The sequence below is a fragment of the Streptomyces sp. NBC_00637 genome (genome assembly GCF_045161545.1).
GTDB lineage: Bacteria > Actinomycetota > Actinomycetes > Streptomycetales > Streptomycetaceae > Streptomyces.
The window spans coordinates 6077683-6537958 of sequence record NZ_CP109046.1 but is presented as its reverse complement, the minus strand read 5'-3'; the positions used below and the strand labels follow the sequence as shown (position 1 = coordinate 6537958).

General features: G+C 71.6%; 408 protein-coding genes, 1 tRNA gene, 6 pseudogenes and 2 riboswitches (2 of these 417 running past the window's edge). Of the genes and pseudogenes, 188 read left to right on the top strand and 227 right to left on the bottom strand.

Annotation, left to right across the window (positions count from 1 at the left end):
* The 5 genes from OG440_RS28680 to OG440_RS28660 all read left to right on the top strand — a co-directional run.
* Positions 1–541, top strand: the 3' end of a protein-coding gene (locus OG440_RS28680) for an ABC transporter substrate-binding protein (RefSeq protein ID WP_406009661.1). It extends 830 nt beyond the left edge of the window; 541 of the gene's 1371 nt are visible here — the last part of the coding sequence; its start codon lies off the left edge, out of view; its stop codon occupies positions 539–541.
* Positions 538–1476, top strand: coding sequence for a carbohydrate ABC transporter permease (locus tag OG440_RS28675; protein ID WP_406009660.1), 939 nt, complete (start codon positions 538–540; stop codon positions 1474–1476). The genes OG440_RS28680 and OG440_RS28675 overlap by 4 nt, the downstream gene beginning before the upstream one ends.
* Complete coding sequence (locus tag OG440_RS28670) at positions 1473–2297, top strand: carbohydrate ABC transporter permease (RefSeq protein WP_406009659.1); 825 nt, start codon at positions 1473–1475, stop codon at positions 2295–2297. Before OG440_RS28675 ends, OG440_RS28670 begins: the two co-directional genes overlap by 4 nt.
* Entirely contained in the window at positions 2294–3283 is a 990-nt protein-coding gene (locus OG440_RS28665; protein WP_406009658.1) for a zinc-dependent alcohol dehydrogenase family protein, read from the top strand. Before OG440_RS28670 ends, OG440_RS28665 begins: the two co-directional genes overlap by 4 nt.
* A 105-nt stretch (positions 3284–3388) precedes the next feature.
* Positions 3389–4576, top strand: a complete 1188-nt coding sequence (locus OG440_RS28660; protein ID WP_406011484.1) for a TerD family protein — start codon at positions 3389–3391, stop codon at positions 4574–4576.
* 167 nt (positions 4577–4743) lie between these two features.
* On the opposite strand, the gene OG440_RS28655 is transcribed toward OG440_RS28660, so the two are convergent.
* The 6 genes from OG440_RS28655 to OG440_RS28630 all read right to left on the bottom strand — a co-directional run bounded on the left by OG440_RS28655 (position 4744) and on the right by OG440_RS28630 (position 12366).
* Positions 4744–5316, bottom strand: a complete 573-nt coding sequence (locus tag OG440_RS28655; protein ID WP_406009657.1) for a TetR/AcrR family transcriptional regulator — start codon at positions 5314–5316, stop codon at positions 4744–4746.
* Positions 5317–5573: 257 nt separating this feature from the next.
* A complete protein-coding gene (locus OG440_RS28650; protein ID WP_406009656.1) occupies positions 5574–6590 on the bottom strand; it encodes a 1-aminocyclopropane-1-carboxylate deaminase in 1017 nt (338 codons plus the stop codon).
* Positions 6591–6634: 44 nt separating this feature from the next.
* Complete coding sequence (locus tag OG440_RS28645) at positions 6635–7273, bottom strand: GntR family transcriptional regulator (protein ID WP_406009655.1); 639 nt, start codon at positions 7271–7273, stop codon at positions 6635–6637.
* Between the two features lie 80 nt (positions 7274–7353).
* Positions 7354–8937 carry a TROVE domain-containing protein gene (locus OG440_RS28640; RefSeq protein WP_406009654.1) on the bottom strand — a complete coding sequence of 528 codons (1584 nt, stop codon included), beginning with the start codon at positions 8935–8937 and terminating at the stop codon, positions 7354–7356.
* 361 nt (positions 8938–9298) lie between these two features.
* Entirely contained in the window at positions 9299–10762 is a 1464-nt protein-coding gene (locus OG440_RS28635) for an alkaline phosphatase PhoX (RefSeq protein WP_406009653.1), read from the bottom strand.
* Positions 10763–10938: 176 nt separating this feature from the next.
* The gene (locus tag OG440_RS28630; RefSeq protein WP_406009652.1) at positions 10939–12366 is read right to left on the bottom strand and encodes a hypothetical protein; all 1428 of its coding nucleotides are present in this window, start codon (positions 12364–12366) and stop codon (positions 10939–10941) included.
* A 348-nt stretch (positions 12367–12714) separates the two neighbouring features.
* On the opposite strand from OG440_RS28630, the gene OG440_RS28625 reads away from it, so the two are divergent.
* Complete coding sequence (locus tag OG440_RS28625; RefSeq protein ID WP_406009651.1) at positions 12715–14541, top strand: endonuclease/exonuclease/phosphatase family protein; 1827 nt, start codon at positions 12715–12717, stop codon at positions 14539–14541.
* A gap of 15 nt (positions 14542–14556) precedes the next feature.
* On the opposite strand, the gene OG440_RS28620 is transcribed toward OG440_RS28625, so the two are convergent.
* The 3 genes from OG440_RS28620 to OG440_RS28610 all read right to left on the bottom strand — a co-directional run bounded on the left by OG440_RS28620 (position 14557) and on the right by OG440_RS28610 (position 16922).
* Positions 14557–15300 carry an SRPBCC domain-containing protein gene (locus OG440_RS28620; protein ID WP_406009650.1) on the bottom strand — a complete coding sequence of 248 codons (744 nt, stop codon included), beginning with the start codon at positions 15298–15300 and terminating at the stop codon, positions 14557–14559.
* A 13-nt stretch (positions 15301–15313) separates the two neighbouring features.
* Positions 15314–15964 carry an ArsR/SmtB family transcription factor gene (locus OG440_RS28615; RefSeq protein ID WP_406009649.1) on the bottom strand — a complete coding sequence of 217 codons (651 nt, stop codon included), beginning with the start codon at positions 15962–15964 and terminating at the stop codon, positions 15314–15316.
* Between the two features lie 388 nt (positions 15965–16352).
* On the bottom strand, positions 16353–16922 hold the full coding sequence (locus tag OG440_RS28610; RefSeq protein WP_406011483.1) for a DUF3618 domain-containing protein: 570 nt from the start codon (positions 16920–16922) through the stop codon (positions 16353–16355).
* 171 nt (positions 16923–17093) lie between these two features.
* On the opposite strand from OG440_RS28610, the gene dapA reads away from it, so the two are divergent.
* A complete protein-coding gene (gene dapA / locus OG440_RS28605; RefSeq protein WP_406009648.1) occupies positions 17094–18035 on the top strand; it encodes a 4-hydroxy-tetrahydrodipicolinate synthase in 942 nt (313 codons plus the stop codon).
* 53 nt (positions 18036–18088) lie between these two features.
* On the opposite strand, the gene dapD is transcribed toward dapA, so the two are convergent.
* Positions 18089–19078 carry a 2,3,4,5-tetrahydropyridine-2,6-dicarboxylate N-succinyltransferase gene (dapD, locus tag OG440_RS28600; RefSeq protein WP_406009647.1) on the bottom strand — a complete coding sequence of 330 codons (990 nt, stop codon included), beginning with the start codon at positions 19076–19078 and terminating at the stop codon, positions 18089–18091.
* Positions 19079–19223: 145 nt separating this feature from the next.
* Here dapD and OG440_RS28595 point away from each other — a divergent pair, with 145 nt between their 5' ends.
* Positions 19224–20168: a winged helix-turn-helix transcriptional regulator gene (locus OG440_RS28595; RefSeq protein ID WP_406009646.1), complete on the top strand. Its 945-nt coding sequence runs from the start codon at positions 19224–19226 to the stop codon at positions 20166–20168.
* Here OG440_RS28595 and OG440_RS28590 read toward each other — a convergent pair.
* Entirely contained in the window at positions 20077–20694 is a 618-nt protein-coding gene (locus tag OG440_RS28590) for a TetR/AcrR family transcriptional regulator (RefSeq protein WP_406009645.1), read from the bottom strand. The two genes, OG440_RS28595 and OG440_RS28590, sit on opposite strands and share 92 nt — an antisense overlap.
* Positions 20694–21014, bottom strand: a complete 321-nt coding sequence (locus OG440_RS28585; RefSeq protein WP_406009644.1) for a DMT family transporter — start codon at positions 21012–21014, stop codon at positions 20694–20696. Before OG440_RS28585 ends, OG440_RS28590 begins: the two co-directional genes overlap by 1 nt.
* 214 nt (positions 21015–21228) lie before the next feature.
* Here OG440_RS28585 and OG440_RS28580 point away from each other — a divergent pair, with 214 nt between their 5' ends.
* Complete coding sequence (locus OG440_RS28580) at positions 21229–22062, top strand: AbfB domain-containing protein (RefSeq protein ID WP_406009643.1); 834 nt, start codon at positions 21229–21231, stop codon at positions 22060–22062.
* A gap of 92 nt (positions 22063–22154) precedes the next feature.
* Here the strand turns inward: OG440_RS28580 and OG440_RS28575 are convergent, their stop codons facing one another.
* The 8 genes from OG440_RS28575 to OG440_RS28540 all read right to left on the bottom strand — a co-directional run bounded on the left by OG440_RS28575 (position 22155) and on the right by OG440_RS28540 (position 28863).
* Complete coding sequence (locus OG440_RS28575) at positions 22155–22487, bottom strand: metal-sulfur cluster assembly factor (RefSeq protein WP_020130530.1); 333 nt, start codon at positions 22485–22487, stop codon at positions 22155–22157.
* A complete protein-coding gene (gene sufU / locus OG440_RS28570; protein ID WP_406009642.1) occupies positions 22484–22951 on the bottom strand; it encodes a Fe-S cluster assembly sulfur transfer protein SufU in 468 nt (155 codons plus the stop codon). Before sufU ends, OG440_RS28575 begins: the two co-directional genes overlap by 4 nt.
* 99 nt (positions 22952–23050) lie before the next feature.
* On the bottom strand, positions 23051–24307 hold the full coding sequence (locus OG440_RS28565) for a cysteine desulfurase (RefSeq protein ID WP_406009641.1): 1257 nt from the start codon (positions 24305–24307) through the stop codon (positions 23051–23053).
* Positions 24304–25089 carry a Fe-S cluster assembly ATPase SufC gene (gene sufC, locus OG440_RS28560; protein ID WP_406009640.1) on the bottom strand — a complete coding sequence of 262 codons (786 nt, stop codon included), beginning with the start codon at positions 25087–25089 and terminating at the stop codon, positions 24304–24306. Before sufC ends, OG440_RS28565 begins: the two co-directional genes overlap by 4 nt.
* Positions 25090–25096: 7 nt before the next feature.
* Positions 25097–25429, bottom strand: a complete 333-nt coding sequence (locus OG440_RS28555) for a non-heme iron oxygenase ferredoxin subunit (RefSeq protein WP_384124515.1) — start codon at positions 25427–25429, stop codon at positions 25097–25099.
* A complete protein-coding gene (gene sufD, locus OG440_RS28550; protein ID WP_406009639.1) occupies positions 25429–26646 on the bottom strand; it encodes a Fe-S cluster assembly protein SufD in 1218 nt (405 codons plus the stop codon). The genes OG440_RS28555 and sufD overlap by 1 nt, the downstream gene beginning before the upstream one ends.
* A 55-nt stretch (positions 26647–26701) precedes the next feature.
* Positions 26702–28123 (bottom strand): Fe-S cluster assembly protein SufB, encoded by a 1422-nt coding sequence (gene sufB / locus OG440_RS28545; protein ID WP_406009638.1) that lies wholly within the window; start codon positions 28121–28123, stop codon positions 26702–26704.
* A complete protein-coding gene (locus tag OG440_RS28540; protein WP_406009637.1) occupies positions 28120–28863 on the bottom strand; it encodes a helix-turn-helix transcriptional regulator in 744 nt (247 codons plus the stop codon). Before OG440_RS28540 ends, sufB begins: the two co-directional genes overlap by 4 nt.
* Before the next feature lie 183 nt (positions 28864–29046).
* On the opposite strand from OG440_RS28540, the gene OG440_RS28535 reads away from it, so the two are divergent.
* The 4 genes from OG440_RS28535 (at position 29047) to OG440_RS28520 (ending at position 32692) form a co-directional block, all read left to right on the top strand.
* Positions 29047–29847, top strand: a complete 801-nt coding sequence (locus tag OG440_RS28535) for an aminoglycoside N(3)-acetyltransferase (protein WP_406009636.1) — start codon at positions 29047–29049, stop codon at positions 29845–29847.
* 88 nt (positions 29848–29935) lie between these two features.
* Positions 29936–30856, top strand: a complete 921-nt coding sequence (locus OG440_RS28530; RefSeq protein WP_406009635.1) for an ABC transporter ATP-binding protein — start codon at positions 29936–29938, stop codon at positions 30854–30856.
* The gene (locus tag OG440_RS28525) at positions 30856–31626 is read left to right on the top strand and encodes an ABC transporter permease (RefSeq protein ID WP_406009634.1); all 771 of its coding nucleotides are present in this window, start codon (positions 30856–30858) and stop codon (positions 31624–31626) included. The genes OG440_RS28530 and OG440_RS28525 overlap by 1 nt, the downstream gene beginning before the upstream one ends.
* A 55-nt stretch (positions 31627–31681) precedes the next feature.
* Entirely contained in the window at positions 31682–32692 is a 1011-nt protein-coding gene (locus tag OG440_RS28520; protein WP_406009633.1) for a COX15/CtaA family protein, read from the top strand.
* A gap of 12 nt (positions 32693–32704) precedes the next feature.
* Here the strand turns inward: OG440_RS28520 and OG440_RS28515 are convergent, their stop codons facing one another.
* The 4 genes from OG440_RS28515 to OG440_RS28500 all read right to left on the bottom strand — a co-directional run bounded on the left by OG440_RS28515 (position 32705) and on the right by OG440_RS28500 (position 36077).
* Complete coding sequence (locus tag OG440_RS28515) at positions 32705–33451, bottom strand: nucleotidyltransferase (RefSeq protein WP_406009632.1); 747 nt, start codon at positions 33449–33451, stop codon at positions 32705–32707.
* A gap of 18 nt (positions 33452–33469) precedes the next feature.
* Positions 33470–34576 carry an amidohydrolase family protein gene (locus OG440_RS28510; RefSeq protein WP_406009631.1) on the bottom strand — a complete coding sequence of 369 codons (1107 nt, stop codon included), beginning with the start codon at positions 34574–34576 and terminating at the stop codon, positions 33470–33472.
* 74 nt (positions 34577–34650) lie between these two features.
* Positions 34651–35007, bottom strand: coding sequence for a hypothetical protein (locus OG440_RS28505; RefSeq protein WP_406009630.1), 357 nt, complete (start codon positions 35005–35007; stop codon positions 34651–34653).
* 116 nt (positions 35008–35123) lie between these two features.
* Positions 35124–36077, bottom strand: a complete 954-nt coding sequence (locus tag OG440_RS28500; protein ID WP_406009629.1) for a heme o synthase — start codon at positions 36075–36077, stop codon at positions 35124–35126.
* A gap of 355 nt (positions 36078–36432) precedes the next feature.
* On the opposite strand from OG440_RS28500, the gene tkt reads away from it, so the two are divergent.
* The 5 genes from tkt to pgl are packed head-to-tail and all read left to right on the top strand — an operon-like array spanning position 36433 to position 43118.
* A complete protein-coding gene (gene tkt, locus OG440_RS28495) occupies positions 36433–38520 on the top strand; it encodes a transketolase (RefSeq protein WP_406009628.1) in 2088 nt (695 codons plus the stop codon).
* A 33-nt stretch (positions 38521–38553) separates the two neighbouring features.
* Positions 38554–39672: a transaldolase gene (gene tal, locus OG440_RS28490; RefSeq protein ID WP_406009627.1), complete on the top strand. Its 1119-nt coding sequence runs from the start codon at positions 38554–38556 to the stop codon at positions 39670–39672.
* Position 39673: 1 nt separating this feature from the next.
* Positions 39674–41200, top strand: coding sequence for a glucose-6-phosphate dehydrogenase (gene zwf, locus OG440_RS28485; protein ID WP_406011482.1), 1527 nt, complete (start codon positions 39674–39676; stop codon positions 41198–41200).
* Complete coding sequence (opcA, locus tag OG440_RS28480; protein ID WP_406009626.1) at positions 41197–42339, top strand: glucose-6-phosphate dehydrogenase assembly protein OpcA; 1143 nt, start codon at positions 41197–41199, stop codon at positions 42337–42339. The genes zwf and opcA overlap by 4 nt, the downstream gene beginning before the upstream one ends.
* A complete protein-coding gene (pgl, locus tag OG440_RS28475; RefSeq protein ID WP_406009625.1) occupies positions 42336–43118 on the top strand; it encodes a 6-phosphogluconolactonase in 783 nt (260 codons plus the stop codon). Before opcA ends, pgl begins: the two co-directional genes overlap by 4 nt.
* Before the next feature lie 30 nt (positions 43119–43148).
* Here the strand turns inward: pgl and OG440_RS28470 are convergent, their stop codons facing one another.
* The 12 genes from OG440_RS28470 to uvrC all read right to left on the bottom strand — a co-directional run bounded on the left by OG440_RS28470 (position 43149) and on the right by uvrC (position 58884).
* Positions 43149–44063 (bottom strand): hypothetical protein, encoded by a 915-nt coding sequence (locus OG440_RS28470; RefSeq protein ID WP_406009624.1) that lies wholly within the window; start codon positions 44061–44063, stop codon positions 43149–43151.
* A gap of 101 nt (positions 44064–44164) precedes the next feature.
* Entirely contained in the window at positions 44165–45814 is a 1650-nt protein-coding gene (pgi, locus tag OG440_RS28465; RefSeq protein WP_406009623.1) for a glucose-6-phosphate isomerase, read from the bottom strand.
* A 419-nt stretch (positions 45815–46233) separates the two neighbouring features.
* Entirely contained in the window at positions 46234–46569 is a 336-nt protein-coding gene (locus tag OG440_RS28460; RefSeq protein ID WP_078615979.1) for an RNA polymerase-binding protein RbpA, read from the bottom strand.
* 211 nt (positions 46570–46780) lie between these two features.
* The gene (gene secG, locus OG440_RS28455) at positions 46781–47011 is read right to left on the bottom strand and encodes a preprotein translocase subunit SecG (protein WP_385667426.1); all 231 of its coding nucleotides are present in this window, start codon (positions 47009–47011) and stop codon (positions 46781–46783) included.
* A 152-nt stretch (positions 47012–47163) separates the two neighbouring features.
* Entirely contained in the window at positions 47164–47940 is a 777-nt protein-coding gene (tpiA, locus tag OG440_RS28450; RefSeq protein WP_406009622.1) for a triose-phosphate isomerase, read from the bottom strand.
* A gap of 6 nt (positions 47941–47946) precedes the next feature.
* Positions 47947–49158, bottom strand: a complete 1212-nt coding sequence (locus OG440_RS28445) for a phosphoglycerate kinase (protein WP_406009621.1) — start codon at positions 49156–49158, stop codon at positions 47947–47949.
* A 155-nt stretch (positions 49159–49313) separates the two neighbouring features.
* Positions 49314–50324, bottom strand: a complete 1011-nt coding sequence (gene gap / locus OG440_RS28440; RefSeq protein WP_356263603.1) for a type I glyceraldehyde-3-phosphate dehydrogenase — start codon at positions 50322–50324, stop codon at positions 49314–49316.
* A gap of 229 nt (positions 50325–50553) precedes the next feature.
* Complete coding sequence (locus OG440_RS28435; RefSeq protein ID WP_406009620.1) at positions 50554–53508, bottom strand: M14 family zinc carboxypeptidase; 2955 nt, start codon at positions 53506–53508, stop codon at positions 50554–50556.
* A gap of 171 nt (positions 53509–53679) precedes the next feature.
* The gene (gene whiA / locus OG440_RS28430) at positions 53680–54669 is read right to left on the bottom strand and encodes a DNA-binding protein WhiA (RefSeq protein WP_406009619.1); all 990 of its coding nucleotides are present in this window, start codon (positions 54667–54669) and stop codon (positions 53680–53682) included.
* A complete protein-coding gene (yvcK, locus tag OG440_RS28425; protein WP_406009618.1) occupies positions 54660–55727 on the bottom strand; it encodes a uridine diphosphate-N-acetylglucosamine-binding protein YvcK in 1068 nt (355 codons plus the stop codon). The genes whiA and yvcK overlap by 10 nt, the downstream gene beginning before the upstream one ends.
* A complete protein-coding gene (gene rapZ / locus OG440_RS28420; RefSeq protein WP_406009617.1) occupies positions 55724–56791 on the bottom strand; it encodes an RNase adapter RapZ in 1068 nt (355 codons plus the stop codon). Before rapZ ends, yvcK begins: the two co-directional genes overlap by 4 nt.
* Entirely contained in the window at positions 56788–58884 is a 2097-nt protein-coding gene (gene uvrC, locus OG440_RS28415) for an excinuclease ABC subunit UvrC (protein WP_406009616.1), read from the bottom strand. The genes rapZ and uvrC overlap by 4 nt, the downstream gene beginning before the upstream one ends.
* Positions 58885–59190: 306 nt before the next feature.
* Between uvrC and OG440_RS28410 the strand changes: the two genes are divergently transcribed.
* Together OG440_RS28410 and OG440_RS28405 are read left to right on the top strand one after the other, a co-directional pair.
* A complete protein-coding gene (locus OG440_RS28410; RefSeq protein ID WP_406009615.1) occupies positions 59191–60159 on the top strand; it encodes a hypothetical protein in 969 nt (322 codons plus the stop codon).
* Between the two features lie 243 nt (positions 60160–60402).
* On the top strand, positions 60403–61326 hold the full coding sequence (locus tag OG440_RS28405; protein WP_406009614.1) for a carbohydrate kinase: 924 nt from the start codon (positions 60403–60405) through the stop codon (positions 61324–61326).
* A 132-nt stretch (positions 61327–61458) separates the two neighbouring features.
* Here OG440_RS28405 and uvrA read toward each other — a convergent pair whose 3' ends face one another.
* Positions 61459–64497: an excinuclease ABC subunit UvrA gene (uvrA, locus tag OG440_RS28400; RefSeq protein WP_406009613.1), complete on the bottom strand. Its 3039-nt coding sequence runs from the start codon at positions 64495–64497 to the stop codon at positions 61459–61461.
* A gap of 223 nt (positions 64498–64720) precedes the next feature.
* Here uvrA and OG440_RS28395 point away from each other — a divergent pair, with 223 nt between their 5' ends.
* The 6 genes from OG440_RS28395 (at position 64721) to OG440_RS28370 (ending at position 69859) form a co-directional block, all read left to right on the top strand.
* Complete coding sequence (locus tag OG440_RS28395; protein ID WP_406009612.1) at positions 64721–65410, top strand: maleylpyruvate isomerase family mycothiol-dependent enzyme; 690 nt, start codon at positions 64721–64723, stop codon at positions 65408–65410.
* A 9-nt stretch (positions 65411–65419) separates the two neighbouring features.
* Positions 65420–66076 carry an MBL fold metallo-hydrolase gene (locus tag OG440_RS28390; protein WP_406009611.1) on the top strand — a complete coding sequence of 219 codons (657 nt, stop codon included), beginning with the start codon at positions 65420–65422 and terminating at the stop codon, positions 66074–66076.
* A 313-nt stretch (positions 66077–66389) separates the two neighbouring features.
* Positions 66390–66884, top strand: a complete 495-nt coding sequence (locus tag OG440_RS28385) for a hypothetical protein (RefSeq protein WP_406009610.1) — start codon at positions 66390–66392, stop codon at positions 66882–66884.
* A gap of 355 nt (positions 66885–67239) precedes the next feature.
* Positions 67240–68124 (top strand): ABC transporter substrate-binding protein, encoded by an 885-nt coding sequence (locus OG440_RS28380; protein ID WP_406009609.1) that lies wholly within the window; start codon positions 67240–67242, stop codon positions 68122–68124.
* On the top strand, positions 68121–69065 hold the full coding sequence (locus OG440_RS28375) for an amino acid ABC transporter permease (protein WP_406009608.1): 945 nt from the start codon (positions 68121–68123) through the stop codon (positions 69063–69065). Before OG440_RS28380 ends, OG440_RS28375 begins: the two co-directional genes overlap by 4 nt.
* Before the next feature lie 65 nt (positions 69066–69130).
* Positions 69131–69859, top strand: a complete 729-nt coding sequence (locus OG440_RS28370) for an amino acid ABC transporter ATP-binding protein (protein ID WP_406011481.1) — start codon at positions 69131–69133, stop codon at positions 69857–69859.
* Positions 69860–69896: 37 nt separating this feature from the next.
* Here the strand turns inward: OG440_RS28370 and aroQ are convergent, their stop codons facing one another.
* Positions 69897–70370: a type II 3-dehydroquinate dehydratase gene (aroQ, locus tag OG440_RS28365; protein ID WP_406009607.1), complete on the bottom strand. Its 474-nt coding sequence runs from the start codon at positions 70368–70370 to the stop codon at positions 69897–69899.
* Positions 70371–70467: 97 nt separating this feature from the next.
* Between aroQ and OG440_RS28360 the strand changes: the two are divergent.
* Positions 70468–70619 (top strand): annotated as a pseudogene (locus tag OG440_RS28360) (LD-carboxypeptidase); the annotation flags it as partial.
* 116 nt (positions 70620–70735) lie between these two features.
* Positions 70736–72005 (top strand): annotated as a pseudogene (locus OG440_RS28355) (MFS transporter).
* Here the strand turns inward: OG440_RS28355 and OG440_RS28350 are convergent.
* The 7 genes from OG440_RS28350 to OG440_RS28320 form a co-directional block, all read right to left on the bottom strand.
* Positions 71995–73095 (bottom strand): calcium:proton antiporter, encoded by a 1101-nt coding sequence (locus OG440_RS28350; protein ID WP_406009606.1) that lies wholly within the window; start codon positions 73093–73095, stop codon positions 71995–71997. The pseudogene OG440_RS28355 and the gene OG440_RS28350 sit on opposite strands and share 11 nt — an antisense overlap.
* A gap of 111 nt (positions 73096–73206) precedes the next feature.
* On the bottom strand, positions 73207–73521 hold the full coding sequence (locus OG440_RS28345; RefSeq protein ID WP_406009605.1) for a hypothetical protein: 315 nt from the start codon (positions 73519–73521) through the stop codon (positions 73207–73209).
* A gap of 126 nt (positions 73522–73647) precedes the next feature.
* A complete protein-coding gene (locus tag OG440_RS28340; protein ID WP_406009604.1) occupies positions 73648–74649 on the bottom strand; it encodes a TerC/Alx family metal homeostasis membrane protein in 1002 nt (333 codons plus the stop codon).
* Between the two features lie 225 nt (positions 74650–74874).
* Entirely contained in the window at positions 74875–76899 is a 2025-nt protein-coding gene (locus OG440_RS28335) for a TerD family protein (protein WP_406009603.1), read from the bottom strand.
* A 55-nt stretch (positions 76900–76954) separates the two neighbouring features.
* Entirely contained in the window at positions 76955–77533 is a 579-nt protein-coding gene (locus tag OG440_RS28330) for a TerD family protein (RefSeq protein WP_057599421.1), read from the bottom strand.
* A gap of 159 nt (positions 77534–77692) precedes the next feature.
* Positions 77693–79837, bottom strand: coding sequence for an excinuclease ABC subunit UvrB (gene uvrB / locus OG440_RS28325; protein ID WP_406009602.1), 2145 nt, complete (start codon positions 79835–79837; stop codon positions 77693–77695).
* A gap of 87 nt (positions 79838–79924) precedes the next feature.
* Positions 79925–80788, bottom strand: coding sequence for an MHYT domain-containing protein (locus tag OG440_RS28320; RefSeq protein WP_406009601.1), 864 nt, complete (start codon positions 80786–80788; stop codon positions 79925–79927).
* A 288-nt stretch (positions 80789–81076) separates the two neighbouring features.
* Here OG440_RS28320 and OG440_RS28315 point away from each other — a divergent pair, with 288 nt between their 5' ends.
* From OG440_RS28315 to OG440_RS28305, 3 genes are all read left to right on the top strand, one after another.
* Positions 81077–81949, top strand: coding sequence for a glycerophosphodiester phosphodiesterase (locus OG440_RS28315; RefSeq protein WP_406009600.1), 873 nt, complete (start codon positions 81077–81079; stop codon positions 81947–81949).
* 87 nt (positions 81950–82036) lie between these two features.
* Complete coding sequence (locus OG440_RS28310) at positions 82037–82591, top strand: methylated-DNA--[protein]-cysteine S-methyltransferase (protein ID WP_406009599.1); 555 nt, start codon at positions 82037–82039, stop codon at positions 82589–82591.
* 68 nt (positions 82592–82659) lie between these two features.
* On the top strand, positions 82660–84000 hold the full coding sequence (locus OG440_RS28305; RefSeq protein WP_406009598.1) for an MFS transporter: 1341 nt from the start codon (positions 82660–82662) through the stop codon (positions 83998–84000).
* Between the two features lie 85 nt (positions 84001–84085).
* Here OG440_RS28305 and OG440_RS28300 read toward each other — a convergent pair whose 3' ends face one another.
* Positions 84086–84514, bottom strand: a complete 429-nt coding sequence (locus OG440_RS28300) for a VOC family protein (RefSeq protein ID WP_406009597.1) — start codon at positions 84512–84514, stop codon at positions 84086–84088.
* 100 nt (positions 84515–84614) lie between these two features.
* On the opposite strand from OG440_RS28300, the gene OG440_RS28295 reads away from it, so the two are divergent.
* Both OG440_RS28295 and OG440_RS28290 read left to right on the top strand, forming a co-directional pair.
* On the top strand, positions 84615–85523 hold the full coding sequence (locus tag OG440_RS28295; protein ID WP_406009596.1) for a pseudouridine-5'-phosphate glycosidase: 909 nt from the start codon (positions 84615–84617) through the stop codon (positions 85521–85523).
* A complete protein-coding gene (locus OG440_RS28290) occupies positions 85520–86548 on the top strand; it encodes a carbohydrate kinase family protein (RefSeq protein ID WP_406009595.1) in 1029 nt (342 codons plus the stop codon). Before OG440_RS28295 ends, OG440_RS28290 begins: the two co-directional genes overlap by 4 nt.
* A gap of 167 nt (positions 86549–86715) precedes the next feature.
* Here OG440_RS28290 and OG440_RS28285 read toward each other — a convergent pair whose 3' ends face one another.
* Positions 86716–87510 carry a methyltransferase gene (locus tag OG440_RS28285; RefSeq protein ID WP_406009594.1) on the bottom strand — a complete coding sequence of 265 codons (795 nt, stop codon included), beginning with the start codon at positions 87508–87510 and terminating at the stop codon, positions 86716–86718.
* Between the two features lie 283 nt (positions 87511–87793).
* Here OG440_RS28285 and OG440_RS28280 point away from each other — a divergent pair, with 283 nt between their 5' ends.
* Complete coding sequence (locus OG440_RS28280; protein ID WP_406009593.1) at positions 87794–88921, top strand: magnesium and cobalt transport protein CorA; 1128 nt, start codon at positions 87794–87796, stop codon at positions 88919–88921.
* Between the two features lie 36 nt (positions 88922–88957).
* Here OG440_RS28280 and OG440_RS28275 read toward each other — a convergent pair whose 3' ends face one another.
* On the bottom strand, positions 88958–89392 hold the full coding sequence (locus OG440_RS28275; protein ID WP_406009592.1) for a CBS domain-containing protein: 435 nt from the start codon (positions 89390–89392) through the stop codon (positions 88958–88960).
* Positions 89393–89520: 128 nt separating this feature from the next.
* A complete protein-coding gene (locus OG440_RS28270; RefSeq protein WP_406011480.1) occupies positions 89521–90162 on the bottom strand; it encodes a uridine kinase in 642 nt (213 codons plus the stop codon).
* A gap of 240 nt (positions 90163–90402) precedes the next feature.
* Between OG440_RS28270 and OG440_RS28265 the strand changes: the two genes are divergently transcribed.
* The 3 genes from OG440_RS28265 to OG440_RS28255 all read left to right on the top strand — a co-directional run bounded on the left by OG440_RS28265 (position 90403) and on the right by OG440_RS28255 (position 93419).
* On the top strand, positions 90403–91134 hold the full coding sequence (locus tag OG440_RS28265; protein WP_406009591.1) for a DUF2293 domain-containing protein: 732 nt from the start codon (positions 90403–90405) through the stop codon (positions 91132–91134).
* 167 nt (positions 91135–91301) lie between these two features.
* Positions 91302–91781, top strand: coding sequence for a DUF1772 domain-containing protein (locus OG440_RS28260; protein WP_406009590.1), 480 nt, complete (start codon positions 91302–91304; stop codon positions 91779–91781).
* Between the two features lie 150 nt (positions 91782–91931).
* Positions 91932–93419, top strand: coding sequence for a glutamate synthase subunit beta (locus tag OG440_RS28255; RefSeq protein WP_406011479.1), 1488 nt, complete (start codon positions 91932–91934; stop codon positions 93417–93419).
* 200 nt (positions 93420–93619) lie between these two features.
* Here OG440_RS28255 and OG440_RS28250 read toward each other — a convergent pair whose 3' ends face one another.
* Positions 93620–94150 carry a carboxymuconolactone decarboxylase family protein gene (locus tag OG440_RS28250; RefSeq protein ID WP_406011478.1) on the bottom strand — a complete coding sequence of 177 codons (531 nt, stop codon included), beginning with the start codon at positions 94148–94150 and terminating at the stop codon, positions 93620–93622.
* 59 nt (positions 94151–94209) lie between these two features.
* On the opposite strand from OG440_RS28250, the gene OG440_RS28245 reads away from it, so the two are divergent.
* Complete coding sequence (locus OG440_RS28245; protein WP_406009589.1) at positions 94210–95655, top strand: PLP-dependent aminotransferase family protein; 1446 nt, start codon at positions 94210–94212, stop codon at positions 95653–95655.
* A 96-nt stretch (positions 95656–95751) separates the two neighbouring features.
* On the opposite strand, the gene OG440_RS28240 is transcribed toward OG440_RS28245, so the two are convergent.
* The 4 genes from OG440_RS28240 to OG440_RS28225 form a co-directional block, all read right to left on the bottom strand.
* Positions 95752–95979, bottom strand: coding sequence for a hypothetical protein (locus OG440_RS28240; protein WP_406009588.1), 228 nt, complete (start codon positions 95977–95979; stop codon positions 95752–95754).
* 22 nt (positions 95980–96001) lie between these two features.
* Entirely contained in the window at positions 96002–96136 is a 135-nt protein-coding gene (locus OG440_RS28235; RefSeq protein ID WP_406009587.1) for an SAM-dependent methyltransferase, read from the bottom strand.
* 142 nt (positions 96137–96278) lie between these two features.
* Complete coding sequence (locus OG440_RS28230; RefSeq protein ID WP_307162710.1) at positions 96279–96554, bottom strand: DUF397 domain-containing protein; 276 nt, start codon at positions 96552–96554, stop codon at positions 96279–96281.
* Entirely contained in the window at positions 96555–97415 is an 861-nt protein-coding gene (locus tag OG440_RS28225; protein WP_406009586.1) for a helix-turn-helix transcriptional regulator, read from the bottom strand. It lies immediately after the preceding gene.
* A gap of 251 nt (positions 97416–97666) precedes the next feature.
* Between OG440_RS28225 and OG440_RS28220 the strand changes: the two are divergent.
* The 3 genes and pseudogenes from OG440_RS28220 to OG440_RS28210 form a co-directional block, all read left to right on the top strand.
* Positions 97667–98206, top strand: a pseudogene (locus OG440_RS28220) (ATP-binding protein); the annotation flags it as partial.
* A gap of 422 nt (positions 98207–98628) precedes the next feature.
* Positions 98629–99075: a hypothetical protein gene (locus tag OG440_RS28215; RefSeq protein WP_406009585.1), complete on the top strand. Its 447-nt coding sequence runs from the start codon at positions 98629–98631 to the stop codon at positions 99073–99075.
* Between the two features lie 308 nt (positions 99076–99383).
* Positions 99384–101249 carry an ABC transporter ATP-binding protein gene (locus OG440_RS28210; protein WP_406011477.1) on the top strand — a complete coding sequence of 622 codons (1866 nt, stop codon included), beginning with the start codon at positions 99384–99386 and terminating at the stop codon, positions 101247–101249.
* Between the two features lie 7 nt (positions 101250–101256).
* Here the strand turns inward: OG440_RS28210 and OG440_RS28205 are convergent, their stop codons facing one another.
* The gene (locus tag OG440_RS28205; protein WP_351767768.1) at positions 101257–101433 is read right to left on the bottom strand and encodes a hypothetical protein; all 177 of its coding nucleotides are present in this window, start codon (positions 101431–101433) and stop codon (positions 101257–101259) included.
* Between the two features lie 447 nt (positions 101434–101880).
* Between OG440_RS28205 and OG440_RS28200 the strand changes: the two genes are divergently transcribed.
* Positions 101881–102873 carry an endonuclease/exonuclease/phosphatase family protein gene (locus OG440_RS28200; RefSeq protein ID WP_406009584.1) on the top strand — a complete coding sequence of 331 codons (993 nt, stop codon included), beginning with the start codon at positions 101881–101883 and terminating at the stop codon, positions 102871–102873.
* 83 nt (positions 102874–102956) lie between these two features.
* On the opposite strand, the gene OG440_RS28195 is transcribed toward OG440_RS28200, so the two are convergent.
* Positions 102957–104852: an FUSC family protein gene (locus OG440_RS28195; RefSeq protein ID WP_406009583.1), complete on the bottom strand. Its 1896-nt coding sequence runs from the start codon at positions 104850–104852 to the stop codon at positions 102957–102959.
* A gap of 470 nt (positions 104853–105322) precedes the next feature.
* Between OG440_RS28195 and OG440_RS28190 the strand changes: the two genes are divergently transcribed.
* Positions 105323–105574 (top strand): hypothetical protein, encoded by a 252-nt coding sequence (locus OG440_RS28190; protein WP_406009582.1) that lies wholly within the window; start codon positions 105323–105325, stop codon positions 105572–105574.
* A 196-nt stretch (positions 105575–105770) separates the two neighbouring features.
* Here the strand turns inward: OG440_RS28190 and OG440_RS28185 are convergent, their stop codons facing one another.
* Positions 105771–106484 (bottom strand): aspartate/glutamate racemase family protein, encoded by a 714-nt coding sequence (locus OG440_RS28185; protein WP_406011476.1) that lies wholly within the window; start codon positions 106482–106484, stop codon positions 105771–105773.
* Positions 106485–106498: 14 nt separating this feature from the next.
* Positions 106499–107977, bottom strand: a complete 1479-nt coding sequence (locus OG440_RS28180) for an NCS1 family nucleobase:cation symporter-1 (protein ID WP_406009581.1) — start codon at positions 107975–107977, stop codon at positions 106499–106501.
* A 152-nt stretch (positions 107978–108129) separates the two neighbouring features.
* Here OG440_RS28180 and OG440_RS28175 point away from each other — a divergent pair, with 152 nt between their 5' ends.
* Together OG440_RS28175 and OG440_RS28170 are read left to right on the top strand one after the other, a co-directional pair.
* Positions 108130–108828 carry a GntR family transcriptional regulator gene (locus OG440_RS28175; protein ID WP_406009580.1) on the top strand — a complete coding sequence of 233 codons (699 nt, stop codon included), beginning with the start codon at positions 108130–108132 and terminating at the stop codon, positions 108826–108828.
* 55 nt (positions 108829–108883) lie between these two features.
* On the top strand, positions 108884–110341 hold the full coding sequence (locus OG440_RS28170; RefSeq protein ID WP_406009579.1) for a LamG domain-containing protein: 1458 nt from the start codon (positions 108884–108886) through the stop codon (positions 110339–110341).
* Here the strand turns inward: OG440_RS28170 and OG440_RS28165 are convergent.
* The 3 genes from OG440_RS28165 to OG440_RS28155 all read right to left on the bottom strand — a co-directional run bounded on the left by OG440_RS28165 (position 110309) and on the right by OG440_RS28155 (position 112806).
* Positions 110309–111139: a uracil-DNA glycosylase gene (locus OG440_RS28165; RefSeq protein ID WP_406011475.1), complete on the bottom strand. Its 831-nt coding sequence runs from the start codon at positions 111137–111139 to the stop codon at positions 110309–110311. The genes OG440_RS28170 and OG440_RS28165 overlap by 33 nt on opposite strands.
* A 357-nt stretch (positions 111140–111496) precedes the next feature.
* A complete protein-coding gene (locus tag OG440_RS28160) occupies positions 111497–111955 on the bottom strand; it encodes a DoxX family protein (RefSeq protein WP_406009578.1) in 459 nt (152 codons plus the stop codon).
* Positions 111956–112122: 167 nt separating this feature from the next.
* Positions 112123–112806: a class I SAM-dependent methyltransferase gene (locus tag OG440_RS28155; RefSeq protein ID WP_406009577.1), complete on the bottom strand. Its 684-nt coding sequence runs from the start codon at positions 112804–112806 to the stop codon at positions 112123–112125.
* A 306-nt stretch (positions 112807–113112) separates the two neighbouring features.
* On the opposite strand from OG440_RS28155, the gene OG440_RS28150 reads away from it, so the two are divergent.
* Complete coding sequence (locus tag OG440_RS28150) at positions 113113–113379, top strand: DUF6343 family protein (protein WP_406009576.1); 267 nt, start codon at positions 113113–113115, stop codon at positions 113377–113379.
* Between the two features lie 102 nt (positions 113380–113481).
* Here the strand turns inward: OG440_RS28150 and OG440_RS28145 are convergent, their stop codons facing one another.
* From OG440_RS28145 to rpsA, 4 genes are all read right to left on the bottom strand, one after another.
* Positions 113482–113862 carry a tetratricopeptide repeat protein gene (locus OG440_RS28145; RefSeq protein WP_406009575.1) on the bottom strand — a complete coding sequence of 127 codons (381 nt, stop codon included), beginning with the start codon at positions 113860–113862 and terminating at the stop codon, positions 113482–113484.
* Between the two features lie 50 nt (positions 113863–113912).
* Positions 113913–114533, bottom strand: coding sequence for a dephospho-CoA kinase (coaE, locus tag OG440_RS28140; protein WP_406009574.1), 621 nt, complete (start codon positions 114531–114533; stop codon positions 113913–113915).
* A 99-nt stretch (positions 114534–114632) separates the two neighbouring features.
* Positions 114633–115571 (bottom strand): PAC2 family protein, encoded by a 939-nt coding sequence (locus OG440_RS28135; RefSeq protein WP_385280873.1) that lies wholly within the window; start codon positions 115569–115571, stop codon positions 114633–114635.
* Positions 115572–115879: 308 nt separating this feature from the next.
* Positions 115880–117388 carry a 30S ribosomal protein S1 gene (gene rpsA, locus OG440_RS28130; RefSeq protein WP_020131842.1) on the bottom strand — a complete coding sequence of 503 codons (1509 nt, stop codon included), beginning with the start codon at positions 117386–117388 and terminating at the stop codon, positions 115880–115882.
* Between the two features lie 226 nt (positions 117389–117614).
* Between rpsA and OG440_RS28125 the strand changes: the two genes are divergently transcribed.
* Both OG440_RS28125 and hrpB read left to right on the top strand, forming a co-directional pair.
* Positions 117615–118589: a class I SAM-dependent methyltransferase gene (locus OG440_RS28125; protein WP_406009573.1), complete on the top strand. Its 975-nt coding sequence runs from the start codon at positions 117615–117617 to the stop codon at positions 118587–118589.
* An 86-nt stretch (positions 118590–118675) separates the two neighbouring features.
* Entirely contained in the window at positions 118676–121204 is a 2529-nt protein-coding gene (hrpB, locus tag OG440_RS28120) for an ATP-dependent helicase HrpB (protein WP_406011474.1), read from the top strand.
* Here hrpB and OG440_RS28115 read toward each other — a convergent pair.
* The 3 genes from OG440_RS28115 to OG440_RS28105 form a co-directional block, all read right to left on the bottom strand.
* Positions 121194–122186 carry a DUF3068 domain-containing protein gene (locus OG440_RS28115; protein WP_406009572.1) on the bottom strand — a complete coding sequence of 331 codons (993 nt, stop codon included), beginning with the start codon at positions 122184–122186 and terminating at the stop codon, positions 121194–121196. The two genes, hrpB and OG440_RS28115, sit on opposite strands and share 11 nt — an antisense overlap.
* Before the next feature lie 38 nt (positions 122187–122224).
* Positions 122225–122359, bottom strand: a complete 135-nt coding sequence (locus OG440_RS28110; protein ID WP_406009571.1) for an SPW_0924 family protein — start codon at positions 122357–122359, stop codon at positions 122225–122227.
* A 171-nt stretch (positions 122360–122530) separates the two neighbouring features.
* Positions 122531–124264 carry a lytic transglycosylase domain-containing protein gene (locus OG440_RS28105; RefSeq protein ID WP_406009570.1) on the bottom strand — a complete coding sequence of 578 codons (1734 nt, stop codon included), beginning with the start codon at positions 124262–124264 and terminating at the stop codon, positions 122531–122533.
* A 356-nt stretch (positions 124265–124620) separates the two neighbouring features.
* On the opposite strand from OG440_RS28105, the gene OG440_RS28100 reads away from it, so the two are divergent.
* Positions 124621–125580: a DUF4184 family protein gene (locus tag OG440_RS28100; protein WP_406009569.1), complete on the top strand. Its 960-nt coding sequence runs from the start codon at positions 124621–124623 to the stop codon at positions 125578–125580.
* Here OG440_RS28100 and OG440_RS28095 read toward each other — a convergent pair.
* Both OG440_RS28095 and polA read right to left on the bottom strand, forming a co-directional pair.
* Positions 125546–126028, bottom strand: a complete 483-nt coding sequence (locus OG440_RS28095; RefSeq protein WP_406009568.1) for a hypothetical protein — start codon at positions 126026–126028, stop codon at positions 125546–125548. The two genes, OG440_RS28100 and OG440_RS28095, sit on opposite strands and share 35 nt — an antisense overlap.
* Positions 126029–126249: 221 nt before the next feature.
* Positions 126250–128973, bottom strand: coding sequence for a DNA polymerase I (polA, locus tag OG440_RS28090; protein ID WP_406009567.1), 2724 nt, complete (start codon positions 128971–128973; stop codon positions 126250–126252).
* Between the two features lie 189 nt (positions 128974–129162).
* Here polA and OG440_RS28085 point away from each other — a divergent pair, with 189 nt between their 5' ends.
* The 9 genes from OG440_RS28085 (at position 129163) to OG440_RS28045 (ending at position 139272) form a co-directional block, all read left to right on the top strand.
* Positions 129163–131442 (top strand): FdhF/YdeP family oxidoreductase, encoded by a 2280-nt coding sequence (locus tag OG440_RS28085; RefSeq protein ID WP_406009566.1) that lies wholly within the window; start codon positions 129163–129165, stop codon positions 131440–131442.
* An 85-nt stretch (positions 131443–131527) separates the two neighbouring features.
* Positions 131528–132016, top strand: a complete 489-nt coding sequence (locus tag OG440_RS28080; protein ID WP_406009565.1) for a PaaI family thioesterase — start codon at positions 131528–131530, stop codon at positions 132014–132016.
* Positions 132017–132090: 74 nt separating this feature from the next.
* The gene (locus OG440_RS28075; protein ID WP_406009564.1) at positions 132091–132552 is read left to right on the top strand and encodes a hypothetical protein; all 462 of its coding nucleotides are present in this window, start codon (positions 132091–132093) and stop codon (positions 132550–132552) included.
* A complete protein-coding gene (locus tag OG440_RS28070) occupies positions 132549–133265 on the top strand; it encodes a Tat pathway signal sequence domain protein (protein WP_406009563.1) in 717 nt (238 codons plus the stop codon). The genes OG440_RS28075 and OG440_RS28070 overlap by 4 nt, the downstream gene beginning before the upstream one ends.
* 271 nt (positions 133266–133536) lie before the next feature.
* Positions 133537–134766, top strand: coding sequence for a branched-chain amino acid ABC transporter substrate-binding protein (locus tag OG440_RS28065; RefSeq protein ID WP_406009562.1), 1230 nt, complete (start codon positions 133537–133539; stop codon positions 134764–134766).
* A gap of 110 nt (positions 134767–134876) precedes the next feature.
* Positions 134877–135809: a branched-chain amino acid ABC transporter permease gene (locus OG440_RS28060; protein ID WP_406009561.1), complete on the top strand. Its 933-nt coding sequence runs from the start codon at positions 134877–134879 to the stop codon at positions 135807–135809.
* Positions 135810–135814: 5 nt separating this feature from the next.
* Positions 135815–137638, top strand: a complete 1824-nt coding sequence (locus tag OG440_RS28055) for a branched-chain amino acid ABC transporter permease (protein ID WP_406009560.1) — start codon at positions 135815–135817, stop codon at positions 137636–137638.
* Between the two features lie 6 nt (positions 137639–137644).
* Positions 137645–138559, top strand: coding sequence for an ABC transporter ATP-binding protein (locus OG440_RS28050; protein ID WP_406009559.1), 915 nt, complete (start codon positions 137645–137647; stop codon positions 138557–138559).
* Positions 138556–139272, top strand: a complete 717-nt coding sequence (locus tag OG440_RS28045; protein WP_406009558.1) for an ABC transporter ATP-binding protein — start codon at positions 138556–138558, stop codon at positions 139270–139272. The genes OG440_RS28050 and OG440_RS28045 overlap by 4 nt, the downstream gene beginning before the upstream one ends.
* A gap of 85 nt (positions 139273–139357) precedes the next feature.
* On the opposite strand, the gene OG440_RS28040 is transcribed toward OG440_RS28045, so the two are convergent.
* Positions 139358–140014, bottom strand: a complete 657-nt coding sequence (locus OG440_RS28040; RefSeq protein WP_406009557.1) for an ANTAR domain-containing response regulator — start codon at positions 140012–140014, stop codon at positions 139358–139360.
* A gap of 100 nt (positions 140015–140114) precedes the next feature.
* Here OG440_RS28040 and OG440_RS28035 point away from each other — a divergent pair.
* Positions 140115–140197, top strand: a tRNA-Leu gene (locus tag OG440_RS28035).
* An 80-nt stretch (positions 140198–140277) separates the two neighbouring features.
* Positions 140278–141066: a helix-turn-helix domain-containing protein gene (locus tag OG440_RS28030; protein ID WP_406009556.1), complete on the top strand. Its 789-nt coding sequence runs from the start codon at positions 140278–140280 to the stop codon at positions 141064–141066.
* Positions 141067–141073: 7 nt separating this feature from the next.
* On the opposite strand, the gene pyk is transcribed toward OG440_RS28030, so the two are convergent.
* Both pyk and OG440_RS28020 read right to left on the bottom strand, forming a co-directional pair.
* Positions 141074–142510 (bottom strand): pyruvate kinase, encoded by a 1437-nt coding sequence (pyk, locus tag OG440_RS28025; protein ID WP_406009555.1) that lies wholly within the window; start codon positions 142508–142510, stop codon positions 141074–141076.
* Positions 142511–142680: 170 nt separating this feature from the next.
* Entirely contained in the window at positions 142681–143385 is a 705-nt protein-coding gene (locus OG440_RS28020; protein ID WP_406009554.1) for an SIMPL domain-containing protein, read from the bottom strand.
* Between the two features lie 149 nt (positions 143386–143534).
* Here OG440_RS28020 and OG440_RS28015 point away from each other — a divergent pair, with 149 nt between their 5' ends.
* Positions 143535–145346: a bifunctional metallophosphatase/5'-nucleotidase gene (locus OG440_RS28015; protein ID WP_406009553.1), complete on the top strand. Its 1812-nt coding sequence runs from the start codon at positions 143535–143537 to the stop codon at positions 145344–145346.
* Between the two features lie 146 nt (positions 145347–145492).
* On the opposite strand, the gene OG440_RS28010 is transcribed toward OG440_RS28015, so the two are convergent.
* From OG440_RS28010 to OG440_RS27995, 4 genes are all read right to left on the bottom strand, one after another.
* Complete coding sequence (locus tag OG440_RS28010; RefSeq protein WP_406009552.1) at positions 145493–146908, bottom strand: lysine N(6)-hydroxylase/L-ornithine N(5)-oxygenase family protein; 1416 nt, start codon at positions 146906–146908, stop codon at positions 145493–145495.
* Positions 146905–148263 (bottom strand): pyridoxal phosphate-dependent decarboxylase family protein, encoded by a 1359-nt coding sequence (locus tag OG440_RS28005; RefSeq protein WP_406009551.1) that lies wholly within the window; start codon positions 148261–148263, stop codon positions 146905–146907. The genes OG440_RS28010 and OG440_RS28005 overlap by 4 nt, the downstream gene beginning before the upstream one ends.
* A gap of 347 nt (positions 148264–148610) precedes the next feature.
* Positions 148611–151091, bottom strand: a complete 2481-nt coding sequence (pepN, locus tag OG440_RS28000; protein ID WP_406009550.1) for an aminopeptidase N — start codon at positions 151089–151091, stop codon at positions 148611–148613.
* Between the two features lie 217 nt (positions 151092–151308).
* Positions 151309–151662, bottom strand: coding sequence for a chorismate mutase (locus OG440_RS27995; RefSeq protein ID WP_406009549.1), 354 nt, complete (start codon positions 151660–151662; stop codon positions 151309–151311).
* Positions 151663–151754: 92 nt separating this feature from the next.
* Between OG440_RS27995 and OG440_RS27990 the strand changes: the two genes are divergently transcribed.
* Positions 151755–152672, top strand: a complete 918-nt coding sequence (locus OG440_RS27990; RefSeq protein ID WP_406009548.1) for a hypothetical protein — start codon at positions 151755–151757, stop codon at positions 152670–152672.
* 46 nt (positions 152673–152718) lie between these two features.
* Here the strand turns inward: OG440_RS27990 and OG440_RS27985 are convergent, their stop codons facing one another.
* Together OG440_RS27985 and OG440_RS27980 are read right to left on the bottom strand one after the other, a co-directional pair.
* Positions 152719–153633 (bottom strand): SDR family oxidoreductase, encoded by a 915-nt coding sequence (locus OG440_RS27985; RefSeq protein WP_406009547.1) that lies wholly within the window; start codon positions 153631–153633, stop codon positions 152719–152721.
* Between the two features lies 1 nt (position 153634).
* A complete protein-coding gene (locus tag OG440_RS27980; RefSeq protein WP_406009546.1) occupies positions 153635–154375 on the bottom strand; it encodes an SDR family oxidoreductase in 741 nt (246 codons plus the stop codon).
* A 54-nt stretch (positions 154376–154429) separates the two neighbouring features.
* On the opposite strand from OG440_RS27980, the gene OG440_RS27975 reads away from it, so the two are divergent.
* From OG440_RS27975 to OG440_RS27960, 4 genes are all read left to right on the top strand, one after another.
* Positions 154430–155233: an enoyl-CoA hydratase family protein gene (locus OG440_RS27975; protein ID WP_406009545.1), complete on the top strand. Its 804-nt coding sequence runs from the start codon at positions 154430–154432 to the stop codon at positions 155231–155233.
* Between the two features lie 120 nt (positions 155234–155353).
* The gene (locus OG440_RS27970) at positions 155354–156178 is read left to right on the top strand and encodes a CoA transferase subunit A (RefSeq protein WP_406011473.1); all 825 of its coding nucleotides are present in this window, start codon (positions 155354–155356) and stop codon (positions 156176–156178) included.
* Positions 156175–156894: a CoA-transferase subunit beta gene (locus OG440_RS27965; RefSeq protein ID WP_406009544.1), complete on the top strand. Its 720-nt coding sequence runs from the start codon at positions 156175–156177 to the stop codon at positions 156892–156894. Before OG440_RS27970 ends, OG440_RS27965 begins: the two co-directional genes overlap by 4 nt.
* Positions 156894–157943, top strand: a complete 1050-nt coding sequence (locus OG440_RS27960) for an NAD(P)H-dependent flavin oxidoreductase (protein WP_406009543.1) — start codon at positions 156894–156896, stop codon at positions 157941–157943. Before OG440_RS27965 ends, OG440_RS27960 begins: the two co-directional genes overlap by 1 nt.
* A 106-nt stretch (positions 157944–158049) precedes the next feature.
* Here the strand turns inward: OG440_RS27960 and OG440_RS27955 are convergent, their stop codons facing one another.
* The 3 genes from OG440_RS27955 to OG440_RS27945 are packed head-to-tail and all read right to left on the bottom strand — an operon-like array spanning position 158050 to position 160657.
* A complete protein-coding gene (locus tag OG440_RS27955; protein ID WP_406009542.1) occupies positions 158050–159207 on the bottom strand; it encodes an acetyl-CoA C-acetyltransferase in 1158 nt (385 codons plus the stop codon).
* On the bottom strand, positions 159144–159842 hold the full coding sequence (locus tag OG440_RS27950; RefSeq protein WP_406009541.1) for a TetR/AcrR family transcriptional regulator: 699 nt from the start codon (positions 159840–159842) through the stop codon (positions 159144–159146). Before OG440_RS27950 ends, OG440_RS27955 begins: the two co-directional genes overlap by 64 nt.
* A 26-nt stretch (positions 159843–159868) precedes the next feature.
* Positions 159869–160657: an SDR family oxidoreductase gene (locus OG440_RS27945; protein ID WP_406009540.1), complete on the bottom strand. Its 789-nt coding sequence runs from the start codon at positions 160655–160657 to the stop codon at positions 159869–159871.
* A 135-nt stretch (positions 160658–160792) separates the two neighbouring features.
* Between OG440_RS27945 and OG440_RS27940 the strand changes: the two genes are divergently transcribed.
* Positions 160793–161935, top strand: a complete 1143-nt coding sequence (locus tag OG440_RS27940; RefSeq protein WP_406009539.1) for an acyl-CoA dehydrogenase family protein — start codon at positions 160793–160795, stop codon at positions 161933–161935.
* Between the two features lie 26 nt (positions 161936–161961).
* Positions 161962–162912: an acyl-CoA dehydrogenase family protein gene (locus tag OG440_RS27935; protein ID WP_406011472.1), complete on the top strand. Its 951-nt coding sequence runs from the start codon at positions 161962–161964 to the stop codon at positions 162910–162912.
* Between the two features lie 2 nt (positions 162913–162914).
* Here the strand turns inward: OG440_RS27935 and OG440_RS27930 are convergent, their stop codons facing one another.
* The gene (locus OG440_RS27930) at positions 162915–163406 is read right to left on the bottom strand and encodes an FBP domain-containing protein (protein ID WP_389053287.1); all 492 of its coding nucleotides are present in this window, start codon (positions 163404–163406) and stop codon (positions 162915–162917) included.
* A gap of 98 nt (positions 163407–163504) precedes the next feature.
* On the opposite strand from OG440_RS27930, the gene OG440_RS27925 reads away from it, so the two are divergent.
* Positions 163505–164077 (top strand): TetR/AcrR family transcriptional regulator, encoded by a 573-nt coding sequence (locus OG440_RS27925; RefSeq protein WP_406009538.1) that lies wholly within the window; start codon positions 163505–163507, stop codon positions 164075–164077.
* A gap of 70 nt (positions 164078–164147) precedes the next feature.
* On the opposite strand, the gene OG440_RS27920 is transcribed toward OG440_RS27925, so the two are convergent.
* The 3 genes from OG440_RS27920 to OG440_RS27910 all read right to left on the bottom strand — a co-directional run bounded on the left by OG440_RS27920 (position 164148) and on the right by OG440_RS27910 (position 167260).
* Positions 164148–165803: a cytochrome bc complex cytochrome b subunit gene (locus OG440_RS27920; RefSeq protein ID WP_406009537.1), complete on the bottom strand. Its 1656-nt coding sequence runs from the start codon at positions 165801–165803 to the stop codon at positions 164148–164150.
* A gap of 195 nt (positions 165804–165998) precedes the next feature.
* The gene (locus tag OG440_RS27915; RefSeq protein ID WP_406009536.1) at positions 165999–166544 is read right to left on the bottom strand and encodes a HutD family protein; all 546 of its coding nucleotides are present in this window, start codon (positions 166542–166544) and stop codon (positions 165999–166001) included.
* The gene (locus OG440_RS27910; RefSeq protein WP_406009535.1) at positions 166541–167260 is read right to left on the bottom strand and encodes a vWA domain-containing protein; all 720 of its coding nucleotides are present in this window, start codon (positions 167258–167260) and stop codon (positions 166541–166543) included. Before OG440_RS27910 ends, OG440_RS27915 begins: the two co-directional genes overlap by 4 nt.
* A 106-nt stretch (positions 167261–167366) precedes the next feature.
* On the opposite strand from OG440_RS27910, the gene OG440_RS27905 reads away from it, so the two are divergent.
* Positions 167367–168188 carry a chitosanase gene (locus tag OG440_RS27905; RefSeq protein ID WP_406009534.1) on the top strand — a complete coding sequence of 274 codons (822 nt, stop codon included), beginning with the start codon at positions 167367–167369 and terminating at the stop codon, positions 168186–168188.
* Between the two features lie 116 nt (positions 168189–168304).
* Here OG440_RS27905 and OG440_RS27900 read toward each other — a convergent pair whose 3' ends face one another.
* From OG440_RS27900 to OG440_RS27890, 3 genes are all read right to left on the bottom strand, one after another.
* A complete protein-coding gene (locus OG440_RS27900) occupies positions 168305–169768 on the bottom strand; it encodes a glutamate synthase subunit beta (RefSeq protein ID WP_406009533.1) in 1464 nt (487 codons plus the stop codon).
* Complete coding sequence (gene gltB / locus OG440_RS27895; protein ID WP_406009532.1) at positions 169761–174359, bottom strand: glutamate synthase large subunit; 4599 nt, start codon at positions 174357–174359, stop codon at positions 169761–169763. The genes OG440_RS27900 and gltB overlap by 8 nt, the downstream gene beginning before the upstream one ends.
* Before the next feature lie 384 nt (positions 174360–174743).
* On the bottom strand, positions 174744–175475 hold the full coding sequence (locus tag OG440_RS27890) for a VIT1/CCC1 transporter family protein (protein ID WP_406009531.1): 732 nt from the start codon (positions 175473–175475) through the stop codon (positions 174744–174746).
* A 358-nt stretch (positions 175476–175833) separates the two neighbouring features.
* Between OG440_RS27890 and OG440_RS27885 the strand changes: the two genes are divergently transcribed.
* From OG440_RS27885 to OG440_RS27855, 7 genes are read left to right on the top strand one after another with little or no spacing between them, the layout of a single operon-like run.
* Positions 175834–176961 carry an ADP-ribosylglycohydrolase family protein gene (locus OG440_RS27885; protein WP_406009530.1) on the top strand — a complete coding sequence of 376 codons (1128 nt, stop codon included), beginning with the start codon at positions 175834–175836 and terminating at the stop codon, positions 176959–176961.
* The gene (locus tag OG440_RS27880) at positions 176958–178355 is read left to right on the top strand and encodes an ADP-ribosylglycohydrolase family protein (RefSeq protein ID WP_406009529.1); all 1398 of its coding nucleotides are present in this window, start codon (positions 176958–176960) and stop codon (positions 178353–178355) included. The genes OG440_RS27885 and OG440_RS27880 overlap by 4 nt, the downstream gene beginning before the upstream one ends.
* A gap of 8 nt (positions 178356–178363) precedes the next feature.
* Positions 178364–179593 (top strand): ADP-ribosylglycohydrolase family protein, encoded by a 1230-nt coding sequence (locus OG440_RS27875; RefSeq protein ID WP_406009528.1) that lies wholly within the window; start codon positions 178364–178366, stop codon positions 179591–179593.
* Complete coding sequence (locus OG440_RS27870; RefSeq protein WP_406009527.1) at positions 179581–180960, top strand: ADP-ribosylglycohydrolase family protein; 1380 nt, start codon at positions 179581–179583, stop codon at positions 180958–180960. The genes OG440_RS27875 and OG440_RS27870 overlap by 13 nt, the downstream gene beginning before the upstream one ends.
* Entirely contained in the window at positions 180957–181850 is an 894-nt protein-coding gene (rbsK, locus tag OG440_RS27865) for a ribokinase (protein ID WP_406009526.1), read from the top strand. Before OG440_RS27870 ends, rbsK begins: the two co-directional genes overlap by 4 nt.
* On the top strand, positions 181847–183043 hold the full coding sequence (locus tag OG440_RS27860) for a CaiB/BaiF CoA transferase family protein (protein ID WP_406009525.1): 1197 nt from the start codon (positions 181847–181849) through the stop codon (positions 183041–183043). The genes rbsK and OG440_RS27860 overlap by 4 nt, the downstream gene beginning before the upstream one ends.
* The gene (locus tag OG440_RS27855; RefSeq protein WP_406009524.1) at positions 183040–183870 is read left to right on the top strand and encodes an HpcH/HpaI aldolase/citrate lyase family protein; all 831 of its coding nucleotides are present in this window, start codon (positions 183040–183042) and stop codon (positions 183868–183870) included. Before OG440_RS27860 ends, OG440_RS27855 begins: the two co-directional genes overlap by 4 nt.
* Before the next feature lie 347 nt (positions 183871–184217).
* Here OG440_RS27855 and lgt read toward each other — a convergent pair.
* From lgt to hisI, 11 genes and pseudogenes are all read right to left on the bottom strand, one after another.
* Positions 184218–185243, bottom strand: a pseudogene (gene lgt / locus OG440_RS27850) (prolipoprotein diacylglyceryl transferase); the annotation flags it as partial.
* 94 nt (positions 185244–185337) lie between these two features.
* Complete coding sequence (locus OG440_RS27845) at positions 185338–186114, bottom strand: thioredoxin domain-containing protein (RefSeq protein ID WP_406009523.1); 777 nt, start codon at positions 186112–186114, stop codon at positions 185338–185340.
* Between the two features lie 103 nt (positions 186115–186217).
* Positions 186218–187054 (bottom strand): tryptophan synthase subunit alpha, encoded by an 837-nt coding sequence (gene trpA / locus OG440_RS27840; RefSeq protein ID WP_406009522.1) that lies wholly within the window; start codon positions 187052–187054, stop codon positions 186218–186220.
* The gene (trpB, locus tag OG440_RS27835; protein WP_406009521.1) at positions 187051–188334 is read right to left on the bottom strand and encodes a tryptophan synthase subunit beta; all 1284 of its coding nucleotides are present in this window, start codon (positions 188332–188334) and stop codon (positions 187051–187053) included. The genes trpA and trpB overlap by 4 nt, the downstream gene beginning before the upstream one ends.
* Before the next feature lie 68 nt (positions 188335–188402).
* Complete coding sequence (gene trpM, locus OG440_RS27830) at positions 188403–188642, bottom strand: tryptophan biosynthesis modulator TrpM (RefSeq protein WP_406009520.1); 240 nt, start codon at positions 188640–188642, stop codon at positions 188403–188405.
* A 21-nt stretch (positions 188643–188663) separates the two neighbouring features.
* Positions 188664–189473 (bottom strand): indole-3-glycerol phosphate synthase TrpC, encoded by an 810-nt coding sequence (gene trpC / locus OG440_RS27825; protein ID WP_406009519.1) that lies wholly within the window; start codon positions 189471–189473, stop codon positions 188664–188666.
* 194 nt (positions 189474–189667) lie between these two features.
* Positions 189668–190153: a DUF2752 domain-containing protein gene (locus OG440_RS27820; protein WP_406009518.1), complete on the bottom strand. Its 486-nt coding sequence runs from the start codon at positions 190151–190153 to the stop codon at positions 189668–189670.
* 101 nt (positions 190154–190254) lie between these two features.
* Positions 190255–190512 (bottom strand): HGxxPAAW family protein, encoded by a 258-nt coding sequence (locus OG440_RS27815; RefSeq protein WP_406009517.1) that lies wholly within the window; start codon positions 190510–190512, stop codon positions 190255–190257.
* A 205-nt stretch (positions 190513–190717) separates the two neighbouring features.
* Positions 190718–191368, bottom strand: a complete 651-nt coding sequence (locus OG440_RS27810) for a TIGR02234 family membrane protein (RefSeq protein WP_406009516.1) — start codon at positions 191366–191368, stop codon at positions 190718–190720.
* 96 nt (positions 191369–191464) lie between these two features.
* Entirely contained in the window at positions 191465–192940 is a 1476-nt protein-coding gene (locus OG440_RS27805) for an anthranilate synthase component I (protein WP_406009515.1), read from the bottom strand.
* Between the two features lie 11 nt (positions 192941–192951).
* Complete coding sequence (hisI, locus tag OG440_RS27800; RefSeq protein WP_406009514.1) at positions 192952–193344, bottom strand: phosphoribosyl-AMP cyclohydrolase; 393 nt, start codon at positions 193342–193344, stop codon at positions 192952–192954.
* An 81-nt stretch (positions 193345–193425) separates the two neighbouring features.
* Here hisI and OG440_RS27795 point away from each other — a divergent pair, with 81 nt between their 5' ends.
* Together OG440_RS27795 and OG440_RS27790 are read left to right on the top strand one after the other, a co-directional pair.
* Positions 193426–194061 (top strand): TIGR03085 family metal-binding protein, encoded by a 636-nt coding sequence (locus tag OG440_RS27795; protein ID WP_406009513.1) that lies wholly within the window; start codon positions 193426–193428, stop codon positions 194059–194061.
* 10 nt (positions 194062–194071) lie between these two features.
* Positions 194072–194470: a VOC family protein gene (locus tag OG440_RS27790; RefSeq protein ID WP_406009512.1), complete on the top strand. Its 399-nt coding sequence runs from the start codon at positions 194072–194074 to the stop codon at positions 194468–194470.
* Positions 194471–194479: 9 nt separating this feature from the next.
* On the opposite strand, the gene OG440_RS27785 is transcribed toward OG440_RS27790, so the two are convergent.
* From OG440_RS27785 to hisD, 10 genes are all read right to left on the bottom strand, one after another.
* On the bottom strand, positions 194480–195784 hold the full coding sequence (locus OG440_RS27785; RefSeq protein WP_406009511.1) for an MFS transporter: 1305 nt from the start codon (positions 195782–195784) through the stop codon (positions 194480–194482).
* A gap of 14 nt (positions 195785–195798) precedes the next feature.
* Entirely contained in the window at positions 195799–196386 is a 588-nt protein-coding gene (locus OG440_RS27780) for an ArsR/SmtB family transcription factor (RefSeq protein ID WP_406009510.1), read from the bottom strand.
* 125 nt (positions 196387–196511) lie between these two features.
* Positions 196512–197267 (bottom strand): imidazole glycerol phosphate synthase subunit HisF, encoded by a 756-nt coding sequence (gene hisF, locus OG440_RS27775; RefSeq protein ID WP_406009509.1) that lies wholly within the window; start codon positions 197265–197267, stop codon positions 196512–196514.
* Complete coding sequence (locus OG440_RS27770; protein WP_406009508.1) at positions 197264–197662, bottom strand: RidA family protein; 399 nt, start codon at positions 197660–197662, stop codon at positions 197264–197266. The genes hisF and OG440_RS27770 overlap by 4 nt, the downstream gene beginning before the upstream one ends.
* Positions 197659–198384 carry a bifunctional 1-(5-phosphoribosyl)-5-((5-phosphoribosylamino)methylideneamino)imidazole-4-carboxamide isomerase/phosphoribosylanthranilate isomerase PriA gene (gene priA / locus OG440_RS27765; protein ID WP_406009507.1) on the bottom strand — a complete coding sequence of 242 codons (726 nt, stop codon included), beginning with the start codon at positions 198382–198384 and terminating at the stop codon, positions 197659–197661. Before priA ends, OG440_RS27770 begins: the two co-directional genes overlap by 4 nt.
* The gene (gene hisH / locus OG440_RS27760) at positions 198381–199052 is read right to left on the bottom strand and encodes an imidazole glycerol phosphate synthase subunit HisH (RefSeq protein WP_406009506.1); all 672 of its coding nucleotides are present in this window, start codon (positions 199050–199052) and stop codon (positions 198381–198383) included. The genes priA and hisH overlap by 4 nt, the downstream gene beginning before the upstream one ends.
* A complete protein-coding gene (locus OG440_RS27755; RefSeq protein WP_355707124.1) occupies positions 199049–199213 on the bottom strand; it encodes a hypothetical protein in 165 nt (54 codons plus the stop codon). The genes hisH and OG440_RS27755 overlap by 4 nt, the downstream gene beginning before the upstream one ends.
* A gap of 4 nt (positions 199214–199217) precedes the next feature.
* A complete protein-coding gene (hisB, locus tag OG440_RS27750) occupies positions 199218–199811 on the bottom strand; it encodes an imidazoleglycerol-phosphate dehydratase HisB (protein ID WP_328482488.1) in 594 nt (197 codons plus the stop codon).
* The gene (locus OG440_RS27745) at positions 199808–200917 is read right to left on the bottom strand and encodes a histidinol-phosphate transaminase (RefSeq protein WP_406009505.1); all 1110 of its coding nucleotides are present in this window, start codon (positions 200915–200917) and stop codon (positions 199808–199810) included. Before OG440_RS27745 ends, hisB begins: the two co-directional genes overlap by 4 nt.
* Positions 200914–202239 carry a histidinol dehydrogenase gene (hisD, locus tag OG440_RS27740; protein WP_406009504.1) on the bottom strand — a complete coding sequence of 442 codons (1326 nt, stop codon included), beginning with the start codon at positions 202237–202239 and terminating at the stop codon, positions 200914–200916. The genes OG440_RS27745 and hisD overlap by 4 nt, the downstream gene beginning before the upstream one ends.
* Before the next feature lie 166 nt (positions 202240–202405).
* Here hisD and OG440_RS27735 point away from each other — a divergent pair, with 166 nt between their 5' ends.
* From OG440_RS27735 to ybaK, 4 genes are all read left to right on the top strand, one after another.
* Entirely contained in the window at positions 202406–203995 is a 1590-nt protein-coding gene (locus OG440_RS27735; RefSeq protein WP_406009503.1) for an oxidoreductase, read from the top strand.
* A gap of 123 nt (positions 203996–204118) precedes the next feature.
* Positions 204119–205165 (top strand): hypothetical protein, encoded by a 1047-nt coding sequence (locus OG440_RS27730; RefSeq protein ID WP_406009502.1) that lies wholly within the window; start codon positions 204119–204121, stop codon positions 205163–205165.
* A gap of 11 nt (positions 205166–205176) precedes the next feature.
* On the top strand, positions 205177–205917 hold the full coding sequence (locus tag OG440_RS27725) for an LON peptidase substrate-binding domain-containing protein (protein ID WP_406009501.1): 741 nt from the start codon (positions 205177–205179) through the stop codon (positions 205915–205917).
* Between the two features lie 8 nt (positions 205918–205925).
* Complete coding sequence (ybaK, locus tag OG440_RS27720; protein WP_406009500.1) at positions 205926–206426, top strand: Cys-tRNA(Pro) deacylase; 501 nt, start codon at positions 205926–205928, stop codon at positions 206424–206426.
* Between the two features lie 174 nt (positions 206427–206600).
* On the opposite strand, the gene OG440_RS27715 is transcribed toward ybaK, so the two are convergent.
* The 4 genes from OG440_RS27715 to OG440_RS27700 form a co-directional block, all read right to left on the bottom strand.
* Positions 206601–207290 carry a DUF2567 domain-containing protein gene (locus tag OG440_RS27715; RefSeq protein WP_406009499.1) on the bottom strand — a complete coding sequence of 230 codons (690 nt, stop codon included), beginning with the start codon at positions 207288–207290 and terminating at the stop codon, positions 206601–206603.
* Positions 207291–207324: 34 nt separating this feature from the next.
* Positions 207325–208152 carry an ABC transporter permease gene (locus tag OG440_RS27710; protein WP_406009498.1) on the bottom strand — a complete coding sequence of 276 codons (828 nt, stop codon included), beginning with the start codon at positions 208150–208152 and terminating at the stop codon, positions 207325–207327.
* 94 nt (positions 208153–208246) lie between these two features.
* Positions 208247–209221: an ABC transporter ATP-binding protein gene (locus OG440_RS27705; RefSeq protein ID WP_406009497.1), complete on the bottom strand. Its 975-nt coding sequence runs from the start codon at positions 209219–209221 to the stop codon at positions 208247–208249.
* 107 nt (positions 209222–209328) lie between these two features.
* A complete protein-coding gene (locus OG440_RS27700; RefSeq protein WP_406009496.1) occupies positions 209329–210552 on the bottom strand; it encodes an NYN domain-containing protein in 1224 nt (407 codons plus the stop codon).
* 223 nt (positions 210553–210775) lie between these two features.
* Between OG440_RS27700 and OG440_RS27695 the strand changes: the two genes are divergently transcribed.
* Positions 210776–210940, top strand: a complete 165-nt coding sequence (locus OG440_RS27695; protein ID WP_020129908.1) for a hypothetical protein — start codon at positions 210776–210778, stop codon at positions 210938–210940.
* A gap of 97 nt (positions 210941–211037) precedes the next feature.
* Here OG440_RS27695 and dnaE read toward each other — a convergent pair whose 3' ends face one another.
* A complete protein-coding gene (gene dnaE / locus OG440_RS27690; protein WP_406009495.1) occupies positions 211038–214577 on the bottom strand; it encodes a DNA polymerase III subunit alpha in 3540 nt (1179 codons plus the stop codon).
* Between the two features lie 213 nt (positions 214578–214790).
* Between dnaE and OG440_RS27685 the strand changes: the two genes are divergently transcribed.
* The 4 genes from OG440_RS27685 to OG440_RS27670 all read left to right on the top strand — a co-directional run bounded on the left by OG440_RS27685 (position 214791) and on the right by OG440_RS27670 (position 219574).
* Entirely contained in the window at positions 214791–216116 is a 1326-nt protein-coding gene (locus OG440_RS27685; protein ID WP_406009494.1) for a DUF2252 domain-containing protein, read from the top strand.
* A gap of 67 nt (positions 216117–216183) precedes the next feature.
* Positions 216184–216882: a hypothetical protein gene (locus OG440_RS27680; RefSeq protein ID WP_406009493.1), complete on the top strand. Its 699-nt coding sequence runs from the start codon at positions 216184–216186 to the stop codon at positions 216880–216882.
* Positions 216883–216990: 108 nt separating this feature from the next.
* Positions 216991–217803 carry a thioredoxin domain-containing protein gene (locus OG440_RS27675; protein WP_406009492.1) on the top strand — a complete coding sequence of 271 codons (813 nt, stop codon included), beginning with the start codon at positions 216991–216993 and terminating at the stop codon, positions 217801–217803.
* Between the two features lie 91 nt (positions 217804–217894).
* Positions 217895–219574, top strand: a complete 1680-nt coding sequence (locus OG440_RS27670; RefSeq protein ID WP_406009491.1) for an alkaline phosphatase D family protein — start codon at positions 217895–217897, stop codon at positions 219572–219574.
* A gap of 60 nt (positions 219575–219634) precedes the next feature.
* Here the strand turns inward: OG440_RS27670 and OG440_RS27665 are convergent, their stop codons facing one another.
* Positions 219635–220204 carry a dienelactone hydrolase family protein gene (locus OG440_RS27665; protein WP_406009490.1) on the bottom strand — a complete coding sequence of 190 codons (570 nt, stop codon included), beginning with the start codon at positions 220202–220204 and terminating at the stop codon, positions 219635–219637.
* A 98-nt stretch (positions 220205–220302) separates the two neighbouring features.
* Between OG440_RS27665 and OG440_RS27660 the strand changes: the two genes are divergently transcribed.
* Positions 220303–221415 carry a mechanosensitive ion channel family protein gene (locus OG440_RS27660; protein ID WP_406009489.1) on the top strand — a complete coding sequence of 371 codons (1113 nt, stop codon included), beginning with the start codon at positions 220303–220305 and terminating at the stop codon, positions 221413–221415.
* A gap of 305 nt (positions 221416–221720) precedes the next feature.
* Here OG440_RS27660 and OG440_RS27655 read toward each other — a convergent pair whose 3' ends face one another.
* The 5 genes from OG440_RS27655 to OG440_RS27635 all read right to left on the bottom strand — a co-directional run bounded on the left by OG440_RS27655 (position 221721) and on the right by OG440_RS27635 (position 226596).
* Entirely contained in the window at positions 221721–223307 is a 1587-nt protein-coding gene (locus OG440_RS27655) for a Na+/H+ antiporter (RefSeq protein ID WP_406009488.1), read from the bottom strand.
* Positions 223308–223372: 65 nt separating this feature from the next.
* Entirely contained in the window at positions 223373–223846 is a 474-nt protein-coding gene (locus OG440_RS27650; protein WP_406009487.1) for a GNAT family N-acetyltransferase, read from the bottom strand.
* Entirely contained in the window at positions 223843–224787 is a 945-nt protein-coding gene (locus OG440_RS27645) for an RluA family pseudouridine synthase (RefSeq protein WP_406009486.1), read from the bottom strand. The genes OG440_RS27650 and OG440_RS27645 overlap by 4 nt, the downstream gene beginning before the upstream one ends.
* Before the next feature lie 62 nt (positions 224788–224849).
* Positions 224850–225446: a signal peptidase II gene (gene lspA, locus OG440_RS27640; RefSeq protein ID WP_406009485.1), complete on the bottom strand. Its 597-nt coding sequence runs from the start codon at positions 225444–225446 to the stop codon at positions 224850–224852.
* A gap of 67 nt (positions 225447–225513) precedes the next feature.
* On the bottom strand, positions 225514–226596 hold the full coding sequence (locus OG440_RS27635; protein ID WP_406009484.1) for a TraR/DksA family transcriptional regulator: 1083 nt from the start codon (positions 226594–226596) through the stop codon (positions 225514–225516).
* Positions 226597–227208: 612 nt separating this feature from the next.
* Between OG440_RS27635 and ileS the strand changes: the two genes are divergently transcribed.
* Positions 227209–230355, top strand: a complete 3147-nt coding sequence (gene ileS / locus OG440_RS27630; RefSeq protein ID WP_406009483.1) for an isoleucine--tRNA ligase — start codon at positions 227209–227211, stop codon at positions 230353–230355.
* A 221-nt stretch (positions 230356–230576) separates the two neighbouring features.
* On the opposite strand, the gene OG440_RS27625 is transcribed toward ileS, so the two are convergent.
* The 16 genes from OG440_RS27625 to rsmH form a co-directional block, all read right to left on the bottom strand.
* Positions 230577–231857: a DivIVA domain-containing protein gene (locus OG440_RS27625; RefSeq protein ID WP_406009482.1), complete on the bottom strand. Its 1281-nt coding sequence runs from the start codon at positions 231855–231857 to the stop codon at positions 230577–230579.
* A 52-nt stretch (positions 231858–231909) separates the two neighbouring features.
* Entirely contained in the window at positions 231910–232194 is a 285-nt protein-coding gene (locus OG440_RS27620; RefSeq protein WP_363087234.1) for a YggT family protein, read from the bottom strand.
* 62 nt (positions 232195–232256) lie between these two features.
* Positions 232257–232898 carry a cell division protein SepF gene (gene sepF, locus OG440_RS27615; RefSeq protein ID WP_406009481.1) on the bottom strand — a complete coding sequence of 214 codons (642 nt, stop codon included), beginning with the start codon at positions 232896–232898 and terminating at the stop codon, positions 232257–232259.
* Positions 232899–233026: 128 nt separating this feature from the next.
* Positions 233027–233746, bottom strand: a complete 720-nt coding sequence (locus OG440_RS27610; RefSeq protein WP_406009480.1) for a YggS family pyridoxal phosphate-dependent enzyme — start codon at positions 233744–233746, stop codon at positions 233027–233029.
* A gap of 6 nt (positions 233747–233752) precedes the next feature.
* Positions 233753–234481 (bottom strand): peptidoglycan editing factor PgeF, encoded by a 729-nt coding sequence (pgeF, locus tag OG440_RS27605; protein ID WP_406009479.1) that lies wholly within the window; start codon positions 234479–234481, stop codon positions 233753–233755.
* On the bottom strand, positions 234478–235674 hold the full coding sequence (gene ftsZ / locus OG440_RS27600) for a cell division protein FtsZ (protein WP_406009478.1): 1197 nt from the start codon (positions 235672–235674) through the stop codon (positions 234478–234480). Before ftsZ ends, pgeF begins: the two co-directional genes overlap by 4 nt.
* A 277-nt stretch (positions 235675–235951) precedes the next feature.
* Positions 235952–236746, bottom strand: a complete 795-nt coding sequence (locus OG440_RS27595; RefSeq protein WP_406009477.1) for a cell division protein FtsQ/DivIB — start codon at positions 236744–236746, stop codon at positions 235952–235954.
* A gap of 26 nt (positions 236747–236772) precedes the next feature.
* Positions 236773–237870, bottom strand: coding sequence for an undecaprenyldiphospho-muramoylpentapeptide beta-N-acetylglucosaminyltransferase (gene murG / locus OG440_RS27590; protein ID WP_406009476.1), 1098 nt, complete (start codon positions 237868–237870; stop codon positions 236773–236775).
* Between the two features lie 6 nt (positions 237871–237876).
* Positions 237877–239241, bottom strand: a complete 1365-nt coding sequence (gene ftsW, locus OG440_RS27585; protein ID WP_406009475.1) for a putative lipid II flippase FtsW — start codon at positions 239239–239241, stop codon at positions 237877–237879.
* 108 nt (positions 239242–239349) lie between these two features.
* On the bottom strand, positions 239350–240777 hold the full coding sequence (gene murD / locus OG440_RS27580; protein WP_406009474.1) for a UDP-N-acetylmuramoyl-L-alanine--D-glutamate ligase: 1428 nt from the start codon (positions 240775–240777) through the stop codon (positions 239350–239352).
* Positions 240759–241832, bottom strand: a complete 1074-nt coding sequence (gene mraY, locus OG440_RS27575) for a phospho-N-acetylmuramoyl-pentapeptide-transferase (protein WP_406009473.1) — start codon at positions 241830–241832, stop codon at positions 240759–240761. Before mraY ends, murD begins: the two co-directional genes overlap by 19 nt.
* On the bottom strand, positions 241829–243244 hold the full coding sequence (gene murF, locus OG440_RS27570) for a UDP-N-acetylmuramoyl-tripeptide--D-alanyl-D-alanine ligase (protein WP_406009472.1): 1416 nt from the start codon (positions 243242–243244) through the stop codon (positions 241829–241831). The genes mraY and murF overlap by 4 nt, the downstream gene beginning before the upstream one ends.
* Before the next feature lie 4 nt (positions 243245–243248).
* A complete protein-coding gene (locus tag OG440_RS27565) occupies positions 243249–244925 on the bottom strand; it encodes a UDP-N-acetylmuramoyl-L-alanyl-D-glutamate--2,6-diaminopimelate ligase (RefSeq protein WP_406009471.1) in 1677 nt (558 codons plus the stop codon).
* A gap of 70 nt (positions 244926–244995) precedes the next feature.
* Complete coding sequence (locus tag OG440_RS27560; protein WP_406009470.1) at positions 244996–246963, bottom strand: peptidoglycan D,D-transpeptidase FtsI family protein; 1968 nt, start codon at positions 246961–246963, stop codon at positions 244996–244998.
* Between the two features lie 5 nt (positions 246964–246968).
* Positions 246969–247514, bottom strand: a complete 546-nt coding sequence (locus tag OG440_RS27555; protein ID WP_406009469.1) for a septum formation initiator family protein — start codon at positions 247512–247514, stop codon at positions 246969–246971.
* A gap of 45 nt (positions 247515–247559) precedes the next feature.
* Positions 247560–248516 (bottom strand): 16S rRNA (cytosine(1402)-N(4))-methyltransferase RsmH, encoded by a 957-nt coding sequence (rsmH, locus tag OG440_RS27550; RefSeq protein ID WP_406009468.1) that lies wholly within the window; start codon positions 248514–248516, stop codon positions 247560–247562.
* A gap of 324 nt (positions 248517–248840) precedes the next feature.
* Between rsmH and OG440_RS27545 the strand changes: the two genes are divergently transcribed.
* The 4 genes from OG440_RS27545 to OG440_RS27530 all read left to right on the top strand — a co-directional run bounded on the left by OG440_RS27545 (position 248841) and on the right by OG440_RS27530 (position 254584).
* On the top strand, positions 248841–249386 hold the full coding sequence (locus OG440_RS27545) for a beta-class carbonic anhydrase (RefSeq protein ID WP_406009467.1): 546 nt from the start codon (positions 248841–248843) through the stop codon (positions 249384–249386).
* Positions 249387–249657: 271 nt separating this feature from the next.
* The gene (locus OG440_RS27540) at positions 249658–250689 is read left to right on the top strand and encodes an AAA family ATPase (RefSeq protein ID WP_406009466.1); all 1032 of its coding nucleotides are present in this window, start codon (positions 249658–249660) and stop codon (positions 250687–250689) included.
* On the top strand, positions 250689–252062 hold the full coding sequence (locus OG440_RS27535; protein WP_406009465.1) for a DUF58 domain-containing protein: 1374 nt from the start codon (positions 250689–250691) through the stop codon (positions 252060–252062). The genes OG440_RS27540 and OG440_RS27535 overlap by 1 nt, the downstream gene beginning before the upstream one ends.
* Positions 252059–254584, top strand: coding sequence for a DUF3488 and DUF4129 domain-containing transglutaminase family protein (locus OG440_RS27530; protein WP_406009464.1), 2526 nt, complete (start codon positions 252059–252061; stop codon positions 254582–254584). Before OG440_RS27535 ends, OG440_RS27530 begins: the two co-directional genes overlap by 4 nt.
* A gap of 354 nt (positions 254585–254938) precedes the next feature.
* Here OG440_RS27530 and OG440_RS27525 read toward each other — a convergent pair whose 3' ends face one another.
* The 3 genes from OG440_RS27525 to OG440_RS27515 form a co-directional block, all read right to left on the bottom strand.
* Complete coding sequence (locus OG440_RS27525) at positions 254939–255352, bottom strand: DUF3040 domain-containing protein (RefSeq protein WP_406009463.1); 414 nt, start codon at positions 255350–255352, stop codon at positions 254939–254941.
* A 276-nt stretch (positions 255353–255628) separates the two neighbouring features.
* Entirely contained in the window at positions 255629–256456 is an 828-nt protein-coding gene (locus OG440_RS27520; protein ID WP_406009462.1) for a methyltransferase, read from the bottom strand.
* A gap of 198 nt (positions 256457–256654) precedes the next feature.
* Positions 256655–257218, bottom strand: a complete 564-nt coding sequence (locus OG440_RS27515; RefSeq protein WP_406009461.1) for an SAV_6107 family HEPN domain-containing protein — start codon at positions 257216–257218, stop codon at positions 256655–256657.
* Between the two features lie 173 nt (positions 257219–257391).
* Between OG440_RS27515 and OG440_RS27510 the strand changes: the two genes are divergently transcribed.
* The 5 genes from OG440_RS27510 to OG440_RS27490 all read left to right on the top strand — a co-directional run bounded on the left by OG440_RS27510 (position 257392) and on the right by OG440_RS27490 (position 263727).
* Positions 257392–258438 (top strand): ATP-binding cassette domain-containing protein, encoded by a 1047-nt coding sequence (locus OG440_RS27510; protein ID WP_406009460.1) that lies wholly within the window; start codon positions 257392–257394, stop codon positions 258436–258438.
* Positions 258410–260494 carry a YhgE/Pip family protein gene (locus OG440_RS27505; protein ID WP_406009459.1) on the top strand — a complete coding sequence of 695 codons (2085 nt, stop codon included), beginning with the start codon at positions 258410–258412 and terminating at the stop codon, positions 260492–260494. Before OG440_RS27510 ends, OG440_RS27505 begins: the two co-directional genes overlap by 29 nt.
* A 44-nt stretch (positions 260495–260538) precedes the next feature.
* Positions 260539–261165 (top strand): TetR/AcrR family transcriptional regulator, encoded by a 627-nt coding sequence (locus OG440_RS27500; RefSeq protein WP_406009458.1) that lies wholly within the window; start codon positions 260539–260541, stop codon positions 261163–261165.
* Between the two features lie 433 nt (positions 261166–261598).
* Positions 261599–262216, top strand: coding sequence for a DUF4126 domain-containing protein (locus tag OG440_RS27495; RefSeq protein WP_406009457.1), 618 nt, complete (start codon positions 261599–261601; stop codon positions 262214–262216).
* A gap of 38 nt (positions 262217–262254) precedes the next feature.
* On the top strand, positions 262255–263727 hold the full coding sequence (locus OG440_RS27490; RefSeq protein ID WP_406009456.1) for a phytoene desaturase family protein: 1473 nt from the start codon (positions 262255–262257) through the stop codon (positions 263725–263727).
* Positions 263728–263825: 98 nt separating this feature from the next.
* Here the strand turns inward: OG440_RS27490 and OG440_RS27485 are convergent, their stop codons facing one another.
* The 6 genes from OG440_RS27485 to OG440_RS27460 all read right to left on the bottom strand — a co-directional run bounded on the left by OG440_RS27485 (position 263826) and on the right by OG440_RS27460 (position 268783).
* Positions 263826–264854 (bottom strand): hypothetical protein, encoded by a 1029-nt coding sequence (locus OG440_RS27485; RefSeq protein ID WP_406009455.1) that lies wholly within the window; start codon positions 264852–264854, stop codon positions 263826–263828.
* A gap of 56 nt (positions 264855–264910) precedes the next feature.
* Complete coding sequence (gene metF / locus OG440_RS27480) at positions 264911–265834, bottom strand: methylenetetrahydrofolate reductase [NAD(P)H] (RefSeq protein ID WP_406009454.1); 924 nt, start codon at positions 265832–265834, stop codon at positions 264911–264913.
* Positions 265835–266003: 169 nt separating this feature from the next.
* Complete coding sequence (gene thiE / locus OG440_RS27475) at positions 266004–266651, bottom strand: thiamine phosphate synthase (protein ID WP_406009453.1); 648 nt, start codon at positions 266649–266651, stop codon at positions 266004–266006.
* Positions 266652–266727: 76 nt separating this feature from the next.
* Positions 266728–267093, bottom strand: a complete 366-nt coding sequence (locus tag OG440_RS27470; protein WP_020129955.1) for an Rv2175c family DNA-binding protein — start codon at positions 267091–267093, stop codon at positions 266728–266730.
* 59 nt (positions 267094–267152) lie between these two features.
* Entirely contained in the window at positions 267153–268355 is a 1203-nt protein-coding gene (locus OG440_RS27465; RefSeq protein ID WP_406011471.1) for an NAD(P)/FAD-dependent oxidoreductase, read from the bottom strand.
* Between the two features lie 77 nt (positions 268356–268432).
* Complete coding sequence (locus OG440_RS27460; protein ID WP_406009452.1) at positions 268433–268783, bottom strand: hypothetical protein; 351 nt, start codon at positions 268781–268783, stop codon at positions 268433–268435.
* 52 nt (positions 268784–268835) lie between these two features.
* Positions 268836–268946: riboswitch (TPP riboswitch) on the top strand.
* Between OG440_RS27460 and thiO the strand changes: the two genes are divergently transcribed.
* The 5 genes from thiO to OG440_RS27435 all read left to right on the top strand — a co-directional run bounded on the left by thiO (position 268944) and on the right by OG440_RS27435 (position 274155).
* Positions 268944–270110, top strand: coding sequence for a glycine oxidase ThiO (gene thiO, locus OG440_RS27455; protein WP_406009451.1), 1167 nt, complete (start codon positions 268944–268946; stop codon positions 270108–270110). Its footprint overlaps the riboswitch before it by 3 nt.
* 44 nt (positions 270111–270154) lie before the next feature.
* Positions 270155–270355: a sulfur carrier protein ThiS gene (thiS, locus tag OG440_RS27450; RefSeq protein WP_406011470.1), complete on the top strand. Its 201-nt coding sequence runs from the start codon at positions 270155–270157 to the stop codon at positions 270353–270355.
* A gap of 3 nt (positions 270356–270358) precedes the next feature.
* Positions 270359–271153: a thiazole synthase gene (locus OG440_RS27445; protein ID WP_406009450.1), complete on the top strand. Its 795-nt coding sequence runs from the start codon at positions 270359–270361 to the stop codon at positions 271151–271153.
* Positions 271154–271290: 137 nt separating this feature from the next.
* Positions 271291–273231, top strand: coding sequence for a Stk1 family PASTA domain-containing Ser/Thr kinase (gene pknB / locus OG440_RS27440; RefSeq protein WP_406009449.1), 1941 nt, complete (start codon positions 271291–271293; stop codon positions 273229–273231).
* 45 nt (positions 273232–273276) lie between these two features.
* Positions 273277–274155: a deoxyribonuclease IV gene (locus OG440_RS27435; RefSeq protein ID WP_406009448.1), complete on the top strand. Its 879-nt coding sequence runs from the start codon at positions 273277–273279 to the stop codon at positions 274153–274155.
* A 21-nt stretch (positions 274156–274176) separates the two neighbouring features.
* On the opposite strand, the gene OG440_RS27430 is transcribed toward OG440_RS27435, so the two are convergent.
* Positions 274177–274809, bottom strand: a complete 633-nt coding sequence (locus tag OG440_RS27430; protein ID WP_406009447.1) for a sulfite oxidase-like oxidoreductase — start codon at positions 274807–274809, stop codon at positions 274177–274179.
* 195 nt (positions 274810–275004) lie between these two features.
* Between OG440_RS27430 and bfr the strand changes: the two genes are divergently transcribed.
* On the top strand, positions 275005–275484 hold the full coding sequence (gene bfr, locus OG440_RS27425) for a bacterioferritin (protein ID WP_406009446.1): 480 nt from the start codon (positions 275005–275007) through the stop codon (positions 275482–275484).
* Between the two features lie 17 nt (positions 275485–275501).
* On the opposite strand, the gene OG440_RS27420 is transcribed toward bfr, so the two are convergent.
* Both OG440_RS27420 and OG440_RS27415 read right to left on the bottom strand, forming a co-directional pair.
* A complete protein-coding gene (locus OG440_RS27420) occupies positions 275502–275753 on the bottom strand; it encodes a bacterioferritin-associated ferredoxin (protein WP_406009445.1) in 252 nt (83 codons plus the stop codon).
* Between the two features lie 123 nt (positions 275754–275876).
* Positions 275877–277229, bottom strand: coding sequence for a class II 3-deoxy-7-phosphoheptulonate synthase (locus OG440_RS27415; RefSeq protein ID WP_406009444.1), 1353 nt, complete (start codon positions 277227–277229; stop codon positions 275877–275879).
* 96 nt (positions 277230–277325) lie between these two features.
* On the opposite strand from OG440_RS27415, the gene OG440_RS27410 reads away from it, so the two are divergent.
* Both OG440_RS27410 and OG440_RS27405 read left to right on the top strand, forming a co-directional pair.
* A complete protein-coding gene (locus OG440_RS27410) occupies positions 277326–277382 on the top strand; it encodes a trp operon leader peptide (protein ID WP_071528813.1) in 57 nt (18 codons plus the stop codon).
* Between the two features lie 115 nt (positions 277383–277497).
* Positions 277498–279390, top strand: a complete 1893-nt coding sequence (locus tag OG440_RS27405; protein ID WP_406009443.1) for an anthranilate synthase family protein — start codon at positions 277498–277500, stop codon at positions 279388–279390.
* A 40-nt stretch (positions 279391–279430) separates the two neighbouring features.
* Here the strand turns inward: OG440_RS27405 and OG440_RS27400 are convergent, their stop codons facing one another.
* From OG440_RS27400 to OG440_RS27385, 4 genes are all read right to left on the bottom strand, one after another.
* The gene (locus OG440_RS27400) at positions 279431–280459 is read right to left on the bottom strand and encodes a 6-phosphofructokinase (RefSeq protein WP_406009442.1); all 1029 of its coding nucleotides are present in this window, start codon (positions 280457–280459) and stop codon (positions 279431–279433) included.
* Positions 280460–280605: 146 nt separating this feature from the next.
* Positions 280606–281286, bottom strand: coding sequence for a response regulator (locus OG440_RS27395; RefSeq protein WP_406009441.1), 681 nt, complete (start codon positions 281284–281286; stop codon positions 280606–280608).
* Complete coding sequence (gene macS, locus OG440_RS27390) at positions 281283–282509, bottom strand: MacS family sensor histidine kinase (protein ID WP_406009440.1); 1227 nt, start codon at positions 282507–282509, stop codon at positions 281283–281285. Before macS ends, OG440_RS27395 begins: the two co-directional genes overlap by 4 nt.
* A gap of 53 nt (positions 282510–282562) precedes the next feature.
* Positions 282563–283321, bottom strand: a complete 759-nt coding sequence (locus OG440_RS27385) for a lysophospholipid acyltransferase family protein (protein WP_406009439.1) — start codon at positions 283319–283321, stop codon at positions 282563–282565.
* A gap of 159 nt (positions 283322–283480) precedes the next feature.
* Between OG440_RS27385 and OG440_RS27380 the strand changes: the two genes are divergently transcribed.
* Together OG440_RS27380 and OG440_RS27375 are read left to right on the top strand one after the other, a co-directional pair.
* Positions 283481–284260: an alpha/beta hydrolase gene (locus OG440_RS27380; protein WP_406009438.1), complete on the top strand. Its 780-nt coding sequence runs from the start codon at positions 283481–283483 to the stop codon at positions 284258–284260.
* The gene (locus OG440_RS27375) at positions 284253–284906 is read left to right on the top strand and encodes a hypothetical protein (RefSeq protein WP_406009437.1); all 654 of its coding nucleotides are present in this window, start codon (positions 284253–284255) and stop codon (positions 284904–284906) included. The genes OG440_RS27380 and OG440_RS27375 overlap by 8 nt, the downstream gene beginning before the upstream one ends.
* Here the strand turns inward: OG440_RS27375 and OG440_RS27370 are convergent.
* The 6 genes from OG440_RS27370 to OG440_RS27345 all read right to left on the bottom strand — a co-directional run bounded on the left by OG440_RS27370 (position 284903) and on the right by OG440_RS27345 (position 290189).
* Positions 284903–285658 (bottom strand): endonuclease/exonuclease/phosphatase family protein, encoded by a 756-nt coding sequence (locus tag OG440_RS27370; RefSeq protein WP_406009436.1) that lies wholly within the window; start codon positions 285656–285658, stop codon positions 284903–284905. The genes OG440_RS27375 and OG440_RS27370 overlap by 4 nt on opposite strands.
* A gap of 181 nt (positions 285659–285839) precedes the next feature.
* Positions 285840–286793 (bottom strand): ROK family glucokinase, encoded by a 954-nt coding sequence (locus OG440_RS27365; RefSeq protein WP_384119058.1) that lies wholly within the window; start codon positions 286791–286793, stop codon positions 285840–285842.
* 67 nt (positions 286794–286860) lie between these two features.
* Complete coding sequence (locus OG440_RS27360) at positions 286861–287370, bottom strand: DUF5304 domain-containing protein (protein ID WP_406009435.1); 510 nt, start codon at positions 287368–287370, stop codon at positions 286861–286863.
* 81 nt (positions 287371–287451) lie between these two features.
* Positions 287452–288627, bottom strand: a complete 1176-nt coding sequence (locus OG440_RS27355) for an ArsA family ATPase (RefSeq protein WP_406009434.1) — start codon at positions 288625–288627, stop codon at positions 287452–287454.
* A gap of 191 nt (positions 288628–288818) precedes the next feature.
* Complete coding sequence (locus tag OG440_RS27350; protein WP_406009433.1) at positions 288819–289283, bottom strand: SRPBCC family protein; 465 nt, start codon at positions 289281–289283, stop codon at positions 288819–288821.
* Between the two features lie 150 nt (positions 289284–289433).
* Entirely contained in the window at positions 289434–290189 is a 756-nt protein-coding gene (locus OG440_RS27345) for a metallophosphoesterase (protein ID WP_406011469.1), read from the bottom strand.
* 349 nt (positions 290190–290538) lie between these two features.
* On the opposite strand from OG440_RS27345, the gene OG440_RS27340 reads away from it, so the two are divergent.
* Positions 290539–292335 carry an AMP-dependent synthetase/ligase gene (locus OG440_RS27340; protein WP_406009432.1) on the top strand — a complete coding sequence of 599 codons (1797 nt, stop codon included), beginning with the start codon at positions 290539–290541 and terminating at the stop codon, positions 292333–292335.
* Positions 292336–292363: 28 nt separating this feature from the next.
* On the opposite strand, the gene OG440_RS27335 is transcribed toward OG440_RS27340, so the two are convergent.
* On the bottom strand, positions 292364–293950 hold the full coding sequence (locus OG440_RS27335) for a GMC oxidoreductase (RefSeq protein ID WP_406009431.1): 1587 nt from the start codon (positions 293948–293950) through the stop codon (positions 292364–292366).
* Positions 293951–294068: 118 nt separating this feature from the next.
* Complete coding sequence (locus OG440_RS27330; protein WP_406009430.1) at positions 294069–295211, bottom strand: glycosyltransferase family 4 protein; 1143 nt, start codon at positions 295209–295211, stop codon at positions 294069–294071.
* Between the two features lie 78 nt (positions 295212–295289).
* Here OG440_RS27330 and OG440_RS27325 point away from each other — a divergent pair, with 78 nt between their 5' ends.
* Positions 295290–296525 (top strand): glycosyltransferase 87 family protein, encoded by a 1236-nt coding sequence (locus OG440_RS27325; RefSeq protein ID WP_406009429.1) that lies wholly within the window; start codon positions 295290–295292, stop codon positions 296523–296525.
* Here the strand turns inward: OG440_RS27325 and OG440_RS27320 are convergent.
* Entirely contained in the window at positions 296486–297814 is a 1329-nt protein-coding gene (locus OG440_RS27320; RefSeq protein ID WP_406009428.1) for an MATE family efflux transporter, read from the bottom strand. The genes OG440_RS27325 and OG440_RS27320 overlap by 40 nt on opposite strands.
* 146 nt (positions 297815–297960) lie before the next feature.
* Here OG440_RS27320 and OG440_RS27315 point away from each other — a divergent pair, with 146 nt between their 5' ends.
* Entirely contained in the window at positions 297961–298491 is a 531-nt protein-coding gene (locus tag OG440_RS27315) for a PadR family transcriptional regulator (protein WP_406009427.1), read from the top strand.
* Here OG440_RS27315 and OG440_RS27310 read toward each other — a convergent pair.
* The 5 genes from OG440_RS27310 to OG440_RS27290 all read right to left on the bottom strand — a co-directional run bounded on the left by OG440_RS27310 (position 298479) and on the right by OG440_RS27290 (position 303842).
* Positions 298479–299681 (bottom strand): hypothetical protein, encoded by a 1203-nt coding sequence (locus OG440_RS27310; protein WP_406009426.1) that lies wholly within the window; start codon positions 299679–299681, stop codon positions 298479–298481. The genes OG440_RS27315 and OG440_RS27310 overlap by 13 nt on opposite strands.
* A gap of 39 nt (positions 299682–299720) precedes the next feature.
* Positions 299721–300743 (bottom strand): NlpC/P60 family protein, encoded by a 1023-nt coding sequence (locus tag OG440_RS27305; RefSeq protein WP_406009425.1) that lies wholly within the window; start codon positions 300741–300743, stop codon positions 299721–299723.
* Positions 300744–300942: 199 nt separating this feature from the next.
* Positions 300943–301977 carry an NlpC/P60 family protein gene (locus OG440_RS27300; protein WP_406009424.1) on the bottom strand — a complete coding sequence of 345 codons (1035 nt, stop codon included), beginning with the start codon at positions 301975–301977 and terminating at the stop codon, positions 300943–300945.
* Between the two features lie 211 nt (positions 301978–302188).
* Positions 302189–303532, bottom strand: coding sequence for an NYN domain-containing protein (locus tag OG440_RS27295; protein WP_406009423.1), 1344 nt, complete (start codon positions 303530–303532; stop codon positions 302189–302191).
* Positions 303533–303602: 70 nt separating this feature from the next.
* The gene (locus OG440_RS27290; RefSeq protein ID WP_020129990.1) at positions 303603–303842 is read right to left on the bottom strand and encodes a hypothetical protein; all 240 of its coding nucleotides are present in this window, start codon (positions 303840–303842) and stop codon (positions 303603–303605) included.
* 173 nt (positions 303843–304015) lie between these two features.
* Between OG440_RS27290 and OG440_RS27285 the strand changes: the two genes are divergently transcribed.
* Both OG440_RS27285 and OG440_RS27280 read left to right on the top strand, forming a co-directional pair.
* On the top strand, positions 304016–304813 hold the full coding sequence (locus OG440_RS27285) for a rhomboid family intramembrane serine protease (protein WP_406009422.1): 798 nt from the start codon (positions 304016–304018) through the stop codon (positions 304811–304813).
* Entirely contained in the window at positions 304810–305091 is a 282-nt protein-coding gene (locus OG440_RS27280; protein ID WP_020129992.1) for an Lrp/AsnC family transcriptional regulator, read from the top strand. The genes OG440_RS27285 and OG440_RS27280 overlap by 4 nt, the downstream gene beginning before the upstream one ends.
* Before the next feature lie 32 nt (positions 305092–305123).
* Here OG440_RS27280 and OG440_RS27275 read toward each other — a convergent pair whose 3' ends face one another.
* The 6 genes from OG440_RS27275 to OG440_RS27250 all read right to left on the bottom strand — a co-directional run bounded on the left by OG440_RS27275 (position 305124) and on the right by OG440_RS27250 (position 312277).
* On the bottom strand, positions 305124–306485 hold the full coding sequence (locus OG440_RS27275) for an aminotransferase class V-fold PLP-dependent enzyme (RefSeq protein ID WP_406009421.1): 1362 nt from the start codon (positions 306483–306485) through the stop codon (positions 305124–305126).
* Between the two features lie 180 nt (positions 306486–306665).
* Positions 306666–306782: riboswitch (SAM riboswitch) on the bottom strand.
* 76 nt (positions 306783–306858) lie between these two features.
* Positions 306859–307923 carry an anthranilate phosphoribosyltransferase gene (trpD, locus tag OG440_RS27270; protein WP_406009420.1) on the bottom strand — a complete coding sequence of 355 codons (1065 nt, stop codon included), beginning with the start codon at positions 307921–307923 and terminating at the stop codon, positions 306859–306861.
* Positions 307924–308077: 154 nt separating this feature from the next.
* Positions 308078–309724: a cytochrome bc complex cytochrome b subunit gene (locus OG440_RS27265; RefSeq protein ID WP_406009419.1), complete on the bottom strand. Its 1647-nt coding sequence runs from the start codon at positions 309722–309724 to the stop codon at positions 308078–308080.
* A complete protein-coding gene (locus OG440_RS27260) occupies positions 309721–310782 on the bottom strand; it encodes a Rieske 2Fe-2S domain-containing protein (RefSeq protein WP_406009418.1) in 1062 nt (353 codons plus the stop codon). Before OG440_RS27260 ends, OG440_RS27265 begins: the two co-directional genes overlap by 4 nt.
* Positions 310779–311591, bottom strand: a complete 813-nt coding sequence (locus OG440_RS27255; RefSeq protein WP_406009417.1) for a c-type cytochrome — start codon at positions 311589–311591, stop codon at positions 310779–310781. The genes OG440_RS27260 and OG440_RS27255 overlap by 4 nt, the downstream gene beginning before the upstream one ends.
* Before the next feature lie 65 nt (positions 311592–311656).
* On the bottom strand, positions 311657–312277 hold the full coding sequence (locus OG440_RS27250) for a heme-copper oxidase subunit III (protein WP_307162882.1): 621 nt from the start codon (positions 312275–312277) through the stop codon (positions 311657–311659).
* Between the two features lie 178 nt (positions 312278–312455).
* Here OG440_RS27250 and OG440_RS27245 point away from each other — a divergent pair, with 178 nt between their 5' ends.
* Positions 312456–312860: a hypothetical protein gene (locus OG440_RS27245; RefSeq protein WP_406009416.1), complete on the top strand. Its 405-nt coding sequence runs from the start codon at positions 312456–312458 to the stop codon at positions 312858–312860.
* A gap of 78 nt (positions 312861–312938) precedes the next feature.
* Here the strand turns inward: OG440_RS27245 and OG440_RS27240 are convergent, their stop codons facing one another.
* The 4 genes from OG440_RS27240 to coxB all read right to left on the bottom strand — a co-directional run bounded on the left by OG440_RS27240 (position 312939) and on the right by coxB (position 317411).
* Positions 312939–314192, bottom strand: a complete 1254-nt coding sequence (locus OG440_RS27240) for an Ig-like domain-containing protein (RefSeq protein WP_406009415.1) — start codon at positions 314190–314192, stop codon at positions 312939–312941.
* Between the two features lie 131 nt (positions 314193–314323).
* Positions 314324–314722: a cytochrome c oxidase subunit 4 gene (locus OG440_RS27235; RefSeq protein WP_062647531.1), complete on the bottom strand. Its 399-nt coding sequence runs from the start codon at positions 314720–314722 to the stop codon at positions 314324–314326.
* Positions 314719–316455, bottom strand: a complete 1737-nt coding sequence (gene ctaD, locus OG440_RS27230; protein ID WP_355703233.1) for a cytochrome c oxidase subunit I — start codon at positions 316453–316455, stop codon at positions 314719–314721. The genes OG440_RS27235 and ctaD overlap by 4 nt, the downstream gene beginning before the upstream one ends.
* The gene (gene coxB, locus OG440_RS27225; protein ID WP_406009414.1) at positions 316452–317411 is read right to left on the bottom strand and encodes a cytochrome c oxidase subunit II; all 960 of its coding nucleotides are present in this window, start codon (positions 317409–317411) and stop codon (positions 316452–316454) included. The genes ctaD and coxB overlap by 4 nt, the downstream gene beginning before the upstream one ends.
* 320 nt (positions 317412–317731) lie before the next feature.
* Between coxB and OG440_RS27220 the strand changes: the two genes are divergently transcribed.
* Entirely contained in the window at positions 317732–319114 is a 1383-nt protein-coding gene (locus tag OG440_RS27220) for a cysteine desulfurase/sulfurtransferase TusA family protein (protein ID WP_406009413.1), read from the top strand.
* A 1-nt stretch (position 319115) separates the two neighbouring features.
* Here OG440_RS27220 and OG440_RS27215 read toward each other — a convergent pair whose 3' ends face one another.
* A complete protein-coding gene (locus tag OG440_RS27215) occupies positions 319116–320090 on the bottom strand; it encodes a carbohydrate kinase family protein (protein ID WP_406009412.1) in 975 nt (324 codons plus the stop codon).
* A 130-nt stretch (positions 320091–320220) separates the two neighbouring features.
* On the opposite strand from OG440_RS27215, the gene OG440_RS27210 reads away from it, so the two are divergent.
* Both OG440_RS27210 and OG440_RS27205 read left to right on the top strand, forming a co-directional pair.
* Positions 320221–320430, top strand: coding sequence for a hypothetical protein (locus OG440_RS27210; protein ID WP_406009411.1), 210 nt, complete (start codon positions 320221–320223; stop codon positions 320428–320430).
* Positions 320431–320572: 142 nt separating this feature from the next.
* Entirely contained in the window at positions 320573–322414 is a 1842-nt protein-coding gene (locus OG440_RS27205; RefSeq protein WP_406009410.1) for a hypothetical protein, read from the top strand.
* A gap of 101 nt (positions 322415–322515) precedes the next feature.
* On the opposite strand, the gene OG440_RS27200 is transcribed toward OG440_RS27205, so the two are convergent.
* Positions 322516–322872 carry an iron-sulfur cluster assembly accessory protein gene (locus OG440_RS27200; protein WP_018848827.1) on the bottom strand — a complete coding sequence of 119 codons (357 nt, stop codon included), beginning with the start codon at positions 322870–322872 and terminating at the stop codon, positions 322516–322518.
* A gap of 277 nt (positions 322873–323149) precedes the next feature.
* Here OG440_RS27200 and nadA point away from each other — a divergent pair, with 277 nt between their 5' ends.
* Positions 323150–324334: a quinolinate synthase NadA gene (nadA, locus tag OG440_RS27195; RefSeq protein WP_406009409.1), complete on the top strand. Its 1185-nt coding sequence runs from the start codon at positions 323150–323152 to the stop codon at positions 324332–324334.
* Positions 324335–324352: 18 nt separating this feature from the next.
* On the opposite strand, the gene OG440_RS27190 is transcribed toward nadA, so the two are convergent.
* From OG440_RS27190 to OG440_RS27165, 6 genes are all read right to left on the bottom strand, one after another.
* Complete coding sequence (locus OG440_RS27190) at positions 324353–326590, bottom strand: protein kinase domain-containing protein (RefSeq protein WP_406009408.1); 2238 nt, start codon at positions 326588–326590, stop codon at positions 324353–324355.
* Between the two features lie 84 nt (positions 326591–326674).
* Positions 326675–329779 carry an efflux RND transporter permease subunit gene (locus OG440_RS27185; protein WP_406009407.1) on the bottom strand — a complete coding sequence of 1035 codons (3105 nt, stop codon included), beginning with the start codon at positions 329777–329779 and terminating at the stop codon, positions 326675–326677.
* 189 nt (positions 329780–329968) lie between these two features.
* Complete coding sequence (locus OG440_RS27180) at positions 329969–330652, bottom strand: response regulator (protein ID WP_406009406.1); 684 nt, start codon at positions 330650–330652, stop codon at positions 329969–329971.
* A complete protein-coding gene (locus tag OG440_RS27175) occupies positions 330649–331869 on the bottom strand; it encodes a sensor histidine kinase (protein WP_406009405.1) in 1221 nt (406 codons plus the stop codon). Before OG440_RS27175 ends, OG440_RS27180 begins: the two co-directional genes overlap by 4 nt.
* 157 nt (positions 331870–332026) lie before the next feature.
* Positions 332027–332305, bottom strand: coding sequence for a hypothetical protein (locus OG440_RS27170; protein ID WP_406009404.1), 279 nt, complete (start codon positions 332303–332305; stop codon positions 332027–332029).
* A gap of 34 nt (positions 332306–332339) precedes the next feature.
* Positions 332340–333116 carry a PspA/IM30 family protein gene (locus tag OG440_RS27165; protein WP_393823056.1) on the bottom strand — a complete coding sequence of 259 codons (777 nt, stop codon included), beginning with the start codon at positions 333114–333116 and terminating at the stop codon, positions 332340–332342.
* A 318-nt stretch (positions 333117–333434) separates the two neighbouring features.
* Between OG440_RS27165 and OG440_RS27160 the strand changes: the two genes are divergently transcribed.
* Both OG440_RS27160 and OG440_RS27155 read left to right on the top strand, forming a co-directional pair.
* On the top strand, positions 333435–334031 hold the full coding sequence (locus tag OG440_RS27160; protein WP_406009403.1) for a DUF3043 domain-containing protein: 597 nt from the start codon (positions 333435–333437) through the stop codon (positions 334029–334031).
* A gap of 83 nt (positions 334032–334114) precedes the next feature.
* A complete protein-coding gene (locus tag OG440_RS27155; RefSeq protein WP_406009402.1) occupies positions 334115–334825 on the top strand; it encodes a class I SAM-dependent methyltransferase in 711 nt (236 codons plus the stop codon).
* Between the two features lie 75 nt (positions 334826–334900).
* Here OG440_RS27155 and OG440_RS27150 read toward each other — a convergent pair whose 3' ends face one another.
* Positions 334901–335113 carry a hypothetical protein gene (locus tag OG440_RS27150; RefSeq protein WP_406009401.1) on the bottom strand — a complete coding sequence of 71 codons (213 nt, stop codon included), beginning with the start codon at positions 335111–335113 and terminating at the stop codon, positions 334901–334903.
* A 114-nt stretch (positions 335114–335227) separates the two neighbouring features.
* Between OG440_RS27150 and OG440_RS27145 the strand changes: the two genes are divergently transcribed.
* Positions 335228–336451, top strand: coding sequence for a bifunctional adenosylcobinamide kinase/adenosylcobinamide-phosphate guanylyltransferase (locus OG440_RS27145; protein ID WP_406009400.1), 1224 nt, complete (start codon positions 335228–335230; stop codon positions 336449–336451).
* Positions 336452–336454: 3 nt separating this feature from the next.
* Here OG440_RS27145 and OG440_RS27140 read toward each other — a convergent pair whose 3' ends face one another.
* Positions 336455–337354 carry a class I SAM-dependent methyltransferase gene (locus tag OG440_RS27140; protein ID WP_406009399.1) on the bottom strand — a complete coding sequence of 300 codons (900 nt, stop codon included), beginning with the start codon at positions 337352–337354 and terminating at the stop codon, positions 336455–336457.
* Positions 337355–337502: 148 nt separating this feature from the next.
* Between OG440_RS27140 and cobT the strand changes: the two genes are divergently transcribed.
* The 3 genes from cobT (at position 337503) to OG440_RS27125 (ending at position 341371) form a co-directional block, all read left to right on the top strand.
* A complete protein-coding gene (cobT, locus tag OG440_RS27135; RefSeq protein ID WP_406009398.1) occupies positions 337503–338726 on the top strand; it encodes a nicotinate-nucleotide--dimethylbenzimidazole phosphoribosyltransferase in 1224 nt (407 codons plus the stop codon).
* Positions 338727–338798: 72 nt separating this feature from the next.
* A complete protein-coding gene (locus tag OG440_RS27130) occupies positions 338799–340535 on the top strand; it encodes a phosphatidylglycerol lysyltransferase domain-containing protein (protein ID WP_406009397.1) in 1737 nt (578 codons plus the stop codon).
* Entirely contained in the window at positions 340532–341371 is an 840-nt protein-coding gene (locus OG440_RS27125) for a hypothetical protein (protein WP_406009396.1), read from the top strand. The genes OG440_RS27130 and OG440_RS27125 overlap by 4 nt, the downstream gene beginning before the upstream one ends.
* A gap of 29 nt (positions 341372–341400) precedes the next feature.
* Here the strand turns inward: OG440_RS27125 and OG440_RS27120 are convergent, their stop codons facing one another.
* The gene (locus OG440_RS27120) at positions 341401–342165 is read right to left on the bottom strand and encodes a hypothetical protein (protein ID WP_406009395.1); all 765 of its coding nucleotides are present in this window, start codon (positions 342163–342165) and stop codon (positions 341401–341403) included.
* A gap of 67 nt (positions 342166–342232) precedes the next feature.
* On the opposite strand from OG440_RS27120, the gene OG440_RS27115 reads away from it, so the two are divergent.
* Positions 342233–343078 (top strand): adenosylcobinamide-GDP ribazoletransferase, encoded by an 846-nt coding sequence (locus tag OG440_RS27115; protein ID WP_406009394.1) that lies wholly within the window; start codon positions 342233–342235, stop codon positions 343076–343078.
* Here OG440_RS27115 and OG440_RS27110 read toward each other — a convergent pair.
* A complete protein-coding gene (locus OG440_RS27110; RefSeq protein ID WP_406009393.1) occupies positions 343075–343905 on the bottom strand; it encodes an endo alpha-1,4 polygalactosaminidase in 831 nt (276 codons plus the stop codon). The two genes, OG440_RS27115 and OG440_RS27110, sit on opposite strands and share 4 nt — an antisense overlap.
* Before the next feature lie 355 nt (positions 343906–344260).
* Here OG440_RS27110 and OG440_RS27105 point away from each other — a divergent pair, with 355 nt between their 5' ends.
* The 7 genes from OG440_RS27105 to OG440_RS27075 all read left to right on the top strand — a co-directional run bounded on the left by OG440_RS27105 (position 344261) and on the right by OG440_RS27075 (position 355165).
* Complete coding sequence (locus tag OG440_RS27105; protein WP_406009392.1) at positions 344261–345787, top strand: leucyl aminopeptidase; 1527 nt, start codon at positions 344261–344263, stop codon at positions 345785–345787.
* A 303-nt stretch (positions 345788–346090) separates the two neighbouring features.
* Entirely contained in the window at positions 346091–347479 is a 1389-nt protein-coding gene (gene lpdA / locus OG440_RS27100) for a dihydrolipoyl dehydrogenase (protein WP_406009391.1), read from the top strand.
* A gap of 67 nt (positions 347480–347546) precedes the next feature.
* Positions 347547–349337, top strand: coding sequence for a 2-oxoglutarate dehydrogenase, E2 component, dihydrolipoamide succinyltransferase (sucB, locus tag OG440_RS27095; RefSeq protein WP_406009390.1), 1791 nt, complete (start codon positions 347547–347549; stop codon positions 349335–349337).
* 291 nt (positions 349338–349628) lie between these two features.
* The gene (locus tag OG440_RS27090; RefSeq protein ID WP_062647583.1) at positions 349629–350252 is read left to right on the top strand and encodes a GntR family transcriptional regulator; all 624 of its coding nucleotides are present in this window, start codon (positions 349629–349631) and stop codon (positions 350250–350252) included.
* Positions 350253–350546: 294 nt separating this feature from the next.
* Complete coding sequence (aceE, locus tag OG440_RS27085; RefSeq protein WP_406009389.1) at positions 350547–353246, top strand: pyruvate dehydrogenase (acetyl-transferring), homodimeric type; 2700 nt, start codon at positions 350547–350549, stop codon at positions 353244–353246.
* A gap of 217 nt (positions 353247–353463) precedes the next feature.
* Positions 353464–354576 (top strand): helix-turn-helix transcriptional regulator, encoded by a 1113-nt coding sequence (locus tag OG440_RS27080; RefSeq protein ID WP_406009388.1) that lies wholly within the window; start codon positions 353464–353466, stop codon positions 354574–354576.
* A gap of 64 nt (positions 354577–354640) precedes the next feature.
* Positions 354641–355165 carry a DUF4240 domain-containing protein gene (locus tag OG440_RS27075; RefSeq protein WP_406009387.1) on the top strand — a complete coding sequence of 175 codons (525 nt, stop codon included), beginning with the start codon at positions 354641–354643 and terminating at the stop codon, positions 355163–355165.
* A 13-nt stretch (positions 355166–355178) separates the two neighbouring features.
* Here OG440_RS27075 and OG440_RS27070 read toward each other — a convergent pair whose 3' ends face one another.
* On the bottom strand, positions 355179–355466 hold the full coding sequence (locus tag OG440_RS27070; RefSeq protein WP_406009386.1) for a hypothetical protein: 288 nt from the start codon (positions 355464–355466) through the stop codon (positions 355179–355181).
* A gap of 71 nt (positions 355467–355537) precedes the next feature.
* Positions 355538–356317, bottom strand: a complete 780-nt coding sequence (locus OG440_RS27065; RefSeq protein ID WP_406011468.1) for a peptidoglycan recognition protein — start codon at positions 356315–356317, stop codon at positions 355538–355540.
* Between the two features lie 286 nt (positions 356318–356603).
* Here OG440_RS27065 and OG440_RS27060 point away from each other — a divergent pair, with 286 nt between their 5' ends.
* A complete protein-coding gene (locus OG440_RS27060; RefSeq protein ID WP_406009385.1) occupies positions 356604–357788 on the top strand; it encodes a MarP family serine protease in 1185 nt (394 codons plus the stop codon).
* Between the two features lie 15 nt (positions 357789–357803).
* Here the strand turns inward: OG440_RS27060 and OG440_RS27055 are convergent, their stop codons facing one another.
* Positions 357804–358301: a GNAT family N-acetyltransferase gene (locus OG440_RS27055; protein ID WP_406009384.1), complete on the bottom strand. Its 498-nt coding sequence runs from the start codon at positions 358299–358301 to the stop codon at positions 357804–357806.
* A gap of 72 nt (positions 358302–358373) precedes the next feature.
* Between OG440_RS27055 and OG440_RS27050 the strand changes: the two genes are divergently transcribed.
* Together OG440_RS27050 and OG440_RS27045 are read left to right on the top strand one after the other, a co-directional pair.
* Positions 358374–359267, top strand: a complete 894-nt coding sequence (locus tag OG440_RS27050; protein WP_406009383.1) for a TIGR01777 family oxidoreductase — start codon at positions 358374–358376, stop codon at positions 359265–359267.
* A 161-nt stretch (positions 359268–359428) separates the two neighbouring features.
* Complete coding sequence (locus tag OG440_RS27045; RefSeq protein WP_406009382.1) at positions 359429–360847, top strand: NAD(P)/FAD-dependent oxidoreductase; 1419 nt, start codon at positions 359429–359431, stop codon at positions 360845–360847.
* Positions 360848–361017: 170 nt separating this feature from the next.
* Here the strand turns inward: OG440_RS27045 and OG440_RS27040 are convergent, their stop codons facing one another.
* Complete coding sequence (locus OG440_RS27040) at positions 361018–362538, bottom strand: regulator (protein WP_406009381.1); 1521 nt, start codon at positions 362536–362538, stop codon at positions 361018–361020.
* A 244-nt stretch (positions 362539–362782) separates the two neighbouring features.
* Here OG440_RS27040 and lipB point away from each other — a divergent pair, with 244 nt between their 5' ends.
* The 4 genes from lipB to OG440_RS27020 all read left to right on the top strand — a co-directional run bounded on the left by lipB (position 362783) and on the right by OG440_RS27020 (position 365928).
* Positions 362783–363580: a lipoyl(octanoyl) transferase LipB gene (gene lipB, locus OG440_RS27035; protein ID WP_406009380.1), complete on the top strand. Its 798-nt coding sequence runs from the start codon at positions 362783–362785 to the stop codon at positions 363578–363580.
* Between the two features lie 119 nt (positions 363581–363699).
* A complete protein-coding gene (lipA, locus tag OG440_RS27030) occupies positions 363700–364665 on the top strand; it encodes a lipoyl synthase (protein ID WP_406009379.1) in 966 nt (321 codons plus the stop codon).
* 281 nt (positions 364666–364946) lie between these two features.
* The gene (locus OG440_RS27025) at positions 364947–365147 is read left to right on the top strand and encodes a hypothetical protein (protein WP_171396819.1); all 201 of its coding nucleotides are present in this window, start codon (positions 364947–364949) and stop codon (positions 365145–365147) included.
* 76 nt (positions 365148–365223) lie between these two features.
* The gene (locus OG440_RS27020) at positions 365224–365928 is read left to right on the top strand and encodes a DUF4191 domain-containing protein (RefSeq protein WP_406009378.1); all 705 of its coding nucleotides are present in this window, start codon (positions 365224–365226) and stop codon (positions 365926–365928) included.
* 374 nt (positions 365929–366302) lie between these two features.
* Here the strand turns inward: OG440_RS27020 and OG440_RS27015 are convergent, their stop codons facing one another.
* Positions 366303–366770: an RDD family protein gene (locus tag OG440_RS27015; RefSeq protein ID WP_406009377.1), complete on the bottom strand. Its 468-nt coding sequence runs from the start codon at positions 366768–366770 to the stop codon at positions 366303–366305.
* A 197-nt stretch (positions 366771–366967) separates the two neighbouring features.
* On the opposite strand from OG440_RS27015, the gene glnA reads away from it, so the two are divergent.
* From glnA to OG440_RS26990, 5 genes are all read left to right on the top strand, one after another.
* On the top strand, positions 366968–368377 hold the full coding sequence (gene glnA, locus OG440_RS27010) for a type I glutamate--ammonia ligase (RefSeq protein WP_054237964.1): 1410 nt from the start codon (positions 366968–366970) through the stop codon (positions 368375–368377).
* Between the two features lie 154 nt (positions 368378–368531).
* Positions 368532–368789 (top strand): hypothetical protein, encoded by a 258-nt coding sequence (locus OG440_RS27005; RefSeq protein ID WP_406009376.1) that lies wholly within the window; start codon positions 368532–368534, stop codon positions 368787–368789.
* An 11-nt stretch (positions 368790–368800) separates the two neighbouring features.
* A complete protein-coding gene (locus tag OG440_RS27000) occupies positions 368801–370102 on the top strand; it encodes a HEAT repeat domain-containing protein (protein WP_406009375.1) in 1302 nt (433 codons plus the stop codon).
* Positions 370103–370246: 144 nt separating this feature from the next.
* On the top strand, positions 370247–371167 hold the full coding sequence (htpX, locus tag OG440_RS26995; RefSeq protein WP_406009374.1) for a zinc metalloprotease HtpX: 921 nt from the start codon (positions 370247–370249) through the stop codon (positions 371165–371167).
* A gap of 2 nt (positions 371168–371169) precedes the next feature.
* Positions 371170–371775: a hypothetical protein gene (locus tag OG440_RS26990; RefSeq protein ID WP_406009373.1), complete on the top strand. Its 606-nt coding sequence runs from the start codon at positions 371170–371172 to the stop codon at positions 371773–371775.
* An 84-nt stretch (positions 371776–371859) separates the two neighbouring features.
* Here the strand turns inward: OG440_RS26990 and OG440_RS26985 are convergent, their stop codons facing one another.
* Positions 371860–372138: a hypothetical protein gene (locus tag OG440_RS26985; RefSeq protein WP_406009372.1), complete on the bottom strand. Its 279-nt coding sequence runs from the start codon at positions 372136–372138 to the stop codon at positions 371860–371862.
* A 147-nt stretch (positions 372139–372285) separates the two neighbouring features.
* Here OG440_RS26985 and OG440_RS26980 point away from each other — a divergent pair, with 147 nt between their 5' ends.
* Positions 372286–373029, top strand: a complete 744-nt coding sequence (locus OG440_RS26980; protein ID WP_406009371.1) for an alpha/beta hydrolase — start codon at positions 372286–372288, stop codon at positions 373027–373029.
* An 81-nt stretch (positions 373030–373110) separates the two neighbouring features.
* Here OG440_RS26980 and OG440_RS26975 read toward each other — a convergent pair whose 3' ends face one another.
* Entirely contained in the window at positions 373111–374451 is a 1341-nt protein-coding gene (locus OG440_RS26975; protein WP_406009370.1) for a DUF2252 domain-containing protein, read from the bottom strand.
* A gap of 261 nt (positions 374452–374712) precedes the next feature.
* Here OG440_RS26975 and OG440_RS26970 point away from each other — a divergent pair, with 261 nt between their 5' ends.
* Complete coding sequence (locus OG440_RS26970; RefSeq protein ID WP_406009369.1) at positions 374713–375918, top strand: winged helix DNA-binding domain-containing protein; 1206 nt, start codon at positions 374713–374715, stop codon at positions 375916–375918.
* Positions 375919–376066: 148 nt separating this feature from the next.
* Here the strand turns inward: OG440_RS26970 and OG440_RS26965 are convergent, their stop codons facing one another.
* The gene (locus OG440_RS26965) at positions 376067–376381 is read right to left on the bottom strand and encodes a hypothetical protein (RefSeq protein WP_406009368.1); all 315 of its coding nucleotides are present in this window, start codon (positions 376379–376381) and stop codon (positions 376067–376069) included.
* 142 nt (positions 376382–376523) lie between these two features.
* Between OG440_RS26965 and OG440_RS26960 the strand changes: the two genes are divergently transcribed.
* The 10 genes from OG440_RS26960 to OG440_RS26915 all read left to right on the top strand — a co-directional run bounded on the left by OG440_RS26960 (position 376524) and on the right by OG440_RS26915 (position 387705).
* Entirely contained in the window at positions 376524–376883 is a 360-nt protein-coding gene (locus OG440_RS26960; RefSeq protein ID WP_406009367.1) for an arsenate reductase family protein, read from the top strand.
* 78 nt (positions 376884–376961) lie between these two features.
* Entirely contained in the window at positions 376962–377759 is a 798-nt protein-coding gene (locus tag OG440_RS26955) for a hypothetical protein (RefSeq protein WP_406009366.1), read from the top strand.
* A gap of 156 nt (positions 377760–377915) precedes the next feature.
* Entirely contained in the window at positions 377916–378626 is a 711-nt protein-coding gene (locus OG440_RS26950; protein WP_406009365.1) for a hypothetical protein, read from the top strand.
* 398 nt (positions 378627–379024) lie between these two features.
* Complete coding sequence (glnII, locus tag OG440_RS26945; RefSeq protein WP_406009364.1) at positions 379025–380056, top strand: glutamine synthetase; 1032 nt, start codon at positions 379025–379027, stop codon at positions 380054–380056.
* Between the two features lie 91 nt (positions 380057–380147).
* A complete protein-coding gene (locus tag OG440_RS26940; protein ID WP_406009363.1) occupies positions 380148–381980 on the top strand; it encodes a hypothetical protein in 1833 nt (610 codons plus the stop codon).
* Between the two features lie 319 nt (positions 381981–382299).
* Complete coding sequence (locus OG440_RS26935; RefSeq protein WP_406009362.1) at positions 382300–382893, top strand: winged helix-turn-helix domain-containing protein; 594 nt, start codon at positions 382300–382302, stop codon at positions 382891–382893.
* 66 nt (positions 382894–382959) lie between these two features.
* Positions 382960–383997 carry an NAD-dependent epimerase/dehydratase family protein gene (locus OG440_RS26930; RefSeq protein ID WP_406009361.1) on the top strand — a complete coding sequence of 346 codons (1038 nt, stop codon included), beginning with the start codon at positions 382960–382962 and terminating at the stop codon, positions 383995–383997.
* A 53-nt stretch (positions 383998–384050) separates the two neighbouring features.
* Complete coding sequence (locus OG440_RS26925; RefSeq protein ID WP_406009360.1) at positions 384051–385328, top strand: sensor histidine kinase; 1278 nt, start codon at positions 384051–384053, stop codon at positions 385326–385328.
* On the top strand, positions 385313–385969 hold the full coding sequence (locus OG440_RS26920) for a LuxR C-terminal-related transcriptional regulator (protein WP_406009359.1): 657 nt from the start codon (positions 385313–385315) through the stop codon (positions 385967–385969). The genes OG440_RS26925 and OG440_RS26920 overlap by 16 nt, the downstream gene beginning before the upstream one ends.
* A 176-nt stretch (positions 385970–386145) precedes the next feature.
* Positions 386146–387705, top strand: coding sequence for a DUF1996 domain-containing protein (locus tag OG440_RS26915; protein WP_406009358.1), 1560 nt, complete (start codon positions 386146–386148; stop codon positions 387703–387705).
* A 150-nt stretch (positions 387706–387855) separates the two neighbouring features.
* On the opposite strand, the gene OG440_RS26910 is transcribed toward OG440_RS26915, so the two are convergent.
* Entirely contained in the window at positions 387856–388299 is a 444-nt protein-coding gene (locus OG440_RS26910; protein WP_406009357.1) for a hypothetical protein, read from the bottom strand.
* A 100-nt stretch (positions 388300–388399) separates the two neighbouring features.
* On the opposite strand from OG440_RS26910, the gene OG440_RS26905 reads away from it, so the two are divergent.
* From OG440_RS26905 to OG440_RS26885, 5 genes are all read left to right on the top strand, one after another.
* Entirely contained in the window at positions 388400–388903 is a 504-nt protein-coding gene (locus OG440_RS26905) for a tetratricopeptide repeat protein (protein ID WP_406009356.1), read from the top strand.
* Positions 388904–388947: 44 nt separating this feature from the next.
* A complete protein-coding gene (locus tag OG440_RS26900) occupies positions 388948–390891 on the top strand; it encodes a hypothetical protein (RefSeq protein WP_406009355.1) in 1944 nt (647 codons plus the stop codon).
* Positions 390892–390982: 91 nt separating this feature from the next.
* Positions 390983–391885, top strand: coding sequence for a metal-dependent hydrolase (locus OG440_RS26895; RefSeq protein WP_406009354.1), 903 nt, complete (start codon positions 390983–390985; stop codon positions 391883–391885).
* Positions 391882–392913 carry a PDR/VanB family oxidoreductase gene (locus OG440_RS26890; RefSeq protein ID WP_406009353.1) on the top strand — a complete coding sequence of 344 codons (1032 nt, stop codon included), beginning with the start codon at positions 391882–391884 and terminating at the stop codon, positions 392911–392913. The genes OG440_RS26895 and OG440_RS26890 overlap by 4 nt, the downstream gene beginning before the upstream one ends.
* Before the next feature lie 179 nt (positions 392914–393092).
* Positions 393093–393782, top strand: coding sequence for a TetR/AcrR family transcriptional regulator (locus OG440_RS26885; RefSeq protein WP_406009352.1), 690 nt, complete (start codon positions 393093–393095; stop codon positions 393780–393782).
* Positions 393783–393801: 19 nt separating this feature from the next.
* Here OG440_RS26885 and OG440_RS26880 read toward each other — a convergent pair whose 3' ends face one another.
* The 9 genes and pseudogenes from OG440_RS26880 to OG440_RS26840 form a co-directional block, all read right to left on the bottom strand.
* Positions 393802–394164 carry a 5-carboxymethyl-2-hydroxymuconate Delta-isomerase gene (locus OG440_RS26880; RefSeq protein WP_406009351.1) on the bottom strand — a complete coding sequence of 121 codons (363 nt, stop codon included), beginning with the start codon at positions 394162–394164 and terminating at the stop codon, positions 393802–393804.
* 36 nt (positions 394165–394200) lie between these two features.
* Positions 394201–395823, bottom strand: a complete 1623-nt coding sequence (locus tag OG440_RS26875; protein WP_406009350.1) for a SpoIIE family protein phosphatase — start codon at positions 395821–395823, stop codon at positions 394201–394203.
* Between the two features lie 143 nt (positions 395824–395966).
* Positions 395967–401384 (bottom strand): pullulanase-type alpha-1,6-glucosidase, encoded by a 5418-nt coding sequence (gene pulA, locus OG440_RS26870; RefSeq protein WP_406009349.1) that lies wholly within the window; start codon positions 401382–401384, stop codon positions 395967–395969.
* A 293-nt stretch (positions 401385–401677) separates the two neighbouring features.
* A pseudogene (locus tag OG440_RS26865) lies at positions 401678–402652 on the bottom strand (non-reducing end alpha-L-arabinofuranosidase family hydrolase); the annotation flags it as partial.
* A gap of 273 nt (positions 402653–402925) precedes the next feature.
* On the bottom strand, positions 402926–404302 hold the full coding sequence (locus OG440_RS26860; protein ID WP_406009348.1) for an alpha-amylase family protein: 1377 nt from the start codon (positions 404300–404302) through the stop codon (positions 402926–402928).
* A gap of 166 nt (positions 404303–404468) precedes the next feature.
* The gene (locus OG440_RS26855) at positions 404469–406157 is read right to left on the bottom strand and encodes a glycoside hydrolase family 13 protein (RefSeq protein WP_406009347.1); all 1689 of its coding nucleotides are present in this window, start codon (positions 406155–406157) and stop codon (positions 404469–404471) included.
* 223 nt (positions 406158–406380) lie between these two features.
* On the bottom strand, positions 406381–407286 hold the full coding sequence (locus OG440_RS26850) for a sugar ABC transporter permease (protein WP_406009346.1): 906 nt from the start codon (positions 407284–407286) through the stop codon (positions 406381–406383).
* Between the two features lie 13 nt (positions 407287–407299).
* Positions 407300–408307, bottom strand: coding sequence for a carbohydrate ABC transporter permease (locus OG440_RS26845; RefSeq protein ID WP_406009345.1), 1008 nt, complete (start codon positions 408305–408307; stop codon positions 407300–407302).
* 113 nt (positions 408308–408420) lie between these two features.
* Positions 408421–409695 (bottom strand): extracellular solute-binding protein, encoded by a 1275-nt coding sequence (locus tag OG440_RS26840; RefSeq protein ID WP_406009344.1) that lies wholly within the window; start codon positions 409693–409695, stop codon positions 408421–408423.
* A gap of 397 nt (positions 409696–410092) precedes the next feature.
* On the opposite strand from OG440_RS26840, the gene OG440_RS26835 reads away from it, so the two are divergent.
* Both OG440_RS26835 and OG440_RS26830 read left to right on the top strand, forming a co-directional pair.
* On the top strand, positions 410093–411127 hold the full coding sequence (locus OG440_RS26835; RefSeq protein ID WP_406009343.1) for a LacI family DNA-binding transcriptional regulator: 1035 nt from the start codon (positions 410093–410095) through the stop codon (positions 411125–411127).
* A 131-nt stretch (positions 411128–411258) separates the two neighbouring features.
* Positions 411259–412119: a phosphatase PAP2 family protein gene (locus tag OG440_RS26830; RefSeq protein ID WP_406009342.1), complete on the top strand. Its 861-nt coding sequence runs from the start codon at positions 411259–411261 to the stop codon at positions 412117–412119.
* Between the two features lie 63 nt (positions 412120–412182).
* Here the strand turns inward: OG440_RS26830 and OG440_RS26825 are convergent, their stop codons facing one another.
* Positions 412183–413079, bottom strand: a complete 897-nt coding sequence (locus OG440_RS26825) for a LysR family transcriptional regulator (RefSeq protein ID WP_406009341.1) — start codon at positions 413077–413079, stop codon at positions 412183–412185.
* Positions 413080–413150: 71 nt separating this feature from the next.
* Between OG440_RS26825 and OG440_RS26820 the strand changes: the two genes are divergently transcribed.
* On the top strand, positions 413151–414266 hold the full coding sequence (locus tag OG440_RS26820) for a DMT family transporter (protein WP_406009340.1): 1116 nt from the start codon (positions 413151–413153) through the stop codon (positions 414264–414266).
* A gap of 14 nt (positions 414267–414280) precedes the next feature.
* Here the strand turns inward: OG440_RS26820 and OG440_RS26815 are convergent, their stop codons facing one another.
* A complete protein-coding gene (locus OG440_RS26815) occupies positions 414281–417277 on the bottom strand; it encodes a bifunctional [glutamine synthetase] adenylyltransferase/[glutamine synthetase]-adenylyl-L-tyrosine phosphorylase (RefSeq protein ID WP_406009339.1) in 2997 nt (998 codons plus the stop codon).
* Between the two features lie 170 nt (positions 417278–417447).
* Between OG440_RS26815 and OG440_RS26810 the strand changes: the two genes are divergently transcribed.
* Positions 417448–417891, top strand: a complete 444-nt coding sequence (locus tag OG440_RS26810; protein WP_406009338.1) for a VOC family protein — start codon at positions 417448–417450, stop codon at positions 417889–417891.
* An 87-nt stretch (positions 417892–417978) separates the two neighbouring features.
* Here the strand turns inward: OG440_RS26810 and OG440_RS26805 are convergent, their stop codons facing one another.
* Both OG440_RS26805 and OG440_RS26800 read right to left on the bottom strand, forming a co-directional pair.
* Positions 417979–419385 (bottom strand): acyltransferase family protein, encoded by a 1407-nt coding sequence (locus OG440_RS26805; RefSeq protein WP_406009337.1) that lies wholly within the window; start codon positions 419383–419385, stop codon positions 417979–417981.
* 154 nt (positions 419386–419539) lie between these two features.
* Positions 419540–420901, bottom strand: coding sequence for a glutamine synthetase family protein (locus tag OG440_RS26800; protein ID WP_406009336.1), 1362 nt, complete (start codon positions 420899–420901; stop codon positions 419540–419542).
* Between the two features lie 326 nt (positions 420902–421227).
* On the opposite strand from OG440_RS26800, the gene OG440_RS26795 reads away from it, so the two are divergent.
* Positions 421228–422448 carry a globin domain-containing protein gene (locus OG440_RS26795; protein WP_406009335.1) on the top strand — a complete coding sequence of 407 codons (1221 nt, stop codon included), beginning with the start codon at positions 421228–421230 and terminating at the stop codon, positions 422446–422448.
* Between the two features lie 153 nt (positions 422449–422601).
* On the opposite strand, the gene OG440_RS26790 is transcribed toward OG440_RS26795, so the two are convergent.
* Both OG440_RS26790 and OG440_RS26785 read right to left on the bottom strand, forming a co-directional pair.
* Positions 422602–422868 carry a DUF6959 family protein gene (locus OG440_RS26790; RefSeq protein WP_406009334.1) on the bottom strand — a complete coding sequence of 89 codons (267 nt, stop codon included), beginning with the start codon at positions 422866–422868 and terminating at the stop codon, positions 422602–422604.
* Positions 422869–423017: 149 nt separating this feature from the next.
* Positions 423018–423461 carry an RrF2 family transcriptional regulator gene (locus OG440_RS26785; protein WP_406009333.1) on the bottom strand — a complete coding sequence of 148 codons (444 nt, stop codon included), beginning with the start codon at positions 423459–423461 and terminating at the stop codon, positions 423018–423020.
* Between the two features lie 309 nt (positions 423462–423770).
* On the opposite strand from OG440_RS26785, the gene OG440_RS26780 reads away from it, so the two are divergent.
* The 5 genes from OG440_RS26780 to cpt all read left to right on the top strand — a co-directional run bounded on the left by OG440_RS26780 (position 423771) and on the right by cpt (position 429659).
* Positions 423771–424439 (top strand): DUF3105 domain-containing protein, encoded by a 669-nt coding sequence (locus tag OG440_RS26780; RefSeq protein ID WP_406009332.1) that lies wholly within the window; start codon positions 423771–423773, stop codon positions 424437–424439.
* Between the two features lie 11 nt (positions 424440–424450).
* Positions 424451–425050 carry a DUF305 domain-containing protein gene (locus OG440_RS26775; RefSeq protein WP_406009331.1) on the top strand — a complete coding sequence of 200 codons (600 nt, stop codon included), beginning with the start codon at positions 424451–424453 and terminating at the stop codon, positions 425048–425050.
* Between the two features lie 187 nt (positions 425051–425237).
* The gene (locus OG440_RS26770; protein ID WP_406009330.1) at positions 425238–427178 is read left to right on the top strand and encodes a protease pro-enzyme activation domain-containing protein; all 1941 of its coding nucleotides are present in this window, start codon (positions 425238–425240) and stop codon (positions 427176–427178) included.
* A gap of 128 nt (positions 427179–427306) precedes the next feature.
* A complete protein-coding gene (locus OG440_RS26765; RefSeq protein ID WP_406009329.1) occupies positions 427307–429061 on the top strand; it encodes an NAD+ synthase in 1755 nt (584 codons plus the stop codon).
* A gap of 64 nt (positions 429062–429125) precedes the next feature.
* Positions 429126–429659 (top strand): chloramphenicol phosphotransferase CPT, encoded by a 534-nt coding sequence (cpt, locus tag OG440_RS26760; protein WP_406009328.1) that lies wholly within the window; start codon positions 429126–429128, stop codon positions 429657–429659.
* Between the two features lie 180 nt (positions 429660–429839).
* Here the strand turns inward: cpt and OG440_RS26755 are convergent, their stop codons facing one another.
* The 5 genes from OG440_RS26755 to OG440_RS26735 all read right to left on the bottom strand — a co-directional run bounded on the left by OG440_RS26755 (position 429840) and on the right by OG440_RS26735 (position 435453).
* Positions 429840–430448 carry a DJ-1/PfpI family protein gene (locus tag OG440_RS26755; protein WP_406009327.1) on the bottom strand — a complete coding sequence of 203 codons (609 nt, stop codon included), beginning with the start codon at positions 430446–430448 and terminating at the stop codon, positions 429840–429842.
* A 97-nt stretch (positions 430449–430545) separates the two neighbouring features.
* Positions 430546–431769, bottom strand: a complete 1224-nt coding sequence (locus OG440_RS26750; RefSeq protein ID WP_406009326.1) for an MFS transporter — start codon at positions 431767–431769, stop codon at positions 430546–430548.
* A 108-nt stretch (positions 431770–431877) separates the two neighbouring features.
* Positions 431878–432939 carry an endonuclease/exonuclease/phosphatase family protein gene (locus tag OG440_RS26745; RefSeq protein ID WP_406009325.1) on the bottom strand — a complete coding sequence of 354 codons (1062 nt, stop codon included), beginning with the start codon at positions 432937–432939 and terminating at the stop codon, positions 431878–431880.
* Between the two features lie 182 nt (positions 432940–433121).
* The gene (locus OG440_RS26740) at positions 433122–433772 is read right to left on the bottom strand and encodes a TetR/AcrR family transcriptional regulator (protein ID WP_406009324.1); all 651 of its coding nucleotides are present in this window, start codon (positions 433770–433772) and stop codon (positions 433122–433124) included.
* A gap of 85 nt (positions 433773–433857) precedes the next feature.
* Positions 433858–435453 (bottom strand): MFS transporter, encoded by a 1596-nt coding sequence (locus tag OG440_RS26735; RefSeq protein ID WP_406009323.1) that lies wholly within the window; start codon positions 435451–435453, stop codon positions 433858–433860.
* Positions 435454–435633: 180 nt separating this feature from the next.
* On the opposite strand from OG440_RS26735, the gene panB reads away from it, so the two are divergent.
* The 3 genes from panB to OG440_RS26720 all read left to right on the top strand — a co-directional run bounded on the left by panB (position 435634) and on the right by OG440_RS26720 (position 438546).
* The gene (gene panB / locus OG440_RS26730) at positions 435634–436500 is read left to right on the top strand and encodes a 3-methyl-2-oxobutanoate hydroxymethyltransferase (RefSeq protein ID WP_406009322.1); all 867 of its coding nucleotides are present in this window, start codon (positions 435634–435636) and stop codon (positions 436498–436500) included.
* Positions 436501–436705: 205 nt separating this feature from the next.
* Positions 436706–437731 (top strand): ATP-binding cassette domain-containing protein, encoded by a 1026-nt coding sequence (locus OG440_RS26725; protein ID WP_406009321.1) that lies wholly within the window; start codon positions 436706–436708, stop codon positions 437729–437731.
* Complete coding sequence (locus OG440_RS26720; RefSeq protein ID WP_406009320.1) at positions 437728–438546, top strand: ABC transporter permease; 819 nt, start codon at positions 437728–437730, stop codon at positions 438544–438546. The genes OG440_RS26725 and OG440_RS26720 overlap by 4 nt, the downstream gene beginning before the upstream one ends.
* A 43-nt stretch (positions 438547–438589) precedes the next feature.
* On the opposite strand, the gene OG440_RS26715 is transcribed toward OG440_RS26720, so the two are convergent.
* Positions 438590–442162: an ATP-binding protein gene (locus OG440_RS26715; protein ID WP_406009319.1), complete on the bottom strand. Its 3573-nt coding sequence runs from the start codon at positions 442160–442162 to the stop codon at positions 438590–438592.
* 171 nt (positions 442163–442333) lie between these two features.
* Between OG440_RS26715 and OG440_RS26710 the strand changes: the two genes are divergently transcribed.
* Positions 442334–443134 (top strand): site-2 protease family protein, encoded by an 801-nt coding sequence (locus OG440_RS26710; RefSeq protein WP_406009318.1) that lies wholly within the window; start codon positions 442334–442336, stop codon positions 443132–443134.
* On the opposite strand, the gene OG440_RS26705 is transcribed toward OG440_RS26710, so the two are convergent.
* Both OG440_RS26705 and npdG read right to left on the bottom strand, forming a co-directional pair.
* Positions 443124–443315: a hypothetical protein gene (locus OG440_RS26705; protein ID WP_406009317.1), complete on the bottom strand. Its 192-nt coding sequence runs from the start codon at positions 443313–443315 to the stop codon at positions 443124–443126. The two genes, OG440_RS26710 and OG440_RS26705, sit on opposite strands and share 11 nt — an antisense overlap.
* A gap of 63 nt (positions 443316–443378) precedes the next feature.
* The gene (npdG, locus tag OG440_RS26700) at positions 443379–444107 is read right to left on the bottom strand and encodes an NADPH-dependent F420 reductase (RefSeq protein ID WP_406009316.1); all 729 of its coding nucleotides are present in this window, start codon (positions 444105–444107) and stop codon (positions 443379–443381) included.
* A 103-nt stretch (positions 444108–444210) separates the two neighbouring features.
* Here npdG and OG440_RS26695 point away from each other — a divergent pair, with 103 nt between their 5' ends.
* Together OG440_RS26695 and OG440_RS26690 are read left to right on the top strand one after the other, a co-directional pair.
* Positions 444211–444807 (top strand): hypothetical protein, encoded by a 597-nt coding sequence (locus tag OG440_RS26695; RefSeq protein WP_406009315.1) that lies wholly within the window; start codon positions 444211–444213, stop codon positions 444805–444807.
* Between the two features lie 79 nt (positions 444808–444886).
* Positions 444887–446212: an MFS transporter gene (locus OG440_RS26690; RefSeq protein ID WP_406009314.1), complete on the top strand. Its 1326-nt coding sequence runs from the start codon at positions 444887–444889 to the stop codon at positions 446210–446212.
* Positions 446213–446311: 99 nt separating this feature from the next.
* Here the strand turns inward: OG440_RS26690 and OG440_RS26685 are convergent, their stop codons facing one another.
* The gene (locus tag OG440_RS26685; protein WP_406009313.1) at positions 446312–446545 is read right to left on the bottom strand and encodes a hypothetical protein; all 234 of its coding nucleotides are present in this window, start codon (positions 446543–446545) and stop codon (positions 446312–446314) included.
* Between the two features lie 58 nt (positions 446546–446603).
* Here OG440_RS26685 and map point away from each other — a divergent pair, with 58 nt between their 5' ends.
* The gene (gene map, locus OG440_RS26680) at positions 446604–447461 is read left to right on the top strand and encodes a type I methionyl aminopeptidase (protein ID WP_406009312.1); all 858 of its coding nucleotides are present in this window, start codon (positions 446604–446606) and stop codon (positions 447459–447461) included.
* Positions 447462–447572: 111 nt separating this feature from the next.
* Positions 447573–448220: a heme oxygenase (biliverdin-producing) gene (locus OG440_RS26675; protein WP_406009311.1), complete on the top strand. Its 648-nt coding sequence runs from the start codon at positions 447573–447575 to the stop codon at positions 448218–448220.
* A gap of 86 nt (positions 448221–448306) precedes the next feature.
* Here OG440_RS26675 and OG440_RS26670 read toward each other — a convergent pair whose 3' ends face one another.
* Both OG440_RS26670 and OG440_RS26665 read right to left on the bottom strand, forming a co-directional pair.
* Positions 448307–448531, bottom strand: coding sequence for a hypothetical protein (locus OG440_RS26670; RefSeq protein WP_406009310.1), 225 nt, complete (start codon positions 448529–448531; stop codon positions 448307–448309).
* Between the two features lie 124 nt (positions 448532–448655).
* Positions 448656–449300, bottom strand: coding sequence for a PhzF family phenazine biosynthesis protein (locus OG440_RS26665; protein WP_406009309.1), 645 nt, complete (start codon positions 449298–449300; stop codon positions 448656–448658).
* A 65-nt stretch (positions 449301–449365) separates the two neighbouring features.
* Between OG440_RS26665 and OG440_RS26660 the strand changes: the two are divergent.
* The 5 genes and pseudogenes from OG440_RS26660 to OG440_RS26640 all read left to right on the top strand — a co-directional run.
* Positions 449366–449452 (top strand): annotated as a pseudogene (locus OG440_RS26660) (hemin ABC transporter ATP-binding protein); the annotation flags it as partial.
* A gap of 188 nt (positions 449453–449640) precedes the next feature.
* Positions 449641–450780: an iron uptake system protein EfeO gene (efeO, locus tag OG440_RS26655; protein ID WP_406009308.1), complete on the top strand. Its 1140-nt coding sequence runs from the start codon at positions 449641–449643 to the stop codon at positions 450778–450780.
* Between the two features lie 15 nt (positions 450781–450795).
* On the top strand, positions 450796–452052 hold the full coding sequence (efeB, locus tag OG440_RS26650; protein ID WP_406009307.1) for an iron uptake transporter deferrochelatase/peroxidase subunit: 1257 nt from the start codon (positions 450796–450798) through the stop codon (positions 452050–452052).
* Between the two features lie 3 nt (positions 452053–452055).
* Positions 452056–452949: an iron uptake transporter permease EfeU gene (efeU, locus tag OG440_RS26645; RefSeq protein ID WP_406009306.1), complete on the top strand. Its 894-nt coding sequence runs from the start codon at positions 452056–452058 to the stop codon at positions 452947–452949.
* Positions 452888–453913 (top strand): hypothetical protein, encoded by a 1026-nt coding sequence (locus OG440_RS26640; protein ID WP_406009305.1) that lies wholly within the window; start codon positions 452888–452890, stop codon positions 453911–453913. The genes efeU and OG440_RS26640 overlap by 62 nt, the downstream gene beginning before the upstream one ends.
* Positions 453914–454144: 231 nt before the next feature.
* Here OG440_RS26640 and OG440_RS26635 read toward each other — a convergent pair whose 3' ends face one another.
* The 3 genes from OG440_RS26635 to OG440_RS26625 all read right to left on the bottom strand — a co-directional run bounded on the left by OG440_RS26635 (position 454145) and on the right by OG440_RS26625 (position 456692).
* Positions 454145–454882 carry a bifunctional DNA primase/polymerase gene (locus OG440_RS26635; RefSeq protein ID WP_406009304.1) on the bottom strand — a complete coding sequence of 246 codons (738 nt, stop codon included), beginning with the start codon at positions 454880–454882 and terminating at the stop codon, positions 454145–454147.
* 130 nt (positions 454883–455012) lie between these two features.
* A complete protein-coding gene (locus tag OG440_RS26630; protein ID WP_406009303.1) occupies positions 455013–455645 on the bottom strand; it encodes a TetR/AcrR family transcriptional regulator in 633 nt (210 codons plus the stop codon).
* A 45-nt stretch (positions 455646–455690) separates the two neighbouring features.
* Positions 455691–456692 (bottom strand): Gfo/Idh/MocA family protein, encoded by a 1002-nt coding sequence (locus tag OG440_RS26625; RefSeq protein WP_406009302.1) that lies wholly within the window; start codon positions 456690–456692, stop codon positions 455691–455693.
* Between the two features lie 87 nt (positions 456693–456779).
* On the opposite strand from OG440_RS26625, the gene OG440_RS26620 reads away from it, so the two are divergent.
* From OG440_RS26620 to OG440_RS26610, 3 genes are all read left to right on the top strand, one after another.
* Complete coding sequence (locus tag OG440_RS26620; protein WP_406009301.1) at positions 456780–458093, top strand: multidrug effflux MFS transporter; 1314 nt, start codon at positions 456780–456782, stop codon at positions 458091–458093.
* Positions 458048–459214 carry a serine hydrolase domain-containing protein gene (locus OG440_RS26615; RefSeq protein ID WP_406009300.1) on the top strand — a complete coding sequence of 389 codons (1167 nt, stop codon included), beginning with the start codon at positions 458048–458050 and terminating at the stop codon, positions 459212–459214. The genes OG440_RS26620 and OG440_RS26615 overlap by 46 nt, the downstream gene beginning before the upstream one ends.
* A gap of 85 nt (positions 459215–459299) precedes the next feature.
* Positions 459300–460276, top strand: partial view of a small ribosomal subunit Rsm22 family protein gene (locus OG440_RS26610; protein WP_406009299.1) — the 5' portion only. The gene runs 10 nt beyond the window's last position; 977 of the gene's 987 nt are visible here — the first part of the coding sequence; its start codon is at positions 459300–459302; its stop codon lies off the right edge, out of view.

The window sequence follows — 460276 nt, the reverse complement described above, 5'->3', positions numbered from 1 at the left end:
CGCCATGTGGTACGACGCCACCTCGGCGGCCGGTTCCCTGGAGGCGGCGAAGTCCCCGGTCAAGGGCAAGATGGGCTACGCCCCGGCCCCCGTGGAGAAGACCGGCGCCTCCGGCTGGCTCTACACCTGGGCCTGGGGCATCCAGAAGGCCTCCCGCAACGCCGACAAGGCCTGGAAGTTCGTCTCCTGGGCGTCCGGCAAGGAGTACGAGCGGCTCGTCGGCGAGGAGATCGGCTGGTCGAACGTGCCGGCCGGCAAGCGGGCGTCGACCTACGAGAACGCGGCCTACCGCGAGGAGGCGGCCGCCTTCCAGGACATGACGAAGCAGGCCATCGAGGCGGCGAGACCCAACGACCCGGGAGTGCAGCCGCGGCCCGCGCCCGGCATCCAGTTCGTCGGCATCCCCGAGTTCACCGACCTCGGCACCAAGGTCTCCCAGGAGATCAGCGCGGCCATCGCCGGACGCCAGTCCGTCGAGTCGGCCCTGAAGAAGTCCCAGCAGCTCGCCGAGCGGATCTCCGAGGAGTACGAGGGACGATGACCGCGACGACGACGGCCCCCGTGGCCGCACCCTCCGCACCCATCCCGCGCGGGCCGTCCCCCCGGCTGCGCGCCTGGGCGACCAGGGCCCCGCTGCTGCCCGCCCTGGTCTTCATGATCGTGGTCACCCAGCTCCCGTTCGTGGCCACGGTGGTGATCTCCTTCTTCGACTGGAACGCCCTCTACCCCAAGGCCCGCCGCTTCACCGGGTTCGACAACTACCACCAGGTCCTGACCGACGCCGACCTGCGCAACTCGGTGTGGACGACCGTCCTGCTGACGGCGACCGTGGTGCTGGTCAGCCTGGTGCTGGGACTGGCCCTGGCGCTGCTCCTGGACCGCCGGTTCCGGGGCCGGGGTGTGGTCCGCACGCTGCTGATCGCGCCCTTCCTGGTGGTGCCGGTGGCGGCCGCCCTGCTCTGGAAGCACGTCCTCTACAACCCCGAATACGGGCTGCTCAACGGCCTGTTGCACTACGTGGGCGGCCCCCAGCCGGACTGGATTTCCGACACCCCGCTGCTCGCCGTGGAGGCCTCCCTGGTCTGGCAGTGGACGCCGTTCATGATGCTGATCCTGCTGGCCGGCCTCCAGAGCCGGGACCAGCAACAGATCGAGGCGGCGCGGGTGGACGGCGCGGGCGACTGGCAGATCTTCCGCCACCTGACCCTCCCGCACCTGCGCCGCTACCTGGAGCTGGGCGCCCTGCTCGGCTCGATCTACATCGTCCAGAACTTCGACGCCGTCTTCACCCTCACCTCCGGCGGCCTGGGCACCGCCAACCTCCCCTACACCGTCTACCAGAGCTTCTACCAGGCGCATGAGAACGGCCTCGCCTCGGCCGCGGGCGTCCTGGTGGTCATCGGCTCGATCGTCATCGCGACCTTCGCCCTGCGGGTCGTCTCGTCCCTGTTCCGCGAGGAGGTGTCCCGCGCATGAACGTCGTACGCCGAGGCGGCCTCGGGCTGCTGGCCTGGGTGACCGGCATCGTCTTCTTCCTGCCCGTCGCCTGGATGGCCCTGACGTCCTTCCACTCCGAACAGGACGCGGCGACCAACCCCCCGTCCTTCGCCGCGTCCCTCACCCTCGACGGCTACCGCGAGTTCTTCGGCACCGGCGGCGGCGCGAGCCCCTGGCCGGCGCTGGTCAACTCGACGGTGGCGTCGGTCGCGTCGACGCTGTTCGTCCTGCTCCTGGCCCTCCCCGCGGCCTACGCGCTGTCGATCCGGCCGGTGCGCAAGTGGACCGACGTCCTGTTCTTCTTCCTGTCGACCAAGATGCTGCCCGTGGTGGCGGGTCTGCTGCCGATCTACCTGTTCGCCAAGAACACGGGAATGCTGGACAACATCTGGCTGCTCGTCATCCTCTACACCTCGATGAACCTGCCGATCGCGGTGTGGATGATGCAGTCCTTCCTGGCCGAGGTCCCGGTGGCGATCATCGAGGCCGCGCGGGTGGACGGGGCACGGCTGCCGACGATCCTCGCGCGCGTGGTCGCCCCGATCGCCCTGCCCGGCATCGCGGCCACGGCCCTGATCTGCTTCATCTTCAGCTGGAACGAACTGCTCTTCGCGCGGGTGCTCACCGGCGTGGTCGCGGAGACCGCCCCCGTGTTCCTGACCGGCTTCATCACCAGCCAGGGCCTGTTCCTGGCGAAAGTGTGCGCCGCGTCGCTCGTCATCTCCCTGCCGGTGCTCGCCGCGGGGTTCGCCGCCCAGGACAAACTGGTCCAGGGCCTGTCCTTGGGAGCCGTGAAATGAAGGCCGCCGTCATCGAGTCCGTGGGCCGCGCCGTCGTCACCGAGGTCCCCGACCCGACGCCAGGGCCGCGCGAGGTGGTCGTGGAGGTCGCCGCCTGCGGTCTGTGCGGCACCGATCTGCACATCCTCCAGGGCGAGTTCGCGCCCAAGCTGCCCATCGTGCCGGGTCACGAGTTCGCGGGAACGGTCGTGGGCGTCGGCACGCAGGTCACGGAGGTGTCGGCGGGCGACCGGGTGGCGGTGGACCCGTCCCTGTACTGCCACGAGTGCCGGTACTGCCGCACCGGCCATGCCAACCTCTGCGAACGCTGGGCCGCGATCGGCGTCACCACGGCGGGCGGCGCGGCACAGTACGCGGTGGCACCGGTGGCGAACTGCGTACGGCTGCCCGAGCACATCCGCACCCAGGACGCGGCCCTGATCGAGCCGCTGTCGTGCGCGGTACGCGGCTACGACGTGCTGCGGTCCCGGCTGGGCGCGCATGTGCTGATCTACGGCTCCGGGACGATGGGGCTGATGATGCTGGAGCTGGCGAAGCGCACGGGCGCGGCGAGCGTGGACGTGGTGGACCTGAATCCGGCCCGGCTGGAGACGGCCCGCCGGCTGGGCGTCTCCGGGGCGGCGGCGAACGCGGACGAGCTGGAACGGCCGCGCGGCTGGGACCTGGTCGTGGACGCGACGGGCAACGCGGCGGCGATCCAGGACGGCCTGGAGCGCGTGGCGAAGGCGGGGACCTTCCTCCAGTTCGGCGTCGCCGACTACGCGGCCCGGGTCACCGTCGACCCGTACCGGATCTACAACCAGGAGATCACCATCACCGGCTCGATGGCCGTGCTGCACAGCTTCGAGCGGGCCGCCGAACTCTTCGCGAACGGGGTCCTGGACCCGGAGGTCTTCATCAGCGACCGGATGCCGCTGGACGAGTACCCGAGGGCCCTGGAGCAGTTCGCGGCGGGGGTCGGCCGCAAGATCGTGGTGGTTCCGTAGGCCCCCGCGGCCGCCGTTTCCCCACCCGTTCCCCTACCCGGATCCGTTCGGGTCCAGGTAAGGGAACGGCAAAGTGGTCTCGCTCGTTCACCCGACATGACAGCTATGACCCCCGGCTCGAACATCCCTCTCCCCACCGCGCGCGTGACGGTGGACGTCGCCGCTCCGGTGCGGCTCGACGTTTCGGGCCTGCTGCTCACCGCCGACGGCAAGGTGCGCTCCGACGACGACTTCATCTTCTACAACCAGCCGACCGGCCCCGGCGTGACCTACCGCTCCGGCGGCGGCGCGGCCCCCGACGCGATCACCGTCGACACGTCCGCGGTCCCGCCGGGCATCGAGAAGATCGTCGTCACCGCCAGCCCGGACGCCACGGGGCAGACGTTCCAGGGCGTGGAACCGACGGCGACGATCCGCAGCGCGGACGACAACAGCGTGCTGGCCACGTTCACGCCCCCGCAGCTCGGCTCGGAGACGGCACTCGTCGTCGTGGAGATCTACTTCCGCAACGGCGCGTGGAAGGCCCGTGCGGTGGGCCAGGGGTACGCGAACGGCCTGGCGGGCATCGCCACCGACTTCGGGGTGACGGTGGAGGAACCGGCGCCGGCCGCGCCGCCGCAGCGGGTCGCCGCACCCCCCGTGCCCCAGTCGCCGATGAGCCCGGCGGCCCCGCCGATGCCTCCGGCGCCGCCCGCCGCGCCGCCCGCCGCCCCGGGGAAGATCAACCTGGACAAGGGCCGGGTCAGCCTCCAGAAGAACCAGACCGTGTCCCTCGTCAAGGGCGGCCGGCCGCTGCTCTCGCAGGTCAAGATGGGTCTGGGCTGGGAGCCGGCGTTCCGCGGCAAGGACATCGACCTCGACGCCTCGGTCATCGCCTACGGTCCCCAGCGCAACCACATCGACAGCTGCTACTTCGGCAAGCTGTCCATCGTGAACGGCGCGATCAAGCACTCCGGCGACAACCTCACCGGCGAGGGCGGCGGTGACGACGAGGTGATCGTCGTCGACCTCGGCCGTCTCCCGCAGGAGGTGTCCGGCCTGGTCTTCACGGTGAACTCCTTCTCCGGCCAGAAGTTCACGGAGGTCGCCAAGGCCTACTGCCGTCTCCTGGACGCCTCGACCGGCGAGGAGCTCGTCCGTTTCGACCTCACCGGCGCCGAACCGCAGACCGGCGTGCTGATGGCCAAGCTCATCCGGCAGTTCTCCGGCGAGTGGGAGATGACGGCCATGGGGGACTTCGTGAAGGCCCGCACCGTGCGGAACATGGTGAAGCCGGGTGCCCAGGCACTGTAGCCACACCCCGCCCGGGCCCGGCCCGCAGCCGTCCGGCCAGGGGCGCCCGCCACCACGGGGGCGCCCGCTGTCGTCAGCGGGCGGGTCGTTGAGCCTGCGGGGTCGTTGAGCGGGCGGGGTCGTGAGCGGGGGGCGTCCGGGCGCCGGCTCGTGAGCGCGCGGACTCGTCAGCGGGCGGGCCGCAGGCCCTCCGTCAGCAGCGACACGTACCGGCGGATGGCGTCGCGGTCCCCCTTCGCCAGCTCCGACGCCGTCGCCACCCCGTGCGCGAGGCGCAGTACGTCGATCGGCTCGATGTCGGCCCGCAGGGTGCCCTCCCGCTGCGCCGCCTCCACCAGCCGGGTCGCCGCCTCCTTCACGGGCGTGCCGCAGGCGGTGACCGGGGCCACGCTGCCGTCCGTGACGGCGGAGCCCAGCAGCGACTTCATACCGCGGACCTGGATCGTGCCGACGCACAGTTCGTTGAGCCACTCCACCAGCGCCTCGCCCGGCGGGAGTTCCCCACCGAGCTCGTCGGCCCGTACGGCGAGCGCCTCGATCCGGTCGACGTAGGCCGCCTCCAGCAGTGCCCGACGCGTCGGGAAGTGCCGGTACAACGTGCCGGATCCGACGCCCGCCCGCTTGGCGATGTCGTCGAGGGAAGCACCCTCCCCACGCTCGGCGAAGGCCTCGGCCGCCACCTTCAGCAAGCGCTCGTAGTTGCGGCGAGCGTCCGCACGCATGGGCCTGACCTGCGTCATCCAGTTACTCCTTGCGAACCGGGGGCTCTCTGCGCATCTTGCCGGACACCGAGCGGAGAAAGCCCCCGCTCACCGCGCTCGTCTCTGCGGGTCCACGACCAGGGTCTTTTCGTGCTGCCCGCATGTTCCACCAGTTCCCGCGGGGACACCAGGCAGGGAGCCACCCGGACAGGGAACAGGAAACGCCCTGGACAGGTCCCGTGACGGGAGCGGACGCCGTGGCGGGTCCCGTCGTGGAACCGCAGCCGTGCGAGGTCTCAGAACAGCGCGCTGTACGCGTTCAGGGCCGGTTGTCCGCCCAGGTGCGCGTACAGCACGGTGGAGTCGCGGCCGATCTCGCCGCGTGCGACCAGGTCGACGAGCCCGGCCATCGACTTCCCCTCGTAGACGGGGTCGGTGACCATGCCCTCGGTGCGCGCGGCGAGCCGCATCGCCTCCAGGGTCGTCTCGTCCGGGACGCCGTAGACGCCGGCGTGGTACCGCTCGTCCAGCTCGACGTCCTCGACGGTCAACTCGCGCTCGAGTCCGATGAGTTGCCCCGTGCGATGCGCGATGCGGGCGATCTGCTCCCGGGTCTCGGTGGGCTTGGCCGAGGCGTCGATCCCGATCACGCGACGGGGCCGCCCGCCCGCCTCCTCCAGCGCGGCGAACCCGGCGACCATGCCGGCCTGGGTCGAGCCGGTCACCGAACAGACGATCACGGTGTCGAAGAAGACGCCCGCCTCCCGCTCCTGCTCGGCGACCTCGTACGCCCAGCCGGCGAAGCCCAGCCCGCCGAGCGGATGGTCGGAGGCCCCGGCCGGGATGGCGTACGGCTTGCCGCCCGACTCCTCGACCTCCCTGAGCGCCAGCTCCCAGCTCTCCTTGAAGCCGATGCCGAACCCGGCCCGGATCAGGCGTACATCTGCCCCGGCGAGCCGGCTGATCAGGATGTTGCCGACCTTGTCGTACACGGAGTCGGGCCACTCCACCCAGCTCTCCTGCACCAGCACGCACTTCAGTCCGGCACGGGCGGCGACGGCCGCGACCTGACGGGTGTGGTTGGACTGCACCCCGCCGATCGACACGAGCGTGTCGCAGCCCTGCGCGAGCGCGTCGGCGACCAGGTACTCCAGCTTGCGGGTCTTGTTCCCGCCGTACGCGATCCCGGAGTTGCAGTCCTCGCGCTTCGCCCAGAGCGCGGCTCCACCGAGGTGGGCGGTGAGCCGTTCCAGCGGGTGGACCGGGGAGGGGCCGAAGAGGAGGGGGTAACGCTCGTACGAGGAGAGGGTCATGGGGGCCTCCTGGAGCAGTGGGCGGGTCGCGGTCGGTCGGTCCGTCAGTCGGCGTCGGCGAGGTCCGCGAGGGTGCGCCAGATCTCCGCCGTGACGCGGACGGCGCCGTCCGCGTCACCGTCGGCGCAGGCCTCGATCAGCCGGCCGTGCAGTCCGGCCGAACGGCAGGTGCCGCCCTCGCCGAAGCGCCGTCGCTCCAGCCGCCGGACGAGGGGGGTGTAGCGGGCGATGGTGGCGGCGGCGGCGCGGTTTCCCGCCGCCCGGACCAGCACGTCGTGCAGCGCGTCGTCGGCGCGCAGGGCGGCGTCCACGTCCCCCTCCCGTACGGCGGCGGCGAACCGCTCGTTGGCCGCGCGCATCCCCTCGACGTCCGCCGCGAACAGCCGGGGCACCGCCACCCGGGTGGCCAGCTCGTGCATCGCGCCGACCACCGCGGCCGCGTCCCGCACGTCGGCGGCCACGACCGGGGTGACCCGCGTGTAGCTCTGCGGCTTGCTCTCCAGCAGCCCCTCGTCGACCAGCCGGGCGAACGCCTCCCGCACCGGCGCCCGGGACAGCCCGAGCCGCTCGGCGAGATCGGCGTCGCGGACCACCGCGCCGGGGGCGATGTCCCCGGCCACGATGGCGTCCCGGATCGCCGCGTAGGCGCGGTCCCTGAGCAGCGTGCGTGGCACAGCCTCCATGAACTGAAATGTTAGATATCAGTTCGGCCCGCCCGCAAGGCCCCGGCGGCCACGGGAATGCAGCCACGCGAGGCCGGCTCTCAGGCCGCCCACGGCCACCGGGTGTCGTCGGCGGCCTCGAGCAGCGGCACCATCCGGAAGGCCGCGTCGGAGAGCCCGCCGAAGGTGTGCCGGTTCCCCGTGCCCGCCGGACCGTGGCCCGCGCGGTAACCGGCCAGGTTCCAGGTGTAGACCGGCACGTCCGCCGGGACCTGGTCGGTCGGGCCGCCGTGGCGGCTCGCCGCGAACTGCTCGTCGGTGACGATCAGCACCCGGTCGTGGCCGCGGTAGTGCCGGCGCACGGCCTCGGTGGTGTCCGTACCACCGAGGTCTTTGAAGCGCTCCAGAATCTTCAGCATCGACTCCTCCTCACGGAACGTGATCGTGTTGCTGCTGGTGCCGAACTCGACGAGGTCGGCGTCGGCCGCCCGCAGGGCGAGCGCCGTACCGAAGATCGCCGCCGCGTCGGCCCGGTTGAGCTCGGAACGGTCCGACAACCGCGCGTAGAACATCGAACCGGAGCGGTCGACGAGCACCAGTGTCCGGCCGGGCAGCGCCGGCACGTTGGCCAGCGAGTGGCCGAGCGCCCGCTCCAGCGGGTACGCCCAGCGCAGCGACGGCGCGTGCCGGTACGCCGCGAGGTACCGGAAGGGGAACTGCCGCGAGCGCGCGACCTCCGCCGGATCGCTGATCTTCGCCGCCACCCGCGCCGCGACCTCGTCGCAGACACCGGCCTCGTCGAAGTTGCGCAGGTTGCGGGTCGCGGCCATGGCCCCCATGGAGGGGATGACCGCCTCCCAGGCCGCCCTGTCCATCGGCCCCTGGAGCCAGCCGGCCAGCGCCTCCCAGGTCATCCCGGCCGCCGCGAGCCGCTCGGCCCCGGCCCGCGAGGTGACCACCGCACGCCGCTCCTCGACGGGCAGCGCCGTCAGCTCGCGGTGCGCGGTCAGGACGGGGTCGGAGGCGGGCGGCACGGCCGTGTCCGGGTGGTGCCGCCGGTCCAGGGCGTACCGGAACAGCTCGCCCTGCCACGGCTTGTCCGGGTCCGGCGCCGCGTGCACCAGGTTGAGGACGTCACCGAAGCGGTAGCCCTTGGACGCGGTGTCGTACTTCAGCAGCGACCTGCCGTCGTACAGCCGTCGTACGGCGTCGGCGATCCCCCGCTTGACGGGCTTGGGGATGTTGCGCCCGTGCGTCGCCGTCCAGTAGGCGAGCAGCTCGCCGGGCTCGTCCGGCCGCCGCAGCACGGAGTCCACGACCTGCCGGTTCGACGGGCCTTCGGTGGCGCCCGCCGCCAGGCGCGCGTGGACGTACTCGGCGGCGCCGACGACCGCGGCGGTACGGAGGTTGCCCTCGCCGCGCAGCCAGCCGAGCAGGCCCGCCGTCCAGGACGGGTCGTCGACGGCGAGTTCGCGCACCAGCTTCGTGAAGCGGTCGTCGCGGGCCGCGCCGGTCTCGTAGAAGGTCTGCTGGGAGACGAAGTTGGCCACCGCCAGCAGAAAGAGTTCGGAGCGGGCGTCCCGCTCGGATCCTCGGCCGCCCTGGTGGGTGCGGAGCGTGCGGCCCGTGGTGGTCACGGGCGAGGTGGGATGCTTTTTACGGGCACGGACATTGAAGCGCGCCATGATGAATTCCCCCGAATTCAAAGCTCATTCAGTCGTGTTCCGGGGAGTGGCGCAGCATGGGGAAGGTGCCCGAGATCAGGAGTCGGCGACGGACTTAGCCAGATGCTCTGTCCGACTGAGCTACATCGGCCCTGAGCCGATGACGGGACTCGAACCCGCGACCGTCCGATCCAATGAAGTAACCGTTGCCTGCGCACCGGGCACCCACCGCATGCTGCGCCTCCCGAGATCGAGTCGGCGGCGGCGTGCATTTCTGTGGAAAGAAGTAGCCGCAGCCTGCGCACCGGGAGGTGCGTTGTCGTGATCTCAATCTAGGAGACGCAGCACGGACGTCGCGAGCGAATTAAAAGCCGTCGGTGAATTACCGCTTCTGGCGCTTCCAGGGGCCGGTGATGGCGAGCATGATGCCCGGGGTCTGTATGTTGGCGTACAGGGTGTGGCCGTCGGGCGAGAAGGTGACGCCGGTGAACTCGCTGTACTCCGGCTCGTCCGCGGTGCCGATGTTCAGCTCGTTGCGGGCGATGGGGTAGGTGCGGCCGCTGTCGGTGGCGCCGAAGAGGTGCTGGACGCCCTCGCCGTCCTCGGCGATGACGAGACCGCCGTACGGGGAGACGGTGATGTTGTCGGGGCCGTCGAAGGCACCGTCGACGGACGGGTCGGGGTTCACGCCCAGCAGGACCTTCAGGGTCAGGGTGCGGCGCTTGGGGTCGTAGAACCAGACGGCGCCGTCGTGCTGGACGGGGCTCTCGTCACGGGCGTAGGACGAGACGATGTAGGTGCCGCCGTCGCCCCACCACATGCCCTCCAGCTTGCGGGCGCGGGTGACCTGGCCGTCGGTGAACTGCTTGCGGACCGGCACCGACTTGGCGTCGCGGTCGGGGACGTCGATCCAGTCGACGCCGTACACCGTGCCGATCTTCGTGGCGCGGGAGAGGTCGTCGACGAACTTGCCGCCCGAGTCGAAGCACTTGAAGGCCTGGAGGACGCCGGCGTCGTCGGCGAGGGTGCGCAGCTTGCCGCGGCCGTGCCGGAAGCCCGCCGGCGGGGTCCAGCGGAAGAGCAGGCCGTTGGGGCCGGAGGCGTCCTCGGTGAGGTAGGCGTGGCCGCGCTTGGGGTCGATGACGACCGCCTCGTGGGCGTACCGGCCGAACGCCTTGACCGGCTTGGGGTCGCGGTTGGCGCGGCGGTCTTCGGGGTCGACCTCGAAGATGTACCCGTGGTCCTTGGTCATGCCGTTCTGGCCGGCCTTGTCCTCGGTCTCCTCGCCGGTGAGCCAGGTGTCCCAAGGCGTGGTCCCGCCCGCGCAGTTGGTGGACGTGCCGGCGATTCCGACCCACTCGGCGACATGGCCGCCGGGGCGCACCTCGACGACCGTGCAGCCGCCGGCCGCCGCCGGGTCGTAGACCAGGCCCTCGGTGAGCGGGACCGGGTACGCCCAGCTCGCGCGCGGGCCCTTCAGCTCGTGGTTGTTGACGAGCAGGGTGGCACCGCGCGGGCCGCAGAAGGTGGCGGTGCCGTCGTGGTTGGACGGGGTGATCTCGCCGGACTCCAGCTTGGTCCTGCCGCTGTAGGTGATGACGCGGTACTTGAACCCGGCCGGCAGCGCGAGGATGCCGTCGGGGTCGGGCAGCAGCGGGCCGTAGCCGACGCCGTGGTGCCCGGACGCCGACGCCCGGCGCGCGTCGGCGGTGTCCGCCGCGGACTCGGTCTCCGTGGACGCGAGGGCGTTCGGCGCGGTGGCGAGGGCGCCTACGCTGCCCGCCAGCGCGACCCCGGCACCGGTGATCGCGGATTGTCTGGCGAAGTCCCTGCGGGTGAGCGACATGGTGTCTCCTGAGACGCGGTGGAGGTGCCGTGGAGGGTGGCGGACCTCGGTTCGGCGCCACCGTCCCGCCCGCGCCTGAACAGCAGTTGAACGAGGGGCGTCTTCAGGGGACCCCCTTCCGTGAATCCGTTCGGATCAGGCCACGGGAGGCCGAAGGAGCCCGCACGGCGGGAGACTCATCCGCCCTGCTGCGACCGTGCCTTGAACGCCGCCTTGCGGGCTTCCTTCGCGATGCGCTTGTCCGGATGCAGACGTCCCATCGCCTCCAGGACGTCCGGGGTCGCCGGGTGGTCGACGCGCCAGGCCGCCGAGAAGAACCCGCCGTGCTGCTCGGCCAGCCCCTCGACGAGGGCCTGGAGCTCCTCGGAGTTGCCCTCCGCGGCGAGCTGCGCAGCGAGCGTGTCGATGGTGAGCCAGAAGACCAGGTCCTCGGAGGGCGCCGGTACGTCCGTCGCGCCGAGCTCGCTGAGCCAGACACGGGCGAGGCCGCCGAGTTCGGCGTCGTCGAGGACCTCGCGGACGGCGGGTTCGGCCTGGCCGCCGACGAGGGAGAGGGCCTGCTGGCAGCGCAGTCGGCGCAGCGGGGCGCCGGGGTCCGAGCCGCGGGCGGCGGCCAGCAACTCCCGTGCCGCGTCGAGGGGTTCGCGGCGCACCAGCCAGTGCTCGGTCTCGGCGAGGGCGGCGCGCGGACCGTAGCCGGAGCTGCCGTCGAGGAGGGCGTCGGCGCCCTTGTCGGCGAGGTCGCCGACGGCCGGGGCCTGGAAGCCGGCTTCCAGCAGCCGGGCCCGCAGCCCGTACACGCCGAGGGGCGTGAGCCGGACCATGCCGTAGCGGGAGACGTCGCTCTCGTCGAAGGGGGCGGCGGGCTCCTCCTCGGGGTCCGCCATCAGGTCCTCGTCGACGGGCCGGTAGGCGATGATCCCGATCGGCTCCAGGAGGCGGAACTGGTCGTCGAGCCGCATCATCGCGTCGGAGACCTGCTCCAGGACGTCGTTGGTGGGCTCGTCCATGTCACCGGGGATGATCATCGAAGCGGCGAGGGCGGGCAGCGGGACCGGGGCGTCGCCGGGGCCGTCCTCGCTGGCGGTGAGCAGGTAGAGGTTGCCGAGGACACCGTCGAGGAATTCGGCCTCGGCCTCGGGGTTCCAGTCGAGCCGGGAGAAGTCGATCTCGCCGCCCTCGTCCATCGCCTCCATCAGCTCGTCCAGGTCGGGGACGGCCGCGTCGGCGAGCACCGTCTCCAGGGCGCCGAGCCAGACGGCGAGGATGTCGTGCGGGGACCCGCCGGTCAGCAGGGCCAGGTCCTCGCCGGCCGCGACGGTGCCGGCCTCCTCGTCGACGACCTCCACGAGCCCGGCGTCCACGGCGACCCGCCAGGCCTCGCTCGCGTACGCGGCGGCGTCGTCCCCGGTCAGCCCCAGCACCTCGGCGGCGGGCGCCAACTGGTCCTCGACGAGGCCGCCCCCGGCGTCGACCCGGGTGTCGGGACCGGCCCAACGGGCGAGCAGGGCCGCCCGGGAGAGCAACGGCGTGGACAGCGCGTCGCGCGCCAGCTCCGCTTCGGGGTGCAGCCGCACCGGCGGCAGGGGGGAGCTGTCTGACATCGGCTGGTTCTCCTAGAACGCGTGGTGCCACCGGCCCGCCGGGGACACTGGGCCACTCAGCCTAGACGGGTATGGACCCATGCCGCCCGGTTCATCTCCCCGCCGGGCGGCGTACATGGCCGAAACCTTGACAAGTGGCGTGAGCAGGCAGGAGATTGACGCGCGTAGAAATCCGCTGGACATCTGTTCACCGTATTTTCTACGCGCGTCACGTCCGCCTCGCGGATCGCGGCCCCTCGCTCCACGCACCACTCTCGTTCGACGCCCCACCCTCGTTCCACGCACCACCCTCGTTTTCCACGTTCCACCCTCGTCCCGGCGCTCATGTACGTCCCCGGAGGGATTCCGTTGCCGAGCAAGAAGTCCGCGCGCATCTCCGCGCTCACCGTCGCCGCCGTCTGTTCCGCGGCCTCCACCGTCGCCCTGTCCGCGCCCGCGCACGCGGAGACGGTGGCCATCCACGACATCCAGGGCACGACCCGGGTGTCGCCGTACGCCGGCCAGGCGGTCACGGGTGTGGCCGGAATCGTCACCGGTGTGCGCACTTACGGCTCGTCCAGAGGCTTCTGGATCCAGGATCCGAACCCGGACGCCGACCCGGCGACCAGCGAGGGCGTCTTCGTCTTCACCAGCTCCGTTCCCAAGGTCGCCGTCGGTGACTCCGTCACGGTGACCGGCACGGTCTCGGAGTTCGTCCCGGGCGGCGCCTCGACCGGCAACCAGACGATCACGGAGATCACCAAGCCGACGGTGACCGTGGTCTCCAGCGGCAACGCGGTCCCGGCCGCGACGGTCGTGAACGCGAAGTCGGTCCCGGCCGCCTACACCCCGGCCGGCGACCCCGCCGCGAGCAACTCGGTCAACGGCCTCACCCTGCGGCCCGCCACGTACGCCCTGGACTACTACGAGTCCCTCGAGGGCATGAACGTCCAGGTCGCCGACGCCCGTGTGGTCACCGCCACCGACCCGTACAGCGAGCTGTGGGTCACGGTGAAGCCGCGCGAGAACACCAGCCGCAGCGGGGGCGCGCTGTACGGCTCCTACACCTCGCAGAACACCGGCAGGATCCAGATCCAGTCGCTCGGCGCGACGGCGGACTTCCCGGTCGCGAACGTCGGCGACGCGCTGACCGGCGTCACCTCGGGTCCGCTGGACTACAACCAGTTCGGCGGCTACACGCTCGTCGCGAACCGGCTCGGCACGCTGAAGAGCGGCGGCCTGGAGCGGGAGACGACGCAGAAGCAGAAGAAGGGCGAGCTGGCGGTCGCGACGTACAACGTCGAGAACCTCGACCCGTCCGACGCCACGTTCGAGGAGCACGCCTCCGCGATCGTGAACAACCTGAAGTCGCCCGACATCGTGTCCCTGGAGGAGATCCAGGACAACAACGGCGCGACCAACGACGGTACGGTCGCCGCCGATGTGACGGTGGGCAAGCTGATCGACGCGATCGTGGCCGCGGGCGGCCCGAGGTACGACTGGCGCTCGATCGACCCGACGAACAACACGGACGGCGGCGAGCCGGGCGGAAACATCCGTCAGGTGTTCCTGTTCAACCCGGAGCGGGTCTCCTTCACCGACCGCGCGGGCGGCGACGCGGCCACCGCCGTCGGCGTCACCAAGGTGCGCGGCAAGGCGCAGCTGACCGCCTCCCCCGGCCGTATCGACCCGGCCGACGCGGCCTGGGCGAGCAGCCGCAAGCCGCTGGTCGGCGAGTTCGTCTTCCGCGGCCGTACGGTCTTCGTGATCGCCAACCACTTCAACTCCAAGGGCGGCGACCAAGGCCTCACCGCGCAGTACCAGCCGGTGGTGCGCAGCTCGGAGACCCAGCGCCACCAGCAGGCGACGCTGGTCAACGCGTTCGTCAAGGACATCCTCGACACGCAGAAGAACGCGGACGTCATCGCGCTGGGCGACATCAACGACTTCGAGTTCTCCGGCACCGCGCAGCTCCTCGAAGGTGACGGCGAGCTGTGGTCGGCGATCAAGTCGCTGCCGAGGAGCGAGCGTTACACCTACGACTACCAGGGCAACCAGCAGGTCCTGGACCAGATCCTGGTGAGCCCGTCGATCCGGCGCGGCTGCGGCTTCGAGTACGACAGCGTGCACATCAACTCGGAGTTCCACGACCAGATCAGCGACCACGACCCGCAGGTGCTGCGCTTCGAGCCGTAACACCCGCCGCCGCGGTCAGCGGGGCCGGCCGAACACTCCGTCCAGCCAGCCCCGCCAGGCGGCCTCGTTCGCCCGGGCGTCGGCGTCCGGCGCGAAGTCGTGGACGCTGACGCCGACCGGGTAGCCCCAGTGGTTGCGGCCGAAGAAGCGGACGAGGGCGTTGTCGCCGCGCAGCCCGACGAAGTACGGGTTGCGGAAGTCGACCACGGCGTCGAGGAGGCGCCCCCCGGCGCCGCCGACCTGGACGCGCGCGCCCTCTGCCGTGTCGTCCGCGAGGCCCAGCGCCCGCGCCACGGCGGTGAGGGCGTCGGGCGCCTTGGACGCGTCGGGCCCGTCGAAGGTGACGAAGGCGACCGGGCGGCCGTCGAAGTGCGTCAGGTACTCCCGCAGGGTGTGCAGGTAGAAGTCGGTGTGCCGGCCCGCCGCGTCGTACTGGTTGTCCCAGTCGTCGACGAAGATACCGCTGTGCACGTAGCGCACCCAGGCCCGCCGGCCCTCGTCGCGCGGTTCGACGGTGTAGTCCAGCTGGTTGAGGGTCTGCTCGGAGATGCCGTCGACGTTCTCGACCCGGTTGGTGTAGCGGTGGGGCGGGTCCCAGACGGTGACCGTGGAACCGAAGGGTCCCTTGCCGCCCTCGTGCGGCTCCGGCTCCTCCATCGGCCACAGCCAGCCGCCGGTCCCCGCGGTGAAGGCGTCCCACACCTGCTGCGGTGTGGCGTCGACCTCGAACTCGCGGGCGATCTCGAATTCCTTGGACATGGTGGGCTCCTGATTACCGACTGTCTGGTTCTGGTTCTGGTTCTCGGTTCCGGGGCTGCGGCTGGTCCTGTGGCAGCGCCGGGGCCTTGACCGTGGGATGGACGGCCACGACGATCCGGTGGTCGCGGCCGCTCCCGGCGTCGGGGGCGTCGTACTTGCGGATGAGCGCGCTGACGCCCGCCGTCAGTTCCTGGACGAACGCGGCCCGGTCGGCGGCCGAGGCGAAGCGCACCTCGCCGTCCAGCGCGTAGGTCGCCAGTCCCTTGCGGGCCTTCTCGGCACCGGTGATCAGCGAGCCGACATCACGCACCAGCCGGGCACCGAGCGCGAGCAGCCAGCGCGCGGACAGCTGATCCCGGAAGCGGTCCGGGTCCGGCTGCACCGCGGCGAGCGCGAGCGGCGAGATCACGTACGACGCCGCGGTCGCCCGCATCAGCCGCTCGGTCACGTTGCCCTTGCGGCGCTCACCGGCCAGTTCGACCAGCCCGTGCCGTTCCAGCGCCTTGAGGTGGTAGTTCACCTTCTGCCTCGGCAGCCCGACCTTGCCGGCCAGCATCGCCGCCGACGCGGGTCCGGCCGCCAGCTCGGCGAGCAGCCTGGCCCGTATGGGGTCCAGGGAGACGGCGGCGGCCTCGGGGTCCTCGATCACGGTCACGTCCAGCATGCGTCCAGCGTCTCACCGAAAACTTTTCTTGTCCAGGAGAATCGAGTGTTCGGTGGGAGTCGGCGGGAGCACGGAACGTGGACGGAGCGAGGGCGGAATGCGGGCTGAGCGAGGGCGGAATGCGGGCCGGGTGCCGTCGGCGGCTTCGGTCCTCGCGTTCGGCGACCGGTCACCGGCCCGCCGGTCAGGGGCCACGGGACGCTCGGCGTCACGCCGGACCCGGTCCCCCGGGCACCGACCCGCCGAGTACGGCGTCACCGGCGTACGGCCCGAGGTCGCGGTCCGAGGTACTGACGCTCTTCCGCTTCGACCGGCTCCGAGAACGAGTGTGCCGGTCACGGACGTGTGCGACGCCCGTGACCGGCACCCTGGTACGACTACTGCCGGGCTACTGCTCCTTCGCCCTGCGCCGGCCCATCACTCCGGCCGCGACCAGCGCCACCGCCGCCGCGCCCACGATCACCACCGGCCGCGGATGCCGCAGGGCGAACCGCACGGGCGCCTGGACCGGGGCGGGCGCCGAGCGCTCCGCGGTGCGGCTCGCGCGGGCCGCGTTGTTCCGCAGGTCGTCGCGGACATGGAGTGCCTGTCGCCGGCCGGTGCGGCCGACGCGCGTGGCCGCGTCCTGCACGGCGTGCTTCGCACGGACCCCGCGCCCCTGGGCCGCGTGACCGGCGTGGCCCGCGCGTTCCTGGACGGCGTGCCCCGCGCGCCCGGCCCGCTCCTGGACGGCGTGCCCCGCACGGCCCGCCCGCTCCTGCACGTGATAGCCGGCCTGGGAGGCCGTGCTGCGCAGCTGTACGGTCATCGCGCCGGCGCGGTCCATGAGATCGGCGGCGCGGGCCTTGGTGCGGCCGCGGACGTCGGCCCTGGCGGCCAGCTCCTCGACCGTGGACCCGAGCCGGTGCCGGGTCCGTTCGATCTGCCGACGCAGGTCGGCCGCTGTCCTGTCGGTCATCCCGGTCACGGGTTCCGCCTCCTTCGTTCCGGAACCCTCCGGGTACCCCGGCCGTCCGCCCCCTACCCCCACGGCGGCCCCGGACGGCGAGGCATCACTACAGGAATACTTACCTGTACCAGGTAGGAAAATTAAGTAGAGCTTCACCTTGGCGGGACCGAGACTAGCCGTATGACGACAGAGCGCATCTCACCCCCGACTCCGACCACCACCCGGCCCCCCGCCCCTCCCTTCGGCCGCGCGCTCTGCGCGATGGTCACGCCGTTCGCCGGCGACGGCTCGCTGGACCTCGACGGTGCGCGGCGGCTCGCCGACCGGCTGGTGTCCGCCGGCTGCGACGGCCTGGTGCTCTCCGGAACGACGGGCGAGTCGCCGACCACGTCGGACGCCGAGAAGACGGAGCTGGTGGCCGCGGTGCGGGAGGCGGTGGGCGACCGGGCGTCGATCGTCGCCGGGGTGGGCACGTCCGACACCCGCCACACCGTCGAACTCGCCCGGTCCGCCGAGAGGGCCGGCGCGGACGGGGTGCTCGTCGTCAGCCCGTACTACAGCAGGCCTCCGCAGGACGCCCTGGAGGCGCACTTCCTGGAGGTCGCGGACGCGTCCGGGCTGCCGGTGATGCTGTACGACATCCCCGGCCGCACGGGCACCCGGATCGAACCGGACACCATGCTCCGGCTCGCCGAGCACCCCCGGATCGTCGCGGTCAAGGACTGTTCCTACGACTTCCTCGGCGCCCAGAAGGTGCTCTCCCGCACCGGGTTGGCGTACTACGCGGGGTGCGAGGAGCACCACCTGGCGCTGTACGCGGTGGGCGGTGCGGGCTATGTCAGCACGGTCGCGAACGTGGTGCCCGAGCGACTGCGCGCCGTTCTGGACGCGTTCGACGCGGGCGCGACCGCCGAGGCCGCCGTTCTCCAGCAACAGACCATGGAACTGGTGGAGTTGACGATGGCCTCGGGCCTGCCCGGCACCGTGACCGCCAAGGGACTCCTGAACGACCTGGGCCTGCCGGCCGGCCCGGTCCGGCCACCGCTGCGCCCCGCCGCCCGCGAGACGGTCGACGCGCTGCGCACGGCCTACGAACGGCTCGTGACCCGACCGGGCGACTGAGCGCCGGACGAGGACGCGCCACCGGCCCGGCCGCAGGTCACAGCCGCCCGTGATCAGTTGTGGCTGTGCAGGATCTCGTTCAGGCCGCCCCATACCGCGTTGTTCGGGCGGGCCTCGACGGCGCCGGAGACCGAGTTGCGGCGGAAGAGGACGTTCGAGGCGCCGGAGAGCTCGCGCGCCTTGACGATCTGGCCGTCGGGCATGGTGACCCGGGTGCCCGCGGTGACGTACAGGCCCGCCTCGACCACGCACTCGTCGCCTAGGGCGATGCCGACGCCCGCCTCGGCGCCGACGAGACAGCGCTCGCCGATGGAGATGACGACGTTGCCGCCGCCGGACAGCGTGCCCATCGTGGAGGCGCCGCCGCCGATGTCCGAGCCGTCGCCGACGATGACGCCCGCGGAGATGCGGCCCTCGACCATCGAGGTGCCGAGGGTGCCCGCGTTGAAGTTGACGAAGCCCTCGTGCATGACCGTGGTGCCCTCGGCGAGGTGGGCGCCGAGGCGGACCCGGTCGGCGTCGGCGATCCGGACGCCCTTCGGCGCGACGTAGTCCGTCATGCGCGGGAACTTGTCGATGGACGTGACCTGGAGGTGCAGACCCTGCGCGCGGGCGTTCAGGCGCACCTTCTCGATGTCGTCCACGGCGACCGGACCGAGCGAGGTCCACGCGACGTTGGCGAGGTGGCCGAACATGCCGTCCAGGCTCTGCCCGTGCGGCTTCACGAGCCGGTGGGAGAGCAGGTGCAGGCGCAGGTAGACGTCGTGCGCGTCGAGCGGCTTGTCGTCGAGCGAGGCGATGACCGTACGGACCGCGACCACCTCGACGCCCCGGCGGGCGTCCGGACCGACGGCCTTCGCCGCGCCGTCGCCGAGCAGCTCCACGGCCTTCTCGGCGGACAGGCGCTCGGTGCCGGACGGGCCGGGCTCGGCGACGAGCGCGGGCGCGGGGAACCAGGTGTCGAGAACGGTGCCGTCGGCGGCGATCGTGGCGAGGCCGGCGGCCGCGGCGCCGCTGGTGCGGGGAACAGTCGTGTCGGTCATGAGGGCAACCTAACCGGCGGGGGGCCGCAGAGGCCAACCCGGGCGGCGGTGTCTCAGGGGGCGGGCCCCGCACCCGCGTCAACCTGGTGAGTTTCTCTTGGGAACCAACTGTGTCAGCATGGCCGTCGGCGACGGGAGGAGGCCCATGGCCCGCAGGACTAGCCTGGAGGATTCCGGCTGTGCCATCGCGCAGGCCCTGGACGTCGTCGGGGACTGGTGGACGCTGCTGATCGTCCGGGACACCGCGCGCGGAGTGCACCGGTTCGACGAGCTCCAGCGTGAACTCGGCCTGTCCCGGAAGGTGTTGACCGAGCGACTGCGGCTTCTCGTCGAGGCGGAGGTGCTCGCGCGGGTGCCGTACCAGGAGCGCCCGGTGCGCCACGAGTACCGCCTCACCCCGCGTGGCCGGGCCCTGCTGCCCGTACTGGTCGCCCTCCAGGACTGGGGGGACGCCTGGGTCCTGGGTGACGGCGGCACCACCGCCACGGCCGGGCAGGCGTCCGCGGAGGCCGGGCGGGTGCACGCGCTGACCGGCACCCGGCTGCCCGCGCTCCGGCTCGTCGACGACCAGGGCTCGCCGCGTGATCCGGTCGCCGACGGCGCGCTCCACACCGTTCTCTACTGCTTCCCCGGCGCCTACGCCCGCCCCGACGCCTACCCGCCGAGCTGGGCGGAGATCCCGGGCACCCCGGGCTGCACGCTGGAGTCCCGCACCTACCGCGACCGGCTCGCCGGATTCCGTGCGGCGGGCGCGGCGGTGCACGGAGTGTCCACTCAACGGCCGGACGAGCAGCGCGCGTTCGCGCAGGAGGAGCGGCTGGGCTTTCCGCTGTTGTCCGACGCCGAGCTGACGTTGATCACGGCGCTGCGGCTGCCGACGTTCCGGGCGGCGGGCGCGAGCCGGCTGAAACGGCTGACCCTGGTCGTGGACCGGGAGCGGGTCGTCCGGCATGTGCAGTATCCGGTGACGGACGTGGCGGGGAGCGTCGAGGAGGCGCTCAGCGTCGTGCGGCGCCTGGGCGGGGACGCCGACCCGGAGCCGCGGCCCGGGGAGCGGCGGGAAGCGGGCGTCCGGGAGCGGCGGGAATGAGCCGGGTCAGCGCCTCGCGCGCGTACTCCTCGTCGTAGGGCGCGTCCGTCAGCAGGACCTGGAGGCAGATCCCGTCCATCAGCGCGACCAGCGCGCGTGCGGTGAGCGGATCGACGTGCCCGGCGAGGAGGGTGGCGAGGTCCTCGGCCCACTCGGCGGCGACCGGGCGCAGCGCGGGCCGTCGCAGGGCGGCCAGGTACAGCTCGTACTCCAGCTCGACGCCGGTACGCTCGCCGGCCAGCCAGTCGCCGAGCAGTCCGGCCAGTTCGGCGGGGAGATCGATGCGGGTGTCCGTCAGCCCGCCGTGGGCCGCGATCGCCTTGGCGAAGCCCTCGTTGGCCTGTCGCAGGGCGGCGGTCATCAGTTCGTCGAGGGTGGCGAAGTGGTAGGTGGTGGAGCCGAGGGGCACGTCCGCCTCGGCGGCGACCGAGCGGTGGCTCAGCCCGGCCAGTCCCTTGTCGCCGACGACCCGGATCGCCGCGTCGATGATCCGCTGCCGCCGCTCGGGGTCGTGGCGCCGGGGCATCAGTGCGCACCTCCCAGGTTGAGCACGACCACTCCCCCGACGATCAAAAGGATGCCGGCGGCCTTGGTGGGCGTCAGCGACTCCCCGAACAGCGCCAGCCCTATGACGGCGATGGCCGCGGTGCCGACCCCGGCCCAGATGGCGTAGGCCGTGCCGATGCCGACGGTCTTGAGGGTCTGGGCGAGGAGCAGGAAGGAGACGACGTAGCCGGAGGCCGTCAGCAGCGAGGGCCAGAGCCTGCTGAAGCCGTCGCTGTACTTCATGGCGGTCGTCGCGGCCACCTCGGCGGCGATGGCGCCGGCCAGCGTCAGGTATCCCATGTGTACAAGCGTACACAGTGATGCGTACGGGTGTACATAACGGCGGCCGGACCGGTACTCCTCATCCCAAGTCGCCGTGGAGTCGAAAGCGTTATGGAAAGCGCTCGCCCAAACGACTGAACGTGAGCCACAGGTTCCACTACTGTTTCACCGTTCACACACCGGGTCATCGCAGCCGCGGCCGCCGTCAGGGACGCCGCTGGAGGAACAGCGCATGCCAGACAACAAGTCCCGGCCCTCCCAGGAACAGCCCTGGGAGAACGGCTGGGCCCCGGACACCTCCCGGGCACCCGGAACACGGCGCCTCTGGCTGGCCGGCGGTCTCGCCGTGGCCACCATCGTGGCGTGCGTGACCGCGATCGCCTTGAACGACAAGCACGTTGACGACACGTCACAGGCCCGCCGGGGACAGCCGCTGTCGGACGACGGGAAGGGGGGCGGCCTGATCTCCTTCGCCACCCCGTCCGTGAGCGGGTCGCCGTCACCGACGGGAAAGCAGAGCACGACCGCGTCCGCGTCGCCGAAGCCCTCCTCCTCCCCCGAGGCGCAGGGAAGTTCGACGCCGCACGCCCCGGCCGCGCCGTCCGCGTCCTCGACGACGAAGCCGTCCGCGCCCAGGCCGACGACCACCCAGCGCTCGGTCCGTTCGGTCAACTACCCCGACCGCTACTGGCACGTGAGCGGCGGTCTGGTGAAACTCGACGCGGTCGGCGGCTCGGAGTCCCGCGCGGACTCCACCTTCACCGTGGTGAAGGGGCTGGCGGACAGCTCCTGCTCCACCTTCGTCACGGCGGACGGCCGGTATCTGCGCCACCGCGACTTCGTCCTGCGCGCCGAACGCGACGACGGCTCGGCCCTCTTCAAGCAGGACGCCACCTTCTGTGCCGTCCCCTCCTCCTACTCCTCCGGCGCCGTCATGCTGGAGTCGGTTAACTACCCCGGTCGTTTCCTGCGCCACAAGAACTTCGCCCTGCGCCTGGACGCGTACGGCTACGGCTCCAGCTACCGCGAGGACTTCTCGTTCAATCTGGTGGACGGGCTGGCCTGAGCACGTACGAGAGCGGCCCGAGCACACACGAAAGCGGCGGCACCCGAGGGTGCCGCCGCTTTCGTGTGCCGGGGGAAGCCCCGGGCGGGCTCTCAGACGTTGAACCCGAGGGCGCGCAGCTGCTCACGTCCGTCGTCCGTGATCTTGTCCGGGCCCCACGGCGGCATCCAGACCCAGTTGATGCGCAGCTCGTTGACCAGGCCGTCCGTGGCGGACTTCGCCTGGTCCTCGATCACGTCCGTCAGTGGACAGGCCGCCGAGGTCAGGGTCATGTCGATCGTCGCGATGTTCGCGTCGTCGATGTGGATGCCGTAGATCAGCCCGAGGTTGACGACGTCGATGCCCAGTTCGGGGTCGACGACGTCGTACAGCGCCTCGCGCACCTCCTCCTCGGAGGCCGGCTTCATCTCAAGGGTCTCGCTCATGCCGTCTTCCTCTCGGCGTCGGCTCCGCCCAGGGCTTGGGCCGTCGCGTCCTTCCACGCCATCCAGCTGAGGAGGGCGCACTTGACCCGGGCCGGGTACTTGGAGACACCGGCGAACGCGACCGCGTCCTCCAGCACCTCCTCCATCTCGTCGTCGGGCTCGATCCTGCCCTTGGACTGCATCAGCTCCAGGAAGGTCTCCTGGATCCTCCGCGCCTCGGCCAGGTCCTTGCCGACCAGGAGGTCGTTCAGGACCGACGCACTCGCCTGGCTGATGGAGCAGCCCTGGCCCTCGTAGCTGACGTCCTGGATCTTCGTACCGTCGTACTTCACCCGGAGGGTGATCTCGTCGCCGCAGGTCGGGTTCACGTGGTGCACCTCGGCGTCGCCGTCGCGCAGCCCACGCCCGTGCGGGTGCTTGTAGTGGTCCAGGATGACTTCCTGGTACATCGAGTCCAGCTTCACGACGACCGACCTCGCATCCCAGCCTCCGTTACGTGGCCTCGCGGCCGGGGTTGCGGGGGTTGTCCCCCGGGGTGACACAGCACGATTCCAGCACGCCCCTCAGCCGAAGAAGTTCCGTACGTGCTCCAGGCCGTCGACCAGAGCGTCGATCTCGGCCGGCGTGGAGTACAGATAGAACGACGCTCGCGTGGTCGCGGGAATTCCGTAGCGCAGGCAGACGGGCCGGGCGCAGTGGTGACCCACCCGGACCGCGATCCCCTGCTCGTCGAGCACCTGGCCGACGTCGTGCGGGTGGATGTCGCCGAGCGTGAAGGAGATCGCCGCGCCCCGGTCCTCGGCCGTGGGCGGGCCGATGATCCGCAGGTCGGGGACCTCGCTCAGACGCCGCACCGCGTACTCGGTGATCGCGTGCTCATGGGCGAGGATCTTGTCCATGCCGATCGCGGACAGGTAGTCGATGGCCGCGCCCAGACCGACCGCCTGCGCGATCGGCGGGGTGCCCGCCTCGAACTTGTGCGGCGCCGGGGCGTACGTCGACGAGTGCATCGACACCGTCTCGATCATCTCGCCGCCGCCGAGGAACGGGGGGAGGTCCTCGAGCAGCTCCTGGCGGCCCCAGAGGACGCCGATGCCGGTCGGGCCGCACATCTTGTGGCCGGTGAAGGCCACGAAGTCGGCCTGGAGGGCCTGCACGTCCATCGGCATGTGTGGCGCGGCCTGCGAGGCGTCGATGCACACCAGCGCGCCGACCTCCTGCGCGCGGCGCACTATCGCCTCGACCGGGTTCACGGTGCCGAGGATGTTCGACACCAGCACGAAGGAGACGATCTTCGTCTTCTCGGTGATGATCTCGTCGATGTTCGAGAGGTCGAGCCGGCCGTCGTCGGTCAGGCCGAACCACTTCAGCTTCGCGCCGGTGCGCTGCGCCAGCAGCTGCCACGGCACGATGTTGGAGTGGTGCTCCATCTCCGTGATGACGATCTCGGTCTCGTGGTCCACCCGGTAGGGCTCGTCGGCCCAGCCGAGCATGTTGGCCACGAGGTTGAGCGACTCGGAGGCGTTCTTGGTGAAGATCACCTCGTCGCGGCTCGGCGCGTTGATGAACGCGGCGACCTTGTCGCGCGCGCCCTCGTACAGTGCCGTGGCCTCCTCGGCGAGCACATGCACACCGCGGTGGACGTTGGCGTTGTAGCGCTCGTAGTACTCGCCCAGGGCGTCCAGTACCTGGCGCGGCTTCTGCGAGGTCGCCGCGTTGTCCAGGTACACGAGCTTCCTGCCGTCGTGGACCTGACGGTCCAGGATCGGGAAGTCCTTGCGGATCGCCTCGGTGTCGAGGAGGCCCGGCAGCTGCGTCACGCGGATACGCCACCCTTCGTGTCGGCTTCCGCGAGCTTCGCGTAAGCCTCGTAGCCCTCGTTCTCCAGCTTGTCGGCGAGCTCGGCACCGCCGGACTCGACGATGCGGCCGCCCGAGAAGACGTGCACGAAGTCGGGCTTGATGTAGCGCAGGATGCGCGTGTAGTGCGTGATCAGCAGGGTGCCGACCTCGCCGGTCTCGCGGACGCGGTTGACGCCCTCGGAGACGATGCGCAGGGCGTCGACGTCCAGACCGGAGTCCGTCTCGTCGAGGATCGCGACCTTCGGGCGCAGCAGCTCCAGCTGGAGGATCTCGTGGCGCTTCTTCTCACCGCCGGAGAAGCCCTCGTTGACGTTGCGCTCGGCGAAGGAGGTGTCCATGTGAAGGCGCTCCATGGCCTCCCTGACCTCCTTCACCCAGGTGCGCAGCTTGGGGGCCTCGCCGCGGATGGCGGTGGCGGAGGTGCGCAGGAAGTTCGACACGGAGACGCCGGGGACCTCGACCGGGTACTGCATGGCGAGGAAGAGGCCCGCGCGGGCGCGCTCGTCGACGGACATCTCCAGGACGTCCTCGCCGTCGAGCAGCACGGTGCCGCCGGTGATCGTGTACTTCGGGTGGCCCGCGAGCGAGTAGGCGAGGGTCGACTTGCCGGAGCCGTTCGGGCCCATGATGGCGTGCGTCTCGCCCTGCTTCACGGTGAGGTCGACGCCCTTGAGGATCTCCTTCGTGGCGTTGTCGGCCTCGACGGTGACGTGCAGGTCTCGGATTTCAAGCGTTGCCATGGGTGCCTCAGGACTCCTGGGTGAGGGAGACGAGCACGTCGTCCCCTTCGATCTTTACGGGATATACGGGGACGGGTCGCGTCGCGGGAAGGCCGGACGGCTTGCCGGTGCGGAGGTCGAAGCTCGAGCCGTGCAGCCAGCACTCGATCTGACAGTCCTCCACCTCGCCCTCGGAGAGCGAGACGTTCGCGTGGGAGCAGATGTCGTGGATGGCGAACACCTCCCCCTCGGTACGGACGACCGAGACCGGCGTGCCGTCGAGTTCCACCCGCGTCGGGGTGTCCTCGGTCAGCTCGCTCAGTCCGCAGGCCCGGATGAATCGGGCACGGTCGTCGGCCATCAGACGGTGGCCTCCAGCTCGGTCTCGATCTTGGCGAGCAGACGCTCCTCGATGTCGTCGACACCGATCTGCTGGACCAGCTCGGCGAAGAAGCCGCGGACCACCAGGCGACGGGCCTCGTCGGCCGGGATGCCGCGGGCCATCAGGTAGAAGAGCTGCTCGTCGTCGAACCGGCCGGTGGCGGAGGCGTGCCCGGCGCCGACGATCTCACCGGTCTCGATCTCCAGGTTCGGCACCGAGTCGACCCGCGCGCCGTCCGTGAGGACCAGGTTGCGGTTCATCTCGTAGGTGTCCGTGCCCTCGGCCGCGGCCTCGATGAGGACGTCACCGATCCACACGGCGTGTGCGGCCTCGCCCTGGAGGGCGCCCTTGTAGACGACGTTGGACTTGCAGTGCGGGACGTTGTGGTCGACGAGGAGGCGGTGCTCCTGGTGCTGACCGGCGTCCGTGAAGTACAGGCCGAACAGCTCGGCCTCCGCGCCCGGACCGGCGTACGTCACGCGCGGGTGGAGGCGCACGAGGTCGCCGCCGAAGGTCACCACGACCGACTTGAAGCTCGCGTCCCGGCCGACGAGGGCGTTGTGCTGGGCCACGTGCACGGCCTTGTCGTCCCAGTCCTGGACGGAGACGACGGTCAGCTTCGCGCCGTCTCCGAGGACGTAGTCGACGTTGGCGGCGATCACGGCGTCACCGGTGTGGTCGATGACGACGACGGCCTCGGCGAAGGCACCCAGTTCGACGACCTGGTGGCCGTAGGAGACCCCGCCCTCGCCGTGCACCGCGATACGGATCGGCTCGGTGAGGACCATCTCCTTGGGGACGGTGATCACGCCGGCCTTCTCGAACGCCGAGTACGCCTGGGCGGCGACCCGGTCGACCGGGGTGCCGGCCTTGCCGAGGCGCGGGTCGTCGCGGTCCACGAGCTCGACGGTGACGCCCTCGGGCGCCTCGACGGCGACCGTCACGCCCTCGCCGGTCGCCACGGCGGTGCCGTCGTGCAGCCCGCGCAGCCGCTCCAGCGGCGTGAAGCGCCACTCCTCCTCGCGACCGTGCGGGACCGGGAAGTCCGCGACGTCGAAGGACGGGGGCGCGCTCATGCGCGTGGCGACGGTCGACTCGGCGGCCACCGCGATCTGGCCGGCGGTCGTGCTGCCCACCGGTGGGGGTCCCCCCGCCCGGGCGGATTCGAGGGTGGGGGAGTTCTGAGCCTCAGCCATGGCTGTCGGTCTGCTCGCTTTCTTGCGTGAGGGGCTGGACGGGGGAGGCGGTCGCTTAACCGACCGCGCCCTCCATCTGGAGCTCGATCAGCCGGTTGAGCTCGAGGGCGTACTCCATGGGCAGCTCCTTCGCGATGGGCTCGACGAAGCCGCGCACGATCATCGCCATCGCCTCGAACTCGGTCATGCCGCGGCTCATCAGGTAGAAGAGCTGGTCGTCACTGACCTTGGAGACGGTGGCCTCGTGGCCCATGGACACGTCGTCCTCGCGGACGTCCACGTAGGGGTACGTGTCGGAGCGGGAGATGGTGTCGACGAGCAGCGCGTCGCACAGCACGTTGGACTTGGAGCCGTGGGCGCCCTCGCCGATCTCGACGAGACCGCGGTAGGACGTCCGGCCGCCGCCGCGCGCCACGGACTTCGAGACGATGTTGGACGAGGTGTTCGGCGCCATGTGGACCATCTTGGAGCCGGCGTCCTGGTGCTGGCCCTCGCCCGCGAAGGCGATGGAGAGGGTCTCGCCCTTGGCGTGCTCGCCCATCAGGTAGACGGCCGGGTACTTCATCGTCACCTTGGAGCCGATGTTGCCGTCGATCCACTCCATGGTCGCGCCCTCGTACGCCACGGCGCGCTTGGTGACCAGGTTGTAGACGTTGTTCGACCAGTTCTGGATGGTCGTGTAACGGCAGCGGGCGTTCTTCTTGACGATGATCTCGACCACGGCGCTGTGCAGCGAGTCCGACTTGTAGATCGGGGCCGTACAACCCTCGACGTAGTGCACGTAGGCACCCTCGTCGACGATGATCAGGGTCCGCTCGAACTGGCCCATGTTCTCCGTGTTGATACGGAAGTAGGCCTGGAGCGGGATCTCGACGTGCACGCCCTTCGGCACGTAGATGAAGGAGCCGCCGGACCACACCGCGGTGTTCAGCGACGCGAACTTGTTGTCGCCGACCGGGATGACGGTGCCGAAGTACTCCTTGAAGAGCTCCGGGTGCTCCTTGAGCGCGGTGTCGGTGTCGAGGAAGATGACGCCCTGCTCCTCCAGGTCCTCACGGATCTGGTGGTAGACGACCTCGGACTCGTACTGGGCCGCGACACCGGCGACGAGGCGCTGCTTCTCCGCCTCCGGGATGCCGAGCCTGTCGTACGTGTTCTTGATGTCCTCGGGCAGGTCCTCCCAGGACTCCGCCTGCTTCTCCGTGGAGCGCACGAAGTACTTGATGTTGTCGAAGTCGATGCCCGACAGGTCCGAGCCCCAGTTGGGCATGGGCTTCTTGTCGAACAGCCGCAGGCCTTTGAGACGCAGCTTCGTCATCCACTCCGGCTCGGACTTCTTGGCCGAGATGTCACGGACGACGTCCTCGTTGATGCCGCGCTTCGCAGAGGCGCCGGCCGTGTCGGAGTCGGCCCAGCCGTATTCGTACTTACCCAGGCCCTCGAGTTCGGGGTGGGCAGTCTCCGTGGGGAGAGTCATGCGGGGTTCCTCCCGGCCGTGCTTGCAGATGCGTTGGGAATGGCTGTGGAAACTCTGGGGATGAACGTGGTGCAGACGCCGTCGCCGTGGGCGATGGTCGCCAGCCGCTGGACGTGTGTCCCGAGCAGCTCCGAGAAGATCTCGGTCTCCGCCTCGCAGAGCTGCGGGAACTTCTCGGCGACATGGGCGACGGGGCAGTGGTGCTGGCACAGCTGCTCGCCGACCGGTGCGCTGCGCGCCGTAGCAGCGTACCCGTCCGCGCTCAGGGCCCTGGCCAGGGCTTCGGTCCGCTCTTCGGGGGCCGCCGCCTGGATCGCCTCGCGGTACCCGGCGGCCTGTTCGGCGATCCGCGCGCGGGCGAAGGCCACGACGGCCTCTTCCCCGCCGAAGCGTTCCTGGATCCAGCGCAGGGCGTCCGCGGCGAGCTTGTCGTAGGACTGGTCGAAGGCGTCACGGCCGCAGTCGGTGAGGGCGAAGGCCTTGGCCGGCCGCCCGCGTGTCCGCGCTCCGTACACCCGCTGCTCGCGGGCCGCCACGACGTCGTCGGCGACCAGCGCGTCGAGGTGGCGGCGTACGGCGGCCTGGGTGAGGCCCAGCCGGCCGGCCAGCTCGGCGACGGTCGACGGCCCGTGGTCCAGGATGGACCGCGCGACCCGGTTGCGCGTCGAGCGCTCACCGGTCGCGATCTCTTCCTGGGGGGTCCCCGTGGGGATCTCCCGAGCCTCGCCGACGTTTTTCACAACGCCATTGTTGCGTAATTCCTCAGAGGCAGGCAAGCCGCGCCCTGATCGGCGGGCGGTGCCCTGCGTCACTTAGGTATACCTAATCTGACCTGCGGAAACGATCTCCGATCGATCAGACCAGGGTGCCGGTGCGATAAAAGCACTGGCCTCCGGGAGCCCCTTCCAGGACACTGCCGGACCATGCCCACACCCCCTCCCACCGGCCCACTTGTCACCCGCGACAGCCTCGCCGCGGAGCTTCGCGCGCTGGGTGTCGAACCCGGCGAAATCCTCCTCGTGCACTCCTCGCTCCGTTCGCTCGGCTGGGTCTGCGGAGGCGCTGTCGCGGTCGTCCTGGGACTTCTCGACGCGATCGGGCCGGACGGCACACTCGTGGTCCCCACCCAGTCCGGCGACCTGTCCGACCCGGCCCTGTGGAGCAATCCGCCGGTCCCCGCGCAGTGGTGGGAGCGGATCCGGGCCACCATGCCCGCCTACGACCCCCTGATCACTCCCGCCCTGGGCGTAGGCGTGATCCCTGAGACGGTCCGCACCTGGCCCGGCGCACTGCGCAGCGCCCACCCGCAGACCTCGTTCGCGGCGCTGGGGCCGCGGGCGGCGGAACTGGTCGAGGGGCACGCCCCCGACTGCCGGCTCGGCGAGCACAGCCCGCTGGCCCGGCTCGAGAAGGCGGGGGCGCGGGTCCTGCTGCTCGGCGCCGGCTACCACACCTGCACCAGCTTCCACCTGGCCGAGTACCGGATCCCGGCCCCGCTCGTCGCGGTGGGCCGGCCGGGACCCGACGGCTCGTGGGAGGTCGTGACCGAGGTGTCGATCGACTCCCACCGCTTCGACGAACTGGGCCATGACTTCGAACGCGACCGTGACGTCGTCCGGGGCACCGTCGGGGCCGCAGACGTCCGGCTGTTCCCGGTCGCGGACGCCGTGGCCTACGCGCAGCGGTGGCTGCCCCTGCACCGGTCCCGCGAGGAGGAACTCTGAGCCCGCCCGTCCCCGCCGCCGGCGCCTGTTGGCCGGTTCCCGCACCCCCCGGTCCGAGCCCCCGGCCGCGAACCTAGACTCTTGAGCCATGCGAAGTGAGCCTGTCGTCCGGGTCGAGGCCCTGGTGAAGCGGTACGGGGCGAAGACCGCGGTCAACGGCCTCGATCTGACGGCCCGGGCGGGCGTCACCGCCGTCCTCGGACCCAACGGCGCCGGCAAGACGACCACCGTGGAGACCTGCGAGGGGTACCGCAGGCCGGACGCCGGCACGGTACGCGTCCTCGGCCTCGACCCGCAGAGACAGGCCTGCGACCTGCGCCCCCGGATCGGCGTGATGCTCCAGTCGGGGGGCGTGTACTCCGGCGCCCGGGCCGACGAGATGCTCCGGCACGTGGCCGGGCTGCACGCCCACCCGCTGGACGTCGACGCCCTCGTCGAACGCCTCGGCCTCGGTTCCTGCGGCCGGACGACGTACCGCCGGCTCTCCGGCGGCCAGCAGCAGCGGCTCGCGCTGGCGATGGCCGTCGTGGGCCGCCCGGAGCTGGTGTTCCTGGACGAGCCGACGGCCGGCCTCGACCCCCAGGCCCGCCGCGCCACCTGGGAGCTCGTCCGGGACCTGCGGGCGGACGGCGTCTCCGTGATCCTGACCACCCACTACATGGACGAGGCCGAGCAGCTCGCCGACGACGTCGCGATCATCGACGCGGGCCGGGTCATCGCCCAGGGCTCCCCCGAGGAACTGTGCCGCGGCGGCGCCGAGAACACCCTGCGCTTCACCGGCCGGCCCGGCCTCGACGTGACGTCCCTGCTCAAGGCACTGCCCGCCGACAGCGCGGCCGCCGAGCTGACCCCGGGCTCGTACCGGGTGATGGGCAAGGTGGACCCGCAGCTTCTGGCCACGGTCACCTCGTGGTGCGCGCAGCACGGGGTGATGCCGGACCGGATCTCGGTCGAACGCCACACCCTGGAGGACGTCTTCCTGGAACTGACCGGCAAGGAGCTGCGCTGATGACCGCCACGGGTACCTATGCCCCCCGGCCCGGCGCGGCCCCGCTGCCCCGCATGATCGCGGCCCAGGCGGCGCTGGAGACGAAGATGCTCCTGCGCAACGGCGAGCAGCTGCTGCTGACCGTCGTGATCCCCACACTGCTGCTGGTGCTGTTCAGCAGCGTGGACATCGTCGACACCGGCGCGGGCGAGGCCGTGGACTTCCTCACGCCCGGGATCCTCGCGCTCGCCGTGGTGTCGACGGCCTTCACCGGCCAGGCCATCGCGACCGGCTTCGAGCGCCGCTACGGGGTGCTGAAGCGGCTCGCCGCCTCCCCCCTCCCCCGCTGGGGCCTGATGGCGGCGAAGACGCTGTCGGTCCTGGTCACGGAGATCCTCCAGGTGATCCTCCTGACGGCGATCGCCTTCGCCCTGGGCTGGAACCCGCACGGCGACCCGGCGGCCGTCCTCCTGCTGCTGGTCCTGGGCACGGCCGCGTTCTCGGGCCTCGGCCTGCTGATGGCGGGCACCCTGAAGGCGGAGGCGACGCTCGCCGCGGCCAACCTGGTCTTCCTGCTGCTGCTGGTGGGCGGCGGGGTGATCGTCCCGCTCGACAAGTTCCCGCCCCGCGCCCAGGACGTGCTCGGCCTGCTGCCCGTCTCGGCCCTCTCCGACGGCCTGCGGGACGTGCTCCAGCACGGTACGGGCATGCCCTGGGGCGACCTGGGGATCCTCGCGGTGTGGGCGGTCGCCGGGCTCGCGGCCGCCGGCCGGTTCTTCCGCTGGGAGTAGCCGCACGCGCCACCCGGGGGACCCTCGTGAACGCGTGCACAAGCGGGCGCCTACGATGGGACGCGTGCCAAACGTGACCCGTGCCGACGCCGTAGCCGCCGTGCGCAACCCGCTCGCCTTCATCGCCGAACGCTGGACCCCCACCCGCCGGACCGTTCGGCGGGCGGCCCTGTATCCGCTCGTGATGTCGGTGATCATCGTGGTCACCGGGGGTGCCGTGCGGCTCACCGGCTCCGGCCTGGGCTGCCCGACCTGGCCCAAGTGCACCGACGACTCGCTCACCGCGACCGGCGCGATGGGCTTCCACGGCGCCATCGAGTTCGGCAACCGGATGCTGACGTACGTGCTGTGCGCGGCCGTCGGCTGGGCGATCATCGCCGCGCGCTCCGAGAAGCCGCGCCGGCGGAGCCTGACCCGGCTGGGCTGGGCGCAGTTCTGGCTGGTGATGAGCAACGCCGTGCTCGGCGGGATCGTGGTCCTCGTCGGCCTCAACCCCTACACGGTCGCCGCGCACTTCCTGGCGGCCACGGCGCTGCTCGCGGTCGCCGCGGTGATGTGGCAGCGCGCCCGGGAGGGCGACGGGGAGCCCCGGCCGCTGGTCGGCAAGCCCGTGCAGCAGCTGGTGTGGTTCCTGGTCGCCGCCTCGACCCTGCTGATCGCCGTCGGCACGGTGGTCACCGGCGCCGGCCCGCACGCCGGTGACTCCAGCGAGGTCGAGCGGATGCCGCTGGACTGGGAGACGGTCGCCAAGCTGCACGCCGTGCTCGCCTGGATCGTGGTGACGCTCACCTTCGCCCTGTGGTTCATCCTCCGGGCGGTGGACGCGCCGAAGGACCCGCTGGACCGTACCCGGGACCTGTTCCTGGTGCTGCTCGGGCAGGGTGTCATCGGCTACGTCCAGTACTTCACGGACCTTCCCGAGGCCCTGGTCGGGCTCCACATGTTCGGCTCCTGCCTGGTGTGGATCGCGGTGCTGCGCGTGCTGCTGGCGATGCGCGAGCGCCCCGAGGCGACGATCGACCTGCCGGGCCCGGCGGCCGAGGCGACCGTCGGCACGCGCGCGTGAGGCACGCCCGCGTCACCCGTACGAGGTGACCAGCCCGTCGATCGCCGGCCCCAGGTACTCCCGGGTCAGCCGGGCGCGGCGGTCCGGCCACCCTTCGTCGGCGGGCCCGTCCTCCTCGGTGTAGCGGCGGCGCGCGATGTCCGACACGACCTCCGCCGGCGCCCCCAGCGCGGACAGTTCGTCGAGGGCCTGGCGCTTGGTGATCAGCCGGCCGTCCCGCACGGTCACCGTCGCCCGCGCGAACGTCAGCAGCCCCAGATCGACCCAGACGTTCCGGCTCCACAGGTGGGCCCGGTCGACCGTGGGCCGCCAGAAGTCCCGCTGGTCACGCAGGACGAAGTCGACGAGCGCGCGGTCCGGCACGGGCGGCAGCAGCGCGCCGGGCGGCTTCCCGTACAGCACCCGGCCGAAGTCGAGCAGTTCACGCCGGGTCACCGGGGTCACCGTCCGCCGGAACAGTTGGCTGTGCGCCCAGGTCAGGTGCCGCCGCTCCGGGTCGGCCGCCCGGTCGGGGGTGAGATAGGTGCAGTGCAGGAGCGGGGCGAGCGGCTCGTTCCGCAGACGGGCGTGCAGCCGGCCCAGGTGCCACACGACGCGCGGTGTCACGGGCCCCGCCAGAACCGCGATCAGGTCCAGGTCGCTGCGGCCCTCCTGGTAGTCGCCCCCGGCGAGCGAACCGTGGGCCCACACGGCGACGGGGTCCAGTTCCGCGAGTCCGGCGAGGAAACGGTCCAGTAAGGCTTCCGTACGGCTCGTCATGCGCCCAGTCTGTCCACCTCAGCCGAGCCCGTACACCCGGCGCGCGTTGCCCGCCGCGATCAGTCCCGCCACCCGTTGCGCGTCCCGCGCCGACCACGCGCCCTCCACGACCCAGCCGCCGAGCACCCGTGCCAGTGCCTCGCGGAACAGCCGCGCCCCGACCACGTGCAGTTCGGGCAGCCCCCCGGCCCCGCTGGAGAAGAGGATCTTGCCGAAGGGCGCCAGCTCCAGGATCTCCGCCAGGATCGTCGCGGCCCGCGCGCCGGTCCGCACCAGCGCGGCGCCGGAGTCGGCGTAGACGTGCGGGAAGACGCCCGCGAGGTGGGCGGCGTGCCGGTGGTAGGGGTAGCCGTGCAGCAGGACCAGGTCGGTGCCGAGGCCGGCCGTGGCCCGCACGAAGTCCGTCAGCAGCACCGGATCCGTGCGGTCGACGCGCGCCCCCGGCTCGCCGAGCCCCGCGTGCAGTTGAAGGGGCAGCCCCGAGGCGACGGCGATCCACAGCAGGTGCCGCAGCAGCACCGGATCGCTCAGCTCTCCGCCGACCCTGCGGCCCGCCAGCCAGCGCCCCGCCGCGCCCCGCACCTCCCCCGGACCGGGCGGCTCGGGCGCGAGGGCGAGGCCGTGCCGGACCCCCGCGACGGAGGTGAAGGCCACGGCGTTCGCGGCGGCCCCGTGGACCGACTCGGCGAGGTTGGCGAGGAAGGACTCGACGGTGCCGGAGGTGTCGGCGACCTGCTCGGCGAGGGGTTCCAGACGCACGATCTCCCGCGCCTCGGCGGCGCCGGCGGAGGCGAGCTCGCCGGGTCCGGTGAGGTCGCCCGGCAGGCCCGTGTCGACCAGGTACGTCGTGATGCCGCTGCCGCGCAGCAGCCGGCGGCCCGCTTCCAGTACGCCGAGTTCACGACGGCGGGCGAGATAGCGGGCGGGCGGCGCGTGCGGTTCGAGACCGAGGAGCGGGGGGCACCAGCGGCGTACCGCGAACCCCGTCTGGGTGTCGAACAGGGTCGTACCCGGGGCCGGCGGGCCCTCGGTACGGGCCAACTGGGCCTCGAAGGTGCCGAGACCCAGCTCCGTTCTCAGGACGCCGTGGCAGTACTGGTCCACCAAGGACGGCGTTTCGATCATCCGGGCTCCCGGGAGATGGACCACGTGATTCCTACGGGTCCTAACGGGTGACCGGGGTGTCAGGTTGTTGCTGCTCAGCCGTTCTTCGGTCCGCCGACCTGGATCCCGGCCATCCGCGTCCACTCGTACGGCCCGGTCTTCACCTTCGCGGCGAACTCGCCGTCGAAGGTCTCGTGGACGGTGACGCCCGCCTTGCCGACGGCCAGCTCGGCCACGGCGACGGAGGGGGCCACCAGGTCGCCCCAGCCGCCGTCCTCGCCGACGAGGACGATGCGGGCGCCGCGCTCGCCGATGTACGCGATCTGGCCCTCGGCCCCGCCGTGCTGCTTGGCGAAGGCGCTGATCTGCTTGGCGAGCCGGGCCGCCTTGCGCTCGGCCTTCGCGGCCTGCTTGGCGTCGGCGCTCTCGTCAACCTGCTTGGTGTCTGCCATGGCCAAGATGCTACCGACGGGTAGATCGAACGGCGACGGCCGGGGTGCGTGGTGTCGACCACGCACCCCGGCCGTTCGAAGCCGTGATGAGGCGTGACGCGCCGCCCCGGGGGGACTCAGCGCAGGAAGGGGTCCACCGCGACCGCCACGAACAGCAGCGACACGTAGGTGATGGACCAGTGGAACAGCCGCATCTCCTTCAGCTTCCCGCCCGTGGCCTCGGCCTTCGCACGGTTCTGGAGCGCGTGCGCCTCCCACAGCCACCAGCCGCCGGCCACCAGCGCCACCGAGGTGTAGAACCACCCGGTGTAGCCGAGCACGGTCAGCAGCAGCGAGACGGCGACCATCACCCAGCTGTAGAGGACGATCCGCCGGGCGACGGTCTTGTTGGAGGCGACGACCGGCAACATCGGCACGCCCACGCGCGCGTAGTCGTCCTTGACCTTCATCGACAGCGGCCAGTAGTGCGGCGGCGTCCAGAAGAACATGACGAGGAAGAGGACGACCGGCGCCCAGGACACCGAGTTCGTCACGGCCGACCAGCCGATCAGGACCGGCATGCAGCCGGCGATGCCGCCCCACACGATGTTCTGCGAGGTACGGCGCTTGAGGATCATCGTGTAGACGACGACGTAGAAGAGGAGCGCGCCGAGGGCGAGCCACGCCGACAGCCAGTTGACGGTCAGACCGAACAGGAGTGTCGAGACCACCGCGAGGGTGATACCGAAGGCGAGACATTCACGCGGGCTGACCATCCCGGTGACCAGCGGACGCTGCGAGGTGCGGTCCATCAGCGCGTCGATGTCGCGGTCGATGTACATGTTCAGCGCGTTGGCGCCGCCGGCGGAGAGGTATCCGCCGAGACAGGTCAGGACCACCAGCCCGAGGTCCGGAACGCCCTGCTGCGCCAGGAACATCACCGGGACGGTGGTGATCAGCAGCAGCTCGATGATCCGCGGCTTGGTCAACGCCACGAACGCCTTGACCCGGGCCCCGACCGGTCGCCGGCTCGGGCTCTGGCTCGCCCCGACGATCCCCACAGGACGGGATTCAACGGCCGTCACGCACACCCCTGACAGAGACTCCCAGCGAGCCTCCCCATGTGAATACGGGGTAAAGGCTCGCGCGTACCACGCCACTGTAGACGTTGCCCAGACCCCGACATTCGCGGGGGTGGGGTCGTGTTGGGCAGCACCTGCGGAAGAGCCGGAGGGCACTCGGTTGAGCACTCGTACGAGCGGCTCCGTATTCACTTGCCGAACAGGGAACACACCGGTCGGGAGGCGGATCACCAAGTCTCCCGGCAGTCTGGAATGACTCGAAAAAATGAACGTTCTCACGGGGGTAGGCTCGACAACGGCCGGTGGGCGCCGCGTGCACCGGCATTCGACATGCGTGACATGTGGAGAGGAGCCCTGACCCAGGGTGAGCACCAAGCCGACCACCACAGACCTCGAGTGGACCGAGTTGGACCAGCGGGCGGTGGACACCGCGCGCGTCCTGGCCGCCGACGCCGTACAGAAGGTCGGCAACGGCCATCCCGGTACGGCGATGAGCCTGGCGCCTGCCGCGTACACCCTCTTTCAGAAGGTGATGCGGCACGACCCGGCGGACGCCGACTGGGTCGGCCGCGACCGCTTCGTGCTGTCCGCGGGCCACTCGTCCCTGACGCTCTACACCCAGCTGTACCTGGCCGGCTTCGGCCTGGAGCTGGACGACCTCAAGGCGTTCCGCACCTGGGGTTCGAAGACGCCGGGTCACCCGGAGTACGGCCACACCACGGGCGTCGAGACGACCACCGGCCCGCTGGGCCAGGGTGTCGCGAACGCCGTGGGCATGGCGATGGCCGCCCGCTACGAGCGTGGTCTGTTCGACCCGGAGACCCCGGCCGGCGAGTCGCCGTTCGACCACTTCGTCTACGCGATCGCCGGTGACGGCTGCCTCCAGGAGGGCATCTCCGCCGAGGCGTCCTCGATGGCCGGCCACCAGAAGCTCGGCAACCTGGTCCTGCTGTGGGACGACAACCACATCTCGATCGAGGGCGACACGGAGACGGCCGTCTCCGAGGACACCGTCAAGCGCTACGAGGCGTACGGCTGGCACGTGCAGCGGGTCGCCCCCAAGCCGGACGGCGACCTGGACCCGCACGCCCTCTACGACGCCATCGAGGCCGCGAAGCTGGTGACGGACAAGCCGTCCTTCATCGCGATGCGCTCGATCATCGCCTGGCCCGCGCCGAACGCGCAGAACACCGAGGCCGCGCACGGCTCGGCGCTCGGCGACGACGAGGTCGCGGCCACCAAGCGCGTCCTCGGCTTCGACCCGGAGAAGTCCTTCGAGGTCGCCGACGAGGTCATCGCCCACACCCGGGGCGCCCTGGAGCGCGGCCAGGCGGCCCGCGCCGTGTGGGAGAAGTCCTTCCAGCAGTGGCGGGACAACAACCCCGACCGCGCCGCCGAGTTCGAGCGTGTCGCCGCGGGCGAGCTGCCCACCGGCTGGGAGGAGAAGCTCCCGGTCTTCGAGCCCGGCAAGGGCGTCGCGACCCGTGCCGCGTCCGGCAAGGTGCTCCAGGCGCTCGGCGCGGTCATCCCCGAGCTGTGGGGCGGCTCCGCCGACCTCGCGGGCTCCAACAACACGACGATCGACAAGACGTCGTCGTTCCTCCCGGCGGACAACCCGCTCCCGGAGGCGGACCCGTACGGCCGCACCGTCCACTTCGGTATCCGCGAGCACTCCATGGCCGCGGAGATGAACGGCATCGCGCTGCACGGCAACACCCGCATCTACGGCGGCACGTTCCTCGTGTTCTCCGACTACATGCGCAACGCCGTGCGGCTGTCCGCCCTCATGCACGTGCCGGTGACGTACGTGTGGACGCACGACTCCATCGGTCTCGGCGAGGACGGCCCGACGCACCAGCCGGTCGAGCACCTGGCCTCGCTGCGCGCCATCCCGGGCCTGAACGTCGTCCGCCCGGCCGACGCCAACGAGACGGCCATCGCCTGGCGCGAGATCCTCAAGCGCTGGACGAAGGTCTTCGGCAAGGGCGCCCCGCACGGTCTGGTCCTCACCCGCCAGGGTGTTCCGACGTACGAGCCCGACGAGAACGCGGCCAAGGGCGGGTACGTGCTGTTCGAGGCCTCCACCGGGACGCCGGAGGTGCTGCTCGTCGCGACCGGCTCCGAGGTGCACGTCGCCGTCGAGGCGCGCGAGCGGCTGGAAGCCGAGGGTGTGCCCACGCGTGTGGTCTCGATGCCGTCCGTGGAGTGGTTCGAGGAGCAGGACCAGGGGTACCGGGACAGCGTCCTGCCCCCGTCCGTGAAGGCCCGTGTCGCGGTCGAGGCGGGTATCGGTCTCACCTGGCACAAGTACGTCGGGGACGCCGGACGCATCGTTTCCCTGGAGCACTTCGGTGCTTCCGCCGACGGCAAGGTCCTCTTCCAGGAGTACGGCTTCACCGCGGAGAACGTGGCCGCCAAGGCCCGGGAATCCCTCGCCGCCGCCCAGCGCTGACGCTCACATACGACACGTAGGAGATGTAATTCCATGACAGACGCACTCAAGCGCCTCTCCGAAGAAGGCGTCGCGATCTGGCTGGACGACCTGTCGCGCAAGCGGATCACGTCCGGCAACCTGGCCGAACTGATCGACCAGCAGCACGTCGTGGGCGTCACCACCAACCCGTCGATCTTCCAGAAGGCGATCTCGCAGGGCGACGGCTACGACCAGCAGCTGTCGGACCTCGCGGCCCGCAAGGTCACCGTCGAAGAGGCCATCCGCATGATCACGACGGCGGACGTCCGCGACGCCGCCGACATCCTGCGCCCGGTCTTCGACGCCACCGGCGGCCAGGACGGCCGGGTGTCGATCGAGGTCGACCCGCGCCTGGCGCACCACACCAAGCCGACCGTCGCCGAGGCCAGGCAGCTCGCCTGGCTGGTCGACCGCCCCAACACGCTCATCAAGATCCCGGCCACGATGGGCGGCCTGCCCGCGATCACCGAGGTCATCGGCCTCGGCATCAGCGTCAACGTCACGCTGATCTTCTCGCTGGAGCGCTACCGCCAGGTCATGGACGCCTACCTGGCCGGTCTGGAGCAGGCCAAGGAGCGCGGCCTGGACCTGTCGAAGATCCACTCCGTGGCGTCCTTCTTCGTGTCCCGCGTGGACACCGAGATCGACAAGCGGCTCGACGCCCTCGGCACCGACGAGGCCAAGGCCGCGCGCGGCAAGGCCGGCCTCGCCAACGCCCGGCTCGCCTACCAGGCGTACGAGGAGGTCTTCGCCGGCGAGCGCTGGGCCGCGCTGGAGAAGGCGGGCGCCAACAAGCAGCGTCCGCTGTGGGCCTCCACCGGTGTGAAGGACCCCGCCTACAAGGACACCCTGTACGTGGACGACCTGGTGGCGCCGAACACGGTGAACACCATGCCGGAGGCGACCCTGTTCGCCGCCGAGGACCACGGCGCGATCACCGGCAACACCGTCGCCGGCACCTACGAGCAGGCCCGCGCCGAGATCGACGCCGTCGAGAAGCTCGGCATCTCCTACGACGAGGTGGTCCAGCTCCTCGAGGACGAGGGCGTCGAGAAGTTCGAGGCGTCCTGGAACGACCTGCTCAAGTCGACCGAGGCGGAGCTCCAGCGCCTCGCCCCCTCGGAGGGCTGAAATCTTGTCGAGCAGCAACCCGCTGCGTGACCCCGCAGACCGACGGCTCCCGCGTATCGCGGGGCCGTCGGGCCTGGTCATCTTCGGCGTCACGGGCGATTTGTCCCGGAAGAAGCTCATGCCCGCCGTGTACGACCTCGCCAACCGGGGTCTGCTTCCGCCGGGCTTCTCGCTGGTCGGCTTCGCCCGCCGCGAATGGGAGCACGAGGACTTCGCGCAGGAGGTCCACGACGCCGTCAAGGAGCACGCCCGCACGCCCTTCCGCGAGGAGGTCTGGCAGCAGCTCGTCCAGGGCATGCGCTTCGTGCAGGGAACCTTCGACGACGACGACGCCTTCGAGCGGTTGCGCGGCACGATCGAGGAACTCGACAAGGCACAGGGCACGGGCGGCAACTTCGCCTTCTACCTCTCCGTGCCGCCGCGTTCCTTCCCGGTGGTCATCCAGCAGCTGAAGAAGCACGGGCTGGCCGACCAGAAGAACGGCTCCTGGCGACGCGCGGTCATCGAGAAGCCCTTCGGCCACGATCTCGCCTCGGCCGAGGAGCTCAACAAGGTCGTCCACGAGGTCTTCGGCTCCGACCAGGTCTTCCGCATCGACCACTATCTGGGCAAGGAGACCGTCCAGAACATCATGGCGCTGCGCTTCGCCAACACGATGTTCGAGCCGATCTGGAACCGGTCCTTCGTCGACCACGTGCAGATCACGATGGCCGAGGACATCGGCATCGGCGGCCGGGCCGGCTACTACGACGGCATCGGCGCCGCCCGTGACGTCATCCAGAACCACCTGCTCCAGCTCATGGCCCTCACGGCCATGGAGGAGCCGGCCTCCTTCGACGCGGACGCGCTGGCCGCCGAGAAGACCAAGGTGCTCGGCGCGGTGCGGCTGCCGAAGGACCTGGGCCGTTCCACCGTGCGCGCCCAGTACGCGGCCGGGTGGCAGGGCGGCGAGAAGGCCGTCGGCTACCTCGAAGAGGACGGCATCGACCCCCAGTCGAAGACCGACACCTACGCGGCCGTCAAGCTGGAGGTCGACAACCGCCGCTGGGCGGGCGTCCCCTTCTATCTGCGCACCGGCAAGCGCCTCGGTCGCCGGGTCACCGAGATCGCGGTCGTCTTCCAGCGGGCCCCGCACTCCCCCTTCGACTCCACGGCCACCGAGGAGCTCGGCGCGAACGCGATCGTCATCCGCGTCCAGCCGGACGAGGGCATCACGGTCCGCTTCGGCTCGAAGGTGCCCGGCACCTCGATGGAGATCCGGGACGTGTCGATGGACTTCGCCTACGGCGAGTCCTTCACCGAGTCCTCGCCCGAGGCGTACGAGCGCCTCATCCTCGACGTGCTGCTGGGCGACTCGAACCTCTTCCCCCGCACGGAAGAGGTGGAGCTGTCCTGGAAGATCCTCGACCCGATCGAGCGGTACTGGGACAAGAACGGCAAGCCCGCGCAGTACCCGTCGGGCACGTGGGGGCCCGTCGAGGCCGACCAGATGCTCGAGCGAGACGGACGGAGCTGGCGCCGGCCATGAAGACAGACCTCACGGACACCACTGCCAGCAAGATCAACAAGGCGTTGGTGCAGGGCAGGCGCGCGATAGGCACGCCCGCCGTCGGCATGGTGCTCACCCTCGTCGTCGTCACGGACGAGGAGAACGCCTACGACGCCCTGAAGGCCGCCAACGACGCCTCGCACGAGCACCCCTCGCGCACGCTCGTGGTCATCAAGCGTGTCTCGCGCTCCCCCCGGGGCCGCACCCAGTCCCGCCTCGACGCCGAGGTACGGCTGGGCGCGGACGCGGGCAGCGGCGAGACGGTGATCCTCCGGCTGTACGGCGAGGTATCCGACCACGCCCAGTCCGTCGTCCTGCCGCTGCTGCTGCCGGACGCGCCGGTGGTGGTCTGGTGGTCGGTGGACGCCCCGCGCGACCCCGCGGGCGACCCGCTGGGCGCCCTCGGGCAGCGCCGGGTCACCGACAGCTACGCGGCCGAGAAGCCCATCAACGAGCTGCGGGCCCGCGCGGAGAGCTACGAGCCGGGTGACACCGACCTGTCGTGGGCCCGGATCACCCCGTGGCGCTCGATGCTGGCCGCCGCCCTCGACCAGGTCAGCTGCGAGATCGTCTCCGCCGAAGTGGCGGGCGAGGAGTCCAACCCGAGCGTCGAGCTGCTCGCCATGTGGCTCGCCGACCGGCTCCACGTGCACGTGCGCCGCGCGATCTCGGCCGGGCCCGGCCTGACCCAGGTCCGCATGGAGACCACCGGCGGTCCGATCACACTGCACCGGTCGGACGGCGCGATGGCCACGCTGGCACTGCCCGGCCAGCCGGACCGCGCGGTGGCGCTCAAGCGCCGCGAGACGTCCGAGCTGCTCGCGGAGGAGCTGCGCAGGCTCGACCCCGACGACACGTACGCGTCCGCGCTGCGGTTCGGCGTGGACCGGCTGGGCGGGATCCAGTCGGCCGCGGAGCGCGAGGCGGAGCGGGCCGAGGCCGCCGGCCGGCCCGCCCCTTCCCTCCCGGTCCGCGCGGTGCCGGATGCCGCGGGCGCGGCCCGTGACTCCGCGCCGGCCGCGCCCGACGCGTCGCCCGCCGCCCCGGTGGGCCACGGCGACGCCGAGCGGCCCACTCCGGCGCAGATGCCCCCGGTCAGGAAAGCGGAACCGCAGTGAGCACTCCCCAGCTGGTCGTGCACCACGACAAGGAACTGATGGCGCAGGCCGCCGCGGCCCGCCTCATCACGAAGATCGTGGACGCCCAGGCCTCCCGGGGCCAGGCGTCCGTGGTCCTCACCGGCGGACGCAACGGCAACGGTCTGCTGGCCGCGCTGGCCGCCGCGCCCGCCCGTGACGCCGTCGACTGGGCCCGGCTCGACCTGTGGTGGGGCGACGAGCGCTTCGTGCCCGAGGGCGACCCGGAGCGCAACGTCACGCAGGCCCGCGAGGCCCTGCTGGACTCCGTCCCCGTGGACCCGAAGCGCGTGCACGCCATGCCCGCCTCCGACGGTCCGTACGGCGCCGACGTGGAGGCGGCCGCGGCCGCCTACGCGGAGGAGCTGGCCCGTGCGGCCGGCCCCGAGAACCACGGCGCCGTGCCCACGTTCGACGTGCTGATGCTGGGCGTCGGTCCGGACACCCACGTGGCCTCGCTCTTCCCGGAGCTGCCGGCCGTGCGGGAGACCGAGCGCACGGTGGTGGGCGTACGCGGCGCGCCCAAGCCTCCGCCGACCCGGGTCACCCTCACCCTCCCGGCGATCCGGGCGGCCCGTGAGGTGTGGCTGCTCGCGGCCGGCGAGGACAAGGCGCAGGCCGCGGCGATCGCCCTGTCCGGTACGGGCGAGATCCAGGCCCCCGCGGCGGGCGCCCGGGGCCGCTCCCGCACCCTGTGGCTGCTGGACACGGCGGCGGCCTCCCGCCTCCCGAGGTCGCTGTACCCTCCGGCGTCCGCCTGACGCGGTCGCCGCTCCACAGAACCCGTACGGTCAACCGCCGTACGGGTTCTGCCCGTTGGGGGCCCGGTAGGACCCGTACGGGTTGCCCTGGGGGTACGGCTGGGCGGGGGCCGGTGCGTACGGCCGGCCGTACGGCTGTCCCTGCGGGTGCCCGTAGGGCTGTCCCTGCGGGGGTACCTGGAGCGGCGCCCCGGCGGGGGCCGGCGGCAGGGTGGCCGGGTGGGCCCCCAGCCGGATGCCGTACCGCCGCTTGAGGCGGCGCATCTCCAGCAGCGCGAGCCCGGTGACCGTCACCGGCGCGCCCAGGATGAAGACGATGCCCATGGTGAGGCTGAGGCCGTGCAGGTCACCGGCGACGAGGTCGGGGATCGCCATCAGCCAGGTCGTCACCGTGGCGAGCAGCGGCGGCAGACAGCGGTGCACCGCGGCGGAACCGAAGAAGTTGCCGGAGAGCCGGACGGCGCCGGCCATCACGAAGAAGGCCGCCCACAGGCCCACGAGGGTGAGCAGCATCCTCGGCACCAGCCCGAACAGCTCGCTCGACCGGAAGATCCCCACGGTCGTCAGGACACTGACGATGAAGAGCAGCAGCAGCTTGAGCGAGTCGAGCAGCGGCCTCTTCAGCTGCCGGACGGTTCCGCCGCGCCGCCAGACGAAGAGCATCACGCCGACCGTCACCGGGGTGAGGAAGAACAGGACGGCGGAGGCGATCGCCGTGTTCTCCAGCATCTCCTCGAAGGCGAAACCGCCCTGGACGAAGGTGTAGACACCGACGGCCGCGACCGCCCCGGCGATGACCCTGCCGCGCTTGAGCCGTTCCACCGTCGGATCGAGCGCTTGCGGTATCCACGCCGGATGGAACACCGCCCACGCCACCTCGTGGGGCTTCAGGAACGAGCGGACGGTCAGCGACCCGTCGGTCCAACTCCTGCGCGCACTCGCCACGTTGCTCTCCCCCGAGAGATCGGCCTCATGATCGGCGGCGAGTCTACGGGAAGCGGACGACAGCCCGCCGTCCGCTTCCCGTCCTTCCCGGCCGGTGACCGCTACCGGCCGCGCAGCTCCCGGTACTTGGCGACCAGGGCCTTGGTGGAGGCGTCCAGGCCCGGGACCTCGGCGCCCTCGGTGAGGGCGGGCTCGACCCGCTTGGCGAGTACCTTGCCGAGCTCCACGCCCCACTGGTCGAAGGAGTCGATGTTCCACACCGCGCCCTGTACGAACACCTTGTGCTCGTAGAGCGCGACGAGCTGGCCGAGGACCGAGGGGGTCAGCTCGCGGGCGAGGATCGTGGTCGTGGGGTGGTCGCCCTTGAACGTCTTGTGGGCCACCAGTTCCTCCGGGACGCCCTCGGCGCGCACCTCCTCGGGCGTCTTGCCGAAGGCCAGCGCCTGGGTCTGGGCGAAGAAGTTGGCCATGAGCAGGTCGTGCTGTGCCCTGAGTTCGTCGCTCAGCTCGGCGGCCGGTTCGGCGAAGCCGATGAAGTCCGCGGGGATGAGCTTCGTGCCCTGGTGGATCAGCTGGTAGTAGGCGTGCTGCCCGTTGGTGCCCGGCGTGCCCCAGACGATCGGGCCGGTCTGCCAGTCGACCTCCTTGCCGTCCCGGCCGGTGGACTTGCCGTTGGACTCCATGTCCAGCTGCTGGAGGTAGGCGGCGAACTTGGACAGATAGTGGCTGTAGGGCAGTACGGCGTGCGACTGGGCGTCGTGGAAGTTGCCGTACCAGACACCCAACAGGCCCAGCAGCAGCGGCACGTTGGACTCGGCGGGCGCGGTCCTGAAGTGCTCGTCGACGAGGTGGAAGCCGTCGAGCATCTCGCGGAAGCGGTCCGGGCCGATGGCGATCATCAGCGACAGGCCGATCGCCGAGTCGTAGGAGTAGCGGCCGCCGACCCAGTCCCAGAACTCGAACATGTTGGCCGTGTCGATGCCGAAGTCGGCGACCTTGCCGGCGTTCGTCGACAGCGCGACGAAGTGCCTGGCGACGGCCGACCGGTCACCCAGCGCGTCCAGCAGCCAGCTGCGGGCCGAGGTGGCGTTGGTGATCGTCTCGATGGTGGTGAAGGTCTTCGACGCGATGATGAACAGCGTCTCCGCCGGGTCCAGGTCGCGGAGGGCCTCGTGCAGGTCGGCGCCGTCCACGTTGGAGACGAAACGGACCGTGAGGTCGCGGTCGGTGTAGCCGCGGAGCGCCTCGTAGGCCATCGCCGGGCCCAGGTCGGAGCCGCCGATGCCGATGTTGACGACGTTGCGGATACGTCGGCCGGTGTGACCGGTCCAGGCCCCGGAGCGGACGCGGTCGGCGAATCCGGCCATCTTGTCGAGGACGGCGTGCACCGCCGGGACGACGTTCTCCCCGTCGACCTCGATCACCGCGTCGCGCGGGGCACGCAGGGCGGTGTGCAGGACGGCACGGCCCTCGGTGGTGTTGATCTTCTCGCCGCGGAACAGGGCGTCCCGCAGGCCGAAGACGTCGGTGGCGACGGCCAGTTCACGCAGGTGGCGCAGCGTCTCGTCGGTGACGAGGTGCTTGGAGTAGTCGATGTGCAGGTCACCGACTTGCAGCGTGTATCGCGCGCCGCGTTCCGGGTCGGCGGCGAACAGCTCCCGCAGCCGTACCTCGCCGAGTTCCTCGCGGTGTTCGGCCAGAGCGGTCCACTCGGGCGTCTGGTTGAGCCTCGTACGGCCGTCTGCGTTCATGTCGGACTTCAGCCCTCTTTCCTCGTCTGTCCGTGCTGCGCACGTCTTGCCCCGCCGCTTCCAACCTAGTTGATCAGCGCGTCGGTGAGCGGACGCGCCGAGGTCGTACGGGGCAACAACAGGTACGTCCGCGCGGCCCGCGGGTATCAACGCGGCGACGAGCGGACGCGACAGGACGAGGGTGCGACGGCGCGTGACCGTACCGGCGTGCCGCGAACGGGCGGGCCGGACGGCAGCCGGCCGGCGGGGTGAGTGGTCGTCAGGCAGGCCGGGGCCCCGCCGAGGGCCTCGATGTCCACCGGAGCACGCCGCACGGGCGCGCGGAGGGCACCACTGACAGACGACCCGCGGGCGGACGACCGCCCGTGCCCGAAACACGTCCGGCCAGGCGCCCTCGGGTACCCGGCCGGTCTCGGTCGTTAGATCTCGCCCCGCAGTTTGGCGAGCGCCTCGGCGAGGATCGCCTCGCCGTCCGCGTCGCTGCGGCGCTCCCGCACATAGGCGAGGTGCGTCTTGTAGGGCTCGGTGCGCGGCGGGTCCGGGGGGTTGTCCCGGTCCTGCCCGGCGGGAAAGCCGCAGCGCGGGCAGTCCCAGGTCTCGGGCACCTGCGCGTCGCTGGCGAAGCTGGGCACCGTCTCGTGTCCGTTGGAGCACCAGAAGGAGATGCGCAGACGCGGGGCGGACTCGCCCCGCTCGGCCTCGCCCATCGGCCCCGCCCCGACCCGGCTTCCTCGGATCGCGTTGCCACTTGCCACGGTCGTAACTCCCTGCGTGATGGTGCCGCAAAGCGAGTCGGCGTTTCGCTTCGCTGCGAGCGCCTCAGTCTACGTAAGGCCCAACGCGCGTCCAGTGATTGGAGTTACAGCTCCCACACCTAGACGCAAGCCCCATGATAGGCCGCGCTCAGCTGCGCGTACCGAACATGGGGCCTTACGTACCGGAATGTGCGTGACTGTGCGAAGCTGATCAGCTGTTCGTCTTCATCACGATGCCGAGCACGATGATGCAGGTGAACCACAGCAGACCGATCACGACGGTGATGCGGTCGAGGTTGCGCTCGGCGACCGAGGAGCCGCCGACGGAGGACTGCATGCCGCCACCGAACATGTCGGAGAGGCCGCCGCCCTTCCCCTTGTGCATCAGCACCAGCAGCATCAGCAGCAGGCTGAAGACGATCAGGGCGATCGAGAACCCCAAAACCACGGCTGAACCAACTTCCTCGGATTCGGATAACGAGTCGGACGAACAACGGGGGCACAGCGCCGTTGTCCAGGTGCGGCTTCGCCGCGTGGCGCTATGCCCCCGCAAGGGTACGACGGATCGCCGCTACCGCATACTCACAGCTCGGATCACTGGTCGCGGAAGCGCACGATCTTGACGAACTCGTCCGTGTCCAGCGAGGCACCGCCGACCAGCGCGCCGTCGATGTCGGCCTGCGCCATGATCTCGGCGACGTTCGCGGACTTCACGGAGCCGCCGTACTGGATGCGGACCTTGTCGGCCAGTTCCTGGGTGTAGAGCCCGGCGATCTTCCCGCGGATGGCGGCGCAGACCTCCTGCGCGTCCTCGGCGCCGCAGACCTTGCCGGTGCCGATGGCCCAGACCGGCTCGTAGGCGATCACGATCGTCTCGGCCTGCTCGGCCGGGAGGTCCTTCAGACCGCCCTCGACCTGGGAGAGGGTGTGGGAGACGTGGTTGCCCGCCTCGCGGACGTCCAGCTCCTCACCGACGCACAGGATCGGGGTCAGGCCGTGCTTGTAGGCGGCCTTGACCTTGGCGTTCACGAGCTCGTCGGTCTCGTTGTGGTACTGGCGGCGCTCGGAGTGGCCGATCGCCACGAACGTGCACTTCAGCTTGGCGAGCATCGCACCGGAGATCTCGCCGGTGTAGGCGCCGGAGTCCTGCGCCGAGATGTCCTGGGCGCCGTACTTGATCTTCAGCTTGTCGCCGTCGACCAGCGTCTGCACGGAGCGCAGATCGGTGAAGGGCGGCAGGACGGCGACCTCGACGGCCTCGTAGTCCTTGTCGGCCAGGGCGAAGGCGAGCTTCTGGACGTGGGCGATGGCCTCGAGGTGGTTGAGGTTCATCTTCCAGTTGCCCGCCATCAGCGGCGTGCGAGTGGTCATGCGGGGTCAGCCCTCCAGTGCGGCGAGGCCGGGGAGCGTCTTGCCCTCGAGGTATTCGAGGGAGGCGCCACCACCGGTCGAGATGTGGCCGAATGCGTTCTCGTCGAAGCCCAGGAGGCGGACGGCCGCGGCGGAGTCTCCGCCGCCGACGACCGTGAAGGCCGGGGAGTCGATGAGGGCCTGGGCGACCGCCTTGGTGCCCTCGGCGTAGTCGGGGTGCTCGAAGACGCCCATGGGACCGTTCCAGAAGACGGTGCCGGCGTCGGCGAGCTTCGAGGCGTAGAGCTTGCGGGTCTCGGGACCGATGTCCAGGCCCAGCTCGTCGGCGGGGATGGCGTCCGCGGCGACGGTGTGCGGGTTCCCCGGCGCCTTGGTCTTCAGGTCGGGGAACGAGGTGGAGGTCAGGACGTCGACCGGCAGGACCAGCTCGACGCCGCTCTTCTCCGCCCGCTCGATGTACTCCTGGACGACCGGGAGCTGGTCCTCCTGCAGGAGGGAGGTGCCGACCTCGTACCCCTTGGCCTTCAGGAAGGTGAACAGCATGCCGCCGCCGATGAGGAGGCGGTCCGCCTTGCCCAGCAGCTGGTCGATGACGGCGAGCTTGTCGGAGACCTTGGAACCGCCGAGGGCGACGACGTAGGGCCGCTTGACGTCCTCGGTGAGCTTCCTCAGGACGCCGACCTCGGTGGCGATGAGGTAGCCGGCGGCGTGCGGAAGGCGGGCCGGGAGGTCGTAGACGGAGGCGTGCTTACGGTGCACCGCCCCGAACCCGTCACCGACGTAGACGTCGGCGAGCTCGGCGAGCCGGTCGGCGAAGGCGCCGCGCTCGGCGTCGTCCTTGCTGGTCTCGCCGGCGTTGAAGCGCAGGTTCTCGATGACGGCGACCTGGCCGTCGGTGAGGTCCGCGACCGTGGACCGCGCGGACTCGCCGACCGTGTCGGTCGCGAAGGCCACGGCCGAGCCGAGGAGTTCGCCCAGCCGGGCGGCGGCGGGGGCGAGGGAGAAGGCCGGGTCCGGCGCGCCCTTGGGGCGGCCCAGGTGCGAGGCGACGACCACCTTGGCGCCCGCGTCCGCGAGGGCCTTGACGGTGGGCAGGACGGCGCGGATACGGCCGTCGTCGGTGATGGTGCCGCCGTCGAGCGGCACGTTGAGGTCGGCGCGGACGAAGACCCGCTTGCCTGCGACGCCTTCGGCGAGAAGTTCGTCGATCGTCTTCATTACGGGGGCTCCTGAGGAGGGCTCGTGGTGCTCATGATCGCGCGTGATCTCCGGCGACCGTGAGGGAGGCTGATCCGTACGTGCGTCAGGGCTCGGGCGGCGCGTCCCTGCGCCGCCCGAGCCCTGCACTCACATCGAGGTGCCTGATCTGTCGATCAGAGCTGGCCGCCGACGAAGACCGTCAGGTCGACGAGGCGGTTGGAGTAGCCCCACTCGTTGTCGTACCAGCCGAGGATCTTCACCGTGTTGCCCTCCTGGACCATGGTCAGGGAGGAGTCGAAGGTGCAGGACGACGGGTCGCCGACGATGTCCGAGGAGACGATCGGGTCCTCGGTGTAGGTCAGGAAACCCTTGAGGTCGCCGTCGTCGGAGGCCTTCTTGAACGCGGCGTTGACCTCGTCCTTGGTGACCTCGCGCTGCAGCGTCACGACCAGGTCGGTGGCCGAGCCGGTCGGGACCGGGACGCGCATCGCGATGCCGTCGAGCTTGCCCTTGAGCTGCGGCAGGACCAGGGCGGTGGCCTTGGCGGCACCCGTCGTGGTCGGGATGATGTTCTCGGCGGCGGCGCGGGCGCGACGCAGGTCCGAGTGCGGGAAGTCCAGGATGCGCTGGTCGTTGGTGTACGCGTGGACCGTCGTCATCAGACCCTTGACGATGCCGAAGTTCTCGTCGAGGACCTTGGCCATCGGCGCCACACAGTTGGTGGTGCAGGAGGCGTTGGAGATGACGTGGTGGTTGGCCGCGTCGTACTTGTCCTGGTTGACGCCCATCACGATGGTGATGTCCTCGTCCTTGGCCGGAGCCGAGATGAGGACCTTCTTGGCGCCGCCGGCGATGTGCTTCTCGGCGTCGGCCTTCTTGGTGAAGATGCCGGTCGACTCGATCACGATGTCGACGCCCAGGTCGCCCCACGGGATGTCCGCCGGGTTGCGCTCGGACAGCACCTTGATGGTGTGACCGTCGACGGTGATCGTGTCGGCGGTGTGCGACACCTCGGCCTTGAGGCGGCCCAGGATGGTGTCGTACTTGAGCAGATGTGCGGTGGTCGCGGTGTCACCCAGGTCGTTGACAGCCACGATCTCGATGTCAGCACCCTGCTCCAGCAGCGCGCGGAAGTAGTTACGACCGATGCGGCCAAAGCCGTTGATGCCTACGCGGATCGTCACGAACCGATCTCCTCGTTGATACACCGGCTATGCGGTGCCGGCGAGCTGTATTTGGGATGTCCCCGACCACCCACGACCCTACCTCTCCGAGGCCGCCGGAGTGACATCGACTTCGCCCATACACGGCAGGGCGGTCCGTACCCGCCAGTAGGGGTACGGACCGCCCGGACCGGAAGGCCCGATCGCTCGATCTGATCACGAACTGTCACGCAAGGTTGACAGCCGCATATCAGCTCTCAAGTGAGGCGAGGGCCTTTCCGATGAGCGCGACGCGGTCGGCCGCCGCGGTGACGTGCTCCAGGCCGAAGCCCAGCAGCACCGTGTCGTCGGTGGTGACCGCTCCGTACGTCTGGAACAGGGCGCCGGTGCGCGTCCAGTCCTTCAGCACGGCAGGGCTGCCCGCGGGCGGACCCGCGGCCTGCCAGGCACCCAGCGACGTCTCGAAGCCCTCGGTCTCGGTGGCGGTGCCTCCGACGACCAGCGAGGTGTCGTCCACGAGAACGCCGTGGCCGCCGCTGCCGGGGTCGGTGACATAGGCGATGGAGACCTCGACCTTCTTGCCCGCGTAGGCGCTCAGGTCGAAGTTCACCTGCTGCCAGCCGTTGGAAGCGCCGGTGAGGGCGTTCCAGGATCCGGTGGTGCCGGTCGCCGCGCACGCGCCCGCGCCGAGGGTGAGGTAGTGCCGCAGCCACGGGTGCTCGCCGATGTAGAACCCGGCGTCGCACTCCGCGGGCACGGCGGTGCTGCTCGCGCCGCCCGCCTCGGGGAGCGTCGTCCAGTCGTCGGCGCCGACCGTGTGGATCTCGACGATCGCGTTGTCGTAGCCGGGCTCGGTGTCCCACAGCAGCTGGGTGCGCAGAGCCGGCTTGCTCGCCGCACCGACACCACTGAGGTCGATGGTGCGGGTGAGGCGCTTGTAGCCGTCGTCGGTGTGCACGGCGGCGGCCATGTACGAGCCCGTGAACGGCCCGTACGGGTTGACCGTGCCGGCGAACTTGCCGGCGCCGGCGCTGGCGAACTGCGGGTAGGCGGCGGCCGGCAGCTCGTCCGAGGTGACGCCGTAGGTGCCCGCCCGGTCGAGCGGGTTGCCGATCGCCGGGCCGAGGGCCCCGCCGGCCCCGTCGAGCTCGCCGGAGCCGGCGAAACCGGTGGCGCCGGGGGTCGACGTACGGGAGTAGGCGCCCAGGTAGTACTGGCTGAAGTCGTTCGACGGGGTGCCGTCGGCGAGGGCGACGCTGCCGCCGGCCAGCTCGCCCGCCTCGATCAGCTTGCCGCCCTCGTTGAGGAAGGCGCGCAGTTCGAGCTGGGTCGGATTGCCGGGGGTGCTCGCGCCCGTGTAGTGGACGACCGTGCCGAAGTGGCTCAGCACGCCGAGCGCGTCGGGCGCGCCCTGGGTGGCGACGTCCCAGACGATCGCCTTGCGGCCGTTGGCCTTCAGCGCGTCCACGTAGGTCTGCGCCTGCGTGGCGGCCGCACCCTCCTCGGCCACGACGAGGGTGTCGGCCTTGGGCCGCGCGGCGATCGTGTAGGTGAAGTGCGCGCTGGAGACCTTCTTGCCGTTGGGGGTCTCCCCCGTGAACCACACCTCGACCTTGTCGCCCGGTTCGCCGTCCCGCACCTTCGCGCGGTACTCGTCGAAGTAGAGGTTGTCCTCACCACCGTAGGTCTCGCCGCCCTTCCAGGCCTTGAGTGCCTGGTCCCACGTACGGCCGCCGTTGACGCGGTACTTGAGCTCCTTGTCGCGGATCGCCTTGCGCACGACGACGGAGACCTCCTGGTCGGCGCCGCGCGAGTACGAGGTGGTGAACGGCGCCGGGGTGAAGTCGGCGGCGGACAGACCGACCGAGGACTTCGGCTGGTCGGGGCGCGCGGCGGACTCCGCGACGGAGAGCGCGAACGGGACGTTCTTGGCGAACTCGTCCTGGATCAGCTTCTCGTCGTCGGGGAAGTTGAAGACCGATTCGCAGTCGGAGGCGTTCCACTGGTCGTTCGGGTCGATGGCCGAGGCGGTCTGACAGGTCGACATCTCGGGGGTGAACATCCCCATGCCGTTGACGTTCGCCGCGTGACCGTCGGCCTCGCCGTTGGTCGTGTACAACTCCGAGGAGACCTGCGGGTGATAGCCCGGGACCGCGGAGTTCTCGGGGGTGCCGGCGAGCGCCTTGTAGGCGACGTCGTCCGGGGTGTCGGTCGCGACCTGCCAGCCGACGCCGTACAGCAGCAGCTCGGCGGCGGAGTGGTAGTTGATGCCGTAGGTGAAGCCGATCCGCTTCTCGAAGGCGTCGAGCGCCTTGGTCTCGGGCTCGGATCCGGGGCTCGCGCCGCGGTAGGTCTCGCTGGTGGGGTTGGGGGAAGAGCCCTCGTTGTCGTAGCCCCACTTGTAGGCGAAGTTGCGGTTGAGGTCGACGCCGTCGCCGGTGGAGATCACGCCGTCGCCGTTGACGTCCCGCAGGTTCTTGCGCCAGAGACGGTTGCCGGTGTTCTGGAAGGTGTAGTCGTAGCCGTCGGGGTTCGCCGACAGGACGAACCACAGCTCGTTGGAGTCGACGATCTTCTTGACGCGCTGGTCGGTCTTGTAGCCGTCCAGGTAGTAGTGCATCAGCCGCCGGGTCATCTCCGGGGTGATCCACTCCCGCGCGTGCTGGTTGGACATGTAGAGGACCGACGGCTTGGAGCCGTCCTCGGACTTCTTCGCGTTCCTGGTCAGTTTGAGCGCGAGGATGTCCTGGCCCCCGACCGTCTTCCCGATGGAGACGACCTTGGTCAGGCCCGGGTTCTCCTGGGCGGTGCGGAGGATCTCCTCCTGGAGGCCGCCGCTGCCGCTGTACGGCCGGAACACCCCGTCGGCTGCCGCCTCGAGACGGTTTTCCGTCTTGGCCGAAAGAGTGTGCTCGGTGAGCGCGACACCCTGCTTCTCGAGTTTCTTCGCCTGCTTGTCGGTGAGGTAGACCTCGACCGTCGCGGTGCCCTTCTCGGGCGCCTGCTCGCTGAGTTCGTGACCGTCCTGGCCGGTCGCCAGCAGCAGGGGTACCTGCTGCTTGGTAACCTCGGCGCGGAAGACCTTGACCTCGTCCGCGTCGGCTTTCGGTGTGGTGCCGGGCTGTGCCTGGGCGATGGGTGCGAGTGCCGCTCCACCGAGCAGCAGCGCGCCGACAGCGAGGATCGATCTCGCTCTTCGTCTCATGAACCCCCCTAGCCTGAGTTCGCCCCAGCAGCGAACTCTGCCAGGCTCATGACAGTTCATGATCCAGTCAAGAGCGCCTCATAGCCACGCAAACGCCGGTGGAGTCACCCAAAGGGGTGACTCCACCGGCGTTCTGAACGGCCGTCAGGAGAGCCGTCGGCCTGCTGTCGGTCAGCCGACCAGGTTGTCCGCGAGGTCGTCGCTGAGGTTGGCGTCCGTGCCCGCGATACCGAGGTCGGAGGCCCGCTTGTCGGCCATCGCCAACAGCCGCCGGATCCGGCCGGCGACCGCGTCCTTCGTCAGCGGTGGGTCGGCGAGCGCGCCCAGCTCCTCCAGCGAGGCCTGCTTGTGGTCCATACGGAGCCGGCCGGCCGCCGCGAGGTGCTCGGGCACCTCGTCACCGAGGATCTCCAGGGCACGCTGGACACGGGCCCCGGCCGCGACGGCGGCGCGCGCCGAGCGGCGCAGGTTGGCGTCGTCGAAGTTCGCGAGACGGTTCGCCGTGGCCCGCACCTCGCGGCGCATCCGGCGCTCCTCCCAGGCCAGCACCGACTCGTGCGCGCCCAGCCGGGTGAGCAGCGCGCCGATGGCGTCGCCGTCGCGGACCACCACCCGGTCCACTCCGCGCACCTCGCGCGCCTTCGCGGCGATGGACAGCCGACGGGCGGCGCCGACCAGCGCGAGCGCGGCCTCCGGACCCGGGCAGGTCACCTCCAGGGAGGACGAGCGCCCGGGCTCGGTGAGCGAGCCGTGTGCCAGGAAGGCCCCGCGCCAGGCCGCCTCCGCGTCACAGGTCGCGCCGGAGACCACCTGCGGGGGCAGGCCCCTGATCGGACGGCCGCGGCCGTCCACGAGCCCGGTCTGCCGGGCCAGCTGGTCACCGCCCGCGACCACCCGCACCACATAGCGCGAGCCGCGACGCAGACCGCCCGGGGCCATCACGATCAACTCCGAGCTGTGGCCGAAGATCTCCAGGATGTCCCGCTTGAGCCGGCGGGCCGCCATCGCGGTGTCCAGCTCCGCCTCGATCACGATCCGCCCGCTCACCAGGTGGAGGCCGCCGGCGAACCGCAGAATGGCGGAGACCTCCGCCTTTCTACAGCAGGTCCGGGTGACGGGAAGCCGGGAGATCTCGTCCTTCACCGCTGCCGTCATCGCCATGGGCCGATCCTTCCATGCATCCGAAAAATACGGTCGTACGCGGCAGCCAACAGCTCCGGGTCATGCCTCGGGGTTCCGTCGGGCCGGGCCACCGGCGCCAGCTCGACCGCGGCCCCGAACCTTTTGGCGGCGTCGGTCAGCGAGTCGCGGTCGAGCACGGCGGCCACGTCGGCCAGCACCACGTCCAGGGCGAGTTTAGGGGCGTGTCGTCCCAAAACCTCCAAATGACGCTGCGGGGAGAAGCCGTCGGTTTCTCCGGGCTGCGGAGCGAGGTTCAGGGAGAGCACCCGGCGCGCCTTCGTCTCCATGAGCGCGTCCAGCAGATCCGGCACCAGCAGGTGCGGCATGACCGAGGAGAACCAGGAGCCGGGCCCGAGCACCACCCAGTCCGCGTCCAGGACGGCGTCGACCGCCTCCGGGACGGCCGGCGGGTCGTGCGGCACCAGGTGCACGGACTGCACCTCGCCGGGCGTCAACGCCACGGTCGCCTGTCCCCGGACGGTGTCGACATCGTCCGGCCGGTCCGGATCGTGGCCCTTGACCAGCGCCTGGAGCTCCAGCGGTACGGCGGACATGGGCAGCACGCGGCCGTGCGCGCCCAGCAGCTTGCCGACCAGGTCCAGCGCCATGACGTGATCGCCGAGCTGCTCCCAGAGGGCGACGATCAGCAGATTGCCCACCGCGTGGCCGTTGATCTCGCCCTGCGACTTGAAACGGTGCTGGATGACCCGGGCCCAGGTCTGGCCCCAGTCGTCGTCACCGCACAGCGCCGCCAGCGCCTTGCGCAGATCGCCGGGCGGCAGCACGCCCAGCTCCTCGCGCAGGCGTCCGCTGGAACCACCGTCGTCGGCCACCGTGACGACACCGGTGAGGTCGCCGGTGATCCGGCGCAGCGCGGTGAGCGAGGCGGACAGTCCCATGCCGCCGCCGAGGGCGACGACCTTGGGCTGGGTGCCGCGGCGGCGCGGTTTGCCGCCCCTGGCCTCGACCGGCCGGACCACGCGCCCGTCGGAGGCGCTCCTGCGCAGCCGGCCGAGCCGTGGAGAACGTCCTGTCATTCCCGTCCCATGTCCCGGTGCACGACCACCGTCTCCACGCCCTCGGCCGCGAGACGCGCGGCGAGCTTCTCCGACATGGCCACCGAGCGGTGCTTGCCGCCCGTACAGCCGACGGCGATGGTCACATAGCGCTTGCCCTCCCGGCGGTAACCCGCGGCCACCAGCTGGAGGAGCTCGGCGTACCGGTCGAGGAACTCCTTGGCGCCGGGCTGGTTGAGGACGTACGCCGACACCTCCTCGTTGAGGCCGGTGTAGGGGCGCAGCTCCGGGACCCAGTGCGGGTTGGGCAGGAAGCGCATGTCCACGACCAGGTCGGCGTCGACCGGCAGGCCGTACTTGAAGCCGAAGGACATCACGGTGGCCCGCAGCTCGGGCTCCTCGTCACCGGCGAACTGGGCGTCCATCTTGGCGCGCAGTTCGTGCACGTTGAGGCTGGAGGTGTCGATCACCAGGTCGGCGTCGCCGCGCAGCTCGCGCAGCAGCTCGCGCTCGGCGTCGATGCCGTCCACGATGCGGCCGTCGCCCTGGAGGGGGTGCGGGCGGCGCACGGACTCGAAGCGGCGCACCAGGGCGTCGTCGGAGGACTCCAGGAAGACGATCCGCCGGGTGACGCTCTTCGACTCGAGGTCGGCGAGGGACTCGCGGAGGTTGTCGAAGAAGCGCCGGCCGCGGACGTCGACGACGACCGCGATCCGCGCCACGTTGCCCTGGGAGCGGGCGCCCAGCTCCACCATGGTGGGGATCAGGGCGGGCGGGAGGTTGTCGACGACGAACCAGCCGAGGTCCTCCAGACACTTGGCTGCCGTCGAGCGGCCGGCCCCGGACATGCCGGAGATGATCACCAGCTCGGGGATGGCCGCGTCGGGGATCCCTGGCGGCGTGACGTCCGTACTCACCTGTGCTCCGTCTTCCTGGCGTACTTCTTGCTGAGGGCTCTCGGGGACCGCGGAGTGCGTGGCGGAATTCTCGCCCGGTTCCCTGGGTCCCTGCTGGGCAGCGGCTGTGGGCGCGGTGGTGGGCGCCTGTTCCTGCTCCGCTGTGGGGTGTGCGTCGTGCTCGGTCATGTCTCCTGCCCCCGTCGTTCTTCCGGGGCGCCCGTCGTCACGGGATCTCCGGGGGAACCCGTGGTCGTGTCGGGTTCCTCATCATCAATGATCTCTCCGGTCGCCGTGTTCACGGCGGGGGCGGGCGGTGCCGCCAGGGCGAGGGCCGCGGCGATGGTCTCGGCCGTCTTGCGACCTATGCCCGGGACCTCGCAGATCTGGTCGATCGTCGCGGCCCGGAGCCTCTTCACCGAACCGAAGTGCTTGATCAGTGCCTGCTTTCGCGTCTCGCCGAGACCGGCCACCTCGTCCAGCGGTCCGGCCCGGAAGCGCTTGGCCCGCTTGGTGCGCTGGTAGGTGATGGCGAACCGGTGGGCCTCGTCGCGGACGCGCTGGAGCAGATAGAGACCCTCGCTGCTGCGGGGCAGGACGACCGGGTCGTCGTCGTCCGGCACCCAGACCTCCTCCAGCCGCTTGGCGAGGCCGCAGACGGCGATGTCGTCGATGCCCAGCTCGTCCAGCGCCCGCTTGGCCGCCGCGACCTGCGGCTGTCCGCCGTCGACGACGACGAGCTGAGGCGGGTACGCGAAGCGCTTGGGACGGCCGTCATCGTCCTTGAGACTGCTGGTGAGCGGCGCTTCGGTGGCGTCGGTGAGGGCCGTCCCGGCGATGTCGGCGAGCGGGTTCTCGCCGTCGGTCCACTCCCCCGTCCGCTCCTTCTCGGCGATGTAGCGCCGGAAGCGGCGGGTGATCACCTCGTGCATGGAGCGGACGTCGTCCTGCCCCTCGAAGCCCTTGATCTGGAAGCGGCGGTACTCGCTCTTGCGCTGGAGGCCGTCCTCGAAGACGACCATGGAGGCCACCACGTCGTCGCCCTGGAGGTGCGAGATGTCGTAGCACTCGATCCGCAGCGGCGCGCTGTCCAGGTCGAGGGCCTCGGCGATCTCCTCCAGGGCACGCGAGCGCGTCGTCAGGTCGGAGGCGCGCCTGGTCTTGTGCAGGACGAGCGCCTGCTGCGCGTTGCGCTGCACGGTCTCCATCAGCGCCTTCTTGTCGCCCCGCTGCGGGATGCGCAGCGACACGTTGGACCCGCGGCGCTCGGTGAGCCAGTCCTGGACGGGTTCGACGGGCTCGGGCAGGGCCGGGACCAGGACCTCCTTGGGGACGGCGTCGCCCCGCTCCTCGCCGTACAGCTGCTGGAGGGCGTGTTCGACGAGGGCGCCGGTCGTGACGTCCTCGACCTTGTCGGTCACCCAGCCGCGCTGGCCGCGCACGCGTCCGCCGCGGACGTGGAAGATCTGGACGGCCGCCTCCAGCTCGTCCTCGGCGACCGCGATCAGATCGGCGTCGGTCGCGTCCGCGAGCACGACCGCGTTCTTCTCCATGGCCTTCTTCAGGGCCTCGATGTCGTCGCGCAGGCGGGCGGCCCGCTCGTACTCCATGTCCTCGGCCGCCTCCGACATCTGCTTCTCCAGCCGGCGCAGGTACGCGCCGGTGCGGCCGGCCATGAAGTCGCAGAACTCCTCGGCGAGTTCGCCGTGCTCCTCGGCGGAGACCCGGCCGACGCACGGCGCGGAGCACTTGCCGATGTAGCCGAGCAGACAGGGCCGGCCGGTGCGGGCGGCGTTCTTGAAGACGCCGGCGGAGCAGGTGCGCACGGGGAAGACCCGCAGCATCAGGTCGACGGTGTCCCGGATCGCCCACGCGTGCGCGTACGGTCCGAAATACCTGACGCCCTTCTTCTTGTGGCCGCGCATCACCTGGACGCGCGGGAACTCCTCGTTCATCGTGACGGCGAGGTAGGGGTAGCTCTTGTCGTCGCGGTACTTGACGTTGAACCGGGGGTCGTACTCCTTGATCCAGGAGTACTCCAGCTGGAGCGCCTCGACCTCCGTGGACACCACGGTCCACTCCACCGACGCGGCCGTGGTCACCATGGTGCGGGTGCGCGGGTGAAGGCCGGACAGGTCCTGGAAGTAGTTCGCCAGGCGCTGACGCAGGCTCTTCGCCTTTCCGACGTAGATCACCCGGCGGTGCTCGTCGCGGAATCGGTACACCCCGGGAGAGTCCGGGATCTGTCCCGGCTTGGGGCGGTAGCTGGAGGGGTCGGCCATGTCTCACACCCTACTGGCGCGGGGTGACACTCCGGCGGGCTGTGGACGACGGCCGGGTGTCCGACGGGTCTGTGGACAACCGGGGCGGCGGGGACCGGACGCGGAGGCATCGACTCGGCCACACGCACGTGCCACTCGGGCATCAGGTGTTGTCGGGACTAGGTCAACACGCTTCAATGCGGGGGGACTCGGGCCCTGAGGGCCTCCCTACGGATGTGAAGGAGCTCCGGCGACGCCGGAAAGGCCCCGACCACCCCCACGAACGGTCCGACCAGCCGTCGTGGGCATTCACAGAAAGGCCCCTGCATGCCGCACGCCACACAGCACGCGGACGCCGCCGCCGACGCCACCTCCGCGGAACTGGACACGGCCCTGCGAGGCGGTCCTTTCCATGTGGCGCTGCGTGCCGCGATCTCCGCCCGTGGCCTGCCCCTGCAACGCGTCCAGCACCATCTGTCGCGCTACGGGGTGAAGGTGGGCGTGACCAGTCTGAGCTACTGGCAGCAGGGCGCCCGGCGGCCGCAGCGCCCCGAGTCGCTGCGCGCCGTGCGCGCGCTGGAAGAGATCCTGCACCTGCCCGAGGAGTCGCTGATCCGGCTGCTCGCGGAGCCCGACGGCGGGGAGAACGGCACGACGGCCGGGCAGTCCGCGGGCCGCTCCTACCGCTCGCTCCTGGAGGCCTCCGGCATCCTCGAACAACTGCTCGGCGAACTGGAGTGCCCCGTCGACGGCGGGCTGCACACCCTGGGCCACCACGAGCGGGTACGGATCGGGTCGCGCCGTGAGCTCCTGGGACGCGAGTCACAGCACATCGTGCGCGCCCACCGCGACGGCGTCGACCGTTTCGTGGCCGTCCATCACGGCGATCCCGGCTGCGCGCCGGAGCGGATGACGGTGCACGCCCTGGAGAACTGCCGGGCCGGCCGGGTCCGCAGCCACCACGACACCGGCGTGCTCGTGGCGGAGCTGTTCTTCGACACCCGGCTGAGGGCGGGCGACACCTTCCTCTTCCGCTACGCCGTCGAGGACGGCACCGCCGACGTGTCCCGTGAGTATGTCCGCGGCTTCGGCGTGGCGGGCGGCCAGTACGCCCTCCAGGTCCGCTTCGCCGAGAACGCCCTGCCCGTGCGCTGCCACCGGTTCACCCAGCACTCCGCGGCGGCCCCGCGCGGCGGCCGCCAGGAGCTGCCGCTCAGCGGCCGGCACCGGTCGGTGCACCTCGTCGAGCCGCGGGTGCGGTCGGGCATGGTCGGTATCGGCTGGGACTGGGAGTGATCGCGGTCAACGACGGCCGTCGGTGACCCTCGACGCACCTCACCGGCCTCACCGGACCCGCAGGCCCTCCCTCGGCCCTCGTCGACCTTCACCGGCTTTCATCAAGCCTCCTCGGCCTTCGACGGCCTTCGAGGCGCGCTCGTACGCGGGCTTTTACGCGCGGCTCCGAAATGGGGTAGCTTCCCGGCCTGCGGCTCACCTGCGAGCTGTCGCGGACAGCCACAGAGAGGAACCCCCCCCCCCGTGATCGTCGTCGCCGGTGAGGCCCTGATCGACCTGGTACCGCAGGGCACGGGCGCCCTGGCGGATCTTCGGCCGGCGCTCGGTGGCGGCCCCTACAACACGGCCGTCGCCCTGGGCCGCCTGGGCTCGGCCACGGCCTTCTGCTCCCGTACCTCGCGGGACGCCTTCGGTGAGGCGCTGCTCGCCGGATTGCGGGACTCGGGCGTGGACGTGTCCGCGGTGCAGCGCGGTACGGAGCCGACCACGCTCGCGGTCGCCACCCTCGACGGGAACGGATCGGCCGCCTACTCCTTCTACGTCGACGGCACCGCCGACCGCCTGTTCACCGCCCCTGACACCCTGCCCGCGGGCACCCGCGCGGTGTCCTTCGGCACCTGCTCGCTCGTCCTGGAGCCGGGCGCGAGCGCGTACGAGGAGCTGATGCGGTCCGCCGCGGCGCGGGGGCTGTTCACGGCGCTCGACCCGAACATACGGGCGGGGCTGATCCCCGACGCGGACGCCTACCGGGTCCGTTTCAAGAGCTGGCTGCCCTCGGTGTCCCTGCTCAAGCTCTCCGCGGAGGACGCCGAGTGGCTGGGCGGCACCCCGCGCGAGTGGCTGTCCGCCGGCCCCTCGGCCGTCGTGATCACTCAGGGCGGCGACGGGTTGACCGCCTTCACCCGCGACGGGGCCGTGTACTCGGTGCCGGGCGAGCAGGTGGACGTCGTCGACACCATCGGCGCCGGGGACACCGTGAACGCGGCTCTGCTGCACGGGCTCTCGGTGCGGGACGCCCTGTCCCCTGCGGGCCTCGCCGAGCTGGGCGCCGACGGCTGGGAGCGGTTGCTGCGGTTCGCCGCCCGCGCGGCGGCGATCACCTGCTCCCGGGCCGGTGCGGAGCCGCCGTACGCGTCCGAACTGGGCGGCTTCCCGGACCCGTCGTAGGGGCTGCCGGGACGTCGGCGCGACGACGGACGGCGCCCCGCGGGGAGTTCCCCCGGGGCGCCGCACCTCTCACGCAGCTCGCCGGGCCGCACGGCCCGGGCCTTGCGGCCCGGCCTCGCGGCCCGTGTGCCGTCAGGCCTTGCGGGCCCGTGTGGCCTTCTTCGCCGGGGTCGCCTTGGTCGTCGCCCCGGCGGCCTTCTTGGCCGCCGTGTTGTTCGCGGCGGTCGTCGTCTTGGCGGTCGCGGTCTTGCGCGGCGCCGTCTTCGCCGCGACCGTCTTCTTCGCCGCCGCCTTGCGCGGGGCCTTCGCCGGAGCCGCGTCGCTGATCCGGTCGGCGCCGAGAACCTCCCGCAGGAACTTGCCGGTGTGGCTGGTCGGCACCGCGGCGATCTCCTCCGGCGTGCCCTCGGCGATGACGAGCCCACCGCCGGCGCCGCCCTCGGGGCCCATGTCGACGACCCAGTCGGCGGTCTTGATCACGTCGAGGTTGTGCTCGATGACGATGACCGTGTTGCCCTTGTCGACCAGCCCGGCGAGCACCTTGAGGAGCTTGGCGATGTCCTCGAAGTGCAGGCCCGTGGTCGGCTCGTCCAGGACGTAGACGGTGCGGCCGGTGGAGCGCTTCTGCAGCTCGCTGGCGAGCTTCACCCGCTGGGCCTCGCCGCCCGACAGGGTGGTCGCGGCCTGACCGAGCCGGACGTAGCCGAGGCCGACGTCCTTCAGGGTGTTGAGGTGACGGGCGATCGCGGGCACGGCCTCGAAGAACTCCGTCGCCTCCTCGATCGGCATGTTCAGGACGTCGGCGACGGACTTGCCCTTGTAGTGGACCTCCAGGGTCTCCCGGTTGTACCGGGCGCCGTGGCAGACCTCGCACGGGACGTAGACGTCCGGGAGGAAGTTCATCTCGATCTTGATCGTGCCGTCGCCCGCGCAGTTCTCGCAGCGGCCGCCCTTGACGTTGAAGGAGAAGCGGCCGGGCAGATAGCCGCGGACCTTCGCCTCGGTGGTCTCCGCGAACAGCTTGCGGACGTGGTCGAAGACACCGGTGTACGTGGCGGGGTTGGAACGCGGGGTGCGGCCGATGGGCGACTGGTCCACGTGCACGACCTTGTCGACGAGGTCGTCGCCGTCCACGCGCGTGTGCCGCCCGGGCACGCTGCGCGCGCCGTTCAGTTCGCGGGCCAGGTGCGTGTACAGGATGTCGTTGACCAGCGTCGACTTGCCGGAGCCGGACACTCCGGTGACCGCGGTGAACACGCCCAGCGGGAAGGACACGTCGATGTCCTGGAGGTTGTTCTCGCGGGCGCCGTGCACGGTGAGCCGGCGGGACGGGTCCTGCGGGCGCCGGATGTCGGGCAGCGGGATGGCCTTCTTGCCCGACAGGTACTGGCCGGTCTGCGACTCGGTGTTGGCGAGCAGTTCCTTCAGACCGCCGCTGTGCACGACCTTGCCGCCGTGCTCGCCGGCGCCGGGACCGATGTCGACGATCCAGTCGGCGACCTTGATGGTGTCCTCGTCGTGCTCGACGACGATCAGCGTGTTGCCCATGTCCCGCAGCCGGACCAGCGTCTCGATGAGACGGTGGTTGTCGCGCTGGTGCAGCCCGATGGACGGCTCGTCGAGGACGTACAGGACACCCACGAGGCCGGAGCCGATCTGGGTGGCCAGGCGGATGCGCTGGGCCTCGCCGCCGGAGAGCGTGCCGGCCGCGCGGTTGAGCGAGAGGTAGTCCAGACCGACGTCGACGAGGAAGCGCAGTCGCTCGTTGACCTCCTTCAGGACGCGCTCGGCGATCTTCTTGTCGCGGGCGCCGAGCTTGAGCCGGCCCAGGAAGTCCGCGCAGTCGCTGATCGACATCCCGGAGACCTCGGCGATGGACTTGTCCATGACCGTGACCGCGAGGACGAGCGGCTTCAGGCGCGTGCCCTCACAGGTGGGGCAGGGCACCTCGCGCATATAGCCCTCGAAGCGCTCACGGCTGGCGTCGCTCTCGGCCTCGCCGTGCCGGCGCTTCACGAACGGAAGGGCGCCCTCGAAGGGGGTCGTGTAGACGCGCTCGCGCCCGTACCGGTTGCGGTAGCGGACCTCGATCTGCGTCTTGTGGCCGTGCAGCAGGGCCTTCCTGGCGCGCAGCGGCAGCCCCGCGAAGGGGATGTCCGTACGGAAACCGAGCGCGTCCGCGAGGGCGCCGATCAGCCGGCCGAAGTAGTCCTTGGTGTGGCCGTGCGACCAGGGGTGGATGGCGCCCTCGTCGAGGGACTTGTCCTCGTCCGGGACGATCAGCTCGGGGTCGACCTCCATGCGCGTGCCGATGCCGGAGCACTCCGGGCAGGCGCCGAAGGGCGAGTTGAAGGAGAAGGAGCGCGGCTCCAGCTCCTCGAAGGACAGGTCGTCGTACGGGCAGTACAGGTGCTCCGAGTACATGCGCTCGCGCTCGGGGTCGTCCTCGGGGAGGTCGACGAAGTCGAGCACGACCATGCCGCCGGCGAGACCGAGGGCGGTCTCCACCGAGTCGGTGAGCCGGCGCTTGGCGGACTCCTTCACCGTGAGGCGGTCGATGACCACCTCGATGGTGTGCTTCTCCTGCTTCTTCAGCGTGGGCGGGCTGGACAGCTGGATCGTCTCGCCGTCGACCCGCGCGCGGGAGTAGCCCTTGGTCTGGAGGTCGGCGAACAGGTCGACGAACTCTCCCTTGCGCTCGCGCACCAGGGGCGACAGCACCTGGAAGCGGCTTCCCTCGGGCAGCTCCAGCACCTTGTCGACGATGGCCTGCGGCGACTGGCGCGTGATCGGCCGGGAGCACTCGGGGCAGTGCGGCTTGCCGATGCGCGCGAAGAGCAGGCGCAGGTAGTCGTAGACCTCGGTGATGGTGCCGACCGTGGAGCGCGGATTGCGCGAGGTCGACTTCTGGTCGATGGAGACGGCCGGGGAGAGGCCCTCGATGAAGTCGACGTCCGGCTTGTCCATCTGGCCGAGGAACTGGCGGGCGTACGAGGAGAGGGACTCGACGTAGCGCCGCTGGCCCTCGGCGAAGATGGTGTCGAAGGCCAGCGAGGACTTGCCCGACCCCGACAGACCCGTGAAGACGATGAGCGAGTCGCGTGGCAGGTCGAGCGAGACATTCTTGAGGTTGTGCTCGCGCGCGCCACGGACGATGAGACGGTCGGCCACGCCGGTCCGCACCTTTCTTGAGAGAAGTGACAGGGGCGGGGCCCCCGTCTTTTTCAGACTAGGGCGAGCCACTGACAACGCCGGTCGGGATTCACCGGTTCACAACAATCCCCGGCCTTCCAGCATGCCCGACGCCGCCTCCGACCTTATAGCACGCGCATTCGATTTACGGGCTTGCTCGACCACCTTCACCCGAAGGGGTGGCGAGGCTAGGGTCAGCACCATGATTGATCACGCTCATGACCTGGAGTCTGTACGTGACGCGACCGAGCGGCTCCTCACCGCAGTCGCCGAACTGGACAACGCGTCGGTGTCCGAGCCGTCACGCCTGCCCGGCTGGAGCCGCGGACATGTCCTGGCTCACATCGCCCGCAACGCGGACGCCCTGACGAACGTCCTCGAGGGCCGCCCGATGTACGCCGACGCGCATGTCCGCGACGCCGACATCGAGCGCGACGCCCCGCGCCCGCTCGACGTCCAGCTCACGGACGTACGCGAGAGCGCGGCCCGCTTCCAGACCGTGGGGGCCGCGCCCGCGGACTGGACGCGCACGGTGCACCTGCGCAACGGGGTCGTCGACGCGGCGGCCCGCGTGCCGTTCCGGCGGTGGGTGGAGGTCGAGCTGCACGCGGTGGACCTCGGCATCGGCTACGAGCTGGAGGACCTGCCGGAGGAGTTCGTCGTCCGGGAGATCGACTTCCTCGCGGAACGCTTCGGCGGACACGAGGACGTGCCGTCGACGGCCCTGAGGAGCGACGACGGCAGGGTCTGGACCACGGGCGGCGGCGGCACCGGCGACCCCGTCGGCGTCCGCGGCCCGGCCCCGGTCCTGCTCGGCTGGCTCGCCGGGCGCCGCGACGGCTCGGGGCTGACGACCGACGGCGGACCGCTGCCGGTCCTTCCGCCGCTATAGGCTGCCGCCATGACGTACAGCGGCGAGGTGACGGTCGGCGGACCGGCGGACGTGCACGAGCTCAAGGACCTGATGATCACCAAGATCGCGGTCGGTCCGATGAACAACAACGCCTACCTGCTGCGCTGCCGGGCCACGGACGAGCAACTGCTGATCGACGCGGCCAACGACGCGCACGCTCTGCTCGGCACGATCGGTGACGACGGCATCGCGTCCGTCGTCACCACCCATCGGCACGGCGATCACTGGCAGGCACTCGCCGAGGTCGTGGCGGCCACGCGCGCGCGTACCTACGCGGGCCGGGAGGACGCCGAGGGCATCCCCGTGACGACCGACGTCCCGGTCGACGACGGTGACGTCATCCGGGTGGGGAACGTGGAGCTCACCGCGCGCCACCTGGTCGGGCACACGCCCGGTTCGATCGCCCTGATCTACGACGACCCGCACGGCCACCCCCATGTGTTCACCGGCGACTGCCTCTTCCCAGGCGGCGTGGGCAACACCTTCAAGGACCCCGAGGCGTTCGCCCGCCTGATCCACGACGTCGAGACGAAGATCTTCGACGCGCTGCCGGACGAGACCTGGGTCTATCCGGGCCACGGCGACGACACCACGCTGGGCGCGGAGCGGCCGCACCTTCCGGAGTGGCACGCGCGCGGGTGGTAGTCGACTCATCCCGACGCGAAACCGGATCATCACAGCTCCGGTGGGCGCCGAAGGCTCGGCCTCGGCGCCTCACCGTGCCCCGTGAGACGGCCGGTGGGCGCCGCGCCTTCGCTCCGCCCGACCTGTCCCCCTATGTCCCGGTACTGGTGATTCTCGTTCGCCACGAACGAGTGAAGTCTCCGATTTGCGTGTAACCACACAGGCCCTGCGCCCGTAGGACCTGCAAGACGACACGCGATCCTTCGGGGGCACCATGAGCCGGCAGTACCCACAGCAGCCGTACCCGCCTCAACAGCCGGGCTACGGACCCCCGATGCCCACGCCGCCGAAGAAGCGCAGCGTCGGCAAGATCGCCGGTCTCGGTTGCCTCGGCATCATCGGCCTGTTCGTCGTCGTCGCCGTCGCGGCGAGCGGCGGCGGCGACTCCACCGACAACAGCAACAAGGACAAGGCCGTCACCGCCACCGCGCCCGCCGGGACGGACGGCGCCGAGGAGGCGCCGGCGCAGGAGGCGGGCCCGGCCGGGCTGAGCCAGGCCGAGGAGTTCCGGGCGTGCGTGGCCAAGACCGGCACCGCCACGGAGAAGGCCGCCATCAAGCACGTCACGAAGGTCACCGGCGCGGACAAGCGGAACAACATCCTCGACGCCCCCGAGGTGTTCACCGACTTCACGGGGGGACTGATGGGACCGCACCAGGGCAAGGGCAAGCTGATCGCGAGCGCGTTCACGTCGTGCTACGAATCCGACAACGGCCTCGTGACCGTGTACGACAAGGACGGCGAGATCCTCGCCAACGCGAACTACTGACGGGACCGGCTGTCACAGCCTTCCGGCAGGACGTGCACAGGGCTGCGCGCCCCACCGCGACAACTCCCTCAAGGGCGCGCGTCGGTGACGGCGCGCCCCGTGTGAATCGCGCGCACGCTCCGGGCTCCCGCGCGCGCTCCCCGCAGTCGTGGTCGCGCGGTCAACTGGTAGCAGTTCCGCGCGGGATGACGGCTCCGGCGCGGAGCGGGCCGCCGGCCTACGATCCCCGCCCCCGGCCGGCGGCCCAGGCGGGTCCGTCGAGCCGGTTCACGAGAACGCAACACCCGTTCCCAGTATGCGGACAGATCATGGTGTGACCTCGACAAACAGGGGTTTTCGCTGTCAGTCTCCCGCCATGCACCTTGCCCCTCGTGTACTGCGCCGCGCCGTAGCCGGCGCCACCGTGGCCCTCCTCGCGACCGCTGTCGGCTGCGCCCCGCAGCCCGAGGAGAAGGCGGCGTCCACGCCGTCCGGTTCGAGCGCGAACACCTGCGCCAAGGGCGACCTGCCCACCGAGACGTCCGGCAAGCTGACGATCGCGACGGACGAACCCGCGTACGAACCATGGTTCAAGGACGACAAGCCGGCCGACGGCGAGGGCTTCGAGTCGGCGGTGGCGTATGCCGTGGCGCAGCAGCTCGGTTACGCCAAGAGCGCCGTGGTCTGGCAGAGCGTGCCGTTCAACAAGGCCTTCGCGCCGGGCGAGAAGACCTTCGACTTCGACATCAACCAGGTGTCGATCAGCGACGAGCGCAAGAAGGCCGTGGACTTCTCGTCCGGCTACTACGACGTGCGTCAGGCCGTCATCGCCCTGAAGGGGACGAAGGCCGCCGAGGCGACCGGCATCGCCGACCTCAAGGGCCTCAAGCTGGGCGCCCAGGTCGGCACGACGAGCCTCGACTACATCGACGACCTGGTGAAGCCGACCGAGGACGCGGCCGTCTACGCCAAGAACGACCAGGCCAAGTCCGCGCTGAAGAACGGTCAGGTCGACGCCATCGTCACCGACCTGCCGACCGCCTTCTACATCACGTCCGCCGAGGTCACGGACGCCGAGATCGTCGGCCAGTTCGAGAACCAGGGTGGCACCCCCGAGCAGTTCGGGCTGGTGCTCGACAAGGGCAGCGTGCTCACCTCCTGCGTGAGCGGTGCCGTGGACGCGCTCCGCGCGAACGGCACCCTGGCGAAGATCGAGCAGCAGTGGCTCTCCGACGCCGTCGACGCCCCGGTGCTCAAGTGACGGTCACCAAGGACGAGTCCGGCCGGGACGACGCGAACGGCGAGGACGGGGGCGAGGGCGACATGTCCGGGGGCGGCCAGGGCGCCCCCGACGACGGTTACGTCCCCTCGCGGCGGCGGCTGGAGCGCGAGCGTCACCAGCGCACGCGGGCCCGCCGTGCCACCGCGATCGCCGCGCTGTCGACCTTGGTCACGGGCGTCGTCCTCTACCTGGTCGTGGTCGGCGCGCCCGGCTGGCCGCGCGCCAGGGAGACCTTCTTCGACGGGCAGTACGCGCGCGAGGCGTTCCCCAAGGTCCTCGAAGGGCTCTGGTTGAACGTCAGACTGCTGCTGGTCTGCGGCGCCGCCGTGCTGGTCCTCGGCATGCTCATCGCCGTGGCCCGCACCCTGCGCGGGCCCGTGTTCTTCCCGCTGCGGGTGCTGGCGGCGGCCTACACGGACTTCTTCCGCGGTCTTCCGCTGATCATCAACCTGATGATCGTGGTGCTGGGCGTCCCGGCACTGCGGCTCCAGGGCGTGACCGTCGACCCCGTGCTGCTGGGCGGCACGGCACTGACGCTGACGTACTCGGCGTACGTCGCCGAGGTGTTCCGCGCGGGCATCGAGTCCGTGCACCCCTCCCAGCGCGCCGCGGCCCGCTCCCTGGGCCTCGACAACCGGCAGGCGCTGCGTTTCGTGGTGCTCCCCCAGGCGGTGCGCCGGCAGGTGCCGCCGCTGCTGAACGACCTGGTGTCGCTCCAGAAGGACACCGGTCTCGTCTCGATCGGCGGCGCGATCGACGCCGTCCGCGCGGCGGACATCATCGTGGGCCGCAGCCTGAACTACACGCCGTACATCGTCGCGGGACTGGTCTTCGTGGCCCTGACCATCCCGATGACCCGCTTCACGGACTGGGTGACGGCCCGGATGGACCGTCAGCGGGCCCAGGGAGGAACGACATGAGCGACGCCCCGGCACCGCCGTCCTTGCCGGTGCAGCCTGCGGGGGCACCGGCTCCGGTGCTGCGGATGGAGTCCGTCCGCAAGACCTTCGGCGGGTCCGTCGTCCTGCGGGACGTCGCCCTGGAGGTCGCCCCGCACACGGTGACGGCCCTGATCGGCGCCTCCGGCTCCGGCAAGTCGACCTTGCTGCGTTGCGCCAACCTGCTGGAGGACATCGACGACGGCGCGATCTGGCTGGACGGCGAGGAGATCACCGACCCGCGCGTCGACCAGGACGCGGTACGGCGCCGGATCGGCGTGGTCTTCCAGGCGTACAACCTGTTCCCGCACATGACGGTGCTGGAGAACATCACGCTGGCCCCGCGCCGCGTGCACGGCGTCGCCCGGGCACAGGCCGAGAGCCACGCCAGGGAGCTCCTGGAGCGGCTCGGGCTGGCCGCGAAGGCCGACGAGTATCCCGACCGGCTCAGCGGCGGTCAGCAGCAGCGCGTGGCGATCGTGCGCGCGCTGGCCGTGCGTCCCCGGCTGCTGCTGCTCGACGAGATCACGGCGGCCCTCGACCCAGAGCTGGTCGGCGAGGTCCTGAACGTCGTCCGGGACCTGAAGGCCGACGGTATGACCATGGTGCTCGCCACCCATGAGATGGGCTTCGCGCGCGAGGTCGCCGACCAGGTCTGTTTTCTGGACGGAGGGGTCGTGCTGGAACGGGGTACCGCCGAGGAGCTGTTCGGCGATCCGCGGCAGGAGCGCACCCGGCGTTTCCTGCGGCGGATCGTGGAGGCCGGCCGCCTCTAGGAGGTGCGGTAAGGGGCTCCGGCCTGGAGGGCGATGCTTACGTGTTCGCCTTGCCCGGTCCCGCCAGCGCGGCGACGCGCTCCACGCCGAACACGTACCCCTGCACCCCGCAGCCCGCGATGACGCCGTCGGCTCGCAACGAGACGTAACTGTGGTGCCGGAAGGACTCGCGCTGGTGGATGTTGGAGATGTGCACCTCCAGCACCGGCAGGCCGTCACAGGTGTTGAGGGCGTCCAGGATCGCGATCGACGTGTGCGAGTAGGCGCCCGGGTTGATCACGATGCCGCAGTGGTCCAGCCGTGCCTCGTGGATCCAGTCGACCAGCTGCCCCTCGTGGTTGGACTGCCGGAAGTCCACGGTGGTGCCGTGTGCGGCCGCCGCCCGGGCGCACAGCGCCTCGACGTCGGCGAGCGTGTCGGAACCGTAGATCTCCGGCTGGCGCTGGCCCAGGAGGTTCAGGTTGGGGCCGTTCAGGATCATGATCGGGGCGTTGGCCAGGCTGCGGGGCACGGTTCCTCCGGGTCCGTTCGTGGGCGGCCCGTCGGGGGCCACCGCTCGGACCGGTCTATCACGGTGAAACCGCGGGGCAGGAGGCCCTGCCCTCGCGGCAACCGAACAGCGCGCGGCGGTGGAGCGGGCCGTCGGGCGTACGCGCCCGACACCCTGGCCGTCTTCGACGTCGACTTCGGCCGCACCGACCCGCACCTCGTCGTTCCCTACGGCGGTGAGATCCGCGCCGACGGTCCCGCCCGGCGCATCCCATGGCCTCCTGAGCGCTCTCGCGGCGGTCCGCGCCCCGCACGCCCCCGTAACCCGCGATCACTGTGGGTGGTTGACGCGGCATGCACGACGTACACACCGTGAAGACGCCCTCCATGCCGCGGCTCGCGGCCGCCTCACTCGCCGGGACGGCCATCGAGTTCTACGACTTCTTCGTCTACGGGACCGCGGCCGCGCTCGTCCTGGGGCCGCTGTTCTTCCCCACGTTCTCGCCGCTGGCGGGGACACTGGCCGCGTTCGCGACGTTCGGCGTGGGGTTCGTGGCGCGGCCGCTGGGCTCGGTGCTGTTCGGGCACATCGGGGACCGGCGCGGGCGCCGCCCGGTCCTGGTCGTCTCGCTGCTGACCGGTGCCTCGACGGTCGCGGTCGGCTGCGTGCCGACGTACGACACCATCGGGGTGGCCGCTCCCCTGCTGCTGCTCGTCCTGCGTTTCCTCCAGGGGCTGGGGCTCGGCGGGGAGTGGGGCGGCGCGGTACTGCTGACCGCGGAACACGCGCCCGCCGAACGGCGCGGGCTGTGGTCGAGCTTCCCGCAGGTCGGGCCCGCGGTCGGCTTCGTGCTCGCCAACGGCGTGGTCCTGGTCCTGTCGCTGACGCTGACGGAGGCGCAGTTCGCGGGGTGGGGCTGGCGGGTGCCCTTCTGGGCGGCCGGGGTGCCGGCCGTGCTCGGGCTGTGGCTGCGGTCGTCGCTGCCCGAGAGCCCCCGGTTCCTGGAGATCGACGACCACGCGCGTGTGCCGCTCGCCGAGGTCGTGCGCGACCACTGGCGGCTCGTCCTGCTGACCGCCGGCGCGCTCGCCGCCGGGTACGCGATCTTCTACGCGGTGACGACCTGGTCCCTGGCGTACGCGACGGAACGGCTCGGGGTCAGCCGCACGGTCATGCTGGTGTGCATCATGGCCGCCGTGGTGGTGAAGGGTTCGCTGACTCCCGTGATGGCGATGCTCGGCGACCGCTTCGGCCGGCGGCCGCTGTGCCTCGTCGGGTTGCGCGGCGGCCGCGCTGTGGATGTTCCCGCTGGTCGCGCTGCTCTCCACCGGCGAGCCGCTGCCGATGTTCCTCGGCTTCCTGGGGGCGCTGCTCGCCTTCGTCACGATGTTCGCGGTGATCTCGGCGTATCTGCCGGAGCTCTACGCGCCGCGCGTGCGCTGTACCGGTGCGGCGGTCGGCTACAACCTGGGCGGCGTGCTGGGCGGGGCGCTCACGCCGATCGTGGCGACCACCCTCGCCGAGCACTCGGGGCGGGTGCCGCGGGGGGTCGGCGCCTATCTGACGGGGATCGCGCTGCTCAGCCTGGGCTGCTTCGCGCTGCTGCCGGAGACGCGGCCGGTGCGGGTGGCCACCGTGCTGCCGGCTACGGATTGATGGCCAGCTCCAGGTAGGCCGCGAACAGCACGAGGTGGACGCCGCCCTGCAACGGCGTGGCCCGTCCCGGGACCACCGTCAGCGAGCTGACCACGACGGTCAGCGTGAGCAGCACCATATGGGTGGGGCCGAGGCCGAGGACGAGCGGTCCGGAGAGCCAGAGGGAGGCCAGGGCGACCGCGGGAACGGTGAGGCCGATGCTGGCCATCGCGGAACCGAGTGCGAGGTTGAGACTGGTCTGCACCCGGTCGCGGCGGGCCGAGCGCAGCGCGGCGATCGTCTCGGGGAGCAGCACGAGCAGCGCGATGATCACACCGACCACCGCCTGGTGCAGGCCGGCGGCCTCCACTGCGGACTCGATCGTGGGCGATACGCCCTTGGCGAGGCCCACCACACCGATCAGGGCCAGGCCGAGCAGCCCGAGGCTGATCCAGGCGGTCCGGGACGTGGGGGCGCCGGCGTGGTCGTCGGCGGTGATCACGTCTCCCTGCCGGGTGATCGGCAGGAAGTAGTCGCGGTGCCGGATCGTCTGCGTCGCCACGAACAGGCCGTACAGCACCAGTGAGGACAGTGCGGCGAAGGTGAGCTGGACGGTGGAGAACTCCGGGCCCGGTTTGCTGGTGGTGAAGGTCGGCAGGACCAGGCTGAGCGTGGCCAGGGTCGCGACGGTCGCCAGCGCCGCGCCGGTGCCCTCCGGGTTGAAGATCGCCGTGCCGTGGCGCAGCGAGGCGACCAGAAGGCACAGGCCGACGATGCCGTTGCAGGTGATCATCACGGCCGCGAAGACCGTGTCCCTGGCGAGGGTGGAGCTTTTGTCACCGCCGTCCACCATCAGGGTGACGATCAGGGCGACCTCGATGATCGTCACGGCGACCGCGAGGACGAGGGACCCGAAGGGTTCACCGACCCGGTGGGCGACGACCTCCGCGTGGTGCACGGCGGCCAGCACCGCTCCGGCGAGGACCAGCGTCACCACGGCGACGACCGCGCCGGGCAGGTCGCGTCCCCAGGTGAGGGCCAGCAGGACGACCGCCAGCGCCGGCACGAGGGTTGTCCACCGGGTCGTGACCGACCTGAGCCGAGCGATCATGCAGCGATCGTCGCAGAGCCGTAGGGGCTCCGCATTCCGGCCCGCCCCGGCCGTCCGGGCCGCCCTGTCCGTGCAGGCCGGACGGGCCGGGCGGGCCGTGTGCGGCTGTCGTCACCTCAGGTCGGTCGTGTCCTGGACGTCGCAGTCCGTGAAGGACGGGGGTCGGGTGCAGAGGGCGGCCAGTCGCGCCGCGAACTTGCCCGTCTCCGGGTCGTCGCTGTTGCGCATGGCCTCCTCGTGGGAGTCGAACTCGATCACCACGAGGTAGCGGTTCGGCTGATCGCGGTCCTTGAGGACGAGGCGGCGCGTCGGGCCGCCGGCCCGGCCCGTGATGCGCCGGTCCCCCTCGTCGGCCAGCGCCCGCATCTCGTCGATGCGGTCGGTCTCGAACTCGACGATCTGGACGAACCTCTGCGATGTGCCCACGGTGCCTCCACCCGGAACCGGCGTCCCCGGATGGAAACGCCCGGCTCCCAACGAAGCACCGGGAGCGGCGCTCGGCAATCCGCCGCGCACCGCTCCCGGGGGTGGTTGTTCCTACGTCCCGCGTGGTCAGGCCTCGATGCTGTCCTTCGGAGCGCCTTCGCTCTCCGTCCGCGCCGCCTCGGCCGCCGCCTGCTTCTTCGAAGCCCGCAGGCTGGTGATCGTGGTGACGATCAGGACCGAGCAGATGACGCCGAGCGAGACCGGGATGCTGATCTCGGGGACGTGGACCCCGGACTCGTGCAGGGCGTGCAGCACCAGCTTCACGCCGATGAAGCCGAGGATGATCGACAGGCCGTAGCTGAGGTGGACCAGCTTCCTCAGCAGACCGCCGATGAGGAAGTAGAGCTGCCGCAGACCCATCAGGGCGAACGCGTTGGCCGTGAAGACGATGTACGGGTCCTGCGTAAGGCCGAAGATCGCGGGGATGGAGTCGAGGGCGAAGAGCACGTCGGTGGTGCCGATCGCGAGCATCACGACCAGCATCGGGGTCATGACCCGCTTGCCGTTCTGCTCGATCCAGAGCTTCGTGCCGTGATAGCGGTCGGCGACGCCGAACCGCTTCTCCACGGCCTTGAGCATCTTGTTCTCCTCGAACTCCTCGTCCTCCTCGTCGGCCCGGGCCTCCTGGATGAGCTTCCAGGCGGTCCAGATCAGGAAGGCGCCGAAGAGGTAGAACACCCAGGCGAAGCTGGCGAGGATCGCGGCGCCCGCGGCGATGAAGATCGCCCGCAGGACCAGCGCTATGAGGACACCGACGAGCAGGACCCGCTGCTGGTACTGCGACGGGACCGCGAACTTCGCCATGATCAGGACGAAGACGAAGAGGTTGTCGACACTGAGCGACTTCTCGGTGATGAAGCCCGCGAAGAACTCGCCGGCCGGCTCACCGCCGCCGAAGAGGAGCAGCCCGACTCCGAAGAGCCCGGCCAGGGCGATCCAGACGACCGTCCAGATCCCGGCTTCCTTGATCGACACGTCGTGCGGCTTGCGGCCGATGAAGAAGTCGACCGCGATGAGGGCGGCAAGGCCCACGATGGTCAGGACCCACAGGGTCAGGGAAACATTCACTGCGCCTCCGACAGTACGTAACGGCAGGTAATCAGCGTCGTCGCGCTGCCGGAGGTCTCTTCCACCCGGTATGGGCCGACGCCCCGGGATCAGGCTTGATCCGTATTGACGGGAACGCCGCAGCAGGGAGTACTCCCCTCCGTGAGGAAAACAGTACCCCAACCACCAAGAAAAGGTAAAGCGATTGGCAAAAGAAAGACCAAGTCTGCTGGTCAGAGGCCTTTACTAGTACTTGGCGCGAGCGGCCCCGACCTGGGCGAGGACCTGCTGGAGAACCTGGCTGCCGGGCGGCACGAGGCTCGGCTCATACGTCCAGGCGTGTCCCACCCAGGGGTCGGCGAGGTGATCCTCGGGCACCGGCGTCAGCCGCAGCAGCGCACGCCACAGCGGGTCCAGCAACGGACCGTAACTGTCGGCGTCCTCCCGGTCCGCGACCATCATGAGATGGACACCGACGCCGGGCCCCTCGTCCGCGAGGTAGCGCAGCTGGGTCACGGCACGGTCGTCGAAACCGTGCGGGAAGTCATTGACGACCACAAGCTGCTGGGCCGTGTCGAAGCCGGGCGGCAGTGAGTCGGCCATCCCGCCGCGCACCGCCATCTGCACCAGGTCGACCCGCTCGGTGAGCCGGCCCAGGACCGCCGCGACCCCCGCCGCGCCGGCCGCGGGCGGAGCCGCGAGCACGCCGCTGCGCACCAGCGGCGCGAGTTCCCGGGCGCCCGACCCGGCCGGATCGATGACGTGCACGGTGAACTCGTCCGCCGGGTGGACGGCCAGCAGCCGGGCCGTGTGCGCCACGGCCGACTCCATGGCGAGACGACGCAGATCGTGGGAGTCGGCGAACAGCCCGTCGGACAGGCCCGACCGCCCGCTGTCGATCCACAGCCCGCGTTCCAGCGGGAGCCTGACCAGCATCGGGATGCGCAGCGGGTCGCTCTCGGGAAGGTGGAGGTCGCCCAGCCGCACGGCCATGGGCATCTCCATGGGGACGCGATAGGCCTGCCAGACGGGGTTGTCCCAGCGCGCGTACGCCGTGGGCAGCGCCGGCTCGACCACGTCGGCCTCGGCGCCGAGCTGGACGAGGTCCCGGTCCAGGGCCTCCCGGGCCTGGTCGACGAGCTGCGTGTGCTTGGCCTGGGCCGCCTCGCGGGCGGCGTCGCCCTGGCCGCCCATCCGGCTGCGCGGGTCGGACAGGACCTGGTCCAGCTCCTTCTCCATCCGCGTGTCGGCGAAGTCGACGGCGCTGCGGTACGCGGCCGTGCTGCGGGCCAGGTCCTCGAACATGCCCCAGACCTGGTTGTACAGCCGCTCCTCCATGGACCAGCCGGTCGCGTCACCGGCCACGGGCCGGGCGGGCTGTCCTGGCGGGGCCGGGGGCGCGGTGGGCGCCGGCGGGGGCGGAGCCGCGGTCTGCCGACGCGGGTGGCTGTAGTCGATCGAGCCCCCGGTGGTGGACGCCGCCGGCGACGGCTGGGTGGCGTCGGGATCCGTCGGTGGGGTGCCCGCCGGGTAACCCGTGCCCGGGGGGCCCTGCGGGTTCTGGGTCGCCCCGTACGGACCGGCACCGCCCTGGGTGCCCTGCGTGCCCTGTGCGCCGTACGGCGAGGTGCCCTGGTCGGGGCCGAGGGCGGACGCGGTCGCCTGCCGGGAGCGGTCACCGTCGGCCGTACGCGGCGGCGGCGCCGGCACCGACCGGGCCAGGCCCTGGACCACGGCGTCGTTGATGCCGGCCGCGAGTCGGTGCGCCTGCGACAGGCCCTGGTCGGTGAGGAGTTCGGCGAGGCCGCCCGCGTAGCCCTGGCCCACGGCGCGCACCTTCCACGCGCCCTGCCGCCGGTACAGCTCCAGCGCGACGACGGCCGACTCCGCGTCCAGGCCGGTGATGGTGTAGGTCGCGACCTCGGTGCCGTCGAGGCCGGTGACCGCGACGAAGGGGGCCGCGACCGAGCCGAAGCTGACCGGCCCGCCGACGCCCGCGGGCAGCGCGAGCAGCACGCTGACCCGGTGCACCGCCGCGGACACGGCGTCCAGGTCCACCGCGAGGCGGTGGTCGGCCGCCGCCTGCCGGGAGACCTCCAGGCCGGGCAGCGTCGGTACACCGGGGTGGGCCACCCACTCGACGCCGGGGACCTTGCCGCTCTCGTCGCCGAGTGTGGCAACCGCCATGACCGGCCTGCCGGCCGAGACCCGGATCTCGAGGCGGACCTGGGAGAGCGGGTGGTTCTGTCCCCGCACCAGCTCGGCCGTCATCGCCTGTCGTCCCCCTGCGTCGCGTGTGGTGTTGTCCTGGGTGCCGCTGGCCGCCCTACAGCGCGGGCAGGATGGCGGGCATCAGGTCCTGGAAGGTGCGGCCGTTGGCCGGCGCGCCGAGGGCCGTCATGTTCCAGCCCCCGCCGACCCGGTGCACCTTCGCCATGATCTGGGCCGTGTAGGCGCCGCCGCCCGCCAGCGTGTAGCGGGCGAGCTCCTGGCCGTTGGTCTCGTCGACCAGACGGCAGAAGGCGTTCTGCACTTCCTGGAACGTCTGGCCGGTGAAGGAGTTCACCGTGAAGATGATCTGGTCGATGTGGACCGGTACGCGCGCGAGGTCGACGAGGATCGCCTCGTCGTCGCCGCCCTGGCCGACACCGCCGACGAGGTTGTCGCCGGTGTGACGGACCGAGCCGTCGTCACTGACCAGGTGACGGAAGAAGACGACGTCGACGGGCTGCTTGTCGGCGAACAGGACGGCGGAGGCGTCGAGGTCGATCTCCCGCGTCCGGGAGCCGAACAGGCCGCGCCGCGGGGCCGCCTGCCAGCCGAGACCCATGCGTACCGCGGTCAGGCTGCCCCCGTCGTTCTTCTGAAGACTGATGGCCTGACCCTTGGTCATATTGACGGTCACGCGCTGATTCCCCTCTCGGACTGTCCCCTGTTGCCGCGAGCCCGCGGTTGACGGAAACCCTACGCAAAGGCACTGACAGTGCCGTACCCAGGCCCGCACTTTGTGTCGGTCTTGCAACACAGCGCGTGCGGGCGAGGGCACAGCCACCCCGGAGGCCCGTCAGGCCAGGCCCGCCTCCCTCATCTGCCGCAGTTCCTTCTTCATCTCGTGGACCTCGTCGCGGATCCGGGCGGCGACCTCGAACTGGAGATCGGCGGCGGCGGCCCGCATACGCTCCGTCATGTCCTCGATCTGTTCGGCGAGTTCCGCCGCGGGACGGTCCGTCGGCACCGTCTCCTTGGAGGCGCCCTTGGCCGGCCTGGACTTGGCGCCCTTGGCCGCCTTGTCGCCCAGGGAGGGCACCGGGGCCCTGGTGCCCCGCCCGTCCTTCTTGGCGCGGTAGCCCGAGCCGAGCAGCTGCTCCGTGTCGACCTCCTCGCGGGAGATCTGGGCGACGATGTCGTTGATCTTCTTGCGGAGCGGTTGCGGGTCGATGCCGTTCGCCGTGTTGTAGGCGACCTGCTTCTCCCTGCGGCGGTTGGTCTCCTCGATCGCCCGCTCCATGCCCGGGGTGATCTTGTCGGCGTACATGTGGACCTGACCGGAGACGTTGCGCGCGGCACGGCCGATCGTCTGGATCAGCGAGGTCCCGGAGCGCAGGAAGCCCTCCTTGTCGGCGTCGAGGATCGCCACCAGGGACACCTCGGGCAGGTCGAGGCCCTCCCGCAGGAGGTTGATGCCGACCAGGACGTCGAACTCGCCGGCGCGCAGCTCGCGCAGCAGCTCGATCCGGCGCAGGGTGTCGACGTCGCTGTGCAGGTAGCGCACGTGGATGCCGAGTTCCAGGAAGTAGTCCGTGAGGTCCTCGGCCATCTTCTTGGTGAGCGTGGTGACCAGGACACGCTCGTCCTTCTCCACGCGTGTGCGGATCTCGTGCACCAGGTCGTCGATCTGGCCCTCGGTGGGCTTGACGACGACCTCCGGGTCGATCAGGCCGGTGGGGCGGATGATCTGTTCGACGGCGCCGTCCCCACGGGACAGCTCGTACTTGCCGGGGGTCGCCGACAGGTAGACGGTCTGCCCGATGCGCTCCTGGAACTCCTCCCACTTCAGCGGGCGGTTGTCGAGGGCGGAGGGCAGCCGGAAGCCGTGGTCGACGAGGGTGCGCTTACGGGAGGCGTCGCCCTCGTACATGGCGCCGATCTGCGGGACGGTGACGTGGGACTCGTCGATGACGAGCAGGAAGTCGTCCGGGAAGTAGTCCAGCAGCGTGTTGGGCGGGGAGCCGGGCTGACGGCCGTCGAAGTGCATCGAGTAGTTCTCGACGCCGGAGCAGGAGCCGATCTGGCGGAGCATCTCCAGGTCGTACGTGGTGCGCATGCGCAGGCGCTGGGCCTCCAGGAGCTTGCCCTGCTTCTCCAGCTCGGCCAGGCGCTCGCCGAGCTCCTTCTCGATGTCGTTGGCGGCCCGCTCCAGGCGCTCGGGTCCCGCGACGTAGTGGGTGGCCGGGAAGATGTACAGCTGCTCGTCGTCGCTGATGATCTCGCCGGTGAGCGGGTGCAGCGTGGAGAGGGCCTCGATCTCGTCGCCGAACATCTCGATGCGGACGGCGAGCTCCTCGTAGACCGGGAAGATCTCGATGGTGTCGCCGCGCACCCGGAAGGTGCCGCGGCTGAACGCCAGGTCGTTGCGCGTGTACTGGATGTCGACGAAACGGCGCAGCAGCTGGTCGCGGTCGACCTCGTCGCCGACGCGCAGCGGGACCATGCGGTCCACGTACTCCTGCGGGGTGCCGAGGCCGTAGATGCAGGAGACCGAGGCGACCACGACGACGTCACGACGGGTGAGCAGCGAGTTGGTCGCGGAGTGGCGCAGGCGCTCGACCTCCTCGTTGATCGAGGAGTCCTTCTCGATGTAGGTGTCCGACTGCGGGACGTACGCCTCGGGCTGGTAGTAGTCGTAGTACGAGACGAAGTACTCGACCGCGTTGTTCGGCAGCAGTTCGCGGAACTCGTTCGCCAGCTGGGCGGCCAAGGTCTTGTTCGGCGCCATCACCAGGGTGGGCCGCTGGAGCTGCTCGATCATCCACGCGGTGGTCGCGGACTTTCCGGTGCCGGTCGCGCCGAGCAGGACGACGTCCTTCTCACCCGCCCGGACGCGCTTGGCCAGCTCGGCGATGGCCGCCGGCTGGTCACCGCTGGGCTGGTAGGGGCTGACGACCTCGAAGGGCGCCACCGTGCGTTCGATGTGGGAAACGGGCCGCATGTCATCCACCGTACGACCCCCCACTGACAACGGGGTCCGATCAGCGGTTCACGGGCGTCGGCCCCGGGGGCCGCGCGGGGCCGGGAGTCAGCGGTTCTGCGGGGTCCGGGACTCGCGGTGCGTCACCTTCCGGCGGCCGCGGAGCTCGGAGCGGCGCGACGGGTGCGGGGCGGGCGGGTGCGCCGGGACGCCGGGTTTGTGATCGGCGGGGGTCCAGTCGGGCTTGCCCATGACCATCAGCGGGTCGAACATCACGACGACGCCCGCGAGGCAGAGGAAGGCGAGGGGACCGATCAGCATCGGCGCGAGGAGGGCGGCGGGAGAATCGCCCGCGGTCGGGGCGCCCGTGTGCAGATGGACGCTCAGGGCCGCCATGCCGGTGTAGTGCATGCCGGTGACGGCCAGTCCCATGATCAGGCTGGCGCCCACGCTCCACAGGAAGCCCCTGACCTGTCCCGCGGCCCACAGGGCGGCGGTGGCGGCGGCCATGGCGATGGCGACGGAGGTGGCGACGGTGAAGGTGTTGTACTGCAGACTGCCGTTGAAGCGCATTCCGGCCATGCCCAGGTAGTGCATCGACGCGATGCCCAGGCCGGTGATGGTGCCCCCGGTGAACAGCGCCGTTCCCTTCGCTCCCCGGTAGCCGACTATGAAGATCCCCACACCCACCATGACGATCGCGACGCCCAGGCTCGCGTAGGTCATCGGTTTGTCGTAGTGGATCGGGGCTCCGTCGACCGTGAAGCCGATCATCGCGATGAAGTGCATGGTCCAGATGCCGGAGCCGATCGCCGCCGAGCCGAGGGCCAGCCATCCCGGGCGCCAGGACTGGGCCACGAGCAGGGCTCTGGTGGTGCAGCGCAGACCGAGAGCGCCGCCGAGGCAGGCCATGAGGTAGGCCACCAGCGGTGTGACGAGTCCGTAGCTGAAACCGTCGACCGTGCCTTGCATGCGCGGTTGCCCTTCGCCCTGGTGCTTGATTTTCCTGAAAGGTGCCCCTCCCCAGGACCGCTGAGCGCGGTCAAGGCTGAGAGAGAGTATGACTCCCACCGGAATGGTCGAACGATTTTCCAACAAAGAAACACGCCCTTGCCGCACATGTGCGGCACCGGTGAGCGGCCTCCGGCCACTCCTTCCCTCCTGTGGTCATCCTGCACTCCCTCCGTCGTCGACCCTCTGCTGTCGACACTGTGCTGTCACTGTTGAGCTGTAGGTGATGGCCCGACGCGAGGAGTACGCATGCACGCGCGCGTAGTTGCCGCCACGACCGCCGCCGTCCTGGGCATCGTCGCCCTCCTGCTCCCCGTTCACGACGCCCGGGCGGGCAGCGCCTTCCGGCCGTCGGTGATCGCCCACCGGGGAGCCTCCGCCCGTGCCCCCGAGAACACCCTGGCCGCCGTCGACGAGGCGGCCGCGCTGGGCGTCCTGTGGGTGGAGAACGACGTCCAGCGCACCAAGGACGGCGAGCTCGTCGTGATCCACGACGACAGTCTGCGCCGCACGACCGACGCCGAGGAGGTCTTTCCCGACCGGGCACCGTGGAAGGTGCGGGACTTCACGGCGGCCGAGATAGCGCGGCTCGACGCGGGGAGCTGGTTCGGGGCCTCCTACGCGGGCGCGCGCGTGCCGACGCTGGAGGAGTATCTCGACCGGGTCGAACAGCACCACCAGAAGCTGCTGCTGGAGGTCAAGAACCCCGAGCTGTATCCGGGGATCGAGCAGCAGACCCTCAAGCTGCTGGGCAACGAGGGCTGGCTGGACCGGCGGCATCTCACGAGCCGGCTGGTCGTGCAGAGCTTCAGCGCCGACAGCCTGCGGACCGTCCACGACCTCGAACCGGAGGTGCGGACCGGCCTGCTCGGGATGCCCGCCCTCGCGGACCTGCCCCGGTACGCGGTCTTCGCCGACCTGATCAACCCGTCGTACGCGTCCCTGTCCCCCGCGTACGTATCCGCCGTGCACGCGCTCACCGGACCGCACGACAAGCCGCTGAAGGTCTTCGCCTGGACCGTCGACGACCCGGCGACCGCCCAGGCCGTCGCCGGGTACGACGTCGACGGCGTGATCACCAACAAGCCCGACGTGGTGCGGCGGACCCTGTACGGCTACTGACGCCCGACGGCCCCGGGACGCCGGTGCGGGAGTGGGCCCGTGCCGCGGCCCCGGGGCGTTGTCGGTGGCAGGCCGTACCGTGGGCGCATGGACAGCCATGGGCAGGACGAGCAGCGGGTCGTGTGGGCCGTCGTCGACACCGGCATCGGTCCGCTGTTGCTGGCCGCGACCGGCGAAGGGCTGCTCAACGTCGTGTTCCACGCCGACGGCGCGGTACGCGACCAGGCGCTCGGCCGGCTCGCGGCCCGCCTGGGCACGGAGCCTGTGGAGGCGCCCGACTCCCCGCTGCTGGCCGAGGCGATACGCCAGGTCGACGCCTACTTCGCCGGGGAGCGGCGGGCCTTCGAGCTGCCCTTGGACTGGTCCCTGATCTCGGGCTTCAACCGGCAGGTGCTCCGCGAACTCGCGTCCGGCGTCCCGTACGGGGCGGTGGTCGGCTACGGCGATCTCGCCGGGCGGGTGGGTCAGCCGCGGGCGGCGCAGGCGGTGGGGGTGGCGATGGGCGCCAATCCGCTGCCGGTCGTGGTGCCCTGCCACCGGGTGGTGGAGAGCGACGGCGGCATCGGCGGGTTCGGGGGCGGTCTGGAGACCAAGCGGAAGCTGCTCGCGCTCGAAGGGGTACTACCCGAGCCGCTGTTCTGAGGGGACACTGCGCCGGTGACCACATCTCCCGGCCGTCGCCACGGCCGCGCGACGGTCCGGTGCGGTCCGTGACCGCCGTCGAGCGCGCCGCCGTGCCCGTGGACGCCGCGCTCCTGCCCGCGCTGCGGCGCCGCACGACCGCGGTGCTGGTCGCGAGCCAGATCCTCGGCGGGCTCGGCGTCGCCACCGGTATCGCGCTGTCCGTCGTACTGGCCCGGGAGGTCAGCGGCACCGAGGCGCTGTCCGGACTCGCACCCACCGCCACCGTCGCCGGCACCGCCGTGCTGTCGATACCTATGGCCGCGTTGATGACCGCGCGCGGGCGCCGGCCGGGGCTGGTCCTTGCCTATCTGGTGGGCGCCCTGGGGGCCTGTGGCGTCGTGGTGGCGGCGCGGGCCGGGAACTATCCGCTGATGCTGTGCGGCATGGCCGCTTTCGGCGCGGCCTCCTCGGCGAACCTCCAGGCCCGGTTCGCCGCCGCCGACCTGGCCGAACCGCAGCGGCGTGCCCGGGCCATCTCGCACGTCGTGTGGGCGACCACCATCGGCGCGGTCCTGGGCCCGAACATCGCCGCGCCCGCCGGCCGGAGCGTCACCGGGCTCGGACTCGGGATACCCGCGACGGCGGGCCCCTTCCTGTGGGCGGCCGGCATCTTCGTCGTGGCCGCGGTCCTGGTGGCCGTGCTGCTGCGCCCCGACCCGCTGCTGACGGCCCGCGCGCTCGCGCCGCCGGAGGAACGGTCCCCGCAGGCCCGTTCCCTGCGTGCCGGTCTGACGGCCGTCGCCGCCTCGCCCCGCGCGCGACTGGCGCTCGTGACGGTGGCCGTGTCGCACACGGCGATGGTCTCGGTCATGTCGATGACCCCGCTCGACCTCACCCACCACGGCGCGAGCGTCGATCTGATCGGGCTGGTCATCAGCGGGCACATCGCGGGCATGTACGCGTTCGCGCCGCTGATGAGACGGCTGGCCGACCGGGTGGGACGGCTCTCCGTGGTCGGACTCGCGGCCGGACTGCTGGCCGTCGCGCTGTTCGTGGCGGGGACGGCGGGCGGCAGCCACGGGCAGACCGCCGCCGGGCTCTTCGTGCTCGGGCTGGGCTGGTCGGCCGGGCTCGTGTCGGGTTCCGCGCTGCTGACGGACGCGGTGCCGCAGTCCGCGCGGGCCGCCGCCCAGGGGCTCTCCGACCTGACGATGAACACCTCGGCGGGGTTCGGCGGAGCGATCGCCGGGCTGATCGTCGCGCAGGCGAGCTACGCGTGGCTCAACGTCGCCGCGGCCGTCCTGCTCGTTCCGCTGGCCGCCCTGGTGCTGTTCACCCGGATCGGGAGCAGGAGCCGGAACGCGGACGGGGCCGGGACGGCCGGCGGGGCGGCGGCGGACAGCCCGCCGGGCGTACGACGGTCGTAAGCCCGGCCGGAGTGGGTGCGTCAGCGCCGGTCCCGGGCGCGTCCGGTGCCGGTGCGGGAGTCCTGGGCGCGTCCGGCCTGGGTGCTCAGTCGTAGTGCCGTGCCTCGACGACGTTGCCGTCCGGATCGCGGAAGTAGAAGCTGCGCGTGGCCGCGCCGCGGGCGCCGAAGGAGCCCCGCGAGACGTCCGACACGGGCACGGCGCGCTCCGTCAGACGGGCGAGCAGCGTGTCGAAGTCGCCCTGCGGCAGGGCGAGACAGACGTGGTTCACGGGGTGTCCCGCGCTGTCGGCGGCGCCGGGAAGCATCCTCATCCGCTCGGCCATCGCCGACGGCATCAGGTCGAGAAGTGTCTCCTCGTTGACGCGCACGGAGGGAAACGGTTCCTCCCCGGCCGCGAACTCGGGGAGCCGTACGGGTTCCAGGCCGACGGCCTTCTCGTAGAAGTCGGCTGCGGCGATCGGGTCCCGTACCCACAGGACGACATGGTCGAGACGTGTCGTGTTCTCCGTCATACGTCCCAGGCTGGTGTCCTGCCCCACAGCCCGCAAGGGTTTGACCGGGCGCGCCGCCCGCCAGAGATGGAGGGGAGACCGACGGACAGGAGGCGGGCGCGTGGTGCTGGTGGTGTCGGAAGAGGTGCGGGACGCGGTCGACGCGCGTCAACCCGTGGTGGCCCTGGAATCCACGATCATCTCGCACGGGCTGCCCCGCCCGCGCAACCTCCAGGTGGCGCTGGAGCTGGAGGCGGTCGTACGCGCGCAGGGCGCCGTGCCGGCGACGATCGCCGTGCTGGACGGGCGGCCCCACGTGGGCCTGGACAAGGAGCAGCTGGACCGGGTCGCCAACGAGGACGGCTTCCGCAAGCTGGGCCATCGCGACCTGCCGCTCGCCGTGGCCTCGGGGGCGAGCGGAGCGACCACCGTCTCGGCCACGGCACTGCTGGCGGCGCTCGCGGGGGTGCGGGTCTTCGCGACGGGCGGGCTCGGCGGGGTGCACCGGGAGTGGACGGTCACCCAGGACGAGTCGGCCGACCTCGGCCTGCTGGCGAGCACCCGGATCACGGTGGTGTGCGCGGGGGTGAAGTCGATCCTGGACGTGCCGGCGACCCTTCAGCGGCTGGAGACGCTGGGCGTCGCCGTCGCCGGGTACGACACCGAGCGCTTCCCCGGGTTCTATCTGTCCGACTCGGGGCATCCCGTGGACTGGACGCTGCGGAGCCCGGGGCAGGTGGCCGACGTGATGCGGGCTCAGGACGCGCTCGGCGTACCGGACTCCGCGCTGATCGTCGCCAATCCGGTGCCCGAGGAGGAGCAGCTGGATCCCGGGCTGCACGCGCGTGTGCTCGCCGACGCGCTGCACGCGTGCGAGGAGGCCGGCGTCACCGGCCAGGGCGTCACGCCGTTCCTGCTCGACTACCTGGTCCGGCACACCGACGGCGCGTCCCTGGACGCCAACCTGGCGGCGGTGCGCGGCAATGTGCGGCTGGCCGCGCGGATCGCGACGGCGTGGACCGAGGCATGACCGCGCGACCGCACGGGACGGACGGCGGCCCCGGCGGCCCCGGCGAACCGTTCCGGGATGCGGATCCGGGGTCGTGGCCCGGGGCGGGCGGGGCCCTGCTCGTCGTCGGAGACGTCGTGACGGATGTCGTCGCCCGGCATCGGGGCCCGCTGGCACCGGGCACGGACACGGCCTCCGTGATCCGGACCCTGCCGGGCGGTGCGGGCGCCAACGTGGCGTGCTGGGCCGCGCACTGGGGGTGTGCGGACGTACGGCTCCTCGGCCGGGTGGGCGCGGAGTCGGCGGCCTGGCACGAGCGGGAGCTGACCGCCTGCGGAGTGCGGCCCCGGCTCGTCGTCGACCCGGAGGCGACCACCGGGACGGTCATCTGCCTGGTCGACACCGGGGCCGCGGCCGAGCGGACGTTCCTCACCGACAGCGGCGCGTCCCTGCGGCTCGACCCGGGCGACTGGTCGGACGCTCTCCTGGACGGGGTCGGCCGACTGCACCTGTCGGGTTACCTGTTGTTCTCGGATTCCGGGCGCGCACTGGTGGGCACGGCGTCGGCGGCGGCACGCGCGCGCGGGGTGCCGGTGAGCCTCGATCCGGCGTCGGCGGGCTTCCTGGTGGACCTGGGCGTCGACCGCTTCCTGTCCCTCGTCGAGGGAGTGGACGTGCTGCTGCCCAGCCGAGGAGAGGCCTGTCTGCTGACCGGGTTGCCCGACGGGGCGGGCGCGGCGGCCGCGCTGAGCCGCCTGGTCCCGCTGGTGGTGTGCAAGGAGGGTGCCGACGGCGCGCTCGTCGCCCGTGACGGCGCGGTGCTCGAACGCGTCCCCGCCGCTCCGGCCACGCCCCTGGACACCACGGGCGCAGGCGACGCCTTCACGGGCGCGTTCCTCGCCGCCCTGCTCGCGGGCGCCGATGCGGGAGCCGCGGCGGCCGAGGGGTGCCTGGCGGGGGCCCGGGCGGTGGAGCGGGTGGGCGGCAGGCCTCCCGCGCGAAGCGACGACGCCGTGTCGACGACGTACCGGGCCCACGCCGGCTGAGGGCACGCCGGGCGGGCTCCCGCCGTCGGCCCGCTCCCGCCCTGTACGCGGCCCGCGAGTACTGCCCGCCGACGCCTTCCCCGCCCTGCGTTGCCCGCAGAGGCCTTGCGTTGCCCGCAGACGCCTTGCGTTGTCGGTCGACGCCTTGCGTTGTCGGTCGACGCCTTCTACGCCTTGCGTCCCCACGCCGAGATCATCGGCGCCGTCGCCAGGTCCATGCCTCCGGAGGCGACGTTCGCCAGATGCCGGTCGATGTCCTCGTCGGTCGCGAGCCCCGCCTCGACGAGTTCGCCGCGGATCTGGCGGACCGTCGCGGACTCCAGAACCGCGCAGGCGTGCGAGGTGACGGGGAAGTAGGCGTCGGCCTCGACCCGGTGCAGCCCGGCCTCGCGGAGCAGACGCGGGAGCTTACGACCGTAGGAGAGGTCGGCGCCCCGGCCGGCCAGGAGCGTGCGGAAGCCGTGCCGCAGACGGTTCGCCAGCTGCTGCTCGGGGCCGTGTTCGTCGGGGCAGAGCAGGGGCTGGAGGGCGGGGTCGCCGTCCTCGATCAGGAGCCGTCCTCCGGGTCGCAGCGCCTTGACCATCGCCCGCAGCGCGCGCTCCCGGTCCGGTACGTGGACCAGCACGAGCCGCGCGTGCACCAGGTCGAAGCCCTCCATCGGCGGTTGCTCCGTGCCGAGGTCGTGGACGCGCACGTCGACCGGCGGGCGGGCGACCGGCGTCAGAAGGGAGGTGTCGATGTCGGTCGCGAGGACCTTGCCCGTCGGACCGACCTTCTTCGCCAGCCAGGACACCACGGAGGTGCCGCCGGCGCCGGCCTCCCAGCAGCGCCAGCCGGGTCCGACCCCCAGCGCCTCGAAGTGGCGGAACGTCGTGGCGTCGAAGAGGGCGGCGAAGGCGTCGAAGCGTTCCCCCGCCTCGGGCTGCCGGTTGTCCAGGAGGTACCCGTCGGATCGCGTCATGCGGCGATCATCCCAGTTGTCCCGCTCGCCGGAGGTGGTCGACGCGGCCGGGACGACGGCAGGGGACAGCCCGGCCCGGATGCGGTCGGCGGCACCGGGAACCCGTACCGGGTACGGTCGGCCACCGGTCTCGCGGACGGCGCGGGGCAGCCGTCGTCCACAGGCGGGAACACAGCGGAACCTGCCCTGTCCACAGGCTTACCCGCGGCATACGCGGGACTGGCAGACTGACGCGCCAGGACGCGGGAACGCGGTCCGCGGAGATACACGCAAGGAGACCCAGATGACCATGGCGGGGAATCTGCGGAAGGTCACCGGCTTCGGAGGGGTCGGCGGCCTGCGCAGGGTGGCGCGGCTGGCCCGGCGACGGCCGCGGGTCGACCTGAGCCACCCTGCCCGGTCCCCGCTGGGTTCCTCGGTGGTGAACTGCGTGGCCTACCGGGACGGCGTCCGGGCCCCGCACGGCGGCGATCTGGTCGACACCGTGGAACGGGTGCGCAAACACGGTCACGGTTTCGTGTGGCTCGGCCTGCACGAGCCGACGAACGACGAGTTCGCGGGTATCGCCGAGCTGTTCGACCTGCACCCGCTGGCCGTCGAGGACGCCGTCGAGGCCCATCAGCGGCCGAAGGTAGAGCGGTACGGGGAGACCCTGTTCGCGGTGTTCAAGACGGTCTGTTACGTCGAGCACGAGGAGCTCACGGCGACCAGCGAGGTGGTCGACACCGGCGAGATCATGGTGTTCGTCGGCCGGGACTTCGTGATCACGGTGCGCCACGGCCGACACGGGTCGCTCGGCCCGCTGCGTGAAGAGCTGGAGTCCGACACGACCCAGCTGGACAAGGGGCCGTCGGCGGTGCTGCACGCGATCGCGGACCATGTGGTGGACGACTACCTCAATGTCATCGACGCCGTGCAGGAGGACATCGACAAGGTCGAGACGGACGTCTTCGCGGCGGACGGCGCGCGGACGGACCCGGGCCGCATCTACCAGCTCAAGCGTGAGCTGCTCGAACTGAAGCGGGCGGTGGTGCCGCTCGCCCGTCCGCTGCTGGACCTCGCGGACCGGCCGGTCCGGGTGATCGATCCGGAGATACAGGCCTACTTCCGGGACGTCTCCGACCATCTGCTGCGCGCCACGGAACAGATCGCCGCCTTCGACGAGCTGCTCAACTCGATCCTCCAGGCACACCTGGCACAGGTCACGGTCGCGCAGAACGAGGACATGCGGAAGATCACGGCCTGGGCCGCGGTGATCGCCGTGCCGACGATGGTCTGCGGGGTCTACGGCATGAACTTCGACCACATGCCGGAGCTGCACTGGAGGTTCGGCTACCCGGCGGTCATCGGCGTGATATCCGTCGCCTGCTGCGTCCTGTACCGCGGCTTCCGGCGCAACGGCTGGCTCTGAGCAACTGCCGCGGCCGGGGTGGCCGGGGCGTCCTTGTCAGGGCCGGTCGGGTCCGGACCTGGCGTAGATGGTCTCGGCCCAGGTGGCGATCTGCTCCTCGGGCAGGTTCCGGGCGAGGTCGGCCTCACTGATCATGCCCACCAGGCGCTTGTTCTCGATGACGGGCAGCCGGCGGATCCGGTGTTCCTGCATCTCGTGGAGCACCTCGCCGACGTCGGCGCCCGCGTCGATCCAGCGCGGTGTGCCCTGGGCCATCTCACCGGCGGTGACCGCGGCGGGGTCGTGCCCCATGGCCACGCAGCCGACCACGATGTCCCGGTCGGTGAGGATCCCGCAGAGCCGCTCGTTCTCGTCGCTGATGGGCAGCGCGCCGACGTTCAGTTCGCGCATCAACTGGGCGGCGCGGTCGAGGGTTTCCCCGGCGGGGATCCACTGGACGCCTCGGTGCATGATGTCTCCGGCGGTGGTCATGACATACCTCCCGGTGCCGGACGGCCGGCGCGGCGCGGGAAGGGCACCGCTGGTCCCGGTGCCCCCCATTCTTGCCGCGCTCCCATGCCCCCGCACCCGGGAGCACGACCCGCCCGACGGGCGGGGGATCAGCCGCCCCAGGCCGGATGGCGGGGGTCGTCCGCGCGGACGAGGACATCGGCCGCGGCGGCCGGATCGGTCTCCTGGACGTACCGCTCGAAGGCGGGCAGCGTCCAGTGGTCTGCTTCGGGGGTACGCCGCCGCAAGGCATGCGCGGAGAGGTGTACGTGGACGGTCAGGTCGAAGGGGAACCAGTGCCGCAGCAGAAGGGGGCCGTGCAGCAGCAGGAAGCCGCCGGGCGGCAGGGGGACGTAGGGGCTGCGGGTGGCGCGGTCGGTGACGGGGTCCCGGAGATCGGGCAGGATCCGTCCGTCACCGCCGGGTTCGAGGGGGTCGAACACCTCGCGCCACAGGGCGCCGGTGTCGAACCAGCCGTCGTAGTAGGCGTCCGCGTCGTGATGGCCGTACTCCAGCCGGAGGGAGGCGGGGCGCAGGAAGCCGTGGGTGTCGACGACCCGGGAGGGGCGGCCGCGGCCGCGCAGGGCCTCGGCGACCCGCTCGGCGAGCTCTCCGGGGCGGGCGGCCGGCGCGCCGTCGAAGGCGACGCGCGGCCGACGCACGCCCTCGTCGGGCTTCAGGTCGAGCAGCCGTTCGGCGAGGAGCTCGCCGAGCCGTTCCCAGGTGATCGCTTCGAGTCGCACACGGCCCATGATGCGCCAGGCGCCGATCCGGCCGCCTCGGCCCCTCACGGTCGGCGGCCCTCGCCCGCCGTCGTCGGCCACGGTCCCGCCACCAGGTGCCCGTCGGCCGTGCCCCTCACGCACCCGTCGGCCGCGCCCTCCCGCGCTGCCCGTCGGTCACTCCCCCACGCACCGGCCCCGGCCACTTCCCCTCCGCCCAGGGGCCGTTGACCAGGTGCTGTCGCGTCCACCAGGGGGAATGAAGGCCCTATGGCAGTCGCAGCCCTCGCCGTTCCCTCCCCCTCGCCCTCACCCGCCCCCCGCGCCGGACTTCTCGTCGTCCAGCCGCTCCGGCGCAAGTACTGCGCCGGGTGCCGTCGCGGGCCGCTGCCGATGCTGGTCCTGGAGGACGCCGCGCCGCGCTGCCTCGCCTGCGCGGATCTGGGGCACCTGGTGTTCCTGCCGCGCGGTGACACGGCGCTGACCCGCAGGTCGCGGGAGGAGAGCGGGCTGTCGGCGGTGGTGGTCCGGTTCAACCGGCGCAAGGGGCGTTACGAGCGCCAGGGCGTCCTGGTCGAGGAGGCGGCGCTCACGCGTGCGGAGGAGCGGTGCCTGGCGGACGCCGAGGCGCGGCGGCGGCGCCGGACCCGGGACGCGCGGCGCCGGGCGGCCCAGGACGAGGATTTCACCCGGGCGTTCGCGGCGGAGATCCTGCGGCTGCTTCCCGGTTGTCCTGGAGACCGGGCGCGCAGGATCGCCGCGCACGCCTCGCTGCGGGGCAGCGGCCGGGTGGGGCGCAGCGCCGCCGGGCGGGCGTTGTCCGAGGGGGCCGTCGTCTCCGCGGTCGTGGCGTCCGTACGGCATCTGGACACGCCGTACGACCGGCTGCTGATGAACGGGGTGCCCCGGCACGAGGCACGCCGGCGGATCGCGGCGGACGTGGAGGCCCGGCTACGGATGTGGCGCGTGGGAGCGGACGCGACGAACGAGGCGGCGCCCTAGCGCGGACGACAGCACGGACGACCGCCCGGTGGACGACCACCTGATGGACGTCGGCACATGTCCTCGCGTGTTTCGGCCATGGTCATCGATCATCAGCGGGATTTCACTTGAGGTGGGGGACGGACCCCGGCAGGATCTCCGCTCTACGGGTGGGAGCTGACGTTGTCATGATCGATGGACCCTACGAGGTGCTCGCGATGGTGGGCACCCTGACCACGGGACTGATGGCCGGGGTCTTCTGCGCCTTCTCGGTCCTGGTCATGCGGGGACTCGCCGCGCTGCCGCCCGCGCAGGGCGTCGCGGCGATGAACGCGATCAACTCCTCGGCGACGACACCGGCGTTCATGGTCCTGTTCCTCGGTGCGGCGGCGGTGTGCGCGGTGATCGCCGTGGTGACCTTCGTGCTGTGGCCCGACGACGGGACGGTCCACCTGCTGCTGGGCAGCGCGCTCTATCTGTGCGGCGCGTTCGGGGTGACCGTGACGGCCAACGTGCCGCGCAACGAGGCACTGTCGAAGCTGGGACCGGGCACCCCGGAGGCCGCCGCGTACTGGCCCGCCTATCTGCGTCAGTGGACGCGGTGGAACCATGTGCGCGCGGTCGCGTCCGCGGCCTCGGCGGTCGTGTACGTCCTGGCCCTGGTCTGACGGACCCGGACGCCCGGCGGGGCGCCGGACATCCACCGCGGAAAGCGCTGTCCGCCACTCTGCGGGGGTTACCGACGCGACGTATCGTGGCCGAAAGAGTGCCGCCCGATGACGCTCGGCCTGCCGTACGCGTACGCGAGGAAGACGCCCATGGCCGATCCCAAGGGATTCATGACCACGCCCCGCGAGGACTGGCCCCGGCGGCCGGTCGAGGAGCGGGTGCGGGACTGGGACGAGGTGTACGTCCCCGGGGCACTGCTGCCCATCGTCAGCAGGCAGGCCGACCGCTGCATGGACTGCGGCGTCCCGTTCTGCCACGACGCCTGTCCGCTCGGCAACCTGATCCCCGAGTGGAACGACCTGGTCTCCCGGGAGGACTGGCGGGCGGCGAGCGACCGGCTGCACGCGACGAACAACTTCCCCGAGTTCACCGGCCTGTTGTGCCCGGCGCCGTGCGAAGCCGGATGTGTCCTCGCCATCAACCAGCCAGCCGTCACCATCAAGAACGTCGAGGCCGCCATCGCCGACCGGGCCTGGGCGGACGGGCTCACACCGCCGCGGCCGCCGGACCGGCTGTCCGGCAGGACGGTCGCGGTGATCGGTTCCGGGCCCACCGGGCTGGCCGCGGCACAGCAGTTGACCCGGGCCGGACACACGGTCGCCGTGTACGAGAAGGACGACCGGATCGGCGGCCTGATGAGGTACGGGATCCCCTCCTTCAAGTTGGAGAAGCGCCATCTGGAGCGGCGGATCGAGCAGATGCGGGCCGAGGGCACGAAGTTCCGCACCTCGACCACCATCGGGCGGGACGTCATGGCCGCGGATCTGCGGGTACGGTACGACGCCGTGGTGATCGCGACCGGGGCGACCGACTGGCGTGAACTGCACGTGCCAGGACGTGAGTTGACCGGCATACAGCAGGCCATGGAGTATCTGCCGCTGGCCAACCGGGTGGGCGAGGGGGACCTGGAGTCGTCCCCGATGTCCGCCGCGGGGAAGCATGTCGTCATCGTCGGCGGCGGCGACACCGGCGCCGACTGTCTGGGCACGGCGGTGCGCGAGGGCGCCGCGTCCGTGACCCAGCTGGACATCTACGCGCAGCCCGGTCCGGAGCGCGACGAGGACACCGACCCCTGGCCGACGTATCCGAAGATCTACCGGCTCTCGGCGGCGCACGAGGAGGCGCGTGATCTGGAGTCCGCGCCCGCGGCGGACGCGGACGCACGGCTGTTCGCGGCGTCCACGCTCCGCTTCACCGGCGACGGGGCCGGCCACGTGCGGTCGCTGCACCTGGTCGAGGTCGACGCGCGGCGGAGGCCGGTGGAGGGCACCGCGCGGGCACTCCCGGCCGACCTCGTGCTGCTCGCACTCGGCTTCTCCGGGCCCGACCGGGAGGACGGGCTCGTCGAGCAGCTGGGGCTGACACTGGAGCCGCGCGGCACGATCGCGCGGGACGGCGACTTCGCGACGAACGTCCCCGGCGTCTTCGCGGCGGGGGACGCGGCGCGCGGCCAGTCCCTGATCGTGTGGGCCATCGCGGAGGGGCGGGCGGTGGCGTCGGCCGTCGACCGCCATCTGATGGGGAGTTCACGGCTGCCGGCGCCGATCGGCCCGTACGACCGCCCGATGAGCACCTAGTCCTGGACGGCACAGCCGGAACCAGACGTTCGGCGGCCGCCCCGGGCCCCGGGGGACCGGACCGGGCATCCGGGGTGCCGGACCGGGCGTTCGGAGGACCGGGCCCGGCGCCCGCAGGACGGGGTCCACCGGGCGCCGTGAGGAACCGGACCCGCCTGGCGCCCGGGAGTCGGGCGTCCAGGCGGCATCCGGCCCGCTCGTCAGCGGCGCTGGTCCGTCCCGGCCACTTTTGCCGTCGCCAGGGCAACCCGGTTCCAGGTGTTGATCGCGCAGATCAGGGCCAGTACCTGTGCCAGCTCCCGCTCGTCGAAGCGCGCGGCGGCCTCGGCGTAGACGTCGTCCGGGACGCCGCCGTCGGCCACCAGTGTGACGGCCTCCGTGAGGGCCAGGGCCGCCTGCTCCTTCTCGGTGAAGAAGTGGCGGGCCTCGCGCCAGACGGCGACCATGTGCAGCCGCTCCTCGCTCTCGCCGGCCTTGCGGGCGTCGCTCGTGTGCATGTGGAGGCAGTAGGCGCAGTGGTTGAGGTGCGAGGCGCGGATCTGGATCAGTTCGACGAGTGCCGGGTCGAGGCCCTCGCGGGCGGCGGCGTCGAAGCCGACGAGGGCGCGGAACGCCTTGCCGGCGGTCTTCCCGAAGTCGAGGCGGGGATGTCCGGCCGGCGTCGCCGCCACCTCGGCGCCGGTCCTGCCCGTCGTCGAGTTCGTCGTCGTGTTCGTCGTGTTCGTCGCCATGTCTGTCGTCATGTCTCTCAACCTACGGGCCAAAAAGACCCCCTGTAGGGTGCATTTCCATGGTGGATTCGTGGGTCAATTCCGCGGAGCGGATCGGTGTCGACCTGCATGTGGAGCCGACCGGTCCCGGCGGTCGGCGGGCCGCCCTGGTCCGGGCGCTGCGCGAGGCCGTGCGCGGCGGGCGTCTGCCTCCCGGCACCCGGCTGCCGCCGTACCGTTCACTCGCCGCCGACCTCGGCGTGGCCCGCAACACGGTCGCCGACGCGTACGCGGAGCTCGTCGCGGAGGGCTGGCTGACGGCACGGCAGGGATCGGGCACGCGGGTCGCCGACCGGAGCGAACCCCTGCGGCCGGCCGAGCGCACGCCCGTCAAGGCACCGGCACGCACGCGTGGCCCCCGTCACGACCTGCGGCAGGGCACCCCGGACGCGTCGTCGTTCCCGCGCGCGGCCTGGCTGGCCTCCTACCGGCGGGCCCTCCAGCAGGCACCCAACGAGGTGTTCGGTCCCGGTGACCCCGCCGGCCGCCGCGAACTGCGTGAGGCCCTCACCGAGTACCTGGCACGCGCGCGTGGTGTGCGCACCGAGCCCGGACGCATCGTGATCTGCTCGGGCTTCGCCCACGCGCTGCGGCTCCTGTTCGGCCCGGGCGGCGGGCTCCCGCGCGGTCCGCTGGCCGTGGAGGCGTACGGCCTGGACTTCCACCGGGGGTTGCTGACGGCGGCGGGCGTGCGGACGACGCCCCTCCCCCTGGACGCCGACGGGGCCCGCGTGGACCGGCTGGATCGCGAGCGGGCCGTGCTGCTCACCCCCGCGCACCAGTTCCCGACCGGCGGTCCCCTGCACGCGAGCCGCAGGACCGCCGTGATCGACTGGGCACGGGCGCGAGGCGGGGTCCTCCTCGAGGACGACTACGACGGGGAGTTCCGCTACGACCGCAAGCCCGTCGGCGCCGTTCAGGGGCTCGATCCCGAGCGGGTGATCTACCTCGGCTCGGTCAGCAAGAGCCTGTCGCCCGCGCTGCGCCTGGGCTGGATGGTGCTGCCCGGGCGGTATGTGGACGGCGTCCTCGCGGCCAAGGGCGAGCGGGAGGCCTGGGCGAGCGTCCTGGACCAGCTGAGCCTGGCCGACCTCATCGTGTCCGGGGCGTACGACCGTCATGTACGGCGGATGCGGCAGCGGTACCGCGGTCGCCGGGACCGGCTGGTCGAGGCGCTGGCCGCGCAGGCGCCGCACGTCGAGGTCACCGGGGTCGCGGCGGGGCTCCACGCGGTGCTGCGGCTGCCGCCCGGCACCGAGCGGTCCGCGGTCAAGGCGGCCGCCTGGCAGGGCGTCGCCCTGGACGGCCTGGCGGCCTTCCGGCATCCGGCGACCGACATGGCGCCGGAGGAGGGACTCGTCGTCGGCTACGCGACACCGCCGGAGCACGCCTACGGGGCGGCGCTGGACGCGCTGTGCCGGATCCTCCCGCCTCCCGACGCGCGACGGGAGCCCGCCCCCGGATGAAGCGCGCCGCGGGGCGTCCGCGCCGCCGGGAGCCGTGGCGGCGCGGAGGGCGGAGTCGGTCTCGGCGCTTGCGGCCCACCGCCCCGCAGCCCGGGATCACGCAGTCGTCCTGTCCCGGCACCGGTTCGCCGAGCTCGGGTGCCGCTCGGGGACCACCGCGACGCGGGCTTCGACCAGGTCGAGTCCGTCGAAGAAGCGGGGGAACGCCTCGCGGGACTTCCAGGATCCGCCGTACGCCGTTCTGGGCCGCCGGCGGGTCGAGCGGTGCGTGAAGGCCCGGTCGGCTCCTGCCATCACCGGCACGCGCGGGTCGGAGGCGAGCATCTGCCGGCCCTCCCCCACTGGCTCAACGGCGGGTGCGGTACCCCCGCTCGTCGACCGGGTGGTCGTCCTTCCCGCCGAGGTACCGGTCGTACGTCCGGGCGGGACGGGGTTTCCCGGTGTCGAGCTCGACGGCTTCGGTGGGGTCCTGCCCGGTCATGAGGCACTCCGTAAGCATGTGACGCGGATGGTGTTCAAGTCATTACCAAATCAAGGGAGTCGAGGAAGACAAGGAGGGGTGAGCGGAGATGGGGAGTGGCGGGTGGGGAGTGAGCTGAGCAAAAAGTGCCAGACAGGTCCGTTCAGGACAGCAGGAAGTCCGCCTCCCCCGCCTTGGCGCCCTCGATGAAGGCCGTCATCTCGTCGGAGGTGTAGATCAGCGCCGGCCCGTCGGGGTCGGTGGACTGGCGGACGGCGATCCGGCCGTCGGCGAGCTTCATCGCTTCCAGGCAGTTGCCTCCGTTGCCGCCGCTCCACGGCTTGTGCCAGCCCTCGCTGCCCAGTTCCCGGGCGGGCATGCCGTTGTAGATCCGCTGAGCGCGGATCCGCGGCCTGGACTGGGTCCTGATGTGATTCATTCACAACTCCTTGCGGAGATCCCGGAGGATCTCCTTCGTGCGATGTGCCGTAGCGGCCTGCGCCGCCATGCGGTCCATGACCTCGAGGTGGGTCGCCACCTCGGTGCGGGCGTCGAGGTAGACGGCGCCGGTCAGGTACTCGCTGTAGACCATGTCCGGAAGCTCCGGCATGGCGAATCGGAACAGCACGAAGGGCCCGTACGTGCCCGGATGCGGCCCGTTCTCGAACGGGGCGATCTGCAACGTCACGTTGGGCAGCTTCGCGGCTTCGAGCAGGGTGTCGATCTGCGCGCGCATCACCTCCGGGCCGCCGACCGGGCGACGCAGCACCGTCTCGTCCATCACGACCCACAGCCTGGGCGCGTCCTGACGGGTGAGCAGATCCTGGCGTTGTATGCGCAGGTCGACGAGGCGCTCGATGTCCTCCGGGCGGGTCTGGCCGATGGCGCCGGACTTCAGGACCCCGCGGGCGTAGTCCTTGGTCTGGAGCAGGCCGGGCACGAAGTGGGGCTCGTACTGGCGGATCAGGGCGGCGGCGCCCTCGAGGCTGACGTGCATCGAGAACCAGCCGGGCAGGACGTCGTGGAACCGCTGCCACCAGCCGGGCTTGTTCGCGTCCTCGGCGAGCTGGACGAAACCCTCGGCCTCCTCGTCGGTGACCCCGTAGGCCTTCAGCAGGAGCTGGAGGTACGGGATCTTGAGGCTGACCTCGGCCATCTCCATACGACGGACCGTGGCGGGCGCGACGCGCAGGATGCGGGCGGCTTCCTCGCGCTTGATCCCGGCGCGTTCCCGCAGGTCCAGCAGGCGCCGACCGAGGACGACCTGTCCGACCGTCGGCGCGGACCGCGGTTCGCTCACGCTCCACCTCCACGAAGAGCCGGGCCGGTCACGCGGGGGCCGCGCGAGCCTTGACCAGGCCGGTCACGAAAAAGAGTGCCGAAAGAATCCCGACAGCCCTACGGCGCCGCTCGAAGATCCATCCGAAGGTCCGTACGTGTCTGTACGGATCTTCGACGGTCCCAATTGGCGCCGTTCAACGTGCTGTTGCGAGCAGTGTGCCACGGCCCCCCACCGCGTCACACAGCACTCTGCATTTTTCAGAGTGACACTTGCCAAGTGTTCACGGCGGGGCGATAGTGGCAAGCGTGATTCCGTCCGCGCCCTTAGGAACAGACGCCGCCGCAGGCCGCCCCCAGGGTCTCGGTGCCAGCGCGGGAGCAGGCCCAGACCAGGCCGCTGCCGAGCGCCGGTTCCGATTCGAGCTGGCCGCCCATCCGGGTTCCCCCGCCCAGGCCAGACGCCTGACGAGGGCCCGGCTGACCGGCTGGTCGGTGTGCGAGGACACCTGTGACACCGCCGCCCTGGTCATATCCGAGCTGGTCACCAACGCGATCGTGCACACCGCGAGCGACGTCGTCGTCTGCGAGCTGCACGACGGCGACGACCTGGTCCGCATAGCCGTGCGTGACGAGGGATGCGCGCCGGGCGAGCCCCATCCCTCCCCGCAGCGCCCCGAGGAGGAGCACGGGAGGGGACTGCTCCTCGTCGAAGCCCTCTGTCACGCCTGGGGCGCCCAGGAGCACGGGCCCGGCCTGCTGGTCTGGGCCGACCTGACCCGCAAGGGCGACGCTCCCCGCGATCCCGCCGAGCCCTGCAACAGCCTGGACACGGCCGAGCCGCACCACGCCGATCTGGGCGAGCTGCTCGACACCCTGGACGAGTTCCACGAGGGTCCCGCCGAGCCGCGCACCCGCCCGCCCGGGCCCCGCAACGACCTCGGCTGGGGATCGCGCCCGAAGCCGGGCCCGTCCGACGGCGCCGGTGACGAGAACGAGCAGGCCGAGCAGTGGTACCGCGCCATGGCCGGCCGGGCCGCCCGGCTGCCCCACCCCGTCCCACCGGTCGTACCTGCCGCGACCTCCGCGAAGCCCGCTCCCGCACCTGCTCCAGCCCCCGCCGCCGACGGTCCGGGCCCCCGGATCGCGCCGCAGTGGCACCGCGCCCCCGGCGGCCACGCCGGACACTCCGCCGGATCCCTCCCGCTCGAGCACGGCCGCGAGCGGGGAAGGGCATGAGCGCACTCTCCGGTCGGGCTCCCCTGCTGACCCTCGACACGCTCGTGCGCCTCCAGCGCGGGCCGGGCGGTACACGCGCCCCCGAGCCGGCGCGCCGGCTGGCCGTGCCCGACGGCATGACGGCCCCGCTGGGCTGCGACGCCGTCTCCGCCCCCGCCCGCCTCGGCCCGCTGCTCATGCCGCGCCTGCCGCGCGTGGGCTGCGTCTACGCCGACGAGGCGCGCTGGTGGTGGCTGGTGCCCTCCGACTCCGACTACGCCCTGGAGTGGCCCGCCCCCGCGCACTACGCCACGGGTGCGCTGCTGCCGGACTCACCGCACGTCCCCGGCCTCGTCCACCGACCGGACGGCACGCTTCCGTACACCCCGCCGATCCCCCTCTACCTGGCCCTGTGCCGCCTCACGGGCACGACGCCCACCTGGTCCCGGGCGATCAGCGCGTAACCGGCCGCCCCCTCCGCGAGCGGGTCCAGGGGCCGTCCGGCGCACGCCCGCGCGTCCCGGCTCTCCCGCCCCGCGCCCTGCCCCGACCCCCTCTCGTCCCGCGATAGTGGCCCTTCGTCCACTATCGCGATCGGGGGAGGCCGACGGTGGGAGAGACGCGAGCGGCGGGCACCGCACGGGAGGCGGGAAAGGAACGTGAGGCGGCAAAGGAACAGGAGACGGCGAAGGCACGGAAACCGCAGGGTTCCGACGAGCGTGACGTGTCCGAGTCGGAGCGGCTCCTCTTCGGCGGCCCGCTCCGCTACGACATGGGCTGGAACCAGCACCGGGACGCCTTTCTGGAGCTGAACTTCCGCGCCATGGTCACCCGGCTGCCGTCCCTGCTGCGCACCAGTCTCCGGCTGGCCCGGCAGGCCGACCCGAAAGCCGCCCGGATCGTGCTCTGCGCCGAGATCGCCCGGGGCGTGGCGCAGGCGATCGGTCTGCTCGCCATGAACGCCGTGCTGGGCCGGCTCATCACCGGCGGCCCGATCGAGGACCGGCTGCGCGACGCCGCCCCCGCACTGGCCGCCATGGCCGTCGTCCTCCTGATCGGCGCGCTGCTGCGGGCCGCGTCGACGTATGCCACGGGGCGGTTGGAGCCCAAGGTGGAGCGGGTGTCGACCGAGCTGTACCTGGAACGGGCGGCCGCCGTCGAGCTCTCCGCGATCGAGGACCACGCCTTCCACAAGCTGCTGGACACCGCGCAGTACGGGGCCCGGTCCAGCCGCTACATGATCAGTCACGGCACACGCGTGGTGAACGCGATGATCTCGCTGGCCGCGTCCGCGGGCGTCCTCACCGTGCTGCACCCGCTGCTGCTGCCGCTGCTGGTGACGATGACACTGCCCAGCGCCTGGAGCGCCCTGACGAACGCCCGGCGCCGCTACGAGTCCTTCCACACCTGGGTGCAGCACGCGCGCGCGGGCCACCTGATCGCCGGCCTCCTCACCGAGCCGGAGGCCGCGCCCGAGATCCGCGTCCACGGCGTCGGCCCTTTCCTGCTGCGGCACTTCCGCGCGATGTCGGAGACGGCGGAGGCGGAACAGGCGCGGCTGGCCCGGCTCGCCGCCCGCACCGGACTGTTCGCGGCGACCTGGACGGGCCTGGCGACCATGGCAACGTACGCGACGCTGGGCGGGCTACTGCTCACCGGGACGATGGCGCTGGCGGTGGCGGGCACCGCCGTGATCGCGATCCGCAGCGGCTCCGCGAGCCTGAACACCCTCGTCCTGGAGGTCAACCAGCTGCACGAGGAGGCGCTGTTCGTGGGCGACCTCCAGCGGCTCTACGTGGAGGCGGCCGACCGGGCGATCCCGGCGGGCGGCGCGGCCCTGCCGGAGGACCCGCGCGAGATCCGCTTCGAGAACGTCACGTTCGGCTATCCGGGCGAGTCGACGCGTCCCGCCCTCGACGAGGTCAGCCTCTCGCTCCCGCTCGGCCGGATCGTCGCGCTCGTCGGCGAGAACGGCTCCGGCAAGACGACCCTGGTGAAGCTGCTGGCGGGGCTGTACAAGCCGGACCGGGGGCGGATCCTGTGGGACGACGTGGACGCGGCCGACGCGGACCGCCACCAGCTGGCCGAGCGCATCGCGATGGTGGCGCAGGACTTCAAGCGGTGGCCGTTCACGGCCCGTGTCAACGTCGCTATCGGCCGGTCCGCCGCGCCGCTCACCGAGGAGCGACTGGCCGCGTCGATCGCCGAGGCGGGCGCCCAGGAGGTGGTCGAGGACCTGCCACGGGGCCTCGACACGCTGCTGGCCCGGCACTTCAGCGGCGGTCACGAGCTGTCCGGCGGCCAGTGGCAGCGCCTCGGCATCGCCCGGGCTGCGTACCGGCGCGGGCGCATCCTGATCGTGGACGAGCCGACGGCGGCCCTGGACGCCCGGGCCGAACTGGAGGTCTTCGAGAAGATCCGCGCGCTCGCCGACAGCGGCCAGACGGTCGTGCTGATCACCCACCGGCTGGCGTCCGTCCGGCACGCGGACCTGGTGCACGTCCTGGACCAGGGCCGGCTGGTGGAGTCGGGAACCCCGGACGAGCTGCTGGCGGGCGGTGGCGTCTACGCCGAGCTGTACGCGCTTCAGGCCGACCAGTTCACGGCGCAGGTGCCCGCCCCGTCACAGGCGGGCTGACCACCGGTCACCGCGCGGTGTCGCCGCCCCGGACGACCACCAGGAACGTGTCCGTCGCGAGGTCCATGACGACCTCGGCGGCCAGTCCCTCCATACGTCGCGCGTGCGCGAACTCCTCCGCCGGCCACGAGCCCCGCGGCCCACCCGCGGGAAAGCGTTCGAGCACGGTCCGCCCGTTCACCATCTCGCACCTCCGTTCAGCGTCGTGCTTGTAGGAGTTAACGCGCTACGGAGGTCGAAGGCCTCGGCCGGTTGCGGGACTGAGACGTAGTTGACACGCGTTCAGCGCAGAGTGTGAGAATCCGGTCACCTTACGAACATCCCGGACACGCTCCGTGTCACTACTCGCACTCGTCGTGGTCGCGACCCCGCACACCGCTTCACGCCCCGAACACGGTCGGCTCCACGAGAGCCGCGCGCCGTCGGGTCCAGGGGGCTCAACGTACGACAGTCATCGCCCTCCGGACGCGTCCGCCGCCGCCGGGGAGACCGCGCGGAAGGCGTCGTCGCGTCGACGTACGACGGTGTCGTCCCCGTGAGTGAGCCGTGGCGCGCATCTTGTCCCGAGCCTGTCGCCGGCCCGGTGGGACGGGCACCCTGGCGCCACGACACCTCCTGGAGGGAGCCCGGCATGCTCCTCGGCACCTGGAACCTCGAGAACCTGTACCGGCCGTCGGGATCCCCCCGTCCGACCCGGACCGAGAGCGGGCCGGGGCCGTTCGGTCCGCAGGACAAGGCGGCCTACGAGGCGAAGCTCGCCGCGCTCGCCGCCGTCGTCACCGCGCTCGACCCGGACGTGCTCGGCGTCCAGGAGGTCGGGGAGCCCGAGGCCCTGTCGGACCTGCTGGAGACCGTGGGCGGCACCTGGCACGCGGCGCTGTCCGCGCACCCCGACGGCCGGGGCATCCGGGTCGGCGTGATCAGCCGTACGCCCCTGGAGGTACTGGCCGACACGCGCGCGTACCCGGCGAGGCTGCGGCCCGTGCAGACGGACGACTCGGGGGCCGCCTCGGACGGGTCGGGCCGCGGCTTCCTCGCGGTGGAGACGCTCACGCCGGCCGGTCCGCTGCGGGTGGCGGTGGCCCATCTGAAGTCGAAGCTGCTGTCGTACCCGGGCGATCGTTTCTTCCCGCGCGACGAGGGCGAACGGGCCCGCTACGGCGCCTACGCCCTCTACCGGCGGGCCGCCGAGGCGACCGCGCTGCGCGCCCTGGCCGACGAGCTCCTGGCCGGCGACGGCCGCGAGCGGGACGTGGCGGTGCTGGGCGACCTCAACGACGAGGTCCAGGCGGCGACCACACAGATGCTGCTCGGCCCGCCCGGCTCGGAGCTCGGCACCCGCGGGTTCGAGACACCCGACCAGGGCGACGCGTCCCGCCTGTGGAACATCGCCCCGCTGATCCCCGCCGACCGCCGCTTCTCGCGGATCAACTCCGGTCGCCACGAGCTGATCGACCACATACTGACGAGCCACCGCCTGGTCCACCGGCTGACGTCGGCGGGTACGGGCGCGGATGTGCGGTCGCGGGAGGCGTCGCGGCTCCCGTCGGTGGGGCCCGATCCGACGGCGCGCAGGAACGAACCGGGGTCGGACCACGCGCCGGTGTGGGTACGCGTCGACTGAGACGGGCCGGACGAGCCGGACGAGCAAGGCGGGCCGGACGGGCCGGGTGGGCCGGGTGGCCGGACGGGCAAGGCGGGCCGGGGCTACCCGGCCGCCGGCAGATCCGGCACGGGCGCCCGCAGCCCCACCCGTTCCCGTCCGGCCGCGAGTTCGTCGAGCAGTTCGGCGAGCCGCTCCCGGTGCCGTGCGGTGAGCCGCCCGGTGTCGTCGAGGTGGACGGCGCAGGCGGTGGTCGTGTCGACGAGCCGTTCGAGGACGGCGGCCACCTCGTCGGTGCCCTCCGTGTGCCGGGCGAGGGCGGGCAGTTCGTGGGCGGCGAGCGCGATGGCGGTACGGGCCTCGGCGAGGGCGCGGTAGGCCTCGCGGCGCAGGGTCCAGCGGGCGGCACGGTCGTCGGGACCGTCCAGCACATGGGTGAGGTAGGCGTGCGCGGCGCCCGCGGCGGCGGCGAGCCGGGCACGCACCTGGCCGCCGCGCTCCCCCGGCATCGGCAGATGCCCGACGATGAGCACGATCACGCAGGCCAGCAGGGTCTCCGCGATCCGGGCGGCGGAGGCCTGGGGTTCTCCGCCGACCATCACCAGGGACAGCACGAGGACGGTGACGACGGCCGTCTGGGCGGCGAAGTGCCGGGTGGACACCGGAATGAGCGCCCCGCACAGGGCGACCAGCGCCACCAGCCCCTCCGGCCGGGGCAGCACGGCGGCGAAGGCGGCGAAGAGCAACGCCCCGAGCACGGTCCCCGCGGCGCGGCACAACACCCGGGACACCAGGGGCCCGAGGTCGGGCTTGACCAGGAAGACAGCCGTGGCGGGCAGCCAGTACCAGTGCGTGTGCCGGCCGTACCACTGGGAGTGGTACAGGGCCTGCGCGACGGCGGCGGCGACCCCGAAGGAGAGGGCGACCCGCAGCCCGTACTCGCGCCCGCCCGCGCCGAACGCGGTGCGCAGCAGGTCGCGGGCACCGCGTCGGCGGGCGTGCAGGTCGCCGCCGCCGCCCTGGTCGAAGGTGTCGGCGGCGTGCAGCAGGGCGTCGTCGAGGGCGCGCAGGGCGGGTCCGGACCGGGAGGGCGCGGGCAGCGGCCCGGTGTGGGTGTTCTCGCGGACGGCGGCGGCGAGCCGTCGGGGCCCGGCCGAGGCCCGATCGGAGAGGCGCTCCGCGGCCCAGGCGAGGGCGGTCGCGGCCTCGGCGAGGGGCAGCGCGGCGGCGTACTGGGCGTGCAGCCGCCGCTCGGACGCGGAGGCGGAGCGGGCACTGCGCCGCAGCCGCGGTCCGGCGAGGGCGTCCTGGGCGTGGTCGAGGGCCGCGGTGAGCGCGGCACGGCGGGCGGTGGCCTGTTCGGTCCCGGTGGCGTCGAGCAACTCCGCGACGGCGTCGTACACGCGGGCCACCGCGTCCCGTTCACCGTCGAACCGGAAGTCGCCGGTCAGCGCGCCGGGCGTGGGCAGCACGAGCCGCAGCGCGAGCAGCCAGCCGGCTCCGGCGAGAAAGGCGAGGGCGCGCGTCCACCCGGCGTCCGCGACCGGCATCCCGGCGCCGATCGCCGACGCGACGAGCAGTTGCGTCCCGGCGCCGGAGGCGACGGGCCCGATGGCGCTCATCCCGCCGGCGAGGAGCCCGAGCCCGGTGAGGACGGCCGTCAGCCCGACGGCCCCGGCGTGATCCCCCGCGTAGGTCCCGACGAGCAGCCCTCCCGCACCCACGAGCGCGGGCGCCCCGAGCCGCTTCACCGCGGTCCGCCTGCTGCCGGGCCGGTCGTTGATCCCGGCGAGCATCGCGGCGATGGCGGCGACGACCCCGAGGGAGATCCGGCCCACGAGCACGGACGCGAGCAGCAGCGGCCCGGCGGCCAGTGCCCCCCGCGTGACCGCGCTCCAGGGAACGGGCCCGCGCTGGGCGCGCAGGGCGTGGGCGAGCCAGGGCGGAAGGGCGGCGAGCGGACGGAATGCGCGAGCGGGAACGTGCGGGCGCGGCGACACGGAGCTCCTGTCGGATCGAGGGCGGGGGTGTGCCTTCGGGCGACGGTGGCCGGGGCGGATCAGCTGTGAGCTGTGGTGTCCACGGTACGGGGCGGTCTTGGAGAGGCGGGGGCGGTTGTGTTTCGGCGAGGTGACGCCTGGCCCGGATCCCGCGTTCTTTATGAACGCAAGGCCGAAAACGGGGCGGGGTGGGGCCGGCAGCGTGGCCGAGGGGCAGGACCGGGGTGAGGGGACGGGGCCAAGGGGCAGGACCGAGGGAGGGGGGCGGGACCGGGAGGCAGGGGCGGGGCCCGGGGGGCGCAGCCCGCCGCGTACCGGTGCGGCCACCCGGCTCCGCATGGACGGCAGCGCGGCGAGGAGGCCTCGGGTCGTCCCGCGGTCGTCCGCCGCAGGGCGATTGTCAGTGGGGCGCGCTTCAATGGAAGGTGTCGTCACAGAGCGTCACGACCAGAGGTCCGGGGGAGCTTGCCTTGGTGAGGTACATGGAGGACGGACGGCGGTACGTGTCGTCGGCCGGGCTGCGGATGCGGGGGTGGACGGGCCCGCTGGTGCTCCGACTGCTCGGGCCGCCGGACCGGCTCGGCATCGATCCCCGCACGTCGCGGTCCGCGCCGCGACTGCGCCTCTACCGCGCCGAGCGGGTCGAAGCGGCCGAGCAGAGCGAGGAGTTCCGGACCGGGCACGCCCCACGGGTACGGGACAGGCCCGAGGAGTCCCCTTGATGCGGGACGCGTCGAGGCCGCACGTCCTGATGCGGGACGTCTTCGGGCAACGCGTCCTGATGCGGGACGTCTTTCGGCAACGCGTCCTGACGCGGCGCGTGTTGAGGCCGCACGTCCCGATGCGGTGCGTCTCGTGGTGGTGCGCCGTGTTGTGGTGCGTCTTGACGGGGTGGGTCGCGGGGTTCCCGCCGCCCGGCTACCCGACGCCCCACACCCTCCGCTTCGGGACCGGCTTCGCGAGACTCCCCGCCCGGCTGGTCGTCAGGCCCAGCCCGACCAGCCCCTCGGCCAGCTTCACCGCCGCGCCCACCCCGTCGACGACCGGAAGGCCCAGCTTGTCGCCCACCATCCGCTCCAGCCCCGTCATCCCGGCACATCCCAGGACCAGCACCTCGGCCCCCGCCGCCCGGGCCCGCTCGGCGGCCGCCAGAAACGCCGCCCGGGTGCGGTCGCGGTCGCCCAGGTCGAGGACCCCCAGGCCGGTGCCGACGACGGCGGCGCAGTTGCGGCCGACCCCGGCCAGCTCGAGGCTGTCCTCGATCTGGCCGCAGGACCGCTCCAGCGTGGTCACGACGCCGTACCGACGTCCCAGCAGACACGCCAGATGCGCCGCGGCCTCCGTGATGTCGACGACGGGCACGTCCACGAGTTCCCGTACGCCCTCCCGCCCGTGCTCCCCGAATCCGGCCATGACGACGGCGTCGTAGGGCGGCCCGTCGTAGGTCCGCAGCGTGTCCATGACCGCCGCGGCGGACAGCAGGCTGTCGAGCCAGCCCTCCGCCGACTCGGGCCCCCAGGCGGGGGTCAGCCCGGTCACGGTGGTGCCCGGGCCTGCCGCGGCCCGGGCACCTCGCACGATCTCCTCGGTCATCTCCCGCGTGGTGTTGCAGTTGGTGACGACGATCCGCACGTTCCGCACGCTTCTCAGACCTCCGCGGGCTTCTCGGCGGCGGCCACGATCCCGGCGGTCCGCTCACTGCGGCACAGCAGGGCGTACAGACCGGCTCCCAGGGCCGTCCCGATGAACCAGGAGTACGGCGCCACATCGCTGAAGGTCGTCACCAGCGCGAGCACCGCCGCGACCGCCGCGGAGGGGAGGAACGCCCACACCGCCTTGGGGTTGACGCCCTTGCGGTAGTAGTAGCGGGAGCCGGGGGTGGCGTCGAACAGCTCGTTCACGTCGACGCGGCCACGCTTGACCCAGTAGTAGTCCACCATGATCACGCCGAACAGCGGGCCGAGGAAGGCGCCGAGGCCGCCGAGGAAGTAGTTGACGACCGTGGGGTTGGAGAACAGGTTCCACGGGGTGACCACGAGCGCCGCGACCGTGCTGATCATGCCGCCGACCTTGAAGGTGATCTTCTGCGGCCAGACGTTGGCGAGGTCGTAGGCGGGCGAGACGAAATTGGCGACGATGTTGACGCCCATGGTGGCGATGGCGAAGGTGAGGGCGCCCAGGACGAGCACCCAGGTGTTGCCGACCTTCGCGACCAGTTCCGCCGGGTCGGTGATGGCCTCGCCGAACACCTCGAGCGAGCCGGCGGTGACGATCACGGAGACGACCACGAAGGCCGTCGAGTTGAGGGGCAGCCCCCAGAAGTTGCCGCGGCGGACCGTCCTGTAGTCGGGCGCGAAGCGGGAGAAGTCGCAGAAGTTCAGCATCAGCGTGCCGTACGTGGCGAGGATCAGACCGATCGCGCCGAACCACTGCCGCCACTGCTCCCCCATGGAGACCGGATGCGGGGTGGAGGTGAGCGAGATCGTCCAGCCGGCCTTGGACAGCACCCACACCGCCAGCGCGATCATCACCAGCCAGATCGCGGGGCCGCAGAAGTCCTGGAACTTGCGTACGGACTCCATGCCCTGACTGATGATCATCGCTTGGACCAGCCAGAGGGACACGAAGGAGAACCAGCCCAGCGCGTCGAGGCCCAGGAAGGAACTGTGCGTCCAGGACTCCAGGCCCGGCCAGGCAGCCAGCAGCATCACGTTGACGGCGACGGAGGCGAGGTAGGTCTGGATGCCGTACCACATGATGGCGATCACGGCGCGGATGAGAGCCGGGATGTTGGCGCCCCAGACGCCGAAGCTGATGCGGCTGATCACCGGGAAGGGCACCCCGTGGCGCTGGCCGATCCGGCCCATCCGGTTCATGCCGACGTAGATGAGCACGAAGCCGACGAGGAGGGCCGTGAAGATCTGCCACACGTTCATGCCGAGGACCAGCAGTCCGGCGGCGAAGGTGTAGTTGCCGAGGTTGTGGACGTCCGACATCCACATGGCGAAGAGGTCGAAGACCTTCCAGTTCCGCTTCTCGGCGGGTGCGAGATCTTCGTTGGTGAGCCGGGGATCAGGGACGAACGCTGGTGCGCCGGTGACTTCGGCGCTGTCGGCGAGGGACACGGGGCCTCCATGGGCGAAGGGACGGAGGAGGACTACTGCCGAACCATTTGGTATACCAAACTGCGCACATGGTTCCGTCGTCAAGCGTTCTGACCGATGTCCGTCCCGTTACGGCTCCGTAAAAGCCCCCTCGCATCGGCGAGGATGGGCCCATGACGAAGATCGAACCCCTCGGAGCGGTGCGCGAGCGCGTCCTGGGGTCCCTGCGGCAGGAGATCATCGCCGGCAGGCTGCGTCCCGGTGACCGGCTCGTCGAACGCGAACTGGCCGACCGGTTCGGCGTCTCCAGGGTCCCGGTCCGGGAAGCCATCCGGGCACTCGTCGCCGAGGGCTTCGTCCTGTTCGAGACCCCGCGCCGTACGGTCGTACGACCGCTGAGCCCCACCGACGTGAAGGAACTCTTCGAACTGCGCGAGGCGTTGGAGGTCTACGCTGCCGGACTGGCCGCCGCCCGCGCCACCCCGCAGGACCTCGCGGAACTACGGGATCTCCTGGCCGGCGCGGCGAACGCCACCGACGCCGAGGACGCCGAGGCGATCACCGACATCAACACCCGCTTCCACGACCGGCTCCTCGCCATGGCCGGCAACACCCTGCTGATCTCCGTCATGGAACCCGTCGCCGGCCGCCTGCAATGGCTCACCCGGCGCAACGAGGAATGGCCCCAACTCCTCACCGAACACCAGGACCTCTACGACGCCATCGCCTCAGGCGACCCGGCCCGCGCCCGCGCCCACGCCCTGCACCACGTCCAGGCCAACTACCGCTCCACGGTCCGGCACCTGTTCGGGGAGGCGGACCTCCCGAAGGCGCCCCCGTCCCCCGATCATGCTCCGCCTACAATCCCCTGACCTTCGGAGAGAAACCGAGGGCACACACACGGCCGACGGAACGGGGAGAACGACCATGGTGAGCAGACGCGGACTGCTGAGCGGAGCCGCACTCGTGGGGGCGGGCGCGGTGACCGGCGTGCTCGGCACCGCCGGGAGCGCGGCCGCCGACGGCCCACTGGACACCCCCTTCACACCCGTCGCCACACCCCATCTCGCCCAGGCCGAACAGATGGTCCGGTATCAGCGCCTCCTGGCGGCCGGCCACCTGCCCACCGGGCTCGCCGGACACTGGCCGCTGGACGGCTCCGGCGCCGACCACTCCGGCCGCGACCACCCCGTCGTCCTCGGCACCGGCGCGAGCTGGACCACCCTGCGGGCAGGCGGCGAGCTGACCCTGGACGCGGCCTCCGCAGCCACGGCCTCCGTGCTCGACACCACGACCCCGTTCACGGTCTCCGCCTGGGTACGCCTCGCCGACGACGCCGCCCTGGCCAACATGTACACGGCGGTGAGCCAGGACGGCACCGGCTGCAGCCGCTTCCTGCTCCAGTACGACGACACCGCGGGCACCTGGGCGTTCAAGGTCCGCGCCGAGGACCAGAGCGTCAAGATCTCCGCGCTCGCCACCAGCGCCGCCGTGCCCGGCAAGTGGACCCACCTGACCGGAGTGTGGGACGGCAGCCAAGTCCATCTGTACGTGAACGGCGTGCCGGAAGGCACCGCCGACGCCACCCTGTCCTGGGCCGCCCCCCAGGGCTTCAACATAGGCCGCGCCCGCTGGAACGGCGCCTACGTCAACCACTTCAAAGGCTCCGTCGACGATGTGCGCGCCTACGGCCGCGCCCTCGACGCCGACGAGGTCGCCCTGATCAGCGGCCGCACGGCCCGCCTCAACAACGTCTACCTCGTCGGCTCCCCGTCGGCCGTCACCTGGGGCACACCCGACGACCTGCCGAGCTGGATCGCCCGCGCCCGCTGCTCGTCCTTCATCACCTGGGTGCTCAAACACACCTACGGATGGGCCACCGACGCCTACTTCACCCAGTACTTCCAGGACCGCATCCCCGAGGCCGCCGACTACCGCCGGGCCTTCACCGACGGTACCGCCGGCCCGCGCTTCCAGCAGATCCGCAAGGTCGCCGACCTGCGGCCGGGCGATGTGATCGCGGTCGACTACAACGGTCAGGTCGAGGACAACACCGGTCACATCGTCATGGTCCGCGAGGTCAAGGGCGTCTTCAGCGGCGTCGCCGACTTCACCGGCGAGACCCAGTACGCCGTCGAGGTCGTCGACTGCACGGCCGAGCCGCACGGCGTGTACGCGCTGACCAACTACCCCAGGTATCCCGACACCCGCATGGTGAGCCTCGCCGCGGAGGAGCAGTTCGAGGGCGTCGGCATCGGCCACATGATGTTCTACGCCTCCAGCGCCACCGGAGAGTTCTCCCGCTACCGCTGGAGCGTCAACACCGCCCGGGACAAGGCCTACCCGGTCACGTCACGACCGGTCACCGCGGCCCGCGTCGTCTGACCGGACCTCGGACAGACCCGCCACCCCCGCGGCCGTGCGCAGCACCTCGCGCAGCATCTCGGGGGTGAGTCGGCCGGTGAAGGTGTTGCGCTGACTGACGTGGAAGCAACCGAAGACGTCGAGGCCGTCGACGCCTTCCGAAGCGTCCTGCCGGTCCGGACCATCCGCAAGGCCCGGGTCGCCCGGGCCGTCGGGGCTGGCAGGGCCGACCGGGCCGGCGGGGCCGCCCGCACCGGCAGGGCCGCCCGGACCGGCAGGGCCGGCGAGCGACACCCGGTTCCCGTGCCCGAAGGCGGGCCGCGGCCGGGGCACGGTCCAACCCGCCTCGGCGAACGCGGGCAACGCCGCCTGCCACCCGAAAGCACCGAGTACGACCACCGCGCGCAACGTCGGCCGCAGCAGCCGCAGTTCCTGCACGAGCCAGGGCCGGCAGGTGTCCCGCTCCCCCGGGGTCGGCTTGTTGGCGGGCGGCGCGCAGTGCACGGGCGAGGTGATCCGCACGCCGTACAGCTCCAGCCCGTCGTCGACGGCCACGGCGGTCGGCTGCGACGCCAGCCCCACGTCGTACAACGCCTGGTACAGCACATCGCCGGAACGGTCCCCGGTGAACATCCGCCCCGTACGGTTCCCACCGTGCGCGGCCGGAGCCAGCCCGACGATCAGAAGCCGGGCGTCCGGCGGGCCGAACCCGGGTACGGGCCGACCCCAGTACGTCCAGTCCGCGAAGGCCGCCCGCTTGGTACGGGCGACCTCCTCACGCCAGTCCACCAACCGAGGACACGCCCGACAGCCCCCCACCCGCCGGTCGAGCACGTCCAGGGCGGAAGCGGAGGCTGCGGAGTCGGAGGGGGAGGCCGAGGAGGGAGAGGCGGCGGAGTGGGAGCGGGAGGCCGAGGAAGGGGAGGTCACGGAGGCGGAGGGGGACTTGGAGGCGTCCATGACTCCACCGTAAGACCCCACCGGGTGGGCCCGAGCTCGGCGGGTCGGAGCGGTGTGTCAGAGCTTGGCGGATCGGGGCTCGGTGGGTCGCAGCTCGGTGGGTCGGAGCCGGGTGGGTCGGAGCCGGGTGGGTCCGACCTTGCCGGCACCGGGGGGTCCCCCTCCCCCCTCCCCCCCAACCCCCTCCCGCCCCTCCCTCCCGGCTCGTCAGCCTCGTCAGGCCGCTCGCCGCGCCAGCCGCAGCAGCTCGGCGTTGGACTCCCGTCGCTTCCAGGCGATGAGCGCCAGCGGTACGAGCAGGATGAGCGGTGTCGCAGCGTTCTCGCCGTCGAAGACGACGACCTGGACGACGAACGCGCCCACCATCAGCGCACCCAGCGCCGCCGCGGCCACGGACTGGAGCACCGGAATGAGCAGGGCGATCGCACCGGCCAGTTCCAGGGCGCCGATGGTGTACATGCCCGCGTTGCCCCAGCCCATCTCGTCGAAGACATCGGCGGCCGACGGGTGTGCGATCAGCTTGGGCACCGCGCTGGCGATGCCCAGGAAGAGCGCGAGGAGCACCTGCACGCCCCGCAGGGCGATCCGAGCACGGCGGCCTCGGAGGTTCACGGAAGCGGCCGTGGGCGCGGCGGCGGAAGTGGTGGCGGCGAGGGAAGCCGTGGCCTCGGTCATGGGGGTCTCCTGCGGTGAGCGGTCCGTTGTGCTGTCAGAGGGGTAGACCGCCCTCCGTCAGCGAACTCATCGCACCCCGACCGGTGTTCTCGCACCACTGCTCCTGCCGTCCCCCTGCCGTCCCTGTCGCTCTCCCACCCCCAACGCCCCGCCCCGCCCCTCCCCCTCTACTCCGCCACCGGCACCGCCTTGACCCAGACCCGGTCCTGCGTGAGGTAGCGGTCCACCTTCAGGTCCGCTTCCGCCAGCGCCTCTTCGAACTGGTCCTTGGTCAGCGGACGGGACCGGAAGGTCTGGGTCCACACCGCGTCCGGGAAGTCGTATTCCGCGCGGACGGAGTGGACGCCGTCCCCGACGGGGTCGGTCGAGACGATCCGGATCGTGAAGCCGCTCGGGTCGACGCGCTCGCGGGGCACGTTCGAGTGGTAGTCCTCTCCTTCTCGTTGGATCAGTACGCAGCCGCCTTTCGCCACGTGCCGTGCGCAGGCCCGCAGCATCCTTCGCCGTAAGCCGACGTCCCCGTTGTGCACGAGGAACGACGCGAGCATCACCACGTCGAACGTCTCGTCCAGGGCGAGGTCCTCGATGGGGCCGCATATCGTGCGGGCCCCGCGGACGCGCTCCAGCATCTCTGCGGACTCGTCCACCGCCGTGACCGTGAACCCGCGTTCGAGCAGGGCGTGGGTCACTCGGCCGACCCCGCTGCCCAGCTCGAGGATGTGCGCGCCCGCGGGCACCGCCGCGGCGATGACTTCCGGTTCGTTCCCCACCGGCAGGCGCGAGTAGAGCTCGACCGCGCAGCCGTCCGGGGTGATCGCGCCGGGACCGGTTCCGTTGTATCCGTCTCGCATGTGCAGCCTCATGCCCGTTCAACGGCCGGTGCCGGCAGGGCCGTTCCCCTTCCCTGCTGGTTCACTCGTTCGAGGGAAGGCGCCTCTGTTCGAGCGGTCTCGTAAGCGAGAGCACCGGCTGCACGCCGTGCCCTGGTGGGGTCCTCCGAGGGTCGAGGAGCGGACCGGCCGGCACACCGCTGTCCGGCAGCACGCACGGGAACCCCGTCGTTCGTCGCAGGCCCCGACGTGGCCCCGACGAAGCGTCGGGCCCGCTGGAGAACGTCGGGGCCGGGGAGTACGTTGCAGGGAGGAGCGGTGATCGGGATGCGTACGGGCAGTGAGCCGGTGACAGCGCGCAGTGCGCTGCGGATGCGCCTGTGGCTGACCCTGTGGGGTCTGGCCTGGGCGATCTTCGGGACGGCCGCGTTCGCTCTGGTGGGGCGCCCGGGGTGGGCGGCCGCCTGCGGGGTGCTGTGGCTTGTGATCACGGTCGATCTGGCGATGATCCTCAAGCACCGGCGGCAGGGGCCCCACTATCAGCCGGGCCGCGACATCCCGCCGTACCGGCCCCCCGAGCAGCGACATCCCTGAGGCCCTGTGGCCCAGCGCCCTTGAGCCCGGCGGCCCGGCGGGCCGGTCGTCCAGCCGCTCGGCGCGGCGGCCCGGCAATCAGCGCCCCGGGCCCGGCTGTGCTCAGTCCTCGAAGTGTGCCGCTTCGAGGTACTGCGGGTTCGGGTCCAGTGCGGCGGCCAGCCGGAAGTGGCGCTTGGCCTGGTCGCCCCTGCCCTGCCGCTCATAGGTGCGGCCGAGCGCGAAGTGCGCGAAGGCGTTGTCCGGTTCGCGCTCCAGGACGACGGTGAATTCCAGCTCGGCCGGACGGAGTTGCGCGGCGGCGAAGAAGGCACGCGCGCGCAGCAGCCGGGCGGCGGTGTTCTCGGGGTGGGCGGCGATGACTCCGTCGAGCAACTTCACCGCGCCCCGCGGGTCCCGTGCGGCGAGCAGATGCTCGGCGGCACGGAAGTCGATGACGTGTGTCTCCGGGGTACGTCCGGTCGAACCATTGGTATCGGGCACGGAAAATTCCTTCCCTTGCTCGATGGGTTCAACGCGCGGAGCGAGGGCCGCTATTCCGGAGAGGTGCCGTGCGCCGCCTGTGCTCTGCGCGTGAGGTCGGCCCATACGTCCTTCACGCGCCGGTGGAGTTCCGCGAGCGGTACGTCGTTGTCGATCACGATGTCCGCGATCTCCCGGCGCTTCTCGCGGGTCGCCTGGGCGGCCATGCGCGCGTGTGCGTCCTGCTCCGTCATGCCGCGGAGCCGGACGAGTCGGTCGAGCTGGGTCTCGGGGGCCGCGTCGACGACGACCACGACGTCGTACAGGGGGCCGAGGGCGTTCTCGGTGAGGAGGGGGACGTCGTGGACGACGACGGCGTCCTCGGGGGCGGCCGCTTCGAGTTCGCGGGAGCGGGCGCCGACCAGGGGGTGCACGATCGAGTTGAGGAGCGCCAGTTTCGCGGGGTCGGCGAAGACGACCGAGCCCAGGCGGGGTCGGTCGAGGCTGCCGTCCGGGGCGAGGATGTCCGTGCCGAAGGCGTCCACGACCGCCGCGAGTCCCGGGGTGCCCGGCGCGACGACCTCGCGTGCGATGCGGTCCGCGTCGACGAGTACGGCCCCGCACTCGACCAGCAGCCGTGACACCTCGCTCTTGCCGGCGCCGATCCCGCCGGTCAGGCCCACTTTCAGCATGAGCGGAAGCTTAGGGCCTGCCGGTGACGATGCACCCGACAGGCCCCTGTGTACTGCTTCCGGCCCGGTCTGACCTGGTTTCGGTCTGCCCTGGCCTGGTCAGCCTTCGCCTTCGCGCTCGGCGAGGAACCGCTCGAACTCCTGCCCGATCTCGTCGGCCGACGGGATGTCGACGGGCTCGGCGAGCATGTTGCCGCGGGTCTCGGCGCCGGCGGCGGCGTCGTACTGGTGCTCCAGGCCCTGGACGAGGGAGGTGAGTTCCTCGTCGCCCTCCTGGATCTGGCGGTCGATCTCGGTCTGCGTCCGGTGGGCGTCGGTGCGCAGGGCGTGCGCGATGCCCGGCAGGACCAGGCCGGTGGCCGCCGTGATCGCTTCCAGGACGGTGAGGGCCGCGTCCGGGTACGCCGAGCGGGCGATGTAGTGCGGGACGTGGGCGGCGACGCCCAGGATGTCGTGTCCGGCTTCCATGAGGCGGTACTCGACGAGCGCCTCGGCGCTGCCGGGCACCTGAGCCTCGTCGAAGGGGCTGCGGTGGCCCGGCATGAGGTCCGTGCGGTTGCCGTGCGGAGTGAGGCCCACGGGGCGGGTGTGCGGGACGCCCATGGGGATGCCGTGGAAGTTGACCGCCAGGCGGACGCCGAGTCGCTCCACGATCTGCTTGACGGCGACGGCGAAGCGTTCCCATTCCACGTCGGGTTCGGGGCCGGACAGCAGCAGGAAGGGCGCGCCGGTGGTGTCCTGCACGAGCCGCACCTCGATGGCGGGCTCCTCGTACTCGGTCCACCGGTCGCGCTTGAAGGTCAGCAGCGGGCGGCGGGCGCGGTAGTCGACGAGCCGGTCGTGGTCGAAGCGGGCGACGAGTTGGTGGGGCAGCGAGTCGAGGAGCCGGTCGACGATCTGGTCACCGGTCTCGCCCGCGTCGATGTATCCGTCGAAGTGGTAGAGCATGACAAGTCCGGCCGACTCCTGGGCCAGCGCCATGTCGACGACTGCCAGGCCCTTCGGCTCCCATGCGTACAAACCCTGCGGATCAAGCACTTGGACCGCTCCCCTCGTGTTCATCCTGTCCAACGCCCGCCGGACCGTGGGCATTCCCGGTCCACGCTCCTTGATCAGGTGACTCCGAAATCAGGTGGGGTCGCCGACCAGGTGACCATTCGGCTTCTCGCGGCGGCCGGATTCTCGCGGCGGCCGGGTGACGGGCCGACCGGGTGACGGGCCGACCGGTCGCGGAGGCGTGGGAGCGGTCACGAGGTGACCGGTGGTGCCGTCCGCGGACAGCAGCGAGGGCCCGCACCTCGAAAGGTGCGGGCCCTCCACCAGCTGCTGGATTCAGCGGCAGGTGATCAGCTCTGGCCGCCGGCCAGCTTCTCGCGCAGAGCGGCGAGCGCCTCGTCCGAGGCGAGCGCGCCGGACGTGTCGGCACCCTCGGAGGAGTAGGAGCCACCACCGCTACCACCGGACGCGGCCGGAGCCGCACCCGCGGCGTCGCCGCCTTCGGCAGCGGCCTTCTCGTCCGCCTCGCGGGACTTGATGACCTGAGCCTGGTGCTGCTCGAAGCGCGTCTGCGCCTCGGCGTACTGGTTCTCCCAGACCTCACGCTGCGACTCGAAGCCCTCGAGCCAGTCGTTGGTCTCGGGGTCGAAGCCCTCGGGGTAGATGTAGTTGCCCTGGTCGTCGTAGGACGCGGCCATGCCGTACAGGGTCGGGTCGAACTCGACCGAGGCCGGGTCGGCACCGAAGGACTCGTTGGCCTGCTTCAGCGAGAGGCTGATGCGGCGGCGCTCGAGGTCGATGTCGATGACCTTGACGAAGATCTCGTCGTTGACCTGGACGACCTGCTCCGGGATCTCCACGTGGCGCTCGGCCAGCTCGGAGATGTGGACCAGACCCTCGATGCCCTCGTCGACGCGCACGAACGCACCGAACGGAACGAGCTTCGTGACCTTACCGGGGACGACCTGCCCGATCTGGTGCGTGCGGGCGAACTGCTGCCACGGGTCTTCCTGGGTCGCCTTCAGCGACAGGGAGACACGCTCGCGGTCCATGTCGACGTCGAGGACCTCGACGGTGACTTCCTGGCCGACCTCGACAACCTCGGAGGGGTGGTCGATGTGCTTCCAGGAGAGCTCGGAGACGTGGACGAGACCGTCCACGCCGCCCAGGTCCACGAACGCACCGAAGTTGACGATCGAGGAGACGACGCCGGAGCGAACCTGACCCTTCTGGAGGGTCGTGAGGAACGTCTGGCGGACCTCGGACTGGGTCTGCTCGAGCCAGGCACGGCGGGACAGGACCACGTTGTTGCGGTTCTTGTCCAGCTCGATGATCTTGGCCTCGAGCTCCTTGCCCACGTAAGGCTGGAGGTCGCGGACGCGGCGCATCTCGACGAGGGAGGCCGGCAGGAAGCCACGGAGGCCGATGTCGAGGATGAGACCACCCTTGACGACCTCGATGACGGTGCCGGTGACGATCCCGTCTTCTTCCTTGATCTTCTCGATGGTGCCCCAGGCGCGCTCGTACTGGGCGCGCTTCTTCGAGAGGATCAGGCGGCCTTCCTTGTCCTCCTTCTGGAGAACAAGGGCTTCGATCTCGTCACCGACGGCGACGACCTCGTTGGGGTCGACGTCGTGCTTGATGGAGAGCTCGCGGCTCGGGATGACGCCTTCGGTCTTGTAACCGATGTCGAGCAGGACCTCGTCCCGGTCGACCTTCACGATGACGCCGTCGACGATGTCGCCGTCGTTGAAATACTTGATCGTCTCGTCGATCGCGGCGAGGAAGGCTTCCTCGTTACCGATGTCGTTGACCGCTACCTGCGGCGTGGTAGAGGTGGTCTCGGTGCTGCTCGTCATGTGGGAAAGGGCTCCGGTACGGACAGTGAGTCGTAGGTACTGCTACGCCGGGAGCCCGTGATCGCTCTGAAGAAGCCGGACAGCTGAGGAAGCACCCCCACCGGAACCGGTGAAGGCACCTCGAGAACCGAGGGGACAACAACAGATGCGAGCGCAGCCTGCTACGTCTGAGGTGCGCAGGCCCGCAGCGCAACTTGTAGCATACGGGGGCAGCCGGGCGGGGTCAATGCGCGAAGGCGCACACCCGGGGCGGATCGCCGCATACCCGGCACACAACCTTTCTCCTGAGGTCACGCAGGCCGCAGGAAGCCTCGCTGGTGACACCTCGGGTGACACCGCCGGGCGGGTTGCACGGAAGAGTACGACGAGGGAGCCGATCATCCAAGAGCCTGAATCGTCCGAGCCGGTCTTCGAGCCGGAAGCCACCCGACGTGACGCCGACGTCACCGAGAGCTCCCGGGCCAACCGGGGCTGGTGGGACCGCAACGCGGACGAATACCAGATCGAGCACGGCACCTTCCTCGGCGACGACCGCTTCGTGTGGGGACCCGAGGGCCTGGACGAGGTCGAGGCGGAGCTGCTCGGCCCGCCGGAGGAGCTGAAGGGCAGGTCGGTCCTGGAGATCGGCGCCGGCGCGGCGCAGTGCGCGCGCTGGCTGACCGAGCAGGGCGCGCGTCCGGTGGCCCTGGACATCTCGCACCGCCAGCTCCAGCACGCGATGCGCATCGGTGGCTCGTTCCCGCTGGTGTGCGCCGACGCGGGCGCGCTGCCCTTCGCGGACGCCTCCTTCGACCTGGCCTGCTCGGCGTACGGGGCGCTGCCCTTCGTGGCCGATCCGGTGCTGGTCCTGAAGGAGGTACGGCGGGTGCTGCGGCCCGGTGGGCGTTTCGTGTTCTCGGTGACGCACCCGATCCGCTGGGCGTTCCCGGACGAGCCGGGCCCGGAGGGGCTGACCGTGTCCTCGTCCTACTTCGACCGCACTCCGTATGTCGAGCAGGACGACCAAGGGCGCGCGGTGTACGTGGAGCACCACCGGACGCTGGGCGACCGGGTCCGCGACATCGTGGCAGGGGGTTTCCGGCTGGTGGACCTGGTCGAGCCGCAGTGGCCGGCCTGGAACTCCTCGGAGTGGGGCGGCTGGTCCCCGCTGCGCGGCAACCTGATCCCGGGGACGGCCGTGTTCGTCTGTGAGCGGGACTAGCCCGTCCGGCTCCCGCCCGCTCCGCCCCGACGTCCCCCACGCGCGCGTGGGGGACGTTTTCGCGGGCGTACGACACTAGGGGCGTGATCGCCCGTTACGACGCCCTGGACGCGCTGCCCGTGCGGGCCGCCCTGCCCGCCCTGAACGACGCGCTGGACGGGCACGGCACGGCCGTGCTCGCCGCGCCGCCCGGTACGGGCAAGACGACGCTGGTGCCGCTCGCGCTCGCCGGGCTGCTGGGCGAGGGCCCGGCGCGCCGGGTGCTCGTGGCCGAGCCGCGGCGGATCGCGGCGCGGGCGGCGGCCCGGCGGATGGCGTGGCTGCTGGGTGAGCGGCCCGGGGAGCGTGTGGGCCACACCGTGCGCGGGGAGCGGGTCGTCGGGCGGCACACGCGCGTGGAGGTCGTCACGACCGGTGTGCTGCTCCAGCGTCTTCAGCGCGACCCGGAGCTGACGGGCGTCGATGTGGTGGTGCTGGACGAGTGCCACGAGCGGCATCTCGACGCGGACACCTCGGCCGCTTTCCTGTGGGACGTGCGCGAGACGCTGCGGCCCGAGCTGCGGCTGGTGGCGGCCTCGGCGACCACGGACACGGCGGGCTGGGCCCGGCTGCTGGGCGGGGCGCCGGTGGTGGAGGCCGAGGGTGCCATGTTCGGCGTGGAGGTGGTCTGGGCGCCACCGGCCCGTCCTGTGCGGCCGCCGCACGGGATGCGGGTGGATCCCGCGCTGCTGGCGCATGTGGCGTCGGTGGTGCGGCGGGCGCTGGCCGAGCGGCCGGGGGACGTGCTGTGTTTCCTGCCGGGCGTCGGGGAGATCGCGCGGGTCGCGGGGCTCCTCGGGGAGCCGGCGGGGGTGGACGTGCTCCAAGTGCACGGGCGGGCGCCGGCGGCCGTGCAGGACACGGTGCTGGCCCCAGGGGAGCGGCGCCGGGTGGTCCTGGCGACCTCCGTGGCGGAGTCCTCGTTGACGGTGCCCGGGGTGCGGGTGGTCGTCGATTCGGGGCTTGCGCGGGAGCCGCGGGTGGATCACGCGCGGGGGCTGAGCGCGCTGGCGACCGTACGGGCCTCGCAGGCGGCGGGCCGGCAGCGGGCGGGGCGGGCCGGACGGGAGGCGCCCGGTGCGGTGTACCGGTGCTGGGCGGAGGCGGAGGATGCCCGTCTGCCGTCGTTCCCGGCCCCGGAGATCCGGGTGGCCGACCTGACGTCGTTCGCCCTTCAGGCGGCGTGCTGGGGGGATCCTGACGCTCGTGGGCTGGCGTTGCTGGATCCGCCGCCCGGTGGGGCGATGGCGGCGGCGAGGTCTCTGCTGACGGCGATCGGGGCGGTGGACTCCGCCGGCCGGGCCACCGCGCGCGGTGTGCGGCTGGCCCGGCTGGGGCTGCACCCCCGGTTGGGCCGGGCTCTGCTGGACGGGGCCGCGTCGGTGGGGGTGGAGCGGGCCGTCGAGGTGGTCGCGCTGCTGAGCGAGGAGGCTCCGCGGGAGTACGGCGACGATCTGGCCGCCGCGCTGCGGTCCGCACGGCGCGGGGGTGACGCCTACGGCGCGCGGTGGCGGGCGGAGGTGCGCCGGCTGCGGGCCGTCGTCGAGGACTCGGCGCCCGCCGGGCCCGCCTCGGGAGGGGGCGCGGGCGCCGTTGCCGCCGGTGCGGACGCCCTCGCCGGGCTCGTCGTCGCCCTCGCCTTCCCGGAGCGGCTCGCGAGGGCCGACGGGGCCTCCTACCTGATGGTCTCCGGTACCCGGGCCGAGGTCCGCGAGGGCACCGATCTGCGTGGGGCCCCCTGGCTCGCCGTCGCCGTGGCCGACCGGCCCGTGGGGAAGGGGCACGCGCGGGTGCAGCTCGCGGCGGTCGTGGACGAGGAGGTCGCCCGGCTGGCGGCCGGCACGCTGCTCGACGAGCGGGACGAGGTCCACTGGGCCGACGGGGATGTCGTGGCACGGCGGGTGGAGCGGCTGGGGGCCGTGGAGCTGGCGGTGCGTCCGCTCCGCGACGCCGGGGCCGGGCTCGTGCGCGGTGCGCTGGTCGAGGGGCTGGAGCGGGACGGGCTGCGGTTGCTGAGGTGGTCGCCCGACGCGGACGTCCTGCGGCAGCGGCTGGCGTTCCTGCGGTGCCATCTGGGGCAGCCGTGGCCCGACGTCTCCGATGCGGCGTTGCACGCGCGCGTGGACGAGTGGCTGGAGCCCGAGCTGAGCCGGGCGCGGCGGCGGAGCGATCTCGGGCGCATCGACGCCGGGGCGGCGCTCGGGAGGCTGCTGCCCTGGGCCTCGGGCGAGGCGGCCCGGCTGGAGGAGCTGGCGCCGGAGCGGATCACCGTGCCGAGCGGGTCCAGGATCCGGATCGACTACGCCGATCCGGAGCAACCGGTCCTCGCGGTGAAGTTGCAGGAGATGTTCGGGCTCCAGGAGTCACCGCGGGTCGCGGGGGTGCCGTTGCTGGTGCATCTGCTGTCGCCGGCCGGGCGGCCCGCGGCCGTCACCGCCGACCTCGCCTCCTTCTGGAAGGACGGTTACAAGGGGGTGCGGGCGGAGCTGCGCGGCCGGTATCCGAAGCATCCCTGGCCCGAGGATCCGGCCGGTGCCGAGCCGACCCGGTTCACCAGCGCGCGGCTCAGGCGGTGACGGGCCGAGGGGCGGCGGGTTCGGCCGCGGTGGGTTCGTCGGGGCGGCGGGCGCGGGCCTCCAGGTAGAGGGAGAGGGCCATCAGGAGGGCGCCGAGCAGGAGGAAGCCCCAGGGCAGGTAGGCGGTCAGCAACAGGACCATGGTGCGGTTGGTCTTGATCACGGAGACGGTGTGCTCGATGTAGTCCTCGCGCATCTTCACGTGCCCGGCGAAGGCGGTGACCTTGGCGCGGCCGCCGAGGAGGGTGCCGCCGCGCAGTTCCTCCTGGTGGATCTCCTCGCCGTAGACGGGTGCGCCGGTGACGGGTTCGACCCAGAACCTGCGGACCGTGGTGTACCAGCGGGTGGTGCCGGTGGCGGCGACGGTCTCCGGGGTGATGCCCTCGACGGGCATGGTCCGGGGCATGGCGACCTTGGTCCAGGGGATGGTCTGCTCGAAGTAGTAGACCTCCAGGCCGCGGAAGTCGCGGGTGCCCTCGTAGTGGATGGGGGCCGTGGTGCGGGTCTGCGCGTCGAAGTACTCGTAGTCCCGCTTCTCCGTGAGGAAGGGCCACTTGAACTCGATGCCCTCGCGGCGCACCGGGTCGCCGTCGACCATCTCGCCGGTGGCGTGCACGGGTTCCTGGGTGTGGGCGTCGAAGATGTAGCGCTCGGGGACTTTGGAGACCATCTTGCCGTCGGGCCCCTGGACGTAGGACAGGCCGTCCCAGACGACGACGTCCCGGCCGGCCGTCTTCTCGATCTTCTCGGAGGCTTCCACGTCGCCCTTGAGGGTCTGCACGATGGTGATCTCGGGGACCGTGCGGGCGGTCATGGTGCCGTAGTCGAGGAGGGTGGCGTTCTTCGCCTCCAGGACCATGGTCTGGTACTCGTTCGCCGGGATCTTGGCGAGGCGCGGGAAGGCGTACCAGCGCAGCAGGGGGGACAGTGCCGCGAAGAACACGGCGAGGGCGAGCAGGATCAGGCCTGCCTTGCGTCGCATCTCGGCCTCCTTCGCGGGCGGAATCGGCGGGCGGGCGGCTACGGGTGTGCGGGGACCGTCGTCAGCAGGGGCTTCGGTGAGGTCTTGCCGGCCGGTGCGCCCAGCGCGGTGAGGGTGAGGACCAGGGCGAGCGCGACGGCGAGACCGGTCGCGGCGGCGATCAGGGCACGCATACGGTCCTCCCGGAGCTGACGGGACGTCAGGTCGGGCACGGTAGCAACGGGCGGCCGAGATGAGAACACGTCGCACACGACGGCGGCGCCCCCGTGGAGAAAGGGGCGCCGCCGTCGTCGTCGGAGAGGGGCCCGGAGCAGGGTCCGGGGAGGGTGGGTGGGTGGTGAGGGTTACGAGGCGGGCGTCGTCGACTCCGACTCGCTGGGCGTCGGGCTCGGCGTCGAGGTCGCGGCGGCCGTGACGGTGAGTTCGACCGTCAGGGTCGCTCCGCCCTCGGTGGTGATGCGGAGCAGATAGGTGCCGGCGGTGTCGTCCGCGTACAGCTTGGGCAGCTGCAGCAGACCGTTCGCGTCCGTCTGGAGGTTCAGGGTGCGCACGGCGTTGCCGGCGTCCTTGAAGTAGGGGCCCTTGTCGTTCGTGGTCGCGTCGTCGGCCGACGTGATGAGGGTGGCGGTGGCCGCGACCTTGTCCGCCACGGCGCCCTTGTAGGTGGCCTTCACCTCGACCTGGTCGGCGAACTCGCCGCCGGCGGTGCACGTCAGCGCGGTGCCGCTGGTGCGCGCGAGGGTGTCGGCGGCGCGGGCGGTGACGGCGGCCTTGTAGTCGAGGGCGGCGAGCGTGCGGCCGAGGACCGTGGCGCGGACGGTGAAGCCGCCGGTCTTCTCGCCCGCCTCGAGGGCGGGTGCGAGGGCGACGCCCTTGGCGTCGGTGACGATCGTGGCGACGCTCTCGCCGCCCGCGAAGGTGGCGTCGGTGTCGCCGACGATGGTGAAGCGGATCCTGACCTTGGCGACGGCCTTGCCGGCCGTCGTCTCGGCGCGGGTGCTGATGCGGTCGGTGAACGTGTCGCCCGCCATGGCGGTGAGGCTCGCCGTACCCGCGTCCTCGAGGTGGCCGACCGTCTCGGTCGGCGTCGGCGTCGGGGTCGGGGTGCTGGGCGTCGACGGCTTGGCGGGCGTCGACGGCTTGGCGGGCGTCGACGGTTTGGCGGGCGTCGACGGCGTACTGGGCGTGCCGGGCGTCGACGGGGTGGACGGCGACGTGGGCGTGTAGTCGGTGTCGTCGCTGCGGTTGCCGGGCACGGAGCCGGTGCCGTCGGGGATCTCGTGCGTGCCGTTGCGGTAGTACTCCAGCCACGACAGGACGGTGTTCAGGTAGTCCGTCGAGTTGTTGTAGCTGAGGATCGCGCTGCGCATGCCGGACGTGGCCGACATGTCCCAGTTGTAGCGGCACAGGTAGTGGCCGGCGGCGAGCGCGGCGTCGTAGACGTTGTTGGGGTCCTTCTTGCCGTCGGCGTTGCCGTCGCGGCCCGCCCACGCCCAGGTGGAGGGGATGAACTGCATGGGGCCCACGGCACGGTCGTAGGTGCTGTCGCCGTCGTACGCGCCGTTGTCGGTGTCGCTGATGTTCGCGAAGCCGACGCCGTTGAGGATGGGGCCGAGGATCCGCGAGATGGTGGTGCCGTCGGCGGTCACGTTGCCGCCGCGGGCCTGGCCCGACTCCACCTTGCCGATGGCGGCGAGGAGTTGCCAGGGCAGGTTGCAGCCGGGCTTGGACTGCGCCAGCTCCGCCTCGGCCTTCTTGTAGGCGTCCAGGACGGTCGCCGGTATGCCGGTCTCCGCGGTGCCGGTGGCGGCCGGGGTGGCGGCGGAGCTCTCGCTCGGCGCGGGGTTCGGGCTGTTCAGCGGCGGCAGGTCCGTGTAGTACGGCGAGTTGCCGGTGGCGCTGTCACCGATGCCGCTGTCGGTCTCGGCGGCCGACGGGGTGTCGGCGGCGGTCTGTCTGCCGTGGCCGTCGGCCGTGACGTCCGGTGCCTGGGACGCGGCCAGAGCCGCCACCGCCAGTGCGGCCACGGTCGTGTTGACCGCTCCCTTGCGCAGCCTCGTGCCGAAATGCGCCGACATGAAGTGAAACCCTCCCGTGGACGCGGTACGCCCGTCTCTTCGCCTGCACCCTGCCGTCGCGACTGTTGCCACCGTGGTGACCGTCGCCGCTACCGCCGCCGTCACCGGTGTGACGATCAACCCGCCCCGCGGGTTGCACCCATGCGCGGTTTGCCCTGCTCTGCTCTTGTGTTCGACGCGCCCTCGGGCACACCGACCCAGGCGACCCTACGACAACTTCTTTTGCACCGGCACCCGTTCGGGTGCCGTTTTCACCAGTCGGCCACGTGCCGTCGGCCGGGAACCGTGCCCCGCATACTGGACGTCGTAGATCATCGGGCCGGCCGGTCCGTCAACGTCCGCCCCCGGGAGCCCCGTTGCCGTTCACCCTGAGTCACGCGGCGGCCGTGCTGCCTGCCGTGCGCGCCGACGGCACCGGCCGCGGCTCCCTGGTGCCGGGCGTCCTCGTCGCGGGCTCCTTCGCTCCCGACATGACCTATTACGCGGCGAGTGTCCTGTCCGGGGCCATGCGGTTCGGCGACGTCACACACTCCCTTCCCGGTGTGTTCACGGTGGACGTGCTCATCGCCTGGGCGCTGGTGGGCCTCTGGCTGCTGGTGCGCGAGCCGCTGGTGGCGCTGCTGCCACGGTCCCGGCAGGGCCGGACGGCCGCGCTGACCCGATGCGGGGCGCCCCGCGCGCGGGTACGGCCGTCCACCGCCGTGTGGTGGTACGTCTCCGCGGTGCTCGGCGCGCTGAGCCATGTGGTGTGGGACGCGTTCACGCACCTCGACCGCTGGGGCATGCGGCTGTTCCCCGTCCTCGGCGAGGACGTCGCCGGCTCGCCTCTGTACTGGTACCTCCAGTACGGGGGTTCGGCCGTGGCGGCGGTCGTGCTCGCCGTGTTCGTGACGTACGCGCTGCGCCGGACTCCGGCCGGCGAGCCCGCGGGGGTCCCGGTGCTCTCGGCGCGGGACCGGTGCTGGGCGGGTGCCGTGATCGGCGGCTGCGCGCTGGTCGCGGCGGTACGGAGGGCGACGCGGTGGTGGGACTACTGGGGTGCGCGCGAGGCGAAGCCGTGGGAGCTCGTCCCGACACTGTGCTTCGGGGCGGGCGCGGGGCTGGTGCTGGGAGTGCTGCTGTACGCCGTCGGCGTGCGGCTGTGGCGCCCGGCCCTGCCCGTCCGCCCGGCCGATTCGGCTCATCCCGCCGATCCGGCGCATCCGGCGCAACCGGCGGCCCGGGGTGCCTTCGCCGGGCCACCGGAAGCGGAAGCCGAAGCGGAGGCGGAGGCGGACAGGGTCAGTGTGCGGCGGAGTCGCCCGGGCGTTCGGTGAGGGGGACCGTCGTCGCGACGAAGACGGGGATGCGGCGGGCGCGACGGACGGTACCGGGTCCGCGCAGCCGGCCGAGGACGCCGAGGGCCAGGTCCAGGTGACCGCGTAGCGCCGCGCCCCACAGGTGCCGCCGGCTGTCGCCAGGGCGAACGGACCCGGCGAGGAACCGGGGCAGGAACCGGGGCAGGACCCGCGACCTGACCCGCGACAAGACCCGCGACAGGGCGCCCGGCAGGAGCGTGACCCGAGCCCGATCGAGGAGTCGGGCGGCGGCCGCGCGCAGGGCCGTGCCGGGGGCCCACGGGATGCGGGGTGTGGCGGCGTCGGGTGCGAAGGCGGGGCGCGGCCGCGCCCGGGCAGCCGTGCCGGGCCAGGACCGCGGGTCCGCGGCCGCCGTGGCGTGAACGCGTGCGCGGGCCTTCCGGCGGTGGAGCATGCGTATACCCATGGCGGCATCCTGGCGGTCCGGACCGGGCGGGGGCCTGTTCTCGGGGGCCACGCGGGTGAGGGACCTTTGCCGGAGGCACCGGCGGTGACCGAAGCCCCTCGCGGCGGCACCCGCTCGTACGGCGCCGGATCCCACCGGGCGCGCGAAGGGGCCCTGCCGGTGCCGGCAGGGCCCCTTCGCGCGTTCACGGGAGCGGCGGGCCGCTCTCCCGCCGGCGTGGGCTAGTGGGCCGCCGACTCCCAGTCCACGCCCGCGCCGACCGACACGTCCAGCGGGGCCCTGAGCTGCACGGCGCCGGCCATCTCCCGGCGGACCAGCTCCTCGACCGCCGCCCGCTCACCGGGGGCGATCTCCAGGACGATTTCGTCGTGGACCTGGAGCAGCATGCGGGACCTGAGGTCCGCCGCGCGCAGGGCCGCGTCCACCTTGAGCATGGCGATCTTGACGATGTCCGCCGCCGTGCCCTGGATCGGCGCGTTGAGGGCCATGCGCTCGGCGGCCTCGCGGCGCTGCCGGTTGTCGCTGTTGAGGTCGGGCAGATAGCGGCGGCGGCCGAAGAGCGTCGCCGTGTAGCCGGTGGCCCGTGCCTCGTCGACCGCGCGGCGCAGGTAGTCCCGTACGCCGCCGAAGCGCTCGAAGTAGGCGTCCATCAGGCCACGGGCCTCGCCCGCCTCGATGTTCAGCTGCTGGGACAGGCCGAACGCCGACAGGCCGTACGCCAGGCCGTAGGACATCGCCTTGATCTTGCGCCGCATCTCCGCGTCCACCGCGGTCGCCTCCACGGCGAACACCTGGGAGGCGGCCGTGGTGTGCAGGTCCTCGCCGGAGGTGAACGCCTCGATGAGGCCGGCGTCCTCCGACAGGTGGGCCATCACGCGGAGCTCGATCTGGCTGTAGTCGGCGGTCATCAGGGACTCGAAGCCCTCGCCGACCACGAAGCCGCGGCGGATCGCGCGCCCCTCGTCGGTGCGCACGGGGATGTTCTGGAGGTTCGGGTCCGTGGAGGACAGCCGGCCGGTCGCGGCCACCGTCTGGTTGAACGTGGTGTGGATGCGGCCGTCCGCGGCGATCGTCTTGATCAGACCCTCGACGGTGACCCGCAGCTTCGCCTGTTCGCGGTGGCGGAGCATGATGACCGGCAGCTCGTTGTCCGTCTGGCCGGCGAGCCAGGCCAGGGCGTCGGCGTCGGTGGTGTAGCCGGTCTTGGTCTTCTTCGTCTTCGGCAGGCCCAGCTCGCCGAAGAGGACCTCCTGGAGCTGCTTGGGCGAGCCCAGGTTGAACTCGTGCCCGGCCGCCGCGTGCGCCTCCTTCACGGCCTGCTGGACGGCGCCCGCGAACATCTGCTCCATGGCCTCCAGGTGGGCGCGGTCGGCGGCGATGCCGTGCCGCTCCAGACGGGCCAGGAGGGCGGACGTCGGCAGCTCCATGTCACGCAGCAGGTCGGCCGCGCCGACCTCCGCCAGCCGGCCGCGGAACGCCTCGCCGAGGTCGACGATCGTGCGGGCCTGCACCATCAGGGCCTCGGCCTCGGCGCTGTCGTCCGCTCCGAAGGCGAGCTGGCCGTCGGCCGCCGCGGCGGGGGCCAGCTCACGGCCCAGGTACTCCAGGGACAGCGCGTCCAGGTCGAAGGAGCGGCGGCCCGGCTTGACCAGGTAGGCCGCGAGCGCCGTGTCCATGCCGACGCCGGCTACGGACCAGCCGTGCTCGGCGAAGACACGCATGGCGCCCTTGGCGTTGTGCAGGACCTTGGGGCGGTCCTCGGCGGCGATCCACGCCGCCCACGCGTTCTCGTCGGTCTCGTCCAGCTCCGCCGGGTCGAACCAGGCGGCCGCTCCCCCGGCCGCGGCCAGCGCGATCTCGGCGACCGAGCCGGCGCCCAGCGCCCAGGCGTCCACGGTGGCGACGCCGAGGGTGTCGGTGCCGTGCTCCGCGAGCCAGCCGGCCAGCTCGCCGGTGCCCAGCACCCTGCCGTCCAGCTCCACCCCGGCGGCGATCACCGGCGTGACCTCGGCCTCCTCGCCGCCCGGGTCGACGGCGAACAGCCGCTCCCGCAGGGAGGGGTTCCTGATCTCCAGGGTGTCCAGGATCATCGCGACGCCGGTGCGGTCGTAGGGGGCGCGCTCCAGCTCGCCGACCGTCTTCGGCAGCTCGACGGTGGTGACCATCTCGGTGAGGCGGCGGTTGAGCTTGACGGCCTCCAGGTGGTCGCGCAGGTTCTGCCCGGCCTTGCCCTTGACCTCCTCCACCCGCTCGACGAGCTCCGCGAAGGAACCGAACTGGTTGATCCACTTCGCGGCCGTCTTCTCACCTACCCCGGGGATGCCCGGCAGGTTGTCGGACGGGTCGCCGCGCAGCGCCGCGAAGTCGGGGTACTGGGCGGGCGTCAACCCGTACTTCTCGACGACCTTCTCCGGGGTGAACCGGGTCAGCTCCGAGACGCCCTTCGTCGGATACAGCACCGTGGTGTGCTCGGACACCAGCTGGAAGGAGTCGCGGTCGCCGGTGACGATCAGCACCTCGAAGCCCTCGGCCTCGGCCTGGGTGGCCAGCGTGGCGATGACGTCGTCCGCCTCGAAGCCGTCGACCGCGAACCGCGACACGTGCATCGCGTCGAGCAGCTCGCCGATCAGCTCGACCTGGCCCTTGAACTCGTCCGGCGTCTTGGAGCGGTTCGCCTTGTACTCGGTGAACTCCTCGGAACGCCAGGTCTTGCGGGACACGTCGAACGCGACCGCGAAGTGCGTGGGCGCCTCGTCACGCAGGGTGTTGGCCAGCATCGACGCGAAGCCGTAGATCGCGTTCGTGGGCTGGCCCGTCGCGGTGGTGAAGTTCTCCGCGGGCAGCGCGAAGAACGCGCGGTAGGCCAGCGAGTGCCCGTCCATGAGCATCAGGCGGGGCCGGCTGCCGGCGGGGGTGTCGGTCTTCTTCGCTGCTGTCTCTGCCACGCCCCCGATCCTGCCACGCCCCACTGACACTCGGTCCCGGCCACCACCGCTCGCGGGACTCCCCGGGCCGCCGGCCGTCCGCCGCAAGCTTTGCTCCCGCCCGGCGACCGGGCCGTACGTGAACGCCGTCGGTGCCTCGTGCGAGGATCGTGGAGGTGTGTGGCGCAGGCGAGCGAAGGAGACCGCGCGATGGCAACGAAGCCGCCCAAGGCCGATCCGGTCCAGGACGCTCCTCAGGTCGCCGAGCCGAAGCACGTGGCGGCGGGCCTGCCGGCCGTCGGTCACTCCCTGCGGATCGCCCAGCAGCAGATGGGGGTCAGGCGCACCGCGCTGACCCTGCTGCGTGTCAACCAGAAGGACGGCTTCGACTGTCCGGGCTGCGCCTGGCCCGAACCCGAGCACCGGCACACCGCCGAGTTCTGTGAGAACGGCGCGAAGGCGGTCGCCGAGGAGGCGACCCTGCGTCGGGTGACCCCCGAGTTCTTCGCCGCGCACCCCGTCGCGGACCTCGCCGGCCGCAGCGGCTACTGGCTCGGCCAGCAGGGCCGCCTCACCCACCCCATGTACCTGCCCGAAGGCGGGGACCGCTACGAGCCGGTGACCTGGGAGCGGGCCTTCGACATCATCGCCGAGGAGACCGCCGCCCTCGCCTCGCCCGACGAGGCCGTCTTCTACACCTCGGGCCGCACCAGCAACGAGGCCGCGTTCCTCTACCAGCTCTTCGCCCGCGAGCTCGGCACGAACAACCTCCCGGACTGCTCCAACATGTGCCACGAGTCGTCCGGCTCGGCCCTGTCGGAGACCATCGGCATCGGCAAGGGCAGCGTCCTGCTGGAGGACCTCTACCAGGCCGACCTGATCATCGTCGCCGGGCAGAACCCGGGCACCAACCACCCGCGCATGCTGTCCGCGCTGGAGAAGGCCAAGGCCGGCGGCGCGAAGATCATCAGCGTCAACCCGCTGCCCGAGGCGGGCCTGGAGCGCTTCAAGAACCCGCAGACCCCGCAGGGCATGGTCAAGGGCGCCGCGCTCACCGACCTCTTCCTCCAGATCCGCATCGGCGGCGACCAGGCCCTCTTCCGCCTCCTCAACAAGCTCGTCCTCGACACCGACGGCGCGCTCGACGAGGCGTTCATCGCCGAACACACCCACGGCTTCGCCGAGTTCGCGGACGCGGCCCGTGGCGCCGACTGGGACGAGACGCTCACCGCGACCGGCCTCACGCGCGCGGAGATCGAGGAAACCCTGCGCATGGTGCTCGCCTCCGAGCGCACCATCGTCTGCTGGGCCATGGGCCTCACCCAGCACAAGCACTCCGTGCCGACGATCCGCGAGGTCGTCAACTTCCTGCTGCTGCGCGGCAACATCGGCCGCCCGGGCGCCGGCGTGTGCCCGGTGCGCGGGCACTCCAACGTGCAGGGCGACCGCACCATGGGCATCTTCGAGCGGCCCGCGCCCGCCTTCCTGGACGCCCTGGAGAAGGAGTTCGGCTTCGCGCCCCCGCGCGAGCACGGCTTCGACGTCGTCCGCGCCATCCGCGCCCTGCGCGACGGCGAGGCGAAGCTGTTCTTCGCGATGGGCGGCAACTTCGTCTCCGCCTCTCCGGACACCGAGGTCACCGAGGCGGCCATGCGGCGCGCCCGGTTGACGGTGCACGTGTCGACCAAGCTCAACCGCTCCCACGTGGTGACCGGCGCACGGGCCCTGATCCTGCCGACGCTCGGCCGCACCGAGCGCGACCTGCAGGGCGGCGGCGAGCAGTTCGTGACCGTCGAGGACTCCATGGGCATGGTGCACGCCTCACGCGGCCGGCTCGCCCCCGCGAGCGCCCACCTGCTGTCCGAGCCGGCCATCGTCTGCCGCCTCGCCCGCCGCGTACTCGGCGAGGACAGCAAGGTGCCGTGGGAGGACTTCGAGAAGGACTACGCGACGATCCGCGACCGCATCGCGCGCGTGATCCCCGGCTTCGACGACTTCAACGCGCGCGTGGCACGCCCCGAGGGCTTCACCCTCCCGCACGCCCCGCGCGACGAGCGCCGCTTCCCCACCACGACCGGCAAGGCCAACTTCACCGCGGCCCCCGTCGAGTACCCCCGGCTGCCCGAGGGCCGGCTGCTCCTGCAGACGCTGCGCTCGCACGACCAGTACAACACCACGATCTACGGCCTCGACGACCGCTACCGGGGCATCAGGAACGGCCGCCGGGTCGTCCTGGTCAACGCCGAGGACGCGCGCGCCCTCGATCTCGCCGAGGGCTCCTACGTGGACCTGGTGAGCGAATGGCGGGACGGCGTGGAGCGGCGGGCGCCCGGCTTCCGGGTCGTGCTCTACCCGACCAGCCGGGGCTGCGCCGCCGCGTACTACCCGGAGACCAACGTCCTGGTCCCGCTGGATTCCACCGCCGACACCAGCAACACCCCGGCCAGCAAGTCCGTCGTCGTCCGTCTGGAACAATCGGCGACCGACTGAGCGTTTGCTCAGTCGCGCTGGACTGTGATCCACGCCTGGACTGCGGTCCACGCTGGACTGTGATCGACGAACGGAGCCGGGCCCCATGGGCGAGCAGCAGCACGTGAAGTTCCCGCAAGAGGTCATCGACGAGTACGCGGCCCTCGGCATCGACATCCTGGCCCTGTTCTCCGCCGGCCACCTCGGCACCCGCATGGGCGTGGAGATCGTCGAGGCCTCCGCCGACCGCGTCGTCGGCACCATGCCGGTCGAGGGCAACACCCAGCCCTACGGCCTGCTGCACGGCGGCGCCTCCGCGGTCCTCGCCGAGACCCTCGGCTCGGTCGGTTCCATGCTGCACGGCGGCAGCACCAAGATCGCCGTCGGCGTCGACCTGAACTGCACCCACCACCGCGGGGCCCGCTCCGGCCTCGTCACCGGCGTGGCCACGCCGGTGCACCGGGGGCGCTCCACGGCGACGTACGAGATCGTGATCAGCGACGCGGAGGGGCGGCGCGTGTGCACCGCGCGGCTCACCTGCCTGCTGCGCGACGTACGGGCCGGTGAGGCGGCCGAGGCGCGCACCCGGGACTGACGGCCCCGGCACTGCGGAGAGTCACGCGCGCGTGCCCGTTGCCCACCGCCACCGCGGCGGCCTAGCGTCGGGGCATGACCACGGGAGGAGCCCCACGGGCGGGGGCGGCGGGGCGGCTGTCCAAAACGGCGTCACCGGCCGCCCTGCCGCCCGCCTGGCCGGCGGCCCTGCTGGCGGTCCCCCTGGCTCTCCTGCTCGCGACCGGCTGCGGGCCCTCCGGCAGCGCCGGCGCGAGCGGCACCCCGTCGCCGTCCCCGTCCTCGCCCGCGTCCACCACGGCGCCCGGGGACCTGTGCGCCCGCATCGTCGCCCACTGGGCGCGCGAGGTCCTGGACAGCACCACCTACGGGGACTACCAGTCGATGGGACTGTCCAACGGACAGTACGAGATCCTGCGCGCCGTCGTGGACGCCGCGCGGGCCGCGAAGAAGCGCCAAGGGGCCGACTCGGCGGACGAGTTGATCGACCGCGAGGCGGCCCGGCGCTGCGCGGACCGGTACCGCTCCGGCGCCCCGACCGAGGGGCCCTGGCAGTGAGCGGCGTAGGGCCGGTGGAGCCCGGCGAGGGCACGCACGCGTGGGAGACCCCCGACGCCGGCCGCGGCCTGGAGGCGGACCACAGCCCCCGGCCCGCCGCCGACCTCACCGACACCGCCGGCGCGGGCACCCCCGGCGCGGACGCCCCAACTCCCCTCGCGCGCCTGCTTGGTGGGCTCGCCCGCCGCCACGCGGCGCACCACCGCGCCGTGTCGGCCGCCTTCGCCGCGGCGCTCCTCGTCGCGGGCGGCGGCTACCTCTACGCGACCCGGCCGCACGACGCCGAACCGGCGGCCCCCGCACCGCCGTTCCCGTCCCAGGTGGTGGACGTCAGCTACCTCGGCGAGGTCACACCACCCGGCACTCTCCCCCGCACCTTCGCCTTCGAGGTACTGCTCGGCGTGGACTCCGGCCCGCCGGTCACCGTGACGCGACTGGCCCAGCCGTACACCGGGCTTTCCCTGACCTCGGCTCCCCGGGCCCCCTTCGGGACGAAAGCGGGATCCGCACGCAAGGTCGTCATCACCATGCGGGTGACGGATTGCGGAAAAGTGCCGAAGAACGCCGGGCTCCCTTTCGTGGACGTAACTCTACGTAATGCGCGCGCAATACAAGTCCACAGTTTCATCCTCGGCACGCGCTATGCGCGTGACCTATCCGAGGCCCTACAAGTCGCCTGCAGCAACGAATCGAGTCATCACCAAAACGCTTGAGACGCCTGAACGCACCTGCTGCCATCCTGCACGTTCTCAACATGCGGACAGGGCGAATCGGCCTGAATTCAGCTGTTCCACCCACCAAGTACCGCTCTGCATTACCTCGTGTCATAACAAGAGCGTCACAGCATCGGCCAGACCCTCCTCCCCGTCAGCTTCACCCGCTTAGAGTCACGCCCAGTCACCGCACGGCTGGAATACCCCTCCAGCCCAGCGCTCGACTCGGCCTCTTCCAGGGGGGAGAGCCGCCCAGGGAAAGGACTGGAACGTGCGTCAACGTTCGCTCATCGCCATTACCGCCGCGCTGTCCGCGGGAGCTCTCACCCTCACCGCCTGCGGCTCGCGTGACAGCGACGACAAGGGCTCCGACTCCGGCGACGGCACCGTCGTCACCATCGGCGTCGACGCCCCGCTGACCGGCGACCTGTCCGCGCTGGGCCTCGGCATCAAGAACTCCGTCGACCTCGCCGCCAACACGGCCAACAAGCAGAAGTACGTCGACGGCGTCACCTTCAAGATCGTCGCCAAGGACGACCAGGCGCAGCCCTCCGCGGGCCAGCAGAACGCCACCGCCCTGGTCGCCGACAAGAGCGTCCTCGGCGTGGTCGGCCCGCTGAACTCCTCCGTCGCCGAATCGATGCAGAAGGTCTTCGACGACGCCAACCTGGTCGAGGTCTCCCCGGCCAACACCAACCCCGCGCTCACCCAGGGCACCGACTGGGCCACCACCAAGAAGCGCACCTACAAGTCGTACTTCCGCACCGCGACCACGGACGCCATCCAGGGCCCGTTCGCCGCCCAGTACGTCTTCAACGACGCGAAGAAGAAGAAGGTCTTCGTCATCGACGACAAGAAGACCTACGGCGCGGGCCTGGCCGGCACCTTCACCGCGGAGTTCAAGAAGCTCGGCGGCACCATCGCCGGCACCCAGCACATCAACCCGGACAGCAAGGACTTCTCCGCGGTCGCCACCGAGGTCAAGAACTCCGGCGCCGACGTCGTCTACTACGGCGGCGAATACCCGCAGGCCGGTCCGCTCAGCAAGCAGATCAAGGCCGCCGGAGCCAAGATCCCGGTCGTCGGCGGCGACGGCATCTACGCCGAGGACTTCATCAAGCTCGCCGGCGCCGACGCCACCGGCGACCTCGCCACCTCCGTCGGCGCCCCGGTCGAGGAACTCCCCTCCGCCAAGGAGTTCGTCGCCAACTACAAGGCGGCGAACTACAAGGAGGAGTACGCGGCCTACGGCGGCTACTCCTACGACTCCGCCTGGTCGATCATCGAGGCCGTCAAGAAGGTCGTCGACGACAACGACGGCAAGCTGCCCGACGACGCCCGCGCCAAGGTCACCGCCGCCGTCCAGAACGTCTCCTTCGACGGCGTGACCGGCAAGGTCTCCTTCGACGAATACGGCGACGCCACCAACAAGCAGCTCACCGTCTACGCCGTCGAGAACGGTGCCTGGAAGGCCGTCAAGTCCGGCACCTACACCGGCTGACCCACCCGCACCACAGCTGAGCCGCGCGGGGCGCTGTTCCACAGGCGCCCCGCGCGGACTCGCATCCGGCCCCCCCGTCGAAACATCCGAACCGTCTCGGAGGACATGCGGTGAACGAACTGCCGCAGCAGCTGGTCAACGGCCTGCTACTGGGATCCATGTACGGCCTTGTCGCCATCGGCTACACAATGGTCTATGGCATTGTCCAGCTCATCAACTTCGCCCACGGCGAGATCTTCATGACCGGAGCGTTCGGCGCTCTCACGGTCTACATGTACATACTTCCCGACGGCACCTCCATGGCGATCGCCCTGCCACTGATGCTCGTCGGAGCCGTGATGGTCTCCGTCACCGTCGCCGTGGGAGCGGAACGGTTCGCCTACCGTCCCCTCCGCAACGCACCCCGCCTGGCCCCGCTCATCACCGCCATCGGCCTCTCCCTCGCCCTCCAGCAGGCCGTATGGGCCTGGTACCCCGAGGCCAAGTCCGCCCGCGTCTTCCCCCAGATCGACGGCGGCCCCTTCGAGGTCGGCAACGTCACCATCCAGACCGGTGACGTCTTCCTCCTCATCGCCGCCCCCATCAGCATGGCGATCCTCGGCTACTTCGTCATGAAGACCCGCACCGGACGCGGCATGCAGGCCACCGCCCAGGACCCCGACACCGCGAAGCTCATGGGCGTCAACACGGACCGCATCATCGTGATCGCCTTCGCCCTCGGCGCCACCTTCGCCGCCATCGGAGGCGTCGCCTACGGCCTCAAGTACGGCCAGATCTCCTTCACCATGGGCTTCCTCCTCGGCCTCAAGGCCTTCACCGCCGCCGTCCTCGGCGGCATCGGCAACATCTACGGCGCCATGATCGGCGGCATCGTCCTCGGCATCGCCGAAACCCTCGCCACCGCCTACATCGCCGACATCCCCGGCATGGGCCAGTTCGGCAGCAACGCCTGGGCCGACGTCTGGGCCTTCGTACTCCTCATCCTCGTGCTCCTCCTGCGGCCCCAAGGCCTGCTCGGCGAGCGCGTCGCGGACAGGGCGTGACACCGATGACGACACAGACCACCACCGCCGAAGCGCTCGACAAGCCCGCTTCCGCCCAGTCCGGCCTCATCGGCATCCCGGCGAACACCGCCCGCCTCCTCGTCACCGGCGGCGGCATCCTCACCATCATCTCCACCTTCCTCGCCTGGACCTGGACCTCCGCCTTCCCCGGCGACCTCACCGTCTACGGCTACCCCGGCGGCCTCCAGGTCCTCGTCCTCATCGGCGGCGCCCTCACCACCCTCTTCGCCCTCGCCTCCTACGGCATCAAGGGCCTCGGCTGGCTCATCCCCGCCGGCGCCGACGGCGCCATCAAGTTCGCCGCCCTCGCCACCTTCGCCACCAGCTGGTACACGGTCATCGCGATCAGCGCCGACCTCGGCGGCCTCGTCAACCTCGAAATCGGCGGCTACCTCGTCGCCATAGGCAGCCTCGCCGCCTTCCTCGGCGCCCTCGCGCTCCCCTTCGAGCACCCCGTCGCCGACCCGATCGACCCCGACGACACCCCCTGGGAGCACCGCAAGCACAACGCCTCCCACCAGTGGGACACCGTCAAGGCCGCCTTCGCCTCCGGCAACGCCAAGCCCGTCGGCGCACTCCCCTCGTACGCCGAGATCCTGATCATCGTCGCCGTACTCGCCCTCGGCCTCACCGTCTTCACCTACGGCATCGGCACCGAGTACGACGAACTCTTCGTCGGCTTCCTCATCACCGCCGGCTTCGGCTTCGCCGCCCTCAACAAGTCCGGCCTCGTCGCCCAGGCAAGCCAGATCACCGCCCGGCACCAGAACATCACCACCTGCGGCGCCTTCGTCGCCGCCGCGATGTTCCCCTTCACCCAGACCGACGACCAGTACGCCACCGTCGGCGTCTACATCCTCATCTTCGCCACCGTCGCCCTCGGCCTGAACATCGTCGTCGGCCTCGCCGGACTCCTCGACCTCGGCTACGTCGCCTTCCTCGGCGTCGGCGCCTACGCCGCCTCACTCGTCTCCGGCTCCCCCAGCTCCCCCTTCGGCGTCCACTTCCCGTTCTGGGCCGCCGCCCTCGTCGGCACCGGCGCCTCGCTCGTCTTCGGCGTCCTCATCGGCGCCCCCACCCTGCGACTGCGCGGCGACTACCTCGCCATCGTCACCCTCGGCTTCGGCGAGATCTTCCGCATCACCGCCAACAACCTCGACGGCACCTCCGGCCCCGACATCACCAACGGCTCCAACGGCATCTCCTCCATCCCGAACCTCGACATCCTCGGATTCGACTTCGGAGCCGTCCACGACATCGCCGGCTACTCCATCGGCCGATTCGCCAACTACTTCTTCCTGATGCTCATCATCACCGCCATCGTCGTGACCGTGTTCCGACGCAGCGGCGACTCCCGCATCGGCCGCGCCTGGGTCGCCATCCGCGAGGACGAGACCGCCGCCCTCGCCATGGGCATCAACGGCTTCCGCGTCAAACTCATCGCCTTCGCCGTCGGCGCCTCCCTCGCCGGCCTCGCCGGCACCGTACAAGCCCACGTCACCTACACCGTGACCCCCGAGCAGTACGTCTTCGCCGGCGCCATCCCGCCCAACAGTGCCTTCCTCCTCGCCGCCGTCGTCCTCGGCGGCATGGGCACCATCAGCGGCCCCCTCATCGGCGCCTCCCTGCTCTTCCTCATCCCCAACAAGCTCCAGTTCCTCGGCAACTACCAGCTCTTCGCCTTCGGCCTCGCACTCATCCTGCTGATGCGCTTCCGCCCGGAAGGCATGATTCCGAACCGGCGTCGCCAGCTCGAGTTCCACGAAGACGCGGAAGCGCCCACCGTCCTCACCAAGGCAGGGGCCTGAACCACCATGACCACCGACACCACCACCAAGGACGCCCCTGTCGCCCCTGTCGGCGAAACGGTGCTCGACGCCCGCGGCGTCACCATGCGATTCGGCGGCCTCACCGCCGTCCGCGACGTCAACCTCACCGTCAACAGCGGCGAGATCGTCGGCCTCATCGGCCCCAACGGCGCCGGCAAAACCACCTTCTTCAACTGCCTCACCGGCCTCTACATCCCCACCGAGGGAGAGGTCCGGTTCAAAGGCAACGTCCTCCCGCCCAAATCCTTCAAGGTCACCGCCGCCGGCATCGCCCGCACCTTCCAGAACATCCGTCTCTTCGCCAACATGACGGTCCTGGAAAACGTCCTCGTCGGCCGCCACACCCGCACCAAAGAAGGCTTCTGGTCCGCCATCCTGCGCCTCCCCGGCTTCCACAAAGCCGAAGCCGCCTCCCGCGCACGCGCCATGGAACTCCTCGAGTTCGTCGGACTCGAGAAGAAGGCCGACCACCTCGCCCGCAACCTCCCCTACGGCGAACAGCGCAAGCTCGAAATCGCCCGCGCACTCGCCAGCGAGCCCGGCCTCCTCCTCCTCGACGAGCCCACCGCCGGCATGAACCCCCAGGAAACCCGCGCGACCGAAGAACTCGTCTTCGCCATCCGCGACCAGGGCATCGCCGTCCTCGTCATCGAGCACGACATGCGCTTCATCTTCAACCTCTGCGACCGCGTCGCCGTCCTCGTCCAAGGCGAAAAACTCGTCGAAGGCGACAGCGCGACCGTCCAGGGCGACGAACGAGTGGTCGCCGCCTACCTCGGCGAACCCTTCGAAAACGCCCCCGGCGACGAAGAAATAGCCGAAGTCGAGGCCGCCGAAGCGAACGCCGAAAGCGCCGCCACCCCGACGGACGCCGCGCCCGCCAAGGAGAACGACCGATGACCGCACTGCTCGAAGTCGAGGACCTCCGGGTCGCCTACGGCAAGATCGAAGCCGTCAAGGGCATCTCGTTCAAGGTCGAGGCCGGCGAGGTCGTCACCCTCATCGGCACCAACGGCGCCGGCAAGACCACCACCCTGCGCACCCTCTCCGGACTCCTCAAGCCCGTCGGCGGCCAGATCAAGTTCAACGGCAAATCGCTGAAGAAGATCCCCGCCCACAACATCGTCTCCCAGGGACTCGCCCACTCCCCCGAGGGGCGGCACATCTTCCCCCGCATGACGATCGAGGACAACCTCCGCCTCGGCGCATTCCTCCGCAGCGACAAAGCCGCCATCGAAAAGGACATCCAGCGCGCCTACGACCTCTTCCCCATCCTGGGAGAGCGCCGCAAGCAGGCCGCCGGCACCCTCTCCGGCGGCGAACAGCAGATGCTCGCCATGGGCCGCGCCCTCATGTCCCAGCCCAAACTGCTCATGCTGGACGAGCCCTCCATGGGCCTCTCCCCCATCATGATGCAGAAGATCATGGCCACCATCGCCGAACTCAAGGCCCAGGGCATGACCATCCTGCTCATCGAGCAGAACGCCCAGGCCGCCCTGTCGCTCGCCGACCACGGCCACGTCATGGAGATCGGCAAGATCGTCCTCTCCGGCACCGGCCAGGACCTCCTCCACGACGAGTCCGTCCGCAAGGCGTACCTCGGCGAGGACTGAACCCGCCTACGCACCACCCGCACACGACAAGGCCCGCGCCCCTTCTCCGGGCGCGGGCCTCGTCGTTCGCGTAGGTCCGGGCGGCTCAGCCCTTGGACGACTTCTTCTCGTCCGCGTCCTGGATGACCGCCTCGGCCACCTGCTGCATCGACATCCGCCGATCCATCGACGTCTTCTGGATCCACCGGAACGCCGCCGGCTCCGACAGCCCGTACTCCGTCTGGAGAACCGACTTCGCCCGGTCCACCAGCTTGCGCGTCTCCAGACGCAGCGTCAGGTCCGCGACCTCGTTCTCCAGCTCCCGCAGCTCCGTGAACCGCGAGACGGCCATCTCGATCGCCGGCACGACATCACTCTTGCTGAACGGCTTCACCAGATACGCCATCGCACCGGCGTCCCGCGCCCGCTCGACCAGGTCGCGCTGCGAGAACGCGGTCAGCATCAGCACCGGCGCGATGCGCTCCTCGGCGATCTTCTCGGCCGCCGAGATGCCGTCCATCTTGGGCATCTTCACATCGAGGATGACCAGGTCCGGCTTGTGCTCGCGCGCCAGCTCGATCGCCTGCTCGCCGTCACCGGCCTCGCCGACGACGCTGTAGCCCTCCTCCTCCAGCATCTCTTTGAGGTCGAGACGGATCAGCGCCTCGTCCTCGGCGATGACGACACGGGTCGTCAGCGGAGGCACGTGCGACTTGTCGTCGTCGGGCGCGTCCACGGGCTGGGGCGACTCGGGGGCGGTCACGGGGGCTCCTTGTTGCGGGCCGGGCAGTACTGCTGCACATGCAGCCTACCTAGAGGCGGGCAAGTACGGTGACCCGGTATGCTTCCGACCAGCCAGGCCTGCCGGGTTGGTGGAATGGCATACACGGATGTCTCAAACACATCTGCCCGAGAGGGCTTGCGGGTTCGAGTCCCGCACCCGGCACTGATAAGCGGAGGATCACGTTCGCGTGATCTTCCGCTTTTCGCTGCGTATGGTGACCGCCAGGCACGCAGAGTGTTCGCATGAACTTTCATAGCACCGAGGTTCGACAAGAGGCCGTCACGTTGTTGCGCAACGGCACCCGGAACGCTGATGTGGCTCGCCAGTTCAACGTCCCGCTGGGCACGGTCAGCTACTGGAAGCACATGGACCGCGCGAAACGCGGCGAGTGTCCGGGCTCACATGACCCGAAGTGCCCCCGGTGTGATGGGCGAGAGCTCGACGAGGGGGCATACAGCTACCTGTTGGGGCTCTACCTCGGCGACGGACACGTCAGCCACTACTCAGAGCACCGTGTACCCAACCTCATGATCACATGCGCCGAATCATGGCCCGGCCTCATGGATGAATGCGAGCAGGCGATGCGCGCGGTCTTCCCCGACAACTCCGTCTGCCGGGTCCGCAGGACTGGCTGCCGCAATGTCAAGGTCTACTCGAAGCACCTCCACTGCCTCTTCCCCCAGCACGGCCCCGGCAAGAAACACGAGCGGTTGATCACCCTTGTTCCCTGGCAGGAGGTCATCGTCGATGCGCATCCATGGGAGTTCATCCGCGGCCTCATCCACTCGGACGGCTGCCGCATCACCAACTGGACCAAGAAGACTGTCGGCGGTGAGCGCAAGCGTTACGAGTATCCGCGCTACTTCTTCGCCAACAAGTCGGACGACATCCGGAAGCTCTTCACTAACACCCTCGACAAAGTCGGCGTCGAGTGGACCACTCTCGCTCGCGGCAGCGACCCGTTCAACATCTCCATCGCCCGCAAAGCATCTGTAGCCCTACTCGACACCCACGTAGGCCCCAAGTACTGACAGTCCCCTACTTCGGGCTGTCGTCCTCGCCCACGTGGTGCACCCGTACCAGGTTGGTGGAGCCCGACACCCCGGGAGGCGAGCCGGCGGTGATCACGATCACGTCGCCCTTCCGGCAGCGGCCGTACCGCAGCAGCAGCTCGTCGACCTGGTCGACCATCGCGTCGGTGGAGGCGACGTTCGGGCCGAGGAAGGTCTCGACGCCCCAGGTCAGGCTCAGCTGGGAGCGGGTGGCCGGTTCCGGGGTGAAGGCCATGAGGGGGATCGGGGAGCGGTAGCGGGAGAGGCGGCGGACGGTGTCGCCGCTCTGGGTGAAGGCGACGAGGAACTTGGCGTCGAGGAAGTCGCCGATCTCGGCGGCGGCCCTGGCGACGGCTCCGCCCTGGGTGCGGGGTTTGTTCGAGTCGGTGAGAGGGGGGAGCCCCTTGGCGAGGAGGTCCTCTTCGGCCGCTTCGACGATTTTCGCCATGGTGCGGACGGTCTGGACGGCGTGTTTGCCGACGCTGGTCTCGCCGGAGAGCATCACGGCGTCGGTCCCGTCGATGACGGCGTTGGCGACGTCGGAGGCTTCGGCGCGGGTGGGGCGGGAGTTCTCGATCATGGAGTCGAGCATCTGGGTGGCGACGATGACGGGCTTGGCGTTGCGTTTGGCCAGCTTGATCGCGCGTTTTTGGACCAGGGGGACCTGTTCGAGGGGCATCTCGACGCCGAGGTCGCCGCGGGCGACCATGATGCCGTCGAAGGCGGCGACGATGTCGTCGATGTTGTCGACGGCCTGCGGTTTCTCGATCTTGGCGATGACGGGGAGGCGGCGGCCTTCGTCGTCCATGATGCGGTGGACGTCGAGGATGTCGCGGCCGGTGCGGACGAAGGAGAGGGCGATGACGTCGAAGCCGGTGCGGAGCGCCCAGCGGAGGTCTTCTTCGTCTTTTTTGGAGAGGGCCGGGACGGAGACGGCGACGCCGGGGAGGTTGAGGCCTTTGTGGTCGGAGATCACTCCGCCCTCGATGACGCGGGTGTGGACGCGGGGGCCGTCGACGGCTGTCACTTCGAGGCAGACCTTGCCGTCGTCGACGAGGACGCGTTCGCCGGGTGTGACGTCGTCGGCGAGGCCGGCGTGGGTGGTTCCGCAGCCTTCGCGGTTGCCTTCGACGCCTTCTTCGACGCTGATGGTGAAGGTGTCGCCGCGTTCGAGGAGTACGGGGCCTTCGGTGAAGGTGGCGAGGCGGATCTTCGGGCCTTGAAGGTCGGCGAGGAGGCCGACGCTGCGTCCGGTTTCGTCGGAGGCCTTGCGGACGCGGTGGTAGCGCTCCTCGTGTTCGGCGTGGCCGCCGTGGCTGAGGTTGAGGCGGGCTACGTCCATTCCGGCATCGACCAGGGCTTTGATCTGGTCGTATGTGTCGGTGGCGGGGCCCAGGGTGCAGACGATTTTGGCTCGGCGCATGTTTCGAGCTTATGTCTTACCGGTGGGTAGCGAATTCGTGGGACATGACGTGCCAACCACCTTTGCGTGAAGGGTCGTTGACAACCAATAAATTGTGCGGGCTACCGCTCTGATGAGCGTTTTCTGTTTTCGGGGGTGTTGTTTTCCTTCGTTTCCCCGAAAGGGTGAATTCAGAGGCTGGGCGGATTCATCGTGAACTGTGCGTTCACCTCGGCCCGCACCTGGATGCGCTGTGGTTCCAGGTCGAGGGGTTCGGGGGCCGCCGGTTCGGTGTCGGTGGCGGCCATGGAGAAGCGGACGGCACGGCGGTCGAAGGCGGCGCGGTGGCGTCCGCCGGTGGTTGCTCCGGTGTCGGCGAGTTCGGTCAGGGCGGCGACGGTGGTGCCGAGTGCTTCGGCGTACTCGTGGGCTCGTTGTACGGCTTCGTGTACGGCTTGTTGGCGTGCCTGGCGGTGGACGGGTGAGGTGGGGCGGAGTTGCCAGGTGGGGCCGTCGACTCTGGTGAGGTCGAGGTCGGCGAGGCGGGTGGTGAGTTCGCCGAGGGCGGTGAAGTCGTTGAGTTCGGCGGTGAGGTGGATGGTGCCGTGGTAGGTGCGGATGCGTTCGCCTCGGCCGCGTGGTGCGAGTTCGGGGGTGAGGGAGACGGTGCCGGTGGAGAGGTTTTCGACTGCGTCGCCGTAGGACTTGATCAGGTCGAGGGCGGTGGTGTTGCGGTGGGTGAGGTCGTCGAGGGTGGTGCGGCGGTCGCGGCCGCGGGCGGTGAGGGTGATGCCGATCCGGGCGATCTCGGGGTCGACTTCGAGTTCCGCTTCGCCGCGGACCGCGAGGAGGGGGGCGTGGGGTGTGCCGTACGGGGGGTGCTGCGGGGAGGTCATACGTCCTACCTTGTCATGGCTTTCCCTGGTCGCCGGGGGGAGTTGACCGGGCTGGTCATCAGATCGAAACCTCCTGGACCTGTTGCCGTCGGCCGTGCTCGGGTCAGAATCTACGCGCGTCGTTGGCCTTTCCCCGAGGAGCATGAGACATGCCGTTGAATCGCCGGAAGTTCCTGAAGAAGTCCGCTGTGACCGGGGCGGGGGTGGCGATCGCGGGTGCTGCCGCGGCTCCGGTGCAGGCCGCCGAGGCGAAGAAGCAGGGGAAGCCCGTGAAGCAGCCGAAGCGGTACGCGCTGACCGTGCTGGGGACGACGGACCTGCATGGTCACGTGTTCAACTGGGACTACTTCAAGGACGCGGAGTACAAGGACGCGGCCGGTAACGCGCAGGGGCTGGCGCGTATCTCGACGCTGGTGAACCAGATCCGTAAGGAGAAGGGGCGCGAGAACACGCTGCTGCTGGACGCGGGTGACACGATCCAGGGCACTCCGCTGACGTACTACTACGCGAAGGTGGACCCGATCACCGCCAAGGGTGGTCCGGTGCATCCGATGGCGCAGGCGATGAACGCGATCGGGTATGACGCGGCGGCGCTGGGCAACCACGAGTTCAACTACGGCATCGAGACGCTGCGGAAGTTCGAGTCCCAGTTGCGGTTCCCGTTGCTGGGGGCGAACGCGGTGGACGCGAAGACGCTGAAGCCGGCGTTCGCGCCCTATGTGATCAAGACGTTCTGTGTGAAGGGTGCGCCGCCGGTGAAGGTGGCGGTGCTGGGGCTGACGAACCCGGGTATCGCGATCTGGGACAAGGCGTACGTGCAGGGCAAGCTGGCGTTCCCGGGGCTGGAGGAGCAGGCGGCGAAGTGGGTGCCGAAGCTGAAGTCGCTGGGTGCGGATGTGGTGATCGTGTCGGCGCACTCCGGTTCGTCGGGTACGTCGTCGTACGGCGATCAGCTGCCGTACGTGGAGAACTCGGCGGCGCTGCTGGCGCAGCAGGTGCCGGACATCGACGCGGTGCTGGTGGGTCACGCGCATGTGGAGATCCCGGAGCTGAAGGTCGTCAACGCGAAGACCGGGAAGACGGTCGTGCTGTCGGAGCCGTTGGCGTATGCGGAGCGGCTGTCGGTGTTCGATGTGGAGCTGGTGTTCGAGAAGGGGCGGTGGGTGGTCGAGTCCGTCGCTTCGAAGGTGCTGAACTCCAACACGGTCGCCGACGACCCGAAGATCACGAAGTTGCTGGGTGACGAGCACGCGAAGGTCGTGGCGTACGTCAACCAGGTGGTCGGTTCGGCGACGGCGACGTTGACGACGGTGGAGGCGCGGTACAAGGACGCCCCGATCATCGACCTGATCACGAAGGTGCAGGAGGACGTCGTCAAGGCGGCGCTGGCCGGTACGTCGTATGCGTCGCTGCCGGTGATCGCGCAGGCGTCGCCGTTCTCGCGTACGTCGGAGATCCCGGCGGGCGAGGTGACGATCCGGGATCTGTCGAGCCTGTACGTGTACGACAACACGCTGGTGGCGAAGTTGCTGACGGGTGCGCAGGTGCGCGCGTACCTGGAGTACTCGGCGCAGTACTTCGTGCAGACGGCGGCGGACGCGGTGATCGACACGGAGAAGCTGACGAACGCGGCGGGGCGTCCGGACTACAACTACGACTATGTGTCGGGTCTGGTGTACGAGATCGACATCGCGCAGGCGGCGGGTTCGCGGATCAAGAACCTGACGTTCAACGGGGTGGCGTTGGACGACGCGCAGCAGTTCGTGCTGGCGGTGAACAACTACCGGGCCAATGGTGGTGGCGCGTTCCCGCATGTGGCGTCGGCGCAGGAGCTGTGGGCGGAGTCGACGGAGATCCGTACGCGGATCTCGGAGTGGGTGACGGCGAAGGGTGTGCTGGACCCGAAGGACTTCGCGTCGGTGGACTGGAAGCTGACGCGTGACGGTACGCCGGTCTTCTAGGGGTTGGTGAGTTCTTCTGCTCCGCGGGGCGGTGTTTCACGTGGTGGCCTGGTCGGTCACCGCGTGGGCACCGCCTTTTCGCGTGTGCGGGCCGCGGGTGGTGGCCGGTGCGGGTGGCGTCCGGCCGTGGCGGCGGCCCGTGGTTGCTAGTACCGGTCGACGAGGGGGGTGAGGGTGGGGGCCTGTCGGGCTTGGGGGACTCGGGGTTGTGGTTGTTCGAGTCCGAAGGTGGTGAAGGCGGTGCGGGTGGGGAGGGGGTAGGTCTCTTTGCCGGTGAGGGTGTTGAGGATGGTGGCGGCGCGCCAGGCGGCGAGGCCGAGGTCGGGGGCGCCTACGCCGTGGGTGTGGCGTTCGGCGTTCTGGACGTAGATGTTGCAGCCGGTGGCGGTGACGGAGGGGTCGAGGACGAGGCGGAAGTGTTCGTCGACGCGGGGGCGTTCGCTGTTGTCGCGGCGGATGTAGGGGTCGAGGCCGGCGAGGATGCGGTCGAGGGTGCGTTCGCGGTGGCCGGTGGCGAGGACGACGGCGTCGGTGGTGAGGCGGCTGCGGGTGTTCTGCTGGAGGTGTTCGAGGTGGAGTTCGATCTTGGTGGTGGCGATGCGTCCGGCGGTGCGGACGCGGACGCCGGGGGTGAGGACGGTGTCGGGCCAGCCGCCGCCCAGGGTGCGGTGGTAGAGCTCGTCGTGGATGGCGGCGAGGGTGGTGGCGTCGATGCCTTTGTGGAGTTGCCATTGGGTGGCGGTGAGGCGGTCGCGGGTGCTTTCGGGGAGGGAGTGGAAGTAGCGGGTGTAGTCGGGGGTGAAGTGTTCGAGGCCGAGTTTGGAGTACTCCATGGGGGCGAAGGCGTCGGTGCGGCCGATCCAGTGGAGTTGTTCGTGGCCGGCGGGGCGGTGGCGGAGGAGGTCGAGGAAGACCTCGGCGCCGGATTGGCCTGATCCGACGACGGTGATGTGGCCTGCGGCGAGGAGGGTGTCGCGGTGGGTGAGGTAGTCGGCGGCGTGGACGACGGGTACGCCGGGTGCGTCGACGAGGGGGCGCAGGGCGTCGGGGACGTAGGGCTCGGTGCCGATGCCGAGGACGACGTTGCGGGTGTGGGTGCGGCCGAGGGCTTCGGCTTCGCCGTCGGTGTCGAGTTGGGTGTGGTCGACTTCGAAGACGTCGCGTTCGGGGTTCCAGCGGACGGCGTCGACCTGGTGGCGGAAGTGGAGTCCGGGGAGTTGGTCGGCGACCCAGCGGCAGTAGGTGTCGTATTCGGCGCGTCGGGTGTGGAAGCGCTCGGCGAAGTAGAAGGGGTAGAGGCGTTGGTGGGTTTTGAGGTAGTTGAGGAAGGTCCAGGGGCTGGTGGGGTCGGCGAGGGTGACGAGGTCGGCGAGGAAGGGGACTTGGACGCGGGCGCCGTCGATCAGGAGGCCGGGGTGCCAGTCGAAGCGGGGGCGTTGTTCGTAGAAGACGGCGTCGAGTTCGGCGAGTGGGTGGGTGAGGGCGGCCAGGGAGAGGTTGCAGGGGCCGATGCCGATGCCGACGAGGTCGCGGGGGGTGCCGGGGTGTGGGGGCGTGTTCATCGGGGGGTGTTTCCTTCCACCAGGTCGAGGAGGGTGGTCAGGTCGTGGGGCCGGGTGTGGGGGTTGAGGAGGGTGGCCTTGAGCCAGAGCCGGCCGTCGAGGTGGGCTCGGCCGAGGACGGCGCGGCCGTGGGTGAGGAGGTGGCGGCGTGTCTCGGCCACGGTCTCGTCGGTGGCGCCGGTGGGGCGGAAGAGGACGGTGCTGATGGTGGGTGGGGCGTGGAGTTCGAAGCCGGGGTGTGCGGTGACGAGGTCGGCGAACTCGTGGGCGTGGGCGCAGACTTGGTCGACGAGGGCGCCGAGGCCGATGCGGCCGAGGGTCTTGAGGGTGACGGCGATCTTGAGTGCGTCGGGGCGTCGGGTGGTGCGCAGGGAGCGGCCGAGGAGGTCGGGGAGGCCTGCTTCGGTGTCGTCGTCGGCGTTGAGGTAGTCGGCGTGGTGGTGGAGGGCGGTGAGGTCGTGGGCGTCGCGGGCGGCGAGGAGACCGGCGGCGACGGGTTGCCAGCCGAGTTTGTGCAGGTCGAGGGTGAGGGTGTGGGCGGTGTCGAGGCCGGTGAGCCGGTGGCGGTGGCGGTCGCTGAAGAGGAGGCCGCCTCCGTAGGCGGCGTCGATGTGGAGGCGGGCGCCGTGGGTGGTGGTGAGGGCCGCGATGGCGGGGAGGGGGTCGATGAGTCCGGCGTCGGTGGTGCCGGCGGTGGCGGCGACGAGGAGGGGGCCGGGCACGGTGGTGAGGGTGTGGGCGAGGGCGGTGGGGTCGAGGGTGCCGGTGGGGGTGGGGATGATCACGGGTTCGGGGAGGCCGAGGAGCCAGGCGGCGCGGGGCAGGGAGTGGTGGGCGTTGGCGCCGCAGACGAGTCGGAGGGCGGGTCCGTGGGTTTCGCGGGCGAGGAGGAGGGCGATTTGGTTGGCTTCGGTGCCGCCGGTGGTGACGAGTGCGTCGGCCATGCCGGCCCGGGCGGCGAGGGTGCGGGTGAGGAGTGCCTCCAGTTCGGAGGCGGCGGGTGCCTGGTCCCAGGAGTCGAGGGAGGGGTTGAGGGCGCAGACGGCGAGGTCGGCGGCGGTGGCGACGGCGAGGGGCGGGCAGTGCCGGTGGGCGGCGCAGAGGGGGTGGGCGGGGTCGGCGGCGCCTTCGGCGAGGACGCGGACGAGGGTGGCGAGGGCGTGGGGGTCGCCGTGTTCGGGGAGTACGTCCCCGATCGCGTCCCGTACGCGGGTGGCGACCGCCTGGGGGCCGCCCGCGGGCAGTGGTCCTCCGCGGGCGCGGGTGCCGGTGGCCAGGGCGTCGAGGACGGTCGTGAGCAGGGGCCGGAGGGCGTCGGGGCCTGCGGGGCCTGAGGCGAGGGGCGGCATGCTCACGGGGGCTCCTCCGGGACGCGGGGGCGGGTGCCCGCAGCGGGGAGTGCCAGCTTGTCGGGGATTGCGCGGTCGCGTCCGGAAGATCCGGTGAGCGGAACCCTAAAGGGGGACGCGGCGCCGGGGGGACGCGGCGCCGGGCCCTGTCATGGGAGCGGCGCCGCTCCCTGTCGCGGGAGCGGCGCCGGCCCGGGCGGGGGCGGCGCCGGGGGTGGGGGTTTCGTGACGCCGGGGCTCGGGCGGGCGCCGTGGGGGCCCGCCGTCCCCGGGCCCCGCTTCGGCCCTGGACGGGCCTCGTCCTCGGACGCCGGACGGGCTGGAAGTGTGTCCCTCGGGTCCTCCCGGGCCGCCTACGCCTTCCGTACCCGCAACGCGCGTGCCAGGTCGTCGAGTTGGTCGACCAGCTTGCGGCGCAGGGCCGGGATGGGGTCGGCGTCGGCGAGGCAGGCTTCGCCCAGGCGCAGGATGTCGGGGTCGACGGTGTGCGCGGGGAAGGCCCAGCGGCCCGCGGCTTCGGCGATGGCGGGGCCCCGGCGGGCGGCGACGGCGACGGCGTCCTGGTAGAAGCGTGGGACGTAGTCGGCGACGAGGTCGCTCTGTTCGGGTTGCCAGAAGCCCTGGGCGGTGGCGGTGAAGAGGTAGTTGGAGAGGGTGTCGTCGTCGAACATCGCGGCCCAGGCGGTGCGTTTGGCGTCCGCGTCGGGGAGGGCGGCGCGGCAGCGGGCGGCGCCTTCCCGGCCGGTGGCGGAGGGGTCGCGGGCGAGTTCGGCGGCGATGGTGCTCTCGTCGGTGGCGCCGAGGACGGCGAGCCGGGCGAGGACGCGCCAGCGCAGGTCGGGGTCGAGTTCGGGGCCGCCGGGGACGGTGCCGTCGGCGAGCCAGGCGGCGATGGTGTCGGGGTGGGCGGCGACGTCGATGAGGTGGCGTACGGCGATGAGGCGCAGGCCGGGGTGGTCGCCGTCCTCGGTGCGGCGGATGAGGTCGCGGCAGAGGGAGGAGAGGGTGGCGACGGCGGCGGGGCGCTGCTCGGGGGTGACGTAGCGGTCGGCGACCTGTGCGGAGGCGAAGGCGAGGACGCCCTGGACGAGGGCGAGGTCGGTTTCCCTGGGGAGGTGGGCGCGGGCCGCGTCGAGGTAGGCGGTGGGGTCGAGGTCGCCGTCGCGGACGGCGTCGCGCAGGGCGTTCCAGACGACGGCGCGGGTGAGGGGGTCGGGCAGGCCGGAGAGGCTGGTGCGGACGGTTTCGAAGGAGGCGGGGTCGAAGCGGACCTTGGCGTAGGTGAGGTCGCCGTCGTTGAGGAGCACCAGGGCGGGGCGTTTGCCGATGGGCTGGGGTGCGCTCTGCGGGATGTCGACTTCGAGGCGTTCGCGCAGGGTGAGGCTGCCTTCGTGGGCGGGGTCGAGGTCGTAGAGGCCGGCGGCGACGCGGTGCGGGCGGCTGCCGCGGTGGGCGACGGTGAGGGTGTGGTCGCCGTTGCTGCCGTGGAGGGTGGGGGTGAGGGTGTCGACTCCGGTGGTGCGCAGCCAGGCGTCGGCCCAGGCGTGGACGTCGCGGTCGGTGTGGGCGGCGAGGGAGTCGATGAAGTCGGCGAGGGTGGCGTTGGCGAAGCGGTGGCGGGCGAAGTGGGTGTTGATGCCGGCGAGGAAGTCCTTCTCGCCGAGCCAGGTGACGAGTTGGCGCAGTGCGGAGGCGCCCTTGGCGTAGGAGATGCCGTCGAAGTTGAGGAGGGCGGCGGCGGTGTCGTCGACGTTCTCGGGGGCGACGGGGTGGGTGGAGGGGCGCTGGTCTGCGTCGTAGCCCCAGGCTTTGCGGACGACGCCGAAGTCGGTCCAGGTGTCGGTGAAGCGGGTGGCTTCGGTGAGGGTCTGGTAGCCCATGTACTCGGCGAAGGACTCGTTGAGCCAGATGTCGTCCCACCACTGGAGGGTGACGAGGTCACCGAACCACATGTGGGCCATCTCGTGGGCGATGACCATGGCGCGGGTCTGGCGTTCGGTGTCGGTGACGGCGGAGCGGTAGACGAATTCGTCGCGGAAGGTGACGAGGCCGGGGTTCTCCATGGCGCCGGCGTTGAACTCGGGGACGAACGCCTGGTCGTAGGAGTCGAAGGGGTAGGGCTCCTCGAACTTCTCGTGGTAGCGGTCGTAGCACTGCCGGGTGATCTCGAGGAGTTCGTCGGCGTCGGCGTCGAGGTGGGGGGCGAGGGAGCGGCGGCAGTGCAGGCCGAAGGGGAGTCCGTGGTGTTCGGTGCGTACGGAGTGCCAGGGGCCGGCGGCGACGGCGACGAGGTAGGTGGAGATGAGAGGGGTGGGGGCGGCCTGCCAGCGGCCTTCGCCGAGGTGTTCGGTGACGCTGTTGGCGAGGACGGTCCAGGCTTCGGGTGCCGTGACGGACAGTTCGAAGACGGATTTGAGGTCGGGCTGGTCGAAGGCGGCGAAGACGCGCTGGACGTCTTCCATGAAGAGCTGGGTGTAGAGGTAGGTCTCGCCGTCGGTGGGGTCTGTGAAGCGGTGCATGCCTTCGCCGGTGCGGGAGTAGCTCATGCTCGCCCGGACGCGCAGTTCGTGGTCGCCGGCGGTGAGGTTCTCGAGGGGGAGCCGGTTGTCGTCCAGGGTTGCCGGGTCGAGGGGCTCGCCGTCGAGGGTGACGGAGTGCAGTGCCGCGGGCCTGAGCTCGACGAAGGTGTCCCCGTTGGCGCGCGCGGCGAACCGGATGACGGTGCTGGACTCGAAGGTCTCGTCGCCGGTCGTCAGGTCGAGCTCGATGGTGTAGCGGTGGACGTCGAGGAGCTTGGCACGGCTCTGCGCTTCGTCGCGCGTCAGTACGGACATGAACGACATGCTGCCTGATACCGCTGGCTGGGCACAGGGGCGGATCGGTACGTGCCCTATGTCCCTTCTCGCGCCGGGGCGCCGTTCCGGTCGCGGGGTGCGGTGCGGTGCGGGGCGGGTGTGGTGGGCGTGGCGGGCGGCGTTCACGGGTGGTGTCCGTGTGGTGACCGACGGCAGTGCCCGCCCGATGGTCGGGGCGGCGGGCCGGTTCGTCGGGTCAGTTCGGCGCGGGGGTGGGGCCGTTGACGGTGTCCTCGGCGATGCGCTCGTGGTGGCGGATCACCTCGGCGATGATGAAGTTGAGGAACTTCTCGGCGAACGCGGGGTCGAGCTTGGCGTCCTCGGCGAGGGAGCGCAGGCGGGCGATCTGGCGGGCTTCGCGGGCCTGGTCGGCCGGGGGCAGCTGGTGGCGGGCCTTGAGGTGGCCGACCTGCTGGGTGGCTTTGAAGCGCTCGGCGAGCATGTGGACGACGGCCGCGTCGATGTTGTCGATGCTGTTGCGCAGCCGGTCGAGCTCCTCGCGGACGGCGGGGTCGACGTGTCCGGAAGCGGGGGTGTTGCTGGTGGTCATGGGCGTTCACCCTAGTGCGTCCGTGGGGCCCGCCCCTGGGGTGGCCTGCCCTTACAGTGGAATGGGGTTGTCGGCGTCTTGGGGGTACGGGCGTGGCGAACGGCGGGCCGGTCGAGCACGGGTATCCGCACCTGGAGACGGTGCGGGCGGCTGTCACGGCGCTGTACAGGCGGTTGTCGTACGACACCATCCATCAGTTCACGTCGAGTGTGGTCCCGGCGGACGTGGCGTTCTGTGACACCGACGATCTGCATCTGGGGGTGCAGCGGGTGGCGCGTGAGCTGGTGCGGCACTTCAGGTTGCCGGAGGCGCGGATGATCGTCGCGTTCCGTGCGATGGAGCATGCGGCGAACGTGGAACTGACGGCGGGTCCCGAGTACTTCGTGGAGTTGAACGACCGGTTCCGTTCGCATCGGCGGGACATCGGTGCGGCGCTGGCGCACGAGATCATGCATGTCTATCTGCATCGGGTGGGCCTGTCGTTCCCGGGCACGCGGGACAACGAGATCCTGACGGACACGGCGACGACGTATCTGGGGGCCGGCTGGCTGCTGCTGGACGCGTACCGGGAGGACGCGGCGTCCTCGCAGAAGCTGGGGTATCTGACCCCGGAGGAGTTCGGGTACGTGCTGGCGAAGCGGTCGCTGGTGTTCGGCGAGGATCCGTCGGTGTGGTTCACGAGCGCGCAGGCGTACACGGCGTACGCGCGGGGTCTGGAGCGGGCCCGGCACGACGAGCGGCAGCCGCCGCTGACGGCGGCGGGATGGGCGGGGCGGCGGCGTTACGCGCGTGATCGCCGGCATGCCCAGGACCACCCGTCGGTGGCCGCCCGCGGCGGTGGGTACGGCCCGGACAGCCCGTACAGCTTCGCTCCGGAGTCGAGGTCGCCGGGGGCGTTGCGGGTGACGTTCGCGTGTCCCACCTGTCATCAGCGGATCAGGGTGCCGGTGCGGGGCCGGGTGCGGGCGCGGTGCGCGTTGTGCCGGACGGTGCTGGAGTGCGACACGTAGGCGGTGTCCGGGCGGCCCGCGTCCGTCCGTGGGGGCAAGGAGGGGGTCAGGGGGTCTTCGCCCCGTACACCGGGCCCGGTGCCGTCGCGCGGGTCAGGAGGTCGTGTACGGCCTTCCCGGCGTCGGCGGGGGTCCACCGTGCTCCGTTGTCCGTGGTGGGTCCCGGCCGCCAGCCCTCCATGACGGTGATGCGTCCGCCGTCCGCCTCGAAGACGCGTCCGGTGACGCCCTGGCTCGCGGTGGAGCCGAGCCAGACGACGAGCGGGGAGACGTTCTCGGGGGCCATCGTGTCGAAGCCGTCCTCGGGGGCGGCCATGGTCGCGGCGAAGGTGCGTTCGGTCATGCGGGTGCGGGCGGCGGGTGCGATCGCGTTGACCTGGACGCCGTAGCGGGCGAGTTCGGCGGCGGCGACGAGGGTCAGGGCGACGATCCCGGCTTTCGCGGCGCTGTAGTTGCCCTGTCCGACCGAGCCGAGCAGTCCCGCGCCGCTGCTGGTGTTGATGATCCGGGCGGCGGGTGGGCGGCCCGCCCCGGTCTCGGCGCGCCAGTGTGCGGCGGCGTGCTTCAGGGTGAGGAAGTGGCCTTTGAGGTGGACGCGCAGGACGGCGTCGAAGTCGTCGTCGGCGAGGTTGACGAGCATGCGGTCGCGCAGGAAGCCGGCGTTGTTGACGAGGGTGTCGAGTCGGCCGTACGTGTCCAGGGCGGCGTCGACGAGGGTCGCGGCGCCTTCGGGGGTGGCGATGTCCGCGCCGTGGGCGACCGCTTCGCCGCCGGCCGCGCGGATCTCGTCCACGACCTGTGCGGCGGGGCTGTCGGGGTCGGGTGTGCCGTCGAGGCCGACGCCGAGGTCGTTGACGACGACCCGGGCGCCCTCGGCGGCGAACGCGAGCGCGTGGGCGCGTCCGAGGCCGCGTCCGGCGCCGGTGACGGCGACTACACGCCCGTGGCAGATTCCGCTCATCTCACGTCTCCTTGTTGGCGGTTGCGGCGTCGAGGAAGGCGGGCCGTTCGCCGCCTCCGTGCAGGAGCAGGCTCGCCCCGCTGATGTAGCGGGCGGCGTCGGAGGCGAGGAAGACGGCCGCCGCGCCCACGTCGGCGGGGAGGGCGAGCCGGCCGAGCGGGACGGTCCGGGCCACGGCTGCGACGCCGTCCTCGCCGCCGTAGTGGAGGTGGGCCAGTTCGGTGCGGACCATGCCGACGACGAGGGTGTTCACGCGGACCTCGGGCGCCCATTCGACGGCCATGGAGCGGGCGAGGTTCTCCAGGCCGGCCTTGGCGGCGCCGTAGGCGGCCGAGCCGGGTGAGGGACGGCTGCCGCTGACGCTGCCGATCATCACGACCGAGCCTTTCGCGTGCTTGAGATGGTCGTAGGCGGCGAGGGACACGGTGAGGGGCGCGAGGAGGTTGAGTTCGATCACGCGCGCGTGCCGGGCGGCGTCGGCGTGCGCGAGGGGGCGGTAGGGGGCGCCGCCCGCGTTGTTGACGAGGACGTCGAGCCGGGGCAGCTCGGTGAAGAAGCGCTGTACGGCGTCGGCGTCCCGTACGTCGAGCGGTTTGAACTCGGCTGCGCCGAGGGGGTGTTCCGGTGGGCGGCGGGCGCAGACCACGACGTGGGCGCCCGCGCGTGCGAGGGAGCGTGCGACGCCGGCACCCACTCCGCGCGTGCCGCCGGTGACGACGGCGACCTTCCCGTCCAGCTCCATTCGCTGCTACCTTCCACCTAACAAACGTTTGGTGGAAAGGTAGCTGATGCTTCCATGGGTGTCTCCACCTCGACCCCGGAAACGGGACCGAAAAAAGGACCGGAACCGGGGCCGGAAGCGGGGCTCGACGGCAGGCCGGTGACGGGGATCGCGCTCGTCACGGTCGACTTCCCGCCGGTGAACGCGCTGCCGGTGAGCGGCTGGTTCGAGCTGGCCGACGCCGTGCGCGCGGCGGGCCGCGATCCGGGCACCCGGTGCGTGGTGCTGGCCGCCGAGGGGCGCGGGTTCAACGCGGGCGTGGACATCAAGGAGATCCAGGCGCGCGGACCGAGCGCGCTCGTCGGCGCCAACCGCGGCTGCTTCGAGGCCTTCGCGGCCGTGTACGAGTGCGAGGTCCCGGTGGTGGCGGCGGTTCAGGGTTTCTGCCTGGGCGGCGGCGTCGGGCTGGTGGGGAACGCGGACGTGATCGTGGCGAGCGAGGACGCCGTGTTCGGGCTGCCCGAGCTGGACCGGGGCGCCCTGGGCGCGGCCACGCATCTGGCCCGGCTGGTCCCCCAGCATCTGCTGCGTGCCCTGTACTACACCTCGCGCACGGTCACTGCGGCCGAGCTGCTCGGGCACGGTTCGGTGTGGCGGGTGGTGCCGCCGGACGAACTCCGCACGGCTGCGCTGGAGTTGGCCGGAGAGATCGCAGCGAAGGACGGTGAGCTGCTGCGGCTGGCCAAGGCGGCCATCAACGGTATCGACCCGGTCGACGTGCGCCGCAGTTACCGCTTCGAGCAGGGCTTCACCTACGAGGCGAGCGTCGGCGGGGTGGCCGACCGGGTCCGTGACACCTTCGGAAGGGACGGTGACTGAGTGAGCGCCGACGCCGACAGGCCCACCGGCACGAGCGGGACCGACAAGGCCGGAAGCACCGACAGGAGCGACACGGCCGACACGGCCGACACTGCCGACAGGAGCGGCAGGGCCGGCAAGTTGTTGTCCGCGGACGAGGCGGTGTCCCGGCTGCGCAGCGGGATGACCCTCGGCATCGGCGGCTGGGGCTCGCGCCGTAAGCCGATGACGCTGGTCAGGGCGCTGCTCCGGTCGGAGGTCACCGACCTCACCGTCGTGTCGTACGGCGGCCCGGACGTCGGGATGCTGGCCGCGGCCGGAAGGATCCGCAGGCTGGTCGCCGCGTTCGTCACCCTCGACTCGATCCCGCTGGAGCCGCACTACCGCGCGGCCCGCGAGCGGGGGGCGTTCGAACTGACGGAGGCCGACGAGGCGATGTTCATGTGGGGGCTGCGCGCGGCCGCGAACCGGCTGCCGTTCCTGCCCGTGCGGGCGGGGATCGGTTCGGACGTGATGCGGGTCAATCCCGGTCTGCGGACCGTGACGTCGCCGTACGAGGACCAGGAGACGTTCGTGGCCATGCCGGCGCTGCGGCTGGACGCGGCGCTGGTGCACGTCAACCGGGCCGACCGGCTGGGCAACGGGCAGTATCTGGGCCCGGATCCGTACTTCGACGACCTGTTCTGCGAGGCGGCCGACGCGGCGTACCTGAGTTGCGAACGGGTCGTGGACACCGCTGAGCTGACCAAGGAGGCAGCGCCGCAGTCGCTGCTGATCAAGCGGCACACGGTGACGGGGGTGGTCGAGGCCCCGAACGGGGCGCATTTCACGTCCTGTGCCCCCGACTACGGCCGCGACGAGGCGTTCCAGAAGCGGTACGCGACGACGCCCTGGCCGGAGTTCGCGGCGCGGTTCCTCGCCGGGGACGAGCGGGCGTACCGGTCGGCGGTCGGGGAGGAGTCGTGAGCGGGGTGACGCGCGCCGAGTACTGCGTGATCGCCTGTGCGGAGGCGTGGCGCGGTGCGGGCGAGATCCTGGCGAGCCCCATGGGTCTGATCCCCTCGGTCGGTGCCCGCCTCGCCCGGCACACGTTCGCGCCGGACCTGCTGCTGACCGACGGGGAGGCGCTGCTCGTCGGTGTCGACGGCACGGTCGAGGGCTGGCTGCCGTACCGGCAGCATCTGGCGCTGGTCACCGGGGGGCGGCGGCACGTGATGATGGGCGCGAGCCAGATCGACCGGTACGGCAACCAGAACATCGCGTGCATCGGCGACTGGGCCAGGCCCACCCGGCAGTTGCTCGGGGTGCGGGGCGCGCCGGTCAACACCCTGAACAACCCGACGAGTTACTGGGTGCCGAGGCACTCCCGGCGGGTCTTCGTGGAGCGGGTCGACATGGTGTGCGGGGTCGGGTACGACCGTGCGGCGGGCGCCCGTCACCATCGCATCCCGCGGGTCGTCTCCGACCTCGGGGTGTTCGACTTCGCGACCCCCGACCGGTCGATGCGGCTGGCCTCGCTGCATCCGGGGGTGGCGGTGGAGCAGGTCCGGGAGGCGACGGGCTTCGACCTGGTCATCCCGGACGAGGTGGCGCGCACGCGTGAACCGACGGTGGGCGAGCTGCGTCTGATCCGCGAGGTGATCGACCCGGGGAACACCCGGGCGCGGGAGGTCGCCGTCTGATGGAAACGGCGTTCACCCGGCTGGTCGGGGTCCGTCACCCGATCGTGCAGACCGGGATGGGATGGGTGGCGGGCCCGCGTCTGGTGTCGGCGGCGGCGGACGCGGGGGCGCTGGGTGTCCTGGCCTCCGCGACCATGACCGTCGACGGGTTGCGGGCGGCGGTGCGTGAGGTGCGGTCGAGGACGTCGGCGCCGTTCGGGGTCAATCTGCGGGCCGACGCGGCGGACGCCGGCGACCGGGTGCGGATCATCCTCGACGAGGGCGTGCGGGTCGCGTCCTTCGCGCTCGCGCCCTCCCCCGAGCTGATCGCCGAGCTCAAGGAGGGGGGTGTCGTCGTCGTCCCGTCCGTCGGGGCCCGCCGGCATGCCGAGAAGGTCGCCGCGTGGGGTGCGGACGCGGTGATCGTGCAGGGCGGGGAGGGCGGCGGACACACCGGGGAGGTGGCGACGACGGTACTGCTGCCGCAGGTGGTGGACGCCGTGGACATCCCGGTCGTGGCGGCGGGCGGCTTCTTCGACGGGCGGGGGCTGGTGGCGGCGCTGGCGTACGGGGCTGCCGGGGTCGCGATGGGCACCCGGTTCCTGCTCACCTCGGACTCGCCGGTCCCGGACGCGGTGAAGGCGCGGTATCTGGCGGCGACGGTCCGGGACGTCACCGTCACCCGGGCGGTGGACGGTCTCCCGCACCGCATGCTGCGCACCGCGCTGGTGGACGACCTGGAGAACGCCGGCCGGGCCGGGTCCCTGGTGCGGGCGGTGCGGCACGCGGCCGGTTTCCGGAGGCTGTCCGGGCTCACCTGGCGGGAGATGGTCCGCGACGGGCTGGCGCTGCGCCACGGCAGGGAGCTGGCCTGGAGTCAGGTGCTGCTCGCCGCGAACACGCCGATGATGCTCAGGTCGGCGATGGTAGAGGGGCGCACGGACGCGGGGGTGATGGCCGCCGGGCAGGTCGCCGGGGTGATCGGCGACCTGCCGTCGTGCGCGCAGCTGGTGGCGCGGATCATGGAGGAGGCGGACGGGATCCGGGCCCGGCTCGGGACCTCTGGATGACCGTCGTCCGCCCGCCCTTCACAGCCGCCGGACGACCGTCAGGCCGGCCCGGCTGCCCTCGCACACCGGCGCGGCCTCCCGACGGCCTGCTCGCACCGCGCGGTCCTCACAGCCGCTCGATGATCGTCACGTTGGCCTGGCCGCCGCCCTCGCACATCGTCTGGAGGCCGAAGCGGCCGCCGGTGCGCTCCAGTTCGTGCAGGAGGGTGGTCGCCAGCTTGGCGCCGGTCGCGCCGAGCGGGTGGCCGAGGGCGATCGCGCCGCCGTTGACGTTGACCCGGTCCGGGTCGGCGCCGGTCTCCTTGAGCCAGGCCAGGACGACGGGCGCGAACGCCTCGTTGATCTCGACGAGGTCGATGTCGTGGATCGACAGCCCGGTCTTCTTCAGGGCGTGCGCGGTGGCCGGGATCGGCGCCGTGAGCATGCGGATCGGGTCCTCGCCGCGGACGGAGAGGTGGTGCACGCGCGCGCGTGGCGTCAGGCCGTGCTCGCGCACCGCCCGTTCCGAGGCGAGCAGCAGGGCCGCCGCTCCGTCGGAGACCTGCGAGGAGCAGGCGGCGGTGACGGTCGCGCCGTCGATGACGGGCTTCAGGGCGGCCATCTTCTCCAGGGAGGTGTCCCGGCGCGGCCCCTCGTCGGTGGTGACCTCCCCGAGGGCGACGGTCTCGCGGGCGAAGCGGCCCTCGTCGATCGCGCGCAGCGCCCGCCGGTGCGAGCGCAGGGCGAACTCCTCCTGGTCCCGGCGGCTGATGCCCCACTTCGCGGCGATCATCTCGGCGCCGGCGAACTGGTTCACCGGCCGGTCCCCGTACCGCGCGCGCCAGCCCTCGCTGCCCGCGAAGGGGCCCTGGGTGAAGCCGAGGGGTGCGGCGGCCTGCCGGGTGGCGTAGGCGATCGGGATCTGCGACATGTTCTGCACGCCGCCCGCGACCACCAGGTCCTGGGTTCCGGAGAGCACGCCCTGGGCGGCGAAGTGCACGGCCTGCTGCGAGGAGCCGCACTGGCGGTCCACGGTCACGCCGGGCACCTCCTCGGGCAGCCCGGCGGCCAGCCAGCAGGTCCGCGCGATGTCCCCGGCCTGCGGCCCGACGGTGTCCAGGCAGCCGAAGACGACGTCCTCGACGGCGGCCGGGTCGATGCCGGCCCGCCCGACGAGTTCCTTGAGCACATGTGCGCCCAGGTCGGCCGGATGGACCTTGCTCAGTCCTCCTCCGCGCCGTCCGACGGGCGTACGGACCGCTTCGACGATGTAGGCCTCGGCCATGTCAACTCCCTCTCAGGAAAGGGCTGTGCACGTACGGCGATCCCGTCCAGGACCATCGAGAGGTACTGGCGGGCGATCTCCTCCGGGCTGTGCTGTCCGCCGGGCCGGTACCAGGACGCGGCGACCCACACGGTGTCGCGGACGAAGCGGTAGGCGAGGCGGATGTCGAGGTCGGTGCGGAAGACCCGGTCGGCGACGCCGCGTTCCAGCGTGGCCAGCCACGCCTTCTCGAAGCGGCGCTGCGACTCGGCGAGGAACGCGAACCGTTCCTGTGTCACGAGCTGCTTGCTCTCCTTCTGGTAGATCGCGACGGCGGCGCGGTGCCGGTCGATCTCACGGAAGGACTCGGTGACGAGGGCCGCGAGTGTCTCCCGGGGTCCGAGTTCGGCGCCCAGGACGGTGTCGTAGCCGTCCCAGAGCTCGTCGAGGAAGCTGCGCAGGATCTCCTCCAGCATCGACTCCTTGGAGTCGAAGTGGTAGTAGAGGCTGCCCGCGAGCATGCCCGCGTGGTCGGCGATCTTCCGGACGGTGGTGGCGTTGTAGCCCTGTTCGGCGAAGACCTCGGCGGCGGTGTCGAGGAGTTCACGGCGACGCGCGGGCGCCGCGGTCACCTGGGGCTTCTTCTTGGTCGGCACGTGCTCATTGTGGTCTGCTCCGGCCGTCAGGGGTGCTGGCCGCTGACGGAGACGACCTCGCCCGTCATGTACGAGGAGTAGCCGGACGCCAGGAACACGATGACGTTGGCCACCTCCCAGGGTTCGGCGTGGCGGCCGAAGGCCTCCCGGGCGGTGAGTTCCTCCAGCAGTTCGGCCGAGGTCACCTTGACCAGGTGCGGGTGCATGGCGAGGCTCGGCGAGACGGCGTTGACGCGGACGCCGTACCCGGCCGCCTCGATCGCCGCGCACCGGGTCAGGGCCATGACGCCTGCCTTCGCGGCGGCGTAGTGCGCCTGTCCGGCCTGGGCGCGCCAGCCGACGACGGAGGCGTTGTTGACGACGACTCCCCCGCCGCTCTCCCGCATCAGCCGCAGGGCGGCCCGGGTGCACCGGAAGGTTCCGTTGAGTGTGACGTCCAGGACGCGTGACCACTGCTCGTCGCTCATGTCGACGAGTTCCGCGGTTCCGCCGAGGCCCGCGTTGTTGACGACGACGTCCAGCCGTCCGTGTTCCCGTACGGCGGTGTCGAACAGGGCCCGCACCTGGCTCTCGTCGGTGACGTCGCACGGGAGGGCCGCCACCGACGCCTCGCCGAACTCCGCGGCCAGTTCGGCCTGGTGGGCCTCGAGCCGGCGTGCGTGGGCGTCGCTGATGAGCACGCGCGCGCCCTCCTCCAGGAAGCGGCGCGCGGTCGCTCCGCCGATGCCCGTGCCGGCCGCCGCGGTGATCACGGCGCTGCGGCCGGCGAGCAGCGCGTGTCCGGGAACGTACGGCGGACCCTCGACGTTCTTCATGACGGCACGCTAACCTACCAAACACTTGTTAGGGAAGAACGCACGCGGCGGACGCCCGTCGGGAACGGATCGGGACGACCCGCACCAGACGCACCCGCATCCGTACCCGCAGGCCGCGCACCCGAGGAGGGACCGGTGGACCTCGCACACTCCCCCGCCGACGAGACGTTCCGCGCCGAGGCCCGGGCCTGGCTGCGCGCGCGGGTGCCGGCCGAGCCGCTGCCTTCCCTGGAGAGCGCCGAGGGCTTCGCCGCGCACCGCGCGTGGGAGGCCGAACTGGCCGCGGCCGGCTGGTCGGTGGTGAACTGGCCGACGCGCTACGGCGGGCGGGACTGCGGGCTGATGCGCTGGCTGGTCTTCGAGGAGGAGTACTACGCGGCGGGCGCCCCGGGCCGCGTCAACCAGAACGGGGTGAGCCTCCTCGCCCCCACCCTGCTCGATCACGGCACCGAGGAGCAGCGGGTCCGGGTCCTGCCCGCGATGGCCACCGGCGAGGTCGTCTGGGCGCAGGCCTGGTCGGAGCCCGAGGCCGGCTCGGACCTGGCGGCGCTGCGCGCCAGGGCGGTCCGGGTGACCGGCGGCTGGCGGCTGAGCGGCCAGAAGACCTGGTCCTCGCGTGCGGCCTTCGCCGACAGCGCCTTCGGCCTGTTCCGCACCGACCCCGACACCGCGCAGCCCCATCAGGGGCTCACCTACGTCATGTTCGACCTGCGGGCGCCCGGAGTCACCGTCCGCCCCATAGGCCGCCTCGACGGGAAGCCGGCGTTCGCCGAACTCTTCCTGGACGAGGTGTTCGTGCCGGACGAGGACGTGATCGGGGAGCCGGGCCAGGGCTGGCGGATCGCGATGTCGACTGCGGCCAACGAACGCGGGCTCACCCTGCGCTCCCCCGGCCGCTTCCTGGCCTCGGCCGACCGTCTGCACGCCCTCTGGGTGGACCGGGGCCGGCCACAGGCCACCGCGTCCCGCGTCGCCGACGCCCTGGCCGGGGCCCGCGCGTACCAGCTGTTCACCTACGCGGCAGCCTCCCGCTTCCTCGCCGGGGAGCGGCTCGGCCCGGAGTCGAGCCTGAACAAGATCTTCTGGTCGGAGTACGACATCGCGCTGCACGAGACGGCGCTGGATCTCCTCGGCGCGGACGCGGAGGTGGCCGATACGGAGTGGTCGCAGGGGTATGTCTTCTCCCTGGCGGGTCCGATCTACGCGGGCACGAACGAGATCCAGCGTGACATCGTCGCCGAGCGGCTGCTCGGCCTGCCGAGGGGACGCCGCCGATGACTTCGCCCCGTCCGGCTCCGCCGGCGATGCGTTTCCTTCTGGACACCGAACAGCGGGCGTTCGCCCGGTCGTTGGACGCGATGCTGGGCGCGGCCGGCACTCCGGACGTGATCCGCGACTGGAGCCGGGGCGAGCGGGCGGGCGGCCTCGCCCTGTGGTCGAGGATCGCCGGGGCCGGCGTGTTCGCCCTGGCGGTCCCAGAGGCGTACGAGGGGCTGGGGCCCCGGCCGGTGGATCTGGCCGTCGCCTTCGTGGAGCTCGGGCGGCACGCGGTGCCGGGCCCGCTGGTGGAGACGGTCGCCGCCGCGGCCCTGTTGAGCGGTCCGGGCCTGGCGGAGCGGTTCCTCCCCGCGCTGGCCGCGGGCGGGTCGCCGGCCACCGTGGCGCCCGAGGGCGGGTACGCCGTGGACGGTGACGCGGCGCCGCTACGGCTGGCGCTGGCCGCCGACGGCCTCCGGCTGGCCCCCGGTCACGGCCCCGTGCGTCCGTCCCTTGATCCGGCGCGTCGCCTCACCCGTCTGCTGCCGGGCGGTGAGCTGCTCACCTCCCGCCCGGCCGCGGACCGCGCCTTGTGCTGGGCCCGCCTGGCCACCGCCGCGCAGGCCCTCGGGGTGGGGCTGGCGCTGCTGGAGCGGACCGTGGCGTATGTCGGGCAGCGCGTCCAGTTCGGGGTCCCCGTGGGCTCGTTCCAGGCGGTCAAGCACCGGCTGGCGGACGCGAAGACCGCGTTGGAGTTCGCCCGCCCCCTGGTCCTGGGCGCCGCCGTGACCATGAGCCCGGCGGATGTGGCCGCCGCGAAGGTCGGCGCCTGCGAGGCGGCGTACACGACCGCGCGCACCGCGCTCCAGCTGCACGGCGCGATCGGCTACACGGCGGAGTACGACCTGTCGCTCTGGCTCACCAAGGCCCGCGCCCTGCGCTCGGCCTGGGGCACGCCGGACGACTGCCGGGCGGAGATCCTGCGCGGGCACGCGTAGCCTCAGCCGGTCACCCTGGCGACGAACGCGGCGAGGTTCGCCACGGTCCGCCCGATCTTCTCCTCCAGTGTGATCGTCTCGGGCAGCCGCGCCCCGACGCCCGCGTCCCGCTTGCCCCGCACATAGAGCGAGCAGGCGAGGTCGCTGCAGATGTAGGCCCCCACCGAGTTGCCCTGCTGGCCGGCTCTGCCCGCCTTCGGCGCGACCATCAGCGAGACACCGCCGGAGTGGGTGGTCAGGCACATCGTGCACATGCTGCGCCGTGCCTGCCACGAGCCGGAGGTGGACGAGCGCAGCGCGAGGGCCTTCGGCCGGCCGTCCAGCTCGACGGCGAGGTAGGCCCGGTCGGGTGCCTGGGGATCCCGCCAGCCGAGGTAGTCCAGGTCCTCCCAGGGCCGGTCGGCCAGGTCGCGGGGGACGGCGAGACGCTTGGCCTCGCCCTTGGTGCAGTTGACGAACGCGGCACGGATCTCTTGCTCGGTGAGCGGCTTCATATAACGCAGGCTAATTTGCCTAAAGCTTTTAGGCAAACGCATAATAGCTATCGGCCGAGTGGCCGCCGAGGGCACGGGGCAGACACCGGAGGACGAGCATGGGGCGTGTGGGGCTGAGCACGGATCGCCTGGTCCGGGCGGGCGCGGAGCTGGCCGACGAGGTCGGCTTCGACCGGGTGACCGTCTCGGCGCTCGCCCGGCGCTTCGACGTCAAGGTCGCGAGCCTGTACTCGCACGTGAGGAACTCCGACGACCTGAGAACCCGGATCGCCCTGCTCGCCCTGGAGGAACTCGCCGACCGGGGCGACCTCGCGCTGGCCGGCCGGGCCGGCAAGGACGCCCTGACCGCCCTCGCCGACGTCTACCGCGACTACGCCCGCGAACACCCCGGCCGCTACGCCGCCGCCCAGCTGCGACTGGACCCCGAGGCGGCGGCGGCCGGTGCCGGACCACGGCACGCCCGCATGACCCGGGCGATCCTGCGCGGCTACGACCTCACCGAGCCCGACCAGACCCACGCCGTCCGCCTGCTGGGCAGCGTCTTCCACGGCTACGTCACCCTGGAACTCGGCGGCGGATTCAGCCACAGCGCCCCCGACACCCAGGCGACCTGGACCCGGATCCTGGACGCCCTCGACACCCTGCTGCGCAACTGGCCGCCCGCCGGCTGACCCTACCGGCAGCCGGCGAACAGGTACGCGGGCAAGGGCTCGGGCACGCGGACGGCAGGGAGAACCGGTGTCAGTGCCCGGGCCCGCGGGTCAGTTCGCGATGCTCCTCCGGCGTCGGCTTCGGGATGTGGCTGTCCGCCCCGTACAGGGCACGCGCCAGGCGCGCCCGTACCCGCTGGGACACCCTGACCTGCCGCCGCACGCCGTTGTGGTCGACGAGCGGCCCGATCTCGTACGGCGGGTGCTGCTCGTGCTGGGTGAGGGTGAACAGCCGGGCCTGGTCCAGGGGTTCGTGGACCTCCACGTACTCGCCGTGCGGAAGGCGCTTGATGGTTCCCGTCTCCCGGCCGTGCAGCACCTTGTCCCGGTCCCGCAACTGCAGGCCCAGACAGATCCGCTTGGTGACCATGAAGGCGACGATCGGGGCGAGGAACACGGAGACCCGCACGAACCAGGTGATCGCGTTGATGGACAGATGCAGATGCGTGGCCACGATGTCGTTGCCGCCGCCGATCAGCAGCACCACGTACAGGGCCAGCCAGGCCACCCCTAGGCCGGTGCGCACGGGCGCGTTGCGCGGCCGGTCGAGGATGTGGTGCTCCCGTCGGTCACCGGTGATCCACGCCTCGATGAACGGGTAGACGCCGATGGCGAGCAGGATCAGCGGGAACAGCGTGAAGGGGATGAGGACGCCGGGCACCAGGGTGTGGCCCCAGGCGTTGATCTCCCATCCCGGCATCACCCGGATCAGCCCCTCGGAGAAGCCGAGGTACCAGTCCGGCTGCGCGCCCGTCGTCACCAGGTCCGGACGGTAGGGCCCGAACGCCCACACCGGGTTGATGCTCGCGATCCCGCCCATGACCGTCAGCACGCCGAACACCAGGAAGAAGAACCCGCCCGCCTTCGCCATGTAGACGGGCATGAAGGGCATGCCGACGACCGACTTCCCGTCGCGTCCGGGACCGGGGTACTGCGTGTGCTTGTGGAAGAAGACCAGGATGAGGTGGGCGACGACCAGCCCCAGCATGATCCCGGGCAGCAGCAGCACATGGATCGGGAAGAACCGGGCGATGATGTCGTGCCCCGGGAACTCCCCGCCGAAGAGGAAGAACGACACGTACGTCCCGATGATCGGGATGGACAGGATCGCGCCGTCGGCGAACCGGACGCCGGTGCCCGAGAGCAGGTCGTCGGGGAGCGAGTAGCCGGTCAGTCCGGTGAGGATGCCGAGGAACAACAGGGTCCAGCCGAACAGCCAGTTGACCTCGCGCGGCTTGCGGAACGCCCCGGTGAAGAACACCCGCATCATGTGCACCAGCATGCCGGTGACGAAGACCAGGGCCGACCAGTGGTGGATCTGCCGGATCAGCAGTCCACCGCGCACGTCGAAGCTGATGTCGAGCGTCGACTCGTACGCCCTCGTCATCGTGACCCCGTTGAGCGGGACGTACGAGCCGTCGTAGACGACCTCGGCGCTGCTCGGCTCGAAGAACAGCGTGAGGTAGACGCCGGTGAGGAGCAGGACCAGGAAGCTGTAGAGGCAGATCTCGCCCAGCATGAAGGACCAATGGTCCGGGAACACCTTGCGCAGGTTGGCCTTGGCCAGGGCATACACCCCCAGCCGCTCGTCGGCCCAGTCGGCGAGCCGCTCCCCCTTGCCGGACTCGCCGGGTCTCGAACTCCCGCCGCCCGCCGCGCCGTTCACCGATCGCGCGTCGTCACCCATACGTCGCCTCCCCGCCGGATCAACCCCAGGGTGACACGGCGGCCCGGCTGAGCCAACGGTGCGTACCGGCCGCGCTCGACGCCCGGACGGCCGGGGCCCGCGGGGCGTGCGGGACTTCACGGCGAGCGGCGGCGGCTCGACGGCGGCGCTCCGGGCCGCCGACGGGACACGGGGCCGGGGGCTACGGGGCCACCGTCACGCGCCGAGGCCGACGATCGCCGTCGGGCCGTGCGCGTGCACGAGCGCGTCCTCCCCGGTCAGCAGGAGGGCGTCGTGCCGGGCGAGCCACACCCCGTCGCCGACGGCGGTCCCGTCCTCGTCGAGGGCGACGATCAGGGCGTGGGCCGCCCGCAGGCCGATCCGGCCGCGTACGACCGCGACGGTCGGGGCCGAAGTGCCCCTGCGCCACATCACGTTGAGGTTCACGACGGGACCGTCCAGCAGCCGGCAGTCGGTGGGCTCGTCACCGGGGAGGTCCCGCGGCACGTGCCGTGTGTCGACGAGCCGCCGCCGTCCTCCCACGGTCAGGTCCATGCCCGCGCCCTCGACCAGCGTCAGCGTCCGTTCCACGTAGGGGAAGACGGAGAACGGGCCGCTCGCCGCGACCTCGGCGAGACTGACCCGCCAGGTGAAGGCGGCCATGCCCGCGCCCGCCGGGGAGCAGACGATCTCGCGGGTCACCCCGCCGCCGTTCTTCCAGGCGGTGGCCGTGCGCCCGGCGGCGGGCAGCAGGACGCTCACCGGAGGATCCCCCGCGCCCGGGCCGCCCCGAGCCAGGCCGGGAACTCGCCGACCAGCCGGTCGTACAGCTCCGCGTCGGACACCTTCCGCGGATCCGAACCGGCGTGGAAGAAACCGGCGTTGTCCACCGTCCGCTTCGCCGACACGGGCAGCTCGTCGAGCTTGCGCAGGAAGTCGAACTGCTTGCTGCCCCGGTCGCCGAAGCCGATGAACTGCCAGAACAGGGGCAGCTTCGACGCCTTGCACAGGTAGCGTTCGGCGGCGAGCTTGTTGATCGGGCCGCCGTCCGTCTGGAAGACGACCAGCGCGGGATCCGTCGACCCGCTGTCGAGGTAGTGGTCGATGACGGCGTCCATGGCGAGGTGGTAGCTGGTCTTGCCCATGTGCCCGAGCCCGGCCACGATCCGGTCCACCCGCCCCTGATGGTCGGCGAGGGCGATGTCGGTGACGGCGTCGACGTCGGTGGAGAAGAAGACGACCGGCACCCGGCCGTCGCCGTCGAGGTGCGCGGACAGGCCCAGCACCCGGTCGGCGAGCGCCTGCACACTGCCGTCCTGGTAATACGGCTTCATCGACCCCGAGTAGTCGACGACGAGGTAGACGGCGGCCCGCTGCCCGTCGAGACCGTGCGCGGCGAGGGAAGCCCCGGCGCTCTTGTAGAGGTTGACCAGCGCGGGTGCGGTCTCCTGGACCTTGGTGAGACTGATCGCGACCATGGCGCACAGCCTCCCACGCCCACCGGCCTTCGCCCTTTTGTTCGTTCACCTGCCAATGAGGATGAAATGACAAGGAACACGACATTCCCGCTCTAGGGTGTCCGGCATGAAACGTGCCGCCGCCCTGGTCTGCGCCGCCGTAGCGTCGACGGTGTACCTGTTCACCCCCGCCCCACTCGCGCAAACCGCCCGGCCGGCCATCGCCGTCCGGGCGTCCTTGCCGGGCCTCACCGCCCCGACCCAGAAGGAACTGGCCCAGAAGATCGTGGCCAGCGCGGAGAACGGGACCCTGGACTGGCGCACCGCGTACGGCTATGTCGAGGACATCGGCGACGGACAGGGCTACACGGCGGGCCTGATCGGCTTCTGCACCGGCACCCACGATCTGCTCACCCTCGTCGAGGGCTACACCCGCGACCACCCGTCCAACGCCCTCGCCCGCTACCTGCCCGCCCTGCGCCGGGTCGACGGCACCGCCTCGCACGCCGGTCTGGACCCCGACTTCCCGGCCGCCTGGCGGGCGGAGTCGAGGGTACCCGCCTTCCGGGCCGCGCAGGACGTCGAGCGCGACCGGGTCTACTTCGACCCGGCGGTCCGCCGGGGCCGGGTCGACGGCCTGGGCGCGCTGGGCCAGTTCATCTACTACGACGCCCTGGTCTTCCATGGCCCCGGCACCGGCCCGACCAGCTTCGACGGCATCCGGGCGCGTGCGATGCGGCAGGCCCGCACCCCCGTGCAGGGCGGCGGGGAGGCCGCCTACCTGAACGCCTTCCTGGACGCCCGCCGCCGGGCCATGCTGATCCGGCACCCCGGCGTCGACACCTCCCGCGTCGACACGACCCAGCGCCGGTTCCTGCGCGAAGGCAACCTCGGCCTGCGCCCGCCGCTGCGGTGGCAGGTGTACGGGGAGGCGTACCGGGTGCCGTGAGGGGTTGTGCGGACATGCGACGGCGCCTGCCCGGTCGTCCGGTCGGGGACTGTGGGGCAGGCGCCGTCTGTGTTCCGCACGCCTTTGTACGGGACGTTCTGGGGACCCTCGGGCCGTCAGACCAGCAGGGAGCGGTCCGTCGGGCGGATCGGGGCCGGCAGTTCGCTCGCGCCGGTCAGGAACCGGTCGACGCCGCGGGCGGCCGAGCGGCCCTCCGCGATCGCCCACACGATGAGGGACTGGCCGCGGCCGGCGTCACCGGCGACGTACACGCCCGGGACGTTGGTCTGGAAGTCGGCGTCGCGGGCGATGTTGCCGCGCTCGTCGAGCTCCAGACCGAACTGCTCCACCACGCCGTTCTCACGGTCGGTCCCGGTGAAGCCCATGGCGAGGGTGACCAGCTGGGCGGGGATCTTGCGCTCCGTGCCCGGCTTCGGGGTCAGCCTGCCCTCGACGAACTCGACCTCGCTGAGGTGCAGCCACTGGACGTTGCCGTCCTCGTCGCCCTCGAAGTGGGTGGTGGAGACGGAGTAGACCCGCTCGCCGCCCTCCTCGTGCGCGGACGTGACCTTGTAGAGCATCGGGAAGGTCGGCCACGGCTGGGAGACCGCGTCCCGCTCCTCGCCCGGGCGGGGCATGATCTCCAGCTGGGTGACCGAGGCCGCGCCCTGGCGGTGGGCGGTGCCCACGCAGTCGGCGCCGGTGTCGCCGCCGCCGATGACCACGACGTGCTTGCCCGCGGCCGAGATCGGGGGCGCCACGAAGTCGCCCTCCTGGACCTTGTTGGCCAGCGGCAGGTACTCCATCGCCTGGTAGACGCCCTTGAGCTCACGGCCGGGGACCGGAAGATCCCGGGCGGTCGTGGCGCCGGCGGCGATGACGATGGCGTCGTAGCGCTTCTTCAGGTCGGTCGCCTTGAGGTCGCGGCCGATCTCGATCCCGGTGCGGAAGCGGGTGCCCTCCGCGCGCATCTGCTCGATGCGGCGGTTGATGTGCCGCTTCTCCATCTTGAACTCGGGGATGCCGTACCGCAGGAGGCCGCCGATGCGGTCGGCGCGCTCGTAGACGGCGACGGTGTGGCCGGCCCGGGTGAGCTGCTGGGCGGCGGCCAGGCCCGCCGGGCCCGAGCCGATGACCGCGACGGTCTTGCCCGACAGGCGCTCGGGCGCCTGCGGGGCGACGTCACCGGTCTCCCACGCCTTGTCGATGATCGAGACCTCGACGTTCTTGATGGTGACGGCCGGCTGGTTGATGCCCAGCACACACGCCGACTCGCACGGAGCGGGGCACAGGCGGCCCGTGAACTCCGGGAAGTTGTTCGTGGCGTGCAGGCGCTCGGAGGCCGCCGTCCAGTCCTCGCGGTAGGCGAAGTCGTTCCACTCGGGGATCAGGTTCCCCAGCGGACAGCCGTTGTGGCAGAACGGGATGCCGCAGTCCATGCACCGGCCGGCCTGCTTGCCGATGATCGGCAGCAGCGAACCGGGAACGTAGACCTCGTTCCAGTCCTTCAGACGCACGTCGACGGGACGGGACTTGGCGACCTCACGGCCGTGGTTCAGAAAGCCCTTCGGGTCAGCCATTGGTCGCCGCCTCCATCATCTTCTCGGTGATCTCGGACTCGGAGAGTCCCGCCTGCTCGGCGGCGTCCTTGGCGGCGAGCACTGCCTTGTACGTGCTGGGGATGATCTTGCTGAAGCGCTCCGCGGCGGCGTCCCAGTCGACGAGCAGCTTCGCGGCGACCGTCGAACCGGTCTCCTCGGCGTGGCGGCGCACCACGTCGTGCAGCCACTGCTTGTCGGCCTCGTCCGGCACCTCGACGGCGCCGAGGTTGCCGGAGTTGACGTTGTCGCGGTTCAGGTCGATCACGTAGGCGACGCCGCCCGACATGCCGGCCGCGAAGTTGCGGCCGGTCTCGCCGAGGACCACCGCGTGACCGCCGGTCATGTACTCGCAGCCGTGGTCGCCCACGCCCTCGGAGACGACCGTCGCGCCGGAGTTGCGGACGCAGAACCGCTCACCGGTACGGCCGCGCAGGAACAACTCGCCGCCGGTCGCGCCGTAGGCGATGGTGTTGCCAGCGATCGTCGAGTACTCGGCGAGGTGGTCGGCGCCGCGGTCCGGGCGGACGACGATCCGGCCGCCGGAGAGGCCCTTGCCGACGTAGTCGTTGGCGTCGCCCTCCAGGCGCAGCGTGACACCGCGCGGGAGGAAGGCGCCGAAGGACTGGCCGGCGGAGCCGGTGAAGGTGATGTCGATGGTGTCCTCGGGCAGGCCCGCGCCACCGAACTTCTTCGTCACCTCGTGGCCGAGCATGGTGCCGACCGTGCGGTTGATGTTGCGGATGGCGACCTGGGCGCGCACCGGCTGGGCGTCGGTCGCGGAGTCCGCGGCCAGGGCGTCGGCGGCGAGCTTGATCAGCTCGTTGTCGAGCGCCTTCTCCAGGCCGTGGTCCTGCGAGATGACCTGGTGCAGCGCCGCGCCCTCGGGCAGGGCGGGCACGTGGAACAGCGGGGCCAGGTTCAGGCCCTGGGCCTTCCAGTGGTCGACGGCACGCTCGACGTCGAGGACCTCGGCGTGGCCGACGGCCTCCTCGATGGTGCGGAAGCCCAGCTCGGCGAGGATCTCGCGGACCTCCTCGGCGATGAACTTGAAGAAGTTCACCACGTACTCCGCCTTGCCGGCGAAGCGGTCGCGGAGCACCGGGTTCTGGGTGGCGATGCCGACCGGGCAGGTGTCCAGGTGGCAGACGCGCATCATGACGCAGCCGGAGACGACGAGCGGCGCGGTCGCGAAACCGAACTCCTCGGCGCCGAGCAGCGCGGCGATGACCACGTCACGGCCGGTCTTCAGCTGGCCGTCGGTCTGCACGACGATGCGGTCGCGCAGGCCGTTGAGCAGCAGCGTCTGCTGGGTCTCGGCGAGGCCGAGCTCCCAGGGGCCGCCCGCGTGCTTCAGCGAGGTGAGCGGGGAGGCGCCCGTTCCGCCGTCGTGGCCGGAGATGAGCACGACATCCGCGTGTGCCTTGGACACACCGGCCGCGACCGTGCCGACACCGACCTCGGAGACCAGCTTCACGTGGATCCGCGCCTGCGGGTTCGCGTTCTTCAGGTCGTGGATCAGCTGGGCGAGGTCCTCGATGGAGTAGATGTCGTGGTGCGGCGGCGGGGAGATCAGACCGACACCGGGGGTGCTGTGCCGGGTCTTGGCCACCCACGGGTAGACCTTGTGGCCGGGCAGCTGGCCGCCCTCGCCGGGCTTGGCGCCCTGGGCCATCTTGATCTGGATGTCGTCCGCGTTCACCAGGTACTCGGAGGTGACGCCGAAGCGTCCGGAGGCGACCTGCTTGATCGCCGAGCGGCGCGCCGGGTCGTACAGCCGGTCCGCGTCCTCGCCGCCCTCACCGGTGTTGGACTTGCCGCCCAACTGGTTCATGGCGATGGCGAGGGTCTCGTGCGCCTCCTTGGAGATGGAGCCGTACGACATGGCGCCGGTGGAGAAGCGCTTGACGATCTCGTCGACGGACTCGACCTCGTCGAGGGGGATCGACTCGCGGTCCGACGTGAAGCCGAACAGGCCGCGCAGCGTCATGAGGCGCTCGGACTGCTCGTTCACGCGGTCCGTGTACTTCTTGAAGATGTCGTAGCGGGCCGTGCGCGTCGAGTGCTGGAGGCGGAAGACCGTCTCCGGGTCGAACAGGTGGGGCTCGCCCTCGCGGCGCCACTGGTACTCGCCGCCTATCTCCAGGGCGCGGTGGGCCGGCGCGATGCCGCTGGCCGGGTACGCCTTGGCGTGGCGGGCGGCGACCTCCTTGGCGATGACGTCGATGCCGACGCCGCCGATCTTGGTGGCGGTGCCCTTGAAGTACTTCTCGACGAAGGCGTCGTCGAGACCGACGGCCTCGAAGACCTGGGCGCCGCGGTAGGAGGCGACGGTGGAGATGCCCATCTTGGACATGACCTTCAGGACGCCCTTGCCCAGCGCGTAGATCAGGTTGCGGATCGCCTGCTCGGGCTCGAGGCCGTTGATGAAGGTGCCCGCGCGCAGCAGGTCCTCGACGGACTCCATCGCCAGGTACGGGTTGACGGCGGCGGCGCCGAAGCCGATCAGCAGGGCGACGTGGTGGACCTCGCGGACGTCGCCGGCCTCGACGAGGAGGCCGACCTCGGTGCGCTGCTTGGTGCGGATGAGGTGGTGGTGGACGGCCGCGGTGAGCAGCAGCGACGGGATCGGGGCGTGCTCGGCGTCCGAGTGGCGGTCCGACAGGACGATGAGGCGGGCGCCGTTGTCGATGGCGGCGTCGGCCTCGGCGCAGATCTCCTCGATGCGCGCGGCGAGCGCGTCACCGCCGCCGTGCACCCGGTACAGACCGGAGAGCGTCGCGGCCTTGAAGCCGGGCATGTCGCCGTCGGCGTTGATGTGGATGAGCTTGGCCAGCTCGTCGTTGTCGATGACCGGGAACGGCAGGGTGACCGTCCGGCACGACGCGGCGCTCGGCTCGAGCAGGTTGCCCTGCGGGCCCAGCGAGGAGCGCAGCGAGGTGACGAGCTCCTCGCGGATGGCGTCCAGCGGCGGGTTGGTGACCTGCGCGAACAGCTGGGTGAAGTAGTCGAAGAGCAGCCGCGGGCGCGCGGAGAGCGCGGCGATCGGCGAGTCCGTGCCCATGGAGCCGAGCGGTTCGCCGGCGGTCTTGGCCATCGGCGCGAGGATGACGCGCAGCTCTTCCTCGGTGTAGCCGAAGGTCTGCTGGCGGCGGGTGACCGAGGCGTGGGTGTGCACGATGTGCTCGCGCTCGGGCAGGTCGACCAGCTCGATCTCGCCGGCCTCGAGCCACTCGGCGTAGGGCTTCTCGGCGGCGAGCTGCCCCTTGATCTCGTCGTCCTCGATGATGCGGTGCTCGGCGGTGTCGACGAGGAACATCCGGCCCGGCTGGAGGCGGCCCTTGCGGACGACCTTGGCGGGGTCGATGTCGAGGACGCCGACCTCGGAGCCGAGGACGACGAGGCCGTCGTCGGTGACCCAGTAGCGGCCGGGGCGCAGACCGTTGCGGTCGAGCACGGCGCCGACCTGGGTGCCGTCGGTGAAGGTGACGCAGGCCGGGCCGTCCCAGGGCTCCATCATCGTGGAGTGGAACTCGTAGAAGGCGCGCCGGGCGGGGTCCATGGAGTCGTGGTTCTCCCACGCCTCCGGGATCATCATCAGCACGGAGTGCGGGAGCGAGCGGCCGCCGAGGTGGAGCAGCTCGAGCACCTCGTCGAAGGACGCCGAGTCGGAGGCGTCCGGCGTACACACCGGGAAGATCCGCTCGATGGACTTCTCGTCCTGCCCGAAGAGGTCCGAGACGAGCTGCGACTCGCGGGCGCGCATCCAGTTGCGGTTGCCCTTGACGGTGTTGATCTCACCGTTGTGCGCGACGAAGCGGTACGGGTGCGCGAGCGGCCACGAGGGGAAGGTGTTCGTGGAGAAGCGCGAGTGGACGAGCGACACGGCCGAGGCGAAGCGGCGGTCGGACAGGTCCGGGAAGAAGGGCTCGAGCTGGCCGGTGGTCAGCATGCCCTTGTAGACGATGGTCCGCGCGGACAGCGAGGGGAAGTAGACGCCGGCCTCGCGCTCGGCGCGCTTGCGCAGCACGAACGCCTTGCGGTCGAGGTCGATGCCCGTGCTGGCGTGGTCCGTGACGAAGATCTGGCGGAAGGCCGGCATCGTCGAGCGGGCGGTGGCGCCGAGCAGTCCGGGGGCGACCGGGACCTCGCGCCAGCCGAGGACGGTGAGGCCCTCGTCGGCGGCGATCGTGTCGATCCGTGAGACGGCGTCCTGGGTGCCGTCCTCGGGGAGGAAGGCGATACCGACGGCGTAGCCGCCGGCCTCGGGGAGCCCCAGTCCGGCCACCTCGCGGAAGAAGGCGTCCGGGACCTGGGTCAGGATGCCCGCGCCGTCGCCGGAGTCCGGCTCGGAGCCGGTGGCGCCGCGGTGTTCGAGGTTGCGCAGAACGGTGAGCGCCTGCTCGACCAGCGTGTGGCTCGCCTCGCCGGTGAGGTTGGCCACGAAGCCGACGCCACAGGCGTCGTGCTCGTTGCGGGGGTCGTACATACCCTGCGCAGCAGGGCGAGCATCCATGAAGGACCAGTTCTGGCCATTCCCGGAATGCTGGGACGGCTGGCGCGGCGTACGCATCGGCTCTCCCGTCGTCGTCTCAAGTGGCATATCTGCTGGCGAAGGGACGACGTTGGCCCTCTGCGTAACGCAAAATTTCGTGCAGGTTACATGATGGAGCGGTTCTCGGGAACCGGATACTCCGTTCCAGCATGCGGACGCCACGGAGTCGCGAGGGGGGTGTCGCGTACGTGGCTGGAAGTATGTAAGGGGGGCCGAACGGGACGTGATCGATCAGATCGGCGTCCGCCGGCCCGGAAGGCGAGGGGAGCGGCTTCGTTCACCTCGCGAGTGCGCCGGAGGCGTCATTGCCCACAGCGCTTACGGCTCATGCCCGCTGGTCGAGCACTCGAAACCAGTCGGTAACGGCTACTTATGCGGCCCAACGCATAAGTACCATCCGCTCTATCCTACGGCCGTTCCGAACCAGCTGCCCAGGGCGTACGTCACACCGGCGGCCGCCCCACCGAGGGCGAGCTGCCGCAGTCCGCTGTACCACCAGCTGCGCGCGGTCACCCGGGCCACCACGGCCCCGCAGCCGAACAGCCCGAACAGCGCGAGCAGCACGGCCGGCCAGAGGGTGGCGGCCCCCAGGAGATAAGGGAGTACGGGCAGCAGGGCGCCCAGTGCGAAGGCGCCGAAGCTCGACACGGCGGCGATCAGCGGCGAGGGCAGGTCGGAGGGGTCGATGCCCAGTTCCTCACGGGCGTGGATCTCCAGGGCCTGCTCGGGGTCGCGCGACAGCTGCTCGGCGACCTGCCGTGCCAGCTCGGGCTCGACACCCCGGGCCTCGTACAGCGCGGCGAGCTCGGCCTCCTCGTCCTGCGGGTGCTTCCTCAACTCCCGGCGCTCTACGTCGAGTTCGGCCTCGACGAGCTCGCGCTGCGAGGCGACGGAGGTGTACTCGCCCGCGGCCATGGAGAAGGCGCCCGCGGCGAGACCGGCGAGACCGGTGATGACGACGGTCTGGTGACCCACCGAACCGCCTGCGACACCGGTCATCAGGGCGAGGTTGGAGACCAGGCCGTCCATCGCGCCGAAGACCGCGGGGCGCAGCCAGCCGCCGTTGACATCGCGGTGGGTGTGGTTGTCGCGATGCGCCTCGTGCAGTGCGGCTTCGGTTTCGATGATGGCCACGGAATCCCCCTGGGTGGTGCGATCGACGGGTGGTGCGAACGGCGGGTGTTGCGAATGGCGTTCCGGTGGGCTCCGGCGGGAGCCCGGCAGCGCCCCAGGTAAGCTGAGGCGAAGCTAAGTCTGGACTGGGTCCACTTTTCGACAACACCGAAGATACGCCGGGACATTCCCGCCCGCCAGCAAGGAAAGGCTGCGCTAACCTGCGGTTTTACCCTCGAATGCTCATACGATCGCTGGGCTGCACAGATGTCGACCGGGTGACATGGGAGCCTTCGAGGCTGAGGTCAACCGCCGACGGTGGGACACATCCGCAAAGTGCTCCGCGCCCCGTGCGGAGCCCCTTGAGGAGAGGCCGCGTATGGCATCGACCGCCTGCATCCCCTCGGTCCCGGCGCCGGGGGACGCCGCCGCACTCCGTGAACGCGCCCGCGGCGCCTTGCTCGGCCTGGCCGTGGGTGACGCCCTGGGAGCCCCCGCGGAGAACTTGAAGCCCTCCGAGATCCGCGCCCGCTGGGGCCGTATCACCGGGTACGTCGCCGACCGGCCGGCCGGCACCGACGACACCGAATACGCGATCTTCTCGGGCCTGCTGCTGGCCCGCCACGGCTCCGCGCTCACCCCCGCCCACGTCGAGGCGGCCTGGCACCAGTGGATCGCCGACCTCGACGAGGGCCCCTTCCGCGGCGCGGGCTTCAGCGAACGCGGCACCCTGGAGAACCTCCGCCGAGGCCTGGCGGCACCGATCTCGGCGCAGCACCGGCACGCCTGGAGCGACGGCCTGGCGATGCGCGCGGCCCCCTTCGGCGTGTTCGCCGCGGGCCGCCCCGCGGAAGCGGCCCGCCTGGTCGCCATCGACGGCGCGGTCAGCCACGACGGCGAGGGCATCTACGGCGGCCAGGCCGTCGCGGCGGGAGTGGCGGCGGCGATGGCGGGGGCACCGGCGATCTCGGTGGTCGCCTCCGCCCTGGCCGTGATCCCCGAGGACTCCTGGACGGCACGATCCCTGCGCCGGGCGGTGGCGGTCGCCCACCGGGGCGAACGCGCGGTCCGCTCCGCCGTCGTCATCGGCGGCTACCCCTGGACCGACCTCGCCCCCGAGGCCGTCGCCCTCGCCTTCGGCGCCTACGCGGCCGCCGACGGCGACTTCCGCGAGGCCGTCCTCACGGCCGTGAACATGGGCCGCGACGCGGACACGACGGCCGCGGTGGCGGGCGCCCTGGCCGGCGCGACGCAGGGCGTGTCGGCCATCCCCGCGGAATGGGCGGCGGCGATCGGCCCGGCACGGGGCAGCTGCCTGCCGTCCATGGCGGGCCACCACGTGCTGGACGTGGCCGAGTTGCTGATGCCCGGCGAGGGCGGCAAGTGGGGCGAGGGCATGGTCCTGGACGAACTCGTACCGAACCTGATGCGCCTCGGCCGCTTCACCCCACCGGACCCGGCCGCCTTCACCCTGGCGGCGAACGACGGCACGGAGGCAGCCTCATGAGACCCCCCGCCCCGTGGGACGAGGGACCTGGCGGCTCGGAATCCACGGGCTCCCCCACAACCACCGCACCACCCCCGGCAAAGCCACCCGCACCGGCGCCCGCACCGACCACCACACCGCTCACGGCGAAGCCGCACGGTCCCGCGGCCGCCGGCCGCGAGGACATCCGGCAGGGGCCGCCCGCACCCGACCCCGACGACGAAAGCCGCGCGGGTGGTGCGGGTGGGAACCACAAGGCCGAAGGCGAAGCCGAGGCGCTCGAAGCCGCCCGCGCGCGGGGCGCGCACCGCGTCGAAGGCCTCCTGCTCGGCCTGGCCGCGGGCGACGCCGCCGGCTGGCCCGCCGCCCGTCACCGAGCCGCCCGCATGCCGGAGTGGACCCGCCGCCTGACCCGCGAACTCGACACGTTCGCCGAACACAACGCGACGACCACCCTCCCCGTCCCCATCGCCCTCAACCAACCCCCCGAACCCCTCCGCCTCGGCCCCTCCGACGATGCCGAGTGGGCGGCCTTCGCGGCCGAGGCGGTCCTGCGGGCCGGGGACGACGCCGCCCTCGGCGACCTCGGCCGAGAACGCCGGATGCGGGCCGCCATCGACCTCACCTGGAACGCCGTCGCCTGCGAGGTCGCGGCGGCCGCCGACCGCGCACCCGAGATCGAGTCCGCAGTCCTCCCCCTGCGGGCCCGGATCTCCGTGCGCGCCGGCCTCGGCAACCTCGCAGCGGGGCTGCGGCCGCCCGCCACCGGCCACGACAACCCCCACTACTTCGACGACGCGGCCTGCGTGCGCGCCTGCGTCCTGGCCGTGGCGCACCCCGGCGATCCCCGACTCGCCGCCGAACTCGCCGAGTTCGACGCCCGCTACACACAGGACGGCGACGGCGTGCACGGCGCACGCGCGATGGCCGCGGCCGTCTCGCTGGCCCTGGTCGGCGCGGACCCCGACGCCTGTGTGACGGCGGCGCTCGCCGAACTCCCCGAGCACACCGAGATCGGCCGCAACGCCCGCCACGCCCTGGAACTGGCCCGTGCCGCCGACAGCGCCTTCGCGCTCGTCCCCCTCCTGGAGCACCAGATCGTCGACCACGTCTACAGCTACGGCATCGCGGCGGCGGAAACGGTCCCGGTGGCCCTGGCCCTGGTGACTGCGTCCGGCGGCCGAATCGCCGAAGCGGTACCGGCGGCGGCCTGCCTCTCCCGGGTCGCGGACTCGGCCCCGGCCCTGGCGGGCGCGCTGACCGGCGCGTTGGGCGGCGGCACGGCGATCCCCGTCTCCTGGCGGGACAGCTGCCGCGTCCTCTCCGGCTGCGTACTGCCCCGGCTCACCGGCACCGACCTGGTGGAACTCGCCGGACTCCTGGAAGCCGCACAACCGGCCCCTCCAGGAGGATGATTCGGGGCATGACGCCCAAAGCACAAGAAAGCAGCAGCGGCAGCGACGGCGGAGGCGGCAGCCGCGAAGACGGAGGCGGCGGCGGAGGTGGCGGAACCCTGGAAGACCGGATCACCGCCGCGCTCGTCGGGGCCGCCGTCGGCGACGCGCTCGGCGGCCCCGTCGAGGGCTACTCCCCCGAGCAGATCCTCCAGCGCCACGGCAGCCGGGTGCACGGCGTCGTCGGTCCCTGGAACGGCGACGACTGGCGCACCGCCCGTCCCATCGCCCCGTACCACAAGGGCGACGGCCACGTCACCGACGACACCTTGATGACCCACGCGCTGATCAGGGTCTACGCCACGGTCCGCGATCACCTGGACGCCTACGCGGTCGCCGACCACCTGGTCCCGGACCTGCTGACGACCCCCCGCTGGATCCCGGAGCTGGAGGCGGAGGCACTCCCCCTCCAGCGGATCTTCCTGGCGGAGAAATGGCTGGTGGCGAGGCTCCACTACGGTCATGTGGACCCGCGCGAGGCAGGCGTCGGCAACATCGTCAACTGCGGCGCGGCGATGTACATGGCCCCGGTGGGCCTGGTCAACGCGGCCAACCCGGCGGGCGCGTACGCCGAGGCGCTGGACATCGCCGGCGCCCACCAGTCGTCCTACGGCCGTGAGGCGGCGGGGGTCTTCGCGGCGGCGGTGGCGGCCGCCTGCACGCCGGGCGCGACGGCGGACTCCGTCGTCGCGGCCTGTCTGGCCCTGGCGCAGGACGGGACCCGCACGGCGATCGAGAAGGTCTGCGAAGCGGCGGCCCGGTACGGCGACTTCGAGTCCGCGCTGGTCCCGCTCCGGGAGGCGGTGACGCCGTACGACACCGTCGGCCCCGACTACCGCCGCCCGTCCCTGGCCGCCCGCCGCCCCTCCCGCCTGCACGCCATCGAGGAACTCCCCGTCGCCCTGGGCATGTTGGTGGTGGCCGACGGCGACTACCGGCAGGCGGTGCTGGGCGCGGTCAACTACGGCCGTGACTGCGATTCGATCGCGACGATGGCGGGAGCGGTGGCCGGCGCCCTGGGCTCGCCGGTCCCCGACGAGTGGTCGAAGCAGGTCGCCGAGGCCAGCCGCCTCGACCTCTGGCAGCCGGCGGCGACGCTCACCGAGGTCACCCGGGAGATCTTCGACCGCGACGTCCACCACCGCCGCGCGCACGAGCGGGCGTTCTCCGCGATCGGAGGCCCGCGATGCTCCGACTGACCTGGGTCCAGCCCGAGGACCTACTCGGCCACGAACTGCGCCAGGCGGCGCAGGACGGCCGGGAGCCGCGGGCGATCGCCGCACGCTGGAAAAAGGCCGGAGGCTGCGAGGCCCCGGCCCGGGCGGGCGCCTCTCCCCAGCGCGCCTCGCGGTATCTGCGCCTTCTCGCGGACGACCTCCTGGACGAACTGGCCGACCTGCCCAGCCGGTTGACGGAGCACGAGCCGACCGCACTGGAGAAGATCAGGGCCCTGTGCCCGCAGTGGCCGAGCCGTCGGGCCGACGCGCACGCGCAGACCCCCACCCCGGCGGGGCTGGAAGCGGCCTGGCTGGGCCGGGCCGTCGGCTGTCTCCTGGGCAAACCGGTGGAGAAGCTCCCCCTGGAAGCCGTCCGCGAACTCGCCCGGTCCACCGGCAACTGGCCGCTCTGCGGCTACTTCACCGCCCGAGGGGTGCCCGGTTCCCTCCTCGAAGCGCATCCGTGGAACCGCCGCTCGGCGGCCACCTCCCTCGCCGAGAACATCGACGGCATGCCCGAGGACGACGACCTCAACTACCCGCTCCTCAACCTCCTCCTGCTCCAGCGTCACGGCAGGGACTTCACCACCACGGACGTGGCCCGGCTCTGGCTCGACGAACTCCCCGCGGGCCGCACCTTCACCGCCGAACGCCTCGCCCTGCGCAACCTCCTCTGCGGCATCGAGCCCCCGCTCACCGCCCGCCACCGCAACCCCTTCCGCGAGTGGATCGGCGCCCTCATCCGCGCCGACGTGCACGGCTGGACCAACCCCGGGGACCCGGCCGCGGCGGCCGAGCAGGCCCACCGCGACGCCACCCTCACGCACACCGCCAACGGGGTCTACGCGGCCATGTTCACGGCGGCCACCATCGCCGCGGCCGCGACCGGCACCCATGACGTCCATGCCTGTCTGCGCACCGGCCTGAGCGTCGTCCCGCCCCGCTCACGGCTCGCGCAGGCCGTCACCCACGCCGTCCGGCTCGCCGGGGAGCACCCCGACTTCGACACCGTGGTGGACGAACTCCACGCCGCGCACACGGCGTACCACTGGGTGCACGCCGTCCCCAACACCGCCCTGATCGCCGCCGCCCTCACCCACGCGGACGGCGACTTCACCGGCTCCGTGGGCCGTGCCGTGTCCGGCGGCCTGGACACCGATTCGGCCGGCGCGACGGCCGGCGGGATCGCCGCCCTGCTCACCGGCGACCCGGCCGCGCTGCCCGACCACTGGACGGCGCCGCTCAAGAACCGTCTCGCCACCTCCGTCGCCGACCTCAACGGCGTCGGCTTCGACGCCCTGGCCCACCTCACCTGGTCCCTCATCCCCCGGGAGGCTTCCCAGCCATGACCGACATCCTCGTGCTCGGCAGCACGAACATGGACCTCGTCGCCTACGTCGAGAAGCCCCCGCAGCGCGGGGAGACCGTGACGGGACGGGAGTTCCGTACGATCCCCGGCGGCAAGGGCGCCAACCAGGCGGTCGCTGCCGCCCGCGCGGGCGCCACCGTCTCGATGATCGGCGCCGTGGGCAACGACGCCTTCGGCACCCGGCTGCGCTCCACCCTGGAGCACTCCGGTGTGAACACCGACCACCTGCGCACCGTCGAGGGCCCCTCCGGCACCGCGCACATCGTCGTGGACGACGAGGGCGGCAACGCGATCGTCGTCGTCCCCGGCGCGAACGGCACCGTCGACCACCTCGTCCCGGGCGACGAGGTCCTCGTCTCCTCCGCCGACGCGCTCCTGCTCCAGCTCGAGGTCCCCCTCGCCGCGGTGGTCGCGGGCGCCCGGGCGGCCCGCGCCCACGGCGTCCGGACCGTCCTCACCCCGGCCCCGGCCCAGCCGCTGCCGCCCGAACTCCTCACGGTGACCGACCTGTTGGTCCCCAACGAGCACGAGGCGGCCACGCTCACCGGCCGCACCGACCCGCGCGAGGCGGCCACCGCCCTGCTGGACAGCGTGCCGGAGGTGGTCATCACCCTCGGCGCGTCGGGCAGTCTGTACGCCACCCGGGGAGCACAGCCGGTGACCGTGCCCGCCCCGCGCGTCACCGCCGTGGACTCGACCGGCGCGGGCGACACCTTCGTCGGCGCCCTCGCGGTCGCGCTCGGCGAGGGGCGGCCTGTACGGGAGGCGCTGGCGTGGGCGTCCGCGGCGGCGGCCCTGTCGGTCCAACGGCCGGGCGCCTCCGCCTCGATGCCCTATCGCTCCGAGATCGACGCGCAGTACGCCTCATGACCGAGAAGACCACCCCCCTGCACGGTGTCCGGGTCCTCGACCTGGCCACCCTCTTCGCCGGCCCCCTCGCCGCCACCATGCTCGGCGACTTCGGGGCCGAGGTCATCAAGGTCGAGCACCCCACCCGGCCGGATCCCTCCCGCGGCCACGGCCCGTCGAAGGACGGCGTGGGCCTGTGGTGGAAGATCCTCGGCCGCAACAAGCGCACCATCACCCTCGACCTGTCCAGGCCCGGCGGCCGCGCCACGCTGCTGCGCCTCGCCGCCACCGCCGACGTGATCATCGAGAACTTCCGCCCCGGCACCCTCGAGAAGTGGGACCTCGGCTGGGACGAACTGTCGGCGGCCAACCCCCGCCTGGTCCTCGCCCGGGTCACCGCCTTCGGCCAGTTCGGCCCCTACGCACACCGCCCCGGCTTCGGCACCCTCGCCGAGGCGATGAGCGGGTTCGCGGCGATCACCGGCGAACCGGACGCCTCTCCGACCCTCCCGCCCTTCGGCCTGGCCGACTCGATCGCGGGCCTGGCCACCGCCTACGCCGTGATGACGGCCCTCGCCGCCCGCGACCGCACCGGCGAGGGACAGGTCGTCGACATGGCGATCATCGAACCCATCCTGACCGTCCTCGGCCCCCAGCCGCTCTGGTACGACCAGCTGGGATACGTCCAGGCCCGCACCGGCAACCGGTCCGCCAACAACGCCCCGCGCAACACCTACCGCACGGCCGACGGGAACTGGGTCGCCGTCTCCACGTCGGCCCAGTCGATCGCGGAGCGCGTGATGCGCCTGGTCGGCCGCGCCGACCTGATCGACGAGCCCTGGTTCGCGACCGGCGCCGACCGGGCCGCCCATGCCGACCTGCTCGACGAGGCGGTCGGCAGCTGGATCGCCGCCCGCAGCCGCACCGACGTCCTCGCCGCGTTCGAGAAGGCGGAGGCGGCGATCGCCCCGATCCAGGACGTACGCGACGTGATGGCCGACCCCCAGTACCAGGCGCTCGACACGGTCACCGCGGTCGAGGACCCGGAGCTGGGCCGGATCCGCATGCAGAACGTCCTTTTCCGGCTCTCCTCGACCCCCGGCGCGATCCGCTGGGCCGGCCGCCCGCACGGCGCCGACACGGAGGAGGTCCTGACCGAACTGGGCCTGACCACGGCCGAGCTCGCGTCGCTCCGCGAGGCGGGCGCCCTATGAAAACCCCTCTGACCTGGCTCTACGTCCCCGGCGACCGCCCGCAGACCGTGTCCAAGGCCCTCGCCTGCGGCGCCGACATCGTCATCGTCGACCTGGAGGACGCGGTCGCCCCCGACCGCAAGGAGTACGCCCGTACGGCCACCGCCGAACGTCTCCGCGACCCGCAGCCGGTCCCGGTCCACGTCCGGGTGAACGCCCTGGACAGCCCCTACGCCGCGGCCGACCTCCGCACGATGGCCGCCCTCCCCGGGGTCTCCGCCCTGCGCCTGCCGAAAGTGACGTCCCCCCACCAGATCACCCGAGTCGCCGAGACCGTGGCGCCCGCGGACCGTGGAGCCACCCCCCTCCACGCCATGCTGGAGACAGCCCTCGGCATCGAACACGCCTACGCCATCGCCTGCGCCCACCCCTCGCTGCGCGGCATCGCCATCGGCGAGGCGGACCTGCGAGCCGACCTGGGCGTCCGCCACGACGCGGGCCTCGACTGGTCCCGCGCCCGGGTCGTGGTCGCCGCCCGCGCCGCGGGTCTGGCACCCCCACCCCAGTCGGTGCACCCCGACATCCGCGACCTGGAGGGCCTGGCCACCAGCTGCGCCCACGGCCGCACCCTCGGCTTCCTGGGCCGCGCCGCCATCCATCCCCGCCAGCTCCCGATCATCGAACGGGCCTACCTGCCCACCCAGCACGAGCTGGAGGAAGCCGAGACGATCGTGAAGGCGGCGGCCACCGAACAGGGCGCCCAGGCCCTGCCGGACGGCCGCTTCGTCGACGCGGCCGTGGTGGCGATGGCACAACGCACCCTGTCCCTGGCGGCCCGGGGGGACTGACCCTCCCCGTCGCACGCAGACGGCGAGGGCGCCCGGGAGATCCCGGGCGCCCTCGCCGTCGTACGACCAACCGGCCGTCAGCTCTTCTTGCCGGCCGACTCGGCCCCGTCCTTGACCTCGGCCTCGACCTCGGCGTCGTCCTGAGCCGTCACCGCGGCGGGCTTGTCCGCCTCACCGTTCGCCCCGGCACCGGCCTCGGTGTCCGTGGAGGCGTCGACATCGGCGGAGGCCTCGGCGTCGGCGTCGGGCTTGGCCTTGGTGTCCGCGCCGCTCCGCGCCTCGGCGCCGGGCCCGGCCTTCCCCGCCTTCGCTTCGCCGTCACCCGCGGCGTCGGTCTCGGCGTCGACGCCGGACCCGGCCTTGTCCGTGGCCTTCTCCGCCGTCTTGGTCTTGCCCGCTGCCGTGGCCTTGTCCGCAGTCTTTGTCTTGCCCGCTGCCGTGGCCTTGGCCGCAGTCTTTGTCTTGCCCGCTGCCGTGGCCTTGGCCTCGGCGTCGGCCGCGTCCTTCGACGTGCTCTCGCCGTCGGTTTCCGTCCCACCGCCGGAGGCATCCGCACCCGCGCCCGGCTCGACCACCGCTTCGCGGCCCGGCCGCTTCTTCGCCGAGATCACGATGTAGGTCACCGCGAGCAGGAACACGACCAGCGCGGTCCAGTCGTTCAGCCGCAGGCCCAGGATGTGGTGGGCGTCGTCGACCCGCATGTACTCGATCCACGCGCGGCCCACGCAGTAGGCGGCGACGTACAGCGCGAAAGCCCGCCCATGCCCCAGCTTGAAGCGACGGTCGGCCCAGATGACGAGAAGGGCCACGCCGACGCACCACAGCGACTCGTACAGGAACGTCGGGTGGTAGTAGCCGGGCACCCGGCCGTCCGCCGAGGACGTGATGTGCAGCGCCCAGGGGAGGTCGGTCTGCTTGCCGTACAGCTCCTGGTTGAACCAGTTGCCCCAGCGGCCGATCGCCTGGGCGAGGGCGATGCCCGGCGCGATGGCGTCGGCGTACGCGGGAAGGGCGATGCCCCGGCGGCGGCAGCCGATCCACGCGCCCACCGCGCCGAGCGCGATCGCGCCCCAGATTCCGAGGCCGCCTTCCCAGACCTTGAAGGCGTCCACCCAGTCACGGCCCTCGCTGAAGTACAGCTCGTAGTCCGTGATCACGTGGTAGAGCCGGCCGCCGACCAGGCCGAAGGGCACCGCCCAGACGGAGATGTCGGCCACCGTGCCGGCCTGCCCGCCGCGGGCGACCCAGCGCCTGTTGCCGAGCCAGACCGCGACGAAGACGCCGATGATGATGCAGAACGCGTAGCCGCGCAGGGGAACGGGGCCGAGATACAGCACCCCGTGCGACGGGCTGGGAATGTAGGCAAGTTCCATGGCAGGGTCGACGCTACCGTGCCGGACCGGGCCGACGGCGGGCAGCCCGGCTACGGCTCCATAACGGGCAGGTGTGCAGGGGCCTCACCCCTGGTCACCCTTTGTCGGCCTCCTCCACCATCTGCTTCAGCTTCGCCGGCGTCATCGACTGGTCCGCGTAGATGTTCTTGCCGTTGAACAGCACGGTCGGAGTGCCGCCGAAGTGGCCGTTCTGGAAGGCCTGGTTGGACTTCTCGACCCAGCTGTTGTGCGTGCCGTCCTCGACACAGGTACGGAACGCGGGCATGTCGAGGCCGTCGACCTTGGCCGCGAGCCCGATGAGCTTGCTGTTCTCGGCGAAGGCGTCGTCGGTCTCCTCCGGCTGGTTCTCGTACAGCACGTCGTGGTACGCGGGGAACTTCCCGGCGTCCTGCGCGCACGCCGCCGCGTTGGCCGCGTTACGGGAGCCGCTGCCGCCCATGTTGCCGTCGATGAGCGTGGCCAGGTGGTACTCGACCCTGAGCTTCCCGGCGTCGGTCAGCTCGTGGATGGTGGGGCGGTACGCCGTCTCGAAGGCCTTGCAGGCCGGGCAGCGGAAGTCCTCCCACACGGTGAGCGTGGACTTCGCGCCGTCCTTGCCGACGGGGATCGCCAGCGCGTCCTCGCCCTGCGCGCCCGAGGGCGCCACGACCGGGCCCGCCTTGTCGCTGCTGTCGTCCTTGCCGGAGTTCGCCGCGACGACCCCGATCACCGCCGCCAGCCCCAGGACGCAGACGACGCTCGACGCGACGATCAGCGTCCGCCGTCGCCGCTCCGCGGCCTTCTGCTTCTCTCGCTCGTCCGCCAGCCGCTCCCTGGCAGTGCGCTTTCCCGCACGATTCTTCTCGCTCACACCCCCAGAACGAACCGGGGAGGCGCATTGCGCCTCCCCGACCCCAGGTCCACCCGTTCGAGTGACCTGGAGAAATGTCCCGCTCTGTTGCCTCCGCGCCCGGCTACGCCTGTCGGCGCACGCCCTTGGCCAGCTCGCCCGCGAGCTCGCGGACCGCCTCGACACCGGCCGCGTGGTCCGGCGCGTCCAGCATCCGCTTGACGAAGGCCGAGCCGACGATCACACCGTCGGCGAAGCCGGCCACCTCGGCGGCCTGCGTCGCGTCGGAGACGCCGAGGCCGACGCAGACGGGCAGGCCGGTGCCGGTGGCCCGGGTCCGCTCGACCAGGTCCTGGGCCTGCGCGCCCACGGACGCACGGGTACCCGTGACCCCCATCAGCGAGGCGGCGTAGACGAAGCCGCTGCCCGCCTCGGTGATCTGGGCGAGCCGCGCGTCCTTGCTGCTCGGCGCCACGACGAAGACCGTCGCGAGGCCGTGCTTGTCGGCGTGCTCCCTCCACAGCGCCGACTCCTGGACCGGCAGGTCGGGCAGGATGCAGCCCGCGCCGCCCGCCTCGGCCAGCTCGGCGGTGAAGCGCTCGACACCGTAGCGGTCGATCGGGTTCCAGTACGTCATGACGAGGATCGGCTTCCCGGTGGCCTCGAAGGCCTCCCGGACCGTCCGCATGACGTCCGCGATCCGCACCCCGCCGCGCAGGGCGATGTCGTCGGCGGTCTGGATGACCGGGCCGTCGAGGACGGGGTCGCTGTGCGGCAGACCGACCTCGACGACGTCCGCGCCACCGTCGATGACGGCCTTGATCGCCTCGATGCCGCCGTCCACGGTCGGGAACCCGGCCGGAAGGTAGGCGATCAGCGCGGCGCGGCCCTCGGCCCTCGTGCCGGCGAGGGTGCCCGACAGCAGCCCGCTCTTCCCCCCGGTGAATTCGGCCCCGCTCACTTGACGTCCCCCTCGATCTCGGCGGTGTCTGCCGCGTTGGCGGCGACCTCGGCGTCGGTTTCGTACAGGCCGAAGTAACGGGCGGCCGTGTCCATGTCCTTGTCACCGCGGCCGGACAGGTTGACGACGATCAGCCCGTCCTTGCCGAGCTCCTTGCCGACCTCCAGGGCACCGGCCAGCGCGTGCGCGCTCTCGATCGCCGGGATGATGCCCTCGGTGCGCGACAGCAGACGCAGCGCCTGCATGGCCGCGTCGTCGGTGACCGCGCGGTACTCGCCGCGGCCGCTGTCCTTGAGGTAGGCGTGCTCGGGGCCGATGCCCGGGTAGTCCAGGCCCGCCGAGATGGAGTACGGCTCGGTGATCTGGCCCTCGTCGTCCTGGAGGACGTAGGAGCGCGAGCCGTGCAGGATGCCGGGCTCGCCCGCGGTCAGGGTCGCCGCGTGCTCGCCGGTGTCGATGCCGTGACCGGCCGGCTCACAGCCGACGAGCCGGACGTCGGCGTCCGGGATGAAGGCGTGGAAGAGGCCGATGGCGTTGGAGCCGCCGCCGACGCAGGCGACCGCCGCGTCGGGCAGGCGTCCGGCGCGCTCCAGGATCTGGCGGCGGGCCTCGACGCCGATGACGCGGTGGAAGTCGCGCACCATCGCCGGGAAGGGGTGCGGTCCGGCGACCGTGCCGAACAGGTAGTGGGTGCGGTCGACGTTGGCGACCCAGTCGCGGAAGGCCTCGTTGATGGCGTCCTTCAGCGTGCGGCTGCCGGACTTCACGGCCACGACCTCGGCGCCCAGCATGCGCATGCGCGCCACGTTGAGGGCCTGGCGGCGGGTGTCGATCTCGCCCATGTAGATGGTGCACTCGAGCCCGAAGAGGGCGCAGGCGGTGGCCGTCGCCACGCCGTGCTGGCCGGCGCCGGTCTCGGCGATCACGCGCGTCTTGCCCATGCGCCGGGTGAGCAGCGCCTGGCCGAGCACGTTGTTGATCTTGTGGGAGCCGGTGTGGTTGAGGTCCTCGCGCTTGAGGAACACCCGGGCACCGCCGGCGTGTTCGGCGAACCTCGGCACCTCGGTGAGGGAGCTGGGCCGGCCGGTGTAGTGCACGAGCAGGTCGTCGAGCTCGCGGGCGAACTCGGGGTCGTGCTTCGCCTTGTCGTACTCGACGGCGACCTCGTCCACGGCGGCGACGAGGGCCTCCGGGATGAACTTGCCGCCGAACGCGCCGAAGTAGCCCTCGGCGCTGGGGACTCGACCCTCGGGGTCGGGAATGAAGAACTCGCTGGGCATGCGGAAACCTCACGGTGGAGTCTGTGGAAGGACACATCAGCCGTGGGGGCGGAGCTTGTCGGGCGACCTCAGGCCGTGTACGGCAGGTCGCGCCCACGCGGCGAGGCCGCGTGGGCCGACAGCGTCCCGCGCCCCTGAAGGGCGCGCTGCCATCGCATGCCGTTCACCTGTCCCGGCTCGTCCCCGATGACGTACCGGACCCGGCGGCCGTGCACCCTGCGGGCGGGCGCGCGACAGCCACGGGGACGGCAGCCGCGCGCGAGGCGGGCGTACCGGTCCGTGGTCTTCTCGGCGGTCGTCGGAGTCATCGGGGCAAGCCTAGCGGGGTCTCAGCCCCGGCCGTGGCGCAGTGCGGGGTGTTCGCCCGCCGCGACCAGGTCGGCCACCGCGGTCTTCGGGTCGCGGCCCGTCACCAGGGACTCGCCCACCAGGACCGCGTCGGCGCCGGCGTTGGCGTACGCGATCAGGTCGTGCGGGCCCCGGACGCCGGACTCGGCGACGCTGACGACGTGGGCCGGGATCTCGGGGGCGATGCGCTCGAAGGTGCCCCGGTCGACCTCGAGGGTCTTCAGGTTGCGCGCGTTCACGCCGATCACCTTGGCGCCCGCGTCGACGGCGCGCTCGACCTCGTCCTCGTCGTGGACCTCGACGAGCGGGGTGAGGCCGATGGAGACGGCGCGCTCGATCAGCGATTCGAGGGCAGGCTGCTCGAGCGCGGCCACGATCAGCAGCGCGAGGTCGGCGCCGTACGCGCGGGCCTCCCACAGCTGGTACGAGGTGACGATGAAGTCCTTGCGCAGCACGGGAATGTCGACCCGCGCGCGTACCGCCTCGAGGTCGGCGAGGGAGCCGCCGAAGCGGCGCTGTTCGGTGAGGACGGAGATGACGGCCGCGCCGCCCGCCTCGTAGTCGGCGGCCAGTCCTGCCGGATCGGCGATCGCGGCCAGCGCGCCCTTGGACGGGCTGGAGCGCTTGACCTCGCAGATGACCTTGACGCCGTCGCCCCGGAGCGCGGCCACCCCGTCCTTGGCCGCGGGGGCCTTCGCCGCGCGCTCCTTGAGCTCGTCGAGGCTGACGCGCGCCTGCCGCTCCGCGAGGTCGGCACGGACTCCGTCGATGATCTCGTCGAGCACACTCACGCGAGCGGCCCCCTTCCAGCGGTTGAGGGACGGTGGGCGGTTCCAGCGTCCATGAGAAAAGAGGTGGTCACTGCGATGGTATCCGGAGGAAGGCGAAGGCCTCACATCCGGTTGACGGCGATCCCTCCCCGCTCTCGAACAAGCTTCGCATGCCCGGGCGGGAGGTGCCCCCGTACTGGACGTTCGCCCGTTGATCAAGGATGCAGCCAGCCACCGAACGGCAGGTTCCGGACAACGGTGAAGACCGCCAGGATCGCGCCCAGCGTCCACAGCAGCGCCGGGGTGGGTTCCGCGCGCGTGGGGCGTCCGCGCACCGCGCGGACCACCCAGACGGTCCACAGCACGGCGAAGCCGAGGTAGCCGAGGACGGCCGGCGCGTTGTCGTGCAGGGCGGCGGCGAAGTCCCCGTGCACGAAGGCGTGCGCGCTGCGCAGTCCGCCGCAGCCCGGGCAGTACAGGCCGGTGAGGCGCAGGAGGGGGCAGGCCGGGTAGTGGCCTGGCTCGTTGGGGTCGACGGTCCCGACGTAGGCGAAGGCCCCGGCGACGGCCGCGAGGATCCCGGCGGGCACCGCGAGCCGTCCGAGCACGGTCCCCGGAGGTGTCCGGGGCGTCCGCGGTGTCGGGGGCGGCGCGGGTGGCGGGGACGTCACCCACCGGCTGTCGGCGTTCACGCCTCGCATTGTGCCCCGCCGGGGCGCCACGCGCGCGTGAGGGGCGGCCGGTGTGCACCGGCCGCCCCTCACGAGGGTGCTGCGGAAGTCCTGCCGAGGCCGTGCGGGGCTCAGGCCTCCGCGCCGGCCGGCTCGCGGGTCGCCGTCGCCGTGGTCTGGTGCACCGGGTGGGCGTCCTTCGGCATGCCGAGGCCCATCGCGCGCATGATGCCGCCGACGACACCACCGAGGGCCACGATCGCCATGCCGGCCCAGAAGCCGAGCGGCTCGGCCATCACCATGAACGCGCCCGCGACGGTGAACCCGATGAAGACGATGGTGACGCCGGTCCAGGCGGCCGGGGTGTGTCCGTGGCTGCTGCCCGCCATGACTTGCTCCTCATTGCTGTCTCTGTGTCCGTCCGAGCCGGACGCTCGCCGTCCATTGTCCCGTACCCGCGCCCGTGACGGACGCGGGGGTGGCCTCCGATCGCGTCTGATTCACCACATCGGGAGCCGCGTCACCACGTCGGGGACCGCGGGACCGGACGGGGACCGGGCTCCGCGCGCGAGGGTGTTCCGGCGGGGCCGGTGTTCAGGCGGGGTCCGCGCCCGTCGGGTCCTCGCCCCGGTCCAGGGCCTTCCACATGTCCTCGGGCCGGTCCGGGTCGACGGGCTTGGCCACCCGCCGGGGGCGCGGGGTGCCGTCGCGTTCGTAGCGGCCGGACATCGTGGGCCACAGGCGGCCGTAGCGCAGGGCGAGCAGGCCTGCCAGGAGGATCAGGGCGCCGCCCGCGACCGCGGCGTAGGGCCAGGCGGTGTGGGTGAAGGAGGCGACGGTCGCCGAGGTGTCGCCGGAGACGCGGGCGGCCTGCTCGTCGAGCGCGGAGCCGTCGGTGGCGCCGAACAGGGAGGCGGCCACGATGCCGGCGCCGGAGAGCGCGAGCAGCGCGGAGACCGCGAAGCGGCCGGCCCTGCGGACGGCGAACACGGCGACGAGCGCGGCGAGGCTCGCTATGGCGAGCGCCGCGGGCACGCCCGTGACGTCGCTGCCTCGGGCGGTCAGCGGGAAGGCGCCGCCGGCCACCGTGGCCGTGCCGTCCGACCAGCGCTGCCGGGTGGACAGCAGGGTCACGGCCGAGCCCAGCGCGCCGAACAGCAGGGCGATCGCAAGGCTCCGGCGGCCGGACCCGGCGGGGGCGGCGGCTTCGGATCGGGGGTGCGGAACAGCAGTCACGTACTCCACTATCGCCTGAACCCCGGGCGAACCGTCACCCGGGGCTCACGTGAGACGCGTCCTATCTTCGGAATGTGCCCCCGCTGTGCGCCCGGAAGCGCCCGGTCAGGACAGTCGGTTGGCGGTGTGCACGGCGCGCAGTACCGCCGCCGCCTTGTTGCGGCACTCCTGGTCCTCCGCGACCGGGTCGGAGTCGGCGACGATGCCCGCGCCGGCCTGGACGTAGGCGGTGCCGTCGCGCAGGAGGGCCGTGCGGATGGCGATGGCGGTGTCGGAGTCGCCGGCGAAGTCCAGGTAGCCGACGCAGCCGCCGTACAGACCGCGTCGGGACGGCTCCAGTTCGTCGATGATCTGCATGGCGCGCGGCTTGGGGGCGCCGGACAGGGTGCCGGCGGGGAAGCAGGCGGTGAGGACGTCGAAGGCGCTGAGGCCCGCCGCGACCTTCCCGGTGACCGTCGAGACGATGTGCATCACGTGCGAGTACCGCTCGACGGACATGAAGTCGACGACCTCGACCGAGCCCGGTTCGCAGACCCGGCCCAGGTCGTTGCGGCCGAGGTCGACGAGCATGAGGTGCTCGGCGCGCTCCTTGGGGTCGGCCAGCAGTTCGTCGGCGAGGGCCTGGTCCTCCTGGGGGGTGGCCCCGCGGTGCCGGGTGCCGGCGATGGGGTGGACCATGGCGTGCCCGTCCTCGACCTTGACGAGGGCTTCCGGGGAGGAGCCCACGACGTCGAAACCGTCGAAGCGGAACAGGTACATGTAGGGCGAGGGGTTCGTCGCCCGCAGGACCCGGTAGACGTCCAGCGCGGTCGCGGTGCACGCCGTCTCGAAGCGCTGGGAGGGGACGACCTGGAAGGCCTCGCCCGCGCGGATGCGCTCCTTGATGTCCTCGACGGCTGCCTGGAAGTCGGGGCCGCCCCACAGGGCGCTGTACTCGGGGAGCTCGGAGGGCGGAAGGACCGCCGGGGGCTGGGCGACCGGGCGGGAGAGGTCGGCCTCCATGGCGTCCAGCCGGGCCACCGCGTCCGTGTAGGCCTCGTCGACGCCGGTGTCGAGGTCGTTGTGGTTGATCGCGTTGGCGATCAGCAGGACGGAGCCCTCCCAGTGGTCCATGACGGCGAGGTCGCTGGTCAGGAGCATGGTCAGCTCGGGCAGCCGCAGGTCGTCGCGGTCGCCGGGGCCGATCTTCTCCAGGCGGCGCACGATGTCGTAGCCGAGGTAGCCGACCATGCCGCCGGTGAAGGGCGGCAGGCCCTCCTCGTGGGGGGTGTGGAGGGTCTCGATGGTGGCGCGCAGGGCGGCGAGCGGGTCGCCGTCCACCGGGACGCCGACGGGCGGGGTGCCGAGCCAGTGGGCCCGGCCGTCGAGCGCGGTGAGCGTGGCGGCGCTGCGGACGCCCACGAAGGAGTACCGGGACCAGGAACGGCCGTTCTCCGCGGACTCCAGCAGGAAGGTGCCGGTGCGCTCGGCGGCGAGCTTGCGGTAGAGCGCGACCGGGGTGTCCCCGTCGGCGAGGAGCTTGCGCGTGACCGGAACGACGCGGCGGTCGGTGGCCAGCTTGCGGAACGTCTCGAGGTCCATGGCGGCTGACCTTACTGATCCGTGGCGGGTACGCCGGAATCGGCGTTCTCGGTCAGCACGTCGGCGTCGAAGCAGGTGCGCGCGCCGGTGTGGCAGGCGGCACCCACCTGGTCCACCTTGACGAGCACGGTGTCGGCGTCGCAGTCGAGGGCCACGGACCTGACCCACTGGAAGTGGCCGGAGGTGTCGCCCTTGACCCAGTACTCCCGGCGGCTGCGCGACCAGTAGGTGCAGCGGCCGGTGGTGAGCGTGCGGTGCAGCGCCTCGTCGTCCATCCAGCCGAGCATGAGCACCTCACCGGTGTCGTACTGCTGGGCGATGGCGGGGACGAGCCCGTCGGCGCTGCGCTTGAGGCGCGCGGCGATCGCGGGGTCGAGGTTGCTGGGCTGGGGCGTGCTGGTCATGTCGCCATTGTGCCGCGCGCCACTGACAGTGACGGGCCGCGTCCACTGGGCGGACCTTCCCGGCGGTCGTAGGCTGACGGCATGTCGACTTTCGCCAAGCGTGAACGACTCCTGCTCGCCGATCTCTTGGAAACGGCGGGTCCCGAGGCGCCGACCCTCTGCGAGGGCTGGCAGACCCGGGACCTGGCCGCGCACGTGGTGGTGCGCGAGCGCCGCCCGGACGCCGCCGGAGGCATCCTGATCAAGCAGCTCGCGTCCCGCCTGGACAAGGTGATGGAGGAGTTCGCCGCCAAGCCGTACGAGGAGCTGATCCAGCTGATCCGCACGGGTCCGCCGCGCTTCTCCCCCTTCCAGCTCAAGCAGCTCGACGAGGCGTCCAACACGATCGAGTTCTACGTCCACACCGAGGACGTCCGCCGTGCCCGGCCCGACTGGACGCCGCGCGCGCTCGACCCCGTCTTCCAGGACGCCCTGTGGACCCGTCTGGAGCGCACCGCCCGTCTGATGGGCCGCGGCACCCCGACCGGCCTGGTGCTGCGGCGTCCGGACGGGCGTACGGCGGTCGCCAACCGGGGGACACCGGTCGTGACGGCCACCGGGGAGCCGTCGGAGCTGCTGTTGTTCCTGTACGGCCGGCAGAGCGCCGCGGAGGTGGCGCTGGACGGCGAGAAGGAAGCGATCGCCAGGTTGCACGGTGGAAAGCAGCTCGGAATCTGAGAGGCCGCACATGATCAAGGTCGCCATGACGAGCGTGTACGTCGACGACGTCACGAAGGCCCACGCGTTCTACACCGAGGTTCTGGGGTTCGAGACGCGTCTGCACATGGATCTGGGCGAAGGCACGCTGTTCGTCACCGTGGGCGCGGCGGACGGGGCCCAGCGGGATCTCCAGTTGCTGCTGGAGCCCGGCCAGGGTCCGATCGCGGAGCCGTACCGGGCGGCGCTGCGGGAGGCGGGGCTGCCCTGCATCGTCTTCTCGGTCGACGACCTCGACGCGGAGTACGAGCGGCTGCGGGGGCTGGGTGTGCGCTTCACCCATCCCCCGCAGGACCAGGGTCCGGTCGTCGCGGCCGTCCTGGACGACACGGTGGGCAACCTGGTGCAACTGACCCAGCCGAAGGGCTGAGCGGGGCGGTCAGCGGGGCAGTTCGGCCTGGCGCAGGTGCCTGAAGCACAGGACCACCACGCCGCCGAGCCCGCAGACCGCCGCGCTGACGACGAAGACCGGGCCGGTGCCCCAGGCGCCGATGGCCACGGCGGACAACGGCATGCCGAGGGGTGCGAGTCCGAGACTGACCAGGCTCGCGACGGCGGTGACGCGCCCCAGGTAGGCGGGGTCCGACTGGGTCTGCAGCAGGGCCGCGCACAGGGCGCCGCTGAGTCCGGCGAGCAGCCCGACGAGTACGGCGGTGCCCACGGCCGCGGAGACGCCCGGCGCGTAGGCGAGGGCGCCGATCGCGACGGAGCCGGCGAGGATGGCGTAGGCCGCGACCTGCCCGGCGTGCGGCACGCGGCCGCGCACGGCCAGCAGCAGGGAGGCGGCGCCCGCGCCGGCGCCGAACCCGGCCAGTGTCCAGCCCATCCCGGAGGCGCCCCAGCCGCGTTCGTCGGCGAGCAGGGCCAGTCCCACGTTGAGCGGCCCGACGAAGCCGAGGTCTCCGAGCGCGATGACCAGCATCAGCGGGGCGAGCACACGGTGACCGCGGACGTAGCGCAGGCCGCCCACCAGATCCCGCCAGGCGGTATGGCCGCGGGCTTCCGCCGATTCGCCGGCCGGCTCCCCCGTCCCCGCGTCAACGGCGGTCCCCGTGCTGTCGTCCGTCGGCAGTTCCCGTATGCGTACGGACACCAGCAGCGGTATCGACACGGCGATCAGCAGCGCGGACAGCCCGAAGGCGGTCGCCGCTCCGCCCCAGGCCATCGCGAGACCGCTGAGCGGGCCCCCGACGACACTCGCCAGCCGGACCCCGAGGCCCCGCATGCCCTGCACGCGCGCGAGTTGCCCCCGGCCGGTCACGCGCGCGGGGAGGGCGCCCACGGCCGGCAGGAACACGGCGTCGACCGTGCCGAAGACCACGGCGAGCGCGGCCAGCGGCCAGAGCCCGGGCTCGGTGGCGAAGAACAGGACGGCCACGGTGAGGACGGCCGCGCAGCGCACGGCGTCGCCGCCGATGACCACCCGGCGCGGCCCGAACCGGTCGGCGATCACTCCCCCGCCCAGCATCAGCAGGGCCCGGGGTACGGCACTCACCGTCATCACCAGGCCCGCCTGTGCGGGCGAACCGGCTCGTACGGCGGCCCAGGACAGCGCGAGGTAGTAGATGTTGTCGCCGATCACCGAGGCCGTGTAGGCGGCGAGCCAGCGCAGGACGTTGCCGTCGCGATGGGCGGGGCGCTCGGTGTCGGCCCCTGCGGGTACGACGGGCGTGGTGGCGGTCACGAAGGTGGCCTTCCTCAGGTGCGGAACGGGAATCCGTACACGTGCAGCGCGACGTTCTCCCGCCCCTCGGTGTCGCCCGCGGCGTCGGCTGCCCGGCCCTTCTCGTCGTACTTCCTGGCGAGTGCCAGCAACTCCTCGCCCAGTTCGGCCAGTTCGGCCGGGGTCAGCCGCAGGAGGGACTCGTTGTCCGGGGCGGCGGCGTTCCACTCGGGGCTCCAGGTGGGCCGTTCGTCCAGGTACCGGCGGTACATGTCGGCGCGCTGCTCGTGGAAGAGCCGGGTGGCCGCCAGGTGCGCCGCCGCGCGTTCGGGTGCGTCCCGGAAGTCCTTGTCGCGGATGCTCACGCCGTCCGAGGACGGCTGCCACCAGCGTTCCCGGCCGTCCGCGCTCTGCGTCGCGGCCTCTTCGATGAGGCCGTGCTCGGCGAGTTTGCGCAGGTGGTAGCTGACGAGGGACACGGCCTCGTCCACCTGGTCGGCCAGCTGCGACGCGGTGGCCTTACGGGCGACGCACAGTCCCCGGTACAGCTGCATGCGCAACGGGTGGGCCAGGGCCTTCAGTGTCCCGAGGTCCGTGATGGGCCGGTTCTCTTCGCGAGCCATGACCGCAGCGTAGATACGAAAGATAAGTTGCGCAATAATTTTTGCGCAACTTGTCTTGCGTGAATGCGGAAGGAAGAGCCCCGGCAGCCGACGGGCGACCGGGGCTCACTCCGCGACCGGGAACGTCACCTCACCGGGTGACCCGCCCCGCGCAACGCGTCCTTGACCTGGCCGATCCGCAGATCGCCGAAGTGGAACACCGACGCGGCGAGCACCGCGTCCGCGCCCGCCTCCACGGCAGGCGAGAAGTCGGCGAGCTTGCCGGCGCCGCCCGAGGCGATCACCGGGACCGACACGTGCTTCCGGACGGCGGCGATCATCTCCAGGTCGTAGCCGTCCTTCGTGCCGTCCGCGTCCATCGAGTTGAGCAGGATCTCGCCCGCGCCCAGCTCGGCCGCGCGGTGCGCCCACTCGACGGCGTCGATGCCGGTGCCCTGCCGGCCGCCGTGGGTCGTCACCTCGAAGGTCCCCGCGGGGGTGCGCCGGGCGTCCACCGAGAGCACCAGCACCTGGCTGCCGAACCGCTCGGCGATCTCCTTGATCAGTTCCGGGCGGGCGATGGCGGCCGTGTTGACGCCCACCTTGTCCGCGCCGGCCCGCAGCAGCCTGTCGACGTCCTCGGGGGCCCGCACCCCACCGCCGACGGTGAGCGGGATGAACACCTGCTCGGCGGTGCGGCGCACCACGTCGTAGGTCGTCTCGCGATTGCCCGACGAGGCGGTGATGTCCAGGAACGTCAACTCGTCGGCGCCCTCGGCGTCGTACACCTTGGCCATCTCGACGGGGTCGCCCGCGTCGCGCAGGTTCTGGAAGTTGACGCCCTTGACGACCCGGCCGTTGTCCACGTCCAGGCAGGGGATGACTCGTACGGCAAGGGTCATGCCGAGGACCCTCCTCGATAGGCCTCCACCTCGACCTCGACCACCAGGCTGGGGTCCACGAGGCCGGAGACGATGAGCATGGACGCGGCGGGCCGGACGGTGTCGAACAGCTCCTTGTGGGCGCGTCCGACGTCGTCCACGTCCCGGGCGTGGGTGAGGTACATGCGCGTGCGCACGACGTCGTCGCGCCCGAGGCCCAGCTGGTCCAGCGCCGCGAACGCCACGTTGAATGCGTTGACCGCCTGCTCGTACGGGCCGCCGCCCGCGATCTCGCCGTCCACGATCGAGGTGCACCCGGAGACCAGCACCAGGCCGTTGGGCAGCTCCACCGCGCGGGAGTAGCCGAAGGTGTCCTCCCAGGGCGCGCCGGTCGTGACGCGTCGGATCTCGCTCACCGGGCGACCGCCGCGAGGGCTTCTTCCAGGGTGAACGCCTTGGCGTACAGGGCCTTGCCGACGATGGAGCCCTCGACGCCGTGGGGCACCAGTTCGGCGATGGCCCGCAGGTCGTCGAGGGAGGACACGCCGCCCGACGCCACCACCGGCCGGTCCGTCACGGCGCACACGTTCTTCAGCAGCTCCAGGTTCGGGCCCTGGAGCGTGCCGTCCTTGGCGATGTCGGTGACGACGTAGCGCGCGCAGCCCTCCTTGTCGAGACGCGCCAGCGTCTCGTAGAGGTCGCCGCCGTCGCGGGTCCAGCCGCGTCCGCGCAGGGTCGTGCCGCGGACGTCCAGGCCGACCGCGATCTTGTCGCCGTGCTCGGCGATGACCTTGGCGACCCATTCGGGAGTCTCCAGGGCGGCCGTGCCCAGGTTCACCCGGGTGCAGCCGGTGGCCAGGGCGGCGGCGAGGGTGTCGTCGTCGCGGATGCCGCCGGACAGCTCCACCTTGATGTCCATCGCGCCCGCGACCTCGGCGATCAGCGCGCGGTTGTCGCCGGTGCCGAACGCGGCGTCCAGGTCGACCAGGTGCAGCCACTCGGCGCCCGAGCGCTGCCAGGCGAGGGCGGCCTCGAGGGGGGAGCCGTAGGAGGTCTCGGTGCCCGACTCGCCGTGCACGAGACGGACGGCCTGGCCGTCGCGGACGTCGACGGCGGGGAGGAGTTCGAGCTTGCTCACAGTGTTCCGATCCAGTTGGTGAGGAGCTGGGCTCCGGCGTCGCCGGACTTCTCGGGGTGGAACTGCGTGGCCCACAAGGCGCCGTTCTCCACGGCGGCCACGAACGGCTTGCCGTGCGTCGACCAGGTCACCTTCGGCGCCCGCAGCAGCGGGTTGTGCACGTCGAGGGACCAGTCCTGCACGGCGTAGGAGTGCACGAAGTAGAAGCGCGCGTCCGCGTCCAGTCCGGCGAACAGCTCGGAGCCGGCCGGCGCGTCGACGGTGTTCCAGCCCATGTGGGGCACGATCTCGGCCTGGAGCGGCTCGACCGCGCCGGGCCACTCGTCGAGGCCCTCGGTCTCCACGCCGTGCTCGATGCCCCGCGCGAACAGGATCTGCATGCCGACGCAGATGCCCATCACGGGGCGGCCGCCGGACAGTCTGCGGCCGATGATCCAGTCGCCGCGGGCCTCCTTCAGGCCTCGCATGCAGGCGGCGAAGGCACCGACGCCCGGCACCAGCAGGCCGTCGGCGTTCATGGCCGTGTCGAAGTCACGCGTGATCTCGACGTCGGCCCCGGCGCGGGCGAGGGCACGCTCGGCGGAGCGGACGTTGCCGAAGCCGTAGTCGAAGACGACGACCGTCTTGGGGCTCTTCGCGCTCTTCGGGCTGTTCGCGGCGCTGCTCAATTCCACACCTCCAGCCGTACGACGCCGGCGACGAGGCACATCGCGGCGCCGATCGACAGCAGGACGATCAGGCTCTTCGGCATCTGTTGCTTGACGAAGGAGTAGATGCCGCCGGCCAGGAAGAGGCCGACGACGATCAGGATGGTCGACAGTCCGCTCATGGCTTTACAGGGCGCCCTTCGTGGAGGGGAGGATGCCGGCCGCGCGCGGGTCGCGTTCGGCGGCGTAGCGCAGGGCCCGGGCCAGCGCCTTGAACTGGCACTCCACGATGTGGTGCGCGTTGCGCCCGTAGGGCACGTGCACGTGCAGCGCGATCTGCGCCTGGGCGACGAAGGACTCCAGGATGTGCCGGGTCATCGTGGTGTCGTACTCGCCGATCATCGGCGCCATCTTCTCGGGCTCGGTGTGCACGAGGTAGGGCCGGCCGGAGAGGTCGACGGTGACCTGGGCGAGGGACTCGTCCAGCGGGACCGTGCAGTTGCCGAACCGGTAGATGCCGACCTTGTCGCCGAGCGCCTGCTTGAAGGCGGCGCCGAGCGCGAGGGCGGTGTCCTCGATGGTGTGGTGGGAGTCGATGTGCAGGTCGCCGTCGGTCTTCACGGTCAGGTCGAACAGACCGTGCCGGCCGAGCTGGTCCAGCATGTGGTCGTAGAAGCCGACACCGGTCGACACATCGACCTTGCCGGTGCCGTCGAGGTTGATCTCGACGAGGACCGAGGTCTCCTTCGTCGTGCGCTCCACACGTCCTACGCGGCTCATGCGTCCTTCTCCTTCTTCACTTCACGGACCGCGTCGAGGAACGCGTCGTTCTCTTCGGGGGTTCCGGCGGTGACGCGCAGCCAGCCGGGCACGCCGTTGTCCCGGACCAGGACGCCCCGGTCGAGGATCTGCCGCCAGACCTCGTGGGCGTCCGCGAACCGTCCGAACTGCACGAAGTTGGCGTCGGAGGCCGTGACCTCGTAGCCGATCGCGAGCAGTTCGCTCACCAGCCGGTCCCGTTCCGCCTTGAGCTGCTCGACGTATTTCAGCAGCGTGTCGGTGTGCTCCAGGGCGGCCAGCGCGGTCGCCTGGGTGACGGCCGACAGGTGGTACGGCAGCCGGACGAGCTGGACGGCGTCCACGACCGCCGGGTGCGCGGCGAGGTAGCCGAGGCGCAGGCCGGCCGCGCCGAAGGCCTTCGACATGGTGCGCGAGACGACGAGATTCGGCCGGTCCTGGAGCAGCGGCAGCAGGGAGTCGCCGTGGCTGAACTCGATGTACGCCTCGTCCACGACGACCATCGACGGCTTGGTCCGCTGCGCGGCCTCGTACAGCGCGAGGACCGTCTCGGCCGGGACCGCGGTGCCGGTGGGGTTGTTGGGGGTGGTGATGAAGACGACGTCGGGCCGGTGCGCGGCGATGGCAGCCTCGGCGGCCGGCAGGTCGATGGTGAAGTCCTCGTTGCGGGGGCCCGGGATCCAGCCGGTTCCGGTGCCGCGCGCGATGAGGCCGTGCATCGAGTACGACGGCTCGAAGCCGATCGCGGTGCGGCCCGGTCCGCCGAAGGTCTGGAGCAGCTGCTGGATGACCTCGTTGGAGCCGTTGGCGGCCCACACGTTTGCCGGGCCGACCGCGTACCCGGAGCTGTCCGTCAGGTACTCGGCGAGCCGCGTGCGCAGCTCGACGGCGTCCCGGTCCGGGTAGCGGTTGAGGTCGCGGGCCGCTTCGCGCACCCGCTCCGTGATCCGCTCGACCAGGGCCTCGGGCAGCGGGTAGGGGTTCTCGTTGGTGTTCAGCCGTACGGGGACGTCCAACTGGGGCGCGCCGTAGGGGGACTTGCCGCGCAGCTCGTCCCGTACGGGGAGATCGTCGATTCCGAAGCTCACTTGCTCGTCGGTACCTTCCAGTCGAACCGCGCCTTGATCGCCGCGCCGTGCGCGGGCAGGTCCTCCGCCTCCGCCAGCGTCACCACGTGGTGCGCGACCTCGGCCAGCGCGTCGCGCGTGTAGTCGACGATGTGGATGCCCCGGAGGAACGACTGCACGGACAGCCCGGAGGAGTGGCAGGCGCAGCCGCCCGTCGGGAGCACGTGGTTGGACCCGGCCGCGTAGTCGCCCAGGGACACGGGCGCCCAGGGGCCGACGAAGATCGCGCCCGCGTTCCTGACCCGGTCGGCCACCGCGGCGGCGTCGGCCGTCTGGATCTCCAGGTGCTCGGCGCCGTAGGCGTCGACCACGCGCAGGCCCTCGTCGACGCCGTCGACCAGCACGATCGCCGACTGACGGCCGGCGAGTGCCGGGACGATCCGGTCCTCGACGTGCTTGGTGGCCGCGACCTGTGGCTCCAGTTCCTTCGCGACCGCGTCCGCCAGCTCGACGGAGTCGGTGACCAGGACGGCGGCCGCCAGCGGGTCGTGTTCGGCCTGGCTGATCAGGTCGGCGGCGACGTGCGCCGGGTCGGCGCTGTCGTCGGCGAGGACCGCGATCTCGGTCGGGCCGGCCTCGGCGTCAATGCCGATCTTGCCGGCGAAGTAGCGCTTGGCGGCGGCGACCCAGATGTTGCCGGGGCCGGTCACCATGTTGGCGGGCGGGCAGGACTCGGTGCCGTACGCGAACATCGCGACGGCGGTCGCGCCTCCGGCCGCGTACACCTCGTCGACGCCGAGCAGCGCGCAGGCGGCGAGGATCGTCGGGTGCGGAAGGCCGTCGAACTCGGCCTGCGCCGGGGAGGCGAGGGCGATCGACGCGACCCCGGCCTCCTGGGCGGGCACCACGTTCATGATCACGGAGGACGGGTAGACGGACCGGCCGCCGGGCGCGTACAGCCCGACGCGGTCGACCGGCACCCACTTCTCGGTCACGCTGCCGCCGGGCACGACCTGGGTCGTGTGGGTCGTACGGCGCTGCTCGCGGTGGACGAGACGGGCGCGGCGGATGGACTCCTCCAGGGCCGCGCGGACGGCCGGGTCGAGCCGCTCGAGCGCGTCGGCGATCGCCCGCGCGGGCACGCGTACGGATTCCAGGCGCACCCCGTCGAACTTCTCGGCGAAGTCGATCAGCGCCGCGTCGCCCCGATGATGCACGGCCTCGCAGATCGGACGCACCTTCTCGAGGGCGGCCGAGACGTCGAAGTCGGCTCGGGGCAGCAGGTCGCGCAGGGCGGGGCCCTCGGGGAGGGCGTCGCCGCGCAGATCGATTCGGGAGATCACGCCGTCAATTCTCTCAGACCGGGATCGGGCGTCGTTCGCGCGTATCAATGGCTGATACAGAACCTGGCCGGAATCCGGAGGATCATCTTCGGGTCCGGCGTTCGGGGGGCCGCCCACCGGGCATGAACAGCTGTGCGAACAGTGGGTGACGAAGAGGGTGAATCGTGTGACCGAGGGGGCGGACAGCCGTACGGGAAACGACCCGGGAGATCTGCCGGACGACCTGACCGCCGCCGAGGCCGGCATGTGGCAGGCCTTCCGCAACGGCAGCGTGTACGACCTGAGCAGCGGGGACACGGTCGTCGACGACCCGCACGGCGGGCATCCGTGGGGCGCGTCGCGGACCGTGCGGGCCCGGATCGTCGCCTGGCTGCTGCTGGCCGGACCGCCCGCACTGGCCGGCCGGGTCGCCTCGCTGAAACTGGTGGGCGTGCAGGTCAGCGGCACCCTGGACCTCGCGGGCGGCACGGTGGTGCCCTACCTGGAGATGAAGCGCTGCCGGTTCGAGCGGGAGGTGCTGCTGCCGGAGGCGCGGTTCACGACCCTGCGGATGGTGGACTGCTCGGTGCCGCGCCTGGAGGCGGCCCGGGTGCACACCGAGGGCGATCTGCACCTCCCCCGCTGCCGCTTCCACAACGGCGTCCGGCTCACCGACGCGCACATCGGCACGGACCTGCTGCTCAACCAGGCGATCGTCTACCGCGACCGCAGCGGCCGCTCGATCGCCGCCGACGGCCTCACGGTCGGCCAGGACCTCCAGGCCGAGCTGCTCGAATCGCACGGCGAGCTGAGCCTGCGCAGCGCCAAGATCGGCGTGTCGCTGAGCCTGCGCGGGGCCCGGCTGGCCAACCCGTACACGCGGCTCGCGCTGAACGCGCCCCAGCTGACGGTGGAGCGCTCGCTGTACCTGACCCCGGCCGGTGTCGGCGGCCTGGCGCTGAGCGGCACGACACCCGCGCGAGGGACCCGCATCCAGCGCTTCGAGTGCCGGGGCGGGGTGCGTCTGGACGACGGGCGCTTCGGGGACGCCGTGGACCTGGAGCGGGCCCGGTTCGTGTTCACCGAGGACCAGGAACTGTCGTTGCGCCGGGTGCAGACGCCCGAGCTGCGCTTCCTCGGGGAGCGGCCGCCGCGCGGCAAGGTGGTGCTGTCGGGCGCCCGGGTGATCAACCTGGTGGACCGGGCGAGCGCCTGGCCGGGCCCCGGCAGTGTGCACATGGGTGGCTTCGCGTACGAGAACCTGGTGCCGCAGGGCCCGTTCCCGCTGGCCGAACGGCTGCGCTGGGTGGCCGCGGCGACCGCCGAGTACGCCCCGGAGCCGTACGAACGGCTGGCCACCGTACTGCGGGCCGGCGGGGAGGACGAGGACGCCCGCGAGGTCCTGCTGGCCAAGCAGCGCCGGCGCCGCGAGACCCTGCCGCCGGCCGCGAAGCTCTGGGGCTACGCCCAGGACTGGACGGTCGCCTACGGGTACCGGCCGGGCCGCGCGGCGGTGTGGATGGCGGTGCTGTGGGCGGCGAGTTCGCTGGCCTTCGCGCACGCCGCGCATCCGCCCGTCCACCGGGACGGGCACCCGCCCTGGAATCCCGCGCTCTTCGCCCTCGACCTGCTGCTGCCGGTCATCGATCTCGGACAGGTCGGCGAGTGGCAGCTGCACGGCGGCTGGCAGTGGCTGTCGTCGGTGCTGATCCTGCTGGGCTGGATCCTGGCGACGACGGTGGCGGCGGGGGCCACGCGGCTGCTGCGCCGGGGGTGATCCCCCGGCGAGCTCACCGACAGTGGCCGCACCGTCACCTTTTGCCGCCCCTTGACCATAGGGTGTACAACTTTCGTGAAGGTGCCCGAACCCTCTGGCGCAATCTGAACCCGCGGCTTTTCAATGGTCGGCACCATGGCTCTGCTGCCCCCGTTCATCCGCGCCTCCCGGACTTCCCGGACGGCACGGAACGCCGCCGCCCCCCACAGCGCCGCCGGGCTCCCCGCCGACGACGAGGTGCTCATCGACGTGCCCGACGACCGGCTGGGTCCCGCCCTGGTCGCTGCCGGCCTGGGCGCCTACGCGCCCGCCGCCCGGCTCATGGCCCAGACCCGGGAACGGGCCGAGTGGGAGTACAGAGACCGGTACGCGACCCGGCTGGCGTCCTTCGCCCACTCTCGGTCGGAGTGGTTCGAGGACTGGCGTGCCGCGGCCCCGCGCGACCCGGACGTGCTGCTCGTCGCCGCCCAGCTGGCCGTGGAGCGGGCCTGGCGCTCCCCCGCCCGGGCCGAGCTGCTGCGCGAGGTGAGCCCGCTGATCACGGCCGCCTCCAAGAGCGACGTCCGCGACCCGGTGCCGTGGCGGATCGCCCTGGACCACGCGCGCGGGACGCAGGCGGGACACAAGTACTTCGGCGAGCTGTGGGCGGCCGCGGTCCGCCGCGCCCCGCACCACTACGGCTGCCATGTCGCCGCCAAGCGCTATCTGGCCGAGTCGTGGCACGGATCCCACCGGGAGTGCTTCGACTTCGCCGACCGGGCCGCGCAGGACGCTCCGGCGGGCTCCCTCGTCCAGGCGCTGCCGGCGCGGGCCGCCTTGGCGTACCTGACCGACGGCTGCGGGCCCGAAGTGCCGCGCGAGCGGCTGGACGCGGCGGCCGACCGTGCCATCGCGCTCTCCGCCCGGTTCCCGTCCGTCGACCCGTGGCCGGCCGAGATCCGCAACGTGCTGACGTACGTCCTGGTCCGCCTGGACCGCCGCGAGGACGCCCTCGCACAGCTGCGCCTGATCGGCCCGTACGCCACGTCCTTCCCGTGGGGCCGGCTGTCGGACGACCCGCTCGGCCACTTCCTCGCGGTCCGCGAGGAAGTGCGCTCCGGGCCGTCCGAGCGGCCTCCGTGGCTGCCGGGGAACGGACACGGCGAACGAGCCCACTCCACGGACCACTAGGCTTCTGCGTCGTGACCACCGTCCGTCTGCCGCTCTTCCCCCTGAACTCGGCGTTGTTCCCGGGGCTCGTGCTCCCGCTCAACGTGTTCGAGGAGCGCTATCGCGCCATGATGCGCGAACTGTTGAAGACCCCCGACGACGAATCGCGCCGATTCGCCGTCGTGGCCATCCGGGACGGCCATGAGGCGGCCCCCAGCTCCCACGGCCTGCCCGACCAGACCGCGCTGCCCGAGCGCGGCCCCGCGGCCGGCTTCGGCGACGCCCCGCTCGAGGCGTTCCACGACGTCGGCTGTGTGGCCGACGCGGCGACGATCCGCGAGCGGGCCGACGGCACCTTCGAGGTGCTCGCCACGGGCACGACCCGCGTGAAGCTGCTGTCCGTGGACGCGTCGGGCCCGTTCCTGACCGCCGAGCTCCAGGAGCTGCCCGAGGACCCCGGCGAGGAGGCGGGCGCCCTCGCGGAAGGCGTGCTGCGCGCCTTCCGCCAGTACCAGAAGCGCCTCGCGGGCGCCCGCGAGCGCTCACTGACCACCGGCGCGGATCTCCCGGACGACCCGTCGGTGGTGTCGTACCTGGTGGCGGCGGCGATGATGCTGGACACCCCGACCAAGCAGCGCCTGCTCCAGGCCCCCGACACGGCCTCCCGTCTGCGGGACGAGCTGCGGCTGCTGCGCGCGGAGACGGCGATCATCCGCAACCTGCCCTCGCTGCCCGCGTCGGACCTGACGCGCGGCCCGACGAGTCTCAACTGAGGGCCCGCATGGCGAAGAAGGCGAAGAAGCAGCAGTCCGCGGGCACGCCCGCGACGGTGGCCCTAACGGCGGCGGGCGTGGAGTTCACCGTCCACGCCTACGACCACGACCCGGGCCACCCGTCCTACGGCGAGGAGGCGGCCGAGGCGATGGGCGTCTCCCCCGACCGGGTCTTCAAGACCCTGGTCGCGGACGTGGACGGCACCCTGACGGTGGCCGTGGTCCCGGTGGCCGGCTCCCTGGACCTGAAGGCCCTGGCGTCGGCGGTGGGCGGAAAACGGGCGGCGATGGCCGACCCGACCCTCGCGGAACGCACCACCGGCTACGTCCGGGGCGGCATCTCCCCGCTGGGCCAGCGCAAGAAGCTCCCCACGGTCCTGGACGCCTCGGCCACGGCCCACCCCACGATCTGCGTCTCGGCGGGCCGCAGGGGCCTGGAGGTGGAGCTCTCCCCGGCAGACCTGGCGAAGCTCACCGAAGCGGTGCAGGCGCCGATCGGCCGCGCCTGACAGCCCGTCCGGCGCTTCGAGGACGAAGCCGTCCAGGCCGAAAGCCGGGGCTGGGGGTTCGGGGGCGCGGTCCCCAGGGTCGGGGCGAGACCCCCAAGGTCGGGACGGGACCCCCACGGTCGGGACGGGCCCCAAGGTCGGGACGGGTAGGGCGGCGGGGGCGGGAAAACCCCGCTAGCCCATCGGCGCCCCGTACCCGTCCTTCGGCAGACCGAGCTGTGCCTGATACGGATCGGGGTCCCGAGGCCCGAACAGCGCCGTGAGCCCCAGATGCACCAGCGCCGCGGCGAACGACCAGGCCAGCAACGCCCCCTTCGCGCCGAGCTTCAGCGGGGCCGAGAACGTGACCCCCTTGCCCGCCGACTGCGCGTGCGCGAGCACATCGGAGTCGGGTCCCAGCCAGATCCCCAGCCGCCACGCCAGCAACGACCCGAGGAACCCACCGACGGCCAGAGCGATCACCAGGGGCACTCCGCCACGTCGCCGCCACAGGAACACGGCCGCGGCGCTCACCGCCCCGCACGCCAGGGCCAACAGGGTGAACGTCCCGTCCACACCGATCGCCTGTTCCCCCTCGGTGTCCTTGAAGTAGACGACCCAGTTGCCGTCCACCACGTCACCGACGAGCGGCACCTTCGGCGCCAGCCACACCCACAGCAGCCCGAGCAGCGCCCCGGCGACCGCGACCGCCACCGTGATGACGGCCGCCTCGCGCAGTTCGGTCTTCATGCCGGGGCCGTCCTGTCCGTACGCGACGTCGTGGGGCGCGGCCGCGACCCCCGCGTACCCGCCGGGGTGCGGCGGCCAGGCCGCGTGCGGGGAGGGCTCGTGCGGCGGCGGAGGCGGAGTCAGCGGTGCGGTCACCCTGACATCGTGCCAGGCGCGCCCGTGCCGCGCGTCACCGGACCGCGGCTCGGCGGTACGCCCAGGTGGCGACGGCCAGCGAGACGACGCCGACCCCGGCGCACACGGCGAGGTCGCCGAGCACGAACGCCCAGTCGGGACTGGCCCGGAAGGTCCGGGCGAACGCCTCGACGCCGTACGTCGACGGCAGCAGATCGCGGGTGAAGCGCACCGCCTCCGGCATCCGGTCCGGCGGCAGCACCCCCAGCAGCAGCGCCGCCGACATGCCGAGCTGCCCCAGCAGGGTGGCCAGCTCGGGACGCGGCGCGAGCAGCCCGAAGGCCGCGCCGAGTCCGGACAGCGCGGCCCCGGCCAGGGGGATCACGGCCACGAGCACCCACAGATGGGTGAGCGGCAGTCCGAACAGCACGCATCCGAAGATCGCGGTCACCAGGGTCCCCGGCACGGTGAAGGACGCGTACGCCCCCGCCGCCCCGAGCACCACGGCCGCGGGCGGCACCGGGAGGGTCGCGTAGTGGTCCAGCCCGCCGCTCGCCCGCAGCTGTCCGAAGTACTGCGCGAGCAGGTTCAGCGCGACGAACGCGACGACGAGGACCGCAGAGCCCGCCACCACGGCCTCCGCCTCGTGGCCCCCGTCCACCACGCCCCGCATCATGATCAGGATGCCGACGGACTGGAAGGTCGCCACGAACAGCAGGGGGATGCGCGCCACCCGGGCCCGGGACAGCTGCGCCCGGTACACGGCCACCAGCGACGGCCACAGCCGCGCGCGGGGGGCCAGCTCGGCGGCGGCCGCGCGGGGCACGGTCTGCGTGACGGCCCGGGGGCTTCCCGGCAGAACCTCGGCGGGTACGACACTCACGTGGCGTTGCTCCTCTTCCCTACGGTTCCCCTACCGTGCCATACGGGCCTGGAGTCCCGCTCGCTCACCTCGGCGCCCCTCGTTCTCGCCGGCCTCATGCCCGCACCAGCCCCTGCCGTGCCGCCCCGCCCAGCGCCAGATAGACGTCCTCCAGGCTCGGTGTGGCCAGCGTGAAGTCGTCCAGTGCGGCGAAAGCGGCTCCGCCGGTGACGGTGGCGACGACCGCGCGGGCCTCGTCCGGCGCCAGCCGCAGGGTCCAGCGGCGGCCGGATTCCACGGCCCGTTCGCGCAGCGCGGCGACCTCGGGCACGTCGAGCGGCGCCCGTTCCCGCCACACCAGCTCGACCCGCACCTCGTCGGCGACCTGCTCCTTGAGCCCGGTGGGGGTGTCGCACGCGATGACCCGGCCCTGGTCGATGACGGCGACCCGGTCGAGGACGGTCTCCGCCTCGATGACGTTGTGGGTGACGAGCAGCACGGTCGTCCCTCGCTCGGCCCGCCGCCGGTCCACGGAGGCCCACACGGCCCGCCGGGCCACCGGATCCATCCCGGTGGTCGGTTCGTCCAGCACGAGCAGGGGCCGCTCCCCCACCAGCACGGCGGCGAAGCAGGCCAGCCGCCGCTGTCCGCCGGACAGCTTGCGCAGCGGCCGTCCGGCGATCGGCGTGAGACCCAGCTCGTCGAGGACGGCGTCCCGCTCGCGGCGGGCCGCGCGCACGTCGAGGCCGCGCAGCCGTCCGGTGGTCTCGGCGGCGAGCGAGACGGTGAGGTCGTCGAGGGCGGTGGACTCCTGCCCGAGGTAGGCGAGGATCCGCGCGGCCCGCTCGGGGTGGCGCACGATGTCGTGCCCGAGGATCTCCACGCTGCCGGTGTCGGGCCGCATCAGCCCGGTCATCTGCCGGACGAGGGTGGTCTTCCCGGCGCCGTTGGGCCCGAGCAGTCCGAAGATCTCACCGCGCCGGATGTCCAGGCGTACGTCGTCGGTGGCCCGGACCTCGGGTGTCGCGGGGGTGCCGCGCCGGCCCCGGACCGCCGGGTAGGTCTTGGTCAGCCCGCGCACGGCACACACGACCTCGTCCCTGTGCCGAATGGGCGGTACCGCGCGCGTACTCACAAGGGACGAGACTACGGGGTCACGGACCGCCGTCCGCCGTCGGGGCGTCCCGTACGCCCGGTTCAGTCCGCCGCCGGCACGTGCTCCGCGGCCGTCCGTACGTCGATCTCGCGCCAGAATCCCGCCCGGATGGCGTACCGGTCGTGTTCGTCGATCTGGTCGTCCTTGTGCGCGAGCAGTCCGAAGCGCGCCGCGTACCTCAGCAGCTCGCCGTCGATGCGGTGCGGGATCCGCGGGTACATGCCCGACAGCTTCTGGAGCTGGCCCTGCTCGCCGAGGCGTCCCATCCACCGGCGGGCGAAGACCTGCCCCACCTCGTACGGGTCGCCGCCGACGGTGGTGATGTCCTCCTCGCGGTCGGCCCACCGCTGCTCGGCCGTGGTGAGCTGCGCGAGCGTCGGCATCGCGGCGACCTCGGAGGGCTCGGCGGCGATCCCGGGGCGGTCGACCCAGCCCTTGTCGGAGGACCAGCGCAGGGTCGCGGTGGTGGGGTGCTGGACGGCCTGGGCGCCGGGTGCGCGCAGGGCGGCCAGGTCCTTGGGGGTCGGCACGCCCCCCTTGGGTGCGGGGACGCGCTCCTCGGCGCCGATCTCGGAGGTGCCGGCCGCGGAGGCGTGCTCGGGCTCCTCGACGCCGCGTTCGGCGGCGCGGGCGAGACCGGAGTCGGGCAGCGGCGCGGAGAGGATCGCGGCGATCTCGGGCCGGGGCGCGGGCGGCGGCGCGCAGGCCCCGCCGAACTCCTTGGCGCGTACGGCCTTGGTGATCCAGGTGCGGTCCAGGACACGGCGTTCGTCGGCCTCGGCGACCAAGTCCTCGGACTGGTTGTAGTCGCCGTCGGCGGCCTGGACGGCCCACAGGTGGACGGCGACGCCGTGCTCCTTGGCGGCCATCATGCCCGGCAGCAGATCGCCGTCGCCGGTGACGAGCACGACGTCGGAGCAGGCGCGGTTGCGGGCCAGTTCGGTCAGCTCGGCGTGCATGGCGGCGTCGACGCCCTTCTGGGCCCAGCGGCCGTCGCTGCGGGTCAGTGCGCCCAGCCGGACGGTGACCCGGGGCATCACGCGCAGTCTGCGGTGTTCGGGCTGGGGGACGCGGTCCGGGGCGCCGTCGAACCAGTAGATGCGCAGCAGCGGTCGCTCGGTCTCGGACTCGGCCTGTTCGCGCAGCCCCTGGACGAGGGCGGAGTGGTCGACGGTGATCCGCGATCGCGAGGGCTCTCCGGCGAGGAGGCTGGCGGCGGCCCCCAGCAGATACCCGGCGTCCACCAGGACGATGCAGCGGTCCACACGACTCACCCTCTTTCCGGGAGGTTTGCTTCGGGCTTTCTTCGAGTCTGCCCGACCACGCGGAGGTTAACGGCCGGAACTCGATCTTCGGCGTGGCGTTTCGGGGGCTTGCGCTACGACAACCCCTGTTACAGACGGTAATTATCCGAAATGCGTTGTAAGTCAGCCTATGTGAGTCTGGTCCCGTCGATGGCCCCCAGACCCTCCCAGGAGGCAGATCACCATGGCCAAGAACAAGAAGCAGGAACGTAAACAGCCGCAGTCCGAGCGTGGCCAGCAGGCGGCGCAGCAGTCCTCGATGGAGTCGCAGGCCGAGCAGCGCATCGCACAGGTGACGCCGGCCGACGTCGCCCGCAAGGGCCGGCAGAAGCGCTTCGGCCACAACTGACATCCGGGCGACGGGCCGTTGCGCCCGGACGCACCGAGGGGCGCATCCGGTACCGGATGCGCCCCTCGCAGGTTTTTCTCCCGTTCCTGTCCCGCGCTCAGCCGGCCAGGCAGGACGGGCCGAGCAGCACCTTCAGATCGCCGAACAGCGCGGGATCGGGCTTGACCCGGTGCCGGTCCAGCCGCAGGACGGTCGTCTTGGTCGGGCCCTGGAGCCTGATCCGGACCTCGCTGTCACCCCGGTGGTGCGTGAGGATCTCCCCGAGCCGGTTGATCATCGGCGGAGTGACCCGGGTGGCCGGGATGGTGAGGATCACGGGCGCGTTGGTGCCCGCGTTGGACAGGTCGGGGACCTGGAGCTCCATGGCGACGAGCCGCGGCACGTCCTCCCGCTTGTCGAGGCGGCCCTTGACGAAGACGACGGCGTCCTCGACGAGTTGGGTCGAGACGAGCTGGTAGGTCGCCGGGAAGAACATGCACTCGATGGAGCCCGCGAGGTCCTCGACGGTGGCGATCGCCCAGGCGTTGCCCTGCTTGGTCATCTTGCGCTGGAGACCGGAGATGATGCCGCCGATGGTGACGACCGCGCCGTCCGCGTGCTCGCCGCCGGTGAGCTGGGCGATGCCCGCGTCGGCCTTGTCGGACAGCACGTGCTCCAGGCCGAAGAGCGGATGGTCGGAGACGTACAGACCGAGCATCTCCCGCTCCTGGGCGAGCAGATACGTCTTCTCCCACTCGTCGGTCGTGAACTCGACGTCGAGTCCGAAGCCGGGCTCGCTGGTCTCCTCCTCGCCCATGCCGCCGAAGAGGTCGAACTGGCCCTCGGCCTCCTTGCGCTTGACCGCGACCACGTTGTCGATCATCGGCTCGAAGTGCGCGGTGAGGCCCTTGCGGGTGTGCCCCAGAGTGTCGAACGCGCCCGCCTTGATCAGCGACTCCGTGGTGCGCTTGTTGCACGCGACCGCCTCGACCTTGTCGAGGTAGTCCGGGAAGGAGGCGTACTTGCCCTTGGCCTTGCGGCTCCTGATGATCGACTCCACCACGTTGGTGCCGACGTTGCGCACGGCTTCGAGGCCGAAGAGGATCACGTCGTCGCCCTGCGCGGCGAAGTTGTGCACCGACTCGTTGACGTTGGGCGGGAGCACCTTGATGCCCATGCGCCGGCACTCGTTGAGGTAGACGGCCGACTTGTCCTTGTCGTCCTTGACCGAGGTGAGCAGTCCGGCCATGTACTCGGCGGGGTGGTTCGCCTTCAGGTAGGCGGTCCAGTACGAGACCAGGCCGTACGCGGCGGAGTGCGCCTTGTTGAAGGCGTAGCCGGCGAAGGGGACCAGCACGTCCCACAGCGCCTGGATCGCCTCGTCGCTGTAGCCGTTCTTCTTGGCGCCGGCCTGGAAGATGGTGAAGTTCTTCGCCAGCTCGTCGGGCTTCTTCTTGCCCATCACGCGGCGCAGGATGTCGGCCTCGCCGAGGGAGTACCCGGCGATGATCTGGGCGGCCTTCTGCACCTGCTCCTGGTACACGATCAGGCCGTAGGTGACGGCCAGCACCTCTTCGAGCGGCTCCTCGAGCTCCTTGTGGATCGGGGTGATCTCCTGGAGCTTGTTCTTGCGCAGCGCGTAGTTGGTGTGCGAGTCCATGCCCATCGGGCCGGGACGGTAGAGCGCGGAGACGGCGGAGATGTCCTCGAAGTTGTCGGGCTTCATCAGGCGCAGCAGCGAGCGCATGGGGCCGCCGTCGAACTGGAAGACGCCGAGCGTCTCACCGCGCTGGAGCAGTTCGAAGGTCTTCGGATCGTCCAGCGGCAGGGCCAGCAGGTCGAGGTCGATGCCCTTGTTGGACTTCACCATCTTGACGGCGTCGTCCATGATCGTCAGGTTGCGCAGGCCGAGGAAGTCCATCTTCAGCAGGCCGAGCGACTCGCACTGCGGGTAGTCCCACTGCGTGATGGTCACGCCGTCCGTGTGGCGCACCCAGATGGGGGCGTGGTCGACGATGGGCTCGCTGGACATGATCACGCCGGCCGCGTGCACGCCCATCTGCCGGACCAGGCCCTCGACGCCCTTGGCGGTGTCGATGACCTTCTTGACGTCCGGCTCGTTCTCGTACATCGCGCGGATCTCGCCCGCCTCGCTGTAGCGCGGGTGCGAGGGGTCGGTGATCCCGTTGAGGTCGATGCCCTTGCCCAGGACGTCGGCGGGCATCGCCTTGGTGAGGCGGTCGCCCATGGCGTACGGGTAGCCCAGCACGCGCGCGGAGTCCTTGATCGCGTTCTTCGCCTTGATCTTGCCGTAGGTGCCGATCATGGCGACCTTGTCGGCGCCGTACTTCTCCGTCACGTACCGGATCACCTCGACGCGCCTGCGCTCGTCGAAGTCGATGTCGACATCGGGCATGGAGACGCGCTCGGGGTTGAGGAACCGCTCGAAGATCAGACCGTGCGGGATCGGGTCGAGGTCGGTGATGCCCATCGCGTAGGCGACGATCGAGCCGGCCGCGGAACCACGCCCCGGACCGACCGCGATGCCCTGGTTCTTCGCCCACATGATGAAGTCGGCGACGACGAGGAAGTAGCCCGGGAACCCCATCTGGATGATGACGTCCATCTCGTACTCGACCTGCTTCTGCCGGTCCTCGGGGACGCCGCCCGGGAAACGGCGGTTCATCCCCAGGCGCACCTCCTCCTTGAACCAGGTGATCTCGGTGAAGCCGTCGGGGATGTCGAACTTCGGCATGAGGTTCTTCGCCTCGAACATGCCGGAGGTGTCGATCTGCTCGGCCACCAGGAGCGTGTTGGCGCAGCCCTCCTGCCAGGCGTCCGAGGAGTCGATGGCGTACATCTCGTCCGTGGACTTCAGGTAGTAGCCGGTGCCGTCGAAGCGGAAGCGGTCGGGGTCCGAGAGGTTCTTGCCGGTCTGGATGCACAGCAGCGCGTCGTGCGCCGTCGCCTCGTGCGCGTACGTGTAGTGCGAGTCGTTGGTGACCAGCGGCGGGATGCCGAGCTTCTTGCCGATCTCCAGGAGGCCGGCGCGGACCCGGCTCTCGATCTCGATGCCGTGGTCCATCAGCTCCAGGAAGTAGCGGTCCTTGCCGAAGATGTCCTGGTACTCGGCGGCGGACTTCAGGGCCTCGTCGAACTGGCCGAGGCGCAGCCGGGTCTGGAGCTCGCCGGAGGGGCAGCCGGTGGAGGCGATGAGGCCCTCGGACCACTGGGAGATGGTCTCCTTGTCCATCCGGGGCCACTTCTGGAGCCAGCCCTCGGCGTACGCGTCCGAGGAGAGCCTGAAGAGGTTGTGCAGGCCCGTCGCGTTCGCCGCCCAGATCGTCTTGTGCGTGTAGCCACCGGAACCGGACACGTCGTCGCGCTTCTGGTGCGGCTGACCCCACTGGATCTTGCGCTTGTTGCGCCGCGACTCGGGGGCGACATACGCCTCGATCCCGATGATCGGGGTGACTCCGGCCTTCTTCGCGGTGTGGAAGAAGTCGTACGCCCCGTGCAGGTTGCCGTGGTCCGACATGGCGATGTGGGTCATGCCCATCTCGTTGCACGCGTCGAACATGTCCTTCAGCCGCGCGGCACCGTCCAGCAGCGAGTACTGGGTATGGACGTGCAGGTGCGTGAACGGCGGCTTTGACACGGCTGCGGCCTCCAAGGGAAACATACGTCGACAGGTGTCCCACGGGTTGCGGGCGGTCCGGGGGACAGCGTCGAAGTCTATGCCTCGCGACTGACACCCAGCCTCGTTCCCCACGTACCTTCACAGGGGGTCGTGGGCACTTTCGTCCGGCCCCGCCCGTTGGAGACGACAGAAACGCTGTCGTACATGTCATGCACCAGGAGGCACCAGGCGATGTCGGTTCCGCAGCTCAACGACGAGCACCGCGGCGAGGAGATCCTCGCCGTCTTCGACACCGCGTTCGGCCAGCTCCTGGCCGCCGACCCGGCCGCGTTCCGGGTGAAGTTCCGCAAGATGGCGGCCTCCGCGTTCGCGTTCTACCGGGGTACCGCGGGCCTCTTCTACCACGATGTCGACGCCGAGAAGCGGGGCGGCCCGTTCCTGGACGAGCGCACCTCACGCGTGTGGATCCACGGCGATCTGCACGCGGAGAACTTCGGCACCTACATGGACGCGACAGGCCGGCTGATCTTCAACGTCAACGACTTCGACGAGGCGTACGTCGGCCCGTTCACCTGGGACCTGAAGCGCTTCTCCGCCTCGATCGCCCTCATCGGGTACGCGAAGGCGCTCGGCGACGAGCAGATCAGCGAGCTGGTGGAGGTGTACGCGGGCGCCTACCGGGAGCGGATCCGGGCGCTGGCCACCGGCGCCAAGAGCGACGAGGTGCCGCCCTTCACCCTGGACACCGCGCAGGGCCCGCTCCTCGACGCGCTGCGCGACGCCCGGTCGCTGACCCGCTTCGGGCTGCTGGACTCGATGACGGAGATCCGGGACTTCGAGCGCCGCTTCGCCGACGGCGGCGGCTCCATCGAGCTGGACGCCGCCACCCGCTACAAGGTGCTCGCGGCCTTCGACGGCTATCTGGAGACCCTGCCGGAGACCTCCCTGGCCCGCCCGGACTCCTACCGCGTGAAGGACGTCGTCGGCCGCCGGGGCATCGGCATCGGCTCGGCCGGCCTGCCGTCGTACAACATCCTCCTCGAGGGCCACAGCGACGCCCTGGAGAACGACGTCGTGATCTACATCAAGCAGGCCCAGACGCCGGCCGTCTCCCGGCACATCACCGACCCGGCGATCCGCGACTACTTCCAGCACGAGGGCCACCGCACGGTGATCTCCCAGCGCGCCCTCCAGCAGCACGCCGACCCGTGGCTGGGCTGGACCGAGCTGGGCGGCGCCGGGCAGCTGGTCGCCGAGGTCTCGCCGTACGCGGTCGACCTGGACTGGGGCGACATCGACGACCCGGAGGAGATCGCGGGCGTCGTCGCCGACCTGGGCCGGGCCACGGCCACGATGCACGCGGCGGCGGACGACACCTCCGGCGAGTCCCTGGTGCCCTTCTCCACCGAGCGGGCCATCGACGCGGCGATCGCGGCCGACGAGGAGGGTTTCGCCCCCCTTCTGGTCGACTTCGCGCACACGTACGGCGCCCGCGCGCGTGCCGACCACCAGATCTTCGTCGACCTGTTCCGCAACGGCCGGATTCCAGGTCTCTAACGGTCGCCTGCTCACAGAGACCCTTTAGGGGTCTCCTACAGGAGCACGTGGCACACTCTCCTCCGCTATGGACATATCCGGGACCCGACTCAGAGCCGTACGCGCGGCGCTGTTCACGGCATGCGTCGTGACGCTCAGCACCGCGTCGCACGTGCTGCTGTCCCGGGCCCCGCTGCCGCTCAACACGGTGGCCGCCGTCGCGGCCGCCGTGTTCGCCCTCGCCTATGTCCTCGCCGGCCGCGAGTGCGGCTTCGGGCGGATCGCCGCCCTGCTGATCCCGCTGGAGCTGGCGGCCGACACCGTCTTCACCACCGGCCAGCACGTTTGCTACGGCCGGGCGGGCGGCCCGGTCGCCGGCCCGCTGGCCTCGGTCGGCTGGGACGTGCTCTGCGGCGACGGCACACCCGTCGGCACCCCGCTGGCCCAGGTCACCGGCACCGGCACCGGCACCGACCAGCTGGGCGGCCTCCTCGCCCACCCCGACCCGGCCGCCGCGTGGCTGCTGCTCGGCGCGCACCTGTGCGTCGGCCTGATCGCGGCCGCCTGGCTGCGCCGGGGCGAGCGGGCCCTGGCCCAGCTGCTGCGGGCCGCGACCGCGACCACCTTCCGGCCGCTGCTGCTGGCCGTCGCCGCCGTGAACGTACGACGCGTCCCGGCCACCCGCCGCCTGCCGCGGCCCACCCGCCGGTCGACCACCGTCCGTGAGCGGATTCTCGTGCACTCCCTGGGACGGCGTGGACCGCCGTGCTCGCCCGTCGCGGTCTGACCGGACCCTCCCGTCTGTACAGGCCCGGGCGCCCGAGCATCACCCCGTCCCACAGTCCCCACACGAACTTCCGCGTACGACGTGTGCGCGTCCCTTTTGGAGAACACCATGAGCAAGCGGAACAGCGCGGCATCGAAGACGGCGGCCCGCGAGCGGCTGCGCGTCGAGCGTGAGCGCGAGGCCAAGCGGGCCAAGACCAGGCGGCAGATCATCGTCGCCTGCTCGGTCGTCGCCGTCCTCGCCGCGGCCGGCGGCATAGGTTACGCGGTCGTCCAGGCGAACAAGCCCGGCTACTGGGAGGACGCCGCGAAGGCCAAGCTGGTCAAGCCGGCCAACACCACCGGCACGAAGGGCACGACGGTCGTCATGGGCAAGGCGACCGCCAAGAAGACGCTCGTGATGTACGAGGACCCGCGCTGCCCGATCTGCGCCCAGTTCGAGCAGACGGTCGGCGCGACGGTGAAGAGCGACTACGACGCCGGCAAGTTCAAGATCCAGTACGTCGGCGCCAGCTTCCTCGACAACAGCCTGACCGGCGAGGGCTCCAAGAACGCGCTCAGCGCCCTGGGCGCCGCTCTCAACGTCAGCCCCGAGGCGTTCCTCGAGTACAAGACCGCTCTCTACTCGGCGAAGTACCACCCCGAGGAGACCAGCGACAAGTTCAAGGACGACGCCTACCTGATCAAGGTCGCGGACACGGTCTCCGCCCTGAAGGGCAACAGCAAGTTCCAGACCGCCGTGAAGAACGGCACCTACGACCGGTGGGCGCTGGAGATGTCCAAGACGTTCGACAAGAGCGGCGTCACGGGCACCCCGACCCTGAAGATGGACGGCAAGACGCTGACCGGCTCCGACGGGAAGAACGCCCCGATGACGGTCGCCGACTTCACCGCGGCGGTCGACGCGGCCCTCAAGGGCTGATCGGCCTCCGATCCGACACTCCGAGGAAGAGCGGGCGAACTTTTGACAGTTCGCCCGCTCTTTGCCGTACTGGTCAGTAATCTGATCGTCCGTGACCAGTCGATACAGATCCTCCGAGAGCGCCGACACCTCGTCAGAGCGCCCCAACTCGCTGTCGCCGCGCCGCCGTACGGCGCTCAAGGCCGTGGCCGCCACGGCCGTGCTGGCCGGCCCGCTCGCCGCCGCGCTGCCGGCCAGGGCCGCCGAGGCCCCCGTCTTCCTGCACGGCCTCGCCTCCGGCGACCCGCTGCCCGACGGCGTCCTGCTGTGGACCCGGGTGACGCCCACCGCCGAGGCGATACCCGGCTCCGGGCTCGGTCCGGACACCGAGGTGAGCTGGGTCGTCGCCACGGACAAGGCACTGACGAACGTGGTCGCCAAGGGCTCCACCACCGCCTCCGCCGCGACCGATCACACCGTCAAGGCCGACATCCGCGGTCTCGCGCCCGCCACCGACTACTGGTTCCGCTTCTCGTCCGGCGGCACCGACTCCCCGGTGGCGCGTACCCGCACCGCGCCGGCGGCGGACGCGGCCGTCACCGGCCTGCGCTTCGGCGTGGTCTCCTGCGCCAACTGGGAGGCCGGCTACTTCTCCTCGTACCGTCACCTCGCGGCCCGCGGCGACCTGGACGCCTGGCTGCACCTCGGCGACTACATCTACGAGTACGGCACCGGCGAGTACGGCACGCGCGGGACCGTCGTACGGCAGACGGCGCCCACGCACGAGATCCTCACCCTCGCCGACTACCGCACCCGGCACGGCAAGTACAAGACCGACCCGGACCTCCAGGCCCTGCACGCGAAGGCGCCGGTCGTCGCCATCTGGGACGACCACGAGTTCGCCAACGACACCTGGTCGGGCGGCGCCGAGAACCACACCGAGGGCACCGAGGGCGCCTGGCCGGCCCGTCAGGCGGCCGCCAAGCAGGCCTACTTCGAGTGGATGCCGGTCCGACCGGCCATCGCCGGCACCACCTACCGCCGGCTGCGCTTCGGCAAGCTCGCCGATCTGTCCCTGCTGGACCTGCGGTCCTTCCGCTCGCAGCAGGTCGCCGTCGGCAACGGCACCGTCGACGACCCGGACCGCACGCTCACCGGACGCGCCCAGCTCGACTGGCTGAAGGCCGGGCTGAAGGCGTCCGACACCACCTGGCGGCTGGTCGGCAACTCGGTGATGATCTCGCCGTTCGCGATCGGCTCGCTCTCCGCGGACCTGTTCAAGCCGCTGGCCAAGCTGCTCGGCCTGCCCCAGGAGGGCCTCGGCCTCAACACCGACCAGTGGGACGGCTACACCGACGACCGCCGCGAACTCCTCGCCCACCTGCGCTCCAACGCCATCCGCAACACCGTCTTCCTGACCGGTGACATCCACATGGCGTGGGCCAACGACGTGCCGGTGGACGCCGGGACGTACCCGCTGTCGGCCTCGGCGGCCACGGAGTTCGTGGTCACCTCGGTGACCTCCGACAACCTCGACGACATCGTGAAGGTCCCGGAGGGCACGCTCACCGCGGTCGCCTCCCCGATCATCAGGGCCGCGAACCGGCACGTCCACTTCGTCGACACCGACCGGCACGGTTACGGCGTCCTGGACATCACCGCCGAGCGCGCGCAGATGGACTACTACGTGCTGTCCGACCGCACCAGCACCACCGCGACCTCCGCCTGGTCCCGCTCGTACCGCACGCGCAGCGGCACGCAGAAGATGGAGCGGACCTACGACCCGGTCTAGATCAAGGCCTCGATCCGGGTCCGGATTCGGGTCCGGGTCCGGATTCGGGTCCGGACCCGCCTAGAGCGCGTCGAGGAAGCCGAGTGCCACCCGCCAGGTGGCCTCGGCCGCCTCCTCGTCGTAGTCGGGCAGGCCGGGGTCGGTGTACAGGTGCCCGGCGCCCGCGTACCGGTAGACCTCCACGTCGGCGCCCGCTCTGCCCATCTGGAGATACCAGGCGCTCAGCCAGTCGTCGGTCTCGAACTGGTCCGGCTCCGCGACATGCAGCTGCACGGGGAGGCCGTCCACCGAGACGTTCGGCGCGAGGTCCGAGGTGCCGTGCAGGAGGAGCAGGCCGCGCGCCCTGGCGTCGCCGAGGGCGAGGGTCTGCGCGATCGACGCGCCGAGCGAGAACCCGGCGTACACCAGCCCGCGCTCCGAGTAGGGCGCGGCGGCCAGGACGGCTCTCTTCAGCAGCTCGTCCTTGCCGATCTCCTCGTTGTACGCCATGCCCTCCTCGACCGTGTCGAACGTGCGTCCCTCGAAGAGGTCCGGCGTCCACACCTCGTGCCCGGCGGCGCGCAGCCGGTCCGCCGCGGCGCCCACCGCGGGCCGCGGTCCATAGGTCGAGTGAAAGAGCATGATGTTCATGCGCCCATGGTGCCAGCCTGCACCGACAACGCCGTGCGTGCGCCTCCTCACACAAACCGCATGTTCAGGACCCCTCCGACCCGGTTACGTTCGAAGGCATGGAGAACCTGCTCCGCCCCGTGATCGTGGTCGGCGGTTCGGTCGTGCTGACAGTCCTCATCGGCTGGGCCACCGACCGCCTGCTGTGCAAGGCCGACCAACGGCACCCCGAGACCCCGATGTGGGGTCTGCTGCGCCGTGGCCGCATCCCCTATCAGCTCGTGCTGTGCGCGGCGATGCTGAGAGGGTCGTACGACGCCGCCCGGTTGCTGGAGGAGCATCGGACCGGCATCGGTCAGTTCCTCACCCTGGTGCTGATCGGCTCGGCGGCCTGGCTGGTGATCAGGATCGCGGCGGCGATCGTCGAGACCTCGTACTCGCGCTACGCGCGCATGCACCGCGACGCGGCCCGGGTCCGGCGGGTGCGGACCCAGGTGTCGCTGATCATGCGGGTGGTGTCGGCCGTCGTCGGGGTGGTCGCGGCGGCCTCGATGCTGCTGACGTTCCCGCCCATGCGCGCGGCGGGCGCGTCCCTGCTGGCCTCGGCCGGGATCCTCGGCATCGTCGCCGGTGTGGCCGCCCAGTCGACCCTGAGCAACATGTTCGCCGGCCTTCAGATCGCCTTCGGCGACATGGTGCGCATCGGCGACACGGTCGTGGTGGACGGCGAGTGGGGCACGGTCGAGGAGATCACCCTGACCTTCCTGACCGTGCGGACCTGGGACGAGCGCCGGATCACCATGCCGGTGTCGTACTTCACCTCGAAGCCCTTCGAGAACTGGTCGCGCGGCACCCCGGAGATGACCGGCATCGTCTACTGGCACGTCGACCACGCGGCGCCGGTGGAGGCGATGCGCGAGAAGCTGCGCGACATCCTGCGCGAGTGCCCGGCCTGGGACGGCCGCGCCTGCGGGCTCGACGTCACCGACACCACGCCCAACACCATGCAGGTGCGGGCCCTGGTCACGGCGAAGGACGCCGACGACATCTGGACGGTGCGGGTCAGGGTCCGCGAGGAGATGATCCGCTGGCTGTCGAAGGAGCACGCGTACGCGCTCCCGCGGGTCAACACGGCCGACGCCGCGCTGCCCCCGGGCCGCCTGCCCGCCCAGTCCTCGTCCCCCGACGGCACGGCCCGCCGCGTCTACGAGCCGCCGCGGACGGGCCGCTGACCGGCGGACGCCCCGTTCCGCACCGCCGTCGATCCGGACGGCCTGCGAAGTGAGGTGACCGACGCCCGGGGAAGGCCGGCCAGTACGGCATGGCGGCCATGTCCCCGGGCGTCCCGGCGCGTCCAGTGAAAGTCTCTCCGACAGGCCGCTCACCTCGCGCCGGCTCGACGGCGGCCCCGGAGAACACCGGGGCCGACCGTCGCCGGCGCTCCCGGTCGCCGGTCGCCCTCGCCCAGCCGTCGGCCGACCTCGACACGCCGTCACTGAGCTGAACACCGCCACGACGACCCACTCCGCCGGTCACCTCACTTCAGACTGCGCACGTCCAGATGCCGCAGCACCCGGTCCACGATCTCCGGGTCGGCGCCCGGTTCGCTGCGCGCCCCGACCACCTCGTGCCGGGCCGCGCTCAGCATCTCCGCCTGGATCCGCCGTACCCGCTTCAGCCTGCGCACCCGCTGATCGTGCCCCTCCCGCCGTTCGTCCTCCCCGACGTCCGGGCTGATCCGCAGTCCGATGTCGAAGGCCCGCCGCAGCATCTGCTCGGACAACTCCTCCGACAGATTCTCCTCGGCCTCGATCTCCCGCAGCCGCCGCTTCGCCGCCTTCGCCGCCCGGACCGCGAGCTCCTTCTCGAACTCCTTCTCCCGGTCGGTGTCCGCCTGCACGCCGAGGCGCTTCACCAGCCACGGCAGGGTCAGTCCCTGAAGCACCAGGGTCGCCATGATCACGCCGAACGCGATGAAGATGATCTCGTCCCGGTCGGGAAAGGGCCCGCCGTCGTCGGTCTTCAGCGGCACGGCCAGCGCCAGCGCCACCGAGGCCACCCCGCGCATCCCGGACCACCACATGACGAGGGTCTCCCGCCAGTTCGTCGGAATGTCCTCCAGGTGGTCCTGTCTGGCGTGCAGCCGTTGCGTCAGCCAGGTCGCCGGCAGCAGCCACAGCAGCCGTACGACGACGACCACGACCACGATCACCGCCGCCCAGCCCAGCATCTCCCCCCACCGCCCGGACGCCGTCCGGAGGGCGTTGTGCAGCTCCAGGCCGATCAGCCCGAACGCGACGCCGGTGACGAGGGTGTCGATGATGTCCCAGAAGGTGTGGCCGGCCAGCCGGGTCAGCACGTCGTCGGGATCGGTGGCGTACTCGGCGAGGAAGAGGGCCGTGGTCAGGACGGCCAGCACCCCGGACCCGTGGAACTCCTCCGCCAGCACGTACGAGGCGTACGGCACCAGGAGCGTCAGCCCGATCTGCAGCGTCGTGTCCCCGAGGACGTCCAGCAGCCGGTTCGCGCCCCAGCCGAGCGCCACACCCACCGCCACGGCCACCACCGCGGACAGCACCAGGTCGAGACCGGCCTTCCACGGCGAGAACGAGCCGCTCACGGCCGCGGCGATCGCGACGTGGTAGAGCACGATGGCCGTGACGTCGTTGAACAGCCCTTCGCCCTCCAGGATGGACACCAGCCGGCGGGGCAGCCCGAGTTGTCCGGCCACGGCGGTGGCGGCCACCGGGTCGGGCGGCGCGACCAGCGCGCCCAGCGCCACGGCGGCGGCGAGCGGCAGCCCCGGCACGATCGTGTGGGCCACCGCCGCCACGCACACCGTGGTGACGAAGACCAGCGCCACGGCCAGCAGGAAGATCGGCCGCACGTTCGCCGCGAACTGCCGCCACGAGGTCCGCCGCACCGCCGCGTACAGAAGGGGCGGCAGCAGGAGCGGCAGGATCAGGTCCGGCGGGACGTCCACGTTGGGTACGAACTCGAGCACCGCGAGGACGATCCCGAGCAGCGTCATGAGGACCGGGGCGGGCAACCCGAACCGGTCCCCGACCGGGACGCTCACCACGGCCCCGAGCAACAGGACGAACAACAGGGCCAGCTGGTCCACGGTCAGCGCTCCGGTCTAGACGATCAAGAACATCCAGACCTCCAGCGTCGCACGAGCGCCGTCCGCTACAGAGAACGCCGCATGGACCGGTGCGGAATCCCCGCCTCCATGTCCTCCGGCCCGTACGCCACGTACCCCAGCCGCTCGTAGAACCCCAGCGCCTGCGTCTGTGCGTGCAGATCCACGGCCACGAGCCCCCGCGCCCGTGCCGCCTCCTCGATGCCCCGCACCAGCGCGACCCCGACGCCCAGCCCGCGGGCCTCGCGGTTCACGGCGAGCCGCCCCAGCGAGCCCACCGACAGGTCGCCGCCGGTCCTGCCGGCGGCCGCCTCGCCGTACAGCAGCCGCCCGGTGCCGAGCGGCAGCCCGTCCTCCCGGACCGCCAGCACATGGACGGCGCCGGGGTCGTGCTCGTCGTACTCGATCTCCTCGGGCACGCCCTGCTCGCCGACGAAGACCTCCTTGCGCACCGCGAAGCACGCCTCCAGGTCGGCGGGGTCCTCGGCCACCCGCACCGTGTACCCGTGGGGGCCGCTCATCCGTAGGTCTCCTCGCGGACCCGCTCCAGGGCCTTGGCCAGGTCCTCGGGGTAGTCACTGGCGAACTCGGCCCACTGGCCGTCCCCGGGGTGCTCGAAGCCCAGCCGCACGGCGTGCAGCCACTGCCGGGTCAGGCCCAGCCGCTTGGAGAGCGTGGGGTCGGCGCCGTAGGTCAGGTCGCCGACGCAGGGGTGGCGGTGGGCGGCCATGTGGACGCGGATCTGGTGCGTACGCCCCGTCTCCAGCTTCACGTCCAGCAGGGAGGCCGCGCGGAAGGCCTCGATCAGGTCGTAGTGCGTGACGGACGGCTTGCCCTCGGCCGTGACCGCCCACTTGTAGTCGTGGTGCGGGTGCCGGCCGATGGGCGCGTCGATCGTGCCGCTGGTCGGGTCGGGGTGACCCTGGACGAGCGTGTGGTAGCGCTTGTCGACCGTGCGCTCCTTGAACTGGCGCTTGAGCGACGTGTACGCCCGCTCCGACTTGGCGACCACCATCAGCCCCGAGGTGCCGACGTCGAGGCGGTGCACGATGCCCTGGCGCTCGGCGGCACCGGAGGTGGAGATGCGGTACCCGGCGGCGGCGAGCCCGCCGATGACGGTCGTCCCGCTCCAGCCGGGCGACGGGTGCGCGGCCACGCCGACCGGCTTGACGATCACGACCACGTCGTCGTCGTCGTGCACGATCTCCATGCCCTCGACCGGCTCGGCGACGATCTGCACCGGCGGCGGCGCCGGCGGCATCTCGACCTCCAGCCAGGCACCACCGATCACCCGCTCGGACTTTCCGACCACCGAGCCGTCGACCGTGACCTTCCCCGCCGCGGCCAGCTCGGCGGCCTTCGTACGGGAGAAGCCGAACATGCGGGAGATGGCGGCGTCTACGCGCTCGCCCTCCAGGCCGTCCGGCACGGGCAGGGTGCGGGTCTCGGGAATCGTGCTCACCCGTCGAGTATGCCGGACGGCGCCGGTACCGCCGTACGGCCCTGTGGACAACCGCCGGGCGGTCAGTCCTTGTGGACGGTCCCGTCCGGGTCCAGACCCTTGAAGGACAGCAGCACGATCAGGATGCCGCCGCAGACGATCGCCGAGTCGGCGAGGTTGAACACGGCGAAGTGCTTCGGGGCGATGAAGTCCACGACCGCGCCCTCGAAGACACCCGGCGCGCGGAAGATCCGGTCGGTGAGGTTGCCCAGCGCGCCGCCGAGCAGCAGCCCCAGGGCGATCGCCCAGGGCAGGCTGTAGAGCTTGCGGGCGAGCCGGGCGATCACCACGATCACGGCCGACGCGATCACCGTGAAGATGATGGTGAAGGCCTCGCCGAAGCCGAAGGCCGCGCCCGCGTTGCGGATGGCCTCGAACTTCAGCCAGTCCCCGATGATCTCGATCGGCGCGTGATGCTCGAGCCTGGCGACCACGATCATCTTGCTCACCAGGTCGATCACGTACGCGAACGTGGCGACGGTGAAGAGCACGGCGATCCGACGCTTGCCCCTGGGCCGCGCCTCGGTGCTCTCCTGCCCGTCCGGGCCGGACGACTGCTCCGGCTCGGATCCCGCCTCTGGGGTGTCCGGCGTACCGATGACGCGCTCCGCCTCTGCCACGTGAGTCCCTCAACCTAGGTACCTGACTGAGGACGAGGGTACGGCACACCCCCCGGCAGCCAGGTGATCAGTACCGGCGCTCCTGCTTCTGCTTGCACTCGACGCACAGAGTGGCCCTCGGGAAGGCCTGCATCCGGGCCTTGCCGATGGCCTGGCCGCAGTTCTCGCACAGGCCGTAGGTGCCGGCGTCCAGCCGCTCCAGGGCGTGTTCGGTCTGCACCAGCATCTCGCGCGCGTTGGCGGCCAGCGCCAGCTCGTGTTCCCGCGTGATGTTCTTCGTCCCGGTGTCCGCCTGGTCGTCCCCGGCGCCGTCCCCCGAGTCCCGCATCAGTCCCGTCAGCGCCGCCTCCGAGGCGGCGAGCTCGGCCCGCAGCCGCGCCTGCTCGGACTGGAGCTCCGCGCGGGCCTCCTCGGCCTCCTCCGGCGTCCACGGTTCCTCGCCGGGGCGCACCGCGAGCTCGCCGGGCTCCACCGCCGCGAGGCGCGCCTTGGGGACGGCGGTCTTCGCCGCCGTGGCCGTACCCGGAGTCTTCTTCGCAACCACAGTCGTGGCTCCCGTCTGCTCCGCGGCCGAGGCCGCGCCCACCTTCTTGGCCGTGCTCTTCCTGCCCGCACTCGTCGCGGTCACGCCTTCGGCGCCGGCGATCTTCTCGGCCGGCGCCTTCTCGGCGGTCGCCTTCGTGGCGGCCGCCTTCCTCGCGACGGTCTTCTTCGCGGTCGTCGTGTCCGCCGCGGCGACCTTCTTCTCCGGGGCCTTCCTGGCGGCCGCCTTCCTGGTGACGGCCTTCTTGGCGGCCGCCTCAGTGGCCGCCTTCTTCACCGCGTTCTTCTTGGCGGCGCTCTTCTTCGCGGCGGGCGCCTTCCCGGCCGGTCCCGGCGGTTCCTCCGCCGGGACCGGATGCGGCACCGCAGCCTGCGCCGCTTCCTCCTCCACAGGTCTTCGGCCCGCCGCCTTCTTGGCGGCCGCCTTCTTCCCCACCCCGGCAGCGGCGGACCGTACCGTCTTCACGGCTCCGTCGTGCTCGGCCGCGCCGCCGGAGGCACCGGAAGCACCGGAAGCACCAGGGGAACCGGAGACGCCGGAAGCGCCGGAGGCGCTCGTGGAGCTGCCGGACGCAGACTGCTGTACGGCGGTCTTCTTCGCCACCATGGCCGCGGCCCCTTCACATATTGTGATCTTGCACGCGAATCGTGCTGGGACGATAAATCGACTTGGGGCCCGCGGCAACGGGGCGCACCGCCCGATTCGCCCGCCTCGCGCACGCCACGCGGCAAGCCTGCATCCGTTGTGCCCAGCTCCCCGCCGGGTAATCCGCCGAGCCGGACATCCCGGAATCCGAACGCCCATACCATCACAGAAAGCCACCATTCGGGTCATCACGAGCCGACCCGGCGTCCGGGCCCCACGCCCCCGAAAACCCGTCGGCCGCTGTCGTCGGGGAGCCGTACACTGGGCGGAGCGAAAAGCGTGGATGGGGACGAGTAGCGGCGTACGCAGCCCAGAGCGACCCGGGGACGGTGGAAGCCCGGGGGCCTGCGCGACGTGAAGATCACCCCGGAGCCGCCGGAAGAAAGCCGCAGCCGACAGGCGGCGGCCGGTAGAACCGGCATCGCGACCCCAATGAGGGGGCTCACCGGCGCGTGGAGCGCACCGGAGGGCCAAGGAGGGTGGTACCGCGGGAGCGCGCCGCACATGGCGTAGACAGACAAGTCGGCTCTCGTCCCTCCGACGGAAGGCAGTATGTCCGCCGGAGGAAGCTCGTTGAACACGCAGCCGCAGTACCGCCAGGTGCCCGCCCAGGTCGACCTGCCCGCCCTCGAGCACGCGGTGCTCGACTTCTGGCGCGAGCAGAAGATCTTCGCCAAGAGCCTGGAGCAGTCCGAGGGGCGCCCCGAGTGGGTGTTCTACGAGGGCCCGCCCACCGCCAACGGCATGCCCGGCGCCCACCACATCGAGGCACGCGTCTTCAAGGACGTGTTCCCCCGCTTCCGCACCATGCGCGGCTACCACGTGGCCCGCAAGGCCGGCTGGGACTGCCACGGCCTCCCGGTGGAGCTGGCGGTCGAGAAGGAGCTGGGCTTCTCCGGCAAGCAGGACATCGAGGCGTACGGCATCGCCGCCTTCAACGACAAGTGCCGTGAGTCCGTGCTCCGCCACACCGACGCGTTCTCCGAGCTGACGACCCGCATGGGTTACTGGGTCGACCTCGACGACGCCTACGTCACGATGGACCCCGAGTACATCGAGTCGGTCTGGTGGTCCCTGAAGGAGATCTTCGACAACGGCCTGCTGGTCCAGGACCACCGCGTCGCCCCCTGGTGCCCCCGGTGCGGCACGGGTCTGTCGGACCACGAGCTGGCCCAGGGCTACGAGACGGTCGTCGACCCGTCCGTGTACGTCCGTTTCCCGCTCACCTCCGGTCCGCTCGCCGGCGAAGCCGCCCTCCTGGTCTGGACGACGACGCCCTGGACGCTGGTCTCCAACACGGCCGTGGCCGCGCACCCCGAGGTCCCCTACGTCGTGGCGACCGACGGCCGGGAGAAGCTCGTCGTCGCCGAGCCGCTGGTCGCCAAGGCGCTCGGCGAGGGCTGGGAGACCACCGGCCAGACCTTCACCGGCGCCGAAATGGAGCGCTGGACCTATCAACGTCCGTTCGAGCTCGTGGAGTTCCCGGAGCCCGCGCACTACGTGGTGAACGCCGAGTACGTCACCACCGAGGACGGCACCGGTCTGGTCCACCAGTCCCCCGCCTTCGGTGAGGACGACCTCAAGGTCTGCCGCGCCTACGGCCTGCCCGTCGTCAACCCGGTCCGCCCGGACGGCACCTTCGAGGAGTCCGTCCCGATGGTCGGCGGCGTCTTCTTCAAGAAGGCCGACGAAAAGCTCACCGAGGACCTCCAGCAGCGCGGACTCCTCTTCCAGCACATCCCGTACGAGCACAGCTACCCGCACTGCTGGCGCTGCCACACCGCGCTCCTCTACTACGCGCAGCCGTCCTGGTACATCCGCACCACGGCCGTCAAGGACCGCCTCCTCCAGGAGAACGAGAAGACCAACTGGTTCCCGGACACGGTCAAGAACGGCCGGTACGGCGACTGGCTGAACAACAACATCGACTGGGCGCTCTCCCGCAACCGCTACTGGGGCACCCCGCTGCCGATCTGGCGCTGCGAGGACGACCACCTCACGGTCGCCGGCTCGCGCGCGGAACTCACCGAGCTCACCGGCACCGACCAGTCCGGGCTGGACCCGCACCGCCCGTACATCGACGCGGTCACCTTCGCCTGCCCCCAGGAGGGCTGCGGGCGGACGGCCACGCGCGTGCCGGAGGTCATCGACGCCTGGTACGACTCGGGTTCGATGCCGTTCGCGCAGTGGGGCTACCCGTACAAGAACAAGGAACTCTTCGAGTCCCGCTACCCGGCGCAGTTCATCAGCGAGGCCATCGACCAGACCCGCGGCTGGTTCTACACGCTGATGGCCGTCGGCACGCTGGTCTTCGACAAGTCGTCGTACGAGAACGTCGTCTGCCTGGGCCACATTCTCGCCGAGGACGGCCGCAAGATGTCCAAGCACCTGGGCAACATCCTGCAGCCGATCCCGCTGATGGACCAGCACGGCGCCGACGCGGTCCGCTGGTTCATGGCGGCCGGCGGTTCCCCGTGGGCGGCCCGCCGGGTGGGCCACAACACCATCCAGGAGGTCGTCCGCAAGACGCTCCTGACGTACTGGAACACCGTCGCCTTCCAGGCCCTGTACGCCCGTACGTCCGGCTGGGCGCCCAGCGGGGCCGACCCGGCCCCGGCCGACCGCCCGGTCCTGGACCGCTGGCTGCTCTCCGAACTCCACGCGCTCACCGACCAGGTGACGCAGGCTCTGGAGGCGTACGACACCCAGCGCGCCGGCAAGCTGCTCTCCGCGTTCGTCGACGACCTGTCCAACTGGTACGTGCGCCGCTCCCGTCGCCGCTTCTGGCAGGGCGACAAGGCCGCGCTGCGCACCCTGCACGAGGTCGTCGAGACCGTCACCAAGCTGATGGCCCCGCTGACGCCGTTCATCACCGAGCGGGTCTGGCAGGACCTCGTCGTGCCGGTCACCCCGGACGCGCCGGGCTCGGTCCACCTGGCCGCCTGGCCGGAGGCCGACCTCTCCGCGATCGACCCGGAGCTGTCGAAGCAGATGGTCCTGGTCCGCCGCCTGGTGGAGCTGGGCCGCGCCACGCGCGCGGAGTCGGGCGTCAAGACCCGCCAGCCCCTGAGGCGCGCCCTGATCGCCGCGAGCGGCTTCGACGCCCTCGACCGCGAACTGCACGGTCAGATCACGGAGGAGCTCAACGTCGAGTCGCTGGCGTCCCTCTCCGAGGTCGGCGGCAGCCTGGTCGACACGACCGCCAAGGCCAACTTCCGCGCCCTGGGCAAGCGGTTCGGCAAGCGCGTCCAGGACGTGGCCAAGGCCGTCGCGAACGCCGACGCGGCCGCGCTCTCCCTCGCCCTGCGCGAGGGCACGGCCTCGGTGGAGGTCGACGGCGAGACGATCACTCTGGCCCCCGACGAGGTCATCATCACGGAGACCCCGCGCGAGGGCTGGTCGGTCGCCTCCGACTCCGGCGCGACGGTCGCCCTCGACCTGGAGATCACCGAGGAGCTGCGCCGCGCCGGCCTGGCCCGGGACGCGATCCGGCTGATCCAGGAGGCCCGCAAGAACAGCGGCCTCGACGTCGCCGACCGCATCGCGCTGCGCTGGACGGCGACCGACCCGGCGACCGCCGACGCCCTGTCCGGTCACGCCGGCCTGATCGCCGACGAGGTCCTCGCCACGGACTTCGCCCAGGGTGAGGCGGACGACACATACGGCGCCGCGTTCACGGACGACGGCCTCACGCTGACGTTCCGCCTGCGCAAGGCGTAAGCACGGTCCGCGAAGGGCCCGGCTCCCCTCGGGGGGCCGGGCCCTTCTCGTGTCCGGCCGTCCGGCGCGCGGATCCGGGGCGGACTCGGCGGGCTCGCGACGGGCCCACGAGGGCGAGCCCCGTGATCGCCGTCGACGCGCGCAAAAGGGCGGGACCCCGGATGGTGATCCGGGGTCCCGCCCTTTGAACGCTGCCGACGCCTAAGGCGTACTACAGGCCGTCAGTTGTCATCCTCGTCGATGAGGAAACCACGCATCGGCGAGGGCGCCTGGCCCATCGGCGACGGGCCCTGCGGCCGTACCGGCGCCATCGGCTGGGTCATCGCCGGGGACATCTGCTGCTGCCCGCCGTAGGACGGAGCCGCCGGGCCGGGAGCACCCATGCCCGGGTTGCCGCCGTAGGACTGGGCACCGGCCGGGGCCATGGAAGGCGCCGGGGACGGCGGCAGCGAAGCCGTGGCCGGGGTGCGCGGCGGAGCGAGCGAGTCGTCGGCCTGGGTCTCCAGCTGACGCAGCTGGGACTCGAGGTAGGACTTCAGACGCGTGCGGTACTCGCGCTCGAAGCCACGCAGGTCCTCGACCTTGCGCTCGAGCGTGGCGCGAGCGGACTCCAGGGAGCCCATCGCGACGCGGTGCTTCTCCTGCGCGTCCCGCTCCAGGGCGTCGGCCTTGGCGCGGGCGTCCCGCTCCAGACCCTCGGCACGCGAACGCGCCTCACCCACGATCTTGTTGGCCTCGGAACGGGCCTCGGCGATCGCCTGGTCGGCGGTCTGCTGGGCCAGCGAGAGGACACGGGCGGCGCTGTCGCCACCGGGGCCCTGACCGGGGCCGCCCATCGGACCGCCCATGGGGCCGCCCATCGGACCGCCCATCTGCTGCTGCATGGGGGGCTGACCGCCCATACCCTGGCCCATCGGACCCTGACCCATGGGGCCCTGGCCCATCGGACCCTGGCCCATCGGGCCCTGACCCATGGGGCCTTGACCCATCGGACCCTGGCCCATCGGACCCTGGCCCTGCGGACCACCCTGACCGCCGTTGGGACCGGCGGGCAGCTGCGGGGCACCGCTCGGCAGCTGGGGCGGGCCACCCATGGGGCCACCCATCTGCTGCTGCGGCGGGCCCGATATGCCGGCGGGCACCGGAGCGCCCGGACCTCGCATGCCCTGCGGAGGCATCCCCTGCTGGGGCATGCCCTGCTGCTGCATACCGCCCTGCTGCATGCCGCCTTGCTGCATACCGCCCTGCATGCCGCCTTGCGGGGGCATGCCACCCTGCTGCTGGTCCTGTTCGGGCGGCTTGCGCATGTTCTGCTGGTTCTGGGCAGCAGCGCGCGTGGCCGCGGCCAGTTTGGCCCGCAGGTCCTCGTTCTCACGAAGCAGGCGGGTCAGTTCGGCTTCGACCTCATCGAGGAAGGCATCGACCTCGTCCTCGTCATAGCCTTCTCGGAGGCGGACGGTCGTGAACTGCTTGTTCCGCACGTCCTCGGGGGTCAACGGCATCTCTTCACCTCAACGTAGTCGTCGGCATCGGCAAGACGGTAGTTCACATCGCTCACAGCCGGACCACGATCGAGATCAGGATGTAGACGATGATCATCAGTACGAAGAAGGACAGGTCAAGCGCCACGCCCCCGAGACGCAACGGCGGGATTACCCGCCGCAGAAGCTTGAGCGGTGGATCGGTGACAGTGTAGGTGGCCTCCAGAACGACCACCATCGCCTTGCCGGGCTGCCATGAGCGGGCGAACTGGAAGACGTAGTCCATGACCAACCGGAAGATGAGCACGATGAGGAAGACCATCAGCGCGATGTAGACGACATCCAGGACCACGCTCATGTTCGGTGCTTCCCTCTCCCCTGTTCCGTGCTTCTCTGTACAGCTGTTTCCGGTCTTGCGTCTCAGCTCTGGTTGAAGAACCCGCCCTCTGCGATGCGGGCCTTGTCCTCCGCCGTGACATCGACGTTAGCAGGCGACAACAGGAACACCTTCTGCGTCACCCGCTCGATGCTGCCGTGAAGACCAAACACCAAACCGGCCGCAAAGTCGACAAGTCGCTTCGCGTCTGTGTCATCCATCTCAGTGAGATTCATGATCACCGGGGTGCCCTCACGGAAGTGTTCCCCGATGGTACGGGCCTCGTTGTAGGTCCGGGGGTGAAGCGTGGTGATCCGGTACGGCTCTCGTTCCGACACGACCTTGGGCATGATCACCGGTGCGTTCTTCTCCAGGGACTGACGTTCTTGTGTGATGGATGCCACGGGCGCGATGCGCGCCGGGCGCCCGGATTCCGCGCCTGGCGAAGCGGAACGAGCCACCGGCTCACGCTGCGCCGGTGGCTGCACGATTCGCACCTCTTCGTCCCTTTGGGACTGATGCGCACCATGTGACTGATGGGGCGGCTCGTGTCGCCGGTGGTCCCGCTCGGGTTCCGGGTCGAGCTCGGGTTCGAAGTCGTCGTCGGGGTCGAAGCCCCGGCCGTCGTACCCATCGTCCTCCACGAGGCCGAGGTAGACCGCCATCTTGCGCATCGCGCCGGCCATTCTCTGAGTCCTCCGCTCTGTGGTGGATCGACTTTCAACTGCCAAGTCCCGCGATCCACGTGGCCCTTGTGTCCGCCCTTCGGCGGTAACGACCATATTTTCTGCTGTGGTCCGACTTCCTGGCGACGTTACCCGAGCCTGGGGCGGACTCCGAGTACCGCAGTGCCGACGCGTACATGTGTCGCTCCGGCCGCCACGGCCTCCTCGAGGTCCGCACTCATCCCTGCCGACACCATGTTCGCAGCAGGATGAGCTCTTCGCAGGTCAGTCGACAAATCCATCAACCGCCCGAAGGCCTCCCGTTGGCGCCCGGCGTACTCCCCGGTCAGAGGTGCGACGGTCATCAGTCCGTCAAGTCGCAGCCCCGGCGATCCGGCGACCAGTGCGGCCAACTCCTCGACACCGCCCGGGGCCACACCGCCCCGCTCGCCGCGCTCGCTCGCCCCGGCGTCGAGCGCCACCTGCAGCAGGCAGCCCACCTCACGCCCGGCCCGCACGGCCTCCTTCGACAGGGCCGTCACCAGCCTGGCCCGGTCGACGGACTGCACCACATCCGCGTAACCGACCACGGAGCGGACCTTGTTGGTCTGCAACTGGCCGACGAAATGCCACCGCAGCGGCAACTCGGCACACTCGGCCGCCTTGGGCGCCGCGTCCTGGTCCTTGTTCTCGGCGACATGGCGCACGCCGAGTTCCGACAGGAGCCGGACATCGGCCGCCGGGTAGGTCTTGGTGACCACGATCAGGGTCACCTCGTCCCGCGCGCGGCGCGCGGCCGCGCATGCGGCGGCGATCCGCTCCTCCACCTTCGCCAGGTTTGTGGCGAGTTCGTCCTTACGGTCCGTCATGTCCCATCAGTCCAGCCAGACATATCCCGCGAGTCGCCCCGTGGAGCGGTCGCGGCGATACGAGAAGTGATCCTTCGACTCCCGCGTGCACACGGTCGACCGCTCCCGGTCGAGTACCCCGAGCCGGTCGAGCTGTGCGTGCACCCCGGCGATCACGTCGACGGCGGGAGTCCCCCAGCTCGTCTCGGCGCTCGCCGCCGGCTCGACGGCGGCCACCTCGGCGCGCATCGCCTCCGGCACTTCGTAGCACCGCCCGCACACGGCGGGTCCGGTGCGGGCGACGATGCGGGAGGGTTCGGCGCCGAGCGACGCCATCGCGTCGATCGCGGCGGGCACGATCCCCTTGACCATGCCCGGCCGCCCGGCGTGGGCGGCCGCGACCACCTTGGCGACGGGGTCGGCGAGCAGGACCGGCACGCAATCCGCCGTCAGCACGGCGAGGGCGAGTCCGCGGGTCGCGGTCACCAGAGCGTCGACCGGCGGGATGAGCCCGGTGGTCCACGGTCCGTCGACCTCGGCGACGTCATTGCCGTGGACCTGGTTCATCCAGACGACCAGATCGGGGTCCAGGCCCAGCGACCTGGCGGCCAGTTCACGGTTGGCGCGCACGGCGTCGGGGTCGTCGCCGACCGCTCCGCCGAGATTGAGCTCCTCATACGGAGCGGCGCTCACCCCGCCCCACCGGTCGGTGAAGGCGAAGTGCGCGCCGCTCACGCTCTCGCGCTGTCCTATCACTTCAGGAAGTCCGGCACGTCCAGCTCCTCGGCCGCGCTGTCCGAGTAGGACCGCGACGGCGGCACGGGCGGCGAGGCCGGGAGGTCGGCGACCGGCTCGGGCGCCGGCTGCGGGTCCTCCTTGGGCGTCACGCTGCCGAGCGAGCCGAAGGACGGCCGGCTCTCGGGCTGCCGTACCGGAGTGGGCTCCTCGCGGCGTGCCGACGACGAGGACGACCCCATCACGGTCTCCCGGCGGGCCGGGGGCTGGCCCCCGTCGAAGCCGGCCGCGATGACGGTGACCCGGACCTCGTCGCCGAGGGCGTCGTCGATGACCGCGCCGAAGATGATGTTGGCCTCGGGGTGCGCGGCCTCGCTCACCAGCTGGGCGGCCTCGTTGATCTCGAACAGGCCGAGGTCGGAGCCACCGGAGATGGAGAGCAGGACGCCCCGGGCGCCGTCGATGGAGGCCTCCAGGAGCGGCGAGGAGATCGCCATCTCGGCGGCGGCCACCGCGCGGTCGTCGCCGCGGGCCGAGCCGATCCCCATGAGGGCCGAACCGGCCTCGGACATGACCGACTTGACGTCGGCGAAGTCGAGGTTGATCAGACCGGGGGTGGTGATGAGATCGGTGATGCCCTGGACACCGGAGAGCAGGACCTGGTCGGCCGACTTGAAGGCGTCGAGGACCGAGACCTGACGGTCCGAGATGGACAGCAGCCGGTCGTTGGGGATGACGATGAGGGTGTCGACCTCTTCGCGGAGTTCGGCGATGCCGTCCTCGGCCTGGTTGGCGCGGCGCCGGCCCTCGAAGGTGAAGGGCCGGGTGACCACGCCGATGGTGAGGGCGCCGAGGTTGCGCGCGATGTTGGCCACGACGGGCGCGCCGCCGGTGCCGGTGCCGCCACCCTCGCCGGCCGTCACGAAGACCATGTCGGCCCCCTTGAGGACCTCCTCGATCTCCTCGCGGTGGTCCTCGGCGGCCTTGCGGCCCACGGCCGGGTTGGCGCCGGCGCCGAGTCCGCGCGTGAGTTCACGGCCGACGTCGAGCTTGACGTCGGCGTCGCTCATCAACAGCGCCTGCGCGTCGGTGTTGATGGCGATGAACTCGACGCCCTTGAGACCGACCTCGATCATCCGGTTGATGGCATTGACACCACCGCCGCCGACACCGATGACTTTGATGACTGCGAGGTAGTTCTGCGGTGCTGCCACGTCGAAGGCCTCTCGCCTCGAGTTACGTGTCGTCGCCTCACAGGTGATGCGATCCGACGACTGATGCCGAATGGGACGGTCCGTTTCGCCGACCCGAACCCTAACGTTGAAGTTTAGGGTTACCAGTGTGTCTGTTCCTTGGAGTCTTCTGAACAGGACACTAAGTCGACAAGTGGCGCCCGTTCAACGAACACGCCGAACCTCCCGTTTTTCTTTTCACCCTATGTGATCAGGCGTGTCACTGCCCAACCAGGGTGCTGGCCTGCGCGGATGTGCGTCAACTCCCCGCTGACGCAGGGGCGGTGGGAGTGCTGACATCGAAGTGCCGGGCGGCCGGGGCCGCTTTCATGAGAGCGGTGAGCGTACGGCTCTTCGCCGCGGCCTTCTCGGCACTTCCCCACGCGACCGTGCGTCCGCCGCCCAACTCCAGCGAGATGTCGTCGTAGGAACGGACCTTGACGACCCGGGTGACCCGCGCGACGGAGACGGGCAGGGACCCGGCGACCTTCACCGCCTCCCGCACCAGCCGGGCCTCGCCGAAGCGGCGCAGACTCGCGGCGGCCGAACGCGACGAGGAAACGGCCATTTTCAGCGTCGGCACGCCTTTCGGGGCCTCGGAAACCGTGGCGAAACGGACGCCTTCGTCGTCCACTTCCACGAATTTCGACCCCTTTTGCACCAACAGAACCGGCGTACGCTCTGTCACTTTCAGGCCGATTCCATGGGGCCACGAACGTTCCACGTCGACCGTGTGAATTCGGGGCAATTCCGTACGCAGTCGGGCCTCGATCGCGTCGGTGTCGACCGAGACCAACGGCGATCCGACGGGTACGGCGGCGGCTTCGCGCACCTGCTGCGGTGTCAGCACGTCGGTGCCGGACACCGAGACGCGCTCCACGCGCAGCCACTGCGAGCCGTACAGGACCCAGCCGGTGCCCCCGCCGAGGAGGACGACGACCAGCGCCAAAATGATGATCGTACGAAGTCGGCGGGGCCCCAACCACCGGACGAGGGGCGGGCCGGACGACTCCTGCTGGCGTGCACCGCGCTCGGCGGTGGCGGATCCGGCCACGCTCCCTGCCCTTTCGTCAGACGTGCCTAACGGCGCGCACGGGAGGCGGCGATCGCCTCGTACACCATGCCGACGAGCAGCTCGTCGGCGTCCCGGCGGCCGAACTCGCTGGCGGCGCGGGACATCTCGTACAGCCGGTGCGGGTCGGCGAGGACGGGCAGGACGGTCTCCCGGACCCACTCGGGGGTCAGGTCCGCGTCGTCGACCAGCAGTCCGCCGCCCGCCTTGACCACCGGCTGGGCGTTCAGCCGCTGTTCGCCGTTGCCGATGGGCAGCGGGACATAGGCGGCCGGGAGCCCGACGGCGGAGAGTTCGGCGACGGTCATCGCGCCCGCGCGGCAGAGCATCAGGTCGGCGGCGGCGTACGCGAGGTCCATCCGGTCCACGTACGGTACCGGGATGTAGGGGGGCATCCCCGGCATCTGCTGCACCTGCGGCAGTTCGTTCTTCGGGCCGACCGCGTGCAGGATCTGGATACCGGCCTGCTGGAGCCAGGGCGCGACCTGCTGGACGACCTCGTTGAGACGGCGGGCGCCCTGCGAGCCACCGGAGACCAGCAGGGTGGGCAGGTTGGGGTCCAGGCCGAACATGTGCCGGGCCTCGGGGCGCACGGCGGCGCGGTCCAGGGTGGCGATGGAGCGGCGCAGCGGGATGCCGATGTAGCGGGCGTCCCGCAGCTTGCTGTCGGGCGTGGAGACGGCGACCCGGGCGGCGTAGCGCGAGCCGATCTTGTTGGCCAGTCCGGGGCGGGCGTTCGCCTCGTGGACGACGATCGGGACGCCGAGCCGCTTGGCGGCCAGATAGCCGGGCAGGGCCACGTAACCGCCGAAGCCGACGACGGCGTCCGCCTTGGTGCGCTCCAGGATCTGCTCGGCTGCCTTGATCGTGCCGCGCAGCCGGCCCGGGACGGTGATCAGTTCGGGGGTGGGCTTGCGCGGCAGCGGCACGGCGGGGATCAGCGCGAGGTCGTAGCCCCGCTGCGGAACGAGCGTGGTCTCCAGACCGCGCTCCGTGCCCAGTGCCGTGATCCCCACAGTGGGGTCCTGCCTGCGCAGGGCGTCCGCGAGGGCGAGCGCGGGCTCGATGTGGCCGGCGGTCCCCCCACCAGCGAGTACGACATGCACCGAAATTCACCGCTCTCCGGACGGACGCGCCGCCGAGGCACGCCGTCGCATCGTGTTCCATCTCCGGGGGCTCCGGTCGAAGGCGGAGCCCCCGGCCCCCCGCTTTCTACCAAAGCGGGGGTGCCGCATCGCAAGCGCCGCCCGCGCACCGGGCTCGTCGCGTGCGAAAGCGATCAGCAGCCCGATGGCGAACATGGTCGGCAGCAGGGCGGAACCCCCGTAGGAGAACAGCGGGAGCGGGACGCCGGCGATCGGCAGCAGGCCGAGCACCGCACCGATGTTGATCACCGCCTGAGCGGTGATCCAGGTGGTCACACCTCCCGCGGCATACCTCACGAAGGGGTCCTCCGTGCGTCCGGCCACGCGGATACCCGCATAGCCTAGAGCCGCGAACAGGGCGAGTACCGACAGCGTCCCCGCGAGACCCAGTTCCTCACCGGTGACGGCGAAGATGAAGTCGGTGTGGGCTTCGGGCAGTTGGCCCCATTTCTCCACGCTCGCACCGAGTCCGGAGCCGAAGATTCCGCCGGAGGCCAGGGCGTAGATCCCGTGCACGGCCTGCCAGCAGGCGTCGCCGGGGCCGGGGTCGGTCGCGCCGATGCACTGGAGCCGGGCCATCCGGTTCGGGCTCGTCTTGATGAGGATCACACCGAGGGTGGCGGCGATCGACAGCACCCCGACGAAGAGCCGGGTGGGCGCCCCCGCCAGCCACAACAGCCCGAACAGGATCGCCGTCAGGATGATCGCCGTGCCCATGTCGCCGCCGAGCATGATCAGCCCGAGCAGCATGAACGCGACCGGCACCAGCGGCACCAGCATGTGTTTCCACTGCGCGAGCAGCTTCTTGTCCTGTTTGCGGGCGAGCAGATCGGCGCCCCACAGCACCAGCGCGAGCTTGCCGAACTCGCTGGGCTGGATCTGGAAGGAGCCGCCGAGCGAGATCCAGTTCTGGTTGCCGTTGACCGACATCCCTATCCCCGGCACCTGCACCAACGCCATCATGAACACGGCGCCGGCGAGGATGGGATAGGCGAGCCCCCGGTGCAGTTTCACCGGCATCCGGGAGGCGACCAGCAGCAGCGCGGCCCCGATGGAGGCGGCCAGGAACTGTTTGCGGAAGAAGAACGATCCGGGCAGCGACATCTGCAGCGCGGTGATCTGGGAGGCCGAGTAGACCATCACGAGGCCCAGGACGGTGATCAGCAGGCTGCCGCCGAAGATCAGGTAGTAGGCGGTCAGCGGCCGGTCCCAGGCCTTCTGGACGCGCGTGTGGAGCCGTCGTACGGGATTGTCGCGGGGCGGGCGGGAGGCTGCCGGGGGTCTGCGGACGGCCCGCTGGACAGGCGGGCGCCCGGTACGGCTACCGGGCATCCGATGCTCCCCGGTACGCGGCGCAACCGCTGTACCCGGCTGCCGCGCCGTACATCGGCTGTGACGGTCCCACGCGTCCCTCCCAAGGTCGCCCGGCAGGCGGCCGGGTCAGGTTCCGAGTTCGCCAACCGCCTGGGCGAACATGTCGCCGCGCTGGTTGTAGTTGACGAACATGTCCATGGAGGCGCAGGCCGGGGCGAGGAGCACCGTGTCGCCTTCGACGGCGAGGCGCCGAGCCTCCTGGACAGCCGCGAGCATCGCCCCAGTGTCCGTCCGGTCGAGGTCGACGACGGGTACTTCCGGGGCGTGTCGCGCCAGGGCTTCGCGGATCAGGGCGCGATCGGCGCCGATGAGCACCGCCGCGCGAAGCCGCTTCGCCGACTGCGCGACCAGCTCGTCGAAGGTGGCGCCCTTCGCCAGTCCGCCCGCGATCCAGACGATCGACGGGTAGGCCGCCAACGAGGCCTGCGCCGCGTGCGTGTTGGTCGCCTTGGAGTCGTCGACGTAGGCGACGCCGTCCACGTCGGCCACGTGGGCGATGCGGTGGGCGTCCGGGGTGAAGGCCCGCAGACCGTCCCGTACGGCCTTGGCGGGCACCCCGAAGGCGCGGGCGAGGGCCGCCGCGGCAAGGGCGTTGGCGATGTTGTGCGGGGCCGGAGGGTTGACGTCGGAGACCTCGGCGAGCTCCTGCGCGTTCTGCTGCCGGTTCTCGACGAAGGCGCGGTCGACCAGGATGCCGTCCACGACGCCGAGTTGGGACGGCGCCGGGGCCCCGAGGGTGAAGCCGACGGCCCGGCAGCCCTCCTCGACGTCCGCCTCCCGCACCAGGTCCTCGGTGGCCTTGTCGGCGACGTTGTAGACGCAGGCGACCTGATTGCCCTCGTAGACACGGCCCTTGTCCTTGGCGTACGCCTCCATGGAGCCGTGCCAGTCGAGGTGGTCGGGGGCGAGGTTCAGGACGGTGGCCGAGTGGGCGCGCAGCGAGGGCGCCCAGTGCAGCTGGTAGCTGGAGAGCTCCACGGCGAGGACGTCGTACGGCTCCTCGCCGAGGACGGCGTCCAGCAGGGAGACGCCGATGTTCCCGACGGCCGCCGTGCGCAGTCCGGCCGCCTCGAGGATCGACGCCAGCATCTGGGTGGTGGTCGTCTTGCCGTTGGTGCCGGTGACGCACAGCCAGGGCGCGGCCTCGCGGCCGTCCAGTTCCCTGAGCCGCCAGGCGAGTTCGACGTCGCCCCACACCGGCACCCCTGCCGCGTGGGCCGCGGTGAACAGCGGCTTGTCGGGCTTCCAGCCGGGTGCGGTGACGACGAGTTCGGTTCCCTCGGGCAGGGTCGCCCCGTCACCGAGACGCACGGTGACGCCCAGCGCCTCCAGCTCGGCGGCCTGCTCACGCGCGCGTGCGTCGTCGCCGTCGTTGACGACGGTGACCCTCGCGCCGAGCCCGTGCAGCACCTTGGCCGCCGGGATGCCGGAGACGCCGAGCCCGGCGACGGTGACGTTCTTCCCCTGCCAGTCGGTCACTTGTCCGCTGCCCATCCCGCGTAGAAGATGCCCAGTCCGACGATCACACAGATGCCCTGGATGATCCAGAAACGGACCACCACCAGGACTTCGGACCAGCCCTTGAGTTCGAAGTGGTGCTGAAGTGGAGCCATGCGGAAGACGCGCTTGCCGGTGAGCTTGAAGGAGCCGACCTGGATGACCACCGACATGGTGATCAGCACGAACAGGCCGCCGAGCAGGGCGATCAGCAGCTCGGTGCGGGAGCAGATCGCGAGACCCGCGAGCACGCCGCCGAGCGCCAGCGAACCGGTGTCGCCCATGAAGATCTTGGCCGGCGAGGTGTTCCACCACAGGAAGCCGAGGCAGGCGCCCATCAGCGCGGAGGCGATGACCGCGAGGTCCAGCGGATCGCGCACCTCGTAACAGGCGCTGGGGTTGGTCAGGGTCTCGCCGTTGGCGCAGGACTCCTGGAACTGCCAGACACCGATGAACGTGTAGGCGCCGAAGACGAGGACGGAGGCGCCGGTGGCGAGGCCGTCCAGACCGTCCGTCAGGTTCACGCCGTTGGACATCGCGAGGATCATGAACAGCGCCCAGACGACGAACAGCACCGGGCCGATCGTCCAGCCGAAGTCCGTGATGAACGACAGCTTCGTGGAGGCCGGGGTGTTGCCGCGCGAGTCGGAGAACTGGAGCGAGAGCACCGCGAAGCCGATGCCGACGATCAGCTGGCCGGCCATCTTCGCCTTGGCCCGAAGACCCAGCGAACGCCGCTTGACGATCTTGATGTAGTCGTCGAGGAAGCCGACCAGACCCATACCGCACATCAGGCCCAGCACCAGCAGGCCGGAGTAGGTCGGGGGCTTGCCCGTGATGACCTTGGACAGGAAGTACGCGGCGACCGTCGCGAAGATGAAGGCGATACCGCCCATGGTCGGCGTACCGCGCTTGCTGGCGTGCTCGCGCGGGCCGTCGTCGCGGATGTACTGGCCGTAGCCCTTGCGCGCCAGCAGCTTGATCAGCAGCGGCGTGCCGCCCAGCGTCAGGAAGAGACCGATCACACCCGCGAACAGGATCTGATTCATCATCGGGCGGCGACCTCACCCTCGGTGCCGGTCGCGAGCAACGCCTGCGCGACGCTCTCGAGGCCGACCGAACGGGACGCCTTCACGAGTACGACGTCCCCCGGGCGCAACTCGCTGCGCAACAGGTCGACCGCCGCCTGTGCGTCGGACACGTGCACCGACTCCTCACCCCACGAACCCTCGTTATATGCGCCCAGTTGCAGCCAGGCGGCTTCCCTGCCCCCGACCGCGACGAGCTTGCCGACATTGAGCCGGACGGCGAGCCGTCCGACCGCGTCGTGCTCGGCGAGCGCCTCGTCCCCGAGCTCGGCCATCTTGCCGAGCACCGCCCACGTCCGGCCCCCCTTGCCCATGGCCGCGAGCGCGCGCAGGGCGGCTCGCATGGACTCGGGGTTCGCGTTGTAGGCGTCGTTGACGATCGTCACGCCGTCCGGGCGCTCGGTGACCTCCATCCGCCAGCGGGAGAGGGAGCCCGCCTCGGAGAGCGCGGTGGCGATCTCTTCCGCGGACATGCCCAGCTCATGGGCGACGGCGGCCGCTGCGAGCGCGTTCGACACGTGGTGCTCACCGTACAGGCGCATGGTCACGTCGCTGCACCCGGAGGGTGTGTGAAGGCTGAAGGCGGGCTGTCCGCTGTCCGTGAGTCGCACGTTCTCGGCCCGAACGTCCGCTTCGCCGGACTCTCCGAAAAAGACCACCTTCGCCTTCGTACGGGAGGCCATGGCCCGCACCAGCGGGTCGTCGGCGTTGAGGATCGCGATGCCGCCCTCACCGGCCGGCGGCAGGCTCTCGACGAGCTCGCCCTTTGCCTGTGCGATCTGTTCGCGGCCGCCGAACTCGCCGATGTGGGCGGTGCCGACGTTGAGGACGAGGCCGATCTTCGGGGGCGTCAGATCGGCGAGGTAGCGGATGTGGCCGATCCCGCGGGCGCCCATCTCGAGGACGAGGAACCTCGTCTCCTCGGTCGCGGACAGGGCGGTCAGGGGCAGCCCGATCTCGTTGTTGAGCGAACCCGGTGTGAAGACGGTCGGCGCCTTGCGCCGCAGGACCTGCGCGATGAGGTCCTTGCTGCTGGTCTTGCCGGCCGAGCCGGTGAGCGCGACGAGGGTCGCGCCGAGCTTGTGCACGACGTGCCGGGCGAGGGCGCCCAACGCGGTCTGGACGTCGTCCACGACGATCGCGGGGACACCGACGGGGCGCGAGGCCAGTACGGCCGCCGCGCCCGCCTCGACGACCGCGGCCGCGTAGTCGTGGCCGTCCACGCGTTCGCCGACGAAGGCGACGAAGAGGCTGCCGGGCTCCACTTCACGGGAGTCCCGGACGACCGGTCCGGTGACTTCCGCCGATGGATCCGGTATGTCGTGCGTCTGCCCGCCGACGACTGCTGCGATCTCGGCGAGGGAGAGGGCGATCACAAGTTCATCCCTGGGTCTGCTGGATAGCTTCGCGAAGCACCTGGCGGTCGTCGAACGGACGGACCACCCCGGCGATGTCCTGGCCCTGCTCATGCCCCTTGCCCGCGACCAGCACGGTGTCCCCGTCGTGCGCGCGGGCGACGACCGCGGCGATCGCGGCGGCCCGGTCCTCGAACAGCAGGACGTCACCGCGCTCGTGCGCGGGCACGGACGCCGCGCCCTGGAGCATCGTCGCGAGGATCGCGAGGGGGTCCTCGGAGCGGGGGTTGTCGGAGGTCAGTACGGCGGTGTCGGCGAGCCGCGCCACGGCGGCGCCCATCGGGACGCGCTTGGTGCGGTCCCGGTCGCCGCCGCAGCCGAGGACGACGTGCAGCCGGCCCTTGGTGACCTTGCGCAGCGCCTTCAGGACCGACTCGACGGCGTCCGTCTTGTGGGCGTAGTCGACGACCGCGAGGAAGGACTGCCCGGCGTCCACCCGCTCCAGCCGGCCCGGCACGCCCGGCACCGCGGCGACACCGTCGGCGGCGGTTCGCGGGTCGATGCCCGCGGCGGCCAAGGCGGCGATCGCGGCGAGGGTGTTCGCGACGTTGAAGGAGCCCGGCAGAGGTGCCCTGGCGGCGACCCGCACCCCGTCGGGGCCCACGACGGTGAACGTCGAGTCCATCGGACCGATCTCCACGTCGACCGCGCGCCAGTCGGCGTCCGGGTGGCCTTCGGCGGAGTAGCTGACGACCGGGACCTCGGCCTCGCTGATCAGCCGGCGGCCGTACTCGTCGTCGAAGTTGACCACGCCGAGTTTGCTGCGTTTCCGGGTGAACAGCTGCGCCTTGGCCTGGAAGTAGTCCTCCATGCCGGAGTGGAACTCCATGTGTTCCGGGCTGAGGTTGGTGAAGACGGCGATGTCGAAGACACAGCCGTCGACCCGGCCGAGGACCAGGGCGTGGCTGGAGACCTCCATGGCGACCGCCTCGACACCGCGTTCGCGCATGACCGCGAACAGCGCCTGGAGGTCGGTGGCTTCGGGGGTGGTGCGCTCGGACTTGATCCGCTCGTCGCCGATGCGCGTCTCGACGGTGCCGATCAGTCCGGTGGACCTGACCGGCTTGAGGCCGCCCTCCATGAGGTACGCGGTGGTGGTCTTGCCGGAGGTGCCCGTGATGCCGATCTGGAGCAGGTCGCGGCCCGGGGCTCCGTAGATCGTGACCGCCAGTTCGCCCATCCGTCCACGGGGGTCGTCGGCCACCAGGACCGGCAGTCCGGTCGCGGCGGCGCGTTCCGCGCCGCTGGGGTCGGTCAGGACGGCGACCGCGCCCAGGCCCGCGGCCTGGGTCACGAAGTCGGCGCCGTGCAGGCGGGCGCCCGGCAGGGCGGCGTACAGGTCGCCGGGGCGGACCGCGCGCGAGTCGTGGGTGATGCCCGTGACCTCGACGGCGGTGCTCTCCGGCTGTTCGGCACCCAGCTGACCGGCGAGCTCCGCGAGGGGTGTGGCGGAGACCTGGGCCGGCCGCGGCGGTCCCGGATATGTCACGGAAGCGCCCTTCTGAGTGGTTTGGGACTGATCAGCGTGTGGCACGGCGGTGAGCGTACCGGGCGTACCCGCCTGCGGGCGAAGCGAGGGCGGGGCCGCGGCGGACGACGCGGGCGGTGCGGGGTTCCCGGGGTCGGGAGTGATCATGGTCACGGGCTGGTTCCTGGCTTGCTCGGCGCTGAACAGTGAGAGGACGGGGGTCGGAGCGGGCGGAGCGGGACTGTCAGGGGGTGAAGGTGACCGGAAGGTTCGCGGCCTTGGCGCCGGTCGGTGGGATCTGGAGGGTCTTCAGGGCGAACTCCATGACCTGCTTGAAGACGGGACCGCAGATCTGACCGCCGAAGTAGCTGCCCTGGGTGGCGTTCTGGATGGCGCAGTACACGGTGACCCGGGGGTTGTCGGCGGGCGCGAACCCGGCGAACGAGGAGGTGTAACCCTTGTAGGTGCCGGTGGCCGGGTCGACCCGGTTGGCGGTACCGGTCTTGCCCGCGACGCGGTATCCGGGGATACGCGCCTTGGCGCCCGTACCCTCCTGGTCGTCCACGACCGACTCCAGCATCTGGGCGAGGGTCTTCGCCGTCTTCTGGCTGACGACCCGGCTCTTCGCGGGCGCCTCGGCGGGGGTGAAGCGACCGTCCGGGCCCTTGGTGCCGCGCACCAGGGTGGGCTCGACGCGGACCCCGCCGTTGGCGATCGTCGAGTACACGGAGGCCGCCTGGAGCGCGTTGAGGGACATGCCCTGGCCGAAGGGGATCGTGTACTGCTGCGAGGTGGACCACTTGCCGGGCTGGGCCAGGATGCCCTTCGTCTCGCCGGGGAAGCCGAGTCCGGTGGCACTGCCGATGCCGAACTTGCGCAGGTACGAGTAGAGCACCTGGTTGGCCTCGGCCTGCGTCTTGCCGAGCTGGCCGGTGGCCAGGATGGTGCCGATGTTGCTGGACTTGGCCAGCACGCCGTTGAGCGTGAGGTACCAGGTGGCGTGGTCGATGTCGTCCTGGAAGAGCCGGTCGCCGCGGTGCAGCCGGTTGGGCACGGTGACATGCGTAAGCGGTGTAGCGGCGTTCTCCTCCAGCACGGCGGCCATCGACATGACCTTCGCCGTGGAGCCCGGTTCGTAGGCGTCCTGGACGGAGGCGTTGCCCATGTCCGCGGAGTCGGCCTGCGAGAGGTCGTTGGGATCGAAGCCGGGCGAGTTGGCCATGGCGAGGATCTCGCCGGTGCGGTTGTCCTGGACGATGACGTAACCGCGGTCCGCCTCGGACTCCTCCACCTGCTCGGTGATGGCGTTCTGCGCGGCCCACTGGATGTCGCGGTCGATCGTCAGCTCGACGTCGGAGCCGGGCACCGCGGGGGTCTCGGTGGAGCCCACGGTGGGCACCTGACGGCCGCCGGACTGGGCGTAGCGGATCTTGCCGTCCTTGCCGGTCAGGGTGGCGTTCAGCTGCTGCTCGACCCCGCCGCCGCCCTTGCCGTCGGCGTTGACCCAACCCAGTATCCCGGCGGCGAGGTCTCCGTTGGGGTACACGCGCTTGCTGCTGGGGACGGAGAAGACCCCGGCGAGGACGTTGACGGTGGAGCTGTCCGTCTCCGCCTTGGTGGACAGGGCGGACCTCAGGTCCTTGATCTGCTTCCAGACCTGCGGGGTCTGCCGGCCGGCCAGCTTGACGTAGCGCACACCCGCGGTCTTCGGCCGCAGCTTGCCGACGAGCACGGACTGCTCTTGGCCGAGGATCGGCGCGAGGAGGGCGGCCGCCTGCTCGGGGCCGTCGCCGACCTTCAGCTGCCCGCGCGTGAACATCGTGGGGTCGGCCGTGATGTCGTACGCGTCCACGCTGGTCGCGAAGGCCACGCCGGTGCGGTCGGTGATCTCGCCGCGCTCGGCGGCCAGCACCTGGCCGACGTACCGGTTCTGTTCGGCCTTGGCGGCGTAGGTGCTCGCGTCGACGGCCTGCACCTGGAGCAGCCGGACGACGAAGGCGATCAGCACCAGGGCCAGTGCCAGGCCGACCATCCGCAGGCGGGGACGCGGGCTGCCGAGCCGGAGGGCGGGCGGGGCGGCGGGACGTGGAGCGGCCGCGGCCGGACGGCGGGCGGGACGGCCGCCGGGGCCCGGGCGCCGCTGGGCGGACCCGGGGCGGGAGGGCCGGGCGGGGCCGGGCACGCGCCGGCGCGGCGGTTCCCTGTCGGACACTTCCGTCACCTGCCGGGGGTCTCGGGGATGGCTTGGGTCGGAGCGGCGCTCGGGGCCGGGGACCCGGCCGGCTCGGAAAGGGCGCTCGGCGTGGGGGTCGCGAGGGACGGCGGCGCCTCGATCGTCTGGGAGAGCAGGACGGCCTCCGGCGGCCGTACGGCGGCGGGGGCGTCCTCCAGGGACTGCTGGGCGGCGGGCGAGGGGACACCCTTCACGGTGCCGTCGGGGCTCAGGAAGGCCGGGTCTCCGCCGGGGACCATGCCGAGTTCACGCGCGCGGCGCTGGAGGGCGTCGGGGGCGGAGTAGGAGTCGATGTCCCGCTGGAGGGCCTGCTGCTCGTCGGTGAGGCTCTTGGTGTCCTTCTGCAGGTCGTCCATCCGGAACGAGCCCTCGCTGAGCGCGGAGTTCAGCACGAGCAGTCCGATGAGACCGCCGCCCAGGAGGAGGACGACGAGGAGGACGAACGGGGTACGGGCCGCCTGCCGCGGGCCGGCCGGGAAGAGCCGTGCGAACCGGGCGGCCCTCCCCTTCAGTTCGGGTTTCCTACTCACTCGGCCTCCCCCGGGTCGGAATTCCGAACCCTCGGCTCACGCCCGTCATTCGATGGACTCCCTGATTCGCTCGGCCCCACGCAGGCGCGCCGGGGCGGCGCGCCGGTTCTCGGCGACCTCTTCCTCGGTGGGAAGTTCGGCACCGCGGGTGAGCAGCTTGAGCCGGGGCTGGTAGCGCTCGGGGACGACCGGCAGTCCGGGCGGCGCGGTGTTGGCGGCGCCGGCCGCGAACACGTGCTTCACGAGCCGGTCTTCGAGCGAGTGGTACGACAGGACGGCGATCCGTCCGCCCACGTCGATCGCCTCCACCGCCGCCGGGATCGCCCGCTCCAGGACGGAGAGTTCGCCGTTGACCTCGATGCGCAGCGCCTGGAAGGTGCGCTTGGCCGGGTTGCCGCCGGTGCGCTTCGCGGCCTGGGGAAGGGCGTTGCGGATCAGCTCGACGAGCCGCGCGCTGTTGGTGAACGGCTCCTTGTCGCGCTCGCGCACCACCGCGGAGACGATCCGCTTGGCCTGTTTCTCCTCGCCGTACGCCCGCAGGATCCGCACGAGTTCACCGGGCGGGTACGTGTTGAGGACCTCGGCGGCGCTGACGCCGGTCGTCTGGTCCATCCGCATGTCGAGCGGGGCGTCCTGGGCGTAGGCGAAGCCGCGGTCGGCCTCGTCGAGTTGCATGGAGGAGACACCGAGGTCGAACAGGACGCCCTGCACGCGCGCGATGCCGAGCCGGTCCAGTACGTCGGGCAGTTCGTCGTAGACGGCGTGCACGAGGGTGGCGCGGTCGCCGAACGGGGCGAGGCGCTCGCCGGACAGGCGCAGCGCCTCCTTGTCACGGTCGAGGGCGACGAGCCGGGCCTCGGGGAACCGGGTCAGCAGCGCCTCGCTGTGGCCACCGAGACCGAGCGTGCAGTCGACGACCACCGATCCGGGCCGCTGAAGGGCGGGGGCCAACAGGTCCAGGCACCGCTGGAGCATCACCGGGACGTGTCGACTGTGACTCAAGGGGCCCTCTCAGATCCGGCGGGTGTACGCATCGCCGGGTCCCCGCCCCCTGAGGAAGGGAAGGCCTGCCGGCGCCGCGGGGAGAGCTCCGGCGGCCGGGCCGGGGTCTCACGGGGTTCAGTCCAGCAGGGAGATCGTCGCCTCCCGCTTCGCGTCACTTTAGTCCACGGTGTCGCGCGGTCAATCAACCGGCCTGCGCGGCGCGGCCCGACGGGAGTCCCGCACCGCCACCTCTGTGGCTTACCTCACAAAGAGCACGTGATGACACTCTTTTTCCCTACTCACAGCAGGCCTGGAACGCGCGTGACCAGTACCGTCATACCTATGACGACTTCTGCATCGGTCCCCGCTCGGCCCGAAGGCGCCATAACCGACGACACCGTCACCGACCGCCTCGTCGAGGCGAACGAGCGGTACGCGGCCGCCTTCTCCGACTCCGGCAGGGACGCCCGCCCCGTCCTGCGCGTGGCGGTCGTGGCCTGTATGGACGCCCGCCTCGACCTGCACGCGGCGCTGGGCCTCCGGCTCGGCGACTGCCACACGATCCGTAACGCCGGCGGCGTGGTCACCGACGACGTGATCCGCTCCCTCACCATCAGCCAGCGCAAGCTGGGCACGCGCAGCATCGTCCTCATCCACCACACCGGCTGTGGCCTCGAGGCGATCACCGAGGACTTCCGCACCGAGCTGGAGATGGAGGTCGGCCAGCGTCCGGCCTGGGCGGTGGAGGCCTTCCGGGACGTCGACCAGGACGTGCGCCAGTCGATGCAGCGGGTGCGTACCTCACCGTTCCTGGTGGACACCGACGACGTGCGCGGCTTCGTGTTCGACGTGAAGACGGGCCTGCTGCGCGAGATCGACCCCGCGTAATCGCTTGCCCGACCCTGTGCGACCGTTCACGGACGCCGTCGTTTCGCTGTCGTTTCGCTGTTGATTTCCGCCCCTCGGACGCCCAGATAGTCATAACACCGACATATCGCGGACAGTTGTCCACAGGCGAGTGACACGAATCGGTAACGGCAGCAAGAATGCGGGTGTGACGCCGCGCTGAGCAGTTCGCGCACGGCGTCCGTGATTCGGGGTGGGCCGGTTTGCCGCACAGAGCGTCGGCCCGGAGAAGTTTTGGGCCGAGGAGGGCCGGGTGACGACCTATGACGAGCGAGCGAGCCTCACAGATCTGACCGCCACTGTGGAGCGTGTCCGCAGTTCGGTGGAGGGAGTGATCGAGGGCAAGCCCGAGGTCGTACGGCTTTCGCTGACCGTGCTCCTCGCCGAGGGGCATCTGCTGATCGAGGACGTGCCGGGCGTCGGCAAGACGATGCTCGCCAAGGCGCTGGCGAAGTCCATCGACTGTTCGGTGCGCCGTATCCAGTTCACGCCCGACCTGCTGCCCTCGGACATCACCGGGGTGTCCATCTGGGACCAGCAGCGCCGGGAATTCGAGTTCAAGCCGGGCGCGATCTTCTCGCAGATCGTGATCGGCGACGAGATCAACCGCGCCTCGCCCAAGACGCAGTCGGCGCTCCTGGAATCGCTGGAGGAGCGCCAGGTCACCATCGACGGGACGACGTACGAGCTGCCCAGTCCCTTCATGGTGGTGGCCACCCAGAACCCGGTCGAGATGGAGGGCACCTACCCGCTCCCCGAGGCCCAGCGCGACCGTTTCATGGCCCGCGTCTCCATCGGCTACCCGAGCCCGGAGGCCGAGCTGCAGATGCTCGACGTGCACGGCGGGGTCAGCCCGCTGGACGACCTCCAGCCGGTCGCGCACGCCCACGAGATCGTGAAGCTGATCGACGCCGTCCGCGGTGTCCACGTCGCCGAGTCGGTCCGCCGCTACGCGGTCGACCTGGTCTCCGCCACGCGTACCCATCCGGACCTCAGACTCGGCGCCTCCCCGCGCGCGACGCTGCACCTGGTGCGCGCGGCCAAGGCGACCGCCGCCCTCAGCGGCCGGGACTACGCGCTCCCGGACGACGTGCAGAACCTCGCCGTGGCCGTCCTGGCCCACCGTCTGCTGCCCACCGCGCAGGCACAGCTGAACCGCCGCACGGCGGAGCAGGTCGTCGAGGAGATCATCCAGCGCACCTCGGTGCCCGCGACCCCCCAGCAGCACGGGTACGGACTGGGCCACGGCACACAGGCGTACGGCCAGCAGTCGCGGAGGCTGTGATGTCCGCCGGGGCGACCGGGCAGCCGTCCACGGGCAGCGGGGAGAAGGGCGGCGCCCGCACGGCCCTGGCCGGTCTGACCACCCGCGGCCGCTCCTTCCTCGCCGCCGGCATCGCCGCCGCCATCTGCGCCTACGTGCTCGGACAGCCCGACCTGCTGCGGGTCGGGCTGCTGCTGGCCGCGCTGCCGCTGATCTGCGCGGCCGTCGTCTACCGCACCCGCTACCGGGTCGCCGGCAGCCGCCGGCTCTCTCCCGCGCGGGTGCCCGCCGGCAGCGAGGCCCGGGTCCACCTGCGGATGGACAACGTCTCGCGGCTGCCCACCGGGCTGCTGATGCTCCAGGACCGGGTGCCGTACGTGCTCGGACCGCGCCCCCGCTTCGTCCTGGACCGGGTGGAGGCGGGCGGCCGCCGGGAGGTGTCCTACCGGGTCCGCTCCGACCTGCGCGGCCGCTATCCGCTGGGGCCGCTCCAGCTGCGGCTGAGCGATCCCTTCGGCATGTGCGAACTCACCAGAGCCTTCTCCACCTACGACACGCTGACGGTGATCCCGCGCGTCGAACCGCTGCCTCCGGTCCGCCTGAGCGGCGAGGCCAAGGGATACGGCGACGGACGGCAGCGCACCCTGGCACTGGCCGGCGAGGACGACGTGATCCCGCGCGGCTACCGCTACGGCGACGACCTGCGCCGGGTGCACTGGCGGCTGACCGCCCGCTACGGCGAACTGATGGTGCGCCGCGAGGAGCAGCCGCAGCGCTCACGCTGCACGGTGCTCCTGGACACCCGGGGCCTCGCCTACCAGGGCTCGGGCCCGGACTCCGCCTTCGAATGGGCGGTCTCGGGCGCCGCGTCCGTGCTGGTGCACATGCTGGAGCGGGGCTTCTCGGTGCGCCTGCTGACGGACACGGGCACCTCGGTGCCCGGCGAGGGCTCCGACGGGTTCGCCGGCGCGAGCCAGGAGTCGGCGGACGCGGCCGGGCTGATGATGGACACCTTGGCGGTGGTCGACCACTCCGACGGCACGGGCCTGTCCCGGGCCTACGACGTGCTGCGCGGCGGCAACGAGGGGCTGCTGGTGGCCTTCCTCGGCGATCTCGACGAGGAACAGGCGGCGGTGGCCGCGAAGATGCGCCAGCGCAGCGGAGGCGCGGTCGCCTTCCTGCTGGACGACGACAGCTGGGCGCGTGAACCGAACGGCGCTCCCGATCCGATGAACAGGCAGGAGGAGCGGCTGCGGATGCTGCGCGAGGCGGGCTGGACGGCCCTGAGCGTGCCGCGGGGCGCTTCGCTGAACGAGATGTGGCGCCAGGCGGACCGTGAGCGGGCGGGCGTGATGACGGCGGGCGGGACGAGCGGCGGGGAGGGATGGTCATGAGCGGGCGGGCTCGGCTGACACTGTGTTCGGCGGTGGCGACGCTGATGGCCTCGTGCGCCCTGCTGCCCCTCGTCACCCCGGCGACCTGGTTCCTCCAGGCGGCGTTCCTGCTGGCGATCCAGTCCGGGGTGGGCGTGGCGACCCGGCGGGTGCCGCTGGCCCGGCCGCTGACCGTGGCCGCCCAGACCCTGGTCACCCTGGTCCTGCTGACCCTGCTCTTCGCCCGGGAGCACGCCCTCGGCGGCCTGATCCCCGGCCCGGAGGCCTTCCGCCACTTCGGCGACCTGCTCCAGACGGGCACCGACGACGTGAGCCGGTACGCGATCCCGGCCCCGCTGTCCGACGGCATCCGGCTGATGGTGATCGGCGGGGTGCTCGTGATCGGTCTGGCGGTGGACACCCTCGCGGTGACCTACCGCAACGCGGCCCCGGCCGGCCTGCCGTTGCTGGCGCTGTACTCGGTCGCCGCGGGCCTGTCCGAAGGGGTGACCGACTGGCTGTGGTTCCTGGTCGCCGCGGCCGGCTATCTGATGCTGCTGCTCGCCGAGGGCCGGGAGCGGCTCTCCCAGTGGGGCCGGGTCTTCGGCGGGGCCCCGCGCGGTCCGGGCGGACCACCCGGCCCGATCGCCCCGGTCCGCACCGGCCGCCGCATCGGCATGGCCGCGCTGGGCGTCGCCCTCGTGGTGCCGCTGCTGCCGCTGCCGGCGATACAGGGCGGCCTGCTGGACGGTACGGGCACCGGCGTCGGCGCGGGCAACGGCAGCGGGGGCACGATCTCCGCGGTCAACCCGCTGGTGTCGCTGCGCGACAGCCTGAACGTGGACGAGGACCGCACGGTCCTGACCATGCGTACCACCACGAGCAACATCTCGGACCTGTACCTGCGGATCGTGTCCCTGGACGAGTTCGACGGCACGACGTGGAAGCCGGCGAAGCGTCACATCATCGCCGTGCCGGACGAGTTCCCCTCCCCCACCGGGCTGGGCCAGGACGTGAAGCGCACGGAGGTCACGACCCGGATCGCGGCCGCCACCGGTTACGGCCAGGACTGGCTGCCGATGCCGTACCCGCCCAGCAGCGTGCAGATCAAGGGCAACTGGCGGTACGAGCCGGTCGGCATGACCCTGGTCGGCGACCACGGCCAGAAGACCAGCGGCAAGACGTACCAGGTGACGAGCCTCGACGTACAGCCGACGGCGGAGCAGCTGGCCTCGGCGCCCGAGGCACCCGGCTCCGTGAAGAGCACCTACACCAAGGTCCCGGACTCGCTCCCCAGGGTGGTGGCACAGCAGGCTCGGGAGATCACCAAGGGCGCCACCAGCGACTACCAGAAGGCGGTCGCGCTCCAGGACTACTTCGCGGTGACGGGCGGCTTCGAGTACGACACCGAGGTCGAGGTCGGCAGCGGCCCCAACGCGATCGCCCGCTTCCTGAAGGACAAGCAGGGCTTCTGCGTCCACTTCTCGTTCGCGATGGCCGCGATGGCCCGCACGCTGGGTATACCGGCGCGGGTCGCGGTGGGCTTCGCGCCGGGTTCGCCGCAGGCGGACGGTTCCGTGGCGGTGGGCCTCAAGGACGCGCATGCCTGGCCGGAGCTGTACTTCGAGGGCGTCGGCTGGACCCGTTTCGAGCCGACCCCGACCCGGGGCACGACGCCCACGTACACGCTGCCGGACAGCACGGGCGAGGCCGTGCCGGACCTGCCGCAGGCCTCCCGCTCGGCGGACGCGGCACCCTCGACCCAACCCTCGGCGAGCACCAGCTGCTCGGCCCAGGACAAGAAGCTCGAAGGCTGCGCCGCCGCGCTGCCGCTGGACCCGACGCAGGAGGACGGCGGCGGCACCCCCTGGTACGCGATCGCAGGATGGACGCTGCTGGGGGCGGCGGCGCTCGCCCTGCCCCTGCTGCCCATGCTGTGGCGGCTGAGACGGCGTTCGGTGCGGCTGGCGTCGGCCCAGCACTCCGCGTCCTCGTCCGCCGGGGCACCACCCCCGGGCCCGCGCCAGGACGGTGGCGACGGCCGGCAGCCGGGCGACCCCGGCCCGGCGGTGCTGCTGGACGTGCCGCCGCAGGAGGCCGGCGAGGCGGCCGCCGAGCATGTGCTGGCGGTGTGGCGCGAGCTCACCGACACGGCCTGGGACTACGGCATCGAACCGGACGACGCGCTGACCCCGCGTAGGGCGGCCGCGCGGATCGTCCGGATCGGGGAACTGGACGAGACGGTGGGCCGTTCGGTGCACCGGGTCGCGGGCGCCGTGGAGCAGGTGCTGTTCGCTCCCGAGCCGAGGGCCGAGGCCGGCCTCGCCGACGATGTGCGCAAGGTCCGCGGGGCCCTGCGCGACCGGGTCGGCTGGACCACGCGTGTGCGTGCCGTCGTGGCACCGCGTTCGGCCATCCGCGCGGTCTGGGACCTCAACGACCGCTGGACGGCCCTCAAGGCGTCCTGGGCGGCCCGTCTGGCGACTCTCGTACGCCGCCCGGTCGGACAACCAGGCCAACCGGGCCGGCAACAGGGCGGCTGACCGAGGAACGGCCGGGCCGGCGTCCGGGTAGCGCCGAGCCCGGCCCGACCCCGCCCCCGACGGGAGCAGGAACCGACCCCGGGACGATGAAGCCGGGCCCGAGCGGGGACGGCCCTGTGCAGCACCGTGTCGGGCCGGGGCAGAGGCCGAGTCGGCCTCGGGGCGGGTCTGATCGGGGCGGATCGGCCGCGCGTAGGCCCGTAGAAGCTCCGCTCAGGCCGCGGACACGGCGGCAGGACGGTCGCACGACCGGACGGCAGGGCGACAGGGCGGCTGCCCAGGACAACGTTGAGGGCGACCACCTGCTGGGTGGTCGCCCTCGACGTTTCTTCGCATGGGGGTGCTGCCGCGGTGTCAGTGACCGCCCTGCTCGTCACGGCGGCGCTGCCAGCGCTGCTCGATCCGGTCCATCATGGAGCGCTTCTGCCGACCCTGACCACGGCTGTGCGGGGTACCTGGGGCTCCCGCGGCTGCCGCCGCCGGCTGCTCACCCGGCTTGGGCGCCTTGCGCCAGCCGGTCACGGCGAGAACCGCGCAGCCCAGCATGACGAGGAAGCCCACCACGCTCAGCCAGACCTGCTTGGCGACCATGCCGGCCATGAGGAGCGCGATACCCACGAGGAAGCCTGCGACCGCCTGGTAGACCCGACGCCGGGTGTACGTACGCAGCCCGCTTCCCTCGAGCGCCGACGCGAACTTGGGATCTTCGGCGTACAGCGCTCGCTCCATCTGCTCGAGCATGCGCTGCTCGTGCTCCGAGAGCGGCACGGAGTCCTCCTCATCGTGCAGTCGCCGGGGCGACCCGGGGGGTCCCTTCAGGATAGGCAGGGAATCGCCCCCGTGAAACCCGCCCCTCTACGCCAATTGGCCAACCGGAGCCCGTCATGGACGTCCCGGCCCGCTGAGGATTCCATTCCCCAGGAGCCGACCCGTCATGCCGGGCGGTCTCCCTCGATCATACGGCGCACCGCGCCCGAACGGGGGGCCTGTGGCGTACTCCATGCGCGGCCAAGGCCCTGATCAGCGGTGCGTCACAGGCAGCGCTCAGGTCCCGGTGGCCCCTCGCGTCTCGCCCAGTACGTGCAGCTGCGTCGCCACGGAGTGGAAGGCGGCGAGTTCGGCGGCGGCCTCCTCGAGCTTCAGCAGGGCTTCCAGAGCGCCGGGCTCGGTGTCCACGAGCACCCCGGGGACGAGGTCGGCGAAGACCCGCACGCCGTGGATCGACCCGACCCGCAGGCCGGCGCCCTCGACGAGTGCGGTGAGCTGCTCCGCCGTGAAGCGGCGCGGCACGGGGTCGCCCTCGCCCCAGCGGCCGTCCGCGCCGGTGAGGGCCTGCCGGGCCTCTGTGAAGCGGCCGGCCAGGGCGCGCGCCAGCACGGCTCCGCCGACGCCGGCGGCGAGCAGGCTGAGGACACCCCCGGAGCGCAGCGCGGCCACCACGTTGCGGACGCCCTCGGCCGGGTCGTCCACGTACTCCAGGACGCCGTGGCACAGGACCGCGTCGTAGCCGCCCCGCTCGGCCACGTCGAAGAGCCCGTGGGCGTCGCCCTGGACGCCCTTCACGCGGTCGGCGACGCCGGCCTCGGCGGTGCGGCGCTCCAAGGCGAACAGCGCGTTGGGGCTGGGGTCGACGACGGTGACCCGGTGTCCGAGGAGCGCGACGGGCACCGCGAAGTTGCCGCTGCCGCCGCCGGTGTCGAGGACGTCGAGCGACTCACGCCCGGTCGCCTTGATCCGGCGCTCGAGAGCGTCCTGGAGGACTTCCCAGACCACGGCCGTCCGGAGGGCGGCGCGGGGCCGAGGGGGGTCCGAGCGCGGCGGCGTCGGGGACGGGCTGGGGTGGGAGACGGGCGGGCGCATCGGGTCCGACACGGCAGTTGACTCCTCGGCGCGGCACCGCCTCTTGCGCGGCGGAGCGAACGGGCTGCCCTCCCTGCCCGATCCGACCCGGGCCCGGCTCCGGGAGCGGGCGGGCGGGGTCGGGCGGAGGGAAGGCTTCAGGCGTCCTCCACCCTATTGCCTCCGGCGCCTTGGCCCTCTCATGGTGGTGCGCCGCGGGGGCGACGCATGTCAGCCCGTGTCCGGCAGGTCGCGCCCGGCACCGGAGCGGTCCGGCTCCTCCCCCTCCTGGCGCGGCTGCGGGAGCACCGGCTGGAGCACCAGCATGCGTTCGACGAGGCGGAGGAACATCGCCACGTCGCGTATCAGGTCGTCGGCGTCCCGGCGGGTGGCCGCGCCCTGGATGCCCGCCTCGGCCCGGGCGCGGCGGCGCGCTCCCGACGCGAACAGGGCGCTCCACTCGGTGAGTTCGGGCGCTATCTCGGGGAGCACTTCCCAGGCGCTCCGGATGCGGGCCCGGCGCCGCGGGGCGGGATCAGGGCGGCCGCGGGCGGCGAGCACGGCGGCGGCGGTGCGCAGAGCCGCGAGGTGGGCGGTGGCGTAGCGCTCGTTGGGGGTTTCGAGGACGGCCGCCTCGTCCAGCCCGGCGCGGGCCTGGGCGAGCAGGTCGAGGGCGGCGGGCGGGGCCGTGGTGCGTCGCAGCACGGGGTGCACATCGCTCGCCGGGCCGTTCAGTGAGGGGGCAGGGCCGGTGGCGCGGCGCCGGTTTGCGGCGGCTGCGTGGTAGGTGGCCATGACGAACCTCCTGTCGTCTGTGTGACGGGCACGCCCGATACGGGCTGCCGTATGTGCCCATCGTGGGGTATGGCACTGACAATCCGTTCTGACCTGGGCTTTTGCTTCGGACGAAGGTTCGGGTTAGTTTTTGCACTGACCAGTCAGTTCAAAAAAGTCGCTCAGGGGGATCTGTGGACGGAGTCGGTGTCACCGCCGACGGCTTCGGGCTCCGAGGCCCTCGCGGATGGGCGTTCCGGGGCATCGGCGTCGACGCGGAGCCCGGCTCGCTGATCGCCGTCGAGGGGCCGTCCGGCTCCGGTCGGACCAGCCTGCTGCTGGCCCTCACCGGGCGGATGAAGGCCACCGAGGGAACGGCGACCGTGGGCGGGGCGCGTCTGCCGAAGCAGCTGGCGGCCGTTCGGCGCGTCGCCGCGCTCGCGCACGTCGCCGGCGTGACCGACCTCGACCCCGCCCTGACCGTCGGGGAGCATCTGCGCGAACGGGCGCTGCTGGAGCGGCGGTTCGGCGGCCCCGTACGGGAGTTGCTGCGACCGGGCGCGGAGCGGGCGGCCGAGGTGGGGCTGCGGATCGACACCGCGCTCGCCGCCGCCGGACTCGACCGGGAGGCCCTGCCCAAGGGGCCACGGACCGCCGTCCGTGATCTGGAGCGCCTCGAAGCGCTGCGGCTGTCCGTGGCACTGGCGCTCATCGGACGCCCCCGGCTGCTCGGTGTCGACGACATCGACCTGAAGCTGACGGATCCCGAGCGGGCGGAGGTCTGGACGCTGCTCAGGTCCCTCGCCGAGGCGGGGACGACGGTCGTCGCGGTGTGCGGCGAGGCCCCCGAGGGCACGGTCGCGGTCTCCACCGGCCCGGAGGCCACCCTGATCGCCCCGAGCGACCCGGGCGAACCGATCGCCCCGATCGACCGGGAGGCCGTCGTCGGGTCCCCGGCCCGGCAGGACACCGTCGAGGCCGCGGACGAGCCCGCCGGCGAATCTGCCGAGCAGCCCGACAAGTCCGCCGAGCGGGCCAGGACCACCGGGTCCGAAACGAGCACCGAGCCCACAGGGGCCATCGAACCCGCCACGACCACCGGGCCCATCGGGACCCCAGGGGCCACAGAGGCCACAGAGGCCACAGAGGCCACAGAAGCCACAGAAGCCACAGAAGCTGAGCAGGGAACCGCACAGGAAGAGGAGAAGGCGGATGCGATCGCCGAGACTCGCCGCGCTTGAGCTGCGGCGCTTCGGCCGGGGCAAGCTTCCCCGGGCCGCCCTCGTCGCCCTCCTGCTGCTGCCCCTGTTGTACGGCGCGCTGTACCTGTGGTCCTTCTGGGATCCGTACGGCCGACTGGACCGCATCCCCGTGGCGCTCGTGAACGACGACAAGGGGGCGACCGCCGACGGGAAGAGGATCAGCGCGGGGGACGACATCACCAAGGGGCTGCGTGACAGCGAGGTCTTCGACTGGCACGAGGTGAGTGCCGCCGAGGCACGCGCGGGCGTGGAGGACGGCAGGTACTACCTGTCGCTGACCATGCCGGCCGACTTCAGCGGCCGGATCGCCTCCAGCGCGGGCGACTCGCCCGAGACGAGCGCCCTCCAGGTGCGCACCAACGACGCCAACAACTACATCGTCGGGCAGATCTCGCGAACGGTTTTCAGCGAGGTGCGCACGGCCGCGTCCACGCAGACCTCGCGGTCCTTCCTGGACAAGATCTTCGTCTCCTTCTCCGACATCCACGGAGCGACCGCGAAGGCCGCCGACGGGGCCGACGATCTCACCGGCGGCATCGGTAAGGCCGAGAAGGGCTCCAAGGACCTCGCCGACGGGCTGAGCGACGCCAAGGACGGCAGTGGCAAGCTGGCGAAGGGCCTGAAGAAGCTCGACAAGGGCGCCGACGACCTGGAGGACGGTTCGCAGAAGGTCGCGGACGGCACCCAGACGCTCGCCGACAAGGTCAACGGGGTCGCCGACGCGTTGGGGCCCTTCGTCGAGGACAACGAGAAGACCATCGGGGACACCGCCCAGCTGGTCGCCGACTCGGCCAAGGTGATCCGCGACAACCTCGCGACCATGGTGAAGGTGGCGCCGACCGCCGCCGAGGGCGCCCACACGGCCTCGGACACCCTTGCCGCCGTCCACGAGGCCCGCTGCGAGACGCCGGTCCTGCCCGATCCGGCGTGCGCCGACCTGAAGAAGGCCAAGGACGCGGCCGCCGACGTGGCGAAGGTCGCCGACGACCTCAACACGCTGGTCGCCGACCAGGACGGCGACCTCAAGACGCTCCGCACGAACCTCGCCGCCCTCCAGAAGCAGGCGCAGTCGCTCGCCGACAGCGCCCCGCACCTCTCCGAGGACCTGGACGACGCCGTGACCAAGGTCAACGCGCTCAACACGGGCGCCGCGAAGGTCGCCAAGGGCGCCAAGAAGCTGCACACCGGGCTCGGCACGGCCAAGACGGGGTCGGTCGACCTCGACATGGGCGTCGGCAAGCTGGAGACGGGCGCCCAGGACCTCAACGGCGGCATCTTCAAGCTCTCCGACGGCTCCGGAAAGCTCGCCGACGGCCTGCACGACGGCGCCGGACAGATCCCCGACTACGACGCGCGACAGCGCGACGCGCGTACCGCCGTCATGGCCGACCCCGTGCAGCTCGCCTCCAAGGACCTGCACAAGGCGCCCAACTACGGCACCGGCTTCGCCCCGTACTTCATCCCGCTGTCGCTGTGGGTGGGCGCGATGGTGGCGTACATGCTGGTCGCGCCGATGAACCGGCGCGCGCTCGCGGCGGGTGCCCCGGCCTGGCGGATCGCGCTGGCGGGCTGGCTCCCGGTGGTGGCGATCGGGGTGCTGCAGACGACGGCCCTGATGTCCGTGCTGCACTGGGCGATCGGGCTGGAGATGGCGCGGGCGGCCGGCACGGTGGGCTTCCTGTTCCTGGTGACGGCGTGCTTCGCGGCCCTCGTGCAGTGGCTCAACGCGCGCTTCGGGGCGGCGGGCCGGATCCTCGTCCTCGCGCTGCTCATGCTGCAGTTGACGTCGGCGGGCGGCACCTATCCCGTGCAGACCAGCCCCGGCTTCTTCAACGCGATCCACCCCTATCTGCCGATGAGTCACGTCGTCGACGCCCTCAGGAGGCTGATCACGGGCGGCGGTCTGGGGCCGGTGTGGCACGCGTGCGTGGTGCTCGTCGCCTTCACCGTGGGCGCCCTCGCGCTGACCGCCCTGTCGGCGCGCCGCCGCCAGGTGTGGACCCTGGACCGGCTGCACCCGGAGCTGAGCCTGTGAGGATCCGGCGTCCGGCGGCCCGGGTTCCTGTGACAATCAGGACCATGGAAAGCAGCACCACCCCGGGCGGCCGCACCCGCCGCGAGGCCACCCGGCAGAAGCTCTACGAGGCAGCCGTCACGCTCATAGCCGAGCAGGGCTTCTCCGCGACGACCGTGGACGAGATCGCCGAACGGGCCGGCGTCGCGAAGGGCACGGTCTACTACAACTTCGCGAGCAAGTCGGTCCTCTTCGAGGAGTTGCTGAGGCATGGCGTGGGCCTCCTCACCGCCTCGTTGCGGGAGGCGGCCGAGCGCACCGCGCGGGACGGCGGCACCAAGGTCGACGCCCTGGACGCGATGGTCCGCGCGGGCCTCGTCTTCATCGACCGCTACCCGTCCTTCACCCAGCTCTACGTGGCCGAACTGTGGCGCACCAACCGGGCCTGGCAGTCCACCCTCATGGTGGTCCGGCAGGAGGCGGTGGCCGTCGTCGAGGGGGTGCTGCGCGAAGGCGTCGAGAACGGCGAGTTCAGCTCCGAGATCGATGTCCAGCTGACGGCGGCCGCCCTGGTGGGCATGGTGCTGGTGGCCGCGCTGGACTGGCAGGCCTTCCAGCCGGAGCGGTCCCTGGACGACGTCCACTCGGCGCTGTCCCGGCTGCTCCAGGGGCGAGTGAGCGGTACCCGGTAGCACGCATGCGCGCGTGGGGCGGCCGGCCGGGAGGCCGAACCGCCGCACGCGCGCGTGGGCGCACGAAAGCGCCGGTCCGCGGTGGCCACGTCCCCCGTGGGCCGCCTCGAACCGGCGCTTCCTGGTGCTCCCCCGTTCCCCCGTTCCCCCGTTCCCTCCCCCGTTGTCCCCCGTTCGGTCGTTCCCCCGGGGTGCCCCCCGCGCCTCACTTCCGCCGAGCCTGCCGACGGAAGGAGCGGATCGAGGGCCGCTCCGTTCCGGCGCCCCGTGTCGCCGGTGCCGGAGCCGCGCCTCTTTCCGTGCCACCACTCTCTCGTTCGCGCAGGTCGGCCCCCATCCGCGCGCGTACTCAACTCACCCACTAGGTACGCGTACTCAGCTCTGCGCACTCATCCCCAGGACGCCGCGCGGCCGACTGGTTACGATCGCGTCCGTGTCCGTACTCCCCCTTGTGTTCACCAGCGGCTGGGCCAGCGGCATCAACGCCTACGCGGTGGTGCTGCTGCTCGGCGTGTTCGGCGCCACCGGCCTGAGCGACGACGTCCCCGAGACGCTCCAGCGCCCCGAGGTGCTCGTCGCCGCGGGCGTCCTGTTCCTGTGCGAGGCGGTGGCCGACAAGATCCCGTACGTGGACTCCGCGTGGGACACCGTGCACACGCTTGTGCGGCCGGCGGCGGGAGCCTGGGTCGGGGCGGTGCTCGCCGGGCAGAGCGGTTCGCTCTCCGACGTGGCGGCCGGCGTGCTCGGCGGTTCGACGGCGCTGGCCAGCCACGCCGTCAAGGCGGGCACCAGGATGGCGGTGAACTCCTCGCCGGAGCCGTTCAGCAACGTGGTCGTGAGCCTGGCGGAGGATCTCGGCGTCGCCGGGATCGTGACGTTCGCGATGTTCCACCCGGCGACGGCCGCGGCCATCGCGGGGTTCCTGCTGCTGGCCGGTCTGACGGTCCTCTTCTTCCTCGTCTCGCGGATCCGCCGGTTCCTGCGGCGCAGGGCCCAGCGGCGGGAGGAACGCCGGCTCACCCGGCTCCCGTGGCCGCCGCCACCGGCCTGACGGCGTGACTGTCGGTGGTGGCCGATAAAGTCGCGGGCATGGCAGGGATTGCGGTGATCGGCGCCGGGATGGGCGCGCTGACGGCGGCCGCCCGGCTGGCCGTCGCGGGCCACCGGGTGACGGTGTACGAGCGGACGCGGACGTACGGCGGAGCGGTGGGCGGCTTCGAACGGGACGGCTTCGGTTTCGACACCGGTCCCGGTCTGCTGCCTCTGCCCGCCGTCTACCGCGACCTCTTCGTCAAGACCGGCAAGGAGCCGCTGGAGGCCTGCGTCGAGCTGGTCCAGGTCGATCCGTCCGCACGGCACGTCTTCGCGGACGGCACCGAGGTGGCGCTGCCGAACGCCTCGCGCGCGGGGGTCGTCACGGCGCTGGACGAGGCGCTCGGGACACCGGCCGGGCAGCGCTGGGGCGACTTCCTGGTCCGCGCCCGCGAGGCCTGGGACCGTACCCGCCGACCGCTCCTGGAGGAGCCGCTGTGGGACGACTGGTCGGTGCTGGCGGCCCGCGAGCCCTACCCGGCGGTCCCGCACAAGCGCCTGCTGCGCACCCGCCGGGCGGCCACCCTTGCCGAGGTCGGGGTCTGGGAGCTGCGTGACCCGCGGCTCACCGCGCTGCTGGAGGGCCACGCGCTCGCGTACGGCCTGGACCCGCGGACCACCCCGGCGAGCGCGGCCGTGCTGCCGTACATGGAACACGCCTTCGGGACCTGGTACGTGCGCGGCGGGATGCGCGAACTGGCCCGTGCGGTCCACGAGCGGTGTCTGGCCCGCCGGGTGGAGTTCGTCTTCGGCGCGGAGGTCACCCGGATCCTGGAAAAGGACGGCCGGGCGGTGGGCGTGGAACTCGCCGACGGCGAGGCGCGCGAGGCGGACTTCGTGGTCGCTCCGGGCGGCTTCGGCGGTCTGCCCGTCCGCGTGGACGGCGAGGTCGCCCCCCAGCAGGGGCTGCCGAGCCGGCTGACCGTACTGCTCGCGCTGCGCGGCGCCCGGCCGGAGGGGACCGCGCACCGCACGGTGGTGCACTCGGTGGACCGTGACGGCGAGCTGGAGAGCCTCTTCGGTGTTGCCCCGTCGGTGCCCGGGCGGCCGACGGTGACGGTTCTGCGGCCCGACGACCCGGCCCTGGTCCCGGACGGCGGCCATGAGGCGGTCACGCTCGGTGCGGTGGTCCCCGCGGGTGCGGAGATTCACGACGAGGAGGTGGACGCCTTGGTCGCGGCCGCCGAGCGAGCCGTCCCCGGTCTGCGCGACCGCGTCCTGTGGCGCGAGGTGCGCACCCCGGCCGATATCGCGCGGGAGACCGGCGCGGCGGGCGGGGCGGTCCCGGCGCCGGCCCTGGCGGCGGCCGGAGGGCGGCTGCTGCACCCGGCCAACTCCACTGGCCTGCAAGGCCTGTTCACCGTCGGTGGCTGGTCGCATCCGGGCGGCGGACTTCCGCACGCGGGCATGTCGGGCGCGCTGGTGTCCGGGCTGATCGTGGAGGGCCCGCAGTTCCGGGGCTCGCAGTGAGCGAGTGAGCGAGTGAGCGTCCGAGGCGCCCGGAGCCCCCGGAGTTCCCGAAGCACCCTGAGCCCCCGCCAGGAGGCGTTGCCGGGGAAACGCGGCCGTCAGAACCGATACTGCTCGTCGTAGCCGGTGCCCTGGCCGTGCCCCTGCTGCTGTCCGTCGCCCTGGTAGTACTGCTGCTCGGGCGGGAGTTCGCCGCCCAGCGGGTCGTCGGTGTTGCGCTGCTGCGGGACCCAGACGCCGCCGGCCGGGGTCTCCCCGTAGCCGCCGGTGCCGTACTGCTCCTGCCCGTACTGCTGCTGTCCGTACTGCTGTTGCCCGTAACCGGCGTCGTAGGAGCCGCCGCCGTAGGTCTGGGTGCCGATGTACGGGTCGGAGTAGGCGGCGTACTGCTGCTCGCCGGTGGCGTCGTAGCCGTACTGCTGCTGGTACCCGGAGTACGTGTCGTACCCGTAGTTCTGGTCCGCGCCCTGGGCGGCCGTCGCGTACTGGTCCTGCGGCTGGCCCTGCGACTGGCCCTGGCCGTTCGCGGCCGCGTACGCGGCGTCGCTGTATATGCCGTAGGAGCCGGTGTCGTCGGGCAGGGGCTGCGGCTCGTACACGGACGTGGTCTCGGCGGCCGAGGGGTCGGTGCCGCGGGCCGCGGGGGTGAAGACGTCGTCGCGGTCGTAGTCGTCGTCGCCGAAGGCGCCCTTGTCGCCGAAGGCGTTGCTGTCCTGGCCGAACGCCGCGTCGTCGGTGCCGTACTGCGGGTCGGAGCCGAGCCCGGCCTCGCCCGCCTCCAGGCCGGAGACCTCGAGCGTCGGGTCCCCCCGCTCGGCCTTGCCGCGGCGGCGCTTGGTGACGGGCGCGCCCTCACCGTCCGTGTCCGTGTCCCCGCGCCGGAAGGCCCAGCCCTCCGCGAAGCCGCGCCGGAACGACAGCGTGACGTAGGTCTGGCCGACCGCGAAGGCGGCCGCGCCCAGCGCGATGACGACGACCGACGGGATCAGGACACCGAGGACGACGCCGAGGAAGCCGACGAAGGCCAGCAGACGCCAGCGCAGGCGCGCCTTGTACTGGAGCAGAACCTCTCCGAGTAGCCACAGCGCGACGAAACCAAACGCGATGTAGAGGACCGTCCAGCCCATGTACGCCCCTCTCACAGTGGCCGCTACGCAGTGTGTCGTATGTGAATGCGACCGGTCTAGGCCTGCGGCGGATGGTGCAGGCCCAGCTTCTCGTAGATTTCCAGCGTCGCCGTGGAGTTGTTGAGCGTGATGAAGTGCAGTCCGGGCACTCCCTCGGCCAGCAGCCGTGCGCAGAACTCCGTGGCGAAGTCGATCCCAATGGAGCGTACAGCGGACGGATCGTCTTTGGCTGTGAGGATCCGCTCTTTCAGGGCGGCCGGGAAGCGGGCGTTGCTGAGCCTGGGCAGGCTTTCCAGCATCTTCACACTCGTCACCGGGAGGACCTCGGGGATGACCGGAGTCACACAGCCGGCCGCCTCGACCCGGTCGCGCAGCCGCAGATACGACTCGGGCTCGAAGAACATCTGCGTGATGGCGTAGTCGGCGCCGGCCCGGCACTTGTCGACGAAGTGCGCGACATCCGTGTCCCAGTCGCCGGAGCGCGGGTGCATCTCGGGGAAGGCGGCGACGCCCACACAGAAGTCGCCCGACTCCTTGATGAGTTGGACGAGTTCGGCCGCGTACGTCAGGCCCTGGGGGTGCGGCACCCAGTCACCCATGGGGTCGCCGGGCGGGTCGCCGCGCACGGCGAGCATGTTGCGGATCCCGGCGTCGGCGTACTGGCCGATGATGTTGCGGAGTTCGGCGATGGAGTGGTCCACGGCGGTGAGGTGCGCGACCGGTGTGAGGGTGGTGTCGACGACGATCTGCTCCGTCTCCCTGACCGTGGTCGACCGGGTGGAGCCGCCGGCACCGTAGGTCACCGAGACGAAGTCGGGGGCGGCCGCCTCGACCCTGCGCAGCGCGTTCCACAGGCTTCGCTCGCCCTTGGGCGTCTTCGGCGCGTAGAACTCGAACGAGTACGTCGTCTTGCCGGTCGCCAGGATGTCGCGCACGGTGCGCGCGCGGTCCGTCCTGGTCGATGCGGTTCCTAGGGCCATACCCGCAGGTTAGCCAGGGGTGGGCGGTCCCCCAACCGGATGCGGGAAATTTGTCCGGATTGTCGACTTGTTGTCCATCCCTTGGACGGCCGCACCGGAAGTACCGGCCATACCGCCGGGGGGAGGCGCGGCAGGCCGGGGGCAGGCACGGCGGGCCGGGCGGAGCGGGTCACACCGCGCGCAACCGCTTCGCGAACTCCGCCGCCGCGGCACCCGGGTCGTCGGCGTCCGTGATCGCCCGGACCACGACGACCCGCCGGGCGCCCGCCGCCAGTACCTCGTCCAGGTTGCCGAGGTCGACGCCGCCGATGGCGAACCAGGGGCGGTCGGTACCGAGGGCGGCCGTGTGCCGGACCAGGTCGAGGCCGGGGGCCGGCCGGCCGGGCTTGGTGGGGGTGGGCCAGCACGGACCGGTGCAGAAGTAGTCGACGCCCTCCTGGACGGCGGCGGCCCCGGCCTCCGCCTCCGAGTGCGTGGAGCGGCCGATCAGGACGTCCTCGCCGAGGATCGCGCGGGCCGCGGGGACCGGCAGGTCGCCCTGTCCGAGGTGGAGCACATCGGCGGCGGCCGCGTGCGCGACGTCCGCGCGGTCGTTGACCGCGAGCAGCTTGCCGTGCCGGGCGCAGGCGTCGGCGAACACCTCGAGGTACGCCAGCTCCTCGGCCGCCTCGATGCCCTTGTCACGCAACTGGACGATGTCGACGCCGCCCGCGAGGACCGTGTCCAGGAACTCCGGAAGGTCGCCCTGGCGGGTGCGGGCGTCCGTGCAGAGGTACAGCACGGAGTCGGCCAGGCGGGTGCGGGCGGTGTCGGGCATACGGAGGTCCCCCCAGGGCGGTGGCGTACGGGAGCGGGCGCCCCCGTACGCCGGATGTGTCGGTTCGGTACGCGGATCAGACGGCGAGCGCCTGGGCGCGACGCTTCACCTCCGTGCCGCGATTCTCGCTCAGCGCCTGCGCGGGCGTGCCGGGCAGGCTGGGGTCGGGGGTGAACAGCCACTCGAGCATCTCTTCGTCCTTGAAGCCGTCGTCCCGCAGCAGGGTGAGGGTCCCGACCAGACCCTTCACCACCTTGTCCCCGTCGATGAAGGCGGCGGGAATGTGCAGGGCGCGGTTCTCGCCACGGCGTACGGCGATGAGCTGGCCGTCCTTGATCAGCTGCCGGACGCGGATCACGTCGACATCGAGCATCTCCGCGATGTCCGGCACGGTGAGCCAGGCGGGGACGAGAGCATCGGTCTTTGCGTCAATCTCGGTCACGGGAACAAGCCTGCCATCTGCCGCCGACAGTCGGAAGCCGGGCCGGTCCGACCAGGGGTTCAGGCCGCGGCCGTCGCCGCCTTCATGGGCCTCGCCGGGTCCGCGAGAAGCCGTGGGTCCATGGGGGTGCCCGCGTCGATCAGCCGTTTGCCCTGGGCGAGATCGCGTGCCCGGCCCACGGCCAGCAGGGCGACCAGCCGGTCCTCGCGCAGCCAGCACACCGACCAGGCCGGCCCCGAGGGGTCGCCGCGCCACAGGACCCGGTCGGCGTCGACGTGGTGTCCGGCGTACTGGACGAAGCGGCCGAACTGCTCGGACCAGAAGTACGGGACCGGGTCGTAGACGGCCAGGGGTTCGTCGGTGGCGGCGCCGACGATGTTCGCCGCGACCGTGCGCGGTCCCTGGAGGGCGTTGTCCCAGTGATGGACGAGAAGCCGCTCGCCGTACCGTCCCGAAGGGAACGAGGCGCAGTCGCCGACCGCGTACACATCGGGCACGGAGGTCCGCAGATGGGCGTCGGCCACGACCTCGCGCTGTGCGCCGAGCGCGACGCCGGAGCCGGCCAGCCAGGCGGTGGCCGGGCGGGCGCCGATGCCCACCACCACCGCGCCCGCGGGCAGCCGCGAGCCGTCGTCCAGGACGACCGCGCCGGGCTCGACGCGCTCCACGCGCGCGTGGGTGCGCAGATCGATGCCGCTGTCGGCGTACCAGGCGACCATGGGGGCGGCGACCTCGGCGGGCAGGGCCCCGGCCAGCGGCCGGTCGGCGGCCTCGACGACGGTCACCGCGCAGCCCGCCTCCCGCGCGGCCGTGGCGAACTCGGCGCCGATCCAGCCGGCGCCGACGACCACGACGTCGTGTTGCCGGGCGAGCACCGGCCGCAGCCGTTCGGCGTCGTCCAGGGTGCGCAGCAGGTGCACGCCGGGCACGCCCTCGGCGCCGGGCAGCCGGATCGGTTCGGCGCCGGTGGCGAGGACGAGCACGTCGTACGGGACGGGCCCGGCCTCGGTGTCCAGCTCGTGGTCGGCGGGGCGGAGCCCGTCGACCTCGCGGCCGAGCACCAGCTCGATGCCGAGGCCCTCGAAGTCGACGTCGAAGGCGGACCCCTCGGCGTTGCCCAGCAGGACGGCCTTGGACAGCGGGGGCCGGTCGTAGGGCTGGTGGGGCTCGGCGCCGATCAGCGTCACCGTGCCGTCGAAGCCCTGTTCACGCAGCGCCACGGCGGTCTGCACCCCGGCCATGCCCGCGCCGACGACCACCATGCGCCGCCCGGCCGGGCCGCCTTCTTCCTGCCTCTGCTCGCTCACCTGATCACCTTAGGCGGCTGACGAATCGTCAGTCAGCCGTCGTGCGCCGTGACCTGCTCCACAACGCTGGTGCCGCTGCCCTCCTGCGACTCCCACGCCCAGCTCTCCTCGAGCCGTACCCGTCCGTCCGCGAGCTCCAGGACCGTCGAGACGCAGTGCCCCGAGGACGTCGTCCCGTCGTGCTTGAGCTGTACGTACCGGAAGTCGAGCCGGTCCCCTTCGCGGGTACCCACCAGATGCCCGCGTACGACGTCGCCGCCCGCGTATTCCGCCCAGATCTCGCCACCGCGCTCGTGGTAGGTGAACCGGGTGCGGGTGCCGACCTGACCCGGGGCCTGGTCGGCGACGGGCGCGAGGACGAGGCCGTCCAACGAGCGGGGCATGTCGAAAGGCTCCCTTACAGAGGCGCCGGACCACGGGCTAGGGTGGCCAACCTAGAGCACACGCGGGAGTCCGGACGCACCGGGCTGAGAGGGAGGCTGGCGGCCTCCGACCGTCGAACCTGATCCGGGTCATGCCGGCGAAGGGAGGGGCTGGACGCCCATGTCGTCTCCACGTACGTCAGACGTCCTCGTCATCGGGGGCGGGATCATCGGCCTGGTCACGGCCTGGCGGGCCGCGCAGCGCGGCTTCGCCACGGCGGTGGTCGACCCGGCGCCGGGCGGCGGGGCCGCCCAGGTGGCGGCCGGGATGCTGGCCGCCGTCACGGAACTGCACCACGGCGAGCAGACCCTGCTCGGCCTCAACCTGGCCTCCGCCCGCCGCTATCCGGACTTCGCGGCCGAGCTGTCGGAGCTGACCGGGCACGACCTCGGCTACCGGCGCTGCGGCACGCTCGCGGTCGCGCTGGATTCCGACGACCGTGCCCATCTGCGCGAACTGCACGCCCTTCAGCAGCGGTCGGGGCTGGAGTCGGAGTGGCTGTCCGGGCGCGAGTGCCGGCGTCTGGAGCCGCTGCTGGCGCCCGGTGTGCGGGGCGGGCTGCGGGTGGACGGCGACCACCAGATCGACCCGCGGCGGCTGACCGGGGCGCTGCTGACCGCGTGCGAACGGGCCGGGGTGGTCTTCCACCGGGTGCGCGCCGAGCGGCTGACCGTCGCGGGCGAGCGCGCCACGGGCGTCGTCACCCTGGACGGGACGACGCTGGAGGCGGGGCAGGTGGTGCTCGCCGGTGGCAGCCTGAGCGGACGGCTCGCGGGGGTGCCGCAGGACGTGCTGCCTCCCGTGCGGCCGGTGAAGGGCCAGGTGCTGCGGCTGACCGTGCCGCCGCGCTACGCGCCGTTCCTGAGCCGGACCGTGCGGGCCGTGGTGCGCGGCAGCCAGGTCTACCTGGTCCCCCGGGAGAACGGCGAGCTGGTCGTGGGCGCGACCAGCGAGGAGCTGGGCTGGGACACCACGGTGACGGCGGGGGGTGTGTACGCGTTGCTGCGCGACGCCCATGAGCTGGTCCCGGGGATCACCGAGCTGCCGCTCACCGAGACGCGCGCGGGGCTGCGGCCCGGGTCCCCCGACAACGCGCCGCTGCTCGGTCCGACGGAGCTGGCGGGGTTGCTGCTGGCCACCGGCCACTACCGCAACGGCGTGCTGCTGACGCCGGTGACGGGTGACGCGATGGCGCACGCCCTGGCCACCGGGGAGCTCCCGGACGAGGCCCGTCCCTTCACGCCCCGGCGTTTCGGCGCCGCCGCACTCTCGGAGCAGCCCGCATGAACCCCCAGGAAAACGCCCACGGGAACGCCCACAGGAGCGCCGGCGTGAACATCTCGGTGAACGGGGAGCGCCGGGAGTGCGCTCCCGGTACGGCCCTCGACAGCGTCGTGCGGTCCCTGACGCCGGCGCCCTCCGGGGTGGCCGCCGCGCTCAACGAGACCGTCGTCCCGCGCGCGCAGTGGCCGTCCACGGCTCTGCGCGAGGGTGACCGGGTGGAAGTCCTCACCGCCGTCCAGGGGGGCTGAGCCATGGCCGACGATCCCTTCGTCCTCGCGGGCAGGTCCTTCTCGTCCCGGCTGATCATGGGTACGGGGGGCGCGCCGAGCCTGGAGGTGCTGGAGCGGGCGCTGGTGGCGTCCGGGACCGAGCTGACGACGGTCGCGATGCGCCGGGTGGACCCGTCCGTGCACGGTTCCGTGCTGTCGGTGCTGGAGCGGCTCGGTATCCGGGTGCTGCCGAACACGGCGGGCTGTTTCACCGCCGGGGAGGCCGTGCTGACGGCCCGGCTGGCGCGGGAGGCGCTGGGCACCGATCTGATCAAGCTCGAGGTCATCGCCGACGAGCGCACACTGCTGCCGGACCCGATCGAGCTGCTGGAGGCGGCGGAGACGCTGGTGGACGACGGGTTCACGGTGCTGCCGTACACGAACGACGATCCGGTGCTGGCCAGGAAGCTGGAGGACGTGGGCTGCGCCGCGGTGATGCCGCTGGGCTCTCCGATCGGCTCCGGCCTGGGCATCCGCAACCCGCACAACTTCCAGCTGATCGTCGAGCACGCGCGCGTGCCGGTGATCCTGGACGCGGGGGCGGGCACCGCGTCGGACGTCGCGCTGGCGATGGAGCTGGGGTGTGCGGGGGTGATGCTGGCGTCGGCGGTGACGCGGGCCCGCGAACCCGAGCGGATGGCGTCGGCCATGCGGGCCGGCGTCGAGGCGGGACGGCTGGCCCGGCTGGCCGGACGGATCCCGCCCCGCTACTTCGCCGAGGCGTCGTCGCCCGTGGAGGGCCGGGCGGTGCTGGACCCCGAGCGCCCCGCGTTCTGAGCGCCGCGCCGCTACCGTCCGGTCTCCGGACACGGGGGTCGCGGGACCCGTGGGTTGCGTCACAGGTCGGCTCCAGTCGCGCTGCGATCGCGGTGGAACCGGCGGCGGTGTCAGCGGCGGCTCGTAGACTCACCTGCGTGGACACGACCCTTCAGGACCCGCTGGTCGGGCGACTGCTCGACGGCCGGTATCGCGTAGAGGCGCGGATCGCGGTCGGCGGGATGGCCACGGTCTACCGGGCCGTGGACACCCGCCTGGACCGCGTGCTCGCGCTCAAGGTGATGCATCCGGCGCTCGCCGCCGACGCGGCGTTCGTCGAGCGGTTCATCCGCGAGGCGAAGTCCGTCGCCCGGCTCGCCCACCCGAACGTCGTTCAGGTGTTCGATCAGGGTGCCGACGGGTCGTACGTCTACCTCGCCATGGAGTACATCGCCGGGTGCACGCTGCGGGACGTCCTCCGGGAGCGCGGGGCGCTCCAGCCGCGGGCCGCGCTCGACATCCTGGAGCCCGTGCTGGCCGCGCTCGGCGCCGCGCACCGGGCCGGTTTCGTGCACCGGGACATGAAGCCCGAGAACGTGCTGATAGGGGACGACGGCAGGGTCAAGGTCGCGGACTTCGGTCTGGTCCGCTCCGTCGACACGGTGACCAGCACCACGGGAGCCGTGCTCGGCACCGTCGCCTATCTGGCCCCCGAGCAGATCGAGCAGCCCGGCGCCGCCGACCCCCGCGTCGACGTGTACGCGTGCGGGGTGGTGCTCTACGAGATGCTGACCGGTGAGAAACCTCACGACGGCGACTCCCCCGCGATCGTGCTCTACAAGCACCTCCACGAGGACGTGCCGCCGCCGTCCGCCCTCGTACCCGGGATGCCGTTCGAGCTGGACGAGCTCGTGGCGTCGGCCACCGCCCGTACCCCCGGCGTCCGGCCGTACGACGCCGTCGCGCTGCTCGGCCAGGCGCGGGAGGCGCGCGCCGCGCTCAGCGTGGACCAGCTCGACGCGATGCCGCCGCAGGCCGTCTCCGCCGGACACGACAACGCCGAGGACCGGACGAGCGTGATCCCGCGCTCGCTCACCGTCCCCCGTCCGCTGCCGGTCAACGACGACGACCCCGCGGACGGCGAGGACCCGCTCAACCGCACCTCACGCTTCCAGAGCGGGCCGCCCCTGCCGCCCCGGCGCCGTACCGCACGGCCCCGCCGCGGGGTGCTCGCGCTCGTCGCCGCCGTGCTGCTGGTGTTCGGCGTGGGCGCCGGTGTCTGGTACATCAACTCCGGCCAGTTCACCAAGGTCCCCGCGGTGCTGACGCAGAAGGAGGCGGAGGCCAGGACCCGCCTGGAGGCCGCCGGCCTCGAGGTCGGCAAGGTGCGCCACGAGCACAGCGACACCGTGAAGCGCGGCACCGTCATGGACACCGATCCCGAGCCGGGCGCCCGGATCCGCAAGCACGACTCCGTGACGCTCACCGTCTCCGACGGCCCGGAGATCGTGAAGGTGCCCGATGTGAAGGGCTCCCGCCTGGACAAGGCCGAGGAACTGCTGAAGACGGACGGCCTGGAGCCGGGACTGGTCACCAAGGCGTTCAGCGACGACGTGCTCAAGGGCTTCGTGATCAGCACCGACCCGGAGGCGGGCACGAAGCGCCACGCGGGCACCGCGGTCTCGATCGTGGTCAGCAAGGGCGCCCCGATCGACATCCCGGACGTCACCGGCGACCCCCTGGACGACGCCAAGGCCGAGCTGGAGGAGGCCGGCCTGAAGGTGAAGGTCGCCACCGGGCAGGTCACCTCCGAGTTCGACAAGGGTCTGGTGGCGACGCAGTCCCCGGAGGAGGGCGCCGAGGCGGCCGAGGGCGACACGGTGACGCTGACGGTGTCCAAGGGGCCGGAGATGGTCGAGGTCCCGGACGTGGTCGGCGCGAGCGTCGACGACGCCACGTCGCTCCTGGAGCAGTCCGGGTTCGAGGTCAAGGAGGACCGGGGGCTGCTGGGCCTGTTCGGCGACACCGTGAAGAGCCAGTCCGTGGACGGCGGCGACACGGCGCCCAAGGGATCGACGATCACCATCACCATCCGGTGACCGGCTGGTGCCGGGGCGGTGCGCGGGGCATGACACCCTGATCGGGTGAGTTCCCGAGCCCCCTTCCCCTCCCGTAATCCCGTCGGCGGTCACGTCCCCGTGGCCGGTGGTCTGCACGACGTGGGCATGTCGTACGCGCACGACCTCGGCGCCGAGACGGTCCAGGTCTTCGTCGCCAATCCGCGCGGCTGGGCCACTCCCGTCGGCAACCCGCGGCAGGACGAGGCCTTCCGGGAGGCGTGCGCGGCGCGGTCGGTCCCGGCCTACGTACACGCGCCGTACCTGATCAACTTCGGCTCGCACACCGAGGCGACGGCCGAGAGGTCGGTGGAGTCGCTGCGGCACTCGCTGCGCCGCGGGCGGGAGATCGGCGCGCTGGGCGTGGTCGTGCACACGGGGAGTGCGACGGGCGGGCGGGACCGGTCGGTGGCGCTGAAGCAGGTGCGGGAGTACCTGCTGCCGCTGCTGGACGAACTGACCCACGACGACGACCCGTTCCTGCTGCTCGAGTCCACCGCCGGCCAGGGCGCCTCGCTCTGCTCCCGGACCTGGGACTTCGGGCCGTACTTCGACGCGCTGGACGCCCATCCGAGGCTGGGCGTCTGCCTCGACACCTGCCACATCTTCGCGGCCGGACACGATCTGACCGGCCCGGCCGGTATGCACCAGACCCTGGATCTGCTGGTGGACACGGTCGGCGAGGGCCGGCTGAAGTTGATCCACGCCAATGACTCCAAGGACGTGGTCGGCGCCCACAAGGACCGGCACGAGAACATCGGCGCGGGTCACATCGGCGAGGACCCGTTCCGGGCGCTGATGACCCATCCCGCCACCGCCGGCGTACCGCTGATCATCGAGACACCCGGCGGCAAGGAGGGGCACGCGGCGGACGTGGAGCGGCTGAAGAAGCTCCGGGACGGCTGACGCCCCGCCGCGGCGGGCGGATCAGAGTTCCGGGCCGTCGCCCGGCGCCTCCTGGTACGAGTAACGCTGTTCCTTCCAGGGGTCGCCGAGGTTGTGGTAGCCGCGCTCCTCCCAGAAGCCACGGCGGTCGGCGGTCATGTACTCGACGCCGCGGACCCACTTGGGGCCCTTCCACGCGTAGAGGTGCGGAACGACCAGCCGCAGCGGGAAGCCGTGCTCGGCGGTGAGCAGCTCGCCGTCCTTGTGGGTGGCGAAGATCGTGCGCTCGGCGGCGAAGTCGGACAGCCGCAGGTTCGAGCTGAAGCCGTACTCGGCCCACACCATCACATGGGTGACGTTCGGGGCGGGCGGAGCGCTCTCCAGGATGGTGCGGGCCGGGATGCCGCCCCACTCCGCGCCGAGCATGCTGAATTTCGTCACGCAGTGCAGATCGGCCACGACGGACGTGTACGGAAGGGCCGTGAACTCCTCGTGGTTCCAGCAGCGCTTCTCACCGTCGGCGGTGGCGCCGAAGACCCTGAACTCCCAGCGTTCGGGTCGGAACTTGGGCACCGGGCCGTAGTGCGTGACGGGCCATCCGCGCTGGAGTCGCTGTCCCGGCGGAAGCTCGGACACTGCTTCTTCTCCAGATTCGCGCTCCACCGGCTGACCCATGACTCCATCCTGACAGACCCCGGACGGTGCACATGACCAGCCATGACCGGGCATATCCCGAATCGGGCAACTGCTACTAAGCATGCACTAACTTACTAAGTACGCACTTACTGGACGATCTTCGACACCGGTGCCATGCTTCGGCGGCAGCCTCCCCATCCTCACCCGATTCCCCATGCGGAAGGAGCCTCTGCGATGCAGGGCGACCCCGAGGTCATCGAGTTCCTCAACGAGCAGCTCACCGGCGAGCTCACCGCGATCAACCAGTACTTCCTGCACGCCAAGATGCAGGAGAACTTCGGCTGGACGAAGCTCGCCAAATACACGCGGCACGAGTCGTTCGACGAGATGAAGCACGCCGAGGTGCTCACCGACCGGATCCTGTTCCTGGACGGGCTGCCGAACTACCAGCGGCTCTTCCACGTGCGGGTCGGACAGACGGTCAAGGAGATGTTCGAGGCCGACCGTCAGGTCGAGGTCGAGGCGATCGACCGGCTGCGGCGCGGGATCAAGGTGATGCGCGAAAAGGGTGACATCACGTCCGCGAACATCTTCGAGTCGATCCTCGCGGACGAGGAGCACCACATCGACTACCTCGACACCCAGCTCGAACTGGTGGAGAAGCTCGGTGAGGCGCTGTACCTCGCGCAGCTGATCGAGCAGCCGGAGAGCTGAGACTCCGCCGGCTCCGCCTAGGCGGCCTCGTCGAGGTCTTCGAACTCCTCGTACTTCTCGAGTCCGGCGAGCACCGGCCTGCCCTGGTCGGCCAGGTCCCGGCGCGAACAGGCGCCGCGGCCGAGGATCGCCTGGATACGACGGACGCACGACCCGCAGTCCGTGCCCGCCTTGCAGGCGGAGGCTATCTGGCGGGGGGTGCAGGCTCCGTTGTCCGCGTGCTGCTGGACCTGCGCCTCGGTCACACCGAAGCAGCTGCAGACGAACACGCGGACTCACCTCCTGCCGAGATCAATAAGGCTAACCTAACCTTACCCGGCACGTGGCGAGCACAAAAGTGGAGTGGGGCGCGGATCGTATGTGATCCGCGCCCCATTGCCATGACCGACGGGTTACTGGTCCCGGTACATCTCCGCCACCAGGAACGCCAGGTCCAGGGACTGGCTGCGGTTCAGGCGGGGGTCACAGGCCGTCTCGTAGCGCTGGTGCAGGTCGTCGACGAAGATCTCGTCGCCGCCGCCCACGCACTCGGTGACGTCGTCACCGGTCAGCTCCACGTGGATGCCGCCGGGGTGGGTGCCGAGGCCCTTGTGGACCTCGAAGAAGCCCTTGACCTCGTCGAGCACGTCGTCGAACCGGCGGGTCTTGTGACCCGAGGCCGCCTCGTACGTGTTGCCGTGCATCGGGTCGGTGATCCAGGCCACGGTCGCGCCCGAGGCGCTGACCTTCTCGACCAGCTCGGGCAGCTTGTCGCGGACCTTGTCGGCGCCCATGCGGACGATGAAGGTCAGCCGGCCCGGCTCGCGGTCGGGGTCGAGGCGCTCGATGTACTGCAACGCCTCCTCGGCCGTGGTCGTCGGACCCAGCTTGATGCCGATCGGGTTGCGGATCTTCGAGGCGAACTCGATGTGCGCGTGGTCCAGCTGGCGGGTGCGCTCACCGATCCACACCATGTGCGCCGAGACGTCGTACAGCCGCCCGGTGCGGGAGTCGACCCTGGTCAGGGCGGACTCGTAGTCGAGCAGCAGCGCCTCGTGCGAGGAGAAGAACTCGACCGTCTTGAACTCCTCCGGGTCGACCCCGCAGGCGTGCATGAAGTTCAGCGCCTGGTCGATCTCCCGAGCGAGCTGCTCGTAGCGCTGACCGGACGGGGACTGCTTCACGAAGTCCTGGTTCCAGGCGTGCACCTGGCGCAGGTCGGCGTAGCCGCCGGTGGTGAAGGCACGCACCAGGTTGAGCGTGGAGGCGGACGCGTTGTACATCCGCTTCAGCCGCTCGGGGTCCGGGATGCGGGACGCCTCGTCGAAGTCGAAGCCGTTGACCGAGTCGCCCCGGTAGGTCGGCAGGGTCACGCCGTCGCGGGTCTCGGTGCCCTTGGAGCGCGGCTTGGAGTACTGGCCGGCGATCCGGCCGACCTTGACGACCGGCACCGAGGCCGCGTACGTCAGCACGGCGCCCATCTGGAGCAGCGTCTTCAGCTTGTTGCGGATGTGATCGGCGGACACGCCGTCGAAGGCCTCGGCACAGTCGCCGCCCTGGAGAAGGAACGCCTCTCCCTTGGCGACGGCCGCCATCCGGGCGCGCAGCTGGTCGCACTCGCCCGCGAAGACGAGCGGCGGATACGACTCGAGGTCCGCGATCACTGCGCGCAGAGCCTCGGTGTCGGGGTACTCGGGCTGCTGCGCCGCGGGCAGGTCTCGCCAGGTGTTGCCAGCGCTGGCGCTGGTCTTAGCGTTCACGGTCACGCCCTCCACATTACGGGGTCGTGTCGAGTCGTTTTCTCCCGGCTCGACAGGTGAGACGCCCCTGCGCTCAGGTGCGCGTGGGGTAAGGTGCCTCGCATGTTCGCGCATTCGACCCAGAACTGGTGGTGGACCGCTCATCCGGCGGCCCACTGACTGCGCGTACGCAAGACTTCGCGAAGGCCGCCCGAGGGCGGCCTTCGGCGTGTCCGGGGCCGTTCCTCACCGATACCGACATCGATCGACACCGCGATCGACGGAAGAGGAACCCATGGACCTGGCACAGCTGCTGCACGACGACCGCCCGTTCGCCCTGCTCCGCCGCCGCACCCCCGGCCATGACGCGGACACGGTGGAGGTGCTGCTCGGCCCCGTCGACACGTACGACCGGCTCGCCGACCTGCCCGACGAGGGCCTGGCGCTCGTTCCCTTCCGGCAGATCCGCGAACGCGGTTTCGACGTCCGCGACGACGGCACCCCGCTGGCGGTGCTGGTTCCCGAAGAGCGCCACGTCCTGCCCCTGGCGGAGGTCCTCGACCGGCTCCCGGCCCGGGACGTGCGCGTGGAGGACGGCGGCTTCGACGTGGCCGACGACGAGTACGCGGAGATCGTCGGGCGGGTGCTGCGGGACGAGATCGGCCGGGGCGAGGGGGCCAACTTCGTGATCCGGCGGACGTACCGGGGGCGGATCCCGGGGTTCGGCCGGGCCGAGGCGCTCGCCCTCTTCCGACGGCTCCTCGAGGGCGAGCGGGGTGCCTACTGGACGTTCGTCGTGCACACCGGGGAGCGGACACTGGTGGGCGCCAGCCCCGAGGTGCACGTGCGGATGTCCGGCGGCACGGTCGTGATGAACCCGATCAGCGGGACGTACCGCTATCCCGCGGAGGGTCCGACGCCCGAGCGGCTGCTCGACTTCCTCGCCGACGGCAAGGAGATCGAGGAGCTGTCGATGGTCGTCGACGAGGAGCTCAAGATGATGTGCACCGTCGGTGACATGGGCGGGGTGGTGATCGGGCCCCGGCTGAAGGAGATGGCGCACCTCGCGCACACCGAGTACGAGCTGCGCGGCAAATCCTCGCTGGACGTGCGGGAGGTGCTGAAGGAGACCATGTTCGCGGCGACCGTCACCGGCTCGCCCGTGCAGAACGCCTGCCGGGTCATCGAGCGGCACGAGGTCGGCGGGCGGGGCTACTACGCCGGTGCGCTGGCCCTGCTGGGCAAGGACTCGGGCGGGGCGCAGACCCTCGACTCCCCCATCCTCATCCGCACCGCCGACATCGACGCGGCCGGACGGCTGCGGGTGCCGGTGGGGGCCACGCTCGTCCGCGGGTCGGATCCGGCGGGCGAGGTCGCGGAGACGCACGCGAAGGCGGCGGGGGTGCTGGCCGCGCTCGGCGTCCGGCCGGGCCGGCCCCGCACGGACGGGGTGCGGCCCCGGCTGGCCGACGACCCCCGGGTGCGGGCGGCGCTGGACGGACGGCGGGCCTCGCTCGCGCCGTTCTGGCTGCGGATGCAGGAGCGGACGGACGAGCTGACCGGGCACGCGCTCGTCGTCGACGGGGAGGACACCTTCACCGCGATGCTCGCGCACGTGCTGCGGTCGAGCGGTCTGGAGGTGAGCGTCCGGCGCTACGACGAGCCCGGGCTGACGGAGTCGGTGCTCGCGCACGAGGGGCCGGTCGTGCTGGGCCCCGGCCCCGGCGATCCGTCCGATCTGGGCGACCCGAAGATGCGGTCGCTGCGGGAACTGACCGCGCGGGTGATCCGGGAGCACCGGCACGGCGTCCTCGGGGTCTGCCTCGGGCACGAGCTGATCGCGGCGGAGCTGGGGCTGGACATCGTACGGAAGGAGGTGCCGTACCAGGGGGCCCAGACGACCGTGGACCTGTTCGGGCGGGCGGAGACCGTCGGGTTCTACAACAGCTTCGTGGCGGTGTGCGACGACGAGGCGCTGCGGGAGCTGGCCGCGCACGGGGTGGAGGTGAGCCGGGCCGCGAACGGCGAGGTGCACGCGCTGCGCGGGCCTCGCCGTGCCGAAGGCGCGCCCCTCAACGCGGTCGCCGGGGTCCAGTTCCATCCGGAGTCGGTGCTGACGATCAACGGGGTGTCCGTGGTGCGGGAGTTGCTGACCCGGGTATGCGCGGAGCCGCGGCCGGCCCGTTAGCGGTCCGGCGGCGGCCTGTCAGCGGTCCGGCGGCGGCCTGTCAGCCGAAGAACACGCCGACCTCCGTGTAGAGCGCCGGGTCCACCGTCTTCAGTCTCGCGGTGGCCTCGGCGATCGGGACGCGGACGATGTCCGTGCCGCGCAGGGCGACCATGGTGCCGAAGTCGCCCTCGTGGACGGCGTCGATGGCGTGCAGGCCGAAGCGGGTGGCGAGCCAGCGGTCGAAGGCGCTCGGCGTGCCGCCGCGCTGGACGTGGCCGAGGACGGTCGTACGGGCCTCCTTCCCCGTCCGCCGTTCGATCTCCTTGGCGAGCCACTCGCCGACACCGGACAGCCGGACGTGCCCGAAGGAGTCCAGCGACCCGTCCTTCAGGACGACGTCGCCGTCCCTTGGCATCGCGCCCTCGGCGACGACCACGATCGGGGCGTACGAGGCCCGGAAGCGGGAGGTCACCCAGGCGCACACCTGCTCGATGTCGAAGCGCTGCTCGGGGATGAGGATGACGTTGGCGCCGCCGGCCAGGCCCGAGTGCAGGGCGATCCAGCCGGCATGGCGGCCCATCACCTCGACGACCAGGACCCGCATATGGGACTCGGCGGTGGTGTGCAGCCGGTCGATGGCCTCGGTCGCGATGCCCACGGCGGTGTCGAAGCCGAAGGTGTAGTCGGTGGCGGACAGGTCGTTGTCGATGGTCTTCGGGACGCCGACGCAGGGCACCTGGTACTCGTCGCAGAGCCGGGCGGCGACCCCGAGGGTGTCCTCGCCGCCGATGGTGACGAGGGCCCCGATCCCCTGCCGGGCAAGGGTGTCCTTGATCCGGCGGATGCCGTGCTCCTCCTTGAGGGGGTTGGTCCGCGAGGAGCCGAGGATCGTGCCGCCGCGGGGCAGGATGCCGCGTACGGCGGGGATGTCGAGGCGGATCGACCTCCCTTCGAGGGGGCCCCGCCAGCCGTCGCGGAACCCGACGAACTCATGGCCGTACTCCTGGACGCCCTTGCGGACGACCGCCCGGATGACGGCGTTGAGGCCGGGGCAGTCCCCGCCCCCGGTCAGTATTCCGACGCGCATGGAAGTGTCCCTTCGCCGCGGTTGGCCGACGAAGGTCACGGTAATGGTGATCCAGGTCACACAGATATGCCCCGGCGGGTGCAATTCCGTTGAACCGCCGGGGAATTGACCGCGGCGGCCGTCGCCGCCCGTCAACTGCTCGTCGGCTACTCGTCGTCGAGGCCGCGCTCTATCGCGTACCGGACCAGTTCCACCCGGTTGTGGAGCTGGAGCTTGCCGAGGGTGTTCTGCACGTGGTTCTGGACCGTGCGGTGCGAGATGACGAGGCGTTCGGCGATCTGCTTGTAGCTCAGGCCCTTGGCGACCAGCCGCAGCACCTCGGTCTCCCGGTCGGTCAGCCGGGGCGCGTTCGGTTCGTCACCGCCGCCCGCCGCGGGGCCCGGGTCGGAGGCCAGCCGGCGGTACTCGCCGAGGACCAGGCCGGCCAGGCCCGGGGTGAACACCGGGTCGCCGACGGCCGTGCGGCACACCGCGTCCAGCAGCTCCTCCGTGGAGGCCGACTTCAGCAGGTAGCCGGTCGCGCCGGACTTCACCGCTTCCAGCACGTCGGCGTGCTCACCGCTCGCCGACAGCACCAGGACCCGCAGGGCCGGGTTCGCCGCGACGACCTCCTTGCAGACCTGGACGCCGGGCTTGGCCGGCAGGTTCAGGTCCAGCACCAGCACATCGGGCGTGGTGGCCTTGGCCCGGCGCACGGCCTGCTCGCCGTCGCCCGCGGTGGCGACCACGTCGAGGCCGGCCTCGGCGAGGTCCCGGGCGACGGCGTCGCGCCACATGGGGTGGTCGTCGACCACCATGACCCTGATCGGATCCTGCTGCCTGCTCATCGCTGTCCCGCCTTCCCCCGCCGCACGTTCTTCTCCTTCGGCACCGTCAGTTCGACCTCCGTGCCCTGCCCCGGGGTGGAGATCAGCTCGGCGCTGCCGCCGAGGTCCCGCAGCCGGCCCCGGATCGACTGGGCGACCCCGAGCCGCCCCTCGCCCTCGGCCTGCGCGAGCCGCCCCTCGGGGATCCCGGGCCCGTCGTCGCGCACGGTGATGATCACCTCGTCGGGCTCGTCCTCCACCAGGATCCAGGCCCGGGCGTCCTCCCCGGCGTGTCTGCGTACGTTGTCCAGGGCGGCCCCGACCGCCGCGGCCAGCTCCCTCGCGGCGGGCGCCGGCAGCAGCACCGGGGCGCCCGGCTCGGCGAGGTTGACGCGGGCGGCGGCGAAGCCGGCGAGCAGCGAGCGCAGGTCGACCGGGCCGGACTGCTCCGCCGGCTCCTCGACCGCCCGCACGACGGCACCCTCGGCCGCGTCCCGCGACACCCGCGACACGGGCACGAGGCCACCTGCCACCAGGGTGCGCAGCGCGACCTCCTGCTCGCCGGCCATCCGGCCCAGTTCGGCCGCCTCACCGCCGAGGACCGCGCCGCGCCGCTGCACCATGGCCAGCACCTGGAGCACGCCGTCGTGGATGTCCCGGGCGAGCCGCTCCCGCTCCCGGGTCGCGGCCTCGATCTCCAGCGCGCGGGCGAGGGTGCGCTCGGAGGCGCGGGCCACCTCGACGACGTAGCCGATGGCGATGGAGGCGACCCAGACGAGGATCACGTTGTGGACGGTGTCGCGGGCCGGCGTACCGCGCTCGGCCAGGTTGGCGACCGCGACGGCCGTGGACGCGAACGCCGCCCAGCGCCAGCCGCCCTTGATGGCGAACGCCAGGACGGAGCCGGCGGTCCATATCGACGGCAGCGTCGGACCGCCCGACTGGATGCGCTCGTGGGTGTCGGCGACGGTCGTGAGCAGGATGCCGGTGAGCGCGACGGTGAGGTCGGCGGCGAGGAAGCGCTTGGTGCAGCTCGCCGCGCTCGCGACCTTGGGCAGGGTGGCCACGGTCCAGACGGACAGGACGCAGTAGTAGCCGACGGCCACCCAGGGCCGGGCGAACCCGTCGTACGCGGTGGCGAAGAACCCCACCGCGTACAGCATGGTGAGCACCCGGTAGCCGGCGAGCGCACGCCACAGCGGCACCTCGACCGACATCTTCATGACTCTCTCGCGCCTGGCCATCCGTCCCCCGCCCCCGGGCCCCGACTACCGACTACCGGCTTCCGCCCACCGGCCTACTGCTCTTTGTCCTTCTTCGCCTGGTCCTTCTCGGCCTGCGCGAGCGCCGCCTTCGCGGCCTTCTCGGCCTCCCTTTCGGCCTTCGCCGCCTCCGTGAGCTGCCGCTTGGCGGCGGTCGCGTAGATGTCGACGTACTCCTGGCCGGAGAGCTTCATGATCTCGTACATGACCTCGTCGGTCAGCGCGCGCAGCACGAAGCGGTCGTGGTCCATGCCCTGGTACCGGGCGAACTCCAGCGGCTTGCCGATCCGGATGCCCGGCCGCATGATCTTCGGCAGCACCTTCCCGGGCGGCTGGATCTTCTCGGTGTCGATCATCGCGACCGGGATCACGGGCGCGCCGGTGGCGAGCGCCACGCGCGCGAGGCCGCCCGGCTTGCCGCGGTAGAGCCGGCCGTCCGGCGAGCGCGTGCCCTCCGGGTAGATACCGAACAGCTCGCCCTGCTCGAGCACCTCTATGCCACTGCGGATCGCCGCCTCGCCGGCCCCGCGCCCGCCGGAGCGGTCCACCGGGAGCTGGCCGACGCCCTTGAAGAAGGCCGCCGTCAGCCGGCCCTTCACCCCGGGCGTCGTGAAGTACTCCGCCTTCGCGATGAAGGTCACCTTGCGGTCGAGGACCGCGGGCAGGAAGAACGAGTCCGAGAAGGACAGGTGGTTGCTCGCCAGGATCGCGGGGCCCTCGGCGGGAATGTTCTCGAGGCCTTCCACCCAGGGCCTGAAGGTGACCTTCAGCGGTCCCCCGATAGCGACCTTCATCGCGCCGTACAACAAGCGAGTGCCTCCTGTTTGTGTCGCACAGACCTTAACCCGGAGTGGCCGCAAAGGCTCCGACGACCCTGGTCGGTGTCAGTGCGGTCGCGTACGGTGAAGCAGACGTCCCTCCCACGAAGAACAGACGAAGACAGGAGACCGAAGGTGCCGGTCCTTCCTGGAGCCGAGCCGTACCGCCATGAGGGCGGAGAGGTCGGAGTGCTCCTCTGTCACGGCTTCACCGGTTCCCCGCAGTCGCTGCGCCCCTGGGCGCGGTACCTGGCCGGGCAGGGCCTGACCGTCTCGCTGCCGCTGCTGCCGGGACACGGCACGCGCTGGGAGGACATGGCCCTGACCGGCTGGCCGGACTGGTACGCGGAGGTGGACCGCGAGCTGCGCGCCCTGCGCGACCGGTGCTCCCGGGTGTTCGTGGCCGGCCTGTCCATGGGCGGCGCGCTGGCCCTGCGGCTCGCCGCGAAGCACGGGGAGGGGGTGGACGGCGTCATCGTCGTCAACCCGGCGAACAAGGTGCACGGCCTCTCCGCGTACGCCCTTCCGGTGGCCCGCCATCTCGTCCGGACGACGAAGGGGATCACCAGCGACATCGCGAAGGAGGGCGTGCTGGAGAGCGGGTACGACCGGGTGCCGCTGCACTCGGCGCACTCCCTGCGCGCCTTCCTGCGGATGATCGACGGCGAACTGCCGCAGGTCACCCAGCCGCTGCTGCTCCTGCACAGCGTCCAGGACCATGTCGTACCGGCCGCCGACTCGGCCCGGGTCCTGGGCCGGGTGTCCTCGACGGACGTGACCGAGATCCTGCTGGAACAGAGCTACCACGTGGCAACGTTGGACCACGATGCGGACCGGATCTTCGAGGAGAGCTACGCGTTCATCGCCCGGATCGCGCCCAGTGTCGGCAAGGAAGGGACGGCCGTAGGTGGCTGAGCACGACTCCGACCGTGAGGACCGGGAGAACCGGGACGAGCGGGACGGCCCGGAGGGCCGCGCGCCGGAGGAGCAGAGCGTGCCCTTCGACGAGGCCGCCGCGTGGGCGGCGATCGTCGCGGGTTATGGCGAGGAGCCGGCCGACCCGCCGGGCGCCAAGCCGTTCAAGTCGGTCGAGGACCTGGCGCTGCTCGAGGTCGGGACGAACGACGAGGAGTCCGGGGCGGAATCCGGTCAGGAACCCGCGAAGGAAACGGCGAAGGACCCCGCCAGGGAGCCCGGCGAGGAGAAGGAACCGGCCCAGCCGCTGGGCGGCTCGATCGCCTTCGCGCCCGGGGTCGGCCCGCGCGACCACACGGCGCCCGAACCGTCCGAGGACGACTTCGACGGGGACGACGAGGGCCACTTCGTCCCGCCGGAGCCGCCGCCGCTGCCCGCCGCCGACACCACGGCCAAGTTCGCCTGGCTCGGGGTGATCGGCGGGCCGTTGCTGCTCCTGCTCGCGGTGCTGCTGGGCTGGGAGATGACGTGGTGGCTGTCGACCGTCGGCATCGGCGGTTTCCTCGGCGGCTTCGCCACCCTGGTGATGCGGATGCGCACGGACGACGAGGAGGACGGGGACCCCGGGCGGGGAGCGGTCGTCTAGGTCACGGGAATCCTGAGGGCGGCAAGGACCGGAAGGTGGTCCGTGGCCGCCCTCAAGTCGCTTTCGGTGACCCCGGGAAGCCCGGTCGGCACCCCGCAGCCGAGCACCTCCACACCCTTCGTCACGAAGATCCCGTCGATGCGGCGGTTCGGCCCGGAGGACGGGAAGCTGTGCTCACCGCCCCAGGGCGCCGCGGTGCGGCAGTCCTGGAGGGCGGCGGCCAGCCGGCCGAAGGTGCGGCCGCCCGGGCTCTCGTTGATGTCGCCGCCCGCGACCGCGTGCTCCACGCCCATCCCGGCCAGGCGGTCGAGCAGCATGCCCGCCTGCTCGTAGCGCTCGGCGGCGGTCAGGCCGAGGTGGCAGCCGACCACGCCGAGCCGGACACCCGCGAAGCGGACCACGGCGGTCGCCAGGCCTCGCCGGAACTGGCCGGGGGTGAGCGGCAGCAGGACGTCCTCGGTGCGTTCGACGGTCGCCCGCAGCGAGCACAGGACGGCCGGGCCGGCCGCCGTGCCGCCCCCCGTGAGGATCACCTGCCCGGAGGTGGCCGCGAGCCGGGCGAGTTTCTTGCGCCAGCGGAAGAAGAGGGGCGCCTCCTGGACGAGGGTCAGGTCGGGGGCGCAGGCCGTGATCACCCGCGCGAGGGCGTCGGTGTCGTCCCGCAGGGAGCGGACGTTGTAGCTGAGGACCCGGATGACGGCCGAACCGTCGGGCTCGGTGCGGGAGTTGGGTAGCGGCGAGGTCGTCGGCATAGCGATCAAGATACGCCGCTCCGTCCGCTACGTCCGGAAAAGCGAACGGGGGCCGCGAACGGCCCCCGTGTTGACGCTTGTGCCGCACGACCGGCCGTACGAGAAGCGGTACGACCAGCCGTACGAGGAGTGCGAGCAGAACAAGGCAGAACAAGTAGTACGAGTACGGCAAGTAGGGCGACTACATGATCGGGTCGGGTTCTCTCGCCAGGTCCGCCGCCCCCACCAGGCCCGCCTTGTTGCCGAGCCGGGCCGCGATGACGTCGGCCACCGGGCGCCAGTTGCCGCCGACCAGCCAGCGCTTGTAGGACTTGCGGATCGGGTCGAGGACCAGCTCGCCCTCGTCGGAGAGACCGCCGCCCACGATGAAGGCGGAGGGGTCGAAGAGGGAGGCGAGGTCGGCGAGGCCGGCGCCGGCCCAGCGGGCGAGCTCGCGGTAGGAGTCCACGGCTACCGGGTCGCCCTGACGGGCGGCCATGGAGATGTGCTTGCCCTCGATGCCGTCGGGGTTGCCGTCGCCCAGCGACAGCAGGATCTCGGCGTTCTCGGGAGTCGCGTTGGCACGCTGCTTGGCGTAGCGCACCAGGGCGCGGCCGGAGGCGTACTGCTCCCAGCAGCCCTGCGAGCCGCAGCCGCACAGCAGACCGTCCGGCACCATGCGGATGTGGCCGAACTCCGCGGCGACCCCGAAGTGGCCGCGGCGCAGCTTGTTGCCGATGATGATGCCGCCGCCGAGGCCGGTGCCCAGGGTGATGCAGATGACGTTGCGGTGGCCCTTGCCCGCGCCGAACTTGTACTCACCCCACGCCGCGGCGTTGGCGTCGTTCTCCACCACTACGGGGAGACCCACGCGGGCCTCTACCTCGTCCTTCAGCGGTTCCTGGCGCCAGTCGATGTTGGGCGCGAAGTAGACCGTCGAGCGCTGGCGGTTGACATAGCCGGCGGCGCCGATGCCCACCCCGACGATGTCGTGCCCCGCGCGTGCGCCCTCCACGGCGGAGGCGATGGCGTCCACGATGCCCTCGGGCGTGCCCGGGGTCGGCACCTTGTAGGTCGAGAGGATGTTGCCTTCCTCGTCGACCACGCCGGCCGCGATCTTCGTGCCGCCGATGTCGACGCCGATGGTGAGTCCCATGAATCCCTCAGTTTCGGTCGAGCCCCGCTACGGCCAACCGTACCCGAGGCCCTGCCCCCGGACGGCTTCAGTCCAAGTCGATGCGCTGGCCGGGACCGGTGTCGTCGCCGTCGCGGCCCGGGTCGCGCGGGGCGCTCCCCGGGTCGTTCGCTCCGGTCGTCCAGCGTTGTTCCTGGCTCTGGACGGCGGACCGGTACGCGGCGAGGAGTTCGGTGCCGGCGGCCGCGAGGTGGTCGAAGACGTCCGGGTTGCGTTCGATGACGGGCTCCACGGCGGCCTTGGCCTGCTGGACGACCTGGCGGACCACCTGCTGCGCCGCGGGTCCGGCGACCGCCCCGAGCAGCGGGGACTGCATGGAGGACAGCTTGTCGCCGACGGCGTCGACGAGCTTGCGCAGTTCCTCGGCGGCCGAGCCCGGGGGCCGGTCGTCCTGGCCGCGGCGGCGGGCCTTCTCCGCCGCCAGGTCCTCGGCGGCGGCGGTGGCCCAGGCGTCGGCGTCGGTCGCGCGGTGCTCGTCGAAGCCCGATGTCCCGGTGGGCTCCCCGGCGGCGTCGGGCGTGGGGCGCTCTTCGCTCATGGCGGACTCCTGATGACTCCTGGTCGACGACGCCTGATGACGGCTCGTCCCTACGACGTTACCCGAACGGCGGAACGTCGTTCAGTGGCCGCGCGGCCAGAGCCCCGGATCCGGCGCGAACCGCACGCACAGCTCGCCGTCGCGCAGCGCGGCGCCGTCGACGGTGCAGCGGCGCAGCACGGAGGGCAGCGCGACGATACGCCGGAACGGTCCGGCGGTGACGACCAGTTCGTCGCCGCGCCGGACGAGGTCGAGCTCGTCGCGTATGGCGCCGGGCAGCGGGAGGTGCCAGACGAGCACGCCGTCCTGGGCGAGCCGGTCGGCCACGGGCCACTCGACCGGGGAGGTCGCCGGGTTGACGGTGGGCACGGTGAGCGCGGCGAGGTCGTCGGCGCCGCGGGGGTCGTGCCCCAGGTGGGGGACGGGACGGGCCTCCTGGCCCCACTCCTCCAGGGCCTTGCGCTGCTGGGTGACGAGCCGGCCGAGCAGAGCGTCGTCGCCCGAAGCCTCCGGCAGGACGCGGTTGGCGACGAGCGACTCGACGGGCAGGGCGCGCAGGGCGAGGCCGAGGCGGGCGTCGCGGACGGCGTCGGCTCCGGCCGGTCCCGGCTCGGCGACCAGGCGTACGGCGGTGCCGGGGTCGGCGAGGACGGCCTCGACGGCGGCCAGCTCCATGTCCCAGCGGGCGGTCGTCTCGTACAGCCACTCGGCGGGCATCGGCACCCCGGCGAGACGGCCGAGCATCGGGCGCAGGGCGCGGGCCGCCTGCCGTTCCGGCGGGAGCAGCCGGCGCAGGTAGCGGCGCAGCTCCTCCGGGAGGGCCAGCAGGGCGAGGGCCTGCGAGACCGGCGGCAGGTCGACGACGAGGAGTTCGTGCAGGTCACCGCCGTCGGCGAGGGCGGCGTCGCGCAGCGCGCGCAGCAGGGTCAGCTCCTCGGCGCCGGGGAGGGGCGTGACCTCCTCCGGGTCGAGCCGGGAGGCGCCGAGCAGGTCGAGGACGGTGGAGGCGCGGTCCTGGAAACCGGCGAGATCGTCCCGGAAGCCGGCGCCGGCGTCGGGGCGCCAGGCGGTGAGACGCGGGGCGACCGGGACGGGGCTCGCTCCGGTCCGCACGCCGAGCGCCGCGCCGAGGGTGTCGGTGCGGTCGGCGCTGAGGACGAGGGTGCGGGTGCCTTCCGCTGCCGCGCGCTGTGCGGTGGCTGCCGCCACGGTCGTGCGTCCGCTGCCGCCTGGGCCGGTGATCAGGATGGTGCGCATGAGGGTGAACCGTAACGGAGGTCGAGGCGGCCCCCGACCTCCTCACGCCGCACCCCACCGGCCGACGGACGAACGCCCGGCACCGCCGGCACCGCCGATTCCGGCCACCCGGCCGGTCGTGCGTGGTGGTGCCTGCGGCCGGTCGGCTTCCGGCATGCGACCTGCATGCTTCCAGCCTGCGGGGGGGGCGGCTACTTCTCGGGGGCCTCGACGCCGGCCTCGCCCGACTCCACGCGCTTCTTCAGGCCGGCCAGGGCGCGGTCGATGATGACCTTCTCGGCCTTGCGCTTGATCATGCCCAGCATCGGGATCTTGACGTCCACGGTCAGCTGGTAGGTGACCTCGGTCGCGCCCGCGCCGACCGCCTTGAGGAGGTAGGAGCCGTCGAGCTGGCGCAGCATCTGGGACTTCACCAGCGTCCAGGACACCTCGTGCTCGCCGGTCCAGGTGTAGCCGAGGACCTGGTCGTCCTTGATGGCGCCGGCGTCCATGACCAGGCGGACCTGCTCGGCGCGACCCTGCCCGTCCGTCCCGAGGACCTCCGCCTGCTTCACCTCTCCGGTCCAGTCCGGGTAGCGGGCGAAGTCGGCGATCACCGCCATGACCTCAGCCGGTGCCGCCTCGATCGTGATGCTCGAGCTGGTGTGTTCCGCCATCGCCGTGGCTCCTCCAGATGCGGGCCGGTACAGGTAGACAAGAGGACACCGTGCGCCAGCCGCCGCGCCCGTGTGTGCAGCGTGAAGGCTACCGCGCGCCCGACCCCCCGCCTTCACCCGGAGTCGGGACACCGGCCGGGCGGCGTCGGGTCACCACTCCAGTGCCCACGGCTTCCCGCTGCCCGCGAAGTGCCCCACGTTCACGCACTCGGTGGCGCCGACCCGCATCCGGCGGGCGAGCGGCTGGTGGACGTGCCCGAAGAGCGCGTAGCGGGGCCGGGTGCGGCGGATGGCGTCCAGCAGCGCCCGGCTGCCCCGCTCGAAGCGGCGGGCCACCGTGTCGTAGACGAGTTCCGGCACCTCGGGCGGGATGTGGGTGCACAGCACGTCCACCTCGCCCACGGCCTCGATCTTCGCCGCGTACTCCTCGTCGCTGATCTCGTAGGGCGTGCGCATGGGCGTCTTCAGACCGCCGCCCACGAAGCCGAAGACCCGGCCGCCGATCTCCACCCGCTCGCCGTCCAGGACGGTCGTGCCGGGTCCGGCGAACTCGGGCCACAGCCGCGGCATGTCGACGTTGCCGTAGGTGGCGTACGTCGGGGTCGGGAACGCCGCGAACAGCTCGGCGTACTGCTTGCGGACCCCCTGCTCGATCAGGGCGGCCCGGTCGCCGTCGACTCCGCCCCAGAGCCGGCGGCCGAGCTCGCGGGCCTCCTCGAAGCGGCGGGCGGTGCGCAGTTCGACGAGACGGTGGGCGTTCTCCTCCCCGAAGAGGTCGGGGAAGATCCCGCGGGAGTGGTCGGCGTAGTCCAGGAACAGGACCAGGTCGCCGAGACAGATCAGTGCGTCCGCGCCCTCTCCGGCCCGGGCCAGGTCGCGCGCGTTGCCGTGCACGTCGCTGACCACGTGGACGCGTGTCCGGCGGTTTCCGGGCGGTGTGGATGCCATGGCGATCAAGGGTAGGCGTGTGCGGCATACGTGAACAGTGGCGACCCGGATACCGGTTACTGGCCAGTCAGTAAAGCGGTGGACTACTGTCGGCCGGGAAACACCAATCTGTGTGACGCAGCAAACATCTCGCCGGACCCCCCTGTCGAAGACGCCATACCGACGGGTAACGTCCGGGCAGTCCAGTCGTGCTCAGGATTTCAACCATCGAGATCCGTCGAGGTCCCGAGCACAGTCCCGAGCCTTTGGACCGCATCGTCGCAGCACACAACGTCGTGGCGCCGGCGCCCTATGAGGAGCAGCAGTCTTGCGCGAGTTCAGCCTTCCGGCTTTGTACGAGGTCCCTGCGGACGGCAATCTGACCGACATCGTCCGCAGAAACGCCGCGCAGCATCCCGATGTCGCCGTCATCGCCCGCAAGGTGGCCGGCGCCTGGCAGGACGTGACGGCCACGGCCTTCCTGGCCGAGGTGCACGCCGCCGCCAAGGGCCTCATCGCCTCCGGCGTCCAGCCCGGCGACCGGGTCGGCCTGATGTCGCGCACCCGCTACGAGTGGACGCTGCTCGACTTCGCCATCTGGTGCGCGGGCGCGGTCACCGTGCCGGTGTACGAGACCAGCTCCCCGGAGCAGGTGCGGTGGATCCTCTCCGACTCGGGCGCGACCGCCGTCGTGGTCGAGCTGGACAGTCACACGGCGGCCGTGGAGTCGGTGCGCGAGTCGCTGCCGGCGCTGAAGCACGTGTGGCAGATCGAGGCCGGAGGTGTCGAGGAGCTCGGGCGGCTCGGCAAGGACGTCTCCGACCAGGTCGTCGAGGAGCGCAGCTCGCAGGCCAAGGCCGACGACCCGGCGACCATCGTGTACACGTCCGGCACGACGGGCCGTCCCAAGGGCTGTGTGCTGACCCACCGCAGCTTCTTCGCCGAGTGCGGGAACGTCGTGGAGCGCCTGCGGCCGCTGTTCCGCACGGGCGAGTGCAGCGTGCTGCTCTTCCTCCCGCTCGCGCACGTCTTCGGCCGGCTGGTGCAGATCGCCCCGATGATGGCGCCGATCAAGCTGGGCATGGTCCCGGACATCAAGAACCTCACCGACGAGCTGGCGTCCTTCCGGCCGACGCTGATCCTGGGCGTGCCGCGGGTCTTCGAGAAGGTCTACAACTCGGCGCGCGCCAAGGCGCAGGCCGACGGCAAGGGCGCGATCTTCGACAAGGCGGCGGACACCGCGATCGCCTACAGCAAGGCGCTGGAGCTCCCGGCGGGCCCGTCGCTCGGACTGAAGATCAAGCACAAGGTCTTCGACCGGGTGGTCTACAGCAAGCTGCGCGCGGTCCTCGGCGGCAAGGGCGAGTACGCGATCTCCGGTGGCGCCCCGCTGGGCGAGCGCCTCGGTCACTTCTTCCGCGGCATCGGCTTCACCGTCCTGGAGGGCTACGGCCTGACGGAGTCCTGCGCCGCCACCGCCTTCAACCCCTGGGACCGGCAGAAGATCGGCACGGTCGGTCAGCCGCTGCCCGGCTCGGTCGTGCGGATCGCGGACGACGGGGAGGTGCTGCTGCACGGCGAGCACCTGTTCAAGGAGTACTGGAACAACCCGGGCGCGACCGCCGAGGCGCTGGCCGACGGCTGGTTCCACACCGGTGACATCGGCACCCTCGACGAGGACGGCTACCTCCGGATCACCGGGCGCAAGAAGGAGATCATCGTCACGGCGGGTGGCAAGAACGTCGCGCCGGCCGTGATCGAGGACCGGATCCGCGCGCACGCGCTGGTCGCGGAGTGCATGGTTGTGGGCGACGGGCGGCCGTTCGTGGGCGCGCTGGTCACCATCGACGAGGAGTTCCTGGGCCGCTGGGCTTCCGACCACGGCAAGCCGGCGGGCTCGACCGCGGCGTCGCTGCGCGAGGACACCGACCTTCAGGCGGCCATCCAGTCGGCGATCGACGACGGCAACGCCGCGGTCTCGAAAGCGGAATCGGTGCGGAAGTTCCGCATTCTCCCCTCCCAGTTCACGGAGGACTCGGGCCACCTCACGCCGTCGCTGAAGCTCAAGCGCAATGTGGTGGCGAGGGACTACGCGGGCGAGATCGAGGCGATCTACGCCAAGTAGCGGCTGGTCAAAACCTCCTGACGGTGCGTCATGGCGCGGTGTCCTCCACGAGGACCCGCGCCATCGTGCGTTCGGCGAGCGCGGTGATGGTGACGAACGGGTTCACCCCGATGTTGCCGGGCACCAGCGAGCCGTCGGTGACGTACAGCTTCGAATACCCCTTCACCCGCCCGTAGTCGTCGGTCGCCTTGCCCAGCACGCAGCCACCGAGCGGGTGGTACGTGAAGTCGTCGGCGAACACCTTGTTGGACGAGCCGAAGAGGTCGTAGCGGTAGATGGTGGCGTTCGCCGCGTTGATCCGGTCGAACAGCTTCTTGGCCATGCCCGAGGCGACGGCGCTCTGCGCGGCGCTCCAGCCGAGCTTCACCCCGCCGGAGGAGGCGTCGTAGGTGAACGCGGCCCGCTGCGGGTTCTTGGTGATCGCCAGATAGAGGCTGACCCAGTGCTCCAGTCCCATGGGCAGCGGGGCGATCTCCGCGAAGACGGGGTTGGCGGTGTTCGCCCAGTCGTCGATGCCCATGACCGGCATGGTCGACTGGTCGGCGCCGACGGTGTCCCACAGGTGGTTGGCCCGCCCGAGCATCACGTTGCCGTTGTTCCCCCAGCCCGCCCCGACGGATCCGTCCAGCGCGGGCAGCGTGCCCGTGTCCCTGGCCCGGACGAGGAGTTCGCTGGTCCCGAGGCTGCCGCCGCCGAGGAACAGGTACGTGCAGCCGTACTGTTTGGTCTCGACGACCTTGCCCGTGGCGTCGATGCGGTCGGCGGTCAGGAGATAAGTCCCGTCGTTGGCCCGGCTGATCCCGCGCACCTTCTCCATGGTGTGGATCGTGACGTTCCCGGTGCCCAGCGCCGACGCCAGATACGTCTTGTCGAGGCTGCGCTTCCCGTAGTTGTTGCCGTAGATGACCTCCTGCCCGAGGGCGGACTTCGTCGCCGTGCCGGCCGCCTCGCGCTGCATGTAGGCGAAGTCGTAGACGCTGGGCACGAAGGTGGTCTTCAGGCCCGTGTTCGCCGCGTGCTTGCGGGAGACGCGCGAGAACCGGTACCACTCGGTCGACTCGAACCAGGCGGGGTCGACGGTGTTGACGCCGAGCATGGCGCGGGCGCGCGGGAAGTACGTCGCGTACATCTCCGCCGCGTCGACGGTGGGGAACTGCTCGGCGAAGTAGGACTGGAGCGGGGTGACCGCCATGGAGCCGTTGACCAGGGAACCGCCGCCGACCCCGCGGCCCACGAAGACGGACATGTGGTCGAAGTGCACGCGGTCCAGGACGCCCGGGTAGAGGCTGATGTCCTTGTTGACGACGTCCAGCCACAGGAACGAGGCCAGCGGCGCCTCGGTGCGGGTGCGGAACCACATGGACCGCTGATCGGGGTTGGCGGTGTTGCAGAAGACCTTGCCGTCTGCGCCGGCGGTGTTCCACAGCCGGCCCATCTCGATCACGAGGGTGCGGATGCCGGCCTGGCCGAGACGCAGGGCGGCGACGGCGGCGCCGTAGCCGGAGCCGACGACGACGGCGGGGGCGGATTCGACCGCCGCGGGCTCCGCCGCGCGGGCCGACTGGAGGCCGACGCGGGTGAAGCCGAGCGTGGCCGCCGTCTGGAGGGCGGCCATGCCAAGGATTTGACGTCTGGTCAGCTGACTACCCGTCAGCTGACGCTGTATCAGTTTTGCTGTCATGTGCGCAGCATCGGCGGATTATCCGCCTCCGCCTAGGCCGCGGAGGGAAAAGCTAGAGCAACGTCTTCAACTTCTCCGCCAGCAGGTCCCACCGCCACCTCTCCTCCACCCAGCCACGCCCGCGCTCCCCCATCCGGCGGCGCAGCTCCGCGTCCCCGAGCAGCGCGACGATGCGCTCGGCCGTGTCGGCCGGGGAACCGCCCCGCACCACCCACCCCGTCTCCCCGTCGAGCACCGCGTCGGGGGCCCCGCCCGAGTCCCCGGCGACGACGGGCAGCCCGGTCGCGGACGCCTCCAGATAGACGATCCCCAGCCCCTCGACGTCGAGTCCGCCCCGCCGCGTCCGGCACGGCATCGCGAAGACGTCCCCGGCGCCGTAGTGGGCGGGCAGCTCCGACCAGGGCACCGACCCGGTGAAACGCACCGCGTCCGCCACCCCGCGCTCCCGGGCGAGCCTGCGCAGGTCCTTCTCGTACGGCCCGCCCCCGACGATCAGCAGGACCGCCTCCGGCTCGGCCGCCAGGATCCGCGGCATGGCCAGGATCAGCGTGTCCTGGCCCTTGCGCGGCACGAGCCGGGAGACGCACACCACCACCGGCCGGTCGGTCAGCCCGAGCCGCGCCCGCACCTCCTCGCCGCCCGACCCCGGGTGGAAGGTCTTCTCGTCGACGCCCGGCGGCAACTGCACCATCCGCCCGGCCGCCCCGGCGCTCAGCGCGGTCGCGATCCGCGAGCGGGTGTACTCACCCAGATAGGTGATCGTGTCCGTGCTCTCGCCGATCCGGCCGAGCAGCTGCCGGGCGGCGGGCAGCTGCGCCCACCCGGCCTCGTGCCCGTGGGTGGTGGCCACCAGCCGCTCGGCACCCGCCCTGCGCAGCGCCGGCGCCATCAGCCCGAGCGGCGCGGCCGCCCCGAACCACACCGACGTGCACCCGTGCTCCCGCAACAGCCCGACGGCCCGGCGGGTCGCCCCGGGCGTCGGCAGCAGCATCGTCGTGGAGTCCCGTACGACGGTGAAGGGCTGCTCGGCGTCGAAGGCGGCCGTCGCCTCGACACCCTCGCGGGAACGCTTCCAGGTGGACGCGTAGACGACGAGCCGGTCGGGGTCGAGCCGCAGCGCCATGTTGTGCAGGAACGCCTGGATGCCGCCCGGGCGGGGCGGGAAGTCGTTCGTCACGATCAAGGTCTTGTGCATCGCAGCCGACCCTATCCAAACGCCGTTCACAGCCGCGCCCGACCGCGCCTCACAGCCCTGCGGGAGATCATGGGCGCCATGGAGACGACGGCCGCCGGGCGGCCCCTGACGTGCCTGCTGACGACCTGGGGCGTGACCCGGCTCGCGCTGCTGCTCTTCGTCTTCAAGGTGTTCCTCTTCCCCGGCCCGGACGTCACCAGCGACGTCTCCGTCACCTACCAGGGCTGGTACGACGTCCTGAGCACCGGCACGTTCCCGGCCGCCGACGTGACCTGGCAGTACCCGCCGGCCGCCGCCCTCGCCGTCCTCTCCCCCGGCCTGCTGCCGTTCCTCGACTACGCGTCGGCCTTCTTCGTCCTGGCCTTCCTCGCCGACCTGGCCGTCCTCGTGCTGCTGCTGAACACGGGCCTGCGCCCCGGACGGTCGCTGCGCGGCGCCTGGATGTGGGTGGCGGGCCTGCCGCTGCTCGGCCCCACCGTCTACTCCCGCTACGACGTGATGGTGACGGCGGTCGCGGTCGCCGCGCTGATCGCCGGTGCCCGGCGGCCCCGGGTGATGGGCGCGCTGACGGGCCTCGCCGTGCTGCTGAAGGTGTGGCCCGCGCTGCTGCTGGCGGGCGCCGTGCGCAGACGGGCCTGGGGCGCGGCGGCGGTGACCGTCGGCGCGCTGGCCGCGTTGTTCGCCCTGGTCATGCCCGGCGCCTTCGCCTTCCTCACCTTCCAGCGCGACCGGGGCACCGAGGTGGAGTCGCTGGGCGCGCTCGCCCTTCACGTGGCCCGGTGGTTCGGCTGGCGGGGCCAGGTGCTGCTGCGCTACGGCTCACTGGAGTTCCTCGGCCCGTACGTCGGCGTGGTGAGCGACGTGGCCCTGGGGCTGACGGCGGTCGCGTTCGGCTGGCTGCTGCTGTGGCGGCTGACGGCGAGGCGTTTCGCGCCGCAGACGCTCGCGGAGGCGGCGTTCACGGCGGTGCTGCTGTTCACCGTCACCAGCCGGGTGATCAGCCCGCAGTACCTCGTGTGGCTGATCGGCCTCGCGGCGGTCTGCCTGTGCTTCCGCGCCGGCCGCATGGCCCTGCCCGCGGTGCTGGTCCTGGCCGCGTCCTTCGTGACGGTGCTGGAGTTCCCGGTCTTCTTCGCGGACGTCGTCGCGAGCGGCCCGCTCGGTGTCACCCTCCTGTTCCTGCGCAACGGCCTGTTGGTGGCCGCCGCGCTCACCGCGGCCGTACGGCTGTGGCGTTCGACGGTGCCGCGGCCCGACCCCGCTCCCCCGTCCGCTCAGGCCGCCCGCGCCGGCGAGCCCGCGGTCTCGTCCTGACGGCCGGGCCACGCCCGCCGCAGCACCAGCCCCACCGCCGCGCACTGCACCCCCATGGCCAGCGCCATGGCCCCGCACACCCCCGGCAGCCCGAACCCGGACAGCGCGTACGCGAGCGGCAGCTGGACGGCAGTGCCGAGCACGGTCACCCGCAGCAGCACGGGCGCGCCCCCGCTGCCCTCGAAGACGCCGCCCAGTGCGATGAACCCTGCCATGAGCAGCAGATACGGCCCGACGCAGCGCAGGAACAGCACGCCCTCGCGGGCCACGGCGGGCCCGGCGCCGAAGGCGGCCATGATCCAGGGGGCCGTCGCGCACAGCAGCAGCGCGGCCGCGAGGCCGACGGTCCCGGAGACGAGCACGGCCTGCCGCCCGATCGCCCGGCGCTCCTCCCGGCCCTCGCCTCGGGTGTGCGCGGTGTGGATGGAGGCGGCCTGGCGGACGGCGTAGAAGGCCATGGTCGCCACGTACATGACCTTGTACGCGACCGCGTAGGCGGCCACCGCCGTCACCCCGAGCCGTGCCACCACGGCGATCAGGGCCAGTGCGCCGCCCTGGCGCAGGGTGAAGTCGGCGGACATCGGCAGCCCGGTCGCCAGGGTGCGCCGCAGCGAGGCGCCGGTGGACAGTGTCGGCGCCACCCGGGCGGCCGCCCGCAGCACGGCGTCCCGCCGTAGGGCCGCCAGCCCGGCCCCGAGCGCCACGCACCGGCACAGCACCGTGGAGAGGGCGGCGCCCCGGACGCCGTAGCGCTGGATGAACAGCGGGTCGCACACCAGGATCAGACCGTTGGCGAGGAGGGCGAGACGCATCGGGGTCCTGGTGTCGCCGGCCCCCTTGAGGAGGCCGTCGACGAGCTGCTGGCCGAAGAAGACGGCGGTGCCCGGCATCGAGATCGCGAAGTAGGAGACGGCGAGGGGCAGGGCGGAGCCACCGTGTCCGCCGAGGACCAGCCGGGCCAGCGGCTCGCGCACCAGGAAGCCCCCGGCAGCGACGACCGGCGTGACCACCGCGCACAGCGCCCAGCCGCCCCGCACGGCCGCCCGCAGGTCTCCGGGGTCCTGTGCGCCTCTGGCGTGCGCGACCAGCACGGTCGTGCCGGAGGCGAAGACCAGCGCGACCCCGAGCAGCACGTTCTCGGCGTTGGTGGCGACCGCGACCGCGGCCGTCGCGGGCCCGCCGAGCCGGGACACCCAGACGGTGTTGATGATCCCGGCGGCGACGGAGGCGAGCAGCGAGAAGTAGACGGGACGGGCGAGCGATACGAGTGGTGTGCGATGACCTGCCATGACGGATCCCCCTGGAACGAGCCGTCGCCGCACGTGGTGCCGCGGACCGAGCCGCCTCGCACAGCAGTATCTCTTATCGAGTTACCTCGAAACGAGGTAACTCGATAAGAGGTAGCATGAGCGCATCACGTCCGCAAGGGAGGGCCATGCTCGAGCTGTCGATCCTCGGTTTCCTGGCCGAGGAACCGCTGCACGGCTATGAGCTGAAGGAGCGGATCAAGGCCCTGACCGGCCATGTCCGCCCGGTCAGCGACGGCGCGCTCTATCCGGCGATCACCCGTCTCGTCACCGCGGGCAAGCTCGACCAGCACCAGGAGGACGGCGCGGGCGCGGCCCCCCGCCGGGTGCTCTCCCTCACCGACGAGGGCCGGGCGGACCTGCTGGAACGCCTGCGCCACCCGCGGCAGCCGGAGATCACCGACCACGTCCGCTTCAACACGGTCCTCGCGTTCCTGCGGCACCTGCCCGACCGCGCGGAACAGGCCGCCGTCCTGCGCCGCCGTCTGGACTTCCTCGAGACGCCCACGAGCTTCTTCTACGCCGGGGGAAAGCCGGTACGGGCCGAGGAGGCCGAGGACCTGTTCCGGCAGGGCATGCTGCGGGTCGCCCGCGCGACGGGCGAGGCGGAGCGAACCTGGCTGCGCGAGGCGATCGAGCGGCTGGCTCAGCCGAGCTGAGCCTTCAGATAGCCCTGCCAGTCCGCCGTGAACTCCGCCAGGGAGACACCCAGCACGCTCTTCAGCGCGCCCTCCACCGCCCCTGCCCGCTTCTCGTGCTCCCCCACCGCACGGTAGAACGCGTCCAGCTTCACCTCGCCCCACCGCTCGGCGATCATCCGGCAGGCCAGCCAGCCGCCCTCGTACGCCTGGGCCAGCCGGTCGGCGTCGCCGGAGAAGCCGAAGGCGCCGTCGACGGGCAGCGCCGCCGGGACCGCGCCCTGTGTGACGGCGTGCTGGAGCTCCGGGGCGACCTCGGCGGGGGTACGGCCGGTGCCGCGGTAGCCCACCCAGTCGGCGTAGCCCTCGGACAGCCACAGCGGAGTGGCCGCGTCGGTGTGGGCGCGCGTGGCCACATGGGTGGCCTCATGGGTGAGCACCACCTGCCGGCCGACCCGGCCGAGCATGGCGTACGAGTCCGGGTTGACGATGATCCGGTCCGCGGGCGTCCTGGCCCCGCCGCCCGTCTCGCCCGTGGTGACCGCGGCGATGCCCCGGTAGGAGGAGGCGGGCGAGCCGAGCAGTGCCGCCATGCCCTCCAGTGACTTCGGGACGAGGACGACGAGGCGCCCCGCCCAGTCGGTGCCCCAGGCCGCCGACACCTCCGGGACGGCGTCGTCGGCCAGCTCGGCGAAGGACCGCAGCCGCGCGGCGGTCTGCCCGACCCCGAGCACGAGACTGTGCGCGCCCCGTACGACGCTCACCGTGCCCTGGTCCCACAGCTGCTCGCCGGCCTTCGTCGCGGGCCTGTCCGAGGCCACCGACCACCGGCCGGCCCCGTCACGGGTCATTCGCAGGACGCGGGCCGTGGTCACCGGGGCCTTGTCGTAGCCGTCGACGCGGTAGCTCAGTTCGGCGTCGGCGGTGGCGGTGTCCCCGCTGCGGTGGAGCCCCGTCACGCGGTACGACCAGGCCGCCAGCGGAACGGCCCGCACCGCGGCGTACCCGCTCACGGCGCCGGTGGCCGCGTAACCGCTCCGGTCATGGCCGAGGACCGCGGCGGCCCGCCGGTCCAGGACCCGCTGCACATCGGCCTTCGCGTGGTCCGCGGCCGCCCGCCCGCCGCAGCCGACCAGGCAGCCGAGCAGCGCGACGAGCAGCAGACAGAGCCCCAGGACCCCGGGTCCGCGCGCCCGCCCTCGACCAGCCATCCTCCCGATCGTACGGCGGCCACCGCGCGCGGGCCCCGCTCAGGGCCTGGTGACGGAGGAGACCGGCATCATCCCGACCGGGTCGTAACGCACCGGCGCGCCCGGATAGGGGGCGTGGATGACCTGCCCGTTGCCGACGTACATGCCGACATGGCTGGCGTCGGACCGGTAGGTGACGATGTCACCGGGCTGGGCCTGGGAGAGCGGCACCCGTCGGCCCGCGTGCGCCTGGGCCTGCGAGGTGCGCGGCAGCGACACCCCGGCCTGCGCGTACGACCACTGCATGAGACCCGAACAGTCGAAGCCGGTGGGCCCGTTGGCGCCCCAGACGTACGGCTTGCCGAGCGCGGAGCGCACGGCGGCCAGGGCGGCACCCGCGCGGCCGGAGGCCGGGACGGCGCCCGAGAGGCCGGACATGGTGTCGCGGCCGGAGCGGGAGGCCCGGTCGAAGGCCGCGCGTTCGGCGGACGGCAGCGAGTTGAGCAGTTGCCGGGCCTTGGCGAGCTTCTGCTCCACGGTCCGCTTGTGCCGCACCACGGCCTTGCGGCTCTTCTCCAGCTCGGCGAGCTCGGCCGCCGCCTCCGCGCGCTCCTGGGTGAGTTCGCGCAGGGCGCCCTGGAGTTCCCTCAGCTCGCCGGCCTGGTGGACGGTGATCCGGTCGAGGACGGACGCCTTGGAGAGGTAGTCCTCCGGGTCGTCGGAGAACAGCAGCGCCAGGGAGGGGTCGAGGCCACCGGAGCGGTACTGGGCGCCGGCCAGCGAACCGAGCTGCTCGCGCAGTCCGTTGACGCGCTCCTGCTGCCGGGCGATGTGGTCCTGGGCCACGCCGACCTGCCCCCGCAGGGTGTCGGCGCGCTCGTCGGCCGTGTTGTAGGCCTCGGTGGCCTTCTCGGCCTCCTCGTAGAGACGGTCCACCTCGGCGCGGGTGTCGTCGTGCGGAGCGGCCGTGGCCGGTACGGCGGACACGGCACCGAATGCGGCGGCCGCGACGGACAGCACGCTCAGGGCGCTGGTGGCGCCCCGGTCGAACCCGGACTGTGCAAGGCGGCGATGGGACCCCACGGGAAGCCGCGCTCCTTCCACCGGTGGACAGGGAAACGCGGCAGACAGTAGCCCCGCGGTGGGGGGTCGGCCAAAGACCTCGACGGCAACGCACAGTGACGCCCCGCCGCTGACGCAGGTCACCGGCGGGGCGTGGGGTCACTTCTCGTTGTCGTAATTCGCCCGTTCGGGCGGCGTGGTGTCCCGATTCCGGGAGGGATCAGATCCGGACGCCGAACTGGAACGGCATGTTGTTGATCGACTCGTAGCGCACGACGGTGCCGGTGCGCGGGGCGTGCAGCACCTGGCCGTTGCCCGCGTAGAAACCGACGTGGTGCTGGTCGCCGTAGAAGATGACCAGGTCGCCGACCTTGAGGGCGCTCTGCGAGTAGATCCGCGTACCGGCGTTGGCCTGGGCCTGCGAGGTGCGCGGGATGGAGACGCCGGCCTGGGCGTAGGCCCAGGAGGTCAGGCCCGAGCAGTCGTACGTGGCGGTGCCCGTGGCGCCGTACTGGTACGGCTTGCCGAGCTGGCTCTGGGCGGCCTGGAAGGCGGCCATGGCCCGGCCGGAGCCGGCCGGCGCGTCCCCGAGGTCGACGCGGTCGCCCGCGTCGCGGCTGGCGCGGGCGTCGGCGGCCGCCAGGGACGCCTGCTCCTTGGCCGTCAGCGTGTTGAGGAGCTTGCGCGCCTCGGTGAGCTTGGCCTGGACTTCCTTCTTCTTCTTGCCCAGTTCGGTGCGGGTGGTGGCGAGGTCCTTGAGCTTGGTCGAGGCCTCGCTCCGCTCCTGGGCGAGCTCGCGCTGCTTCTCCTGGATCTTCTTCAGCGCCTCGACCTGCTGGGCGCTGAGCTGGTCGGCGGCGGACGCCTTGTCCAGGTAGTCGTCCGGGTTCGAGGAGAGGAGCAGCTGCAGGGAGGGGTCTATGGACCCGGTGCGGTACTGGGCCGCGGCCGCCAGACCCATGGAGTCGCGCAGCTCGTTGAGCTCCGACTGCCCCCGGGCCACGTTGTCCTGGATGGTGGAGATCTCCTTCTGGAGCTTCTCCTGCTTCTCCTTGGCCCCGTTGTACTTCTCGGTGGCCTCTTCGGCGTCTTCGTAGAGCTTGTCGACCTTGGTCTTGACCTCGTCCTTGGTGAGCTTCTCGCTGGGCGCCGCGTTGGCGGCCTGCGAGCTCAGTACGACGGCAGCGGCGGCTGCGGTGGTCAGCACGGTCACGCGTGCGCGACTCGGCTGCTTCGGTCGACGGTGGGACGCCACGGAGACGGGCTCCTTCTTTTGAGTGATCACCCGTTTGGAGATGCGAGCCCTGACCTTAGTGACCTCGCCGTGATCAGTTCAAATCCTCAGGAGAAAAAAACCCATCACGCAACGCAGTTTTTTCAATCAACTCACGTGTAGTCATGCTCGATTGACGCTACGTTGCGTGACGATCCCACCAATTCGGTCAATAAACCTGGAACTTCGACGTTTAGGACAGCCGCTTCAGAAGCACCGCGGAAGCCACCGGTCGGGCACCCGCCTTGGCGATCCCGTCGGCCACCTCACGGTCGGTCGAGGCGACGATGACCGGCCGGCCCGGCGGCTCCGCCCGCACCAGCTGACGGATCAGCTCGTCGGCCGTGACACCGGGCTTGGAGAACAGCACCCGCACCCCTCGCGGCGGCGCGAGCAGCACCGGAGCGGCCAGTTCGGCCCCGTCGAAGACACAGGTGACCTCGGCGCCGGTCTGCGCGGCGAGCTGCGAGAGCTGCCCGAGGAGCCTGAGCCGCTGCTTCTCCAACGGCATCTGCGGATAACCGGTCTTGGTGACGTTGTAGCCGTCGACGACGAGATGGGCCTGGGGCAGCGCGAGCAACTGGTCGAGAATGGCCGGATCGTTCTCCGACAGCGCGCGCGTGGCGATGTCCTTCGGGGTCATTCGTCCCGGTTCGACCGCGTCGACGGTCTCCGCCGGGCGCACCGACACCGGCGGCAGCGCCAACTCCCGCCGCAGCCCCTGGGCCGCGTCGAGCACCGTGTCCAGCAGCAGACGCACCCGCATGTCCTCGACGCTGCGGCCCTCACGCGCCGCCCGCCGGGTGGCCTCCAGCGCCGCCTCCACCTCGCCGAGCCGCGCCTTCAGCCGCCGTGCCTCGCTCTCCGCGGCCGACACCTGGGTCTGCCCCTCGGCGCGCACGGTCTCCAGCTCACCGCGCACCTTGCGCAGCGCGGCCTCGCCCCGCTTGACGTCGCTGAGGGCCGAACGCAGCTTGCGATGAAGCGACTCGGCTTCCTTCTTCGCCGCGTCCAGTTCGGCGCGCAGCCCCTCGGTGCCCGTCCGGGTCTGCTCACGGGCCCGGTCGAGCTCCTCGCGCAGCCGCTCCAGTTCGGCCCGGCTCTCCTCGTCGGCCCGCTCGGCGTCCGCCCGCTGGGCCTCCTCGCCCGCCGCGGTGACCAGCTTCACCCAGCCGACGGGCCGCAGCACGTAGGCCGCGGCCGCCACTTCGTGCGGGTCCGCGGCCGGGGTCGGCGAGCCGGAGTCGAGAGCGCCGGAGAGTTCCGGCTGGGCCTCTCTGAACTTCTCGGCGATGCGCTGCCGGAAGAGCGGATCGGTCTCCAGGGCGGCCGCCATGGCGTTGCCCGCGAACTTCGCCCGCCGGTTCGGCGCGAACCGGGCGTACTGCCGCAACTGGACGGGCAGTTCGCCGACGGTCAGCCCGCCGAAGCCGTCGGAGACGATCTGTACGACCCTGCGCCGCACGCCGTCCGGCAGCGGACGGTCGAGCATCTCGGCGGCGCCGTCGCCCGGCCCCCCGCCTGCGCTCTCCACCATCCGTCACACCCCAATACTGTGCGGGGCCTCCCTCGCTCTCGCCTTCGCTCGAGCGGGGGGACTCCCGTCGTCAGGAACCGGCGCCCGGCCGATCCACGAGTTCCACCTGGTCCACGGCGTTGCACCAGCGGCACCGCACCGACTCGATGGTCTCACTGACCACCTCGCGCTCCTCGACCTTCGGCTCACCGGCGAGGTCGAGGTGCACGTACTCGACGACCTTCGACGAGCGCGTCACGTCGAACCGCGTGAGGTTGCCGCAGAGTGTGCAGCGCCACCGCGTCGCGGCGGTCGGCAGGGGAACCGTCATCGTGGCTTTCCGCTTCCTTCTGGTGTCGTGCTCGTGGTTGTGGGGGTCGGGCCGAAGGCTCCCCCGCGCGTATGGCTCGTAACCCTACGGCCTGGCGGGTACTCGCCGCCCATCCGTCCACGGCGGCGAGGCGGTCCGGGCGTGTGCGTCCGGTTACGCCATGCTTTGTTCTCATGTTCGGCAACATGACCGGCGACCGGAACGGGCCGGTCGCCAGAGCGGTCCGCGCCCGCCCGGCACAGGTGACCTACGCACTGATCGCCCTGTGCTGCCTGATCTTCCTGATCGGACCCGCCTCGGGCTTCAATCCGGTCTACGGCTCCGGCGACGAACTGCCGGCTCTGCAGCGCGCCTACTTCCGGCGCTGGGGCGTGGTGCCCCGCGAACTCTTCGAGGGCGCGCCACGGGCCGTCCTGACCCCGGCCACGGCCCTGTTCGTCCACGGCAGCTGGGTGCACCTGCTGGGCAACATGCTCTTCCTCTACGTCTTCGGGACGATGACCGAGGACCGGATGGGCCGCGTCGAGTTCACGTTCTTCTACCTCGGCTGCGGCTACCTGGCCCTGCTGGGCTACGCCGCCGCCAACGCCGGGTCGGAGCAGTCCCTGGTCGGCGCCTCCGGGGCGATCTCCGCGGTCCTCGGCGCGTTTCTGTACCTGTTCCCCCGGGCGCGGGTGACCAGTCTCCTGCCGTTCCTGTTCTTTCTGCCGCTGCGCTTCCCGGCGTGGGTCGTGCTGCCGTTCTGGGCGGCCCTGCAATGGGTGGCGGCGGGACGGGCCGCCCAGGGGCCGGGGGTGGCCTATCTGGCGCACCTGGTGGGCTTCGGCCTGGGGTTCCTCTACGCGTGGGCCCGTTTCAGAGGCGCGAAGGGCCCCGGGAACGGCCTCGGGACGGCGGTGGTGGGAGACGGGCGGGCGCGTAGAGTGAGGCCCGCCCCAGCTCCGGCCCCCGAGGGAGAGAATCAGCCGTGATCACCGCGATCGTCCTCATCAAGACCAGTGTGGACCGGATCCCCGAGATCGCGGAGCGGATCGCTTCGCTGGACTCCGTCAGCGAGGTCTTCTCCGTGACGGGGACGTACGACCTGATCGCCATGGTGCGGGTGAAGGAGCACGAGGACCTGGCGGAGGTCATCCCGGGCAGCATCAGCAAGATCCCCGGGGTCGAGGGCACGGACACGCACGTCGCCTTCCGCACCTACTCGCAGCACGACCTGGAGGCGGCGTTCGCGATCGGGCTGGACTCCTGACCTGCTGAACACCGCCTCCGGCGGACCGTCGCTCACACGGCGGGCACGCAGCGGCCGTCCTGCGTCCGGTACTGCCACCGCGCACCCTCGGTCACCAGTTCACGCACCGCGTTCACGAAGCGCTCCACGTGCTCGTCCGGGGTTCCCGCGCCGAAGCTCACCCGGATCGCGTTGAGGGACTTCTCGCCGGGCGCCGCCTCCGGCGCGCCGCACTCGCCCTGGCTCCGGGCGTCGCCGCCCAGCAGGGTGCGGACCAGCGGGTGGGCGCAGAAGAGGCCGTCGCGGACCCCGATGCCGTACTCGGCGGAGAGGGCGGCTGCGAAGTGCGAGCTGTTCCAGCCCTCGACGACGAAGGAGATCACGCCGACCCGCGGGGCGTCGTCGCCGAACAGGGACAGCACCCTCACCTGCGGAACCTCGGCCAGACCGGCCCGCACCTTCGCGATCAGGTACTCCTCCCGGACTACGAGACCGTCGAAGCCCGCCTCGGTGAGGGCCTTGCACGCCGAGGCGACGGCGTAGGCGCCGATCACGTTCGGGGAGCCGGCCTCGTGGCGGGCGGCGCTCTCGTGCCACTCCACGTCCACTCCCCCGTCCTCGCGCCGCGAGACCTTGCGGCTGGCGCCACCGCCCGCGAGATACGGGTCGGCCGCCACCAGCCAGTCGGCGCGGCCGGCCAGCACGCCGGAGCCGAAGGGCGCGTACAGCTTGTGCCCGGAGAAGGCGACCCAGTCGACGTCCAGCTCCCGCACGGAGACCGGGTGGTGCGGGGCCAGCTGGGCCGCGTCCAGGACGATCCGGGCACCGTGCGCGTGCGCCGCGGCCGCCAGCTCGCGTACCGGCCACAGCTCGCCGGTGACGTTCGAGGCGCCGGTGACGCAGACCAGGGCAGGCCCGTGCGGGTCCCGGTCGGCGAGGGCCCGCTCCAGCGTCTCGACGGCCTGCCGCGGGGTGCGCGGGGCGTCGAGGCAGGTGACCCGGGCGTCCTTCCAGGGCAGCAGCGCGGCGTGGTGCTCGGTCTCGAAGACGAAGACCTGGCAGCCGGCGGGGAGGGCCCGCGCCAGCAGGTTGAGAGAGTCCGTCGTCGAGCGGGTGAAGACCAGCTGGTCGTCGGGGCGGCAGTCCAGGAACTCGGCGACCGTCCCGCGGGCGTTCTCGAAGAGGTCCGTGGACAGCTGCGAGAGGTAGCCGGCGCCGCGGTGGACGCTGCCGTAGTACGGGGCGTAGGCCGCCACGTCGTCCCAGACGCGCTGGAGGGCGGGGGCGCTGGCCGCGTAGTCGAGCGCCGCGTAGGTGACCTCGCCGCCCGTCACGAGCGGGACCGTGACATCACGACCGAGAACGGGCAGCGGGGCACAAACGGTACGGGCGGCGACAGCGGTGGGGACGGACATGGCGAACTCCCGTGAGAGGCAAGGGGGAACCACCGTGCGAGCGGACACGGCTCGAGCACGGAGGAAGGTGAAAGGGGTGTGCGGAGGCGGGGCTCTACGCCCTATCGCATTCGCTTGCTCACGGGAGACTCCCTCGAACGACCAGGACCCCTGGCGGTACTCACTCGAAAGAGTGCGAGGGGTCCGCGCTTGCCGTAGACCTCGCTGCCTACGACCTGGTCTTCACCCGGGGCACCCCGCCACGGACGGAGGGTTGCCGGACAGTCGGCCGGGGCCTCATGACTGTCACTCATGACCTGACACAGGAACGTACGTGAAGTGATCGCCGTCCCGCAACCGGTGTCCGGATCGCGGGACGGCCATCGGTGGGGCGTCAGGCGTTGCTGGCGGCCACCCAGCGCTCCAGGGCGCGCTTGGCCGCGCCCGAGTCGATCGACTCCGCCGCCCTGGCCATCCCGGCCCGCAGCTGCTCCGCCAGCGTCCCGGTGCCCGGCTCCAGCGCCACGAGCGCCGCCGCCGAGTTGAGCAGCACGGCTTCCCGCACCGGGCCCGTCTCGCCCTCCAGAAGGCGTCGGGCGACCTCCGCGTTGTACGACGGGTCGGCGCCCCGCAGGGCCTCGACCGGGACCAGCTCGAGCCCGACGTCACGCGGGTCGAAGGTCTCCTCGGTGACCTTGCCGTCGCGGACGACCCACACCCGGGACGTGGCCGTCGTGGTCAGCTCGTCGAGTCCGTCGTCGCCCCGGAAGACCAGGGACGAGTTGCCGCGCTCGGCGAAGACGCCCGCGACGACCGGCGCCATCCGCGGGTCCGCGACCCCGACCGCCTGGGCCCGCACCTTGGCGGGGTTGGTCAGCGGGCCGAGCACGTTGAACACCGTGCGGATGCCCAACTGGCCGCGTGCGGCGCCCACATGACGCAGCGCCGGGTGGAACTTGATCGCGAAGCAGAAGGTGATGCCGGCTTCCCGGGCCACCTCGGCCACCCGCCGCGGGGTCAGCTCCAGATTGACGCCGAGCTTCTCCAGGACGTCCGAGGCGCCGGACGCGGAGGACGCGGCCCGGTTGCCGTGCTTGACGACCGTGGCACCCGAGCCGGCCACGACGATCGCCGACATCGTGGAGATGTTGACCGTCTTCGCGCCGTCGCCGCCCGTGCCGACGATGTCGACGGTCGGACCGGGCACCTCGATCAGGTTGGCGTGCTCGTACATCGCCCGGACGAGCCCGTTGATCTCCGCGACGGTCTCGCCCTTGGCCCGCAGCGCCACCACGAACCCGGCGATCTGCGCGTCGGTCGCCTCACCGCGCATGATCCGGTCCAGCGCCCAGAACGTGGCGTCGGCGTCCTGGTCGCGGCCGTACAGCAGGCCGTTCAGCACCTCGGGCCAGGAACGGCCCGCCGCGGTGTCGCCTCCAGCGGGGGTCACAGCGCTCATAGCCGCTCCTGCGTGTGTCGTCGTGTGCCGTCGTGTGCCGACCCGCGCCTCGAAACAAGGCGCACCCCACCCTATCCAGCCCGTGGGCACGGCAAAGGGCCCCGTCCGAAGACCGGACGGGGCCCTTTGCCGTGGCGTGGCGACGCCTCAGCGATCAGTGGTGGCCGTGGCCGCTCGTGATCTCCTTGTACTCCTCCGCGGTGGGCTTCGGAATCTGCTGGTCCTCACCGAAGTACGCGCCGCTGATCTTGGCGCGGAGCTTCTCCTTGCCCGTCACCTTGCGCTCGACACCGTTCTCGTCGACGGCCGCGCCGATCGCCGCCGGCTCGTACTGCTCGTGCGCCGTGAGGGTGTGCAGCTGCTCCTGGCTCAGCGGCTCGTGGATCTCGATGAACTCACCGTGCGGCAGGCGCTTGATGGTGCCGGTCTCGCGACCGTGCAGCACCTTGTCCCGGTCCCGGCGCTGGAGGCCGAGGCAGATCCGCTTGGTGGCGATGTACGCGATGACCGGTCCGGCGATGAAGAAGATCCGGACGAACCAGGTGATCGAGTTGATCGACAGGTGGAGGTGGGTGGCCCACAGGTCGTTGCCACCACCGACCAGCATGATCATGTACATCGTGACCCAGGCGACGCCCAGGGCGGTGCGCGTCGGGGCGTTGCGCGGCCGGTCCAGGATGTGGTGCTCGCGCTTGTCGCCCGTGACCCACGACTCGATGAAGGGGTAGAGCGCCAGGATCGCGAGGAGAACCCCGAACAGGAGCAGCGGGATGAACACGCCCAGGACCAGCGTGTGGCCCCAGAAGTTGACCTCCCAGCCCGGCATGAAGCGGATCAGACCCTCGGCGAAGCCCATGTACCAGTCGGGCTGGGCGCCGGTGGACACCTGGTCCGGACGGTAGGGGCCCATGGCCCAGATCGGGTTGATCTGCGCGATGGCCGCGATGGCCGCGATGACACCGAAGACCAGGAAGAAGAAGCCTCCGGCCTTGGCCATGTACACCGGCAGCAGCGGCATGCCGACGACGTTCTTGTTGCTCTTGCCGGGGCCCGCGAACTGCGTGTGCTTGTGGTAGAAGACCAGGATCAGGTGGCCGACCACCAGGCCGAGCATGATGCCCGGCAGCAGCAGGATGTGGATCGAGTAGAACCGCGCCACGAAGTCGTGGCCCGGGAACTCGCCGCCGAACAGGAACATCGAGATGTAGGTGCCGACGATCGGCGTCGACAGGATCGCGCCCTGGGTGAAGCGGACACCGGTGCCGGAGAGCAGGTCGTCCGGGAGCGAGTAACCGGTGAAACCGGTGAACATGCCCAGGACGAAGAGCAGGAAGCCGAACAGCCAGTTGACCTCACGCGGCTTGCGGAACGCGCCCGTGAAGAACACTCGCATCATGTGCACGAACATGCCGGCGAGGAAGATCAGCGCCGCCCAGTGGTGGATCTGCCGGATGAGCAGACCGCCGCGCACGTCGAAGGAGATGTGCAGGGTCGAGCTGAACGCCTCGGACATCAGCTGTCCCTGCAACGGGACGTAGCTGCCGTGGTACTCCACCTCGTTCATCGACGGGTGGAAGAACAGCGTCAGGTACACACCCGTGAGGATGATGATGATGAAGCTGTACAGGCAGATCTCACCCAGCATGAACGACCAGTGGTCGGGGAAGATCTTGCGCATGTTGGCCTTGGCGAGGGAGTAGATCCCCAGCCGGCCGTCGGCCCAGTCGGCGATCCGCTCGCCGGCCGGAGCCTTCCCGCGTTCGCGGGACTCGTTGCTCTCGGTGTTCTCGTTCGTGCTCATCCGCGCTCCCAGAAAGCAGGACCGACGGGCTCTTCGAAGTCGCCGAGCGCCTCGAGATAGCCCTCGTCGTTCACACCGATGCGCAGCTGCGGCAGGGCGTGGCCGGCGGGGCCGAAGATCACTCGGGCACCGTCGGAGAGGTCGAAGGTGGACTGGTGGCAGGGGCACAACACGTGGTGCGTCTGCTGCTCGTACAGCGAGATCGGGCAACCGACGTGGGTGCAGATCTTCGAGTACGCCACGATGCCCTGGTAGGACCAGTCGAGTTCCTGCTTGTCCTTGATGTTGTCCGGCTGGAGCCGGACGATCATCAGGGCCGCCTTGGCGATCTCGTTCTGGAACTCCTCGTCGTGCTCCTCCAGGCCCTCGGGCTTGGCGAAGGTGAGCGAACCGACGGCGACGTCCGAGGGACGCAGCGGCTCGTTCGTGTTCATGTTGACGAGCAGCTTGCCCTTGGCCCACAGCGTGTGACGCAGCTTGTCCTCGGGCAGCGGGCCGAGGTCGCGCAGCAGCACGACACCGGACAGCGGCACCAGGGTGAGCGCGCCGAACATCGTGTTGCGGATCAGCTTGCGACGGCCGAGCGCGGACTCCTTGGCACCCTGCTTGAAGTCCGCGTGGACCTTCGCACGGACCTCGGGGGGCGCGGCGATCGCGTGCCGCTCGTCGGCGACCTCGACGTCGGACATCAGGGTGCGGGCCCAGTGGACCGCGCCGGCGCCGATGGTGAACAGCGCCGTGCCCAGCGTCAGACCCAGCGCGAAGTTCAGCGCGCTGAGGTGGCCGATCGGGAACACGAAGATCGACTTGTCGGCGGGGATCGCCACGTACGAGGCGATGAACCCGATCGTGGCGAGCATCGACAACGTGAACAGGAAGGCGACCGCACGCTCGGACCGCTTGGCGGCCCGCTCGTCGATGTCCTGGACACGGTGCTCGTGGGGCGGCAGCCCCGGGTCGGCGAACGGGTTCTGCTCGTCCGCGATCCCTACGGCGGTGCCGTGCGCGTGGCCCTGCTCAGCGGGCAGGTTCTCTTCTGGAATGTCTTGGCTACTCATGACTTCTTGGCCTTTGCGGTCCGAGCGGCGACCCAGACGGCTACCGCGATCAGGGCACCGAGACCGAAGATCCAGGCGAACAGTCCCTCACTGACCGGCCCGAGGCCGCCCAGCTCCAGACCACCGGGGTTGTTGGTCTCGTCGCTGTTGACCGCGTGCAGGTACGCGATGATGTCCTTCTTGTTCTGCTCCGACAGGGTGGTGTCGGGGAAGGAAGGCATGTTCTGCGGGCCGGTCTGCATGGCCTCGTAGATGTGCTTCGGGTCCACGTCCTCGAGGGTCGGGGCGTACTTGCCCTTGGTGAGGGCACCGCCCTTGCCGGTGAAGTTGTGGCACTGCGCGCAGTTGGTGCGGAACAGCTCGCCACCCTTGGCGATGTCCGCGCCTTCCGGGCCGTACTCGGCGTCGGTGGGGACGGACGGGCCGGCGCCCAGGGAGGAGATGAACGCGGCGAGCTGGTCGATCTCGGCCTGCGAGTAGATGACCTTCTTCGCGGGCACCTGGGCGCCCTGCGAAGTGGCCGCGGGCATGCGCCCGGTGCCGACCTGGAAGTCGACGGCCGCGGCGCCCACGCCGACCAGGCTCGGACCGTCGGAGGTCCCCTGACCGCCGGTGCCGTGGCAGCTTGCGCAGCCAACGGCGTAGAGCTTCTTGCCCTCGTCGATGGCGAGGGACTGGGCGGTGTCGTCTGCCTGCGCCTTGCTCGCGGGCGCGAACGCGGCGTACAGCCCCCCGGTAGCCGCCAGCGCGAGGAGTAGGACGACGAGCGCCGCCAGCGGATGGCGTCGTCGTGCGGAGAGCTTTTTCACGGATTACCCCGGTGTCAGGATCTTCTGCGTCGATGCTTGGGATGTGCGGGAGCGAGCGTGCCCAGCTACTTGATCATGTAGATCGTGGCGAAGAGGCCGATCCAGACGACGTCGACGAAGTGCCAGTAATAGGACACGACGATGGCCGCGGTCGCCTGCTCGTGGGTGAACCTCTTGGCCGCGTAGGTGCGCCCGAGGACGAACAGGAAGGCGATGAGGCCGCCCGTCACGTGCATCCCGTGGAAGCCGGTGGTCAGGTAGAACACCGAGCCGTACGGGTCGGAGGAGAGCGAGAGCCCGTCCTTCTTCACCAGCTCCGTGTACTCGAAGATCTGACCGCCGATGAAGATCGCACCCATGATGAAGGTGACGATGAACCACATCCTGAGCTTCTTCACGTCACCGCGCTCGGCGGCGAAGACGCCGAGCTGGCAGGTGAGGGAGGAGAGCACCAGGATCGTGGTGTTGGTGGCCGAGAACGGGAAGTTCAGGGCCTCGGCCATTTCCTTCCAGTGATCAGGACCCGTCACCGATCGCAGGGTGAAGTACATCGCGAAGAGGGCCGCGAAGAACATCAGCTCGGAGCTCAGCCAGATGATGGTTCCGACGCTGGTGAGGTTCGGCCGATTGACCGACGGGTGCGCGTGCCCGGTATCTACTGTCGTTGCTGTCGCCACGACCGACATTATGTCGGTCCCTTATCCCGCCCTCACTCCGGGGGGTGCCGTTCGGAGTGTTCGCCCCCTGTGTAGTGCCCGTATGGCCCATCGAAGTGGTGTTCCAAGCGGTGTTGACCACGTGGTCGAGGGAGTAGCATCCGCGGCATCGGTTCTGTCCGTACGACGCTGATGTCACGGAGGAAGCATGCAGGCGACGGCCACGGTGCTGGTCTACAGCGACGACTCCCACACCCGCGAGCAGGTCCGGCTCGCGACCGGGCGCAGGCCCGCGCCGGACGTTCCCGTGGTGGAGTTCGTGGAGTGCGCGACGCCTGCGGCGGTGCTGCGGGAGCTGGACAGGGGCGGCGTCGACGTCGTCGTCCTGGACGGCGAGGCCGCGCCCATGGGCGGCATGGGGCTGTGCCGGCAGATCAAGGACGAGGTCTTCCGGTGCCCGCCGGTGCTGCTGCTCATCGGGCGCCCCCAGGACGCCTGGCTCGCCACCTGGAGCCGCGCCGACGCGGCCGTGACGCTGCCTGTGGAGCCCGTGGAGTTCGCGGAGGCGCTCGCCGCCCTGATGCGGACGAAGAGGCTGCAGCAGAGCGCCTGAGGGGCGGGGCGCAGGGTTTCCCGGCGTCGGCGGGCCCGTCGTGGCCTGTCGCGCGGTTCCCCGCGCCCCTGAAGGCTCCTACACCGCGGCAGGACTGAGTCTCGAAGTGTCCTGCTCCGGCTTCTGCTTGCCCCCCGTCAGCGCGCTGCCCTTGGTCCACTGCTTCCAGTCCAGGTTCCAGTCGCCGAAGCCGTTGCCGAAGGTCTCCATCGTGTCGCCGTCGCTGTTGACGACCTGGACGACGTCACCCTGACGGATGTTGTCGAAGAACCACTCGGCGTTCGACGTGCTCATGCCGGTGCAGCCGTGGCTGACGTTCGCGTACCCCTGGGATCCCACGGACCAGGGCGCGGCGTGGACGTACTCGCCGCTCCACGTGACGCGGGTGGCGTAGTAGACGGGCAGGTCGTAGGAGTCGGAGGAGCCTTCGGCGATGCCGACGGTCGTACCGCGCATCCGTACGTAGTACTCCTTGCCCAGGACGACCTTGACGCCGTTGCGGGTCTCGAAGCCGGGCTTTCCGGTGGTGACGGGGATCTGGTTGATCTCCTCGTTGTTCTTGAAGACCGTCATGGAGTGCGACGACGCGTCCGTGACGGCGATGACCCGGTCGCCGATGGTGAGCTTGAGCTCCTTCGTGGGGCCGCCCCACAGCCGGTCGCCGATCTTGATGCCGTCCAGGTTGCTGTGCACCCGGAGGGTGGCGTGGGCGGGCCAGTAGTCCTTGGGCCGGTAGTGGAGTTCCTTGTCGTCCACCCAGTGCCACGCGCCCTGGGCGGACGGCGTCGATTCGACCTTCAGGGCGCGTTCGACGACGGCCCGCTGGGCAGGGTCCTTGATGGGCTGGTCCAGCTTGGCGGTGACGGGCTGGCCGACGCCGTACTCGCCCTTGTCGGGGCCGAACTCGACGCCCAGGCGCTTCTTCGAGGTGGGCTTGCCGGTGTCGAAGGTGAGCACCCGGCGGCCGGGGGCGCCGTCGTCGTCCTCGGTGCTCACGCGGACCGTGTAGTGGGCGTTCGCGGCCAGCGGCTCGGTGCTGTGCCAGCGGCTGCCGTCGGCGGCGAGTTCTCCCGCGAGGTACCGGCCGGTGCCGTCCACGGCGGTGACGTCCGTGATGCGGTCGTCGTCCTCCGCGGTGACCTCCAGGGGCTTGTCCGGGTCGGACTTCTTCCCTTCGCCGCCGAGGTTGTGGAACGAGATCTGGTCCGTCGCGTCGTAGGGGCGCGCGGAGAGCGGGTTGCCGTCCGAGCCGCAGGCGCTTGCGACCGCGCCCAGGGCGATCACCAGCAGGGTGCAGCCGACGACGGTGCGAGGGCGGGGTTCGTGGCTCATGGCTTCACGCTAGGGAGCCGCGTCAACAGCGGCGCGCTGAGTGACACGGACGGAGGAGCCTCGTTGCGGCAAAAGCGTGAGCCCGGACCCTCCTGACGGAGTGTCCGGGCTCAGCCCGCGTCCGGTGCGTGCTACTGGGTGCGGTTCTCACCGCGGTAGTACTCGAAGACCCAGCCCCACAGACCGATGAGGATCAGGGGCAGGGAGAAGTACAGCAGCCACCAGCCGACAGCGACCCCCAGGAAGGCCAGGGCGCCGCCGATGCCCAGGGACAGCGGCTGCCAGCTGTGCGGGCTGAAGAAGCCCAGCTCGCCGGCGTCGTCCGCGACGTCCGCCTCCTTGTTGTCCTGCGCGCCCGCGTCGACCCGCCGGGCGGTGAAGCCCAGGTAGAAGCCGATCATGATGCACAGGCCGAAGGCCAGGAAGAGGGCCGTGGTACCGGCCGGCTCCTTCGACCACACGCCATAGACGATCGCCATGACGAGGACGAAGACGCTCAGCCAGACGAACATCTTGCCCTGGATCTTCACTTGCCGGCCTCCTTGCTGCCCGAGATGGCGCTGGCACCGTGGCCGGCGTGCTCCAGCTGCTCGAGCGCGGCGATCTCGGGGTGGTGCAGGTCGAACGCCGGGGATTCGCTGCGGATCCGCGGCAGGGTGAGGAAGTTGTGGCGCGGCGGCGGGCAGGAGGTGGCCCACTCCAGGGAGCGGCCGTAGCCCCACGGGTCGTCGACGCCGACCGGCTTGCCGTACTTGGCCGTCTTCCACACGTTGTAGAGGAACGGCAGGACGGACAGGCCGAGGACGAACGAGCTGATCGTCGAGATCGTGTTCAGGGCGGTGAAGCCGTCGGCGTTCAGGTAGTCCGCGTAACGACGCGGCATGCCCTCGGCGCCCAGCCAGTGCTGGACCAGGAAGGTGCCGTGGAAGCCGACGAACAGCGTCCAGAAGGTGATCTTGCCGAGGCGCTCGTCGAGCATCTTGCCGGTGAACTTCGGCCACCAGAAGTGGAAGCCGGAGAACATCGCGAAGACGACGGTGCCGAAGACGACGTAGTGGAAGTGCGCCACCACGAAGTACGAGTCGGACACGTGGAAGTCCATCGGCGGCGAGGCCAGGATGACGCCGGTCAGGCCACCGAAGGTGAAGGTGATCAGGAAGCCCGTCGCCCACAGCATCGGTGTCTCGAAGGACAGTGAGCCCTTCCACATCGTTCCGATCCAGTTGAAGAACTTCACGCCCGTCGGTACGGCGATGAGGAACGTCATGAAGGAGAAGAACGGCAGCAGCACGCCGCCCGTGACGTACATGTGGTGCGCCCACACGGTCACGGAGAGACCGGCGATCGAGATGGTCGCCGCGATCAGGCCCATGTAGCCGAACATCGGCTTGCGGGAGAACACCGGGATCACTTCGGAGATGATCCCGAAGAACGGCAAGGCGATGATGTACACCTCTGGATGGCCGAAGAACCAGAAGAGGTGTTGCCACAGCAACGCGCCGCCGTTGGCGGCGTCGAAGACATGCGCGCCGAACTTGCGGTCCGCCTCCAGGGCGAACAGCGCGGCCGCGAGGACCGGGAAGGCCAGCAGGACCAGGACACCGGTCAGCAGGACGTTCCAGGTGAAGATCGGCATCCGGAACATCGTCATGCCGGGCGCGCGCATGCAGATGATCGTGGTGATGAAGTTGACCGAGCCGAGGATCGTGCCGAAGCCGGAGAAGGCCAGACCCATGATCCACATGTCGGCGCCGATGCCCGGGCTGCGGACCGCGTCCGACAGCGGGGCGTAGGCGAACCAGCCGAAGTCGGCCGCACCCTGCGGGGTGAGGAAGCCGGCGACCGCGATGAGCGAGCCGAACAGGTAGAGCCAGTAGGCGAACATGTTCAGCCGCGGGAACGCGACGTCCGGCGCGCCGATCTGGAGCGGCATGATCCAGTTCGTGAAGCCGGCGAACAGCGGCGTCGCGAACATCAGCAGCATGATCGTGCCGTGCATCGTGAACGCCTGGTTGAACTGCTCGTTCGACATGATCTGCAGGCCCGGGCGGGCGAGCTCGGCGCGCATGAGGAGCGCCATCACGCCACCGATGCAGAAGAACGCGAACGACGTGACCAGGTACAACGTACCGATGGTCTTGTGGTCGGTGGTCGTCAGCCACTTGACCACGACGTTGCCGGGTTGCTTGCGCCTGACCGGCAGCTCGTTCTCGTACGAGTCCTCAGCTGCGGCGGCACCCTGGGGTTCGTTGAGGATGCTCACAGGTTGTTCGTCTCCCGGTTCTTCTCGTGGCTCGTCTGCTCGATGCCCGCGGGAACGTAACCGGTCTGCCCCTTCTTCACGAGGTCCTTGAGGTGCTGCTCGTAGCGCTCCGGAGAGACGACCTTCACGTTGAAGAGCATCCGGGAGTGGTCGACGCCGCAGAGCTCGGCGCACTTGCCCAGGAAGGTGCCCTCCTTGTTGGGAGTCACCTGGAAGGAGTTGGTGTGGCCCGGGATGACGTCCTGCTTCATCAGGAACGGCACCACCCAGAAGGAGTGGATGACGTCCCGCGAGGTGAGGACGAAGCGGACCGTCTTGCCCTCGGGGAGCCAGAGGGTCGGGCCGGGGTTGTTGGTCTGCGGGTTCCGCTCACCGGGAGTACCGCAGGTGTAGACGCCGCCGGCGTTGTCGGGGAAGTCCGTCTTGAACCGGTCCGGGATCGCGGCCAGGTTCTTGTCGGTCTTCGCGTCCCCGTCGGAACCGTCGACGCTCTCGATGTAGTTGAAGCACCAGCTCCACTGGAAGCCGACCACGTTCACCGTGACATCGGGCTTCTTGTCGAGGCTCAGAAGCTTCGACTCGTCACGGGCCGTGAAATAGAACAGCACCGAGACGATGATGATCGGAACCACCGTGTACAGCGCCTCGATGGGCATGTTGTACCGGGTCTGCGGAGGAACTTCGACCTTGGTGCGACTGCGCCGGTGGAAGAAAGCACTCCACAGGATCAGGCCCCACACCAGCACGCCGGTGGCCAGCGCGGCTGCCCAGGAGCCCTGCCACAGGGAGAGGATCCGCGGAGCCTCTTCTGTGACCGGGGTGGGCATACCAAGGCGGGGGAAGTCCTTGTATGTGCAACCGGTGGCGGTCGCCAGGACCAGGCCCGCGGTCATTGCCTGGAGCAGCTTCCGCCGCATCGGGCGCCGCGGCGAGCGGTCGGAGCCGTTGGGACTCACGTAGCGCCTTCCCGAGAGTCTCGCCCGCGCGGTTGGCTGCGGCCTGCCTTCTCGGTGGTCGGTCGCCGCCCTGCGTCGGGCAGGGGTTTGGATGTTTATGCGGACCAAACCCTAGCCGACGCCCTCCGGGGGTTCGCGGGGAGGGTGGCATACGCGCCGCGGGTCACCCCGAAGGGGTGGGGACGGGCGCCTAATAGGTCGTCAATGCGGGTTGTGTGGCGACTCCGGGCCGGTGGGAGCCGTTCGCGCCCCGCGCCGGAGCCGCATTCCGGCACGGGCCCGCGCCGCCGGACAGCCGGCCCGCGTTCTACGGTTGAGGTGTGTCCTACTTCGACGCCGCTTCCGCCGCTCCCCTGCATCCCGTCGCCCGCCAGGCGCTGTTGGCCTCCCTCGACGAGGGGTGGGCCGATCCCGGTCGGCTGTACCGGGAGGGCCGGCGGGCGCGGATCCTGCTGGACGCCGCCCGGGAGGCGGCCGCCGAGGCCGTGGGCTGCCGGCCGGACGAGCTGGTCTTCACCTCTTCGGGAACGCGGGCCGTGCACGGCGGGATCGCGGGCGCGCTGGCCGGGCGCCGACGGGTGGGACGTCACCTGATCGTGTCAGCGGTAGAACACTCCTCGGTACTCCATTCGGCCGAGGCGTTCGAGGCGGACGGCGGGACGGTGACCCGGGTGCCGGTTGCCCGGACCGGTGCGGTCGCCGTGGAGTCGTACGCCGAAGCCCTGCGTCCGGACACCGCGCTCGCCTGTCTCCAGTCGGCCAACCACGAGGTGGGGACCGAGCAGCCGGTGGCCGCCGTGGCCGAGTTGTGCCGGGACGCGGGGGTACCGCTGCTGGTGGACGCGGCGCAGTCGCTCGGCTGGGGGCCGGTGGACGGGCCCTGGTCGGTACTGGCGGCCAGTGCGCACAAGTGGGGCGGCCCGGCCGGGGTGGGGCTGCTCGCGGTGCGCAAGGGAGCGCGGTTCGCCGTCCAAGGGCCGGTGGACGAGCGGGAGTCCGGGCGCGCGGCCGGCTTCGAGAACATTCCGGCGATCGTGGCCGCGGCGGCCTCGCTGCGAGCGGTGCGGGCGGAGGCGGCGGCCGAGGCGGTACGGCTGCGCGAGCTGACGGCGCGGATCCGGGCGCGGGTGGCGGCCGTCGTACCCGATGTGGAGGTCGTCGGGGAGCCGCTGCGGCGGCTGCCGGGGATCGTCACCTTCTCCTGTCTGTACGTCGACGGGGAGGCGCTGCTGCACGAGTTGGACCGGGAGGGCTTCTCCGTCTCCTCCGGGTCGTCCTGCACCAGCAGCACGCTGACGCCCAGCCATGTGCTGAGGGCGATGGGGGTGCTGAGTGAGGGAAACGTGCGGGTTTCGTTGCCGAGGGGGGCCGCCGAGGAGGACGTCGAGCGGTTCCTCGCCGTCCTGCCGAGGGCGGTGGCGGAGGTGAGGGAGAAGCTCGGGGCGCCCGTCCGGGCGGCCGGGACCGAGGTGCGCGGCGCCGAGCTCGTCGTGGACGCGCTGGGCAAACGGTGCCCGATTCCCGTCATCGAGCTGGCGAAGGTCATCGGGGAGGTGCCGGTCGGGGGCACGGTGCGGGTGCTGTCCGACGACGAGGCGGCCCGCCTGGACATCCCCGCGTGGTGCGAGATGCGGGAGCAGGAGTACGTCGGGGAGGAGCCGGCGGACCGGGGCTCGGCCTATGTGGTCCGCCGGCTCTCCTGAGTCACGCCAGGTGCTTGCGGACCTCGGTGGCGGCCTCGTCGCCGTAGGCCTTGGTGAAACGGTCCATGAAGTGGGCGCGGCGCAGCTGGTACTCCTGGGTGCCGACCGTCTCGATCACCAGGGTGGCGAGCATGCAGCCGATCTGCGCGGCGCGCTCGTGGGAGACGCCCCAGGCCAGACCGGAGAGGAAACCGGCGCGGAAGGCGTCGCCGACGCCCGTGGGCTCGACCTTGGCCTCCTCCTCCGGGCAGCCGACCTCGATCGGGTCCTCACCGGCGCGCTCGATACGGACGCCGCGCGAGCCGAGGGTGGTGACGCGGTGGCCGACCTTGGAGAGGATCTCGGCGTCCGTCCAGCCCGTCTTGGACTCGATGAGGCCCTTCTCGTACTCGTTGGAGAACAGGTACGTCGCGCCCTCCAGCAGTATCCGGATCTCGTCGCCGTTCATCCGGGCGATCTGCTGGGAGAAGTCGGCCGCGAAGGCGATCGACCGGGACCGGCACTCCTCCGTGTGGCGGAGCATCGCCTCCGGGTCGTCGGCGCCGATCAGGACCAGGTCCAGGCCGCCCACGCGGTCGGCGACGGTCTTCAGCTCGATGAGACGGGCCTCGCTCATCGCGCCGGTGTAGAAGGAGCCGATCTGGTTGTGGTCGGCGTCGGTGGTGCACACGAAGCGGGCCGTGTGCAGGGTCTCGGAGATGCGGACCGACCCGGTGTCGACGCCGTGCCGGTCCAGCCAGGCCCGGTACTCGTCGAAGTCCGCGCCCGCGGCGCCGACCAGGATCGGGTCCGTCCCCAGCTGTCCCATGCCGAAGGCGATGTTCGCGCCCACACCGCCCCGGCGCACGTCCAGGTTGTCCACCAGGAAGGAGAGCGAGACCGTGTGCAACTGGTCGGCGACGAGCTGGTCGGCGAAGCGGCCGGGGAACGTCATGAGGTGGTCGGTGGCGATGGAGCCGGTGACTGCGATGCGCACGGCGTGGACTCTCCTGAGGGGAGGGGGATTGACAGTTCACGCTACCCGGTCGATCCGCGCCACTGAAGCAGCCGAAACTACCCGATAGTAGATCTTTCTTCGCGGGCTCCGCCATGCATACGGTTCGGCTATGACGAACCTCAAGGTCCACGCCCCCGCTCCGGCCGACTTCGACGGCGGCCTGGCGTCGCTGCGCGGTGACTGCGCCCGGATGGCCCCGCACTGGGCGGCCCCGGAAAAGATCACTTCCCGTCCGGTCTCCCCGTCACTCATCCTGGGCGTGAGCGTTCCGGCCGCGTCGGCGCGGCTCCTGGAGGCGATGCCGGACTACGGCAACTAGGACGACCCCCGAGGGTAATCCCTCGATTTTCCTTCGGTACGGCGCTCGGGAGGGAACCGTGCGCTCCCCCGTCGCGTCCCATCGCCGTCCCCCGTAAAGGGGATGTGGGGTACGACAGCAGGGCAGCCGAAGGAGCGATGCGGTGAACACCGAGCGACCCGAGAACGACGACGCCGCGCGCGAGCCGGAGAAGACGGGTGCGGAGCCGGCCGAGGCCGCGGCCGAGAAGGCCGAGGTCCGGGACGCGCCAGCCGAGGACACTCCGGGCGAGGACGCGCGGGCCGACGACGCACGGGCCGAGGACGCGCCGGACGTCGAGGCCGGCGTCACCGAGGAGGAGGCTGGCACTCCCGCCGCATCCGGGGCCGAGGCTTCCGATGTTCCCGAGGCCGGGGCCACCGCCGACGCCCCCGTTGATGACGACGCCGGTCGACAGGCCGCCGCCGAGGCCCAGGCCACCGCCGGGGAGGCGCCCGCCGATCCCGAATCCGGCACAGGCTCCGGCTCCGGCTCCGACGTACATGTCGTCGGGCCGGTGACCGACGACGCGCGCCCGGCCGCTCCGCGGCGCCGCTCTCCCGTTCTCATCGCCTCCGTCGCGGCCGCCGTGCTGCTGGTGGGCGGGGGCGGGGCCTATCTGACCTCCACCGCCGGCGGCTCCGGAGGGAGCGCCGGCTCGGGGTCGCCGTCCGGGGACGGCACACCCGGCGCGCTGCTCCTGGACGACTACTCCGTGCGTACGGGTACCCCCGAGAGCGGTACGAGCGGCATCGCGCCCGGTGAGCCGAACCCCTACGGGGTGACCTACACCGCCGACGGGACGCTCCCCGACGGTCCCGGCTCCGCGCCCGTGTACTGGGCGAAGGGCGAGGTCACGAAGGACGAGGTGGCCCGGCTGGCGAAGGCGCTGGGGGCCGAGGGGACGCCGGTCGTCGACGGGGAGGCCTGGAAGGTCGGGGCCGGCAACGACGGCTCGGGTCCGGTGCTGCGGGTGAACCGGCAGGCGCCGGGGATGTGGACGTTCACGCGCTTCGCGCCCGGCACCGACAACTGCACGGGCGGCACCGACAAGTGTGCCGGGACGTCCGTGACCCCGACCGGCGCCCCGGTGAGCGAGGCGGCCGCGAAGAAGGCGGCGGCGCCGGTCCTGAAGGCGGTCGGACAGGACGGCGCCGAGGTGGACGCGAGCCAGGTCATGGGGACCCAGCGGGTGGTGAACGCCGAGCCGGTCTTCGGTGATCTGCCCAGTCACGGCTGGACGACCGGGATCAGCGTCGGCGCCCAGGGCGAGGTGGTCGGCGGCAACGGGCAGCTGGAACCGCCGGTGAAGGGCGACACGTACCCGCTGCTGAGCGCGCGGGAGGCGCTGGACGCGTTGAACGCGGCGCCGGGGACGGACCACCGGATGGGCATCGGCGGCTGTGCCAGCCCGGTACCGCTGAAGGACCGGCTGGAGAGCCCGTGCGGTTCGTCCACCACCGCTCCCCAGGGCCGGACGGCGACGGTCCGGGACGCGGTGCTCGGGCTCGCCCCGCACACCTCGGGCGGACGGCAGGTGCTCGTACCGTCCTGGCTGTTCGACGTGCGGGCCGCAGGGGTCGAGGGCGGCTACACGGTGACGCAGCCGGCCGTCGAGCCGGAGTATCTGCGGTCCGCCACGACGCCCACGCCGACGCCGAGCGCCTCCTCCGGCACGCGTGACGTGAAGGTGAACGGCTACACCGTCGAGGGCAAGGCACTGACCGTGAGCTTCACCGGCGGGGTGTGCGGCGACTACGCGGCCACGGCGTCGGAGAGCGGCGACGAGGTGAAGGTCACCGTGACCGAGACGCCCTGGACGGGCCGGGTCTGCATCCTGATCGCCAAGGAGTACCACCGGACGGTTCAGCTGGACGCGTCGCTGGGCAGCCGGAAGGTGGTCGGGTCGGACGGCGGCGCGATCCCGCTGGAGAAGCCGGGGGCGCGGCTGCCGCAGGCCCGGTAGCACCCGGCGGCAGCGGTTCGCCCGGCGCGAACACGAAGGCGGCGGCCCCCTCCGAGGAGGGGGCCGCCGCCTTCGTGTCGTTCAGCGGTGCGAACGGGCGACTAGCTGAAGGAGTCGCCGCAGGCGCAGGAGCCCGTCGCGTTCGGGTTGTCGATCGTGAAGCCCTGCTTCTCGATGGTGTCGACGAAGTCGATGGAGGCGCCGCCCAGGTACGGGGCGCTCATGCGGTCGGTGACGACCTTGACGCCGTCGAAGTCCTTCACCACGTCACCGTCGAGCGAACGCTCGTCGAAGAAGAGCTGGTAGCGCAGGCCGGAGCAGCCGCCGGGCTGAACGGCGACGCGCAGCGCCAGGTCGTCGCGGCCTTCCTGGTCGAGCAGGGCCTTGACCTTCGCCGCGGCGGCGTCGGACAGGAGGATGCCGTCGCTGACAGTGGTCTTCTCGTCCGATACGGACATCTACATCTCTCCCGGGTTGTACGGAGACTGCTTGCCGACTTTTCCAACCGTCGGGGCCGCGGATTCATTCCGGGCCGAGGAGTCGTGTTTCCACTTCTTTCCTCTTCTTGCCCTTCATGCTCGCACACGTGCGAGGCGGCGGACAGCGGCCTCGGGAGCGGCGCCGGCCGGGTCGCGGGATTCACGTCACATCGACGCGATGACCATCGTCAAAGTGACGTGAAGCGGGTTATGATAGATAACGTCAGATCGACGAAAAGTAGAAAAGGTGCGTGCCGTGACCACCGCCCAGACCACGGAGCTCGACGTACAGCCGACTCCGCTCGCCCTGTTGCTGCTCGGCCGCGAGGCCGACCCGAAGAGCGAGCGGGGCGTGGAGTGCCCCGGCGACCTGCCCTCGCCCTCGGACCCCGACCTGGTCGCGCGGGCCCGCGCCGCCAAGGAGAAGCTCGGTGACAAGGTCTTCGTGCTCGGCCACCACTACCAGCGCGACGAGGTCATCCAGTTCGCCGATGTCACGGGCGACTCCTTCAAGCTGGCCAAGGACGCGGCCGCCCGCCCGGAGGCCGAGTACATCGTGTTCTGCGGTGTGCACTTCATGGCCGAGTCCGCGGACATCCTGACGTCCGACGACCAGAAGGTGGTCCTCCCCGACCTCGCCGCCGGCTGCTCGATGGCCGACATGGCCACCGCCGAGCAGGTCGCCGAGTGCTGGGACGTGCTGACCGAGGCCGGCATAGCCGATCAGGTCGTGCCCGTCTCGTACATGAACTCGTCCGCGGACATCAAGGCGTTCACGGGCAAGCACGGCGGCACGATCTGTACCTCCTCCAACGCCCGGCGGGCCCTGGAGTGGGCCTTCGAACAGGGCGAGAAGATCCTGTTCCTGCCCGACCAGCACCTCGGCCGCAACACCGCCGTACGGGACATGGGCCTGTCCCTGGAGGACTGCGTCCTCTACAACCCGCACAAGCCGAACGGCGGCCTGACCGCCGAGCAGCTGCGCGACGCGAAGATGATCCTGTGGCGGGGCCACTGCTCCGTGCACGGCCGCTTCAGCCTGGAGTCGGTCGAGGACGTCCGCGCCCGCATCCCCGGCGTGAACGTGCTCGTGCACCCCGAGTGCCGGCACGAGGTCGTGGCCGCGGCGGACTACGTCGGCTCGACCGAGTACATCATCAAGGCGCTGGAGGCGGCCCCGGCCGGCTCGAAGTGGGCCATCGGCACCGAGCTGAACCTGGTGCGCCGGCTCGCGAACCGTTTCGCCCCCGAGGGCAAGGAGATCGTCTTCCTCGACAAGACGGTCTGCTTCTGCTCGACGATGAACCGGATCGACCTGCCCCACCTGGTCTGGACCCTGGAGTCCCTCGCCGAGGGCAAGCTGATCAACCGGATCCAGGTCGACCAGGAGACCGAGGCGTTCGCGAAGCTGGCTCTGGAGCGGATGCTGGCGCTGCCGTAACCGGACGCGGATCCCGGGTCACCCCGACAGCGGTTCCAGGTCGGGGTGGGCCGGGTCCAGCGTGAAGACCGTCCCGTCGGGGCTGAGCACCACCAGGGCGCCTTCGTCGAGGAACACCTGTGCCGTGGCGTAACCGGCCGCCACGACCTGACCGGCCCGCGCGGTGGACTCCCACAGCAGGCCGCCGGTGGCGATGTCGAGGGCGGCGACCCGTCCCGAGGCGCTCGCCGCGAACACCGCCTGCCCCCGCCCGTCGGCGACGGGTGTGCCGGGCTGCTGAAGGGTCGTCGAGGTCTGCCACAGCTGCTCGCCGGTCTCGGGCGAGTGGGCGGTCAACAGGCCCGCGGAGGAGGCGAAGCAGAGCACGCCGCCCACCAGGGCCGCCTCGCCGCGCGGGTCGCCCGGCAGCGTCCTCTTCCGTACGGTGCCGGTGTCCGGGTCGATGAGCAGCACTTCGCCGGACGCCGACTCCGCGGTGCTCTGCGGATCCCGCGGGACGTGCGTCACGAAGGCCAGGTCGCCGCCGACGGCCCCGACGTACACGGTGTCGCCGTCCGGCACGCTCACCTTCCGGGTCGAGCCGTCGGCCGGGTCCACGGCGTAGAACACGTGGCGCGACGGTGTACCGGCGTCGGTGCAGCCGGCGTACGGAAGGCTGTCGACGTCGTGGAACACACAGGAGTAGGTGGGCCCGACGGGCACGGTGGCCGTCCACCGCTCGGCACCGTCGCCCACCTCACGGGCGGTCACGCGGTAGCCGTCCGAGGTCATCAGCAGATCGCCCACGACCGCGGAGGCGACGGAGCCCGTCCCCTCCGACGTGCGCGACCAGAGCCGCTTGCCGGTGGCGGAGTCGAGGGCCACCACGGTGACGGTCTGTTCGTCGCCCGCGCTGTTGAGGACCGACTGGGAGACCAGCAGCACACCGTCGTGCACGCCGAGGACCATGCTGTCGTAGCGATCCCGTGCGAGGCCCGAGGGCCGGGAGTCCGCCCGCCAGGCGAGCCGGCCCGTCGTCCCGTCGACGCGGACCGGAAGGACGCCGTCACCGCCGCAGTAGAGGGCGTCGTCGCCCATCGCGCAGGACAGAGAGGTGCCGAAGGAGATCCCTGAACCCTCCAGCGGCTTCTTCACCCCGCTCGCGGCGGTTCCGAACACCGAGGTCCGCCAGGGCTTCCAGCCGTCGGGGAGGGGATCCCAGCGGGGTGCCTCGGGGCCGGCGACGTCCGAGTCCGCCGCCTTGTTCCCCGTGAGGGGGTCGAACAGGAGATAGCCGGTGAGCGCCACGGCCAGCAGGCCCGCCACGCCGGCGAGGACCGGCCACCGGCGCAGCCGGGAGCGGCGGCCGGCGCGGGGCGGGGCGGCGGCCGGTCCCGGCTCCTCGCCCCTCTCGGGCGCGGGTGCGGGCGGCAGACGCAGGGTCACGGTCTGCATGTCGTCCGCCGCGGGTTCGGGCAGTGCCTGCGCGAGGTCCCCGGCCAGTTCGTCGAGTCCTGGCCGGTCGGTGGCGTCCTTGGCCAGGCAGCGGGTCAGGATCGCGCGCAGCGGCTCGGCGACCGCCTCCACCGCCGGTTCCTCGTGCATCACCCGCCACGCCGTCAGATAGGGGCTGTCGGCGTCGAAGGGGCCGCGCCCGGTCGCGGCGAACACCAGCAGCGTGGCGAGGGAGAAGACGTCCGAGGCGGGGCCGACCGACCGGGCGTCCCTGAACTGCTCCGGGGACATGAACGGCGGGGTCCCGATCGCGTGGCCGGTCTCGGTGAGGGTCTGGTTCTCGGTGGCCCGGGAGATGCCGAAGTCGATGACCCGGGGACCGTCCTCGGCCATCAGGACGTTGGCGGGCTTGAGGTCGCGGTGCACGACCTCCGCCCGGTGGATGTCCCGCAGCGCCTCCACCAGGCCCAGAGCCAGTCGGCGCAGCTCCGCCCCCTTCAGCGGGCCGGCGCCCCGGATCCGGGCGGAGAGGGTCGGTCCCGGCACGTACGTGGTGGCCATCCAGGGCCGTACGGCCTCCGGGTCGGCGTCCACGACCGGGGCGGTGAAGGCGCCGCTCACCTTGCGGACGGCCTCGATCTCCTGCCGGAAGCGGGCCCGGAAGACCTTGTCCTCCGCGTACTGCGCGTGCACCACCTTGACGGCGACCTCACGCCCCGAACGGGACCGGCCCAGGTAGACGACGCCCATACCCCCGGAGCCGATCCGGTCGACGATCCGGTAACCGCCGAGCGCCTTCGGGTCGTCCTTGTGCAGCGGCAACGCCCCGGTCCCCTTCCCCCGTCGAGTACATCGAGTTCACAGGATATGGAACCCGTACGGGGGAAGGGCACCGGCGCGTCGGGGTCAGACTCCGGCCGGTTCCGGGGTCTTCTCGGGCTGCGCCGGCTCCCGCTTCGCGGCACGCTTCTTCGCGCGGCGCTCCTTGCGGAGCTCGAGCATCGCGTACAGCGTCGGGACGAGCAGCAGGGTGAGCAGGGTCGAGGTGATCAGACCGCCGATCACGACCACCGCCAGCGGCTGGGCGATGAAGCCGCCCTCGCCGGTGACGCCCAGGGCCATCGGGAGCAGGGCGAAGATGGTCGCCAGCGCCGTCATGAGGATGGGGCGCAGCCGGTGCCGCCCGCCCTCGACCACGGCCTCGACCACGCCGTACCCCTGCTTGCGGTACTGGTTGATGAGGTCGATCAGGACGATCGCGTTGGTCACCACGATGCCGATGAGCATCAGCATGCCGATCATCGCCGGGACGCCCATCGGGGTGCCGGTGACGAGCAGCAGGCCGATCGCGCCGGTGGCCGCGAAGGGGATGGAGACCAGCAGGATCAGCGGCTGGGCCAGCGACCGGAAGGTCGCCACCAGCAGCATGAAGACGATCGCGATCGCCGCGAGCATCGCCAGGGCGAGGTTCTTGAAGGCGTCGTCCTGGTCCTGCGAGACCCCGCCGATCTCCGCCGTGGCGCCCGCCGGGAGCTTCAGCGCGTCGAGCTTCGAGGTGAGGTCGGCGCTCACCGCGCCGGTGTTGTCGCCGGTCGGCTTCGCGGTGACGGTGGCCGCCCGCCGGCCGTCGATGCGGGTCATCGAGACCGGACCGTCGACCAGCTCCACGGTGGCGATGTCACCGAGCTTCACCGCGCCCAGGGACAGGGCCTTGAGCTGGGCGAGCGTCGTGGCGGGCTTCGCCGAGGTGATGACGACATCGCGCTCGGTGTCGTCCAGGACCGCCTTCGCGGCCGTCGTCCCGCGGATCGCCTGGGCGACCGCCGCGCCGAGCGTCTGGTCGTCGAAGCCGGCCGCGGCGGCCTTGGCGTTCGCCCTGACCGAGATGCGCGGCACGCTCTGCGAGAGGTCGCTGGTCACGTCGGTGACGTCGTCGAGGCCGGCCACGGCCTTCCGGACCTGCTCGGCGGCCGTGCGCAGCACATCCGCGTCGGCCGCCTTGACGACGACGCTCAGGTCCTGGCTGCCGAAGCCGTCACCGGCGGCGACCGTGGTCGTGCCGATGCCGTCGAGCTTCTTCAGCCCGTCCTCGACCCGCTGCTGGACGTCCTCGTACGAGGCGGAGTCCTCGATCATCACCTGGTAGGAGGCCTGGTTGGTGTCGGTGCCCCCGCCGAAGGCCGCCATGAAGCCGGACGAGCCGATGGTGACCTGGTAGTCCTTGACGCCCTCGGTGCCGGCGAGCAGTCGCTCGACCTTCTTCGCCTGGGCGTCGGTCGCGGCGAGGCTGGTGCCCGGCTTCAGCTCCTGCTTGACCGTCAGGACCTGCTGCTCGCCCTGGTCGAAGAAGTTGGTCTTCAGCAGGGGCGCCATGGCGAAGGTGGCGATCAGTACGACGACCGCGATCGCCACGCTGGTCAGGCGGCGCCGGGTGGCGAAGCGCAGGACGGGGACGTAGAAGCGCTGGAGACGGCTCTTCGCCTCCTTCTCCTCGGCCGCGCGGCGGGCTTCCTCGGCGTCCTCGGGGGTGCCCTTGGGCGCGCGCAGGAACCAGTACGACAGGACGGGGACGACCGTCAGCGAGACCAGCAGGGAGGCCAGCAGGGCCGCCGTCACGGTGAGCGAGAACGCGCCGAAGAGGGCGCCGACCATGCCGCCGACCAGGCCGATCGGCAGGAACACCGCGACCGTGGTGAGGGTGGAGGAGGTGACCGCCCCGGCCACCTCGCGGACGGCCGTGATGATCGCGGACTGCCGCTCCTCGCCGTAGCCGAGGTGGCGCTTGATGTTCTCCAGGACGACGATCGAGTCGTCGACGACCCGGCCGATCGCGATGGTCAGCGCGCCCAGCGTCAGCATGTTCAGCGAGAGGTCCCGCGTCCACAGGACGATCAGCGCCAGCACCACGGAGAGCGGGATGCTGACCGCGGTCACCAGCGTCGAGCGGATCGACGCCAGGAAGACCAGGATGACGAGGACGGCGAAGAGCAGGCCGAGGGCGCCTTCGGTGGTCAGGCCCTCGATGGCCTTCGCGACGGCCGGACCGCTGTCGCTGACGACGGTGATCGTCGCGCCCGCGCCGAGGTCCTGGCGCAGGTCGGCCAGCTTGCCGTCGACGGCGTCGGAGATGGCGACCGCGCTGCCGTCGTGGTCCATGGTGACCATGACGGCGAGGCTGGGTTTGCCGTCGGTACGGGTGAGGGAGTCGGCCGGGGCCTCCTCCTGCCGCACCGCGGCCACGTCACCGAGCCGGACCGGCTTCCCGCCGGCGAGCCCCGGGATCCGCAGGTCCGCGATCTGGGCGACGGAGGTGTAGCCGCCGCCGACCCGGACCGTGCGGTTGCTGCCCGCCTCGTCGAAGGAGCCGGCCGGGACGGTCGCGCCGCCCGCCTGGAGCGCCTGGGCGAGGGACTGCGTGGTCAGTCCGGCCCTCGCCAGCTTCGCGTCGTCCGGCGTGACGGAGACCTGGAGGTCCCGGACGCCGGTGACGGTGACCTGGCCGACGCCGTCGATGTCCCGCAGCGCCGGGACGACGCTGCGGTCGAGCTGGTCGGCGAGGGCCTGCTGGTCCTTGTCGGAGGTGACCGCGAGGACGACGGTCGGCATGTCGTCGGTGGAACCGGCGACGACCTGCGGGTCCACGGCGTCGGGGAGCTGGACGCGGGCCCGGTTGACGGCCTGCTGGACGTCGGCGACGAGCTGTTTGGTGTCGTTGCCGTAGTCGAAGGACGCCACGATCACCGCGTTGCCCTCGCTCGCCGTGGAGGTGACGCCGGTGATGCCGTCGACACCCTCGAGGTTGTCCTCGATCGGCTCGATGACCTGCTTCTCGACGACGTCCGGGGAGGCTCCCTGGTAGGGCGCGAGGACGGAGACCATCGGAAGTTCGATGGTGGGCAGGAGCTGCTGTTTCAGTTGCGGGATCGCTATCGCGCCGAAGGCGATGGCGATGAGCGACATGAGGCCTATCAGGGCCCGTTGCGCGAGGCTGAAGCGGGACAGCCAGGACATGGGTACGGGTCTCGTCTCTGTGAGCGGCAGAAGCGGTGCCAGGTGCGGCGGTGAGGCGGTCTTGACAGGCGTGTCGGGTGTGACACGCGTGGCCTCTTCACCCTGGGCCATGCCGTCGCGCGATCCGTACGCTCCAGGTCTATTTACTTATCCCGCGCATACTCCGGGCGCAGTACGCGGGAGCCGGACTCACTCCACCCTCGGACGTACCAGCCCCGATTCGTACGCGATCACCACGAGCTGGGCCCGGTCGCGTGCGCCCAGCTTGGCCATGGCCCGGTTGACGTGCGTCTTCACGGTGAGCGGGCTGACCTCCAGGCGCTCGGCGATCTCGTCGTTGGAGTGACCGCCGGCGACCAGGACCAGGACCTCGCGCTCCCGCACGGTGAGCGCGTCCAGCCGGGCGGAGCGGGCCGGGTCGTGTTCGTCGTCCGCCGCGCCGCCCTGGGCCAGGAAGCGGGCGATCAGGCCCTTGGTGGCGGTCGGCGAGAGGAGGGCCTCCCCGCCGGCGGCGACCCGGATGGCGCTCAGCAGCTCCTCCGGCTCGCTGCCCTTGCCGAGGAAGCCGGAGGCGCCGGCCCGCAGCGACTGCACCACGTAGTCGTCGACCTCGAACGTCGTCAGGATGACCACCCTGACGTGGGCGAGGGAGGGATCGGCACTGATCAGCCGGGTCGCGGCGAGCCCGTCCGTGCCGGGCATGCGGATGTCCATCAGGACGACGTCGGCGCGCTGCTCCCCGGCCAGCCGGACCGCCTCGGCGCCGTCGGACGCCTCGCCGACCACCTCCATGTCGGGCTCCGAGTCGACGAGCACCCGGAACGCGCTGCGCAGCAGTGCCTGGTCGTCGGCGAGCAGGACACGGATGGTCATGCGTTCTCCCCCGAGGTGGCCGTGCGGGTCTTGACCGGCAGGATCGCATGGACGCGGAAGCCGCCTCCGTAGCGGGGACCGGTGGTGAGGGTGCCGCGCAGGGCGGTGACGCGCTCGCGCATGCCGAGCAGGCCGTGACCGCCGCCGGCCGCCGGGGGCCCGTCGTCCGAACGCCCGTCGTCGAGGACCGTGACCTCGATGTTCGGTCCTACGCGCACGACGCTGACCTCGGCCTTCGCCTCGGACCCGGCGTGTTTCTGCACGTTGGTGAGGGCTTCCTGGATGACCCGGTAGGCGGCCAGGTCGACGGCGGCCGGGAGCTTGGTCCCGTGGTCGGTGCGGGCCACCTCGACCTGGAGACCGGCGCTGCGGAAGGTGCCGGCCAGGTCGTCGAGCCGGTCCAGGCCGGGCGCGGGTTCGGTGGGGGCCTCGGGGTCGCCGGACTGGCGCAGCAGGCCCACGGTGGCCCGCAGTTCGTTGAGCGCGGAGCGGCTGGCCTCGCGGACGTGGGCGAGGGCCTCCTTGGCCTGGTCCGGCCGCTTGTCCATCACGTGCGCGGCGACCCCGGCCTGGACGTTGACCAGGGCGATGTGGTGGGCGACGACGTCGTGCAGGTCGCGGGCGATGCGCAGGCGCTCCTCGGCGACCCGGCGGCGGGCCTCCTCCTCCCGGGTGCGCTCCGCGCGCTCGGCGCGGTCCCGGATGGCCTGGACGACGGCCCGGCGGCTGCGGACCGCGTCGCCGGCGGTGGCACCGATGCCGGTCCAGGCGAGGATCCCCAGGTTCTCCTGGGCGTACCAGGGCAGCGGTCCGGCGAGCATGGCCGCGCCGGTGAGGACCGTCATGGTGAGCAGGCCGGCGCGCACGGTGGTGTGGCGGTCGGTGCTGGCGGCGACGGTGAAGAGGGCGATCACGGCGGACATCGCGACGGGGGCCCGGGGGTCGCCGGTGACGGACTCGGCCACGGAGGCGGCGCCGGTGAGGGCGAGGACCGTCATGGGGGCGCTGCGGCGGAAGACGAGGGCGACGGCCGAGAGGGTCATCAGCAGCAGGCTGAGCGGGTCCGGGCTGCGGACGCTCCAGCTGACGCCGTGCGCTCCGTGCGGGTCGACGAAGGACCCGGCCAGCATGCAGAGCAGGACGCCCGCGGCGAGGCCCGCGTCCAGGGCCAGGGGATGCGCGCGGAGCCGGCACTCGGCCCGGGAAAGCAGGGTCACTTTTGAGTTACCGTCGCTTTCCTTGCCGTAGCCGGAGGCTGCTGCCGCCAGGCCCCGCCGTCGACTTCGTGATCGGGCCTCGTCCCGGCCGGACTCCCCCGCGGCTTGCCGGGGGGATCCCCGGACGGGCCGGGTCGGCCGTCACCCGCGCCGAAGGTCAGCCCGGGATCAAACCGTCGTCGCTCAGCATCTCCCGGACGTCCTCCAGGCTCGCGTCCGGGGACGGAAGAATCAGTTCCGAGGGTTCCAGGGCGTCGTCCGGCAGGGGCTCGCCGAGACGGCGGACGGCGTCCAGGAGGGCGCCGAGGGTGCGGTGGAAGCCGTCCTCGTCGCCGCTCTCCATCTCCGCGAGCAGTTCGTCGTCCAGCCTGTTCAGTTCGACGAGATGGGAGTCGGCCAGTTGCCACTGGCCCTCCCCCATGATCCGTACGATCATGTCGCCCTCCTCGGCTCCGGTCCCCGGCGCCGGGCTACTGCTTGTCGAAGCGCGGGGTGTCCTGCGGCTGCTGCTGGGACTGCGACTGGTTGGTGCCGCCTTCGATGGCCTGCTGGCCGGCCGAGCTTCCGCCGGCGAGCTCGGCCTTCATGCGCTGCAGTTCCAGCTCTACATCCGTACCACCGGAGAGCCGGTCCAGCTCGGCCTGGAGGTCGTCCTTCGCGATGCCCGTCGGGTCGTCGAGGGCGCCGGACGCCATGAGCTCGTCGAGGGCGCCCGCGCGGGCCTGGAGCTGGGCGGTCTTGTCCTCGGCGCGCTGGATGGCCAGGCCGACGTCGCCCATCTCCTCGGAGATACCGGAGAAGGCCTCGCCGATCCGGGTCTGGGCCTGGGCGGCGGTGTAGGTGGCCTTGATGGTCTCCTTCTTCGTACGGAAGGCGTCCACCTTGGCCTGCAGGCGCTGGGCCGCGAGGGTGAGCTTCTCCTCCTCGCCCTGGAGCGTGGAGTGCTGCGTCTCGAGGTCGGTCACCTGCTGCTGGAGGGCCGCGCGGCGGGAGAGCGCCTCGCGGGCGAGATCCTCACGGCCGAGCGCCAGCGCCTTGCGGCCCTGGTCCTCCAGCTTGGACGACTGCGACTGCAACTGGTTCAGCTGAAGTTCCAGGCGCTTGCGCGAGGTCGCGACATCGGCGACACCGCGGCGGACCTTCTGCAGGAGCTCCAGCTGCTTCTGGTACGAGTAGTCGAGGGTTTCGCGCGGGTCCTCGGCCCGGTCAAGGGCCTTGTTCGCCTTCGCGCGGAAGATCATCCCCATACGCTTCATGACACCGCTCATGGGCTTCGCGCGCCCCCTTCTGACGTCCAGCTCCAGCTCTGCGACAGAACCCACAGTACGGGCCCTGCATCCATTGACGCACTGTTCGGGGACGGATGCGCTCATCCCCAAGGACGACTGACCAAGACCTTGCTCCGGCGTAGGGAGTAGGTGACCTTCAGGGTGAGCACCGAGTCACCCTGCGCCCCCTCTTTCCCGCTCCTGTCCTGGTCTGTCCCTTCTACAGACGACTGGTGTTGCCGGATCGTTCCCCTCCGGGCTGGGGTCCATGCCCTGGAGCGCTTACCCTTGGGTTTTGTGTTCCGAAGCCGTGCCAAGGAAGAGAAGGCCCCCGCCGACAAGGCCGTGGTGACCGACTCCATGCAGCCCCGCGACCCGCAGGCCAAGAAGGGCAGGCCCACGCCCAAGCGCAGTGAGGCCCAGTCCCAGCGCCGTAGCGTCGCCACCACGCCCACGTCCCGCAAGGACGCCTCCAAGCGCCAGCGCGACGAGCGCCGTGCCCAGCTGGACAGGCAGCGCCAGGCGCTGGCCGGCGGGGACGAGCGTTATCTGCCGGTCCGCGACAAGGGCCCCGTCCGCAAGTTCGCGCGCGAGTTCATCGACTCCCGGTTCAACGTGGCGGAGTTCTTCCTGCCGATGGCCGTGGTCATCCTCGTGCTGAGCATGGTGCGGGTGGGCTCCCTCCAGACCATCGCGCTGCTGCTGTGGCTGGTCGTGATCGTGCTGATCGTGCTGGACTCGTTCGTCACGAGCTTCCGGCTGCGCAAGCAGCTCGCCGAGCGCTTCCCCGACCAGAACCGGCGGGGCGCGGTGGCGTACGCGCTGATGCGTTCCCTCCAGATGCGTCGGCTCCGGCTGCCCAAGCCGCAGATCAAGCGCGGAGCGCGGCCCTGAGCACTGCGGCTTTCTCCGGGGGGGCGGCCGAGGCCTGGCTGAACAGGCTGGGCGGGCTGCGTGACGTCGTCCGACAGGAGCTGGTGGCCCGGCAGCTCGACGAGCAGATAACGGGGCGCTACCCGGTCGGGCAGCGGCTGCGGGTGCTCGACGTCGGGATGGGCCAGGGCACGCAGGCGCTGCGGCTGGCCCGGCTCGGGCATCAGGTCACCGGGCTGGAGCGGGACGCGACGATGATCGCCGCGGCCCGTGAGGCCCTGGGCGGCGAGCCCGAGGGCATCCGGGAGCGGATGCGGATCATCGAGGGCGACGGCCGGGACACCGGGGTGCACTTCCTGCCCGGCAGTTTCGACGTGGTGCTGTGCCATGGCGTGCTCATGTACGTGGAGGAGCCGGACGCGCTGCTCGCGGGGCTGGCGCGGATGCTGGCCCCGGGCGGGCTGCTGTCGCTGCTGGTGCGCAACGCGGACGCGCTGGCCATGCGGCCGGGGCTGTCCGGCGACTGGGCGGGCGCGCTCGGCGCCTTCGACACCGTCTCCTACCGCAACCGGCTGGGGCTCGACGTACGGGCGGACCGGCTGGCGACGCTGACCGGGGCGCTGGCCGGGATCGGGGCCCCGCTCCAGGCCTGGTACGGCGTGCGGGTCTTCACGGACACCGCGCCGGACGGGACGGAGATCCCGCAGGACCCGCGGGAGTGGGAGAGCCTGCTGTCCGCCGAGGAGCGGGCCGGGCGGACCGACCCCTACCGGCAGGTGGCGGCGCTGCTGCATCTGTGCGGGGTCCGCGGCTGAACCGGACCGGCGTTCTTCACTCGTCCGGGTGAGCGGTGGCCGGGGTGGCCGTACGGCGACCACCCCGGCAAACGGCTATGCCTCGTTCGCCTGCAGGCTCATGGGGCCGTAGATCTGCGTGGAGTCCTCGAAGAGCCGCACCTGGTCCGCGCCGCCTTCGAGGAGGTCCTTCCACACTTCGCCGATCCAGGACTCGGCGTCCCCCTGCGTGGTGAACTCCTCGGGCTCCACCGCCGGTTGGACCTCCGTCCCGTCGGCCTTCTCGAACCGCCACGTCCATGCCGCCATGTACGCCTCCCAGCTGTGACCACGTGCAGAGCAGAAGCCGGATCTTGGTCCGGCTTCTGCTGTGCAGCCTAGTCGGATGCGCAAGAGCCGGTCGGACGCGCGAAAATCAGCTCCGTGGAAGTCACTCTGCTCGGTACCGGTGCCCCCGCGGGACTACCCCGCCCCGACTGCTCCTGCGCCGTGTGCGCGACCTCGCTCGGGGCCGATGCGCGGGCGGCGACCGCGCTGCTCGTCGACGGGGTCCTGCTGCTCGATCTGACGCCGGGCGCGGCGTTCGCGGCCGCGCGGGCCGGCCATTCGCTGGGCGGGGTGCGGCAGGTGCTGCTGACGCATCCGCACGACGGCCCCCCGGTGGAGGTGCCGGCCGGGCTGCCGCAGCCCGGCCGGGTGCCGGACGGACGGGAGTCGACGCTGCTGACGGGGCATCGGGTGCGGGCGGTGGCGATGGACGCGCCCGGCACCGGGTACGCGGTGACCGGCCCGGACGGACAGCGGCTGCTGTACCTGCCGCCCGGGGGCGCGCCGGCCGGTCTGGAGGAGGGATCGGGTGCCGCCGAGCGGTACGACATGGTCCTGGCGGACCTGGTGGGTCGCCCGGACGCGCTGGCGAAACTGCGGGCGGTGGGCGCGGTGGGGCCGACGACCGACGTGGTGGCCGTCCACCTGGACCATGACGTGCCACCGGGCGCGGAGTCGCGGCGACGGCTCGCGGCGGCCGGGGCGCGGGCGGTGCCGGACGGCTCGACCCTGGTCGTGGGGGTGTACGAGGACGTGCCGGACGTGTCGCGGCGCACGCTGGTGCTGGGCGGGGCCCGCTCGGGGAAGTCGGTGGAGGCGGAGCGGCGGCTGGAGTCCTTCCCGGACGTGCTGTACGTCGCCACCGGCGGGACCCGGGGCGGCGACACCGAGTGGGCGTCCCGGGTCGCCACGCACCGCGACCGGCGGCCGGGGTCGTGGCGGACCGTGGAGACCTGCGACCTCGTGCCGCTGCTGGCGCAGGACGGCGCCCCGCTGCTGATCGACTGTCTGTCGCTGTGGCTGACGGACGTCATGGACGCGGTCGGGGCGTGGGACGACGCGCAGTGGGCGGACGGCGGCGAACGGGCGCTGCGCTCGCGGGTGGTGGAACTGGCTCAGGCGGTGCGGTCGGCCCGGCGGACCGTCGTCCTGGTCTCCAACGAGGTGGGTTCGGGGATCGTGCCCGCCACGGCGTCGGGTCGCCGGTACCGGGACGAGCTGGGGCGCCTGAACGCGGCCGTGGCCGCCGAGTGCGAGGAGGTGGTCCTGGTGGTGGCGGGTCAGGCACTGGTGTTGCGGGGACCGGCGGCCGGCGCCTGACGGTCAGTTCCTGCGCGCGATGACCTGGTAGGCGTTCGAGAAGCGGGTGCGGCGCAGCGCCGGGGCCAGCAGGTGGTCGAGTACGGCGGCCACGGCGGTCAGGGGCCCGGCCGTCCGGCGCAGCCGGCTCCTGTTCAGGCAGAGCGAGGCGGCCGTCGCCAGGTCGTGCGGGGTGTGCGGCGTCCGGCGGTCCGTCACGACGATCTCGCAGCCCTGGGCCTCGAGTTCGGCCCGGAGGTTGGCCAGCGGGATCAGGTGCAGGTGGCGGGGCTGGTCGTAGGAGGGCCACCACCTGCCGAGGACGGCGGCGGACGCGCTGGCCGGGTCAGGGAGCTGCACGAGCAGGTGGCCGCCCGGCCGCAGGGCCGTGAGCGCCGCCGCGAGTTCCCGCTTCGGGTCCCGGGTGTGTTCCAGGTGGTGGAGCATGCTGACCACGTCGTAGCGGCCGCGCAGACGGGACAGGACCTCCGGCGTCGTCAGCCGGCCCAGGTGGGCCTCGTCGAGCCGGCCCGCCGCTCTCGCCCGCTCCACCCTCGGGGTCGGGTCCACCCCGTCGAACGCCGTGTAGGTGAACAGTTCCCTCGCCGCCGCCGGGAACGACGCGTCGCCGGTGCCCACGTCCAGCCAGCTCTCCGGCTCGGGGAAGGGGAGCATCGCCCGGGCCGTCGCCCTGAGGTGCCCGGGGTCGGCCCGTTCCTCGCCCTCGGCGCCGTACAGCGCGAGGCCCTCGGCGGTCAGGCGGGGGTTCTGGAAGGCGTGCGCGCAGTCCCGGCACTCGTCCACCACGAAGGTGCCCGGCCTGCGGTGGCGCAGGTCCGGCGCGCGCAGCCGGGTGCGCAGGCGTTTCGAGCCGCACCAGGGGCAGTCGTCTCGGCGCGGCTCGTGGACGGGCCTGGGGGGCATGAGCGGCTCCGGGGACGACATCGACAGCGGGGACAATCAACGGCAAAACGGAACGTATGGGATACCGATCTTGGGTGCAATGACGTCACGTGGGTGTGGTGGCGATGTGGCGCGGATCCGTTCGATCGGTGCCGGTACTGTTCGGCGAATGAGCTCGCTTAATCTCGACGACTTCACCGATCTGATCGAGCGCCCCGACGGCGGGGTACGCCGCGACGCGGAGGCGCGCCGGGGACGTCAGATCGTGCCGCCCGGATCGCTGGGGCGTCTGGACGACCTGGGCGAGTGGCTGGCGGCGGCACAGGGCTCGTCGCCCGTGCGGCCGGTAGAGCGGCCGCGCGTGGTGCTCTTCGCCGGCGACCACGGCATCGCCGAGCTCGGTGTCTCCGCCCGACCGGCGGGCAGCGCCTCGGAGTTGGTGCGGGAGGTCATCGAGGGCGGCCGTCCGGTCTCGGTGCTCGCCCGCCGACTCGGCGTGCCCGTGCGCGTGGTGGACATGGCGCTGGACTGCGATCCGGACCTGTTCCCCGCGGACGTCGTGCGGCACCGGGTGCGGCGCGGCAGCGGCCGTATCGACATCGAGGACGCGCTGACGCCGGAGGAGGCCGAGGCGGCCTTCCGGGCGGGCGTGGCCGTCGCGGACGAGGAGGCCGACTCCGGCACGGATCTGGTCGTGCTCGGCGACATCAGCGTCGGCGGGACGACGGCCGCGGGCGCGCTCATCGCCGCGCTGTGCGGGACCGACGCGTCCGTGGTGACCGGGCGGGGCGGCGAGGCGATCGACGACCTGATGTGGATGCGCAAGTGCGCGGCGATCCGGGACGCGCTCAGGCGGGCGCGGCCGGTGCTCGGGGAGCAGCTGCAACTGCTGGCGACGGTGGGCGGCGCCGACCTCGCCGCCATGACGGGCTTTCTGCTCCAGTGCGCGGTACGGAAGTTGCCCGTGGTGCTGGACGGTGTGGTGGCGGCCGCCTGCGCGCTCGTCGCGCAGCGGGTCGCGTTCCGGGCGCCGGACTGGTGGCTGGCCGCGCACAAGAGCGGTGAACCGGGACAGGCGAAGGCGCTCGACCGGATGGCCCTGGAACCGCTGCTGGACCAGGGCGTGAAGGTCGGAGAGGGCGCCGGCGCCCTGCTCGCGCTTCCCTTGGTGCAGGCCGCGGCCGCGCTGGCGGCGGAACTCCCCGAGAAGCCGGAGACGGTGGAGAAGCCGGACGAGCCGGAAGCCGCCGAGTTCTCGGCCGTCTCGGAGACGACCGAACCCGCCGAGGCGGCCGCGGCCTCCGACACGGCCGGACCCGGAGAGGCCCCCGGGCCCGCCGAAGCGTCCGAAACCTTTGGCGGGCAGCAGCAGGAGAAGCGGGAAACGGAGTAGCGAAGCGACCTAAAGGGACAGGCGGCGCCAAAACAGCGGATTCTCCGAAGTGCACCCATATGATCACCCGTCATGGGCAATACCCGGGGCGCCGCCGCCTTCGCCGTCTGGTACCTGCGTGCCGTCGCGTTCGTCAATTTCCTCAGTGCGGTGTGGGTCTCCCTGGGGCAGGACGTCCGGCGGCACAATCAGGAGAACCTCTTCACGCCGTATCTGCTGACGGCCGGCTTCGCCTCCGGGGTCTTCACCGCGTTCCTGGCCGTCACCATGCGGCGGCGCAAACGGGCCGCGTGGATCCTGAACCTCGGCCTGAGCGGGGCGTTCCTGGGGCTGTTCACACTGGCCATGGCGTTCCCGGAGGTCCGGCGGTACCCGCAGAACTGGGTGTCGCTCGCGCTCACCGCCGTCTTCGTCGCCGCGTTGCTCGCCGGGCGGCGGGAGTTCTATGCGAAGGGCGACCGGTCCAATCCGAGGCTCGCCGCGGCCGTCGGCGCCGGCGGGCTGCTGGGCGCCTCGCTGCTGGCGGCGCTGCTGGTGACGGTCACCAACCGGGCGTCCGCCCCGTCCACGTTCCCCGAACGCTGGCGCTACGGCGCGCTGCGACTGGTCTCGGTGGCCGCCGACGAGTACCGCGTCCCCGGGATCGCCCCGCCCACCTGGGTCGACGTCGCCGTCAACGTGCTGAGCACGGCGCTCGTCCTCGCCGTCCTGTACGCCGCCTTCCGCTCCCGGCGGGCTGTCGACCCGCTCACCGACGACGACGAGAAGCGGCTGCGGGAGCTCCTCGACCGGCACGGTGAGCGGGACTCGCTCGGCTACTTCGCGCTGCGGCGGGAGAAGAGCGTGTGCTGGTCGCCGACCGGGAAGGCGGCCGTCGCCTACCGCGTCGTCGGCGGGGTGTCGCTGGCCTCCGGGGACCCGCTCGGCGATCCCGAGGCCTGGCCGGGGGCGATCGGGCCGTGGCTCGCCGAGGCGCGTGCGCACGGCTGGATCCCGGCGGTGATGGGGGCGAGCGAGGAGGCCGGGACCGTGTACGCCCGGCACGGGCTGGACGCGCTGGAACTCGGGGACGAGGCGCTGGTCGAGGTCGCCGAGTTCACCCTGGAGGGGCGGGCCATGCGCACCGTCCGGCAGGCGTACAACCGGGTCCGGCGGGCCGGGTACACCGTGCGGGTACGGCGGCACGAGGACATCCCCGCCGACGAGATGGCATCCCTGGTCCGGCGCGCCGACGACTGGCGCGACGGGGCCACGGAGCGCGGCTTCAGCATGGCGCTGGGGCGGCTCGGGGACCCGCGGGACGGGCGCTGCGTGATGCTGGAGTGCGCCGACGCCCGTGGCGAGTTGCGCGCCCTGCTCTCCTTCGTGCCCTGGGGACCGCACGGCCTGTCCCTGGACCTGATGCGACGGGACCGCGACTGCGACAACGGGCTGATGGAGTTCATGGTCATCGAGCTGCTCCGGCGCGCCCGGGAAGAGCGCGCGGACCCGGCGACCCGGATCACGCAGGTCTCGCTGAACTTCGCCGTGTTCCGCTCGGTCTTCGAAAGGGGCGCGCGCCTCGGCGCCGGACCGGTGCTGAGGCTGTGGCGGTCGCTGCTCTGCTTCTTCTCCCGCTGGTGGCAGATCGAGTCGCTGTACCGCGCCAACGCCAAGTACCGGCCCATCTGGGAACCCCGGTTCCTGCTGTTCGAGAAGAGCGCGGACCTGCCCCGCATCGGTGTCGCGTCGGCGCGGGCGGAGGGGTTCCTGGAAGCGCCGGGGCTGCCGGGGTGGCTGCGCCGGGGACGACTGGACACCCGCCGGTGAAGGCGGTCGCCCGCTGGGCCCGCGCCGAATGGGGGCCGCTGTACGAGGCCGTCCGCGCCCCCGTGGCGCACCGCCGGTGGCGGGCGGTGCCGATGACCCTGGGGGCGGTGTGTCTGACCTCGCTGACCCAGGTCGTACAGAACCGGCCGTGGGGCTACGGGCCCGTCCAGGCCGTCGGCGCGGTACGGGCCGAGGACCCGCTTCGGCTCGCCCTCCTGCGCACGCCGCTGTCCCTGTTCGTGCCCGCGCTGGACCTGCCTGTCTGGGGCGCCCTCGCCCAGATCCTGCTGGTGTTCGGCGTCGCGGAGCTCTGTCTCGGCTGGTGGCGGACCCTGGTCATCGCCTACGCCGCCACGCTGGCCGGCACCCTGTACGCGCGCGTGGGCATCGCCCTCGGCCCCGCCGGCCCGTTCGGCCTGCCCGCCGCCGACGCCGCCATCGTGGACACCGGCCCGTCGGCGGCCGTGGTCGGTCTCGCGGTGTTCCTGGGCTGGCGCTACCGCGCCTATGTGACGGCGGGGGCGGTGATCGTCGCGATGGTGGTGGAGGTCCTGCTGAAGGACAACCTGGCGGGCAAGGAGCATCTGGCGGCGATCGCGGCCGTGCTGGTGCTGTGCGCGGTGGCCGAGACGCGCGGGCGCGCCCGGGGGCCGGGGCGGCCGGCCCGTGGGGCGCGTGGCGCGGCGGGTGCGCGGCGACGCCGGGGGACGCGGGGCGGTACCGGCTCACGGCTGCGCCACGGGGGCCGACCGGCCACGAAGCCACGCGGCCGCCGTACGGCCCACGCACCCGCCACGGACCGGGTCCCCGGGTTCCGCCCCTCGGACCGGGCATGACCGGGCGCAACCGGGCGTGACCGGGTTCCTCAGCGCCGCTCCTGGGCCTGGGCGAGCTCCGCGGTGGTCTTCCCGCCCAGCCAGTCCCCCACCACCCGGCGCGGCCCCGCCCAGCGGCGGTCGTGCCGGTAGGCCCGCAGGACCGCCTTGGCGCGGGCGCGGGGCCGCCGCCGGTAGAACCGGCGGGCCCACGGCGAGCCCGGCCGGGCCACCCGTAGCAGGCCCACCAGACCCAGGAACGGGATGAAGACGCTGAACACGGCCATCTTGGCCCTGCCCTTGCTCAGCACGGCCAGGGAGAAGAGGAAGTTGAGCGCCACGGTGGAGATGGCACCGCCCCGGTCCTGGAGCTCGTCCTGGCTCATGTCGTCGACCCCGAAGGGCGAGAAACCCACCAGCAGCAGTCCGCCCAGCGCCGCCGTCAGGACCACGGCCTCCACGCTCTTGCGGCCCGCCTCCGTCCAGTAGACGTCGTCGAGATGCAGGATCAGCGCGAACTCGTCGAGGACCAGGCCCGTACCGATGCCGAAGACCACCGCGAAGGCGCCCGCCCCGAAGCCGTGCCGGCCGCTCGCCACCGCGCCGAAGCCGCCCGCGACGGTCAGGACGATGCCGGGGACCACGTGGTGGATGTGCACCCCGCCGGAACTGATGTTGCCGAAGGGGCCCTTACCCGCACGGATCAGGCGCGTGATGACCCGGGTGATCAGGAAGGTGAGGACGAACGCGGTCAGGGCGATGAGCAGGGGGACCTTGCCCGGTTCGACGATGTTGCGCTGCACCCACTGGCCCATGGCACCAGTCTCCCGGGACCGGGGGTGGGCTGCCTCACGGGCGGGGCGTCCGGGCTACTCTGCCGCGGTGTCCACGACCTCGCCCTTCGACGGCCTCCGCTTCGCCTTCGGCACCCTCACCGTGCTCCCGGTCAGGGTGACCCGCTGGGACCGGGAGGCCGCGCGCGGGGGCATGCTCGGCGCCCCCCTGGTCGGGCTGGCCGTCGGCGGCTGCGCGGCCGGGCTCGGCCTGCTGCTGCTGTACCTGGGCGCGAGCCCGCTGCTCGCCGCCGTCGCCTCCGCCGCCGTGCCCGCCGTCCTCACCCGCGGTCTGCACCTCGACGGGCTGGCCGACACCGCGGACGGGCTGGGCAGCGGCAAACCCGCCGAGGACGCGCTGCGGATCATGAAGCAGTCCGACATCGGCCCGTTCGGCGTGCTCACGCTCGTCCTCGTGCTGCTCGCCCAGGTGGCCGCGCTGACGCAGCTCTACGACACCTCGTGGGCGCTGGGCGCGGTGGCCGCCGTCGTCTCGGCGGTCACCGCGCGGCTGGCGCTGACCCTGGCGGCCCGCGCCGGGGTGCCGGCCGCCCGGCCGGAGGGGCTGGGGGCGGCGGTCGCCGGTGTGGTCCCGGTGCGGGGCGCGGTGCTCGCCGCAGTCGCCGTCACGCTGGCGGCGTCGGTCGCGGGAGCGTGGTGCGGACCGTACGAGGGCGGCGTCGTCGTCCTGATCGGGCACGTCGAGCCGGGCGCCCTGTTCGAGCCGTACGACGCGGTCGGGCCGGCGCTCGCGGTCCTCGCCGCCCTCGCCGCGGCCGAACTGTTGCTGCGGCACTGCGCGCGACGCTTCGGCGGGGTCACCGGGGACGTGTTCGGCGGCCTGGCGGAGACGGCGGCGACCACCGCGCTCGTGGTGTTCTGCCTGGGGCGTTAGACGGACCGGCAGGTCTCCCGCCACACCCCGAGCTCGTACTTCTTCAGCAGTGAACTCAGGCGCAGCCGACGGGAGTCGGCGCAGAACTCGCTCGTGGGGAGTTCGTACTCGACGTGCAGGACGGCCTTGCCCGCCTCGATGAAGGGGGTCAGGTCCGCGCACTCGTCGTACTGGGCGCACTGTTCGTTGACCGCGAAGTCGAAGTCGTCGACGAGTTCGGGGATCTGGTCGAGGTCGTTCTTCAGTCCGACCGACATGCCCCGGTCGTGGGCGAGTTCGGCGACGAGGCGGTTGTAGCGGAGCTGGTCGGCGGCCTCGAGGGGGAAGCCCGTGGTGTTCTTGTAGCCGTCCATGTTGTCCGGTTCGACGGCGTCGAAGCCCTTCTCGTGGCACATGTCGAGGCGGGCCGCCATCAGGGGCTCCAGGACGTCCAACGCGCGGATGTCGAGCCAGCGTTCGCCCTTCCAGCCGTTGCCCTCGCCGATCACGGACGCGGGGAAATCCGCGGCGTCGGGGCGCCAGTCCTCCCAGGCGCCGGTGGAGAGGTAGCAGATGACCTTGCGGCCGTTGTCGTGCAGGCCGGCGACGGTGGCCGCCGTGGGGTCGAAGCCGTCGATGTCGTAGACCGGCGCGTCGACGGAAGTGTCCAGCCGGCCGCTCAACTGCCACTGCCAGTCGGTGCCGGGGGCCGGCCGCCAGAGCTCGCCGTCCGTCGCCTCGACGCCCCCCTCCGCGTCCGGCCGGTCGTCCCGTGCGCCATCGGGCGCGGCGGCGCAGCCCGCCATCAGCAGGGCGAGCAGGGGCAGCAGCAAGGTCGGGCGTCTCACCGGGCGGGCTCCAGGGTGTGCGGCGGCGTACCCGCCGATGATCGCCCAGTTCTCCCGCGCGCGGTCGCCTCATGCCGACCCGACGGGTGTGACCCGGCTCATGCAATGCGAGGATCGAGAAGTGGCTACGACGCCACCGCCAGGTGAACACGCGCGTGCGTGGGCGACCGCACACGCACGCGTACGCTCATTCCGGGATTCGCCACGCCGGTTCGCCGCGCCGGTGGGGCGCGCCCCGGATGCACCCCCCGGATACGACCGCACCCACGACCCGGATCTAGGGTCGCTGTCGGGCCCGGTCGACCCACACATTCCGGCCACCGCAACTCCACATCGGAAGCGAGATTTCACCACCGTGACTGCTCTCACTCTCAGCACCGCCGCGGCGCCCGGCCTCCGGGCCGACGCGATCGTGATCGGTGTCGCCAAGGGCGCGAAAGGCCCGATCGTTGCCCCAGGCGCCGAAGCCGTCGACAAGGCCTACGACGGCAGGCTCGCCGGCATCCTGGAAACCCTCGGTGCCTCGGGCGCCGAGGGCGAGCTGACCAAGCTGCCGGCCCCGGCCGGTTTCAAGGCACCGCTCGTGCTCGCGGTGGGGCTCGGCCAGGAGCCCGAGAAGGACGCCGGCTTCGACCCCGAGGCACTGCGCAAGGCGGCCGGCGCGGCCGCCCGCACCCTCACCGGCGCCAAGAAGGCCGCCTTCGCTTTGCCGGTGGCCGACGCCGCCGACATCGGCGCGGTCGGCGAGGGCGTCGTGCTCGGCGCGTACTCCTTCGACACGTACAAGCACGTCGGCAACGATGCCAAGGCCAGGAACGGCAAGGCGCCGCTCGCCGAGGCCACCCTGCTCGGCGGGAAGCCGCGCGACGCCGCCCACAAGGCCGCGCTGCTGCGTGCCGCCGCCGTCGGCGAGGAGCTCAACCGCGCCCGCGACCTGATCAACATGCCCCCGAACGACCTCGACCCCGAGGCGTTCGCCGCTCTGGCCCAGACGGCGGCCAAGGAGCACGGCATCAAGGTCCAGGTGCTCGACGAGAAGGCCCTCACCAAGGGCGGCTACGGCGGCATCCTCGGCGTCGGCTCCGGCTCGGCCGCGGCCCCGCGCCTGGTGAAGCTGTCCTACACCTCCTCCAAGGCCAAGAAGACCCTCGCCTTCGTCGGCAAGGGCATCACCTACGACTCGGGCGGCATCTCGCTGAAGCCGGCCGGGCACAACGAGACGATGAAGTGCGACATGAGCGGTGCGGCGGCGGTCTTCGCCGCGGTCGTCGCCGCCGCGCGGCTCGGGCTCGAGGTGAACGTCACCGGATGGCTGGCGCTGGCCGAGAACATGCCCTCCGGTTCCGCCACCCGCCCGGGTGACGTGCTGCGCATGTACAGCGGCAAGACCGTCGAGGTCCTCAACACGGACGCCGAGGGCCGGCTGGTCCTCGCGGACGCGCTGTGGGCGGCCTCCGCGGAGAAGCCGGACGCGATCGTCGACGTCGCGACCCTGACCGGCGCGATGATGCTGGCGCTGGGCAGCCGGACCTTCGGCATCATGGCGAACGACGACGCCTTCCGCTCCGCGCTGCACGAGGCCGCCGAGGAGGTCGGTGAGCCGGCGTGGCCGATGCCGCTGCCGGAGCACCTGCGCAAGGGCATGGACTCCAGCGTCGCGGACATCGCCAACATGGGTGAGCGGATGGGCGGCGGGCTGGTGGCCGGTCTCTTCCTGCGCGAGTTCGTGGGCGAGGGGATCACCTGGGCGCACCTGGACATCGCCGGGCCCGCGTTCAACGAGGGCGGCCCGTTCGGGTACACGCCGAAGGGCGGTACCGGGACCGCGGTGCGGACGCTGGTGCGGCTGGCCGAGCTGACCGCCTCCGGCGACCTCGGCTAGATCCTCCGGGAGAGGGGGACTGTGCGCCTGGTCACTCGGGCCCGTCCGTCGGATGACGGCCGCGGGCCGGATGTGGCCGGTCGCGCGGTTCCCCGCGCCCCGGGACGGGTCGTTCCGCCCGGTCTCATGTGAGCGTGGGGTGTCTCACACCCCGGCCCCGCGTCTCGTTCGTCTCCCGCAAGTGCGAAGATGGGCCTCGGCAGGACAGGGCCCCCACCACAGGGCCGAGAAAGAGCGGCCGGACACCAGCCGCCGGCGGTCAGCGACGACCGGCGCACGGCGCACATGCATGGAGGACGTGACGTGGCGAACGACGCCAGCACCGTTTTCGACCTAGTGATCCTCGGCGGTGGTAGTGGCGGTTACGCCGCGGCCCTGCGCGGGGCGCAGCTGGGCCTGGACGTCGCCCTGATCGAGAAGGACAAGGTCGGCGGCACCTGCCTGCACCGGGGTTGCATCCCCACCAAGGCTCTGCTGCACGCGGGCGAGATCGCCGACCAGGCCCGCGAGAGCGAGCAGTTCGGCGTCAAGGCCACCTTCGAGGGCATCGACGTCCCCGCCGTCCACAAGTACAAGGACGGTGTCGTCTCGGGCCTGTACAAGGGCCTGCAGGGGCTGATCGCCTCCCGCAAGGTGACGTACATCGAGGGTGAGGGCCGGCTGTCCTCCCCGACCTCCGTCGACGTGGGCGGACAGCGCGTCCAGGGCCGCCACGTGCTGCTCGCGACCGGCTCCGTGCCGAAGTCGCTGCCTGGCCTGGAGATCGACGGCAACCGGATCATCTCCTCGGACCACGCCCTCGTCCTGGACCGTGTGCCGAAGTCCGCGATCATCCTCGGCGGTGGTGTCATCGGCGTCGAGTTCGCCTCGGCGTGGAAGTCCTTCGGCGCGGACGTCACGATCATCGAGGGCCTCAAGCACCTGGCCCCGCTCGAGGACGAGAACTCCTCCAAGCTTCTTGAGCGCGCGTTCCGCAAGCGCGGCATCAAGTTCAACCTGGGCACCTTCTTCTCCAAGGCCGAGTACACGGCCGACGGCGTCAAGGTCACGCTGGCCGACGGCAAGGAGTTCGAGGCCGAGGTCCTGCTGGTCGCGGTGGGCCGCGGGCCCGTCTCCGCCGGTCTCGGCTACGAGGAGCAGGGCGTCGCCATGGACCGCGGCTACGTCCTGGTCGACGAGTACATGCGCACCAACGTGCCGACCGTCTCCGCCGTCGGCGACCTGGTCCCGACCCTCCAGCTCGCGCACGTCGGCTTCGCCGAGGGCATGCTGGTCGCGGAGCGGCTGGCCGGTCAGAAGGTCGTCCCGATCGACTACGACGGTGTCCCCCGGGTGACGTACTGCCACCCCGAGGTCGCTTCCGTGGGCATCACCGAGGCCAAGGCCAAGGAGCTCTACGGCGCGGACAAGGTCGTCGCTCTGAAGTACAACCTCGCGGGCAACGGCAAGAGCAAGATCCTCAACACCTCGGGCGAGATCAAGCTCGTCCAGGTGAAGGACGGTGCCGTGGTCGGCGTCCACATGGTCGGCGACCGCATGGGCGAGCAGGTCGGCGAAGCCCAGCTGATCTACAACTGGGAGGCGCTGCCCTCCGAGGTCGCGCAGCTCATCCACGCCCACCCGACGCAGAACGAGGCGCTCGGCGAGGCCCACCTGGCCCTGGCGGGCAAGCCGCTGCACTCGCACGACTGACCCTCGGTCGACCAAGCGACTCCGCGACGACACAGACTTCCGCAATTCGTAAGGAGCAACCGAAACCATGGCGGTTTCCGTAACCCTTCCGGCGCTCGGCGAGAGCGTCACCGAGGGCACTGTCACCCGCTGGCTGAAGGCCGAGGGTGAGCGCGTCGAGGCCGACGAGCCCCTGCTCGAGGTCTCGACCGACAAGGTCGACACCGAGATCCCCTCCCCCGCCGCCGGCATTCTGGCCTCCATCAAGGTCGCCGAGGACGAGACGGTCGAGGTCGGCGCCGAGCTCGCCGTCATCGACGACGGCACCGGCGCCCCGGCCGCCGCCCCGGCTCCGGCCGCCGAGGAGGTCGCTCCGCCGGCCCCCGAGCCGGCCCCGGCCGCCCAGCCGTCCACCGAGCAGGCGGCCCCGGCCCCGGCTCCCACCGCCGAGGCCGCCGCCGGCGGCGGTTCCGCCGAGGGCACGGACGTCGTCCTGCCCGCGCTCGGCGAGTCCGTCACCGAGGGCACCGTCACCCGCTGGCTGAAGCAGGTCGGCGAGGAGGTCACGGAGGACGAGCCGCTGCTCGAGGTCTCGACCGACAAGGTCGACACCGAGATCCCGGCGCCCACCTCCGGTGTGCTGCTCGAGATCACGGTCGGCGAGGACGAGACCGCCGAGGTCGGCGCCAAGCTCGCCGTCATCGGCGCCCCGGGCGCGGCTCCGGCCGCCGCCCCGGCCCCCGCCGCTCCGGCTCCGGCGCCCGCCGCTGCCCCGGCTCCGGCGCCCGCCGCCGCTCCGGCTCCGGCTCCCGCCGCTGCCCCGGCTCCGGCCCCGGCCGCTCCGGCGCCCGCCCCGGTCGCCGCCGCTCCGGCCGCCCCGGCCCCCGCGCCGGCCGCCCCGGCTCCGGTCGCCCCGGCCGCCCCCGCGCCCGCCGCTCCGGCTGGCGACGACGGCGCCTACGTGACCCCGCTGGTGCGCAAGCTCGCCGCCGAGAACGGCGTCGACCTGGCCGCCGTCAAGGGCACCGGTGTCGGTGGTCGCGTCCGCAAGCAGGACGTCCTCGCCGCCGCCGAGGCCGCGAAGGCCGCCGCCGCTCCGGCTCCGGCCGCCGCGGCCCCTGCCGCCGCGAAGAAGGCCCCGTCGCTCGAGGCCTCCCCGCTGCGTGGCCAGACCGTGAAGATGCCCCGCATCCGCAAGGTCATCGGCGACAACATGGTCAAGGCGCTGCACGAGCAGGCGCAGCTGTCCTCGGTCGTCGAGGTCGACATCACCCGGCTGATGAAGCTCCGCGCGCAGGCGAAGGACTCCTTCGCGGCCCGCGAGGGCGTCAAGCTCTCCCCGATGCCGTTCTTCGTGAAGGCGGCGGCCCAGGCGCTGAAGGCCCACCCGGCCGTCAACGCCCGGATCAACGTGGACGAGGGCACGATCACCTACTTCGACACCGAGAGCATCGGTATCGCGGTGGACTCCGAGAAGGGCCTGATGACCCCGGTCATCAAGCACGCGGGCGACCTGAACATCGCCGGCATCGCCAAGGCCACGGCCGAGCTTGCGGGCAAGGTCCGCGCGAACAAGATCACCCCGGACGAGCTGTCCGGCGCGACCTTCACCGTCAGCAACACCGGCTCGCGCGGCGCGCTGTTCGACACGATCATCGTGCCGCCGAACCAGGTCGCGATCCTCGGCATCGGTGCCACGGTCAAGCGTCCGGCCGTCATCGAGACGGAGGAGGGCACGGTCATCGGCGTCCGCGACATGACGTACCTGACCCTGTCCTACGACCACCGTCTGGTCGACGGCGCCGACGCGGCCCGTTACCTGACCGCGGTCAAGGCGATCCTGGAAGCCGGCGAGTTCGAGGTCGAACTCGGCCTCTGACCTCCCAGGCCCGACAGCCGAAGGCCCCCGTCCGGAACCCTCCGGGCGGGGGCCTTCGGGCTGCCGCGGGCGGGCCCTCGTCGACGGCGCACCGCCTGCGGTTCCCGGACTCCGGACTCCGGTGCGTTCTTTACGGTGTCTTTACGGCGGCACGCAGCCGTGGGCGTGTAAGTCTCGTCTCACCTGCGTGAAAGCGCCTCTGTGCGCCTCTCCCCCGGACGCCCCCGGCCGTATTGTCTAAACGTCAAACGCCCCCGGGGGCCCGTGCGGCCCCTCCTCAAAGGAGCCCTCATGACCGCGCCCGTCGTCCACTCGCTGCGCGAACAGATCCGCGAGCACATCGTGGAGGGGATCGTGAGCGGCCGCTGGAAGCCGGGCGAGCGGATCGTGGAGCGCCGGATCGCGACCGAGCTGGAGGTCAGCCAGACGCCGGTGCGGGAGGCGCTGCGCGAGCTGGAGTCGCTGCGGTTGATCGAGTCCGCGCCGAACAAGGGCGTGCGGGTGCGCAACCTCACGGCGGCGGACCTGGAGGAGAGTTACCCCGTCCGGGCCGGCCTGGAGGCGATCGCGGCGGAGCTGGCCGCGCAGCGCCTGGCGGAGGACTGCTCGGCCCTCGAACCGCACGTCGCGGCGCTGTACGAGGCGGACCGCGACGCCGACGGCACGGCCCAGGTGCGGCACACCGTCGGTTTCCACCGGGAGCTGGTCCGGGCGGCCGGCAACTCGGTGCTGCTGCACACCTGGGAGGGCCTCGGCATCGAGGTGTTCACGGCGCTGTCGATCCGCTGGCTGGGGACGGTCCAGCAGTCGTACGCGGAAGAGCACGAGGAGCTCGTGCAGGCCTTCCGGCGGCGGGATCCGAGGATCGCCGAGCTGGTGAAGGCGCATGTCCTCGGGTGCGCTCCCCGGGCGTAGTCCAGTGGAGCGTACACGCGCTCATCCGTGTGCTCCGACCTGCGAAAACCCCGCATCGACGCGGCACGGGGTGCCTGCCCGAAAGGCACGCCGTGCCTACTTTCTCGCAATCGAGAGGTTTTGCCCTTCAACCCTTTGATCGATCATCGATCAGGGGGTTACAGTCGCCGACGGGCCGCGGACGGTGCCACCCATGGCATCGCACCGAGCCCCACGCCCTGTCCTGCCAAAGACCAAGGGCACCCCCGGAAACAACCTCACAGGGAACCCCCTTCGACTGAGGAAGGCGGCGACATGACCGACCCCCAGGCCATCCAGCCGAGCGCGCTCGACCAGCTCCCCGACCGGGACCCGGAGGAGACCGCCGAATGGCAGGCCTCCCTGGACGCGGTCGCCAAGGCGGCCGGGCCGCACCGTGCCGCATATCTGATGCGCCGCACGCTGGAGCGTGCCGAGGGCAACGGCATCGCGCTGCCCAAGCTGCTCGAGACGGACTACGTCAACACCATCCCCACCGCCGCCGAGCCGTCCGCGCCCGGTGACGAGGAGATGGAGCGGAAGATCACCGCGTGGAACCGCTGGAACGCGGCCGCGATGGTGACCCGGGGCAGCAAATACGGCGTCGGCGGCCACATCGCCACCTTCGCCTCCGCCGCCTGGCTCTACGAGACCGGCTTCAACCACTTCTTCAAGGGCAAGGAGGCCGACGGCTCGGGCGACCAGCTCTACATCCAGGGCCACGCCTCCCCCGGCATCTACGCCCGCGCCTTCCTCGACGGCCGGCTGACCGAGCAGCACCTCGACCGCTTCCGCCAGGAGGCGGGCGGCGACGGCCTCCCGTCGTACCCGCACCCGCGTCGCCTGCCCTGGCTGTGGGAGTTCCCGACGGTGTCGATGGGCCTCGGCCCGCTCTCCGCCATCTACCAGGCGCGCTTCAACCGGTACCTCACCAACCGCGGCATCAAGGACGTCTCCGCGTCGCACGTGTGGGCGTTCCTCGGCGACGGCGAGATGGACGAGCCCGAGTCGACCGCGGCACTCGCACTCGCCTCCCGCGAGGGTCTGGACAACCTGACCTTCGTCATCAACTGCAACCTCCAGCGCCTCGACGGCCCGGTCCGCGCGAACTTCAAGATCGTGCAGGAGCTGGAGGCCCAGTTCCGCGGCGCGGGCTGGAACGTGATCAAGTCGCTGTGGGGCTCCGCCTGGGACGAGCTGTTCCAGCTCGACACCACGGGCGCGCTCGTCCGACGGCTGCGCGAGGTGCCCGACGCCCAGGTGCAGACGTACCAGACGCGGGGCGCCGCCTACATCCGCGAGGACTTCTTCGGCAAGGACCCGGCCCTCGCCGAGCTGGCGAAGCTGCTGAGCGACGACAAGATCCTCGAGTGTTTCCACCTCTCCCGCGGTGGTCACGAGGCGCGCAAGGTGTTCGCGGCCTACAAGGCGGCCGTGGAGTTCAAGGGCGCCCCGACGGTCATCCTGGCCCAGACGGTCAAGGGCCACACCCTCGGCGAGGGCTTCGCGTCGAAGAACGCCAACCACCAGATGAAGAAGCTCTCGGTGGACGAGTTCAAGACGATGCGCGACCTGCTGGAGCTGCCGATCTCGGACGCGCAGTTCGTCGACGGCGTGGTCCCCTACGGCCACCCGGGCGCCGACTCCCCCGAGGTCCGCTACCTCCAGGAGCGCCGCGCTGCCCTCGGCGGCCCGGCCCCGGCCCGCCGTACGCACGCCCTCGCACCGCTGCCGGCTGCCGCCGACAAGGCGTTCGCCGCGTTCGACAAGGGCTCCGGCTCCCAGAACGTGGCCACGACCATGGCCTTCGTCCGGCTGGTCAAGGACCTGGTCCGCGACAAGGAGACCGGCAAGCGCTGGGTGCCGATCGTCCCCGACGAGGCGCGCACCTTCGGTATGGAGAGCCTGTTCCCGTCGCTCGGGATCTACTCCCCCAAGGGCCAGACGTACGAGCCGGTCGACCGCGACCAGCTGATGTACTACAAGGAGGCCAAGAACGGCCAGATCCTCAACGAGGGGATCACCGAGGCCGGTTCGATGGCCGACTTCATCGCCGCGTCCACCGCGTACTCCACGCACGGTGAGGCGATGATCCCGTTCTACATCTTCTACTCGATGTTCGGCTGGCAGCGCACGGCCGACCAGATGTGGCAGCTCGGCGACCAGCTGGGCCGCGGCTTCCTCGTCGGCGCGACGGCCGGCCGTACGACCCTGACGGGCGAGGGCCTCCAGCACGCCGACGGCCACTCCCCGGTCATCGCCGCGACCAACCCGGCCGCCCTCAGCTACGACCCGGCGTTCGCGTACGAGATCGCGACGATCGTCAAGGACGGTCTGCGCCGGATGTACGGCGCGGCGGCCCCGGGCGAGGACCCGAACGTCTTCTACTACCTCACGGTCTACAACGAGCCGATGCCGCAGCCGGCCAAGCCGGCCGGCGTCGACGAGGGCATCCTCAAGGGCCTGTACCGCTTCAACACGGCGGAGTCGGCGGGCGTGCAGGTGGCGGCGGCCAACGCCCCGCGCATCCAGCTCCTGGCCTCCGGCACGGCGATCCACTGGACCCTGAAGGCACAGAAGCTGCTCGCCGAGGAGTGGGGTGTGGCCTCCGACGTGTGGTCCGCGACCTCCTGGACGGAGCTGCGCCGTGACGCGCTGGAGGCCGACGCGGCCCTGCTGCGCGGCGAGGAGCGCCTGCCGTACGTCCGTCAGGCGCTCCAGGGCGCCGAGGGCCCGGTCCTCGCGGTCTCCGACTACATGCGCCAGGTGCCGGACCAGATCGCGCAGTGGGTCGAGCAGGACTGGTCCTCGCTGGGCGCGGACGGCTTCGGCCTCTCCGACACCCGTGAGGCGGCCCGCCGCCACTTCGGCGTCGACGCCGAGTCGATCGTCGTCGCGGCCCTGGCCCAGCTCGCCCGCCGCGGTGAGGTCAAGGTGACCGCGGTGAAGGAAGCGCGCGAGCGGTACGGGCTGTAAGCCCTGGGTTCGTAAGTGGGTGAGGGGCCCGGCGGCCGAAGCTGCCGGGCCCCTCACCCGTTTTCCCGTTTCCCCGTCTTCCGGTCGTGTGTCGGCCGTCGGGCGTTGGCCGGTGGGGGGCCGGTCGCGCAGTTTCCCGCGCCCCTCGATGGCCGGCCGGGACACCGCGTGACCGATCGCAGCCGGAGCGCGGTCGACGACCCGGCAAGATGAGCGCATGCGCGCTGCCCGCCTCATCAAGATGGTGCTTCTCCTCCAGTCGCGGCCCACCATGACCGCCTCCGAGCTGGCCCGGGAGCTGGAGGTGTCGGAGCGGACCGTCACGCGGGACGCCCAGGCACTCTCCGAGGCGGGCGTGCCGGTCTACGCGGAGCGGGGGCGGGCGGGGGGCTACCGGCTCGTCGGGGGCTATCGGACGCGGCTGACGGGGCTGGGGCGCGGCGAGGCCGAGGCACTGTTCCTGAGCGGCGTGCCGGGGGCGTTGCGGGAGATGGGACTCGAGGACCTCGCCTCCGCCGCGCGGCTGAAGGTGTCGGCGGCTCTGCTGCCCTCCCTGCGGGATGCGCCGCGTACGGCGGCGCAGCGGTTCCACCTGGACGCGCCCGCCTGGTTCCGGGAGCCGGCGGCGCCGGCCCTGCTGCCGGTGATCGCGGACGCGGTGTGGGACGACCGGTGCGTGCGGGCCCGCTACCGGCGCGGGGAGAGCGAGGTGGTGCGGGAACTGGAGCCGTACGGGCTCGTGCTCAAGGCGGGGGTCTGGTACCTGTGCGCCCGGGTCGGCCGGGCGGGCACGGGCACGGCGACGGGGGCCGCCGGGCCACAGGCGGGACCGGGGGCCGGGACGGAAGCAGCGGCGGGGACGGGTGCGGGGGCGGGGCCGGGGACCGATTCGGGAACGGGTGCGGGGACGGGGGCGGGGGCGTTCCGGACCTATCGGATCGACCGGTTCGTCGGCGCGGATGTCCTGGAGGATCGATTCAGCAGGGACGAGGACTTCGACCTGCCCGGGTTCTGGGGTGCGCAGGCCGAGCGGTTCGCGCGGTCGATCCTGCGGGCCGAGGTGGTGCTGCGGCTCTCCGGGGCGGGCATGCGCGACCTGCCGTACGCGGTGGATCCGGTGGCCGCCCGCGACGCGCTGGCGGGGGTCGCGGAGCCGGACGACGCGGGCTGGGTGACGGTCACCCTGCGGGTCGAGTCGGAGGAGGTGGCGCACACGCAGCTCGCGGCGCTGGGGCCGGAGGCCGAGGTGCTCTCCCCGGCCACGCTGCGGGAGCGGTTCGCGGCGGACGCGATACGGCTGACGGAGCTCTACGGGGGTCGGGAAGAGTGAGGATCTTGCCGGAATCCCCGGCACTCCGGGTGCGTGGCGCACTGCGAGGCACGATGCTGGACGCGTGATGGACGAGACGGAGTTCTGGGAGCTGGTCGACGCCTCCCGCGAGGCCGCCGGGGGCGACCCGGAGGAGCAGGCGGATCTGCTCGTGGAACGGCTGCTCCGGCTGGACCCGGACTCCGTGCTCGACTTCGCCCGGCACTTCGAGTCCCGCTACAACCGCGCCTACCGCTGGGACCTGTGGGGCGCTGCCTGGCTGCTGCTGGACGGGGCCAGCGACGACGCCTTCGACTTCTTCCGGTGCTGGCTGATCGGACAGGGCCGCGAGGTCTTCGAGGGCGCCCTGCACGGCGACCCGGACTCGCTCGCCGATCTGCTGGACGACTTCGACGGGGAGATCGACGGAGACGGCGAGGAACTCGGCTACGCGGCCGACGAGGCCTACGAGGAGCTCACCGGGACCGTCGCCCCGGACCTGGGCATTCCGCCCGCGCCCGCCGAACCCGAGGGCACGCCGGTCTCCTTCGAGAACGAGGGGGCGCTGGCCGAGCGGTATCCCCGGCTGTGGCAGCGCTTCAAGGAGTGACCCGCGCCGGCGGTCACACCGCGAGCTTGCGGCGGGTGCTGTCCGTCGGGATGTACGCCTGCGACTGATCGATCCGGACCGCGTGGTGCATCGGCGCCCTGTTGGCCTGCTCCAGCGCGGAGGCGGTGGTCGCGGCCGGGCCCAGGACGACCGCCGCGACGGCGCAGAGCACGGTCCAGGGGCTGCGGGCCGCCTTGGTCCAGGCCGGGTTGCGTTCGTCGGCCGCCACGGCGCCCGTGCCCCCCGTGCCCGCGGTGTTTCCCGTGTTTCCCGTGCTTCCCGTGTGACGACTGCTGTTCATGATCCCCGCCTCCGGTCGTTTGTGTTGTGCATGACCGTAGGACGCGGGAATGGGAGAACCCTGAACGCCGCCTAAGGCGTTCCTGTGAGAGTCCGGACGGCCCGGCCGGCCGTTCTGCCCTGCAGCCGGGCCGCCGTTCGCCGGATCTCCGGCAACCGTGCGGTGAGGGCGGCGCCGGGACAGCTGGTCATGTACCCGTCCTTGTGGCCGGCCAGCGCGGGGAGCGTGGCGGGGGTGCCGGCGGCGTACCGGCTGCGGCTGTTGCTGGAGACGAGCCGGACGTCCGCGCGCGGGTCGACGCCGGACAGTCCGAGCTTCCAGGCGGTCAGGGCGGCGATCGCGTCGACCATCGCCTGGGGCACCGGTACCCCGGCGGTGAAGGTGCCGAGTGCGGCGATACCGGCCGTGCGGTGGTTGAAGCCCTGGGTGTGGGCACCGGTGACGGGCCGGTCGACGCCGCCGGCGCGGCCCTCGTAGATGGTGCCGCAGCGGTCGACGAGGAAGTTGTAGCCGATGTCGTCCCAGTCCCGGGCGCCGGTCTGGCCCGCGTACAGGTAACGGATGATGCGGGGCGCGTCGGCGCAGGCGTAGCCGTTGGGCGAGTCGGTGTGGTGCACGAAGACGGCGACGACCTTGTCGTCGTAGCGCGGGGGCGGCTGCGCGTGCCGGGCGAGGTCGTCCAGCCAGACGGCGCGGGGCACGATGGGCGGCCGGACCGCCGGGTGGGCGACGGCGGGCCGGGCGGCGGGCGGGCGGGGGCCCGAGGCGGCGGTGGCGGCGTGGTCGACGCCGCCCGCGCACAGCCCCAGGGCGGCCACGGCGGCGAGCCCGGGCAGGCAGCCCAGGAGCACGAGGAGGGGGCCCGGTATCCGCGCCGGGCGCCGTCCTCGCGTTCCCGGCGCGCCGCGGGCGGCCGGTCTGAGGGCACACATGAGACCACTGTCGGCCGGTTCCGGTCCGTCCGCGATGTGTGCTGTGCCACCTGGTGGAACCAACCTCCCGGTCCGTGACGTTTTCCGGGTACACGCACGCGTGGCCGGTTCGGACGGTCACGCGCGCGTGATCGACGGGCCGCTGATCACTGGGCCCTTCCGGCACGTACTCACCGACCAGGGGTTCCAAGAGAAAGGCGGCCGTGTGGACCTGCTCGACATCCTGCTGGTGCTGGTGATGCTGGCCTACGCCGGCTCCGGCTACCGGCGTGGACTGGTGGCCGGCTGTGTCTCGCTCGCCGGTTTCGTGGGCGGCGCGGTGATCGGCGTATGGGTCCTGCCGTGGCTGATGAACCTGGTCACCCCGGGGACCACGGCGGCGACGGTGACGGCGGTGTTCACGGTCCTCCTTCCCGCGGTCGCCGGGCACGAGCTGGCGGGGCGGCTCGCGCTGCGGCTGCGGCGGGAGCTGGATCGCGGGCCGCTCAGGGTGGCCGACGGGGTCGGCGGGGCGGCGGCGAACGCGGTGGCGGTGCTGATCGTGGCGTGGGTGGCGGCGAGCGTGCTGGGCGCGTCCTCGTCCCCGGTGGTCACCTCGTCCATACGGGACTCCCGGCTGCTGGGGGCCGTGCAGGACGCCATGCCGGACACCACGCCCACCTGGTTCTCACGGGCCACCTCGGCGCTGACCCAGGCGGGCTTCCCGCAGGTCTTCAACCCGTTCGAGAACGAGTCGACGGCCGAGGTCGCCGAGCCCACCGGCGACAGCGTCACCCCGAGCGCGACCGAGGCGGCCAAGCTGAGCACGGTGAAGATCGAGGGAGTCTCGGGCGACCAGGGCCGCGAGGGCAGCGGTTTCGTGTACGCGAGCGAGCATGTGATGACCAACGCGCACGTGGTGGCGGGCATCGACGACCCGACCGTACGGATCGGCGGCGTGGGCCGGTCGTACGACGCGCGCGTGGTGCTCTTCGACCCGGACAAGGACGTGGCCGTGCTGTACGTGCCCGGCCTGCGGGCGCCGGTGCTGGGCTTCGACGACGACGCCTCGCGCGGCGACTCGGCGGTCGTCGCCGGCTATCCGCAGGACGGCGACCTGAACCTCCAGGCGGCGACGGTCGCGAACCGGGTGAAGGCGACCGGCCGGAACATCTACAACGACGAGATCGTCACCCGGGAGATCTACTCGATCCGCTCCACCGTCCGGCCCGGCAACTCGGGCGGCCCGCTGCTGACCACCGCGGGCCGGGTGTACGGCGTCGTCTTCGCCCGCTCCACCTCCGACGACGAGACGGGGTACGTGCTCACGGCGGCCGAGGTGGCCGGCGACGCCGAGCGGGCGGCGAAGGCGACGGAGCCGGTGGACACGGGGAAGCCGGCGACCTCCTGAGCCCCGCGCGGCGCTCTACAGCGGACGCCCCATGAACACGTCGTCCACGTACTTCCCGTCCAGCAGGAACTCCTCCGGCAGCACGCCCTCCACCACGAACCCCTCGGACTCGTAGAGCCCCCGGGCCGGGGCGTTGGGGCCGAGGACGCGCAGGGTCATCCGGCGGGCGCCCTGCCGGCGGGCCTCGTCGAGCGCGGCGCGGATCAGCGCCCGTCCGACGCCCCGGCCGCGCCCCTCGTCCAGGACGGCGAGGCCCTGTATCTGCCGGACGTGCGCGTTGCAGGCGAGCGGGGTGGGCGGGGCGAGACGGATGTAGCCGATGACACGGTCGTCCAGTTCGGCGACCAGATAGTCCTCGGGGACGTGGCGCGCGTCGAAGAAGGGGGCGTACGGCGGCTCCGGCTCGGGCATGACCGCGTGCAGCGGGGACCAGGTCAGCCGGTCGACGAGGGCCAGCGTCTCGGCGTCGGCGGGCCGCGCGGTGCGGATGAGGGGTGCGGAAGGTTCGGGCATGGCCGTCACCCTATGGCGGGCAGCCCGCGACCTGACCGGGGTTTTGTGCGGCCCCGGGGGCAGGATGGCCGCATGGACAGTGAGCGAATCGCGGTGGCCGGTGCCTCCGGCCTGATCGGCAGCGCCCTGGTGCGGTCCCTGACCGCGGACGGGCACCGGGTGGTACGCCTCGTGCGCCACGCGCCCCGGGACGCGGACGAGGTGCGCTGGGATCCCGAGCGGGGGCAGGTGGACACGGCCGGACTCGCCGGGTGTTCCGCCGTGGTGAATCTGGCCGGGGCGGGCGTCGGCGACCGGCGCTGGAGCGAGGCGTACAAGAAGCGGATCCACGACAGCCGGGTGCACGGTACGACGGCGCTGGCGAAGGCCGTGGCCTCGCTCGACGAACGGCCGCGGGTGTTCGTGAACGGCAGCGCGATGGGCCTGTACGGCGAGACGGGCGAGCGGATCGTGGACGAGGGCTCGCCCGCCGGGAGCGGCTTCCTGCCGGAGCTGTGCGTGGAGTGGGAGGCGGCAGCGGGCCCGGCCCTGGAGGCGGGCGTCCGTACGGTGTTCACCCGGACCGGGCTGGTCGTGGCGCGTGGCGGCGGGGCCTGGGGCAAGTTGTTCCCCCTCTTCACGGCCGGGCTCGGGGGGCGGATGGGCGACGGCCGACAGTACTGGTCGTACATCGCGCTGCACGACGAGGTGGCGGCGATCCGGCATCTGCTCGACCGGGACGACCTGTCGGGACCGTTCAACCTGACCGCGCCCGAGCCGCTGACGAACCGGCAGATCACCGAGGCGATGGGGCGGGTGCTGCACCGGCCGACGCTGTTCGCGGTGCCGGCGCCGGTCCTGCGCTCGGTGCTGGGCGAGATGGCCGGGGACGTGCTGGGGAGCGCGCGGGTGGTGCCGAAGCGGCTGCTGGAGTCCGGGTTCACCTTCGCGTTCCCCGGGATCGAGGACGCCATCCGGGCAGCCTGATCCTTCGCGTGACCGTATGCGACCGCCGTGCGACCGTGCCCTGTCCATGCGCGACTGTTCCTGACCGATCACGGCCCTAACCTCGACCCGAACTCGGGTATCCGGGACGGCTGTTGGGGGCATGACGTCTCCACCGGCCGCGCAACCTCGAGGAGGGGCACGTGCTTGAGCCCGCGTACCAGGCAGATGTCGTCGTGGTGGGAGCCGGTGTCGCCGGACTCTCCGCCGCGCACCGGCTGGCCAGCGCAGGAGTAACGACCGCAGTCCTGGAGGCCGCTCCTTACGTGGGCGGCCGCATGTCGACGGAGAAGGTCGACGGGTTCCGGCTCGACCGCATCGGACAGCTGCTGTCCACGGCGTATCCGGAACTGGCCCTGACACCGGGGCTGGACGATCTCGTTCTGCGCCCGTTCGCGCCGGGGGTGCTGCTGCACAGCGACGGGCGCCATCACCGCGCGGGCGCGCAGGCGGGCGCGGGGAGCGCAAGGGGCGCATTGCACGCCGTACGCGCCCTGGCGAGCGTTCCCCGGCCGGGCGCACTGCCCCGGCCGCGCGCCGGAGGCTCCCCCGCCGCGCAGGTGCGGCCGGCGCCGCCGCCCAGGGTCCGGGCGGGGGCACCGCTGGGCACCGCCGTGGACCAGGCCCGGCTGGGCGCCGCGCTCACCCGGCTCGCGGCCACCCCCGCCGAACGCCTGATGCGCCGCCCGGAGTCGCCGGCCGCCGAGGCCCTCGCGGCCCGCGGGCTGCCCGCCCGCACGGTCGACGGCTTCCTGCGTCCGCTGCTCGCCGCGCTGCTCTGCGACCCGGACCTCACCACCTCCAGCCGGTGCGCGGACCTCGCGCTGCGCGCCTTCGCGGCGGGCCGGCTGTCACTTCCGGAGGGCGGGGCCGAGGTGCTGCCCGAGCTGCTCGCGCGGACGCTGCCGCCGGGCACCGTGCACACCGGGGTGCGGGTCACCTCGGTCTCCACGACCTCGGTGACCACCGCCGAGCACGGTGAGTTCCGCTGCCGCGCCGTGCTGGTCGCCACCGACGCTCGCACCGCGGCGGAGCTGCTGCCCGGCCTGCGGGTGCCCGACTTCCATCCGGTGACGGTCGTCCACCACACGACGGACGACCCGCCCGGTACCGGTGCGTCGCTGCTCCTCGACGCCGACCGGGGCGGGCCGGTCGCGCACACGGCCGTGGTCAGCCGGGTCGACCCCGGCCGCGCGCCCGCCGGACGCGCGCTGATCTCGTCCACGGTCCTCGGCACCCCGCCGCCGGGCGTCGACACCGCCGTACGCATGCATCTGGCCCGGCTGTACGGCGTCTCGACCGCGCGCTGGGAGACGCTGGCGGTGCATCACACCGCCGAGGCCGTGCCGACGATGCGGGCGCCGCACGATCTGCGACGGGCGGTGCGCCTGCTGGCGGGCCTGTACGTGTGCGGCGACCACCGGGACACCAGCACCGTGCAGGGCGCGCTGCACTCGGCGCACCGGGCCGCGTCGGCCATCGTGTCCGATCTGCGCGCCGCCGGTTCACTGCACGCCGCCGAACCGTCGCCGACGGCCCAGCGGGAGCAGACAGCGGCCTGAGCCGTGGCCGGGGCACCCCTGGGGGCCCCGGCCCCCGGCCTCTGCCCACCCACCACCCGTCTCGGTCAGTGGCGAGGCCACGGCCGGGCATTCCAGCCCGTCCGGCGTTCGAGGACGAGGCCCGTTCAGGGCCGATACGGGGGTCCGGGGGCGGGAGCCCCCAGGGGTGGTCAGCCCAGGGCCGACACCTTGTCGCGGTAGGTGCGGGCCGGGGCCGCGTCCTTGTACGGCTCCAGCCGGCGCTCGAAGTCCCGCACGTACTCCAGCGCGCGGACGGACCGCATCTCCGCCGCCTGCCCGGCCGCCTCCGCGGCCAGCTGACAGGCCTGGTCGAGTTCGCCGAGGCCGAGCCGGGCGGAGGCGAGGACGACCCGGCAGAACAGCCGGCTGCGGGCGTGCGCGGCGGGACGCAGCTGGAGGGAGCGCTCGGCGTGCTGGGCGGCCGCCCGGAACTGCTGGAGGTCCCGGTGGCAGTGCCCGAACTCGTCGGCGAGCTGCGCCTCGTCGAAGAAGCGCGCCCAGTGCGGCACCTCGTCGCCGGACTTCGCCGCCTCCAGCGCGCGTTCGGCGCGGACGAGGGCGGCGGTCGAGGCCCGCACCTCGCCGAGCACCCCGTGCCCGCGCGCCTCCGCCGAGTGCAGCAGCGCCTGCACGACGGCCGGGGCGCCGGTGCCGACCCCCTGCTGCGCCACCCGCGCGAGCTGCACGGCCTCGCGCCCGTGGCCGAGATAGACGGCCTGGCGGCTCATGGTGACGAGGACGAAGGAGCCGTACGCCCGGTCCCCGGCCGCCTGGGACAGCCGCAGGGCCTGGACGAAGTAGCGCTGGGCGAGTCCGTGCGCGGCGATGTCGAAGGAGGTCCAGCCCGCGAGGCGGGTCAGGTCGGCGGCCGCGCCGAACAGACGGCGGCCGGTCTGCTCGCCGTAGACGCCCCGCAGCATCGGCTCGCACTCGTGCTCCAGGTAGCGCACGAGCGCCTGGCGGGCATGACCGCCGCCGTACCGGTCGTCGAGGGTGCGGAAGAGCTCGCCGACCGAGCGGAGCGCGGAGATGTCGCCGCCGGTGACCCGCTGGCCGAGGCCCCGCTCGCCGCCCTGGCCGCGCTGCCGGGGGACGGCCGTCTGCCCCGGCAGCACCAGGGCCGGCGCCACCACGGGCGGCCCGGAGGAGGGCTGCTGGGACGGGGCGGGCCGGGGCGCCGGACGGCCCTGGACGGGCACCCTGGCGGACGTGTCGCTGCGGGCGACCTTCTCGTCGGCCCGGCCGATCAGCCAGTCCCGGCTGGGCACGACGAGCCCCGCCGGGGTGAAGGCGATCTTGCGGAGCTCGGCGTGACTGCCGGAGTCCTTGCGCCAGAGCCCGCCGACGATGTCGATGGCCTCCTCGGGGGTGCCGGCGAACTCCAGACCCGCGTAGACGGGGGCGCAGGCGTCCAGGCCGAGGTCCTGGGCGGTGAGGCGACGGCCCAGACGCCGGGTGAAGACCTCGGCGATGAGCGCGGGGGTGGTGCCCCGGGGCTGCTGCCCCCGCAGCCACCGGGTGACGGACGTCTTGTCGTATCTGAGATCCAGCCCGTGTTCGAGGCCTAGCTGATCGACGCGACGGGCCAGTCCCGCGTTGGAGAAGCCCGCTTCTGCGATGAGCGCGGCGAGCTGGCGGTTGGGAGTGCGCTGCGCGGGTCGTTCCGTCATCTGCGGTGCGGTCTCCTGCCTGCCGGGCCTTTGACGTGCCCGGATGAAGTGCCTGCTGCGGTGAGCAGCCCATTTGGCCTCGTGAACGGCGCGAATGTAGCGGAGCGTAAGCAGCCGGTCGCACATATCGACGTTCATTCATCCGATCGTGTGAGGATTGACCCCAGGGCTGACGCGGGGCGCGCGGACGTACAGTGGCGTGGGCGCGTGACGTGCCTGACGACTTTCCAGGGAGGCGCTTGCCGTGAGCGAGTTGCGGTTCGTCCGGATGGGGTTCGGCGGGGACGCCGTCGACTACCAGGAGGCGTGGGACGAGCAACGCCGTGTGCACGCGGCACGGTTCACCGACGAGGTCCCGGACACCGTGCTGCTCCTGGAGCACCCCCCGGTGTACACCGCCGGCCGGCGCACCGCCGATGACGAGCGCCCCCTGGACGGCACCCCGGTCGTGGACGTGGACCGCGGCGGCAAGATCACCTGGCACGGGCCGGGACAGCTGGTGGGTTACCCCATCCTGAAGCTGCCGCGGCCGGTGGACGTCGTCGCCCATGTGCGGCGGCTGGAGGACGCCCTGATCGGCGTGTGCGCGGAGTTCGGCCTGGAGACGTCCCGGGTCGAGGGCCGCAGCGGGGTGTGGGTGCTCGGCGACCCGGTGGAGCGGCGCCCCTCGCTCGGCGGTCTGTCGCTGGACTTCGACCCGCGGCTGACCGACGAGGAGTTCGACCCGCGGCTGAACGGCCCGGAGTACGCCCCCTCGAACGCGGGCCAGCGGCGCGAGGACCGCAAGATCGCGGCGATCGGCATCAGGGTCGCCAAGGGCGTCACGATGCACGGCTTCGCGCTCAACGTGAACCCGGACAACAAGTGGTTCGACCGGATCATCCCGTGCGGGATCCGGGACGCGGGCGTCGCCTCGCTGGCGCACGAGCTGGGCCGGGACGTCACGATCGACGAGGTGCTCCCCGTGGTGGAGCGCCACCTGAGGGACGTCCTCGAGAACGCGGAGCCGAAGCCGCGGGAGATCGAGAAGGCGACCGCCTGACCGGGAATGGGCCCCACCGCTCTGAGGTTGGCCTCACAGCAGAGCCCCGTAAACACGGGCGGCGTACCCTGGTGTACGCCGAAGAATCGAAAGTCTAAGCAGACAGGCAGGGAGCCGACGTGTCCGCAGTCGCACCCGACGGACGCAAGATGCTGCGCCTGGAGGTCCGCAACAGCCAGACCCCCATCGAGCGCAAGCCCGAGTGGATCAAGACCCGGGCGAAAATGGGTCCCGAGTACACCAAGATGCAGAACCTCGTGAAGAGCGAGGGGCTGCACACCGTGTGCCAGGAAGCCGGCTGTCCCAACATCTACGAGTGCTGGGAAGACCGTGAGGCCACCTTCCTGATCGGCGGCGACCAGTGCACCCGGCGCTGCGACTTCTGCCAGATCGACACCGGCAAGCCCGAGGCGCTGGACCGCGACGAGCCGCGGCGCGTCGGTGAGTCCGTCGTCACCATGGACCTGAACTACGCCACGATCACCGGTGTTGCACGGGACGACCTCGCGGACGGCGGGGCCTGGCTCTACGCCGAGACCGTCCGGGAGATCCACCGGCAGACCGCCGGACGGGAGGCCGGGCGCACCAAGGTGGAGCTGCTCGCCCCCGACTTCAACGCCGTTCCGGAGCAGCTGGCCGAGGTCTTCTCCGCACGGCCCGAGGTCTTCGCGCACAACGTCGAGACCGTTCCGCGGATCTTCAAGCGGATCCGTCCCGGCTTCCGCTACGAGCGCTCGCTGGACGTCATCACGGCGGCCCGCGACTACGGGCTGGTCACCAAGTCGAACCTGATCCTCGGGATGGGCGAGACCCGTGAGGAGGTCGGCGAGGCGCTGCGGCAGCTGCACGACGCCGGCTGCGAGCTGATCACCATCACGCAGTACCTGCGGCCCTCGGTGCGTCACCACCCGGTGGAGCGCTGGGTCAAGCCGCACGAGTTCGTGGAGCTGAAGGAGGAGGCCGAGCAGATCGGCTTCTCCGGCGTGATGTCCGGCCCGCTGGTACGGTCCAGCTACCGTGCCGGGCGGCTGTACCAGATGGCCGTCGAGAAGCGTGGGGCGTACATCGCCTCGCAGGCGGTCTGACGCCACATCAGCTCCCTTGCGCCGTACGGACGCAGGCCGAGTGTGTGAATTCCCGCACAAGATGCTACTCACCAGTAGTGACCGATATGACGCGGCTCCGGCCGTCCTCGCAGATGAGGGCGTACGCCGGGGTCGCGTCAGCGTTTCGGCCCCGCGCACCAAGGTTTCATTCGTGTTTGACCGGTCGGTCACGCCCTGGTAACACCAATCAGTGACGCTGGTGTCACATCACGTGCACCGGACAACCCCGTACCCGAACCCGTCCGAGGGGGACACCCACCATGCAGGCCGCGCCCGTTCGCGCCACCGCGATCCCGACCTTCAGCACCGCACTGCGCGCCGTCGAGTCGCTGCTCATGAGCAGCGGCCAGCGCACCGCCCGCCGCAACGCCTGGACCTCCGTCCTCGAGGACCGCCGTCGCGCCAAGGACCGGGTCGAGGCGCAGCGCGTCCTCGAGGCGGTCACCTCCGCCCGTCCCTGACCCACCCCCCTCCCCACTCCCCACACCTCCCCTCCTGCCGTCGTAGGCGCTTCCGGGGGCACGTAGACTTCGTGCCATGGCGAGAAGTGACAGCGCGGCGGACGCCGCTAATCCCGGGCGACTGAAGCAGATCGCCCTGACGTTCAAGATGACCCACAAGGCCGACAAGACGATCGGTTTTGTCCTCGCGGGTGTCTTCCTCATCACCTTCGGCGTCTTTCTCGCGATCGGTTTCCTGATCGGCCACCCGGTCTACCTGGGCATCCTGGGCTTCCTGCTCGCCTTCCTCGCGACGGCGATCGTGTTCGGACGCCGGGCCGAGCGGGCCGCCTTCGGTCAGATGGAGGGCCAGCCGGGCGCTGCCGCGGCCGTCCTCGACAACATCGGCCGGGGCTGGACGACGACCCCCGCGGTCGCGATGAACCGCAGCCAGGACGTGGTGCACCGGGCCGTCGGCAAGGCCGGCATCGTCCTGGTCGCCGAGGGCAACCCGAACCGGGTGAAGAGCCTGCTGGCCGCCGAGAAGAAGAAGATGAACCGCATCGTCGCGGACGTGCCGGTGCACGATGTGATCGTCGGCACGGGCGAGGGCCAGGTCGAGCTGAAGAAGCTCCGCACCACCCTGCTGAAGTACCCGCGGGTCCTGGCCGGCCCGCAGGTGACCGCCACCAACGACCGGCTGCGCGCCATGGGCGACCTGATGAGCAACATGCCGCTGCCGAAGGGCCCGATGCCGAAGGGCATGCGCCTGCCGAAGGGCGGCGGCGGCAAGGCCCGCTGAGCCGCGCCCGCACACGTCACGAAGGGGGCGCCCGGATCACTCCGGGCGCCCCCTTCGCCGTGCCTGCCCACCCACCGCCGGGAAGCCTTTCGGCCGTACCGGCGGGCCCTCGTGGAGAAGCCTTTCGGCCGTACCCGGCGGGCCCTCGTGGAGAAGCCCTTCGGCCGTATCGGCGGGCCCTTCGCCGTACCGCCGCCTGCACATCGCCGTTCGCCGGCCCATCCCCGTACCGCCGAACCCCCACCGGGAAGCCTTTCGGCCGTACCGCCGGTCCTCGCCGGGAAGCCCCTCGGCCGTACCGGCGGTACTCGCCGGGAAGCCCTTCGGCCGTACCGGCGGTGCTCGTCGGGAAGCCGCTCGGTCGGGCCGGACGCTCAGATCCGGACTTCCACCGTGCCGGCGAGGCGGTCGTGCAGGCCGCGGCCGTCGCGGTCCCAGATCAGGGCCGGGAGGGCCAGGCAGAGCAGGATCGTGCGCGCCACGGCGCGCAGGGGGCTGACCGTGCCGGTCTCGACGGAGACCACCCGCAGGCCGAACAGGCGCTTGCCCGGGGTGGAGCCGACCGTGCCGACCGTCAGGACGCTCAGCACGAAGAAGACGACCAGAGCCCAGTTGCTCGTCGCCGGGTGGTAGCCGTCCGTGATCAAGCTGTATGCGATCAAGACGCCGAAGCCCCAGTCCACGGCCAGCGCCGCGAGCCGCCGGCCGGGACGGGCGATCGAGCCCGGCCCGTCCTCCGGCAGACCGAGCTGCTCGCCCCTGTATCCGAAGTCGACACCGGCTTCCTCGGCGGCCGCGCGGGGGCCCGAGAGCCACGAGCCGATTGCATCCCTGTTGTCCACCCGACCACGGTACTGCGCCCGTTTCGCGATACGGACAGGTGGGGTACACCGGGCAGGGTCCGGTTAACTTGTGCGAAACAAATGGGTCACGCCCGAGAAATCACCCGTCCCTAGGGTCGATGTCAGCGTGTGCCACCGCACTGGCCGCACGAACGAACTACCACCCCGGCTCGACGGCCGGGAGTAGGAGGAGCTGGATGTTCCAGAACGCCGACGAGGCCAAGAAGTTCATCGCGGACGAGGACGTCAAGTTCGTCGACGTCCGCTTCTGCGACCTGCCGGGCGTGATGCAGCACTTCACGCTGCCCGTCGAGGCGTTCGACCCGGACGAGGAGCTGGCCTTCGACGGCTCGTCGATCCGCGGTTTCCAGGCCATCCACGAGTCGGACATGGCGCTGCGCGCCGACCTGTCGACCTCGCGCGTGGACCCCTTCCGCCGCGACAAGACGCTGAACATCAACTTCTTCATCCACGACCCGATCACGGGCGAGCAGTACTCCCGTGACCCGCGCAACGTGGCGAAGAAGGCGGAGGCGTACCTGGCGTCGACCGGTATCGCCGACACCGCGTACTTCGGCCCCGAGGCCGAGTTCTACGTGTTCGACAGCGTTCGCTTCCAGACCTCCGCGAACGAGTCCTTCTACCACATCGACTCCGAGGCCGGCGCCTGGAACACCGGTGCGATCGAGAACAACCGCGGTTACAAGGTCCGCTACAAGGGCGGCTACTTCCCGACCCCGCCGGTCGACCACTTCGCCGACCTGCGTGCGGAGATCTCCCTGGAGCTGGCCGCGTCCGGCCTCCAGGTCGAGCGCCAGCACCACGAGGTGGGCACCGCCGGCCAGGCCGAGATCAACTACAAGTTCAACACGCTGCTCGCCGCGGCCGACGACCTCCAGCTCTTCAAGTACATCGTGAAGAACGTCGCCTGGCGCAACGGCAAGACCGCGACCTTCATGCCGAAGCCGATCTTCGGCGACAACGGCTCGGGCATGCACGTCCACCAGTCGCTGTGGACCGGCGGTTCCCCGCTGTTCTACGACGAGGCCGGTTACGCGGGCCTGTCGGACATGGCCCGCTACTACATCGGCGGCATCCTGAAGCACGCCCCGTCGCTGCTGGCCTTCACCAACCCGACGGTGAACTCCTACCACCGTCTGGTCCCGGGCTTCGAGGCCCCGGTCAACCTCGTGTACTCGCAGCGCAACCGCTCCGCGGCCATGCGCATCCCGATCACGGGCTCCAACCCGAAGGCCAAGCGCGTCGAGTTCCGCGCGCCCGACTCCTCCGGCAACCCGTACCTGGCGTTCTCCGCGCTGCTGCTCGCGGGCCTGGACGGCATCAAGAACAAGATCGAGCCGGCCGAGCCGATCGACAAGGACCTCTACGAGCTGGCTCCCGAGGAGCACGCGGGCGTCGCCCAGGTCCCGACCTCGCTCCCGGCCGTCCTCGACCGCCTCGAGGCGGACCACGAGTTCCTGCTCGCCGGTGACGTCTTCACGTCCGACCTGATCGAGACGTGGATCGACTACAAGCGCACCAACGAGATCGCCCCGCTCCAGCTGCGCCCGCACCCGCACGAGTTCGAGCTCTACTTCGACGTGTGACCGGTCCCGGGCCGACCGGCCCGTGAGTGTGCGGTCTTCGGGCTGTGCCGACGCCCCCGTTTCCTGTTTTCCAGGGACGGGGGCGTCGTCGTATGGTTTCTGGCACTGCTGTTCGACGGAAGACCTCGACAGAGGTGACGGGGGAGATACGGGCATGCCCGAAAAGGACGACGCGGAGCGGGAGTTCGACCTCAAGTGGGCGGACGGCGCGGCGCACAAGGAACCTTCCGCGCGGGCCAGGATGCTGGCCGCCCGCTGGAAGGAGAACCCACCCGAGCCGGTCCCGTTCCGCGGCGACCCCGACCGGGTGGCGTCTCCCCGGTCGTCGTGGCTGTCGACGGCACTCGTACTGGGCTGCGTGGCCGCGGTGATCCTCCTGCTGGGGTACGCGCGGTTCCAGGCTCCGTACTAGAGGGGGCGACGGTGCCGGAGAACAGACCGGACGCGGATGCGGCGGCGATGCGGCTCGCCGGAGGCACGCCCCTGACGGCAGCGGTCGTCGTCGCCGATCCACGGGCGTGGCTCGCGTTGGACGAGGTGGCGCGGGTGGTCCCGTACCACCTGGACGGCATGGCGCGATGGGAACAGGCCGCCCAGCTGCCGGCCGATCTGTCGCTGCTCGACGAGCCCCGGCTGGCGCTCGCCCTCTGCCATCGCGACGGCCGGACGCGTGAGGCGGCGCTGACAACCGCGGCTCGGTACCCCGACCTGCTGCCGCTGGTCGTCGTGCGGTGTGCCGACTGGGTGGCACCGGTGCGCGAGCGCGCCCGGACAGTGCTCCGCGAGGTTCTCGATCCTGGTGCCGCCCTCACGCTCGCGCCGCTGATCCTGCTCCTCGGGCGCCGGGACCAGGGTGCCTTCGCGACGGAGTTGCTGGCCGAGGTACTCCGCGGAGCGCCCGGCGAACGGCTCACCTGTCTGTTCGGGCACGCCGATCGGACCGTACGCCGGTTCGCGTACCGGCTCGCGGTCGAGCAGCGACTCCTCTCCCCCGGCCGGCTCGCCCGGACCGCCGCCCACGACGACGACGTCGTCGTCCAGAACCTGTGCGCGGACGGCGCTCTGGCCGCGCTGGCCGCCGACGCGGACGCGGACGCCGACGACGTGCTGCGGGCGTTGCTCACCGCGCGCAATCCAGGGGTCCGTTCGGCCGGGGTGACGGCACTGCGGCGGACCGGGCGGGCGGAGCGGGCCGTGGAGTTCCTGGCCGACCGGGCGGGGACCGTGCGGGCCTGCGCACGGTACGTCGTACGGCAGGGCGGGGGCGATCCGCTGTCCTGGTACCGCGAGTGGTGCGCGGATCCCGGCGATCCCACCCTGCCGCCGGGGGCCGCCGTCGGGCTCGCGGAGTGCGGGGAGCGCGGTGACGCCGAGATGCTGTGGCCGCTGCTCGGGCATCCGGTCGCGGGCGTGCGGGCGCGGGCCGTGGCCGGGCTGCGCGTGCTGGACGCGGCCGACGTGCGGCGGCTGGTGCCATTGCTCGACGATCCCGCGCCGGCCGTGGTGCGGGAGGTGACCGCGGTGGTACTGCCCTCGGCCGCGCTGGTGCCCGAGGAGTGGCTTGTCGAGCGGCTCGGTGCCGGGTGGCCCCGGCACGTGCGGATCGCCGCGTTCCGGCTGCTCGCGGAGCGGGGCGGGGCCGCGGGGCACCGTGCGCTGAGCGCGCTGCTGGGCGATCCCGACGAGGAGCTGCGGCAGCGGGCGGCACGGGCCGCGCGACGCTGAGATCGGCGTCCTCGTCCACGTCGGTGCCGTGCCGCTCGTGCACAGGGAACCTTTGCTCCGCCCGGGTTCGTTCGGGGACCGTTCATGGGGGTGGTGCGGTGCACACTGGCAGTGGGACGAGTGCCTGACTGCGGGGTGATGCAGATGCAGAGCCGTTTCCGGAGCGACCGGCGGCTGACCGTGCGGATGACGGTCACGTTGTTCCTGCTCGGGCTGTTGTACGTGGCGTTCGTCGCCGCGTTGATCGTGTTGCTGAAGTCGTGGGTACTGGTCGCGGTCGTCGCGGTGGCGATGCTGGGCGCGCAGTACTGGTTCTCCGACCGGGTCGCGCTGTTCGCGATGCGCGGGCGGGTCGTGGAGCGTGCGGAGTATCCCGAGCTGCACGCCGTGATCGACCGGCTGTGCGCGCTCGCGGACATGCCGAAGCCGGTGGTCGCCGTCTCGCGGATGGGCATGCCGAACGCGTTCGCGACGGGACGGAATCCGGACCACGCGGTGGTCTGCGTGACGACGGGGCTGCTGGGGCGGCTGGACCCCGCCGAGCTGGAGGGAGTGCTCGCGCACGAGCTGTCGCACGTGGCGCACAAGGACGTCGCGGTGATCACGGTCGCGTCGTTCCTGGGCGTGATCGCGGGGCTGATCGTGCGCTTCGCGTTCTACTCGCAGGTGTTCGGCGGCGCGCGCCGGGACCAGAACGCCGCGGTCGTCTTCGCCGCCGTGATGGGTGTCTCGGCGGCCGTGTACGCGATCAGTTTCCTGCTCATCCGGGCGCTGTCCCGGTATCGGGAGCTGGCGGCGGACCGGGCGGCGGCACAGCTGACCGGGCGGCCCTCGGCGCTGGCCTCCGCTCTGACGAAGGTCTCCGGCGACCTGGCCCGGATCCCCACGAAGGACCTGCGGACGGTCCAGGCCTTCAACGCCTTCTACTTCACTCCGGCACTGGGCGCCGAACCCGGTGTGGCGGGGCTGTTCTCGACCCACCCGAGCCTGGAGCAGCGTCTCGAGCAGCTGGGGCGGATCTCCACCGAGCTGGGCGAGGCGGCCGCTCCGGGCGGGGCGGGCTGATCATGGGGCTGCTGGACATCCTGCTCGGCCGGACCAAGCCGGTCGTGCCCGATCTGGACCGGCTGTTCGCGCTGCCTTCGGCGGCCGTGACGCTGGAGGCGGCGGCCGGGTTCACCCCGACCGGACAGGGTGCCGTGTGTTTCGCGACCGTCGAGGGTTCGGCCTTCGAGCAGACGCACCGCGAGGTCCAGGCGCTGCTCGACGCGGACACCGAGCGCACCGGTCCCCCGGTGCGGCTCGTGCGGGACGACTACGGCTACTCCTGGCTGGTCTCGCGGCGCACCCCCGACGAGCTGCCGCTCCTGGTCAACGATCTGCACGCGGTGAACAGCGCGATGGAGGTCAACGGCTTCGGACCGCAGCTGCTGTGCTCCCTCGCCGGGTTCGAGGACCGGCGGGGCGGGACGGACGAGGCGGGCGGCCGCCGGCTGGCGCTCGTGTACCTGTACAAGCGGGGGTCCTTCTATCCGTTCGCGCCGCTGCCCGGTACGGGGCAGCGGCGCGACGGCGCACTGGAATTGCAGGTGCAGGCCGCCCTCACGGGCGACCTGCGGATCGAGCAGGACCTGGGCCGGTGGTTCCCGGTGTGGGGAGCCCCCGGCCTCTAGTCGGATCGACCGGCCGCCCAGTCAGCCGACCGGCCAGTCGGCGCATCAGCGGGTCGACGGGTCGACCGGCTGATCGGATCAGGCCTACTTGCTGCGCTCGCGCTCCTGGCGGCGCGACTCCAGGGGGCGCTCGCGCCGGTAGCGGCGCTCCCACTTGGCCTGGTTGTCACGGCGGTCGCGGTACGCCTTGTACGACGTCGGAGCGGGTGCCGGGCCGGGCGCGGACGGTGCCGACGGCGCGGACGAGTCGAGCCCGTACCGCACGTACAGGAACAGCACGCCGACCGCGGCGAGCCAGTAGAGCGGGTTTCCGAATCCCAGGACCACCAGGACGACGGCTCCGGAGAGTACGACGGTGCCCATGGTGTACCTCCTTCCTGGGCAGGGACGGTGACTGAGCGTGGCGAGAAGGGTGGGTTGGTGCCTCCAGCGTACGGAGTCCGTCACTCAACGTGCATCTCCTTTTCGCGGGGCCGTCCGGAGAACCAGGCCCGTGAGTGAATGGGGCCCATGAGCGAACTGTCCCCTTTCACGCACGAGTACGACGGTGAACGGCTCAGCGGGGTGCACGGCGGTGGTCCGGGAACGGTGACCGCCGTTGTGCTGCACGGCGCCGGCAACGGCGGCAAGGAGCGACTGCTGCCGCTGGTCCGCGAGTTCACCGCCCACGGGTGCCGCGCCCTCGCCCTCGACTTCTCCGGGCACGGCGAAAGCAGCGGCCTGCTCGCCGAGTTGAGCCTGCGCCGGCGTTTCGAGCAGGCGGTCTCCGTGATCGACGCGTACGTCCCGGCGGACGGGGCGCTGGTGCTCGTCGGGTTCAGCATGAGCGGACAGACGGTGGCCGACCTGGCCGCGTTCTACCGGGACCGGGTGACGGCCCTCGGCCTGTGCGCCCCCGCGGTGTACGCGGCCCCGGCGTGGGACCTTCCGTTCGGCTCCGGGGACGGGGAGTTCAGCGCGATCATCCGCAGGCCCGGAAGCTGGCGGGAGGCGCCCGCGCTGGACGTGCTGCGCGCGTACGAGGGCCGGGCGGTGCTCGCCGTGCCGGGCACGGACACGGTGATCCCGCCGGAGGTGACCGAGGCCGTCCAGGACGCGCTCGCCACCCGCGCCCGGTACACGCGCTTCGAACTGCCCGCCGCGGGGCACCGGTTGGGCCTGTGGTTCCAGGACCACGCGGACGACCGACGCGAGTTCGTGACCGCCCTGCTGGCCGGCCGGAGCGAGCACGAGCGGACGGCCGCACTCTCCTGACCGGGCGGGCGGCGACGCCCGGACGCCGGCGGCGCCGTGCGACACCCGGCCCACCGGCGACACCAGGACGCCTGACGGTGGTCAGACGCCCTGCGTCGCGCTCACCACGCCCGCCGCGATCGCCGCGCCCAGGATCGCGTGGTCGGCGGCGGTCCGGTCGGCGTAGGTGAGGGCGAAGTCGGCGACGGCGCGTTCGAAGGTGTCGGCGCCGCCGAGGTAGCCGGCGATGGCGATCCGGTCGCCGGAGCGGGCGTGGGCGCGGGCCAGGGCGGTGCCGCACAGCCCGGCGTAGGCCGCGAGGTCGGCCGGCGACATCCCGGCGACGCCGGCCGCGCCCTTCGGGTCGCGCAGCTGACGCCAGTAGAAGGCGCGGCTCTGCGGCCCCGTCATCCAGCCCAGGAAGACGTCCCCGGCGGCCTGGATCAGCCGCTGCCCGGCGACGACCCGGTGGCCGGGGTGGAGGTAGGGGCCGCTCGGCAGGTGATCCTCCAGGACGGACGCGCGGGCCTCCTTGATCTGGAGGAACAGCGGGTCGTCGGTGTCCCGCCCGGCGAGCAGCACGATGAAGCAGCGGGTGCCGACACTGCCGACGCCGACGACCTTGCGGGCGGCGTCGACGAAGCGGTAGCGGTCCAGCAGCAGGCGGCGCTCCTCGGTGAGGGTGGAGCGGTAGTCGCTGAATATCTTGCGCAGGGCGGCGCTGTCGGAGGCGCCGGCGGGTTCGATCAGCGGTGGGTCGTGGATGATGCGGCGGCGTCCGTCGACGACTTCGGTGAGTTTGCCGAGGGCCTGGAGGCTGGTGCGGCGCCGGGCGCGGGTGAGACTGCCCCCGGCCCGTCCGCGGCGCCGGGCGGAGCGCAGCAGGGGCAGCAGCCGTTCGGCGTCGATGCGCTCGTACCAGACGGCGAGTTCGTCGAGCCGGGAGAGCCGTCGTACGGCGGTGCGGTAGGCGGCCGCGGCCTCCAGGGCGGCGCGGTGCACCTTCGGTTCGGGGTGGCCGTTCTCGCGGGCGGCCACCGCGACGGAGGCGGCGAGCCGTTTGACGTCCCACTCGAAGGGCCCGGGGAACGTCTCGTCGAAGTCGTTGAGGTCGAAGAGCAGCCCCCGCTCCGGGGAGGCGTACAGCCCGAAGTTGAGCAGGTGGGCGTCACCGCACAGCTGGACCGTCAGTCCGGTGTGCGGCTGCGACGCCAGGTCGGCGGCCATGAGGGCGGCCGAGCCGCGCAGGAAGGCGAAGGGCGAGGCGACCATCCGCCCGTACCGGATCGGCAGCAGCTCGGGCAGCCGGTCGCGGCCCTGCCGCTCCAGCATGGCGACGGGGTCGGGCCGGTCGACGGACGGGAGCCAGAGGGCGTGGGCGGACCGGGAGACGCGCTTACGGGCGTCCCGGCCGCGTCCGGCACGGTCGGTGGGGGTGCTCATCCGCGTCGCCTTCGCACCACATCCGCCTCCCGGTCACGCCACTTGCCGGTTCACGACACCCCTCCCGGTCCCCGACACTTCCCGGCCTCCTGTTCGCAGTGAAGGACGGGAGGGGAGCGCCCGCATGTCGGGTACGCCGAACGGGTGACCCGGTGGTCGGGACCCGATTGTCGGTGGTGTCGGCGAGGATGGCTGATGGCGGACGGGTACGAGGTCCGGACGGCGACAGGGCGACGGGGCGACGACGGGTGGAGGCCGGACATGGGTGACGCGCTGCGGTACATCGGGGTGGCGGAGCGGCGGGCGCGGCTGGCGCTGCGGCACCGGCTGGCCCCGCGGGCGCGGGTCACGACACCCGAGGCGGTGGCCGACGCGCTCCTCGCCCTGCACGGCTCGGACCCGGCGACGGTGTACCTGGCGGTCGGCGCCCGCCTCGCCGACCCGGCGGCGACGGTGGCGGAGACCGACCGGGCGCTGTACGCCGACCGGACCCTCGTCCGGATGCACGGCATGCGGCACACCGTGTTCGTGTTCCCGACGGAGTCGACCGCGGTCGTGCACGCCTCGACCGGGCTCGCGGTCGCCGCGCGGGAGCGGGCAGGCCTGGTGAAGGACATGGCGAAGGCCGGCGCACCGGACGCGGCCTGGCTGAAGGAGGTCGAGGAGTCGGCGCTGGCCGCCCTGGCCCGGCTCGGCCAGGCGACCGCGGCCGAGCTGGCCCGCGAGGAGCCGCGGCTGCGGGAGCGGTTCGTGTACGCGGCGGGCAAGCCCTACGAGGGCGTTCACACCGTCGTGACGCGGCTGCTGAGGGTGCTGGGAGTGGAGGGCAAGGTGGTCAGGGGGCGGCCCCTGGGCTCGTGGACGTCGAGCCAGTTCCGCTGGGCCCTGGCCCCCCGGCACGCCGAACTGCCTGTGGCGCAGGCCCAGTCGGAGCTGCTGCGGCACTGGCTGACGGCGTGCGGTCCGGCCACGGAGGCCGATCTGAAGTGGTGGACGGGCTGGAAGGTGACGGACGTCCGCCGGGCGTTGACGGCGATCGGCGCGCGGGCGGTGACGCTGGACGGGGGGACGGGGTACGTGGTCGAGGACGACGTGGATGCCGTGCCCGTCCCCGGCGAGCCGTGGGCGGCCCTGCTGCCCGGCCTGGACCCGACGGCCATGGGCTGGCAGGCCCGGGACTGGTATCTGGCGCCGGAGCTGCGCCCCGGCCTGTTCGACTACAGCGGGAACGTGGGCCCGACGGTGTGGTGGAACGGTCGGGTGGTGGGGGGTTGGGCCCAGCGGGCCGACGGCGAGATCGTCTGGCGGATCCTGGCCGACGAGGGCAGTGGCGCGGGCGAGGACGGCGTGGGCGGCGAGGCTAAGGCGGCCATCGAGGCGGAGGCGGCGCGGTTGGCGGCGTGGCTGGGCCCGGCCCGGGTGACACCGAGGTTCCGCACACCGGTCGAGAAGGAACTGGTGAGCTGACCTCCCGTCGCCGCCCCTGCCCTGGCCTCCGGCCTCTGGCCCCGGCCCCGTTCCGCGACTTCGGTCCCGGCCCCTGTCCCCGGTCCTGGTGCCGACGCCGAGTCCCGACGCCGGGTGCCGTCACCAGGGACGGCACCCGGCGCCCGGTTCACCGCGAGTACCGCAGCAGGGCCCGCACCATGTGGCACGTGGTGTCCGACGGCGCGTGAACGCCGATCAGCTCCGCCGTGCTGCGGATCCTCTCGTTGCGGGCCTGGTTCGGCATATACACGCCCAGGTCGAGCAGGGCGATGGCGAGGCGCATCGCCTTGAGGCGACGGTTGTGCGTGGCGTACCACTCGCGCGGTCGTCCGGGCGGCAACGGCCGCTTCTCGACGGGCACATAGGGCAGATCGAGCTGCACGGAACGCTTGGCGGTGGACTGGGTCGGCAACGGCTTCGGCTTCACTGCGGCAGCGGTCACAGGCATCCTCCTGTCGCGGTCAGGGCCCGGTCCGGAACCTCCGGCGAACCCTCGAACACTGCTTCTATTCTACTGCCCACCACTGACAATCGCCCCTGATCACAGGGGCTTTCGCGGCTTCGGGACCGCTACCGTGTGCCGCATGGAGATCTGGATCAACCCCGCCTGTTCCAAGTGCCGCAGCGCCCTCACGCTCCTCGACGCCGAGGGCGCCGACTACACCGTCCGCCGCTATCTGGAGGAGGTGCCGAGCGAGGACGAGATCGCGGCCGTGCTCGACCGGCTCGGCCTGGAACCCTGGGACATCACCCGCACCCAGGAGGCCGAGGCCGCGGACCTCGGCCTGAAGGACTGGGCGCGGGACGCGAGTACGCGAGGACGCTGGATCGGCGCGCTCGCCGCGCACCCCCGGCTCATCCAGCGCCCCATCATCACGGCGGACGACGGCACCGCGCTGGTGGCCCGCACCGACGAGGCCGTACGGGACGCGTTGTCCCGTTAGAACCCGTCCTGGCGGGAGAGCCGACGGTTAGTCCGGCGGCGGGAGTCGACGCGCCGCGCACTGCTACCCTCCGCCGCCATGACCTTCGGTGATCAAGGACGCGGATCCCTGCCCGAGCGGGAGCGCATACGACGGCGACGGCGGACCCGGCGCACGGCGGTCGGCGGGTCCTGCGCGGCCCTGGTCGCCGCCGTCGCCGTCGGCACCGTGCTGATCGCGGGCGAGGGCGAGGGCGAACGGACCACGTCCGCTCCCCCGGCGACGGCGCCGGCGACCACGACGCCCTCGGGTCTCGCGGCCGTGCCGCCCGGGGGCGCGGGCCTCCTCTCCGGCGCCCCGAGCGTGCCCGCCTCCCTGCTCGCCCGCCCGGTCGTCCGGCCGGAGCAGGCGTTCCCCTCGACGAGCGTCCGGCTCGCGGACGGTTCCCGGTACGCCCGCGTCGACCTGTCCACCACCGTCGACTGCGCGCGGGGCGTGTCGCCCGCGCTCGCCCGGCTGACCGAACAGGGCAAGGGGTGCGCCCGGTCGACGGCGGCCCTGTTCACGGACACCGGACGACGCTCACAGGTGACGGTCACCGTGCTGAGTTTCGAGCGGGTGGAGGACGCCTCGCGGGTGTCCACGACGGCCTCGGCGGACCCGGTGACGTATCGGGTCGTCCCGCTGGATCCGCCTGCGGGGGCCGGTCTGGCGACGGTCCCGCCGGGTTCGGCCGCGGTCTTCCGGCAGGCGACGACCCTGCGTTCGGTGGTGTTCGCGAACGGGCGCCGGGGCGACGGCGGCAAGACCGCGAAGGCCGAACTCACCGCACAGACCGAGGGATTGGTCCGGCGGGTCGCCGACACGGTGGCGGCGCACGAGGAGGGGAAGAGCTGACCGGGCCCGGCCGGCCACGCTTGGGCGACCGCCTCCCTTCGACCCCGACTCCCGTGTGACGCACGCCACTTCGATTGACTCCCGTGACCGCTGAGTAACCTCGTTCGGTATCTCGTACATAGCGACGTACGCTCCCCTACCCCTCAGGAGGCGCGCATGTCGCGCAGGAGAACTCTCGGCACGAAGAACAAGATCGCGCTGCTCGTCAGCGCGGCGGCGGTGGCGGGCGCCGGGGCCTTCGCCATGGCGGCCACCTCGAACGCCTCACAGGACACGCAGAACGCCGACACCCTGTCCGCCGGGGACTCGACCGTCTGCACGGGACTGGCCACGGCTCTCGGCAACAACGAGAAGTTCATCGAGGGCCAGAGGACGAACCCGGACGCGCAGTCCTCGGCCCGGATCGCCAACCGCGAGGCGGTCATCGCGCAGATCAAGGTCCAGCAGCAGGCGTCGGGCTGCGTCGTTGGGGAGTCGGCTCAGGACTCCCAGGCGACGCAGCCCTCGCAGGCGGCTTCCGCTCCGGCGGCCTCGGCTCCGGCGGCTTCCGCACCGGCCGGGAACACGGGCAATGCCGGAAACACGGGTAACGCGGGAAACGGCGGCGGTGCCGCCTCCGGCCAGCAGGTCTGCAACGGTTCCACGGTGACGCTCTCCGGCGAGGGCGGTGCCCCGGCCGCGTCGAGTAACCAGTTCCCGGCGGGGACCAAGCTGAAGGTCACCAACCTGGACAACAACAAGTCCACGACCGTCGAGGTGACCTCGGTCTCCGGCAGCTGTGCCCTGCTCAACAACGCGGCCTTCGAACAGGTCCGCGAGCCCGGCAAGTTCCTGATCCGCCGGGCACTGATCGAGAAGGTGGGGTGAGGCCCCGCCGCCGGACACCCGGGTGAACCGGCGGCGGCACCCTGCGGGGCATCCCGTAAGGGCGGAGGTGTCATCGGTCCTGCCGCTCACGGCCACGAGCGGCGGGACCGACGCGTTCGCGCTCCGCGCACCCTGGCCGGGGTCGTGCCCGGTCCGGGTCGGGGTCCGGATTCGCGTCCGGGCCCGCGTCCGGCGCACCGCATCGCATACGAACCCCCGAACCCGCCGCTCACACCGTGAGCCGCGCCACAGAACCACCAGGTAACACGGGGTTCACATTCGAGCAACGACCGGGAAATCGCCTGTTGACAGTCTGCCCGGCAGACAAGGCGGCGCCCCAGTGCCGCAGCGCCGCAGCACCCGCACGTGCGTCAGACACACCCGAAGGAAGTGGCCCCGTGACCTTCAAGGCTGAGTACATCTGGATCGACGGCACCCAGCCGACGGCGAAGCTCCGTTCCAAGACGAAGATCATCGCGGGTGAGCCCGCCGGTCTCGACGCGCTGGGAATCTGGGGCTTCGACGGGTCGTCCACGAACCAGGCCGAGGGGCACTCCTCGGACCGTGTCCTCAAGCCGGTCTTCACCTGCCCCGACCCGATCCGCGGCGGCGACGACATCCTCGTCCTGTGCGAGGTCCTCAACATCGACATGACGCCGCACGAGTCCAACACCCGTGCCGCGCTCGCCGAGGTCGCCGAGAAGTTCGCGAGCCAGGAGCCGATCTTCGGCATCGAGCAGGAGTACACGTTCTTCCAGGACGGCTACCCGCTCGGCTTCCCCAAGGGCGGCTTCCCGGCCCCGCAGGGCGGCTACTACTGCGGTGTCGGCGCCGACGAGATCTTCGGCCGCGACGTCGTCGAGGCGCACCTGGAGAACTGCCTGGCCGCCGGTCTCGCGATCTCCGGCATCAACGCCGAGGTCATGCCCGGCCAGTGGGAGTTCCAGGTCGGCCCGGTCTCCCCGCTGGAGGTCTCCGACCACCTGTGGGTGGCCCGCTGGCTGCTCTACCGCACCGCCGAGGACTTCGGCATCGCCGCCACCCTGGACCCCAAGCCGGTCAAGGGCGACTGGAACGGCGCCGGCGCGCACACCAACTTCTCCACGAAGGCGATGCGCGAGGGCTACGAGGCGATCATCACCGCGTGCGAGTCGCTCGGTGAGGGCTCGAAGCCACTCGACCACGTCAAGCACTACGGCGCCGGCATCGACGACCGTCTGACGGGTCTGCACGAGACCGCCCCGTGGAACGAGTACTCCTACGGTGTCTCCAACCGCGGCGCCTCGGTCCGTATCCCGTGGCAGGTCGAGAAGGACGGCAAGGGCTACATCGAGGACCGCCGTCCGAACGCGAACGTCGACCCGTACCTGGTGACGCGTCTGATCGTCGACACCTGCTGCTCGGCCCTGGAGAAGGCCGGCCAGGTCTGATCCGGTCCGAACCCCGGTTGTCCCCGGTTCTTCCCGGAAGGGGGCGCCCGCCGATTCGGCGGGCGCCCCCTTCTGCGTATCCTGCGCTCCCATGGGGACGGAGAGAGACCGGGCGGCCCTCGAACGCGCCTACGGCCCGACGAGCGACGTGCCCGCCCTGCTGAGGGCGTTGGAGTCCGCGGACGAGTCCGCTCGCGACCCGGCGATGGACCGGCTGTTCTCCTCGCTGTGTTTCCGGGACGACGTCCCCACGGCACCCGCCGTACCGCAGCTGATCCGGCTCGCCCTGCACGGGCCCGGTCCCCGGGCCGAACTCCTCAGGCTGCTGGCGAACCTCGCGAACTGGGCCGGGCACCGGCACGAGCGGCGGCGCATCCGGCGGGCCCTGGCCGAGGCGATGCCGTCCCTGATCCCCTTCGCACACGACGCCGACCCGGGCGTACGCGAGGCGACGGTGACACTGATCGCCGCGTGCGGCCGGGCGTGCGGCCCGGCGCCGACGCGCCTGCTGCGGGACCGGCTCGCCGAGGAGAGCGACCCGCTGGTGCGATCCCGGGTCGTGACGGCCCTCGGGCTGCTGGACCCGGGCGACGGCGCCTGGCGGCACGACCTGCTGACCGACCCCGAGCCCCGGGTCGTGCTCGCCGCCGCCGAGGACCTGCTGCGCACCACCGAACCGCCCCTGCCGCACCCGCTGGTGGACGTCGGCGCGCGGGCGTACACCGCCGCGCCGGAGCAGCCCGAGGAACCGGAGATCTCGCTGTGGCCCGGGCACTACCGGCCGCTCACCGCACGGCTGCTGGAGGACCCCGGGGCCGCGCTGCGGGCTCTCGCCCAGGGGATGCCGCTCGCTTTCGAGATCACCGAGCACTGGCGGGACCGTGAGGCGCAGGTGCTCCCGTGGGCGCTGCGCGAGACGGAGGGCGAGGCCTGGCAGCTGTACCGGCTGGCGCAGCTGACCTGCGCGCTCCCGCCGGAGCTGCACGCGCGCGTGCGGGAGCGGGTGTCGCCGTACCTCGCCGACGACAGCCCCGCGGTGCGGGCCGGGGCGGTCACCGCGCTGGCCCGGGCGCGCGTGCCGGCGGAGGTGGCGGTCGAGGAGGTGCTGCGGCTGCTCGGGGAGGCGCCCGGTGCGTACGACACCGTCCGCGCCGTCAAGGCGGTGACCGACGAGTTCGGGGCGGCGGCGGAGCCCGTGGCGCGGGCGGTGGCGCGGCGGTTGGGGCACGGACACTCGGAGCTGGCCAACGTGCTCACGCGGTACCCCGCGGCGGCGTCGGACGCCGTCGGGGAGATCGCCGGACTGCTGACCCGCCACGGCACGGGCCACCCGTCCGTCGCGGTCGCGGTGCTGGCCGGGCTGGGGCGCGCCGCGGGCGAGGTGGGCGAGCGGGCGCTGCGGCTCTGTGTGCGGGAGGGCGTGCACTCCTCGGTCTCGGCGGAGGCCGCGGTGGCGCTCTGGCCGGTCGCCGCCGACCCCGAGCCCGCGCTGTCCGTCCTCCGCCGGGAGCTGAGCGCCTCGGCCTCCTCCTGGGCCACGAGCCTCGCGGGCCGGCTCGGTGCCGCCGCCGCGCCGCTGTTGCCGCTCGTCGAGCCGCTTCTGGCACCCCGTATCCCGTCCGGCAGCCGGGCCACGGCCGCACTGGCCGTCTGGCGCATCACCGGCAGGACCGAGGACACGACGGACCCGCTGGCAAGGCAGGCGCTGGAGTGGCAACGATTCTCCCCGGTTCAGCCCCACCCGGTGGTGACACTCACGGAGATGGGTCTCCTCCCCCGCTTCGCCGTGGAGCCGCTGCGGCGCGGGGCGCAGTCGCCGCGGCGGACCGTGAAGGACCTCATGTACGGCGACGCCGCGCATCCGGACGACGTGCTCCGGGCCGCCGTCCGCACGCTCCTGGCGACGGCGCGCGTGGTCGGCTGACGGCGGCTTCGCGCCAGGGATCGTCCAAGCTGTGAGAGGAGGCTCCTGTAACGGGCGGGTGTCTGCTTCAATGGAGCCATGGCCAGCCACCGGAAGTGCATCGCGACGGGTCGTCACGACCTCGAGCCCTTCTGGCCTTCCCGCCAGCACCACGACTTCGACCGGGTGTGTTGCCGCGCGATGAACGCGCCGGCCCTCTAAAGCCGTACCTCCCGGCCTTCGGCCAGCGCGCACGACGTACGTCCTCGACGAGCCCGCCCACGCATGGTGGGCCGTCGTCCTCCCCGACGAACTCCTCGCGCGAAAGAGCTGACCTCTCATGGCGAACACCCGTTCCCTCTCCGCCGCTCCCCGCGTCACCACCGCCCTCCCGAACGGCACGGCCCGCCACCGACTGCGGGCCGTCGACCGGGACGAGGTGGTCGACGTCGCCGACTTCCTGCCGCCGGGCGCGACCTGGCTGCCCGCTCCCGCGCACACCCTGCCCAGCCTGCCGGGCCGGCCGCCGATGGTCGGCTACCTGGTACTCGTCCCGGCCGACCAGCAGTCGCCGTTCCTGCCGGTGGCGGTGCCGGACCGGCCGGCCGCCGAGGAGGCCCCGGCCGCCGAGGGCGCCGGGCGTCCGCTCGTACGGATCGACACCGTGCAGCGCACGGCCGCCGTGGACGGACGCGAACTCGACCTCACCTACCTGGAGTTCGAGCTGCTCGCGCACCTGGTCGCGTACCCGAACCGGGTGCACACCCGTGACCAGCTCGTCACCACGGTGTGGGGCTACGGGCACGTGGGCGACGGCCGCACGGTCGACGTGCACATCGCCCGGCTGCGCCGCAAGCTGGGCGCACCGTACCGCCAGTCGATCCAGACGGTGCGCCGGGTCGGCTACAAGTACACCCCGCCGACCGCTCGCTGACCCGATTCGTCTGCCGACGGCAGAGCACGGTTCCCCGTCGCGTCCGGGCCGGGCACAGTCACCGGTATGAGACTTCTGGTGCTGGGTGGTACGGAGTTCGCGGGACGGCCCGTCGTCGAGGCGGCGCTCGGGCGCGGCTGGGACGTGACGGTCTTCAACCGGGGGCGGCACGGCGTAGTCCCCGGTACCCGGCCGCTGACCGGTGACCGCACCGCGCCCGGCGGCCTCGACGCCCTGGCCGAGGGCGAGTGGGACGCCGTCGTCGACACCTGGTCGGCGGCGCCCCGCGCGGTGCACGAGGCGGCGCGGCTGCTGCGGGGCCGCGTTCGCCGCTATGTGTACGTGTCGAGCCGCTCGGTGTACGCGTGGGCCCCGCCGCCCGGGTACGCGGAGGACGCGCCCGTCGTCGAGGGTGCCGAGCCCGACGCCGGACAGAGCGACTACGCCCGGGACAAGCGCGGCGGTGAGCTGGCGGTCGTCGACGCGTTCGGCGCGGAGGCTTCCGTCCTGGTGCGGGCCGGGCTGATCCTCGGCCCGTACGAGAACGTCGGGCGGCTGCCCTGGTGGCTGACCCGGATCGCCCGGGGCGGCCCGGTCCTCGCGCCCGGCCCGCGCGAGCTGCCCCTGCAGTACGTGGACGTCCGCGATCTCGCCGAGTGGATCCTCGGCGCGGTCGAGCGGGAGCTGAGCGGGCCGTACAACCTGACCAGCCCGCAGGGGCACACGACGATGGGCGGGCTGCTGGAGGCGTGTGTGCGGGCCACCGGCTCGGACGCCGCACTGCGGTGGACGGCGCCGGAGATCATCCTCGACGCGGGTATCGAGCCGTGGACCGAGCTGCCCGTGTGGGTGCCTCCGGGCACCGACCTGCACGACGCCCTGCACGCGGCCGACGTCTCACGGGCGATGGCGACGGGGCTGTCCTGCCGTCCCGTCGAGGCGACGGTCGCCGACACCTGGGACTGGCTGAGGTCGATCGGCGGTACGGCGCCCCGGCGTCCGGACCGCTCCCAGAAGGGCCTGGACCCGGAGGTGGAGGCGAAGGTGCTCGCGGCGGGCACCGGTGGACCGGAGGCCGCAGGTGTACCTGGCACCACCCCCTGACCGGGGGCGTCGGGCCAGTGACCGCCCGCCCGCGGCTCGGCCAGACTGACGCCATGAACACCAACACGAAGAGCGACGAAGGCGGTTCGAGGGCACGGGGGATGGTGCTCGCCGCCGGGCGGGGGCTCGCGCTGGCCGTCGGATCGCTGCCGTCGGCCATCCTGGGCTTCGTCCTCTCCCTCGTGTCCATGGCCCTGATACCCATCGGGGTCGGGGCCTTCACGACGCCCTATGTGGTGAAGGGGGTGCGCGCCTACGCGGACCGGCGGCGGGCGCTCGCCGAGCGGTGGGGCGGGGTGCGCATCCCGTCGGCGTACCGGCCGGTCCCCGAGACCGCCAACCCGTGGAAGCTCAGCTACGCGCTGCTGCGCGATCCGGCGACCTGGCGGGACCTGCGCTGGCTCGTGGTGGACATGACGGCCGGGTTCGTCACCGCTCTGCTGCCGGCCGTCCTGGTCCTCTATCCGCTGGAGGGGATCGCGCTGCCCGCCGGGCTGTGGCGGGTCGAGGGCTACCCGGACGACCCCTACTGGTACGGCTTCGTGCCGGTCAGCGGCCAGGCGACCGCGTTCGCCGCCGGCGCCCTGGGGGCCGTCCTCCTCGTGGTCGCCCACCGGTACACCGTCAGCGCGCTCCAGGTCCACTTCCGTCTCACCGAGGCCATGCTCGTCCCGAGTCAGGCGGCTCTGGCCGAGCGGGTGCGGGTGCTGACGGAGACCCGGCGGGACGCCGTGGACACCTCGGCCGCCGAACTGCGGCGCATCGAGCGGGATCTGCACGACGGCGCGCAGGCCCGGCTGGTGGCGATGGGCATGGACCTCGGCACCGTCGAGATGCTCGTCGACAAGGATCCGGAGAAGGCCAAGGCGCTTCTGGCGCAGACCCGCCGGTCGTCCGCCGAGGCGCTCTCCGAACTGCGCGACCTGGTGCGCGGCATCCACCCGCCGGTGCTGGCCGAGCGCGGACTCGGCGACGCCGTACGGGCGTTGGCACTGCGGCTGCCGGTTCCCACCGAGGTGAACGTCGAGCTCGACGGCGGCCGGCCGGACGCGCCGGTGGAGTCGGCGGCCTACTTCGCGGTGAGCGAGCTGCTCACCAACGCGATCAAGCACTCCGGCGCCGACCGGATCTGGGTCGACCTCCATCACGGGGCGGGCCGGCTGCGGATCTCCGTCACGGACAACGGCGTCGGCGGCGCGGCGATCGGGGCCGGCTCGGGCCTGTCCGGAGTCGAGCGGCGACTGGGTACATTCGACGGCGTCCTGGCCGTCAGCTCTCCCGCGGGCGGTCCCACCATGGTGACCATGGAGATCCCTTGCGTGTTGTCCTAGCCGAGGACCTCTTCCTGCTGCGGGACGGTCTCGTCCGGCTGCTGGAGGCCTACGACTTCGAGATCGCCGCCGCCGTCGAGAGCGGGCCCGAACTGGAGCGGGCGCTCGCCGAACTGGAGCCGGACGTCGCCGTGGTCGACGTCCGGCTCCCGCCCACGCACACGGACGAAGGCCTCCAGTGCGCGCTCCGGGCCCGCCGCAGGAGACCCGGACTGCCGGTGCTCGTCCTGTCCCAGCACGTCGAGCAGCTGTACGCGCGCGAGCTGCTCGCCGACGGCACCGGCGGGATCGGCTATCTGCTGAAGGACCGGGTGTTCGACGCGGAGCAGTTCGTGGACGCCGTACGGCGGGTCGCGGCCGGTGGTACGGCGATGGACCCGCAGGTGATCCAGCAGCTGCTGGCCCGGCGCTCGGGTGACGGACAGGGGCCGGTGGACCGGCTCACCCCGCGCGAGCGGGAGGTGATGGAGCTGATGGCGCAGGGCCGGTCGAACGCGGCGATCGCGGGCGCTCTGGTGGTCACCGAGCGGGCCGTCGCCAAACACACCGCCAACATCTTCGTGAAGCTGGGTTTGGAGGTCTCGGACGACGACAACCGCAGGGTGCTGGCGGTGCTGGCCTATCTGGACCGTGACCGCTGACCCGCCAACTGCTGTGTCGTGTGAGGGCGTTGGGGTTGTTTTGTCGTACGGGGCTCTCATCAATTTCCGAGTGGGCTGAACACCGCAGGGGCGCCATGCGTAAAGGAGGAAGCAGCTTCAGCTTCACTCCTGTCGGGCGCCTCGATGCTGCCCCGCAAGGAAGTCAGAGGAGTTCCATGGGACGCAACATACGTAAACGCCGTTCGTCGATGGCCACGAAGGCCGTGGCAGCATCGGCGGCCCTAGCGCTCGGCGGGGGCGGGCTGATCTGGGCGAACTTCTACGCTTCGGCGCACGAGTCGAACTCGGGCCAGAACTCGACCAAGGCCGCCACGGCGGCCGCTCAGGTCGCCACCATCTCCTGCCCGGACGTGGGGCAGAAGCTGACGAACGTACCCAACGGGGCGAAACAGGGCGTCGCGACCGAGCTGGCCAACCTCGACAAGCAGATCACCGAGGCCTACACCCGGCTCGCTTCGACCCGTCAGGCCCAGGCCGGCGACGCCGGCTTCGTGCAGAACGCGATCACCGGCCCCCTCAAGGAGAAGCGCGCGGCCACGATCGACCGGATCCGCATCAACATCCAGCGCTCCGGTGGCCAGTTCAACAGCTCGCTGAGCCAGTTGGCGGCCTGCACCACGCAGGCGGCGAACACCAACGCGGGCCAGGCGGGCAACGGCCAGCAGAACAACAACAACGGCCAGAACAACACCGGCAACCAGAACAACGGTGGCCAGAACAACAACAACGGCGGCCAGCAGAACGGCGGCAACGCCGGCCAGGCGCAGAACGGCCAGGGCGGCAACGGACCGGTCGCCGCGGACTTCGTGGACATCACGAAGGTCCAGGCCAACGCGCAGCTGGGCGTCGGCGCGAACGGTGCCAAGGCCAACGGCAACAGCGGTTCCCGGGGCACCTTCACCTCGAGCTGCGGCACCAACGGGAACGACAACCACAACACGGACAACGTGATCGTCGCCCCCGGTGTCACCAACGGCGCGCACCACCTGCACGACTACGTCGGCAACCAGAACAACGACGCCTTCGCGAGCGACCAGGAGCTGGCGGGAGCCGGCACCAGCTGCCAGAACCAGGGCGACAAGTCCTCGTACTTCTGGCCGGTACTGCGAGTCCAGGACGGCTCGCAGGACTTCGACCAGAACAACGACGGCGGTGGCAAGGAAGGCAACGTCGGCAAGATCCTCCAGCCCGCCCAGGCGCAGATCAAGTTCGTCGGCAACAAGAAGGGCAAGGTCGTCGCGATGCCGACGGCCCTGCGCATCATCACCGGTGACGCGAAGGCCTTCGTCAACGGCAACGCCAACGCGAACGTGAACTGGAGCTGCACCGGCTTCGAGAACAAGGTGCAGCTGGAGACCCAGTACCCGATCTGCCCGCAGGGCAGCCAGGTGGTGCGCACGACCAACTTCCAGAGCTGCTGGGACGGTCAGAACATCGACAGCGCCAACCACCGCACGCACGTGGCCTTCGTCCAGGCGGACGGCACCTGCGCGAACGGCTTCAAGGCGATCCCCCAGCTCCAGGTCCGCCTGGTCTACAACGTCGCCGCCCCGAAGCTCCAGAACGGCACCGTCGTGAACCCGTACGCGGTGGACACGTTCCCGGAGAACCTGCACAAGCCGATCACCGACCACAACGACTTCATCAACTTCTTCTCCACGAACCTGATGAACAAGATGGTCAACTGCATCAACACCGGCAAGAAGTGCAAGTGACCCGCTGAGCGGGCCACCCGGTAGAGCCGGACGGCAGCCCCGGACGGCAGAGCCGAACGAGAAGGCCGGCGGTGAGGATTCCTCACCGCCGGCCTTCTCGTGTCCGCCGCGTGCGCGGACGCGCCGGGAGCGCGAGACGCGCGGAGCCGGTCAGTGACCGGAGTGCGAAGCACCGGCGGAGGGATCGCCCGACACGTGCGCGGAGTGGTCCGTGCCCTCCTCGATGTCGCCACCGAGCGTCTTGCGCAGCGCCGTCACCGTGCCGGTCTCCTCGCCCACGGCCACCCACTTGCGGCCGACCAGGTAGTGACCGCCGTAGTCCTTGGCCCCGTTGATCCACTCGCGCTGACCGCGGTCGGTGGCGAAGGTCAGCAGGATGAACTTGCCGTCGTCGTTCTTGCAGAGCGCCTGGCGCAGTTCGTCGGCGTCGGTCTGCATGTCGGGCGTGCACTTCACCTCCGCCGCCAAGTGCTCCAGGCTGCCGGTCGCCGTCACCGGGACGGCGGTCTCCGCGGTCCCGTCGGCACCACAGCCCGTCAGCACCAGCGCCGCCGCGGCGGCGGCCACCGCGAGCATCGGTCGCGTCATCTTCATCCGTTCCTCCCTGCAAGAGCCTCGCTCTGGATACGGCTCTCACGCACGGTGCGCTCAAAATACCCCCGCCCGGTGGGGACACCCGTGCGAAAGTGTGCCGGTGAACCAAGACTGGGAAGACCGCGTGACCGCCGCCTGGTCCGGCTTCGACGACTATCCGCAGGCGCGGGCGGCGGAGTTCCGGGCCGTGATCGACAAGCTCGTCGCCGAGCTGCCCGAAGGCAGTCCGCTGGGCCCGTTCGAGCGGGCCTGTGCCTGGGACTCGACCGGCCACTCGGACCAGGCCGCCCCGCTGTACCGGGAGGCGCTCGCGCGCGGGCTGAGCGAGGAGAGCGGCTACAAGGGCAGGCGGGCGAAGATCCAACTCGCCAGTTCCCTCCGCAACATCGGGCAGGCTCAGCAGGGCGTCGACCTGCTGACCCCCGAACTGGACGGCCCGTCGGACGAGTTGGACGACGCCGTACGCGCCTGTCTGGCCCTGTGTCTGTCGAGCCTCGGCCGCGACCGCGAGGGCCTGTCCCTCGTGCTCGGCGCCCTGGCCCCTCATCTGCCGCGCTACCAGCGGTCGATGGCCAACTACGCGAGGGCGCTCCGGGAGGACTGACCCGCCCGGGGTGACCATCCACCGTCTCGCTCGTTCTGCTGGACGTGCAGTCACAGGATGTCGCCCCGCGCCCCGCACCCGGATCCTCCGCCGACCGGACCGTCGACGTCGAGCAGGCCGAGGCCGCGCTCGTCGAGCACTACCCGCGGCTCGTCCGGCTCGCCTATCTGGTGCTGCCCCCCGGTCTCGGCCGCAGCCGGCGCGTCCTGACCGCCCATGCGCTCGCCCAGCGCGCGCTGCCCCGGGGCAGCGCCTCGACCCCCGTCATCCCGGCCCAGAACGGGGGCGCGGGGGACGGTCGTGACGGCGACCCCGGGTACGCCTACATCCGCCTCCAGGTGGTCCGTACGGCGCTGGAGGCGGGGCTGCCGCTGCGACTGCTGGCCCGCCCCAAGCGTGCGCAGCTCCCGCCGCTGCTCCCCCAGGTGTGGGGTCTGCGGCTCTTCCCCCGCTCCGGCGGCGCCGACGAGCTCGCCCTGGACCAGCGCCTGGCCGCCCTGTCGGGCCCGGCCCGGGCCGCCTACGTGCTGCGCGGCCTGGAGCGACTCCCCGACGGCGATGTCCGCGAGGTGCTGACCGGGTCCGGCCTGACGGACGCCAAGGCGACCGCGGCCCTGCGTGAGGCCGCCAAGGTCCCCGCCGCGCACTACGCCCTGCTCGACTCCCCCGAGTTCGACGCCTGCTCGCTCCAGGCCCGGCCCACGGATCTGATGCGTCGCCGCCGGTACACCAGGGCCGCGCTGGCCGCCGCGGCCGCGCTCGCCGTGTGCGGCGCTCTGGTCGCGCTGCCCGGCGGCGGCTGGGGACGCGACGGCGCGGCGGCCCCGCCGTACGCGCAGAACCCCGCCGCCGAGGCGGCCCTCGACCCCGGGCGGCTGGTGAAGGTGTCCCCCGCCGCCTGGAAGACCTCCGCGCGCACCGACTTCTCCGTCTGGCCGGCGCGCGGCCCCCTCACCCGGGACACTGCGCTGCTGCGCCGCGCCCTCGCCGTCTGGGCCCGCCCCGGGAAGGCCGTGCACGTCTCCGCCACCCCGGACACCCCGTCCGGCGGCCCGGCCGGACCGCCCCGGCTCCTGTACGCGGGCGAGGTCGACAGCGCGCGCGTGGTGATCCTCTACGACGGTCTGCGCATCGCCCGCTACGCCGAGCCGAAGGACGGGACCGCCGGGGCGGCCCTCGACTTCGCGCGGGTGGACGGCGCGACCGGCCCCGAGGCGGGCGCGCTGGTGCTGGGCCGGGCGGACGGCAACGTGCGCTATCTGACGGCGCCCTGGGTGACGAAGGCCGGCGAGCGGGACCTGTCGAAGCCGGGCGCCGGGGTGATGGACCTGACGCTGACCGACGGCATCACCTCGCCGCTGGCCAGCCCGGCCACCCACACCGGCACGTGTGCGACGTGGAACGTGCTCCAGCTGACGGACGCCTCCGGCACCCATCTGCTCAGCGACCTCGGGGAGCTCGTCCCCGCCCGCCTCACGGCGGGGCGTCCGGCGGCGCCCAAGGAGGCGAGCGGCGCGACGGCGCTGCGGACCTGGGCGCCGTTCGCCTGCTCGCTGGCCGACGCCCGCGGTCAGGGCGTGCGTACGGTCAACGCCTGGGGTTACACCCGGCAGCAGCTGCCCGACGCCAACGGCGCCGCGACCTGGGTGTGCACCCGGGCCGAGACCTGGCGGGGCGACGGCAGCAGGGTGCTGGCCCAGTTCCACACTCCGGGCGGGCTGTTCGGGGCGGCCGTGGCGAAGGCCGGGGACGTACCGGCGTGCGGGCCGCGCGATCCGCATGTGCTGGCCGGGGTGCTGTGGAAGTCGAAGGGCGGCGACTGGTACCTGCTGGCCGCCGGCGACAAGGCGACGGCATCCATTCGGGCGACGGGCGGGGTGACCGGCTCCGGGCAGGGCAACCTGCTGGCGGTGCCGACGAAGCAGGGGGCGCAGGCCGGCCTGGAGGGCAGGCTGAACGACGGTCGGTCGATCAGCGGGCTGCGCTGACCCGGCGGCGGGTCCGTCGGGTGGGAGGGTGGTGCGGGCGAGTTGTCGCACGGGGGTTCACCTCCGCCCTACTCGTCAGTACATTGACACCATGTCCAACAAGCCCGACAGGCGGCCGGACGAGCGTGTCACGCTCAAGGCACGCAAGGTGTCCTTCTCCTGGGAGGGCACCCCGCTGCACTGGGTGCCTGGCGACCCGTTCGCCACCCACACCATCAACGTCCTGCACCTGCTGCTGCCGGCCGGTGAGCGCTGGTTCGTACACGTCTACCGGCAGGTGCTGCCGTACATCCGGGACGAGCGGCTGCGCGAGGACGTCATCGGGTTCATCGGGCAGGAGGCGATGCACTCCCAGGCCCACGACGAGGTGCTGCCGCATCTGCGGGAGCAGGGGCTCGACCCGACCCCGTACACCGCGCAGGTCGACTGGTTCTTCGAGAAGCTCCTCGGTGACCGGACCCTGCCGCCGGGCCGGGCCCGGCGCTGGTGGCTGATGGAGCGGGTGGCGCTGATCGCGGCCATCGAGCACTACACCGCGTTCCTCGGCGACTGGGTGCTGAACGCCGAGGAGCTCGACCGGCGGGGCGCCGACCCGACCATGCTGGACCTGCTGCGCTGGCACGGCGCCGAGGAGGTCGAGCACCGGTCCGTCGCCTTCGACCTCTTCACACACGTCGACGGCGGCTACCGGCGGCGGGTGCGGACCTGGGCGACGGCGTTCGCGGCGATGGTGTTCCTGTGGCAGCGCGGGGCCCGTTTCTTCATGGAGAACGACCCGACCCTGGTCGACGGCCGTGCCTCCTTCAAGGACTTCTACGTCCGGGGCAGACGGGGCACGCTGCCCGCGACCGGTGATCTGCTGAGGTCGGTCCCGCGCTATCTGAGCCGCGCGTACCATCCCTCGCGGGAGTGCTCCACCGAGCAGGCGGTCGCCTATCTCGCCTCCTCCCCCGCCGCGCTGGCCGCGCTCGCCGCACAGGAGAGGGCGTCGTGACGCCGAAGCCGCTGACCGCCGCGGTCGTCGCGGGCGCCGCGCTGCTCGTCCGGCGGGCGCTGCGCCGCCGGATCCGGGTCTCGCCGTTGTGGCCGATGCCCGCACTGGCGGAACCGGTCTCCGGCCGGCCCCGGACCCGGGCACTGCGGCTGCTGGTCACCGTACGGCGGGAGATCGCCGAGGGCGTCGTCCAACTACGTCTCGAAGGAGGCGGGTTGCCGCGCTGGGAGGCGGGGGCGCACCTCGATCTGGTGCTGCCGTCGGGCCTGGTACGGCAGTACTCGCTGTGCGGGGACCCGCGGGACACCTCCTCGTACACCGTCGCCGCGCGGCTCGTCGGGGACGGGCGGGGCGGCTCACGCGAGGTGCACGAGCAGCTGCGGGAGGGGACGGAGGTCGAGGTGCGGGGACCCCGTAACCGTTTCCCGCTCGTCGAGGCGCCCTCGTACGTCTTCGTCGCCGGGGGCATCGGCATCACACCGGTCCTGCCCATGCTGCGGGCGCTCGCCGAAGGCGCCGAGTGGCGGCTGCTCTACGCCGGCCGGACGCGGGCTTCGATGCCGTTCCTGGACGAGATCGAGAAGCTCGGCGGGGAGGGCCGGGTGACGGTGGTGGAGGGACGGCCCGATCTCGACGCGCTGCTCACGGACCTGCCCGAGGGGACGGCCGTCTACTGCTGCGGCCCGCAGGGGCTCATGGCGGCGGTCCAGCAGCGGGTGCCGCACGTCCGCCTCGAGCGGTTCACGGCCGGTGCCGTCCGGGACGGCGACCCCTTCGAGGTCGAACTCGGGCGCACCGGGCGGGTGGTGGCGGTCGCGGCCGGCTCGACCGTGCTGGCCGCCGTCCGCGCCGAACTGCCGGACACCCTCTACTCGTGCGAGCAGGGCTTCTGCGGGACCTGCCGACAGCGGGTGCTGGCGGGCGAGGTGGATCACCGGGACGAGTTGCTCACCGACGCGGAGCGCGCCGACTCGATGCTCATCTGTGTCTCGCGGGCGCGCGGCGGACGACTGGTGCTGGACATGTGATCCGGCCGGCGACCCGGCACACAGCCCGGCCCGGCACCCGACTCGGGGCGTGACGCGAGGGCCGGGGCGAAAAATGACCGACAGGTGACCGGACAAGCAGCCGGTTACGTGATGAATCGGGTGAACGTCTGCGCCGATCCCGTCCGTTCTGGGCCGGATCCGATCGGTAAGGTGTTTGCATGACTACCGGGGTTCGTCGCAGAATGGGAGTCGAGGAGCGTCGGCAGCAGTTGATCGGCGTCGCCCTCGAACTGTTCGCCCAGCGCTCGCCCGACGAGGTCTCCATCGACGAGATAGCCGCGGCCGCGGGCATCTCGCGCCCCCTCGTCTACCACTACTTCCCCGGCAAACTCAGCCTGTACGAGGCCGCGTTGAAGCGGGCCTCGGAGGACCTGGCGGGCCGGTTCGCCGAGCCGCACGAAGGGCCCCTCGGCTCCCGGCTGCTCCGCGTGATGCGCCGCTACTTCGACTTCGTCGACGCGCACGGCCCGGGTTTCTCCGCCCTCATGCGCGGCGGCCCGGCGGTCGGCTCCTCCACCACGAACGCCCTCGTCGACTCCGTACGCCAGAACGCCTACGAGCAGATCCTGTCGCATCTGGGCATCGCCGACGCGCCCCCGCGCCTGGAGCTGATCGTCCGCTCCTGGATCTCGCTCGCCGAGTCGACCGCGCTGATCTGGCTGGACGGGCGGCGCATCCCCCGCGAGGAGCTGGAGGTCCAGCTCGTCCAGGACTTCGCCGCGCTGACGGCCGTCGGCGCGGCCCACGACGACGAGCTGCGCACACTGCTGCGCCCCGTGCTCGGCGGCGAGCCGGCCGACGGGCCGTTCGGCGACCTGGTCACCCGGCTGATCGCCCTGGCCTCCTGAGCCGCCGGACCGGCAGCCCTCAGCCCTCGTACTTGCGGTACGACGGGTCGAGGTCGCGCACCTCGGCGGAGGCGTGCAGCACGAAACCGTCCTGGGCCACGTGCTCGCGCAGCAGCTCCAGTACGGCCTCGGTCAGCCTGGTCTTCGTCTCGTCGGTGCGGCCGGCCAGGAGCCCCAGCGTGACGTGGACGACCGCGTGCCCCCGCTCCTCGGGGTCGTCGTAGCCGAACGCGGTGAACTCGGCGGGCCTGAACAGGGTCTTGCAGGCTTCCGGCTTGGCGGCGGCGATCTCCACGACCGAGGTGTGCAGGGCCCGCGCGAACCCCGTCCGGTCGAAGGCGGACGCCATCGTGGTCGAGTAGTCGACGGTGATCTGCGGCATGGGAACTCCTGTTTGGGGGCGGCAACAACGCCCACCCTAATTCGTCAGCCGCAGCGCCAGCATCGCGATGTCGTCCTCCCGGTCGTGACCGAAGCTGGTGAGGAGGGTGTCGCACAGCGCGTCCAGGCCCGGCATGGCGCCGATGGCCGCCGCGCGAAGCTGCTCCATCGACACCGCGAGGTCGGTGCCCCGGGTCTCGATCAGACCGTCGGTGACCATGAGGAGCCGGTCGGTGGGCTCGAGGAACAGCTCGGTGGGCGCCGGGTGGGGCACCCCGAGGCCGAGCAGCGGGCCGGCCGCCTTGACGTAGTCGGCGCCACCGGTGTCCCGGACGATCAGCGGCGGGATGTGCCCCGCGTTGGCGATGCGGGTCCGTCCGGTGCCGGGATCGATCAGGACCAGACAGACGGTCGCCGTGACCTCGGGGTGGTAGAGCTGGAGCATCCGGTCCAGGCGCCCGGCGAGCACGGCCGGGTCGCTCTCGTCGACGCAGTAGGCGCGCAGCGCGTGCCGGATCTCGACCATGACGGTGGCCGCCTCGAGCGAGTGGCCGACGACGTCACCGACGGCGGCCAGCACCCCCTCCCCGGTGCGCAGGGCGGCGTAGAAGTCGCCGCCGATCTCCGCCTGCCGGGACGCGGGCACATACCGGACGGCGACGTCGACGCCCGGCAGCTCGGGCAGCTTCTGCGGCCGGGGCAGGAAGCTGTGCTGGAGGGTGAGCGCGACGTGCCGCTCGACCTGGTACATGAGCAGGGGCTCGGCGGCGAGCGCGGTGGCCTGGGCGAGCCGGGCCAGCCGTGACTCGGTCTCGGGGTCCACCCGGCGGACCTCTCGGGTGGGCATGGCCAGACATACCGAGGACGCGCCGTCCTGGGTGGGGAGGAGCACGAGCCGGGCGTCGTGCGGCACCCCGGGCCGGAAGAAGCCGGCGGGCCACAGCGGCGCGGGCACCGTGGTGATCCGTACCCCCGCCTGGCCGTGGGTGAGCCGCCGCAGCAGGGCGACGACGGCCTGGTGGGCGTCCTGGTCCGGCAGGGCGAGCGAGGTGCGGTTCTTTGAGGTGCCGCGGTGCAGCGCGTCGTCCGGGCCGAGGACGAAGACGGCGGCGGGGGCGCCGGTGAGGCGGGCGGTGCCCTCGGCGGCGGCGTCGGCGAGTTCCTGCGGGGAGCGCGCCGCCTGGATGCCGACGATCGCGTCCGACAGCAGCGACAGCCGCCGTGCCGCCGCCTGGTCGTCGGCCCGCAGCCGCGCGGCCCGGACGGCCGCCCGGACCACCGCGTCGATCTCCTCGGGCTCGGCGGGCATCGCCAGGTGGGCCTCACCGCCCGCGTCCAGTCCCTCCCCCCGGTCGCCGGGGGCCACGTCACCGGCCGAGAAGTGCACGACGGGCAGCCCGGCCATGTGCGGCCGGGCCTTGAGCCGGCGGCACAGTTCGAAGCCGCTCATGTCCGGCAGTTCCACGTCGACGAGCGCCACGTCCGGCAGGGCGCCCTTGCGCCGCCGTACGTCCAGTTCGACGAGTGCCTCGTGGCCGGTGCCGACCGCGACGACCTGGTGACCGGCGCGGCGCAGCACCACCCCGAGGGCGAACCGGCCGGCCGCCGTGCGGTCCACGACCAGCACGGTCGTGCCTGCCCGTCTGTCGTTGACGTCCATCTGCCGACCCTCGGACCCTCACACTTACCGGTGGAGCAGACCGGCTCGAGGTCTGCTCCACCAAGGTAGTGCCCCTGTCCAGGGCGTGTCCGCAAAGTAGCGCCGGCTGCCCGGAGGGCAGGGCGGGACTTTGCGGACACGCCCTAGGGGGTCGTGCGGGAGAACACCGCGACGGTCCTCCCCGGCACGGCGAACGTGCCGGAGTCCGTCACGTACGACGCGGTCTTGACGGTGGGGTCCGTCCCCGCCGCCTGCACCGGGTGCAGCCGGTATCCCGTCCCGGCGAGCGCGTCGACGGTCTGTTTCGTCGCGGTCGGCGTCGCGTTGAACACGACGACCAGGTCACCGAGTTCCATGGTGATCACCCCGGGCGTCTCGTCCGTCCCGGACAGCGGGAAGGAGAGCTCCGACTGCACCCGCCCGGCCGTGCCGAGGGAGAACGCCTTCTCGGTGGTGCGGATCTTCAGCAGATCCCGGTAGGCGGCGGAGGCGGTGGTGATCTGCGGGCAGCCCACGCCGACGGTGGTCAACAGGGGCTTGGCGTAAGGCCACTTGGAGGCGTTGTCGACGGCGGGCGGCAGTCCCCGCCCGAAGCCGTTGCCGGCGGCGCAGTTCCAGTGGATGGCGTTGAACCAGTCCCCGCTGTCGTAGGAGTTGCGGTCCAGGGATTTGGAGCGCAGCAGGTCGGTGCCCGCCTGGGACAGGGCCGGGCCCTGGGAGAGCGCGGCCGTGGCCATGGCGAGGACCTGCATGCGGGAGCGGTCCGCCGCCGGGGTGTCCTGGGGCAGCTTGAACGCCAGCGCGTCGAACAGCGACTCGTTGTCGTGCGCGTCGACGTAGGCGAGGGCGTCGCCGGGCGCGTCCGCGTAGCCGGCCGGGGCGCCGTTGTAGTCGACCTCGGCGCCGGTGACCTCCTTGCCGCCGGTGCCGGTGAAGCGGTACGCGGCGAGGTTCCCGGACAGACCGACCTTGATGAGGTCCTGGTAGTGCAGCAGCCGGGCCTTCTGTTCGGCCGGGGTTCCGTTGGCGGTCGACGCGTTGGGGTCGGTGTAGAGCCCGGAAGCGAAGCCCTGGACACCCGGGTCCTCGTCGAAGGGGCCGCCGCCGCGCACGGCGTCACGCGCCCGGTCGGAGAAGGTCGCGACACCGGTGCCCGCCATGTTCTTCTGCGTGGCCTGGACGAAGCGGGCGTCGTCGGCGACCTCGCCGAAGTTCCAGCCCTCGCCGTAGAGGATGATCTTCTTGCCGTCGACGCCGTCCTTGGCGGGGGTCAGCGCGTCCAGCGCCTTGCGCACCGCGAGGATGTTGGCCTTGGGGTGGTGTCCCATGAGGTCGAAACGGAAGCCGTCGACCTTGTACTCCCGGGCCCAGGTGACGATCGAGTCGACGACCAGCTTGCCCATCATCGCGTTCTCGGTGGCGGTGTTGGCACAGCAGGTGCTGTTCGCCACCGAGCCGTCGGCGAGCAGCCGCTGGTAGTAGCCGGGGACGATCCGGTCGAGGACGCTGGTCGCCGCCTGGCCGCTCGCCGCCGTGTGGTTGTAGACCACGTCCATGACGACCCTGAGGCCCTCCTGGTTCAGCGACTCCACCATCCGGCGGAACTCGACGGTACGGGCGGTCCCGTCCGGGTCACCGGCGTAGGAGCCCTCGGGGACCGTGTAGTGGTACGGGTCGTACCCCCAGTTGTAGGCGTCCTTCGCGGCGGTCGCGGTCACGCACTCCTGCTGCTTCTCGGAGTCGGCCGGAGAGGAGGCCAGATCGCAGTCCGGGACCGACTGCGCGGCCTTGTCCTCGGCGATGGTGGCGATGTCGAAGACGGGCAGCAGGTGGACGTAGGACGTGCCCGCCGCCGCCAGCTCCCGCAGATGCTTCGAGCCGTCGCTGCCCTGGTCCGCGAAGGCCCGGTAGGTGCCCCGGTCCTGGGCGGGGACGGTCGTGTCCGCGACGGAGAAGTCCCGGACGTGCAGTTCCTGGATCTGGGCGTCCTTCAGCGGGACGGCCTTCGGCTTGGTCAGCGTGGACCAGCCGCCGGGGGCGAGGGCCTTGTCGTCGAGGTCGACGACGAGACTGCGCGCGGAGTCCGTGGTGAGGGCGACCGAGTAGGGGTCGGTGACCTTGTTGCTGACGACCTTGCCGACCGTGGGCGCCCACACCGTCACGGCGTACCGGTAGGGCTTGTTCTTCCAGGACCTGGGGCCGGTGACGGACCAGACGCCGGTGGCGTCGTCGCGCTTCATCCGCACGGTGGAGCCGTCGAGCTCCAGGGAGACCTGCTGTGCGGTCGGCGCCCAGACGGCCAGGGTGGGCCGGCCGTCGTGGAAGGTCGGCCCGAGCCGGGCCTTGGTCGCGCCGGGGTACAGGTCGTCCAGCGCGCCCGCGATCTGTACGCCGGTCGCCGCCAGTACGGCGCCGTTCACGGCCCGTTGGGTGGCGACGACCTGACCGCCGAGGGCTTCCCGCACCCGGTCCCGGTCGCGCGGGTCGACGGACCAGGCGGTGTAGGCCTCGAGGTGCGGATAGGCGGCCTTCTGGGCGTCGGTGAGGGCCGTCCTCGTCAGCCGGAGCCACTTGGCGGACCCGGTGAGCGTGCCCTTCGCGACCGCGATCGAGCCGTCCCGGCTGTACAGCAGCTGGGTCGAGGCGGCGGCCTCGGAGCCGTTCCAGGCGACGGTGTTCCGGTCGATCCAGACCGCCTTGGACGTGGTCAGGTCGAGGGCTGCCGCGGAGCCGGCCGGCTGCGGGAGCAGGTACTTCTCCTGGCCGTTCAGCAGCCACACCTCGTGGCCGTTCGCGGCGAGGTCCAACGACCGGTCGGACGGGAGGTCCTTCTCGTCGCCCTTGTGGAGGATGTAACTCAGGCTGGTGGCACCGGCGGTGAGCGGCACCTCGAAGACCGCGCCGTACGCGTCGGTCGTGGTGGGCTTCAGCGGGTTCGACCACTCGGTGGGGTTCGCGGCGCCGGTCCAGGTGTGCAGACCCCAGCCGGTGTAGTCGCCGTCGGCGCGGTGGTAGTGCAGGACGGCCTTGGCGGTGTCCTGGGCGGGCAGGTCGGGCTTCTCAGTGAGGGCGCCCTCCTTGCCCTGCTCGATCCAGACCTCGCCGGTCTTCGTGACGTCGATCGTCCGGTCGGCGGAGACGTCCTTGTCGCCCTGTTTGTCGATGACCAGGTAGCCGACGGACGAGGCGCCCGGCTTCAGCTTGACGTAGGCGAAGGCCCCGTACGCGTCCCGGCCGACGAAGGGGTGGCTGTCCGGCCAGGTGGTCGACTCGCCGTCGGCGAGGTCGCCCCAGGCGTACAGGCCCCAGTCGGCGTAGTCGCCGTCGGTGCGCTTGTAGTGGACGATCGCGTAGTCCCGGGAGGAGGCGGTGGGGACCTCCTCGGCGGGCGGGGTGCCGGTGACGGAGGCCGCGGTGGCGCTCGCCGTGTGTCCGGCCGAGTCGACGACGACCGCCTTGTAGCGCAGGGCGGTGCCCGCGGGTACGTCCGCGTCGACGGTCTGGGTGACCCGGTAGGGGGCGTGGTCGGCGGAGCCGAGGGTCTGCCACGTGCCGTTGCCGGTCTGGGCGGCGAAGACGACCCGGTTGAGCCGACCGCCCGTCACGTCGGCGTTCAGCTCGACGGTGCCGGTCGCGCCGGCGGCGGGGGCGTGCAGGGTGACGGTCGGCCCGGTGGCCGGGGCGGGCAGCCTGCGGGCGGCCTTGAGGACGACGGCCGAGCCCGCGGGAACGGTTACCGTGATTTTCCGGTCGGCGCCGGCGGCGACCGTTTCCCCGGTGCCGTAGATCCCGCGGAACGCGGTGTTCGCGGAACCGGTTTCGAAGGTCGCTTCCTGCGCCGTGCCCGCGTTGTTGAAGGCGACGACGTACTCGGTCTTGTCCTTGCCGGTGCCGTTGCGGGAGAAGGCGTAGACGCCGGCGCCGTCGGCGGCGTAGCGCTCGGTCTGCACGCCGTCGGTGAGGGCGGGGTTCGCCGCGCGCAGCCGGGAGAGCTCGCTGATCTGCCGGTACAGCGGGGCCTTGGTGTCGTAGGCGTCGCTCGCGTGGGTGCGGTCGGTGCCGATCTCGTCGTCGTCGAGGTAGTCGGCCGTCTTCGAGGCGAACATCGTCTGGCGGGCGTCCTTGTCGCCGCCGGCGCCGGTGAAGCCCTGCTCGTCGCCGTAGTAGACGACCGGGTTGCCGCGGCTGAGGAACATCAGCTCGTTGGCGAGCTCGTCCTTGGCGAGGAGTTCGGCGTCGGTGGCCTCGGGGTTGTCCTGGTTCAGGAAGTAACCGATGCGGCCCATGTCGTGGTTGCCGAGGAAGGTGACCTGCTCGTAGGCATTGGCCTTGTCGGTCGTGTACTTGTAGTCGTCGGCGAAGACCGAGGCGAGCTTTCGCGCGCTGCCGCCCTGGGAGGCGTACTGGCGGGCCGCCTCCTGGAAGGGGAAGTCGAGCGTGGCGTCCAGGCGGCCCTGGGTGACGTAGGGGGACGTGATCGACGTGTCGGCGGAGTAGACCTCGCCGAACATGAAGAAGTCGTCCCGGCCCTGCTTGGCCGCGTAGGCGTCGAGGGCGGTCGCCCACTGGGTCCAGAACTCCATGTTCACGTGCTTCACGGTGTCGATCCGGAAGCCGTCGATCCGGAAGTCCCGCACCCAGCGCTGGTAGATCTTCTCCATCCCGCTGACGACCTCGGGACGCTCGGTCCACAGGTCGTCGAGGCCGGAGAAGTCCCCGTACGTCGTCGACTCGCCGGCATAGGTCGAGTCGCCGCGGTTGTGGTACATCGTCGGGTCGTCGAGCCAGGAGGGGACCTTGGCGGTCTTCTGCGCGGGGGTGACCGACGGGGTGCGCGGGAAGGAGCCGGCGTCGACGGCCGGGAACTTCGTGCCGCCGTCCGCGTAGTCGGCGTCGTCGAAGGGCTCGCCGTCCTTGGTCAGGTACGGGAAGGCGCCTTTGGACAGGTAGTCGTAGGACTTCTCCTCGTAGTCGACGACGTCGGCGGTGTGGTTGGTGATGACGTCGAAGAAGACCTTCATGCCCTTGGCGTGCGCCTTGGAGATGAGCGTCTCCAGGTCCTTGTTGGTGCCGAAGTGCGGGTCGACCTGGGTGAAGTCGGTGATCCAGTAGCCGTGGTAACCGGCGGAGGCGTTGCTCCCGGTGCCCTGGACGGGCCGGTTCTTGAAGATCGGCGCCATCCAGATGGAGGTGGTGCCGAGGCCCTTGATGTAGTCGAGCCGCCGGGTCAGGCCCTTGAGGTCGCCGCCCTGGTAGAAGCCCTTGTCGGTGGGGTCGTAGCCGGTGGTGAGGCGTGAGCCGGTCAGTCCGCCCTTGTCGTTGGCGGTGCTGCCGTTGGCGAAGCGGTCCGGCATGACGAAGTAGAACTGCTCACGGGTGTCGTCGTGCCGGGCCGGGGCGGCGGCCAGCTTCGCGTCGGACGGCGGTGGGGGCGGACTGGCCGCGTGCGCCGCGAGGGGCTGCACGAGGGCGGCGGCCAGCGCGGCCACGGCGACGGCCGCGACCCGTCGGGCTGGTGGCGCGGTGCGGCGCGTCGGGGGCGCCGGCCATCTCGGTATCACAGGCGGGAACTCCTTGCGATTACGGCTCTTTTGGGTCCGACCCCGACGCCGCGGGACGGCTTCGTCGCCGGGCGCCCGCGTGACCGTATCGCTGACGAAAGGTTTACAGCAAGAGGCTTGCAACTCACGGCAAGAACTTTCACCGAGACCTTGAGGCGCCCTTCCCGACCGTCCTTCGGTACGCCGAGAATGACGGCTCCGGGAACGTGACCCGGGAGTCCGGGGCGAACCGCTCGTGCACGGCAGGCAGTTCGTCCGGATACTCCACGAGCGACACCTGGAAGTGAGCGGACTCAGCAGTTCGAGTTGGTCTGCGTGAGCAGTCCCAGCCGCCACGGCAGTGTGTTGTACGGGCCCGTGGCGGCCGGGTTCATGCCCTGGTAGAGGTACTGGAGCCGGCACGGGTCAACGGTCAGGGTCTGGTCGGCGCCGGCGCGGATCATCTCGCCGTGACTGATGTCCTGGGTCCAGGCCGCGCCGTCGAAGGTGACGTTCGTCGAGCGGGCGAAGGGGTTGGTCTCCGAGTCGGCCAGGGCGGTCCACGTCCCCGTCAGGCTGGTCGCCGTCCAGGACCGGAAGTACCTCTTGCCGTTGCCTCCGATCGCCTCGACGAGCAGCAGATAGGTGTTGGAGGTGCTCAGCTTGTAGACGTTGGCGGCCTCCCAGAGGCGGTACCTGTTGGAGTCCTGCATCACCATGACCGTGTTGGTGAAGCCGTTCGGGAAGTTCGCCAGGGTGGTCTGCGAGCGGTAGAGATGGCCGTTGTCGTCGGAGGAGAACAGGTAGCAGTTCACGGTGCCGCAGATGGTCCAGAAGTCGACCCAGTAGCCGGTTCCGATGTTGTCCTTGACGATCTGCGGCATGCCGTCGGCGTAGAACTTCTTCGGCGCGGTCCACGACGCCGGATTCGCGATGTCCGTGGTCGTCGAGTACGCCGCGTTGTCACCGGTCTGGTAGACGAGGTACCACAGTTTCTGCGGCGCGAACCAGAACACCTGCGGGGCCGCTTTGTACCCGGCGCCGATCGCGCTCTGGTCCAGGTGGTACTGCGGGGCGGAAGCCGCCTGCGACCAGTCCGTGAAGTTCAGGTACACCATGCTGTACGCGCCGGTGCTGCTCGCGGTGCTGGCGAACACGTGCCACTTGCCGCCCGCGTACACGACCGACGGATCCTTGATCGCGCTGATGTTGTGGCCGGCGTCCGACTTCGGGGCGATCAGCGCCCCGCTCGACTTCCACTGGAAGCTGCCCGGCAGGGCGGTGGCCGCCGCCGAGGACGGTGCCGTCGATATCCCGAACAGCAGGGCGAGGCCTGCGAGCAGGGCCCCCAGGTGCCGTGTCACGCGCATCGCGACTCCTATCGTCTGGTGGTGCGGCTGACCAGGGAGCGGGCCGGCGCAGCATGATCCATCCCATTATGGGAGCGCTCCCATAGCAGTGCGGAACGTAGAGCCGTGTCATGAGGCCGTCAACCCTGCGCGCACCACTACCGCGTACCGCGCACCGCCTGTGGCGACGGCGCGCGGTCGCGTGGGGGCGGCTCAGCAGCTCGACTTGCCCGCGTAGATCGCCAGCGCCGTGTTGGCGCCCAGGGTCGCCGTGAACTGGCCCGATCCGTTCACGGTCACGGTCGTGTTGCTCTGCACGTTGCAGTAGGTGCCGGCGGCGAGGGACGTCTGGTACGTGCGGGTCAGCGAGCCCGACTCGTGGTTGATCGCGACGTAGCCCTTGCTCCCCCGCCCGAAGGCGATCGCGTCGCCCCCGTCGTCCCACCAGTCGGTCATCGCCGCGCCCCGCGTGGCGTTGCGGAAGGCCACCATGCGCATGATCTCCGGCCAGGCGTGCTGGCACTTCCAGCCGTTCTGCCAGCAGGCGCTCACGGCACCGCCGTCGGGCGGACCGGCGTCCGCGTCCGACCACTCGTACCCGGAGTCGATGTCCGGGGACCCGTAGGGATACGCGAGCATGAAGACATTGGCGAGCGTGTAGTTCGCGCCGTCCTTGTAGGTGAGGGTCGACCCGTTGCGCTCGGTGTCGTGGTTGTCGACGAACACGCCGGCGACCGAGCTGCTCAGATACCCCCAGCCCTCGCCGTAGTTCTTCAGGTAGGCCAGGTTCTCGCTGTTGAAGACCCGCTTCAGGTCGTAGGCGTAGCGGAACTCCTGGACGTCGCCGTTGCCCGTGTACTCGGTCGGCTGGACGGCCTCTCCGCTGCCGTAGATGACCTCCTGCTTCCAGTACACGCCCGGATTCGTCAGCCGCGACTTGATGGCGGCGAGGTCGGCGGTGTCGATGTGCTTGGCCGCGTCGATGCGGAAGCCGTCGACCCCGAGGGTGAGCAGGTCGTTCATGTACCCCGCGACGGTCTTGCGGACGTACTCCTCGCCGGTGTCCAGGTCGGCGAGGCCGACCAGCTCGCAGTGCTGGACGTTCCAGCGGTCGGCGTAGTCGGTGATCTGGGACGTGCAGTCGTCGAAGTCGTACGAGGAGTACAGGCCCGGGTAGGCGTACTTCGTGTACGACGAGCCGCCGGTGCCGGTGCCGCTGCCCGCGGCCATGTGGTTGACGACCGTGTCGACCACGACCTTCACCCCGGCCGCGTGACAGGTGTTCACCATGCTCTGGAACGCCGCGCGGTCGCCGAGCCGGCCCGCGATCTTGTAGCTGACGGGCTGGTACGACGTCCACCACTGCGAGCCCTGTATGTGCTCGGCGGGCGGGGAGACCTGCACGTAGCCGTACCCGGCGGGGCCGAGGGTGTTGGTGCACTCCCTGGCGACCGAGGCGAAGTTCCACTCGAAGAGGACGGCGGTGACGTCCTTGGTGCCGGGAGGGGCGGCGGACACGGTGGTGGGGGCCATGACGACGGCCGCGGCGGCCAGGGCGAGGGCGCCCGAAAGGGGTCTGCTGCTTGCCATGTGGGGGTTCCTTCTCCGTTGAAGGCTTTTGCTGCAATCTTTCAGAAACCTTGCAGTGGCGCGATGTTAATGGCTCGTTGGCCGAAAGAACAGAGTCGGAGAAGGCGTTGTGGAACGCGAAAGGTCCGCCGCTCCCCCAAGAGCGGCGGACCTCGTAGGAGGGGTGTCAGGCCGTCGCGAACCAGACCGTGGTGTCCGCCGGCAGCTTCGCCTCGCCGTCGTTCGTCTCGGTGACCTCATCGCTCGCGAGCAGCACCTGTCCGTACGCCGGCGTCGTCACCGACTCGCCCGTCGTGTTCGCCACGCACACGAACTCCCCGCGCCGGAAGGCCAGTACGCCCGCCGGTGCCTTCAGCCACTCCACCGCATCGCCCGCGCCCAGATCGGGCCGCGAGCGGCGGATGCCGAAGGCCGAGCGGTACAGCTCCAGCGTCGAACCGGGCACGCCCTGCTGTGCCTCGACGCTCAACTCGCCCCAGCCGGACGGCTGGGGCAGCCAGCTGCCGCCCTCGCCGAAGCCGTACGACGAGCCCTCGCGCGTCCAGGGGATCGGCACGCGGCAGCCGTCACGGAAGCCGTCCTGGCCCGCGCCGCGGAAGTACGCCGGGTCCTGCCGCACCTCGTCGGGCAGGTCCACGACGTCCGGAAGGCCGAGTTCCTCGCCCTGGTAGACGTACGCCGAGCCGGGGAGCGCCAGCATGAGCAGCGTGGCCGCCCGCGCCCGCCGCAGACCGACCTCGCGGTCGCCCGCCGTGCGGATCTGGGTGCCGAGGCCGGGTGGGTTGGCGAAGCGGGTGGCGTGCCGCGTCACGTCGTGGTTGGACAGCACCCAGGTGGCGGGGGCGCCGACCGGGCGCATCGCCTCCAGGGTGCGGTCGACGACCTCGCGCAGCTGCTCCGCGTCCCACTCGGTGGACAGGTACTGGAAGTTGAAGGCCTGGTGGAGTTCGTCGGGGCGGACGTAGTTCGCGGTGCGCTCGACGGTCGGCGTCCAGGCCTCGGCGACAAAGATCCGCTCCCCCGAGTACTCGTCGAGGATGAGCCGCCACTGACGGTAGATCTCGTGCACGCCGTCCTGGTCGAAGAACGGCATGACATCGTTGCCCAGCAGCTTGAGCTGCTCGTGCGAGCCGAGGTCGGGGAGGCCCTGCGCCTTGACCAGGCCGTGGGCCACGTCGATACGGAACCCGTCGACGCCCATGTCCAGCCAGAACCGCAGCACGGAGCGGAACTCGTCGCCCACCGCGGGGTGTTCCCAGTTGAAGTCGGGCTGCTCCGGGGCGAAGAGGTGCAGGTACCACTCGCCGGGGGTGCCGTCCGGCTCCGTGACCCGGGTCCAGGCGGGGCCGCCGAAGATGGACTCCCAGTCGTTGGGCGGGAGTTCGCCGTCCGCGCCCTTGCCGGGACGGAAGTGGTAGCGGTCCCGGAGGGAGGAGCCGGGGCCTTCCCGCAGCGCCCGCTTGAACCACTCGTGCTGGTCGGAGGAGTGGTTGGGGACCAGGTCGACGATGATCCTCAGGCCCAACTGCCGGGCGTCCCGGATGAGCGCGTCGGCGTCCAGGAGGTTGCCGAACATGGGGTCGACCGCGCGGTAGTCGGCGACGTCGTAGCCGGCGTCGGCCTGCGGGGAGGCGTAGAAGGGGCTGAGCCACACGGCGTCCACGCCGAGGTCGCGCAGGTACGGCAGGCGGGAGCGTACGCCTTCCAGGTCGCCCATGCCGTCGCCGTTGCTGTCGGCGAAACTGCGCGGGTACACCTGGTAGATCACCGCGTCCCGCCACCAGTCACGGCGCTTGGCGACGGTGGCGACAGCCGAGGTGGGGGTGGGGGCCGGGGCTGCGGGCTGCTGGCTCATGGCTTCCTTGTACGTAACGGTGTCGTGGTCATGGGGCTTGGGGCTCGACTTCGTTTTTTCGAGGCGAGGGATTTCAGGGCCGAGTGGTGTCGGAGGGCGCTCGGTCTTCGGGCCGTGTGGTCTCAGGAGGCGATGATGAGGCGGCCGCGGTGCCGGCGGGGTCGGATGGACACCGCGGCCGCCACCCGCGCGCCCGAGGGCACGCGGGAGTCTCGTGAGGGGCTCAGCCCTTGGTGCCGCCCGCCGTCAGGCCGGTCACCAGGTTCTTCTGCACGAGGTAGAAGAACACGGCGGCGGGTATCGCGATCAGCACGGCCGTGGCGGCCATGAGGTTGCGCTGGGCGTCGTGCTCGCTGACGAAGGACTGGAGACCGACGGCGAGGGTGTACTTGTCGTCGCTCAGCATGAACGTCGAGGCGAAGGCGACCTCGCTGAAGGCGGTGAGGAAGTTGTAGAACGCGGCCACCGCGAGACCGGGCTTGGCGAGCGGCAGGATCAGCCGGAAGAAGGTGCCGAACGGGGTGAGCCCGTCCACGCGTCCCGCCTCGTCGATCTCGAAGGGGATGGTGTCGAAGTACCCCTTGAGCAGCCAGGCGCTGTACGGGATGACCGTCGTGCAGTAGACGAGGATCAGGCCGAAGTAGTTGTCGATGAGCTGGAGGTCCGAGAGGATCTGGTACATCGGCACCATCAGCACGGCGACCGGGAACATCTGGGTGACGAGCAGCACCCACATGAACTTCTTGTATCCGGGGAAGCGCATCCGGGAGACGGCGTAGCCGGTGGTGGCGGCGATGAGCACGCCGATGGCCGTGGTCCCCAGCGTGACGATGAGCGAGCTCTTCAACCAGTCGAAGAACTGGGTGTGCTGGAGGACGAACGAGTAGTTGTCGAACGTCATCTTGTCCCAGATGCCGCCCGGGTGCAGATAGTCGTCCGTGTCCGGGCCGAGGGACAGATAGACCAGCCACGCGATCGGGAAGAGCGCGATGACGCTCGCGACGATCAGGATGCCGTGGGAGGCGAGGGAGCCGGCGAGGGTGTTCTCGCCGCGGCGCCGGGCCCGGCGCGGGGTCTTCGAGCGCTGCTCGCTCAGGGGGGCGGAGGTCTCGGCGGTGGTGCTGGTCATGGGAACTCCTGCCTCAGATCGCGAGCTGCTGCTCGTTGCGGTTCAGCCAGCGGCGGTAGAACGAGGTGAAGACGATCAGGATGGCCAGCAGCAGGATGCCGTAGGCGGCCGACTGGGCGAAGTCACGCGGCTGCTGTCCGAAGCCGAGGTAGTACGCCCAGGTGACGAGGATCTGCGCGTCGGGGGCCGTGTTGCCGAACAACAGGAAGATCACGGCGAACTGGTTGAAGGTCCAGATGATGCCCAGCAGGACGACGGTGGAGCTGACGGACCGCAGGCCGGGCAGGGTGACGAACCGGAAGCGCTGCCAGGCGCTGGCGCCGTCCATCTCGGCCGCCTCGTAGAGGGAGGCGTCGATGGCCTGGAGGCCGCCGAGCAGCGAGATCATCATGAACGGCACACCGCACCAGGTGTTGACCATGATCGCGGCGAACCGCTGCCAGAAGGTGTCCTCGAGCCACATCGGCGAGGGTAGGTGCAGGGCGTCGAGCATGGAGTTGATGATGCCGCCGTCGGCGAGCATGAACCGCCAGCCGAAGACGGTGACGAAGGTGGGCACCGCCCACGGCAGCACCAGGATCAGCCGGTACAGGGTCCGCCCGCGCAGCTTCTGGTTGAGCAGGAGCGCGAGGCCGAGTCCGATGCCGTAGTGCAGGGCGACACAGGCCGCCGTCCAGACGATCGTCCAGATGAAGTGCGACCAGAAGCGGTCGTAGGCCGTCGGGCCCCAGAGGATGTCGGCGTAGTTGTCGAGGCCGATGAACTTGTAGGTGGCGTCGATGTGGTTGACGCCGATCGTGCGCGCGGTGTTCAGGCTGTTGGCATCGGTCAGCGTCAGGTACAGGCCGTACACCAGGGGGTACAGCACGAGCACGCCGAGGACGACCGCCACCGGGGCGATCATGGCGTACGCGTACCAGTGCTTCTGGTAGCCGCGCCTCAGGCGCCCGGCCGGCCCGGGCTTCGGCTCACGGTCACCGCGGCGCTTCTTGCCGGTCGCGCGGTCGATGGCGACTGTCATGGTTCGACACCTTCTGGATCTTCACGCTGGATCGTCGAGGGGGGTACGGCTCACAGGTCGGTGGCCGCCGGATCTCTCCCCCGATGTGTGAGAGATCCGGCGGCCACACGGACTCACTTGCTGAAGTCCGGCACCAGCTTGGCGATGGCGAGTTCAGCGGCGCTCAGGCCCTTGTCGAGGGTCTCCTTGCCACCCGCGATCTTGGGCAGTTCGGTGTCGAGCGGACCCCAGAGGGAGCTGTACTCCGGCAGCGCCGGGCGCGGCTGGGCGGCGGACAGGACCGTCTGGTAGCCGGCGATGCCCGGGTCGGCCTTGACAGCGGCGGTGTAGGCGTCGTCGCGCGTCGGCAGCGTGGAGTTCTTCTGGGCGATGGCGGCCTGGCTCGTCGCGGAGGTCATGAAGTTGACGAACTTCAGCGCGGCGGCCTGGTGGGCCTTGTCCGAGCCGGCGTAGACCGAGAGGTTGTGGCCGCCGGTCGGGGCGCCCGCCGTACCGGCGGAGCCGGCCGGGACGGTGGCGATGCCGAGGTTGTTCTTGTCCGTGAAGGCGCTGCCCTTGTAGAAGTTCGTGATCTCCCACGGGCCCTGGACGATCGCGGCGACCTTGCCGTTGACGAACGCGTCCTGGATGTGGGCGTACGCGTCGGCGGTGGTGTCGGCCTTGTGCAGGCCCTTGCCGTCGAACAGGCCCAGCCAGGTGCCGTACGCCTTCTTCGCCTCCGCCGAGTTGACGGTGATCTTCTTGGCGTCGGCGTCGACGGTGTCGGTGCCCTCGCCGTAGAGGAAGGACTGGGCGTAGTAGGCCTGGGTGGAGCCCCAGTAGCCGTCGACGCCGGTCTTGGCCTTGATGGTGGCGGCGGCGGTCTTGAGGTCGTCCCAGGTCTTGGGGGCCTCGGTGATGCCGGCCTTCGTGAAGAGCGCCTTGTTGTAGACCAGCGCGAGCGTGTCCGTGACGATCGGCACGCCGTACGTCTTGCCCTCGTACTTGGCCTGCTCGATCAGGTTCGACTTGAACTTGGCCTGGTCCTTGAGGGCCTCGGTGCCGTCCAGCGGCAGGAAGAAGCCCTTCTTGGCGAAGGCGGGGGTCCAGCCGACCTCGGAGCGCAGCACGTCCGGGGCACCGGAGGCGCCGGCGGCCGTGTCGAACTTGTTCTGCGCCTGGTCGAAGGGCACGTTGACGTACTTGACCTTGACGTCCTTGTTGGCGGCCTCGAACTGCTTGACCAGAGCCTGGTACGTCGGCGCCTCATTGGTGGCGTTGGAGGTGTCCCACCAGGTGATGGTGACCGGCCCGGACGATTTGTCGCTGCCGCTGTCGTCCCCGCCGCAGGCCGTCGCCGCGAGGGCGAAGGACGCCACCAGCGCGGTGGCCGCTATGCCACGCCGCATGAGTTTCTCCTTGAGGGTGAGAGCCCGTTTAGCTACAGGAAGCGGTCCCGTCCGCTGTCCTGCCGACTCCGACCGCGCCGTTGCTGCCGTCGGGCGACGTGAACGTAACAGCCATGTAAGCGGCACGAAAGACCTTGCAGAAAAAAAGTGCAAGAGAACTCCGAAGTTATCCGCACGTGACCCCTGCGTGACCTCCCCTCGACCGCTGTGAGACCGTAGTTGTCGCGGTTGAGGGGCCTCCCGGCGGGGCACGGGCCGCTGTGCAAGACTCTGCAAGCTCTTGCCATCACTTTCATGAGGGAGCGCGATGACGCAGCAGCCCGCGGGCCGTTCAACAGGTCGCCCACGGCGTCCGATTGGTGTGCAAGTCAGCACCCGACCGGTACAGTCCACCCCTGTGACCACACGGCTTGCCGACATCGCTGCGCAGGCGGGGGTGAGCGAAGCGACCGTCAGCCGCGTTCTCAACGGCAAGCCCGGTGTCGCCGCCACCACCCGCCAGTCCGTGCTCGCCGCTCTGGACGTCCTGGGCTACGAGCGCCCCGTCCGCCTGCGCCAGCGCAGCGCGGGTCTGGTGGGCCTCATCACGCCGGAGCTGGAGAACCCGATATTCCCGGCCCTGGCCCAGGTCATCGGACAGGCGCTGACCCGCCAGGGCTACACCCCGGTCCTCGCCACCCAGACCCCCGGCGGCTCCACCGAGGACGAGCTCACCGAGATGCTGGTCGACCGCGGGGTCGCCGGCATCATCTACGTCTCGGGCCTGCACGCCGACACCACGGCCGACATGCAGCGCTACGAGCAGCTGCGGGCGCAGGGCGTCCCCTTCGTGCTGGTGGACGGTTTCTCGCCGAAGGTCCAGGCGCCGTTCATCTCCCCCGACGACCGCGCGGCGATGACCCTGGCGGTCACCCACCTCGTCTCGCTCGGCCACACCCGGGTGGGGCTGGCGCTCGGCCCCAAGCGGTTCGTGCCGGTCCAGCGCAAGATCGAGGGCTTCGTCAGGGCCGTCCAGGAGCAGCTGGGCCTGCACCCCGAGACGATCGAGACCGACCTGGTCCAGCACTCCCTCTACACCCTCGAGGGCGGCCAGGCGGCGACCACGGCACTGATCGACCGGGGCTGTACGGCGATCGTCTGTGCCAGCGACATGATGGCGCTGGGCGCGATACGGGCGGCCAGGCAGCGCGGCCTCGCGGTGCCCCAGGACATCTCGGTGGTCGGCTTCGACGACTCCCCGCTGATCGCCTTCACGGACCCGCCCCTCACGACCGTCCGCAAGCCGGTCCCCGCGATGGGCCAGGCCGCCGTCCGCACGCTCCTCGAGGAGATCGGCGGGACTCCTGCGCCGCACAGCGAGTTCGTGTTCATGCCGGAGCTGGTGGTGCGCGGTTCGACCGCTTCGGCGCCCGGGGACCGCAATCGTCCGTAGGGCGGACACATCCGGGGTTCGTCCGGTACGCCGGCAGTAGACGCGGGGGTCCGCTCGCCGTAGAAAGTGCGGGCCGAACCCGACCGGGGGATGATCGGGCGAAGAGGTCTTTTCTGGCAGACTTTGTGTCCATGGGTGAATCGACTGTGACGCCATTGGAAGGCCGTGACCAGGCCCTTCCAGACCCCGTCACGGCCCCGCCCCGGCAGCGCCGCCTCGACCGGCTGCGCAGCCCCCGCCGCCCCCGGCTCTGGTTCGAGATCCTGCTCATCGCGGTGAGTTACTGGACGTACTCCCTGGTGCGCAACGCGGTCCCGGAGCAGCGCTCCGAGGCGCTGCGCAACACGGACTGGATCTGGCGCGCGGAGCACGGCCTGGGCATCGCCGTGGAGGAGTCGGTCAACCACGCGGTGAACTCGGTGACCTGGCTCATCGTGGGCATGAACTACTACTACGCGACCCTGCACTTCATCGTCACGCTGGCCGTCCTGGTCTGGCTCTACCGCTGTCATCCCGGGCGCTACGCGGCGACGCGCCTGGTGCTGTTCGCGACCACGGCGGTGGCCCTGGTGGGCTACTACCTGTATCCGCTGGCGCCCCCGAGGCTGATGCCGGGCGGCGACTTCCTCGACACGGTGATGATCCACCAGACCTGGGGTTCGATGGCCTCCGGCGACCTCAAGCACATGTCGAACCAGTACGCGGCGATGCCGTCCATGCACATCGGCTGGTCCCTGTGGTGCGGTCTGACGGTGTGCGCGCTGGCCCGGCTGCCCTGGGTACGCGTCCTCGGTCTGCTGTACCCGGCGGCGACCCTCGTGGTGATCGTCGCGACGGCCAACCACTTCTGGCTGGACGCCGTGGGCGGCCTGCTGTGCCTGGCGTTCGGCTTCGCGGTGGCCCGCGTCTGGTACGGCGCCTGGCCGTACGCCCTGCCGAGGCGGGTGCCGTCCGGGAGACAGGGCAGGCCCCTGCTCCCCACGAGGACCTGACGCGCCGGGCGGACCTCCGGACCGGGTGCCCGGGGTTCGGGGCCGGTCGGCACGGCGGGCACCTCACGGGGCTTCGGCGGCCCCTCTCAGCGCGTCGATGAACGCGTCCAGCGCGGGCTGCGGTGGGGCCGTCTCGCGGACCACCGCCTGGATGGCCCGCACCGGCGCCGGGTCACGCACCTCCCGCACGACGACCCCCGGATGCCTGCTGCCGAGCCCCAGCCGGGGCACCAGGCCGACGCCGAGCCCGGCGGCGACGAACCCCTGGGCGGTCACGTAGTCCTCGCTCTGCACGACGAACCGGGGCCGGAACCCGACGGCCGCACACGCGTCCAGCTGTGCGTCGAGACAGGGCCCCGGCCACTCGCTCCCCACGAACGCCTCCTCGGCCAGCTCCGCCAGCCGCACACTCCGCCGCCCCGCGAGCCGGTGCCCGCGCGGCAGGACGGCGAGATAGGGATCGTCGAGCAGATGCAGCAGCCGCACGCCAGCGTCCTGCCGTCCCTCCCTGCTCACCCGCAACGCCAGATCGGCCCGCCCCTCGCGCACCTCGGCCAGCGGGTCCGCGGGATCTGCCGTCAGTTTCAGCTCGATCCGGACGTCGGGATGCGCCTCCCGCAGCCGTGCCACGGCCGGCGCCACCAGCCCGGCCCCCGCGGTCGCGAAGTACCGCACCACCAGCCGCCCCGTCCGCCCGGCGAGCAGGTCGGCGAGCGCCGTCTCGGCCTCGGCGACCTGCCGCCCGATGGCGTCCGCGTACTCGGTGAGCAGCAGTCCGGCAGCGGTGGGCCGTACGCCCCGGCCGACCCGCTCCAGCAGCGCGGCCCCCGCCTCCTTCTCCAGGGCGGCGATCTGCTGGCTGACGGCGGACGGCGTGTACCCCAGCGCGGCCGCCGCCCCCGTCACCGACCCGTTCCCGACGACCGCCCGCAACACCTGCATCCGCCGCACATCAAGCATGCAGTACAGCTTAACGAATCATCCAGAACATTTCACTTGTCCTCAAAGGTCGGGCGGGCGACGGTAGAGCCATGCCCCTCGCCTCGACGCTCCGCATGGCCGCGCTCGCCCTCTTCTGGGGCTCCGGTTTCCTCTGGATCAAGCTGGCCCTGACCCACGGCCTGACACCCGCCCAGATCACCATCGTCCGGTGCGCCCTCGGCACGGCCGTCCTGCTGCTCCTCGCCCGCAGGGCGGGTCAGCGCCTCCCCCGGTCCCGGTCCACCTGGGGCCACCTCGCCGTGGCCGCCCTGTTCTGCAACGCGCTGCCCTTCGCTCTCTTCGCCCTGGGCGAGCAGCACCTCGACTCGGGCATCGCGGGCGTCCTCAACGCCACGACCCCCCTGTGGTCGCTCCTCATCGGCATCGGTCTGGGCACGGACCGGGCCCTGCGCCCCGTACGCCTGACCGGTCTCCTCCTGGGTTTCGCCGGCACGGTCCTGATCTTCGCTCCCTGGCACCACGAGGGCCTGTGGAGCCTGCCCGCCCTGTACCTGCTGGGCGCGGCCGCGAGCTACGCCGTGGCCTTCGCCTACATGGCCCGGCACCTGACGGCCTCCGAGTCCCCGATGGCCATGTCGGCGGCCCAGCTCCTCGCCGCCACGACCTGGAGCACCCTGGCCCTCCCCGCGGCCGGCGCCTTCCGTCCGGACGCCACCGCCCTGCTCGCCGTCGCCGCCCTGGGCGTCCTCGGCACGGGCGTGACCTTCTACCTCAACTACCGGCTGATAGCCGACGAGGGCCCCACCACGGCGGCGACGGTCGGCTATCTGCTCCCGGTCGTGTCGGTGGCGCTGGGCGCGGCGGTCCTGGGCGAACAGACCGGCCCGCGCGTGCTCACGGGCATGGCGGTGGTGCTGGTGGGCGTGGGGCTGACCCGGCGGAACACGGCGTCGCGTACGCGCGGGTCGGCGGGAGCGCGGGACGCGGGTGCGACCGGGGTTCCGCCCAGGACCGCGACGGCGGGTGCGATCGCGACCGCGGACGCGGCGGAGGGCAGCACCGCGGGTGCGACCCAGGACGCCTCGCAGGGCAGGACGGAAGGGGCGACCCAGGGCGCGGACGGCACGGCAGTGGAGGCGACCCGGGACGCGGCGGTCGTCATGGCACAGGGCGCGGCACCGGCCGTCGCCCGGCTCCGCCGGTAGCCGCGCCCAGCGGTTCAGCCGCCGTAGAACAACTCGTCCACCACGGCCCGGGCCCGGCGCGCGGTCCGGCGGTAGTCGTCGAGCATGTCGCCCACCCGCCCGGGGCCGTACCCCAGGTACCGCCCCACCGCGACCAGTTCCCGGGGGTCGGACGGGAAGGTGTCCCCGGCCCGCCCGCGCACCAGCATCACCGCGTTGCGCACCCGGGTCGCCAGCACCCACGCCTCGTCCAGCGTCGCCGTGTCCTCGCCCGGGATGAGCCCGGCCTCGTGCGCGGCGGCGAGGGCCTCACGGGTACGGGTGGTCCGCAGCCCCGGATGTGTCGAGCCGTGCCGCATCTGCACCAGCTGCACGGTCCACTCGACGTCGGACAGACCGCCCGGCCCGAGCTTGGTGTGCAGCTTCGGATCGGCGCCCCGGGGCATCCGCTCGGATTCCATGCGGGCCTTCAGCCGCCGGATCTCCCGCACGGCGTCCTCGCCGAGTCCGTCCGACGGATAGCGCAGGGGGTCGATCAGCTCGATGAACCGATTTCCCAACTCCTCGTCCCCGGCGACCACTTCGGCACGCAGCAGCGCCTGCGACTCCCAACCGAGCGACCAGCGCCGGTAGTAGGCCTCGTAGGACTTCAACGTACGGACGAGCGGCCCGGACTTGCCCTCCGGACGCAGGTCGGCGTCGATGAGCAGCGGCGGATCGGCACTGGAAATCTGGAGCAGCCGGCGCATCTCGGAGACGACCTTGTTCGCCGCCTGTGCGGCCTCGCGCTCGTCGACGCCGTCCCGGGGCTCGTGCACGAACAGGACGTCGGCGTCCGAGCCGTAGCCCAGTTCGTGACCGCCGAAGCGACCCATGCCGATGACGGCGAAGGACGTCGGAAGGGTGTCGCCCCAGCCTTCCCGCACGACGGCGCGCAGCGTGCCGGCCAGCGTGGCGGCCGTGATGTCGGAGACGGCTCCGCCCACCAGGTCCACGAGAGCGCCCTGATCCGCCTCGACCGGCTGCGCCTCCGTGCCGTAGGAGGCGACGATGTCGGCGGCCGACGTCCGGAACAGCTCACGCCGACGGACCCCGCGCGCCGCGGTGACGGCCTGCACCACCCCGTCGGCCCGTCGCACCGCGGCGAGTATCTCCTGCTCCAACTGCGCCCGACCGCGCGGCTCGAGCCCGCCGGCGTCCCCGTCGCCGAGCAGCGCCACCGCCTCCGGCGCCCGCATCAGCAGATCGGGGGCCAGCCGTCCGGCGGACAGCACCCGGGCGAGGTTCTCCGCGGCGGCGCCCTCGTCCCGCAGCAGCCGCAGGTACCAGGGGGTCTTGCCGAGCGCGTCCGACACCTTGCGGAAGTTGAGCAGGCCCGCGTCCGGGTCGGCGGAGTCCGCGAACCAGCCGAGCAGTACGGGCAGCAGGGTGCGTTGGATGGCCGCCTTGCGGGTGACGCCGGAGGCCAGCGCCTCCAGGTGGCGCAGCGCGGACGCGGGGTCGGCGTACCCGAGGGCGACCAGCCGTTCCCGGGCCGCCTTCGGGCTCAACCGGGTCTCGCCGGGCGCGAGTTGGGCGACGGCGTCGAGCAGCGGACGGTAGAACAGCTTCTCGTGGAGCCGGCGCACCACGGCGGCGTGCCGCTTCCACTCCTGGCCGAGCTCGGCGACCGGGTCGGTGCGCAGTCCGAGTGAGCGGCCCAGTCGTCGCAGGTCGGTCTCGGCCTCGGGGACCAGATGGGTCCGCCGCAGCCGGTAGAGCTGGATCCGGTGCTCCATGGACCGCAGGAAGCGGTACGCGGCGTCCAGCTGCTCGGCGTCGGCACGCCCGACGTATCCCCCCGCGGCGAGCGCCTGGAGGGCGTCGAGGGTGGTGCCGCTCCGCAACGACGCGTCGGCCCGCCCGTGCACCAGCTGCAGCAGCTGTACGGCGAACTCGACGTCCCGCAGCCCCCCGGGCCCGAGCTTCAGTTCCCGCTCGACCTCGGCGACCGGGATGTTCTCGACGACCCGCCGCCGCATCTTCTGCACGTCGACGACGAAGTTCTCCCGCTCGGCGGCCTGCCACACCAGGGGCCCGACGGCGGCGACGTACTCGGCCCCGAGGGCCAGGTCGCCGGCCACCGGGCGCGCCTTCAACAGGGCCTGGAACTCCCAGGTCTTGGCCCACCGCTGGTAGTAGGCCAGGTGGCTGGACAGCGTCCGCACCAGCGGCCCGTTACGCCCCTCGGGCCGCAGATTGGCGTCGACGGGCCAGATGGACCCCTCGACGGTGGTCTCGGAACAGATCCGCATCAGGTGCGAGGCCAGTTTGGCGGCGGCCCGCAGCGCCTTGCCCTCGTCGGCCCCGTCGACGGCCTCCCCGACGAAGATCACGTCGACGTCGGACACGTAGTTCAGCTCGTGCCCGCCGCACTTGCCCATCGCGATGACGGCGAGCCGGCACAGCGCGGCGTCGTCGGGCGCGGCGGCCCGGGCGAGGCCCAGGGCGGCCCGCAGCGTGGCGGTGGCGAGGTCGGCGAGCTCGGCGGCGGTCTCGGCCAGCTCGGTCGTCCCGCACACGTCACGCGCCGCGATGGACAGCAGGCAGCGCCGGTACGCGACGCGCAGCGACACGGGGTCCGTGGCCTCGGCCAGGCCCCGCTCGAACTCCTCCACGCCGGGGTGCAGGTCCCGGGGCTCGTACGTGACCAGCACCTCCCAGTCCCGCGGATGCCGGGCGAGATGGTCGGCGAGGGCGGCGGACGCCCCCAGCACGCCCAGCAGCCGGTCACGCAGCGGCTTGGCGGCTATCAGCGTGTCGAGCAGCTCCCGGCGGGCGGTGGGCCCGGGCTGGGCCTCCAGCAGCCGGACGAGACCGTGCAGGGCGAGATCGGGATCGGCGGTGACGCCGAGGGCCTCCAGCAGAAAGGGGTCGTCGCGCACCGGCGACAGCTCGGGCCCGTCCAGGAGCCGCTCGGCGGCGGACGGGTCGGTGAAGCCGTGCCGCAGCAGCCGTGTGAAGGTGCTGCTCCTGCGCCCCGGCGCCATCATCCCCGGCCCTCCCTCGGATCAAGGTCGTACGCACCTGAGCGTAACCCGCGCCTTTCGGTGGCGCCCCGGCCCGGTTTCCGCTTCTGTGGTACTTCGGGTTTCGCGAGGCCTCGGGTTCCGCGGGACTCCGATCCTGTGCACAGCGACGGCCGCGACAAGGGAGTCAAGCCATGGACATGACCCTGGAGGTCATCCTGCTGCCGGTGTCCGACGTGGACCGGGCCAAGGAGTTCTACCGCGACAAGGTCGGCTTCCACGTCGACCTCGACGGCGAGGTCATGGAGGGCGTACGCATCGTCCAGCTCACCCCGCCCGGCTCCGGCTGTTCGATCGCCCTGGTCGACGGCCTCCAGGTCCCGACGGGCACCCCCCAGCCGGGCACGTATCACGGCATGCAGCTCTGCGTGACGGACGCGAAGGCCGCGTACGAGGAGCTGACGGCCCGCGGCCTGGACGTCAGCGAGCCCCAGCAGTTCGCGCCTCAGGACGGGGCGACCTTCATGTACTTCAAGGACCCCGACGGCAATGGCTGGGCGATCCAGGAGTACCGCCGCCGGGAGACGGAACCGCTCCACCAGGTCCTGGCGAAGCTGCGGAACCCGGCCGCCTCCTAGCGGGTGGGGCCGTGCGGGGGCAGTGCGCGGCGGAGGCTGTGCGGGGAGGACCGTGCGGGGAGCCGCGCGGCGGAGGGTGTGCGGGGGTCACTGATATGAGCCGAGACGATGCCGGCCCTTTCCCGGCGTCGTCCCGTCGGGCGTCGTCAGGTCGGCGGTCGTGGTCAGGTCGGCAGTCGTGCCGGCGGGAGTCCTCTGCTCGGGCGTCGTCCGGAGCTGCTGGGATGCCTCGGGGGCAACCGCTTCGCGCCCTGTGGACAGGCGACGGCCACGGTCCAGCAGCCGGCGGGCGAGCCGCTGCCCCGGCAGCTCCACCAGGTGGTAGGTGAGTGCGCTCAGCAGGAGCAGCGCCGTGAGGAAGGCGGCCACCCAGATCAGTTGCCTTGCCGTGCCGTGGGGGTGCCCCACCTTCTCCATGGACCAGGACATGGTGGCGATCAGTGGACGGTGCAGCAGGTACACGGAGAAGCTGACGAGGCCCAGCCAGGTCAGCGGCGCCGGCATGCGGCGGCGGCGCAGCCGCATGGCCACGCCGAACAGCGCCCAGCCCGCGAGGAACGCGCTGACCCAGGCGATCGGGGAAGCGGTCCAGGTGCGGATCTGGGCCTGCTTGTCGTCGTAGAGCAGTCCGGCCGCCGTCCCCGCCACGATGACCAGACCGCAGTACGCCCACGCCGCCCCCCGGCGGATCTGCCCCCGCTCGGCGCGGTAGATCACCGTCCCGCTGAACATCGTGGCCAGGATCAGCAGGCTCTCCCAGGGAGTCGACCGCCCGTTCGCGACCATGAGCACCAGGCCGAGCCCCGCCAGCAGCGCCGCCCCGGTGAGTTGCGCCGCCCGGCGCCCGGTGAGCAGGAACAGCAGCCCCGTCGCCACGATCAGCGCGGTGCCTGCGGTCAGCTGCCGGACGGTGAACTCGGGCCGCAGGCTCCACGCCGCCGCCCACGGCCCCAGCAGCAGCGCCGCCCCGGCGAACGCGACCGCCACGGGCCCGCTGCGGCGGTGCGCGCCGGTCATGAACAGCAGCGTGACCAGGTAGTAGAAGACCATCTCGTAGGTCAGCGTCCACATCACCGGCAGACCGCTGCGCAGGCCCAGCAGATCCTGGAGCATGGTGGCGTTGGCGACCGCGGCGAGCAGCGGATGCTCGTGGACCGAGACGTCCACCGCGGAGAAACGTTGCGGCACCAGCACGGCCGCGGCGACGAAGACCACCGCGCACAGGGGGTAGAGCCGGTACAGCCGCCCGACCCAGAACGCCTTCACGTCTCCGCGGCGCTCCAGCGAGGCGGGCACGATGTATCCGCTCACGAGGAAGAACGCCATCACCCCGAAGATCCCCGGGTCGAACACCTCACGCACAGCCGTGCCGAAGCCCACGAACAGCTCGGCGCTCAGGTGATGCAGGGCCACGGTCAGCGCCGCGATCCCCCGTACGGCGTCCAACCACCCGAAACGGGCCGCGGTCGAGGGCACAGCTGTCGGCGATCTCACCGGCGAGACATTAACAACCCCTTGCCGACGCACAGGAAGCAGGGCGTCCATCACGACAGCGAGACCCGCGGTCCTCGACCGCGGGTCTCGTCTGTCGTCTGTCGTCCGTTGTCTCTCGTCTGTCGTGTGGCGGGGCTGCCGCCCCGACCCGCCCCTACAGCACCGGCAGGTTCTTCCGCAGCTCGAAGGCGGTGACCTCGGAGCGGTACTCCTCCCACTCCGCCTTCTTGTTGCGCAGGAAGAAGTCGAAGACGTGCTCGCCGAGGGTCTCGGCGACGAGGTCGCTGCGCTCCATCAGGCTCAGGGCCTCGCCGAGGTTCTGCGGGAGGGGCTCGATGCCCATCGCGCGGCGCTCGGCGTCGGAGAGGGCCCAGACGTCGTCCTCGGCGCCCGGCGGGAGCTCGTAGCCCTCCTCGACGCCCTTGAGGCCGGCGGCGAGGAGCATGGCGTAGGACAGGTACGGGTTGGTGCCGGAGTCGAGGGAGCGGACCTCGATGCGCGCGGAGCCCGTCTTGCCGGGCTTGTACATCGGCACGCGGACCAGTGCGGAGCGGTTGTTGTGGCCCCAGCAGATGTACGACGGCGCCTCGCCGCCCGCGCCGGCCGTGCGCTCGGAGCCGCCCCAGATGCGCTTGTAGGAGTTGACCCACTGGTTGGTGACGGCGGCGATCTCGGCGGCGTGCTTCAGCAGGCCGGCGATGAAGGACCGGCCGACCTTGGAGAGCTGGTACTCCGCGCCCGACTCGTAGAACGCGTTGCGGTCGCCCTCGAAGAGGGAGAGGTGCGTGTGCATGCCGCTGCCGGGGTGCTCGGAGAACGGCTTGGGCATGAAGGTCGCCTGGACCCCCTGCTCCAGGGCGACCTGCTTCATGACCAGGCGGAACGTCATGATGTTGTCGGCCGTGGAGAGCGCGTCGGCGTAGCGCAGGTCGATCTCCTGCTGGCCGGGGGCGCCCTCGTGGTGGGAGAACTCGACCGAGATGCCCATCGACTCGAGCATGGTGATCGCCTGGCGGCGGAAGTCCATGCCGACGTTCTGCGGGGTGTGGTCGAAGTAGCCGGAGTTGTCGGCCGGGGTCGGGCGGGAGCCGTCGGTCGGCTTGTTCTTCAGCAGGAAGAACTCGATCTCGGGGTGGGTGTAGAAGGTGAAGCCCAGGTCGGAGGCGCGCGCCAGGGCGCGCTTGAGCACGTACCTCGGGTCGGCGAAGGACGGGGAGCCGTCCGGCATGAGGATGTCGCAGAACATGCGGGCCGTTCCGGGGGCCTCCGCGCGCCAGGGCAGGACCTGGAAGGTGGACGGATCCGGCTTGGCGATCATGTCGGACTCGTAGACCCGGGCGAAGCCCTCGATCGCGGAGCCGTCGAATCCGATGCCCTCGTCGAAGGCCTGTTCGAGCTCGGCCGGGGCCACGGCGACGGACTTGAGGAAGCCCAGCACGTCCGTGAACCACAGCCGTACGAACCGGATGTCGCGCTCCTCCAACGTCCGGAGCACGAACTCCTGCTGCTTGTCCATCTTCCGCTTCCCCATCCTTGCTGGTCAGGCCGCCTGATTCCCGTCCCGGAGAGGCGGTCGGGCACCCGAGCATCACACCACAACACCATTTCGTGCGCGTTGCCGACCATGATCGCCTCGGCGACCCGGGCCTGAACGCCGCACGTCCGGAACATGTACTGCCGCTGGGGCAGGTGTACTGCTCTGCCGCCCATCTTGCCTGCTCGCGCCGACATCCGTAATGCCCCACCCCCTCCGTCCCCCCTCGCTCATTAATTTGCATCTCAGATGCAACTTTAACTGGCGTGCCGGACAGCAGAACACCGAGTGAGCTTCGAGGAGCCCCGATGCTGTCCGACCAGTCCGCCGCCACCGTCCGCGCCACCCTCCCCGCCGTGGGTGCGGCCATCGGTGAGATCACCGAGCGCTTCTACGCCGGCCTCTTCGCGGCGCATCCGCACCTCCTGCGCGACCTGTTCAACCGCGGCAACCAGGCGGCGGGCACCCAGCGCCAGGCGCTGGCCGGGTCCATAGCCGCCTTCGCCACGCGCCTCGTCGAGGCGCCGGACGACCCCCGGGGCGACGCCGGGAGCCGTCCGCAGGACCGCCCCGACGCGATGCTCACCCGTATCGCCCACAAGCACGCCTCCCTCGGTATCGCGCCCGAGCAGTACGAGGTCGTCCACGAGCACCTCTTCGCCGCCATCGTCGACGTCCTGGGCGAGGCGGTCACCCCCGAGGTCGCGGCGGCCTGGGACGAGGTCTACTGGCTGATGGCCAACGCGCTGATCGCGATCGAGCGACGCCTCTACCAGGAGAGCGGGGGCGACGCGTGGCGCGCGTGGGAGGTCGTGGAACGCGTCCGGGAGACCGAGGACGTCGTCACCTTCGGCCTGCGCCCGGTCGACGGCGCGCCGGTACGGGACTTCCGCGCCGGTCAGTACGTGTCCGTCCGAGCGCAACTGCCCGACGGCGCCCGCCAGATACGGCAGTACAGCCTCTCCGGCGCACCGGGGGCCGACGTACGCCGGTTCAGCGTCAAGCGGGTCTCCGGCGGGCCGGCGACACCGGAGGGCGAGGTCTCCAACCACCTCCACGCGCGCGTGCGGGAGGGCGACGTACTGGAGCTCTCCGAGCCGTACGGCGATCTGGTCCTCGACGACGCCGTGGGCACCCCGCTGCTCCTCGCCTCGGCCGGCATCGGCGTCACCCCGATCGTGGCGATGCTCGCCCACCTCGCCGCCACCGGCCACGACGCGCCGGTCACGGTCGTGCACGCCGACCGCTCCCCCGCGGACCACGCCCTGCGCGCGGACCACGAGGCGTACGCGGCGAAGCTGCCGGACGCCTCCGTACACCTCTGGTACGAGCGGGAGGCCCCGGCGCACGCCCGGACGGGCCTGGCCGACCTCACGGACGTCCCGGTCGCCCCGGGCACGCGCGCGTACCTGTGCGGTCCGCTGCCGTTCATGCGGGCGGTGCGGGCCCAGCTGATCGAGAAGGGCGTCGCCCCGGCGGACGTGCACTACGAGGTGTTCGGCCCGGACCTGTGGCTGGCGCGCGCCTGAGGCAGGGGCGGCGACCGCCGGTGACGGCCGACGCCGCGTGGCCCGTGGTCCGGGATGCCCGACGGGGCCGTCCGGGTCCGGGATGCGCGGCGGGGCCGTCCTCGGCAGGTCACTGCGGCGCACCGGCGCGCACGGACCCCGTCGCGGACCCGCTCAGTACGGCAGCGGGATCTCGTGCTCGTCCAGCGCGGCGCCGTAGCGCTCCAGCAGGGCGTCGAGGCCGGCCAGGAGAAGCCCCGCGGTGTCGCGGGCGTCGCCCAGATCACCGCGTTCGCACGCCTCGACCAGCTCGGCCATGTCGGTGCGCAGGATGTGCAGGGAGTCGCCCTGCACCAGAACCCCGGGGAAGCGTCGGCCGGGCAGGCGGACTACGGCGTTGTTGCCGCCGGCGGTGAACAGCTCTGCTTCGATGCGTTCCATCGGGCCATCCAATCCGGCCCGGCGACGCGGCGACAAGCGCATTGCCAGGGGGGAAGCGTGAAGGACGGGGCGGCGAGACCGGCGAGCCGTGGCCGACCTGGCGCTCCCCGCGTCGCCCCGGAGCCGTCGGCGTCGGCGGCGGCGTCGGCTCAGGCGAACCTCGGGATCCCCAGCAGCAGCGGCCCCGTGGGTTCCGCCACGATGTCCGCGACCGTGATCGGGTCGAGGGACGCGAAGAACGCCTCCTGGGCCAGGCGCAGGGCGCCGCGCAGCCGGCAGGCCGACGCCAGCGGGCAGGGGGTTGCGCCCTCGCAGTCGACGACGTCGCCGTCGCCCTCGAAGGCGCGGGCCACCGTACCGACAGACGCGGCGCGGCCCCGCTCGGTGAGGGCCAGGCCACCGCCCCTGCCTCGCCGGGCCTCCAGCAGACCCATGTGCTGAAGTTCGGCCACGACCTTCGCCGCGTGGGTGTAGGGGACCTCCATGGCGGCCGCCACGTCACGGGTCGTGGGGGTGGCCTCCGGGGTGTCGCCGGCCACCGCGAGCCGCATGAGGACGCGCAGTGCCAGGTCGGTGGATCGCAACAGCCGCATGGGAGGAAGCGTAGATAATACGCATCTCCGGTTCAAATTATTCGGTACCTCGTTCGTGATTCGTGATTCGTCATGCGTGACCCCTCATGCGTGATCCGTCATTCGTCATTCGTCACCTCGCCGTGCGTCGCCGGACCGGCCCCGCCCGGCGCCCCCGACCGATTGGCTGTGACCGCACCCCGGTCTTGGCTGTGACCTCACCCCTCTCTTGGCTGTGACCTGTCTACGACTTTCCCCCTCTCCCCCCTTACGATCAGCGGACTCGCACCACCCGACCGTCCCGCCCCTTTCCCCAGAAGGACAGGCCACATGGGTTCCGCCGACAAGACCGGTACTGCGGCGCGCAAGGCGCGTATAGAGGAGATGCGGCGGACCGAGCAGGCCCGGGAGCGGCGCAACCGGTTCCTCGTGATCGGTGGCAGCGTCGTCGCCGTGATCGCGCTGGTCGCCGGTGGCGTGTTCGTGGTCAAGTCGCAGTCCGGGGACGACAAGGACACCGCCGCCGACGGCAAGGCGGCTTCCGGTCACTTCGTCACCGGTGCGGACGGCGTCAAGACGTGGAAGGGCACGCTCGGGCGTACCCATGTCACCAAGACGGTGAAGTACCCGACCGAGCCGCCCGTCGGCGGGGACCACAACCAGGTCTGGATGAACTGCGACGGCGAGGTCTACACCAAGGCCCTGAACAACATGAACGCCGTGCACTCGCTGGAGCACGGCGCGGTCTGGGTGACGTACAACAGCAAGGCGCCCAAGGCGGACGTCGACGCCCTCGCCGCCAAGGTCGCGAAGACGCCGTACACGCTCATGAGCCCGGACGACGCCCAGCCCGACCCGATCATGCTCACCGCGTGGGGCCACCAGCGCACGGTGACGGGCGCGAGCGACGCGAACGTGGACGCGTTCTTCGAGAAGTTCGTGCAGGGCGACCAGACGCCCGAGCCGGGCGCCGCGTGCACCGGTGGTATGTCGCAGTGAGGTACGCGGGAGTGGCGGTCGCCGTGGCCGGAGTGCTCGTCGCCGCCGGGGCCATCACCTACTCCGTCGCGGAGGACGGCGCGTCGGACACGGCGCCGCCCGCCGCCGACTCCGCTGACGCCGGGTTCGCCCGGGACATGGCGGTGCACCACCAGCAGGCCGTCGAGATGTCGTACATCGTGCGGGACCGGACGGCCGACGAGGACGTCCGGCGGCTCGCCTACGACATCGCGCAGACGCAGGCCAACCAGCGCGGCATGCTGCTCGGGTGGCTGGACCTCTGGGGTCTGCCGAAGGTGTCGTCCGACGGGCCCATGGCGTGGATGGGCATGGGCGGGATGACCGACGGCGAGGACGGTGCGCTCATGCCCGGCATGGCCACCGACACCGAGCTGAAGAGGCTCGGCACGCTCGACGGCAAGCAGGCGGAGATCCTCTTTCTCCAGCTCATGACCGACCACCACAAGGGCGGCATCCACATGGCCGAGGCGTGTGTCGCCAAGTGCGCCGTGCCGGTGGAGCAGCGGCTCGCGCAGGGCATGGTCGAGGCGCAGCAGTCGGAGATCGACCTGATGGCGGACATGCTGAATTCCCGCGGGGCCAAGCCGTAGTCGGCGCCTTCCGACCCAACCCATAGGGTTTTCCCTCGATTTCACGGACGTTTCCGTCAAATCGGCCCAGAAAGCGGTCACTTGGGCGCTTCTTGGTTTTCGCATTCCCCTGGCATGAACGGTTCATCGCAAGAGTGGCCCGCACGTCGAGTGATCCACTCGCGTCGAACCACATACAGGGGGTCCTATGAGATCCAACCGCGCCGCGCTGCGCGCCGGAGCGAGCATGGCAGCGACACTGCCCATGATCGCCGGCGCGCTGGCGCTCGGTATACCCGCCGCACACGCCGCGGACGTCCCGACCCGTGACACGCTGGCCGGGACCAAGCCGGCGTGGGCCACGACCAAGGCCGACAAGGGCTCGACCTCGGACAGCGCCCAGGTCTCCGCCCGCGTCTACCTCGCGGGACGTGACGCCACCGGTCTCGCCGCGTACGCGAAGGCCGTGTCCGACCCCGCCTCGCCCGGCTACGGCAAGTACCTCTCCGCGCAGCAGGCCCAGGCCCGCTTCGGCGCGACGGCGGCGCAGGTGGCCGCGGTGAGGTCATGGCTGACGGCGGCCGGCCTGAAGGTCACCGGCACGACCGAGCACTATGTGTCGGTCAGCGGCGAAGTGGCCGCCGTCGAGAAGGCGTTCGGCACCCAGCTGCACAACTACACCAAGGGCAGCCGGACGTACCGCGCGCCGTCGAAGTCGGCCTCGGCTCCCGCGAGCCTGGACGGCGCCGTCCTGACCGTCACCGGCCTGGACAACGCGCCGCACAAGGCCGCGTCCAAGGAGCAACTCCCGCCGCCGGACGCGGTGTTCAAGAACGCCGGGCCGTTCTCCTCGTACTACGGCTCCCGCACCGCGAGCACCCTCCCCTCGGCGTACGGCAAGAAGATCCCGTACGCCGTGCAGGGGTACACCGGCAAGCAGCTGCGGGCCGCGTACGGCGCGGGCGGCTACACCGGCAAGGGGGTGCGCATCGCGATCACCGACGCGTACGCCTCGCCGACCATCGCCTTCGACGCGGCCACCTATGCGAAGGCGCACGGCGACGCGCGCTGGAAGACCGGGCAGCTGAGCCAGGTCCTGCCGTCGGACTACACCCGGACCGAGGAGTGCGGGGCAGCCGGCTGGTACGGCGAGGAGACCCTCGACGTCGAGGCGGTGCACGCGGTCGCACCGGCCGCGAACGTCACGTACGTGGGCGCCGCTTCCTGCTACGACGACGATCTGCTCGACTCGCTCAGCAAGATCGTCGACAACCACCTGGCCGACATCGTCTCCAACTCGTGGGGCGACATCGAGGCCAACCAGACGCCGGACCTGGCGGCCGCCTACGACCAGGTCTTCCAGTTCGGCGCGGTCGAGGGAATCGGTTTCTACTTCTCCTCCGGCGACAACGGCGACGAGGTCGCCAACACCGGCACGAAGCAGGTCGACACCCCGGCCAACTCCGCGTGGGTGACGGCGGTCGGCGGTACCTCGCTGGCGGTCGGCAAGAACGACAAGTACCTGTGGGAGACCGGCTGGGGCACCGACAAGGCCTCGCTGTCGGCCGACGGCAAGAGCTGGACGGACTTCCCGGGCGCCTACACCTCGGGTGCGGGCGGCGGCACGAGCAAGACGGTCGCCGAGCCGTACTACCAGAAGGGTGTCGTCCCGAAGGCGCTCGCCACGGCCAACAGCGCCGCCGGCAACCGCGTCGTCCCGGACATCTCGGCGATCGCCGACCCGAACACCGGCTTCAGGGTCGGCCAGACCCAGACCTTCCCGGACGGGACCGAGCAGTACAGCGAGTACCGCATCGGCGGCACCTCGCTGGCCGCGCCGGTCATCGCGGCCGTGCAGGCGCTGGGCCAGGAGGCGCGCGGCGGCAGGGCGATCGGTTTCGCCAACCCGTCGATCTACTCCAAGTTCGGCTCGCGGGTCTACCACGACGTCACGGACAACCCGACCGGGTCCGGGCTCGCGGTCGCGCGCGTCGACTTCGCCAACGGTTACGACGCGACGGGCGGGCTGCTGACCTCCGTCCGCAGCCTCGGCAAGGACAGCTCGCTGTCCGCCGTGAAGGGCTACGACGACGTCACCGGCGTGGGTACGCCCGCAAGCGGTTACGTGGAGTCGTACCGCCGGCGCTGAGCAGGCCGTCCGCGTGCCGTGTGCCCCGGGCACATCCAGGACACACGGCGGGGGCACGCGGAGGGGGCGTGGGGTATTCGACACTCCACGCCCCCCATCGCGTCGCATTGACGATTACACTGATGCGCGTGCCTCAACTTCGTCTCGCTCTGAACCAGATCGACTCGCGCGTCGGCGACCTCGTCGGCAACACCGAAACGATCCTCCGCTGGACCCGGCACTCCGCCGAGCAGGGAGCGCATCTCGTGGCGTTCCCGGAGATGGCGCTGACCGGATACCCCGTCGAGGACCTCGCCCTGCGCTCCTCCTTCGTCGACGCCTCCCGTACGGCCCTGCGCGAGCTCGCCGTCCGCCTCGCCGACGAGGGTCTCGGCGAACTGCCGGTGGTCGTCGGCTACCTCGACCGCTCCGAGAGCGGCCGGCCGAGGTTCGGCCGGCCGGCCGGCTCGCCGCGCAACGCGGCCGCGGTCCTGCACGGCGGCGAGGTGATCCTCTCCTTCGCCAAGCACCACCTGCCCAACTACGGCGTCTTCGACGAGTTCCGCTACTTCGTGCCGGGCGACACCATGCCGGTGCTGCGGGTGCGGGGCGTCGACGTGGCCCTCGCGATCTGCGAGGACCTCTGGCAGGACGGCGGCCGGGTGCCCGCGGCGCGCTCCGCCGAGGCCGGTCTGCTGCTGTCCGTCAACGCCTCCCCCTACGAGCGGGACAAGGACGACACCCGCCTGGAGCTGGTCCGCAAGCGCGCCCAGGAGGCCGGCTGCACCACCGCCTACCTCGCGATGACCGGCGGGCAGGACGAGCTGGTCTTCGACGGCGACTCGATCGTCGTCGACCGCGACGGCGAGGTCGTGGCGCGGGCGCCGCAGTTCTCCGAGGGATGCGTGGTCCTGGATCTCGACCTGCCCGCCGCCTCCGCCGACGCGCCGACCGGTGTCGTGGACGACGGTCTGCGCATCGACCGCGTCGTGGTCTCGCAGGATCCCGTCCCGGCGTACGTGCCCCGGTCGAGCGGCGGGTACGCGGAGCGGCTGGACGACGCCGAGGAGATCTACTCGGCGCTGGTCGTGGGCCTGCGCGCGTACGTCACGAAGAACGGCTTCCGGTCGGTGCTCATCGGCCTGTCGGGCGGTATCGACTCGGCGCTCGTCGCGGCGATCGCGTGCGACGCGGTGGGCGCGCAGAACGTGTACGGCGTGTCGATGCCGTCGAAGTACTCCTCCGAGCACTCCAAGGGCGACGCGGCCGAGCTGGCGCGCCGGACGGGGCTGAACTTCCGCACGGTCCCGATCGAGCCGATGTTCGACGCGTACATGGGCTCGCTCGGTCTGACGGGCCTCGCCGAGGAGAACCTCCAGTCGCGGCTGCGCGGAACCCTGCTGATGGCCGTCTCCAACCAGGAGGGCCACATCGTCCTCGCCCCCGGCAACAAGTCGGAGCTGGCGGTCGGTTACTCGACGCTGTACGGCGACTCGGTCGGCGCGTACGGCCCCATCAAGGACGTCTACAAGACGTGGGTCTTCCGGCTCGCGGAGTGGCGCAACCGCGCCGCGGCGGAGCGGGGCGAGACCCCGCCGATCCCCGAGAACTCGATCACCAAGCCGCCGAGCGCGGAGCTGCGCCCCGGCCAGGTCGACACCGACTCGCTCCCGGACTACCCCGTCCTGGACGCGATCCTCGAGCTGTACGTCGACCGGGACCAGGGCGCGGACGCGATCGTCGCGGCGGGCTACGACCGTGAGCTGGTCGTCAAGACCCTCCGCATGGTGGACACCGCCGAGTACAAGCGGCGCCAGTACCCGCCGGGCACGAAGATCTCGGCGAAGGGCTTCGGCAAGGACCGCCGCCTGCCGATCACGAACGGCTGGCGCGAGTCGGTGTGACGGCCGCCCCCGGGGCGCGAAAACGCGTTGCGGCCCGGGGGCGCGATGCCCCTACCGTGGCGCGGTGACAACTCAGGTGATCGTGCTGAACGGCGGCTCCAGCTCGGGCAAGTCCGGCATCGTCCGGTGTCTCCAGGCGGTCCTGCCGGATCCCTGGCTCGCCGTCGGGGTCGACTCGCTGGTCGAGGCCATGCCCGCGTCGATGCGGGAATCGGACGCGGGGATCGGGTTCGCCGCGGACGGCGCGGTGAGCGTCGGGCCGCAGTTCCGGACGCTCCAGGCGGCATGGCGGGAGGGGGTCGCCGCGACGGCCCGCGCAGGCGCCCGGATCATCGTCGACGACGTCTTCCTCGGCGGTGCGGCGTCCCAGCGGGAGTGGCGGACGGTCCTCGCGGGACTGGACGTGCTCTGGGTGGGCGTCAGATGCGCGAGCGCGGTCGCCGCGGGCCGAGAGCTCGCCCGCGGGGACCGGATCCCGGGCATGGCCGCGTCCCAGGCGGAACAGGTCCACCGGGGCGTCCACTACGACCTGGACGTGGACACCACCCACACCGAGTCTCTGGACTGTGCCCGGGCCATCGCCGCCCGGACCGGCTGACCGACGGCGCCGGAGCCACTCTTTGACGGCTGACCGAAGCCTCCTGAGCCTCTCTTGGACGGCGGCCCGAAGGCGCCCGATCCGCCCTCGGACGGCGGTTCGTCGGCGCCAAAAACGCCGTCGCGCGAGGGCGACGGACCGTCGGCGTCCGGTCCCGGGCCGCAGGCCGATCGGCGTGGGTCAGCGCAGGGCGGCCTCGCCCTCGCGTACGGCACGCAGAGCGCGTTCGACCGTTTCGCGGTTCTCGCCGACCGGAGCCACGTAGTCGAGGACATCGCGCGCGGCGTCCTCGCCGAGTGTCCGGGTGATCACCCAGGTGGCGAGGTACTGCGACGCCAGGCAGCCGCCCGCCGTGGCGATGTTCCCCTCGGCGTGGAAGGGCGCGTCCAGCACGGTGACACCGCGGGCCTCGACGAAGGGCCGGCTCTTGGTGTCCGTGCAGACCGGCATGTCACCCAGCAGACCGAGCCGGGCGAGCACCAGCGCGCCGGAGCACTGCGCACCGATCAGCTGCCGCGAGGGGGCGAGCGGGAGCCGGGACACGAGCCGGTCGTCGGCGATCACGTCCCGTGTCCTCACCCCGCTGCCGATCAGCACCACGTCGGCCTCGGCCACGAACTCCAGCGGGCGTTGCCCGGTCACCTCGACGCCGTTCATCGACGTGACCACCGGGGTCGGCGTCGTGACGTAGGCCGCCAGGCCGTCCGCGCGGCACCGGTTGATCAGCGCCGAGGCGATGAAGCTGTCGAGCTCGTTGAATCCGTCGAAGGTGACCACGGCTACCTGCATCGCAACTCCTCCACGCCCGGCAACGGACCCCCAGTCTCGCGGGCGCGCCCGGTCCGGTCGAGAGCCGATCAGGGGTGGGTGGCACGCCCGCCGCGGGTCAGTGGCGTACGCCCGCTTCCACCGGCCGCGGCAGATGGGTCGCGACGACGCGCTCGTGGCCGGTGGTCCGCGGGGCCCGGCGGGCGTCGACCAGGGCCGCGACGCCGGCCACGACCAGGCCGAGGGCCGCCAGTACCGCGCCCGCCGTGGCGGGTGAGGTCACCCCGAGGCCGGCCGTGAGGGCCAGGCCGCCGAGCCAGGCGCCGCCCGCGTTGGCCATGTTGAACGCGGCCTGGTTGGCGGAGGACGCCAACGACGGGCCCGCGGCCGCCTTCTCCATCACCATCAGGTTGAGCGGCGAGCCCGTCACGAACGCCGCCACGCCGAGCAGGACCACGGCCAGCGCACCGCCCCACGCCGTCGTCATCAGCAGCGGGAACAGGGCCAGGACGATCACCAGGGAGGTCAGGCCGCCGAACAGGGTGGGGCGCATCGCGTGGTCGGCGAGGCGGCCGCCCACCAGGTTGCCGATCGTCGCGCCGACGCCGAACAGCGCGAGCAGCAGCGTCACGCTGGAGTCGGCGTAGCCTGCGGAGTCCGTCAGCATCGGCGTGATGTAGCTGTAGGCGGAGAACAGGGCTCCGAAGCCGGCCACCGTCGTGCCGAGGGCCAGCCACACCGGCAGCGAGCGCAGGGCCGCCAGCTCGCGGCGCAGTCCGACGGCGGGCGCGTGGGTGTGGTCGCGCGGGATCAGCAGGGCCAGGGACACGATGGCCGCCAGGCCGATCACGCTGACGCCGAGGAAGGTCGCGCGCCAGCCGAGGTGCTGGCCCATGAGGGTGGCGACGGGGACGCCCGCGATGTTGGCGACGGTCAGGCCGAGGAACATCAGCGACACCGAGCGGGCCTTGCGTTCCGGGGCGACCAGATTGGTGGCGACCACCGCGCCGACGCCGAAGAACGCGCCGTGCGGGAGACCGCTGAGGAAGCGGGCGGCCAGCAGGGAGTCGTAGCCGGGGGCGAGGGCCGACAGGGCGTTGCCGACGACGAACAGGCACATCAGGGAGATCAGGACGGTCCGGCGGGACATCCGTGCCGTCACCGCGGCCAGCAGCGGCGCGCCGATGACGACGCCGAGCGCGTACGCCGAGACGAGATGCCCGGCCGTCGGGATCGAGACATGCAGGTCGTCCGCGACGTCGGGCAGCAGGCCCATCATCACGAACTCCGTGGTGCCGATTCCGAAGGCACCCACGGCCAGGGCGAGCAGGGCCAGGGGCATGGAGAACTTGCCTTTCAGGGAGAGCGGGTTCCGTTCATCATACGTTTCGTATGTTCAAGTTCGGAACAAAGTCTCCCGGGCCCACTATTCCGGCAGGTGAACTCCCGGTCAGGATGTGGTGACCTTCACACGCGCCGCGACCGGCAGATGGTCGCTGCTCGTCTTCGGCAGCGTCCACGAGGTGACCGGCTCCACGCCCTTCACCATGATCTGGTCGATCCGCGCCATCGGGAACGACGCGGGCCAGCTGAAGCCGAAGCCGCTGCCCGCCGCGCCCTGCGTGGAGCGCATCTGGGACGTCACGGCGTTGAGCGAACGGTCGTTCATGGTGCCGTTGAGGTCGCCGAGCAGGACCACCCGGGTCAGCTTCTCGTCGGCGATCGCCTCGCCCAGCGCGTCCGCGCTCTTGTCGCGCTGCCGGGCGGTGAACCCGGCCTGGAGCTTCACCCGCACCGACGGGAGGTGGGCGACGTAGACGGCGACCTGCCCCTGCGGCGTCGCGACCGTCGCCCGCATCGCGCGCGTCCAGCCCAGCTTGATGTCGACGGGCTTCACCCCGCTCAGCGGATACCTGCTCCACAGGCCCACCGTGCCCTGCACCGAGTGGTACTTGTACGTCGCCGCCAGCGCCTTCTCGTACACCGGCACCGCCGTGTCGGTCAGCTCCTCCAGGGCCAGCACATCGGCCTCGGACGCGGCCACGTCACGGGCGGTGCCGCCGGGGTCCGGGTTCTCGGCGTTGACGTTGTGGGTGGCGACGGTGAGGTCGCCGCCGCTGCCGGTCCGGTCGACGAGCAGCCCGCCGAAGAGGTTCAGCCAGACCACCGCCGGGAGGACGACGGCGATCAGCGCGGTCGCCGACCTGCGCACCAACGCCAGCACCAGCAGCACCGGCACGAACAGGCCGATCCAGGGCAGGAACGTCTCCGTGAGACTGCCGAGGTTGCCGTAGCGGTTGGGGATACGCGAATGCACCCCCATCACCAGGGCGAACACCAGCGCGAAACCGGCCAGGAACAGGCCCCGCCGCCAGATGCGCGGATCGCCGCGCCAGCCCGCGCGGATCCGGCCGAGCAGAGTGCCGATCAGGCGTCGGAGCCGAACTCCCCGCGGCTCGGGACCCGAGCCTCCGTTGTCGTTCGTCTCCGTCATGTACGCCTGCTGCGCCATACCGTCGCCTCACTGCCTGCCGTGCACACCGTCCGTTCCCCCGGGTACCAACCTAGGGGATGATCGGCTTCGATCTCGCCGTCCCGTGACGGCCGTACGGAGACCAGGACGACCGGGGCGGTCCCGCGGGTTCCGGTACCCGGACACAGAGCCCGGTCTGTGACGAAACGCGCACATTCGGGTTATCCGGGCGGGGAACTGACGGGGCGTAGCCCGGCGAGCAGCGCGTCGACGATGCGCGCGGGAAGTTCTTCGGGGAGGTCGCCGTCGGGGCGCATGATCGCGCGCACCAGCATGGGGCCCACGAAGATGTCGTTCATCAGTTCCACATCCAGGTCGGCGCGCAGTTCGCCGTTCTCCTGACCCCGGCGCAGGACCTCGATGGCCATCCTGCGCCGGGGTTCTATCGCCGTGGTGTGGTAAGCCGCCCAGATCTTCGGGCTGCTCTTCATCTGGGCGTGGACGTTGTGCAGGATCGCCGAGGACCGGCTGGCGAGGCCCCGCTGCCGCAGCGCCTCGAGGAGCACGATCAGGTCGTCGCGCAGGGACGTGCCGGGGAGTTCGGGGTCCTGCGGTTCGGCGACGCGCAGCACGTCGACGAAGAGTTCCTCCTTGCCGCTCCACCGGCGGTAGATGGCTGCCTTGCCGACGCCGGCGGTGCGGGCGATGCGTTCGATGGAGATCTCGGCGAGCGACACGCCGTCCTCCAGCAGCTTCATCGTGCCCTCGATGATGGCCCGTTCCACGGCCTCGCTCCGGGGCCGGCCGCGCACGGTCTGCTCCCCGCTCACGCCGGTGTCCCTGACGGTGGTCCCCCTGTCGGCGAGGCTCACGTGTTCGATCCTTTCGTCGCAGTGGGGGAATTGTCACCCAGGAGACGGGTGGGGCGACCGTTCCCGGCCGCCCCGGCCACCGCCCCTACGGCTTCGTCCGCACCAACTCCCCCTCGTCCGCCGCGTCCTTCGGCGTGCGCTGCGGCCTGCCCGGCAGGTACACGGCCACCACGACCGCGCCGACGGCCGCGACCCCGGCCCCGCACAGGGCGGTGACGTGCATGGCGTGCAGGAAGGCGTCGTTGGCCGGGGCGATCAGCGCTTTGCCCTGGTCGCCGAGTTTCGCGGCGACTCCGAGCGTCGCCTCGATGGACTCGCCCGCCGTGTCGCGCAGACTCGCCGGCAGGGTGCCGAGGTGCCCCTCGATGCCGCTGCGGTACGACGCCGACAGCACCGAGCCGAGTACGGCGATGCCGAGCGCGCCGCCGAGCTGGCGGAAGGTGTTGCTGAGCGCGGAGGCGGAGCCCGCCTTCTCCCGGGGCAGAGCCTGCATGATGACCACGCTGGTGGGGGTCATGACGTGCGCCATCCCGGTGCCCATGCAGAAGAAGACGATCTCCAGGAGCCAGATCGGGGTGTCGGCGTCCAGCGTGGCGAAGGCGACCAGGGTCGCCGCGAGGACGACCATCGCCGCGGTGGTCGTGGCCCGGACCCCGAAGCGGTCGACGACCAGCCGGGCGCGCGGCGCGAAGATCAGCTGGGCGGCGGCCAGCGGCAGCAGGAGCAGACCGGACTGCAGCGGGGAGTAGCCGCGCACACTCTGCGTGTAGAACACGGAGAAGAACGTGACGCCCATCAGCGCGAAGAAGACCAGCGTGATGACGGCCATCGCGGCCGAGAACACCTTGTTCTTGAAGTAGTCCATGTCGACGGACGGATGGTCGCTGCGCTTCTCGACCACCACGAACGCGACGAGGACGACCAGACCGGCCGCCATGGTCGCCAGCACGGCCGGGTCCGTGAAGTCGGCCAGTTCGCCGCCCTTGATGATGCCGTAGACGAGCAGGACCAGGCCGACGACCGACAGGACCACACCGACGAGGTCGACGCGGCCGGGGTTCGGGTCGCGGGACTCGGGCACCAGCCACAGCATCAGCCCGAACGCGAGCAGCACGATCGGCACGTTGATGAGGAAGACCGAACCCCACCAGAAGTGGTCGAGCAGGAGACCGCCGGTGATGGGTCCGATGGCGATGGCCAGTCCGACACCGCCCGCCCAGATGCCGATCGCCTTGGGCTGCTCCTCGCGCTCGAAGACGTTCATCAGGACGGCGAGGGTCGCGGGCATCACGAACGCGGCGCCGACGGCCATCAGCGCGCGGAAGGCGATGAGCTGGGCCGACGAGCCGGATTCCGCGGCCAGCGCGGAGCCGATGCCGAAGACGGCGAGTCCGCCGAGCAGCACCTTCTTGCGGCCCAGCCGGTCACCGAGGAGACCGGCGGTGAACAGCAGTCCCGCGAAGACGAGCGTGTAGGAGTTGATCGCCCACTCGAGCTCGCTCTGGGTCGCGCCGAGGCCGGTGGGGGCGGGTGTCGAGATCGTCTTGATCGCGACGTTCAGGATCGAGTTGTCGAGCACCACGATCAGCAGGCTCAGCATCAAAACACCGAGGATCGCCCAACGACGCCGGTGCACCGCTTCCGGTATCCGCGGAGCGGTGGGGACGGCAGGAGTAGTCATGAGGTCGAGACTAGGGCACTTCCGATACGGGACCGTCTCGTATCGATTCCGTCCGGCGTTTTCTTACTGAGGCTTTACCCACAGGGGGCGCTCTGGCTCTCCCTGGCACGAGGTGCCACCATGGGTGGTGGTCCGGGGACGCCGTGAGGGCGCCTCGAGATGACGTAAGGAGCCGTTGCAATGACGCAGCTTTCGGCTGTCCACACGAACGCCCCCGACGGCAGCAAGGCGCTGTACGGAGGCAAGGGCACACGCCGTATCACCGTCCGCGACATCGCCCTCGCCAAGGAGCGCGGCGAGAAGTGGCCCATGCTCACCGCCTACGACGCGATGACCGCCTCCGTCTTCGACGAGGCCGGCATCCCGGTGATGCTGGTGGGCGACTCGGCGGGCAACTGCCACCTCGGGTACGAGACGACCGTGCCCGTCACCCTGGACGAGATGACCATGCTGTCGGCGGCGGTCGTACGGGGCACCAGCCGTGCGCTGATCGTCGGCGACCTGCCCTTCGGTTCCTACCAGGAGGGACCGGTGCAGGCACTGCGCTCGGCGACCCGGCTGGTCAAGGAGGCGGGTGTCGGTGCCGTCAAGCTGGAGGGCGGTGAGCGCTCGCACCGCCAGATCGAGCTCCTCGTCGAGTCCGGCATCCCGGTCATGGCGCACATCGGCCTGACCCCGCAGTCCGTGAACGCGATGGGCTACCGCGTCCAGGGGCGCGGCGAGGAGGCGGCCCAGCAGCTCCTGCGGGACGCGAAGGCCGTGCAGGACGCGGGCGCGTTCGCCGTGGTGCTGGAGCTGGTGCCGGCCGAGCTGGCCGCCGAGGTGACCCGGGTGCTGCACATCCCGACCGTCGGCATCGGCGCCGGGGCGGAGACGGACGCCCAGGTCCTGGTGTGGACCGACATGCTCGGGCTGACCGGCGGACGGGTGCCGAAGTTCGTCAAGCAGTACGCCGACCTGCGCCAGGTCATGGGCGACGCGGCGAAGGCGTTCGCCGAGGACGTCGTCGGCGGAACGTTCCCGCTGGACGAGCACTCCGTCCACTAGGACGTCCACGCCGGCCGTCCGCCCCGCCGGGGGCGCGCCCGGCACAGAGCCACCACCGCACCACGGCAGCCCGCCGATCTTCCCCCGTCGGCGGGCTGCCGCGTGTCCGGGCCGCCGACCGCCCCGAGCCGCCGCGTCGGCGCGTTGTCGGTGCTGTCGGCGGCCTGTCGGTCGTTTGTCGGTCGGGGTTGCGACTGTTTGCGGCATGACGCGAATCGACAAGGACCCCAGTGGCGCGGACAGCGCCGTGACCGTTCGGGGGCTGGTCAAGCACTACGGCGAGACCAAGGCGCTGGACGGGGTCGACCTGGATGTACGGGCGGGAACCGTCATGGGGGTGCTCGGGCCGAACGGCGCCGGGAAGACCACCCTCGTGCGGATCCTGTCCACCCTGCTGGCCGCCGACAGCGGGCAGGCGACCGTCGCCGGCTACGACGTCGCCCGCCAGCCCCGGCAGCTGCGCCGGGTGATCGGGCTCACCGGGCAGTACGCCTCGGTGGACGAGAAGCTCCCCGGGTGGGAGAACCTGTACCTCATCGGGCGGCTGCTCGACCTGCCCCGCAAGGAGGCCCGGACCCGCGCCGACGAGCTGCTGGAGCGGTTCTCGCTCACCGAGGCCGCCAAGCGGCCCGTGAGCACGTACTCCGGCGGCATGCGGCGGCGGCTCGACCTCGCCGCCTCGATGATCGGCCGGCCGCAGGTGCTGTTCCTGGACGAGCCGACGACCGGGCTCGACCCGCGCACCCGCAACGAGGTGTGGACCGAGGTCAAGGCGATGGTCGGGGACGGGGTCACCGTGCTGCTGACCACCCAGTACATGGAGGAGGCCGAGCAGCTCGCCTCCGAGCTGACGGTCGTCGACCGGGGCAAGGTCATCGCCGGCGGCGGCATCGAGGAGCTGAAGGCCCGCGTCGGCGGCCGGACGCTGCGGGTGCGGCCCGCCGACCCGCTTCAGCTGCGGCCGCTGGCGGGCTGGCTCGACGAGCTCGGCATCACCGGGCTCGCCAGTACCGTCGTGGACGCCGAACGCGGTTCCGTGCTCGTGCCGGTGCTCAGCGACGAGCAGCTCACCGCCGTGATCGGCGCGGTCAGCGCGCGCGGCATCACGCTCACCTCGCTCACCACCGAACTGCCCAGCCTGGACGAGGTCTTCCTGTCCCTCACCGGCCACCGCGCGAGTGCCCCGCAGGACGCCCGGCCCACCGAGACCCGCGAGGAGGTCGCCGTATGAGCGCCGCCACGATCGACATCGGCACCACCGCCGACACGCGCATCCCGTTGCGCAGCCACCTGCGGCACACCGGCGCCCTGATCCGCCGCAACCTGCTGTGGATCCGGCAGGACCCGGAGTCCATGTTCGACGCGGTCCTCTTCCCGGTGATCTTCACCCTGCTGTTCGTGTACGTCTTCGGCGGCTCGATCGGGCAGTCGCTGGGCGGCGGGCAGGAGGCCTACGTGCAGTACGTCATCCCCGGGCTGCTGGCCATGATGGGGATGAACATGGCGCAGGGCGTGGGCACCGGCTTCAACACGGACTTCAACTCCGGGGTCATGGACCGCTTCCGGTCACTGCCCATCGGACGCGGCTCGGTGCTCTTCGCCAAGATCGTCGTCGAGCTGATGCGCATGCTGGTCGCCTGCGTGATCCTCGTGGTGGTGGCCGTGCTGGTGGGCTTCGACATCACCCACTGGCCCGGCCTGTTCGCCGCCGTGGGGCTGGCCACCGTGTTCGGCTCGGCGCTGATGTGGGTGTTCCTCACCCTCGGCGTGATGATGAAGAGCGCGCAGTCCGTGCAGGCGATGGGCTTCCTGGTGCTGATGCCGCTCCAGTTCGGCTCGTCGATCTTCGCCCCGACCCAGTCGATGCCCGGCTGGCTCCAGAACTTCACCGAGTACAACCCGCTGTCCTCGCTGGCCGACGCGGCGCGCGGGCTGATGGTGGGCGGGCCGGTGGCGCACGGACTGTGGGTGACGCTGGCCTGGTCGATAGGGCTCACCGCGGTGATGGCGCCGGTCGCGATCCACAAGTTCCGCACGAAGACCTGAGCCGGGACACCGGACGGGTCATGACGGGACCCCTCGGGAATCCTCACACCAGGGCGGTGGCCTCCTCGTAGGAGAGGCCGCCGCCCTCGGCGTACGCGCTCTCGAACTCCGCGTCGCCGAGCGCGCCGCGCGTGCGGGCCATGGCCAGGTCGCGCGCCTCGCGCTCCACCCGCGGCGGTATGTGGCGCGGCGGCAGCAGGGCGTCCGCGGCGCCCAGACAGCGGGCGGCGTCGGTGGCGCGGCTGCCGCCGTCGACCCCGCAGAGCGCGGTCGCGGCGATGAAGAGATAGAAGGAGCGCATCTGCGGGGCGATGGCCACGGACAGCGGATCCGTGGCCCGTTCCAGGGCGGACCGGACGCCGGTCAGGGCCTGCGCGTAGTGGCCGTCGAACGCGTCCAGCAGAGCCTCCGCGCCCAGGATGAAGGAGGCGAAGACCGCGAAGTGCCCGAACTCGAACTGCTCGCGCAGCAACAGCAGTTGCTCGCGGGCCTCGGTGCGGCGCCCGGTGGCGCAGAACCAGCCGGCGAGGAAGAGGCGGGCGATGTGCATGGCCTCGTTGACCGCGCGCTCCTCGCCGGCGATCACCTCGCGCAGCACGCGCTCGCCCCGTTCCTCGTCGCCTCCCTCCAGCAGCACGCTGCCGAGCCGGGCCGCGAGGACGGCCGACTGGGAGCGGGCGCCGAGCCGTTCGGCCTGCTCGATGGCGTCCTCGTAGTCGGCGGCGGCCTTCTCGTACGCGCCCAGGCGTTCATGGGTCTCGGCGCGGGCCGAGAGGGCTTCGGCGGCGCCCCAGGCGTCGCCGAGGCGCTGGAAGATCTCCAGCGCCTCGGCGGCGTCGCGAAAGGCGCTCCCGGCCCAGTCGGCGCGGTTGGCGAGGATGTTGGCGCGCATCTGGAGGCAGGAGGCGAGCTCCCATTCGTAACCGGGCGTCCGGCGGCAGGTGTCGACGTTGGCGTCGATGATGGTGCGGACACGGCCCGGGTCACCGCTCGTCATCATCACGGCGAAGAACCAGAGCAGGCCCGGGGCACGGCAGGTCTGCGGCCGCCCGGGCTCGTAGGCCGCCGCGATCTGGCGCAGCTTGGCCTGTGACGTCGTGGTCTGCCAGGACTCCATCTCGGTGTCCATGCAGGCCAGATGGGCCAGGTGCACACCGCGCCGGGCCTCCAGGAGGATCTCGCCGGTCATCGGCGGCGGGGCGTCGATGCAGGACTTCCACACCGGCGCGGCCGGGCGCAGGGGTTCGGCGAACGGGTCGGGACCCATGGCCATGACCTCGACACACCAGGTGCGGGCCTCGATGCGCAGGTCGCGCATCTGCCAGTACCAGACGAGGGAGAGGGCCAGGCAGAGCGCCTCCTGCTCGTCACGTGCCGCGACGGCGCGGCCCAGCGCGGTGCGCAGGTTCTCGTACTCCAACTGGAAGCGGTCGACGGCGTCCCGCTGCCCGGGGCCGCGCAGCAACGGCTCGGTGGTGCGGGCGAGTTCGCGGTAGTACGTCAGATGCGCCCGCTCGGCCGCCTCCCGCCGCCCCGACTCGTCCAGCCGCTCGCCCGCGTACTCGGCGACGGTCTCCAGCAGCCGGTAGCGCATGTCGCCCCGCGGGTCCGGAGCGGCGACGACGAGGGACTTGTCGACGAGCGAGGCGAGCAGGTCGAGCGAGGAACGGGCCCCGGGAGCCCCGCTCACGTCACGGAAACCGGCAGAGCCCCCGGGGGCAGGCGAACCGTCCCCCCGGCGGACGCCGTTCCCCTCGCGAAAGCCATTCCCGTCCCGGGAGGCGTCCCCCGCGCGGAGGCCGTGCTCCTCGCGGAAGCCGAGGGAGGGGCCGGGGGCGGGGAGATCGCGGGGGGTGTGTTCCTCGGCGGAGGCGCGGTCCGGGTGGGGGGCAGGGGTGGCCGGGCCGCACACCGCCTCGACGGCGGCGAGGTCGCAGCCGCGGGCGAAGACCGACAGGCGGGCCAGGACGTCGCGTTCGTCCTCGTCGAGGAGGTCCCAGGACCAGTCGACGACGGCCCGCAGGGTCTGCTGGCGGGGCAGGACCGTCCGGCTGCCGGAGGTGAGGAGGCGGAAGCGGTCGTCGAGCCGGTCGGCGATCTGGCGGGGGGTGAGCATCCGCAGCCGGGCGGCGGCGAGCTCGATGGCGAGCGGCAGACCGTCGAGCCGGCGGCAGATCTCCGCGCAGGCCGCCGCGGTCTCGTCGTCGGCGTCGGGCCGGAATCCGGGATGCGCGGCCGCGCCCCGGTCGGCGAGCAGCCGCAGCGCCACCTGCTCCGGCAGCGGAGCCAGCGGGCGCAGCACCTCCCCGGGCACACCGAGCGGCTCACGGCTGGTGGCCAGCACCGTCACCTCGGGACAGCGCGCGAGCAGTTCCTCGACGAGTCGGGCGGCCGCCTCGACCACGTGCTCGCAGTTGTCGAGGACGATCAGCATGCGGCGTCGGGCGCAGTGCTCGACCAGACGCTCCAGGGGATCGTCATGGCGCTCGGCGGCGACCCGCATCTCCTCGGCGCCGGCGCCGTACAGCACGGTCTCGCGGGCTCCCAGGGCGGTGAGGACCGCCTGCGGCACGGCGTCCGGGTGCGCGACGGGCGCGAGTTCGGCCAGCCAGACGCCGTCGCGCACGGTGTCCCGTACGGTCTCGGCGGCCTCCTGCGACAGCCGGGTCTTGCCGGCCCCGCCGGGCCCGAGCAGGGTGACGAGCCGCGCGCTCGCGAGGTCCCCCCGGATCGCCGCGATGTCGTCCTCCCGGCCGACGAAGGAGGTGAGACGGGCACGAAGGTTGCCGAGGGGCAGCGGCGGCGGGGCGGGGGAAGGCGGTGCGGGGGCCCGGACCGGGCCCCCGGACCCGACGCGGCGGGACGGCCCCTCAGGGCTGCCCGCGTCTCCGGGGCCGAGCAACTCCGAGTGCAGGGAGCGCAGTTCGGGGCCGGGGTCGGTGCCGAGGCGCTCCGCGAGCAGCCGTCGGACCTCGTCGTAGGCGACCAGCGCCTGGGCGGTGCGGCCCGCCTCGCGCAGGGCGCGCAGCCGCAGGGCCTGGAGGGGCTCGTCCAGCGGGTGGGCGTCGCACAGGGCGGTGAGTTCGGGCAGCGACCGCTCGCCCTGGCCGAGGGCGATCGCGGCGGTGTGCCGGGCGCGCACCGCGTCGAGACGGCGGGCCTCCCAGCGGGCCGCCTCGGCGGCGCGGTCGGGGAGGTCGGCGAGGACCGGGCCCTGCCACAGGGCGAGAGCGTCGTCGAGAACGACGGCCGCCTTGGCGGGGTCGTCGTCGGCGAGCGCGCGGACGCCGTCGGCGGTCAGCCGCTCGAAGCGGTGCAGGTCGACGTCGTCGGGGGCGGCGGCCAGCCGGTAGCCGCCCTCGGCGGAGTCGATCGCGTCCGCCCCGAGGGCCCTGCGCAGCCGGCCGACCAGCGCCTGGAGGGCGCCCGGCGCGTCGGCGGGCGGGTCACCGGCCCACACCTCCTCCACCAGCAGCCCGGCGGGAACACTCCGGCCGGCCCGCAACGCCAGCACGGCCAGCAGGGCACGCAGCCGCGCTCCGCCGACGGTGACGGGGACGCCGTCCGGACGGAGTGCCTGGGTGGTGCCGAGGATGCGGTAGCGCACGGGGTCCATTCTCTCCGGGGGATCGAGGTCGGTCACGGGGTTCCGGCGGGGTGGCGCGCACCCGACGCGCGCACTTTCCCGGCCCAGGAACCGACGGCCGGCCACGAGACGTTCTCCCGGTATGCCCGGGGCGGGTACGGTCGGGCCGTTCCACACACGCGTACGAGCTCAGGGGGCCCCATGACCACCGCCACCACCCGCAGCGCCGAGCGGAGGGTCAGTCCCGTCTTCCTCGGGATCCTCGCCGTGACGGCGGTCACCGGCTGGGCGACCTGGACGGGGTTCGCCGAGCAGCCTGGCGTGGCGGTGTTCCTGTTCGTGACGGCCGCCTGGATCGTGTCCCTGTGCCTGCACGAGTACGCGCACGCGCGTACCGCCCTGCACAGCGGTGACATCTCCGTCGGCGCGAAGGGGTATCTCACGCTCAACCCGCTGAAGTACACGCACGCCCTGCTCAGCGTGGTACTGCCGGTGGTGTTCGTGATCATGGGCGGGATCGGTCTGCCGGGCGGCGCGGTGTTCATCGAGCGCGCGCGGATCCGGGGGCGGTGGCGGCACAGTCTGATCTCGGCGGCCGGGCCGCTGACCAACGTGCTGTTCGCGGTGGTGTGCACGGCGCCGTTCTGGCTGGACGCGCTGGACGGCGTACCGGCCGACTTCCGGTTCGCGCTCGCCTTCCTCGCCCTGCTCCAGGTCACGGCGGCGATCCTGAACTTCCTTCCGGTGCCCGGCCTTGACGGCTACGGGATCGTCGAGCCCTGGCTGTCGTACGACGTCAAGCGGCAGGTGGAGCCGTTCGCGCCGTTCGGACTGCTGTTCGTGTTCGCACTGCTGTGGGTGCCGGCGGTCAACGACGTCTTCTTCGACATGATCGACGCGGTGCTGCGCGGTCTCGGGATCGGCGACCTCGAGACCTACTGCGGCCAGTCGCTGTACCGCTTCTGGGAGGGCACGAACGAGTTCTGCTCGGTCAGCCGCTGACGTCGGCCCCCGCGGCCCTGCGCACCTTCTCGCGCTTCACGTAGTACCAGGTCATGTTGGAGGACAGACCCGCGAGCAGCACCCACACGACGCCCAGGAAGCTGCCCTGGGCGAAGGAGACGACCGCCGCGGCCACGGCGAGTACGCAGACGGCGAGGGTGTAGAGCGCGAGGCGGGGCATGGGTCCGGTTCTCCTGTCGGGGGGACACTGCTGGGCTTGCTCCGACCAGTGTCCCCCATGCGCTCATACGTCCGTGACGCGCAGCCCGGCGTGGGCCTTGTAGCGGCGGTTGACGCTGATCAGGTTGGCGACGAGGGACTCCACCTGGTGGGCGTTGCGCAGCCGCCCGGCGAAGACACCGCGCATGCCGGGGATGCGGCCGGCCAGCGCCTGCACGAGCTCGACGTCGGCCCGCTCCTCGCCCAGCACCATCACGTCGGTGTCGATCTCGTCGATCTCCGGGTCCTGGAGGAGGACCGCCGAGAGGTGGTGGAAGGCGGCGGCGACCCGCGAGTCCGGCAGCAGGGCGGCGGCCTGCTCGGCGGCACTGCCCTCCTCCGGCTTCAGCGCGTAGGCGCCCTTCTTGTCGAAGCCGAGCGGGTTGACGCAGTCGACGACCAGCTTGCCGGCCAGCTCCTCGCGCAGGGACTCCAGGGTCTTGCCGTGGCCGTCCCACGGTACGGCGACGATCACGATGTCGCTGCGGCGCGCGGTCTCGGCGTTGTCGGCACCCTCGACCCCGTGTCCGAGCTCGTCGGCGGCGGCCTGCGCACGCTCGGCGGCCCGCGAACCGATGATCACCTTCTGGCCGGCCTTGGCGAGCCGGTAGGCGAGACCCTTGCCCTGCGGGCCGGTCCCACCGAGCACGCCGACGACCAGTCCGGAAACGTCGGGAAGGTCCCACGGGTCCTTGGCGGGGGCCTTCGCCGGGGCGGCCGTGGAGGCGTTCTGTGCACTGTCGGTAGAGGTCATGGGCCGACTTTACGTGGGCGTGCGCGGCGGCCCTTCGTCATGTCGGGTGAACGAGGGGAGAACCCCGGACGGGCGGCGGCGGCTTACGGCACGATGCGGCCGCATGGACGCCGTACGGGTGGCACTGCTGCGTGAGGTACTCGCCGGGACCGAGTGGCTGGGGGCCACCCGGAGGTTCGCCGGGGTGCTGCGCGGGTCGGTCGTGTCGCACGGGGGCGGGCTGCTGCTGGTGGGCACGGCGGCGTACGAGCCCTGGCATCTCGCGGCGCATCTGGTGGACGAGGCCGCGTGGTCGGGTACGCCGGAGCTGGCGCCGACCCTCGTACGGCATGCAGCGCGACCTGGTGACCCGGCGCATCTCGCGGTCGGCCTGGGCCGGATCGAGGCGGCCCGGCGGGGCGAGACACTGCTGGTGGCGTCGCCGTCGGGGGACGCGCCGCTCCTGGAGCGGGTCTCGGACGCCCGGCGGGCCGGCGTCATGATCCTCACCCTGGGTCCGGGCGAGGGGGAGCTGACGACCCTGGCCCACGAGACGCTGGCCGTGCCGGACGGCTCCGAGCTGGACCTGGACACCGTGCAGCACCTGGTGAGCGCCGCCGCCGGCGAGACGCTGCCCCCGGCGAGAGGGCGCCGCCGTTTCGCCGACCGGCTCTCCCACCTGGCCGAACGGCTGACGGCACCGCCCCCTCCCCCTTGGTGACCGGCTCGGACCCGCCCGCCCACCGGCCCCGCCGAAAAGCGGTTGCCCCCGCTCCGCTCCCGTCCGAGCATGGCCCCTCGTGACCGACAACGCTGTCCCCGCCGCCACACCTCCCCCTCCCTCCGGTCTGCGGGCCCTGCTTCCCGACCTCGCCCCGTGGCGGGCCTCGCGGGACTTCCGGCGGCTCTGGATCTCGGGCACGGTGTCGAACTTCGGGAGCTTCCTCACCTTCGTGGCGCTGCCGGTGCAGGTGAAGGAGCTGACCGGGTCGGCGGCGGCGGTGGGGGCGATCGGCGCCGTGGAGCTGGTGCCGCTGGTGGTGTTCGGCCTGTACGGCGGAGCCCTCGCCGACGCCTGGGACAAGCGCAAGCTCATCGTCCGGACGGAGGCCGGGCAGGGACTGCTCAGCGCGGTGCTGCTGGTCAACGCGCTGCTGCCGGGGCCGGCGCTCTGGCCGCTGTACCTCGTCGCCGCGCTCTCCTCCGCGCTCGTCTCCGTCCAGCGGCCCGCGCTGGACTCGCTGTGGCCGCGGATCGTCGCCCATGAGCATCTGACGGCGGCGACCGCCCTCAACTCGCTGCGGTGGACCGTGGGCGGGGTCGCGGGACCGGCCCTCGCCGGTGTCGTCGTGGCGTACGCGGGCCTCGGCTGGGCCTACGCCGCCGACCTCCTCACCTTCGTCGCGTCGGTCGCCCTCGTCGTCCGCATCGCCGCCTCCCCCGCCGCGCACGAGGCGGCGAAGCCCTCCCTCAGGGCCATCGCCGAGGGTGCCCGGTACGCCTGGGGCCGCAAGGAGCTCCTCGGCACGTACGCCGTCGACCTCGCGGCGATGTTCCTCGCCATGCCGCTCGCCGTACTGCCGTTCCTCGCCGACGAACTCGACGCCGAGTGGTCGCTGGGGCTGATGTACGCCTCGGTGCCCGCGGGGGCGCTGCTGGTGAGCCTGACCAGCGGCTGGACCTCACGGGTGCACCGGCACGGACGGATGGTGGTGCTGTCGGCCGCGCTGTGGGGCGGGGCGATCGCCGCCGCGGGGCTCGCCGGGAACGTCTGGCTGGTGCTGCTCTGCCTCGTCCTCGCCGGCGCGTTCGACATGGTCAGCGGCATCTTCCGCGGCGCCATGTGGAACCAGACGATCCCGGACGAGCTGCGCGGACGGCTCGCCGGGATCGAGTTGCTGTCCTACTCCGTGGGACCGACGGTCGGCCAGGTGCGCAGCGGCGGAACGGCGGCCTGGCTGGGGGTGCGGACGTCCGTCTGGTCGGGCGGGGTGCTGTGCGTGGGCGCGGTGGGGCTGCTGGCGCTGTGTCTGCCGGGACTGATGACGTACGACGTGCGCACGAACGAACACGCGGCGCGGCTGCGCGCCGAGCGGTCGGCAGCCGCACCGGTCGTGGACGTGTGAGCGGCCCGGGGTCGACCGCGTGCCCGGTCGGGTGATCGACCGCGTCACCGGCCGGGTGATCGACCATGTGACCGGACGGGTGACCGGGTCGGCGGTCGATCAGTCGTCGTCGGGGGTGCCGGCCGCCGTGGCGTCGTGCCACTTGGGGTCGTTCTCCCATTGGACGTTGCGCTCGCGGGCGGTCTGCATCGCGTGATCGGCTTCCGCACGGGTGGGGTACGGGCCGAAACGGTCCTTGGCCGGACACTCCGGCCCCTCCTCCACCTTCTTGTGCTCCAGGCAGTAGTACCACTCGCCCGGTTTGCCGGCGGTCCGCTTCTTGAACAGGGGCATGGACGGCTCCTCTCGCCATCGACATGTTCCCCCATGGCCGCTCGTTAGACTCACCGGCATGTCTGGCCAGTCGCTGCTCGTCCCCGGGGAACTGTCCCCCATCCGTTCGGTGCCCGGAAACATCCGCCGCCCCGAGTACGTCGGCAAGCCCGCGCCGACGCCCTACACCGGGCCGGAGGTGCAGACGCCCGAGACGATCGAGGCGATGCGCCGGGCCGGCCGGATCGCCGCGCAGGCGATGGCGGAGGCCGCGAAGCTGATCTCGCCGGGGGTCACCACCGACGAACTGGACCGGGTGGCGCACGAGTACATGTGCGACCACGGCGCCTATCCGTCGACGCTGGGCTACCGGGGCTTCCCCAAGTCGCTGTGCACGAGCGTCAACGAGGTCATCTGCCACGGCATCCCGGACTCGACGGTCCTGCGCGACGGCGACATCGTCAACCTCGACGTGACGGCGTACATCGGCGGGGTGCACGGCGACAACAACGCCACGTACCTGGTCGGGGACGTCGACGAGGAGTCGCGACTGCTGGTGGAGCGGACCCGGGAGTCCCTGGAGCGGGCGATCAAGGCGGTCCGCCCCGGTCGCCAGATCAACATCATCGGCCGGGTCATCGAGTCGTACGCCAAGCGGTTCGGGTACGGCGTGGTGCGGGACTTCACGGGGCACGGGATCAACTCGTCGTTCCACTCGGGGCTGATCATCCCGCACTACGACAGCCCGCACGCGACGACCGTCATCCAGCCGGGGATGACGTTCACGATCGAGCCGATGCTGACGCTCGGCACGCACGAGTACGACATGTGGGACGACGGCTGGACGGTGTTGACCAAGGACCGCAGGCGGACGGCCCAGTTCGAGCACACGCTGGTGGTGACCGACACCGGGGCGGAGATCCTCACCCTGCCCTGACGGCACCGAAGGCCCGTCCCTGCCGGGGCGGGCCTTTTCTTGTACGCTTTTACCGACACCCCGTCGGCAAACCCATTGACTTAGGTAAGCCTTACCTTAGAGGATGTGGGCATGGACTCGTTCTCGACACTCATCCGCACGGCGTCCCACGAGCAGCACATGGAAGCCGAGACCTCGACGTTCATGAGTGACCTCCTCGGCGGCCGGCTCGGCGTCGAGGCGTACGCGCGCTACACCGAACAGCTCTGGTTCGTCTACGAGGCGCTGGAGACCGGCGCCGAGCGGCTGGTCTCCGACCCGGTGGCCGGGCCCTTCGTCCAGCCCGAGCTGTTCCGGCTGCCGGCACTGGAACGCGACCTCGCGCATCTGCGGGGCGCCGGGTGGCGGTCGGAGGTCACGGCCCTGCCGGCGACCGCGGCGTACGCGGCGCGGGTGCGGGAGTGCGCCGAGCGCTGGCCGGCGGGATACATCGCCCACCACTACACCCGGTACCTGGGCGATCTCTCCGGCGGGCAGATCATCCGCGACAGGGCGGAGCGGACCTGGGGCTTCGAGCGCAAGGGCGACGGCGTCCGCTTCTACGTCTTCGAGGAGATCGGCAACCCGGCGGCGTTCAAGCGGGGTTACCGCGAACTGCTGGACGGGGTGCGCGCGGACGACCTGGAGAAGCAGCGGATCGTGAGCGAGTGCAAGCGCGCCTTCGCGCTGAACACCGACGTGTTCCGGGGCCTGGGCGAGGAGTTCCCGCTCTCGGCGTGAGCCGGACGCGCGGGCGGCGGACGTCGTGCGGACGGACGGACACGGAACGGGCCCCCTCGCTCACGGCGAGGGGGCCCGGAACCGGATCAGAAGCGGTGGCAGTGCTTGCCGGCCCAGAAGATGTCGGCCGAGACCGTGTCGATCGCACCGATGTACGGGCTGCACACACCCTCGTCCTCGCCGAAGTGGTGGTGCTCGCGAGGCTCCTCGTGCTGCTGACGGGGACCCTCGTCGGCGGTGGCGGTCGTCGCACCGGTGGCGGCGAGGGCGATGCCGAGGACGGTGGCGGCGAGGACTGAACGGATACGCATGGCGTTCCTTTCACGGGGGCTCAGTGTTCACGCCCAGAGGTCCCCGTTCATCTCCTCCCGCACACGCCACACCACCCGTACGGCCGCGCAGAAGTTCGCGGACTCCCACGACCGGCCCTATGGTTCAGCGCTCCAGGAACACCCGGCCGCCGATCTCCACCCATCCGTACGGCTGTGGGGCCGTCAGGATCTGGGAGCCCGCGCCCTGGGTGATGTTCAGGGCACGGCCGAGCCGCTCGGTGAGCAGCAGGGCCGGCGCGCCCGTCGCCTCGATCTCGTCGATGCCGTCGCCGCGGCCGGGGAAGGCGCGGGCGCGGATCCGGCCGGCCGGCTCGTCCTCCCAGGCCCAGGCGTAGATCGAGTCGCCGGCCGGCGGCACGGGCAGGTCGTCGACCTCGGCGGCGGTGGCGTACCGGTGGAACACGCAGGGCGGGGCCCACTCCGCGCGTGCCTCGATCCAGGTGAACTCCCCGTCCAGGCGGGTGCCCACGGCACCGGCAGGCGTGACGAGTTCGGGCACGTCGAGCAGCCAGGCCACGCCCACGCACGAGTGGTCCGCGAAGGACAGGCGCCGGGTGGGTGTGTAGACGTCGATGAACCCGCGCTCGGGGTCGTCGACGAACACCGTCTCGCCGAAGCCGAGTTTCGCCGCGAGGTCCTGCCGGTCCTCGCGGTCCGGCAGCACCGAACCCTCGCGGACCACGCCCAGTTCATTGCCGTAGCCAGCGTTCGGCGCGCAGAAGACGCGGAGCACGTCGTAATCAGTCACCGGGGAATTGAAGCACCGCGGGCGACCTGGCCATGGCGGGCAAAGGCAGCAGCCCGGCGGTCGGGCTCTCGGAGGTCTACGACCAGCCGGTCGAGGTGCTCGCACACCCCCGGACGGGAGCGGTGCCGGTGACCCCGAAGCGGAATCTTTGAATCTCCTTTGACCATTTCATGGGGTCCGGTTTGAGTCACCGTGATCGCCTCGTGCTCATACGGCGTCTATGAGAGGTGAATCACTGCACGGGCGGGTATTACGCAGGTAAGCCTTGGATAAGTTAGGCGAGGCTCACCAACCCTGTGAGCCGGGTCACGCCCTTATTCAGCCATCGCTGGGAGCCCGAATGCGAGCCGCCAGACTGTCCGTCGTCACCGCCATCACCGCCGTGACCGCACTGACCGCCGTCACCGGCTGCACCTCGAAGAGCGACGCGAAAGACGGCGACCGCGTCATCAGCGTGACCGCCACCGACGCCAAGTGCGTGACCTCCAAGAAGGAGATCTCCGCCGGACACGTCGAGCTCGCCATCGAGAACAAGGGCTCCAAGGTCACCGAGGTCTACATCCTCTTCCCGGACGACCGGATCGTCAGCGAGCGGGAGAACATCGGCCCCGGCACCAAGCAGCGGGTCACCGCCGAGGTGAAGGCCGGCGACTACCAGATCGCCTGCAAGCCCGGCATGAAGGGCACCGGCATCCGCCAGGACCTCAAGGTCACCGGCGGCTCGGTCGCCAAGCGCGACCCGCGCCTGGACAAGGCGGTCGCCGCCTACCGCGAGTACGCGCAGGAGCAGGCCGACGCCACGCTGCCGCTCGTCGCGACCTTCGTGGCGGCCGTCAAGGCCGGCGACGTCGAGGCCGCCAAGGCCGCCTACGCGCCCTCCCGCATCGGCTGGGAGCGCACCGAGCCGGTGGCGGAGTCCTTCGGCGACATCGACCCCAAGGTCGACGTGCGCGCGGACGGCCTGGAGGCCGGCCAGACCTGGACCGGCTGGCACCGGCTGGAGAAGGCCCTCTGGCAGGACAAGAAGATCACCGCCGCCGAGAAGACCCTCGCCGACCAGCTCACCACCGACCTGACGGACTGGCAGAAGCGGGTCGGCAAGGCCGAGATCACCCCGACCTCCATGGCCAACGGCGCCAAGGAACTCCTCGACGAGGTCGCCACCGGCAAGGTCACCGGCGAGGAGGAGCGCTACTCGCACACCGACCTCGTCGACTTCAAGGCCAACGTCGAGGGCGCCCAGAAGTCCTACGAGCTGCTCAAGCCGGTCGCCGAGGAGAACGACGCCGCCCTGGTCACCGAGCTGGACAAGCAGTTCGCCGCGCTGAACGCGCTGCTGGAGAAGTACCGCCCGAACACGACGTCGTACGTGTTCACCTCCTACGAGAAGGTCGGCGCCGCCCAGCGCAAGGAACTGTCCGACGCGGTCAACGCGCTCGCCGAGCCGCTGTCCAAGCTCGCCGCCGCCGTCGCGAAGTAACCGAGAGGCCAGGACATGACGGAGACCCAGGGCAGCGCGCCGACCCGGCGCTCACTGATCGGCTGGGGCGGTGCCGGGCTCGCGCTCGGCGCCGCGGCGGCCGGCGGGGCGGTCGCGATGACCCGCACCGGCGAAGACGTCGACCCGACGGCCGCCGAGACGGGCGCCGCGGTCGGCTTCCACGGCACGAACCAGGCGGGCATCGCCACCCCCGTGCAGGACCGGCTGCACTTCGCCGCGTTCGACGTGACGACCACGGACCGCGCCGAGTTCGTCCAGCTCCTGAAGGACTGGACCGAGGCGGCCCGCCGCATGACGGCCGGAAAGGCGGTCGGCGAGGGCGCGTACGGCGGTCTCGCCGAGGCGCCGCCGGACGACACCGGCGAGGCCCTGGGGCTCAAGCCGTCCCGGCTGACCCTGACGGTCGGCTTCGGACCGTCGCTGTTCACCAGGTTCGACCTCTCCGGCCGGCGGCCCGACGCGCTGATCGAGCTGCCCACGTTCGCCGGGGACGCGCTCGACGCGGCCCGCAGCAACGGCGACCTGTGCATCCAGGCCTGCGCGGACGATCCCCAGGTCGCCGTGCACGCCATCCGCAACCTGGCCCGGATCGGCATGGGCAAGGTCGTCATCCGCTGGTCGCAGCTCGGCTTCGGCAAGACCTCGTCCACGACGCCCGACGCGCAGACCCCGCGCAACCTGATGGGCTTCAAGGACGGCACCCGCAACATCGCGGGCACCGAGACCGACCGGCTGAAGAAGTTCGTGTGGGTCGGCGAGAAGGACGTCGACGAGAAGTCGTCCTGGATGGTGGGCGGTTCCTATCTCGTCGCCCGCCGGATCCGGATGCACATCGAGACCTGGGACCGCACCTCGCTCCAGGAGCAGGAGGACATCTTCGGCCGCGACAAGGGCGAGGGCGCTCCGGTCGGCAAGGCGAAGGAGCGCGACGAGCCGTTCCTGAAGGCGATGAAGCCCGACGCGCACGTACGGCTCGCGCACCCGGACTCCAACCACGGGGCGACGATCCTGCGCCGCGGCTACTCCTTCACCGACGGCACCGACGGCCTGGGGCGGCTGGAGGCCGGCCTGTTCTTCCTCGCCTACCAGCGCGATGTGCGCGAGGGGTTCGTCCGCGTGCAGCGCAACCTCGCGTCCGACGCGCTCAACGAGTACATCCAGCACGTGGGTTCGGCCGTCTTCGCCGTCCCGCCGGGCGTCCGCGACAAGGACGACTGGTGGGGCCGGACGCTGTTCTCCAAGGAGGCGTAGCCCGTGTTCTCCAACTACCTCATCGGACTGCGCGAGGGCCTGGAGGCCAGCCTCGTCGTCTGCATCCTCATCGCCTACCTGGTGAAGACGGGCCGCAGGGACGCGCTGAAGCCGGTGTGGGCCGGTATCGCCATCGCGGTGCTCATCGCGATGGGTTTCGGCTGCGTCCTCGAATTCGGCTCCCAGGAACTGACGTTCCAGGCGCAGGAGGCGCTCGGCGGCTCGCTGTCGATCGTCGCCGTCTGCCTGGTGACGTGGATGGTGTTCTGGATGCGGCGCACCGCCCGGCATCTGAAGTCGGAGCTGCACGGCAAGCTGGACGCCGCCCTCGCGATGGGCACCGGCGCCCTGGTCGCCACCGCCTTCCTCGCGGTCGGCCGGGAGGGCCTGGAGACGGCCCTGTTCGTGTGGGCGTCGGTGCACGCGGCCGGCGACGGCACCCCGCGGCCGCTGATCGGCGTCGCCCTGGGCCTGGCGACGGCCGTCGCGCTGGGCTGGCTGTTCTACCGCGGCGCGCTCAGGATCAACCTCGCGAAGTTCTTCACCTGGACGGGCGGCATGCTCGTCGTGGTGGCCGCGGGCGTGCTGGCGTACGGCGTCCACGACCTCCAGGAGGCCGACCTGGTCCCGGGCCTGAACAGCCTGGCCTTCGACATCAGCGGCACGCTGCCGCCGGACAGTTGGTACGGCACGCTGCTCAAGGGCGTGTTCAACTTCCAGCCCGATCCGACGGTCCTCCAGGTCACGGTGTGGCTGCTGTACCTGGTCCCGACGCTCGCGCTGTTCCTCGCCCCGGTAGGGTTCGCCTCCGGGAAGGGGAAGGTGAAGTCGCCTGATGAGCAGGGAACGCAGCCTGACGACCGGGACTCCGCGCAGTCGAAGGCTCCGCGCACGTGACCGGTACGCACTCGTAGCGGCGTCGCTGACCGCCGTCTCGCTCACGGCGAGCGGCTGTGTGGTGGTCCACGGGGAACTCGAGATGCTTCCCGCGGCCACGAAGTCGGAGGCCGTGAAGGCGGTCGAGCGGTTCACCGCCGCGTACAACAAGGCCGACGCCGCCTACGACAGTTCCCTGGACGCCGACTACACCACCGGTGCCCTCGGGATCATCGACGAGGCGCGGCTGAAGGCGGGCCGCGTCAACAACCCGGACGGCAACCCGCAGCACACCCCACTGGTGTTGTCGGACGTGAAGTACACGATCGTCGAGAAGGCGGGCTGGCCGCGCTGGTTCGTCGCCGACGCGAAGGGCAACAAGGGCGGCGACTCACGCTGGTTGATGGTCTTCAGCCGCGGCGAGCGGTCCGAGCCCTGGCAGGCGACGTATCTGACGCTGGTGGCGCCGGGCTCGGTACCGGCGTTCCAGAAGTCGGGCAAGGACGGCCATGTCGAGGCCGTGCCGGCCGACTCCGCCGAACTCGCCGTCGCGCCCGAGGATCTGAGCAAGGACTACACGGCGTACCTGAAGAGCGGCAAGGGCGCCTTCGCGAACGGCGCGTACACCGACGCGCTGCGCGCGACCCGGGCGAAGAACGCCACCAAGCCGGGTCTGGCGACGCAGTACATCGACGAGCCGCTGACCGGCGGCGACTACGCGCCGCTGGCGCTGCGCACCGCGGACGGTGGGGCGCTGGTCTTCTTCACCACGCACCACTACATGAAGCAGACCGCCGCGGCCGGCGCCGCCGTGCCCACCCCGAACAGGAACGTGGCCGCGCTGACGACGGGTGAGATCAAGCAGTCCCTGACGATGGAGTTCGTCGCCAACGAGGTCGCTCTGGCCCCGGCGAAGGGGGCGGGGGGCGGCAAGGTGTCGATGCTGAGCCGTCTCGAGGGGCTGACGGGGGCGAAGGGCGCGTAGCGCTCCGCGGGTTCTGCGGTTTCTTGACGTGCCGTTCTTGTGCGGTTGGCTGACCGCCGGTGGGGGCTGGTCGCGCAGTTCCCCGCGCCCCTGGAGGGCGGGCCCCTGGGCGGCGGGTTGTGGGGGACCGTCTTGCGGGTGCCCGCGGCGCTGGGAGGCAGAACCCTGGCTGACCGCCGGTGGGGGCTGGTCGCGCAGTTCCCCGCGCCCCTGGAGGGCGGCCCCTGGGCGTCAGTGGCGGGAGGGCCAGGCGGTGTTCGGCTGGTCGGTGTTTTGGCCGGCGTGGCGGGCGCAGACGTCCGTGAGGGTTTCGAGGAGGTTCAGCGGGTCGGGGAGCGCGTGCTCGGGTCCGCGCAGCCAGTGCACGGAACGGCCGTCGTCGCCGGGGAGCCGGGCGGGCGGTACCAGGACGTAGGAGCCACGGCAGTGCCAGCGCAGACCGGGGTGCTCGTCCATGGTCTCGGGGTGGCAGTCCAGCTCGCACGGCCACCACTCGTCCTCGTCCTCGGGGGTGCCGCGGGTGAGGGTGAAGAACAGCATGCGGCCCTCGTCGCTCTCGGCGACCGGGCCCACCTCGATGCCGGCTTCGAGCAGCCGCTCCAGAGCCTGCCGGCCCGCCTCCAGCGGCACGTCGAGGACGTCGTGCGTCATGCCGGTGGCGGTGATGAAGTTGGCGTGGGGCTGGTTGCGGGCCCAGTGCTCGATCTGCGCGGGGTCGGTGGTGGACTCCGTCTGCCAGGCGAAGGACACCGGGTGGCGGGCGGGCGTCGGGCAGCCGACCCGGTCGCAGGAACAGCCGTAGCCGGGGGCCGGGTGCGCGGCGGGCGCGAGCGGGAGGCCCGCTCCGGCGGCGGCCAGCAGCAGGGCCTCACGGTCGCCGTCGTCGGGGGCCTGTGTCGGGCCGCTCACCCGCAGCCACTCCGAGATCCTGCCCCACAGACCGGTCCGGCCGCCGAACTCCGCGCTCATCTGTCCCCTCGCCTCGCTGTGGTGCGGACAGCATGCCTCATGGTCCCACCATCCTGCGCATCGGGGGGCCGTAGCCGTGAATCGGGGCAGGTGGGACGGGGGGTGCCAGAGTGGCTCATGTGGTGCACGGTCAGCGCGGGGCGAGGCCGTGCAGGGCGTAGTCGACGAGGGTGTCCGTGTACTCGTAGGAGATCGGACCCGTGTGCTGGAGCCAGCGCTGGGCGAGCGGCGAGATGAAGAACTCCAGGGCGATGCGCGGGTCGAGGTCGGCGCGGACCTGGCCTGCCTCCTGCGCGACGCGCAGCCGGTCGACGTACAGCTGGATGGACGGTTCCATCAGCTTGGCCGTGAACTCGCGGCCGACCTGCTCGTCGACCACGCCCTCGGCGGCCAGGGCCCGGGAGGGCGCCTCGAACCTGGGGTCCGTGAGCTGGTCGACGGTGGCCCGCAGGACGGCCTTGATGTCGGCGGCCAGGTCGCCGGTGTCGGGGATGACGTACGGCTCCTCGTCCGAGGTCCCCGCCTCCCGGGCCGCCTGTTCGCTGAGGTCGAGGAAGGCCTCCAGCAGGACGTCGGCCTTCGACCCCCACCACCGGTAGATGGTCTGCTTGCCGACGCCCGCGCGGGCGGCGATGCCCTCGATGGTGGTCTTCGCGTAGCCGGTCTCCGCGACGAGGGCGAGCGCGGCGTCGTAGATGGCGCGCCGGGACCGCTCGCTGCGGCGGGTGGTGTCGGGGGCCGGCTTTCCGGACTGGGTGACCATGCACCGACGGTACCAAGCGGATGAGACGGGACGTCTCGTGAGCTGTTACGCGTCCTCGCCGGGGTAGCGCACCCCGATCCGCTCGCGGACCGTGTCGAGGGTCCGCATGACGGCGAGGCTGCCGTCGAGCGGGACCAGCGGGGACTCGGTCTCGCCGGCCCGCAGCGCGCGCATGACCTCACGGGCCTCGTGCCGGAACGTCGTACGGGGTCCGTCGGCCGGGTCGGCGGCGAACTCCTCGGGGTCCCGCCCGTCGCGGTGCAGGACGAGGCGGTCGGGGTGGAAGAAGCCGGCCGGGATGTCGATGCGGCCGCGTGAGCCGGTGACGGAGGCGGTGGTGCCCGTGCCGCCGGCGAGGGAGCAGTGCAGGGCGGCGAGCGCGCCGGAGTCCCAGGACAGGGCCAGAGCCGTCTGGAGGTCGACGCCCTCGGCCGACAGGACGGCCTGGGCGGCGATGCCCGAGGGCTCGCCGAGTAGGAGGTGGGCGAACGACACCGGGTAGACGCCGAGGTCGAGGAGGGCGCCGCCGCCCTGGGCCGGGTCGCGCAGCCGATGCGAGGGCGGGAAGGGGCCTTCGAGGCCGAAGTCGGCCTGCACGGTACGGACTTCGCCGATCGCGCCGTCGTCGACGAGCGCCTTGAGACGGCGGATGACCGGGTTGCAGTACATCCACATGGCTTCCATCAGGAAGCGGTCCTGCCGCCGGGCCAGCGCGACCAGTTCCTCGGCCTCGCGCAGGTTCAGCGTGAACGCCTTCTCGCACAGCACGTTGCGCCCGGCCTCCAGGCAGAGCCCGGCGGCGGTGCGGTGGGCGGCGTGCGGGGTGGCGACGTAGACGACATCGATGTCCTCGTCGGCGGCGAGCGCGGCCCAGTCGCCGTAGGCCCGGGGTATGCCGAAGCGGTCGGCGAACGCCTTCGCGGAGACCTCGGTGCGCGAGGCGACCGCGACGACCTCCGCGTCCGGCAGGTCGATCAGGTCCGCCGTGAACGCGGCGGCGATCCCGCCGGTCGCCAGAATGCCCCACCGCACCGTGTCCGTCGTCATACCCTGCCCCGCCCTCGTGCCGTCCCAGCAGTGTGTTCGAGCTGAGAGCATAGGTGGCACAGATGTCGGAGAGGGAGGGGCGGCCGGATGCCGGAGGGTGGGGCCATACCTGACGCGGCGCCGAAGGCCGTGGCGGACCGGGACACGCACACAGGTGAGGGGGCGGGGCCGGCGCTTGCCGCCCGGCGCCGGACGGGGCTGCTCGTCACCCTCGTCCTGGGCGGTCTGACCGCCACTCCCCCGCTCTCGATGGACATGTACCTCCCGGCGCTGCCGGAGGTGACCCGCTCCCTGCACGCGCCGGCCGCCACCGTGCAGCTCACGCTGACCGCGTGCCTGGCCGGTATGGCGCTGGGCCAGCTGGTGGTCGGTCCGATGAGCGACCGGTGGGGGCGTCGGCGCCCGCTGCTGGCCGGGCTCCTCGTGTACGTCGTGGCGACCGCCCTGTGCGCCCTCGCGCCGACCGTCGAGCTGCTCGTCGCCTGCCGGCTGGTGCAGGGGCTCGCGGGCGCGGCCGGGATCGTGATCGCCCGGGCGGTGGTCCGCGATCTGTACGACGGCGTGGCGATGGCCCGGTTCTTCTCCACCCTGATGCTGATCTCCGGGGTGGCCCCGGTCGTGGCGCCGCTGATCGGCGCGCAGATCCTGCGGGCGACGGACTGGCGGGGCGTGTTCGTGCTCCTCACCGGGGTCGGGCTGCTGCTGGCCGTGGTGGTGTGGACCCGGCTGCCGGAGACGCTGCCCGCCGCCGACCGCCACGCGGGCGGGGTCGGCGAGGCCCTGCGCGCGATGCGCCGGCTGCTCGGCGACCTGCCCTTCACCGGTTACATGCTGACGGGCGGCTTCGCCTTCGCCGCGCTGTTCGCGTACATCAGCGCCTCGCCGTTCGTGGTCCAGGAGATCTACGGCGCCTCCCCGCAGACGTTCGGCCTGCTGTTCGGCGCGAACTCGGTCGGGCTGGTGCTGATCGGCCAGGTCAACGGCAGGGTGCTGGTGGGCCGCGTCCGACTGGACCGGGTGCTGGCCGTCGGTCTGGCGGTGGTCGTGCTGGCCGCGGCCGCGCTGCTGCTCATGACGTCGGGGGTGTTCGGCGAGGTGGGGCTGGCGCCGGTGGCCGCCGCGCTGTTCGTCCTGATGTCCGCGATGGGCGTCACGCTGCCCAACGCGCAGACGCTCGCCCTGACGCGGGTCCGGCACTCGGCCGGTTCCGCCTCGGCGCTCCTCGGTACGACCTCCTTCCTCATCGGCGCGATCGCCTCGCCGCTCGTCGGGATCGCCGGCGAGCACACGGCCGTCCCGATGGCCGTCGTCCAGTTGGCCGCCGCACTGGTGGCGGCGGCCTGCTTCGTGGGAATGTGCCGTCCCTGGAGCAAGGCGGGCGCGGAGGGAGCAGGGAACTGAGCGCACCCAGACTGCGCGTCGACACACCGGAACGGGCGGGGCTCGACCCGGAGGAGACGCGGCTCCTCGTCCGTGACGTCGTGGACCTCACCACCGGCGACCGGCCCTGGGCGGCGGGCGCCGTCGTGGTGGCCGGGCGCGGCCCGGTGATCGCCGTGCGCGAGGCGGTGGGCTGGGCGGTGCGGTACTCGGCGTACGACCCGGCGACCGACGCGGGGGTGGAGCTGCCGGCCGGGGCGCGGATCCCGATGACCGTCGACACGCCATTCGACCTGGCGTCGCTCACCAAGCTGTTCACCTCGGTGGCGGCGGTGCAGCAGATCGAGCGCGGCACCCTCGGCATCGACGCGCGGGTGGGCGCCTATCTGCCCGACTTCGACGCGGCGGCCGCCCACGGCATCACCGTCCGCCAGCTCCTCACCCACACCTCCGGGCTGCGCCCCGAGCTGCCCCTGTACGAGTGCGCGGACGACGCCCGACGCTGGGCGCTGCTACGCGCGGAGACGCCGGTCCACGCACCGGGCACGTACGGGTACTCGGACCTGAACATGCTGCTGCTCCAGCAGCTCCTGGAGCGGTCGACCGGCCGCGCCCTCGACGTCCTCGTGCGGGAGGGGATCACCCGTCCGCTGGGCATGACCTCGACCGACTTCGGCCCGTGCCCCGGCGCGGCGGCGACCGAGGACCAGCGGCGGCCGTGGGCGAAGGTGGACCGCGGGATGCTGCGGGGCGTGGTGCACGACGAGAACGCCTGGGCGCTGGGCGGGGTGGCCGGTCACGCGGGCCTGTTCTCCACGGCCCACGACCTCGCGGTGTTCTGCCGCACCCTGCTGGCGGGCGGTTCGTACGGTCCCGCCCGCATCCTCGGCCCCGACTTCGTGGAACTCCTGCTGACCCCGCCGGGGCTGGGCTTCGCGGTGGACCAGCCGTGGTTCATGGGCGAGCTGGCGGGCGAGGGCGCGGCGGGGCACACGGGGTTCACGGGGACCTCGCTGGTGCTGGATCCGGCGACGGACACGTTCGTGGTGCTGCTGGCGAACACGGTGCATCCGAGGAGACGGGCGCCGGACAGCGGGCCGCGGGCCCTGGTGGGGACGCGGTTGGCGATGGCGGTGCGGTGAGTCCCCGCCGCGAGGGCGGTCGTTGAGGGCGGTCGGTGAGGGCGGTGCGGTGAGGGCAGTGGCCCGGACCTGAGAAAATCCGGGGGTGAACGTCTCCGTATCCGTGTCCGAGACCCTCCGCGGCGCCCTGACGGACCTGCTGGACGGGCTGCCGCCCAAGCAGGCCGGGCAGGCCGTCGAGCGGCTGATCGCCAGCTACCGGGGCGCCACGCCCACCGACGCCCCCATCCTGCGCGACCGGGCGGACGTGGTCGCGTACGCCGCGTACCGGATGCCGGCGACCTTCGAGGCGGTGCGGTCGGCGCTGGAGGCCTTCGCGGACGCCGTGCCGCGGTGGTCGCCGGGCAGTCATGTGGACGTCGGCGGCGGTACGGGGGCCGCGACCTGGGCGGTGAGTTCCACCTGGGACGGGACGCGCCCGGTGACCGTGCTCGACTGGGCGGAGCCCGCGCTCGCCCTCGGCCGCGAGGTCGCCGCCGCGAACCCGGCGCTGCGCGACGCCCGCTGGCAGCGGGCCCGCATCGGTACGGCCCTCGCCCTGGAGCCCACGGACCTGGTCACCGTCTCCTACGTCCTCAACGAGCTGGCCGCCCCCGACCGGGCGGTTCTGGTGGACGCCGCCGCGTCGGCCGCGCAGGCCGTGGTGATCGTCGAGCCGGGCACCCCGGACGGCTACGCCCGGGTGATCGAGGCCCGTGACCGGCTGATCGCCGCCGGATTCCGGGTCGCCGCGCCCTGCCCGCACAGCGGGGCCTGCCCGATCGTGCCCGGCACGGACTGGTGTCACTTCTCGGCGCGGGTCAGCCGCTCCTCCCTGCACCGGCAGGTCAAGGGCGGCTCGCTGGCCTACGAGGACGAGAAGTTCAGTTATGTCGCGGCCGCCCGCTTCCCCGTCTCGCCGGTCTCCTCCCGGGTGGTCCGGCGGCCGCAGATCCGCAAGGGCCAGGTGCTCCTCGACCTGTGCGAGACCGACGAGCGGCTGAGCCGGACGACGGTGACGAAGAAGCACGGCGACCTGTACCGGGCGGCCCGGGACGCCGACTGGGGCGACGCCTGGCCGCC

Bases quoted from the DNA above. Each gene is read 5' to 3' on its own strand.
- OG440_RS28675 (WP_406009660.1), top strand. From the start codon at position 538: ATGACCGCGACGACGACGGCCCCCGTGGCCGCACCCTCCGCACCCATC.
- OG440_RS28670 (WP_406009659.1), top strand. From the start codon at position 1,473: ATGAACGTCGTACGCCGAGGCGGCCTCGGGCTGCTGGCCTGGGTGACC.
- OG440_RS28665 (WP_406009658.1), top strand. From the start codon at position 2,294: ATGAAGGCCGCCGTCATCGAGTCCGTGGGCCGCGCCGTCGTCACCGAG.
- OG440_RS28660 (WP_406011484.1), top strand. From the start codon at position 3,389: ATGACCCCCGGCTCGAACATCCCTCTCCCCACCGCGCGCGTGACGGTG.
- OG440_RS28655 (WP_406009657.1), bottom strand. From the start codon at position 5,316: ATGACGCAGGTCAGGCCCATGCGTGCGGACGCTCGCCGCAACTACGAG.
- OG440_RS28650 (WP_406009656.1), bottom strand. From the start codon at position 6,590: ATGACCCTCTCCTCGTACGAGCGTTACCCCCTCCTCTTCGGCCCCTCC.
- OG440_RS28645 (WP_406009655.1), bottom strand. From the start codon at position 7,273: ATGGAGGCTGTGCCACGCACGCTGCTCAGGGACCGCGCCTACGCGGCG.
- OG440_RS28640 (WP_406009654.1), bottom strand. From the start codon at position 8,937: ATGGCGCGCTTCAATGTCCGTGCCCGTAAAAAGCATCCCACCTCGCCC.
- OG440_RS28635 (WP_406009653.1), bottom strand. From the start codon at position 10,762: ATGTCGCTCACCCGCAGGGACTTCGCCAGACAATCCGCGATCACCGGT.
- OG440_RS28630 (WP_406009652.1), bottom strand. From the start codon at position 12,366: ATGTCAGACAGCTCCCCCCTGCCGCCGGTGCGGCTGCACCCCGAAGCG.
- OG440_RS28620 (WP_406009650.1), bottom strand. From the start codon at position 15,300: ATGTCCAAGGAATTCGAGATCGCCCGCGAGTTCGAGGTCGACGCCACA.
- OG440_RS28615 (WP_406009649.1), bottom strand. From the start codon at position 15,964: ATGCTGGACGTGACCGTGATCGAGGACCCCGAGGCCGCCGCCGTCTCC.
- OG440_RS28610 (WP_406011483.1), bottom strand. From the start codon at position 16,922: ATGACCGACAGGACAGCGGCCGACCTGCGTCGGCAGATCGAACGGACC.
- dapA (WP_406009648.1), top strand. From the start codon at position 17,094: ATGACGACAGAGCGCATCTCACCCCCGACTCCGACCACCACCCGGCCC.
- dapD (WP_406009647.1), bottom strand. From the start codon at position 19,078: ATGACCGACACGACTGTTCCCCGCACCAGCGGCGCCGCGGCCGCCGGC.
- OG440_RS28595 (WP_406009646.1), top strand. From the start codon at position 19,224: ATGGCCCGCAGGACTAGCCTGGAGGATTCCGGCTGTGCCATCGCGCAG.
- OG440_RS28590 (WP_406009645.1), bottom strand. From the start codon at position 20,694: ATGCCCCGGCGCCACGACCCCGAGCGGCGGCAGCGGATCATCGACGCG.
- OG440_RS28585 (WP_406009644.1), bottom strand. From the start codon at position 21,014: ATGGGATACCTGACGCTGGCCGGCGCCATCGCCGCCGAGGTGGCCGCG.
- OG440_RS28580 (WP_406009643.1), top strand. From the start codon at position 21,229: ATGCCAGACAACAAGTCCCGGCCCTCCCAGGAACAGCCCTGGGAGAAC.
- OG440_RS28575 (WP_020130530.1), bottom strand. From the start codon at position 22,487: ATGAGCGAGACCCTTGAGATGAAGCCGGCCTCCGAGGAGGAGGTGCGC.
- sufC (WP_406009640.1), bottom strand. From the start codon at position 25,089: ATGGCAACGCTTGAAATCCGAGACCTGCACGTCACCGTCGAGGCCGAC.
- OG440_RS28555 (WP_384124515.1), bottom strand. From the start codon at position 25,429: ATGGCCGACGACCGTGCCCGATTCATCCGGGCCTGCGGACTGAGCGAG.
- sufD (WP_406009639.1), bottom strand. From the start codon at position 26,646: ATGGCTGAGGCTCAGAACTCCCCCACCCTCGAATCCGCCCGGGCGGGG.
- sufB (WP_406009638.1), bottom strand. From the start codon at position 28,123: ATGACTCTCCCCACGGAGACTGCCCACCCCGAACTCGAGGGCCTGGGT.
- OG440_RS28535 (WP_406009636.1), top strand. From the start codon at position 29,047: ATGCCCACACCCCCTCCCACCGGCCCACTTGTCACCCGCGACAGCCTC.
- OG440_RS28530 (WP_406009635.1), top strand. From the start codon at position 29,936: ATGCGAAGTGAGCCTGTCGTCCGGGTCGAGGCCCTGGTGAAGCGGTAC.
- OG440_RS28525 (WP_406009634.1), top strand. From the start codon at position 30,856: ATGACCGCCACGGGTACCTATGCCCCCCGGCCCGGCGCGGCCCCGCTG.
- OG440_RS28520 (WP_406009633.1), top strand. From the start codon at position 31,682: ATGGGACGCGTGCCAAACGTGACCCGTGCCGACGCCGTAGCCGCCGTG.
- OG440_RS28515 (WP_406009632.1), bottom strand. From the start codon at position 33,451: ATGACGAGCCGTACGGAAGCCTTACTGGACCGTTTCCTCGCCGGACTC.
- OG440_RS28510 (WP_406009631.1), bottom strand. From the start codon at position 34,576: ATGATCGAAACGCCGTCCTTGGTGGACCAGTACTGCCACGGCGTCCTG.
- OG440_RS28505 (WP_406009630.1), bottom strand. From the start codon at position 35,007: ATGGCAGACACCAAGCAGGTTGACGAGAGCGCCGACGCCAAGCAGGCC.
- tal (WP_406009627.1), top strand. From the start codon at position 38,554: ATGACAGACGCACTCAAGCGCCTCTCCGAAGAAGGCGTCGCGATCTGG.
- opcA (WP_406009626.1), top strand. From the start codon at position 41,197: ATGAAGACAGACCTCACGGACACCACTGCCAGCAAGATCAACAAGGCG.
- pgi (WP_406009623.1), bottom strand. From the start codon at position 45,814: ATGAACGCAGACGGCCGTACGAGGCTCAACCAGACGCCCGAGTGGACC.
- tpiA (WP_406009622.1), bottom strand. From the start codon at position 47,940: ATGACCACTCGCACGCCGCTGATGGCGGGCAACTGGAAGATGAACCTC.
- OG440_RS28445 (WP_406009621.1), bottom strand. From the start codon at position 49,158: ATGAAGACGATCGACGAACTTCTCGCCGAAGGCGTCGCAGGCAAGCGG.
- OG440_RS28435 (WP_406009620.1), bottom strand. From the start codon at position 53,508: ATGAGACGAAGAGCGAGATCGATCCTCGCTGTCGGCGCGCTGCTGCTC.
- whiA (WP_406009619.1), bottom strand. From the start codon at position 54,669: ATGGCGATGACGGCAGCGGTGAAGGACGAGATCTCCCGGCTTCCCGTC.
- yvcK (WP_406009618.1), bottom strand. From the start codon at position 55,727: ATGACAGGACGTTCTCCACGGCTCGGCCGGCTGCGCAGGAGCGCCTCC.
- rapZ (WP_406009617.1), bottom strand. From the start codon at position 56,791: ATGACCGAGCACGACGCACACCCCACAGCGGAGCAGGAACAGGCGCCC.
- uvrC (WP_406009616.1), bottom strand. From the start codon at position 58,884: ATGGCCGACCCCTCCAGCTACCGCCCCAAGCCGGGACAGATCCCGGAC.
- OG440_RS28410 (WP_406009615.1), top strand. From the start codon at position 59,191: ATGCCGCACGCCACACAGCACGCGGACGCCGCCGCCGACGCCACCTCC.
- OG440_RS28395 (WP_406009612.1), top strand. From the start codon at position 64,721: ATGATTGATCACGCTCATGACCTGGAGTCTGTACGTGACGCGACCGAG.
- OG440_RS28390 (WP_406009611.1), top strand. From the start codon at position 65,420: ATGACGTACAGCGGCGAGGTGACGGTCGGCGGACCGGCGGACGTGCAC.
- OG440_RS28385 (WP_406009610.1), top strand. From the start codon at position 66,390: ATGCCCACGCCGCCGAAGAAGCGCAGCGTCGGCAAGATCGCCGGTCTC.
- OG440_RS28380 (WP_406009609.1), top strand. From the start codon at position 67,240: ATGCACCTTGCCCCTCGTGTACTGCGCCGCGCCGTAGCCGGCGCCACC.
- OG440_RS28370 (WP_406011481.1), top strand. From the start codon at position 69,131: ATGGAGTCCGTCCGCAAGACCTTCGGCGGGTCCGTCGTCCTGCGGGAC.
- OG440_RS28350 (WP_406009606.1), bottom strand. From the start codon at position 73,095: ATGATCGCTCGGCTCAGGTCGGTCACGACCCGGTGGACAACCCTCGTG.
- OG440_RS28335 (WP_406009603.1), bottom strand. From the start codon at position 76,899: ATGACGGCCGAGCTGGTGCGGGGACAGAACCACCCGCTCTCCCAGGTC.
- uvrB (WP_406009602.1), bottom strand. From the start codon at position 79,837: ATGCGGCCCGTTTCCCACATCGAACGCACGGTGGCGCCCTTCGAGGTC.
- OG440_RS28320 (WP_406009601.1), bottom strand. From the start codon at position 80,788: ATGCAAGGCACGGTCGACGGTTTCAGCTACGGACTCGTCACACCGCTG.
- OG440_RS28315 (WP_406009600.1), top strand. From the start codon at position 81,077: ATGCACGCGCGCGTAGTTGCCGCCACGACCGCCGCCGTCCTGGGCATC.
- OG440_RS28310 (WP_406009599.1), top strand. From the start codon at position 82,037: ATGGACAGCCATGGGCAGGACGAGCAGCGGGTCGTGTGGGCCGTCGTC.
- OG440_RS28300 (WP_406009597.1), bottom strand. From the start codon at position 84,514: ATGACGGAGAACACGACACGTCTCGACCATGTCGTCCTGTGGGTACGG.
- OG440_RS28290 (WP_406009595.1), top strand. From the start codon at position 85,520: ATGACCGCGCGACCGCACGGGACGGACGGCGGCCCCGGCGGCCCCGGC.
- OG440_RS28285 (WP_406009594.1), bottom strand. From the start codon at position 87,510: ATGACGCGATCCGACGGGTACCTCCTGGACAACCGGCAGCCCGAGGCG.
- OG440_RS28280 (WP_406009593.1), top strand. From the start codon at position 87,794: ATGACCATGGCGGGGAATCTGCGGAAGGTCACCGGCTTCGGAGGGGTC.
- OG440_RS28275 (WP_406009592.1), bottom strand. From the start codon at position 89,392: ATGACCACCGCCGGAGACATCATGCACCGAGGCGTCCAGTGGATCCCC.
- OG440_RS28270 (WP_406011480.1), bottom strand. From the start codon at position 90,162: ATGGGCCGTGTGCGACTCGAAGCGATCACCTGGGAACGGCTCGGCGAG.
- OG440_RS28265 (WP_406009591.1), top strand. From the start codon at position 90,403: ATGGCAGTCGCAGCCCTCGCCGTTCCCTCCCCCTCGCCCTCACCCGCC.
- OG440_RS28260 (WP_406009590.1), top strand. From the start codon at position 91,302: ATGATCGATGGACCCTACGAGGTGCTCGCGATGGTGGGCACCCTGACC.
- OG440_RS28255 (WP_406011479.1), top strand. From the start codon at position 91,932: ATGGCCGATCCCAAGGGATTCATGACCACGCCCCGCGAGGACTGGCCC.
- OG440_RS28250 (WP_406011478.1), bottom strand. From the start codon at position 94,150: ATGGCGACGAACACGACGAACACGACGACGAACTCGACGACGGGCAGG.
- OG440_RS28245 (WP_406009589.1), top strand. From the start codon at position 94,210: ATGGTGGATTCGTGGGTCAATTCCGCGGAGCGGATCGGTGTCGACCTG.
- OG440_RS28240 (WP_406009588.1), bottom strand. From the start codon at position 95,979: ATGCTCGCCTCCGACCCGCGCGTGCCGGTGATGGCAGGAGCCGACCGG.
- OG440_RS28235 (WP_406009587.1), bottom strand. From the start codon at position 96,136: ATGACCGGGCAGGACCCCACCGAAGCCGTCGAGCTCGACACCGGGAAA.
- OG440_RS28230 (WP_307162710.1), bottom strand. From the start codon at position 96,554: ATGAATCACATCAGGACCCAGTCCAGGCCGCGGATCCGCGCTCAGCGG.
- OG440_RS28215 (WP_406009585.1), top strand. From the start codon at position 98,629: ATGAGCGCACTCTCCGGTCGGGCTCCCCTGCTGACCCTCGACACGCTC.
- OG440_RS28210 (WP_406011477.1), top strand. From the start codon at position 99,384: ATGGGCTGGAACCAGCACCGGGACGCCTTTCTGGAGCTGAACTTCCGC.
- OG440_RS28205 (WP_351767768.1), bottom strand. From the start codon at position 101,433: ATGGTGAACGGGCGGACCGTGCTCGAACGCTTTCCCGCGGGTGGGCCG.
- OG440_RS28200 (WP_406009584.1), top strand. From the start codon at position 101,881: ATGCTCCTCGGCACCTGGAACCTCGAGAACCTGTACCGGCCGTCGGGA.
- OG440_RS28175 (WP_406009580.1), top strand. From the start codon at position 108,130: ATGACGAAGATCGAACCCCTCGGAGCGGTGCGCGAGCGCGTCCTGGGG.
- OG440_RS28170 (WP_406009579.1), top strand. From the start codon at position 108,884: ATGGTGAGCAGACGCGGACTGCTGAGCGGAGCCGCACTCGTGGGGGCG.
- OG440_RS28160 (WP_406009578.1), bottom strand. From the start codon at position 111,955: ATGACCGAGGCCACGGCTTCCCTCGCCGCCACCACTTCCGCCGCCGCG.
- OG440_RS28155 (WP_406009577.1), bottom strand. From the start codon at position 112,806: ATGCGAGACGGATACAACGGAACCGGTCCCGGCGCGATCACCCCGGAC.
- OG440_RS28150 (WP_406009576.1), top strand. From the start codon at position 113,113: ATGCGTACGGGCAGTGAGCCGGTGACAGCGCGCAGTGCGCTGCGGATG.
- coaE (WP_406009574.1), bottom strand. From the start codon at position 114,533: ATGCTGAAAGTGGGCCTGACCGGCGGGATCGGCGCCGGCAAGAGCGAG.
- rpsA (WP_020131842.1), bottom strand. From the start codon at position 117,388: ATGACGAGCAGCACCGAGACCACCTCTACCACGCCGCAGGTAGCGGTC.
- OG440_RS28125 (WP_406009573.1), top strand. From the start codon at position 117,615: ATGCGCGAAGGCGCACACCCGGGGCGGATCGCCGCATACCCGGCACAC.
- OG440_RS28115 (WP_406009572.1), bottom strand. From the start codon at position 122,186: ATGCGACGCAAGGCAGGCCTGATCCTGCTCGCCCTCGCCGTGTTCTTC.
- OG440_RS28110 (WP_406009571.1), bottom strand. From the start codon at position 122,359: ATGCGTGCCCTGATCGCCGCCGCGACCGGTCTCGCCGTCGCGCTCGCC.
- OG440_RS28105 (WP_406009570.1), bottom strand. From the start codon at position 124,264: ATGTCGGCGCATTTCGGCACGAGGCTGCGCAAGGGAGCGGTCAACACG.
- OG440_RS28095 (WP_406009568.1), bottom strand. From the start codon at position 126,028: ATGGGTATACGCATGCTCCACCGCCGGAAGGCCCGCGCACGCGTTCAC.
- OG440_RS28085 (WP_406009566.1), top strand. From the start codon at position 129,163: ATGGCAACGAAGCCGCCCAAGGCCGATCCGGTCCAGGACGCTCCTCAG.
- OG440_RS28080 (WP_406009565.1), top strand. From the start codon at position 131,528: ATGGGCGAGCAGCAGCACGTGAAGTTCCCGCAAGAGGTCATCGACGAG.
- OG440_RS28075 (WP_406009564.1), top strand. From the start codon at position 132,091: ATGACCACGGGAGGAGCCCCACGGGCGGGGGCGGCGGGGCGGCTGTCC.
- OG440_RS28055 (WP_406009560.1), top strand. From the start codon at position 135,815: ATGACGACACAGACCACCACCGCCGAAGCGCTCGACAAGCCCGCTTCC.
- OG440_RS28050 (WP_406009559.1), top strand. From the start codon at position 137,645: ATGACCACCGACACCACCACCAAGGACGCCCCTGTCGCCCCTGTCGGC.
- OG440_RS28045 (WP_406009558.1), top strand. From the start codon at position 138,556: ATGACCGCACTGCTCGAAGTCGAGGACCTCCGGGTCGCCTACGGCAAG.
- OG440_RS28030 (WP_406009556.1), top strand. From the start codon at position 140,278: ATGAACTTTCATAGCACCGAGGTTCGACAAGAGGCCGTCACGTTGTTG.
- pyk (WP_406009555.1), bottom strand. From the start codon at position 142,510: ATGCGCCGAGCCAAAATCGTCTGCACCCTGGGCCCCGCCACCGACACA.
- OG440_RS28020 (WP_406009554.1), bottom strand. From the start codon at position 143,385: ATGACCTCCCCGCAGCACCCCCCGTACGGCACACCCCACGCCCCCCTC.
- OG440_RS28015 (WP_406009553.1), top strand. From the start codon at position 143,535: ATGCCGTTGAATCGCCGGAAGTTCCTGAAGAAGTCCGCTGTGACCGGG.
- OG440_RS28010 (WP_406009552.1), bottom strand. From the start codon at position 146,908: ATGAACACGCCCCCACACCCCGGCACCCCCCGCGACCTCGTCGGCATC.
- pepN (WP_406009550.1), bottom strand. From the start codon at position 151,091: ATGTCCGTACTGACGCGCGACGAAGCGCAGAGCCGTGCCAAGCTCCTC.
- OG440_RS27995 (WP_406009549.1), bottom strand. From the start codon at position 151,662: ATGACCACCAGCAACACCCCCGCTTCCGGACACGTCGACCCCGCCGTC.
- OG440_RS27985 (WP_406009547.1), bottom strand. From the start codon at position 153,633: ATGAGCGGAATCTGCCACGGGCGTGTAGTCGCCGTCACCGGCGCCGGA.
- OG440_RS27980 (WP_406009546.1), bottom strand. From the start codon at position 154,375: ATGGAGCTGGACGGGAAGGTCGCCGTCGTCACCGGCGGCACGCGCGGA.
- OG440_RS27975 (WP_406009545.1), top strand. From the start codon at position 154,430: ATGGGTGTCTCCACCTCGACCCCGGAAACGGGACCGAAAAAAGGACCG.
- OG440_RS27960 (WP_406009543.1), top strand. From the start codon at position 156,894: ATGGAAACGGCGTTCACCCGGCTGGTCGGGGTCCGTCACCCGATCGTG.
- OG440_RS27955 (WP_406009542.1), bottom strand. From the start codon at position 159,207: ATGGCCGAGGCCTACATCGTCGAAGCGGTCCGTACGCCCGTCGGACGG.
- OG440_RS27945 (WP_406009540.1), bottom strand. From the start codon at position 160,657: ATGAAGAACGTCGAGGGTCCGCCGTACGTTCCCGGACACGCGCTGCTC.
- OG440_RS27935 (WP_406011472.1), top strand. From the start codon at position 161,962: ATGCGTTTCCTTCTGGACACCGAACAGCGGGCGTTCGCCCGGTCGTTG.
- OG440_RS27930 (WP_389053287.1), bottom strand. From the start codon at position 163,406: ATGAAGCCGCTCACCGAGCAAGAGATCCGTGCCGCGTTCGTCAACTGC.
- OG440_RS27925 (WP_406009538.1), top strand. From the start codon at position 163,505: ATGGGGCGTGTGGGGCTGAGCACGGATCGCCTGGTCCGGGCGGGCGCG.
- OG440_RS27920 (WP_406009537.1), bottom strand. From the start codon at position 165,803: ATGGGTGACGACGCGCGATCGGTGAACGGCGCGGCGGGCGGCGGGAGT.
- OG440_RS27910 (WP_406009535.1), bottom strand. From the start codon at position 167,260: ATGGTCGCGATCAGTCTCACCAAGGTCCAGGAGACCGCACCCGCGCTG.
- OG440_RS27905 (WP_406009534.1), top strand. From the start codon at position 167,367: ATGAAACGTGCCGCCGCCCTGGTCTGCGCCGCCGTAGCGTCGACGGTG.
- OG440_RS27900 (WP_406009533.1), bottom strand. From the start codon at position 169,768: ATGGCTGACCCGAAGGGCTTTCTGAACCACGGCCGTGAGGTCGCCAAG.
- gltB (WP_406009532.1), bottom strand. From the start codon at position 174,359: ATGCGTACGCCGCGCCAGCCGTCCCAGCATTCCGGGAATGGCCAGAAC.
- OG440_RS27885 (WP_406009530.1), top strand. From the start codon at position 175,834: ATGGCATCGACCGCCTGCATCCCCTCGGTCCCGGCGCCGGGGGACGCC.
- OG440_RS27880 (WP_406009529.1), top strand. From the start codon at position 176,958: ATGAGACCCCCCGCCCCGTGGGACGAGGGACCTGGCGGCTCGGAATCC.
- OG440_RS27875 (WP_406009528.1), top strand. From the start codon at position 178,364: ATGACGCCCAAAGCACAAGAAAGCAGCAGCGGCAGCGACGGCGGAGGC.
- OG440_RS27870 (WP_406009527.1), top strand. From the start codon at position 179,581: ATGCTCCGACTGACCTGGGTCCAGCCCGAGGACCTACTCGGCCACGAA.
- rbsK (WP_406009526.1), top strand. From the start codon at position 180,957: ATGACCGACATCCTCGTGCTCGGCAGCACGAACATGGACCTCGTCGCC.
- OG440_RS27860 (WP_406009525.1), top strand. From the start codon at position 181,847: ATGACCGAGAAGACCACCCCCCTGCACGGTGTCCGGGTCCTCGACCTG.
- OG440_RS27855 (WP_406009524.1), top strand. From the start codon at position 183,040: ATGAAAACCCCTCTGACCTGGCTCTACGTCCCCGGCGACCGCCCGCAG.
- trpB (WP_406009521.1), bottom strand. From the start codon at position 188,334: ATGCCCAGCGAGTTCTTCATTCCCGACCCCGAGGGTCGAGTCCCCAGC.
- trpM (WP_406009520.1), bottom strand. From the start codon at position 188,642: ATGACTCCGACGACCGCCGAGAAGACCACGGACCGGTACGCCCGCCTC.
- OG440_RS27820 (WP_406009518.1), bottom strand. From the start codon at position 190,153: ATGCGAGGCGTGAACGCCGACAGCCGGTGGGTGACGTCCCCGCCACCC.
- OG440_RS27815 (WP_406009517.1), bottom strand. From the start codon at position 190,512: ATGGCGGGCAGCAGCCACGGACACACCCCGGCCGCCTGGACCGGCGTC.
- OG440_RS27805 (WP_406009515.1), bottom strand. From the start codon at position 192,940: ATGGACCTCGAGACGTTCCGCAAGCTGGCCACCGACCGCCGCGTCGTT.
- hisI (WP_406009514.1), bottom strand. From the start codon at position 193,344: ATGACCAGCACGCCCCAGCCCAGCAACCTCGACCCCGCGATCGCCGCG.
- OG440_RS27795 (WP_406009513.1), top strand. From the start codon at position 193,426: ATGTCGACTTTCGCCAAGCGTGAACGACTCCTGCTCGCCGATCTCTTG.
- OG440_RS27790 (WP_406009512.1), top strand. From the start codon at position 194,072: ATGATCAAGGTCGCCATGACGAGCGTGTACGTCGACGACGTCACGAAG.
- OG440_RS27780 (WP_406009510.1), bottom strand. From the start codon at position 196,386: ATGGCTCGCGAAGAGAACCGGCCCATCACGGACCTCGGGACACTGAAG.
- hisF (WP_406009509.1), bottom strand. From the start codon at position 197,267: ATGACCCTTGCCGTACGAGTCATCCCCTGCCTGGACGTGGACAACGGC.
- OG440_RS27755 (WP_355707124.1), bottom strand. From the start codon at position 199,213: ATGAGCGGACTGTCGACCATCCTGATCGTCGTCGGCCTCTTCCTGGCC.
- hisB (WP_328482488.1), bottom strand. From the start codon at position 199,811: ATGAGCCGCGTAGGACGTGTGGAGCGCACGACGAAGGAGACCTCGGTC.
- OG440_RS27730 (WP_406009502.1), top strand. From the start codon at position 204,119: ATGGTCGGCACCATGGCTCTGCTGCCCCCGTTCATCCGCGCCTCCCGG.
- ybaK (WP_406009500.1), top strand. From the start codon at position 205,926: ATGGCGAAGAAGGCGAAGAAGCAGCAGTCCGCGGGCACGCCCGCGACG.
- OG440_RS27695 (WP_020129908.1), top strand. From the start codon at position 210,776: ATGGCCAAGAACAAGAAGCAGGAACGTAAACAGCCGCAGTCCGAGCGT.
- OG440_RS27685 (WP_406009494.1), top strand. From the start codon at position 214,791: ATGTCGGTTCCGCAGCTCAACGACGAGCACCGCGGCGAGGAGATCCTC.
- OG440_RS27680 (WP_406009493.1), top strand. From the start codon at position 216,184: ATGGACATATCCGGGACCCGACTCAGAGCCGTACGCGCGGCGCTGTTC.
- OG440_RS27675 (WP_406009492.1), top strand. From the start codon at position 216,991: ATGAGCAAGCGGAACAGCGCGGCATCGAAGACGGCGGCCCGCGAGCGG.
- OG440_RS27665 (WP_406009490.1), bottom strand. From the start codon at position 220,204: ATGAACATCATGCTCTTTCACTCGACCTATGGACCGCGGCCCGCGGTG.
- OG440_RS27660 (WP_406009489.1), top strand. From the start codon at position 220,303: ATGGAGAACCTGCTCCGCCCCGTGATCGTGGTCGGCGGTTCGGTCGTG.
- OG440_RS27650 (WP_406009487.1), bottom strand. From the start codon at position 223,846: ATGAGCGGCCCCCACGGGTACACGGTGCGGGTGGCCGAGGACCCCGCC.
- OG440_RS27635 (WP_406009484.1), bottom strand. From the start codon at position 226,596: ATGGTGGCGAAGAAGACCGCCGTACAGCAGTCTGCGTCCGGCAGCTCC.
- OG440_RS27625 (WP_406009482.1), bottom strand. From the start codon at position 231,857: ATGCCGTTGACCCCCGAGGACGTGCGGAACAAGCAGTTCACGACCGTC.
- OG440_RS27620 (WP_363087234.1), bottom strand. From the start codon at position 232,194: ATGAGCGTGGTCCTGGATGTCGTCTACATCGCGCTGATGGTCTTCCTC.
- sepF (WP_406009481.1), bottom strand. From the start codon at position 232,898: ATGGCCGGCGCGATGCGCAAGATGGCGGTCTACCTCGGCCTCGTGGAG.
- OG440_RS27610 (WP_406009480.1), bottom strand. From the start codon at position 233,746: ATGACGGACCGTAAGGACGAACTCGCCACAAACCTGGCGAAGGTGGAG.
- ftsW (WP_406009475.1), bottom strand. From the start codon at position 239,241: ATGCCCGGTAGCCGTACCGGGCGCCCGCCTGTCCAGCGGGCCGTCCGC.
- murD (WP_406009474.1), bottom strand. From the start codon at position 240,777: ATGGGCAGCGGACAAGTGACCGACTGGCAGGGGAAGAACGTCACCGTC.
- mraY (WP_406009473.1), bottom strand. From the start codon at position 241,832: ATGATGAATCAGATCCTGTTCGCGGGTGTGATCGGTCTCTTCCTGACG.
- OG440_RS27545 (WP_406009467.1), top strand. From the start codon at position 248,841: ATGACGACTTCTGCATCGGTCCCCGCTCGGCCCGAAGGCGCCATAACC.
- OG440_RS27535 (WP_406009465.1), top strand. From the start codon at position 250,689: ATGTCCGCCGGGGCGACCGGGCAGCCGTCCACGGGCAGCGGGGAGAAG.
- OG440_RS27530 (WP_406009464.1), top strand. From the start codon at position 252,059: ATGAGCGGGCGGGCTCGGCTGACACTGTGTTCGGCGGTGGCGACGCTG.
- OG440_RS27515 (WP_406009461.1), bottom strand. From the start codon at position 257,218: ATGGCCACCTACCACGCAGCCGCCGCAAACCGGCGCCGCGCCACCGGC.
- OG440_RS27505 (WP_406009459.1), top strand. From the start codon at position 258,410: ATGCGATCGCCGAGACTCGCCGCGCTTGAGCTGCGGCGCTTCGGCCGG.
- OG440_RS27500 (WP_406009458.1), top strand. From the start codon at position 260,539: ATGGAAAGCAGCACCACCCCGGGCGGCCGCACCCGCCGCGAGGCCACC.
- OG440_RS27490 (WP_406009456.1), top strand. From the start codon at position 262,255: ATGGCAGGGATTGCGGTGATCGGCGCCGGGATGGGCGCGCTGACGGCG.
- OG440_RS27485 (WP_406009455.1), bottom strand. From the start codon at position 264,854: ATGGGCTGGACGGTCCTCTACATCGCGTTTGGTTTCGTCGCGCTGTGG.
- metF (WP_406009454.1), bottom strand. From the start codon at position 265,834: ATGGCCCTAGGAACCGCATCGACCAGGACGGACCGCGCGCGCACCGTG.
- thiE (WP_406009453.1), bottom strand. From the start codon at position 266,651: ATGCCCGACACCGCCCGCACCCGCCTGGCCGACTCCGTGCTGTACCTC.
- OG440_RS27465 (WP_406011471.1), bottom strand. From the start codon at position 268,355: ATGGTGGTCGTCGGCGCGGGCATGGCCGGGGTGCAGACCGCCGTGGCG.
- OG440_RS27460 (WP_406009452.1), bottom strand. From the start codon at position 268,783: ATGCCCCGCTCGTTGGACGGCCTCGTCCTCGCGCCCGTCGCCGACCAG.
- thiO (WP_406009451.1), top strand. From the start codon at position 268,944: ATGTCGTCTCCACGTACGTCAGACGTCCTCGTCATCGGGGGCGGGATC.
- OG440_RS27445 (WP_406009450.1), top strand. From the start codon at position 270,359: ATGGCCGACGATCCCTTCGTCCTCGCGGGCAGGTCCTTCTCGTCCCGG.
- OG440_RS27430 (WP_406009447.1), bottom strand. From the start codon at position 274,809: ATGGGTCAGCCGGTGGAGCGCGAATCTGGAGAAGAAGCAGTGTCCGAG.
- bfr (WP_406009446.1), top strand. From the start codon at position 275,005: ATGCAGGGCGACCCCGAGGTCATCGAGTTCCTCAACGAGCAGCTCACC.
- OG440_RS27405 (WP_406009443.1), top strand. From the start codon at position 277,498: ATGGACCTGGCACAGCTGCTGCACGACGACCGCCCGTTCGCCCTGCTC.
- OG440_RS27400 (WP_406009442.1), bottom strand. From the start codon at position 280,459: ATGCGCGTCGGAATACTGACCGGGGGCGGGGACTGCCCCGGCCTCAAC.
- OG440_RS27395 (WP_406009441.1), bottom strand. From the start codon at position 281,286: ATGAGCAGGCAGCAGGATCCGATCAGGGTCATGGTGGTCGACGACCAC.
- macS (WP_406009440.1), bottom strand. From the start codon at position 282,509: ATGGCCAGGCGCGAGAGAGTCATGAAGATGTCGGTCGAGGTGCCGCTG.
- OG440_RS27385 (WP_406009439.1), bottom strand. From the start codon at position 283,321: ATGAAGGTCGCTATCGGGGGACCGCTGAAGGTCACCTTCAGGCCCTGG.
- OG440_RS27370 (WP_406009436.1), bottom strand. From the start codon at position 285,658: ATGCCGACGACCTCGCCGCTACCCAACTCCCGCACCGAGCCCGACGGT.
- OG440_RS27365 (WP_384119058.1), bottom strand. From the start codon at position 286,793: ATGGGACTCACCATCGGCGTCGACATCGGCGGCACGAAGATCGCGGCC.
- OG440_RS27360 (WP_406009435.1), bottom strand. From the start codon at position 287,370: ATGAGCGAAGAGCGCCCCACGCCCGACGCCGCCGGGGAGCCCACCGGG.
- OG440_RS27355 (WP_406009434.1), bottom strand. From the start codon at position 288,627: ATGCGCACCATCCTGATCACCGGCCCAGGCGGCAGCGGACGCACGACC.
- OG440_RS27350 (WP_406009433.1), bottom strand. From the start codon at position 289,283: ATGGCGGAACACACCAGCTCGAGCATCACGATCGAGGCGGCACCGGCT.
- OG440_RS27335 (WP_406009431.1), bottom strand. From the start codon at position 293,950: ATGGCCGCCCTCCAGACGGCGGCCACGCTCGGCTTCACCCGCGTCGGC.
- OG440_RS27330 (WP_406009430.1), bottom strand. From the start codon at position 295,211: ATGCACAAGACCTTGATCGTGACGAACGACTTCCCGCCCCGCCCGGGC.
- OG440_RS27325 (WP_406009429.1), top strand. From the start codon at position 295,290: ATGGAGACGACGGCCGCCGGGCGGCCCCTGACGTGCCTGCTGACGACC.
- OG440_RS27320 (WP_406009428.1), bottom strand. From the start codon at position 297,814: ATGGCAGGTCATCGCACACCACTCGTATCGCTCGCCCGTCCCGTCTAC.
- OG440_RS27315 (WP_406009427.1), top strand. From the start codon at position 297,961: ATGCTCGAGCTGTCGATCCTCGGTTTCCTGGCCGAGGAACCGCTGCAC.
- OG440_RS27310 (WP_406009426.1), bottom strand. From the start codon at position 299,681: ATGGCTGGTCGAGGGCGGGCGCGCGGACCCGGGGTCCTGGGGCTCTGT.
- OG440_RS27295 (WP_406009423.1), bottom strand. From the start codon at position 303,532: ATGGTGGAGAGCGCAGGCGGGGGGCCGGGCGACGGCGCCGCCGAGATG.
- OG440_RS27290 (WP_020129990.1), bottom strand. From the start codon at position 303,842: ATGACGGTTCCCCTGCCGACCGCCGCGACGCGGTGGCGCTGCACACTC.
- OG440_RS27285 (WP_406009422.1), top strand. From the start codon at position 304,016: ATGTTCGGCAACATGACCGGCGACCGGAACGGGCCGGTCGCCAGAGCG.
- OG440_RS27275 (WP_406009421.1), bottom strand. From the start codon at position 306,485: ATGTCCGTCCCCACCGCTGTCGCCGCCCGTACCGTTTGTGCCCCGCTG.
- trpD (WP_406009420.1), bottom strand. From the start codon at position 307,923: ATGAGCGCTGTGACCCCCGCTGGAGGCGACACCGCGGCGGGCCGTTCC.
- OG440_RS27265 (WP_406009419.1), bottom strand. From the start codon at position 309,724: ATGAGCACGAACGAGAACACCGAGAGCAACGAGTCCCGCGAACGCGGG.
- OG440_RS27260 (WP_406009418.1), bottom strand. From the start codon at position 310,782: ATGAGTAGCCAAGACATTCCAGAAGAGAACCTGCCCGCTGAGCAGGGC.
- OG440_RS27250 (WP_307162882.1), bottom strand. From the start codon at position 312,277: ATGTCGGTCGTGGCGACAGCAACGACAGTAGATACCGGGCACGCGCAC.
- OG440_RS27245 (WP_406009416.1), top strand. From the start codon at position 312,456: ATGCAGGCGACGGCCACGGTGCTGGTCTACAGCGACGACTCCCACACC.
- OG440_RS27240 (WP_406009415.1), bottom strand. From the start codon at position 314,192: ATGAGCCACGAACCCCGCCCTCGCACCGTCGTCGGCTGCACCCTGCTG.
- OG440_RS27210 (WP_406009411.1), top strand. From the start codon at position 320,221: ATGACGAACCTCAAGGTCCACGCCCCCGCTCCGGCCGACTTCGACGGC.
- OG440_RS27200 (WP_018848827.1), bottom strand. From the start codon at position 322,872: ATGTCCGTATCGGACGAGAAGACCACTGTCAGCGACGGCATCCTCCTG.
- OG440_RS27185 (WP_406009407.1), bottom strand. From the start codon at position 329,779: ATGTCCTGGCTGTCCCGCTTCAGCCTCGCGCAACGGGCCCTGATAGGC.
- OG440_RS27180 (WP_406009406.1), bottom strand. From the start codon at position 330,652: ATGACCATCCGTGTCCTGCTCGCCGACGACCAGGCACTGCTGCGCAGC.
- OG440_RS27170 (WP_406009404.1), bottom strand. From the start codon at position 332,305: ATGATCGTACGGATCATGGGGGAGGGCCAGTGGCAACTGGCCGACTCC.
- OG440_RS27165 (WP_393823056.1), bottom strand. From the start codon at position 333,116: ATGGGGATGATCTTCCGCGCGAAGGCGAACAAGGCCCTTGACCGGGCC.
- OG440_RS27150 (WP_406009401.1), bottom strand. From the start codon at position 335,113: ATGGCGGCATGGACGTGGCGGTTCGAGAAGGCCGACGGGACGGAGGTC.
- OG440_RS27140 (WP_406009399.1), bottom strand. From the start codon at position 337,354: ATGCCCCCCAGGCCCGTCCACGAGCCGCGCCGAGACGACTGCCCCTGG.
- cobT (WP_406009398.1), top strand. From the start codon at position 337,503: ATGAGCTCGCTTAATCTCGACGACTTCACCGATCTGATCGAGCGCCCC.
- OG440_RS27130 (WP_406009397.1), top strand. From the start codon at position 338,799: ATGGGCAATACCCGGGGCGCCGCCGCCTTCGCCGTCTGGTACCTGCGT.
- OG440_RS27120 (WP_406009395.1), bottom strand. From the start codon at position 342,165: ATGGGCCAGTGGGTGCAGCGCAACATCGTCGAACCGGGCAAGGTCCCC.
- sucB (WP_406009390.1), top strand. From the start codon at position 347,547: ATGGCGGTTTCCGTAACCCTTCCGGCGCTCGGCGAGAGCGTCACCGAG.
- OG440_RS27090 (WP_062647583.1), top strand. From the start codon at position 349,629: ATGACCGCGCCCGTCGTCCACTCGCTGCGCGAACAGATCCGCGAGCAC.
- aceE (WP_406009389.1), top strand. From the start codon at position 350,547: ATGACCGACCCCCAGGCCATCCAGCCGAGCGCGCTCGACCAGCTCCCC.
- OG440_RS27080 (WP_406009388.1), top strand. From the start codon at position 353,464: ATGCGCGCTGCCCGCCTCATCAAGATGGTGCTTCTCCTCCAGTCGCGG.
- OG440_RS27070 (WP_406009386.1), bottom strand. From the start codon at position 355,466: ATGAACAGCAGTCGTCACACGGGAAGCACGGGAAACACGGGAAACACC.
- OG440_RS27055 (WP_406009384.1), bottom strand. From the start codon at position 358,301: ATGCCCGAACCTTCCGCACCCCTCATCCGCACCGCGCGGCCCGCCGAC.
- OG440_RS27050 (WP_406009383.1), top strand. From the start codon at position 358,374: ATGGACAGTGAGCGAATCGCGGTGGCCGGTGCCTCCGGCCTGATCGGC.
- OG440_RS27040 (WP_406009381.1), bottom strand. From the start codon at position 362,538: ATGACGGAACGACCCGCGCAGCGCACTCCCAACCGCCAGCTCGCCGCG.
- OG440_RS27025 (WP_171396819.1), top strand. From the start codon at position 364,947: ATGCAGGCCGCGCCCGTTCGCGCCACCGCGATCCCGACCTTCAGCACC.
- OG440_RS27020 (WP_406009378.1), top strand. From the start codon at position 365,224: ATGGCGAGAAGTGACAGCGCGGCGGACGCCGCTAATCCCGGGCGACTG.
- glnA (WP_054237964.1), top strand. From the start codon at position 366,968: ATGTTCCAGAACGCCGACGAGGCCAAGAAGTTCATCGCGGACGAGGAC.
- OG440_RS27005 (WP_406009376.1), top strand. From the start codon at position 368,532: ATGCCCGAAAAGGACGACGCGGAGCGGGAGTTCGACCTCAAGTGGGCG.
- htpX (WP_406009374.1), top strand. From the start codon at position 370,247: ATGCAGAGCCGTTTCCGGAGCGACCGGCGGCTGACCGTGCGGATGACG.
- OG440_RS26990 (WP_406009373.1), top strand. From the start codon at position 371,170: ATGGGGCTGCTGGACATCCTGCTCGGCCGGACCAAGCCGGTCGTGCCC.
- OG440_RS26985 (WP_406009372.1), bottom strand. From the start codon at position 372,138: ATGGGCACCGTCGTACTCTCCGGAGCCGTCGTCCTGGTGGTCCTGGGA.
- OG440_RS26980 (WP_406009371.1), top strand. From the start codon at position 372,286: ATGAGCGAACTGTCCCCTTTCACGCACGAGTACGACGGTGAACGGCTC.
- OG440_RS26975 (WP_406009370.1), bottom strand. From the start codon at position 374,451: ATGAGCACCCCCACCGACCGTGCCGGACGCGGCCGGGACGCCCGTAAG.
- OG440_RS26970 (WP_406009369.1), top strand. From the start codon at position 374,713: ATGGGTGACGCGCTGCGGTACATCGGGGTGGCGGAGCGGCGGGCGCGG.
- OG440_RS26960 (WP_406009367.1), top strand. From the start codon at position 376,524: ATGGAGATCTGGATCAACCCCGCCTGTTCCAAGTGCCGCAGCGCCCTC.
- OG440_RS26955 (WP_406009366.1), top strand. From the start codon at position 376,962: ATGACCTTCGGTGATCAAGGACGCGGATCCCTGCCCGAGCGGGAGCGC.
- OG440_RS26950 (WP_406009365.1), top strand. From the start codon at position 377,916: ATGTCGCGCAGGAGAACTCTCGGCACGAAGAACAAGATCGCGCTGCTC.
- OG440_RS26940 (WP_406009363.1), top strand. From the start codon at position 380,148: ATGGGGACGGAGAGAGACCGGGCGGCCCTCGAACGCGCCTACGGCCCG.
- OG440_RS26935 (WP_406009362.1), top strand. From the start codon at position 382,300: ATGGCGAACACCCGTTCCCTCTCCGCCGCTCCCCGCGTCACCACCGCC.
- OG440_RS26930 (WP_406009361.1), top strand. From the start codon at position 382,960: ATGAGACTTCTGGTGCTGGGTGGTACGGAGTTCGCGGGACGGCCCGTC.
- OG440_RS26925 (WP_406009360.1), top strand. From the start codon at position 384,051: ATGAACACCAACACGAAGAGCGACGAAGGCGGTTCGAGGGCACGGGGG.
- OG440_RS26915 (WP_406009358.1), top strand. From the start codon at position 386,146: ATGGGACGCAACATACGTAAACGCCGTTCGTCGATGGCCACGAAGGCC.
- OG440_RS26910 (WP_406009357.1), bottom strand. From the start codon at position 388,299: ATGAAGATGACGCGACCGATGCTCGCGGTGGCCGCCGCCGCGGCGGCG.
- OG440_RS26895 (WP_406009354.1), top strand. From the start codon at position 390,983: ATGTCCAACAAGCCCGACAGGCGGCCGGACGAGCGTGTCACGCTCAAG.
- OG440_RS26885 (WP_406009352.1), top strand. From the start codon at position 393,093: ATGACTACCGGGGTTCGTCGCAGAATGGGAGTCGAGGAGCGTCGGCAG.
- OG440_RS26880 (WP_406009351.1), bottom strand. From the start codon at position 394,164: ATGCCGCAGATCACCGTCGACTACTCGACCACGATGGCGTCCGCCTTC.
- OG440_RS26875 (WP_406009350.1), bottom strand. From the start codon at position 395,823: ATGGACGTCAACGACAGACGGGCAGGCACGACCGTGCTGGTCGTGGAC.
- OG440_RS26860 (WP_406009348.1), bottom strand. From the start codon at position 404,302: ATGGCAAGCAGCAGACCCCTTTCGGGCGCCCTCGCCCTGGCCGCCGCG.
- OG440_RS26855 (WP_406009347.1), bottom strand. From the start codon at position 406,157: ATGAGCCAGCAGCCCGCAGCCCCGGCCCCCACCCCCACCTCGGCTGTC.
- OG440_RS26850 (WP_406009346.1), bottom strand. From the start codon at position 407,286: ATGACCAGCACCACCGCCGAGACCTCCGCCCCCCTGAGCGAGCAGCGC.
- OG440_RS26845 (WP_406009345.1), bottom strand. From the start codon at position 408,307: ATGACAGTCGCCATCGACCGCGCGACCGGCAAGAAGCGCCGCGGTGAC.
- OG440_RS26840 (WP_406009344.1), bottom strand. From the start codon at position 409,695: ATGCGGCGTGGCATAGCGGCCACCGCGCTGGTGGCGTCCTTCGCCCTC.
- OG440_RS26830 (WP_406009342.1), top strand. From the start codon at position 411,259: ATGGGTGAATCGACTGTGACGCCATTGGAAGGCCGTGACCAGGCCCTT.
- OG440_RS26825 (WP_406009341.1), bottom strand. From the start codon at position 413,079: ATGCTTGATGTGCGGCGGATGCAGGTGTTGCGGGCGGTCGTCGGGAAC.
- OG440_RS26820 (WP_406009340.1), top strand. From the start codon at position 413,151: ATGCCCCTCGCCTCGACGCTCCGCATGGCCGCGCTCGCCCTCTTCTGG.
- OG440_RS26815 (WP_406009339.1), bottom strand. From the start codon at position 417,277: ATGATGGCGCCGGGGCGCAGGAGCAGCACCTTCACACGGCTGCTGCGG.
- OG440_RS26810 (WP_406009338.1), top strand. From the start codon at position 417,448: ATGGACATGACCCTGGAGGTCATCCTGCTGCCGGTGTCCGACGTGGAC.
- OG440_RS26800 (WP_406009336.1), bottom strand. From the start codon at position 420,901: ATGGACAAGCAGCAGGAGTTCGTGCTCCGGACGTTGGAGGAGCGCGAC.
- OG440_RS26795 (WP_406009335.1), top strand. From the start codon at position 421,228: ATGCTGTCCGACCAGTCCGCCGCCACCGTCCGCGCCACCCTCCCCGCC.
- OG440_RS26790 (WP_406009334.1), bottom strand. From the start codon at position 422,868: ATGGAACGCATCGAAGCAGAGCTGTTCACCGCCGGCGGCAACAACGCC.
- OG440_RS26785 (WP_406009333.1), bottom strand. From the start codon at position 423,461: ATGCGGCTGTTGCGATCCACCGACCTGGCACTGCGCGTCCTCATGCGG.
- OG440_RS26780 (WP_406009332.1), top strand. From the start codon at position 423,771: ATGGGTTCCGCCGACAAGACCGGTACTGCGGCGCGCAAGGCGCGTATA.
- OG440_RS26770 (WP_406009330.1), top strand. From the start codon at position 425,238: ATGAGATCCAACCGCGCCGCGCTGCGCGCCGGAGCGAGCATGGCAGCG.
- OG440_RS26755 (WP_406009327.1), bottom strand. From the start codon at position 430,448: ATGCAGGTAGCCGTGGTCACCTTCGACGGATTCAACGAGCTCGACAGC.
- OG440_RS26750 (WP_406009326.1), bottom strand. From the start codon at position 431,769: ATGCCCCTGGCCCTGCTCGCCCTGGCCGTGGGTGCCTTCGGAATCGGC.
- OG440_RS26745 (WP_406009325.1), bottom strand. From the start codon at position 432,939: ATGGCGCAGCAGGCGTACATGACGGAGACGAACGACAACGGAGGCTCG.
- OG440_RS26735 (WP_406009323.1), bottom strand. From the start codon at position 435,453: ATGACTACTCCTGCCGTCCCCACCGCTCCGCGGATACCGGAAGCGGTG.
- panB (WP_406009322.1), top strand. From the start codon at position 435,634: ATGACGCAGCTTTCGGCTGTCCACACGAACGCCCCCGACGGCAGCAAG.
- OG440_RS26725 (WP_406009321.1), top strand. From the start codon at position 436,706: ATGACGCGAATCGACAAGGACCCCAGTGGCGCGGACAGCGCCGTGACC.
- OG440_RS26720 (WP_406009320.1), top strand. From the start codon at position 437,728: ATGAGCGCCGCCACGATCGACATCGGCACCACCGCCGACACGCGCATC.
- OG440_RS26715 (WP_406009319.1), bottom strand. From the start codon at position 442,162: ATGGACCCCGTGCGCTACCGCATCCTCGGCACCACCCAGGCACTCCGT.
- OG440_RS26710 (WP_406009318.1), top strand. From the start codon at position 442,334: ATGACCACCGCCACCACCCGCAGCGCCGAGCGGAGGGTCAGTCCCGTC.
- OG440_RS26705 (WP_406009317.1), bottom strand. From the start codon at position 443,315: ATGCCCCGCCTCGCGCTCTACACCCTCGCCGTCTGCGTACTCGCCGTG.
- npdG (WP_406009316.1), bottom strand. From the start codon at position 444,107: ATGACCTCTACCGACAGTGCACAGAACGCCTCCACGGCCGCCCCGGCG.
- OG440_RS26695 (WP_406009315.1), top strand. From the start codon at position 444,211: ATGGACGCCGTACGGGTGGCACTGCTGCGTGAGGTACTCGCCGGGACC.
- OG440_RS26685 (WP_406009313.1), bottom strand. From the start codon at position 446,545: ATGCCCCTGTTCAAGAAGCGGACCGCCGGCAAACCGGGCGAGTGGTAC.
- map (WP_406009312.1), top strand. From the start codon at position 446,604: ATGTCTGGCCAGTCGCTGCTCGTCCCCGGGGAACTGTCCCCCATCCGT.
- OG440_RS26675 (WP_406009311.1), top strand. From the start codon at position 447,573: ATGGACTCGTTCTCGACACTCATCCGCACGGCGTCCCACGAGCAGCAC.
- OG440_RS26670 (WP_406009310.1), bottom strand. From the start codon at position 448,531: ATGCGTATCCGTTCAGTCCTCGCCGCCACCGTCCTCGGCATCGCCCTC.
- efeO (WP_406009308.1), top strand. From the start codon at position 449,641: ATGCGAGCCGCCAGACTGTCCGTCGTCACCGCCATCACCGCCGTGACC.
- efeB (WP_406009307.1), top strand. From the start codon at position 450,796: ATGACGGAGACCCAGGGCAGCGCGCCGACCCGGCGCTCACTGATCGGC.
- OG440_RS26640 (WP_406009305.1), top strand. From the start codon at position 452,888: ATGAGCAGGGAACGCAGCCTGACGACCGGGACTCCGCGCAGTCGAAGG.
- OG440_RS26635 (WP_406009304.1), bottom strand. From the start codon at position 454,882: ATGAGCGCGGAGTTCGGCGGCCGGACCGGTCTGTGGGGCAGGATCTCG.
- OG440_RS26630 (WP_406009303.1), bottom strand. From the start codon at position 455,645: ATGGTCACCCAGTCCGGAAAGCCGGCCCCCGACACCACCCGCCGCAGC.
- OG440_RS26625 (WP_406009302.1), bottom strand. From the start codon at position 456,692: ATGACGACGGACACGGTGCGGTGGGGCATTCTGGCGACCGGCGGGATC.
- OG440_RS26620 (WP_406009301.1), top strand. From the start codon at position 456,780: ATGCCGGAGGGTGGGGCCATACCTGACGCGGCGCCGAAGGCCGTGGCG.